This window comes from Parasphingomonas zepuensis (assembly GCF_036663735.1).
Taxonomy (GTDB): Bacteria; Pseudomonadota; Alphaproteobacteria; order Sphingomonadales; family Sphingomonadaceae; genus Sphingomonas.
Window position 1 is genome coordinate 170,150 of sequence record NZ_JAXOJO010000005.1, and the last position, 421,577, is coordinate 591,726.

The 421,577-nt window shown below is 65.1% G+C and carries 367 protein-coding genes, 6 tRNA genes, 1 rRNA gene, 4 pseudogenes and 1 riboswitch (1 of these 379 cut by a window edge); of the genes and pseudogenes, 212 read left to right on the forward strand and 166 right to left on the reverse strand.

Annotation, left to right across the window (positions count from 1 at the left end; all coding sequences use genetic code 11):
• A protein-coding gene (locus U1769_RS18755; RefSeq protein WP_332719098.1) for an NAD(P)H-quinone oxidoreductase crosses the window boundary here: on the reverse strand, positions 1 to 466 show its 5' portion. It extends 563 nt beyond the left edge of the window; the window shows 466 of its 1,029 coding nt (coding positions 1–466); it begins with the start codon at positions 464 to 466; its stop codon lies off the left edge, out of view.
• A 95-nt stretch (positions 467 to 561) separates the two neighbouring features.
• On the opposite strand from U1769_RS18755, the gene U1769_RS18760 reads away from it, so the two are divergent.
• The 5 genes from U1769_RS18760 to U1769_RS18780 all read left to right on the forward strand — a co-directional run bounded on the left by U1769_RS18760 (position 562) and on the right by U1769_RS18780 (position 7,103).
• Positions 562 to 759: a DUF1192 domain-containing protein gene (locus U1769_RS18760; protein ID WP_332719100.1), complete on the forward strand. Its 198-nt coding sequence runs from the start codon at positions 562 to 564 to the stop codon at positions 757 to 759.
• A 123-nt stretch (positions 760 to 882) separates the two neighbouring features.
• Positions 883 to 3,198, forward strand: a complete 2,316-nt coding sequence (gene clpA / locus U1769_RS18765; protein ID WP_332719102.1) for an ATP-dependent Clp protease ATP-binding subunit ClpA — start codon at positions 883 to 885, stop codon at positions 3,196 to 3,198.
• Between the two features lie 183 nt (positions 3,199 to 3,381).
• Complete coding sequence (locus U1769_RS18770) at positions 3,382 to 5,070, forward strand: GGDEF domain-containing protein (protein ID WP_332719104.1); 1,689 nt, start codon at positions 3,382 to 3,384, stop codon at positions 5,068 to 5,070.
• Positions 5,071 to 5,156: 86 nt separating this feature from the next.
• Positions 5,157 to 5,354: a hypothetical protein gene (locus tag U1769_RS18775; protein WP_332719107.1), complete on the forward strand. Its 198-nt coding sequence runs from the start codon at positions 5,157 to 5,159 to the stop codon at positions 5,352 to 5,354.
• A gap of 39 nt (positions 5,355 to 5,393) precedes the next feature.
• Positions 5,394 to 7,103, forward strand: coding sequence for a long-chain-fatty-acid--CoA ligase (locus tag U1769_RS18780; RefSeq protein ID WP_332719109.1), 1,710 nt, complete (start codon positions 5,394 to 5,396; stop codon positions 7,101 to 7,103).
• Here U1769_RS18780 and U1769_RS18785 read toward each other — a convergent pair.
• Positions 7,079 to 7,381, reverse strand: coding sequence for a type II toxin-antitoxin system RelE/ParE family toxin (locus U1769_RS18785; protein ID WP_332719112.1), 303 nt, complete (start codon positions 7,379 to 7,381; stop codon positions 7,079 to 7,081). The genes U1769_RS18780 and U1769_RS18785 overlap by 25 nt on opposite strands.
• Positions 7,378 to 7,635 carry a type II toxin-antitoxin system ParD family antitoxin gene (locus U1769_RS18790; protein ID WP_332719113.1) on the reverse strand — a complete coding sequence of 86 codons (258 nt, stop codon included), beginning with the start codon at positions 7,633 to 7,635 and terminating at the stop codon, positions 7,378 to 7,380. Before U1769_RS18790 ends, U1769_RS18785 begins: the two co-directional genes overlap by 4 nt.
• A gap of 100 nt (positions 7,636 to 7,735) precedes the next feature.
• On the opposite strand from U1769_RS18790, the gene U1769_RS18795 reads away from it, so the two are divergent.
• From U1769_RS18795 to U1769_RS18855, 13 genes and pseudogenes are all read left to right on the forward strand, one after another.
• Positions 7,736 to 7,975, forward strand: coding sequence for an exodeoxyribonuclease VII small subunit (locus U1769_RS18795; protein WP_332719831.1), 240 nt, complete (start codon positions 7,736 to 7,738; stop codon positions 7,973 to 7,975).
• Positions 7,976 to 7,979: 4 nt separating this feature from the next.
• Positions 7,980 to 8,879, forward strand: coding sequence for a polyprenyl synthetase family protein (locus U1769_RS18800; RefSeq protein WP_332719115.1), 900 nt, complete (start codon positions 7,980 to 7,982; stop codon positions 8,877 to 8,879).
• 70 nt (positions 8,880 to 8,949) lie between these two features.
• Positions 8,950 to 9,450, forward strand: a complete 501-nt coding sequence (coaD, locus tag U1769_RS18805; protein ID WP_332719833.1) for a pantetheine-phosphate adenylyltransferase — start codon at positions 8,950 to 8,952, stop codon at positions 9,448 to 9,450.
• A gap of 133 nt (positions 9,451 to 9,583) precedes the next feature.
• Positions 9,584 to 10,312, forward strand: a complete 729-nt coding sequence (locus tag U1769_RS18810; RefSeq protein WP_443030410.1) for a peptidylprolyl isomerase — start codon at positions 9,584 to 9,586, stop codon at positions 10,310 to 10,312.
• 34 nt (positions 10,313 to 10,346) lie between these two features.
• Entirely contained in the window at positions 10,347 to 11,372 is a 1,026-nt protein-coding gene (gene queA, locus U1769_RS18815) for a tRNA preQ1(34) S-adenosylmethionine ribosyltransferase-isomerase QueA (protein WP_332719121.1), read from the forward strand.
• A gap of 100 nt (positions 11,373 to 11,472) precedes the next feature.
• The gene (locus tag U1769_RS18820) at positions 11,473 to 12,348 is read left to right on the forward strand and encodes a hypothetical protein (protein ID WP_332719123.1); all 876 of its coding nucleotides are present in this window, start codon (positions 11,473 to 11,475) and stop codon (positions 12,346 to 12,348) included.
• Positions 12,349 to 12,495: 147 nt separating this feature from the next.
• Positions 12,496 to 12,618 (forward strand): annotated as a pseudogene (locus U1769_RS18825) (S-adenosylmethionine:tRNA ribosyltransferase-isomerase); the annotation flags it as partial.
• 88 nt (positions 12,619 to 12,706) lie between these two features.
• Entirely contained in the window at positions 12,707 to 13,075 is a 369-nt protein-coding gene (locus U1769_RS18830; protein ID WP_332719125.1) for a protocatechuate 4,5-dioxygenase subunit alpha, read from the forward strand.
• On the forward strand, positions 13,068 to 13,922 hold the full coding sequence (locus tag U1769_RS18835) for a class III extradiol dioxygenase family protein (RefSeq protein ID WP_332719127.1): 855 nt from the start codon (positions 13,068 to 13,070) through the stop codon (positions 13,920 to 13,922). The genes U1769_RS18830 and U1769_RS18835 overlap by 8 nt, the downstream gene beginning before the upstream one ends.
• Before the next feature lie 106 nt (positions 13,923 to 14,028).
• The gene (locus U1769_RS18840; protein WP_332719129.1) at positions 14,029 to 14,571 is read left to right on the forward strand and encodes an EF-hand domain-containing protein; all 543 of its coding nucleotides are present in this window, start codon (positions 14,029 to 14,031) and stop codon (positions 14,569 to 14,571) included.
• Between the two features lie 13 nt (positions 14,572 to 14,584).
• Positions 14,585 to 15,283, forward strand: coding sequence for an HAD hydrolase-like protein (locus U1769_RS18845; RefSeq protein WP_332719132.1), 699 nt, complete (start codon positions 14,585 to 14,587; stop codon positions 15,281 to 15,283).
• 5 nt (positions 15,284 to 15,288) lie between these two features.
• Positions 15,289 to 16,092, forward strand: coding sequence for a nucleotidyltransferase domain-containing protein (locus U1769_RS18850; RefSeq protein ID WP_332719134.1), 804 nt, complete (start codon positions 15,289 to 15,291; stop codon positions 16,090 to 16,092).
• Positions 16,093 to 16,134: 42 nt separating this feature from the next.
• Positions 16,135 to 17,046, forward strand: coding sequence for a bifunctional helix-turn-helix transcriptional regulator/GNAT family N-acetyltransferase (locus U1769_RS18855; RefSeq protein ID WP_332719137.1), 912 nt, complete (start codon positions 16,135 to 16,137; stop codon positions 17,044 to 17,046).
• Positions 17,047 to 17,093: 47 nt separating this feature from the next.
• Here U1769_RS18855 and U1769_RS18860 read toward each other — a convergent pair whose 3' ends face one another.
• A complete protein-coding gene (locus U1769_RS18860; RefSeq protein WP_332719139.1) occupies positions 17,094 to 17,834 on the reverse strand; it encodes a cupin domain-containing protein in 741 nt (246 codons plus the stop codon).
• Positions 17,835 to 18,150: 316 nt separating this feature from the next.
• Here U1769_RS18860 and U1769_RS18865 point away from each other — a divergent pair, with 316 nt between their 5' ends.
• The 3 genes from U1769_RS18865 to U1769_RS18875 all read left to right on the forward strand — a co-directional run bounded on the left by U1769_RS18865 (position 18,151) and on the right by U1769_RS18875 (position 20,000).
• Positions 18,151 to 18,495 (forward strand): hypothetical protein, encoded by a 345-nt coding sequence (locus U1769_RS18865; protein WP_332719141.1) that lies wholly within the window; start codon positions 18,151 to 18,153, stop codon positions 18,493 to 18,495.
• 163 nt (positions 18,496 to 18,658) lie between these two features.
• On the forward strand, positions 18,659 to 19,798 hold the full coding sequence (gene tgt / locus U1769_RS18870; RefSeq protein WP_332719143.1) for a tRNA guanosine(34) transglycosylase Tgt: 1,140 nt from the start codon (positions 18,659 to 18,661) through the stop codon (positions 19,796 to 19,798).
• A 1-nt stretch (position 19,799) separates the two neighbouring features.
• Positions 19,800 to 20,000 carry a hypothetical protein gene (locus tag U1769_RS18875; protein ID WP_332719145.1) on the forward strand — a complete coding sequence of 67 codons (201 nt, stop codon included), beginning with the start codon at positions 19,800 to 19,802 and terminating at the stop codon, positions 19,998 to 20,000.
• Positions 20,001 to 20,052: 52 nt separating this feature from the next.
• Here U1769_RS18875 and U1769_RS18880 read toward each other — a convergent pair whose 3' ends face one another.
• Genes U1769_RS18880 through U1769_RS18890 form a run of 3 tightly spaced genes read right to left on the reverse strand, consistent with a single transcriptional unit; the run spans position 20,053 to position 24,620 of the window.
• Entirely contained in the window at positions 20,053 to 21,393 is a 1,341-nt protein-coding gene (locus U1769_RS18880) for an MFS transporter (RefSeq protein WP_332719147.1), read from the reverse strand.
• 2 nt (positions 21,394 to 21,395) lie between these two features.
• The gene (locus tag U1769_RS18885) at positions 21,396 to 22,277 is read right to left on the reverse strand and encodes a phosphodiesterase (RefSeq protein WP_332719149.1); all 882 of its coding nucleotides are present in this window, start codon (positions 22,275 to 22,277) and stop codon (positions 21,396 to 21,398) included.
• Between the two features lie 60 nt (positions 22,278 to 22,337).
• A complete protein-coding gene (locus U1769_RS18890) occupies positions 22,338 to 24,620 on the reverse strand; it encodes a TonB-dependent receptor (RefSeq protein WP_332719151.1) in 2,283 nt (760 codons plus the stop codon).
• 35 nt (positions 24,621 to 24,655) lie between these two features.
• Here U1769_RS18890 and U1769_RS18895 point away from each other — a divergent pair, with 35 nt between their 5' ends.
• From U1769_RS18895 to U1769_RS18915, 5 genes are all read left to right on the forward strand, one after another.
• Positions 24,656 to 25,348 carry a TetR/AcrR family transcriptional regulator gene (locus tag U1769_RS18895; RefSeq protein WP_332719153.1) on the forward strand — a complete coding sequence of 231 codons (693 nt, stop codon included), beginning with the start codon at positions 24,656 to 24,658 and terminating at the stop codon, positions 25,346 to 25,348.
• Positions 25,349 to 25,458: 110 nt separating this feature from the next.
• Positions 25,459 to 25,881: a hypothetical protein gene (locus U1769_RS18900; protein WP_332719155.1), complete on the forward strand. Its 423-nt coding sequence runs from the start codon at positions 25,459 to 25,461 to the stop codon at positions 25,879 to 25,881.
• A gap of 180 nt (positions 25,882 to 26,061) precedes the next feature.
• A complete protein-coding gene (locus tag U1769_RS18905) occupies positions 26,062 to 26,565 on the forward strand; it encodes an EF-hand domain-containing protein (protein ID WP_332719158.1) in 504 nt (167 codons plus the stop codon).
• A gap of 562 nt (positions 26,566 to 27,127) precedes the next feature.
• Positions 27,128 to 29,968: a M16 family metallopeptidase gene (locus U1769_RS18910; protein ID WP_332719160.1), complete on the forward strand. Its 2,841-nt coding sequence runs from the start codon at positions 27,128 to 27,130 to the stop codon at positions 29,966 to 29,968.
• A 142-nt stretch (positions 29,969 to 30,110) separates the two neighbouring features.
• Positions 30,111 to 31,256, forward strand: coding sequence for a Yip1 family protein (locus tag U1769_RS18915; protein WP_332719162.1), 1,146 nt, complete (start codon positions 30,111 to 30,113; stop codon positions 31,254 to 31,256).
• Positions 31,257 to 31,312: 56 nt separating this feature from the next.
• Here U1769_RS18915 and U1769_RS18920 read toward each other — a convergent pair whose 3' ends face one another.
• Positions 31,313 to 32,305 carry a cupin domain-containing protein gene (locus U1769_RS18920; RefSeq protein ID WP_332719164.1) on the reverse strand — a complete coding sequence of 331 codons (993 nt, stop codon included), beginning with the start codon at positions 32,303 to 32,305 and terminating at the stop codon, positions 31,313 to 31,315.
• 574 nt (positions 32,306 to 32,879) lie between these two features.
• Here U1769_RS18920 and U1769_RS18925 point away from each other — a divergent pair.
• Positions 32,880 to 33,206, forward strand: a complete 327-nt coding sequence (locus U1769_RS18925) for a UrcA family protein (RefSeq protein ID WP_332719835.1) — start codon at positions 32,880 to 32,882, stop codon at positions 33,204 to 33,206.
• A 68-nt stretch (positions 33,207 to 33,274) separates the two neighbouring features.
• On the opposite strand, the gene U1769_RS18930 is transcribed toward U1769_RS18925, so the two are convergent.
• The 3 genes from U1769_RS18930 to U1769_RS18940 all read right to left on the reverse strand — a co-directional run bounded on the left by U1769_RS18930 (position 33,275) and on the right by U1769_RS18940 (position 35,155).
• The gene (locus tag U1769_RS18930; protein ID WP_332719166.1) at positions 33,275 to 34,153 is read right to left on the reverse strand and encodes a sterol desaturase family protein; all 879 of its coding nucleotides are present in this window, start codon (positions 34,151 to 34,153) and stop codon (positions 33,275 to 33,277) included.
• Positions 34,154 to 34,295: 142 nt separating this feature from the next.
• A tRNA-Pro gene (locus U1769_RS18935) sits at positions 34,296 to 34,372 on the reverse strand.
• 60 nt (positions 34,373 to 34,432) lie between these two features.
• Entirely contained in the window at positions 34,433 to 35,155 is a 723-nt protein-coding gene (locus U1769_RS18940; protein ID WP_332719168.1) for a hypothetical protein, read from the reverse strand.
• Positions 35,156 to 35,333: 178 nt separating this feature from the next.
• Between U1769_RS18940 and yajC the strand changes: the two genes are divergently transcribed.
• The 5 genes from yajC to U1769_RS18965 are packed head-to-tail and all read left to right on the forward strand — an operon-like array spanning position 35,334 to position 39,897.
• Entirely contained in the window at positions 35,334 to 35,666 is a 333-nt protein-coding gene (gene yajC / locus U1769_RS18945) for a preprotein translocase subunit YajC (protein ID WP_332719170.1), read from the forward strand.
• 4 nt (positions 35,667 to 35,670) lie between these two features.
• Positions 35,671 to 37,275, forward strand: coding sequence for a protein translocase subunit SecD (gene secD, locus U1769_RS18950; protein ID WP_332719172.1), 1,605 nt, complete (start codon positions 35,671 to 35,673; stop codon positions 37,273 to 37,275).
• Between the two features lie 13 nt (positions 37,276 to 37,288).
• A complete protein-coding gene (gene secF / locus U1769_RS18955; RefSeq protein ID WP_332719174.1) occupies positions 37,289 to 38,257 on the forward strand; it encodes a protein translocase subunit SecF in 969 nt (322 codons plus the stop codon).
• Between the two features lie 20 nt (positions 38,258 to 38,277).
• Positions 38,278 to 38,649, forward strand: a complete 372-nt coding sequence (locus tag U1769_RS18960) for an MTH938/NDUFAF3 family protein (RefSeq protein ID WP_332719176.1) — start codon at positions 38,278 to 38,280, stop codon at positions 38,647 to 38,649.
• Between the two features lie 60 nt (positions 38,650 to 38,709).
• Positions 38,710 to 39,897, forward strand: coding sequence for a DUF3089 domain-containing protein (locus U1769_RS18965; protein ID WP_332719178.1), 1,188 nt, complete (start codon positions 38,710 to 38,712; stop codon positions 39,895 to 39,897).
• Between the two features lie 15 nt (positions 39,898 to 39,912).
• On the opposite strand, the gene U1769_RS18970 is transcribed toward U1769_RS18965, so the two are convergent.
• Positions 39,913 to 40,737: a cupin domain-containing protein gene (locus tag U1769_RS18970; RefSeq protein ID WP_332719180.1), complete on the reverse strand. Its 825-nt coding sequence runs from the start codon at positions 40,735 to 40,737 to the stop codon at positions 39,913 to 39,915.
• Positions 40,738 to 40,861: 124 nt separating this feature from the next.
• Between U1769_RS18970 and U1769_RS18975 the strand changes: the two genes are divergently transcribed.
• Entirely contained in the window at positions 40,862 to 41,692 is an 831-nt protein-coding gene (locus U1769_RS18975; protein WP_332719182.1) for an outer membrane protein assembly factor BamD, read from the forward strand.
• 31 nt (positions 41,693 to 41,723) lie between these two features.
• Entirely contained in the window at positions 41,724 to 43,388 is a 1,665-nt protein-coding gene (recN, locus tag U1769_RS18980; RefSeq protein WP_332719185.1) for a DNA repair protein RecN, read from the forward strand.
• Between the two features lie 7 nt (positions 43,389 to 43,395).
• Here recN and U1769_RS18985 read toward each other — a convergent pair whose 3' ends face one another.
• The gene (locus U1769_RS18985) at positions 43,396 to 43,719 is read right to left on the reverse strand and encodes a hypothetical protein (protein ID WP_332719187.1); all 324 of its coding nucleotides are present in this window, start codon (positions 43,717 to 43,719) and stop codon (positions 43,396 to 43,398) included.
• A gap of 211 nt (positions 43,720 to 43,930) precedes the next feature.
• Here U1769_RS18985 and U1769_RS18990 point away from each other — a divergent pair, with 211 nt between their 5' ends.
• The 5 genes from U1769_RS18990 (at position 43,931) to U1769_RS19010 (ending at position 50,643) form a co-directional block, all read left to right on the forward strand.
• The gene (locus tag U1769_RS18990) at positions 43,931 to 44,098 is read left to right on the forward strand and encodes a hypothetical protein (RefSeq protein ID WP_332719189.1); all 168 of its coding nucleotides are present in this window, start codon (positions 43,931 to 43,933) and stop codon (positions 44,096 to 44,098) included.
• Positions 44,099 to 44,211: 113 nt separating this feature from the next.
• Complete coding sequence (locus U1769_RS18995; protein ID WP_332719192.1) at positions 44,212 to 44,418, forward strand: cold-shock protein; 207 nt, start codon at positions 44,212 to 44,214, stop codon at positions 44,416 to 44,418.
• Between the two features lie 84 nt (positions 44,419 to 44,502).
• Positions 44,503 to 44,694: a hypothetical protein gene (locus tag U1769_RS19000; protein ID WP_332719194.1), complete on the forward strand. Its 192-nt coding sequence runs from the start codon at positions 44,503 to 44,505 to the stop codon at positions 44,692 to 44,694.
• Positions 44,695 to 45,019: 325 nt separating this feature from the next.
• On the forward strand, positions 45,020 to 47,116 hold the full coding sequence (gene ligA, locus U1769_RS19005; RefSeq protein ID WP_332719196.1) for an NAD-dependent DNA ligase LigA: 2,097 nt from the start codon (positions 45,020 to 45,022) through the stop codon (positions 47,114 to 47,116).
• A gap of 149 nt (positions 47,117 to 47,265) precedes the next feature.
• Complete coding sequence (locus U1769_RS19010; RefSeq protein WP_332719198.1) at positions 47,266 to 50,643, forward strand: TonB-dependent receptor; 3,378 nt, start codon at positions 47,266 to 47,268, stop codon at positions 50,641 to 50,643.
• 275 nt (positions 50,644 to 50,918) lie between these two features.
• Here the strand turns inward: U1769_RS19010 and U1769_RS19015 are convergent, their stop codons facing one another.
• Positions 50,919 to 51,503, reverse strand: coding sequence for an HD domain-containing protein (locus U1769_RS19015; RefSeq protein ID WP_332719200.1), 585 nt, complete (start codon positions 51,501 to 51,503; stop codon positions 50,919 to 50,921).
• A 418-nt stretch (positions 51,504 to 51,921) separates the two neighbouring features.
• Here U1769_RS19015 and U1769_RS19020 point away from each other — a divergent pair, with 418 nt between their 5' ends.
• From U1769_RS19020 to U1769_RS19030, 3 genes are read left to right on the forward strand one after another with little or no spacing between them, the layout of a single operon-like run.
• Positions 51,922 to 53,028, forward strand: coding sequence for a sensor histidine kinase (locus U1769_RS19020; RefSeq protein WP_332719202.1), 1,107 nt, complete (start codon positions 51,922 to 51,924; stop codon positions 53,026 to 53,028).
• Positions 53,025 to 53,825, forward strand: a complete 801-nt coding sequence (locus tag U1769_RS19025; protein WP_332719204.1) for a LytR/AlgR family response regulator transcription factor — start codon at positions 53,025 to 53,027, stop codon at positions 53,823 to 53,825. The genes U1769_RS19020 and U1769_RS19025 overlap by 4 nt, the downstream gene beginning before the upstream one ends.
• A 30-nt stretch (positions 53,826 to 53,855) precedes the next feature.
• Positions 53,856 to 54,614: an isocitrate lyase/PEP mutase family protein gene (locus U1769_RS19030; protein ID WP_332719207.1), complete on the forward strand. Its 759-nt coding sequence runs from the start codon at positions 53,856 to 53,858 to the stop codon at positions 54,612 to 54,614.
• A 9-nt stretch (positions 54,615 to 54,623) separates the two neighbouring features.
• Here U1769_RS19030 and U1769_RS19035 read toward each other — a convergent pair whose 3' ends face one another.
• The 3 genes from U1769_RS19035 to U1769_RS19045 form a co-directional block, all read right to left on the reverse strand.
• Positions 54,624 to 54,893, reverse strand: coding sequence for a DUF3297 family protein (locus U1769_RS19035; RefSeq protein WP_332719209.1), 270 nt, complete (start codon positions 54,891 to 54,893; stop codon positions 54,624 to 54,626).
• 106 nt (positions 54,894 to 54,999) lie between these two features.
• Positions 55,000 to 55,377: a hypothetical protein gene (locus U1769_RS19040; RefSeq protein ID WP_332719211.1), complete on the reverse strand. Its 378-nt coding sequence runs from the start codon at positions 55,375 to 55,377 to the stop codon at positions 55,000 to 55,002.
• A gap of 136 nt (positions 55,378 to 55,513) precedes the next feature.
• A complete protein-coding gene (locus U1769_RS19045) occupies positions 55,514 to 55,996 on the reverse strand; it encodes a DUF805 domain-containing protein (protein WP_332719213.1) in 483 nt (160 codons plus the stop codon).
• A gap of 74 nt (positions 55,997 to 56,070) precedes the next feature.
• On the opposite strand from U1769_RS19045, the gene U1769_RS19050 reads away from it, so the two are divergent.
• The gene (locus U1769_RS19050) at positions 56,071 to 56,466 is read left to right on the forward strand and encodes an EVE domain-containing protein (RefSeq protein ID WP_332719215.1); all 396 of its coding nucleotides are present in this window, start codon (positions 56,071 to 56,073) and stop codon (positions 56,464 to 56,466) included.
• A gap of 24 nt (positions 56,467 to 56,490) precedes the next feature.
• On the opposite strand, the gene U1769_RS19055 is transcribed toward U1769_RS19050, so the two are convergent.
• From U1769_RS19055 to U1769_RS19065, 3 genes are all read right to left on the reverse strand, one after another.
• Positions 56,491 to 56,937: a DUF805 domain-containing protein gene (locus tag U1769_RS19055; protein WP_332719217.1), complete on the reverse strand. Its 447-nt coding sequence runs from the start codon at positions 56,935 to 56,937 to the stop codon at positions 56,491 to 56,493.
• Between the two features lie 87 nt (positions 56,938 to 57,024).
• Complete coding sequence (gene typA / locus U1769_RS19060; protein ID WP_332719219.1) at positions 57,025 to 58,863, reverse strand: translational GTPase TypA; 1,839 nt, start codon at positions 58,861 to 58,863, stop codon at positions 57,025 to 57,027.
• 110 nt (positions 58,864 to 58,973) lie between these two features.
• Positions 58,974 to 60,212, reverse strand: a complete 1,239-nt coding sequence (locus tag U1769_RS19065; RefSeq protein ID WP_332719221.1) for a glycoside hydrolase family 27 protein — start codon at positions 60,210 to 60,212, stop codon at positions 58,974 to 58,976.
• 179 nt (positions 60,213 to 60,391) lie between these two features.
• Between U1769_RS19065 and U1769_RS19070 the strand changes: the two genes are divergently transcribed.
• Genes U1769_RS19070 through U1769_RS19080 form a run of 3 tightly spaced genes read left to right on the forward strand, consistent with a single transcriptional unit; the run spans position 60,392 to position 62,808 of the window.
• The gene (locus tag U1769_RS19070; protein WP_332719223.1) at positions 60,392 to 61,591 is read left to right on the forward strand and encodes a toxic anion resistance protein; all 1,200 of its coding nucleotides are present in this window, start codon (positions 60,392 to 60,394) and stop codon (positions 61,589 to 61,591) included.
• Positions 61,592 to 62,296, forward strand: coding sequence for a hypothetical protein (locus tag U1769_RS19075; RefSeq protein ID WP_332719225.1), 705 nt, complete (start codon positions 61,592 to 61,594; stop codon positions 62,294 to 62,296).
• Positions 62,297 to 62,334: 38 nt separating this feature from the next.
• Positions 62,335 to 62,808 (forward strand): hypothetical protein, encoded by a 474-nt coding sequence (locus U1769_RS19080; RefSeq protein ID WP_332719227.1) that lies wholly within the window; start codon positions 62,335 to 62,337, stop codon positions 62,806 to 62,808.
• A gap of 22 nt (positions 62,809 to 62,830) precedes the next feature.
• Here the strand turns inward: U1769_RS19080 and U1769_RS25660 are convergent, their stop codons facing one another.
• Positions 62,831 to 63,064, reverse strand: coding sequence for a CGNR zinc finger domain-containing protein (locus tag U1769_RS25660; protein ID WP_443030412.1), 234 nt, complete (start codon positions 63,062 to 63,064; stop codon positions 62,831 to 62,833).
• On the opposite strand from U1769_RS25660, the gene U1769_RS19085 reads away from it, so the two are divergent.
• Together U1769_RS19085 and U1769_RS19090 are read left to right on the forward strand one after the other, a co-directional pair.
• The gene (locus U1769_RS19085; RefSeq protein ID WP_332719229.1) at positions 62,957 to 64,321 is read left to right on the forward strand and encodes a DNA alkylation repair protein; all 1,365 of its coding nucleotides are present in this window, start codon (positions 62,957 to 62,959) and stop codon (positions 64,319 to 64,321) included. The two genes, U1769_RS25660 and U1769_RS19085, sit on opposite strands and share 108 nt — an antisense overlap.
• A gap of 7 nt (positions 64,322 to 64,328) precedes the next feature.
• Complete coding sequence (locus U1769_RS19090; RefSeq protein ID WP_332719232.1) at positions 64,329 to 64,589, forward strand: hypothetical protein; 261 nt, start codon at positions 64,329 to 64,331, stop codon at positions 64,587 to 64,589.
• Between the two features lie 254 nt (positions 64,590 to 64,843).
• On the opposite strand, the gene U1769_RS19095 is transcribed toward U1769_RS19090, so the two are convergent.
• The 4 genes from U1769_RS19095 to U1769_RS19110 all read right to left on the reverse strand — a co-directional run bounded on the left by U1769_RS19095 (position 64,844) and on the right by U1769_RS19110 (position 68,622).
• A complete protein-coding gene (locus U1769_RS19095; RefSeq protein ID WP_332719234.1) occupies positions 64,844 to 65,644 on the reverse strand; it encodes a 3'(2'),5'-bisphosphate nucleotidase CysQ in 801 nt (266 codons plus the stop codon).
• On the reverse strand, positions 65,637 to 66,983 hold the full coding sequence (locus tag U1769_RS19100) for a TldD/PmbA family protein (RefSeq protein ID WP_332719236.1): 1,347 nt from the start codon (positions 66,981 to 66,983) through the stop codon (positions 65,637 to 65,639). The genes U1769_RS19095 and U1769_RS19100 overlap by 8 nt, the downstream gene beginning before the upstream one ends.
• A gap of 54 nt (positions 66,984 to 67,037) precedes the next feature.
• Positions 67,038 to 67,979, reverse strand: a complete 942-nt coding sequence (gene ubiA / locus U1769_RS19105) for a 4-hydroxybenzoate octaprenyltransferase (protein ID WP_332719238.1) — start codon at positions 67,977 to 67,979, stop codon at positions 67,038 to 67,040.
• A 220-nt stretch (positions 67,980 to 68,199) separates the two neighbouring features.
• Positions 68,200 to 68,622: a hypothetical protein gene (locus U1769_RS19110; protein WP_332719239.1), complete on the reverse strand. Its 423-nt coding sequence runs from the start codon at positions 68,620 to 68,622 to the stop codon at positions 68,200 to 68,202.
• Positions 68,623 to 68,769: 147 nt separating this feature from the next.
• On the opposite strand from U1769_RS19110, the gene U1769_RS19115 reads away from it, so the two are divergent.
• The 4 genes from U1769_RS19115 (at position 68,770) to U1769_RS19130 (ending at position 72,580) form a co-directional block, all read left to right on the forward strand.
• Positions 68,770 to 69,513: a 16S rRNA (uracil(1498)-N(3))-methyltransferase gene (locus U1769_RS19115; protein WP_332719240.1), complete on the forward strand. Its 744-nt coding sequence runs from the start codon at positions 68,770 to 68,772 to the stop codon at positions 69,511 to 69,513.
• 77 nt (positions 69,514 to 69,590) lie between these two features.
• Positions 69,591 to 70,964, forward strand: coding sequence for a glutamate--cysteine ligase (locus U1769_RS19120; RefSeq protein WP_332719241.1), 1,374 nt, complete (start codon positions 69,591 to 69,593; stop codon positions 70,962 to 70,964).
• Between the two features lie 149 nt (positions 70,965 to 71,113).
• Complete coding sequence (locus tag U1769_RS19125) at positions 71,114 to 71,551, forward strand: YciI family protein (RefSeq protein WP_332719242.1); 438 nt, start codon at positions 71,114 to 71,116, stop codon at positions 71,549 to 71,551.
• A gap of 132 nt (positions 71,552 to 71,683) precedes the next feature.
• Positions 71,684 to 72,580 (forward strand): LysR family transcriptional regulator, encoded by an 897-nt coding sequence (locus U1769_RS19130; protein WP_332719244.1) that lies wholly within the window; start codon positions 71,684 to 71,686, stop codon positions 72,578 to 72,580.
• A 59-nt stretch (positions 72,581 to 72,639) separates the two neighbouring features.
• Here the strand turns inward: U1769_RS19130 and U1769_RS19135 are convergent, their stop codons facing one another.
• Complete coding sequence (locus U1769_RS19135; RefSeq protein ID WP_332719246.1) at positions 72,640 to 73,755, reverse strand: acyltransferase family protein; 1,116 nt, start codon at positions 73,753 to 73,755, stop codon at positions 72,640 to 72,642.
• A 328-nt stretch (positions 73,756 to 74,083) separates the two neighbouring features.
• Between U1769_RS19135 and U1769_RS19140 the strand changes: the two genes are divergently transcribed.
• The 5 genes from U1769_RS19140 to mtnA all read left to right on the forward strand — a co-directional run bounded on the left by U1769_RS19140 (position 74,084) and on the right by mtnA (position 77,015).
• Positions 74,084 to 74,157: transfer RNA gene (locus U1769_RS19140), tRNA-Gly, on the forward strand.
• A 22-nt stretch (positions 74,158 to 74,179) separates the two neighbouring features.
• The gene (locus U1769_RS19145) at positions 74,180 to 74,812 is read left to right on the forward strand and encodes a methylthioribulose 1-phosphate dehydratase (RefSeq protein WP_332719248.1); all 633 of its coding nucleotides are present in this window, start codon (positions 74,180 to 74,182) and stop codon (positions 74,810 to 74,812) included.
• Positions 74,809 to 75,351 carry a 1,2-dihydroxy-3-keto-5-methylthiopentene dioxygenase gene (locus U1769_RS19150; protein ID WP_332719250.1) on the forward strand — a complete coding sequence of 181 codons (543 nt, stop codon included), beginning with the start codon at positions 74,809 to 74,811 and terminating at the stop codon, positions 75,349 to 75,351. Before U1769_RS19145 ends, U1769_RS19150 begins: the two co-directional genes overlap by 4 nt.
• Positions 75,352 to 75,987, forward strand: a complete 636-nt coding sequence (mtnC, locus tag U1769_RS19155; protein WP_332719252.1) for an acireductone synthase — start codon at positions 75,352 to 75,354, stop codon at positions 75,985 to 75,987.
• Positions 75,984 to 77,015, forward strand: coding sequence for an S-methyl-5-thioribose-1-phosphate isomerase (mtnA, locus tag U1769_RS19160; protein WP_332719254.1), 1,032 nt, complete (start codon positions 75,984 to 75,986; stop codon positions 77,013 to 77,015). Before mtnC ends, mtnA begins: the two co-directional genes overlap by 4 nt.
• A 106-nt stretch (positions 77,016 to 77,121) precedes the next feature.
• On the opposite strand, the gene U1769_RS19165 is transcribed toward mtnA, so the two are convergent.
• A complete protein-coding gene (locus U1769_RS19165; protein WP_332719837.1) occupies positions 77,122 to 78,264 on the reverse strand; it encodes an aminotransferase in 1,143 nt (380 codons plus the stop codon).
• Positions 78,265 to 78,418: 154 nt separating this feature from the next.
• Between U1769_RS19165 and U1769_RS19170 the strand changes: the two genes are divergently transcribed.
• The 5 genes from U1769_RS19170 (at position 78,419) to U1769_RS19190 (ending at position 81,431) form a co-directional block, all read left to right on the forward strand.
• The gene (locus U1769_RS19170) at positions 78,419 to 79,351 is read left to right on the forward strand and encodes an HPr kinase/phosphorylase (RefSeq protein ID WP_332719256.1); all 933 of its coding nucleotides are present in this window, start codon (positions 78,419 to 78,421) and stop codon (positions 79,349 to 79,351) included.
• Complete coding sequence (locus tag U1769_RS19175; RefSeq protein WP_332719258.1) at positions 79,348 to 80,259, forward strand: sulfotransferase domain-containing protein; 912 nt, start codon at positions 79,348 to 79,350, stop codon at positions 80,257 to 80,259. The genes U1769_RS19170 and U1769_RS19175 overlap by 4 nt, the downstream gene beginning before the upstream one ends.
• Positions 80,256 to 80,519, forward strand: a complete 264-nt coding sequence (locus U1769_RS19180; RefSeq protein WP_332719260.1) for a PqqD family peptide modification chaperone — start codon at positions 80,256 to 80,258, stop codon at positions 80,517 to 80,519. Before U1769_RS19175 ends, U1769_RS19180 begins: the two co-directional genes overlap by 4 nt.
• A complete protein-coding gene (locus U1769_RS19185) occupies positions 80,491 to 80,967 on the forward strand; it encodes a lasso peptide biosynthesis B2 protein (RefSeq protein WP_332719262.1) in 477 nt (158 codons plus the stop codon). The genes U1769_RS19180 and U1769_RS19185 overlap by 29 nt, the downstream gene beginning before the upstream one ends.
• Positions 80,968 to 81,128: 161 nt before the next feature.
• The gene (locus U1769_RS19190; RefSeq protein ID WP_332719264.1) at positions 81,129 to 81,431 is read left to right on the forward strand and encodes a DUF6916 family protein; all 303 of its coding nucleotides are present in this window, start codon (positions 81,129 to 81,131) and stop codon (positions 81,429 to 81,431) included.
• A 30-nt stretch (positions 81,432 to 81,461) separates the two neighbouring features.
• Here U1769_RS19190 and U1769_RS19195 read toward each other — a convergent pair whose 3' ends face one another.
• The 4 genes from U1769_RS19195 to U1769_RS19210 are packed head-to-tail and all read right to left on the reverse strand — an operon-like array spanning position 81,462 to position 83,680.
• Entirely contained in the window at positions 81,462 to 82,004 is a 543-nt protein-coding gene (locus U1769_RS19195; RefSeq protein ID WP_332719266.1) for a GNAT family N-acetyltransferase, read from the reverse strand.
• 13 nt (positions 82,005 to 82,017) lie between these two features.
• On the reverse strand, positions 82,018 to 82,566 hold the full coding sequence (locus U1769_RS19200; RefSeq protein WP_332719268.1) for a phage tail protein: 549 nt from the start codon (positions 82,564 to 82,566) through the stop codon (positions 82,018 to 82,020).
• Positions 82,567 to 82,579: 13 nt separating this feature from the next.
• Positions 82,580 to 83,134, reverse strand: coding sequence for a phage tail protein (locus U1769_RS19205; protein WP_332719270.1), 555 nt, complete (start codon positions 83,132 to 83,134; stop codon positions 82,580 to 82,582).
• A gap of 36 nt (positions 83,135 to 83,170) precedes the next feature.
• Positions 83,171 to 83,680 (reverse strand): phage tail protein, encoded by a 510-nt coding sequence (locus U1769_RS19210; protein WP_332719272.1) that lies wholly within the window; start codon positions 83,678 to 83,680, stop codon positions 83,171 to 83,173.
• Between the two features lie 357 nt (positions 83,681 to 84,037).
• On the opposite strand from U1769_RS19210, the gene U1769_RS19215 reads away from it, so the two are divergent.
• Positions 84,038 to 84,187: a hypothetical protein gene (locus U1769_RS19215; protein WP_332719274.1), complete on the forward strand. Its 150-nt coding sequence runs from the start codon at positions 84,038 to 84,040 to the stop codon at positions 84,185 to 84,187.
• A gap of 18 nt (positions 84,188 to 84,205) precedes the next feature.
• Here the strand turns inward: U1769_RS19215 and U1769_RS19220 are convergent, their stop codons facing one another.
• Positions 84,206 to 86,119 carry an asparagine synthase-related protein gene (locus tag U1769_RS19220; RefSeq protein WP_332719276.1) on the reverse strand — a complete coding sequence of 638 codons (1,914 nt, stop codon included), beginning with the start codon at positions 86,117 to 86,119 and terminating at the stop codon, positions 84,206 to 84,208.
• Positions 86,116 to 87,324: a sulfotransferase family protein gene (locus U1769_RS19225; protein WP_332719278.1), complete on the reverse strand. Its 1,209-nt coding sequence runs from the start codon at positions 87,322 to 87,324 to the stop codon at positions 86,116 to 86,118. The genes U1769_RS19220 and U1769_RS19225 overlap by 4 nt, the downstream gene beginning before the upstream one ends.
• Before the next feature lie 77 nt (positions 87,325 to 87,401).
• Here U1769_RS19225 and U1769_RS19230 point away from each other — a divergent pair, with 77 nt between their 5' ends.
• Entirely contained in the window at positions 87,402 to 88,019 is a 618-nt protein-coding gene (locus tag U1769_RS19230) for an aspartyl/asparaginyl beta-hydroxylase domain-containing protein (protein WP_332719281.1), read from the forward strand.
• Between the two features lie 17 nt (positions 88,020 to 88,036).
• Here the strand turns inward: U1769_RS19230 and U1769_RS19235 are convergent, their stop codons facing one another.
• From U1769_RS19235 to U1769_RS19245, 3 genes are read right to left on the reverse strand one after another with little or no spacing between them, the layout of a single operon-like run.
• Positions 88,037 to 88,930, reverse strand: a complete 894-nt coding sequence (locus U1769_RS19235) for an amidohydrolase family protein (RefSeq protein WP_332719283.1) — start codon at positions 88,928 to 88,930, stop codon at positions 88,037 to 88,039.
• On the reverse strand, positions 88,927 to 89,982 hold the full coding sequence (locus U1769_RS19240) for a 4-oxalomesaconate tautomerase (protein ID WP_332719285.1): 1,056 nt from the start codon (positions 89,980 to 89,982) through the stop codon (positions 88,927 to 88,929). Before U1769_RS19240 ends, U1769_RS19235 begins: the two co-directional genes overlap by 4 nt.
• Positions 89,975 to 90,649: a 4-carboxy-4-hydroxy-2-oxoadipate aldolase/oxaloacetate decarboxylase gene (locus tag U1769_RS19245; RefSeq protein ID WP_332719287.1), complete on the reverse strand. Its 675-nt coding sequence runs from the start codon at positions 90,647 to 90,649 to the stop codon at positions 89,975 to 89,977. Before U1769_RS19245 ends, U1769_RS19240 begins: the two co-directional genes overlap by 8 nt.
• 99 nt (positions 90,650 to 90,748) lie before the next feature.
• Between U1769_RS19245 and U1769_RS19250 the strand changes: the two genes are divergently transcribed.
• From U1769_RS19250 to U1769_RS19290, 9 genes are all read left to right on the forward strand, one after another.
• On the forward strand, positions 90,749 to 91,954 hold the full coding sequence (locus U1769_RS19250; protein ID WP_332719289.1) for a LysR family transcriptional regulator: 1,206 nt from the start codon (positions 90,749 to 90,751) through the stop codon (positions 91,952 to 91,954).
• Positions 91,955 to 92,008: 54 nt separating this feature from the next.
• Entirely contained in the window at positions 92,009 to 92,875 is an 867-nt protein-coding gene (locus tag U1769_RS19255) for an NAD(P)-dependent oxidoreductase (RefSeq protein WP_332719291.1), read from the forward strand.
• Positions 92,872 to 93,897 (forward strand): amidohydrolase family protein, encoded by a 1,026-nt coding sequence (locus U1769_RS19260; protein WP_332719293.1) that lies wholly within the window; start codon positions 92,872 to 92,874, stop codon positions 93,895 to 93,897. Before U1769_RS19255 ends, U1769_RS19260 begins: the two co-directional genes overlap by 4 nt.
• Positions 93,894 to 94,304, forward strand: a complete 411-nt coding sequence (gene ligA / locus U1769_RS19265; protein ID WP_332719294.1) for a protocatechuate 4,5-dioxygenase subunit alpha — start codon at positions 93,894 to 93,896, stop codon at positions 94,302 to 94,304. Before U1769_RS19260 ends, ligA (U1769_RS19265) begins: the two co-directional genes overlap by 4 nt.
• Before the next feature lies 1 nt (position 94,305).
• Entirely contained in the window at positions 94,306 to 95,145 is an 840-nt protein-coding gene (locus U1769_RS19270; protein WP_332719295.1) for a class III extradiol dioxygenase subunit beta, read from the forward strand.
• Between the two features lie 39 nt (positions 95,146 to 95,184).
• The gene (locus tag U1769_RS19275) at positions 95,185 to 96,126 is read left to right on the forward strand and encodes a Gfo/Idh/MocA family oxidoreductase (protein WP_332719296.1); all 942 of its coding nucleotides are present in this window, start codon (positions 95,185 to 95,187) and stop codon (positions 96,124 to 96,126) included.
• 243 nt (positions 96,127 to 96,369) lie between these two features.
• Positions 96,370 to 97,791 carry an aldehyde dehydrogenase family protein gene (locus U1769_RS19280; RefSeq protein ID WP_332719297.1) on the forward strand — a complete coding sequence of 474 codons (1,422 nt, stop codon included), beginning with the start codon at positions 96,370 to 96,372 and terminating at the stop codon, positions 97,789 to 97,791.
• Positions 97,792 to 97,793: 2 nt separating this feature from the next.
• On the forward strand, positions 97,794 to 98,927 hold the full coding sequence (locus U1769_RS19285; RefSeq protein WP_332719298.1) for a cobalamin-independent methionine synthase II family protein: 1,134 nt from the start codon (positions 97,794 to 97,796) through the stop codon (positions 98,925 to 98,927).
• Positions 98,928 to 99,199: 272 nt separating this feature from the next.
• Positions 99,200 to 99,544, forward strand: a complete 345-nt coding sequence (locus tag U1769_RS19290; protein ID WP_332719299.1) for a hypothetical protein — start codon at positions 99,200 to 99,202, stop codon at positions 99,542 to 99,544.
• 360 nt (positions 99,545 to 99,904) lie between these two features.
• Here the strand turns inward: U1769_RS19290 and U1769_RS19300 are convergent, their stop codons facing one another.
• From U1769_RS19300 to U1769_RS19315, 4 genes are all read right to left on the reverse strand, one after another.
• On the reverse strand, positions 99,905 to 100,384 hold the full coding sequence (locus U1769_RS19300; protein WP_332719300.1) for a hypothetical protein: 480 nt from the start codon (positions 100,382 to 100,384) through the stop codon (positions 99,905 to 99,907).
• 342 nt (positions 100,385 to 100,726) lie between these two features.
• Entirely contained in the window at positions 100,727 to 102,502 is a 1,776-nt protein-coding gene (locus U1769_RS19305; protein ID WP_332719302.1) for a UvrD-helicase domain-containing protein, read from the reverse strand.
• Positions 102,499 to 104,295 carry an ATP-dependent nuclease gene (locus U1769_RS19310; RefSeq protein ID WP_332719304.1) on the reverse strand — a complete coding sequence of 599 codons (1,797 nt, stop codon included), beginning with the start codon at positions 104,293 to 104,295 and terminating at the stop codon, positions 102,499 to 102,501. The genes U1769_RS19305 and U1769_RS19310 overlap by 4 nt, the downstream gene beginning before the upstream one ends.
• Positions 104,296 to 104,575: 280 nt before the next feature.
• Positions 104,576 to 106,072, reverse strand: coding sequence for a VWA domain-containing protein (locus U1769_RS19315; RefSeq protein ID WP_332719306.1), 1,497 nt, complete (start codon positions 106,070 to 106,072; stop codon positions 104,576 to 104,578).
• On the opposite strand from U1769_RS19315, the gene mdlC reads away from it, so the two are divergent.
• From mdlC to U1769_RS19355, 8 genes are all read left to right on the forward strand, one after another.
• Complete coding sequence (mdlC, locus tag U1769_RS19320; RefSeq protein ID WP_332719309.1) at positions 105,978 to 107,609, forward strand: benzoylformate decarboxylase; 1,632 nt, start codon at positions 105,978 to 105,980, stop codon at positions 107,607 to 107,609. The genes U1769_RS19315 and mdlC overlap by 95 nt on opposite strands.
• 45 nt (positions 107,610 to 107,654) lie before the next feature.
• Positions 107,655 to 110,084: a TonB-dependent receptor gene (locus tag U1769_RS19325; protein WP_332719311.1), complete on the forward strand. Its 2,430-nt coding sequence runs from the start codon at positions 107,655 to 107,657 to the stop codon at positions 110,082 to 110,084.
• Between the two features lie 92 nt (positions 110,085 to 110,176).
• Positions 110,177 to 110,593, forward strand: a complete 417-nt coding sequence (gene ligA, locus U1769_RS19330; protein WP_332719313.1) for a protocatechuate 4,5-dioxygenase subunit alpha — start codon at positions 110,177 to 110,179, stop codon at positions 110,591 to 110,593.
• Between the two features lies 1 nt (position 110,594).
• Complete coding sequence (locus U1769_RS19335; protein WP_332719315.1) at positions 110,595 to 111,434, forward strand: class III extradiol dioxygenase subunit beta; 840 nt, start codon at positions 110,595 to 110,597, stop codon at positions 111,432 to 111,434.
• Positions 111,431 to 111,835, forward strand: a complete 405-nt coding sequence (locus U1769_RS19340) for a nuclear transport factor 2 family protein (RefSeq protein WP_332719317.1) — start codon at positions 111,431 to 111,433, stop codon at positions 111,833 to 111,835. Before U1769_RS19335 ends, U1769_RS19340 begins: the two co-directional genes overlap by 4 nt.
• Positions 111,836 to 111,883: 48 nt before the next feature.
• Positions 111,884 to 112,636: an IclR family transcriptional regulator gene (locus tag U1769_RS19345; RefSeq protein ID WP_332719319.1), complete on the forward strand. Its 753-nt coding sequence runs from the start codon at positions 111,884 to 111,886 to the stop codon at positions 112,634 to 112,636.
• Between the two features lie 46 nt (positions 112,637 to 112,682).
• Positions 112,683 to 113,654, forward strand: coding sequence for an aldo/keto reductase (locus tag U1769_RS19350; protein ID WP_332719321.1), 972 nt, complete (start codon positions 112,683 to 112,685; stop codon positions 113,652 to 113,654).
• A 46-nt stretch (positions 113,655 to 113,700) separates the two neighbouring features.
• Entirely contained in the window at positions 113,701 to 114,066 is a 366-nt protein-coding gene (locus U1769_RS19355) for a hypothetical protein (protein WP_332719323.1), read from the forward strand.
• 103 nt (positions 114,067 to 114,169) lie between these two features.
• On the opposite strand, the gene U1769_RS19360 is transcribed toward U1769_RS19355, so the two are convergent.
• Positions 114,170 to 114,670 (reverse strand): hypothetical protein, encoded by a 501-nt coding sequence (locus tag U1769_RS19360; RefSeq protein ID WP_332719325.1) that lies wholly within the window; start codon positions 114,668 to 114,670, stop codon positions 114,170 to 114,172.
• 48 nt (positions 114,671 to 114,718) lie between these two features.
• Positions 114,719 to 115,342 (reverse strand): hypothetical protein, encoded by a 624-nt coding sequence (locus U1769_RS19365; protein ID WP_332719327.1) that lies wholly within the window; start codon positions 115,340 to 115,342, stop codon positions 114,719 to 114,721.
• 136 nt (positions 115,343 to 115,478) lie between these two features.
• Between U1769_RS19365 and U1769_RS19370 the strand changes: the two genes are divergently transcribed.
• A complete protein-coding gene (locus U1769_RS19370) occupies positions 115,479 to 115,919 on the forward strand; it encodes a hypothetical protein (RefSeq protein WP_332719329.1) in 441 nt (146 codons plus the stop codon).
• Between the two features lie 36 nt (positions 115,920 to 115,955).
• Here U1769_RS19370 and U1769_RS19375 read toward each other — a convergent pair whose 3' ends face one another.
• The 5 genes from U1769_RS19375 to U1769_RS19395 form a co-directional block, all read right to left on the reverse strand.
• Positions 115,956 to 117,179, reverse strand: coding sequence for a benzoate/H(+) symporter BenE family transporter (locus U1769_RS19375; RefSeq protein WP_332719331.1), 1,224 nt, complete (start codon positions 117,177 to 117,179; stop codon positions 115,956 to 115,958).
• Between the two features lie 42 nt (positions 117,180 to 117,221).
• A complete protein-coding gene (locus tag U1769_RS19380; protein ID WP_332719333.1) occupies positions 117,222 to 118,010 on the reverse strand; it encodes an alpha/beta fold hydrolase in 789 nt (262 codons plus the stop codon).
• Positions 118,011 to 118,057: 47 nt separating this feature from the next.
• Entirely contained in the window at positions 118,058 to 118,483 is a 426-nt protein-coding gene (locus tag U1769_RS19385; RefSeq protein ID WP_332719839.1) for an organic hydroperoxide resistance protein, read from the reverse strand.
• A 205-nt stretch (positions 118,484 to 118,688) separates the two neighbouring features.
• A complete protein-coding gene (gene desA, locus U1769_RS19390; RefSeq protein ID WP_332719335.1) occupies positions 118,689 to 120,089 on the reverse strand; it encodes a syringate O-demethylase in 1,401 nt (466 codons plus the stop codon).
• A gap of 37 nt (positions 120,090 to 120,126) precedes the next feature.
• Positions 120,127 to 120,840 carry an alpha/beta fold hydrolase gene (locus U1769_RS19395; protein WP_332719337.1) on the reverse strand — a complete coding sequence of 238 codons (714 nt, stop codon included), beginning with the start codon at positions 120,838 to 120,840 and terminating at the stop codon, positions 120,127 to 120,129.
• Between the two features lie 152 nt (positions 120,841 to 120,992).
• Between U1769_RS19395 and U1769_RS19400 the strand changes: the two genes are divergently transcribed.
• The 12 genes from U1769_RS19400 to mobA all read left to right on the forward strand — a co-directional run bounded on the left by U1769_RS19400 (position 120,993) and on the right by mobA (position 133,137).
• Positions 120,993 to 121,838, forward strand: coding sequence for a methylenetetrahydrofolate reductase (locus U1769_RS19400; protein ID WP_443030414.1), 846 nt, complete (start codon positions 120,993 to 120,995; stop codon positions 121,836 to 121,838).
• Between the two features lie 32 nt (positions 121,839 to 121,870).
• The gene (purU, locus tag U1769_RS19405) at positions 121,871 to 122,731 is read left to right on the forward strand and encodes a formyltetrahydrofolate deformylase (protein WP_332719341.1); all 861 of its coding nucleotides are present in this window, start codon (positions 121,871 to 121,873) and stop codon (positions 122,729 to 122,731) included.
• 4 nt (positions 122,732 to 122,735) lie between these two features.
• Positions 122,736 to 123,596 carry a bifunctional 5,10-methylenetetrahydrofolate dehydrogenase/5,10-methenyltetrahydrofolate cyclohydrolase gene (locus tag U1769_RS19410; protein ID WP_332719343.1) on the forward strand — a complete coding sequence of 287 codons (861 nt, stop codon included), beginning with the start codon at positions 122,736 to 122,738 and terminating at the stop codon, positions 123,594 to 123,596.
• Positions 123,593 to 124,015 (forward strand): dihydroneopterin aldolase, encoded by a 423-nt coding sequence (locus U1769_RS19415; protein ID WP_332719345.1) that lies wholly within the window; start codon positions 123,593 to 123,595, stop codon positions 124,013 to 124,015. The genes U1769_RS19410 and U1769_RS19415 overlap by 4 nt, the downstream gene beginning before the upstream one ends.
• Before the next feature lie 2 nt (positions 124,016 to 124,017).
• Positions 124,018 to 125,355, forward strand: coding sequence for an MFS transporter (locus U1769_RS19420; protein ID WP_332719347.1), 1,338 nt, complete (start codon positions 124,018 to 124,020; stop codon positions 125,353 to 125,355).
• A 198-nt stretch (positions 125,356 to 125,553) separates the two neighbouring features.
• The gene (locus U1769_RS19425) at positions 125,554 to 126,450 is read left to right on the forward strand and encodes a LysR family transcriptional regulator (RefSeq protein ID WP_332719349.1); all 897 of its coding nucleotides are present in this window, start codon (positions 125,554 to 125,556) and stop codon (positions 126,448 to 126,450) included.
• A gap of 222 nt (positions 126,451 to 126,672) precedes the next feature.
• Positions 126,673 to 127,188: a formate dehydrogenase subunit gamma gene (locus U1769_RS19430; protein WP_332719351.1), complete on the forward strand. Its 516-nt coding sequence runs from the start codon at positions 126,673 to 126,675 to the stop codon at positions 127,186 to 127,188.
• Positions 127,185 to 128,675, forward strand: coding sequence for an NADH-ubiquinone oxidoreductase-F iron-sulfur binding region domain-containing protein (locus U1769_RS19435; protein WP_332719353.1), 1,491 nt, complete (start codon positions 127,185 to 127,187; stop codon positions 128,673 to 128,675). The genes U1769_RS19430 and U1769_RS19435 overlap by 4 nt, the downstream gene beginning before the upstream one ends.
• 4 nt (positions 128,676 to 128,679) lie before the next feature.
• On the forward strand, positions 128,680 to 131,523 hold the full coding sequence (gene fdhF, locus U1769_RS19440; protein ID WP_332719354.1) for a formate dehydrogenase subunit alpha: 2,844 nt from the start codon (positions 128,680 to 128,682) through the stop codon (positions 131,521 to 131,523).
• A complete protein-coding gene (locus U1769_RS19445) occupies positions 131,520 to 131,813 on the forward strand; it encodes a formate dehydrogenase subunit delta (RefSeq protein WP_332719355.1) in 294 nt (97 codons plus the stop codon). The genes fdhF and U1769_RS19445 overlap by 4 nt, the downstream gene beginning before the upstream one ends.
• Positions 131,810 to 132,592 carry a formate dehydrogenase accessory sulfurtransferase FdhD gene (gene fdhD / locus U1769_RS19450; protein WP_332719356.1) on the forward strand — a complete coding sequence of 261 codons (783 nt, stop codon included), beginning with the start codon at positions 131,810 to 131,812 and terminating at the stop codon, positions 132,590 to 132,592. Before U1769_RS19445 ends, fdhD begins: the two co-directional genes overlap by 4 nt.
• Positions 132,589 to 133,137, forward strand: a complete 549-nt coding sequence (gene mobA / locus U1769_RS19455) for a molybdenum cofactor guanylyltransferase (RefSeq protein WP_332719357.1) — start codon at positions 132,589 to 132,591, stop codon at positions 133,135 to 133,137. The genes fdhD and mobA overlap by 4 nt, the downstream gene beginning before the upstream one ends.
• A gap of 83 nt (positions 133,138 to 133,220) precedes the next feature.
• Here mobA and U1769_RS19460 read toward each other — a convergent pair.
• Positions 133,221 to 133,307: transfer RNA gene (locus U1769_RS19460), tRNA-Tyr, on the reverse strand.
• A gap of 149 nt (positions 133,308 to 133,456) precedes the next feature.
• On the opposite strand from U1769_RS19460, the gene U1769_RS19465 reads away from it, so the two are divergent.
• Genes U1769_RS19465 through U1769_RS19475 form a run of 3 tightly spaced genes read left to right on the forward strand, consistent with a single transcriptional unit; the run spans position 133,457 to position 136,647 of the window.
• Entirely contained in the window at positions 133,457 to 135,067 is a 1,611-nt protein-coding gene (locus tag U1769_RS19465; RefSeq protein WP_332719358.1) for a M20/M25/M40 family metallo-hydrolase, read from the forward strand.
• Between the two features lie 49 nt (positions 135,068 to 135,116).
• On the forward strand, positions 135,117 to 135,863 hold the full coding sequence (gene rlmB, locus U1769_RS19470) for a 23S rRNA (guanosine(2251)-2'-O)-methyltransferase RlmB (protein WP_332719359.1): 747 nt from the start codon (positions 135,117 to 135,119) through the stop codon (positions 135,861 to 135,863).
• Positions 135,864 to 135,879: 16 nt separating this feature from the next.
• On the forward strand, positions 135,880 to 136,647 hold the full coding sequence (locus U1769_RS19475) for a hypothetical protein (RefSeq protein ID WP_332719361.1): 768 nt from the start codon (positions 135,880 to 135,882) through the stop codon (positions 136,645 to 136,647).
• Positions 136,648 to 136,680: 33 nt separating this feature from the next.
• On the opposite strand, the gene U1769_RS19480 is transcribed toward U1769_RS19475, so the two are convergent.
• A complete protein-coding gene (locus U1769_RS19480) occupies positions 136,681 to 136,998 on the reverse strand; it encodes a 2Fe-2S iron-sulfur cluster-binding protein (RefSeq protein WP_332719363.1) in 318 nt (105 codons plus the stop codon).
• A 66-nt stretch (positions 136,999 to 137,064) separates the two neighbouring features.
• Between U1769_RS19480 and U1769_RS19485 the strand changes: the two genes are divergently transcribed.
• Entirely contained in the window at positions 137,065 to 137,688 is a 624-nt protein-coding gene (locus U1769_RS19485; protein ID WP_332719365.1) for a DNA-3-methyladenine glycosylase family protein, read from the forward strand.
• A gap of 28 nt (positions 137,689 to 137,716) precedes the next feature.
• On the opposite strand, the gene U1769_RS19490 is transcribed toward U1769_RS19485, so the two are convergent.
• The gene (locus U1769_RS19490) at positions 137,717 to 138,133 is read right to left on the reverse strand and encodes a DUF2147 domain-containing protein (protein WP_332719367.1); all 417 of its coding nucleotides are present in this window, start codon (positions 138,131 to 138,133) and stop codon (positions 137,717 to 137,719) included.
• 129 nt (positions 138,134 to 138,262) lie between these two features.
• Between U1769_RS19490 and U1769_RS19495 the strand changes: the two genes are divergently transcribed.
• From U1769_RS19495 to U1769_RS19505, 3 genes are read left to right on the forward strand one after another with little or no spacing between them, the layout of a single operon-like run.
• The gene (locus tag U1769_RS19495) at positions 138,263 to 138,613 is read left to right on the forward strand and encodes a hypothetical protein (protein ID WP_332719369.1); all 351 of its coding nucleotides are present in this window, start codon (positions 138,263 to 138,265) and stop codon (positions 138,611 to 138,613) included.
• Positions 138,610 to 139,479: an S-methyl-5'-thioadenosine phosphorylase gene (locus U1769_RS19500; protein WP_332719371.1), complete on the forward strand. Its 870-nt coding sequence runs from the start codon at positions 138,610 to 138,612 to the stop codon at positions 139,477 to 139,479. Before U1769_RS19495 ends, U1769_RS19500 begins: the two co-directional genes overlap by 4 nt.
• A 60-nt stretch (positions 139,480 to 139,539) precedes the next feature.
• Positions 139,540 to 140,898 (forward strand): Nramp family divalent metal transporter, encoded by a 1,359-nt coding sequence (locus U1769_RS19505; RefSeq protein WP_332719373.1) that lies wholly within the window; start codon positions 139,540 to 139,542, stop codon positions 140,896 to 140,898.
• On the opposite strand, the gene U1769_RS19510 is transcribed toward U1769_RS19505, so the two are convergent.
• The 4 genes from U1769_RS19510 to U1769_RS19525 are packed head-to-tail and all read right to left on the reverse strand — an operon-like array spanning position 140,882 to position 144,375.
• Positions 140,882 to 141,733: an HpcH/HpaI aldolase/citrate lyase family protein gene (locus U1769_RS19510; RefSeq protein ID WP_332719375.1), complete on the reverse strand. Its 852-nt coding sequence runs from the start codon at positions 141,731 to 141,733 to the stop codon at positions 140,882 to 140,884. The two genes, U1769_RS19505 and U1769_RS19510, sit on opposite strands and share 17 nt — an antisense overlap.
• Positions 141,734 to 141,792: 59 nt before the next feature.
• A complete protein-coding gene (locus U1769_RS19515) occupies positions 141,793 to 142,578 on the reverse strand; it encodes an SDR family NAD(P)-dependent oxidoreductase (protein WP_332719377.1) in 786 nt (261 codons plus the stop codon).
• Between the two features lie 11 nt (positions 142,579 to 142,589).
• Positions 142,590 to 143,780: a zinc-dependent alcohol dehydrogenase gene (locus U1769_RS19520; RefSeq protein ID WP_332719379.1), complete on the reverse strand. Its 1,191-nt coding sequence runs from the start codon at positions 143,778 to 143,780 to the stop codon at positions 142,590 to 142,592.
• A 4-nt stretch (positions 143,781 to 143,784) separates the two neighbouring features.
• Complete coding sequence (locus U1769_RS19525; protein ID WP_332719382.1) at positions 143,785 to 144,375, reverse strand: SRPBCC family protein; 591 nt, start codon at positions 144,373 to 144,375, stop codon at positions 143,785 to 143,787.
• Between the two features lie 181 nt (positions 144,376 to 144,556).
• Between U1769_RS19525 and U1769_RS19530 the strand changes: the two genes are divergently transcribed.
• Positions 144,557 to 146,266: an ABC transporter ATP-binding protein gene (locus U1769_RS19530; RefSeq protein ID WP_332719384.1), complete on the forward strand. Its 1,710-nt coding sequence runs from the start codon at positions 144,557 to 144,559 to the stop codon at positions 146,264 to 146,266.
• Here the strand turns inward: U1769_RS19530 and U1769_RS19535 are convergent.
• Both U1769_RS19535 and U1769_RS19540 read right to left on the reverse strand, forming a co-directional pair.
• The gene (locus tag U1769_RS19535) at positions 146,263 to 147,087 is read right to left on the reverse strand and encodes an arylamine N-acetyltransferase family protein (protein WP_332719386.1); all 825 of its coding nucleotides are present in this window, start codon (positions 147,085 to 147,087) and stop codon (positions 146,263 to 146,265) included. The genes U1769_RS19530 and U1769_RS19535 overlap by 4 nt on opposite strands.
• A 55-nt stretch (positions 147,088 to 147,142) precedes the next feature.
• Positions 147,143 to 149,479 (reverse strand): GH92 family glycosyl hydrolase, encoded by a 2,337-nt coding sequence (locus U1769_RS19540; protein ID WP_332719388.1) that lies wholly within the window; start codon positions 149,477 to 149,479, stop codon positions 147,143 to 147,145.
• 192 nt (positions 149,480 to 149,671) lie between these two features.
• Here U1769_RS19540 and U1769_RS19545 point away from each other — a divergent pair, with 192 nt between their 5' ends.
• From U1769_RS19545 to U1769_RS19555, 3 genes are all read left to right on the forward strand, one after another.
• Positions 149,672 to 150,694 carry a LacI family DNA-binding transcriptional regulator gene (locus U1769_RS19545; RefSeq protein ID WP_332719390.1) on the forward strand — a complete coding sequence of 341 codons (1,023 nt, stop codon included), beginning with the start codon at positions 149,672 to 149,674 and terminating at the stop codon, positions 150,692 to 150,694.
• Between the two features lie 125 nt (positions 150,695 to 150,819).
• The gene (locus U1769_RS19550; protein WP_332719391.1) at positions 150,820 to 153,339 is read left to right on the forward strand and encodes a glycoside hydrolase family 3 protein; all 2,520 of its coding nucleotides are present in this window, start codon (positions 150,820 to 150,822) and stop codon (positions 153,337 to 153,339) included.
• A 41-nt stretch (positions 153,340 to 153,380) separates the two neighbouring features.
• Positions 153,381 to 154,655, forward strand: coding sequence for an MFS transporter (locus U1769_RS19555; protein ID WP_332719392.1), 1,275 nt, complete (start codon positions 153,381 to 153,383; stop codon positions 154,653 to 154,655).
• 26 nt (positions 154,656 to 154,681) lie between these two features.
• Here the strand turns inward: U1769_RS19555 and U1769_RS19560 are convergent, their stop codons facing one another.
• From U1769_RS19560 to U1769_RS19580, 5 genes are all read right to left on the reverse strand, one after another.
• Positions 154,682 to 155,071 carry a TrbC/VirB2 family type IV secretion system protein gene (locus U1769_RS19560; RefSeq protein WP_443030416.1) on the reverse strand — a complete coding sequence of 130 codons (390 nt, stop codon included), beginning with the start codon at positions 155,069 to 155,071 and terminating at the stop codon, positions 154,682 to 154,684.
• Positions 155,072 to 155,224: 153 nt separating this feature from the next.
• Entirely contained in the window at positions 155,225 to 155,524 is a 300-nt protein-coding gene (locus tag U1769_RS19565) for a hypothetical protein (RefSeq protein WP_332719394.1), read from the reverse strand.
• Complete coding sequence (locus tag U1769_RS19570; protein WP_332719396.1) at positions 155,517 to 159,836, reverse strand: RHS repeat-associated core domain-containing protein; 4,320 nt, start codon at positions 159,834 to 159,836, stop codon at positions 155,517 to 155,519. Before U1769_RS19570 ends, U1769_RS19565 begins: the two co-directional genes overlap by 8 nt.
• A complete protein-coding gene (locus tag U1769_RS19575; protein WP_332719398.1) occupies positions 159,836 to 162,019 on the reverse strand; it encodes a Calx-beta domain-containing protein in 2,184 nt (727 codons plus the stop codon). Before U1769_RS19575 ends, U1769_RS19570 begins: the two co-directional genes overlap by 1 nt.
• Positions 162,020 to 162,853: 834 nt before the next feature.
• A complete protein-coding gene (locus U1769_RS19580) occupies positions 162,854 to 163,093 on the reverse strand; it encodes an SHOCT domain-containing protein (RefSeq protein ID WP_332719400.1) in 240 nt (79 codons plus the stop codon).
• A gap of 488 nt (positions 163,094 to 163,581) precedes the next feature.
• Here U1769_RS19580 and U1769_RS19585 point away from each other — a divergent pair, with 488 nt between their 5' ends.
• The 4 genes and pseudogenes from U1769_RS19585 to U1769_RS19600 form a co-directional block, all read left to right on the forward strand.
• A complete protein-coding gene (locus U1769_RS19585; protein ID WP_332719402.1) occupies positions 163,582 to 164,184 on the forward strand; it encodes a response regulator in 603 nt (200 codons plus the stop codon).
• 41 nt (positions 164,185 to 164,225) lie between these two features.
• Positions 164,226 to 165,947 carry an ATP-binding response regulator gene (locus tag U1769_RS19590; RefSeq protein WP_332719404.1) on the forward strand — a complete coding sequence of 574 codons (1,722 nt, stop codon included), beginning with the start codon at positions 164,226 to 164,228 and terminating at the stop codon, positions 165,945 to 165,947.
• A 270-nt stretch (positions 165,948 to 166,217) separates the two neighbouring features.
• Entirely contained in the window at positions 166,218 to 166,976 is a 759-nt protein-coding gene (locus tag U1769_RS19595; RefSeq protein WP_332719406.1) for a helix-turn-helix domain-containing protein, read from the forward strand.
• 27 nt (positions 166,977 to 167,003) lie between these two features.
• Positions 167,004 to 167,263, forward strand: a pseudogene (locus tag U1769_RS19600) (transposase); the annotation flags it as partial.
• An 838-nt stretch (positions 167,264 to 168,101) separates the two neighbouring features.
• On the opposite strand, the gene U1769_RS19605 reads toward U1769_RS19600, so the two are convergent.
• On the reverse strand, positions 168,102 to 168,692 hold the full coding sequence (locus U1769_RS19605) for a nuclear transport factor 2 family protein (protein WP_332719408.1): 591 nt from the start codon (positions 168,690 to 168,692) through the stop codon (positions 168,102 to 168,104).
• 39 nt (positions 168,693 to 168,731) lie between these two features.
• On the reverse strand, positions 168,732 to 169,451 hold the full coding sequence (locus U1769_RS19610; RefSeq protein ID WP_332719410.1) for a helix-turn-helix transcriptional regulator: 720 nt from the start codon (positions 169,449 to 169,451) through the stop codon (positions 168,732 to 168,734).
• A 267-nt stretch (positions 169,452 to 169,718) separates the two neighbouring features.
• Between U1769_RS19610 and U1769_RS19615 the strand changes: the two genes are divergently transcribed.
• Positions 169,719 to 170,048 carry a hypothetical protein gene (locus tag U1769_RS19615; protein WP_332719412.1) on the forward strand — a complete coding sequence of 110 codons (330 nt, stop codon included), beginning with the start codon at positions 169,719 to 169,721 and terminating at the stop codon, positions 170,046 to 170,048.
• Here the strand turns inward: U1769_RS19615 and U1769_RS19620 are convergent, their stop codons facing one another.
• The gene (locus U1769_RS19620; RefSeq protein ID WP_332719414.1) at positions 170,049 to 170,318 is read right to left on the reverse strand and encodes a hypothetical protein; all 270 of its coding nucleotides are present in this window, start codon (positions 170,316 to 170,318) and stop codon (positions 170,049 to 170,051) included. It lies immediately after the preceding gene.
• Between the two features lie 37 nt (positions 170,319 to 170,355).
• On the opposite strand from U1769_RS19620, the gene U1769_RS19625 reads away from it, so the two are divergent.
• A complete protein-coding gene (locus U1769_RS19625; protein ID WP_332719416.1) occupies positions 170,356 to 170,679 on the forward strand; it encodes a DUF1905 domain-containing protein in 324 nt (107 codons plus the stop codon).
• A gap of 122 nt (positions 170,680 to 170,801) precedes the next feature.
• Here U1769_RS19625 and U1769_RS19630 read toward each other — a convergent pair whose 3' ends face one another.
• On the reverse strand, positions 170,802 to 172,991 hold the full coding sequence (locus tag U1769_RS19630) for a penicillin acylase family protein (protein WP_332719419.1): 2,190 nt from the start codon (positions 172,989 to 172,991) through the stop codon (positions 170,802 to 170,804).
• Positions 172,992 to 173,037: 46 nt separating this feature from the next.
• Between U1769_RS19630 and U1769_RS19635 the strand changes: the two genes are divergently transcribed.
• Positions 173,038 to 174,309, forward strand: coding sequence for a metal-dependent hydrolase family protein (locus U1769_RS19635; protein WP_443030418.1), 1,272 nt, complete (start codon positions 173,038 to 173,040; stop codon positions 174,307 to 174,309).
• Here the strand turns inward: U1769_RS19635 and U1769_RS19640 are convergent.
• Complete coding sequence (locus U1769_RS19640; protein ID WP_332719425.1) at positions 174,278 to 175,150, reverse strand: alpha/beta hydrolase family protein; 873 nt, start codon at positions 175,148 to 175,150, stop codon at positions 174,278 to 174,280. The two genes, U1769_RS19635 and U1769_RS19640, sit on opposite strands and share 32 nt — an antisense overlap.
• A gap of 92 nt (positions 175,151 to 175,242) precedes the next feature.
• On the opposite strand from U1769_RS19640, the gene U1769_RS19645 reads away from it, so the two are divergent.
• From U1769_RS19645 to U1769_RS19655, 3 genes are read left to right on the forward strand one after another with little or no spacing between them, the layout of a single operon-like run.
• Positions 175,243 to 176,397 (forward strand): aminotransferase class I/II-fold pyridoxal phosphate-dependent enzyme, encoded by a 1,155-nt coding sequence (locus U1769_RS19645; protein ID WP_332719427.1) that lies wholly within the window; start codon positions 175,243 to 175,245, stop codon positions 176,395 to 176,397.
• 17 nt (positions 176,398 to 176,414) lie between these two features.
• Positions 176,415 to 176,816 carry a GFA family protein gene (locus tag U1769_RS19650; RefSeq protein ID WP_332719429.1) on the forward strand — a complete coding sequence of 134 codons (402 nt, stop codon included), beginning with the start codon at positions 176,415 to 176,417 and terminating at the stop codon, positions 176,814 to 176,816.
• Positions 176,817 to 176,840: 24 nt separating this feature from the next.
• On the forward strand, positions 176,841 to 177,221 hold the full coding sequence (locus U1769_RS19655) for a nuclear transport factor 2 family protein (protein WP_332719431.1): 381 nt from the start codon (positions 176,841 to 176,843) through the stop codon (positions 177,219 to 177,221).
• Positions 177,222 to 177,278: 57 nt separating this feature from the next.
• On the opposite strand, the gene U1769_RS19660 is transcribed toward U1769_RS19655, so the two are convergent.
• Entirely contained in the window at positions 177,279 to 177,728 is a 450-nt protein-coding gene (locus tag U1769_RS19660; RefSeq protein WP_332719433.1) for a hypothetical protein, read from the reverse strand.
• 228 nt (positions 177,729 to 177,956) lie between these two features.
• Between U1769_RS19660 and U1769_RS19665 the strand changes: the two genes are divergently transcribed.
• The 3 genes from U1769_RS19665 (at position 177,957) to U1769_RS19675 (ending at position 183,454) form a co-directional block, all read left to right on the forward strand.
• On the forward strand, positions 177,957 to 178,403 hold the full coding sequence (locus U1769_RS19665) for a hypothetical protein (protein ID WP_332719435.1): 447 nt from the start codon (positions 177,957 to 177,959) through the stop codon (positions 178,401 to 178,403).
• Positions 178,404 to 178,555: 152 nt separating this feature from the next.
• Positions 178,556 to 180,142, forward strand: a complete 1,587-nt coding sequence (locus U1769_RS19670; protein ID WP_332719437.1) for an ABC-F family ATP-binding cassette domain-containing protein — start codon at positions 178,556 to 178,558, stop codon at positions 180,140 to 180,142.
• A gap of 423 nt (positions 180,143 to 180,565) precedes the next feature.
• Entirely contained in the window at positions 180,566 to 183,454 is a 2,889-nt protein-coding gene (locus U1769_RS19675; protein ID WP_332719439.1) for a TonB-dependent receptor domain-containing protein, read from the forward strand.
• 23 nt (positions 183,455 to 183,477) lie between these two features.
• On the opposite strand, the gene U1769_RS19680 is transcribed toward U1769_RS19675, so the two are convergent.
• The 4 genes from U1769_RS19680 to U1769_RS19695 all read right to left on the reverse strand — a co-directional run bounded on the left by U1769_RS19680 (position 183,478) and on the right by U1769_RS19695 (position 187,263).
• Positions 183,478 to 184,746 carry an MFS transporter gene (locus tag U1769_RS19680; protein WP_332719441.1) on the reverse strand — a complete coding sequence of 423 codons (1,269 nt, stop codon included), beginning with the start codon at positions 184,744 to 184,746 and terminating at the stop codon, positions 183,478 to 183,480.
• Positions 184,747 to 184,903: 157 nt separating this feature from the next.
• The gene (locus U1769_RS19685) at positions 184,904 to 186,067 is read right to left on the reverse strand and encodes a glutathionylspermidine synthase family protein (RefSeq protein ID WP_332719443.1); all 1,164 of its coding nucleotides are present in this window, start codon (positions 186,065 to 186,067) and stop codon (positions 184,904 to 184,906) included.
• Between the two features lie 12 nt (positions 186,068 to 186,079).
• Complete coding sequence (locus U1769_RS19690) at positions 186,080 to 186,808, reverse strand: PspA/IM30 family protein (protein WP_332719445.1); 729 nt, start codon at positions 186,806 to 186,808, stop codon at positions 186,080 to 186,082.
• A gap of 20 nt (positions 186,809 to 186,828) precedes the next feature.
• Complete coding sequence (locus U1769_RS19695; RefSeq protein WP_332719447.1) at positions 186,829 to 187,263, reverse strand: YjfI family protein; 435 nt, start codon at positions 187,261 to 187,263, stop codon at positions 186,829 to 186,831.
• Positions 187,264 to 187,386: 123 nt separating this feature from the next.
• Between U1769_RS19695 and U1769_RS19700 the strand changes: the two genes are divergently transcribed.
• The 3 genes from U1769_RS19700 to U1769_RS19710 are packed head-to-tail and all read left to right on the forward strand — an operon-like array spanning position 187,387 to position 189,053.
• Entirely contained in the window at positions 187,387 to 188,055 is a 669-nt protein-coding gene (locus U1769_RS19700) for a DUF2491 family protein (protein WP_332719450.1), read from the forward strand.
• Between the two features lie 12 nt (positions 188,056 to 188,067).
• The gene (locus U1769_RS19705; RefSeq protein WP_332719452.1) at positions 188,068 to 188,481 is read left to right on the forward strand and encodes a DUF350 domain-containing protein; all 414 of its coding nucleotides are present in this window, start codon (positions 188,068 to 188,070) and stop codon (positions 188,479 to 188,481) included.
• Positions 188,482 to 188,492: 11 nt separating this feature from the next.
• On the forward strand, positions 188,493 to 189,053 hold the full coding sequence (locus tag U1769_RS19710) for a DUF1190 domain-containing protein (protein WP_332719454.1): 561 nt from the start codon (positions 188,493 to 188,495) through the stop codon (positions 189,051 to 189,053).
• 12 nt (positions 189,054 to 189,065) lie between these two features.
• On the opposite strand, the gene galE is transcribed toward U1769_RS19710, so the two are convergent.
• A complete protein-coding gene (gene galE, locus U1769_RS19715; protein ID WP_332719457.1) occupies positions 189,066 to 190,061 on the reverse strand; it encodes a UDP-glucose 4-epimerase GalE in 996 nt (331 codons plus the stop codon).
• Positions 190,062 to 190,184: 123 nt separating this feature from the next.
• The gene (locus tag U1769_RS19720; RefSeq protein WP_332719460.1) at positions 190,185 to 190,562 is read right to left on the reverse strand and encodes a hypothetical protein; all 378 of its coding nucleotides are present in this window, start codon (positions 190,560 to 190,562) and stop codon (positions 190,185 to 190,187) included.
• Positions 190,563 to 191,035: 473 nt separating this feature from the next.
• On the opposite strand from U1769_RS19720, the gene U1769_RS19725 reads away from it, so the two are divergent.
• Positions 191,036 to 191,812, forward strand: a complete 777-nt coding sequence (locus tag U1769_RS19725) for a GntR family transcriptional regulator (protein ID WP_332719463.1) — start codon at positions 191,036 to 191,038, stop codon at positions 191,810 to 191,812.
• Here U1769_RS19725 and U1769_RS19730 read toward each other — a convergent pair.
• Positions 191,809 to 192,984: an acyl-CoA dehydrogenase family protein gene (locus U1769_RS19730; RefSeq protein WP_332719464.1), complete on the reverse strand. Its 1,176-nt coding sequence runs from the start codon at positions 192,982 to 192,984 to the stop codon at positions 191,809 to 191,811. The genes U1769_RS19725 and U1769_RS19730 overlap by 4 nt on opposite strands.
• Before the next feature lie 119 nt (positions 192,985 to 193,103).
• On the opposite strand from U1769_RS19730, the gene U1769_RS19735 reads away from it, so the two are divergent.
• The 3 genes and pseudogenes from U1769_RS19735 (at position 193,104) to U1769_RS19745 (ending at position 196,590) form a co-directional block, all read left to right on the forward strand.
• Positions 193,104 to 193,940, forward strand: coding sequence for an HpcH/HpaI aldolase/citrate lyase family protein (locus U1769_RS19735; protein ID WP_332719466.1), 837 nt, complete (start codon positions 193,104 to 193,106; stop codon positions 193,938 to 193,940).
• 89 nt (positions 193,941 to 194,029) lie between these two features.
• Positions 194,030 to 195,451, forward strand: a pseudogene (gene astD / locus U1769_RS19740) (succinylglutamate-semialdehyde dehydrogenase); the annotation flags it as partial.
• On the forward strand, positions 195,451 to 196,590 hold the full coding sequence (locus U1769_RS19745) for a carbohydrate porin (RefSeq protein WP_332719468.1): 1,140 nt from the start codon (positions 195,451 to 195,453) through the stop codon (positions 196,588 to 196,590). The pseudogene astD and the gene U1769_RS19745, both read left to right, overlap by 1 nt.
• Before the next feature lie 70 nt (positions 196,591 to 196,660).
• On the opposite strand, the gene U1769_RS19750 is transcribed toward U1769_RS19745, so the two are convergent.
• Together U1769_RS19750 and U1769_RS19755 are read right to left on the reverse strand one after the other, a co-directional pair.
• On the reverse strand, positions 196,661 to 197,203 hold the full coding sequence (locus U1769_RS19750) for a hypothetical protein (protein ID WP_332719470.1): 543 nt from the start codon (positions 197,201 to 197,203) through the stop codon (positions 196,661 to 196,663).
• A gap of 158 nt (positions 197,204 to 197,361) precedes the next feature.
• Positions 197,362 to 198,663, reverse strand: a complete 1,302-nt coding sequence (locus U1769_RS19755) for an Hsp70 family protein (RefSeq protein ID WP_332719473.1) — start codon at positions 198,661 to 198,663, stop codon at positions 197,362 to 197,364.
• A 198-nt stretch (positions 198,664 to 198,861) separates the two neighbouring features.
• Here U1769_RS19755 and U1769_RS19760 point away from each other — a divergent pair, with 198 nt between their 5' ends.
• The 4 genes from U1769_RS19760 to U1769_RS19775 are packed head-to-tail and all read left to right on the forward strand — an operon-like array spanning position 198,862 to position 201,871.
• Positions 198,862 to 199,497 carry a PepSY-associated TM helix domain-containing protein gene (locus U1769_RS19760; protein WP_332719477.1) on the forward strand — a complete coding sequence of 212 codons (636 nt, stop codon included), beginning with the start codon at positions 198,862 to 198,864 and terminating at the stop codon, positions 199,495 to 199,497.
• A gap of 19 nt (positions 199,498 to 199,516) precedes the next feature.
• On the forward strand, positions 199,517 to 200,041 hold the full coding sequence (locus tag U1769_RS19765) for a DUF2271 domain-containing protein (RefSeq protein WP_332719479.1): 525 nt from the start codon (positions 199,517 to 199,519) through the stop codon (positions 200,039 to 200,041).
• Positions 200,042 to 200,066: 25 nt separating this feature from the next.
• On the forward strand, positions 200,067 to 200,882 hold the full coding sequence (locus U1769_RS19770) for a DUF4198 domain-containing protein (protein WP_332719481.1): 816 nt from the start codon (positions 200,067 to 200,069) through the stop codon (positions 200,880 to 200,882).
• On the forward strand, positions 200,882 to 201,871 hold the full coding sequence (locus U1769_RS19775) for an FAD:protein FMN transferase (protein ID WP_332719483.1): 990 nt from the start codon (positions 200,882 to 200,884) through the stop codon (positions 201,869 to 201,871). The genes U1769_RS19770 and U1769_RS19775 overlap by 1 nt, the downstream gene beginning before the upstream one ends.
• Before the next feature lie 16 nt (positions 201,872 to 201,887).
• Here U1769_RS19775 and U1769_RS19780 read toward each other — a convergent pair whose 3' ends face one another.
• Both U1769_RS19780 and putA read right to left on the reverse strand, forming a co-directional pair.
• The gene (locus tag U1769_RS19780) at positions 201,888 to 202,160 is read right to left on the reverse strand and encodes a DUF1488 family protein (RefSeq protein WP_332719485.1); all 273 of its coding nucleotides are present in this window, start codon (positions 202,158 to 202,160) and stop codon (positions 201,888 to 201,890) included.
• A gap of 93 nt (positions 202,161 to 202,253) precedes the next feature.
• The gene (putA, locus tag U1769_RS19785) at positions 202,254 to 205,355 is read right to left on the reverse strand and encodes a bifunctional proline dehydrogenase/L-glutamate gamma-semialdehyde dehydrogenase PutA (protein WP_332719487.1); all 3,102 of its coding nucleotides are present in this window, start codon (positions 205,353 to 205,355) and stop codon (positions 202,254 to 202,256) included.
• Between the two features lie 111 nt (positions 205,356 to 205,466).
• Between putA and U1769_RS19790 the strand changes: the two genes are divergently transcribed.
• Complete coding sequence (locus tag U1769_RS19790; RefSeq protein ID WP_332719489.1) at positions 205,467 to 205,946, forward strand: Lrp/AsnC ligand binding domain-containing protein; 480 nt, start codon at positions 205,467 to 205,469, stop codon at positions 205,944 to 205,946.
• A 273-nt stretch (positions 205,947 to 206,219) separates the two neighbouring features.
• Complete coding sequence (locus tag U1769_RS19795) at positions 206,220 to 206,348, forward strand: hypothetical protein (RefSeq protein WP_332719490.1); 129 nt, start codon at positions 206,220 to 206,222, stop codon at positions 206,346 to 206,348.
• Positions 206,349 to 206,585: 237 nt separating this feature from the next.
• On the opposite strand, the gene rfbD is transcribed toward U1769_RS19795, so the two are convergent.
• The 4 genes from rfbD to rfbA are packed head-to-tail and all read right to left on the reverse strand — an operon-like array spanning position 206,586 to position 209,954.
• Complete coding sequence (rfbD, locus tag U1769_RS19800; RefSeq protein ID WP_332719491.1) at positions 206,586 to 207,458, reverse strand: dTDP-4-dehydrorhamnose reductase; 873 nt, start codon at positions 207,456 to 207,458, stop codon at positions 206,586 to 206,588.
• Entirely contained in the window at positions 207,458 to 208,516 is a 1,059-nt protein-coding gene (rfbB, locus tag U1769_RS19805; protein ID WP_332719493.1) for a dTDP-glucose 4,6-dehydratase, read from the reverse strand. The genes rfbD and rfbB overlap by 1 nt, the downstream gene beginning before the upstream one ends.
• On the reverse strand, positions 208,516 to 209,082 hold the full coding sequence (gene rfbC, locus U1769_RS19810) for a dTDP-4-dehydrorhamnose 3,5-epimerase (RefSeq protein ID WP_332719495.1): 567 nt from the start codon (positions 209,080 to 209,082) through the stop codon (positions 208,516 to 208,518). The genes rfbB and rfbC overlap by 1 nt, the downstream gene beginning before the upstream one ends.
• Positions 209,079 to 209,954, reverse strand: coding sequence for a glucose-1-phosphate thymidylyltransferase RfbA (gene rfbA / locus U1769_RS19815; RefSeq protein ID WP_332719498.1), 876 nt, complete (start codon positions 209,952 to 209,954; stop codon positions 209,079 to 209,081). Before rfbA ends, rfbC begins: the two co-directional genes overlap by 4 nt.
• Before the next feature lie 222 nt (positions 209,955 to 210,176).
• On the opposite strand from rfbA, the gene U1769_RS19820 reads away from it, so the two are divergent.
• On the forward strand, positions 210,177 to 210,884 hold the full coding sequence (locus U1769_RS19820; RefSeq protein ID WP_332719500.1) for a metallophosphoesterase family protein: 708 nt from the start codon (positions 210,177 to 210,179) through the stop codon (positions 210,882 to 210,884).
• Between the two features lie 172 nt (positions 210,885 to 211,056).
• Here U1769_RS19820 and U1769_RS19825 read toward each other — a convergent pair whose 3' ends face one another.
• Complete coding sequence (locus U1769_RS19825) at positions 211,057 to 211,452, reverse strand: hypothetical protein (RefSeq protein ID WP_332719503.1); 396 nt, start codon at positions 211,450 to 211,452, stop codon at positions 211,057 to 211,059.
• 367 nt (positions 211,453 to 211,819) lie between these two features.
• Here U1769_RS19825 and U1769_RS19830 point away from each other — a divergent pair, with 367 nt between their 5' ends.
• The 12 genes from U1769_RS19830 (at position 211,820) to U1769_RS19885 (ending at position 226,458) form a co-directional block, all read left to right on the forward strand.
• Positions 211,820 to 213,094, forward strand: a complete 1,275-nt coding sequence (locus U1769_RS19830; protein WP_332719505.1) for a M48 family metalloprotease — start codon at positions 211,820 to 211,822, stop codon at positions 213,092 to 213,094.
• A 139-nt stretch (positions 213,095 to 213,233) separates the two neighbouring features.
• Positions 213,234 to 213,941 carry a polysaccharide biosynthesis/export family protein gene (locus U1769_RS19835; RefSeq protein WP_332719507.1) on the forward strand — a complete coding sequence of 236 codons (708 nt, stop codon included), beginning with the start codon at positions 213,234 to 213,236 and terminating at the stop codon, positions 213,939 to 213,941.
• A gap of 145 nt (positions 213,942 to 214,086) precedes the next feature.
• Entirely contained in the window at positions 214,087 to 215,268 is a 1,182-nt protein-coding gene (locus U1769_RS19840; RefSeq protein WP_332719509.1) for a glycosyltransferase family 4 protein, read from the forward strand.
• Positions 215,269 to 215,376: 108 nt separating this feature from the next.
• Complete coding sequence (locus tag U1769_RS19845) at positions 215,377 to 216,489, forward strand: acyltransferase family protein (RefSeq protein ID WP_332719511.1); 1,113 nt, start codon at positions 215,377 to 215,379, stop codon at positions 216,487 to 216,489.
• Positions 216,490 to 216,616: 127 nt separating this feature from the next.
• Entirely contained in the window at positions 216,617 to 217,804 is a 1,188-nt protein-coding gene (locus tag U1769_RS19850) for a glycosyltransferase family 4 protein (protein WP_332719513.1), read from the forward strand.
• Between the two features lie 167 nt (positions 217,805 to 217,971).
• Complete coding sequence (locus tag U1769_RS19855; protein ID WP_332719515.1) at positions 217,972 to 218,631, forward strand: class I SAM-dependent methyltransferase; 660 nt, start codon at positions 217,972 to 217,974, stop codon at positions 218,629 to 218,631.
• On the forward strand, positions 218,631 to 219,725 hold the full coding sequence (locus U1769_RS19860; protein WP_332719516.1) for a glycosyltransferase: 1,095 nt from the start codon (positions 218,631 to 218,633) through the stop codon (positions 219,723 to 219,725). The genes U1769_RS19855 and U1769_RS19860 overlap by 1 nt, the downstream gene beginning before the upstream one ends.
• A 115-nt stretch (positions 219,726 to 219,840) precedes the next feature.
• Positions 219,841 to 220,965 (forward strand): glycosyltransferase family 4 protein, encoded by a 1,125-nt coding sequence (locus tag U1769_RS19865; RefSeq protein ID WP_332719518.1) that lies wholly within the window; start codon positions 219,841 to 219,843, stop codon positions 220,963 to 220,965.
• Positions 220,905 to 222,449, forward strand: coding sequence for a lipopolysaccharide biosynthesis protein (locus U1769_RS19870; RefSeq protein WP_332719520.1), 1,545 nt, complete (start codon positions 220,905 to 220,907; stop codon positions 222,447 to 222,449). Before U1769_RS19865 ends, U1769_RS19870 begins: the two co-directional genes overlap by 61 nt.
• Complete coding sequence (locus U1769_RS19875; protein ID WP_332719522.1) at positions 222,446 to 223,336, forward strand: beta-1,6-N-acetylglucosaminyltransferase; 891 nt, start codon at positions 222,446 to 222,448, stop codon at positions 223,334 to 223,336. The genes U1769_RS19870 and U1769_RS19875 overlap by 4 nt, the downstream gene beginning before the upstream one ends.
• A 71-nt stretch (positions 223,337 to 223,407) precedes the next feature.
• Positions 223,408 to 224,091, forward strand: coding sequence for a hypothetical protein (locus U1769_RS19880; RefSeq protein WP_332719524.1), 684 nt, complete (start codon positions 223,408 to 223,410; stop codon positions 224,089 to 224,091).
• Positions 224,092 to 224,433: 342 nt separating this feature from the next.
• The gene (locus U1769_RS19885) at positions 224,434 to 226,458 is read left to right on the forward strand and encodes an acyltransferase family protein (RefSeq protein ID WP_332719526.1); all 2,025 of its coding nucleotides are present in this window, start codon (positions 224,434 to 224,436) and stop codon (positions 226,456 to 226,458) included.
• 122 nt (positions 226,459 to 226,580) lie between these two features.
• On the opposite strand, the gene U1769_RS19890 is transcribed toward U1769_RS19885, so the two are convergent.
• From U1769_RS19890 to U1769_RS19920, 7 genes are all read right to left on the reverse strand, one after another.
• Positions 226,581 to 229,214 (reverse strand): O-antigen ligase family protein, encoded by a 2,634-nt coding sequence (locus U1769_RS19890; protein ID WP_332719528.1) that lies wholly within the window; start codon positions 229,212 to 229,214, stop codon positions 226,581 to 226,583.
• 306 nt (positions 229,215 to 229,520) lie between these two features.
• Positions 229,521 to 230,858: an O-antigen ligase family protein gene (locus U1769_RS19895; RefSeq protein ID WP_332719530.1), complete on the reverse strand. Its 1,338-nt coding sequence runs from the start codon at positions 230,856 to 230,858 to the stop codon at positions 229,521 to 229,523.
• A gap of 37 nt (positions 230,859 to 230,895) precedes the next feature.
• Positions 230,896 to 232,119 (reverse strand): glycosyltransferase family 4 protein, encoded by a 1,224-nt coding sequence (locus tag U1769_RS19900; RefSeq protein ID WP_332719532.1) that lies wholly within the window; start codon positions 232,117 to 232,119, stop codon positions 230,896 to 230,898.
• Positions 232,120 to 232,179: 60 nt separating this feature from the next.
• Positions 232,180 to 234,396 carry a GumC family protein gene (locus U1769_RS19905; protein WP_332719534.1) on the reverse strand — a complete coding sequence of 739 codons (2,217 nt, stop codon included), beginning with the start codon at positions 234,394 to 234,396 and terminating at the stop codon, positions 232,180 to 232,182.
• Between the two features lie 550 nt (positions 234,397 to 234,946).
• Positions 234,947 to 236,116 (reverse strand): glycosyltransferase, encoded by a 1,170-nt coding sequence (locus U1769_RS19910; protein WP_332719538.1) that lies wholly within the window; start codon positions 236,114 to 236,116, stop codon positions 234,947 to 234,949.
• A gap of 202 nt (positions 236,117 to 236,318) precedes the next feature.
• Positions 236,319 to 237,473: a glycosyltransferase gene (locus U1769_RS19915; RefSeq protein WP_332719842.1), complete on the reverse strand. Its 1,155-nt coding sequence runs from the start codon at positions 237,471 to 237,473 to the stop codon at positions 236,319 to 236,321.
• A complete protein-coding gene (locus tag U1769_RS19920) occupies positions 237,439 to 238,383 on the reverse strand; it encodes a sulfotransferase domain-containing protein (protein WP_332719540.1) in 945 nt (314 codons plus the stop codon). The genes U1769_RS19915 and U1769_RS19920 overlap by 35 nt, the downstream gene beginning before the upstream one ends.
• A 100-nt stretch (positions 238,384 to 238,483) precedes the next feature.
• On the opposite strand from U1769_RS19920, the gene U1769_RS19925 reads away from it, so the two are divergent.
• The 4 genes from U1769_RS19925 to U1769_RS19940 all read left to right on the forward strand — a co-directional run bounded on the left by U1769_RS19925 (position 238,484) and on the right by U1769_RS19940 (position 242,712).
• A complete protein-coding gene (locus tag U1769_RS19925; RefSeq protein WP_332719542.1) occupies positions 238,484 to 239,791 on the forward strand; it encodes an oligosaccharide flippase family protein in 1,308 nt (435 codons plus the stop codon).
• Positions 239,792 to 239,956: 165 nt separating this feature from the next.
• Positions 239,957 to 241,012, forward strand: coding sequence for an acyltransferase family protein (locus U1769_RS19930; RefSeq protein ID WP_332719844.1), 1,056 nt, complete (start codon positions 239,957 to 239,959; stop codon positions 241,010 to 241,012).
• A gap of 236 nt (positions 241,013 to 241,248) precedes the next feature.
• Positions 241,249 to 242,253, forward strand: a complete 1,005-nt coding sequence (locus tag U1769_RS19935; RefSeq protein WP_332719545.1) for an NAD-dependent epimerase — start codon at positions 241,249 to 241,251, stop codon at positions 242,251 to 242,253.
• A gap of 282 nt (positions 242,254 to 242,535) precedes the next feature.
• Positions 242,536 to 242,712, forward strand: a complete 177-nt coding sequence (locus tag U1769_RS19940) for a hypothetical protein (protein WP_332719548.1) — start codon at positions 242,536 to 242,538, stop codon at positions 242,710 to 242,712.
• Positions 242,713 to 242,805: 93 nt separating this feature from the next.
• Here U1769_RS19940 and U1769_RS19945 read toward each other — a convergent pair whose 3' ends face one another.
• From U1769_RS19945 to U1769_RS19955, 3 genes are all read right to left on the reverse strand, one after another.
• Positions 242,806 to 244,206, reverse strand: coding sequence for an exopolysaccharide biosynthesis polyprenyl glycosylphosphotransferase (locus tag U1769_RS19945; protein ID WP_332719550.1), 1,401 nt, complete (start codon positions 244,204 to 244,206; stop codon positions 242,806 to 242,808).
• A gap of 291 nt (positions 244,207 to 244,497) precedes the next feature.
• The gene (locus tag U1769_RS19950) at positions 244,498 to 246,213 is read right to left on the reverse strand and encodes a DUF6065 family protein (protein ID WP_332719553.1); all 1,716 of its coding nucleotides are present in this window, start codon (positions 246,211 to 246,213) and stop codon (positions 244,498 to 244,500) included.
• Positions 246,214 to 246,233: 20 nt separating this feature from the next.
• Positions 246,234 to 246,644 carry a hypothetical protein gene (locus tag U1769_RS19955; protein ID WP_332719555.1) on the reverse strand — a complete coding sequence of 137 codons (411 nt, stop codon included), beginning with the start codon at positions 246,642 to 246,644 and terminating at the stop codon, positions 246,234 to 246,236.
• 369 nt (positions 246,645 to 247,013) lie between these two features.
• Between U1769_RS19955 and U1769_RS19960 the strand changes: the two genes are divergently transcribed.
• Positions 247,014 to 247,394, forward strand: coding sequence for a hypothetical protein (locus tag U1769_RS19960; RefSeq protein ID WP_332719557.1), 381 nt, complete (start codon positions 247,014 to 247,016; stop codon positions 247,392 to 247,394).
• 64 nt (positions 247,395 to 247,458) lie between these two features.
• Here the strand turns inward: U1769_RS19960 and U1769_RS19965 are convergent, their stop codons facing one another.
• The 5 genes from U1769_RS19965 to U1769_RS19985 form a co-directional block, all read right to left on the reverse strand.
• Positions 247,459 to 247,881 (reverse strand): hypothetical protein, encoded by a 423-nt coding sequence (locus tag U1769_RS19965; protein ID WP_332719559.1) that lies wholly within the window; start codon positions 247,879 to 247,881, stop codon positions 247,459 to 247,461.
• A 341-nt stretch (positions 247,882 to 248,222) separates the two neighbouring features.
• Entirely contained in the window at positions 248,223 to 249,875 is a 1,653-nt protein-coding gene (locus tag U1769_RS19970) for a hypothetical protein (protein ID WP_332719561.1), read from the reverse strand.
• Positions 249,876 to 250,040: 165 nt separating this feature from the next.
• Positions 250,041 to 250,904 carry a glucosamine inositolphosphorylceramide transferase family protein gene (locus U1769_RS19975; RefSeq protein WP_332719564.1) on the reverse strand — a complete coding sequence of 288 codons (864 nt, stop codon included), beginning with the start codon at positions 250,902 to 250,904 and terminating at the stop codon, positions 250,041 to 250,043.
• Positions 250,901 to 253,033: a GNAT family N-acetyltransferase gene (locus tag U1769_RS19980; RefSeq protein ID WP_332719566.1), complete on the reverse strand. Its 2,133-nt coding sequence runs from the start codon at positions 253,031 to 253,033 to the stop codon at positions 250,901 to 250,903. Before U1769_RS19980 ends, U1769_RS19975 begins: the two co-directional genes overlap by 4 nt.
• Positions 253,030 to 253,707, reverse strand: coding sequence for a class I SAM-dependent methyltransferase (locus tag U1769_RS19985; protein ID WP_332719568.1), 678 nt, complete (start codon positions 253,705 to 253,707; stop codon positions 253,030 to 253,032). The genes U1769_RS19980 and U1769_RS19985 overlap by 4 nt, the downstream gene beginning before the upstream one ends.
• 95 nt (positions 253,708 to 253,802) lie before the next feature.
• Here U1769_RS19985 and U1769_RS19990 point away from each other — a divergent pair, with 95 nt between their 5' ends.
• Positions 253,803 to 254,555, forward strand: coding sequence for a hypothetical protein (locus U1769_RS19990; protein WP_332719570.1), 753 nt, complete (start codon positions 253,803 to 253,805; stop codon positions 254,553 to 254,555).
• On the opposite strand, the gene U1769_RS19995 is transcribed toward U1769_RS19990, so the two are convergent.
• Positions 254,552 to 255,703, reverse strand: coding sequence for a glycosyltransferase family 4 protein (locus U1769_RS19995; RefSeq protein ID WP_332719573.1), 1,152 nt, complete (start codon positions 255,701 to 255,703; stop codon positions 254,552 to 254,554). The two genes, U1769_RS19990 and U1769_RS19995, sit on opposite strands and share 4 nt — an antisense overlap.
• Positions 255,704 to 255,830: 127 nt before the next feature.
• On the opposite strand from U1769_RS19995, the gene U1769_RS20000 reads away from it, so the two are divergent.
• A complete protein-coding gene (locus tag U1769_RS20000) occupies positions 255,831 to 257,045 on the forward strand; it encodes a hypothetical protein (RefSeq protein WP_332719575.1) in 1,215 nt (404 codons plus the stop codon).
• A 50-nt stretch (positions 257,046 to 257,095) separates the two neighbouring features.
• On the opposite strand, the gene U1769_RS20005 is transcribed toward U1769_RS20000, so the two are convergent.
• From U1769_RS20005 to U1769_RS20020, 4 genes are read right to left on the reverse strand one after another with little or no spacing between them, the layout of a single operon-like run.
• Positions 257,096 to 258,709, reverse strand: coding sequence for a hypothetical protein (locus U1769_RS20005; RefSeq protein WP_332719577.1), 1,614 nt, complete (start codon positions 258,707 to 258,709; stop codon positions 257,096 to 257,098).
• Between the two features lie 49 nt (positions 258,710 to 258,758).
• The gene (locus U1769_RS20010; protein ID WP_332719579.1) at positions 258,759 to 260,633 is read right to left on the reverse strand and encodes a WD40 repeat domain-containing protein; all 1,875 of its coding nucleotides are present in this window, start codon (positions 260,631 to 260,633) and stop codon (positions 258,759 to 258,761) included.
• 6 nt (positions 260,634 to 260,639) lie between these two features.
• Positions 260,640 to 261,395 (reverse strand): hypothetical protein, encoded by a 756-nt coding sequence (locus tag U1769_RS20015; protein WP_332719581.1) that lies wholly within the window; start codon positions 261,393 to 261,395, stop codon positions 260,640 to 260,642.
• Positions 261,392 to 262,000 (reverse strand): RibD family protein, encoded by a 609-nt coding sequence (locus U1769_RS20020; protein ID WP_332719583.1) that lies wholly within the window; start codon positions 261,998 to 262,000, stop codon positions 261,392 to 261,394. The genes U1769_RS20015 and U1769_RS20020 overlap by 4 nt, the downstream gene beginning before the upstream one ends.
• Before the next feature lie 321 nt (positions 262,001 to 262,321).
• On the opposite strand from U1769_RS20020, the gene U1769_RS20025 reads away from it, so the two are divergent.
• A complete protein-coding gene (locus U1769_RS20025) occupies positions 262,322 to 262,969 on the forward strand; it encodes a murein L,D-transpeptidase catalytic domain family protein (protein ID WP_443030422.1) in 648 nt (215 codons plus the stop codon).
• Positions 262,970 to 263,030: 61 nt separating this feature from the next.
• Here U1769_RS20025 and kce read toward each other — a convergent pair whose 3' ends face one another.
• From kce to U1769_RS20080, 11 genes are all read right to left on the reverse strand, one after another.
• Positions 263,031 to 263,975, reverse strand: a complete 945-nt coding sequence (gene kce, locus U1769_RS20030; RefSeq protein ID WP_332719585.1) for a 3,5-dioxohexanoate:acetyl-CoA acetone transferase — start codon at positions 263,973 to 263,975, stop codon at positions 263,031 to 263,033.
• Positions 263,976 to 264,129: 154 nt separating this feature from the next.
• On the reverse strand, positions 264,130 to 265,479 hold the full coding sequence (locus U1769_RS20035) for an MFS transporter (RefSeq protein WP_443030433.1): 1,350 nt from the start codon (positions 265,477 to 265,479) through the stop codon (positions 264,130 to 264,132).
• 202 nt (positions 265,480 to 265,681) lie between these two features.
• The gene (locus U1769_RS20040; protein WP_332719590.1) at positions 265,682 to 266,596 is read right to left on the reverse strand and encodes an AraC family transcriptional regulator; all 915 of its coding nucleotides are present in this window, start codon (positions 266,594 to 266,596) and stop codon (positions 265,682 to 265,684) included.
• 69 nt (positions 266,597 to 266,665) lie between these two features.
• A complete protein-coding gene (locus tag U1769_RS20045) occupies positions 266,666 to 267,070 on the reverse strand; it encodes a type II toxin-antitoxin system VapC family toxin (RefSeq protein ID WP_332719848.1) in 405 nt (134 codons plus the stop codon).
• 1 nt (position 267,071) lies between these two features.
• Entirely contained in the window at positions 267,072 to 267,320 is a 249-nt protein-coding gene (locus U1769_RS20050; RefSeq protein ID WP_332719592.1) for an AbrB/MazE/SpoVT family DNA-binding domain-containing protein, read from the reverse strand.
• A gap of 124 nt (positions 267,321 to 267,444) precedes the next feature.
• Positions 267,445 to 268,431 (reverse strand): family 8 glycosyl hydrolase, encoded by a 987-nt coding sequence (locus U1769_RS20055; protein WP_332719594.1) that lies wholly within the window; start codon positions 268,429 to 268,431, stop codon positions 267,445 to 267,447.
• A gap of 22 nt (positions 268,432 to 268,453) precedes the next feature.
• A complete protein-coding gene (gene bcsD / locus U1769_RS20060; RefSeq protein WP_332719596.1) occupies positions 268,454 to 268,903 on the reverse strand; it encodes a cellulose biosynthesis protein BcsD in 450 nt (149 codons plus the stop codon).
• Positions 268,903 to 272,238, reverse strand: a complete 3,336-nt coding sequence (locus U1769_RS20065; RefSeq protein WP_332719599.1) for a cellulose biosynthesis protein BcsC — start codon at positions 272,236 to 272,238, stop codon at positions 268,903 to 268,905. Before U1769_RS20065 ends, bcsD begins: the two co-directional genes overlap by 1 nt.
• A complete protein-coding gene (bcsA, locus tag U1769_RS20070) occupies positions 272,235 to 276,608 on the reverse strand; it encodes a UDP-forming cellulose synthase catalytic subunit (RefSeq protein WP_332719601.1) in 4,374 nt (1,457 codons plus the stop codon). The genes U1769_RS20065 and bcsA overlap by 4 nt, the downstream gene beginning before the upstream one ends.
• Positions 276,605 to 277,318: a cellulose synthase operon protein YhjQ/BcsQ gene (locus tag U1769_RS20075; RefSeq protein WP_332719603.1), complete on the reverse strand. Its 714-nt coding sequence runs from the start codon at positions 277,316 to 277,318 to the stop codon at positions 276,605 to 276,607. The genes bcsA and U1769_RS20075 overlap by 4 nt, the downstream gene beginning before the upstream one ends.
• Positions 277,315 to 277,620 carry a hypothetical protein gene (locus U1769_RS20080; protein WP_332719605.1) on the reverse strand — a complete coding sequence of 102 codons (306 nt, stop codon included), beginning with the start codon at positions 277,618 to 277,620 and terminating at the stop codon, positions 277,315 to 277,317. Before U1769_RS20080 ends, U1769_RS20075 begins: the two co-directional genes overlap by 4 nt.
• A 237-nt stretch (positions 277,621 to 277,857) precedes the next feature.
• Here U1769_RS20080 and U1769_RS20085 point away from each other — a divergent pair, with 237 nt between their 5' ends.
• The 6 genes from U1769_RS20085 to U1769_RS20110 all read left to right on the forward strand — a co-directional run bounded on the left by U1769_RS20085 (position 277,858) and on the right by U1769_RS20110 (position 289,689).
• On the forward strand, positions 277,858 to 279,042 hold the full coding sequence (locus tag U1769_RS20085) for a GGDEF domain-containing protein (RefSeq protein ID WP_332719607.1): 1,185 nt from the start codon (positions 277,858 to 277,860) through the stop codon (positions 279,040 to 279,042).
• A 337-nt stretch (positions 279,043 to 279,379) separates the two neighbouring features.
• Positions 279,380 to 283,102 (forward strand): DUF4132 domain-containing protein, encoded by a 3,723-nt coding sequence (locus U1769_RS20090; protein WP_332719610.1) that lies wholly within the window; start codon positions 279,380 to 279,382, stop codon positions 283,100 to 283,102.
• The gene (locus tag U1769_RS20095) at positions 283,102 to 284,196 is read left to right on the forward strand and encodes an ATP-binding protein (RefSeq protein ID WP_332719612.1); all 1,095 of its coding nucleotides are present in this window, start codon (positions 283,102 to 283,104) and stop codon (positions 284,194 to 284,196) included. Before U1769_RS20090 ends, U1769_RS20095 begins: the two co-directional genes overlap by 1 nt.
• Before the next feature lie 5 nt (positions 284,197 to 284,201).
• Complete coding sequence (locus tag U1769_RS20100; protein ID WP_332719614.1) at positions 284,202 to 286,562, forward strand: DUF5682 family protein; 2,361 nt, start codon at positions 284,202 to 284,204, stop codon at positions 286,560 to 286,562.
• Positions 286,559 to 287,689, forward strand: coding sequence for a VWA domain-containing protein (locus U1769_RS20105; RefSeq protein ID WP_332719616.1), 1,131 nt, complete (start codon positions 286,559 to 286,561; stop codon positions 287,687 to 287,689). The genes U1769_RS20100 and U1769_RS20105 overlap by 4 nt, the downstream gene beginning before the upstream one ends.
• Positions 287,686 to 289,689 carry a YehQ C-terminal OB-fold domain-containing protein gene (locus U1769_RS20110; RefSeq protein ID WP_332719618.1) on the forward strand — a complete coding sequence of 668 codons (2,004 nt, stop codon included), beginning with the start codon at positions 287,686 to 287,688 and terminating at the stop codon, positions 289,687 to 289,689. The genes U1769_RS20105 and U1769_RS20110 overlap by 4 nt, the downstream gene beginning before the upstream one ends.
• 1 nt (position 289,690) lies before the next feature.
• On the opposite strand, the gene U1769_RS20115 is transcribed toward U1769_RS20110, so the two are convergent.
• A complete protein-coding gene (locus U1769_RS20115; RefSeq protein WP_332719620.1) occupies positions 289,691 to 293,356 on the reverse strand; it encodes a DUF4132 domain-containing protein in 3,666 nt (1,221 codons plus the stop codon).
• A gap of 218 nt (positions 293,357 to 293,574) precedes the next feature.
• Positions 293,575 to 293,650, reverse strand: a tRNA-Thr gene (locus tag U1769_RS20120).
• 183 nt (positions 293,651 to 293,833) lie between these two features.
• Here U1769_RS20120 and U1769_RS20125 point away from each other — a divergent pair.
• The 11 genes from U1769_RS20125 to U1769_RS20175 all read left to right on the forward strand — a co-directional run bounded on the left by U1769_RS20125 (position 293,834) and on the right by U1769_RS20175 (position 312,302).
• Positions 293,834 to 295,171, forward strand: a complete 1,338-nt coding sequence (locus U1769_RS20125) for a PAS domain-containing protein (protein ID WP_332719623.1) — start codon at positions 293,834 to 293,836, stop codon at positions 295,169 to 295,171.
• 410 nt (positions 295,172 to 295,581) lie between these two features.
• Positions 295,582 to 296,337 (forward strand): hypothetical protein, encoded by a 756-nt coding sequence (locus U1769_RS20130; protein WP_332719626.1) that lies wholly within the window; start codon positions 295,582 to 295,584, stop codon positions 296,335 to 296,337.
• A gap of 507 nt (positions 296,338 to 296,844) precedes the next feature.
• The gene (locus U1769_RS20135; protein WP_332719628.1) at positions 296,845 to 297,489 is read left to right on the forward strand and encodes a restriction endonuclease subunit S domain-containing protein; all 645 of its coding nucleotides are present in this window, start codon (positions 296,845 to 296,847) and stop codon (positions 297,487 to 297,489) included.
• Entirely contained in the window at positions 297,486 to 299,039 is a 1,554-nt protein-coding gene (locus tag U1769_RS20140; protein WP_332719630.1) for a type I restriction-modification system subunit M, read from the forward strand. Before U1769_RS20135 ends, U1769_RS20140 begins: the two co-directional genes overlap by 4 nt.
• 178 nt (positions 299,040 to 299,217) lie before the next feature.
• Positions 299,218 to 300,072 carry a DNA damage-inducible protein D gene (gene dinD, locus U1769_RS20145; protein WP_332719632.1) on the forward strand — a complete coding sequence of 285 codons (855 nt, stop codon included), beginning with the start codon at positions 299,218 to 299,220 and terminating at the stop codon, positions 300,070 to 300,072.
• Positions 300,065 to 301,378, forward strand: coding sequence for a restriction endonuclease subunit S (locus U1769_RS20150; protein ID WP_332719850.1), 1,314 nt, complete (start codon positions 300,065 to 300,067; stop codon positions 301,376 to 301,378). Before dinD ends, U1769_RS20150 begins: the two co-directional genes overlap by 8 nt.
• Positions 301,375 to 304,611, forward strand: coding sequence for a type I restriction endonuclease subunit R (locus U1769_RS20155; protein WP_332719634.1), 3,237 nt, complete (start codon positions 301,375 to 301,377; stop codon positions 304,609 to 304,611). Before U1769_RS20150 ends, U1769_RS20155 begins: the two co-directional genes overlap by 4 nt.
• On the forward strand, positions 304,608 to 305,306 hold the full coding sequence (locus U1769_RS20160) for a M48 family metallopeptidase (protein WP_332719636.1): 699 nt from the start codon (positions 304,608 to 304,610) through the stop codon (positions 305,304 to 305,306). Before U1769_RS20155 ends, U1769_RS20160 begins: the two co-directional genes overlap by 4 nt.
• Before the next feature lie 84 nt (positions 305,307 to 305,390).
• On the forward strand, positions 305,391 to 305,888 hold the full coding sequence (locus U1769_RS20165) for a helix-turn-helix domain-containing protein (protein ID WP_332719638.1): 498 nt from the start codon (positions 305,391 to 305,393) through the stop codon (positions 305,886 to 305,888).
• Positions 305,869 to 307,452, forward strand: coding sequence for a terminase (locus U1769_RS20170; protein WP_332719640.1), 1,584 nt, complete (start codon positions 305,869 to 305,871; stop codon positions 307,450 to 307,452). The genes U1769_RS20165 and U1769_RS20170 overlap by 20 nt, the downstream gene beginning before the upstream one ends.
• A 230-nt stretch (positions 307,453 to 307,682) precedes the next feature.
• Positions 307,683 to 312,302, forward strand: coding sequence for an NAD-glutamate dehydrogenase (locus U1769_RS20175; protein WP_332719642.1), 4,620 nt, complete (start codon positions 307,683 to 307,685; stop codon positions 312,300 to 312,302).
• 9 nt (positions 312,303 to 312,311) lie between these two features.
• On the opposite strand, the gene U1769_RS20180 is transcribed toward U1769_RS20175, so the two are convergent.
• From U1769_RS20180 to U1769_RS20195, 4 genes are all read right to left on the reverse strand, one after another.
• Positions 312,312 to 312,446 carry a hypothetical protein gene (locus U1769_RS20180; protein ID WP_332719644.1) on the reverse strand — a complete coding sequence of 45 codons (135 nt, stop codon included), beginning with the start codon at positions 312,444 to 312,446 and terminating at the stop codon, positions 312,312 to 312,314.
• 121 nt (positions 312,447 to 312,567) lie between these two features.
• On the reverse strand, positions 312,568 to 312,717 hold the full coding sequence (locus U1769_RS20185; RefSeq protein WP_332719646.1) for a hypothetical protein: 150 nt from the start codon (positions 312,715 to 312,717) through the stop codon (positions 312,568 to 312,570).
• 48 nt (positions 312,718 to 312,765) lie between these two features.
• Positions 312,766 to 313,518 carry a tetratricopeptide repeat protein gene (locus tag U1769_RS20190; protein WP_332719648.1) on the reverse strand — a complete coding sequence of 251 codons (753 nt, stop codon included), beginning with the start codon at positions 313,516 to 313,518 and terminating at the stop codon, positions 312,766 to 312,768.
• Entirely contained in the window at positions 313,518 to 316,082 is a 2,565-nt protein-coding gene (locus tag U1769_RS20195; RefSeq protein ID WP_332719650.1) for a TonB-dependent receptor, read from the reverse strand. Before U1769_RS20195 ends, U1769_RS20190 begins: the two co-directional genes overlap by 1 nt.
• Positions 316,083 to 316,229: 147 nt before the next feature.
• A riboswitch (yybP-ykoY riboswitch) is annotated at positions 316,230 to 316,326 on the forward strand.
• Positions 316,327 to 316,403: 77 nt separating this feature from the next.
• Between U1769_RS20195 and U1769_RS20200 the strand changes: the two genes are divergently transcribed.
• Complete coding sequence (locus tag U1769_RS20200) at positions 316,404 to 316,979, forward strand: manganese efflux pump MntP (RefSeq protein ID WP_332719652.1); 576 nt, start codon at positions 316,404 to 316,406, stop codon at positions 316,977 to 316,979.
• A gap of 105 nt (positions 316,980 to 317,084) precedes the next feature.
• Here U1769_RS20200 and U1769_RS20205 read toward each other — a convergent pair whose 3' ends face one another.
• The 7 genes from U1769_RS20205 to U1769_RS20235 all read right to left on the reverse strand — a co-directional run bounded on the left by U1769_RS20205 (position 317,085) and on the right by U1769_RS20235 (position 322,498).
• Entirely contained in the window at positions 317,085 to 317,330 is a 246-nt protein-coding gene (locus tag U1769_RS20205) for a ribbon-helix-helix domain-containing protein (protein WP_332719654.1), read from the reverse strand.
• Positions 317,323 to 319,152 (reverse strand): cobaltochelatase subunit CobT, encoded by a 1,830-nt coding sequence (gene cobT / locus U1769_RS20210; RefSeq protein ID WP_332719656.1) that lies wholly within the window; start codon positions 319,150 to 319,152, stop codon positions 317,323 to 317,325. Before cobT ends, U1769_RS20205 begins: the two co-directional genes overlap by 8 nt.
• Positions 319,149 to 319,973, reverse strand: a complete 825-nt coding sequence (locus U1769_RS20215; RefSeq protein WP_332719658.1) for a hypothetical protein — start codon at positions 319,971 to 319,973, stop codon at positions 319,149 to 319,151. Before U1769_RS20215 ends, cobT begins: the two co-directional genes overlap by 4 nt.
• Before the next feature lie 9 nt (positions 319,974 to 319,982).
• Positions 319,983 to 320,375: a type II toxin-antitoxin system VapC family toxin gene (locus U1769_RS20220; protein WP_332719660.1), complete on the reverse strand. Its 393-nt coding sequence runs from the start codon at positions 320,373 to 320,375 to the stop codon at positions 319,983 to 319,985.
• A 12-nt stretch (positions 320,376 to 320,387) separates the two neighbouring features.
• Positions 320,388 to 320,651, reverse strand: coding sequence for a type II toxin-antitoxin system Phd/YefM family antitoxin (locus tag U1769_RS20225; RefSeq protein WP_332719662.1), 264 nt, complete (start codon positions 320,649 to 320,651; stop codon positions 320,388 to 320,390).
• A gap of 52 nt (positions 320,652 to 320,703) precedes the next feature.
• Positions 320,704 to 321,708: a cobaltochelatase subunit CobS gene (gene cobS, locus U1769_RS20230; RefSeq protein ID WP_332719664.1), complete on the reverse strand. Its 1,005-nt coding sequence runs from the start codon at positions 321,706 to 321,708 to the stop codon at positions 320,704 to 320,706.
• A 100-nt stretch (positions 321,709 to 321,808) separates the two neighbouring features.
• Entirely contained in the window at positions 321,809 to 322,498 is a 690-nt protein-coding gene (locus U1769_RS20235) for a winged helix-turn-helix transcriptional regulator (RefSeq protein ID WP_332719666.1), read from the reverse strand.
• A gap of 186 nt (positions 322,499 to 322,684) precedes the next feature.
• Here U1769_RS20235 and U1769_RS20240 point away from each other — a divergent pair.
• From U1769_RS20240 to U1769_RS20255, 4 genes and pseudogenes are all read left to right on the forward strand, one after another.
• A pseudogene (locus U1769_RS20240) lies at positions 322,685 to 322,978 on the forward strand (DUF1428 domain-containing protein); the annotation flags it as partial.
• An 18-nt stretch (positions 322,979 to 322,996) separates the two neighbouring features.
• Positions 322,997 to 323,398, forward strand: a complete 402-nt coding sequence (locus U1769_RS20245) for a DUF1428 domain-containing protein (protein ID WP_443030434.1) — start codon at positions 322,997 to 322,999, stop codon at positions 323,396 to 323,398.
• Between the two features lie 33 nt (positions 323,399 to 323,431).
• Complete coding sequence (locus U1769_RS20250; protein ID WP_332719667.1) at positions 323,432 to 324,226, forward strand: VOC family protein; 795 nt, start codon at positions 323,432 to 323,434, stop codon at positions 324,224 to 324,226.
• A 28-nt stretch (positions 324,227 to 324,254) separates the two neighbouring features.
• Positions 324,255 to 324,743: a VOC family protein gene (locus U1769_RS20255; RefSeq protein ID WP_332719669.1), complete on the forward strand. Its 489-nt coding sequence runs from the start codon at positions 324,255 to 324,257 to the stop codon at positions 324,741 to 324,743.
• Positions 324,744 to 324,761: 18 nt separating this feature from the next.
• Here the strand turns inward: U1769_RS20255 and U1769_RS20260 are convergent, their stop codons facing one another.
• Positions 324,762 to 325,373, reverse strand: coding sequence for a J domain-containing protein (locus U1769_RS20260; RefSeq protein ID WP_332719854.1), 612 nt, complete (start codon positions 325,371 to 325,373; stop codon positions 324,762 to 324,764).
• A gap of 40 nt (positions 325,374 to 325,413) precedes the next feature.
• Between U1769_RS20260 and U1769_RS20265 the strand changes: the two genes are divergently transcribed.
• From U1769_RS20265 to U1769_RS20285, 5 genes are all read left to right on the forward strand, one after another.
• Positions 325,414 to 325,698 (forward strand): BolA family protein, encoded by a 285-nt coding sequence (locus tag U1769_RS20265; protein ID WP_332719671.1) that lies wholly within the window; start codon positions 325,414 to 325,416, stop codon positions 325,696 to 325,698.
• A 2-nt stretch (positions 325,699 to 325,700) separates the two neighbouring features.
• Positions 325,701 to 326,402 carry a glutathione S-transferase gene (locus tag U1769_RS20270; RefSeq protein ID WP_332719675.1) on the forward strand — a complete coding sequence of 234 codons (702 nt, stop codon included), beginning with the start codon at positions 325,701 to 325,703 and terminating at the stop codon, positions 326,400 to 326,402.
• Positions 326,399 to 326,845 carry an NUDIX hydrolase gene (locus tag U1769_RS20275; RefSeq protein WP_332719677.1) on the forward strand — a complete coding sequence of 149 codons (447 nt, stop codon included), beginning with the start codon at positions 326,399 to 326,401 and terminating at the stop codon, positions 326,843 to 326,845. The genes U1769_RS20270 and U1769_RS20275 overlap by 4 nt, the downstream gene beginning before the upstream one ends.
• A complete protein-coding gene (locus tag U1769_RS20280) occupies positions 326,842 to 327,741 on the forward strand; it encodes a pirin family protein (protein WP_332719679.1) in 900 nt (299 codons plus the stop codon). Before U1769_RS20275 ends, U1769_RS20280 begins: the two co-directional genes overlap by 4 nt.
• A gap of 135 nt (positions 327,742 to 327,876) precedes the next feature.
• Positions 327,877 to 328,770, forward strand: coding sequence for an alpha/beta fold hydrolase (locus U1769_RS20285; protein WP_332719681.1), 894 nt, complete (start codon positions 327,877 to 327,879; stop codon positions 328,768 to 328,770).
• A 2-nt stretch (positions 328,771 to 328,772) separates the two neighbouring features.
• On the opposite strand, the gene U1769_RS20290 is transcribed toward U1769_RS20285, so the two are convergent.
• The 7 genes from U1769_RS20290 to U1769_RS20320 form a co-directional block, all read right to left on the reverse strand.
• Positions 328,773 to 329,447: a fumarylacetoacetate hydrolase family protein gene (locus tag U1769_RS20290; RefSeq protein ID WP_332719683.1), complete on the reverse strand. Its 675-nt coding sequence runs from the start codon at positions 329,445 to 329,447 to the stop codon at positions 328,773 to 328,775.
• Positions 329,448 to 329,531: 84 nt separating this feature from the next.
• A complete protein-coding gene (locus U1769_RS20295) occupies positions 329,532 to 330,425 on the reverse strand; it encodes an SDR family NAD(P)-dependent oxidoreductase (protein WP_332719685.1) in 894 nt (297 codons plus the stop codon).
• Between the two features lie 123 nt (positions 330,426 to 330,548).
• Positions 330,549 to 331,301 (reverse strand): TetR/AcrR family transcriptional regulator, encoded by a 753-nt coding sequence (locus U1769_RS20300; RefSeq protein WP_332719688.1) that lies wholly within the window; start codon positions 331,299 to 331,301, stop codon positions 330,549 to 330,551.
• Positions 331,291 to 332,880, reverse strand: a complete 1,590-nt coding sequence (locus U1769_RS20305; RefSeq protein WP_332719691.1) for an AMP-binding protein — start codon at positions 332,878 to 332,880, stop codon at positions 331,291 to 331,293. The genes U1769_RS20300 and U1769_RS20305 overlap by 11 nt, the downstream gene beginning before the upstream one ends.
• A complete protein-coding gene (locus U1769_RS20310; RefSeq protein WP_332719693.1) occupies positions 332,877 to 334,505 on the reverse strand; it encodes a carboxylesterase/lipase family protein in 1,629 nt (542 codons plus the stop codon). Before U1769_RS20310 ends, U1769_RS20305 begins: the two co-directional genes overlap by 4 nt.
• The gene (locus U1769_RS20315) at positions 334,502 to 335,749 is read right to left on the reverse strand and encodes a spinster family MFS transporter (protein ID WP_332719695.1); all 1,248 of its coding nucleotides are present in this window, start codon (positions 335,747 to 335,749) and stop codon (positions 334,502 to 334,504) included. Before U1769_RS20315 ends, U1769_RS20310 begins: the two co-directional genes overlap by 4 nt.
• A 90-nt stretch (positions 335,750 to 335,839) precedes the next feature.
• Positions 335,840 to 338,200, reverse strand: a complete 2,361-nt coding sequence (locus tag U1769_RS20320; protein WP_332719697.1) for a TonB-dependent receptor — start codon at positions 338,198 to 338,200, stop codon at positions 335,840 to 335,842.
• A 219-nt stretch (positions 338,201 to 338,419) separates the two neighbouring features.
• On the opposite strand from U1769_RS20320, the gene U1769_RS20325 reads away from it, so the two are divergent.
• Positions 338,420 to 340,054 (forward strand): Na+/H+ antiporter, encoded by a 1,635-nt coding sequence (locus U1769_RS20325; RefSeq protein ID WP_332719699.1) that lies wholly within the window; start codon positions 338,420 to 338,422, stop codon positions 340,052 to 340,054.
• 65 nt (positions 340,055 to 340,119) lie between these two features.
• The gene (locus U1769_RS20330) at positions 340,120 to 340,269 is read left to right on the forward strand and encodes a hypothetical protein (RefSeq protein ID WP_332719701.1); all 150 of its coding nucleotides are present in this window, start codon (positions 340,120 to 340,122) and stop codon (positions 340,267 to 340,269) included.
• A 48-nt stretch (positions 340,270 to 340,317) separates the two neighbouring features.
• Here the strand turns inward: U1769_RS20330 and U1769_RS20335 are convergent, their stop codons facing one another.
• Positions 340,318 to 342,828 (reverse strand): TonB-dependent receptor, encoded by a 2,511-nt coding sequence (locus tag U1769_RS20335; RefSeq protein ID WP_332719703.1) that lies wholly within the window; start codon positions 342,826 to 342,828, stop codon positions 340,318 to 340,320.
• Between the two features lie 147 nt (positions 342,829 to 342,975).
• Positions 342,976 to 344,073: a DUF2332 domain-containing protein gene (locus U1769_RS20340; protein ID WP_332719705.1), complete on the reverse strand. Its 1,098-nt coding sequence runs from the start codon at positions 344,071 to 344,073 to the stop codon at positions 342,976 to 342,978.
• Between the two features lie 61 nt (positions 344,074 to 344,134).
• Between U1769_RS20340 and hisG the strand changes: the two genes are divergently transcribed.
• From hisG to U1769_RS20405, 13 genes are all read left to right on the forward strand, one after another.
• A complete protein-coding gene (gene hisG, locus U1769_RS20345; protein ID WP_332719707.1) occupies positions 344,135 to 344,797 on the forward strand; it encodes an ATP phosphoribosyltransferase in 663 nt (220 codons plus the stop codon).
• A gap of 127 nt (positions 344,798 to 344,924) precedes the next feature.
• Positions 344,925 to 346,235 (forward strand): histidinol dehydrogenase, encoded by a 1,311-nt coding sequence (gene hisD / locus U1769_RS20350; RefSeq protein ID WP_332719709.1) that lies wholly within the window; start codon positions 344,925 to 344,927, stop codon positions 346,233 to 346,235.
• Positions 346,232 to 346,687 carry a transcription antitermination factor NusB gene (gene nusB / locus U1769_RS20355; protein WP_332719711.1) on the forward strand — a complete coding sequence of 152 codons (456 nt, stop codon included), beginning with the start codon at positions 346,232 to 346,234 and terminating at the stop codon, positions 346,685 to 346,687. The genes hisD and nusB overlap by 4 nt, the downstream gene beginning before the upstream one ends.
• 27 nt (positions 346,688 to 346,714) lie before the next feature.
• Entirely contained in the window at positions 346,715 to 347,614 is a 900-nt protein-coding gene (thiL, locus tag U1769_RS20360) for a thiamine-phosphate kinase (protein ID WP_332719714.1), read from the forward strand.
• A gap of 99 nt (positions 347,615 to 347,713) precedes the next feature.
• Positions 347,714 to 349,849, forward strand: a complete 2,136-nt coding sequence (locus tag U1769_RS20365) for a sodium-translocating pyrophosphatase (protein ID WP_332719718.1) — start codon at positions 347,714 to 347,716, stop codon at positions 349,847 to 349,849.
• A gap of 191 nt (positions 349,850 to 350,040) precedes the next feature.
• The gene (locus U1769_RS20370; RefSeq protein ID WP_332719720.1) at positions 350,041 to 351,981 is read left to right on the forward strand and encodes an alpha/beta hydrolase family protein; all 1,941 of its coding nucleotides are present in this window, start codon (positions 350,041 to 350,043) and stop codon (positions 351,979 to 351,981) included.
• A 98-nt stretch (positions 351,982 to 352,079) separates the two neighbouring features.
• Entirely contained in the window at positions 352,080 to 352,298 is a 219-nt protein-coding gene (infA, locus tag U1769_RS20375; RefSeq protein ID WP_010162480.1) for a translation initiation factor IF-1, read from the forward strand.
• Between the two features lie 56 nt (positions 352,299 to 352,354).
• Positions 352,355 to 352,924, forward strand: a complete 570-nt coding sequence (locus U1769_RS20380; protein WP_332719722.1) for a Maf family protein — start codon at positions 352,355 to 352,357, stop codon at positions 352,922 to 352,924.
• Positions 352,917 to 353,870, forward strand: coding sequence for a ribonuclease (locus U1769_RS20385; RefSeq protein WP_332719724.1), 954 nt, complete (start codon positions 352,917 to 352,919; stop codon positions 353,868 to 353,870). The genes U1769_RS20380 and U1769_RS20385 overlap by 8 nt, the downstream gene beginning before the upstream one ends.
• The gene (locus U1769_RS20390; protein WP_332719727.1) at positions 353,871 to 354,068 is read left to right on the forward strand and encodes a DNA gyrase inhibitor YacG; all 198 of its coding nucleotides are present in this window, start codon (positions 353,871 to 353,873) and stop codon (positions 354,066 to 354,068) included.
• A 42-nt stretch (positions 354,069 to 354,110) separates the two neighbouring features.
• A tRNA-Phe gene (locus U1769_RS20395) sits at positions 354,111 to 354,186 on the forward strand.
• Between the two features lie 465 nt (positions 354,187 to 354,651).
• Positions 354,652 to 356,694, forward strand: a complete 2,043-nt coding sequence (locus tag U1769_RS20400) for a PAS domain S-box protein (RefSeq protein ID WP_332719730.1) — start codon at positions 354,652 to 354,654, stop codon at positions 356,692 to 356,694.
• Positions 356,691 to 357,311, forward strand: coding sequence for a response regulator transcription factor (locus U1769_RS20405; RefSeq protein WP_332719732.1), 621 nt, complete (start codon positions 356,691 to 356,693; stop codon positions 357,309 to 357,311). The genes U1769_RS20400 and U1769_RS20405 overlap by 4 nt, the downstream gene beginning before the upstream one ends.
• Positions 357,312 to 357,323: 12 nt before the next feature.
• On the opposite strand, the gene U1769_RS20410 is transcribed toward U1769_RS20405, so the two are convergent.
• The 3 genes from U1769_RS20410 to U1769_RS20420 form a co-directional block, all read right to left on the reverse strand.
• A complete protein-coding gene (locus U1769_RS20410) occupies positions 357,324 to 357,701 on the reverse strand; it encodes a hypothetical protein (RefSeq protein WP_332719734.1) in 378 nt (125 codons plus the stop codon).
• 139 nt (positions 357,702 to 357,840) lie between these two features.
• Positions 357,841 to 359,154 carry a sensor histidine kinase gene (locus tag U1769_RS20415; protein WP_332719736.1) on the reverse strand — a complete coding sequence of 438 codons (1,314 nt, stop codon included), beginning with the start codon at positions 359,152 to 359,154 and terminating at the stop codon, positions 357,841 to 357,843.
• The gene (locus U1769_RS20420) at positions 359,144 to 360,541 is read right to left on the reverse strand and encodes a sigma-54-dependent transcriptional regulator (protein WP_332719738.1); all 1,398 of its coding nucleotides are present in this window, start codon (positions 360,539 to 360,541) and stop codon (positions 359,144 to 359,146) included. The genes U1769_RS20415 and U1769_RS20420 overlap by 11 nt, the downstream gene beginning before the upstream one ends.
• A 158-nt stretch (positions 360,542 to 360,699) precedes the next feature.
• On the opposite strand from U1769_RS20420, the gene U1769_RS20425 reads away from it, so the two are divergent.
• The 4 genes from U1769_RS20425 (at position 360,700) to U1769_RS20440 (ending at position 365,496) form a co-directional block, all read left to right on the forward strand.
• Positions 360,700 to 360,828: a hypothetical protein gene (locus U1769_RS20425; protein WP_332719740.1), complete on the forward strand. Its 129-nt coding sequence runs from the start codon at positions 360,700 to 360,702 to the stop codon at positions 360,826 to 360,828.
• A 130-nt stretch (positions 360,829 to 360,958) separates the two neighbouring features.
• On the forward strand, positions 360,959 to 362,278 hold the full coding sequence (locus U1769_RS20430; protein WP_332719742.1) for an efflux RND transporter periplasmic adaptor subunit: 1,320 nt from the start codon (positions 360,959 to 360,961) through the stop codon (positions 362,276 to 362,278).
• A 2-nt stretch (positions 362,279 to 362,280) separates the two neighbouring features.
• The gene (locus U1769_RS20435) at positions 362,281 to 362,961 is read left to right on the forward strand and encodes an ABC transporter ATP-binding protein (protein WP_332719744.1); all 681 of its coding nucleotides are present in this window, start codon (positions 362,281 to 362,283) and stop codon (positions 362,959 to 362,961) included.
• A gap of 27 nt (positions 362,962 to 362,988) precedes the next feature.
• Positions 362,989 to 365,496, forward strand: a complete 2,508-nt coding sequence (locus U1769_RS20440) for an FtsX-like permease family protein (RefSeq protein WP_332719746.1) — start codon at positions 362,989 to 362,991, stop codon at positions 365,494 to 365,496.
• Between the two features lie 40 nt (positions 365,497 to 365,536).
• Here the strand turns inward: U1769_RS20440 and U1769_RS20445 are convergent, their stop codons facing one another.
• The 10 genes from U1769_RS20445 to U1769_RS20490 form a co-directional block, all read right to left on the reverse strand.
• Positions 365,537 to 366,082 carry an NADPH-dependent FMN reductase gene (locus tag U1769_RS20445; RefSeq protein ID WP_332719748.1) on the reverse strand — a complete coding sequence of 182 codons (546 nt, stop codon included), beginning with the start codon at positions 366,080 to 366,082 and terminating at the stop codon, positions 365,537 to 365,539.
• Entirely contained in the window at positions 366,082 to 367,662 is a 1,581-nt protein-coding gene (locus U1769_RS20450) for an aldehyde dehydrogenase (NADP(+)) (RefSeq protein WP_332719751.1), read from the reverse strand. Before U1769_RS20450 ends, U1769_RS20445 begins: the two co-directional genes overlap by 1 nt.
• Positions 367,663 to 367,770: 108 nt before the next feature.
• Entirely contained in the window at positions 367,771 to 369,003 is a 1,233-nt protein-coding gene (locus tag U1769_RS20455; protein ID WP_332719753.1) for an SGNH/GDSL hydrolase family protein, read from the reverse strand.
• A gap of 34 nt (positions 369,004 to 369,037) precedes the next feature.
• Entirely contained in the window at positions 369,038 to 370,156 is a 1,119-nt protein-coding gene (locus U1769_RS20460) for an endo-1,4-beta-xylanase (RefSeq protein WP_332719755.1), read from the reverse strand.
• Positions 370,153 to 371,619, reverse strand: coding sequence for a mannitol dehydrogenase family protein (locus U1769_RS20465; protein ID WP_332719757.1), 1,467 nt, complete (start codon positions 371,617 to 371,619; stop codon positions 370,153 to 370,155). The genes U1769_RS20460 and U1769_RS20465 overlap by 4 nt, the downstream gene beginning before the upstream one ends.
• Positions 371,620 to 371,719: 100 nt before the next feature.
• Positions 371,720 to 373,132, reverse strand: coding sequence for a glucuronate isomerase (gene uxaC, locus U1769_RS20470; RefSeq protein ID WP_332719759.1), 1,413 nt, complete (start codon positions 373,130 to 373,132; stop codon positions 371,720 to 371,722).
• Positions 373,129 to 374,475 (reverse strand): MFS transporter, encoded by a 1,347-nt coding sequence (locus tag U1769_RS20475; RefSeq protein ID WP_332719856.1) that lies wholly within the window; start codon positions 374,473 to 374,475, stop codon positions 373,129 to 373,131. The genes uxaC and U1769_RS20475 overlap by 4 nt, the downstream gene beginning before the upstream one ends.
• A gap of 5 nt (positions 374,476 to 374,480) precedes the next feature.
• A complete protein-coding gene (gene manD / locus U1769_RS20480; RefSeq protein ID WP_332719762.1) occupies positions 374,481 to 375,692 on the reverse strand; it encodes a D-mannonate dehydratase ManD in 1,212 nt (403 codons plus the stop codon).
• A 40-nt stretch (positions 375,693 to 375,732) separates the two neighbouring features.
• Positions 375,733 to 378,117 (reverse strand): glycoside hydrolase family 3 N-terminal domain-containing protein, encoded by a 2,385-nt coding sequence (locus U1769_RS20485; protein ID WP_332719765.1) that lies wholly within the window; start codon positions 378,115 to 378,117, stop codon positions 375,733 to 375,735.
• A complete protein-coding gene (locus U1769_RS20490; protein ID WP_332719767.1) occupies positions 378,114 to 380,510 on the reverse strand; it encodes a glycoside hydrolase family 3 N-terminal domain-containing protein in 2,397 nt (798 codons plus the stop codon). The genes U1769_RS20485 and U1769_RS20490 overlap by 4 nt, the downstream gene beginning before the upstream one ends.
• Positions 380,511 to 380,660: 150 nt before the next feature.
• Between U1769_RS20490 and U1769_RS20495 the strand changes: the two genes are divergently transcribed.
• From U1769_RS20495 to U1769_RS20510, 4 genes are all read left to right on the forward strand, one after another.
• The gene (locus U1769_RS20495) at positions 380,661 to 382,811 is read left to right on the forward strand and encodes an alpha-glucuronidase family glycosyl hydrolase (RefSeq protein ID WP_332719769.1); all 2,151 of its coding nucleotides are present in this window, start codon (positions 380,661 to 380,663) and stop codon (positions 382,809 to 382,811) included.
• A gap of 43 nt (positions 382,812 to 382,854) precedes the next feature.
• Entirely contained in the window at positions 382,855 to 383,934 is a 1,080-nt protein-coding gene (locus U1769_RS20500; RefSeq protein WP_332719771.1) for a LacI family DNA-binding transcriptional regulator, read from the forward strand.
• A 78-nt stretch (positions 383,935 to 384,012) separates the two neighbouring features.
• The gene (locus U1769_RS20505) at positions 384,013 to 385,791 is read left to right on the forward strand and encodes an IlvD/Edd family dehydratase (protein WP_443030429.1); all 1,779 of its coding nucleotides are present in this window, start codon (positions 384,013 to 384,015) and stop codon (positions 385,789 to 385,791) included.
• The gene (locus U1769_RS20510; protein ID WP_332719773.1) at positions 385,791 to 387,461 is read left to right on the forward strand and encodes a glycoside hydrolase family 43 protein; all 1,671 of its coding nucleotides are present in this window, start codon (positions 385,791 to 385,793) and stop codon (positions 387,459 to 387,461) included. The genes U1769_RS20505 and U1769_RS20510 overlap by 1 nt, the downstream gene beginning before the upstream one ends.
• Positions 387,462 to 387,851: 390 nt before the next feature.
• Here the strand turns inward: U1769_RS20510 and U1769_RS20515 are convergent, their stop codons facing one another.
• The 11 genes from U1769_RS20515 to U1769_RS20565 all read right to left on the reverse strand — a co-directional run bounded on the left by U1769_RS20515 (position 387,852) and on the right by U1769_RS20565 (position 401,287).
• Positions 387,852 to 388,565 carry a TetR/AcrR family transcriptional regulator gene (locus U1769_RS20515; protein WP_332719775.1) on the reverse strand — a complete coding sequence of 238 codons (714 nt, stop codon included), beginning with the start codon at positions 388,563 to 388,565 and terminating at the stop codon, positions 387,852 to 387,854.
• Positions 388,562 to 390,259, reverse strand: coding sequence for a carboxylesterase/lipase family protein (locus U1769_RS20520; protein WP_332719777.1), 1,698 nt, complete (start codon positions 390,257 to 390,259; stop codon positions 388,562 to 388,564). The genes U1769_RS20515 and U1769_RS20520 overlap by 4 nt, the downstream gene beginning before the upstream one ends.
• Complete coding sequence (locus tag U1769_RS20525) at positions 390,256 to 392,550, reverse strand: TonB-dependent receptor (protein WP_332719779.1); 2,295 nt, start codon at positions 392,548 to 392,550, stop codon at positions 390,256 to 390,258. Before U1769_RS20525 ends, U1769_RS20520 begins: the two co-directional genes overlap by 4 nt.
• A 129-nt stretch (positions 392,551 to 392,679) precedes the next feature.
• A complete protein-coding gene (locus U1769_RS20530; RefSeq protein ID WP_332719781.1) occupies positions 392,680 to 393,525 on the reverse strand; it encodes an aldose 1-epimerase in 846 nt (281 codons plus the stop codon).
• A 2-nt stretch (positions 393,526 to 393,527) separates the two neighbouring features.
• The gene (locus U1769_RS20535; protein WP_332719783.1) at positions 393,528 to 394,937 is read right to left on the reverse strand and encodes a sugar porter family MFS transporter; all 1,410 of its coding nucleotides are present in this window, start codon (positions 394,935 to 394,937) and stop codon (positions 393,528 to 393,530) included.
• A gap of 40 nt (positions 394,938 to 394,977) precedes the next feature.
• Positions 394,978 to 395,853, reverse strand: a complete 876-nt coding sequence (locus U1769_RS20540; protein ID WP_332719784.1) for an SMP-30/gluconolactonase/LRE family protein — start codon at positions 395,851 to 395,853, stop codon at positions 394,978 to 394,980.
• A 1-nt stretch (position 395,854) separates the two neighbouring features.
• Positions 395,855 to 396,667 (reverse strand): D-xylose 1-dehydrogenase, encoded by an 813-nt coding sequence (gene xylB, locus U1769_RS20545; RefSeq protein WP_332719787.1) that lies wholly within the window; start codon positions 396,665 to 396,667, stop codon positions 395,855 to 395,857.
• Positions 396,667 to 397,821, reverse strand: coding sequence for a fumarylacetoacetate hydrolase family protein (locus U1769_RS20550; protein ID WP_332719862.1), 1,155 nt, complete (start codon positions 397,819 to 397,821; stop codon positions 396,667 to 396,669). Before U1769_RS20550 ends, xylB begins: the two co-directional genes overlap by 1 nt.
• Before the next feature lie 240 nt (positions 397,822 to 398,061).
• The gene (locus U1769_RS20555) at positions 398,062 to 398,670 is read right to left on the reverse strand and encodes an Isoquinoline 1-oxidoreductase subunit (protein WP_332719789.1); all 609 of its coding nucleotides are present in this window, start codon (positions 398,668 to 398,670) and stop codon (positions 398,062 to 398,064) included.
• A complete protein-coding gene (locus U1769_RS20560; RefSeq protein WP_332719791.1) occupies positions 398,667 to 400,823 on the reverse strand; it encodes a xanthine dehydrogenase family protein molybdopterin-binding subunit in 2,157 nt (718 codons plus the stop codon). The genes U1769_RS20555 and U1769_RS20560 overlap by 4 nt, the downstream gene beginning before the upstream one ends.
• Positions 400,820 to 401,287, reverse strand: a complete 468-nt coding sequence (locus tag U1769_RS20565) for a (2Fe-2S)-binding protein (protein ID WP_332719793.1) — start codon at positions 401,285 to 401,287, stop codon at positions 400,820 to 400,822. Before U1769_RS20565 ends, U1769_RS20560 begins: the two co-directional genes overlap by 4 nt.
• Positions 401,288 to 401,486: 199 nt before the next feature.
• Between U1769_RS20565 and U1769_RS20570 the strand changes: the two genes are divergently transcribed.
• The 8 genes from U1769_RS20570 to cobA all read left to right on the forward strand — a co-directional run bounded on the left by U1769_RS20570 (position 401,487) and on the right by cobA (position 412,245).
• Complete coding sequence (locus U1769_RS20570) at positions 401,487 to 402,065, forward strand: ANTAR domain-containing response regulator (RefSeq protein WP_332719795.1); 579 nt, start codon at positions 401,487 to 401,489, stop codon at positions 402,063 to 402,065.
• Positions 402,062 to 403,270, forward strand: a complete 1,209-nt coding sequence (locus U1769_RS20575; RefSeq protein WP_332719798.1) for an ABC transporter substrate-binding protein — start codon at positions 402,062 to 402,064, stop codon at positions 403,268 to 403,270. The genes U1769_RS20570 and U1769_RS20575 overlap by 4 nt, the downstream gene beginning before the upstream one ends.
• A 188-nt stretch (positions 403,271 to 403,458) precedes the next feature.
• Positions 403,459 to 404,739: a nitrate/nitrite transporter gene (locus U1769_RS20580; RefSeq protein WP_332719800.1), complete on the forward strand. Its 1,281-nt coding sequence runs from the start codon at positions 403,459 to 403,461 to the stop codon at positions 404,737 to 404,739.
• Positions 404,739 to 405,950: an alginate export family protein gene (locus tag U1769_RS20585; protein ID WP_332719802.1), complete on the forward strand. Its 1,212-nt coding sequence runs from the start codon at positions 404,739 to 404,741 to the stop codon at positions 405,948 to 405,950. Before U1769_RS20580 ends, U1769_RS20585 begins: the two co-directional genes overlap by 1 nt.
• Entirely contained in the window at positions 405,947 to 408,430 is a 2,484-nt protein-coding gene (nirB, locus tag U1769_RS20590; protein WP_332719803.1) for a nitrite reductase large subunit NirB, read from the forward strand. The genes U1769_RS20585 and nirB overlap by 4 nt, the downstream gene beginning before the upstream one ends.
• Complete coding sequence (nirD, locus tag U1769_RS20595; protein ID WP_332719805.1) at positions 408,430 to 408,768, forward strand: nitrite reductase small subunit NirD; 339 nt, start codon at positions 408,430 to 408,432, stop codon at positions 408,766 to 408,768. Before nirB ends, nirD begins: the two co-directional genes overlap by 1 nt.
• A gap of 146 nt (positions 408,769 to 408,914) precedes the next feature.
• Positions 408,915 to 411,452, forward strand: coding sequence for a molybdopterin-dependent oxidoreductase (locus tag U1769_RS20600; protein WP_332719806.1), 2,538 nt, complete (start codon positions 408,915 to 408,917; stop codon positions 411,450 to 411,452).
• On the forward strand, positions 411,445 to 412,245 hold the full coding sequence (gene cobA, locus U1769_RS20605; protein WP_443030431.1) for a uroporphyrinogen-III C-methyltransferase: 801 nt from the start codon (positions 411,445 to 411,447) through the stop codon (positions 412,243 to 412,245). The genes U1769_RS20600 and cobA overlap by 8 nt, the downstream gene beginning before the upstream one ends.
• Here cobA and U1769_RS20610 read toward each other — a convergent pair.
• Genes U1769_RS20610 through U1769_RS20620 form a run of 3 tightly spaced genes read right to left on the reverse strand, consistent with a single transcriptional unit; the run spans position 412,211 to position 417,610 of the window.
• A complete protein-coding gene (locus U1769_RS20610; RefSeq protein WP_332719807.1) occupies positions 412,211 to 413,125 on the reverse strand; it encodes a DUF4886 domain-containing protein in 915 nt (304 codons plus the stop codon). The genes cobA and U1769_RS20610 overlap by 35 nt on opposite strands.
• 21 nt (positions 413,126 to 413,146) lie before the next feature.
• Entirely contained in the window at positions 413,147 to 416,233 is a 3,087-nt protein-coding gene (locus U1769_RS20615; RefSeq protein WP_332719808.1) for a TonB-dependent receptor domain-containing protein, read from the reverse strand.
• 30 nt (positions 416,234 to 416,263) lie between these two features.
• The gene (locus U1769_RS20620; protein WP_332719809.1) at positions 416,264 to 417,610 is read right to left on the reverse strand and encodes a dicarboxylate/amino acid:cation symporter; all 1,347 of its coding nucleotides are present in this window, start codon (positions 417,608 to 417,610) and stop codon (positions 416,264 to 416,266) included.
• Positions 417,611 to 417,829: 219 nt separating this feature from the next.
• Here U1769_RS20620 and U1769_RS20625 point away from each other — a divergent pair, with 219 nt between their 5' ends.
• Complete coding sequence (locus tag U1769_RS20625; protein ID WP_332719810.1) at positions 417,830 to 419,611, forward strand: sensor histidine kinase; 1,782 nt, start codon at positions 417,830 to 417,832, stop codon at positions 419,609 to 419,611.
• Positions 419,611 to 421,002 (forward strand): sigma-54-dependent transcriptional regulator, encoded by a 1,392-nt coding sequence (locus tag U1769_RS20630; protein WP_332719811.1) that lies wholly within the window; start codon positions 419,611 to 419,613, stop codon positions 421,000 to 421,002. The genes U1769_RS20625 and U1769_RS20630 overlap by 1 nt, the downstream gene beginning before the upstream one ends.
• Before the next feature lie 107 nt (positions 421,003 to 421,109).
• On the opposite strand, the gene U1769_RS20635 is transcribed toward U1769_RS20630, so the two are convergent.
• Together U1769_RS20635 and rrf are read right to left on the reverse strand one after the other, a co-directional pair.
• Positions 421,110 to 421,186: transfer RNA gene (locus tag U1769_RS20635), tRNA-Met, on the reverse strand.
• A 97-nt stretch (positions 421,187 to 421,283) separates the two neighbouring features.
• Positions 421,284 to 421,398 (reverse strand): 5S ribosomal RNA (gene rrf, locus U1769_RS20640).
• Positions 421,399 to 421,577 lie beyond the last annotated feature (179 nt).

Genomic DNA, 421,577 nt, shown 5'->3' on the forward strand with positions numbered 1-421,577 from the left:
CCTCGCTGGCATAGCCGCGCTCGAACAAATTGGTCCAGACGGTGAAAAGCGTCTCCGGCATCGCGGCCGCCTCGACCATCGACAGCGCCTCGGGCACGTGGAGGCACTGGCCATAGGGCGCGACCGCATATTCGGCATAGGCGCCGCCCGACACCAGGGCGCAGACCGGCTGGCCGATCAGTTCGGCCGGCCCGATGATACCCGATCCGCCGGCGCCCGCCGCGACGATCGTGCCCGACAATTCCATGCCGAGGATCGATGGAGCGCCCGGCGGCGGCGGGTACAAGCCCTTGCGCTGCATTACCTCGGGCCGGTTCACGCCCGCCGCTGCGACCCGGATCAGCACCTCTCCTTCGCCGGGCACGGGCACGGGGCGCTCGACGAGGCGGAGCACCTCGGGACCGCCCGGCAATTCGGGGTCGATCGCGTGCATCATCGTCGGAATGATCATCGGCATGTCGGTCATTGCTCCGCTGCCGCCCCGGTCGCGGAACGCCGCCCCCCGTCGCGGAATAGCGCGCCTTATTGACATCGCGGCGTGCCGGGTCAACGTTCCATCCCATGGACCCGGACGAGATTCTCGCACGACGGGCGGGCGATCCGCTAACCGAGCTTGCGCGGCAAGATCTCGATCCCTTTTCGGTCGAGGAATGCGAAACGCGCATCGCGGCGCTTGAGGCGGAAATCGTCCGCACTAAGGCGCGGCTGACCCACGCCGTTAAGCATCGCGCAAGCGCCAACGATTTATTCAAGCGATGAACGCGATCGCCCCGGCAGCCCGATCAGGCCGGGGTTTTCGTCAAGTGCTTGATGCGGACGCCTCGCCTTCCGACATAGAAGGAAAGGGCCGTTCGTCTCTCGCGGCCCGCATGGAGTAAAGTAATGCCCTCTTTCGCCTCCGCGCTGGAAACCACCCTCCACAAGGCGCTTGAAGCCGCGTCCTCGCGACGCCACGAATATGCGACGCTCGAGCATCTGCTGCTCGCGCTGATCGACGACGAGCACGCCTCCAAGGTGATGACCTCGTGCGGGGTCGATCTCGAAGAACTCAAGGCCACCGTCGCGCATTATCTCGACACCGAGCTCGAGGCGTTGAAGGTGGACGCCGCGACCGACCCTTCGCCCACATCAGGCTTCCAGCGCGTCGTCCAGCGCGCGATCCTCCACGTCCAGTCTTCGGGCCGTGACGAGGTGACCGGCGCGAACGTGCTGGTCGCCCTGTTCAGCGAGCGCGAAAGCTATGCCGTCTATTTCCTCCAGCAGCAGGATATGAGCCGTCTCGATGCCGTCAGCTTCATCAGTCATGGCGTCGGCAAGGGCGGCGCCGCCCCGGAGCCCCGCGAAGTGAAGGGCGCCGAGGAGGAAAAAGCGCAAAAGGCCGACGGCAAGGGCAAGAGCGAAAGCGCGCTCAAGCAATTCACCGTCGATCTCAACGAAAAGGCCCGGAACGGCAAGGTCGATCCGCTGATCGGCCGCGGCCCGGAAGTCGACCGTACGGTGCAGATCCTGTGCCGCCGATCGAAGAACAACCCGCTGTACGTCGGCGATCCGGGAGTCGGTAAAACGGCGATAGCGGAAGGCCTGGCGCGGAAAATCGTCGAAGGCGACGTGCCCGAGGTGCTGCTGCCCGCGGTGATCTATTCGCTCGACATGGGCGCGCTACTCGCCGGCACACGCTATCGCGGCGATTTCGAGGAGCGGCTGAAGGCCGTCGTCAACGACCTGGAGAAGCTGCCTCACGCGATCCTGTTCATCGACGAGATCCACACGGTGATCGGCGCCGGCGCGACGAGCGGCGGTGCGATGGACGCGTCCAACCTGCTGAAGCCGGCTTTGTCGGGCGGCACGATCCGCTGCATCGGTTCGACCACCTACAAGGAGTTCCGCAACCACTTCGAGAAGGACCGCGCGCTGCTGCGGCGCTTCCAGAAGATCGACGTGAACGAACCGACGGTCGAGGACACGATCAAGATCCTGACCGGGCTGCGCACCGCGTTCGAGGCGCATCATTCGGTCAAGTACACGCCCGATGCGATCAAGTCGGCGGTCGAGCTGTCGGCACGCTACATCAACGACCGCAAGCTGCCGGACAAGGCGATCGACGTGATCGACGAGGTCGGCGCGATGCAGATGCTGGTGCCGCCGTCGAAGCGCAAGAAGACGATCACCACGCGCGAGATCGAAGCCGTGATCGCGACGATGGCGCGCATTCCGCCGAAATCGGTCTCGGCCGACGACACCAAGGCGCTGGAAAGCCTCGACACCGATCTCAAGCGGGTCGTGTTCGGGCAGAATGCGGCGATCGAGAAGCTCAGCTCGGCGATCAAGCTCAGCCGTGCGGGCCTGCGCGATCCGGACAAGCCGATCGGCAATTACCTGTTCACCGGCCCGACCGGCGTGGGCAAGACCGAGGTCGCGCGCCAGCTGGCGTCGATCATGGGCATCCCGCTCCAGCGTTTCGACATGTCGGAATATATGGAGCGTCATTCGGTCAGCCGGCTGATCGGCGCCCCTCCCGGCTATGTCGGATACGATCAGGGCGGGTTGCTGACCGATGCAGTCGACCAGCAACCGCATTCGGTGCTGCTGCTCGACGAGATCGAGAAGGCGCATCCGGACCTGTTCAACATCCTGTTGCAGGTGATGGACAACGGCAAGCTGACCGACCACCACGGCAAGACCGTCGATTTCAGGAACGTGATCCTGATCATGACGACCAATGCCGGCGCGTCCGACATGGCGCGCGAGACATTGGGCTTCGGCAACCTCTCCCGCGAGGGTGAGGACGAGCAGGCGGTGCAGAAGATGTTCACGCCGGAATTCCGCAACCGGCTCGATGCGATCGTGCCGTTCGGATATCTGCCGCCGGAAGTCGTGGCGCGGGTGGTGGAGAAGTTCATCCTCCAGCTCGAGCTGCAGCTCGCCGATCGGCACGTGCACATCAGCCTGGACGACGAATCCAAGGCATGGCTGACCACCAAGGGCTATGACAAGCTCTATGGCGCGCGGCCGATGGGGCGGCTGATCCAGGAGAAGATCAAGCAGCCGCTGGCCGAGGAGCTGTTGTTCGGCAAGCTCGTCCATGGGGGCGAGGTGAGCGTGAAGCTGAAGGACGGGGCACTGGCGTTCGAGGTCGTCTCGGCGCCGCCGAAAAAGCCCAAGAAGAAGGGCAAGGCCGAGAGCGTCGACGCCAAATAACGGCGTTCATCGCCGGAAACGAAGGAGCCGTGGCGGAAACGCCGCGGCTCTTTTCGCGTCGGCCGCAGTCACCGCTGCCGGTCCGCCACCGGTTGCAATAGGGCGATAAAATCGCCTTGAAAAATGTGAAGCGCTTTTCGATCCCTGCTTTGCGTTTACCATAACCGGCCTATACGGGCGCGCATGTATAAGGGGTGGATTTTCACTGTATCGGCCCTGATCGGCGCTTTCATTCTGTTGGCGTTGATCGGCGCGAAACCTGCGATGGCCCAGACCGGGCTTGCCGGAACACCGGTGGATGTTTGTATCGCCCGGGCCACGCCGGGCATCGATGCGCACGCCGTGTTCGCCGGGCAGGGCCGCTTCAATTGCGTCACCTCACAGACCGCCCTCGGCCCCGGCGAATATTGGGCACTTTCCGCTCCGGTGCACGCGACCGGCCCCGTCGATATTCGCATCGGCAGCCTGTGGCAGGAACGGGTGACGCTGTACGCGCTCTATGCCGATGGCACGATCCTGTCCGCGGTGACGGATGGCCGCGCCGCCACCCGGCATCTGCAGCTTGGCGCGATCATCCAGCGCAGCTTCCCGGCACGCGATGCCCCGCTGGTTCGCCTGCTCTGGCATGTCGAGGGTTCGGCGAACCTGCGCGGCATCCTGATCGGCCCGCGTATCGCGACGCCGGAGGAAAGCACCAGCGCGAACCTGTTGCTGGGCGCGATCTATGCAGCGTTCGCCGGACTGTGCATCGCCCTGCTCATCCATAATCTCGCGCTCTGGGGCGCCCTGCGGCATCCGTTCCAGCTGGCCTATTGCGGCATGCTGTTGGCGTTGCTGGTCTACACGGCCTCGTCTTCGGGGGCGCTGGCCTGGGCGTGGCCCGATATGGCCAACAACGATCGTCTGCGGGTCAACTACGCGTCGCTGGGCATGGCAGCGGTAGCGGCGATGCTCTTCGCCCGGACTTTCTTCGAGCCGCGCGTCTTCGCCGGATGGCTGGCGAAGACGAGCAATGTGGTATGCGGCCTGATGGTGATCACCGTCGCCATGCTCGCGACGTTGAAGCCGTCGCACGTCCCCCTGTTCGACCTGTTCTTTTGCCTGGTCTTCGCCGCTCAACTGGGGATCGTGGTGCCGATCCTGTGGCGCGGCTGGCGCATGCGGAGCAATTATCTCTGGATGTTCGCGATTGCCTGGGCGGCGCCGATCGTGCTTGCCTGTTTCCGCGCCGCCGGCTCGTTCGGCGCGCTCGACTGGAGCTTCTGGCTCGACAATTCGACGATCCTGGCGATGACGGTCGAGGCGCTCTTTTCGAGCCTCGCGATCGCCTATCGCATCCGCCTGCTCAGCCTCGAGCGGGACGAGGCACGCGAGCAGGAAATCGCCGCGCGCCTGCTGGCCGATACCGATCCGCTGACCGGCCTGTTCAACCGCCGCGCCTTCTTGCGCCACGCGATCGGGCGGGAGGGCGATCAGATCCTGCTGGTCGCGGACATAGATCATTTCAAACGCGTCAACGAAGCGATCGGCCATGACGGCGGCGACGAAGTGTTGCGCGTCTTCGCCCGCACGCTGCGTCAGTCGGTACCACCCGAGGCACTGGTCGCGCGGATCGGCGGCGAGGAATTCGCCATCGTGACGCCGGTGACGCTCGCCGTCGAGCCGGAAGACATCCTGGCGCGGCTGCGCGAGGCCCGGATGCCGTTCGGCCTGTCGGTGACGGCAAGTATCGGCAGCTGCACCGGGCGGCTCACGAAGGAGGGCGACTGGAAGGCGCTGTACCGCTGCGCCGACCGGGCGCTGTTCGAGGCGAAGGCCGCCGGGCGCGACCGGGTCCACGGCGCGGTCCCCGAAAGCCGTATCGTCGCATAATCGTCGCACAAGCGCCCGTTGCGCTGGATGGCGCGCTTGCCCCCGTTTCGGCACGCGCTTATGGTGAACGGCGTTGGAGGAGTGAGATGCGCAATCGTCGAATAGGCCTGGGGATCGCGGCTGCGGCTCTGCTCGTCCTGGCCGCGCGCCATCCGTCTGCCGACATCCGCATCCTGACGCACGAGCAATCGGACATTGCGCCGCAGCGCATCCAGGCAGCGTTCGATCTGGGCTGGGTGGCGGTCTCCGTGCTGATCACCTGGACGGCCAAGCGCTTCGTCTGACGCTTGCACGGTACGGGCTCGCTGCTTACATCCTTGTCAATGAACGATCCCGAAAGCGCCTGGCGCGATTCCTATCGCCACCCCACGCGTTGGGACGGCACGTATCCGCCGCTGTCGATGGTGGATTTCTTCGATCAGGGCGCGGCGCGGGGCGGCACGGCGCCGCTGATCGATTTCCTCGGCCGGCACTATAGCTATGCCGAGACGCTTGACGGTGCGAACCGCGTGGCTTGCGGGCTGAAGGCGCTGGGCTATGGCCCGGGCGACCGGATCGGCCTGTTTCTGCCCAATGTGCCGCATTATCTGGCGGCCTATTACGGCATCCTCAAGCTGGGCGCGACGGTGGTGAATTTCTCGCCGCTCTATACCGCCGCCGAGCTTGAGCATCAGGTCGCCGATTCGGGCACGAAGCTCCTGTTCACCCTGTCGGCCACCGCCTTGCTGCCGACCGCGCTGAAGGTGCTTGAGGAGAGCAGCCTCGAGCGGCTGGTCGTCGGTTCAATCGCAGGCGTGCTGCCGCCGGCGAAATCAGTGCTTTACCGGCTGTTCAAGCGCGCCGAGGTGGCGACGCGACCCGACGATCCCCGCATCATGGCCTTTTCGCAGCTGATCGCGAATGACGGCGTGTGCCCAGCCCCGGCGATCGATCCGATCAACGATATCGCGCTGATCCAATATACCGGCGGCACCACCGGCACGCCCAAGGGCGCGATGCTGACTCACCAGAATCTCAGCGCCAATGCGCGCCAGGTGATGGGCCTCGATCCGCATCCCGAGCGGCCCGACCGTATCCTCGGCGTGCTGCCGCTGTTCCATGTCTTCGCCAATACCTGCGTGCTCAACCGCACCGTGTTCAACGGCGGGTGCATCGTTATGCTGCCGCGCTTCGAGGCGGGCCAGGTGCTTGCGGCGATCGACCGCACCAAGGCGACTGCGCTGCCGGGCGTGCCGACCATGTACCAGGCGCTGCTCGACCATCCCAAGCTGGCAGCGACCGACTTTTCCTCGCTGCGCGTCTGCATCTCCGGCGGTGCGCCTTTGCCGGCCGAGCTGAAGCGCAAGTTCGAGGCGGCGACCGGATCGGCCGTGGTCGAGGGCTATGGCCTGTCCGAAAGCTCCGGGGTGATCTCGGCCAATCCCTATGAGGGCGACGGCAAATCCGGCACGATCGGCCAGCCGATCCCGGGCACGCGCGTCAAGCTGGTCGACAAGGGCGATCCAAGCCGCCCGCCGCCCGCGGGCGAGCCCGGCGAGATCGTTACTGCAGGTCCGCAGATCATGAAGGGCTATTGGCAGCGCCCGGAAGCCGATGACGACGTGTTCATCACTGATGCCGAGGGCCGGGTGTGGTTGCGCACCGGCGATGTCGGCACGATCGACGATGACGGCTTCATCAAGATCGTCGACCGGCTGAAGGACATGATCGCGGTATCGGGCTTCAAGGTCTTCCCGAGCCAGATCGAGGCAGTGCTGCACCATCATCCGGCGGTAAAGGAGGCGATGGTGATCGGCCTGCCCGATCCCTATCGCGGCGAGCATCCCCGCGCCTATGTGACGCTGAACGACGATATGGCGATCACCGGCGACGAGCTGCGCGACTGGCTCAACCCGCAGATCGGACGGCACGAACGCGTCGACCAGGTGGTGATCCGGCTGACCATGCCCAAGACGATGATCGGCAAGCTGAGCCGCAAGGACCTGGTCGCCGAGGTGATGGCCGAAAATCAGGCCCCGAACAGCGCGGTCTGATCGCGCGCACCATGAACGATCCGCAGGATCGTCACGACCTGACCCTCGATCTCATAGAAGATCGTCATATGCCGCTCGAAGACGAGGCTGCGCAGGCCATGCCTGAGATCGTTCCTGGGCGAGCCCCTCCTGGGAAAGTCGACCAGCTTCGCCAAATGACGTCGAAGGCGCGAGCCGTACGCGTCAGCCGTATCGAGGTCAGCCTCCGTCGCGATCCACATCCAGATATCGGCAAGATCCTCATAGGCGCGCGCGCCCAGCCTGACCTGGTAACTCAACCCGCCCGTCTCGCGGCGGACAATGCGTCCAGCCGGACGAACGCCTCGTCGATCGGTATCGACGGGCGCGAGTCGTCGAGCGCTTCCTGGATTTTCAGCCGCAGCATTTCATCAAGCGCAGCTTCCTCCCGGTCGAGCGCCCGCAAGCCGGCGCGCACCACTTCGCTCATAGAGGAGAAGCGCCCGGACTCGACATGGCGCTTCGCCCGATCGGCCATGTCACCCAGAGTCACTGTAACGGCTTTGCTCGCCATATCGGCCTCCAATATGATTTTATCATATAAGGCATCCACTGAGCCTGCTCAACACCAGCCGTCCTTGACCCCCCTCGCCCGCCTGCCGCATAGCGGCGCGATGGAAATACCGATCGAAGAGCTGTCGTTCGAGGACGCGCTGAAGGAGCTCGAGGCAATCGTCTCGCGGCTCGAAAGTGGCGATGCGCCGCTCGACCAGGCAATCAGCCTGTACGAGCGCGGCGACAAGCTGCGCCGCCGTTGCGCCGACCGGCTCGATGCGGCCCAGGCGCGGATCGAGGCGATCCGGCTCGACGGCGAAGGCCGCGCCGCCGGCACCCATCCCTTTGCGGCCGGCTGACCGCGTGCCTGCCGCCTCTCTGTCGTTGCAGGCCGCGCTGACGCAGGTCGGCGCCGATGTCGATCGGCGCCTCGACGCCCTGCTGGCCGTGCCCGACGATCCCCGCGCCGATCTGTACCGGGCGATGCGGCATGCCGCGATCGGCGGCGGCAAGCGCCTGCGCCCGCTGCTGGTGTTCGCGACGGCGCGGCTGTTCGGCGTCGACCGCGATTGTGCCAGCCGAGTCGCGACGGCGATCGAATGCATCCATGTCTATTCGCTGATCCATGACGACCTGCCCGCGATGGACGATGACGACATGCGGCGCGGCAAGCCGACCGCGCACAAGGTCTATGGCGAGGCGACCGCGATCCTGGCGGGCGATTGCCTCCACGCCCTGGCGTTCGAGATCCTCGCCGATCCGGCGACTCATGCCGATCCGTTCGTGCGCAGCGAGCTGGTGCTCGATCTGGCGCGCGCTTCCGGCCCGTCGGGCATGGCGGGTGGGCAGATGATGGACCTGGAGGCCGAGAAATCGAGCTTCGACCTGTCGACCGTTACCCGGCTGCAGGCAATGAAGACCGGCGCGCTGATCGCCTGCTCGGTCGAGGCCGGCGCGATCCTCGGCCGCGTGCCGCCGGAGGGCCGCACTCCGCTGCGCGGCTATGCGCGCGACATGGGCCTGGCCTTCCAGATCGCCGACGACCTGCTCGACGTCGAGGGCGACGAGACGACCGCCGGCAAGAAGCTGCGCAAGGATGCGGGCGCCGGCAAGGAGACCTTCCTGTCGCTGCTCGGCGTCGCCCGCGCCCGCGAGCAGGCGCGGATGCTGGTCGACCAGGCAGTGCAGCACCTCCAGGGCTTCGGGGCCGAGGCCGATCTGCTGCGCGACATCGCCCGCTTCACGCTGGAACGCGACCGGTGATCCTCCCCCACCGCGCTTCGTTCGGCCGGCCGGACCGTCCCATCGACGAACAGGGGAGAAGCACATGACCATCCGCACCGGCGTCTATCCCGGCACGTTCGATCCGATCACGCTCGGGCACATGGACATCATCCGGCGCGGCGCGAAGCTGGTCGACCGGCTGGTCATCGGCGTCACCACTAATCCGTCCAAATCGCCGATGTTCGATCTCGACGAGCGTATGGCGATGGTCCAGCGCGAGGTCGCCGGGATCGGCGGGGAAATCCATGTCGTCAGCTTCGATTCGCTGCTGATGGATTTCGCAGAGCGCGCCGGCGCCAAGGTGATCGTGCGCGGCCTGCGCGCGGTCGCCGATTTCGAATATGAATATCAGATGGCGGGCATGAACCAGCAGATTAATCCGCGAGTCGAGACGGTGTTCCTGATGGCCGACGTGTCGCTGCAGCCGATCGCCAGCCGGCTCGTCAAGGAAATCGCGCTCTATGGCGGACCGATCGACCGGTTCGTCACACCCGCCGTCGCCATCGACGTCGCGGCGCGGGTCGAGAAGATCGGGCGCAAGGGCAGCTGACGAATTTCGCGCGCTTGCCACATGGACGCCACGGTTGCGTCGGATGAACGGCCGGATGTTCAGATTGGCGCAAGCAGGGATTTGCTCTAAGCGCGCTGCACGGCCCCGTCTGCGGGCCAGAGCCTACGGGGATATGATGCGTTTTATTGCCAGCCTGATTGCGTGTGTCTCCGCCCTGTTCGTCGCGGGTTCGGCAACCGCCCAGCAGAATATCGACATCCCGGTCGCGGGGCGTCCGCCCTTGCCGACCAAGGACCCCGAGAATCTGTGGTATCTCGATCTGTCGACTGGCGGCCGGGTCACCATCTGGCTGCGCCCCGATGCCGCGCCCAAGATGGTCGAGCGAGTGAAGGAGCTCACCCGCCAGCATTTCTATGACGGGCTTGCCTTCCACCGCGTGATCGACGGCTTCATGGCGCAGGGCGGCGATCCCAAGGGCGATGGCACCGGCGGCTCGACGCTGCCGGACATGAAGGCCGAGTTCAATTTCCTGCCGCATGTGCGCGGCGCCGTCTCGGCGGCCCGCACCGCGGATAATGAGGACAGCGCGAACAGCCAGTTCTTCATCGTCTTTCAGCCGCGCCTGCCGCTCGACAACAAATATACGGTGTTCGGCCGGGTGATCTCCGGCATGGAATATGTCGATGCGATCGAGCGCGGCGAGCCGCCGACGAACCCGACCAAGATCCTCCACGCCTATATCGCGTCCGATAATCCCCCGGCCTATGTCGCGCCGCCCCCGCCAGCACCGCCGACCCTGGCCCCGAGCCTGACGCTCGGCACGGATGCACCCGCCCCCAAGGCGCCGGCGCCGGCCAAAGCCAAGGCGCCCGCACCGAAGGCCAAGGCGAAGGCCAAATAACCAGCCGGAGACACGGACCGGCAGGGATAGCCCCGTGAAGGTCGATCTGTTCGATTTCGATCTGCCGCCCGAGCGGATCGCGCTGCGCCCCGCGACGCCGCGCGATGCCGCGCGCCTGCTGGTGCTCGACGGCGACGCGACGCGCGACCTGACGGTCACCGACCTGCCCGGCCAGCTGCGCGCCGGCGATCTGCTCGTGTTCAACGACACCCGCGTGATCCCCGCCCAGCTCGAGGGCAAACGCGGCGACGCCAGGATCGGCGCCACGCTCCACAAGCGTGAAGGCCCGCGCCGCTGGCGCGCCTTCATCCGCAACGCGCGGCGGCTGCATGAGGGCGACAGCATCGAGTTCGGCAATGGCGTCAGCGCGATCGCAAGTGACCGTGCCGACGACGGCAGCCTGGCGCTGACCTTCGCCGGCGACGAGCCGGTCGAGCTGTTGCTCGAACGCGCCGGGCGGATGCCGCTGCCGCCCTATATCGCCGCCCGGCGCGCGGCCGATGCGCGCGACGCCGAGGATTACCAGACGATGTTCGCGGCCGAAAAGGGCGCGGTCGCCGCGCCCACCGCCGCGCTGCACTTCACTCCCGGCCTGATGGCGAGCCTCGCCGCCAGCGGCATCGATCACGCCACGCTCACGCTGCATGTCGGCGCCGGCACTTTCCTGCCGGTCAAGGCGGAAGATACGGACGCGCACCGGATGCACGCAGAATGGGGCCGGATCGACGCCGCGACGGCCGAGCGGCTCAACGCGGTCCGCGCCCGCGGCCGCCGGGTGATCGCGGTCGGCACCACCAGCCTGCGCCTGATCGAGAGCGCCACGGGCGAGGACGGCGTGATCCGCCCGTTCGCCGGGGACACGGCGATCTTCATCACCCCGGGCTACCGGTTTCGCGGCATCGACGGTCTCGTCACCAACTTCCATCTGCCGAAATCGACCCTGTTCATGCTGGTATCGGCGCTGATGGGGCTCGACCGGATGAGAGCGGCTTACGCTTATGCCATTGAAAATGAATACCGTTTCTACTCTTACGGGGACGCGTCGCTGCTGCTGGCGTAAAACTGTCCACGAAGCCCGGTAAGCGCTTTGTAGACCCAGTCCGGTGTACATCCCGGGGAAGAGTGGATAGCATCTTACGTCAGTTTCTTGGGGGAAATAAATGCGCAGACTCTTTCTTGCCGTAATCGCGGGCGTGTCCGCATTGGCTGCACAGGGGGCTGCCGCGCAAGAGGCCGCCGCTCCGGCACAGGCGCAGCCGACAACCATCGTCTATTCGGACGACGGGATGAGCCGGATGGCCGATCTCCCGATGGGCGTCCATCGTATTCCGGACAGCAACGTCATCATCTCGGGGCATCAGAAGGGCGGCGGCGTGGGCATGCTGTTCGGCGTGGTCGGCATGGCGATCCAGAGTTCGGCCAACACCCAAACCGGTACGGCCAAGGTGCACAACGTGGAAGATGACTTGCGCTTCGACGCGACGGCAATGGCACTCGACCTGACCCGGACAATATTGGCGGACGGAAAGTACGGGGAGCGTTTCAAGTTATCGCCCCAGCCGGGCGATCGCATCTTCAACGTGACGCCCTATGTCGTGATCACGTTCGTGAACGAGACCGATGTTCGCCCCTATGTCGTGCTGAAGACGAAGCCCGCTGCCGGAGCGCCCGGCGAATCGCCCAAAGCGCTGAAATATTTCTGCTGTGAAGGGAAGCCATTGCCGCTTCTCGGCGAAGGTGGCCTTGCCGAAAACAACGGCGCGCGCCTGAAGGCGCTTCTGACCTCGGAGCTGGAAACGGCCATCCAGGTGATGCTCCAGGATCGTTCCCAGCCCTATCCCCGGGACAAGCAGTCGAGGGTCACCTTCAACGGATCCCTCCCCTTCGTCGGCAAGCCTTTCAAGATGAAGGGATTACAACTGGGCCATTATGGCGAATATTCCCTGATTGAATTCCCCCCGGGCGCGATTGTCTTCGGAGGCGTGAATATTGCAGAGCCGGGGTCGCTCGAGATCGTGCCTCCGAAGGACAAATGATGGATTGATGCTCCGATCGCCCGGAGTTTGTCGAAAGGGTGACGTTTGCTGATCAATCGGTGGACGTCACCATTTGATGTCGCCCTTGGGCTGAAAGAAATCGTTTGCCGGAAACCTTCGCTCGAAAGATTTCCCCAGTCTAACCCAAATTTGTTCATGCTGGTATCGGCGCTGATGGGGCGGGATCGGATGCGGGCGGCCTATGCCCATGCAATCGCGACCGGCTATCGCTTCTACAGCTATGGCGACTCCTCGCTCCTCCTGCCCTGAGCCGACATTGGCCCCTTGATCCGAGTCAAAGGCCGTTCGACCGTTCGTCCTATTCTCCGCTCCTGAAACTGGCCGTGGAGAGGGCGCGATGGGAAGGCAGATCGAGGGAACGTTCATCTTTGACGGGGATGCCGCGACGCGCGGCTTCGCGCTCAACGCCATGTGCTTTTCGTTCAACGACGCCGCCAACCGCGCGGCCTTCGTCGCCGACGAGCAGGCCTATTGCGATCGCTTCCACCTGACCGAGGCGCAGCGCGAGGCCGTCGCCAGCCGCGACGTGCTCGCGATGCTGCGCGCGGGCGGCAACATCTATTATCTCGCGAAGCTGGCCGGGATCCTCGGCCTCAGCGTCCAGGATCTGGGAGCCCAGCAGACTGGCCTCAGCCTAGAAGCCTTCAAGCAGCGCCTGCTCGATGCCGGAACGCTCGATGCCGGAAAGGTGGCCCGTCATGGCTGAGGTCGTCGGCGGCGTCTTCGCCAGCCACGTGCCCGCCATCGGCGGCGCCATCGCCCGCGGTCTCCAGCAGGATCCCTATTGGAGCCCCTTCTTCGCCGGGTTCGATGCGGTCCAAGCCTGGCTCGGCCGGGCGAGGCCCGATGTGGCCGTCGTGTTCTACAACGATCACGGCCTGAACTTCTTCCTCGACAAGCTGCCGACCTTCGCGGTCGGCGCCGCCACTGAATATGGCAATGCCGATGAGGGCTGGGGCCTGCCGGTGAGCAAGCCCTTCGCCGGCGATCCGGCGCTGTCGTGGCACCTGATCGAAGCGCTGGTCGCGGACGAATTCGATATCACCACCTGCCAGTCGATGCTGATCGATCATGCGCTGACCATCCCGATGCAGCTGTGCTGGCCTGACGTTGCAGAGTGGCCGGTGCGGATCGTACCGATCGCGATCAACACGGTGCAGCATCCGTTGCCCAGCCCGGCGCGCTGCCTTGCGCTCGGCCGTGCGGTTGGCCGGGCGCTGGCGCGCTGGCCGGGCGACGAGCGGATCGTGGTGTTCGGCACCGGAGGCCTGTCGCATCAGCTCGAAGGGCCCCGTGCCGGTTTCATCAACAGCGATTTCGATCGGCGCTGCATGGATGCGCTGGCCAACGAACCCGATCTGCTGACGCGCCATTCGAGCCTGGACATCGTCGAACTGGCGGGCAGCCAGGGGGTGGAGATTCTCAACTGGATCGCGGCGCGCGGCGCGCTCGGTGCGGCCACGCACGAGATTTGCCGCAACTACCATATCCCCATTTCCAACACCGCCGCCGCCTCGATGGTGCTTGAGGCCGGGCTGGCGCGGGCCGCGTAGGCCAAGGTCCGGACCGGCACGACATAGCTATCGCCACGCCGCTCGATTGGGCTATCGGATCACCATGGCGAAGACGCCAGTCGATCCGTGAAAAGGCCTTCCCGAGATGCGCATGCCGATCCTCGCCGCCGCCCTGGCGATCGCTGCGCCCGCCACTGGGCAGACCACCGAGCGCGTGCCGATTCCAACCGGCCCGGGCAGTGTCGCACCGGGCTCGACCGGGCCGGGGGGCCAGCCGCCGGCAACGATCATTGCAGAGCCTGTCGCGATGATGATCGCGGCTTGCGACGCCGATGGCGACGCGCGGGTTACTCATGCCGAGCTGCAGGCCTGCCTGACGCGGAGCTTTGCCGCAATCGACCGGGGCGGGACCGGATCGATCGGCTATATCGGTTATAGCGACTGGGCGCTGTTGTGGCTGGGCGACCGCAACGCCCTGCCCAGCCCGTTCACCATCGATACGGACGGCGACAATCGGATCACGCTCGCCGAGTTGACCGCGCAGTTTGACCGCCTTTTCACGCGCTTCGATGCGAACCACGACGGCGCGGTCACCCGAGCGGAGTTGCTGACGATCCGGTCGGTCGCGATCGGCACGCCCCTCGCCCAGCCCGACGGGAAGCGCGGCGCGAAACCGCCGCGGCGCTGAGGGCATGTTCCGCGTGAATCCCGCAGATCCGCCCCTGCCCCCCTCGGCGCGACGCTATCGGCTGGCCATCTTCGATTTCGATGGCACGCTCGCCGATAGCGGCGACTGGTTCATTTCGATTTCGGACCAGCTCGCCCAGCGCTTCGGCTTCCGCAGAGTCACGACCGAGGAGATCGAGCAGTTGCGCGGCCGCACAACGCGCGAAGTGCTCAGCTTTCTCGGCATACCGCGCTGGAAGCTCCCCGCGATCGGCCGCTACCTCCACGCGCTGCTGGCCGAGCAGACCGATCGCATCGCGCTGTTCGACGGGATCGATTCGCTGATCGAGCGGCTGTCCGCGGCCGGCCTGAAGATCGCGGTCGTCACCTCCAACTCGGAGGAGAATGCACGGGCGATATTGGGGCCGGCCAATGTCGCGCGGATCGACTGGTTCGAATGCGGCGCTTCCCTGCTGGGCAAGGCGCGGCGGTATCGCAGGGTGCTGCGCCGCGGCTATATCGAGGCCTATGAGGCAATCGCGATCGGCGACGAGACACGCGATATCGCCGCCGCGCGCAAGGCCGGCATTGCCGCCGGTGCGGTCCTGTGGGGCTATGCCAATCGCAAGGCGCTGGAGCGCGCGCGCCCGGACATTTTCTTCGAGCATCCGAACGAGATCGCGCAGCTGCTGCTTGGGACGGCGGACTGCCCGGGCGCGTCGCGACAAGGATGATCGCGATGCGATCGATCCCCGATGATTTCGACGCCGAGAGCGTTACGGCGATCGACGGACGCCTCGACGGGATCGTGCGCGACGAGCGCGTGTCGATCCCGCTCGCGATCGAAAGCGGCAGCCGCGCCTGGGGCTTCGCTTCACCCGACAGCGATTATGATTGCCGCTTCCTCTATGTCCGCCGTCGCGAGGATTATCTGACGCTCTGGCCCCGGCGCGACGTGATCGAAACGGCGCTCGAAGGGCTGCTCGATGCCAATGGCTGGGATATCGCCAAGGCCCTGCGGCTGATCGTCAAGGGCAATGCCGTGGCGATCGAATGGCTGCGCTCGCCGATCGCCTATCGCGGCGATCCGGCGTTTCGGGACGCGGTGCTCGCCTTTGCCGACGCGCATGCCCCGCTGCCGCTGCTGCGGCGTCACTATCTGCATCTGGGCACGCAGCAATGGCTCCGGGCCGGCGACGCTGAAGCGATCGCGATCAAGCGCCTCTTCTATATCCTGCGTCCTGCCGCAGTGCTGCGCTGGATGCGCCTTCATCCCGGGCTGACGCCGCCGATGCATTTTCCGACGCTGATCGCCGAATGCGATCCGCCGGCGCAGGTCGGTGCGATCGTCGCTGAGCTGATCGCGCGTAAGGCGGAGACACGCGAGCTGGGCCTCGCGCCGATGCCGGCCGAACTGGCGGCGTTCGCCGAAGCTGAATTCGCCCATGCCAAGGCTGAGGAAAAGGGCATGACCGATCCCCGCTCCCAGGCGGCGGCTGACAGCTTTTTCCTGGAGATGGTGGACCGCTTCGGCCCTGAATGAGAGATACTTGACTCCGTCAAGTAATGGCGACATTTTCAGACGATGGAATCGACTCTCCAGTCCGTGCGGGCGTTCAATCGCTTCTACACGCGCTTCGCGGGCGTGCTCGAAGCGCGCTTTCTTGACAGCGAGCTCTCGCTGGTCGAAGCCCGCCTGCTCTACGAAATCGTCACGCGCGAGCAGCCGGTCGCCGTCGAGCTGCAACAGGCGCTCGGCCTCGACGCGGGCTATGCCAGTCGCATCCTGCGCAAGTTCGAGAGCAAGGGCTGGATCGAGCGGATGCGCGGCACCGACGCGCGGCGGCGGCCGATCGGGGTGACCACCCCCGGCCGCGCGGTCTTCGCCGATCTCGACCAGCGCCAGCGCCAGGCGATCGAGCGCCATCTCAAGCCGCTTGGCGCCGCCGACCGCCGCGTGCTCGAGGCCGCGCTCGGGACGGCGCACACCCTGCTCTCGGCCGAAAGCGCGGCCGACTATAGCTTGCGGACCTTCACCACCGGCGACATGGGCATGATCGCTGCGCGCCAGGCGATCCTCTATCAGGAGAGCCATGGCTGGGGGGCGCCGATGGAAGTGCTGCTCGGCGAGGTCACCGCCCATTTCCTGCGCGATTTTCGCGCCGGTCGCGAGCAATGCTGGGTCGCCGAGAGCGGCGGGGCGATGGCCGGATCGATCTTCGTCGTCGATGCGGGCGACGATGTCGCACAGCTCAGGCTGCTCTATGTCGAACCCTGGGCGCGCGGCATGGGAATCGGCGGCGACCTGGTCGAGCGCTGCATCGTCTTTGCGCGGAACGCCGGATACCGGACGATGCGGCTATGGACTCATACCGTGCTGGACAGCGCACGCCGCATCTATGCCGGCGCCGGGTTCGAGATCGTCTCGACTGAGGTGCATCACGAATTCGGTCGGCCCGAACAGGGCGAAATCTGGGAACTGGGGCTGCGGAAATAAGCCCAAACCTCTCCCCGTTCGGCCTGAGGAACGGGGATGGGGTCGGATCACTCCACATGCACCGCGAGCCACACCGTTGGCTCGTCCTTCGCGGTGTACGTCACCCAGTGGCGCTGCCCGCCGAGGATCGTCAGATGATCCCCCGGCCGCAAGGTCACCCCTACCGAATCCTCGACGCGAATTCCGGCCTCGCCGCTCAGCAGCACGACCCATTCGTCCTGCTCCTGCACCATCGGCGCATCCTCCGGCGTCGCCTGGCCGCGCGAGACGATTCGCTCGATCCGCACGCCGGGGCGCTCGAGTAGATCCGTGAATACCTCGGCGCGGCGCGCGGCGGGCAGCTTGGAGAAAAGATTGCCGACCGCGACTTTGAATGCGGGCTTTGGCTTGGGCGCGGGTTTCGGCTTGGGCACGGCTTTCGGTTTCGGCGCCGGCTTGGGTTTGGCCGCCGGCTTCTGCCTCCGTTCCGGCGCTCGTTCGGATGCCGGTACCTCAGGTTCAGGCTCGGGCTCTGGCTCTCGCTTTGGCGGCGCCACTTTCTTCAGCGCCTCGATCGTCCCGGCCGAGCTTTTCCACGTCGCCCGCATCGCCGCGCGCAGATACGCCTCGATATCCTCGCCACTCGCTTCGAACCCCGACGCGCCGATGCCGAGCACAGCCTTGCCCGCCGCATCGACCAGCCCGTAAAGCCCGAAATCGCCACCGGCCTTGCGCCGCCGGGACTTTTGCAGCTTCAGCCCCCGATGCCGCGCCATCTCGCGCAGCGCCTCATCCCGTTCGTCAGCCATGATGCCCGTCTAGATGTTTAGTCCCGGGAAGTCGCGGTACGGCTCGATCCTGAAGCGGCCTGGATCTTCCGTCCAGATGGGAAACATATTCGTGTGGTGCGAGGCCGCGTTGGGCCTTTAGCCGCCAGCCATGATTCTGGGCGTCGATGAAGAGCGTGAGGTGCCGCTGCAGTTCGTTGCGACCACCACAATGGTTGCACGGCGGTTGCACCGTCCGCGGCGCGCCATTGCAACTCCTCGCACCGATCCGCCCCGCCTAGTGACGCTGCCATCGAGCCGGCCGCGATACCCGCCGAACCGGAAAGAGGATATTACCATGTCGAAGTCGATCATCATTGCAGCGGCCGTCTCGGCCGTCATCGTCACCACCCCCGCCTTCGCGCAGGATCGCGGCAAGCCCGCCGGCACCCAGTCGACCGGTTTCGGCGGCCGGAACGGGTCCGCCACCACCCTTCGCGACGCCCCGCGGCGCGACACCGCAACGCAGTCGAGCGGCTTTGGTGGCCGGAACGGCTCGGCCACCGATCTGCGCGATGCGCCCCGGCGCGATACCGGGGACAGCAAGCGCGAAATCCGGAGGAGCGGCGTCGTGACCCGCGAGCATGCGCCGCGGACCCAGTCGACCAACAACCTGAAACAGATCGGCCTGGCGGACCATTGATTGCCGGGTGGATGGGCGCCCGCCTCGGGGGGCGCCCATCCACCCAAGATCAGGAGATGATCCCCGGCGCGCGCTTCATCGAATTAAATTGAGTCCGGACTCTGGCCAGGGCGGCGAAGCGATGCGTGTCGACAGCAGGCGACCCGCGGGGCTAGGGGGGCGCATGCCTCCGCGTTTCGAGTTCACCATCCATGCCACCGACGGCAAGGCCCGCACCGGCGAGATCGCGATGCGCCGCGGCACGATCCGCACACCCGCCTTCATGCCGGTCGGCACCGCCGCGACGGTCAAGGCCGTCAAGCCCGCCGATGTGCGCGCGTCCGGCGCCGACATCATCCTTGGCAACACCTATCACCTGATGCTCCGGCCTGGCGCCGAGCGTGTCGCGCGGCTCGGCGGGCTTCACGGTTTCATGGGCTGGGATCGCCCGATCCTGACCGACAGCGGCGGCTATCAGGTAATGAGCTTGAGCGACCTGACCACCCGTTCCGAGGACGGCGTGACCTTCAAGAGCCATCTCGACGGTTCGCGCCATACGCTCAGCCCGGAACGCTCGATCGAGATCCAGCGCCTGCTCGGCTCCGACATCGTCATGGCGTTCGACGAGCTGGTGCCGACCACCTCCACGCCGGAAGTGCAGGCCGCCGCCATGGCGCGATCGATGCGCTGGGCGAAGCGCAGCCGCGATGCGTTCGACAGCGGCGGCGCCCATGCCGAAGGCGCCGCGATCTTCGGCATCCAGCAGGGCGCGCTCGACGAGACGCTGCGCGGCGACAGTGCCGCCGCGCTGATCGATATCGGCTTCGATGGCTATGCGGTGGGCGGCCTCGCGGTCGGCGAGGGGCAGGAGGCGATGTTCGGCTGCCTCGATTTCGCGCCCGGGCAGCTCCCGGCGGAGAAGCCGCGCTACCTGATGGGCGTGGGCAAGCCGGACGATATCGTCGGCGCGGTCGAGCGCGGCATCGACATGTTCGATTGCGTGCTGCCGACCCGATCGGGCCGCACCGGACAGGCCTTCACGCGCCGGGGGCCGATCAACATCCGCAACGCGAAATTCGCCGAGGACACCGGTCCGCTCGATCCGGCCTGCTCCTGCCCGGTCTGCGCCGGCTGGAGCCGCGCCTATCTCCACCATCTGGTCCGCGCCGGCGAGATTCTCGGCGCGATGCTGATGACCGAACATAATCTGTGGTTCTATCAGGTCTTGATGGCCGATCTGCGCGCGGCGATAGCGGACGGGCGGATCACGGCCTTTGCCGATGCGTTCAGGCGGGATTATGCCGGCCCGCCCAAGGGAGAGTGACTTGTCCAGTACCGACGAAGACGACGCCAACGAGATTCTCGCCGCAACCCGCGAGGCCAAGGAACACCGCGAGGCGGCCGCTGTGACCGCCGATCCCGCCAAGGCGAAGCGCTGGCCGATCGCTACGATCGGCCTCGGCATCGGCTCGGCCGCCGTCGTCGCCGCCCTGCTCTACGCCAACCGGTCGCGGCAGAAGCGTTAGGCCAGACCATGTCCGCCGGAATGGACGCGTTCGCGCCCGTTGCCCGGCTTGCTCATTGCCGTCCGGCGGGGTCGATCGCCTTACGGTCGGCTTGCGGAAACATGATCCCGCCGAGCGCGAGCAGGACAGCAGCACCACCCAGGCCGATGACCATCAGCAGCGTGCCGTTGCTGCCGGCGATCTGCGTGCCCTTGAAGCCGAGCGCGTCGAGCAACGGATAGCACAGGCCGATGGCGAGCGCGTAGCCGAGCTTGTTGGTGAGCGCGAGCAAGGCGAAATGGCTGCCCATGGTCGAATGCCCGCTGCGCGCGCCGTCGGCACCGGCGACCTCGACCATCGCTGCATTGAGGTTGGACTGATAGCCTCCGGTGAATAGCCCGACCCCAAATTGAATCGCCGCCGCAATCGCCAGCGCGCCATGGGGCACGAGGCCCAGGCCGAGCGTCGCGACCGCGGCGCCGGTCATCGCGATGGTGAAGGAGGCGCGGGTGCCCATGCGGATCGTGATGCGCAGGAACAGCGGCACGCCGGCGATCATGCCGATGAAATAGACCAGCATCAGCGTCGAGAAGGAGTGTCCCAGGCCCAGCAGGCTCAGGATGAAGAAGGAGGTCGCGCTGATCACCGCGAACCCGCCGCCCGACAGCAGGTCCGCCAGCAGGAGCCGGCGCAGGCCCGCGGACGCGCCCAGCAGGCGCAGGACGGCGAAGGGATCGGCCGTGCCGCCCTGATGCCGTCCGGCCGCGGGCAGGCGCAGGGCGAGGACCAGCGCGATCGGCAGCGCGATCATCGCGAACCAGCCCATGACCGAGAGCTGATCGGTCAGGCGGCTCCCGCCGAGATGCTCGACCAGCGCAGGCGCCGAGACGATGCCGAGCATGCCCAGCACGCCGGCCCATTCCCGCCAGGCGATCAGCCGCGCGCGATCGGCCGGTGCCTCGCTCAGCTCGGCCGGCCACGCGGCGTGAGCGACCGACATCATCGTCCAGCCGAAATAGAAGATCAGCAGCAGCATCGCCGGCACCGCGATCGCGCCGTTTTGCCCGAGGCCGAACGCACCCGGCGCGAACACCGGCGGAATAGTGAGGATCATGATCAGCGCGGCAAGCGCGATCCAGAATTTGCGCGGGCCGAAGGGCGGATCGAAACGATCGATGCAATAGCCGACAATGGGATCAAGCACGATGTCCCACAGCCGCGCCACCATGAACAGCACGCCGATCGTGGCGAGCGGCAGGCCTGTCGCCTGGGCATAAGCCGGCGGCAGATAGGAGACGAGCGGCAGCGTCAGCGCCTTGGTGACGAAGCCGATCGCGGCATAACGGACGATGAGCCCGGAACCGATGCGCCGTGCCGCGCTCGCCATGCCCGCGCGATTTGCCGCCATGTCCATGCTCAGGCTCCCTCGATCGTGGCGCCACCCGGCCGGCTCTGCCCGCCGAGCAGCTGCGCGCGAATCCGCTTCCACCCGGAGTCGTCGATCCCTTCGAAGGCATGGGTGGCGAAATCGCGGTCGACCGGCGTCGCGAAGCTCGTCGCCGCGCCGTCCCGCCAGAGATGCAGCCGGATCATCGCGGGTTCGCCACTCAGTCGCGGCGGGCTGTCGAGATCGGTGGCGAACGCGAATTGATGGCCAGTGGACCCGGCGCTCGCCACCCGGGCATGGCCAAGCATACCGTCGATCAGGCGATGGACATGGCCGCAACCGACAAGGCGGACTTGCGGGTTTGCGTCCAGGATCGCGGCAAGGCGCTGTGGCCACGCCGGCTGGATCGCGTCCATGAAGGCAAGACCAGTCGGGATCGGCGGATGGTGGAGCACCAGCATGGTCGGTTGCGCCCGCGCGGCGGCCAGCGTCGTCGCGAGCCAGTCGAGCCCTTCGGTGGTCGGCTCCGCATACTCCTTGCCCGGGATCACGGCGTCGAAGGCGACGAGGCGCACCGCGCCCAGGTCCCGCACGAAGTTCGCCGGCGCGCCGCCTTGCGGCAGATAGTCGTGCTCGGGAAAGGTCCTGGCCAGCAGCCCCCGATCGTCGTGATTGCCGGGCAGCAGCACATGGGGGATGGCGAGTTTCGCCAGGATCGCGCGGAGCGTTTCATAGGCCTCGGCCGAGGGCTCGTCGACGAGATCGCCGCTCGCCAGGACAAGGTCCGGCCGCGGCGAGAGGCCATTGAGCGCGGCGACTGCGCGCATCAGTCCGGCGCGGGTGTCGGAATAGCCATAGCAGAGCGCGGGTGGGGGAACGATGTGGAAGTCGCTGATATGGGCGATGAGCAACAGTCTGTCCGATCGGGAGGCGGGGCGGCCGCCATGGACCGCCCCGGTTACGGTTGAAGGTCAGAAGCGGAAGGCGATTTCGCCGCCGATGGTCCGCGGCGCGCCGACGATGCGCTGGGTGCCGATGACGTTGCCGCCGCTCGGCGCCGCGATCAGGCCGACGAAATAGGCCTTGTCGGTGAGGTTGCGGCCCCAGACCGAGACCGACCAATGGCCGTCGGGCGAATCCATCGATAGTCGCGCGTCGAGCAGCGCATAACGCCCGGCCTTCGCAAAATGGTCGATGTCCTTATACTGGCTCCCGACATAGGAGACATTGGTGCCCGGCGTGATCGCCCAGCCGCTCGCCAGCGCGTGGCGATAGCGCGCGCCGACGGTGAAGGAGAGGCCCGGCGCATTGGGCAGCGGCCGTCCCTCGCGCCGCGCGGCTTCCGCCGCATTGGCCGAGACCACATCGTCGATCGTCGAATGGAGGAGCGCGATGCCAGCGGTCAGGTCGAGGCCCCGGACCGGCCGGAAACCCGCCTCGATCTCGCCACCATACAGGGTCGCCGAGGCGACGTTGGTGCGCACATTGGTCGGAATGCCGCCGGCCGCGCCGCCGAGCACCACTGTCGCGGTCGCCTGCATGTCCGAGAAATCGTCATAGAAACCCGAAACCGCGACGTTGAATGGCTGGTCGTGCGGGAACCATTTGGCGCCCGCCTCATAGGCCCAGACATGTTCCGACTTGAACGGCAGCGCCTTGCTGGCCGTGAAGATGGTGGCGCCGTCGAAACCGCCGCTCTTGAAGCCGCGGCTGACCGAGGCATAGAGCATCGCGCCGTCCTCCGGCCGCCAGGTCAGCACAGCGCGGCCGGACAGATCATCGTCCGAGAAGCGGTTGTCGAACACCACCGGCAGATCCGGGAAGTTGCTGCGGACGATGCTCGTCCCATAAGGGTTCAGGTCGGTGGTCGCGCCGCGATAGGTGGCGCGCTCATGTGTGTAGCGCAGGCCCAGGGTCGCCGTCAGCGTCGGTGCGAAATGCCAGTTCGCCTCGCCGAAGGCGGCCAGGTTCTCGCGATGCTGGAGCGCATCGGCTTCGATCACCGAGCGCAGCAGATCGCTCGCATCCTCATTCTGGTTGGTGTGGACGCGGTCGCGGAAATAGAAGCCGCCGACGATCCAGTCGATCGCGCCACCGGGCTTGTTGGCGAGCCGCGCCTCGACCGTCGTCTGGTCGAGCGAGTCGCGATAGAGGATGTCGAAGGCACGCAGCGGAGAGCCCGGATCGAGCGTGAAGCTGCGCTTGAGATGTTGCTGGCTGGCGATGCCGGTGAAGGTGACGCCGCCAAATTCCTGTTCCAGCTTGATCCGTCCACCGATCTGGTCGGCGTCAATGAAGGGCAGCATATTGGCGTAGAAAGTATAGGGATCGCTGTCGGGCTCGGTGAAGCCCGTCGCCGAGCGGCCAAGCACGTCGCTCTGGCTGTTGGCGCCGCGATCACGGCCATAATTGACCTCGGCGGTGATGCGAGTCGCCGTGCCTGGCTGATAGACCAGTGTGCCGCGCACGCCCCAGAAGTCGGCGTCGCCAAAACCGTCCTGCGGCGCGACCGCCGCCAGCGGCGGGATCCGTCCCGGGACCGCTGTGTTCCCCGCGACGGAGGCATTGCCCATGCTCTTGAGGAACCCGCCGCCGGTTTCACGCAGGAAGGCGACGCGGGCGGACAAGGTGGAGGTGAGCGGGCCGCCAACGGCGCCCTCGATGCGCAACGCATCATAGCTGCCATAGCTGGCGTCGAGATAGCCATTGGGCTTGTCGCCGGGCTGGCGGGTCAGCACGTTGATCGCGCCGGCCGTGGTATTCTGTCCGTAGAGCGTGCCCTGCGGGCCTTTCAGTATCTCGACATGATCGATGTCGAAGAGCTGGCCGGTGATCCACGCGCTCGATCCCTGATAGACCTCGTCGACATGGACGGCTGCGGACGGACTGCCATTGGCGTGATAATCGTCGAAGCCGATGCCGCGAATGGTGATCGCCGGCCCCGCTCGTCCGGCAACATCCTCGCGGAAGCTGACGCCGGGCGTCACGGTGGCGATATCCTCCAGCGAATGGAGGCCGCGCTCGCGCAGCGTCTCACCGCGGATCGCGGTCACCGCGATCGGCGTCTGGCTCAGTGGCTCGGCCCGCTTGCGCGCCGTCACGACGATGTCGCCACCGGACATGTCCGACGCCGGGGAACCACTGTCGGGCGCCTGGTCCTGCGCCCATGCCGGCGCGGCGAGAATCGCCGCCGCCGCTACCGTGACCCATAATCCGCACCGTCCGTATTTCACCGTCCACCTCATAAGATACATTCATGCATGTATTGTCTCTGTCCGATTCCTGTTACATGGTCGTGACAAGCTATGTTTCACCTTCGGGCGCGAAGCCCGAAGGCGGCGATGCAGGCAGGAATGGATTGTCGGACGTGCTGGATTACAACGGAAATAATGGCGACAAGCGGGGCGCCGAAACCTATGCGCGATTGATCGACGCGACGGTCGGCTCGGTCTTCGACGATGGCTATGCGGGCGCGACGATGATGCGAATCGCCGAGCGCGCCGGTGTCACGCGCGGCGCCATCCAGCACCATTTCGGCGACCGGCGCGTCGATATCATCGCCAAGGTGACCGAGCATATTCTGAGCGAGCGCCAGGACGCCTATGCCGCCTTCTACGGCAAGACGGCGGAGGGCGAGGCGATCGATCCCCGCAGCACGATGAAGGCGGCCTATCGCGACCCGGCGACCTGGTTCCTGATCGAGGTTTGGATCGCCTCCAAGTCCGACCAGGAGCTTCGCGAGCGCGTCAATGCGACTCTGCGCGACGTGAATGACCGGCGCGACATCGACATCGCCGCCCATGCCATCGGGTTCGACGAGGCGAGCTTTCGCGTCCTCAAATATTTCCTGCGCTCGCTGACGCGCGGACTCGCGATCGAATATTCGCGCAAGCCCGACGACGCGCTGTTCGACGCCGTCGTCGACCTCGCGATGGACGCCATGGCGTATGAGGTCGAGCGCCGCGCGCGTGCGGCCTCCTGAATACCCGCTCGTAAGGAAGACAGCCGGGCCGTCCACCTCCGGCTGGTCACGCTGCGGCTCACCGCCCGAAGCGGCTTGCCGCCCGTCGCTTTCCCGGCTTACACCCGCGCATGCAGCAACTCGCCCCCGCCTATCTCACCACGCTCGCGACTCAGATCGGCGCGTTGAGCGCCTTTCTCGGCGGGTTTGCGGCGACCTATCTCGCCACTTTCCTCACGTTCGGCCAGCGCTCGCGCCCGGCGTCGGTCGCGATCGGCGGCGCGGTGACGTCAGCGGTCGGCTTCATCGTCGCGGTCATCGCCTCGACCATGCTGATCGCCGCGCTTCATCCCGACGCACCTGCGGGCGCCAGCCGGATGGCGGATGCCGGACGCGCGATCATGTCGCTTAGCTTCGTGCTCGGATTGCTCGCGCTGCTGGTCAGTCTCGGCGTCAGTGGCTGGACGCGTTCGCGCGCCATGGGCCTGACCACCAGCATCACCGCCGGCCTGGGGGTGATCGTCGTGCTGTCGCTGGTGCTGCAGACGAGGTGAGGCGTAGCCTGAGGCCAATGCGCACTCCTTCCGCGCCGCCCCTCCTGCTTCCCGACACCCACCACAGCGGAACTCCGCCCGCCCCGGCCCGTTCACCCCGCGGCCAGCTTGCCCCGCCTATTCCGGCGCCGCACTAGTGCCGCGCGCCGCCCTTGGTCGGTGCGCCGTGAAAGGATGATCATGTTCCCCACCACCCTCACCAAAATGGCCGCCACGCTCGGCCTGCTGGCCGCGCCGGCGCTGCTCGCCGCGCAGGCCAGGACACCCGCGCCGCTTCAGGGCGATGTGACGCGCGCGCAGATGGAAGCGCAGGTGAAGCTGGTGTTCGACCGCGCCGATACCAACAAGGACAATTTCATGAGCCGTGACGAGTTCGGCAAGCGCATGGGCGTGGTGCTGAACCGGACCCCGCCCGGCGCGCCGAACGCACCATCCAGGGAACAGGCGCAGAAGATGCTCGACGCCGCTATGGCTGCATTCAATGCGGTCGATGCCAATCACGACGGCAAGCTCAGCCGGGTCGAGGCCGGCTCGCGTGCGCTGAGCCAGTTCGATCTGCTCGATACGAACCATGACGGGGTCGTCACCGTCGCCGAGAAGGCAGCGGCCCGCAAACAGGCAGTGCCGATCGGTCCGGTCGGGCCTAATGGTCCGGCCGCCGGGGCCAAGACTCCCGGCCGCTGAGGCCCGGTGTTGTTCCCTGTCCGCAACCAGCGCGGCGGCCATGCGAAACGGATCCCCGGCAACGCCAATATCGACCGGGCGGCCTTGCCGGTGTGCTCAGCGGGCAGATTCAATGGCGGGACGCGATATGCTCTTATGCGGCGCGGGCACCATGCCCGTAGCGGCTGGAATTCATCGTGCACACTATAGACACCCCGGTGACAAAACTAATCCATAATTTACAAGATCAGAATATTATATTATTTCATAGAAATGACCTATTTCATCACGAAATGTCCATCGAGTCATTATTTCCAACAAATATAGTAAGGCAATATTGCAGCGTTTCAGAATCGCCCTCACCCTCCATGGGTGACATAAATCGGAAAATACTGCCGCGCGATCCGACGCGGCCAAGCACAGCGTCCCTATATCGGCGCATGATCAGCGCGCCTGTTCATTATCGATGTCGGGAAAGTCTTTACCCCCCGGCCAGTATCGGCGGTGTATTGTGCGATTGACACAGCAACGCGCGGGCGCGACACCCTCCCGCAATCCTTGTCCCGTATACCGGAGCCAGTTCATGCGCCTTACCCGTGCCGCCCTCCTGCTCGGCGCCGCCCTGCTTCCCCTCTCGGCCCAGGCGCAAACGGCGCCCGCACCGGCGGCCGCGGCGGTCAAGCCGATCGCCTTCACGGAACGCACGCTCGCCAATGGGCTGAAGGTCTATGCGATCCGCGATACCGGCACGTCGAACGTCTCGGTGCAGGTCTGGTACGATGTCGGGTCGAAGGACGATCCCGCCGGCCGCTCGGGCTTTGCGCACATGTTCGAGCATCTGATGTTCAAGGCGACGCGCAACCTCGTCTCCGAACAGATGGACCGGCTGACCGAGGATGTCGGCGGCTACAACAACGCCTCCACCAATGACGACTATACCAATTATTACGAGGTCGTCCCCGCCAACCATCTGCAGCGCCTGCTCTTCGCCGAAGCCGATCGCATGGCGAGCCTGGTGGTCGAGCCCAAGAGCTTCGCATCGGAACGCGACGTGGTGAAGGAGGAGCTGCGCTCGCGCACCCTGGCCCAGCCTTACGGCAAGCTGTTCTCGATCTATTTCCCCGAAATCTCCTACACGACGCATCCTTATGCCCGGCCCGGCATCGGCAGCCTGGAGAATCTCGAAAGCGCCACGATCGACGATGTCCGCGCCTTCCACGCGACCTATTACCGGCCGGACAATGCGATCCTGGTGGTTTCGGGCAATTTCGATCCGCAGCAGCTCGATGCTTGGGTCGACCAGTATTTCGCCGGCATCCGAAAGCCCGACCGCCCGATCCCGCGCGTCTCCGTCACTGAGCCCGAGCGGACTAAGGCGACTCATGTCACCGTCTATGAGGCGAACACGCCGCTGCCCGCGGTCGCGATCAGCTATCCGCTGCCGACCGATAATGATCCCGACAGCCCGGCGCTGAGCGTGCTGAACGCAGTGCTGTCGCAGGGCGAAAGCTCGCGGCTCTACGAATCCCTCGTCTATCGCGACCAGCTGGCCCAGGCCGCCGAGACCTATCTCGACACCAAGCAGGGTCCGGGCGCACTCGGCGTCTTCGCCATCCTCGCCGGCGGCAAGACCGCTGAGGCCGGCGAAGCGGCACTGCGGCGCGAGATCGCCCGCCTGCGCGACGCGCCCGTCACCCCGGCCGAGTTGGCCGAGGCGAAGAACGAGATCCTGACCGGCGCGCTCAAGGGCCGCGAGACGGCCGAGGGCAAGGCCTCCACCCTTGCCGCCTCCGTCATCATCAACGGCGATCCGCGTGCGGCCGACCGCCAGCTCGCCGCGATCGCCCGGGTATCCGCGGCGGACTTGCAGCGCGTCGCGCGGGAATATCTGCGCGACGAACGCTCGGCGACGATCTGGTATCTGCCCGCCGAAAGCGCGCCCGCCGGCGTGAAGGGCGACACCGTCACCGTGGCCTCGACCGTGCAGGTTGCCCCGCTGGTAACGCCGCCCGATGTCGTGGTGGTGACGCCGGCCCCGGCGGCCGAGCGCATCGCGCCGCCCGCGCCGGGTGCGGCCGTCAGCCCCGCCATCCCTTCACCGCAGGAACTGAGACTGGCCAACGGCCTGCGCGTGATCGTGGTCGAGAAACATGACCTGCCGCTGCTCACGGCTTCGCTGGTCGCGAGCGGCGGTGGTGCAGCCGATCCGGCCAATCGGGCCGGCGTCGGCAGCCTGACCGCCGACCTGCTGACCAAGGGCACCAAGACGCGCTCGGCAACTCAGATCGCGGCGGAGATCGAGGCGCTGGGCGGCTCGATCGGCGCCGACGCCAGCTGGGACGGATCGTCGATCGACGTGACGGTGAAGTCCGATCAAGCGGCCCCGGCGCTCGCCATCCTCGCCGATGTCGCGCGCAACCCGGCCTTCGCCGCCGAGGAGCTCGAGCGGGCCCGCGCCCAGGCGATCGACGGGGTGAACGTAACGCTCAAGAATCCGGCGCAGCTCGCCGGGCTCGTTGCCGGCCGCGCGGTCTTCGGCAGCCAGCCCTATGGCCATGTGCTGTCGGGCACGCCGGAATCGCTGAAGGCGATCGCAGCCGCTGACATCCGCGCCGCTTATGCGAGAACGTGGCAGCCCGGGCAGGCGACGCTGATCGTGGTCGGCGACATCACGACGGCTGCGGCAAAGGCGCTGGCGGAGAAGAATTTCGGCAGCTGGAAGCGGACTGGACCGGCTGTCCCGGTCGCGGCCCCCGTCGCCGCAACGGCCTGGCCAGCCCCGCGCGTGATCGTCGTCGACATGCCCGGCGCGGGCCAGGCCGGCGTGGTCGTCGCGCGACCCGGCATCGCGCGGCGCGACCCGGCCTTCTATCCGGCGAGCGTGGCCAACACCGTGCTCGGCGGCGGCTTCTCATCGCGGCTCAACCAGGAAATCCGGATCAAACGCGGCCTGGCTTATGGCGCCGGCAGCTCGCTGTCGGCACGGCGCGCTCCGGGCTCGATCTCGGCGCGCACCCAGACCAAGAACCCGACCGCACCGGAGACGGTCGCGATCATGGTGGCGGAACTGAAGCGGCTCGGCAGCGAGCCGGTGCCGGCCAACGAGCTCGAGCCACGCAAGGCGACCTTGATCGGCGATTTCGGGCGGGGCATCGAGACGACCGACGGCATCGCGGACGCGCTGGGCGACTATGTCGTGCAGGACGTGCCGCTGAGCGAGCTCAGGGCCTTCACGGGCTCGGTCTCGGCGGTCGATCCGGCCGCCGTCCAGGCTGCCGCCGCGAAATTGCTCGATCCGTCCCGCGCGAGCATCGTCGTGGTCGGCGATGCGAAAGACTTCGTCGATGCGCTCAGAAAGGACTATCCGACACTCGAACTCATCCCGGCCAGCGCCCTCAATCTGGACAGCGCCGTGCTGAAATAACCCGTGTCGGCCGCAAAACCGTCGTGCATGTCGCCTTGATCCTATCCTTCGGATTGATCCTGCCTAGGGTCGCGCGCCGGGGGGCAGGAGCAACAGGGAGCAGGCCATGGCCACGCATATTCCAGGCGATCGACCCACGAGCATGACGGAACGGATCAAGCGGCTGCTGACCGCGCCGGCACAGGAATGGCCGCGGATCGACGCGGAGCCGATGACAATCAAGGGCATCTATACCGGCTGGGTCGTGCCGCTGGCGGCGATCGGCCCGGTCGCCGGCCTGATCGGCTCGCTGATCTTCGGCTACAGCTTCCTGGGCATCACCTATCGCCCGCCGATCGGCGCGGCGGTCAGCACCGCTCTGGTCGGCTATGTCCTCGCGCTGATCGGCACCTACGTCCTGGCGCTGATCATCGACGCGCTGGCGCCGAGCTTCGGCGGAACGAAGAATATAGTCTCGGCCTTCAAGGTCGCGGCCTTTTCCGCGACGGCCGGCTGGCTCGCGGGGATCTTTCAGATCCTCCCGACCCTCGGCTGGCTCGCGCTGCTTGGCTGCCTGTACGGCCTTTACCTGCTGTGGATCGGGCTGCCGATACTGATGAAGGTGCCGGCGGAGCGGACTCTGCCCTATGTGGCGGTGATCATGGTGGTCGGGATCGTCGTCTTCCTGGTCATCGCCGCGGTCGCCGCGCAGGTGAGCGCCACGATCGCCCGCCCGGTCTTCGCCTCCGACGCCGGGAGCGTGAGCGGGACGCTGAATATCCCCGGCGTGGCTGAGGTCGATCTCGCCAAGGCGAATGCCGCGGTCGAGCGCATGAAGGTCGCCACCGAGAAGATGCAGAACGGCACCGCGACCCCGATCCCCGCCACGGCGCTCCAGGCGCTGCTGCCGGCATCGATCGGCGGCTTCACCCGCGGCGATACGGAGACTCAGAGCGGCGGCGTCGGCGGGATCGCGGGCAGTCATGCCGAAGGACGCTACACGCTCGGCGACAAGAGCTTCAGCCTGTCCGTGACCGACATGGGCGCTGCGGGGGCGCTGGCGTCTCTGGGCGGCGCGATGAACATGGAGACGAGCCGGCAGACCGCCACGGGATATGAGAAGACCGAAATGGCCGGCGGCGCGATGGTCAGCCAGAAGTGGAACACCGAATCGGGCCGCGGCAGCTACGGCAGGATGGTCGCCAGCCGCTTCATGGTATCAGCCGATGGCGAGGCCCCGACCATCGATACGCTTAAACAGGCGGTGGCGTCGATCGACACGGGCAGGCTGGCGGCGCTGGCGCAATGAAAAAGCCCCGCCTGCCAACGCAGACGGGGCCTCTCAATTTCCGGACTGGTCCGGCTTCACTGCCGGCCACCCGATTCAGGCGCGTAATTGTGCAACCCGCGCGGGAAGGGGTTGATCGCGACGCGGGTGGCGGACTGGCCGACCGGACCACCGAAGCTCGCCCGGTGCCACCGCCCGACTTCAGCGGTGACGACGTCCCCGGCCGAAGCCGTGAAGAACGGCACGCCCTCGATCTGATAATCGACATTGCCCTCCATGATGAACCAGAACTCGCTGTAATTCGTATGGAAATGGCCAAGATTGCTCGGCGGCGGGGTGGGCGTGCCCTTGCCGCGGATATTGTTGACGAACATGTGATCGCTCGCAATGAACGCGCCCGCACGCGCATCTGCGCCGATCACGTCCTTGTAATAATCGAGATAGGGCTTGTTGGTGCCATCATAGACGCCGTCGCCGCCCGACAGGATCGCCTTGGTGTACGTATAGCCCTTGCCGTCCGCCGGCTTGGCCGGCGTGCTCGTTTCCGGATAGATCGGGATGTCGCCGGCTTCGTGAATCTCCAGCCACAAGGCAGGCGCCGAGCCGACCGTCTCAAGCGTGAAGGGTAGGCGCAGCGGCACGTTGATCTCGAAGCCCTTGGAAGCGACGAACGGCTCCTGCCCCTTGATGCTGACCCGGACCTGGCCGCTCCAGACGATCATCGCGACTCGGTTGTCGGCGTAGAGGACTTCGGGTTTCCGGCCACCGGGGGCGAGCTGATGCCAGTCGGCGGCAAGGTCCTTGTTGCGGACGATCGGCTGCGACCAGCTCGCCTGGCCCTTGTGCAGCGCGAGCACGTCGGCGAGCTTCCACCAAGGCTTGTTCGGCGCGATATAGGCTTGGACCGGCGTCTTCTTCGGCACCCAGCCGAAGATCGGCGGCGGCGGCGCAGGACGGGCTGCAGGCGGAGCGGCTTGCGGCGCGGGCGCCGCCTGGGCGAATGCCTGCTGCGCCAGCAGCGCGGCGGTTCCGATCAATCCGGCAGTCATCGTGGTTTTCAGAACACGCATCAGTCATCTCCCTCCAAAAGGACCGGCGCGCGCCGCCGGATTTCAGCTCACCGTCCCTCGGCTATTGCCGTGTGCTGGGCGGGGAGTCGGAGCGACCTATATCAAATATATGATATAGGAAAAGCGGATTTGCTGCCTGCAGGCGATCTTGCCAGCTGGTTTCTTTACGGGGCGTTCCCTTCGATCCCGGATATCGCCGAAACAATAAAGAGGCGGCGCATCGGAAGGAGCGACGCGCCGCCTTACAGCGCCGGGATGGGGCGCGCTGCCTAGAGCCAAGGACTCCTGGATCCGAGATCCTTTGCCTTGTTGAGCCGACCATGGTGCCCAACCCGTTATCGGAATATTTCGCTGCGGCGCCAAAGCATTGCAAATGCAACCGGGTTATCAGGAAGCATTGAGCGGCCACAGCGCGCCGTACCCAGGCCACGTTGCGCTTTTCGCAGGCTTGCCCGGTTGCATCGCCAACCGCCGTCCGGGCTACCGATGTCACCAAGCAGGCACGGCCTGAAACCCCGATGCCATCGTCCGTTGCGATCATCGTCGTCCCGCAAGAGCGAAAGGATGACATGTGATGCGATGGACCAAAATCACAAGCTGGTTGATTGGGCTGGCCGCCGCGATGGTGCCGACGGTGGTCGCTGCCCATGATCGATCTGTCGAGGTCGATGTGGATGCGACGGGACTCGACCTGACGACCGAAGCCGGCCTCAGGCAGTTTGACCAGCGGTTACGCGATGCAGTGACCCGCGCCTGCGCCGGTCATTCGGGCAAGGCTCCCATCTCGTTTCTGCCCGGACCAGGCGGCAAAGGACCGTTCATCGTCACGCGCGGCAAGAGCGACAGGGACATCTGCCGGCAGGAAGCATCGCGCGAAATGCGCCTGTTTCGCGCCCGGTAAGTCGGCCGGGACCGCGAACGATCGTAGCGCTCACTGGAGAACCCGGAGCGGGTGTTGGCCGTCCAGTGCTATGTGATCGGGGTGAAGCGGGCGCTTTCCTTGGACATTCGCGCTGGCGAAGCAGGGACCACCTGGTTCGCTTCCGGCATATCAGCCGCTTCCCTGTAGCGCAGCGGGAGGTCCAGCCATTGGCGAAGGCTTCTTGGCTGATCGATCTGCGCCAGTCCGACCGCCGGCCACTCGTCCGGGCCGGGGTTGTGAACCGTCCCGAACAGGCGATCCCAGATCGTGAAATTAATCGCGAAATTCCTGTCGAAATGTTGCGGCTCGAGCGAGTGGTGGATGCGATGAAATCGGTTATCCGCCAACAGGATCCGCATGAAACCGAAGTTTACCCGGGACGGCGAGTGAATGAACACCACCTGGAACCAGATCAGGAAACTGACGAGGCCCGGCTTTTCACCATAGTCGACCGTGACCAGGCTGAGCGGAATCGTGATGATGAGCATGTTGAAGAATGCTTCACTCACATGATGGAATGAGTTTACGCCGTTCAGATCGCGAACCGAGTGATGGACCGCGTGAAAACGCCATAGCCACGCGTGCTGGGCCCGGTGATACCAATAGGCAAAGAAATCGGCCACCAGCAGGCCAATCAACATCGCGCCGGTTACCGCAAATGGGCCAGCCCATCCCATCGCATGCACGGCATCGACCGAGAATAGAGGAGGCAGCCCGATAGCACCCCACAGTTCGAGCAGCAGGAAGTTGGTAATCCCCGTAACCGGCAGCCACACCGCCCAGAACACCAGCCCCGACAAGCGTGACGCGACCGGGCTGCCCTCCTTGGGAAACGAGATCTCGATCGCGGTGACGAAGAGAAAGATCAGCGCCCATCCGAGATAGGCGCGTTCGGTGGCAACGCCAAAGTCGGTCAGAAAATCCATGCGCCACTCTCGCGCGGAACGGTTAAGGATTCCCGAGCGGACGATAAACTATGCGCTTATCCGGCGAGCGCGGACTGGTGCGCGGATCGCGAGCAGGCGGAGAGTAGGGCCGCCCGGTGCCGCCAACCGATTGCCAAATCTCTGGTCGGGGCGACAGGATTCGAACCTGCGACCCCCACACCCCCAGTGTGATGCGCTACCAGGCTGCGCTACGCCCCGACCGAGGGTGGGGCACATATGCGGGTGGGGCTCGGGATGCAAGCGCGGAAGGTGGGGTGGCTAGTCCCTGATCTGGCCGAGCGGCAGGAGTCGCTTCGCCAGCGCCTGGACCATTCGCCGATCCCCGCCCTTCAGCGCATTGACCAGTTCGGCCGCGCGACGTTGCATCAGGCGGTCGAGTGTCGTGGGCGTCGTGCCTCGGACCGCGGCGTTGGCAAGCGCAGCACCGCGCGCGTCGTCCGGATCGAGCGATAGCCGCAGCAGTGCGGCGAGCCCGCTGAACAGCGCTCGATCGCCACCGAGCGCCACCGCCCGATCGGTCGCCGCATACCCGATGGCCTTGCGCGCGCCGAGCACACCGCGTGCGGTCAGCCCGCCCAGCGCGGCGACCGCATCGATGTGCCAGCCGCCGAGCGCTGCCTGCGCCTCGGGATCCTGTGGATTCTTCGCGACAAGCGCCTCGAACTGGGCGCGGCATTCGAGCGCGTCGTGGCGGCTCTTGTTAAGCTTGGCGCGATAGCCGATCGCCATCGCCCGCGTCAGCAGCGCCTCGCTGTCATGCGGCGCCTTGGCAAGGGTCGCATTGGCATTGGCCTCGGCACCGGCGATCTGGGTTAGCGCCGCGGCCTTGTCGTGCGCGGTGAAGACAGCCTGGGTGAGCATGTCGCGTGACGCCGCCGAGGCAGCGGCCGGGACGACCAGCAGCAGGAGTGCAATGGCAGCCTTAAAGATGATTCGTCCCTTCAGGTGGGCCGGAAAGCCGGCCGGCTCGATTTGCTTCATACCCCAATCGCATCGCATGGAAATGCCATCTTCGCGTTGGACGCGTGACGCCTACCCGGGTTCCACCGGCCAAGGATTGTTGCGCGCCCATCGCACAAGTGATAGCGCGCGGCGCTTATAGAATGGGCCTTGCCCCTTTTTCGATACCCAGCCATTTCGGCCAGCCATTCAGGATGCCATGTTCGCAACCCCAGCCTATGCAGCCACCGCAGGCGCCGCCGCCGGCGGCAGTTCCTTCCTGGTGCTCATCCCCTATCTGCTGCTCATCCCGGTATTCTATTTCCTGGTGTTGCGGCCGCAGCAGCTGAAGGCGAAAGCGCACCGCGCCACGCTGGAAGCGGTGAAAAAGGGCGATTCGGTCGTGACTGCCGGCGGCGTCGTCGGCAAGGTCGTGAAGGTCGAGGAGCGTTTCGTGGACGTCGAGATCGCGCCCACCGTCAAGGTGCGCGTGGTGAAGTCGATGCTGGCGGAGGTCACTCCGTCCGGCACCGCGAAGCCGGCGAACGATTAATCCGATGCTTGATTTCCCGCGCTGGAAGATCACCTCGATCCTGGTGCTGCTCGCCGCGCTGATGGCGCTGGCGATCCCGAGCTTCTTCTCGGAAGACCAGACCAAGGCCTGGGGCTGGATCCCGCATCCCAGGATCAACCTCGGGCTCGATCTGGCCGGCGGCTCCTATCTTCTGCTCGAGGCCGATACCAAGGATCTGATCAACCAGCGCGTCGAACAGAAGCGCGACGAGGTTGCGGCCGCGATGAAGCGGGCGAAGCCGAAGATCGACATTGGCGACATCTCGACCCGGGACGGCAAGGTCAGCTTCATGCTGCGTGACGTATCCCAGGTCGATGCGGCGCGCGAGCAGCTCCAGACGCTGACCACCGGCGCCGGCCTTACCGGCCAGCGCGACTGGGACATCGAAGTCAGGGACGGCACGCGCTTCGTCATGACCCCGACCCAGGCCGGGATCGACCAACAGATCAACCAGGCGATGGGCGACGCCACCGAGGTCGTGCGCAAGCGCATCGACGAGCTTGGGACGCGCGAGCCGAACATCGTCCGGCAGGGCAACAGCCGCATCGTCGTTCAGGTACCGGGTCTGCAGAATCCGCAACAGCTGAAGGATCTGCTCGGCAAGACCGCCAAGCTTGAATTCAAGCTCGTCGACGAAACCGCCACAGATCCAGCTCAACTCGCCAAGGGTATTGCGCCCGTCGGCAGCCAGGTGCTGCCCTATCCAGGCAATCCTTCCGGCACACCGTTCATCGCGGTGAAACGATCAGTGATGCTGACCGGCGACCAGTTGATCAACGCCCAGCAAAGCAACGACCAGACGACCAACGAGCCGGAGGTGGTGATCACCTTCGACAGTCAGGGCGGGCGGAAGTTCGCGCGGGTTACTCAGGCTAATGTCGGCCATCCGTTCGCGATCATTCTGGACAACACCGTGCTTTCGGCGCCGGCCATCCGCGAACCGATCCTGGGCGGGACGGCGTCTATATCTGGTAGCTTCACGGTCGAGAGCGCCAACCAGTTGGCGATCGCCCTGCGCTCCGGCAAGCTGCCGGTGGCGCTGAAGGTGATCGAGGAACGCACCGTCGGCCCGGATCTCGGCAAGGATTCGATCGACGCCGGCATCAAGGCCTCGGTGATCGCGGTGATCCTGGTTATCGCCTTCATGCTGGTGACCTATGGTCGCTTCGGCATCTATGCGAATTTCGCCGTGGTCATCAACGTGGTGGTCATCATGGGCGTGCTGGCGGTGCTCAACGGCACGCTGACCCTGCCCGGCATCGCCGGTTTCGTGCTGACCATCGGCACCGCAGTAGACGCCAACGTGCTGATCAACGAACGAATCCGCGAAGAGCAACGGCGCGGTCGCAGCGTGATTCAATCGATCGAACTCGGCTACAAGGAAGCGAGCCGGACGATCTTCGAGGCTAACGCGACTCACGCCATCTCCGGCGTGATCATGCTGCTGCTCGGCTCAGGTCCGGTGAAGGGTTTCGCCGTCGTCCTGCTGATCGGCATCGCGACCTCGGTGTTCACCGCGGTGACCTTCACCCGTATGCTCGTCGTGCTCTGGGTCCGCCGTACGCGCCCCAGCCACCTCAATATTTGATCGGCGACCGGCCATGCGTCTCCTGAAACTCGTTCCCGACAATACGAACCTCCCGTTCGTCTCTCTGCGCAAATGGGCGTTCGGGCTCACCATGCTGCTGACCATTGCCGCCGTCGCCCTGGTGTTCGCGCGCGGCCTCAATCTGGGCGTCGACTTTGTCGGCGGCCTGATGATCGAGGAAAAGTTCGAGACACCACCTTCGACCGACAAGCTCCGGCAGGTGGTCGATCGGCTCGGGCTCGGCGAAGTGCGGCTTCAGTCGGTCGGCACTGATGGCAAGACCATCTCGATCAAGCTCCCACCGCCCGAGAGCACCGAAGAGGATGCGACCAACAAGGTTGTCGCGGCGGTGCAGACCGCGATCAACAAGGAGTTCCCGGACGCCCGCTTCTCGAAGCAGGACGCCGTCAGCGGCAAGGTTTCCACCGAGCTGATCTGGAAGGGCATTCTCGCGGTCGTGCTGGCCGTTGTCGGCATCGGCCTGTTCGCGATCTTCCGGTTCGAATGGCAGTTCGGCGTCTCGACCATGGTCGCGATCGTTCACGACGTGCTGATGACGCTCGGCTTCTTCGCGCTGACCCAGTTCGAGTTCGACCTGAACATCGTCGCGGCCGTGCTGACCATCATCGGCTATTCGATCAACGACAAGATCGTCATCGACGACCGAATCCGCGAGAATATGCGCCGCTATCGCAAGATGGACATGGCTCAGATAGTCGACCTGTCGGTCAACGAGACGCTGCCGCGTACGGTGATGACCTCGGTCACCATCCTGCTCGCGCTGTTCGCGCTGCTGATCTTCGGCGGCCATGTGCTGCGCGGCTTCACCGCGGCGATGATCCTCGGCATCTTCGTCGGCACCTATTCATCGATCTACGTTTCGTCCTCGCTGCTCATCTCGCTCGGCCTGCGCGCCGAGCCGAAGGGCGACGACACGCCTGGATCGAAGGCCGAGCGGGTCGCCTTCAAGGACATACCCTGAAGCCTGTCGGGTAACCCACGATGCGCATGGACAAAGGCCAGCAGACCGCCGGCCCGATCATCTCGGCCTTTTCCGGCGGCGGGTTCAAGGTCGATGACGGGGTCTATCGCGCGCTACTGCTCACGCCGGTGCGCGCGGATGGCTGGGCACCGCCGCCCATGGAGCAATTGAGCGCCGACGATGTCGCGCCGTTGCTCGCGCTCGATCCCTTTCCCGAATTCCTGCTGCTCGGCACCGGGCCTTCGCTGGTCCGCCCGCCCGTGTCGTTCGTGCGGGCAATCGAGGCGCACGGGCTAGGCATCGAGGCGATGGACAGCCGCGCCGCGGCCCGGGCCTGGGCGGTGCTGCGCGGCGAAGGCCGCTGGATCGCGGGGGCGCTCTACCCGCTTTGACCGCCGTTCGGCGTATCGCTATCATGGCCCCAGCTCGATAGCTTTGGGGGGAGAGATCGCATGAAGCTGCTCGCCGGACTGGCCTTGCTCGCCGTCCCGTCCTTTACCGTTCCCGCCGCCGCGCAGACGGCACCGATGGCAAGCACCGCACCGAAACCCGATTATACGCAGGATGCGGCATGGCTTTGCCGACCGGGCCGCACCGATGCCTGCGCGGTCAACCAGGACGTGACTGTCATCCAGGCGAACGGTAAGCGGAAGATCGAGAAATTCAAGGCGACCGCGACGCCCCAGTTCGACTGTTTCTACGTCTATCCGACAGTCTCCAACGATCCGACGCCCAACAGCGACATGACGGCCGGGCCGGAGGAGCTTGCGGTCGCGGCATCGCAGGCGGCCCGTTTCGCTTCGAAGTGCCGCGTGTTCGCGCCGCTTTATCGCCAGCTCACGCTGACGGCGCTCCGCGCGTTCATCAGCGGCCAGCCGGTGACGATGGACCGTGACACGCCCATCGCCGACATCACGGCCGCGTGGAACGACTATCTTGCGCGCGACAACAAGGGCCGCGGCGTCGTCCTGATCGGTCACAGCCAGGGATCGCTGGTGCTGAAGGAACTGATCGCCAAGACGATCGAGCCCCAGCCCGTTCGGCGCAACATGATCTCGGCGATGTTGCTGGGCGCCAACGTCGCCGTACCCGCGGGCAGGGACGTGGGCGGCGATTTCAAGCGGACCCCACTCTGCCGCACCGACGACCAGTTCAACTGCGTCATCAGCTATGCCAGCTTCCGCGCCGATGCGCCGCCGCCCGCCAACAGCCGTTTCGGCAAGGTGCCCGAGCCCGGCATGGTCGCAGCCTGCACCAATCCCGCGGCACTCGCCGGCGGCAAGGCAGTCGCCGATGCGATCCTGGGCGCAAAGGGTGGGGGGTTCGGCAGTGCCACGATGGGGCCGTGGACCAGCGACAACCTGCCCGTCACGACCAGCTTTGTGAAAGTGCCGGACCTGATCTCCACAGAATGCGTGTCGAAGGATGGGTTCACCTATCTCGCCGTCTCGGTGAACGCCGATCCGGCGGATCCGCGGACCGATACGATCGTCGGGGACGTCGCCGTTGGGGGCGTGATCCTGCCGGACTGGGGGCTGCACCTGATCGACATGCCGGTCGCGATGGGCAACCTCGTCGATCTCGCCGACCGCCAGGCGGCGGCATGGCGCGGCACGCCCTACAAGCCCAAGCGACGCTGAGCCCCTCGCCGCGAATCAGATTCGCTGGTCGCCGGGATAGGCAAGCAGCAGATCGCTGTCGGCCGAGGCCGTGATCTCGCAGCGGCCCTCGAGCGTGAGGCATTCGCCCGCGCGCCATGCCACGCCGTCCGCCGTGCCGTCGCCGCGCAGCGGCACGAACCAGCCGGTGAGGCCCGGCGGAAGCGTCACGACGCGGTGGCCGGCCGGCCAGCGTTCGAGCACGAATTTCGGCCCTTCGGCCAGGATCGTCCGATCCTCCGACAGCTTGCCCGGCGCTGGCAGAGGCTCGAACGGCACTGGATTCGATACCTCGACGCCAGCCTCCAGATGCAACTCGCGCGCGCTGCCATAATCATAGAGGCGGTAGGTCAGATCGACATTCTGCTGGACCTCGACCAGCGTGATGCCGGCACCGATCGCATGCACCGTGCCCGCTGGCGAATAGAAGAAATCGCCCGGCTTGACCGGTTTCCAGTCGAGCAGCTCCTCGATCGAGCCATCCAGCGACGCGGCGCGCAACGCTTCCTTCGTCATCGGCGCCTTGGTACCGAGCGCGATCGTCGCACCGGGCTCGGCGGCGAGGATCACCCAAGCCTCGTCCTTGCCGCGGGGATAACCGGCCGCGCGCGCGTCGGCGTCATCCGGATGGACCTGGACCGACAGCTTCTCGCTGGTGAAGAGATATTTGATCAGCAGATCGGGCTCGCCGGCATGAGGCGTCTGGAACCAGACCTCGCCGATCGGATCGCCGCCGGGCGCGGGATCGGCGAAGCCCGACCACAGCCGGTGCCGTCCCCACGGCTTTTCGACGCGCTTCGTGGCGAGCAAGGTTGCGGTCATGCGAGTCCCCTGGGAATGACGTGTGATAACGCGAACGCGCCGCCCCGGCCATCCGATCCCGGCCCGAACCCGACTCGCGAAAAACATTGTTCGCGCGCGAGCGCTTCGGCTAAGGGTTACGACGATGCGTATCCCCCTGTCCCGCTCGCTCGCGTTCGCGCTCATTGGCGCTTCGGCGTTCACCGTCTCCGGCTGTGCCGGCAACAAGGCCAAAAGCGATATTCCCTATGTCGCGCGCGATGTCGGCACGCTGTACACGACGGGCAAGAACCGGCTCGACCGCAAGCAGTACAAGCTGGCCGCGGCACTGTTCGACGAAGTCGAGCGCCAGCATCCCTATTCGATCTGGGCGCGCCGCGCGCAGCTGATGAGCGCCTTTTCCTATTATCTGGACCGCGACTACACCAGCTCGATCCAGTCGGCGCAGCGCTTCATCTCGGTCCATCCGGGCAACCGCGATGCGCCTTATGCCTATTATCTCATCGCGCTCGGCTATTACGAGCAGATCAGCGACGTCACCCGCGATCAGAAGATCACCCAGCAGGCGCTCGATTCGCTCGGGGAATTGACCCGGCGCTATCCCAATTCGCGCTATGCCGCCGATGCGCGGCTGAAGATCGATCTCGTCCGCGATCACCTTGCCGGCAAGGAAATGGAGATCGGCCGCTTCTACGAAACGCGCGGCCAGTGGCTCGCGGCGACCTTGCGCTTCCGTCGCGTGATCGACGATTATCAGACCACCACGCACGTGCCCGAGGCGCTGATGCGGCTGACCGAAACCTATCTCAACCTCGGCGTGCCCGAGGAAGCGAAGAAGGCCGCGGCCGTGCTGGGCGCCAACTATCCCGGCACCGACTGGTATCAGCGCGCCTACAAGCTGGTGCAGGAGCACCCGCCGGTTCCGGTCCCGGCCAAAGCCGCCGCGACGGTTGCGCCGGCGACGACGGGCGCCTGACGCGGCTCATGCCGCCCACGGGGTTGCCCTCTTGCTGACCTCGCTTTCCATCCGGGACGTCGTGCTGATCGAGGCATTGGACCTCGATTTCGGCGATGGGCTCGGCGTGCTGACCGGCGAGACCGGCGCGGGCAAATCGATCCTGCTCGATGCGCTGGGCCTTGCCCTGGGCGCGCGCGGCGAGACCGGACTGGTGCGCCAGGGCGCGAGCCAGGCCGTGGTGAGCGCCAGCTTCGACACGCCGCACGCCCAGGGGCCCATTGCCTCGCTGCTCGCCCAGAACGGCCTCGACGTCGAGCCGGGCGAGCCGCTGATCATCCGCCGCATCGTCAAGTCCGACGGCGGCAGCCGGGCGTTCGTCAATGATCAGCCGGCCTCTGCCGGACTGTTGCGCGAACTCGCCGTGCACCTCGTCGAGATCCATGGGCAGCATGACGATCGCGGCCTGCTCAACCCGCGCGGTCACCGTGCGCTGCTCGACGCGTTCGGGCGGATCGACGCTGGCCCCGCCGCCCGCGCGCACCGCGCCTGGCGCGAGGCGGACGACGCGCTGGCGATCGCCCGCGCCGAACTCGACACGATTGCGCGCGACCGCGAGTGGCTCGAACATGCCGTGGGCGAACTGACCACGTTCGGGCCCGAGCCGGGCGAGGAGGAAATCCTCGCGACCCGCCGGGCGGGCATGCAGCGCGGCGAGAAGATCGCCGGCGACCTGCAGGCCATCGCCGACCTGCTCGAAGGATCGGAGGGCGGGCTGGCCCGGCTCCGTCAGGCGGCGCGGGCGCTGGAGCGCGTCGCCGAAGATCACGATGCGCTGGGCGAAGCGCTGGAAGCGATCGACCGCGCGCTGGTCGAGGGTGGGCTGGCGCAGGAAAAGGTCGATGAGGCGGCGGAAGCGCTGGCCTTCGATCCGGCGCAGCTCGAAGCGGACGAAACGAGGTTGTTCGAACTGCGCGCGCTCGCCCGCAAGCACCGCGTGCAGCCCGACGATCTCGCGGCACTCACGGCCGACCTAACCGACAAGCTCGAGCGCATCGAAAGCGGCGGCGCGGGGATCGCTACGCTGGAGCGTGCAGCGCGGGACGCGGGCGCGGCCTATGAGGCGGCCGCCGATGCCCTGACCGCAGCCCGCACCGAGGCCGCCGCCCGGCTCGATGCGGCAGTGAAGGACGAACTGGCGCCACTCAAGCTCGACGCCGCGCGGTTCCGCACCGTCGTCGCGCCGCTCGGCAGCGATCACTGGGTCCCCGCGGGCAAGGACCGGGTCGAGTTCGAGATCTCGACCAATCCCGGCGCGCCGTTCGCGCCGCTCACCAAGATCGCCAGCGGCGGCGAATTGTCGCGCTTCATCCTGGCGCTCAAGGTCGCGCTGGCCGAGCAGGGCAGTGCGGCGACGATGATCTTCGACGAGATCGACCGCGGCGTCGGCGGCGCGGTAGCGAGCGCCATCGGCGAACGCCTCGCGCGACTGGCGGCCAACACCCAACTGCTGGTGGTGACGCACAGCCCGCAGGTCGCGGCGCGGGGGCGCCATCACCTGTTGATCGCGAAGAGCCATGACGGCTTCGTCACGCGCACCGGCGTGGTCCTGCTGGACGAATCGGCGCGACGCGAGGAGATCGCCCGGATGCTGTCCGGCGCGACGATCACCGACGAAGCGCGCGCCCAGGCCGAACGATTGCTGGAGGCGGCGTAACGCCCGGTCAGAAAGGCAGCTTCACCGTCACCATGAGTCGCTTGTCGGGCTTGCCGTCAGGGCTTTTCTGCGCGACCGCATAGACATTGCCCGTCCCGGCCCCGACGCGGAAGCCGACCCCCGGGCCGCCGACCGGATCATATCGCTGGGAGAGCGGGCGCAGGCGAAACTGCTCCTGCGGCACGGCCCGACCGCACACGATGATATCGCCTTCTTCGTCCATCCTGAGCGGGCAGCGCGTCGGCCCCTGGCGAGGCACCTCGTCGCGATCGGCCGGGCCGGCGGCGATTGGCGTGGCAGCCTGCAGCAACACCAGTATCGCGATCATCATGGGCGCGTCCCCGGGCCGGATGGATGAAAATATCGTACCGGAGGTGCGGATAGAAACATCGCAAAAGGGGCCGAAAAAGGGCCGAACCGATAGGATGCGACTTTTGCGCAGACTCGTGTTATACCACGGGCATCTCGCGATTCCCCAACAAGCATCGCGTGACTGAGAGACCTTCGCGCTCCCGCTTGCAAAGCCGTCGGAGCTTCGATTCTTGGACCTCAACTACCTTCTCAGCCGTGAGCAGATTTCGCTGGTGCGTGCCGAACGCGCTGCCTGCCTGTCATCGCGCGCGGCGCATGCGGGTCTTGCGCGCGGCTATGCTGCGCTGCTCGACGCTGCGCCCTATCCCTTTCGCAACGCTCAGGTCCTCGACGACTAGAGCGCGACCGTGCTCGGATGCGCCGGCCGGGGCCGGACGGTGCTCCGCTCTCTCTTCTCGGCCCCAAACCGGTGCAAGGCGATGCCGCCACCGGGCTACCCAAGGAAATACTTATGCCGATCGGCACCGTTAAATTCTTCAATGCAGACAAGGGCTATGGCTTTATCGCGCCTGAGGGCGGCGGCAATGACGCCTTTGTCCACATCAGTGCCGTTGAGGCCGCCGGCATGCGCACGCTCGATAAGGAGCAGCGCGTGTCCTACGAGCTCGAGCAGGACCGTCGTGGCAAGATGTCCGCGGTCAATCTCGCAGCAGCGTAATTGACGGGTGGGCGCCGGTTTCGGCCGGCGCCCCTTCCCTTTCCGCTCCCCCATTCGCGGAGACGTCATACGAATACCACCGCCATGTTCTATCGTGATCGCGCCCGTCAGGCGGAAGCCGACGCCAATGCCGCAACGCTGGACAATGTCCGCTCGCGCTGGATCCGCGCAGCAAAGGCCTGGGACGAAATGGCCACCCGCGCCGAGAAGACCGCCGAACGGAAATCGGTGAATGAGGAAGCCAAGATGGTCGCGGAGATGATGGAGGACGATTGATCGTCCCTTCCCACAGCGACCCCGAATTACCCGCTGCTATTGCCCCTTATTTTTCTTTCCCTGTTAAGTTGGATTTGGGTCCCGAAAATGGCGTGCCTTTTCAATGGCTTGCAGTGACTTTCCCTGTTACGCATAACAGCGGAAAGTTTTCCTCCGAACCGTGCTGAAAAGCATGGTTTTTGCGCAAAATGACCGCAAAACCGCACGCTATATAACCAACGATGAGAAACAGCGGACCGGAACGCGGTACGCGATCCGGCAGTGCTTCGCTGCCACGCCGATGCGGATCGTTGAATCGACATCCTGCCTAAGCTAGCGCTTCGTCATGAGCCTGCCCCTATCCGCCCCGCTCCCCGAGACCGACGAGGAAGCCGCCGCCGAACTCGAGCGGCTTGCGGGCGAGATCGCCCATCACAACAAGCTCTATCATACCGACGACGCGCCGGAGATTTCGGACGCCGACTATGATGCGCTGATCCGCCGCAACAATGCGATCGAGGCAGCCTTTCCCAGCCTGATCCGTACTGATTCGCCCAATGCGCAAGTCGGCGCCGCGCCCTCCAGTCACCTGGCCAAGGTAGCGCATGCCCGGCCGATGATGAGCCTGGACAATGGCTTTGCCGATGAGGACGCGACCGAATTCGTCGCGCGGGTGCGGCGCTTCCTCAGCCTTGCGGAAGATGTGCCCGTCGCGCTGACCGCCGAACCCAAGATCGATGGCCTGTCCTGCTCGCTGCGCTATGAGCGGGGGAAGCTCGTGCAGGCGCTGACCCGGGGCGACGGGCAGGTCGGCGAGGACGTGACCGCCAATGTGCGCACGATCGGCGACATCCCGGAGAAGCTGCACGGCGCGGCGCCCGAGGTTTTCGAGATTCGCGGCGAGGTCTATATGGCCAAGGCGGATTTCACCGCGCTCAACGCCCGGCTGCTCGCCGAGGCCGAAGCGGCGGGCGATGCGAGCAAGGCGCGGCAGTTCGCCAATCCGCGCAACGCCGCCGCGGGATCGCTACGCCAGAAGGACGCCGCCGTCACCGCGACCCGGCCGCTGCGCTTCCTCGCGCATGGCTGGGGCGAAACCTCGACGCTGCCGGCGGAGACGCAATATGACGTGATGTGCGCGATCGAAGCCTGGGGCCTGCCGGTCAGCGACATGCTCGTGCGGGCCGACGGGATAGCGGCGGCGCTGGCGCATTACCGCGCGATCGAGACGGCGCGTGCCGACCTGCCGTTCGATATCGACGGCGTGGTATACAAGGTCGACCGGCTCGACTGGCAGGCACGGCTGGGCGCAGTGGCCAAGGCGCCGCGCTGGGCCTTGGCGCATAAATTCCCCGCCGAGCGCGCGCAGACGACGCTCGAGCGGATCGACATCCAGGTCGGCCGCACCGGCAAACTGACCCCCGTGGCGCGGCTGACGCCCGTCACGGTGGGCGGCGTGGTCGTCACCAACGCGACGCTGCACAACGAGCATGAGATCGCGCGGTTGAACGTATGGCCGGGCGACCGCGTCGTGCTGCAGCGCGCCGGCGACGTGATTCCGCAGATCGTCGAGAATCTGTCACGCGACGAAAGCCGCGGCGCCTGGCCCTTTCCGACCGTCTGCCCGCAATGCCAGTCGGATGCGGTGCGCGAAGAGGGCGAGGTCGATGTACGCTGCACCGGCGGGCTGATCTGCCCGGCGCAGCGCGTCGAACGCCTTCGGCATTTCGCCAGCCGAGGGGCGCTCGACATCGAGGGCCTGGGCGCGACCAGCATCGAATCCTTCTTCCATGACGGGCTGCTCCACTCCCCCGCCGACATCTTCCGCCTGAAGGACAAGCGCGCGGAACTGATCGGACGCGAGCGCTGGGCGGAGACGTCAGTCGACAATCTGCTCGCGGCGATCGAGGACAAACGCAGCCCGGACCCGGCGCGCTTCCTGTTCGGGCTGGGCATCCGCCATGTCGGCAGCGTCACCGCGCGCGACCTGGTCAAGGCGTTCGGCACGGTGGAGCGCGTTGCCGATGTCGCGACGCGCGCCGCCACGGACGAAGAAGCGCGGGCCGAGTTGATCGCGGTCGACGGCATCGGGCCGGTCGTGGCCGAAGCTTTGGTCGACTTCTTCGCCGAGGCGCATAATCGCGAGGCCTGGGCCGACCTGCTCGGCGAGGTAAGCCCTGCGGCCTATGTGTCCAATATCCGACCGTCCGAAGTGAGCGGCATGACCCTGGTTTTCACCGGATCGCTCGAGACGCTGAGCCGCGACGAAGCCAAGGCCCAGGCCGAGGCGCTGGGCGCGCGCGTATCGGGATCGGTCTCATCCAAAACGGACATTGTCATTGCCGGGCCGGGCGCCGGATCGAAGCTGAAAAAAGCGGCGGAACACGGGGTTAGGGTGATCGACGAGGCGGCCTGGGCAGAGATCGTCGCCGCCGCGAAGTGATGCCTTTTTGCAACGCAGCATTACCGAATGCTGCGCAGCTACTTGAAGATTCCCCCATGTCATTTATCCGAAATATTCGAGTCGCATGGGGCCAGCGACGGCGAAACCGCCGAGCAATTCTTGCGACTGATGCCTAAAAGGGAAAAATCATGCGACATAGTCTTTTCATTGGCGTGGCGGCAGCCGCCCTCGTCATTCCAGCAGCGGCAAGCGCGCAGGAAACGACGTCGACCATCCGCGGCACCGTGACCGCTGACGGCGCGCCCGTCGCCGGCGCCACCGTGAACATCCTCAACGTGCCGTCGGGGACTCAGTCGACCGTCAGCACCGATGCCAACGGCAGCTTCAACGCAACCGGCCTTCGCGCCGGCGGCCCATACACCGTCAAGGTGACCGCGCCGGGCTATAACGGCACCGAAGTCACTGACATCAACACCATTGTCGCGCAGGCCTATGACATTCCGGTCGAGCTGACCGCGGAGAGCACTGGCGGCGACATCGTCGTAACTGCAGCGCGCCTGCCCAATGCGCGCTCCGTATCGCAGGGTCCGGCCACCGTCCTAAACGCGCGCGAGATCGCGAACATCGCCAGCGTCAATCGCGACATCCGCGACCTGTCGCGTCGCGATCCGTTCGCCCGCCTGGACGACACCCCCAGCGGTGGCCGCGCGGTTTCTTTCGCCGGCCAGAACGCTCGCTTCAACCGCTTCTCGGTCGACGGCGTCTCGATCACCGACAATTTCGGCCTCAACACCGATGGCCTGCCGAGCCGGCGCTCGCCCATCCCGCTTGATGCCATCGGTCAGTTTCAGGCCCAGGTGGCACCATTTGATGTCCGTCAGGGCAACTTCCAGGGCGGCGCGATCAACATCATCCTGAAGTCAGGCACCAACGAGTTCCACGGAACCGGCTTCTATTCGCGTTCCGGCGACGAGTTCGTCGGCAACAAGACGAAGGACCTGAAGGTCAACATTCCGGACTTCAAGATCGAGAACTACGGCGCGGAAATCAGCGGGCCGATCATCAAGGACAAGCTGTTCTTCATGGTGGCTGGCGAACGGCTACGTGGCGGTCGCCCGATCGCCGAGGGCCCCACCGACAACAATGCCGGAACCGCCATCCCGAACCTGAGCCAGTCTCAAGTTGATGCTGTGTCGGCGATTGCGAAGAGCGTCTATAATTACGACACCGGCGGCGTGTTGCGCAACCTGGGCGATAAGGACGACCGCCTGGTCGCCAAGATCGACGCCAATCTGTCGGACAAGCAGCGCCTGTCGCTGACCTACACCTATGCGAATGATGCGATCAATCTGCTGAACAACACCTTCTCGTCGATCGCCACGGGCAGTCCCGGCCTGGGCCTGGCGTCCAACGCTTATATCCAGGGCAATCGGCTTCACACCGGCGTGGCGCAGTTGAATTCCGAATGGTCGGACAGCTTCTCGACCGAAGTTCGCGGCTTCTACAAGAACTATACCCGTATCCAGGATCCGCTGCTGGGCCGTGGCTTCGCTCAGTTCCGTGTCTGCACCAACGACCAATCGGGCGGTTCGGCGACGGGCTGCGAGGCAAGAACAGGCACGCAGGTCGGCACCGATGCAGTCGTCTCGTTCGGTCCAGACTCATCGCGTCAGACCAATCAGCTCAAGACCGAAACCTGGGGCGGCCTGGTTCAGGCTCGCCTGACCATGAACGACCATGACGTTCGCGTATTTGGCGAATTCCAGGACGTGAAGATCTTCAATGCGTTCCTGCAGAACAGCGCCGGCAATTATTATTTCGACTCGATCCAGGACTTCCAGAATCGTCGGGCAAGCTCCTTCGGCTATGGCAACGCAGTTCCATCGCTGGTGCCGAACGATGCCGCGGCAAAGTATAGCTATCAGAGCTTCGTGTTCGGCGTCATGGACAGCTGGAAGATCACGCCCACACTGAACCTGTCATACGGCATGCGCTATGATCTGTACGCCATGCACGATAACCCGGCGCTCAGCCCCTATTACACCGCGCGCTACGCTGGTGGCGCAGTCGTAAACGGAGAGTTGAAGACGATCGGTTCGAACACGACGAACATCTCGGGCTTCGGCCTGTTCCAGCCGCGCATCGGCTTCGACTGGAAGCCGACCGATCGCATCAGCATCCGCGGCGGCGGCGGCATCTTCGGCGGCGGCACGCCCGACGTCTATGTCTCGAACAGCTTCTCCAATACCGGCGTGCTGACCAATTCCGTTTCGTCCAACCGGACAACGACCGGGATCGGATGCACCAACCTGCCGTCGGCGGCGGTCTGCAATGACGCGCTGAACAACGTCACCGGCACGAGCATCCCGTCCTCGGTGAACACCTATCTCTCGGGCACCACCGCCTCGACGGCATCGACGGTCAACGCGCTTGATCCGAACTTCAAGATTCCCTCGCAGTGGCGCGCGACCTTGACGGGCGAATATAGCGCCAACCTCGGCCCGCTCGGCGACAACTGGGTATTCGGTGCAGACTTTCTCTACTCGAAGGTCCGCAATCAGGTATATTTCACGGACATCCGTTCGCAACCGCTGGCCGGTTCGCTCACCCCGGACGGTCGCCAGCGTTACTATAACTTCGCCGACAAGAATCTGGCGAGCACTGACACGAACACCGACATCCTGCTGACGAACACCGACAAGGGACGCTCTTATATCGCTGTCGCGCGACTGGATAAGAGCTGGGATTTCGGCCTGAATATCAACGCCAGCTTCACCTATCAGGACGTGAAGGATCAGGCACCGGCGACATCGTCGACGGCGGGTTCGAATTATTCCAACGGCGCCTTCGTCGATCCGAACAACGTTGCCTATGGCATCTCGAACGATCAGGTGAAGTACTTCTTCAAATATGGCGCGACCTTCGATCACGCCTTCTTTGGCGATTACAAGACCACGATTGCGCTGTTCGGCGAAACCCGGATCGGCCATCCGTACAGCTATACCTTCCAGGACTTCGGTTCGGGTCGTTCGGCAGTGTTCGGGACGACCGGGCGCAGCAGCGCGACGGGTACCGGCGGCAACCGCTATCTGATCTACGTCCCGACCGCGAACGATCCCAAGGTCACCTACGCACCTGGATTCCAGGCTCCATTCGAGAACTTCCTGAAGACCTCGGGCCTCGACAAATATGCCGGGAAGATCGCGCCACGTAACGCCTTCAACTCGAAGTGGTTCACGCGGCTCGATCTGCACCTTGCGCAGGAAATCCCAACCTTCGTTGGGGGCTCGCGCATCACGTTGTTTGCGGACGTTGAAAACTTCACGAACTTCATCAACAAGAACTGGGGCCAGACGCGCGAATATGTCTTCCCCTACAACGTCGCTGTTGCACAGGTTCAGTGTCTGACGGCGGCCGGCGTGGTTATTACCAATGTCAGCCAGGCGTGCGCGTCATATCGGTACTCACCGGTGAATAACGGCACGAGCTTCACGACGCCGACTGACCAGATCTACGCAAACCAGTCGCTCTACTCGATCCGCATCGGCGCGAAGTTCACCTTCTAAGCCAAGCGAGTATCGGAAACATGGCCGCCGCCCCCGAAAGTGGGCGGCGGTTTTGTTTTGACTCTGCTCTGGCCTCATACCGCGCATCGCTACGTCGCCTTGGACCGCGTAGCCGATCCCCACCACGGATCCCTATCCCGCGGCGCGCATCCTATGTCGGCGCTGCAGAATCACCCGCCGGTAGATTCAACCATGCTGCTTCGCTGCCAGTCAGATTCATCGCGATGTCGCTCAGCACATCAGCCCGATCATGTCCTCAGGAGAGAACCGCGATCCTACGCCGCCGCCTTGGCATAAACCGAATTGATCGGCCGGGAGAACACACGCCCAACCATCGGCTCGAAGAAGCTCAGCGGGGCGCTTTCGTACGCCGGGTCGAACGCCGACTGATCGTATTTCTCGCAGAATTCGGCGCAGGCTTCGAAATGCGGGTGGCCGCGGTACTTCTCGCGCAGATCCCGGTCCATTCCGAGATAGTGGAAGAAATAATAGCCCTGGAAAACGCCGTGGGTGTTGGCGATCCAGTGCAGTTCCTCCGATACGAACGGGCGCAGCATCGCCGCGCCGATCTCTGGATGGTTGAAGGTGCCGAGCGTGTCCCCGATGTCGTGGAGCAACGCCATCACCACATAGGGCTCATCGCGGCCATCGCGGTGGGCGCGGGTTGCGGTCTGGAGCGAATGTTCGAGGCGGTCGACCGGGAAGCCGCCGAAATCGCCTTCGAGAAGCTTCAGATGCGTCAGCACGCGGGCAGGCAGTTCCTTCGCGAAATCGCGGAAATGGCCGCCGATGATGCTCCAGTCCTGCTGGGTACCCTCGGTCATCGCGGTGAATTGCGCGCGGTCCTGGTGCTCGGTCATGCTTCTCTCTCCTTCGAGACCGCCGGGCTTTTACATCCCGTAGGGCTCCTTCCCTTCTCCCCCTGTGGGAGTTTTGTCGATAGTCGGGCCGAAATGCCCCCCGGGCATTTCTAAACCATGCCGGGGGCATGGTTTACCCGGCTATCGTCAAAACTGGTGGCGCGAAGCGCCGGATGAGGGGGAGTGAGGTTCGGAACACTGACGAGTGTCCCCCTCACCCTTCCCACAGCCTTCGGCAGCGGGCCCAGCATTGGGTCGGTCATGCCCCCGGCATGACCTGAACAGCGCGGGGCGCTGTTCACCCAATGCTCCTCTCCCACAAGGGGAGAGGGAGAAAGAGCGCTTCGCATCCGAAAGCCTCTGCACACACCCTACCCCACTTTGCGCATCGCTCCCAGTCGGGTTAAGACCCCCGCCCATGCCATTGTTCACCAAGCCCGCGATCTTTTCGCGGCCCTTCTTCGAGGACAAGAGCCGTGCCTTCTGGCGGCTCCAGGCAGCGGGCTGGACCGGCTATCTGATCCTGCGCAGCGTCTCGGGCATTTCGAACAAGCTCGACCTGCCGGCGACTCTGCTGATCGTGGTGGAATCGATCGTCGGCTATTGCATCACGCTGCTGCTCTCGACGCTCTATCATGCGTATCGGGGCCGGCCTCGCATCGCGGCGGTGATCCTGACGATCCTGACGCTAGGGGTGGCGACGGTGCTGTACGCGGTGCTCGACGCCTTCGCCTATTCGTTCGTCAAATTCTCCAGCCCGGGACTGAATTTCAGCCTGGTGCTCGGCACGATCTTCCTCAACTTCACCGTGCTGGCGGGGTGGTCGGCGCTGTATTTCGGGATCAATTTCTACCTGATCGTCGAGGAGCAGATCGATCAGCTCGAAGCGCTGGGCAGCCAGGCGAGCTCGGCGCAGCTTGCCATGCTGCGCTACCAGCTCAACCCGCATTTCCTGTTCAACACGCTCAATTCGATCTCGACCCTGGTGCTGCTCAAGCAGACCGAACGGGCCAATGCGATGCTGAGCCGCCTGTCCTCCTTCCTGCGCTACACGCTCGCCAACGAGCCGACCGCGCATGTGACGATCGCGCAGGAGGTCGAGACGCTGAAACTCTATCTCGAGATCGAGAAGATGCGCTTCGAGGAGCGGCTGCGCCCGAGTTTCGAGGTGGATCCGCGTGTCGCCAGGGCACGGCTGCCGTCGCTGCTGCTCCAGCCGCTGGTCGAAAACGCGATCAAATATGCCGTCACGCCCAAGGAAGAAGGCGCCGAAATCGCGGTAATCGCGCGGCTCGCCGGGGATCGGGTGCAGATCAGCGTATCCGACACCGGACCGGGCTTGAATGAAATGAAAGCACGGCCAAGCCTTTCAACCGGGGTTGGGCTTGCCAATATAAGGGAGCGGCTGGCGCAGGCTTACGGGCCCGACCACCGCTTCGAGACACGCTCCATCCCCGGGGGCGGGTTCGGAGTCGAAATCGAGATTCCGTTCCAGCTCGATGAACCGGTTAGAGAGGTACCATGACGATCCGGACCATATTGGTGGATGACGAGCCGCTGGCGATCCAGGGGCTCGAGCTACGTCTCGCCGCACATGAAGATGTCGAAATCATCGACAAATGCCAGAACGGACGCGAGGCGATCCGCGCGATCAAGACGCACAAGCCAGACCTCGTCTTCCTCGACATCCAGATGCCCGGTTTCGACGGCTTCTCGGTCGTCCAGGGCCTGATGGAGGTCGAGCCGCCCCTGTTCGTGTTCGTCACTGCCTATTCCGACCACGCGCTGAAGGCGTTCGAGGCGCAGGCGGTCGATTATCTGATGAAGCCGGTCGAGGAATCGCGTCTGGCCGATACGCTCGACCGCGTCCGCCAGCGGCTTGCGGAGAAGCGGGGCATCGAGGAGGTCGACCGGCTGAAGGAAGTGATCGCCGAGATCGCGCCGGATTCCGTCGAGAATCTGAGCGACGCCGGAGAGCAGGTTTCCGCCAACCGCTTCGAGAAGCTGATCAACATCAAGGATCGCGGGCAGATCTTCCGCGTCGACGTCGACACGATCGAGCGGATCGACGCGGCCGGCGATTACATGTGCATCTATACGGGCGACAACACGCTGATCCTGCGCGAGACGATGAAGGACCTGGAGAAACGGCTCGATCCGCGCCGTTTCCAGCGGGTCCACCGCTCCACCATCGTCAACCTCGACCTCGTGAAAGAGGTGAAGCCGCACACCAATGGCGAATGTTTCCTGGTGCTTGGTTCGGGCGCGCAAGTGAAGGTATCGCGCTCCTATCGTGACGTGGTCGCGCGTTTCGTGCATTAATCCCCTTCTCCGACGGGAGAGGGGAAGAAAATGACGACCCATAAGTTCCGCGCCTTTGCGGCGTTGCACGTGCCCGGCGATCCGCTGATCCTCTACAACGCCTGGGACGCGGGCAGCGCGCGTGCAGTCGCCAATGCCGGCGCGAAGGCGGTGGCGACGGGCAGCTGGTCGGTCGCAGCGGCACAGGCTTATGGCGACGGCGAGGGACTGCCGCTCGAGCTGGCGCTGGCCGGGGCGACGCGGATCGCCGGGGCGGTCGACCTGCCGGTGTCGATCGATTTCGAGGGCGGCTATGCGGTCGATCCGGCGGCGGTCGCGGCGAATGCCGCGCGGCTGGCGGCGACCGGCGCGATCGGCTGCAATTTCGAGGATCAGATCGTCGGCGACGAGGGATTGCACCCGATCGCGTTCCAGGCGGCGCGGATCGCTGCGATGCGGCGCGCCACGGGCAGCGACTTCTTCATCAACGCCCGTACCGACATCTTCCTGCAGAACGGCCCTGCGACGCATGATTCGGCGATGGCCGACGCAGCGATCGAGCGCGGCGCGGCCTATGCCGAGGCTGGCGCCAGCGGCTTCTTCGTTCCCGGACTGGTCGATCTGGCACTGCTCGAACGGATCAGCGCGGCGGTGCCGCTACCGATCAATTTCATGGCCTTTCCGGGCGCCCCGGGCACGCGCGAGGTCGCGGCGGCCGGCGTTGCCCGGATCAGCCATGGGCCGAACCCCTATCGAACCGCAATGGCGGCGCTGACCGCCGCGGCGCAGGAGGCGTTCGACTGGCGTTGACGCCGGGCTTTACGCCTCGGGCGCTTCCTCGGCGCCCTGGGCGGGATTCTCGAACCAGGCCTCGACCGGGCCGCTGAGCTTCAGCGTGAGCGGCTGGCCGTGGCGATCGACCTTCTTGCCGAGCGCGACGCGGATCCAGCCTTCCGAGATCGAATATTCCTCGACGTCGGTGCGCTGGCTACCCTTGAAGCGGATGCCGATCCCGCGCGACAGCAGCGCCTCGTCGAAGAACGGGCTGCGCGGGTTGGACGAAAGGCGGTCTGGCGGTGTGTCGGTCATGGGGCCGGCTCATGACGCAAAATCGCGCGCGATGCCAGAGCGCGCGGACGAAAACGGCGCGGGACCGGCCGGTCCCGCGCCGCTTCGTTCACTCGGGCAATGCCGCTCAGCGGCACACCCGTACCCGGACGCCGCGGCCCCAATAGGGATCCCAGCGACGCTCGGTATAGCAGTGGCGGTAGCGTTGCCGGTAGTTGTAGGCGTAATATCCGTCGTTCGGATAATAGCCGTGGCTCCGGTAATAGCCGTCGTCATAATAGGGATCATAGCCGCGCTGGCGGTAATAGCGGTCGCGGTCGCGATTGTTGCCCGAGGCGATCGCCGCGCCGATCGCGAGACCGGCGATGCCGGCGACGATGGCGGTGCCGGTGTTGTCATGGTCGCGGTAGTGGCGATACCGCTGCGCTTCCGCTGGGACGGCGGTGGTGAGCGCGGTCGCGGCGAGCGCCACGCCGAGCCCGGCCTTCTTCACAAAATTGGTCATTTCCAACCTCCTCTTGTTAGCCAACCCGCCACCGCATCGGGGGAATAAACGCGGAAACGGTCCAGCTTGTTTCAAGGGATAAGCGAGTCGGCCTGAACCCGTTCGGAATGCGGCGTTTAGCGAGCGTTCAGCGTGTTCAGCCGTCGCCAAGCCGCGGCCGCGGCGGCATATGCGCCTGATCCGCCGGCGCGTCACGCCAGTCCTGCCGGTGGATGGCGTCGCGGCGCCTGGGATCGGCGCCGTAGCGGTTGCCGCCGGCCGTGCCGTCGAAACACATCAGCGCGAACAAGGGCAATTGCCCGAAAGGCACGAGGGCGAGCAGGATCCACCAGCCGGTCCGGTCCTGATCGTGCAGCCGCCGCACCTCGACCGCGAGCATCGGGATCACCAGGAACCCCACGACCAGCCATCCGACGATTTGCACGGCCTGGCTTGCGCCGCCCTGCAGGTCGAAAGGCCGGTTCGAGAGCTTCGCGATATCGCCACCGGCCACGACGAAGGCGAGCCCGAGCGGCAGGAAGATCAGCCACTGGAACAGGATGAACAGCCAATATTCCCGGCGCCGCGATCGACCCTGGAAATCGGCGAAGCGGCGCAGCGGCAGCAGCATGTCGTCCATGGCAGTCCCTCCCCGCGCCGATGTTGAAACGCGCCCCGGGCAAAGTAAAGTCGGCTTTCCGAGGGAGATCGACGATGGCGTACTGGCTGCTGAAATCCGAGCCCGAAAGCTATAGCTGGGCCGATCTGGTGCGCGAGGGCGCAACCGAGTGGACCGGCGTGCGCAATCCCGCCGCGGCGCTCCACCTGAAGGCGATGGCGGTGGGCGACCGCGGGCTGTTCTACCATAGCGGCAAGGAAAAGGCCGCGGTCGGCGTGATGGAGATCACCCGCACCGCGCAGCAGGACGGCGACGAACCGCGCTGGGTCTCGGTCGCGGTCAGGCCGGTCGAGGCGTTGGCCAAACCGGTCACACTCGCCGCGATGAAGGCCGAGCCGAAGCTGGCGGGCATGGAAATGCTGCGCCAGTCGCGGCTGTCTGTATCCCCGGTGGGGGATGCGGAATGGGCGGTGCTTCTCGCTATGGCGTGACCGCCGCGCCGCTATCCCACCTGGTCATTCGAACACGGCGCCAAGCTGCTCCGTTCCGATCTGCTCGGGCTCGCGCGGATCGGGGCCGTAATCATTCTCGTAATCGTCGCCCCGGGTGAAGATCATCATCAGCCAGAAGATGAAGCCGATCAGCGGGATGAAGGTCAGCAGATATTTGAGGCCCGGCTCGCCGTGATCGTGCAGGCGCCGGATGCCTATCGAGACATGACCGATCAGGAAGCTGACGACCAGGACCAGGGAGCCAATCCCGAACATCAACGCCATACCCATCAGAACCGGGGTGGCTGTGCCGCGATCGACGCCGCCGATCGCAGCGGTGACGAAAATGCTGACCAGCTGGAAAAGGATCAGGCCAATAATTCCGCTGACATGAAACAAGGCATATTCGGTGCGTGTCGCGCGGCCCCTGAAATCAAGGACCTGGCGCCACGGACGGATAATCGGATTCATCTGCAAGTCCCCCCGGAAGCAGGGAGGCTACAGATTTTCCAGACGATAGCCATCCCGCCTTCCCCGATTGCGGGGAAGACGGGAAATTCAGGCCGCCTGCTTGGCGCGCGAGGCCTTTTTGCGCTCGTTCGGATCGAGATAGCGCTTGCGCAGCCGGATCGACTTGGGCGTCACCTCGACCAGCTCGTCGTCGTCGATATAGGCGATCGCCTGCTCGAGCGTCAGGCGCCAGGGCGGGGTTAGCCGGATCGCATCGTCCTTGCCGCCCGAAGCGCGGAAGTTGGTCAGCTGCTTCGCCTTCATCGGATTGACCTCGAGATCATCCGTCTTGGCGTTCTCGCCCACGATCATGCCTTCGTAGAGCGCTTCCTGCGGTGCGACCATCAGGATGCCGCGCTCCTCGAGCGGACCAAGCGCATAGGCATTGGCCTCGCCCGCGCCGTTCGAGATCAGCACGCCGTTCTTGCGGCCTTCGATCTTGCCCTTGTGCGGGCCGTATTTCTCGAACAGCCGGTTCATGATGCCGGTGCCGCGCGTGTCCGACAGGAACTCGCCGTGATAGCCGATCATCCCGCGCGATGGCGCCGAGAAGGTGATGCGGGTCTTGCCGCCGCCCGAGGGGCGCATGTCGGTCATCTCGGCCTTGCGGATGTTCATCTTCTCGACGACGGTGCCGGAATATTCCTCGTCGACGTCGATGATGACGATCTCGTACGGCTCGGTCTTGCCGCCCTTCTCATCCTCGCCGAACAGCACGCGCGGGCGGCTGATGCCGAGTTCGAAGCCCTCGCGGCGCATCGTCTCGATCAGCACGCCGAGCTGGAGCTCGCCGCGGCCGGCGACTTCGTAGCTGTCGCGGTCAGCCGATTCGGTGACCTTGATCGCAACGTTCGACTCGGCTTCGCGCAGCAGGCGATCGCGGATCATGCGCGACGTCACCTTGGAACCCTCACGACCCGCCATCGGCGAATCGTTCACCGCGAAGCGCATCGACAGAGTCGGCGGATCGATCGGCTGGGCGTGCAGCGGCTCGCTCACCGACGGATCGGCGATGGTGTTGGCGACAGTCGCGACGGTCAGGCCGGCGATCGAGATGATGTCACCGGCATTGGCTTCGTCGACGGGAACGCGCTCGAGGCCGCGGAACGCCATGATCTTGGAGGCGCGGCCGGTCTCGACGATCTTGCCTTCGGGATCGAGCGCATGGATCGGCATGTTGGTCTTGACCGAACCCGAGAAGACCAGGCCGGTCAGGATGCGGCCGAGGAAATTGTCGCGGTCGAGCAGAGTCACCAGGAACTTGAACGGGCCGTCCGGATCAGCCGACGGGGCGGGCACGTGCTTGACGATCGTCTCGAACAGCGGCGTGAGCGTGCCTTCGCGCACATCGGGATTGTCGCCGGCATAGCCGTTGCGGCCCGACGCGAAGATCACCGGGAAATCGAGCTGGTCGTCATTGGCGTCGAGCGACACGAACAGATCGAACACTTCGTCGAGCACTTCCTGGGCGCGCGCGTCGCTGCGATCGATCTTGTTGACGACGACGATCGGGCGAAGGCCGAGCGCCAGCGCCTTGCCGGTGACGAACTTGGTCTGCGGCATCGCGCCTTCGGCCGCATCCACCAGCAGGACGACGCCGTCGACCATCGACAGGATGCGCTCCACCTCGCCGCCGAAATCGGCGTGGCCGGGGGTGTCGACGATGTTGATGCGCGTCTTGTGACCGTGATGATCGTCCCACTCGATCGACGTGCACTTGGCGAGAATGGTGATCCCGCGCTCTTTTTCGAGGTCGTTCGAATCCATCGCGCGCTCTTCGACGCGCTGGTTGTCGCGGAAGGTGCCGGACTGGCGGAAGAGCTGATCGACCAGAGTTGTCTTGCCGTGATCGACATGGGCGATGATCGCCACGTTGCGGAGGCTCATTAGGATACTCGATATTTTGCAGGGAAAAGGTTGCGGGGCCGATAGCGCAATTGCTGCGTCGCGGAAAGGGTGGATGTGACAAGACCGCTACGAAGCCGCCGATCGATCGGTCAGGGCAGCAGGCGCACCATCACCACGCCGTGCGGCGCGACCGCCGCCGAGAAGCTGCCGGATTTGCGCCCGAGCGACTTGTGCGCCCACAGGTCCCGCACCTCGGCCTTCATCCCGCGCGGATAGCCGAGTTCGGTCCAGTCGACCGCGATCGCCGCCGGCGCCGCGCCGCGGTTGAACAGGATCACCGCGCGGCCGCCATCGGCCAGCGGGCGGGACCAGACTTCCTGGTCGCCATCGTCGCGTACGCGCCGGCCCTGGATACCAAGCGGATCCTGGTCGATCGCGATCACGTCCCCGTTGAGCAGGATCGCGCGCGTCTCGGGGCTCATCGCGGCGATATCGTTGCCGGCCATCAGCGGCGCGGCCATCAGCGCCCACAGGCTGAAATGGCTGCGATATTCGGTGTCGGTCATGCCGCCATTGCCGACCTCGAGCATGTCGGGATCGTTCCAGTGGCCGGGGCCGGCATAGGGCCAGAGCGGCGCGTTGCGATCGATGATGTCGAGCAGGTTGAGCGTCCACCAATGCTCCTTGTCGGCGCCGGTAAAGGCATCGCGGATGTCACCGGTGGTGCGCCAGAGATTGCCGATCTTGGCACCCCAGAACCACGGCTTGTTCTGCCCCCATTCGCAGATGCTGAGCACGATATCGCGGCCGCTCGCCTTCAGCGCATCGGACATCAGGGCATATGCTTCCTCGGCATTGCGGGAGCCGGTCGAGCACCAGTCGTACTTCAGATAGTCGACGCCCCAGCGCGCATAAGTGAGCGCGTCCTGATATTCATGGCCCTGGCTGCCCGGGCGGCCCCCGCAGGTCTTCATGCCGGCATCCGAATAGATGCCGAACTTGAGCCCCTTCGCGTGGACGTAATCGGCCAGTGCCTTGATGCCGGAGGGGAATTTGGCGGCATCGGCGGTGATGAAGCCATCCTTGTCGCGCGCCCCGTGCCAGCAATCGTCGATCACGACATAGCTATAGCCCGCATCCTTCATTCCGCTCGACACGAGCGCGTCGGCGACGGAGCGGACGGTCGTTTCGCTGATGGAGCAGCCGAACTTGTTCCAGCTGTTCCAGCCCATCGGCGGCGTGCGGGCCAGGTCGTTGGCGGTGCGGGCGGGATCGAGCGAGGGCGGCACGCGGTTGAGATCGACGACCTCCTGCGCCGCGGCCTGGACCGACGCGGCGAGCAGGCCGATCAAGACCAGCGCGAGGATCTTCCTCAACAGGTGGCGCATCGACCGACTCTCCCCTTGTCCAACGTAGGGCATCTGGCGCGTCCGGCATCGATTGCGCAACGGTTTTCCGCTACTCTTCTCGGCGAGGGGCACGGCGTGACAAGTGTTATAGTTGAATGATACACTTGAAGCGCGGTCGAATCACCGTCATCTAGGGCGGCGACAGCGTGGAGAGAGTGATGGCGACGGAAACCCAAGACGCGACCACCGATCTGGTGTTGACCCCGCCCGACCCGGTGCCGGCAGTCGCGCCCGAAAAGGCCGTCGGGCTGGTGCCGGTCGACGACAGCAAGCGCACCCAGTTGCAGGCGCGAGTCGAGACCTTCATCGACGACCTCGTCGCGCAGGACGTGAACTCGCCCGAATTCGGCAAGCGGGTCGATGCGATCAGCGCGATGGGCCAGAAGGAAATCCGCGAGGCCGCGGGGCAATCGAACCGTTTCCTCGACCGGCCGGTCAAGGCGATGAACCAGGAATCGGGCGTCGGCGCCGACCTGGCCGAGTTGCGCCGGACTATCGAGGATCTCGATCCGGGCAAGCAGGGCAGCCTGCTCGCGCCCAAGAAGCTGTTCGGGATCATCCCGTTCGGCAACAAGATGCGCGATTATTTCGACGGCTATAAGAGCTCGCAGACGCACATCGCCACGATCCTGAAGAGCCTGGGCAGCGGCAAGGACGAGCTGCTGATGGACAATGCGGCGATCGACGTAGAGCGCGCCAATCTGTGGAACGCGATGGGTCGGCTCGAGCAGATGATCCTGCTGTCCAAGACGATGGACGAGCGGCTCGAGGACAAGGCCAACGAGCTCGACCACACCGATCCGGCCAAGGCCAAGGCGATCCGCGAGAGCGCGCTCTTCTACGTCCGCCAGCGCACCCAGGACCTGCTGACTCAGATGGCGGTGACGGTGCAGGGCTATCTGGCGCTCGACCTGGTGAAGAAGAACAATGTCGAGCTGGTGAAGGGCGTCGACCGCGCCTCCACCACTACCGTCTCCGCGCTGCGCACCGCCGTGACGGTTGCCCAGGCGCTGACCAACCAGAAGCTGGTGCTGGAGCAGATCACCGCGCTGAACACCACCACCGCCAACATCATCGATTCGACCGGCAAGCTGCTCAAGAGCCAGACCGCGACGATCCATGAGCAGGCGGCGAGCGCGACGATCCCGATCGAGACGCTGCAACGCGCGTTCCAGAACATCTACGACACGATGGACGCGATCGACACGTTCAAGCTGAAGGCGCTCGATTCGATGAAGACCACGGTCAATGTGCTCGGCCAGGAAGTCGAGAAGTCGAAGGGCTATATCGCCCGGGCCGAAGGCGCGGCGCAGAATTCGGGCAGCGGGGGCGAAACCTTCAAGCTGGAAGCCGTGTAAATGACGGATGTCGATCGCCAGATCGCGCGCAGCACCCAATTCCTCGACGAGCGCCGCGAGCAGGCGCTGGCGCAGCGCAAGCGCCGGCGGCAGGGCACCGGGCTTGCCAAGCGCGCCGGCCTGATCGTCACGGCCGACCTGGCGATCGTGATCGCGACCATCGTGTTCGGCTGGTTCACGCCGATCGGCATGGGCGGCGCGCTGCTGGTGGGGCTGCTGCTGGTGGCGGTAACGCTGCTGATCGCGTTCGTGTCGCTCGAGGCGCCGGTGACGCCCGAGAAACTGGCCGAGGTGCCGTTGAAGGCCTTGCCGCTCAAGACCGAGCAATGGCTCGAAGCGCAGCGCCCGGCCCTGCCCGCGCCGGCGCGGACCCTGCTCGACGGCATCGGCGTGCGGCTCGAGACACTCGCGCCCCAACTCGCCACGCTCGACGAGCGCGAGCCGGCGGCGGCCGAAGTGCGCAAGCTGATCGGCGAGCAGCTGCCCGAGCTGATCAAGGGCTATGCGCGCGTGCCGGAACCCCTGCGCGGGGTGGATCGCAACGGCAAGACCCCGGACACACAACTGGCCGAAGGACTGCAATTGATCGACCAGGAAATCAGCCAGATGTCGGCGCAGCTGGCCGAGGGCGATCTCAACCTGCTCGCGACGCGCGGTCGCTTCCTGGAGATCAAGTACCGGGACGACGATCTGAGCGGGAGTTAGGCGGTCACGATGCTGCCATTCGACCTGAGGCGACCTCGGTGAGACACTGGATCGTTGCCCTTGCGGCAGCCGGCATCGCAATCGCGGGCATTGCAGCGGAACCGCAGCCACTGACCCCGAAGCAGATCGGCGACGCTTTCAAGGCGAGGGACTGGACCCGGCTGAAGGCGATCAGCGAGGATCGCGACACAGTCCTGATGCCTGGCGGCGGCGTGCCCGGCCCGGTCAGGCGCCTGTCACGTGACGCTTTTCTCGATGAAGTGCGCGATTGCGTCGTATCCGACGTCTATACCAAGGGCGTGCGCTTCCAGTCTTCGGACGGAATAGGATGGATTTGCCGGACTCAGCCCGTCGGAACGGACAGGTGCACCGTGATTGGATATGGCGTGGATCTGCATCTGACCGGCGACAAAGTCTATTTCGGGCGCGTTTTCCGGTTTTCCACGCACAACAACATCGATTGCCCCGACACGGGGCGGGTTGCGCCTCCGCCGCCGCCAAGGTCGAGATGAGCGCGCATTAGCAGATTACAGATTACGACGCCGCTTCCTTCCGGCCGTTGCGATGCGCCGAGACCTTGGCCCGGTTGCCGCGGACGCTCATGCTGCACCACCGCCGCGTGCGCCGACGCGTATGGTCCGAAAACAGCAAGGTGCAGCCATGTCCTTCACAGGCTTCGACCTGAGCGAAGTCCTGCTCGACCACGGCGCCGAGGCGCTCCGCCGCGACATTCCGGAGGCGCGCGTGATCTTCCTCGACACCGGCCATTTCGCGCTGGAGAGTCACCCGCCGATATCGCAGCTGAGATTCGAGACTTCCTGTCGTGAGCCGGATAGCACCGATCGGCGCTATCGCAGGTTGCTCACCCCTGCCGAGCCGCTAGATCGTCCGCGACACGACAGGGATGAGCAGGAAATGACGGACGAAGCGGCCAGCCCTGCCTTGCTTAAGGATATTCTTGGACGGCAAGCGCTGGCCGTGATTGCCGACGCCGGCGTGGCCGCCTCTCCACACTTCGATCGCGCGGCCTTTCTCGACGCAGCCTCGCGAGGGCTGGACGCGCTGTCGATCATGGAGCGGGTGCGCCATATCGCCGATGCGTTGTGGCCGGCCCTGCCCGACGATTATGCGGAGGCGCTTGCGATCGTCCGCGCTATGGCGCCGCACCTGACTCACGGCTTCCAGGCAGTCGCGGTGACCGAGTTCGTAGCGCGGCATGGGCTGGACGATTTCGACCGGTCGCTCGCGGCGCTGGCCGAGCTGACCCGCTTCGGCTCAGCCGAATTCGCCATCCGCCCGTTCCTCGTACGGGACAGCGCGCGGACGCTGGCGGTGATGGCGCAGTGGAGCCGCAGCGAGGACGAGCATGTCCGCCGGCTCGCCAGCGAGGGGAGCAGGCCGCGCCTCCCCTGGGCGGCGCGGGTGCCGGCGCTGAAGGCCGATCCGACGCTGGCGGCCCCGATCCTGGAGATACTGAAAAGCGATCCCAGCGCCTATGTGCGGAAATCGGTCGCCAACCATCTGAACGATATCGCCAAGGATCGGCCCGACTGGCTGGTCGACCGGCTGGCAAGCTGGCCGAAGGACGATCCCTGCACCGTGTGGATCGTCCGCCATGCGCTGCGCACGCTGATCAAGCAGGGCGAGCCACGGGCGCTGGCGCTGATCGGCGTGGGGCATGGCGCAGCCATTTCGGTGCGGGGCTTCTCGGTTGCGCCGGGGACCGTGCGGCTCGGCGATGCCGTCGCCATCTCAGCCGACCTGATCTCGACGGCAGCGGAGCCCCAGCGACTGGTGGTCGATTACCGGCTGCACTACGCCCGTGCCGGGGGAAAAAGCGCTGCCAAGGTGTTCAAGCTGCGCACGTTCGAGATCGGCGCAGGCGAGTGGGTTGCCCTGAGCATCCGCCAGACGATCAAGGATTTCAGCACGCGGCGGCACCATCCTGGTACGCATGCGGTGGAATTGATCGTCAATGGGCAGACCATGGCACGCACCAGCTTCGATCTGCTGGCTGCGGATTGAGGCGGGCGTGGCAAAGAAGAAATATCTGCTAACCGCGACTCTGCCTGACGGGTACGTCAAGACGATCGGCCCGACCGCCACCGAGTTCACCCATTATTGGCGGATCGTCGCCCGCCTCGCCAACGGCAAGACCGAGGTGTTCTGGGGCCACAGCAAGTCGCTGGCCGAGGCGAAGAAGACGCGTGCCCTGGCGGCCGAGGCGGGCGCCCATCGTGGCTGGGTGGGGCATGACGTCGACATTGTCGAGCTGGTCCGGAGCGCCGGGTGAGGCTGGCCGGATACCAAGGTGCGCGCCGATGCCAAGGTGCCGATGGGTGTGCGGATCGGTGGATGCCGGAACGAGTCCGAAATGACGCAGTCTTCGTCGCCTCCGTTTCGGCTGGAGCGGATGACTTTAGCTAGACCCGTTCGTTTCGAGCGAAGTCGAGAAACATTGGTTGAGTGCTGCTTGGCGGCTTCTCGACTTCGCTCGAAACGAACGGAGCGGGAAGCCGATTCCACGCTCAGTCGAATCGACGGAAATTATCGGATCGCGAGCGTCTTCGCGCGGTCCGCCAGGCGATCGATCGCTGCGTCGTGAATGCCGGGCGTCGTCACCAGCACGCCAAAGGCCTGGGCGCTGGGGGTGTTAAAGAACAAGGGCTCGCCGAACGCGTCGCTGACCGAGGCGCCCGCCTCGGCTGCGATCAGCACCGCGGCGGCGATATCCCATTCATAGCCCCAGCGCAGCGTCGCAAGGAGATCGGCCTGGGCGGCGGCGACCATCGCGATGCGCAGCGCGATCGAATTGGGCTTGTCGACCGCGACCAGATCACTGTCGACCTTGGGCAGGGTATCGGTCGGCACGCGCGCGCCGGAAAAGACCGAGCGGTTGCCGGTGCGGATCGGCAGTCCGTTCAGCGTCGCGCCCTTGCCGAGTTCGGCGCGCCAGATCTCGCCCCGCGCCGGCGCATCGAGCACGCCGATCAGCGGCTGGCCGTCCTCGACCAGGGCGATCGAGATCGCCCAGCCTTCCCGGCCGCGCACATAATCGCGGGTGCCGTCGATCGGATCGACCACCCAGAGGCGCGCCTGGGCGAGGCGATCGGCATTGTCGACGGTCTCCTCCGACAGCCAGCCGGCATCCGGCAGCAGGGCCGAAAGGCGCCGGTGGAGCAGCGCGTTGACCTCCAGATCGACGTCGCAGACCGGGTTGCCCGGGCTCTTTTCCCAGCGTTTGAAATCCGTGCGCCATTTGCCCAGGGCCAGCGCGCCCGCCTCCGCCGCGATCGCAGCGATCGCGTCGGCCAGCGCTCCCGGGGATTCGACGAACGCTTCAGCCACTCGCCACCGTCATGCCCTCGACGCGGAGCGTGGGGACGTTGGTGCCATAGCGGAATTCGAGATCGTTGGCGGGGGTGAGGTTGAGGAACATGTCCTTCAGATTGCCCGCGATGGTGAATTCGGCGACCGGGGTGGTGATCTCGCCATCCTCGATCAGGAAGCCGGCGGCGCCGCGGCTGTAATCACCCGTCACGCCATTGACGCCCATGCCGATCAGTTCCGTCACGAACACGCCGCGCTTGATGTCGGCGATCAGCGTCGCCGCCGGGACCTGACCTGCCACCATATGCATGTTGCTGGTCGTGACGCCGGGGCTGCCCCCGCCGCCGCGCGCGGCATGGCCGGTCGGCTCCAGGCCCAGCTGGCGAGCCGAGGCGCTGTCGAGCAGCCAGTTTTCCAGCATGCCGTGCGACACGATCTCGACCGGGGAGACGGGCAGGCCCTCCCCGTCGAACGGGCGCGAGCGCAGTCCCTGCGGCCGATGCGGATCGTCAAGGATGGTGACGCCGGGGGCGAAGATCTGCGTGCCCAGCGCATCGAGCAGGAAGCTGGTCTTGCGCGAGATCGACTGGCCGGAGATCGCGCCGATCAGATGGCCGACCAGGCTAGAGCCGACGCGCGGATCGAACACCACCGGCATCGCGCCGCTGGCGACGCGGCCGGGATTGAGGCGCGCCACCGCGCGATTCCCGGCGCGGGTGCCGATCGTCGTGGCATCTTCCAGCTTGCTGCGGTGGCGGGCCGAGTGATGCGCGTAATCGCGCACCATCTCGCCGCCCGATCCGGCGAGCACGCTGGCCGACAGACCATAGCCGGTGGCGACATAGGCGCCGGAAAAGCCGTGGCTGGTGGCGAGCGCGAAGACCGAACGCGACGCGCTGGCGCCGCCGCCTTCGCTGTTCGAGACGCCGGGCACCGCGCGCGCCGCGTCCTCGGCGGCGAGCGCCGCTTCCCGCAGTTCCTCGGGCGAGGCTGCGCCGCCATCGTCGAGATCGAGCTGCGGCGGGGCGCCGTGCAGCAGGCGGCTTTCCGGCGCCAGACCGGCCCAGGCATCCTCGGGCGCCTCGCGCGCCATGGCGATCGCACGCTCGACCAGTTCAGTCATCGCATCGCTCGACAGATGCGAGGTCGAGACGCTGGCCGAACGCTGGCCGACGAACACGCGCAGCCCGAGTTCGGCATTTTCCGAGCGGCCGACATCCTCGAGCGCGCCGAGGCGCACTGACACCTCGAGCGAGGTATCGTCGGCGAAGACGGCATCGGCGGCGTCGGCACCGGCGGCCTTGGCGCGGGCGACGATATCCTGAGCGCGGTCGCGCGCCTGATCTACGGTAAGCATGGCGCGGACTTAAGGGCCGCGATCACTTCCCGCAATGACCGATGGCCCGGAACCTCACAGCGCGGACGATACCCCGACGACGAAGCAGGCGCAGAACATCAGGAATCCGGCGAAACGGTTCGAGCGGAAACGCGCCAGCGCATTGTCCCCGTCGTCCGGCACCAGCGTCCCGACCTGCCAGGCGAAATGGAGCGCGACCGGCACCAGCGCCAGCAAGGCGAGCGGATCGGGACGGACCTGCCAGAAAGCCACCGCCCAGCAGCCGAGCGCGACGACATAAAAAAGCGCCACGCCAGGACGCACCCGATCGCCCAGCCGGCGCGCCGAGGAACGGATGCCGACCAGCGCGTCGTCCTCGCGGTCCTGCAGGGCATAGATGGTGTCGTAGCCGACCACCCAGGCGATCGACCCGGCATAGAGCAGCACCATCGCACAGACGAGATTCCACCAGGCCAGCTCGAACATCACGGCCTCGGCCGCGGCGAAGCCGACCACCGCGCCCGATGCGAACACCAGGCCGAGCCAGAGCTGCGGCCACCAGGTGATGCGTTTCATGAAGGGGTAGATGGCGACCAGCGGCAGGGTGAGCAGCGCCAGCCCCTTGGCGTAGATGTTGATATGCCACCACACGGCAAAGCCGATTGCGACGAGCAGGAGCAGCCAGAGCCAGGCAGCGCGCACCGTGACCTGGCCGCTGGCAAGCGGCCGGTTGCGCGTGCGCTCGACACTGGCGTCGAGCTTCCGGTCGGCGATGTCGTTATAGACGCAGCCCGCGCCGCGCATCGCGATCGCGCCGACAAGCAGCCACAACAGCAGCCACCAGTCGCCCTGCGCATTGCCCGACAGCGCCACACCCCAGGCGCAGGGCCAGTAAAGCAGCCACCAGCCGATCGGCCGATCGAACCGGGCAAGCAGCGCGAAGGGGCGGACGGCCGCAGGCAACAGGCCGACCAGGCCGCGATGCTGCGTGTCGGGGACAATGTCTGGTGCAGTCATGCCGCGTCTGTAGCCGGATGCCGCGCGGCGGCAATGTGTGTTTCCATCGTCGCTGAATAGCGGAGGCGCGCGGCGGGTTGAATCGACGGCGGATGGAGGACATCCGAACAAGCTCGCAGGAGATAGGGGACACTGACATGTCCCCTATCTCCTGCGGAGCTCGCGCTGTTATACTGGATATAATATCGTTATTTTATAACGCGTTCATAAGAATATCGACTCAATGCTCTCCGTCGGACGCATTCTCGGCAATCACCTCATTGGTAACCACTGCTTCATCGTCCCCCAGTTCCGCAGCGTGCTTGGCGAGATTCAGCGGTGCGCTTCGGCCGGAAGCGAGCGCGCCAGCCCAGGGATTCATGCCGACGCAATAGCCCGACATATTGCCGCACTGACGAACCTCCCCGGTCTTGCTGTCAACGACGACGATGATCGTCCGATCGTCGGCGATCGTCGCGGCTGCCTTGTTCGTGGGCTTTTCGCTGACCGTCATGTGCGACCAGAGCGGATCCGCCGCGTAGATGCCGATACCAGCATATCTGCCGTGCTCGTACGGCGCCGAACCGCTCGCCGGGGCTGGATTATGGCAACCGCCGAGCGCAAGCGCCGCGATCATGGCGCCGCCGGAGAACCAGACTTTCATGCTTCCCTCCACCTGTTATCGGCAAAGCATATAAGGGAAGTGGGAATTAAACCACTGACACTGGCGGGACCGGTGCCCTGCTCCCGGGAAGAGCCGGACAGGGAGAAGAGGGTGGCGATGTTGCCGGTTTCGCGGCTAGGACGGCGCATGCCCGCCACCCCCGCCTGGCCCCCGCAATCAACGCCGCGGCTGTTCGTCGAGACGCAGCTGAGCCAGGGCGCGCAGTTGCGCGTCGAGGGCCCGCAGGCGCATTATCTGGTGTCCGTGATGCGGACGAAGCCGGGCGATCCGGTGAAGCTGTTCGATGGCACGAGCGGCGAATGGCTCGGCATCGCGGCGGCGGTCGGCAAGCGCGACCTGCTGCTCGACGTGACGGCGCAGCTGCGCGAGCGCGAGAAAGTGCCGGATCTGTGGCTGTGCGTCGCGCCACTGAAGAAGGGCCGGATCGACTGGATGGTGGAGAAGGCGTGCGAGCTTGGCGTCGGCCGGCTGGTGCCGGTGCTGACTCGGCGCACGGTGGTCGACCGGCTCAACCTCGATCGCCTGCGCGCGCACATGATCGAGGCGGCCGAGCAATGCGGGCGGACCGCGGTGCCCGAACTGGCCGAGCCGGTGAAGCTGGCCGCCTTGCTGCGCGACTGGCCGGCCGGGCGAACGCTGTTTTTCGCCGACGAGACCGGTGGGGCTCCCGCGCTGGAAGCGATGCGCGCAGCAAAGGGCCCCGGGGCGATCCTGATCGGACCGGAGGGCGGATTCGATAGCGAGGAACGGGCGGCGATTCGGGCGCTGCCGGACGCTGTCGGGATCGGGCTGGGGCCGCGGATTCTGCGGGCGGATACGGCCGCCGCGGCGGCGGTGAGCCTGTGGATGGCGGCTGCGGGCGACTGGTGATGATTTCCTCTTCCCATGAGGGAGAAGGAGAATTCGTCCCTCTAGCGTCACTCCTCTGCGCTCGCTAAAGGGCCGCGATGAGCACGAAGACCGTTTCAAAGAGCAACGTGGCGGTCATCGAGCACCGCGACCAACTCGTCCAGAGCTTCGCCCGGGGCGAGAAGCCGGTCGATCGCTGGCGCATCGGCACCGAGCATGAGAAATTCGTCTATGCGGACTCGGATCATCACGCGCCGAGCTATGACGAACCGGGCGGGATCAAGGACCTGCTCGCCGCGCTGACCGATTATGGCTGGCGCCCCGTCGAAGAGGGCGGAAAGGTGATCGCGCTGGCTGGCGCCGACGGCAATATCAGCCTGGAGCCGGCCGGCCAGTTCGAACTCTCGGGCGCGCCGCTCGACAATCTGCACGAGACCTGCGCCGAGACCGGCCGTCACCTGGAACAGGTGAAGGCAATCGGCGACAAGTTCGGGATCGGCTTCCTTGGCCTTGGCATGTGGCCGGACAAGACCCGCGCCGAGCTGCCGATCATGCCCAAGGGCCGCTATGCGATCATGCTGCGGCACATGCCGCGCGTCGGATCGATGGGCCTGGACATGATGCTCCGCACCTGCACGATCCAGGTCAATCTCGATTACCAGACCGAAGCGGACATGGTGAAGAAGTTCCGGGTCGGGCTGGCGCTGCAGCCGCTGGCGACCGCCCTGTTCGCCAATTCGCCGTTCACCGAGGGCAAGCCGAACGGCATGCTTTCCTATCGCAGCCATATCTGGTCCGACACCGATCCGGCCCGCACGGGCATGCTGCCCTTCGTGTTCGAGGATGGCTTCGGCTATGATCGCTACACCGAGTATGCGCTCGATGTGCCGATGTACTTCGTCTATCGCGAGGGCCGGTACATCGATGCGGCCGGGCTCAGCTTTCGCGATTTCCTGAAGGGTGAGCTGTCGGTGCTGCCGGGTGAGCTGCCGACGCTCGACGACTGGAACGATCATCTCTCGACCGCCTTTCCCGAAGTGCGGCTAAAGACTTTCCTCGAGATGCGCGGCGCCGATGGCGGGCCCTGGGGCCGGATCTGCGCCCTGCCCGCCTTGTGGGTCGGCCTGCTTTATGACGGCACCGCGCTCGACGCGGCGTGGGACGTGGTGAAACACTGGACGATCGACGAGCGCCAGGCGCTGCGCGATGCAGTGCCGAAACTGGCGCTGGATGCGCCGATCCCGGGCGGCGGCAGGTTGCGCGATATCGCGGGCGAAGTGCTCGACATCGCCAATGCCGGGCTGACGGCGCGCAACCGCGTCGATGCATCGGGCAGCAACGAGACCGGCTTCCTCGATCCGCTGCGCGAGATCGTGCGATCGGGCAAGGTGCCGGCGCAGCTGTTGCTCGATCGCTATCACGGCGTGTGGGGCGGCGACGTTTCCAAAGTGTATGACGAGCTGCGCTTCTAGGATTCGCGCGACGGCGGGACGCTAGTTCGGCCGAGCCTTCAAAAAAATTTCGCTGGCCTGTCGATTCCGGCTTCGCTCGTTCGACGTGTCGGGAGAGTGTATCTGCGCGGGATGGAGCATCCCGGGATCGCTCCCGAAAGGAGAATGGCATGCGGGTGATGGTGATCATGAAGGCGAGCGCGGCCTCCGAAGCGGGCATCATGCCGAGCGAGCGGCTGCTGACCGAGATGACGGCCTATAACGAGGAACTGGTGAAAGCCGGGATGATGCTGGGCGGTGAGGGCCTCAAGCCGAGTTCCCAAGGCGCGCGGATCAAGTTCGAGGGCGACAGGACCAGCGTGATCGACGGCCCGTTCGCCGAAACGCGGGAACTGATCGCCGGCTTCTGGCTGCTCCAGGTCGCATCGATGGACGAAGCGATCGACTGGATCCGCCGCGTGCCCAATCCCGACGGCGATCACCACGAGATCGAAATCAGGCCGGTCTTCGAGGCCGCCGACTTCGGCGATGCCTTTACGCCCGAACTACAGGAGCGCGAGGAAGCGATGCGCGAGCAGACCGGGCGATATGGGGAAGCCAAGGCCTAGCGGCCGTCGCGCGGACCCGGCGAGCGATAGCACGGCACAGCCGTGGCCCCATTGTCCCCGTCACAGGTGGCGGAACCGGGCACCGGGCGGTAGAGAGGCCATCGGACAAGCATCTGTGATGCAGGAGCACAAATGGCGCGCGACTGGATCGACCGTTCCGGCGAGATGGAGGTGTTTGCCGCCGTCATCGAGCGCGGCAGCTTCTCAGCCGCCGGGCGGTTGCTCGGGCTGACCCCGTCAGCGGTGAGCCGGATCGTGGCGCGCATCGAGGCGCGGCTGGGGGTGCGGCTGATAGTGCGAACGACCCGCGCGCTGGCGTTGACGCCGGAGGGGGAGGCCTATCTCCGCGCGGCGCAGCGCATCCTGAAGGATCTGGACGAATCGGAGCGCGCGGTGGCCGATCAGGCAGCGCCGCGCGGGCGGCTGCGGGTCAGCGCGACGCTGGCGCATGGGCGGCTGTTCATCGTGCCGCTGCTGCGCGGGTTCCTGGAGCGCTATCCCGATATCCTGGTCGATATCAGCCTGACCGATGCGACGATCGACCTGGTCGAGGAACGCGCCGATGTCGCGATCCGCATCGGGCCCTTGTCCGACAGCAATCTGGTCGCGCGGCGGCTGGGAGACAGCGGGCGATCGATCGTAGCCGCGCCGGCCTATCTCGATCGCCACGGCATGCCGCTCGAACCCGAGGACTTGATGCGCCACAATTGCATCGCCTTCAATTTCCGCCGGGTCGAACCGGCCTGGCCTTTCCGGCGCGACGGTCAGGTTTTCGAATTGGCGGTGTCGGGCAATGTCGAAGCGAACAATGGCGAGACCGTCGCGCAGCTGGCCCGCGAGGGAATCGGCATCGCGCGAGTCGGCACCTTCCATGTCGCGGAGGATATCGCGGCCGGGCGCCTGGTATCGCTGCTCGACGCCTATAATCCCGGCGACCGGGAGCCGATCCACGCGCTGTTCGTCGGCGGGACGATCATGCCGGCGCGCGTGCGGGTGTTCATCGACTATCTGGCGGAGCAGCTTCGCTGATCTGCGCTCAATGCGAGGTGAATATACGAAAAGAAACTGACTGTGGTGATTGGGTCAACCTAAGGTGCCGAAGGTCGGACGATGTCAGCCACAAGCGCGACCGGGGCGGCGACGGGGAGCGACAGCAACGACTCTCCTTCTGGCTTCGCGCCCTGTTTCGGTGCCCACTTGTCCTTCAGCTTTACGAACCGTTTTTCCACCAATTCATAGGAAATGATCGCTACGCCGATCGACAACAGTGCTGAAACAAATGCCAGATTTTCAGGAAGTCGCGTATTCCATGCCGAAATCAGCAGATAGTGCCAGAGATAGATGCCATAAGAAATCTTGCCGCAGTAAACTAGGACTGGAATGGAGAGCACGTTGCGAAACCAGCCGGGCTGCTGCGCCGATATAATGAGGGCAACACTCAACATGGCGACCATGGGATAGCCAACCAACAAAGCCGTCATCGTCTGATACGGCAGTGTGAAAAGGATGATGAGCAGGCTTGTGATCGTCAAAGGGGTCGCCATCACCACCACCCGTTCGAACCGCTCGGGTAAGCGGGCCATGGACAGCATTGAGCCGATCACGAGCGAATCTGCATGCGTGTCGAAACCGTTGTAGATCCGCTCAGACGACGCGCCCGAGTTGATAAGATAGACACGCCACCCGATCGCGATGAACAGTAACAGGCTGGTCAGCTTCAACCGGTGCCCAAAGGTTGCGAATCGTAACAGAAGAAACGGCCAGACGAGGTAAAATTGCTCTTCGATGGCGAGCGACCAAGTATGGGCGAGAGCCCATCCGTTTCCCCAACCAAGCGCCCTGCACCAGTTCATCAGATAGGTCGCGGCATATACGACGGACCACGCCGCGGCAGAGTGATTACTCGACCCAATCATGATCAGCGCTATGGCAGCACAAAGCAATAGCCATAGAGCCGGCGTGAGTCGAAGTGCTCGTCTTATGAAAAATCTCTTTAGATTTATGGTACCAGTTCTATCGATCTCATCATTGATAATACCGGTAATCAAAAATCCGCTCAATACAAAAAATATATCTACCCCCAGCCAGCCACCAGGAAATAAATCTTCGTTGAGATGAACATTGATTACTGAAAATACGGCAATAGCGCGGAGTCCATCTAGCGCGGGATCATGGCCCTTCAGAATACCCGCGCCCCAACTCATGCTAACTCCGACATGCCCGCCCCAAGGTACTATGCGCTTTTTGACTTACGCATTTCTTAAATGTCGCGTTCATCCCCCATCACGAGAAAACGGCGCCGGGTGAACCATGCCAATGATTTAAAAAGATTTTCTTTTCGGCGCTCGCATGATCCGTCGCGATAGCGCTGACGGCAGGTGTCATGGGCGTCACCGAAGTGGGTCGGCCAGATTCGCAAGGTCTATGTTGACCAGGCTGCAACCGCCGTGGCACTAGGCAACCGCATCGCTGCAAAACGGTTTGTAGACGGGCCGGGGCGGCGTGAAAGAACTGAAGGCAATTCAGTAACTTGCGGGTATAGCACAATGGTAGTGCAGCAGCCTTCCAAGCTGAATACGCGGGTTCGATTCCCGCTACCCGCTCCATCTTCCTTGAGGACGCGCGTCCATGGCCGCCACTACGCTTGCCGACGCGAGGGCTGCGATCGTCGCGGTGGGGCGCTGGCTCGACGGCAAGGGCTGGGCGCCGGCCACCGCCGGTAATTATTCGATGCGGCTGGAGGACGGGACCTTTGCGGTGACGGTTTCGGGCCGGCACAAGGGGCGGCTGACCGAGGACGATGTGATGCGGGTCGATGCGGCGGGGGCATCGCTTGACGGCAAGAAGCCTTCGGCCGAGACGGCGCTGCACTTGGCCATCTACCGCGATTTTCCCGATGCCGACGCGGTGCTGCACAGCCACTCCCCTGCCGCCGTCGGGCTGAGCCGCGCGTTCGCCGATGCTGCCGGCTATACGCTCGCGGGCCATGAGATGCTCAAGGCGCTGCCCGGCATCGCCACCCATGAGACGGAAATCAGCCTGCCGATCGTCGACAACAGCCAGGACATGCCCGTGATCGACGCTCTGATCGCACCGCGGCTGCTGGCGCCGGGCGCGGCGCCGGCTTATCTTATCCGCAGCCACGGCCTGTACGGCTGGGGCCGCGACATGGCCGAGGCGGAGCGCGTGATCGAAGCGGTCGAGTGGATGATCGCCGCCGAGCTGGCGGAAATCAGTTTCCGGCAAGGGAGCACACGATGAGCCATTTGCAGGTGTTCGACGAAAGCGACGGGTCAATCCCGCTGCTCGACACGTCCGACGAAGCGACGATCGCCGCGGAGCTGGCGACGATCGGCGTGCGCTTCGAGCGCTGGCCGACCCGGCCGCTGCCGGACCCGGCAGCGATCCTCCAGGTCTATGCCGCCGAGATCGAGACGTTGAAGGCCGAGGCGGGATATCGGTCAGTCGATGTGGTCGCCCTGACGCCGGATCATCCGGATCGCGCGACGTTGCGCGGGAGATTTCTGTCCGAGCATACGCATGGCGAGGACGAAGTTCGCTTCTTCGTCGACGGCGAAGGGCTGTTCACGCTGCATGAGGGCGGCCGGGTGTTCAACATGCTGTGCACCACGGGCGACCTGATCTCCGTGCCCGCGGGCATGAAGCACTGGTTCGACATGGGGGCGGCACCACGCTTCACGGCGATCCGGCTGTTCGTGAACCCCGATGGCTGGGTCGCGCGCTTCACCGGCGACGCCATCGCGGACCGCTTTCCGCGCCACGAGCCGATCCCTGCCTGAATGCCGCGCGCGATCCTGACCGATATCGAGGGCACGACCTCGAGCATCGCCTTCGTGGCGGAGACGCTGTTTCCCTATGCGCGCGCGCGGTTGCCGGCATTCGTCGCGGCGCATCCGGACGCGGCCGCGCCGATCCTGGCCGAAGTGGCGGCGACCGAGGCGGGCGATCCGGTGGCGACGCTGATCCGCTGGATCGACGAGGACCGCAAGGCGACCCCGCTCAAGACGTTGCAGGGAATGATCTGGGCCGACGGCTATCGCGAGGGTGCGTTCACCGGGCATATTTATGCCGATGCGGCGGGGGCATTGCGGCGCTGGCATGAGGCGGGGATCGCGCTGTACGTGTTTTCCTCGGGATCGGTCGCGGCGCAGAAATTGTTGTTCGGGCATAGCGACGCGGGCGACCTGACGCCGCTCTTCTCGGGCTATTTCGACACCACCACCGGGCCGAAGCGCGAGGCCGCATCCTATGCCGCGATCGCCGGGGCGATCGGGTTCGATCCGCAGGACGTGCTGTTCCTGTCGGATACGCCGGAGGAAATCACCGCGGCGCGCGCGGCCCGCCTGCAGGCATTGCTGATCGACCGGGCCGGTGGCGCAGGCGATATCGCATCCTTCGGAGAGATCACGGCATGAAACTCGAAGGATCGCACCAGCGCTCGATCAGGCGCACTGAGGACGGGCGCGGTGCCTGCATCATGGACCAGCGCGAATTGCCCTGGAAGATCGTCTGGGTCGAACTGCGCAGCGCCGCCGACGCCGAGCGGGCGATCCGCGAGATGTGGACGCGCGGGGCACCGCTGATCGGCGCGACCGCGGCCTATGGCCTGGCGATGGCGCTGGCCGAGGACGGATCGGACGACGCATTGGATAGCGCCTATGCGACCTTGCTTGCCGCACGGCCGACCGCGGTCAATCTGCGCTGGGCGCTCGACAAGGTGGTCGAGGCGGTCCGGCCCCTGCCCCCGGCCGAGCGTGCCGCCGCTGCCTTTGCCCGCGCCGATGCGATCTGCGACGAGGACGTCGAGCTCAACCGCGCGATCGGCGAGTATGGGCTCGAACTGTTCCGCGCACTTCATGCGAAGAACCCGGATCGCCCGCTCAATATCCTGACACATTGCAATGCGGGATGGCTGGCGACGGTCGATTACGGCACGGCGACCGCGCCGATCTATCTCGCGCATGATGCGGGCATCCCGGTGCATGTCTGGGTCGACGAGACGCGCCCGCGCAACCAGGGCGCCTTGCTCACCGCGTTCGAACTGGCGGGGCATGGCGTGCCGCACACCGTGATAGCCGACAATGCCGGCGGGCATCTGATGATGCAGGGGCAGGTCGACGCAGTGATCGTCGGCACTGACCGGGTCACCGCGAACGGCGATGTGTGCAACAAGATCGGCACCTATCTGAAGGCGCTGGCGGCGAAGGACAATGACGTGCCCTTCTACGTGGCGCTGCCCTACACGACCTTCGATGCGGGGACGGCCACGGGCGCGGACGTGCCGATCGAGGAGCGCAGCGGGGATGAGGTTACCCATGTCGTCGGCGAGGGCGGGAGCATCCGCGTGACGGCATCGCGGGCGGCTAACCCGGCGTTCGATGTGACACCCGCGCGACTGGTGACGGGGTATCTGACCGAGCGTGGGTTGGTGGAGAAGGTCTGAGCTTCTCAAGCCCCTTTCCCTTTGGAAAGGGTGACTCACCCACCTCGCCCACATCACTTGAGGCACTGCCCCACCCCAACCCCTGAAGGGGAGGGGCTTTAAGAAGTCACGGCCGCTTCACCATGCGCTCCAGCGCCGCATCGAGCGTCGCATCCTGCTTGGCGAAGCAGAGCCGCACCACGCTCGTCACCGGGTCCTTTGCGTAGAAGGCGGAGAAGGGCACCGATACCACCCCTGCCTCTTCGATCAGCCAGTTGCAGAACTGGACGTCATCCATGTTCACGCCCGAACGCGGCAGATCGATCGCGAGGAAATAGGTCGCGGCGCTGGGCAGCACGGCATAGCCGAGCTTTTCCAGGCCTGACGCGAGCCGGTCGCGCGAGCGCTGGTAGCCGGCGCGCATCTGGGTGAAATAGGCCGGGTCCTTGCCCAGCCCATAGGCCGCACCGGCCTGGAGGTTGGGCGGCGTGGTGAAGGTCAGGAACTGGTGCGCCTTGGCCAGCACTTGGGCGATCGGTGGGGCGGCGCACATCCACCCGACCTTCCACCCGGTCAGCGAGAAGATCTTGCCGGCCGACCCGATCTTGACCGTCCGTTCGCGCATGCCGGGCACGCCGATCAAAGGACGGTGCACGGCTCCGTCGAATACGACATGCTCCCACACCTCGTCACAGATCGCGATCGCATCGTGGCTGATGCAGAAATCGGCGAGCAGCGACAATTCCTCCGCCGTCAGCATAGTGCCGGTCGGGTTGAGCGGATTGTTGAGAATGAGCAGCCTGGTGCGCGGGCCCGCTGCGGCCGCCAGCGCCTCTGCTGTGATCCGCCATTCGGGCGGCTCGAGCCGGACCAGCCGCGCTACGCCCCCTGCGCGCTCGACCAGCGGCAGATAGGCGTCGTAGAGCGGCTGGAACATCACCACTTCGTCGCCGGGCGTGACGAGCGCGAGGATAGCTGCCGCCAGCGCCTCGGTAGCGCCCGAGGTGACGATCACTTCCTGCGGCGACAGATCGAGCCCCTGATGCACGCGGTAGTGATCGGTGACAGCCTGGCGCAATGCAGCGGTACCGGGCATCGGCGGATATTGATTGGAGTCCTCGAGCAGCGCACGCGCTGCCTCGGCCAGCACATCCTCCGGTCCGCGGCCGTCGGGAAAGCCCTGGCCCAGATTGATCGCCCCGGTCTCCCGCGCGCGCGCTGACATGGCCTCGAAGATGGTGGTGCCGAGCGATGCATAAATCGGATTCATCGGCGGATCATGCCGCAGCGGCACGCGCTGCGCCAGTGACCGGCGGAAAAGCTTGCGCGGGCGAAGGCCCATCCGGTGGTTGCGTCCCACCCGCAGATTGGCCACAACCCGCTCGGCATCGCACCAAGCGCCGCTGGCTACCGACATCGCGGGGGTGATTGTCTTGTTTTCCTATCTCGTTTCCGGGTTGAGCGTCGCCAGCGACCTTGCTTTGCCCGGCCTGATCCAGTCCGAATCCGGGCCCGGGCAAGTCGATGTCGTGATCCACGCCGGCGCGGTACCAGCCAATCTGGAGGATGCCGGCACGACTGGTCCCAACTGGCAGTTGGCCGGCGATCGCTTCCTCCTCGCAATTCCCGGTGTGATCCGCATGCTCCTGATCGGCGGGCGCGAGATCGTGTACGAGCCGGAAGACGGCACCTCCCCGCAGGAGGCAGCGATCTTCCTCAGCAGCACCGGCTTCGGCGTGCTGCTCCATCAGCGCGGCCGGATCGTGCTCCATGCGAGCGCCGTGCGTGTGGGGGATTCGGCGATCCTGTTCTGCGGCCCGTCCGGAGCCGGCAAATCGACGCTCGCGGCGGCGCTGGTCGACTCCGGATATGACCTGGTGACCGACGATTTCTGCGGCATCTCGATTCATTCCGACGGCACACCATGGGTCGAGCCCGATGGCCGCCAGCTCAAGCTGTGGCAGAATTCGATCGATCGCCTGTCGCTGGCCGAGCGCCGCAGCGTCCCCGTGCGGCCGCAGATCGAGAAATATTATGTCGAGCCACGGGCAGCCACCGCCGCCGCTTTGCCGCTCGCTGCGATCTATGTGCTGCGCGAGGCACGGCCGCCCAACATGCCGGGGATAGCGCGGCCCAATATCGTGGATGGCGGATTGATGGTGCGCAACAACGCCTATCGCCCGGCGATGGTGCGGCGGATGGCGCAGACGGGGCTCTATTTTCAGGCGGCCGCGACGATCTCGCAACGCGCCGGCGTCTTCACCCTGACGCGCGAGATGCATTTCAAATGCTTCCCCGAGGTGATCGGCTGGCTAGAGGCGCATTGGCGCGAACTCGGCCTGGAGCGCGCAGCTTGAGGCGAACCTTCTGGCTCGCCTCATATCCGAAATCGGGCAACACCTGGTTCCGGATGCTGGTGGCGAATCTCGGCCGGGAAAAGCCGGTCGACATCAACGATCTTCCCGAACGCGGCGGCATCGCCAGCGCGCGTGCCTGGTTCGACAATGCGATGCTGTTCCCGTCCGGACTGTTGACGCACGAGGAGTGCGATCAGCTGCGTCCCCGCGTCTATGAGGCGCTTGCCCGGGGTGCCGAACAGGACGATCCGGAGGAACGGGAAACCCGCATCGGCGACACCCGCTTCGTCAAGACTCATGACGCCTGGACCTATACGCGCAGCGGCGAGCCGCTGCTCGGCGGGCGCAAGGGCGCGGACGGCGCGATCCTGATCGTCCGCGATCCGCGCGACGTGGCGCCGAGCCTGGCCAATCACAACAACCAGACGCTCGACGAGGCGATCGGCTTCATAGCGAACGCCAGAGCCTGTTTTTGCGGGGTTACGGATCGCCAGCCCAACCAGTTGCGGCAACAATTACCGACCTGGAGCGGTTACAATGCGAGCTGGCTGGACCAGACCGACCTGCCGATCCATCTCGTCCGCTACGAGGATCTGCACAGCGAGACGGTCGAAGTGCTCCGTGGCGCAATGGCCTTTGCCGGCGTCGAGGTCAGCCGGCAGGAAGCGGAGCAGGCGGCGCGGTTCGCTGATTTCGGCGAGTTGAAGAAGCAGGAAGCCGAACGCGGATTTCGCGAAGCGCCCCGGACGCTACCCGGTGGCGGGTTTTTTCGCCGCGGTGTATCGGGGGCCTGGAATGACGAACTCACGCCCGGGCAGGTCGCCCGGATCGAGGCGGATCATGCGGCAATGATGGCGCGCCTGGGCTATCCCGTATCGGGCGCCCATGATGAAGGGACGGCGGTTTGATCGAGCGCAAGGGAGACTGGCTCAGCGCCCGGGTGGGCGACGAAGTCATGATGATGAGCATCGAACACGGCAAATATATCGGGGTCAACGAAGTCGGCGCCCGGATCTGGGATCTGATCGAGAAGCCCAGCGACATCGCCACCGTCTGCACCGAGCTGCAGCGCGAATTCGCCGTTTCGCCCGAGGATTGCGAGGCTGAAGTCAGGACGTTCCTGTCTGAAATGGAAAAGCATGGCGCAGTTTCGTTCGATCGTCCGTAAGCTCCGTACGGCGATACTGCTGGGGCCGCGGCGCCAGTTGCTCGTCGTCGAGGCGATCATAAGCATGCTGGTCGCGCGCATAGTGATCGTGATCTTTCCGTTCCGGCGTGTCGCGAAGGGCTTCGGCGCCTTCGTGCCCCCCAGCGATCCACGTGTGGTGAGCCAGGCCGCCAGTATCGGGCCCGAACAGGCCCGCATCGCCAGATCAATCGGCTGGGCGGTGCGGGCGACGGCGCCCTGGATGCCGTTCAGATCCGTGTGCCTGCAACAGGCAATGGCCGCCCGCGCCATGCTCAAGCGCCGCGGGATCGCCAGCGTGCTGCATTTCGGCGCGGGCAAGGGGGCAGAAAAGCCGATCGATGCCCATGCCTGGCTCGACGCCGCCGGCGTGAAGGTGACCGGCTATCCGATTGCGCCCAACCTTGCGGAACTCGGGTGCTTCGTCTGAGCGCGGTCGTCGCTCACCCGATCATTGGCAAGTTCGGCCTGCCTTTTCTCCGATGATCATATGCGACCGGACGCGGATGCAGTCGCGCTTGATCAGGTCGCTGTGATCGGGCAGTTGATTCTGGAAAGGACGGTGGAAAGCATCGTCGGGGAAGGAACCAGATGGCCGACGAAATCCTTAAATGCGCCGATTTCGAACCTCATATCGGCACCGATTTCGTCATTGCCGCCGACGATCTTCCCGCGCTTGCCATGACTCTTACCAGCGCCGAGCCGCTCCCGCCGACCAAAGGCGGGAACGAGTTGCGGCCACCGTTCATGCTGTTGTTCCGACTGAAGAGTCAGAACGTCATTGAACAACGGCTGGTTCAGCTGCGCCACGCGGCGATGGGTGATCTGACCATTTTCCTGGTGCCATCAGCGCAGGACGCCGAGGGCGTCGAATATTGCGCGACCTTCAACTGACCTGACCCAGCGGGGAAAGCGCCGGCAGTCCTATGCGACGCCGGCCTTGGCGCGATCGAACGGCCGCTTCATTTCAAGATAGACGCCGGTGTCGTCGATCTCGGTAAATCCGAGCCGGCGGTAGAGCCTCAGAGCAGGGTTGAATTTCTCGACAAAGATGCCGACGCCCCGGCCCCGCGTGGCGGCGTGGTCGATCAGCGCGCGCAATATTGCGGTGCCGACGCCCTGACCGCGCCAGGCCGCAGCCAGCACGATATCGACCACATGGATCTGGGTGTCATGCTCCTCCAGATAGAGACGGCCGGCCGGCACCCCGTCCTGCTCGATCACCTCGAACGTGCAATTGGCCAACACCGTGCGGTAATGATGGCGTTGCGCCGCGAACTGCTGGGCAAGAAACGCCTGCTTTTCCTCAGCACTCCACGCCACCGACGCCAGCTCTGCCTCCCGGGTGGAGGCGTAGAGCTGCATCACGAACGGGATGTCGCTGTCGAGCTCGGGCCGGAGAGTGAAGCCGTGAGACGATAACGCCGCCGGCAAATGGAATGCCGGCGGCGCGGCGGACTGAGTCACGTCGAAATATCCGTCAGTTGCGTGCCGGGAAAACCCCCCGAAGCGCGATGCAGAAAAGTACCGCCAGATAAGGCTGCTGATTCTGGTGAGCCCCACTGCCGCCTTGATATATTCCGATTGCCAGTGGCGACATCGCGACAGCCGGTGTCTCGTTGTTGCTGAACGCCTGTCCCGGACCGGAGACCGAGATCAGCGCGGTGGGAGACGGCATGTTGGTCTGCTGCACCTGATCGAGCGGGTTGGAAACGCCGCTAATCAGCGAATGGGTGTGCAACGGCATTTCATCGCTGATCAGCGTTACCGTCGCGGATCCGGCTTGCTCCCCCACGTCATATAGAGAAAGGCCTGGGCCCTGCTGCCCGCCGCTATGCAATGGCACGCGGTCCTGCAGATTGGGCAGCTGAAAGGTGCTGGTGCCGTTGCCACCATAATTCGTCCCAAGAAGGGAAAATAGTGCCGTATTCTGCGAGATGGCCATGAGCTGGCCATCGCAGGTCGCCCAGTTGCGGGGCGCAAAGGTAAACGCGAAAGGCCTGATTTCGCCAACGAAGGGCTGGGTCACGTTCTGTCTCCGACTAATTGCGGCTCGGGAAAACGCCTTCGAGGGCGATGATGAAGCTAAAGGCCAATAACGGCATCCGATTCTCGTGCGGCTGATTGCCGCCACCGCTGGGCGAGATGCTGGTCGGGTCCATTGCGTTCTGGACGACGGTATTCGGGGTCGCCTCGACGTAAAGCGACGCGGTGGTGTGAGGCGTGGCGGCATCCGGTGCCGCCGGCAGCGTCTGATTATTAGGCACCGCCACGTTGCCGTTGGCCGACGTGGCGCTCAGCGTATGACTGTGCGAGGGAGTCTGCAGGAGCGTCAGCGTGACCGACTCAGTGCCGGCCTTTTGCCCGATGACATAGGAAGAAAGGCCCGGTCCCTGGCCCTGGTTGATCGGCACCCGCCCGCGCAGGTCCGGAAGGCCGAAAGTCGTTACACCATCGCCGCCATAAGTCGTGCCGATCAGCGTATAGAGCGCGTCGTTTTCGGCGATCGCAATCGTTTGCCCGTTGCAAAAGGCGAAGCCGCGCGGCGCGAAAACTCCGGCGAACATTCTGATCTCACCGAGAAAAGGGTTACTCATGTCATCCTCCGTGCCGTTCGGCCGAAATTCGGGTCGTCAATTGCGCGACGGGAAAATGCCCTGGAGCGCGATGGAGGCGTTCAAGGTGAGATAAGGCTGCACATTCGGATGCGGCTGACTCCCACCGGCGGACGCGATGGACGCCGGCGCCAGAGTCGTCGTCGGGTTGCCGGTCGCGTAAAAATCGAAATTGTCCGATGTATCGGCGCTGAAGGTTCGTCCGATCGGCGGTCGGGCGTTGCCGGCTGCGGTCGTCCCCATCAGGCTGTGCGTATGCGGCGGGACCTGGGCCTGAAGGAGCGTTACGTTTTCCGAGCCGCTGACCGTACCCTGCGGGTTGTTGGAGCTGCGATGCATAGGCACGCGCGAGCGCAGATCGGGCAGCGCGAAGGTCTGGACCCCGTTCCCGCCATATTGCGTGCCCAGCAGCGAAAACAATGCCTGATTCTGCTGGATCGACAGCAACTGCCCACCGCACGTCGCCCAGCCGCGAGGCGGAAAATCGAACGAGAAAAACCTTATCTCACCTATAAACGGTTGGGTCATTGGCCGCCTCTCACACTGCATAGGGAGGCACACACCATCACACCCGCCCCCCAGGTGTCGTTGCCGCGAATGTACCGGACCGCCAACAAGACACAATAGGCATATTGCCCTGAAACCCCGTTAGTCCGCCTATAACCGAGCGCCAAACACATGAAACAACAGAAAAAAATATTAATTAGCGCCATTCCGGGTCTGGTTCGACATGCATTTACATGATTCAACTCCGCCAAGGGCGTCGATGGTGTTGCGTGTGCGAAAAGCTTCTGCCATATTTCTGCGCGCAACCGGCCAACGCGCCGTGGGGGACAGTTCGACATGACATCATACCAGTCTTCAACCGATATGTCGGGCGACATAATGACGGCTCTTTCGACTCCGACTGATTCGGAGTCGCGCAAGCCCTGGTCAACGCCCCTGGTGATCGTCTCGGTGGCCAGGAACACGGAAGCCAATGTGAGCGACAATACCGACGGCACGAGCACCGGCGGGTTCCAGTACGGATCCTGATCAAAGCCGTCCGGCCACTCAATCATTGGCGCGATTAAACCAGGCAATGAACCGGGCAACCGAGATCATTGCCACCGCCCGATGGAGCCTCAGGTGATCGGCCCTTCTGGTCTCGTCCAGGTCGTCGATCGACTCAGCGAGTTTCCCGAAATCGACATAGCGCGATAGCCGTCCGTCCGTATCAAGCGATCGAGCCTCGGCGAGTGCTGCCTGCAGGCTTGCAGCCGCCATACGGAAATGATCAGGGTCCTCGGCGTCGTTACCGGGGCCTCGAATCAGCAGGCGTCGCGGCAGACGATCAGCGAACATGGTCCGCGCGAGGTGGCGTTCCAGCCCATTCCTGAACTGCAATCCTTCCGGGATCGCGAGGCCCAGTTCCACCACGCGCTTGTCATGGAAAGGGCGAGTGAAATCCAGGCGCTGCGCTCCCGCCAGCGTTCCCTGCAACGCCGGGCCCTGTGCTGCTCTGCGCAGTCGGTGCAGCCAGCTGGCTTGCCAGCGATGATGCAGTGACTGGGCCACGCGAATGCGGGACGGGCGCACAACGCCCCGCGCAATCATGCTTTGAGCGAAGGCCCGTGCGACCGGCCGGGTGCGCCAGACCGGCACGAAGCCGCGCCGAAGCAGGTTGAGGAATGCTCCGGCGCGCGGTGGAATCAGAGCCGGCAATATGTCCTGCCGCACTACATGCCGCACTGGCCGGCCAGTCGCCCGCATCCGCGCCGTGAATTCCCGTGCAAAGGTCGATACCCTGCCGCGCAAGAGGAACCGGCCCAACATGCCCGCTGAAAGCACGTTGACGGTATAATCGCCGCCATGTCCGTCCATCACCAGGCGTGTGCCGGCTGACGCCGCGACGCGATAGAGGCCGCGGCGCACGAAGGGCGAGCCGCCGCCCGTGTGGGTCGTCGCAAACACCGTTTCAAGATCGGTAAAGGCAGTGTCGTCGCCGCGCGTGTAATAATGAAGATCCATGAACGGATAGTCCCGGAACGCCTCTACCGCGGCACGTGCATCGGCAATGACGGGGCGGCTTTCTCCTGCTTCAAGTACCGAGGCGATAGCGACCAGCTTCCTGCCCTTTTCCGCGACGATTGGACCGGCGACGGCAGCGATCGTGCCGCTGTCGAACCCGCCGCTGAAACACAAGGCGGGCGGGCGCAGCAGCCGGCGCACGCGGCATGCGACCGCTTCCTCGACGATGGCGCGGTAGGCCGCGTAGAAATGGGCCTCGTCGCGGCCGACATGGTCCGCCCCGGCGTGCGGCTTCCAATAGACCCGCGGCGTCAGGGTGCCGTCCCGATCGAGCCGCACCATCGTTGCACCGGGCAGAACGGTCACGTCCTCGAACAGGGTTTCGCCAGGCTCGCGGTCGAGCGAAAACAACAAGCGCTTGGCCAGCATGTCTTCGGAAAGCCGGCGCGGCACCTCTTCAACCGCCCACAACGCCTGAACTTCAGTGGCGAAAGCCAGGAAGCCGGCACCATGATGATAGAAGAGACCGCGCTGGCCCATATGATCGCGACCGAGCAACAGGACGCGTTTCGCGGCATCCCAGATCGCGAAGGTGAAATCGCCGAGCAGATGCTCGGCTAAATCCTCGCCCCAGTGCCGGTACGCCGCAAGCAGCACCGCGCTATCGGGCATGTCACCAAGCGCATCCGCGGCGATGCCCAGTTCGGCCGCCAGCACTTCGCGATTGTCGAGCCGGAGATCGGCGACGAGGATCACTTCGCCATCGAGGATCGGCTGCGCCTCGTTCCAGTCCTCCTGGTTCACACGGAGCAGGCAATGCCCCACCCCCAGGCTGCCCTCGACGACCGTCCGCTTCCCGTCCGGCCCGCGGTGCGCCAGCGCGTTTCCCATCCGCTCGATCTCGCGCGGCGAAACGGACCTGCCGTCGAAGCGCAGGATTCCGAAGATCGCGCTCATTTCTCGTGGGCGAGGCGCAGCGCTTCGAGGCGCCGATACGGCTCGGCCAGATGAACGGCGGCATCGCGGATGCGGGGGCTCGCATCGCGCCGTTTCTCTTCGCCATCGCTGCGGAACGCCTTGAGCGGCGACTTGGCGTCACGGCCCGCCGCCGCGGCCATGGCGGCGCGCTCCTCGGCGTCGGGCACGATGCCGAAATGCGGCAGGATGCGATCTTCCACCGCCTGTGGCAGTGCCGCATAATTGATCACGATCCCACCGCCCAGATCGAAATGTTCGACCGCCGCCGCTGCAGTGAGCCCGAGCGCCCTGGCCGAATATTCCTCCAGCGGCATCGTTTCGCCGTCCGGGATGCCATAGGGATCATGCGGCAGGACTCCGACCACGGTCTGCATGCCGGCCATGCGCGCATGGGACACCAATATCTCGATCGGATCGCGGTACAGGAACACCCAGGGCGTATCGGGAAAGGCCAGCCTGAACAGCGGCAGGGCGAAGACGTGCCAGCTATCGAGCTTTACGACAAAATGGCGCCGGCTGCCGGTTCGGTCCCGGCCGAGCGCGCCGACGATCGCGCGCAACAGCCGGACGCGTTCCTCGATTGGTACCCCCGGATTGGACTGGGCAAGCTGCACCGCGGATTCAATCGGGATCGCCTCCGACAGGACGATATTGCGCGGGTCGGCGGCAAGCATCTGGGATACGAGGGTCGACCCGCACCGCGACAGATGAAAGATGAAGCCATCTGGAACGGGTAGGTCATCCCCAACTGCGGCCGCGAGTGCGGACAGCGGCGTGCGGACCTTGAGCATCCGATTGAGCGGCAGCGCACGCGCCTGGCGCAGCGAATCCTCGAAAAAGGATTCCCTCAACGGCCTGCCGGCAAAATGCGCCCAGTCGAGTCCCAATTCAGCGCCGGCCGACACGATGGCGACCGGCAACCAGTCGCCCGCCGGGGGCTCGAGATGGGTGGCCGGCGCATTGCTGTACCGCGCGATACCGAGCGGATCTGGCCGCATCGTATCCAGCAGCTCATCCTCGCTCAGCACGATCCCGGCCCCGGCTGCCGCCGCGACCGCCACGGGAACGAAGTCGGCGGGATCGTCGAACGCGCTCAGCTGTCGCTGCAATCCGGGGTCGGCCAGCAGGTGACGGCGAAAACGATCAAGCGGGATTTCGATATCGAGCAAGCCAGGATCTGTCATGACGGGTCGCGAATCGCGTCTTTCCAACCGCCCCCGCGGCCGATAGGCTGGTCAGAAATCAGGCGCACCGCCCGATGATGGACGCCGTGCCTATCATGCTCGAAACGCCGCAACAATCGCCCTTCAGCTTCGCCGATCGCCTGCGCCTGCCGATCACCCTGGACGCCGCGGACCTGCGCGCCGACCTCGACCGGATCGTCGGCGCCACCTGGGTCGAGCATTTCGTGCGGCAGAATTACGAAGGGGACTGGAGCGTGCTGCCGCTCCGTTTCACGGCCGGAGCGACTCACCCGATCATGCAGGCATATTCCGATCCCTCGGCCACTGCTTATGAAGACGCGCCCTTGCTCGACCTCACACCGCATTTTCGCAAGGCGCTGGCACAGTTCGAATGTCCGCTCGGCCCGGTGCGGCTGATGCGGCTAACACCCGGTTCAGTGATCAAGGAGCATCGCGACCACGACCTCGCCGTGGAATGGGGGGCAGCGCGCATCCACATCCCGATCGCGACCAACGACGATGTCGAGTTCCTGGTGAACCGGACACAGGTCGTAATGGAGCCGGGCAGCGTATGGTATCTGCGCCTGTCCGATCCGCACAGCGTCGCCAACCGCGGCACCACCGATCGGGTCCATCTGGTGATCGACTGCATTGCCAACGACTGGCTGAAGGAACAGCTCGCCGCCGCCGCGTGAAGCGGCGATCGTTCGGGTTACCGGCTTGGTTCCTCGGCCCAATAGAGCCGCATCGGATTCGCCACGAGCAGCTTGTGCTGCAGCGCCGCCGTGGGTGCGATGCGCGGGATCACGTCCACCAGGCCGCCATCGTCCGGGATGCGATGCTCCATATTGGGGTGCGGCCAGTCGGTGCCCCACAGCACCCGGTCCTGATAGTCCTCGACCAGCGGTCGCACGGCTTCCACGAAATCGTCATAGGGCTCGCCCTGTGGCGACAGGCGATCGGGACAGGTCACCTTGGTCCAGATGTCGTCCCGGCTGTCGAGCAATGTGCGGAAGGCCCGCATGTCCGGGCCGTCGGGGCCCTGCGACACGTCCGGCCGACCCATATGATCGATGACGACCGGCACCGGGATGGCGGCCAGGAAAGGCCTCATTTCCTCAAGGATGTCCGCCTCGAAATAGACGACGACATGCCAGCCCTCGGGCAGACGCGCCGCCAGCTCGAGGAACTTGTCCTTGGGCGCATTATCGACGAGCCGCTTGAGGAAGTTGAAGCGCACGCCGCGCATTCCGCCATCATGCAACCGCCGCAGATCGGCCGCACCGATCGCCGGATCGACAACGGCAACCCCGCGTGCCCTGCCGCCGGATTTCGCAATGGCATCCAGCGTCGCGGCATTGTCAGTGCCGTGGCAGCTCGCCTGGACGATCACGTTACGCACGAAGCCGAGATGATCGCGCAGGGCGAACAACATATCGGGTCCGGCATCCTGGGGCTGGTATTTCGCGAGCGGGCTGAACGGGAATTCGGCCGCCGGTCCGAAGACGTGGCAATGCGCGTCGACCGCACCGGGCGGCGGCACGAAATGCGGCTTCGATGGATGCTCCGCCCAGCTGCGGATGCGGCCCTGTTCGTCCGTGCTCACGCGAAGACCTTTCCGTCCATCAGCTTTCGCGCGGTGCGCAGCAATGCAGCGGTCGCCACCTGCCCGTCCGCGCCCAGTTCAAGCACGCAGCTCATCTCGCCGGTCGGATGTTCCACCGACAGCGTCTTGCGCTGGCCGTCCGGGATCGACGCGACCGCCGCCGCGGGCGAGCCCGGGACGAGGCATGCGGTCGCCACGCTGACCGCGCCGAGCACACCGATCGTGGCATGCGCCCGGTGCGGAATGAAGCTGCGGACCGTCACCGCGCCGCCATGCGCCGGCGGCGCGACGAGCATCATCTTGGGCACCGACTTTTCGGTCACGTCCCCCAGGTTCATCATCGGTCCCGCGATAAGCCGGATCGCCTCGATCCGTGCCTTGAGTTCGGTCGCCGCATCGAGCGTCTCGCGATCCTCATAGCCGGTCGCGCCGACATCCGCCGCCCTGAACACGACGCAGGGCATGCCATTGTCGATCAGCGTGCAGGCGACCCCCTCGATCAGATCAACCGGATTTCCCGTCGGCAGCAGCGCGCCGCACGAGGAGCCGGCGGTGTCGCGGAATTCAAGCGGGATCGGCGCGGCGCTGCCGGGTACGCCGTCAATGCGCGCGTCGCCGGCATAGGTCGGGACGCCGCCGGGCGTCTGCACCGTCGCGACCGCGATCTGGCCGGTATTGACCATGTAGATCGACACCCGCGTCTCGTCCCCGGTCGCCGCGAACAGCCCGCGCTCGATCGCGAACGGGCCGACGCCAGCGAGCATGTTGCCGCAATTCTGCGCGTCGGTGACGATCGCCTGATCGACGAACACCTGCAGGAACAGATAGTCGACATCGACGCCGACGCGCACCGAGCGGGAGACGACCGCGACCTTCGAAGTCAGCGGGTCAGCCCCGCCCATGCCGTCGATCTGGCGCGGATCGGGTGACCCCATCACGCCGAGCAGGAAGGCATCGCGCGCCGCGGTATCGGCCGGCAGATCCTCGGCCAGGAAGAAACCGCCCTTCGAGGTGCCGCCGCGCATCCACATGCAGGCGACGCCCTCACTCATAAGTGAGGCCCAGCTCGGCGAGCTTGCCGCGCATGTCATAGATATCGAGCCCGAGTTCGCCCGCGGCGAGGCGCTGACGCTTCGATTCCTCGGCCGCTTCGCGGGCCTGCGCCTTTTTCAGTACCGCGGCGGCATCGGCGCGCTTTACCACGCATACGCCATCATCGTCGGCAACGATAACGTCGCCCGGATCGATCGCAGCGCCGGCGCAGACGATCGGCACGTTCACCGAGCCGAGCGTCGCCTTGACGGTGCCCTGCGCGAACACCGCCTTCGACCATACGGGGAAACCCATCTGAGTCAGATCGCGCACATCGCGCACACCGGCGTCGAGCACCAGCCCGCGGCAGCCGCGCGCGATGGCGGACGTGGCGAGGAGATCGCCGAAATAGCCGTCCTCGCACGGCGACGTCGGCGCGAGCACCAGGATATCGCCGGGCTGGAGCTGCTCGATCGCGACATGGATCATCCAGTTGTCGCCCGGCGGCGCCGAGATCGTCACGGCCGAGCCGGCGATGCGGGCACCGGGATAGATCGGCCGCATCCGGCTGGCGAGCAGGCCGATCCGGCCCTGCGCCTCATGCACCGTCGCGACGCCGCATGCGGCCAGGCCGTCGACCACCGCGGCCTCGGCACGCTCGATATTGCGAATAACCCGACCCGCCATGCTGAACTCCTTCCAGGACATCTTGCCCTAGGCAGCGGGCAGCCCACGCCTCCAATCACAATTGCGCGCAGGCAATAAGTTTTTGCTATGGGTGCGCAGATGACCCGCCCCTTCGACATGAACCTCCGGCACCTGCGGGCGCTGTCGGCGATCGCCGCGCATGGCAGCATGAACGCCGCGGCACAGGCAGTGAATCTGTCCCAGCCCGCCCTTACCCAGGGCCTTGCCAAGCTCGAGCGGCAGCTGGGCGTGACGCTGTTCGATCGTCGACCGGACGGCGTCGCCCCGACCGAAGCCGGGACGCTGATGGCCGAGCGCGCCACCGCCGCCTTCGATCACCTCACCGCAGCGACGCGTGGGCTGCGGCGCGGTGGGCGCGGTTTCGTCCGGCCGGAACAGCTGATGACCGCGAGCCAGCTGCACGCCTTTCTCGCGCTCGCCGATGCGGGGAGCTTTGTTGGGGCAGCAACCGCGACCGGCCTGTCGCAGCCCGCGCTGCACCGCGCCGCGCGCGACCTGGAGCAGATTTGCGGAATCCCGCTGGCGGAACGGCGGGGGCGCGGCGTGGTGCTCACCGCGGCCGGTCGGCGGCTCGCGCGCGGCATCCGCCTTGCCGCCCGGGAAATCGGTGCCGGCGTCGCCGAGCTGGCGGGCGGACAGGAGAGCGGCACGATCGCGATCGGCGCGATGCCGCTGTCGCGCGCGCTGGTGCTGCCGGCCGCGATCGCTGCCTTTGTGCAGGGTTCGCCGCGCGCGCTGGTCGATGTCGCCGAGGGATCGTGGCGCGAGCTGGTCGACCCGCTGCGCGACGGTGTGATCGACCTGATGATCGGCGCCCTGCGCGAGGAAACGCCGCAGGGGCTGGACCAGCGCGCCCTGTTCGCCGACCGGCTCGTGGTGATCGGGCGCGTCGGCCATCCGCTGGCGGCGCAACCCCACGTGACGCTCGACGACCTTTCCCGTTACGGCTGGATCGTCGGCCAGGCCGATACGCCGCTTCGCGCGCAATGGGACGCGCTGTTCGCGGGACGGCACCCGCCCGATGCGCCGATCGAATGCGGATCTGTGATGGTGATCCGCGGCATCCTGCGCGACAGCGATCTGCTCACCCTGTTGTCCCCCGATCAGGTGGCGCTCGAGATCCAGAGCGGCATCCTGACGGCTATCGGCGCACCGCTCGAACATGGCGTGCGAACGATCGGTATCACCACCCGCAGCGGCTGGCGGCCGACCGCCGCGCAGCGCCGCTTCGTCGAGCTGCTCGAAACCGTCCCGACTGAGACAAGAATTCGGAAAAACAAATAGCCGGGTCGACAATTGGATTGGCGGGCGCGGGCGCGTGTCACCTAGGCGCGGTGCGTGGATACGCGGTTCGCCTTTATCGGTTTTGGGGAAGCGGGCGCTGCCTTTGCCGGCGGAGCCCCGGCGCGCGGCTATGACCGCAAGACCGATATGCCTGATCTGCGCGCCGCGAAACTGGACGATTTTGCCTGTGCCGGCATTGTCGCCTGCGCCGATGCCGCGGCGGCGATCAAGGGCGCGGGCGCTGTTTTCTCGGTGGTTACCGCCGACCAGGCACTGATCGCGGCGCAGTCAGCCACCGCCGCACTTGATACGGGAGCACTGTGGCTCGACATGAACAGCGTCGCGCCCGACACCAAGCGCGCCGCCGCCGCATCGATCGAGGCGGCCGGCGGTCGCTATGTGGATGTCGCAGTGATGGCGCCGGTGCATCCGGCGCGGCAGGCCGTGCCACTGCTGGTCGGCGGGCCGCATGCCGAAGCCGGGGCCGAGGCATTGACGGCATTCGGCTTCACCAACGTCACGATCGTGACCGGTCCGGTCGGGGCGGCTTCGTCGATCAAGATGATCCGCTCGGTGATGGTGAAGGGGCTTGAGGCGCTGACTGCCGAATGCTTCATCGCAGCCGATGCGGCCGGTGTTTCGGACGCGGTTGGCGCTTCGCTCAATGCAAGCTGGCCGGGCGTCGATTGGGGACAGAAGGCCGATTATAATCTCGAGCGGATGATGGTCCATGGCCTGCGCCGCGCGGCGGAGATGGAAGAGGTGGTAAAGACGCTCGATGCGCTCGGCACCGGTTCGGCGATGACGCGCGGCACGGTCGAGCGCCAGCGCGCGATCGGCCAGCTTGGCCTCTCGCCCGGGCCGACTCTCACCGACAAGCTCGACGCCCTATCAGCGCGCAGGAAAGACCAAGCAGCATGACCCTGATCATCGATTGTCACGGCCACTATACGACGGCGCCGCCGCAGCACGACGCCTGGCGCGACGCACAGAAAGCCGCGTTCAAGGCGGGCGAGACGGCACCGCCCTATCCCGCCATTTCCGACGACGAGATCCGCGAAACGATCGAGACGAACCAGTTGAAGCTCCTGAAGGAGCGCGGCGCGGACATGACGATCTTTTCCCCACGCGCGTCCACCATGGCGCACCATGTCGGCGACGAGGACGTCAGCAAGGCCTGGACCCGCGTGTCGAACGACCTGATCGCGCGCGTCGTCGATCTCTATCCCGAAACTTTCGCCGGCGTGTGCATGCTGCCGCAATCGCCCAAGGCCGACCTTCAGGGATCGATCGCCGAACTGGAGCGCTGCGTCACGGAGCTCGGTTTCATCGGCTGCAACCTCAACCCCGATCCCGGCGGCGGGCATTTCGCCTTTCCCGCACTGACCGACCGTTACTGGTATCCCTTCTACGAGAAGATGGTCGAGCTGGACGTACCGGCGATGATCCACGTCTCCGGATCGTGCAACCCGGCGCTGCATGCGACCGGCGCCTTCTATATCGCCGCCGACACCATCGCCTTCATGCAGCTGATCCAGGGCGACCTGTTCAAGGACTTCCCCGCCTTGCGCTTCATCATCCCGCATGGCGGCGGCGCGGTGCCCTATCACTGGGGACGCTATCGCGGGCTGGCCGACATGCTCAAGCAGCCGAGCCTCGACACGCATGTGATGAACAACGTCTATTTCGACACCTGCGTCTATCACCAGCCCGGCATCGACCTGCTGGCCGAAGTGATCGATACGAAGAACATCCTGTTCGGCAGCGAGATGGTCGGCGCGGTGCGCGGAATCGATCCGCAGACCGGGCAATATTTCGACGACACCAAGCGCTATGTCGATGCGCTGCCGGTAAGCGCCGAGCAGAAGCACGCAATATTCGAGGGCAACGCGCGCCGCGTATTCCCGCGCCTCGACGCCAAGCTGAAGGAAAGAGGCCTGTGACCCAGCCCCGCGACATCCATGCCTATCTGGCCGAGTTCGACGATATTCCCGGCACGCGCGTCTTCACCGCAAAGCGGGCGCGCCAGGGCTATCAGCTCAACCAGTTCGCCATGAGCCTGATGAAAGCCGACAACCGCGAGCGCTGGAAGGCGGACGAGCGCGCCTATCTCGACGAGTGGAAGCTCAGCGAGGAGCAGAAGCAGGCAGTGCTCGACCGCGATTACAACCGGCTGCTCGATCTGGGCGGCAACATCTATTTCCTGGCCAAGGTCTTCTCGACCGACGGCCAGAGCTTTCTGCAGGCAGTCAGCACGATGAGCGGCATGAGCCTGGAAGATTATTCGGCGATGATGATCGCGGGTGGACGCTCGCCCGAGGGGCTTCGTTCGATCAAGGGAGACAATTGACATGGCGCGCATCACCGCCGGCGTCGCGACCAGCCACATCCCGGCCCTGGGTGTCGCGGTCGATCTCGACAAGACGGGCGAAGACTATTGGAAGCCCGCTTTTGCCGGTTACGACTGGACCAAAGAATGGGAAAAGGAGGCCAAGCCCGACGTCGTGATCCTGGTCTATAACGACCATGCATCCGCGTTCGACATGAAGATCATCCCGACCTTCGCGATCGGTTGCGCCGAGGAATTCCAGCCGGCCGACGAAGGCTGGGGCCCGCGTAAGGTGCCGACCGTGATCGGCCATCCCGATCTCGCCTGGCATATCGCGCAGAGCTTGATCCTCGACGAATTCGACATGACGATCATCAACGAGATGGACGTCGATCACGGCCTGACCGTGCCGCTGTCGATGATGTTCGGCCAGACCGACGCCTGGCCGTGCAAGGTGATCCCGCTGGCGGTGAACGTCGTCACCTATCCACCCCCTTCGGGCAATCGCTGCTGGGCGCTCGGCGAAGCGATCGCCCGCGCGGTCGAGAGCTTCCCCGAGGATCTCAACGTGCAGGTCTGGGGCACCGGCGGCATGAGCCACCAGCTCCAGGGGCCGCGCGCCGGCCTGATCAACAAGGAGTGGGACAACCGCTTCCTCGACGGGCTGATCGGCGACAGCGATGCGCTGCGCCGGATCCCGCATATCGAATATCTGCGCGAGACGGGCAGCGAAGGCATCGAGATGGTGATGTGGCTCGTCATGCGCGGCGCGCTCGGCAAGGCCACGAAGCTGCTGCACCGGCATTATCATGTGCCCGCCAGCAATACGGCGGTCGGGCATATCGTGCTGGAACCGGTCTAATTCTCCCCTCCCGCTTGGCGCCAAGATAAGGAACAGCCCATGAAAATCGCCCTGGCCGGTGCCGGTGCCTTCGGTGAAAAGCATCTCGACGGCCTCAAGCTGATCGACGGCGTCGAGGTCGTATCCCTGGTCGGCCGTCGCCTCGAACCCACTCAGGCGATCGCCGACAAATACGGCATCGGCCACGCCACGACCGATCTCGCCGACAGCCTCGCCCGCGACGATGTCGATGCGGTGATCCTCTGCACGCCGACCCAGATGCATGCCGAGCAGGCAATCCAGTGCATGAATGCCGGCAAGCACGTCCAGGTCGAGATCCCGCTCGCCGACAGCCTGGCCGATGCCGAGGCCGTACTGGCGAAGCAGCAGGAAACCGGCCTGACCTGCATGGTCGGCCACACCCGCCGCTTCAATCCGAGCCATCAATATATCCACAACCGGATCAAGGCGGGCGAGTTCAACGTCCAGCAGATGGACGTCCAGACCTATTTCTTCCGGCGCAAGAACATGAATGCCAAGGGCGAGGCGCGCAGCTGGACCGACCATCTGCTGTGGCATCACGCCGCCCATACGGTCGATCTCTTCGCCTATCAGGCCGGGCCGATCGTCAAGGCGAACGCGATCGAGGGGCCGATCCATCCGGAGCTCGGCATCGCGATGGACATGTCGATCCAGCTGAAGGCGGAAAGCGGGGCGATCTGTACCTTGTCGCTGAGCTTCAACAATGACGGGCCGCTCGGCACCTTCTTCCGCTATATCGGCGACAGCGCGACCTACATCGCGCGCTATGACGATCTGTTCACGGGCAAGGAGGAAGCGATCGACGTTTCCGCGGTGGACGTGTCGATGAACGGCATCGAGCTGCAGGACCGGGAGTTCATCGCGGCGATCCGGGAGGGGCGGGAGCCGAACAGTTCGGTGGCACAGGTCCTGCCGTGCTACCGGGTGCTGGACTCGCTGGAGCGGCAGCTGACTGCCTAGGGCAGGTGAAACCGGTGGTTGCAAAAGGTGGCCGCCGGGCATACCATCCGATAAGTGAAGCATTCATGTATATGAATTCGGGAGAGGTGCCGGACTGAGCACGGCGGACGAGTCGGAGCGGGCTGGTTTCAGCGCGCGATCGGGTCGTTGCCGCAGGGCGGTTCAGGGACGACGTCACCTCTGTCACAACGTGTCTCAAACAGGTTCCGGCGGCCAAGCGCCGGAACGATCCGGAGGGTTCTGATGGTCGACAAGGTCTTTAGCATGCTGGTCGATGGCCGCGCGGAAGCGGGTTCCGGCACGTTCGACGTGATCAACCCGGCACTGGGCGAACCGTTCGCGCAATGCCCCAAGGCCGATCTCGACACGCTGAACCGCGCCGTCGCCGCGGCCAAGGCAGCGTTCGGCCCCTGGTCGCAGCGCCCGGCGAGCGAGCGCGCCGACCTGGTCGCCAAGCTGGCCGACGCGATGGAAGCGCGCGCGGGCGAATTTGCCGCGCTGCTGACCGCCGAACAGGGCAAGCCGCTCGACCAGGCGATGTACGAAGTGATGGGCGCGGTGTTCACCCTGCGCGCCTTCGCCGCCATGAAGCTGGAAGCGAAGACGCTGCGCGACGAGGGCGGCAACAAGATCATCGAGCACCGCACGCCGCTCGGCGTGGTCGCGGCGATCACGCCCTGGAACTTCCCGGTCATCCTGCTGATGAACAAGCTTGGCCCGGCACTGGTGACCGGCAACACGATGGTCGCCAAGCCCGCGCCGACGACCCCGCTGACCTCGCTGCTGTTCGGCGAGCTGTGCGCCGAGATCCTGCCGGCAGGCGTCGTCAACATCATCTGCGACGAGAACGACCTGGGCAGCGCGCTGACCGCGCACCCCGATGTCGCCAAGGTCGCGTTCACCGGATCGACCGCGACCGGCAAGAAGGTCATGGCGAGCGCCGCGGGCACCGTTAAGCGCGTGACGCTGGAACTGGGCGGCAACGACGCCGCGATCGTGCTCGACGATGTCGATCCGGTCCAGGTCGCGCGGAAAGTCTATGGCGGCGCGATGGCCAATGCCGGCCAGATCTGCGTGGCGATCAAGCGCGCTTATGTGCCGGAAGCGATGTACGACGAATTCTGCAACGAACTGGCGCGGCTCGCCCAGGGCGCGATCGTCGACGACGGCGCGCAGCAGGGCGCGCAGGTCGGCCCGGTTCAGAACCGCATGCAGTTCGAGAAGGTCAAGGCGCTGCTCGACGATGCGCGGGAGCGCGGCACGGTGATCGCGGGCGGCACCGCGCTCGACCGGCCGGGCTATTTCATCCCGCCGACGATCGTGCGCGATCTCGACGACGATGCGCCGCTGGTGCGCGAGGAGCAGTTCGGCCCGGTCCTGCCGGTGCTGAGCTATACCGACATCGACGACGTGATCGCCCGGGCGAACGATTCCGAATACGGCCTTGGCGGCACCGTATGGGGCCGCGACGTGAAGCGCGCGACCGATGTCGCGATGCGGATCGATACGGGCACCGTGTGGGTCAACCAGTATCTCGCGATCGACGCCAACATCCCGTTCCGCGGATCGAAGCAGTCGGGAATCGGCGGCGAACTCGGCCAGGCGGGGCTCGAGGAATACACCCAGGCGCACATCGTGAACGCCGTAGAACTGGCAGACGCATAACCATGACGACGATCGCCACCAGCCATGTCGGCAGCCTTCCGCGTGGGCCCGAACTGACCCCGCTGCTGCTCGCCCGCGATGCGGGCGAGGCCTATGACCCCGTCGCGTTCGACACAGTGGTCCAGGCCGCCGTCGACGCGGCGGTGGCAGCGCAGGTCGAGGCGGGGGTGACGATCGTCAGCGACGGCGAACTCGGCAAGGTCGGCTATTCGACCTATATCATCGAGCGGCTGGAAGGATTCGGCGGCAACAGCCCGCGCAAGCCGGCGCTCGACCTGGCGCCGCTGCCCGAGCTGCGCACCAAGCTGGCCGCGATCATGGGTGCGCAGGAGTTCACCCGCGCCTCCTGCATCGCGCCGGTGGTGCTGAAGACGCTGGAGCCGCTGGACGACGACATCCGCCGTTTCCGCAGCGCGCTCGACCGGCACGGCGAAGGCACGCGCGCCTTCCTCAACGCAGCGTCGCCGGGCCTGATCACGGCATTCCAGCCCAATGCCTATTATCCGAGCCACGAGGCCTATCTGGCCGCGCTGGTCGATGCGATGCGGCCGGAATATGAGGCGATCGCGGCGGCCGGGTTCGAGCTGCAGCTCGATTGCCCCGATCTCGCCATGTCGCGGCACACCGGCTATCAGGACATGGACGAAGCCGAGTTCCTCCGCACGATCGAGGCGAATGTCGAGGCACTAAACGCAGCGACCGCCGGGATCGCACCCGAGGCGATGCGGATGCACGTCTGCTGGGGCAATTACGAAGGCCCGCACGACCGCGACATCCCGCTGGAGCGGATCATCGACATCGTGCTGAAGGCGCGGCCGTCGACCATCCTGTTCGAGGCAGCGAATCCGCGGCACGAGCATGAGTGGAAAGTGTGGCGCGACGCCAAGCTGCCGGACGACAAGATCCTGGCGCCGGGGCTGATCGACACCTGTTCCAACTATGTCGAGCATCCCGAGCTGATCGCCCAGCGCATCGAGCGCTTCACGGCCATCGTCGGGGCGGACCGAGTCGTGGCGAGCACGGATTGCGGGTTCGGGACCTTTGCCGGCTATGGCAAGATCGATCCGGCAGTGACCTGGATGAAGCTCCGCGCGCTGCGAGAAGGGGCCGATATCGCCGCTCAGCGGCTGGGGTGAGCAGCCGGCTTCGCAGGCTGTCCACCTGATGGTTCGAGCCGTAACGGTATCGGCGCCCGCCAGCTTAGCCGCGTTCTGGAAGTGCAGTTATAAGCGCTTAGTTCCTCGCTCGCCGCACCTGCGAGGCGATTCGCGCGGGCGAGCTCGCTCCGGTCGGCGGTGGCATCGTCGAAGTGGAAGAAGCCAGGGACCGTCGTGAACGCCGGATACTCACCCTAGATCTGGATGAGAAACGTAAGCGTGGCCGGAAGACCGCGGGACGGGGATCTCTGATGGAAAGTGGACATTGCCCTTTCCTGACGGTGGGCGCATCCTGCCGCATGGCTCCAGCCGATCTCGACACTCTACTTGAACTCGTTTCCGACGAAGAGAGCTTCGGCTTGTTCCTTCATGCGTTGGCGACAGATTTTGAAGCAGATCGGGAGATGTATGAAGCAAACCCAGATAAGCATAAGTACTCTTCGGGCCCACTCGGCTGGGAAGTTGCGACAATCTCTGATTTGCTCTACAGCGCGGCTGCCGAGGCGGGCCGGCGACCGCCTCTACGGCCGAAAGTCGCCGAGAACCCCTGGAAACGCTGCGCCGAAATGCTGCTCATTGCCAAGATAACGGAGTAGCATATTCCTTTCGGTTCTGCCTTTTTGGCAAGGGTTTCGACCAGCTAAAACGTCCGCGAGTGTGAGAAACGACGACACTGTGCTAGGCCGGATCGACATTCAGCGTAGCCAGATCATGGCGGCGGCTAGATGTACGAAGCCGTTGAAGTGGACGGTTCGGCGATCGTAGCGGGTGGCAAAACACCTGAAATGCTTCAGACGGCCAAAGCATTAAAGAAACCGGGACACTATACTAATTACGTCTCTCGCCTCGTGGAGTCATAATTGGTATAGTGTACCCTTTTCTTTTAGCTCTCGCGCGGGCCGACGAGAAGAGGTTGGATTTGCAGCGCGAATTTACTGTCGCGCAACGGGGATGAATTATTTCGCGACCTTCTCATGTTGCGGCGGCGAGGCCGGCGCCGCTTGCTGGGCTCCGCTCTTCGTAACCACTCCGCTTCCGATGCTAAAGACGGAGAGGCCGCAGAATCCGATTAGGACGGCTCTCCAAACCTTGTACGCACTAAATTGCGTCACGAAGTTCTTCTCGTGAGTGCATGGGACAGAGCGGCCGTGGGCCACAGAAAATCCTTTTGCCTCATTATCTCTTTCGAATTTAGCGAGTCGTTCTGAATCCTCCACTTCACAGTGACGATGTTTCATAAGAAGCTGGAGGGAGGCGAAGCCGACAAAAAGAGAGAAAGAACCCAGTGTGATTGAGTTTAACTGCGTGGTTTTGTCATCAAATGAGGCGGCGATGAGAAAAGCCTGCGCGGCCATGGCGAGGCCTGGAGTTTGCCAAAGAAAAGAGTCGTAACTACTTCGGCGCGCGCTAATTATTTCGTATTGCTGTTCGTTCAAGATCGCCTCCGACTCCCGCAGTGGCGACAGAATATGCCAATGGGTTGATGAAAGCGATAGGGTCGGTAAGCCGCGCCTGTCCGCTGATTTCTATTGTCGTGACCGAAAGCGAGTACATGCGGCTCACGAACGCGCCGCTGTCCTAATCGTCATCGGCCCGTTCGGGCGCTCGTCGTGCCAGCTGGCAACAGCGTTAGATCACCAATCTCCCATCCAAGATCGGTCAGGGAATTCATGTTTGGTAGTCCACGACAGAAACGGGGACACTATACTGACTACGTCTTTGAGAAAGCGTCTTCTCGTGAATTTATAATTAGTACAGTGCACCATTTCTTTCGCCAGTCATTGAACCGGAACAACATTTACACCTTGCGGCCCGAGAAAAATGCTTGGCGGATTGTTCCAGTTATCCTGCTCCGAAACATACATCAGCAGGTTCTTGGCGCGCGTCACGCCCACGTAGAATTGTCGCTTTTCCGCTTCAATTTTTTCAGGCGTGTTTGCCCGGAAGTGGGGAAAAGTTCCCTTCCGCAAACCGATGAGTGCGACCGCATCGTACTCGCGGCCCTTTGCGTAATGGATAGTCGAGAGGCGCAGCGCTCTCGTCGGGCTCGCGAAAAGGCCCAAATCCGCGATCGACAGGTTGGCGGTATCAATCTCCTGCCGCGCCATATCGACTTTCATTTCCTGCACCGATGCGAAGAACAAGCCGCCCTGAATGGGTGAGATGAATTCCGCATCAGCCAAAATTCGGCCAGTGGCTGTTGACATTGAATCCAGCCAAACGACCGCACTGGCATTCGCATTCGCAAGCTGTGCCGCCTCGCGGAGCAACCGAATAATGACCCGACGACCTTCGAACGAGAACACCCCTGTAGGCGCTGTCCCAGTGACCTCTTGAATCGCATGATACAGTGCGCGCTCTAGCTGGCCGGTTGTGTCCGGGTCGGGATCGGTTACGGCGCCACATAGTTGCTCTGCCAATGTGGCAAAGAGACGGGACCGGCGATACGGCCTCGCACCCGGCCCAACGATGGGTGTTTGAAAGTCTCGCAACTGGCGAGCGAGCCTGATGAGAGACATCCAGTCTTTTGCGAGGATGGTGGCTTTCCCCAGGGGTATGTGGGCTGCCTCCAGCGCAGGCAAAAAATGCTCCGTGATTGCCTGAAACGTCGAGAGCCCTCGCACGAGAAACGGGTCGACGGGGTAATTCCGGTTCTCTCCCTCCGCGGTCATGGTCGGGTTGCGCGGAAAAAGGCGCTCAGCGTGATTGACGACCCGCTGGCTTGATCTGAAATTGCCGGACAGCGTGAGGTTGGTACGTGCGCCGATATGTTGAGCGAACGGTGCTACCAACTCAGGTCGGGCACCTGTGAACCCGAAGATGGATTGCGCCAAATCGCCGACGCAGAAGAACCGCGACCGCCCCGTGGCGTGGAGCCGCCGGAGTATCTCAATCTGAAGTTCGGTGGTATCCTGGAACTCGTCAATCAGGAACCAAGGATACCTTGCGCAAAGCGTCGTGGCGATGGTGGGATGATCGCGCAGGAGCTGAAAGGCACCGTAGATGATGGTGCTGAACGTGATGTAGCCCATCGCCTGACACCGAGCCAAGAAATGGGGTGCGGCTTGCGCCACGGCGACGTTCTCCGCAGCGAGACCTACGATCTGGCCATTTGAATCCAACGAAAGGTTCTCGAATGCTTCGTAGTCCGCCGGCGTAAGGTGCAGCAGGTTCACCTGCTGCGCGGCAAAGTCGCAGATGCCAGCAAAATCGGGATTGTCGGGATTTAGAATTCGCCGCCCGACGGCCAGCTCGGGGCGTAGCCAAGCAAACGGGCGGACGATCGCATTCAGGCAAAAGGAGTGGATCGTCGAGACATCAACGTATCGGCTGTCATCCGGACCCGTCTGCTGCAGTGTTCGATGCTCGATCTCCTGCACGGCTGTGTTGGTATAGGTGATGCAGCAAATCCGCCGGGGAGTGTCCCTGACCCCCTCAATCTCCCGCACGAGCTTCTCGATGAGTGTTCGGGTCTTGCCGCTGCCCGGGCAGGCCGTGAGCATCAAATTCCCTTGCTCAGCGATGGCTGCCGTCTGCTGCACGGTCAGTGTCATTCTGCACGTAACCAATCGACTGCATCGATGATATATTGCGGCAACTCACCTGCGAGCGACGCGTGCCGTGAGGTTACCTGCGCGAACCGGCCCTTTCCGAACCGCTTGGCGGTTCGGAGAACCTTTGCCTTCAAGGCATCCGGAACAGGTCCGCCCATGAGTTCCTGCATGCCCAAATCACCACGCAACTGATTGGCCCCCAGATCGCCCGCGGCCCGGCCAAGCATGTCCAGATTGTCAAGCAACGTCAGTTCGCATTCGAACGTCGTCTGGCCAACGAAGACCCGCACATAATCGCCTTGCAGCAAGGCGAGGTTTGCGGGAGCTGGAACATCATCACCTGCCGGCACGATCTCGGGATCGAGATCGGCGTCGCCGACAATGGCGCACTTTTTCGGCAAACACTGCGCCGAGAAAAGTTTCGCGAATGCGGCAAAGTGCACCCCGTGGATGGCGATGAGGGAAATGCCCTCACGCTCGAGGTCTACGTCCATGACCTCTTTCACGAGAGGCGGAATAAGCAGGAGCTCCGCCGCTCCCTCGACTAACATCACCTTGCGCGCGAAAAGCAGGTTAGCTTTGGTGGCATCCAAATAGCGTTCGAGATCCTGCTGATCCGCAGGCGTCAGTCCCGGTGCCCGGCTCGGCACGGCGATGGCCGGCGCAAGGTTAGGGCGCTGGGTAAATGTCACGTAGGATGCCAGCGACGCTCCCGCGGTTATCTGCGTGCTGTGAGTTGTCGCGATCGTTTGAAAAGGAAGGCGTCGAACCGCGTCCATGAGCGTCGCTTGCAGCTGTGGATGAAGGTGCGCCTCGGGTTCTTCGATTAAGATCAGCTCGCCCGCCGATTTGCCTGCTGCCGCCCGTTTCCTGAACTGCTCGATGAGTATTGCGATGTAGAGCACATTATTGAGGCCTAGCCCATTCCGCCTTGGCTCGAACTGCTTCACGACCGGATTGGAGAGCAACAGGATCAGATTTCGAATAATCGATTGGAACGACGGCGACGACAGCCCGAGTTCCACATCAAGATCGAAGGCTGGGCCGGTTACTTCCGTAACAGCCCGGTCGATCGATTCCGCGATGGCCTGAACGGTAGGCGTCCCCTCGATAAGGGCATTCGCCTGCGACACCGCTTCCACAATGGCCTGCTGTTCGGCTTGGCTGATGTCGCTCGCCTCTACCAACCTCATTAATGGCGACCGCCGAGGCTGTTGCAGGTCGCTTTCAACGTCCCTCAGTGCTGGCAGGTGTACGACGAGGTAAGATTGCAAATATTGTAGCCCCACCGGGCTGGCGTTAAGCTGGTCGTTCTCATGGTTCCACGCGATTTGAGTGAGATCGATGCCCGGATTGCCGCCACCGAAGAGCTCCCAACTGAAATCGTCCAAGGCCAGATCGCGACCGAGCGGGCCTTGCTGCAATTGCTCCCGAATGATCTTTTTTGGCCGAAACCGATAGAAAATCCGGGCTTTGTCAGGCTCAATTTGCGTGCCGTGCAGCATCGCCTCTTCGTTTTCGTTGCCCGCGAACCCCGTAATTTCGACACCAACAAAAGCCTGAAACGGCAAGGTCTGATCGACGCCGCAATATATGTCGTCTTTCGCGAGTGACCGATATGTCGAAGTCAATCCGACGTCTAAGCAAAGCCGCAGAGCGTGAATGAATGATGATTTTCCGGTAGTATTCTCACCGATAACGAGCGTCGTTGCTTCACTCAAAGGCACGTCGGCGAACTCGATCGCTCTTACGTTCCTTATGACAACCCGACTAACACGCATTTCGGCCCTCACTTTGCGCTCATATTAAGCCGGCCATTTTGGTAACACCACAGAATATGGGCTGCCCGTAGTGAGCAATATCGTGTTCTACCGCGGGAAGCTGTCGCGATGCCTTCATTAGCTCGGCGCTCTCGACTTCAAAGCCGGGATGGATTGGCGAAGAGCTGGAGTCCCCCCTGGATTGAGGCAGTAAATTAGGGCAGCCCTTTGTAGGAGGGTTTATGTCCAAGGTTGTTCGGCGAAGATTTGGCCGGGCGTTCAAGCTGGTGGTCCGGCGAATGCCAACTCCAGCTCAGCGAACCGCGTTCGCTGCCGCGTCCATTTGGCCCTGCGCCGCGTCCGCTTCGCCGCTCAGCTGTTTCGAGAACGCCATCCCGCGGTCGAGCAGCGCGCGATGGCGCTGCTGTTGCAGCGTCCTCGCCTCGCCCGCGAACGGCACTTTCTCGCCGCGCTTCCATCGCGCCGAAAGATCATCGCTCATGCGCTTGCTTTCGCCATCCAGCAGATCGCTGATGCACAGGGAGGCACGGGCGCTCACGTCGGAACTATTGACCGTGTTGTGGGCAATCGCGTCGCTCTTGCGAACTTCGTTGGCCGCCCGGCGATTCGACTCGCGGACCATCTCGATGGTCCGATCATAGTCCGCACGGGTCGAGACGTTGACGAAGCCGCCGCCGCCGGCATCGGCGACGGCCTTTAGAGCCACCGCTGCCGTTGATGGCAGTCCGAAGCCGATGATGTTCACCACCGCGCGCGTCTTGCCACCGTTGATCCGCCGCGCGACGGCGACGGGATCGCCGCCGCAGGTCTCCTCGCCATCGGAGACGACGTAGATGACCTGCTCGCCGGGCCTGGTCGCGGTGCCGAGCAGCGACTGGGCGCGCTCGAGCCCGGCAGCGAGCGGCGTCCAGCCGGTGGCGCGAACCTGCTTCACCGCCGCGGTGAGGCCCACCCGATCGATCGACATCGGCGCGAGCACGTCGATCCCCTGGCAGGATTTCGCCTTGCCCGCCTCGCTGTTGTCGCCCTGTTGGCCGAACACCAGCAGCGCGGCTGGTACGGTGGAGGGCAGGCCGTCGATGAAGCCGAGCGCGGATTGACGCGCCAGCTCCAGCTTGGTCTGGCCGCCGATCCTGCCGGCCATCGAGCCCGAGCCGTCGATCGCGACGATCACGCGTGTCGGCGGGATGGACGGACCGATCGGGTTTCGACGTCCTTCCAGCGCCGCCTGCTCCAGCTCGACCTTTCCGAAACACCGATCGGGATCTTCGGTAATGAAGCTGTCGACATAGGCTCGCGCAGCCGCGTCGAGATCAGCGGGCGCCGTGCCGGTCGCCGCCACGGATTTCGCGGTGTCCGCATCCTTTTTTTCGCTGCAGGCGCAGAGGGCGAGCGCCAGGGCAAGAAATGCAGCCGATCGGGCATTGGGGGATATTGCCATCTCCGTAATGTAAGCCATGGAGTAGTTCGCTGCCAAGCTTGGCCGATGCGTTCCCGCCATCAGTTCAATGACCGCCGACTCAGGGGCGGCCCCTGCCGGATGGATAGCGATCGGACGCCGGAACGGCTTGTAAAAACGCATCGCGCGCTGTAGAGAGTTCATGTAAGCGAATAATTCGCATATTTGAACAGGAGGGCAGCTTGGCACATTGGAGGACCTTCGGGCGCGGCCAGCGCGCGCGACGGATCGCCCGATGAGCGCCCGCAGCCTGCATGTCGAGCCGCTCGCCAGAGCCGAGGGCCCGACCGTCCGCGACGCCGTGATGCAGTTGCTCGCCGAGCTGGGCATGACCACGATCTTCGGCAATCCCGGATCGACCGAGCTGCCGATGTTCCGCGACCTGCCCGAAGAGTTCCGCTACATCCTGGGCCTGCAGGAGTCGATCGTGCTCGGCATGGCCGATGGCTATGCCCAGGCCACCGGCCAGGCCGCGCTGGTCAACCTGCACAGCTCAGCCGGGCTCGGCCATGCGATGGGCAATCTGTTCACGGCATTCCGCAACGGCACGCCGCTGGTGGTGACCGCCGGCCAGCAGGCGCGATCGATCCTGCCGCTCGAGCCGTTCCTGTTCGCCGAGCGCGCGACCGAACTGCCGCGTCCGTTCGTGAAATGGACCGCCGAGCCGGCCCGCGCCGAGGACGTGCCGCTGGCCATTGCCCGCGCCTTCCACATCGCGATGCAGGCCCCGCGTGGCCCGACCTTCGTATCGATCCCGATCGACGACTGGGAGCGACCCTGTACCCCGATCAAGCCGGCCCGGGTCCATGGCCGCACCGGTGCCGACCCCGTCGCGCTCGAAGAAGCGCTCGCGCTGCTGGCCCAGGCCGAGCGCCCGGTGATCGTCGCCGGCGCCGGCGTCGCCAATAACGGCGCGCGCGACAGCCTGGTCGCGTTCGCCGAGCGCCTGAACGCCGGCGTGTGGATTGCGCCGATGGCGGCGCGCAACCCGTTCCCGGAAGACCATAAGCTGTTCCGCGGCTTCCTGCCGGCCTCGCGCGAAGCGATCGTGCGCGATCTCGACGATGCCGACTGCGTGCTGGTGCTGGGCGCCCCCGCCTTCACCTATCATGTCGAAGGCAAGGGCCCGTTCGTGCCCGTCGGCGCGGCGCTGATCCAGATCGGCGACGATCCGGCGATCGCGTCGCGCGTGCCCGAAGGTCTGGCGCTGGTCAGCGACGTGCGGCTCGCGCTCGACGCGCTACACGACCGCGTCGCACAGCGCGACGCAGCCCCGACGGGCAACGCCCCCGCCTTCCCCGCCCCCGCCGCCGACCGCCTGACCGATGCCCTGCTGATGGCACGGCTCGCCGCGCTGCGGCCGGCCAATATCGCGATCGTCGAGGAAGCGCCGAGCACGCGCGGGCCGATGCACGACCTGTTCCCGATCCGCGCCGGCGACGAATTCCACACCTGCGCGAGCGGCGGGCTGGGCCATGGCCTGCCAGCAGCGGTCGGCGTGGCGCTGGCGCGCGACGCCGTCGGCTTGGCGCTGGGGGGCGCCGGGGAGCCAGTGTTGTGCGTGCTCGGCGATGGCTCCGCGATGTATTCGATCCAGGGCCTGTGGTCGGCGGCGCATCACGGCGCCGACGTCCGCTTCGTGGTGGTCAACAATGGTGGCTATGCGGCGCTCGACCAGTTCGGCGCGCTGTTCGGCATCAAGGTCGTCGGCAGCAAGCTGCCGGGGATCGACTTCGTCGCGATCGCGCAGGGGCACGGCGTCCCGGCCGAGCGCGTGACCGACGCGGCCGCGCTCGACGCGGCGATCGACCGTCTTTTCGCCGGATCGGGGCCGCGCCTTATCGAAGTCGTGATCGATCCGGAATGATAGCGAGACCGGGCAACGTCCCGGCTATTTTTTGGGAGTGACGTAATGAAGTTTTTCGTGATGACGACGGCGGCCCTGCTGGCCTCCACCAGTGCCTATGCGCAGACCGAGCCGACCGGCCAGGATGCCGCGGCCACCGCAGTGCCCGCAGACACCGCGAGTGCCGAGGGCCCCGATATCATCGTGACCGCGCAGAAGCGCAGCCAGTCGCTGCAGGACGTCAGCGCGGCCGTGAGCGCGATCGGCGCCGACCGGTTGCAGTCAGCCCAGGTCAACAACATCCAGGATCTGCAGACGATCGTCCCGTCGGTCAATTTCGGCAGCGATTTCAACCAGGCGAAGATCTTCATCCGCGGCGTCGGCGCCAACACCTCGACCACGGGCAGCTCGACCGGCGTGGCCTTCCATGTCGACGGCGCCTATGTCGCGCGCGCCGAAGCGCAGCTGACCTCGCTGTTCGACGTCCAGCGCGTCGAAGTGCTGCGCGGCCCGCAGGGCGCGCTGTACGGCCGCAACGCGGTCGGCGGATCGATCAACCTGATCACCGCCAAGCCGACCGACTTCTTCGAGGGCTATGCCCGCCTGACCTACGGCAATTACAATGCGATCAACGCCGAGGTCGCGATCGGCGGCCCGATCGTCAACGGCGTAAGCTTCCGCGTCTCGGCCAAAACCGAAGACCGTGACGGCTATGGCGAGAACCCGGTGAGCGGCCGTGACATCGACGATCTCAACCGCCGCATGGGCCGCGTCCAGCTGCTGTTCGACATCGCCCCCAAGACATCGCTGCTGCTGGCCGGCGAATATTTCCGCCAGGACGACAGCTCGGGCGCGATCCATTATCTGCGCGCTTCCTTCCCGGGCGTGGCGCGGCTCGCGCCGCTCGGCGTCGGCGGCTACGCCACCGACCCGCGCGACCTGGCGACCGAATCCAGCCCCGGCACGAAGACCGAGACCTATGCGTTCACCGGCACGTTCCGCACCGAGCTGACCAGCACGCTCGGCATCACGAACATCATGAACTACCGCCGCTTCCGTTCATCGCTGTTCCAGGATCTCGATCTGTCGGCAGTGGTCGACAGCCTGCCCAGCAACGGCCAGGCGACGACGGTGCAGGAGCGCCGGATCGATTCTAAGCAGTTCAGCAACGAATTCCAGATCAACTATAACAGCGACCTGATGAACGCCGTGGTCGGCCTGTTCTACTTCAACGAGCGGCAGCGCCCGATCGACAATGTCGGCCTGAGCAACCGCAACGGCATGTTCCAGAACATCGCCGTGCTGCAGGCAGCCGGCGTCGACCTGAACACCGCCTATGCGCTGTGCGGCTATTCGCCGGGCACCGTCAACGGCACCGTCATTGCCCCCAAGCGCGTCTGCACCCATTCCAACCTGGGCGACGAGACCTTCGCGGTATTCGGCCAGACCGAAATCAAGCTGGGCGCCCTGTCCGACGCGCTGAGCGGCATCAGCATCAAGCTGGGCGGCCGCTGGTCGACCGAGAAGGTCGATTCGGAGAATCCAGCGATCGTCATCACCCGCAACGGCGTTGGCCCGGTGCTGCAATATACCGCCGCCGGCACGCACCGCGAGCGGACCTTCAAGGATTTCACCCCGACCGCCGGTCTCGAGTGGAAGCCGACCCGCGACCTGATGCTCTATTATACCTATTCGGAAGGCTTCAAGGCGGGATCGCCCGAGAACGCCGCGGGCAGCACGACGATCGTCGAGCCGGAAACCATCACCAACCACGAAGTGGGCGTGAAGGCGCAGCCGCTGCGCTGGCTGACGGTGAACCTGGCCGGTTATTCCTACTCGCTCGACGGCCTGCAGCTGAACAAGACGATCGCGGGCGGCCCGACCGGATACCAGACGATCTTCCAGAACGCAGCGAAGACGAAGGCCAAGGGCTTCGAGCTAGAAGTCAATGCCCGGCCGCTGGACGGCCTCTCGCTCTCCAGCGCGGTCTCCTATACCGACTCGCACTTCGTCGATTATGTGACGCTCGATCCGCTGAACCCGGCGAATGTCGCCACGCCGGGTGGCGTGCCCTATGATCCGATCACCAACAACGATCCCACGGCATTTGGTGCGCCGAGCGGCGGCAATTACCAGCTGGCCGGCAACCCGACGCGCAACAGCCCGCGCTGGTCCTGGAATGCCCATGCGGCGTACCAGATCCAGACGCCTGCGCTGAACGGATCGATCACCCCGTCGATCGACGTGTCGTACAAGGGCAAGACCTATTTCAGCGAGTTCAAGCGCGATATCGAAAGCGCCAACGCCTATACGCTGGTCGACGCGTCGCTGAACTATCAGCTGGATTCGAAGAACATCAACTTCCAGATCTGGGTGAAGAACCTGACGGACAAGTTCCGTCCGTCGAGCACCTTCGCGCTGGCCACCGGCCGCCTGATCGGGGCGACCTGGCTGCCGCCGCGGACGTTCGGCGCCACCATGGGGTACAAGTTCTAAAAGGATCGAGCGGCCTCGGCCGTCATCCCGCCCGGCGCTTCGGGACGGGCATGACGGCCGGGGCATCGATCGAGACGTTGGAAAGGCAAGGCATGACAACCGCCGCGAACGACAAACTGGGATATGACCCGGCCGACCTGGCCGACATCCCGGGGACCACGATCTTCACCACGGCCAGCTCGCGGCGGGCCTATCAGCTCCACCGATTCTGCATGTCGCTGATGAAGGCGGAGAACCGCGCCGCGTTCAAGGCGGACGAAGGCGCCTATCTCGACCGCTTCCCGATGACGCCCGAGCAGAAGCAGGGCGTGATCGACCGCGATTTCAACGCCCTGATCGCGACGGGGGGCAATATCTATTTCCTCGTCAAGATTTCCAACACCGATGGCTGGAGCGTGCAGAAGGCGGTTGGCACGATGGCGGGCATGAGCGCCGAGGATTACGGCGCGATGATGGTCGCCGGCGGGCGTTCGCCCCAGGGCAACCGATCGATCAAGGGAGGATATTGAGATGGCGCGGATCACGGCAGGCGTCGGGACGAGCCATGTCCCCGCCATCGGCGCGGCGATGGACCTGGGCAAGACCAAGGAGGCCTATTGGTCGCCGGTCTTTGCCGGCTATGAATGGAGCCGCGCCTGGGAGCGCACGGAGAAGCCGGATGTCGTCATCCTGGTGTTCAACGACCATGCGACCAGCCTGATGCTGGAAGTCGTGCCGACCTTCGCGATCGGCTGTGCCGACAGCTATACGCCGGCCGACGAAGGCTGGGGCGCGCGGCCGGTGCCAGTGGTCGAGGGCCATGCCGAATTCTCCGCGCATATCGCGCAGAGCCTGATCATCGACGAATTCGACATGACCATCCTGAACGAGATGGAAGTGGATCACGGCATGACCGTGCCGATGTCGCTGCTGTTCGGCGACGTCGAGCATTGGCCGGCGCGGATCGTGCCGATCATGGTCAACGTGACGCAATATCCGCCGCCTTCGGGCGACCGCTGCTGGCGGCTGGGCGAGGCGATCGCCCGCGCGGTCGAGAGCTTCCCGGAGGACCTGAACGTCCAGATCTGGGGCACGGGCGGGATGAGCCACCAGTTGCAGGGGCCGCGCGCCGGCCTGATCAACCAGGAATTCGACAAGGATTTCCTGGAGAAGCTGACCGCCGATCCGCAGGCGCTGCGCAAGATCACGCATCTGGATTATCTGCGTGAGGCGGGATCCGAGGGCATCGAGCTGATCATGTGGCTGATCATGCGCGGCGCGCTGGGCGACGGCGCGACCGAGCTGCACCGGTTCTACCATGTCCCGGCCTCCAACACCGCGGTCGGCCATATCGTGCTGGAACCGGCATGACCGGGGTGCCGGAGCAGGTGCGTCGCGCGATCGAGGCGGATTGCGCGCGGCTGATCAACCTCTACGCCAATCTGAACGATGCGGCCGACTGGCCGGCGGTGGCGGCGCTCTATGCCGAGGACGGGCTGATGACCCGGCCGACCGCGCCCGACCAGCCGATCGTCGGACGCGAGGCGATCCTGGCCGGCTTCCTCGCGCGGCCGGCGCGGACGACGCGCCATATCGTTGGCAATGTCGTGATCGACGTCGAGACGGCGACCGAAGCACGCGGCGAGAGCGCGATGCTGCTGTTCACCGGGGCGCCCGCGCCGCTGGTCGGATCGTTCAGCGACCGGTTCGTGCTGACGGCGGAAGGCTGGCGCTTCGCCGAACGGCGCGGCACGCTGCTGTTCACGCCCTGAGCTTTCCCCCGAGCTTTCCACGCCCTCTCGACGCGGTATAAGCCGATAATGTCCACTGACATCTCCTCCCCCGCAACCGTCAAATCGGCGATGCGCACGCTCGACATCATCGAATATGTCGTGTCGCGCGGACGGCCGCTGGTGGCGCAGGAGATTTCCGGCGCGCTTGGGATCCCGGTCAGCAGCCTTTCCTATCTGCTCGGCACGCTGGTCGAGCGCGGCTATCTGGAGCGCACCGGGCGGCGCTACACGACCGGCCCGGGGCTCGAGCGGCTGCAGACTCATGCGCCAGCCTTCACCCTGGCAGAAACGGTGGCGCCGCTGGTGCGGATGCTGCGCATCCAGCTGAACGAGACCACGAGCTTCTTCGTGCGGCGCGGCTGGGAAGTCGAGGCGCTGGTGACCGAGACGAGCGATCACGCGCTGCGCTATGCCGTGCAGACCGGCAGCCACACGCCGCTGCACGGCTTTTCGGCCGGCAAGGCGCTGCTCGCGGCGATGGACGATGACGAGCTCGACCGCTATTTCGCTGAGACCGACCGCGTCGCCTTCACCCCGACGACGATCGTCTCCGAGCCGCAGCTGCGCGCCGAGATCGCCGTGATCCGGGGCACCGGCTTTGCCCATACCAGCGAAGAACATACCCCGGGCATTCACGGCCTGGGGCGCGTCGCGCGGATCGACGGCGAAGTGGTCGGCGCGTTCAGCGTGGCGATCCCGGCGGTGCGCTTCGACGACGCGATCGAGCACCGCGCGATGCATCTGCTCGACCGGGCGAGCGACATGCTCTGCGCCGGGTGAATCCGGGCCGCGGGAGCGGCGCTCCGCCAGCGATATCGGGAACGCCATGACGAAGCAGCATATGGAGTATGTTCGGCTGGGCCGGACGGACGCGCAGGTTAGCGTCGTCGGGCTTGGCTGTGGCGGCCACAGCCGGCTCGGCATGGCGCGGGGCGCGACGACGGCCGAGGCCGGCGACCTGGTGCGGCATGCGATCGACCGGGGCATTACCTTCATCGACACGGCATTGGTCTATCGCACGGAGGAAGCGGTGGCGCTGGGCATCAGGGGGCAGGACCGTAGCAAGCTGTTCCTGTCGACCAAATCCCAGGTGGGGCATGCCGGGGCGGAGATGTCGCCCGAGAATTTCACGGCCGCCGAGTTCGCGGCGAACCTCGATTCGAGCCTGGGGCGTCTCGGCACCGATTATGTCGACCTGTTCCACCTGCACGGCGTCTCGCTCGCGCAGTTGGACCATGCGCGCGAGGTGCTGCTGCCGGAAATGCTGCGCCAGCAACAGGCGGGGAAGATCCGCTTCATCGGCCTGACCGAAGTGTTCCGTTACGACACCGAGCATAAGATGCTGCAGGCGGCGTTGCCGGCGATGCCAATCGATGTCGTGATGGTCGGCTTCAACCTGCTGAACCCGGGCGCGCGCAAGACCGTGTTCCCGCTGACGATGTCGCGAGATATCGGCACACTGATCATGTTCGCCGTGCGGCGCGGCCTGAACAGCGCGGAGCATGTGCGCGAGGCAGTGGCCGAACTGATCGAACGCCACGAGATCGATCCGGCCGCGATCAATCCGGACGACCCGCTCGATTTCCTGCGCGCGGCGCCGGGCGTGCGATCGCAGATCGAGGCGGCGTATCGGTTTTGCCGGCACGAGCCGGGCGCGCATGTCGTGCTGACCGGGACCGGAAGCGCGGCGCATCTGGACGAGAATATCGCGGCGATCCTGGCGCCGCCGCTGCCCGAGAGTGTGCAGGCGAAGCTGGCGGCGGTGTTTGGGGGCGTGACGTCGGCTTCGGCGAATTAGGGGTTATGGCCCCTGTTGGTTTCCACCGCGGTTCGTGACAAGAATGGTGGCAGCGGACACGGCTTTCTTTTCTGCGCGGTTCGGTGTTGGGGCTGAAGCCATGAAGTCGAACAACTATGAAGCGGCGCGAGCGTGGGATTCCACTGCGCGGACATGGGATTCCGTGATCCGCATGGCAATCACCTGTTCCCTGTCGCTCAGCGCGTTAATGGCGATCTGTTCGGCCTTTGTTGTCAGCGCGTTGGCAACTGGCGAAGATGCAAACATCGCCAGGGGCGCCCTTTTGGTGTTCGGGGGTTTGGCATTTGCTCTCGCTGTCAGTTTCCGGAAGGTGGAGCACCGCACTTGGAAACATTGGCTGGCTATCAGTATCCTGGCCGCTCCCGGCGCGCTCTACATGATTGCGCATTGAAGGAAGGCGTCCTTGCGTTCGTCAGTCTTCCGTTGACTGATTTTTGTCGGGTCCTGTCAGGTCGCTTTCCGCGTGACCCCGACCGAACGGGGCGACGCCGCGGTCAGCGGATCTCGCCTTCTACCAATATTACCTCCCGACCGGTTGCCCGGACGAGCAAACCGTCGAGGAATTCGAAGGTAACATTGACGCCGGTTCCCGCATCTCGGGTGCCAAACAAAATCCTTGCTGTCTGCCGGCAATTCGGCGTCGCAACGGAGATCGGCCCGCGCTGGTCAATGGAGCTCTCGAAGCGGGATGGGTTCAGGTCCCTTGCCCATGCGACGGTGCCCGCCACGCCGGTTTCCCGCCCGCCAATCGCGTAGTCGCCGCGCCAGGTGGCGAACGCTGCGTCCGGAGAGACCAATGTGGCTAGCGTTGCGGTGTCTGCCGCCAGACCCGCTCTCACGATCGTGACCGCGCGCGCTACGTAGAACCGATCAACCGCGCCTGGCGATGCATTTCCCTCTGCGAAGCCCGGACACAGGGTTTGTGTCGCGGTCGCCTGCGCTGGAACCAACGCGACGACCAGAAGGGCGGCACAGGCGCGTAAAGTGCTGGTCATCCGGCTATTCTATGGCGTTCCGGGACGGCCGCCCAGTAGGCGCCGGAATCAGCCACATCCCTCGACATAGCCCAGCACCGGCATCGTGCCGATGTGGATCAGCTTCACCTTGCCGTCATGGCCGATCTCGAAACGCAGCGCCGGATCGCCGCTCGCGGCGTTGGGGGCGGTGAGGTATTTGGCGGGGGCGTCTTCATATTTGTGCGGCTCGGCGCGGAAGCCGGCGAACCATTTGCGCACGTCCTGCTCGGTGGCGCCGATACCGACGCCCTCGACCAGCTTCACGTCCGAGCGCTGGCCGACGGTGATGCGCTGCACTTTGCCCTCAGTGACGATGGCATAGACGCCGGGATAATCGGGCGAGGTGACGGTGCGGCAGGCTTCGCCGGTCTGGGCGCCGCGCTCGGCCCAGGACGCGTTTTTGGGCACTGGCTGGCCGATGCGGAGATCGCCCAGGCCTTCGAGCCCGATCACCTTTGCCTGCGCAACAGCTGGCGTCGGCGTCTCGCGCGGTGCCTCCGGGGTTGGCGTGGCGGCGGGAGCGACGGTTTCGCTCTCCAAGGCACCAGTGGCGGGTACGCTGGCGTTCGACTGGTCCGATCGCGGGGCACAGGCGGCGAGCGCAAGGAGCATGGCGAGGGCGGACGCGGAAAAGGCGGGGAGGTTTTTCATAGGGGTGGAACGCCGGTTGGGCGCCCAAAGTTTCCTCCGCTGGCGTGTTCCGGCCGGTTGGTGCGGCACTTGGATGGATTGTTGCCATCAAGAACCAGCTTCTTGGTCAAGCCCTGCCCCCTCGATAGAAGGAGGTATGAAAACTGGCGGCAAGAGCGAGGACGATGCGTTGCGGGCATCGCTGATGAAGTGGGCCAGCCTAGTCCTGATCCCTGGCTTGCTGTTTGTCTTTGGGCTGATCTACCTTGTGATGCCGAGCTATGCGCCACCGCCACAAAGCTGGGCGGACGGCACATATACGCACCCATGCTGCGCGCCGGTGGTATTGCGGAACGGGACTCTGACGACCGGCACCAAGGCCACGCGCTATCTCGTTTCGGATGGCAAGTTCGGACATCAGATCGATGTCCCCGCCGGCATCGGCGTGCGGCGTGGGCAGATCGAGTCCAACAACACGTTCGTATTCGTTCACTTCAACAAAGACAGCATGGCGACGCCCGCAATCGCCGAAGCCAAGTCGCTCCACCTTGTCGGCCTGGATGACAATGTCGACTACGTGTTCGTCAAGCAGGAGTAACGGTGGGGCGGCGGCATGAAGGCCTGCCGCGTCATCTTACCGTCGTTTCAGCAGCGCCCCGGCGCCGAGCGCGGCGAAGCCGGCGACCAGGCCCCAAAAGGCAGAGCCGAGACCGTAGAGAGCGAGGCCCGAGCCGGTGGCGAGGAAAGTGAGGATGGCGGGATCGCGGTCTTCCTTTGCGCTCAGCATAGTTTCGATCGCGCCGGTGAGCGCCGGGATCAGCGCAAGGCCGGTCAGCGCGGCGATTACCGAATGCGGCAGCGCCAGGAACAGGCGGACCAGCGCTGGCGCGAAGATCGCGAGGACGAAGTAGAAGCCGGAATAGAGCGCGGCGACGGTCCAGCGCTTCGCCTTGTCGGGATGCGCCTCCGGGCTGGTGCAGATCGCGGCGGTGATCGCGGCGAGGTTGACGGCGTGGGCGCCGAACGGCGCGGTCGCGACGGTGGCGATGCCGGTGCCGACGAGCAGAGGGCCCGGCTTAGGGTCATAGCCAGCGGCGCGCAGGATGACGAGGCCGGGCAGATTCTGCGACACCAAAGTGACCAGGAACAGCGGCACGCCGAGGCTGAGGATCGCACGGCTATCGAACTGCGGCAGGACAGGCACCAAGGTGCCGAAGACCGGACCGGGCGGCACCGCCGTGCCCTGCCCGCGCGCCAAAGTGAGCGCGATGCCGGCCGCGAGCACGAGCAGCAGCGCGTGGAGCGGCACGCGGCGGCGGGCGGCGACGAAGACGAGCACGAGCAGGCCGACCAGCAGCGGATCGATCGCGGCCAGCCGGAACAGCTCGAGGCAGAAAGGGAGCAGCACCCCGGCGAGCATGGCGGAGGCGATGGCGGGCGGGATACGCTCCGCCCAGCGGCCCAGCATCGGCACCACGCCGAGCAGGATCATCATCAGCCCGGCCGCGAGGAAGACGCCGATCGCGACCGGCCAGGCGAGGCCCGGCGTGGTGGCGGCGAGCAAGGCCGCGCCGGGGGTGGACCAGGCCAGCACCACCGGCATGCGCAGTCGCCACGACAGTGCTGCGCCGGCGACGGCGATACCGAGGCAGAGCGCGGTGACCGCCGATCCGGTCTGTTCGACCGATGCGCCGAGCGTGCGCAGCGCCTGGACGACCAGGGCGATGGTGCCGCCGAAGCCGACCAGCGTGGCGACCAGCGCCGATGACCAGGCGGAGAGCGGGGGCAATCTGCGAACCATCATGTCCTCGTTCATCGGCGTCGAGCGGCTATATCGGGCAAAGGCAGGCGGAGCCATCGCTCCGCCTGCCTTTCGGGGACGATTGCAGCAGGGTGCGATTCAGCGCTTGCCGGCGCCTTGCGCGGCCTGATCGATCACGTCGGCGACGGCCTTGGGCTGCGTGAGGAAGACGACGTGGCTGCCCTTCACCTCGACGGTGGTCGCGCCGATGCGCTTTGCCGTGCTGCGCAGCAGCTTCGGATCGATCGCGGCATCCTCGGTCGCGATCACGGCCCAGCTCGGCTTGGTCCGCCATGCGGCGTGGGTGACCTTGGTGCCGAAGATCGACATGGCGATCGGCACCTGCGAATCGCGCAGGAAAGCGGCATCGGCATCGGTCGTGTCGCCGGCGAAACCGAGCTTGAACTTCGCCATGTTCACGAAGCCGAAGCCGTCGGCCTGGGGCTCGATGACGAAGGTCGCGGGCGGCGGGATCTCGGCGAACTGGTCGCCGGTCGATTGACCGACATCGGGGGCGAGCGCGGAGACATAGACTAGGCCCGCTACCTTCGGATCATCGCCGGCCTGCGTGATGACGGTGCCGCCATAGGAGTGGCCGACCAGGATGGCGGGGCCGTCCTGGCGCGCGAGGACACGCTTCGTCGCGGCGACATCGTCGGCGAGCGAGGTCAGCGGGTTCTGCACGATGGTGACGCGGTAACCGCGCTTCGTCAGCTGATCATAAACGCCGCGCCAGCCCGACCCGTCGGCAAAGGCGCCGTGCACGAGCACGACATTGCGGACGGGCGGTTGGGCGTGCGCGGTGTGATCGGCCTGCTGCGCCTGGGCGGCGCCGGCGAGGGACAAACTGGCAGTGGCGGCAGCGAGTATGGTGCGGATTGCGGGCATGGTGAGGTTCCTTTCCGTTCAAAAAGTGAAGGGACAAAAAGCGACGGTCAAGCGGCGAGCGAGAGGCGCACGTCGAGGCCGTTGCGGGCGAGATGCGAATAGGGGCAGACGATATGCGCCTGATCGACCAGCTCGCGGGCGATGGCGGGATCGACACCGGGCAGCGCGACGGTGAGCGCGACATCGAGGCCGAAGCCCTGGCCGTCGTCCCGCTTGCCGATGCCTACCGCTGCGGTGACATTGCTGTCGTCGGCGATCTTCACCTTGCGCTGGCTCGCGACGAATTTCAGCGCGCCGAGGAAGCAGGCAGCATAGCCGGAGGCGAAGAGCTGTTCGGGATTGGTGCCGGGGCCGCCGGGGCCACCAAGTTCCTTCGGAGTGACCAGCGCGACGCTGAACGTGCCGTCCGTGGTTGCGGCGGTGCCGGTGCGGCCGCCGGTGGCAGTGGATTCGGTGCGATAGAGAATATCCATCATCTGGCTCCTGCTAGATCGCGGTAATAATTATCGCGATATGCATTCTATTAACAGCGAGTCGTGGAGATGTCCAGAATATTATTTATCGCGATATATATCCCGACGACCAGGTCGCTCAGGGAATGTCAGGCAGCCGCTCGGTGCGCCGTACGGATTGGAGGTTGGGTGGAGGGGGCGCCGGAGCGCCCCCTTCCGGTATCGTTCAGGCCGCCGGCTGACGGGTGCGCCAGCTGTCGGCATAGCTGTCGCGCGCGACTTCCGAATAGGGAACCGAAGCGACGGTCGCCCGGATCTCGGTCTGCACATGCGCTTCGACGGTGGGCTTGCGCGTGCCGCCATTGGGCTCGCCCCAGAGCAAAGTGACCTGCGTGCCGGGGGTGGCATATTCTGCGTCGAGCATCGCGAGGGTCAGCATCTTGCCCTCGTTCGAGCTGTAGCCGATCCAGGTGGAGATACCGACGATCTTGCCGTCGACCAGCACCGAATCATAGGGGTGCATGGAATAGACGGCCGACGGGAACTCCATGTACTTGGCGCGGTCGCCCTTCTGCAGCGCCGAGCTGATGACGCGCAGCGAATCCTCGGTATCGAGCGCCAGAGTCACCTTGGTGCGATGCGGCTGACCCGCCATACGCTCGAGCGCCTCGCGGCCGATGAAGTCGTGATCGAACTTCACGAACAGGCCGTAACCCAGGTCCCACGGCGTGAGATAATAGCCCTCGACGCTGTCGGGAACGAAGCTGCCGCCGACCGACGCCTTGGCTTCATAGCTGTTGGCCGAGAGCCACTCACGATAGGGCTTCAGCGCCTCACCGGTATAGACGGCCGGCAGCGGCGACGGGATCCAGCCGGATTCGAGCGTGTTGGACGAATAGGTCCGGCCACCGACGAGCGCGAGGCCGAAATCCTTGCCCGCTTCGATCAGCGCCTGGCGCACCGTCTCGCCGTCAGCCCAGGGACCGAACAGCTCGTAACCGGGCTGGCCTGCCATGCCATGGCGCAGCGCGCGGACCTGCTTGCCCGCGATGGTGAGCGTGGTCATGTGGAAGAACTTCAAATCCGGCGGGGTCTCGCCCATCGCCTTTTCGAGCGTCTTCATCGCGTTCGGGCCCTGGAGCTGGAAGCGATAGGATTTGCGATTCTCCGGATCGGGGCGAACGGCAGTGCGCTCGTCGCGCTCGACCGTCACGTTCCACTTGCCGGTCTGGGCATGATATTCGATCCACTCGATGGTCGGCGCGCGGCCGACCAGATTGAAGCGATTCTCTTCCAGATAGAACAGGATCACGTCGCCGATGACATAGCCGTCCGGCGTGACCGGAACGAACTGCTTGGCGCGATTGGGCACGAAGCCCTTGAAGCTGTTCACGCCGAGATAGTTGAGCATGGCGAACGCATCGGGGCCCGACACTTCGAGATCGACCATGTGATAGGACTGGTTGAACAGCACGCAGGTCTTTGCCCAGGCCTGCTGCTCGCTGCGCCAGTTGGAATATTCGGCCGGCACGCCGGGATAGGCGTTGGGGCCGGTCTGCTGGTTGCGCAGAAGCTCGACGATGTCGCCGCTGTCAGACAGCACGCTTTCGAGGGTCTTGTCGGTCATTGGTATTTTCTCCTGTCGTTCGGGGTCTTGGGGTGGATCAATCGAGCGCCGGCTGGGACAACCATTCGGCGATCGCATCGTTCAGGGCATCGGGCGCCTCGGCCGGCAGCATGTGGCCGGAGCCCTCGACGATCGTCAGCCGCGCGCCGGGGATCGCCGCGGCGATGGTTTCGTGCTGCGCCGGCGGGCTCCACGCATCCTCACGACCGACGCCGACCAAAGTGGGGCAGCGGATCGTCGGCAGCAGCGCATCGACCTCGGGGCGGCCAAGCAGGGCGATGATCTGCGCGGCGAAAGCAGGCACGCCGGCCGCGATGCACATCTCCCGCAGCGGCGCCATCAGCGCTGCATCATCGACGCGGGCGGGCGCGACCATCGGAGGAAGCCAGCGATCGACCAGCGCGGCGGCACCCTGCGCTAGGCCGAGATCGAGCAGCGCATGGCGTTTCTCCGCCTCGCCCGGGTGCGGCATATGGATGCCGGTACTGAGCAGGGCGAGCCGTGCGATACGCTCCGGCGCGATCCGATACGCCTCGAGCGCGACACGGCCGCCCATCGAATGGCCGAGCAGGGAGAGCGGCCCGGGCACCGACTCCAGCGCGAATCGCGCCATTTCGGTCAGGCTGCGGCGCTCACCGAAACCGTCGATCGCGACCGCGCCGGGGAACCGCGCGAGCTGAGCGGCGAAGATGCGCGAATCGCACAGCAATCCCGGCAGTAGAACCAGTGTTGCCGGCGCCGTCCCACGCATATTCTCTCCATAAATTCGCGTTTCTGAAATATTCTGATATACGAACGATACGGCATGCGCTAGGGGGCTATGGACTTAAAAGATCGCTTCCGCGGGCGGCTGCAGATGGGAGACCGACGATGAATGCCAGTGCGATACATCCAGCCTGGGCCGTGGCGGCACCCAAGGTGATGACTGACGGTTATTCGCTCGAGATGACCGCGAAGGACATCGACGCGCTGCGCGACGCCGCACCGCATATCGCGCCCGACACGCCCGTCGCGATCACCTTCCTGCCCGGCGAGACGATGGACGCGCGCATTGCCGCAGCCGTCCAGGTCCGCGCGCTCGGCTTCGAGCCGATGCCGCATCTTTCCGCGCGACGCATCGAATCGCACGATGAACTGGCCGCAATGATCGAGCGATCGACCGCCGAAGCGGGCGCCAAGCGCGTGTTCCTGGTGGCGGGCGATCCGCCCGTGCCGATCGGCCCCTTTTCCGATACCATGTCATTGCTGCGCACCGGCCTGTTCGAGCGCAACGGCATCGCAGCCGTCGGCATCGCCGGCCATCCCGATGGCCATCCCGACATGAATACCGAACAGCTGTGGCAGGCGCTGGCCGACAAGCGTGCCGAGATCGCGGATCGCGGCATGGCTTCGCTGATCGTCACCCAGTTCGGCTTCGATGCCGATCCGTTCCTGGCCTGGCTGCGCGAGCTGCGCGCCCGCGGCATTGATTCGCCGGTGCGGATCGGCGTGCCCGGCCCGGCCGGGATCAAGACCTTGCTGCGCTTCGCCGCACGCTGCGGCGTGGGCGCATCGGCCAGCGTGATGACGAAATATGGCGTATCGCTGTCGCGGCTGCTCGGCACGGCCGGGCCCGACAAGCTGGTCGATGCGCTTGCGCGCGGCATCGGGCCGGAACATGGGGCAGTGCGGCTGCACTTCTATCCCTTTGGCGGCCTGTCGCGTACCGTCGAGTGGATCGGCGACTATACCGCGCGCCACGCGCGCTGAAATATCCGAACGACCAAGGGGAGAAACCAGGCGTGAATGAGGTTTGTACGCTGTCGCTGTCGTGCGACGACCGTCCGGGACTGGTGGCAACCGTAGCCGGTTTTCTGGCGGCACGGGGGGGCAACATCCTCGATGCCCAGCAATTCGACGACCGCCAGACCAGCCGCTTCTTCATGCGGGTAGTGTTCGAGCTGACCGATCCAACCGTGACGGCGGAGCGGATGCGCGCGGAATTCGCGCCGATCGGCGCCGAGCATGGCATGGAATGGAAGATTCGCCTGTCGACCGAGCGCCAGCGCGTGCTGCTGCTGGTATCGAAGTTCGACCATTGCCTGGGCGACCTGCTGTATCGCCACCGTATCGGCGAGCTGGCGATGGACGTGGTCGGGATCATTTCGAACCATCCGCGCAGCGCGCTGCAGACGACGATGGTCGGCGACATTCCCTATCATCACCTGCCGGTGACCCGCGACACCAAGCCGCAGCAGGAAGCGCAGATCAAGCAGCTGGTGGAGGAGACCGGCGCCGACCTGATCGTGCTCGCGCGCTACATGCAGATCCTGTCGGACGACATGGCAAGCTATCTGTCGGGCCGCTGCATCAACATCCACCACAGCTTCCTGCCCGGCTTCAAGGGCGCCAAGCCTTATCACCAGGCGCATGAGCGCGGCGTGAAGATGATCGGCGCAACCGCCCATTACGTGACCGCCGACCTCGACGAAGGGCCGATCATCGGCCAGGACGTCGAGCCGATCAGCCACGCCGACACGCCCGACGACCTGGTCCGCAAGGGCCGCGACATCGAGCGGCGCGTGCTTTCCACGGCGGTGTCCTATCACCTGGAGGACCGGGTGTTGCTGAACGGATCGCGCACGGTCGTCTTCCGGAACTGACCTGGTGGCGGCAACCATAGACGGCCGCGCGCTGGCGCGGCAGCTGTCGGACGAAACCGCCGGCTCCGTCGCCGCCCTGCACGCAGCGCACGGCATCGTGCCGGGGCTGGCGGTGGTGCTGGTCGGCGACGATCCCGCCAGCCAGGTCTATGTCGCGCGCAAGGTATCGGAGACGACGCGGGTCGGCATGCGATCGATCGGGCACCGGCTCGACGCGGCTACGCCGGAGGCAGCGCTGCTGGCGCTGATCGCCGAGCTCAACGCCGACCCGCTGGTTCACGGCATCCTCGTCCAGCTGCCGCTGCCGCCGCAGATCGACGCGGGCCGCGTGCTCGACACGATCGATCCGGCCAAGGATGTCGACGGCTTCCACCCGGTGAATGTCGGCCGGCTGTCGACCGGGACGGGCGGGCTGGTGCCGTGCACCCCGCTTGGCTGCATGAAGCTGCTCGATACGGTGATCGACGATTATCACGGGCTCAACGCCGTGGTGATCGGCAAATCGAACATCGTCGGCAAGCCAGTGGCGATGCTGTTGCTCGAACGCGAATGCACCGTAACGGTAACACATATCGCGACCCGCGACTTGCCGGCGATCGTGCGCGGCGCCGACATCGTCGTCGTCGCGGCCGGCAGCCCGCGGCTGGTGCGCGGCGACTGGGTCAAGCCCGGCGCGGTGGTGATCGACGTGGGCATCACCCGCGTGACCGATCCCGATGGGCGCAAACGGCTGGTCGGTGACGTCGCCTTCGACGAAATCGGCCATGCCCGCGCGGCGACGCCGGTGCCGGGCGGCGTCGGGCCGATGACGATCGCCTGTCTGCTGTCCAACACGGCGCGTGCCGCCTGGCTCTCGGTGGCATGACCAGCGCAGTGGCCTTTACCCGCGTATCGGTGCGCGACCTGCCGATCCTCGCCGATATCGGCATCCATGCCCATGAAATCGGCCGGCGCCAGCCGCTGATGGTCTCCGTGACGCTCGATGTCGCGCCGATCGAAGCGGACAGCATCGAGGCGACCACCGATTACCGCCTGATCGCCCGCGCGGCCGAGGCACTGGGCGAGACCCGCATCGCGCTGATCGAGATCTTCGCTCAGCGTCTGGCGGCATGGTGCCTGAAGCTGCCGGGCGTGCTCGGCGCGGAAGTGAGCGTCGACAAGCCGCAGGCCTTGCCCGCCGGCATGGCTTCGGTAACGACGAAACTGTGCCGCACCGGCGACGCGGACGCGATACAGGACGCGACCGACGAGTTGATCGTCGTCGAGGTCGAGAAGGAACACTAAGCGTGGCAGGACATGACGTATCGACCGCCGCCGGCAACCCAGTGATGCGGTTGCTGGCCGATGCGCCGATGAGCAGCCGGCAGATCTTCGCGGTGGCGATATCAGTGGCGCTCAATGCGCTTGACGGCTTCGACGTGCTCGCCATCACCTTCGCCGCGCCCGGCATCACACGCGACTGGGGCATCGGCCCGGCGCAACTCGGCGTCGCGCTCTCCTCCGGGCTCGTCGGCATGGCGCTCGGCTCGCTCGTGCTCGCGCCGCTGGGCGATCGTTTCGGCCGGCGGCCGCTCGTGCTCGGCTGCCTCGTGCTGATGGCCGCCGGCATGTTGCTGACCGCGACCGCGACCGGGCTGCTCAGCCTGTGCCTGTGGCGCATCGTCACCGGGCTCGGCATCGGCGGCATGGTGGCGGCGATCAATGCGGTTGCCTCCGAATTCGCCAACGAGAAGCGCCGCGACCTTTCCGTCGCGTTGATGACGATCGGCTATCCGGTCGGCGGCCTGATCGGCGGCTTCGCCGTGGCCGAACTGGTCGTCACCCATGGCTGGCAATCGGTGTTTGTGGCGGGCGGCCTGGCGACGGCGGCGTTCCTGCCGCTGATCTGGTTCGGCCTGCCCGAATCGCTCGAATATCTCGCCCGCAAGGGTACGCCGGCGGCGCGGCACCAGATCGATTCGATCCTGGCGCGCATGGGCCATCCAGCGCTGGGCAGCGACATCACCCTGGTCGCCGCGCCGGCCCGGGGCGGCAGCGTGACCGAGCTGCTCGGCCCGCGCTACCGGACGCTGACGCTGCTGCTGGTCGCCGGCTATTTCCTGCACATCACGACCTTCTATTTCTTCTCCGGCTGGCTGCCCAAGCTGATGAGCGATCTCGGCTATGAGACGCCCGACGCGATCCGTACCTCGGCATTGATGAGCCTGGGCGGCGTGATCGGCGGTTCGGCGCTCGGCTGGGCCGCGCCGCGCTTCGGGCTTACCCGGCTCGTCACCGTGGCGATGATCGGGACGACCGTGACCTTCGCGGTGTTCGGCATGGTCTCCGGCCTGATCGCGATGCAGGTCGTTGCCTTCCTGGCCGGTGCCTGTGTGTTCGGCGGGATCGTCGGCCTCTATTCGCTGCTGGCCCGATCCTTCCCGGCCGAGCTGCGAGTGACGGGCACGGGCCTGGCGATCGGCATCGGCCGCGCGGGCGCGGTGATCGGCCCGGTGCTGGGCGGCATCCTGATCCAGATGGGCATGAGCATCCCGCTGGCCATCGCCATCGTAGGGGCCGGCGCGCTGATCGCGGCCGCGATGCTGATCATCCTCAACCGCCAGCCGCCGGTGGCTGCTGGCTGAGGCGCAGGGTTTCCCCAACGAGTATACGCAAAGGTTCAGCCGCCGCGCGCGAGGCGCGGGCATGGCTGCTGATAGAATATCCCTATATACAGAAGAAAGAGCGGCCCTTCGACAAGCTCAGGGCGAGCGGGGGAGAGATGGCCCCGCCCCAACCGGGCTTTACCCTAGTGGCTGCCAGGTCCGGCTGGAGGTGAGCCCGTGCAGTTACGCCTGCTGGAATATTTCGTGGCGCTGGCGCGCGAGGAGCATTTCGCGCGGGCCGCGGCGGCTTGCCATGTCACTCAGCCGACGCTGTCGGCCGGGATCGCGGCGCTCGAGGCGCAACTCGGCAAGCGGCTGATCGATCGCGACCGGCGCTTCATCGGCCTGACCGAGGAAGGCCGCGCCGCGCTACCCTGGGCGCAGCAGGCGCTGGCGATGGTCGACGGCCTCGAACATGCCGCCGAGACCGCGCGGGGGCCGTTGCGCGGAACGTTGCGGCTCGGCGCGATCCCGGCATCGATGCCGGCGGTGGGGCATCTCGCCCGCGCGCTGTGCGCCGCGCATCCCGAAATCTCGATCGTGGTGCGATCGCTGACCTCGCGCGAGATCGAGCTTGCGCTCGCCGCGTTCGAGCTGGACGCGGGGCTCACCTATCTCGATCACGAACCGCCGGCGCAGGTGCTGGCGGCGCCGCTTTATGCGGAGCGCGGGATGTTCGTCACCCGCCGGGGCGGGGCGCTGGACGGGCTGACGACGATCGGCTGGGACGAGGTGATCGCCCAGCCGCTGTGCCTGCTGCACGAGGGTATGCAGAACCGCCGGATCTTCGACGCGCACCTCGCCGCGCGTGGCATGGCGGTGCATCCGCGGGCAACCGCGGATTCCTATGTCGCGCTGCTGGCGATGGTGGAGGCGGGCGGCTTTTCGACGATCGTGCCGGAGGGCTACGCCGCGTTGATCCCGACCGGCAGCTGGGCGCAAATCCTGCCGCTCGAGGAACCGTTTCCGGCGAGCCGGGTGGGGCTGGTCGTGCTGGATCGGACGCCGTCGAGCCAGCTGGCGCAGGCTGCGCTGGCGGCGGCGCATGGGCTTGGGCCGGATATCCTTAGGTGAAAAGCACAGGCCTTCCCCTGAACGGATAGCCCCTCCCCTTTAGGGGAGGGGTTGGGGTGGGGCCTATCCTCAAGCGCTGGTCTCGGTGAGACGGCCAGGCCCCACCCCCACCCCTCCCCTGAAGGGGAGGGGCTTAGAACGAGGCGCGTGATAGACGCTGTCTATCAAACATCATCATCGTCAACTTGACGGACGCGCCCCGGTCGCGCGTAAATGCGGCATATGCGTACCACCACCGAGACCGAGCGTTCGGGCGCCGCGCTGGCCGTCGGCCACGCAGCCCATGTCGAAGCGATCGCGCGGCTGATGCCCGACGATGAAAGCGATGCGCGTGGCGCATTGCTGCCGTTGCTGCACGCCCTGCAGGACGAATTCGGCCATATCGACGATGCGCTGGTGCCGCGCGTCGCCGAGGCGCTGAACCTGAGCCGGGCGGACGTGCACGGGGTCGTCACTTTCTACCATGATTTCCGGCGCCAGCCCGCCGGCCGCCATGTCGTGAAGCTGTGCCGGGCGGAAAGCTGCCAGGCGCGTGGTGGTGCTGCGATCGAGCGGGCCGCGATCGAGCGGCTCGGCGTGCCGATGGGCGCGACCCGGGCCGACGGGCAGGTGACGCTCGAGCCGGTCTATTGCCTGGGCCTGTGCGCGATCGGACCTTGCGCGCTGGTAGATGACGTGCCGGTCGCGCGGATCGACGGGCCGGCGCTCGACCGGCTGGTCGCGCAGGTGACCGCGTGACCCGCGCCTATATCAGCCGCGACATGGCGTCGGTCGCGCTCGGCGCAGATGCCGTGGCCGCTGCGTTCGCCGCCGCGGGCGTGGAGGTGGTGCGCACCGGCAGCCACGGGCTGTTCCGCATCGAGCCGCTGGTCGAGATCGAGACGCCCGAGGGACGGATCGGCTTCGGGCCGGTGGGGCCGGACGACGTGGCGGCCGTGCTCGACGGCAGCCATGCGAACCGGATCGGCGACCTCGCCGCCCTGCCCTTCTTCGCCTCGCAGCAGCGCTTCACGTTCGCCCGGTGCGGCATTGTCGATCCGCTCGATCCCGAAGATTATGCCGCGCATGACGGCTGGGCCGGGCTCGACGCAGCGCGAGCGCTGGCGCCGGCCGAAGTCGTCGCGGCGGTGAAGGCAAGCGGGCTGCGCGGGCGCGGCGGGGCGGGTTTCCCGACCGGCATCAAATGGCAGACCGTGCTCGATGCCGAGGGCCCGGAAAAGTTCATCGTGTGCAACGCCGATGAGGGCGACAGCGGCACCTTTGCCGATCGCATGCTGATGGAGGGCGATCCCTTCTGCCTGATCGAAGGCATGGCGATCGCCGCCCATGCGGTCGGCGCCGGCCATGGCTATATCTATATCCGCTCCGAATATCCCTTTGCCGTGGCGACGATGCGTGCGGCGATCCAGCGCGCGGCGGCGCGGATCGCGCCCTTCACGCTCGAAGTGCGGGTCGGCGCCGGCGCCTATGTGTGCGGCGAGGAAACCGCCCTGCTCGATTCGATCGAGGGTAAGCGCGGGCAGGTCCGCGCCAAGCCGCCGCTGCCGGCGATCGCCGGCCTGTTCGGCATGCCGACCGTCATCAACAATGTGCTGAGCTTGGCCGCAGTGCCGTTCATCCTGGCGAACGGGCCCGAGGCCTATGCCGCGGTCGGATTCGGCCGGTCGCGGGGGACAATGCCGATCCAGCTGGCCGGCAATGTGCGCAATGGCGGGCTGTACGAAGTGGGTTTCGGCATCACGCTGGGCGAACTCGTCGACGGGATCGGCGGGGGCACGGAGAGCGGCCGGCCAGTGCGCGCGGTGCAGGTCGGCGGGCCGCTCGGCGCCTATTTCCCGCCATCCATGTTCCACCTGCCGTTCGACTATGAGAGCTTCGCCGCGGCGGGCGGGCTGATCGGCCATGCCGGGATCACCGTGTTCGACGACAGCGTCGACATGGCGAAGATGGCGCGCTTCGCGATGGAGTTCTGCGCGGTCGAAAGCTGCGGCAAATGCACGCCGTGCCGCATCGGATCGACGCGCGGCGTGGAGACGGTCGACCGCATCGTCGCCGGCGACCGGATCGACGACAATATCGCGATCCTGCGCGATCTGTGCGATACGATGAAGTACGGATCGCTCTGCGCGCTTGGCGGGTTCACGCCCTATCCGGTGCTGAGCGCACTCGATTATTTTCCTGAAGATTTCGGCGGCGCGACCGCGCTGCCAGTGGCTGCGGAGTAGCGATATGGCATGGCGCGGCGAAATCGACCTGGGCACCAAGCCCGCTATCGCGAGCGAGACGATGGTGGCGATCACCATCGACGGCCAGGACATCAGCGTGCCCGAAGGCACGTCCCTGATGCGGGCCGCGGCGCTGATGGGCACGACCATCCCCAAATTATGCGCGACCGACAGCCTGGAAGCGTTCGGATCGTGCCGGCTGTGCCTGGTCGAGGTGGAAGGCCGCGCCGGCTATCCCGCGTCCTGCACCACGCCCGTAACGCCGGGCATGGTGGTGCGCACCCAGACCGAGAAACTGAAGAAGCTGCGCCGCGGCGTGATGGAGCTGTATATCTCCGATCACCCGCTCGATTGCCTGACCTGCGCGGCCAACGGCGATTGCGAGCTGCAGGACCAGGCCGGCGCGGTGGGCTTGCGCGACGTGCGCTACGGCACGACCGGAGCAAATCATCTCGGCCAGGCCAAGGATACCTCCAACCCCTATTTCGATTTCGATCCGTCGAAATGCATCGTCTGTTCGCGCTGCGTGCGGGCGTGCGACGAAGTTCAGGGCACCTTCGCGCTGACGATCGCCGGCATGGGTTTCGGCAGCAAGGTTTCGGCCAGCCAGGGGGAAGACTTCTTCTCCAGCGAATGCGTGTCGTGCGGCGCCTGCGTGCAGGCCTGCCCGACCGCGACGCTGATCGAGAAGAAAGTGGTCGAGATCGGCACGCCCGACCGATCGGTGATCACCACCTGCGCTTATTGCGGCGTCGGCTGCACTTTCCGCGCGGAGATGCGCGGCGAGGAGCTGGTGCGCATGGTGCCGTGGAAGGAAGGCAAGGCCAATCGCGGGCATAGCTGCGTCAAGGGCCGCTTCGCCTGGGGCTATGCCAACCACAAGGAGCGAATCCTCAACCCCATGATCCGCGGCTCGATCGACGAGCCGTGGCGCGAAGTAAGCTGGGACGAAGCGATCGCCTATACCGCGTCCGAATTCAGACGGATCCAGGCGCAATATGGCAAGCGATCGATCGGCGGCATCACATCGAGCCGCTGCACCAATGAGGAGACCTTCCTCGTCCAGAAGCTGATCCGCGCAGGCTTCGGCAACAACAATGTCGATACCTGCGCGCGTGTCTGCCACTCGCCAACCGGTTACGGGCTGAAGACCGCGTTCGGCACCTCGGCCGGCACGCAGGATTTCGACAGCGTGATGGCGGCCGATGTCGTCGTCATCATCGGCGCCAACCCGACCGACGGGCATCCGGTGTTCGCCAGCCGGCTGAAGCGCCGGCTGCGCCAGGGCGCGCAGCTGATCGTGATCGATCCGCGCCGCACCGACATCGTGCGATCGCCGCATATCGCGGCCGTCGAGCATCTGGCGCTGCGCCCCGGCACCAATGTCGCGGTGCTGACCGCGATGGCGCATGTCATCGTCACCGAAGGGCTGGTCGACGAAGCGTTCGTGCGCGAACGCTGCGACTGGTCCGAATTCGAGGATTGGGCCGAATTCGTCGCCGATCCGCGCCACAGCCCGGAAGCGACCGAGCTGATGACTCAGGTGCCCGCCGCCAGTCTGCGCGCGGCGGCGCGGCTCTTTGCGACCGGCGGCAACGGCGCGATCTATTACGGGCTGGGCGTGACCGAGCACAGCCAGGGATCGACCACCGTGCTCGCCATCGCCAACCTGGCCATGGCGACGGGCAATCTCGGCCGCGACGGCGTCGGCGTGAACCCGCTGCGCGGGCAGAACAACGTCCAGGGCGCGTGCGACATGGGCAGCTTCCCGCACGAGCTCTCCGGCTATCGCCACGTCTCGGACGATGCGGCGCGCGAGATGTTCAAGGATCTGTGGGGCGTCGAGCTCGACGACGAGCCGGGCCTGCGCATTCCCAACATGCTCGATGCCGCGGTCGATGGCACGTTCAAGGCGCTGTACATCCAGGGCGAGGACATCCTCCAGTCCGATCCGGACACGCGCCACGTATCGGCCGGGCTCGCCGCGATGGAATGCGTCGTGGTGCACGACCTGTTCCTCAACGAAACCGCCAATTATGCGCATGTCTTCCTGCCGGGATCGACCTTCCTGGAGAAGAACGGCACCTTCACCAATGCCGAGCGCCGCATCCAGCTGGTGCGCAAGGTGATGGAGCCGAAGAACGGCTATGAGGATTGGCAGATCACCCAGCTGCTCGCCCAGGCGCTCGATTGCGACATGGCCTATCGCCATTCGTCCGAGATCATGGACGAGATCGCGGCCGTGACGCCGACCTTTGCCGGCGTGTCCTTCGCCCGGCTCGACGAACTCGGCTCGATCCAGTGGCCGTGCAACACGGATGCGCCCGAGGGCACGCCGGTGATGCATATCGGCGGCTTCGCGCGCGGGCGGGGCAAGTTCGTCCGCACCGAATATGTCGCGACCGAGGAGCGCACCGGCCCGCGCTTCCCGCTGCTGCTGACCACGGGGCGAATCCTCAGCCAGTATAATGTCGGCGCGCAGACCAGGCGTACCGAGAACAGTCGCTGGCACGAGGAAGACCGGCTGGAGATCCATCCGCACGACGCGGAGCAGCGCGGCGTGGTCGACGGCGACTGGGTGAAAGTGGTGAGCCGCGCCGGCGACACCTCGCTGCGCGCGCTGATCACGGACCGGGTGGCGCCGGGCGTGGTGTACACGACCTTCCACCACCCGAGCACCCAGGCCAATGTCATCACCACCGACAATTCGGACTGGGCGACCAATTGCCCCGAATACAAGGTAACGGCAGTGCAGGTCGGCCGCTCCAACGGGCCGACCGACTGGCAGGAACGCTATGAGGAGCGCGCGCGCCTGTCGCGGCGGATCGAGGCGGTGGCCGCGGAATGAGCGCGACGATCGACAAGCTCGTGCGGATGACCAACCAGATCGCGGTCGAGCTGGAGCATCAGCAGGGCGCCAATGCAGCGACCGCGACCTGGGACCATATCTGGCATTTCTGGGACCCGGGGATGTGCGCGCAGATCATCGCCCATCTCGATCGCGGCGGCGACGGGCTGAACGCGATCGCGCGCCGCGCCATCGCGATGCTGCGCGACCGGGGCGAGGCGCCGTCGCAGACCCCGGCCACCGATTTCGGGCCCGGCCCGGACGGCGCGCCGCCCTCCGACGCGGGATGAGCGAGACCGCCGGGCCCGTCGCCTTCAGCCGGATCACGCCGGACGGCGCGCACGTGCCGATCACGCGCGCGGTGGCGGTGGAAGCGCCGGTCTCGATCGAATTCAACGGGATCGGCTATGCCGTGATGATGGCCAGCCCGGCCGACCTGGAGGATTTCGCGACCGGCTTCGCGCTGAGCGAGCGGCTGGTCGAACGGGCGGACCAGATCCTGGCCATCGATCACCACCCCTCGCCTGCCGGCCATATCCTGCGGCTTACGCTGGAGGAGTCGCGCACCGACACGTTGCTGGGGCGGGTGCGCCACCGCGTATCCGATTCGTCGTGCGGACTGTGCGGCATCGAGAATCTGGAGCAGGCGCTCCGCCCCCTGCCCCGCGTGACGGCAACGAGCGAGGCCGGTGATGCGGCGATCTTCGCGGCGCTGGCGGGACTGCGCGCATTGCAGCCGCTGAACCGCGAGACGGGTGCAGTCCATGCCGCTTCCTGGTGCTCAGCGGACGGCAAGGTCAGCCTGGTGCGCGAGGATGTCGGGCGTCACAATGCGTTCGACAAGCTGATCGGCGCGATGGCCCGGGCTGGCGCGGACTGGGACGGCGGCTTCGCCCTGCTCTCGTCGCGCTGCTCCTATGAGCTGGTCGAGAAGGCAGCGCTGGCCAATTGCCCGCTGCTGGTGACGATCTCCGCGCCGACCAGCCTCGCCGTGGCGCGGGCGGCGGATGCCGGGCTGCGGCTCGTCGTGCTGGCGCGGGGCGACGCCGTGCTGGAATTGCCAGCGTGACACGGACCCTGGGCGCCATCCTTGCCGGCGGCCAGTCGCGCCGCTTCGGCAGCGACAAGGCCCTGGCCGAGCTGCGCGGCCAATCGCTGATCGCGCATGTCCTGTCCGCCCTTGCGCCGCAGGTGGACGGGCTTGTCATTGTTGGCCGGCCGGGGACCGAGGGCGGCGTGCCGGCGATCCCCGATCGGCCTGCGCACGACCTCGGGCCCTTGGGCGGGCTGAACGCAGCACTGCACTACGGCCATGCGCACGGCTTCGCGGCGGTAGCGACGGTCGGCTGCGACATGCCGGTGCTGCCCACCGACCTCGTCGCCCGGTTGCGGGCGGCCGGCGACATCGCGATGCTCGGCACCGTGCCGATCGTCGGGCTGTGGCCGACCAGCCTGGCCGACGCGCTAGACGCCTATCTCGCGACCGCCACCGACCGGTCGATGCGGCGATGGGCCGTCACGGCTGGCGCGACCATCGTATCGGCGCCCGCGCTGCCCAATATCAACACGCCGGACGATCTGGCCGCGCTGGCACGCGATTCGTCCCCGGGCTGAAGGCGCGCAGCGACTCGCCCGACACCTGAGTGTCGGAGATTCGCGGGGTCGAAAAAATACCGGGAGCCTCCTGCGGGGAAGCTTGGTGGACAGGGCTGGATTCGAACCAGCGTACGGGAAACCCGGGCAGATTTACAGTCTGCTGCCTTTAACCACTCGGCCACCTGTCCATTGGGGCCGCTCCAAAAAGCGAGGCGGTCCAATGCCGACCGAACGGCGCGCTGTCAACGGCTGGTAACGCGTCGTGCCGGGCCTTGCGCGCGGCGGCGGCGGCGAATAGGCCTCGTAACAATCTTTCAACGCCACAGGGGTCTTTCGAATGCGCCGTTCGCCGCTGCTTGCCATTGCCCTGCTCGCTCTGTCCTCGCCCGCCTTTTCGCAGGCGGTCGATCGCGGCCAGGTCAACCGCATCATCGACGAAGGCACGACGCGCAGCCAGGTGATGCCGATCGCGCAGCACCTGTCCGACGTGATCGGCGCGCGCCTGACCAATTCGCCGCAGATGCGCCAGGCGGAAAGCTGGACCCAGGCGAAGTTCAGCGAATGGGGCCTGAAGAACGTCCGCAAGGAAGGGTTCGATTTCGGCCGCGGCTGGTGGATCAACAATGCCAGCGTGCGCATGCTCACGCCGCGCCCGATCGTGCTGACGGCGATCCCGATCGCCTGGACGCCCTCCACCAACGGCTCGATCAGCGCGCCCGTCTTCGTCGCCCCGATGTCGAAGGAGCGCGATTTCGACAAATGGCGCGGGAAGCTGAAGGGCAAGATCGTGCTCGTCACGCTGCCGAACGGTGGCAGCGAGCCGAGCGAACCGGCGTTCAAGCGCTACACTGCCGACGAACTGGCCAAGCTCGACCAGTATCAGCAGCCGACCTATGATCCGGAAACCGCCGACCGCCGCCTGAAGCGGCTCGATTACGCCAAGAAGCTCGACGCCTTCCTGAAGGCCGAGGGCGCCGTCGCCTATGCGACCATGTCGCGGCTCGACTACAAGCTCGTCCACGGCGAAGGCTATCTGTTCGGCGCCGGCGAAACCCAGGCCGTGCCGGGCGTCGAGATCGCGGCGGAGGATTATCGGCGCCTCGCCCGCCTCGCCAAGAGCGGCCCTGCCCCGACGCTCGAGATCAACAGCGACGTGCGTTTCGACGATAGCGATACCAAAGCCTATAACATCATCGCCGAAATCCCCGGCAGCGATCCCAAGGCGGGCTATGTCATGGCCGGCGCGCATCTCGACAGCTGGGTGGCTGGCGACGGTGCCGCCGACAATGGCGCGGGCACGGCGATGATCATGGAGGCAGCGCGCATCCTTTCCGCCAGCGGCATCCGCCCGAAGCGCACGATCCGCTTCGCGCTATGGGCTGGCGAGGAGCAGGGTCTGCTCGGCAGCCTGGCCTATGTCGAAAGCCATCTCGCGACACGCGGCAAGGCGAGCGATCCGGTCCAGACCGGCCTCGCGCGCTATTATGGCTGGCAGAACCGCTGGCCCATCACGCCCAGGTCCGGCTGGGGCGATCTCGCCGCCTATTTCAACCTCGACAACGGATCGGGCAAGATCCGCGGCATCTATGTCGAGAACAACCAGGCCGTCGCGCCGATCTTCCGCGACTGGCTCGCGCCGTTCGCGGGCATGGGCGCCAAGGACGTGGTGATCCGCAAGACAGGCGGCACCGATCACGTCTTCATGCAGGCGGTCGGCGTGCCCGGCTTCCAGTTCATCCAGGATCCGCTCGATTATGGCAGCCGCGTGCATCACACGAGCATCGACACCTTCGACCATCTGAAGGGCGACGACATGCGCCAGGGATCGATCATCCTGGCCTCGTTCCTCGCCAACGCCGCCAATGCCGACAAGGCGCTGCCGCGGCCGCCGCTGCCGACCGAGCCGGTCGTGACCGATCCGTTCGCCTACACCAATGATGATGATTGATATTGCCATGACCCAGTCCACGCCCCTCCCCCTGCGGTGGAGGAACTAGATGGCCCGCAAAGGACATCGCCCCTCCAAGGCGCCTGTCGGCCGCCCCCGTTTCTGGGGACGCCATGCGGTGACCGCCGCGCTCGCCAATCCCGAACGTATCGTCCGCAAATTATGGGCGACGCGCGAGGCGCTTGCCTCGCTCGACATCCCGCCGGTGATCCCGATCACCTTTGCCGACGTCACCGATCTCGCGCGGCTCGTGCCCGGCGATGCGCCGCACCAGGGGCTGGTGGCCGAGGTCGACCCGCTCGAGGATATCTGGCTCGGCGACCTGCTCGAACAGGGCCGGGACGACCGCCGGCCGCTGGTGGTGCTCGATCAGGTGACCGACCCGCACAATGTCGGCGCGATCCTGCGCTCGGCGGCGGCGTTCGATGCGCTCGGCATCATCACGCCCGACCGGCATGCGCCGCCCGAATCGGGGACGATCGCGCGCTCGGCCTCGGGCGCGCTCGAAATCGTGCCCTGGGTCCGCGTGGTGAACCTGGCTCGCGCGCTCGAGGAGATCGCCGAGGCGGGCTTCTGGCGAGTCGGCCTGACCGGCGAAGCGAATCAGACGCTGGCCGAGGCGATCGGCCAGCAGCGGATCGCCCTGGTGCTGGGCGCCGAGGGCGAAGGCATGCGCCAGAACACCGCGGCCCATTGCGACGAGCTTGCGCGCCTCCCGATCTCGCCTAAAATCGAAAGCCTGAACGTGTCCAACGCTGCGGCCATCGCGCTCTACGCAGTGACGACACGCGGCTGAACCCGGGGATTTTTAAATGATCGCACGTCTGTCGCGCCTCGCGCTTGTGCTGCTGATGCCGTTCGCCCTGGCGAGCTGCGTGCTCACCCCCGGCAAGTTCGTATCGACGCTGCGCATCGACGCCGATCGCCATTTCACCTTTACTTATGTAGGCGAAGTCGTCGCGCTCGATATCGGCGACGACATGATGAAGGGCCTGGGCGACACACCCGCGGAAGATGCGACCGATCCGGCGAGCGGCGACGGCACGGCCACGCTCCAGCAGCTCGCCTTCCAGGACAAGGCGGACGGCAAGGCGGACGACAGCAAGGACGCTGCTAGCAAAAAGGCTGCGGCCGATGCCAAGAACCGCACGATCGCGGCGACGCTCGCCAAGGAGACGGGCTATCGCAAGGTGACCTATCTCGGCGACGGCAAGTTCAGCATCGATTATGCGATCTCGGGCACGCTCGATCACAGCTTCCTGTGGCCGTACAATGTCGATGCCGAGATCATGTTCCCGTTCATCGCGGTCGAACTGCGCGCCAACAATACGGTGCGGATCAAGGCCCCCGCCTTCGCCAATGAAAACAGCAAGAGCAGCAGCATGGGCATGCCGGGCATGGACAAGGCGTCAAGCCAGCTCGACGGCGTCTTCACGCTCGACACGAATGCTGAGATCGTCAGCCAGAACAACGAGGACGGCGCCGTGACGACAGGCGGCCGCAAGACCATCATCTGGAAGGCGACGCCGCTGACCAAGGACGCCCCGAGCGCCGTGTTGCGCCTGGCGGCGGCGAAGTAAACGAAACCCCCTCCCGCTTGCGGGAGAGAGTTCTCAATCCTCTGCCGCGATCGTTACCTTGAGGCCGTCGAGCGCGTCGGTCAGCTCGATCTGACATGACAGGCGCGAGCGATCGTCGCGGTCCGATGTCGAATCGAGCAGGTCATCCTCGTCCGGGCTGATCTTCGGCAGTTTGGCCGCAAATTCCGGGTCGACATGGACGTGGCAGGTGGCGCAGCTGCAGCAACCGCCGCACAGCGCCAGGATCTCATCGATCCCGGCGTCGCGGATGACCTCCATCACTGAAAGCCCGGCCTCGCCCATGATCTCCCGTTCTTCCCCTTCACGGGTCACGACGATAAGCTTGGGCATCAATTCCTCCTCGCGGGTCTGGCGTCGCCATGCCGCCCCCGGCGCCGCTAATCAAGGGACGACGCCATGGGCCTGAGCGCCGAACAGCTGCGTGCAGCGCTCGATATCCTGGCCGGGAGCGAACCCCGCTTCGCTGCCGCGATCGACCGCGCCGGCTATCCCCCGCCGCGAATCCGCCCCCGGGGGTACGCCACCCTGCTGCGCACGATCGTCGGACAGCAGGTCAGCACCAAGGCGGCCGAATCGGTCTGGCGCAAGCTGGAGGGAGTCGTGGGCAGCCTCGACGATCCCGGCAACATCGTACGTGCGACCGACGAACAGCTGCGCGAGGCGGGGTTGTCGCGCCAAAAGGCAAGCTATGCCCGCAGCCTGGCCGACGAGGTTACCACCGGCCGGCTCGATCTCGACAATCTTCCGCCCGATGACGAGGAGGCGGTCGCGGCGCTCGTACGGATCAAGGGTATCGGCCGCTGGTCGGCCGAGGTGTATCTGTTGTTTGCCGAGGGCCGCCCCGACATCTGGCCGGCGGGCGACCTGGCGGTGCAGATCGAGATCGGACGGATCCTCGGTCATGCCGAACGGCCGAGCGAGAAACTCACCCGCGAAATGGCGGACGCCTGGCGCCCGCACCGCGGCGCTGCGGCGATCTTCGCCTGGCACCATTATGCCGCCGACATGAAGGTGGTCTGATCCGCCTGGGCGACCCAGGCAGGAACGATCAGTCCGCAGCCGGCCATTTCACGGTGCGGCAGATCACCAGCCAGCAACCCTGAACCTTCAGGCTCCTGGCGGAATCGCGGCTGATATAGGCACGATAGGTCTTGCCCTGGAACGGGTAATAGATCTTGCCCTGCCATCGCCCGTCGCTCTGCGGCGTGAAGCCGGACAGGACCCTGACGCCGACCAGCGAGCGACTGCGCAAGGCCGGATCGGGGTTGTTGCTGTCCGTTGTCGGGCCTTCGGTCCTCGCCTTGTCGGTCAGTCGGGTGATGTGTCCGCACAGCGCCTTGCCGCAGGGTGCGATGGTGACGATGCCCTTTCCGTCCTGAGACACCCAATCGCCGATGATGTGGTCGGCCGCCTGAGCGACAGCTGGGAACGCCAAGGCCAGCAGAAATACAAAGACAAAACGCATGTACGACTCCCGGGCGGACAAATATCCCGCGCAGTATCGATAAGGTGTGCAGTCCGGAGGGCAAGATGATTCAGTCCGACACCTTCTTCCACGGTTGACGCGCCCCCGATCCCATCTAGGGAAGTGGCGATGGCCAAAGCTGACCGCCTTGCGCGCCTCGATGAGCGGCGAATCGAGATCGAGGCAGCGTATCGCACCGCCCTTGTCGCGGCGCTGCGACTGACGGCGGCCGGGCGCTGGGGGCTGTTCGGCCACAATCAGGACAAATCGGCCCAGGCCAAGGCGGCCCCACTGATCGGCGGCCTCGTGGAACTGGGCGACGAGATCGACGGAATACGCGCGCAATTGTCGCTTGAGCCCTTCGCCCTCCACCAGCAATTCCTGGCGTCACGCGGGCCGGTAAAGGCCCATGCCGTGGGCGAACCGAAACAGGCCCAGGCGTGGCTCGACCGCCTGGAAGCGGAAGGGGAGATCGCATGAGCGGAAAGTGGAAGATCGGCATCATCGGCGGCTCCGGCCTCTATGCGATCGATGCCCTGGAAAATCCCGAATGGGGCAATGTCTCGACACCCTGGGGCACGCCATCGGACGACCTGTTGTTCGGATCGATCGGCGACGTCGAGCTCGTCTTCCTGCCGCGCCACGGCCGGGGCCATCGCATCCCGCCATCGCACATCAACTTCCGCGCCAATATCGACGCGCTGAAGCGGGTCGGCTGCACCGATATTCTTGCCATCTCTTCGATCGGTTCGCTGCGCGAGGAATTGCCGCCGGGGCATTTCGTGGTGGTCGACCAGTTCATCGACCGGACGGTCACGCGGACATCGAGCTTTTTTGGCCCCGGTATGGTGGCGCATGTCTCGATGGCCGAGCCGACCTGCCCGCGCCTGTCCGCCTTCGCCGCCGAAGCGGTCAGCGCCGCCGGCGGAACGGTCGCCAAGGGCGGGACCTATCTGGCGATGGAGGGCCCGCAATTCTCCAGCCGGGCCGAAAGCCAGCTGTATCGCCAATGGGGCGCCGACGTGATCGGTATGACCGCGATGCCCGAAGCCAAGCTCGCACGCGAGGCCGAGCTGCCTTATGCGCTGATCGGCATGGTCACCGATTATGATTGCTGGCGCGACGAGGCAGCGTTCGTCGAGGTGAGCGAAGTGATCAGGCAGATGTCGGCCAATGGCACGATCGCGCGCCAGGCAGTGCTGGCTTTCGTCGCTGCGCTGCCGCCAGAGCGCACCCCTTCGCCGCTCGACACTGTGCTCGATCATGCGCTGATCACTGCGCCCGAGGCTCGCGACCCGGCGATGCTGGCAAAACTGGATGCTGTCGCCGGCCGCGTTCTCCTCTAGACGGCACCGCAGGGTGCGACCAGCGATTGACGGTGTGACGCGCATACGAGAGGATACCGCATGTCGCCGCCGCCTTCAGCCACCGTTGCTTCGCCCGGGTTCGATGGCATGAGCGAGGCGCGGCCGCAGCGCCCCTCGCTCTCCGAAAGCTACCGCACCGTCGCAGTGCCGATCGGCAAGGGCGGTTTCTGGCGCAAGACCGCTGCCTTCGCCGGGCCCGGCTATATGGTTGCGGTCGGTTATATGGACCCGGGCAACTGGGCGACCGACCTCGCCGGCGGATCGGCCTTCGGCTACACCCTGCTCTCGGTCATCCTGCTGTCGAACATGATGGCGATGGTGCTCCAGTCGCTGTCAGCGAAGCTCGGCATCGTCACCGGCCGCGATCTCGCACAGGCATGCCGCGCCAATTACGGGCCAGTGGTCAATTTCACCCTGTGGGTGCTGTGCGAACTGGCGATCATCGCCTGCGACCTGGCCGAGGTGCTCGGCACCGCGATCGCGCTGCAATTGCTGTTCGGCATGCCGCTCGTCGCCGGCGTGTGCCTGACGGCCTTCGACGTCCTGCTGATCCTGGCGCTCCAGCGCTTCGGCTTTCGCAAGCTCGAGGCGTTCATCGTCACCCTGCTGATCGTGATTGCCGGCTGCTTCGCCTATGAACTCGCGCTGGCGCAACCAAGCGTCGCGGCGATCATGGGCGGGCTCGTCCCGTCGACCGAGATCGTGACCAATCCGGCGATGCTCTACATCGCGATCGGCATCCTCGGCGCGACGGTGATGCCGCACAATCTCTATCTCCACTCGTCGATCGTACAGACGCGCCGCTTCGCCCAGGACGAAGCGGGCAAGCGCGACGCAGTGAAGCACGCGACGATCGACAGCACTATCGCGCTGACTCTGGCATTGTTCATCAATGCGTCGATCCTCATCCTCGCCGCCGCGGCTTTCCATACCCAGGGGCGGACTGACGTGGCCGAGATCAGCGAGGCCTATAAGCTGCTCTCTCCAACGCTGGGTGCCGGTGCGGCCAGCGTGCTGTTCGCCGTGGCGCTGCTGGCATCTGGCCAGAATTCGACCGTGACCGGCACGCTCGCGGGGCAGATCGTCGCCGAGGGGTTCCTCGATCTCAAGCTGCCGATCTGGTTGCGGCGCATGGTGACGCGTATGCTGGCGATCGTCCCTGCCGTGATCGTCGTGGCCATCGCCGGCGATTCGGGTGCGACGAGCCTGCTCGTGCTGAGCCAGGTCGTGCTGAGCCTGCAACTGCCATTCGCGGTGGTGCCGCTGGTCAGCTTCACCGGCGACAAGCGCCAGATGGGCGCGCTGGCCAATCCCCTGTGGCTGAAGATCACTGCCTGGCTGATCGCCGCGACGGTGATCGGGCTGAACGCGACCTTGTTGTTCAGCTTTTTCGGATAGCGCCGGCCAGCGCGGCGATGCGCTGCGCCTGTTCGAGGTGAAGCAACTCCACCATCTCGCCCGCGACGCGGATCACGCCCTTGTCCGCATTCTCCGGCTGCGCGAAGGCAGCGATGATCCGTTCGGCCCAGGCGATCGCGTCCGGGCCTGGGCCGAAGGCACTATTGGCGGCGGCGATCTGAGCCGGATGGATCAGCGATTTGCCGTCAAAGCCATATGCTGCCCCCTGCGCGCATTCGGCAGCCAGCACGGCGCCGTCCTCGATCACGTTGCACACGCCATCGAGCGCCGTGAGCCCGGCCGCGCGGGCGGCGGTGACGATCATCGCGAGATGGCCCAGCAGCGGCGTGCGTTCCGGCCCCGGCGTGCAGCGCATTTCCTTGGCGAGATCATTGGTGCCGGCCAACAGGCATTGCAGGCCAGTGGCCGGTGCGGCGGCCACGATCGACGGCAGCGCGAGCACGCCGGCGCAGGTTTCGATCATCGCCCAGATCGGCATGGCGCCGAGCAGCGCGTGCGCCGCCTCGAGGCCAGCCGGGCCCGACACCTTGGGCAGGACCACCGCCTCGAACCCGGCCTCCGCCAGCGCGCGGCAATCGTCCGCACCCCACGGCGTGTCGAGCGCATTGACACGGACGAGCAACGACCGCTCGCCAAAGCCGCCCACCGCGGCAGCGGTGATGGCATGATCGCGCGCCTCCGCCTTCGCCTCCGGCGCGATCGAATCCTCGAGATCGAGAATCACGACATCGCAATCGAGGGTCCGCGCCTTTTCGACGGCGCGGGCGTTGGAGGCGGGCATGAACAGCGCGCTGCGGCGCGGGCGGACGGTCATCGGGCAGCTCCTGAAATCGCTGACCGCATACAGGAAGTTACCGCCCTGAGCGCAAGCGATTACTCCGGCGCGCTGCCCGGTTCAGCCATGCCACGATGCATTTCCGCCATCACGCTAGCCGGCGCCACGCCGGCCGCGGCAACCTGCAGCTTGTTCATCAGGCCCGAGACGATACTGGCTTTGCCATTCATCAGCGCCTCCCACCCGTCCTTCGCGACCTTGGCGGGATCGGCCTTTTTGTCGTCCGCGCCCACCTTGGTATCGAGCATGTCGGCGCGATCGAAAAACTCGGTCTCGGTCGGCCCCGGCATCAGGGTGGTGAGGGTCACGCCCTCAACTTCCTTGATCTCGTTGCGGAGCGCGTCCGTAAAATTGTCGATAAATGCCTTGGTCGCATTATAGACGGCGTTGAACGATCCCGGGATATATCCGGCGATCGACCCGGTCACCAGCACCTTGCCCCGCTCCCACGCGACCATGTCGCGCAGCACCTTCTGCAGCAGATAGACCGTCCCGGTGATGTTGGTATCGATGACATGCCGCCAGGCCGCGACATCCTGATCGAGAAAGGCATGGCCGAGCCCCTGGCCGGCATTGGCACACAGCAGATCGATCCGCCGCCCGCCCGCCGCCGCGAGCACCAGATCGACGCCTTCGATCGTCGCGAGATCGGCCTGGACCGACCGAACCTCGGTCCCGAATTGCTTGAAGTCAGCGGCGGCGGCATCGATCAGCGGTTCGTCCGCCACCACGATCAGGTCATAGCCGTCCTTCGCAGCGAGCGTGGCGAGTTCGAATCCGATTCCGGTGGAAGCACCGGTGATGATGGCGAGCTTGTCGGCCATGTCTCTTCTCCTCAGGCGGCAACGCGATCGAGACCGGGCTTGAGCACGATCTTGGTCACTTCGTTCTGCTTGTCGTGGAACATCTTGTAGCCCTCGGGCGCCTGTTCGAGCGGCAGGCGGTGACTGATCAGGAAGGTCGTATCGATCTTGTCCTCCATGATCGCGTTCAGCAGTGCGGGCATATAATGCTGCACATGAGTCTGGCCGGTCTTCAGGGTCAGGCCCTTCTGCATGAAGGCGCCGAGCGGGAATTTGTCGACGAACCCGCCATAGACGGCCGGCATCGAAACGCGCCCGCCCTTGCGGCAGGCGATGATCGCCTGGCGGATAGCATGCGTGCGATCCGTGCCGAGGAAGGTCGACGCCTTGATCTGATCGATCACGTTATCGACGAAGAAGCCATGCGCCTCCAGCCCGACTGAATCGATCACCGCGTCGGGGCCGATTCCGCCGGTCATCTCCATCAGGGCTTCATAGACCGCGCTTTGCTCATAATTGATCGTCTCGGCGCCGAACTTCTTCGCCAGCTCAAGCCGGTGCGGGAAATGATCGATCGCGATGACGCGATCGGCACCCATCAGGAAAGCCGACTGCACCGCGAACAACCCGACCGGGCCACACCCCCAGACCGCCACGATATCGCCGGGCTCGATGTCCGCATTCTCGGCCGCCATCCAGCCGGTCGGCAGGATGTCCGACAGGAACAGCACCTTGTCGTCCTCGACTCCGTCGGGAATCACGATCGGGCCGATATCGGAAAAGGGCACCCGGACATATTCGGCCTGCCCGCCGGCATAGCCGCCGGTCATGTGGCTGTAGCCGAACAGCCCGGACATCGGGTGTCCGTACAGTTCCTGCGCGATATCCTGATTGTCGGCGGGCAGGCCGTTATCGCAGGCAGAATATTGATGCTTGCCGCAGTGATAACAGCTGCCACAGGCGATGGTGAACGGGACGACGACCCGCTGACCCTTGATCAGCGTCGATTTGGGGCCGGTTTCCACCACTTCCCCCATGAATTCATGGCCAAGGACGTCGCCCGCCATCATCGAGGGGATATACCCGTCGTAGAGATGCAGGTCCGACCCGCAGATCGCGGTCGAGGTGACCTTGATGATCGCGTCCCGGGGATTGAGAATCTCGGGATCGGGCACGGTATCCATGCGGACGTCGTGCTTTCCGTGCCAGGCAAGTGCGCGCATCGAATCAATCCTTCTCTTCATCAAGTTGAGCGCGCGTCCAGGAGGAGGTAGCGACCTCCCCCGTCTCCATCAGCTGTTTGAAACGGCGGAGATCGCGGCGCGCCTGGATCGCAGGTTCGCGCTGAAACATCTTGGCGATCAGCTTTCCGATCACACCCGCGGGCGGATCGTAAAGCAGCGTCGCGGTGACGACCGTGCCCCTGGCACCTGCATCGCGGAAATCGATCCTGCCGCTGTTGGGCACGTCAGCGCCGTCCTCCGACGCCCAGGCGATGAACTGGTCGGGCTGCTCCTCGGTCACGACCGAATCCCATTCGACCGACTTTCCACCGGGAGCCTTCACCACCCAGTGCGATCGCCGATCGTCGATTACATCGATCCGCTCGACATTCTCCATGAAGGTCACGAGGTTGGAGAAATCGCGCCAGAAGGCGAACAGCTCGCTTCGCGGACGGTTGATCGTAACGGCTCGGCCGATGAGGGAATCGCCTTTCGGCTCTACCAGCGTTTCAGTGGCCTGGGTTAACGCGTCGCCGCGTTTGGACGCAGCGAGCGGAGCGTCGTCGGTCGGGCGTTCCCGGACATCTTCGGGCATGTTGCTTCTCCTGGTGTGAGGCCCCAACCACTCCGGAGCAGCGCAGTTCCTATCGTTTCGCGTGGGAAATCTTATATTTACGTTGAACGCCCGGCGGGTGCGGCCGAAACCGCATCCGTGACGGACGACGTGGGCAACGCACCCGCTCGACTGGCGCGCGCGCGCGTGGGAAGGAGCGGCGATGAATCTCGCTTCGGTCACCGCGCTCTGGCGCCCTGCTCTCGCCTTTCTCGGCACCTTCGCCCGATTTGCCGGCCGCCGCGGCTGGATCGCCGTCGGCCTGGTCGGTTTTGCAGCGCTTCTCGACGGCGCCGGCATCATCCTGCTGATCCCGATCGTCGAGGCGGTGGTCAGCCCCGAGGGCGGTCATCTCCAGACGCGTGCGATCCTCGACGGGATCGGCGTGCAGTCTCCGCTCGGGCGGCTTGCGGTGCTGCTGGCCGCGTTCGTGAGCCTGTCGCTACTGCGCGCGATGGTCCAATATGCGCGCGACATCTGGTTGGCGCTGCTTCAGGGCGATTTTGGCGAGCATGAACGCAACCGGGTCATGCGGATGCTCGCCGCGGCGCCGTGGAGCAGGATCGCAGCGCTGAGCCATGCGCGCGTCACCAGCCTGATCAGCGTCGAGATCAACCGGATCGGATCGAGCGCGCAGTTCCTGATCCAGGGCAGCGTCGCGCTGGTCATGCTGATCGTGCAGGGCACGCTTGCCTTCGTGCTGGCGCCGATGCTCGCCCTGACCATCGTCGCGATCTTCGTGGTAGGCGGCGGGGCGATCCTGCTGGCGCAGGGCCGCATCCGCGAGCTTGGATCCGGCCTGGTCGACGCCAACCACAAGATGATCGGCAGCGCGACCGGCTTTCTCGGCGGGCTCAAGGCAGCGACGGCGCAGAATGCCCAGAACGGCTTCGTCGAGGAATTCGCGGTGATCCAGCGCAGCGTGCGCGGGCGACAAGTCGATTTCATGCGGCGGCAGGCGCGTGGCCGCCGGCTGTTCGCGATCGGATCGACGCTGATGGCAGCTGCTGTGGTGCTGACCGGGTATCTCGCCGCGATCCCGGCCGCGATCCTGATCACGCTGGTGCTGATCTTTGCGCGGATGAGCGGGCCGGCATTGCAGATCCAGATGTCCGTGCAGAATTTCTTCTTCAGCCTGCCGGCGTTCGAGGCGATCCGCCAGCTCGAGAGCGACCTGAGCGCCAGCGCCGCGCCTGCCCCCAAGCCCGTAACGCCGCCGGCCGGGCCGATCGAACTGCAGGGCGTGTCCTACCTCCATCCCGGCGGGGGCGGCCTGCATCCCGCGGATCTGCGGATCGAGCCGGGCGCGTTTATCGGCATCACTGGCCCCTCGGGCGCCGGCAAGACCACTCTGGTCGAACTGCTGACGACGCTACAGGAACCGCAGACCGGGCGGATGCTGATCGGGGGCGAAGCGCTCGACGCGGCGCGAGAGGCCGGCTGGCGCGAGCAGCTGGCCTATGTCCCGCAGGAAGGATTCCTGTTCAACGACACGGTGCGCCGCAATCTCACCTGGGGCACATCCGGGATCGGCGAGGCGCGGCTGTGGGAGGCGCTGAGCCTGGCCGGCGCCGAGCAGATCGTCGCGCGGCTGCCCGCCGGGCTCGATTCGCTGGTCGGCGAACGTGGCAGCGCGCTATCCGGCGGCGAGCGCCAGCGCCTCGCCATCGCCCGGGCGTTGCTCCGCGACCCACGCCTGCTGGTGCTCGACGAAGCGGCCAACGCGATCGACGCGGCGGGCGAGGCGGCGCTGCTGGAACGCCTCGCATCGCTCGATCCGCGACCGACGATCGTCATGATCTCGCACCGGGCGGAAAGCCTGGTGCGGTGCGACCGGGTCATCACGGTCGAGCTTGGGCGGCTGTCCGGCTAGGCCGGGAACAGGCCGAGCGCGGCGATATCCCCGGCGGTAAGATCGATGCCGAACATCAGGCTCAGCCGCGTCCGGTAGACGTGCGGATCGTCGATCTCGGCGACCGTCTCCTCCTCTCCGGCGCGGCAGCGATAGCGGCGATCGGTGAGGCCGGCCATGCCCTGGGGCAGCACGATGCTGACGATGCTTAGCTGGCGGAAGCGGCTTGCAGGTGCAGTGGACGTCCAGTGATTGCTGAGCGCGAGATCGGCGTCCCAGACCTCGGCCAGCGTGAGACTGTACTGCGGCTGGAAGCCCGATCCGGTGCCGCGGCCGTCCGTGGTGCCGGCATGGCCGTCGCGCGACAGCATCCAGCCATTGATGGGATCGAGCGCGAGCCGGAACATCGCGCCGTCGGGCGCTTCGGCAAAGGCGCCGTCGGCCAGCGGCATGACCGGAGCGTAGCTGCCGCCGAAGCCGGGATCGGCGATCCAGTCCGTCCCGTCGATCGCGACCAGGCTGAGTGTGTGGGTGAGCGGCGGCGTCTGTTCGACGCCAAGCCATACGCGGGCGAGCAGCGGGCGGGCCGTGAAGCCGAGCGCGGCGAGCGCATCGAGGAACAGCCGGTTATGCTCGAAACAATAGCCGCCCCGCCGCGCCGTCACGAGCTTGGCGAACACCGCGTCGCTGTCGATCCTGATGCCGCGGCCCAGCATGACGTCGAGATTTTCGAACGGGATGGCGAGCCGGTGGGCGCGCTGGAGCACGGCCAGACCCGCAGCGTCGGGGGTCGGGCGTTCCTTGAGGGCGATGCGGGCGAGATAGGCGTCGAGATCGAACATGGCGGCGGCTATATCTGCGCGATCGGGTGCCGTCAGCCGATTGATTGCGGGCGCCCTATTTCCCCGCCGAATAGCCGGTCATCGAATAAGGCCGGTCGCGCTCCGCCGTCGCCCAGCGCACGTTGGGGGTGGCCTGCATCACGAAGCGCAGCTCGCCGCCAGCGACGATCTCGGCATGGCGGATGAAACTACGCCCCAGCGGCGTGCCGTTGAGGAAGACCTGGCCGATATAGCGGTTTGCGTCGGACAGCCCCTCCGCGCGGATCGTGAAGCGCTTGCCGTTCGGCAGGTTCAGCACGGCGCGATCGAGGAAGGGGCGGCCGATGACATATTCGTCCGAACCCGGCGCGACCGGATAGAAGCCGAGCGTCGTGAAGACCAGCCAGGCCGACATCTGGCCAAGATCGTCATTGCCGGACAGGCCGTCCGGCGTCGGCTTGTACTGGCTGTCGACGATCTGCTTCAGCCGCTCCTGAGTCCGCCACGGGCTGCCGGCATAGCTGTAGAGATAGGCGACGTGGTGGCTCGGCTCGTTGCCATGGATATATTGGCCGATCAGGCCGGCGATGTCTTCGGCATGGCTGTAATCGACCTTGCTATTGTCGAAATCGAACATCGCGTCGAGCTTCTTCACCGTCGCCGCGTCGCCGCCCAGCGTGCGGATCAGGCCGCCCTGATCCTGCGGCGCGAACCAGCTATATTGCCAGGCATTCCCCTCGGTATAGTCGCTGCCATAGTTGATCGCGGTCGGATCGAACGGTTCGCGGTAGCTGCCGTCGGCCTTGCGGGCGCGCAGGAAGCCGGTCTTCGCATCGAAGCTGTTGCGCCAGTAAAGCGCGCGCTTGTCGAAGCGGTCGGCGATCGCGGTGCGGCCCAGCGCGCGCGCCATTCGCGCGATCGTCCAGTCGTCATAGGCATATTCGACCGTCTTCGACGCTGCCTCCGGCTCGCGATCGATCGGGACATAGCCGAGCTTCATATAATCGCCGAGCCCGCCATAGGGCGCATAGTCGGCGCTCGCGACCATCGCGTCGAGCGCGGCGTTGGCATCGAAGCCGCGGACACCCTTGAGATAGGCGTCGGCGATCATCGGCACGGCATGATAGCCGATCATCGTCCAGGTCTCGCGCCCGTGGAACTGCCATACGGGAAGGATGCCGAAGGGGCTGTCGCGCCGCGACGCGATCAGCGAATTGACGAAATCGCTGTTGCGCTGCGCCGGCTGAATCAGGGTCAGCAGCGGGTGTTCGGCGCGGAACGTGTCCCAGAGCGAGAAGGTCGAGTGGAAGGTGAAACCGGTCGCCTGGTGGACCTGATCGTCCGGCCCGCGATAGCGGCCGTCGACGTCGCCATAGACGCTCGGGGCGAGGAGGCTGTGGTAGAGCGCGGTGTAGACCGTTCTGCGCAGCGGCGCCGGCGCGGTGATGTCGATCGCACCCAGTGCCTTTTCCCAGGCCGCGCGAGTCCGCGCGCGCACCGAATCGAAATCGCCGGGCTCACTGGCCAGATTGGCGAGGGCACCCGCTTCGTCCACGCCGGAGATCGCGACACGCGCTTCGAGCGGCCCGGTCAGCGGACCGAAATCGAGCCGTGCGACGAGCGCCCGGCCGGCCAGCTGCGCCACATTATCATCGCCGCGGCCGGGGCCCTGAAAGCCTTTGTACGGCACATCCTCCTCACGGTTGACGAAGGCGTGACCGGCCAGCGGCGCAGAGAAGCGCATCGCGAAGAACAGTTTGCGCGCCGGGGCCCAGCCGCGCGTCTCGCGCACGCCGGTGATCGTGCCGTCGGCCCGAACCCGGATCGACGACCACAGGATCTTGCCCGGATAATTGTAGATGCTCGAGCGGAGATCGACGATCAGATGCGCCGCCTTGCCTGCCGGGAAAGCATAACGGTGCACGCCGATGCGCGTGCCCGCGGTCAGCTCGGCGCGTACCCCGGAATCGCTCAGGGTCACCGCATAATAGCCCGGCGTCGCGACCTCGCTCGCATGGCTGAAGCGCGAGCGGTAACCCGAGCCGGGCCGGGCGGGATCGCCAGGTTCGAGCGACACGGCGTCGCCCGCGGCCGGCGCGACGAGGATATCGCCGAGATCGCTGTGCCCGGCGCCCGAGAAATGGGTGTGCGAGAAGCCGAGGATCGTATTGTCCTCATGCCGATAGCCGGCCGCCCATTTATAGCTTTGCTTGAAAGGCCGGATATCGGTGTCCGGGCCCAACTGAATCATCCCGAACGGCGCGGTCGCGCCAGGGAAGGCGTGGCCCTCCCCGCCGGTGCCGATAAAGGGATCGACCGCCGCGATGGCGGCGGGCGGGGGCGTTGGCTGCGCCGTGGCGAGGCTGGCCGCCGCGCCGAGGCACAGCGTCGCGAGAGTCGAGAAGCGATTCATTGATGCGTTAAATCACACTGGATGCCGTCGGTGAAGCGGCAGCGTTTGGCAGCCAACGTTGTCAAAAGATCGGCCGGATTGCAAAAACCGCTTGTTCCGTAGCCGTTCGGTAACGCACTATGGCGCCGCTTTGCTGTGCCGCGACCTTCGTGCGGCTACCGCGGCGATAATGCCCATGCTAGCGGAGCGGACATGGACCTGGGGCGGCGTGCAACCATCATCGACGTGGCCCGAGAGGCTGACGTATCGATCAAGACTGTTTCCCGCGTCTTCAACGACGCGCCCAACGTCACGGCCAAGACCCGCGACCGGGTGATGAAGGTGGCGACCGCGCTGCATTATCACCCCAATGTCGTGGCGCAGGGGCTGGTCGGGCGGCGGTCTTATCTGATCGGGCTGCTCTACGAGAATCCGAGCCCCAATTATGTCGTCGAGCTGCAGCAGGGTGCGCTCGAACGACTGCAGGGCGAGAAATACCGGCTGGTCGTGCTGCCCGTGGGCGAAGTGTCGGTGATCGCCGAGAAGATCGTCTCGCTGGTGCGCTCGGCAGCGCTCGACGGGGTCGTGCTGACGCCGCCCGCCTCAGACCATCCGGTCGTGCTGAAGCATCTGGCCGCGGCGCATTTCCCGTTCGTGCGCATCGCGCCGACGCGGTCGCCGGACCTCGGCCCGCGCACGCTGACCGACGATGTCGGCGCGGCGCGGATGATGACGGAGTATCTGATCTCGCTCGGCCATCGGCGGATCGGGATGATCAAGGGCGATCCGAGCCATCCGTCAAGCGAGGCGCGCCTGCTCGGCTTCTCCAATGCGCTCGCGGCCGCGGGCCTGCCGATGCGGCTCGACGATATCGAGCAGGGCATGTTCACCTTCGAATCCGGGCTGCAGGCCGCCACCCGGCTGCTCGGGCGCAGCGACCGGCCGACCGCGATCTTCGCGCAGAATGACGACATGGCGGCGGGCGCGATAATGGCGGCGCATGACCTGGGAATCTCCGTGCCCGGCAGCCTTTCAGTCGCCGGCTTCGACGACAGCGCCATCGCGCAGATCGTCTGGCCGCGCCTCACCACGATTCACCAGCCCGTCGCCGACATGGCGCGCGACGCGACCTCGATGCTCGTCGCAATGCTCGAGAAGAAGCCGCACGAGAACGAGATCAACCATCCCGTCACGCTGGTGACCCGGCAGTCGACCGGGCCCGCGCCGGCCACCTGAAGCAGGGGGTTTCCGTACACGGGAGCGTATGTCCGATTAAAATTGATAACGTAGGTCATTTTGTGATGTAAGGACCCTCGAGACCCGGATGATCGGGCAGGTGGCCGGTCCGGCGGGAGGGGAAGATGATGCTCGACAAGCGCAGGATGAAGGCGGCGCTCTGCGTTGCGAGTCTGCTAAGCATTTCAATCGCAACGGGAATTGCCGCGGCGCAGACCTCGGCCGCGCCTTGGCCGCATGTCGGATCACCGCTGCCCGCGGACCCGGCGATGGAAGCGCGGATCGATTCGCTGCTGGCGAAGATGTCCGACGAGGACAAGGTGGCACAGGTGGTGCAACCGGACATCGGCAGCGTCTCGCTCGACGAGATCCGCCGGTACAAGTTCGGATCGATCCTGACCGGCGGCAATTCCGGCCCGAACGGCGACGACAAGGCGCCAGCCGCCGCCTGGCTCGCTTATGCCGATGCCGCATGGGACGCGGTGACGACGCGCACCGACGGGCACCCGGTGATCCCGCCGATCTGGGGCATCGACGCCGTGCACGGCCATGCCAACATCATCGGCGCGACGATCTTCCCGCAGAATATCGGCCTGGGCGCGATGCGGAACCCCGCCCTGATCCGGCGGATCGGCGAAGTCACCGCGAAGGAAATGGCGGTCACCGGGATCGACTGGGATTTCTCGCCGACTCTGGCAGTGGTCCGCGACGATCGCTGGGGCCGGAGCTACGAAGGCTTTTCCGAGGACCCGTCCGTCGTGCGCGATTATGCGGGCGCGATGATCGAGGGGCTGCAGGGCGTGCCCGGCACGAAGGGATTCCTGCGCGACGGCAAGGTGATCGCGACCGCCAAGCATTTCGTCGGCGACGGCGGCACCGCGAACGGCGTCGACCAGGGCGACAACCCCGCCTCCCCCGAGCAGATCCGCGACATCCACGGCGCCGGCTATCCCCCCGCGATCAAGGCCGGCGTGCAGGCCGTGATGGCAAGCTTCTCCAGCGTGCGCGGCACCAAGCTGAGCGCCGACCGCGACCTGCTGACCGGCGCGCTGCGCGAGCAGATGGGCTTCGACGGCCTGACGGTGGGGGACTGGAACGCGCACGGCCAGGTGCCCGGCTGTACCAACACCAGCTGCGCCGCGGCGATCAATGCCGGCATGGACATGGTTATGGCGCCAGACAGCTGGAAGGGCTTTTACGAGAACACGCTCGCGCAGGTGCGATCGGGCGAGATATCCAAGGCGCGGCTCGACGAAGCGGTGCGGCGCATCCTGCGGGTGAAGCTGCGTGCCGGCATGTTCGACAAGGGCAAGCCCTCCAGCCGCCCCTTTGCCGGCAAGTTCGAGCTGCTCGGCGCGCCCGCGCACCGCGCCGTCGCGCGGCAGGCCGTGCGGGAATCTCTCGTGCTGCTCAAGAATCAGGGCCATGTCCTGCCGCTGTCGCCCAAGCTCGACCTGCTCGTCGCCGGCGACGGCGCCGACAATATCCCGAAGCAGAGCGGCGGCTGGACGATCAGCTGGCAGGGCACCGGCATGACCAATGCCGATTTCCCGCATGCGCAATCCATCTATGCCGGCATCGCCGAGGCAGCCAAGGCAGCCGGCGGCAGCGCCACGCTCAGCGCAGACGGCAGCTTCACCAAGAAGCCGGGCGCGGCGATCGTCATATTCGGCGAGGATCCCTATGCCGAGTTCGCCGGCGACCGGCCGACGGTGGAATATCGCGCCGGCGACACGCGCGACCTGGCGCTGCTGAAGAAGCTGAAGGCGCAGGGCATCCCGGTCGTCGCGGTGTTCCTGTCCGGCCGGCCGCTCTGGGTGAACCCGGAGATCAACGCAGCCGATGCGTTCGTCGCGGCGTTCCTGCCCGGCGGCGAGGGCGGCGGGATCGCCGATGTGCTGCTGGCCGACGCAGCGGGCAAACCGCGCCACGACTTCAAGGGCAAGCTCTCCTTTTCCTGGCCGAAGCGGATCGACCAGACGCCGCTCAACCGCGGCGATGCGGCATATGATCCGCTGTTCGCCTTCGGCTACGGGCTGACCTATGCCGACCCGGGCAACCTGTCGCGCCTCTCCGAGGAGCGGCCGGTGACGGCGACGCGCGAGGACGGCATGGTATTCGCGCGCGGCACGCTGCCGCCGGGCTGGCGGTTCGACCTGGCCGAGCCAAGCGGCGTCGCCGTGCCGGTGACCGGCAATTCGGGCGCGACGGGCGGCGGCGTGGTCAGGCTGGCCGGGGTCGACCGGCGCGCGCAGGAAGATGCCCGCACCGTCACCTGGGGTGCGGCGGGCGGCACGCTGCGCATCAGTGCCGACAAGCCGATCGACATCGGGCGCGAGACCAATGCGCAGTACAGCATCATCCTGGAATATCGCATCGATGCCGCACCCACCGGCCCCGTGCGGATCGGGCTGCAATGCGGCAATAGTTGCGAGGGCGGCGTGCCGATCGCTCCGATCCTGCGCGCGGCGCCGATCGGGCAATGGGCCACCCTCACCCTGCCGCTCAACTGCTTCGCGAGCGCCGGGCTCGACCCGCGGCGCGTCACCGCACCGCTCGTGCTGGCGAGCGAGGGCGCAATGACGCTCTCGATCTCCGATGTGCGCTTCGCCAGTGCCGGCGGCGCAGCGGCGTGCCCGAAATGAGCGGGCTCGATTCGACCGCACCGGCAGCAGGGGAGTTCGGCATGACGAAGACGGCGGGCGGCGCGACCGCGGCCTATGCAGTGGTGACGTGCCTGTTCTTCGCCTGGGGCTTCATCACCTCCAACACCGACCCACTGATCGCGGCGATGCGCGGCATCTACACGCTCAACGTGGCGGAAGGCATGCTGACTCAGTTCGCCTTCTTCCTCGCCTATTTCGTCATATCGCTGCCGGCCGCGGCGCTGCTCGCGCGGCTGGGGCACAGCCGCACGATCATCACGGCGCTGATGGTGATGATCGGCGCGTGCCTGCTCATGCTCGCCGCCTCGCACATGGAAGCCTATGCGATGGTGCTCGTCGCGCTGTTCGTGATGGCGAGCGGCATCACCGTGCTGCAGGTGGCGGCGAACCCGCTGGCGGCCTCGCTCGGCGCGCCGGAGCGCAGCCATTTCCGGCTGACCTTCGCCCAGGCGTTCAACTCGCTCGGCGTGGTGCTGGGCGTGAGTATCGGATCGAAGATCATGCTGCGGCCCGACGTCTTCGGCCAGGGCGGGCATATCCTGCCCGGTGTGCCGCGCAGCACGGCGCTGGGCGCGATCGACCATGCCTTTGTGCTGATCGCGGTCGCGGTCGCGGCGCTCGCCGTGCTGATCTACGCCTTTCGCCACCGCATCAACGCGTCGGCGGCCGACATCACCATTCAGGGCGCATCGCCGCTCAAGGCGCTGACCTCGGGCTGGGCCGTGTTCGGCGCAATCGCGGTGTTCCTCTATGTCGGGGCCGAGGTGACGATCGCCAGCGTGATGATCAACTTCCTCAACCGGCCCGACGTGCTCGGCCTGCCGCTCGAGGCGGCGGGCGGCGTGCTGGCCTATTATTACTGGGGCGGCGCGCTGGTCGGCCGGTTCATCGGCAGCGTGCTGCTGACAAAGGTCCGTGCGAGCTGGCTGCTTACCGGCGCGGCGGCGATTGCGGCAGGCCTGAGCGCGGCGGCGTTCCTGCTTGACGGGCCGGCGGCGGCCTATGCGGCGCTGGGCGTCGGCTTCTTCAATTCGATCATGTTCCCGACGATCTTCAGCATCTCGATGGAGCGATCGAAGGTATCGAGCGCATCGGTATCCGGCCTGCTCTGCATGGCGATCGTCGGCGGGGCGCTGCTCCCGCTATTCTCGGGCTGGATCGCGGATGCGACCAGCATCGGGATGACCTTCGTGCTGCCGGCGATCGCTTATGTCGGGATCGTGCTGTTCGCGGCGACCGGGCCGCGATCGCGCCTGATGGGCGACGAAGAACCGACGCCGGTTATGGCGCATTGAGCTGGATGACAGGCGGTAGATTTTCGTCAGCGGCGGACCGAGGCGCCGGCATAGGGGTCGTCAGCGGGGTCAAGTGCCGGACGCGGCGGGTCCTCGAACCCTGGCGGCGCTGCCCCGATGGGAGGCGGGCGTTCGACGATTGCTGTCCCGAAGCTAGCCTCAGCGGCCGAGCGTATACCTGCGGCGATGCTGGACGCCCCGAAGAGCAGAAAGCACCCTATGATCACTGTTGCGCCGCGGCGGAGATCGACGCGGCCCGTGAGCATCATGATGCCGACCGACGCGACGGCTATCACCGCGATCGTGGTGGCGACGGTGCCGAGGAGAGTTGCCTGGAGCCATTGGACCGCGGACGTTAGGGGATTTGCGCCGGACGGATCGGTGAGCGGTGCCGATATTCCTGTGAGGACGGTCATGCGGTTCAATTAGTGCCTTACTTAAGACAGGTTCTCGCAGCATGTTGGGACAAGCACGCTCCCCGCATTCGGCCAGTTAACATGTCGGGTAGATGAAATACCGCCACCTCCGGCATTCCACGCCAACCGTCAACATAGTTTGCAGCCCGCCACTTAGCTACTTAGCTTTATTTTCTTGTATTCAATTATTTCAGAAGCCTGTTTTTTAGAAATATATCTACTTCCCATACCTTTCCAGAATTTGTCACTGCTCTGACTTTCTCCGAACTCGGAACATAAAAGCCCTCTTTCTTTTACTAATATTATATCGCTCACCAAGTGATCAAACATCTTCTCTCCCTCCACAGCCCTATATAAGTAGACCGCTTCCGAGAAATTGTTGAATACAATATCAGCAGTTTGCATCCAATAGTTGGACATAAACTTTTTTAGCCCAATTAACTTGTCACTCACCTAAGTTGTTTCCTGTATACCCCGTAAGAACGGTAAATGGACTTCCAGTTCCATTCGGATATGGCAAAAGAATAAACTCCGCCTCGTAGGCATCCTCTACTCTGAATCTAGAATCCATGTGCCTCCCTAAAGGAATTGGCGACGTAAATCTCACTGTCATTGATCCCGGAGCATCGCTACTCAACCAAGAAGCTATCTTTGATGCTTTATTATTAACGGCTTCCCTCAATGAGGAATTAGCTAATGCTTCAGAAGAGAATGTTGAAGCTTCTGACACTTTCTTAGATTCGATCCTTGCTCTTAAAAAAGCATTACTCTTCCCTACATGTACCCGCAGCGCATGCGTAATGCCACGGCCGATTGGTATACCTTCGTGTCCTCGCAGCCCTTGTCGCCCGATACGAGGCGACCTCGGCGTTCCGCGGCCTGCTCCAACACTACGGCGAATGCGCGGGGCACGAACCAGATTTGCTTCTGATGCTCCAACACCCGAACCCGAATAACTCCCCGAGCATGCTCCACTGCCAACTCTCGAGCATGTATTGCCTATGAGTCCGCTGGGATCGCTACCGTTGACCGGATCATTTGCGACATAGGCATATAGGTTGATCTGATCGTCATAGCCGATCGGATCCATCTGCAGGAATCGCCCCAGTGTCGGCGAATAGATGCGCGCCTTGTAATGATACATGCCCAGTTCGGCGAGCCAAGCCTGGCCGGTATATTGGAACCGACCGACATTGCCCGCGCCCGGAATGCCATATTCGTCATACGTGTTGATCGAAGGCGACCCACCCGACCCATTGGTCGCTGCGACGATCGATCCTTGCAGATCGGCGTGAAGCCAGCGCGCCGCACCGTTGCTGTACCAGACCAGCGGATCGTCCGCTCCCGCATCGCTGCCGTGAACGTAGCGCGCGGTCATGCCGCCGGCGCCGTCATATTCGGCAACCAGCGCGTCGCCGTCATAAAGGAAGCGGGAACTGGCCGCGCCCTTTGCCACCTGCCACAGCCGCCCCATCGGATCATAGACCAGCGATGTTCCGTTCGACGCGGAGATCAACCGGTTCTCGGCATCATAGACGAAGCTGCTCGTGCCATCAGAGACCAGATTGCCGTTGGCGTCATACGTAAAGCTGGCCGGACCGGCGCTGGTATATTGATTGAGCCCGTTCGCGGCGTAATTCCGGTTGACCATGAGGGCATCGCGCCACGCATAGCTATCATTGTCGCGCGCCTGACCAACGATCTGCGACGCGGGATTATAGGCGATCGACCCAATGGTGACGTTGCCGATGCCCCCGACGAAGCTGTCCGTCTGGCTGGTCAGACGCCCGATCGCGTCATAGCCATAGGTTGTGCCGCTACCCATGCCTTCGGTTCGCCCTGCGAGCAGACCCTGCGGATTATAGCTGAACTGATCCAACGAAACTGTTGTATCCACGCCCTCATAGAGGCCGGTCAGCCGATTGAGCGCGTCATAAGCATAGGTAAACGCCTGCCCGTCCGGATGTGTGAGCCGGGTGCGGTTGCCTGCCTCGTCATAGTCCGAGTTCAGCGCCCTGGAGAAACCTCCCATGCTGATCGTACTCGAGCGCAGGGAGCCGAACCCGTCATAGGTGCTGGTCAGCCCATCCGGGCCGTTCGTCGCGTCGAACTTCGCAGTCAGTTGCCGGCCCATGATGTCATAGCTGTAAAACACATCGCGCGTTGCCGAAGCGGGCGCGCAGGCGCCCACCTGGATCGGCGCGCACCCATCCGGCACGACCTTCGAGACGACGCGGTTGAGCCCATCATAGGCCAAGGCCAGCGTGCGGCCGTCGCGGCGGCGCAGCGATGTGCGGTTGCCGGCGGCGTCATAGCCATATTGCTCATAGTCGCTGGTGTTGACGGTGCCGACCGCGGTCTTGTGCGGAAAATACCAGTGCGTCTGACGGTCATGCCCATCATAGGCGAACTGCGCCTTGTTGCCGTTGGCATCGGTAAGGAACTGCCGTTTGCCGTTCAGCGTGTAGCTGTACGTCGCCTGGTTCCGCACGAACGTCGTACCATAAGCCTGCTGCACTTGCTGGAGCTGGCCGGCGGCGTCGTAAACGTTCCTGGTGATCCGATCCGGGCCTTGCGTTCCCGTGGTGCCCAATGCGCAGGCGCCGGCACTGCTGGCGGCCGGCAATGCGGCCAAATTCATCCGGGTTGTGGTACAATCGAGCAGCCCGCGGTCGAGATAGGAACGATCGATGACGCGCGACGGTGAGCCACCCGCCGATGTCGCCTCCCGGATGCCGTTGCGGCGGCTGTCATACGTCATGTCGGTTCGTTCAAGCACCGTCAGAGTCGTGCTTGCCGCGTCGGGCACGGTGCCGGTTTCGACGCTGGTGACCTTGTCGTCCGAATCGCGATAGGTGAATCGCTTCGCCATGCGCAGCCCGTTGGGCGCCAATGCGCCTATCTCCCACGTCTTCCTGCCAACGACGTCATAGCGGAAATATTGGGTGTCGTCCCAGCCGGGCCGAGGACCGTCTATCGACAGGACCCGGCCAGCGACATCGTAGCTGTAGCGAACCTCCCGTACCTGGCCGGTGACGGCATCGACCTGCCGTTCCACGGTCGGCAGACTGGTGCTGCCCCAATATTCATACTCGGTCCTGATTTCGGCATTGGTGCCACAGGTCGTCGTGACGCCGCAGATCCTGACTGTCTTCTTGCGCGAGACGACGCCGGACCCGGTATCGTAGGATTCATATTCAATGAAGGTCTTGCCGCGGACGCCGCTGGCATCGGCCGGCTCGGTCTGCTCGATGAGCTGGCCGCGGGCGTTGTACGCGTAATCGGTCTGGCGGCCCAGCGCGTCGCGATACCAGGTGGGCCGGTAACAGAGGATTGCTTCCAGACAGTCCAGGAAGCCCCCCGCTGTGTAATGGCCGCTCAGATCGACATATGCCTGCTCGACGACGGTAGCGAGGCCCGATCCAGGCTTCGCCGTCAATGTCCGAGAGGTAACGTTCCCGGCATCATCCCAACCGATCGAGACCGAATTGCCCTCCGGCTGAGTGATCTTGGTGACGCGAATGTTCGAATCATATTCATAATTGGTCGCGCGGCCGATATCGTCGGTTACCCGAGTGATAAGATTGCGGTTGCCGACAGGGGAGAGCGGGTTCGGACTGCTGATCTGATAGGATTTCTGGTAGCCGTTCGGCCCGGTGACGGTAACGCCGCTATAAAGATAGCCGTCAATTCCCGCGTAAAATTGGGGGCTGGCATAGGTGTAGTTCCACGGCACGCCATCAGCACTGACGGAGCCGACCATCGAGGCATTGGTGGGAAGACTGGCGGCGGTAACGATCACCGTGGCCGCACTCTCGGTGGGGAGGGTCCGGGAAAAACTGGCCGTCTCTATATCGGCGCCCAAGGTCCCCAGATCATATCCCTGGTAGATTCGTCCCAGCAGGTCAGTCACGGTGCCGTTGCCCGCATAGGTCAGCTTCGCCAGGGGAGTCAGGGGCGCATTGGCGTTGTAGACCGCGACCTCGCTGGCCGTTCCCCAACCAACCTGGGCCAGGTCATTCCCCTGATAGGCTATGGTAATGAAATAGCCGCGATTGCTATCGATCCGGGTGGGACGAAACCAGGTACGGCTATAAGGATCGCCTGGCAGGGGCGACGTGCCATAGGTATAGCTGATGACTTCCCCGTCGGGATATTCCACGCGCGACGCGTAGAACAGGCGCTTCCTTTGCTGATTAAGGTCACTAGGGGCAGGGTTCTGGAAGAGATGGACCAGATTGAACGTGTAGATTTCGCCCGATCCTCCCTTCCGAAATTTGGTCCCGCCATAATTGAGCATCGATCCTGAACCGGTCGTGCTCGCACAATTCTTTCCATCTACGTCCCAGGCGCACCGAAATGCTTCCGACATCCCCTGTGCCGTGTGGACCGTCCAAACGGCATTTCGGTCACCGGTATCCCAATTGCCCAGCACCTCGCCGGTTACATAGGGAGCGGCATTCTGTACCCGGTCGAACTTGAGACGGGGCGCAGCCGGGACTGAAAGCGTCAAAGCATCGGGCGCCATCTTACCCGTTACGATGTTCACCCCGTTGCGATCCGGCTCGATCTGCAGCGGTGAAATCGACTTCGGCAAATCCTGAGCTTGAGCGGCTGCGGCGGGAAGAACCAGCAGGAGCGCACCGAAGAGAGTTGCCTTACAAATCGTTCTACCAGCGCGCGTAGCAGCCCCCGCGAACAGTCGTTCGAGCCTATTGCATCCGCTGCGTAGCATCCCCGGGATGAGTTGGAGGTGATCGCTCATCATATGCAGATAGGCCCCGATGCGACGGAGAATGTGATGATGCCAGTCGCCTGGCCGCCGGCCGAGTTCGCCACGACATACTGAACATTTCTGGTGCCGACGCCGAACACAGTGAAATAGACCGTGTTGCCAGAGACTACTGCCGAGTAGCCGTTTCCGGTCGCCACCGAGACGAGTGTGAGCGGATAATGCCCCCCAGGGTCCGTATCGTTCGACAATGGAGTGATCGTAAAGGTATCACATCTCGAAAAGCTTCCCATGTTGTCCGTATTCGCGACCGGTCCCGTACTCGGTGGGATATCGTCGTTCTTGATCGTGCCACTAACCTGGCCCGTGACGATCCCTGCGCCGTAACTGGGGGACGAAATCGTGAAGATGATCGTCTCGTCGGGCTCGACATCGCTGTCCTGCGTCGTCTGCACCAAGACTGATTGCACCGAACTCGGAGAGTTAAATGTCAAGGTTCCCGATACAGGAGTGAAGTCAGTGCCGGAAGTCGCCGTTCCGCTCGATGTCGTGTAATATATTGTAAGAGGTGGCTTATAGTAGGGATTCCCCGTTAATACGACACCAAACTCAACAAGCGATCCTTCATTCTTCTGTGTCGGCGTAACTGCCGTGAAAGAGGGTGGCGGATCAATGTTGTTGATCGAAACAATTGCGATTGGCGCGCCAATCGTCGCCGCCGAAGGTCCCGACAATCCAACTGTAAACGTCTGTCTCACATCAAAAGATACATCATGTGTCGTGCGGACCTGAACTGTCTTTGTGGTTTCGCCGGGGAGAAACGTAAGGCTTCCGTTGGCGCTTTGATAAAGGCTCTGGCTCGCGCTGCCGTCGGCCGTCGCGTAGGAGACAGTGGCATTGACCCCTGTCGCACCCGATTTCACAACGGTCAGGTTCGCAAAATCACCCTCGTTAACCGAGACGTTCGACACCGAGAAGCTCGGCATCGCGTCATTATCATTGATCGTACCTGTCCCAGTCGCGGTAGCGATGGTCGCACCACCCGAGGCGCCGGACAGGCGGACCGATAGTGTTTCGCCTGGATCATAGATGGCGTCGTCGATGCTGGCGACTGTGACGGTCTTGGAGGTCTCGCCCGGCAGGAAGGTCAGCGTGCCGGAAACTGCACCATAGTCACCGGGCGCCACCGCAGTCCCGTTGACCGTTTGATAGGTGACCGAGAGGGTTGCCGCGGTCGAGCCCGTCTTGGTCACCGTCATGACCAGTGAGCCACCCTCCGTCGCGGTGGCGTTCGAGATGGCGAAGCTTGGCGCTGTATCATTGTCGGCCACCGACACTCTGCCCGTAGCGTTGGTGATGATTGCTCCTCCCGTCGCGCCCGAAAGCCCCACGGCAAAGGACTCCGACGCTTCGTGGACGGTGTCGTTGACGGTCGCGACGGTAATGGTCTTGGAGGTCTCGCCAGCCAGAAAGGTCAGCGTACCGGATGCGGCAACGAAATCGCCCGGCGCCGTCGCGGTACCATTGGCAGTCGCGTAGTTAACCGCCACGGTCGATCCGGTGACGCTCGAACGGGTGACGGTCAGGACCGCCGAACCGCCCTCGGTAACGGTCGCGTTCGAGATGGCCAGTTCAGGCACCGTCTCGTTGTCGATGATCGTGACGATGGCGTTCGCTTTGCCGAGCCCGGCGCCCGCGGTTGGACCCGACAAGGTGACCGCAAAAGCCTCCGGCCCTTCGTAGACGCTGTCGTCGGCCGTAGCGATCGAGATGGTCTTGCTGGTCTCACCGGCAGCGAAGGTGACCGTACCCGACGCAGCGGTATAATCGGCGGGTGCGGTCGCGGAATTATTCGACGTCGCGTAATTGACCGCCGCCACGCCGGATACCGATCCTGATCGCGTGATGGTCACGATTGCGCTGCCGCCTTCGGTGATGTTGGCATCGGCAACCGAGAAAGTACCGCTGGGCGCGCCCGCGACTTGATAATTGGTGCGATTGTCGGCCGGATCGAAGCCGGTTGAGACTTGCTGCCCATTACGAGGCCCTCCCGCGATCGTTACCGATACGAGGCGGCCCAATGGATCATAGGTGTAGACCATTGTTTCATTCGCGAGAGAAACCGTCGCGACACCGCCCGCAAACATGGCAGCGATCGACAGCGAAACACCCCGCCTCCACCGATTGGGTGTGCAAGCGGAGCCAATGTTGTTCATGATGGTCTCACCCCGAAGGCAGATGAGGGATCGCAAGCGCGCCATTATTTAAGAGTGCCAGTGACCTTCTCGGCCACGCCCTTCGCGAACTTGTCGGAAAATCTTGTGCTCCCACCCGCTGGCAATGGAGCCAGCGTGATCGCACAAAAGACCGGCGGACTATTGTCCGCGGCAAATGCTCGCCCCTTCAACATTCTCTAGCGCGCCCCCCGCGACCGACGGTAGCTAATCGCAGCAGGCGCTGGGATTCACTTCCGTGACACCGCACTTCAATCCCAGCAAAACAGCGGCCGTGAACACCACATACAACGCCGCAATTAATTGAAAATGAAGGTCATACATCCTTCGAGTCAAGCGTGATCTGCGCCAATGAAAAATTAGTCTATGCTTTCGACCCAAAGGCTGTAGCGGCGCTGTAATGGCCGGTGAGGTGCTGCGGATAGAAGCAGGACGGATGGAGATAGCGGTCGTTCCTCGCCTCGTTCGCCTCGGACGTTCCCGCCGCGGAGTCGTTCGCCGACGAAGATATCCTGAGGAGGAGAGCATCTATCGGAATAGTGCTGTTCGCGGCGACCGGGCCGCGATCGCGCCTGATCGGCGACGAGGCCACGCCAGTGATGGCGCATTGAGCCGGAGCGGCGCGCGGTACATCGGCACCCAGCGGGCACGCCCCCCCTTTTTCTGCTCCCCGGCGAAGGGGCACTGGTGGGATCGCCCCCCGACGATCCTCGAACATGCGGAGCATGTTAACCCGGTGCTCCTCCGCCGGGGAACAGCCCCCCCAACGGGTATCGGTCGGATTTGACGCGCCGCCGTGAATTGGCGGCCCGCCATCTATCCAACCCGAAAATGCGCCCACAGGACGGCCAGGATCACGAACAGTGCGATCCACGCGATCGCACCGTATCGCACCTCGTTCGCCCTGGACGTCGCGGGTGGGGGATCGTCGGCGGACGAAGCGATCCCGAGGAGGAGAGCGCCCCTGCGCTTCTGAAACTCCTCTTCCGCGATAGCCCCGCGCCGCTTCAGATCATCGAGCCATTGCAGTTCTTCGGCGACCTTGTAGCCGGCCATCCCCTTCCCCCCCGCTTATCCGCCCCACCTGCTCCCGCGGCGTTTCCAGAGCCATCGACCCAGCCCCTAATCAGACGGCGACCGTTGAGCGATGTCCCCGTCTCTACCTTCCTGGCTCTTTCGCCATCGTTTGCGCGACTGACGATGGATGTTCGAACCGCAGCCGGTACAAGTACCGACATAGTGAAGGCCATCCCATAACACCCTGCGTCGATCCGGATCATGCCGGTTCATCCTGCACAGGATAGAGCGAGGCACCAGGACCGGCACAAAGAATTCCTTGTCGAAAGCAGTTTTACTTGCGCCTCGACTCCCCGCCATCATGCAACTCGCGGACGCGCGCCAACCAAATACTCGCAGGGACCGGAAACCGGTAACCAGCGAGATGCAGGAGCGTTTTTACATCAGCTTGAAAACGCCCGCTATAGTCCATCTGGACTGGCTTACACCCGGGACTATCGCCGCTGTTCGGGTTACACTCACGGACCATGAGCGATCCCATTGTTCTCATCATCGACGATCATGCGCTGTTCCGGTCGGGGGTGGCCGCCTTGCTCTCCATCGGGCTGCACAATGCGGAGATTCGCGAGGCAGGCTCCCTGGAAGAGGCGCTGGCCTATAGAGGGATCAGCCCGTCGATCCTGATCCTCGACGTCCAGCTGCATGGGATCAGTGGCCTGCAGGGCATGGCCTCGCTGAGACGGAAGTGGCCCCATGCCCGCATCCTGGTGGTTTCGGCGTTCGACACCCCGGACATCATCGCCGATGCCCTGGCGCTGGGCGCCGAGAGCTTTTTGGCCAAGACCGAGCGCCCCGACCGGATGATTGCGACCCTTCGCCGCATGCTGGACGGCCCGCCCGGCAAGCCTTCCGCACGCCCCCCGGACAATGCGCGACCCTCCCTGACGCCGCGCCAGACCGAGGTGCTCGACCTGGTGTGCCAGGGACTATCCAACAAGATGATCGGACGGCGCCTTGGCCTTTCCGAGCATACCGTCCGTGGCCACGTCCAGGCCCTGCTTGCATCGCTTGGCGCGGCCACCCGGACGGAAGCTGCCTTTGCGGCCCGCCGCCTGGGCCTCATTCGGTGAACGCCCTGGCCCGCGGCGCCGCGCGCACCGAGCAAATACGAATGGTATTGGAGGGGGTGGGCGCGTCCCTGGCCGTCGGCATCCTGCTCCCCAGCCTCCTCGTCGTCTTCCTCAAACAGTCGGCGCCGCACGGATGGCTGGCAATCTGGTACGTGGCTTTTCTCGCCGGACGTTGGGTGATGGTTGTTGCCGCGCGGCATCTTTTGCGGTCCGGCGCCTATAGCGGACCCGGCAAGCGCATCGAATACGGCCTGGCGCTGCTGAAAATCTATGAAGGCTGCCTGTGGGGCGCCCTTCTCTGGATCGCGCTGCCCGCGTCGGACCCGGCCATCAGCATCGTCCTCATGGCCTTGCTCTGCGCCATTTGCGGCAACGCGGTTGCGTTGCTGGCACCGCTACGGGACCTCTATCTGGCGCTTGCCCTGCCCATGCTGGCGTTTGGTTTCACGCGATTCTGGTCGATGGGCACCACGCCGTATCGCGTGCTTGCGCTCTGCTGCATCCTGTATGTCGTCGGCCTTTATGGCCAATCGCGTCTTGCCAACCGGCGCATCCGCGATGTGATCCTGCTGCAGTTCGAGAACGACCGGCTGGTCGATCAGCTGCGCAATGAAATGGGCCTGGCCCAGGAAGCGCGATTCGAAGCGGAACGCGCCAATACGGCCAAATCCAGGTTCCTTGCCGCCGCGAGCCATGACCTGCGCCAGCCCGTGCACGCGCTGGGGATGTTCCTGGAGGCGCTTTCGCATAGCCGGCTGACGCCGACGCAGCGCCAGACCGTGGAAAGCGCGCAGACGGCAAGCCTTGCCTCGTCCGAGATGCTGAACACGCTGCTCGATTTCTCGCGCATCGAGGCTGGCGTGATCGTCCCCAATATCCGCGACATTCCGCTTCAGCCGCTGTTCGACAAGCTGGAGAATGAGCTGGCGCCGATGGCGGATGCGAAGCAGCTGATCTATCGCTCCCCGCAGACGCCGCTCTGGGTTACGTCCGACAGTGTCCTGCTGGAACAGATCCTGCGCAATCTGATATCGAACGCCATCCGCTACACCATCAGCGGCGGATTGTTCATCGGGTGCCGCCGCCGCTCCGGCGCGGTGTCGATCGAAATCTACGATACCGGCATCGGCATCGCCGAGAATGCGCAAGCCGACATCTTTTGCGAATTCCTCCAGCTCGGCAATCCGGAGCGCGACCGCCAGAAGGGGCTGGGGCTGGGACTCGCCATCGCGCACCGGCTGGCCGCCGCGCTCGGCCATCCGCTGTCCCTGTCGTCGGTGGTCGAGCGGGGCAGCGTCTTCCGGGTCAGCGTACCGCTGGCGTCTCCACGCCATGAAGGCACTGCGGCCGAACAGCTTCCCGACCGTCCCTTCGGGCAGCTTGCCGGGCGGACATTCCTGGTGGTCGATGACGACGCGATCGTGCGGGCCGGGATGCGGCATCTGCTGCGCAGCTGGGGTTGCGAATGCCACACGGCCGAATCGCAGCGTGAGGCGATCGACCTGCTGGCGAAATATCCGCGACCGGACGCGATATTATGCGACTATCGCCTCCGGGACGGACAGACGGGCGCCGATGTGGCCGCGATGCTCCGGCACTATATCGGCGGCGACATTCCCGCCCTGCTGATCACCGGCGACACGGCCCCCGAGCGGCTGCGCGAGGCGATGCTCAGCGGGTTGCTGCTCATGCACAAGCCGGTTTCCCCGGCGCAGCTGTATCAGCATCTTTGCCGGCTGGTTGCGGATTCGCCGGGATCGTAGCGGGATCGTAGCGGGGTCGCGCGGCGCTGAGGTGAGCGAGCCGTGCCTGACGTTCAAAGGGAGCGGTGGCGAATGGCGGCTGGCGCACCACCTTCAGCCGTTGGGGCAACGAGGCATGGTGTTGTCATCATCGATTCGTATCGAACGCGACGATGCCGGCGTTGTGCGTTATCGCCTTTTGAAGAGCGAAGCGGCTGACAGTCCCCAGTCCTGAGGTACGAATTTTTCGGGGTAGCTGCGGCCCTGTGCCCAGCCTAGCTTCCGGGCGGTATGAGCACGCGCGTACACGACGGATCCTGGGCGCTTTCCGAAAAGGAGAAGCAGACGCTTCGCCTGATCGTCCGCGGGCATGACGCAAAGTCGATCGCGCGCCGCCTCGATCTTTCGGTCCACACGATCAACGAGCGGCTGCGCGATGCGCGGCGTAAGATGGCGGTATCGAGCAGCCGCGAGGCGGCGCGCCTGTTGCTGGCGGCGGAGGGCGGCCCCGAATTTCCTGACCCCGAATTGCTTGGGGACATCGAAATCGGGGAAGACGCTGGCCCCGGCCGGATGGATCAGGGGGCAGGGCGGCCATTCCGCCGGCCCCGGATCATCATCGGAGTTCTGCTCATGACGCTTGCTCTCTGCCTGTTGGCTTTTGCCACTATGCCCCAACTCGCTTCAACCGCGCCGCCTGAGCCGGTCGCGTCGCGCGTCGCGCCGGATGTGGCGGTGGTGGACACCGCGCGGAAGCTTCTCGTCCTGCTCGATCAGGGCCGCTGGGAAGAAAGCTATCAGGCATTCGCGCCGACCTTCCGCAAGCTGAACACCCTCCAGGTCTGGACCGACGTGTCCAAAGAGGTGCGCGCCCCCCTGGGCGCCGCGCTCTCGCGCACCTTCCTCAGCCAGGAGGATATCGCCGCGCCGCCCCATGGCTATCAAATGGCCAAGTTCCGCACGCGCTTCGCCAACAAGGAAATGGTGGAGAAGGTAACGCTGGAGCACGTGAATGGCGCGTGGCTTGTGGTGGGGGTGATGATCGAGTGAGGTTCGGTTTATGAAGCCATAAGGTCCACGCCAAGGCGCAGCCAGTCAGGCGAGCGCGACTATAAGGGCCATATCTCGAAGGCTGGCGATCCGATGCTGCGCTCTGCGCTTTATGAAGCGGCCAATGTGCTGCTCGTACGGGTCAAGCGCCCCTCGGCGTTGCAGACATGGGGCAAGGCGCTGGCCGAAACCAGGGGGCCAAGCGCGCCCGCGTCGCCGTCGCCCGCAAGCTCGCCATCCTGCTCCACCGCCTTTGGCAGGCGGACACCGAGTTCTGCTGGAACTGACCCCGGCAGAACCACGACCGAAGGCCAAAACCGGACGATCCCGCTTATAGTGTCGCGGCCCAGACCGCGTTGGCGACATCAGGGACGTCCACCTACCTCGCCTGACCGCGATCATGCGGCATGGTCTCAATGCCGCCAAGGCCGACCATGACCACGAAGACAACCATAGACCAAGGTCAGAATACAAGGAATATCAGCATCATGACGGAATCAATTAGACAACACTATACTTAACTAGCTTCTGACCTTCGCGGTTGATTTCATTCTGAGAGCCGGAGATAGTTTAGCATAGCGCCCCCGAATTCCGCGGCTGCTTTTCGACAATCCTCACCTGAAACGGCTTGGGAGAAGAGACCCAATAGCGGCTATCTCATGGGCGCGGGATGTCGATCCTATGATCGTCAACTATGCGCCAGACGTCACCATCGCGTGTCAGGGTCGCGATGTGATAAACGATCTTGTCGTGGTAGTGAGCCGCGAAATGGCAGTCGACCGATGCTGCATTCCGATCGGAAACGCACGATAGCTCCGACAGCTTGCTTGCGGGAATGACATGCCCTGTGACGGACCCGGCTGGATAGCGGTTTAAGTACGCCACCAGGCGATCCTCGCCCGCCCGATTTACGGCGGCGATAACGTCCGCACGATTGGGAAGGGCCGCCTTGTCTCGCGCTACCGCGGGCGCGCCGAGGAGCACGACGCAACCAATAAACAGATGGAGTCGGTGCCTCACCTCCTCAAGTTAAGGCGCTTTTGCCCCCTGGCGCAACGTTCCCTTTCCCTATCCTTTGCGCCATCTCAGGGCAGCAAGTCATTTCCAAAGGAAATCCGGCCGATTCTAGTTCGGATCTTTTACGGACGGCGCAAAGGTGATGATTTTCGAGATCTTCCCGCTCGGATCTACGGTGATCTGGTCACCTCCCCGAGCAAAAACCTTGCCGTCGGCCTGAACGATTACCCATGTCAGCAGGGCCACATCGTGATGCGCAGAGACATCGCCGATTTCAAAATGGCCTCCCGGGAATTTCTCATGGAACGTGGCCATGTCCTGAATGACCAACGTTCGGCCGGTCGACCAATCATGTCGGGCCGTTTGATATTCGATGGTATCGGCCAGAACATCATTGGCGATTTTCAAGCGCTGATCGATGTCGTCTGTGTTCCAGGCGCTTATATATTTCCGGTATATATTCCAGGCTTCCTGATTGGTCATTGCTGACGCTCCTTTTTTCGCCTGATCCGGCGCTGCCTGTGCAGAAACCGGGATCAATAAAATCGCTAAATTCATCAAGATAGCCGCACAAAGCATGACCGTTTTCCCGCGGGCACGCCGCATCCGAGGCTCGGACGGGACGGGATTCGACGGTATAACGGCGGAATCGTCGTCTTCGGTCGGGAAGGCCATCGCGGCAGGGGACAACGAAACCATCTATCTCTCCTGAAACGGCGGGGGGCCGTCCGTCGATCGTTAAGCGATCGGTGTGTCAGAAACTGTCAGCAACGAACGCCAGTCGCGATCCTGCTGCCGCCACTGCGTTATGATCGATTGGCGTCGCCCGGGGTATCGTTCCTCCGAGATTGCCTTCACCTGCAAACGGTCGATACGGAAATGGCGGAAGGCCGAGCGATGCTCGCACCAGGCCGCCAGCAAGCGCACATCGTCGAAATACACGATGGCGATGGGCCAGATGGTGCGATCGGATGGCGTGCCGTGCGCGTCCTCGTAGCGGATCTCGGCTTTGCGTTGCCGGCGGATGGCATCCCGCAACAAGGCGGTCTGCGGCGGATCCACGCGCTCGGACGCCGATGACGGCGCTACGAGCGCAGGTGGCCCGTCACGTGTCGCGGGACCGTTGCTTCCCGCGGAAAGGATTTTTGCCAACGCGCTTTCGCTGCCTTTCGCCAGGGCGGGGTCGGCCCGCTGCTGCACCCAGCCCAGGCCAAGGACCAGCGCGTCCAGTTCATCCTGTGAAAAAGCGAACTCCGGAAGAAAAAAACCTTCCCGCAAACAATAGCCGACACCCGCCTCTCCCTCGAGCGGCGCGCCCAGCGAACGCAGCGTATCGATGTCCCGGTATATGCTCCGCTGCGAAACGCCCAGTTCACCGGCCAGATCGAGCGCCGTGACGGGCATTCTGCGGGCGCGCAGAATGCCGATCAGTTCAAATAGCCGACCGGTCCGCGACATGAGCAATGTCTTCCTCGTCAAACATATGACTGCCATATAGGAACGCGCCAGCTATCCCGTCAGCCGGCATCGAAAGTCCGGCAATGCCGCCAGGTTCGTGCAGGGCATCGCGCTGCCGGCCGATCGACGGGGTGCCCATCAAAAGAGTGGTTCGGCAAGGCCTTGCGCCCGTCAGCGCGGCCGAAATGGGACACCACAATGCGCCCATTTCGGAACTTTTCGGGGCGGCATGACGTTAGCGCGTCTCAAAACAAAGGGAGTGAGACGATGGCTGACCCAAGATATGACGACCGCACCGAGACAGTAGTAGTACGCCGCGGCATGAGCGGAACAGCAATTGTGGGGATCATCCTGGCGATTGCCGCGGTGATCGTCGCGCTGCTCTTCGCCACCGGTTTCTGGAGCGCTGACGTCAAAGAAGGCGAGCTTCCCAAGATCAACGTCAGCGCCGACAGCGGCAAGCTTCCCGATGTCGATCTGAAGTCCAAGGAAGTCGTCGTCGGCACCAAGACGACCACGGTGGACGTGCCGAAGGTGAAGACCGAGAAGGAAGAGATTTCCGTTCCGGTCGTCGGCGTCAAAGACGACAATAAATGATCATGGCCGGGAGCGCAGCTGCTGCGCTCCCGGGTCTATCGAAGCACCTGATCGGGGCTGGGCGCCAGCAGAGACTATCCCACAGGCGCGCAACAGCAGGGCCAGCGCAAAACCTGTTGCGATAAGCCACAGGCTCGCCGTGGCCGCGAAACCGATGAAGCAGAGCATCACGCGCCCGACCAGCCCCATGTACCGCCCCCTGTTCGCTTCGCCGCCCGTCTTTTTGAGGTTCTCGCCCCGGATCCGGGAGAAGGTGCCGTCGCGGCCCAATCTATCGCGATCGCCGTGCTCGACCTATAGCAGGAAGATGGTTGCCAGCCGTCAGACCCTCGCCGACGTCGCCTTCGTCGGTGAAGTTATCGAGTGGCGCGGTCCGGCCCCTTTCTTCTTCGTCGCAGTGCCGCCCGAATGGGTCGGCGAGTTGAGATACGCCGCGAGACTCGCCAGCTATGGCTGGGGTGTCGTCCCGGTGCAGGCGACGATCGGCGGCGTGCCCTTCACCACTTCCCTGTTCCCCAGGGACGGCGGATACCTGCTGCCGCTCAAAATGGCTGTCCGGGCAAAGGGGAAGATCGGGCTGGGCGATATGGCAGCTGTCGAAATCCGGGTGACCGTGAACGACGGCGCTTAGGCGCGATGGGATATTGCGGCACGGTAACCAGACCATAGTCGATACATAATTCCACGCGTCCTCGCCAGCGCGCCGACGGACGCGATATCTGGATTACGGTCCCGGCCGCTCGCGTTATGGGCTCAGGATCCCGGACTGTAGCGGCGCTCGATGTGGCCGGTGAGGTCCTGCGGGTAGAAATAGACCGGGCGGAGATTGCCGTCGGCGTAGCGTTGCGCCTGATCGTTGAAATGCGGTGAGGCGGGATCGCCGCTTTCGCCGCCCGCGGTGACCGCCCAGGCCCTGAGGCGCGGGCCGAATTCGACGATCGCGACGAAGCTGTTGCCGCTGGTGCCGTAATAGTTCTTCGTGTTCGCATAGGGCCGCGCGCCGAACGAGGCGAGCGAGCCCCATTGCGCCGAGGTGAAGTGCACGGCGATGCTCGGTTTCGAATCGTCGAACCGGGCGGCGATCGAATCGTCGAGCCGCTGGAAGCGGTTGATCCGGCCCCAGGCGACGCGCCAGCCGCCGAAATCGTGGGTCAGCCGGTCCCCCGCCTGGGCGAGCGCATCAAGCTTCGCGTCCGGCGTGACCTTTGCGGCGATATAATCGGGCACGTTCATGCGCTCGGCACGGGCGAAGCCGCCGACATCCTTCCACAGGGTGTCGCCCCAGAACACCGCGAGCGCGGTGGGCTCCGAGCTGGCCGACCAGCGATAGTCCCAGCCCCGGAGCAACGCGACCGGCGCGGCGAGCTTCGCGCGGCGTGGGTCGGCGGCGGGCAGGGCTTCCCAGGCGGCGACGAGCTGCGGGACCAGGACGGCAAAGGCGGGCAGATAGGAATCATAGGCCGCCGCGCGGAGCTTTTCCGGAGTGAAGCCGCTTTTCCCGGTCAGCAGCAGATCGGCATGGGTGCCGCGCGCATCGGGGCCGGCGCTGTCCATGTAGCGCGGATAGTCGCTCGCCTTTGGGCTGTCGGGGCCGGCAGCCTGCCACGGCCAGTCATTGGTGTTCTTCGCCCAGCCGACCGGCGGGTTGATCGCATTGGGCAGCGACGCGATGCTGTGCAGGCCCTGCCAGTCCGTCGCCGGATCCGCGCCGTCGACCGGCTTTTCGTAATCGAAGCGCGTATCGCGCACCGGCACGAATTGCGGGTGGAGATAGGCGATCTCCCCCTTGTCGTCAGCGAACAGCGTGTCGTTCGAGCTATTGGCCTGGCGGCCGGCGACGTCGAGATAGGAAGCGAGATCCGTCGCCTTGGTGCGCAGCCAGCTCTGTTCGAGCGCGGGGACCGGTTTCCACATCAGCGAGACAGCGATCCATTTGCCGTCGCGCTTTGCGACCACCGGGCCGTGATGGGTGCGCCAGGTGGTGAAATGGCGCGTAGCCAGCGTCCCGTCCGGCTGGCGGACGGCGATGGCGATGCGGCTGGTGGTGAGCGGGCGGGTCTTCTCGCCGTAGCGATAGGCGAGCTTGCCGGGCTTCCAGATCACCGTCTCCGCGAACTCGTCGACATTGTCGACGCCGGACGAGGTGTGCATCCAGCCGGCATTGGCATTGAAACCCTGATAGATGAAGAACTGCCCCCAGGTGGAGGCGCCGTACGCATTGAGCCCCTCCCCGCTCGTCATCTGCAACTCGGAGCGGAAATAGAAGCTGGTGTGCGGGTTGATCAGCAACAGGGCGTGGCCGTCGGCGGTGTTCTTCGGCGCGATGGCGATGCCGTTCGAGCCGCGCGGCTCGGCCGGAACGCGGCCGAGCTCGGCGTCCGTCAGCGCGACCTGGCGGCGGCCGTACAAAGTCTCGAGCTCCGACAGCGAGATGCGTTCGATATCGCCGCCGATGCTGCCCTCCGTGAAGGACAGCGCCATCCAGGGCTCGAAGCGCGTCAGCACTTTCGGGCGGACGGCGGGGTGGGTGGCGAGATAATAGTTCAGCCCGTCGGCCCAAGCCTGCATCAGCGTGCGCAGCCAGGCGGGGCTTTCCCGGTACTGTTTCTGCAGCACGACCGGATCGACATAGAGGCGCTGGCGCAGATCGGCCCAGATCGCCTTTTCCCCCTCGGCCTCCGCCGTGCGGCCGAGCGCGGTCAGATAATTGGCCTCGATCCGGCTGAAATCATCCTCCGCCTGAGCGTAGATCGCGCCGAACACGGCATCCGCATCGCTCTTGCCCACGACATGGGCAATGCCCCAGTCGTCGCGAGTGATGGTGACCCGGGTCGCCTGCGCCTTCCAGCCGGCGAGCTCGTTCGGGGCGGCCTGGGCGATCGCGGGGAACAGCAGCGCAGCGGCGAGGAGCAGGTTGCGCGGAAGGAGCGTCAGTCTATCCATGCGCAGGGGCTATCGGGCGCAGCGGCCCGCGACAAGGAGGGCAATGATGGGAACGCTGATCGGGAGGTGGCTCGCACTCGCGCTCGCTTTCGCCACGCCGGCAGTGGCGGCCGAGCCGGAATCGCTGCTGCTGCGGCCGGACCGCGTGTTCGACGGCGTCGATCCGGTGGCGCACGCCGGGTGGGAGGTGCTGGTGACGGGCGACCGGATCATCGCGGTCGGGCCGAAGCTGGCCGCGCCCGCCGGCGCGCGTGTGATCGCGTTGCCAGGGCAGACCCTGATGCCGGGCATGATCGAAGGCCATGGGCATCTGTTCCTGCATCCCTATGACGAGACGAGCTGGGACGATCAGGTGCTGCACGAACCGCTGGCGCTGCGCACCGCGCGGGCGGTGGCGCAGGCGCGCGCGACTCTGCTGGCCGGTTTCACCAGCGAGCGTGATCTTGGCACCGAGGGGGCGGGCTATGCCGATGTCGGACTGAAACAGGCGATCGACCAGGGCATCGTACCCGGACCGCGGCTGACTGTGGCGACGCGGGCGATCGTCGCGCTAGGCGCTTACGGCCCCAAGGGATTCGAGCCGGGCACCGCCATCCCGCAGGGCGCGCAGGAAGTGAGCGGCGCCGCCGAGATGGTGCGCGCGGTGCGCGAGCAGATCGCGGCGGGCGCCGATGTGGTGAAGCTCTACGCCGATTATCGCTGGGGCCCGGGCGAGCCGAGCCGGCCAACCCTGTCGCTGGCCGAGATCGTGGCCGCGACCGAGGCAGCGCATGATGCGGGGCGGACCGTCGCGGTGCACGCTTCCACCGCCGAGGGCATGCGCCGCGCGATCGCGGCCGGGGTCGACTCGATCGAGCATGGCTATGGCGGGACGGCGGAGGTGTTCAGGGCGATGGCGGCGAAGGGGATCGCGCTGTGCCCGACGCTCGCCGCATCCGATGCGGTGGCGCGCTATCGCGGCTGGAAGGGCGCCGATCCGACCCCGGCGGGCGTGACGGAAAGCCGCAGGAGCTTCGCGCTCGCGCGTGCGGCCGGCGTGCCGATATGCATGGGCGGCGATGTCGGGGTTTTCACGCACGGCGACAACGCGCGCGAGATGGAGCTGATGGCGGCGGGCGGCATGCCGGCGGCGCAGGTGATGATCGCGGCGACATCGGGCAATGCGCGGGCCTTCCATCTCGATGCCAGGCTGGGCGCAGTGAAGGCCGGGTTGCTCGCGGACCTGATCGCCGTCGGCGGCGATCCGACGCGGGACGTGGCGGCAGCGCGCGACGTGCGGCTGGTGATCAAGGGCGGCGTGGTGGTGAAGGGGCCGTGAAGTCCTGTTGCCCGAACGGGTAGAGGTGAACGGTCTGTGGCAGGGTAATTTCGACCTTCCCCTCCCCGTCGAGCTTCGCGACGATCGCGCGCAGGATCGTCGCCAGCACGGCGGCATCGGGCGCGTGGCCGGCATCCTTGATCACGAAGGCAGCGCCGGGCTTGTGCGCCGCTTCCGCCGCTTTGGCGAGCTGCTCGCCCATTTGCCAGGGCACGGTGTCATCGGCAGTGCCCTGGACGAGGTATAGCGGCTCATCAAGCTTCGAGACCGCTGCCGCATTGTCATATTCATTGGGCACGGCGGCGCGGAAGATCCTGGAAACCATGTCGCGCAGGCGAGTGAAGGCGCCGATCGTGACCAGCGCATCGAGCCGCTGGCGCGTGGCGAGCCCGAAGGCGACGCCGCCGCCAAGGCTGTGGCCGATAACGATCAGCCTGCCCGAGCCGGCGATGCCGCGGGCGCGAGCATAAAAGGCGTCGGCGTCGGCGGCGAGCCCGGCTTCGCTCGCGGTGCCCGGGTTTCCGCTATATTCGCGATACTCCGCCGCGACGATGCCGTAGCCCTCGGCAATCAGCGGGGCGAACCATTGAACCGATCGCATCGCGCTCGAGCCATTGCCATGGAAGACGAGCAGGGTCGGCTTGCCGTCGCGCGGGGCGATCTCGATGCCGCCGAGCGTCAGGCCGTCGGCCGTCCGCACTGCGTCGAGCACGGCGGTGGCGGGCAAGCCGTCCAGGCTGAGCGGTGCAGTCGGCGCGGGATAGATGCGATGATGGACCTGCGCCGTCGCCGGCGTCGCGGCGAGCAAGGCGGGCAGCAGGGCGCAGGCGAGGCGATTCATGGCGGGGCGATGGTAGCGCGGGCAAAGAGACGGGCAAGAGGATAACTGCGGCGGGCGATTGCCTCATTCGCCGCGCACGCTAAGCCGGCACCATGTCAGCCGAGATCGATCCGTTCCACGCCATCGTCATCAGCCGCGCCGCACACCGCATGGCGGCCGAGGGGCGCTCGATCATCCATATGGAGTTCGGCCAGCCCTCCACCGGCGCGCCTGCCGCTTCGATCGCGCGGGCGCATGACGTGCTCGACAGCGACGGCATGGGCTATTGGGAGAGCATGGCGCTGAAGGCGCGGATCGCGCGGCATTATGACGAAGCCTATGACGTAACCATCGATCCGGAACAGGTGGTGCTGACCTGCGGCGCCTCCCCCGCCTTCGTGCTGGCGCTGTCCTGCCTGTTCGCGCCGGGCGACCGGGTGGCGTTCGCGCGGCCTGGCTATGTCGCGTATCGCAACACGGCGAAGGCGCTTCACCTGGAACCAGTCGAGATCGGCTGCGGCGAGGCCGAGCGGTTCCAGATCACCGCGGCGGCTGTCGAGCGGCTCGACCCCGCGCCGCACGGTCTTATCCTGGCCAGCCCGGCCAACCCGACCGGCACGATCATCGCAGCCGAAGAGCTGGCCGCGATCGTCGCGGTGTGCCGGCGGCGGGGAATCCGGATCATCTCGGACGAGATCTATCACGGGCTGAGCTATATCGGCGCCGCGCGATCAGTGCTGCAGGACGAGCCCGAGGCGCTGATCGTCAACAGCTTCTCCAAATATTTCAGCATGGCCGGCTGGCGGCTCGGCTGGCTGATCGTGCCCCCTTCGCTGATCGACGCGGCACGCGCGCGGATGGGCAATCTGTTCCTGACGCCGCCATCGCTGGCGCAGCATGCGGGCCTGATCGCGTTCGATTGCCGCGACGAGCTGGAGGGGCATGTCGCGACCTATGCGCGCAATCGAGACCTGCTGCTCGCCGCCCTGCCCGCGCTCGGCCTGAAGAAGATCGCACCGCCCGACGGCGCCTTTTATATCTGGGCGGATATCGGGCATTTGACCGACGACAGCATGGCCTTCTGCATCGCGCTGCTCGAGGATACCGGGGTGGCGACGGCGCCGGGGATCGATTTCGATCCGGTGGAGGGGCGTCGATTTCTGCGGATCAGCTTTGCGGTATCGACCGACCGAGTCGAGGAAGCGCTGCGGCGGATGGTGCCGTGGTTTGCGGCGCGCGCGCCCGTGCGCGTCGGGGCCGACGGTTGAGGAGTACGGAGCGAGACATGACCGATGAGCGGATTGCCCAATGTGCATGCGGTGCCCTGAGCGCGACGGCCCGCGGCGATCCGGTGCGGATTTCCATCTGCCATTGCCTGGACTGCAAGCGACGGTCCGGGAGCGCATTTTCCTACAACGCGACCTATGCGGCGGCGCAGGTTTCGACGCACGGAGAGCATGGTACATATCGCAGGACAGGCGACGAGGGCCGCTGGGCGGAGTTTCATTTCTGTGGCCGGTGCGGCACGACGGTGTTCTACGAGATCGAGGCACGGCCGGGCATGGTGACGGTGCCCGCCGGCGGGTTCGCCGACATGGGTTTTCCCGAACCAACCGTCGAGGTTTACGGCGAGCGCCGGCCAGACTGGTGCGTCATTCGATCGACGGGACCGCTGGCTGAAGAGTGAAGGGCTGGGCTTGGGAGAGGATGCATGGAGATCGAGCCGCGGAAATTTGCCGACGCATGGGCCGCTGCATGGAATGCGCACGATATCGAAGCCGTGCTCGCCCATTTTCATGACGACGCGACCTTCTCCTCGCCCTTCGCCGCATTGGTCCTGCCCGAAAGCCGGGGCCGGCTGATCGGGAAAGCGGCGATCCGGGATTATTGGACCATCGGCATCGCGCGCATCCCGGATCTGCACTTCACGATCGACGCGGTATTCGTCGGCATCGACTGCATCGTCATCGCTTATGTGAACCAGAGGCAGGCGCGGGTGAGCGAAGTGCTGAAGTTCGCCGGCGCGCTGGTGATAGAGGGCCATGGCACCTATGCCGAGGGTGTCGTCAATCCGACCGGCGCGAGCGCCTGACGGGCATTGGCCCGACGCTGATAATTGATCTGATTTCCCGCGAGCAGGTGCCGGACCTTATGTGTCGTACTCGCCGCTGTCCCACGGCTCGAAAAAAGCCATGTAATTTCCCGGCTGAGCCTCCACCGCGGAGACATCATCACCATCTTCCGGCTCGCGGGGTACAAGTCCGAAAACCGTGCCGAAGCGCTCGACGGAAAAGGGGGCAATCCTGATCCGCTGCCTTGTGATGTTTCCGAGCTCTTCGAGCCTTTGGTGGCAAAGCGCTCGCCGTGCCTCTGCATCGAGCGTAGCGCGCAGACCCAGGTCATCGATCTTCGCCTCGAGAAATCCACCTGCTTCATCGAACAGGTAGAGCGCCACAAACTCTCTACCCGGCGCGGCGCCTAGTGCCGGTTCAAAGGGCGTCGTCAGGAAAAAGCTACGGCCGTCCTCGGTCTTGCCTATATCCGCAGCGTAGTAATCGTCGTGATCGATCGCGATCAGACTGGGAAAGGACTGAGTCATCAAGCATTCGCCTTCGGCACGATATCCCGATTGAGCGGATTTGCAGTATTGCACCAGATTGTCGACATAATCTGCCCTCCCGACCTGTTGGGGTGATTGACGCCTGCCCAACTACGCGGTGCGGAGGGTTAACAGCCCCGCCCCCGATCGCCGCCCCGCATCATCCCGCTTGTCGTTCGTCCCGCCCCTGGCGTATCGGTTCGGCCCGGTCAGGATGCCCGATCACCGATGTTGAGCCAGCCCGAACAAGCGCTGCAGAATCTGGAAGAGGCGCGCGGCCTGCGCGCTGCCGGCACGCCGTATCGCGAGATTCGCCGCAAGCTCGGACTCAGTGCCGGGCAGCTCGGCCATATTCGCCGGGCGCTGAAGCGCGAAAAGGGCGCGCGGACGCGGCTGCACAAGGCGGTGCCGGAGGCGACCGACCGCGATCTCCCGGTCAGCCAGTCGGTTCTGCCAGCCGGCCTGCGCAAGCGCCTGACCGCTTCGGGCTATCATACGCTCGGCGATCTGGCGGACCGGCTGGCCGATCCCGACTTTCCCGGCCTGGAGACGATGCCCGGCATCGGCCCGCACCGGGCGCGGCTGGTGAAGGGGCTGCTCGATCATTTCGGCTTGCTGCCCGGCCCGAGCGACCTGCAGGCAGCGATCGAGCGGCTCTTTCCCGAATTCCGATAGCGCGAGCCATGCGTAGTCTTCTTGCAACGCGCCCGCGCCGCCTCTAATTTACGCGCCTCCAGGCCGCTGGCACCGGCCCTCCGACCGGATGTGCAGCATGACCTTTTCCCTGACCGCAACGCCAGTTCGCCTTGCCTTCAGGGACGATCATCATGCCTGCCATTTCCATTTCCGGTCTTTCCTGGTCAACGCCTGACAACCGCCCGGTCCTTACCGATCTCGACCTGAGCTTCGGCGCCGAGCGCGCCGGACTGATCGGGCGCAACGGCGTGGGCAAATCCACCTTGCTCAAGCTGATCGCCGGGCAATTGCCGATCCAGTCGGGCCGGATCGCCGCCACCGGGACGATCGGGGTGCTGCGCCAGACCGTGCAGCTGGACCGCGACGAAACCGTCGCCGACCTGTTCGGCGCGACTGGCGCGCTTGCCCTGCTCCTCCGCGCGGAACAGGGCATGGCGACAATCGAGCAACTGGATGCGGCCGACTGGACTCTGGAGGACCGCATCGCCGCTTCGCTCGGACGGGTCGGGCTGGAGGCCGGTCCCGAGACGCCATTGGCCGCGCTGTCCGGCGGTCAGCGCACGCGGGCGAGCCTGGCCGCGGTGGTTTTCGGCGAACCCGATTTCCTGCTGCTCGACGAGCCGACCAACAATCTCGATCGGGCGGGGCGGGAGGCGGTTATCGGACTGCTCGCCGGCTGGCGCGCGGGCGCGATCGTCGTCAGCCATGACCGCGACCTGCTTGAGACGATGGACGCGATCGTCGAACTGACCAGCCTTGGCGCGACCCGCTATGGCGGCAACTGGAGCCGCTACCGCGAGCGCAAGGCGATCGAACTGGCGGCGGCCGAGCACGACCTGGCCGAAGCGGAACGGCATGTCGCCGCGGTCGCGCGCGGCGCGCAGGAAACGGCCGAGCGCAAGGGGCGCAAGGATGGCGCGGGCAAGCGCAAGGGCGCGAAACGCGATATGCCGCGCATCCTGATAGGCGCGCGCAAGGACCGGGCCGAGGACAAGGGGGGCGAGAACCGCCGGCTGGCCGAGCGGCAGCGGGCGGAAGCGAGCGAAGCCGCCGCGGCGGCGCGGGCGCGGATCGAAATCCTGCAGCCCTTTGCGGTGGCGCTGGCGCCGACCGGCCTGGCGGCGAACCGGATCGTGCTGGAACTGACGGACGTGACCGCCGGATATGAGCCCGGCGTGCCCGTGCTGCGAGACGTGTCGCTGACGATCACCGGGCCGGAGCGGATCGCGGTGACCGGGCCGAACGGATCGGGCAAGACGACTCTGCTGGCGCTGATCGCCGGGCAGCTGAAGCCATGGGTCGGGAGCGTACGCGTGCCCGTCGCCATGGCGATGCTCGACCAGCAGGTGAGCCTGCTCGATCCGGCGCGCTCGATCCGCGACAATTTCGCGGCGATCAACGGCCCGGCGGACGAGAATGCGTGCCGCGCGGCGCTTGCCCGGTTCATGTTCCGGGCCGATGCCGCGTTGCAGATCGTCGGCACGCTGAGCGGCGGACAGTTGCTGCGCGCCGGGCTGGCCTGCGTGCTGGGCGGGACGGAACCGCCGTCGCTGCTGATCCTCGACGAGCCGACCAATCATCTCGACCTGGAGTCGATCGCGGCGGTGGAGGCGGGGCTGCGCGCTTATGACGGCGCACTGCTGGTGGTCAGCCATGACGCTGCGTTCCTGGCGGCGATCGGGACAGATCGACGTATCGAGATCGAAGCGCCGGCCTAGAGCCGCGAGCGCGAAATCCAACCCAGATCGGTTCAGTTGGAAGGTCGTCATGACGGCCGGCCCCCTTCGCCATCGCCGCCCGATTCCCCGCGAGCCTACGCCGTGACCAGAAAGAAAATGGAAGAAAAACGAAGTAAAAATCAATAATAAGAACAAGAACGGGAAGAATAGAATTATGATGAGCATAGGCGTCCGTTTATGCCAGTTTAACCATCATCACACCAAGTTTTCGCGACAGCGCTAGAGTCAAGAATCCAACCAATATGGTGGGATGTGTCACCGGCACGGCACAGGCCGGGCAAGATCGCGCCGATCGACTCAGTCACTGCTTGCGAGTCTCTCCCGCTTTGCTTCACCTTTGCCGCAATAAGACGATCAGACGCCCGGGGGGATGTTCACAGGCATGGATGAGGAGATGAATTCATGCACGGAATCAAGCACGTAAAACTCGCCGGCATTGCCTCGCTGGCGCTCGTCGCCGGTCTGGCGGCCATTCCCGCTCAGGCGCAGGAAACGCCCGCCACCGATGGCGCGAGCCCGACCGACGACATCGTCGTGACCGGATCGCGTATCCGCCGCAACCCGCTCGACCAGGACAAGCCGATCGTGACGGTCGACGAAGCAGCCATCGCGCGAACCGGCCTCAGCTCGGTCGCGGACGTGCTGCAGCGCCTGCCCAGCGCCGGCGGCGGCCTCAACACCAAGGTCAACAATGCCGGCAATATCGGCGGCCCGCCGGACGGCACCGGCGTCAGCTCGGGCTCCGCGGAAATCGACCTGCGCTATCTCGGGGCGAAGCGGACGCTGGTGCTGGTCGACGGCCTGCGCTTCGTCAACGGCTCAGCGGCGGGCGGCATCCCCGCCTCAGTCGATCTCAACGCACTGCCGACCAGCATGATCGAGCGCGTCGAGGTACTTCAATCGGGCGCCTCGCCGCTTTACGGAACGGACGCTGTAGCCGGGGTGGTCAACATCATCACCAAGCAGGGGCAGGAGGGCCTGAAGGCCTCTGCCCAGTTCGGCACCTTTCGCCAGGGCGACGGGCATACCCAGAATTACGAGGCGAGCTACGGCATCCAGTCCCGAGATACCGGAACTTCGGTCGTCTTCGGCGGCTATTATACCAAGCAGGACGCGGTCAGCACGGCCGATCGCTCGATCTCGCAATTCCCGACACCCGGCGCTGTCGCCTGCGACGACCCGGCCTTTGCCTCCATTGGCGGTGTCGGATGTAGCGGTTCCCCGCCACTCGGACGCTACCGCGTGCTCGGTCAGAACCTGACGCTGAAAGCGCCGGTTGTCGGTCGCGTGGCGACGCTGGCGGATTTCAAGACGTTCACCGATGCCGACCGCTTCAACTTCGGGCCGTTCAACTATCTGCTGACGCCGTCGGAGCGCTATGGCGGGTTCCTGAATTTCAAGCAGGAACTGACCGATGCCGTCAACATGCGGGTCAAGCTGGTCTATAACCACCGGCATTCGCGGACTCAGGCCGCGTTCCTCCCGCTCGTCATCGGGCCGGACGCGGGCAACGGCAATCTGCTCGACCGGATTTCAGTCGATGCGACCAATCCATACAACCCGTTCGGCGTCACGCTTTCCTCAGGGGTGAACCTGGACGGCACACCTTCGGGCGTGCCCGCCAATTATGTCGCGATCAATCGCCGCTTCGTCGAGGGTGGCCAGCGCGTCTTCACGCAGGACGTCGATACGTTTTCGGGCACGGTGACATTCGACGGTGATTTCCATATCGGCGATCACAAATGGTATTGGGACGTCAACGCCGTCCTGGGCCTGAACGATGCGCATCAGCTGTTCACCGGAAACGTCAACGCCGCGAACCTCGCACGGGCGCTCGGGCCCGTATCCCAGTGCACCGGCGCGTGCGTGCCGTTCAACATCTTCGGCGGCGCAGCGATCGGCGGCGCGGGCTCGATCACGCCGGCGATGCTCGATTTCGTGACGTTCGACGAGCGCGACAAGAGCCAGCAGAATCTGGCCGATTTCACCGCCAACCTGTCGGGCTCGCTGTTCACGCTGCCTGCAGGCGATGTCGGCGTGGCGATCGGCTACGAGCATCGTTACCAGAAGGCGAGCTACGATCCGGATCCCATCATCGTCGCCGGGCTCGGTGCCGATGTGCCCACCCAGCCAAGCCGCGGCCAGTTCAACGTCGATGAAATCTACGGCGAGCTCCGCGTGCCGATCCTGGCCCATACGCCGTTCTTCGAAAGCCTGGAATTCAGCGGGGCGGTGCGGCACTCCAACTATTCGACCTTCGGCAGCAACACGACCTTCACTGCCTCGGGCCTGTGGAAGCCGGTGCCCGACCTTCTGTTGCGCGGCGGCTATGCCGAGAGCCTGCGCGCGCCGAGCATCGGCGAGCTCCATGCGGGCGCATCACGATCGGACCAGACGATCCCCGATCCGTGCACCAGCGGACCCGGCGGCTCCTTCCAGACCAATGCAACCGTCAGAGCTAACTGCATCGCCAACGGCGTGCCGGCGAACGGCAGCTTTGCCGAGCCGGCCGGGCAGATCGGCGTGTTTTCGGGCGGCAACATCGATCTGAAGCCCGAAACCGCCAAGACCTGGACGGCGGGCGGCGTGTACAGCCCGTCCTGGGCGCGGGGCGGGTTCGCCAGTGCGCTCAGCCTCGAGGTCAATTATTACTCGATCAGCCTCAAGGACGCGATCGACTCGGCGCCCGCCACGTTGATCATCACGCGCTGCGCCTTCGACGGTGATGCCGAGAGCTGCGCCCTGATCCAGCGGACGCCCTCCGGCAGCATCGCGTCCGTCGGCGCGGTCTTGCAAAACCTGAACTCGGTCAAGACCGACGGGCTGGACGCTACCTTCATCTACCGGTCGCCGGTTTTCCATGGCGGTACGGCGGGCCTCTCGGTCAATGCGGCCTATCTGCTGAAATATGACGCAATCCTGCCGACGGGGCTCCAGAAGTGCGTCGGCACCGAGCGTTGCCTGTCGACCGACCAGGCGTTCCCGCGCTTCAAGGCGAACAGCACGATCGACTGGTCGATGCCCGATTTCGGTGCGTCGTTCACGGGCCGTTACATCAGCTCGGTGCGCGAGAGCACTGGCCAGCGGATGGGGAAGACCTTCTACGGCGACGTCCAGCTGTATTTCTCGCCGGGCTGGATGGAAAACCGCTTCCGGCTGACGCTGGGCGTCAACAATGTCTTCAACCGGAACCCACCCGCGTGCTTCACCTGCGACAGCGCGAATTACGATCCGACGACCTATGACGTGCCCGGCCAGTTCGGGTACGCGCGGCTGTCCTTCGGGCTCTGAGCCGCACGATCGCAACACCGGAATCAGGCCCGCGCGAGCGGGCCTGATTCTCGTTTGGTATGCCGGCCGGTGTCGCCGAGGGCGAGGAACGCCAGGGCCGCCACCAGCATCGCCGCCAGCCCGAGCGCCAGCGCGAGGCCGTAGCTGCCGGTGACATCGTGCAGCTGGCCGAAGCCGATGATCCCGATCGCGGTACCGGCCAGCGCCAGCATCAGCAGCGTGCCGTAGATCTCTCCATAAGCGCGCAGGCCGAACAGGCGCGCCGCAAAGAACGGCAACAGATCGAATTCCGCGCCGTTCATCAGGCCGGCGACGAACACCGCCACCATCAGCAGGACGAAGCCCGGCGCGGGCAGCTGGAGCAGCGCGAAGCCGATTGCCGACAGCAGCGCGGCACCGGCCGCCATGTGCGCCGGGCGGAAACGATCGACCAGCGCGCCCATGGCGAGGCGGCCGACGACCTGCGACGCGCCGTAGCTGGCGAGCAGGAGCGCCGCCTGCCCGGCGTTCAGCCCGCGTTCGAGCCCGAACGGCACGAGCTGCGTGACCAGGCCGATCGTCGCCATGTTGACCAGCATCACGCTGCCGGCGAGCAGCCAGAAGGAACGGGTGCGGCGCGCCGCGGCCCCGGTCGACCCGGGAAGCTGCGCCGCGTCGGCGGCGGCGGCCGCGAGATGCGCCCGGCGGGCGGACGCCCCGCGCAGCAAGAGCAGCACGGCGGGCAGCGCGAGCAGGACAGTCAGCGCCGCCAGCGCCAGGAACCCGCCGCGCCAGCCGGACGCCGCGATGACGAATGCGAGGAGCGGCGGCACGAGGATCGTCGTCAGCGACAGGCCCGAGGTCGCGAGGCCGAGCGCGAGCCCGCGGTGGCGGACAAAGACCGACGAAATCAGCTTGCCATGGACCACCGCGCTGGTGCCGGGAACGGAGAGCGCGAGGCAGACGACCAGCAGCTGATAGTGCCACATCACGCCGGCGAGCATCGACAGGCCGCAATACGTGAGGCCGAGCAGCAGCATCGCCGAGACGATCACCGCGCGCACCCCGATGCGATCGGCCAGCCGGCCGATGAACGGCACCGCGAGCGCCCCGGCCAGGCCGAGCCCGGCGGCAGTGGCGATTTCCCCACGGGTCCAGCCGAAATCCTCCATCATGCCGGGCGTGAACAGGCTCGAGATATTCTGGAAGAGACCGGGCCCGGTGCCGATGCCGATCATGCCCGCGGCGACCAAGGGCCAGCCGCGGCGCCATTCGGGGGGTTCGGTCCGGAGCGATGTGGTGCGGGTATCCACGGCATCATCCTCGATACGGGGGCCGAGGAAACGTGATCGGCCTGTCGGCTCGTTGGTACCGGAGGACGCCGCCGCGCGCCCTATCCAATCAGCCTGCGTCGGTAATCTTCGGGCGAAATCCGGTTACAGACGTCATCACCGCCGCAACGGATCGCCCCTACCCCTCGATGAAATGCGGCACGAAGCGTGCGAGGTTGCGCGTCACCACACCGTCATCCTCGCGCACGCCGATGCCGGCGGCCGCATCGCCGACGATCCATGCGCCGATCACCGGATAGCGGCCGTCGAACAGCGCGGGCGGATGATAGGCCTGGCGGATATGGCCTTCGGCGCCATAGCCTTCGTCGAGCGCCGTCTCGGCCGCACCGCCGCGCGCGACCAGGATGTTGGCGCCTTCGCGCGAGAAGAGCGGCTTGCGCACATAGCTTTCGCCGAGCGAGGCGGCGGCCGGATCGTCGTCGAAAAAGGCCGGTAGCAGATTGGGGTGATTCGGGTGGCGTTCCCACAGCAGGGGCAGGATGCCCTTGTTGGAGAGGACCGCTTTCCATGCCGGCTCAATCCAGCGCACGCCGGCCCTGGCAAGCTTCGGCGCATAATCCTCGCGGAACATGAATTCCCAGGGATAGAGCTTGAACGCCGCCTGGAGCTCGAATCCGTCGGCGTCGACGAACTTCCCTTCCGCGTTAAGGCCGATATCGCCCATCTTCACGAATTTCGGCTCGATTCCGGCCTGAGTCGCCAGATCCTCGAAGAAGCGCACCGTCTGGCGATCCTCGATCGAATCACCGTCCGCCGCGAAATGGACGAAGCCGCCGGTCGGGAAGATCGTCGCGAAGCGATCGCGCAGGCGATCGAACAGGCTGTTGAACTGATCGGTGTTGACCGGCAGCTTGCCGGCCTCGAGCAGCTCCTCAAGCCAGAGCCACTGGAAGGTTGCGGCTTCGAACACCGAGGTCGGCGTGTCGGCATTATATTCGTAGAGCTTGGCCGGGCCGGTGCCGTCATAGGCGAAATCAAAGCGGCCATAGAGCGACGGCTGGCGCGTGCGCCAGGATTCGGCGACCAGATCATGCTGTTCCGCAGGGATCGCCAGGCGATCGAGCAAGGCCGCATCGCGCACGACCTCATCGACCAGATCGAGGCACAGCTTATGGAGCTGCTCGGCGGCCGGCTCGATGCGCTCCTCGATCTCCTCGAGTGTGAAGGCATAAGCGACGCTCTCGTCCCAATAGGGCGCGCCGCCGGTATCGTGATAGACGAAGCCGATCGCATCCGCCTTGGCGCGCCAATCGGCGCGGGGCTCGAGCGTGATGCGCCGCATGGGTTTTCGCCTTTAGTTGTCGGTCGAATCGGTGTCGCGGCGCTGCTCGATCTGCAGCGTCGGCTTGGGCGGCGCGAGCCGGGCGAGCACGTCGTCCGCCGAGGACTGGCCGGGCAGAATGCCGGCAAGGCGCAGCTTCTCGTCGAGATCGGCGCCGGTGCGGCGATCCTCGAGCTCGCCGGCGGCGCGAAGCTTCTCGCCGCGGATCATCTGGCGCTCGCGGATGCGCGCGAGGCTGTCCGCGGCCGAGCCGAGCGAATTGCCGGCGCCGCTGGCGGCGACGGTGGCCTGAGCCTTCTGCACCGATTCATTGACCTTCACGACATCGACTTCGCGGCGGAGCTGCTCGATCTTGCGATCGGTCGCGGCGATGGCGGTATGGATCTGCTCCTCGGCCTGGCGCATGTCGGCGACCTGCGGGGCCTTCATCGAAATATCCTGTTCGAGATCGGCGATACGCTGCGCGACCTGGCGGGCGAGATCCATATTGCCCTTGTCGACCGCCACCCGGGCCGAGCCCTCATATTTCGCGATCTGCGCCTGGAAGCTCATCACTTCGGCCTCGAGAATGCGGCGGCGGGCGACCAGGCCGGCGAGATCGTCGCGCGCCTTGCCCTGCGCCTTGTCCGCATCGCGAATCTCCTGATCGAGGATGCGCAGCGCATTGGCATCGACCACCGCGGACGCGGCCTCGTTTCCGGCGGCGCGGCCGAGGGTGAAAAGCTTGCTCCAGATTGCCATCGTCTCGTCTCCGGTGGGGTTCAGGCGGGCGCGAACGCGTCGCGCAGGTCAGTCGCCGCTTCGATCGCGTTTTCCGCCAGGGTGCGCAGCTCGATCACGATCGTATCGAGCGATGTGGTGGTAGCGAGTTCGCCGAACAACTCGTAAAAATCGCGGCCCTCGACGGTGGCGATGCCGAAATTGGAGAGCGGCACCAGCTTCTGCGCCTTGAGCAGGAATTCGTTGAACGCCTGGCGATCGGGCTGTTCGTCGCACGGCCAGAGCAGCACCGATGCCGCGATCTGCGCTTCGCTGACGTTGACGAACACTTCGAGATCGCCCTGCTGGTGCATCGTCGCGAGCAGCACGGGATCGGCGCCCTCGATCACGCGCACGCTGAACTCGCCATCGGCAACGGCGGCCGAGCCGTCTAGCGCTGCCTTCAGCGTGCGAACGGTCCAGGCGATATCGGTCATTGTCCTACTCCCGGGGATGCATGGTCTGCTGAGATAGGCGCTCATAGAAGATTTACAGCGACGTGCCAGCATTCCCATCGCATCCCGTCGCACCGGTCCTTCCCCGATCGCCCGCGCGCGCCTATGTCGGGGCTCGCAACTTTCGAGGATTCGATGTTCGATCGCCTGTTCGGCCGCAAGCAGGCGCTTGCGGCTTCCGCGCTACCCACCATCCGCAACGTGACGATCGGCCGCACCGTGATGCTCGATCCTCTGGCGTGGCGGCGTTTCGGCACGGAACTGCTGTTCCCGTTCGACGGCGATACGCTGCAGATCGTGGCGCAGGGGCTGGTGAAGCTCGACGATGGCGGGTTCGTCCATCGTTTCTATACCGACGACGACGTGATGTTTCAGGCAGTGTCGAGCGACGCGGCCGGTCAGGACGTGACCGACGTCACCCTGTTCGCGCCGTGGCGGAGCATCTATCCCGGATCGTCCGCCGAGCGCCCGGCGTGGCGCGAGCGGCTGATGGCGCGGACCTTCACAGACGAGGGCCTGCCCGAGTATCGCCGTTTCTGGTTCGGCGAGGAAGCGCCCCGGCAGGAGCCAGTGACCTTCTGGGAAGATCTGCACGACGACCGCGACGGCATCGTCGACCGGCGCATCTTCCAGACCAGCATGTTGTTCGCGCGCGAGCTGGCGGGAGACGGCATCGAGCTGCTGCTGGCGATCGACCAGGAGAGCGAGAATCGTGACGTGTCGTTCGAGATCATGCTAGGAGTCGTGCTCGAGCTCGGCGAGTTCAGGGCCTGAGAGGATGATGCGATGATCGACACCCACGGCTTTCAGGCGAGCGCGCTTGCCTTCCTCATCGCCTTTGTCGCGGCGGGCCTGTTCACCATCGTCTTCAAGGTGATCTACCAGGCGGCGACCCCCTATAACGAGCGCAAGCTGATCCGCGACGGCAATGTCGCCGCGGCGATCACGCTGGGCGCGGCGTTGCTCGGCTATATCCTGCCGCTCGCCTCGGCGCTGGAGAATACGGTGAGCCTGGTCGAGTTCGCGGCCTGGGCCGTGCTGGCGGGCGTGATCCAGATCGTGACCTTCACCATCGTGCGCATGATCGTGATGCGCGACCTGAGCGACCGGGTGGAGCGCGGCGAGCTGGCGGCGGCGATCTATATGGGGAGCATCTCGATCGGCGTGGGGCTGCTCAACGCCGCCTGCATGACCGCCTGAAGGAACCGGGCATGAAGCGATCCAGATCCATCGTCCTGACCAGCCTGATGGCCGGCACGGGCTTTTCGCTGAGCGCGTGCGACGTCAGCGATACCGGCAAGCAGGTCGACGCGGTGAGCTACACCTCGGTGGCCGAATGCCGCGCGGCCGGGCTGGTCCCGGCGTCGCAGTGCGAGACGGCCTATGCCCAGGCAGCAGCAGCCGATGCGAAGACGGCGCCGCGTTTCGAGGACCGCAAGACCTGCGAAGAGCAGTTCGGCGTCGCCCAGTGCGTGCCGCGCAATGAAAACAACGGCAGCTTCTTCACCCCGCTGCTGACCGGCTTCATCATCGGCCAGGCGCTGAACAATGTCGGCGGCGGCTATCGCGGCGCGCCGATGTACCGCGATCGCGACGGCGGCTATTATGGCGGCGCGGGCGGCAGGGTCAGCCGTGACTATGTGACCGGGCGGACACGCGTCGGATCGGAAGCGTTCAACCCGGCGGCGCGCGCGCCGGCGCGGGTGCAGTCGCGCAGCTCGGTTATCTCGCGCGGCGGCTTCGGCGGCGGCGGACGCGGATTCGGGGGATAGAGGCCCGGCGGGCTATTCCCGCTGCTGCAACGCGCGTTCCCAGGCCAGCGCGTCCTTCACGATCGTGTCGAGATCGTCGCGCTGCGGCGTCCAGTCGAGCGTCGCGAGGATGGCGCGATTGTCGGCGACCAGTTCGCCCGCATCGCCCGCGCGCCGCCCCTCAAGACGGCGGTCCAGCTTCATATTGGTGACGCGGTCGACCGCATCGAGCACCTGCTGCACGGAAAATCCGCGGCCGTAGCCGGCGTTGAGGATGTGACTGCGCGTCGGCTCGGCGACCAGCAGATCGAGCGCAGCGACATGCGCGGCGGCGAGATCGCTGACATGGATATAGTCGCGCACCCCCGTGCCGTCGGGGGTGTCGTAATCGGTGCCATATACCCCGACCGAAGTCCGCTTCCCGGTCGCTGCCTCCACCGCGATCTTGATCAGGTGCGTGGCGCCTGCGGTTGACTGGCCCGCGCGGCCCTGCGGATCGGCCCCCGCGACGTTGAAATAGCGCAGCGCGCAATAGTTGATCGGGTGGGCCGCGGCGACATCGCGCAGCATCGCCTCGGTCATCAGCTTCGAACTGCCATAGGGATTGATCGGAATGGTCGGATCGCCCTCGGCAACCGGCACCCTGACAGGCGTGCCATAGGTCGCAGCGGTAGAGGAGAAGATGAAATGCCGCACGCCGCACGCCACGGCGCTTTCGAGCAGCGCCCGGCTGGCGACGGTGTTGTTGCGGTAATATTTGAGCGGATCGACGACCGATTCGGGCACGATGATCGACCCGGCGAAATGCATGACGGCGCGCACGTCGTGGGTAAGCAGCGCGCCGCGGATCAGGTCGTCGTCCTCGATACTGCCCTGGATCAGCGTGGCGCGGGAATCGACCAGCCAGTCGAAGCCGGTGGTGAGATTGTCGACGACCACCACGCGGTGCCCCGCATCGAGCAGCGCCAGGACCGCATGGCTACCGATATAGCCCGCCCCGCCCGTCACCAGCACCGCACCGTCCAGCATCGTCGTTCCCCCTCAGCTCGACACTGCGTTACGGTCCGTCGCCGGTCGCCGCAATGGCCGAGACGAAGGACTCGGCGGTTATTCCGGGCTTAAGTAACCGGGGGTCGATACCGCAGAGCGCGCTCAGCAGCGAGAGAGGAAATCCTCCATGGCGTCATAGGCGACGGGGGTCAGCCGAAGATAGGAACGACGGCCGTCATAGGGATCGGCCTCGCGCACCACGAGCGCCCGCTCGATCAGCAGTTTCACCCAGCGCAGGCCGGTCGACATCGGCTTGCCCGATCCGATCGCCGCGCTCGTCACCGAGACGCGCTTGCCGCTGGCCTGGGCGATATACAGGTCGAGCATCAGATCCCAGCCGGGATCGCCGAACAGCTCGTTGCCCAGCACTTCGTCACGCAGGCGCCGCTGGTTGTGGATGGTGCGCGCCTTCTCGATCAGCGCGAACTCGGCGCGCAGGCCAATGCGCCGGTGAGCAATCGGCAATTCCTGAATAAGCATAGTCGGTCTTCCCCGGGTCCCCGTCGAGGCGCCAACTATAAGGAACAATAGCTGAATCGGTGTTATCCCAAAGTCGGAACACGGTGTTCCATAATTCGGCGTGCGCCATTGCTGGAACGCCAACACGCCAGAAACGGCCCGAAAATGAGAAATCGGCTGGAAAAACGTCGGACAATGGCGGAATTCCGTTGTTTTCTGCGGACACGAAAAGAGTGCCCCTGTTCCACTGGAACACCCCGCGCGGCATTGAACATGCCGGCCGTGATCCCATGGAACACCAAAACCCCAATGTGGAACACCTCGAACGGGGATGTGGAACACCCCGCGAATGGCCGATTCCCGTGCGCCCGATTGGCATATCGATCCATTGTCCCGATTCCGCATCGCAGCGTGCGCTTGATTAGTCCCGTAACGGCCTTTAGGTAAACGTTGTCAGACGACGTTGACCTTCTTCAAGATCAGGCGCCGAGACGATGAACTCAAGTGGGAAAGCGGGCAGCAAGGCCAGGGCAACACCCACCGCGGACGCGCTCCACCAGGGCGCCGTGCCGCGCCGCGGCACCCTGCGGCTCGATGCCGTGAAGGCCATTCGCAAGATGATCCTGCTGGGCGAGCTGCCGGCCGGCGAGCGCCTGCGCGAAATCCCGCTCAGCGACGTGCTCGGCATGTCGCGCACGCCGATCCGGGAGGCGTTCCGTACTCTGGCGGCGGAGGGGCTGATCGATCTGCTGCCCAATCGCAGCGTCGTGGTCAGCATGCCCGACAAATCGGAGGCGGCTGACGTGTTCGCCGTGCTCGGCGTGCTCGAGAGCCTGGCCGGGCAGCTTGCCTGTCGCAGGATGTCGCGGGCGCAAATGGAGATTCTCGATGAGCTTCAGGCGGATCTCGCCGCCTGCTACGAAACGTCGGACCGGTTGCGTTATCTCGAGGCGAACCGGATGATCCACGAGCAGATCGTGCAGGCCGCCGACAGCCCGTCACTGTTGCTCGCCTGGCGGCTGCTGCTGCCCCGCGCCGAGCGCGCGCGGCACGCGGCCATGGTCGATCAGCGCTGCTGGGCTGAAGGACTCGCCGAACACCAAGCGATCAATGCCGCGATCCAAGCGCGCGACGAACGGCGGCTCAGCCGGCTGCTCGAAAGCCATTTCGCCCGGGGCGTGGAGAAAGTGAAACAGGCCGAAGCCCGCGCCCGGGCCGAATGCCGTGCCGCGCGCCACGCGCTGATCCGTCGTCAGGCCGGCCAGTCCTAATAAGAGCGCGGCATGCCAAGCACATGTTCGGCGAGATAGGACAGGATCAGGTTCGTCGAGATCGGCGCAACCTGGTACAGGCGCGTTTCCCGGAACTTGCGCTCGACATCATATTCCTCGGCAAAGGCGAAGCCGCCCAGGGTCTGCATGCAGGCCTCGGCCGCGGCCCAACTCGCATCGGCGGCGAGCAGCTTCGCCATGTTCGCTTCGGCGCCCGCGGCACCACCCGCCTGGTAGAGCGCGGCGGCCTCATGCACCATCAGCTCGGCGGCGCGCATCTGCGCATAAGCGCGGGCGATGGGGAACCGCACGCCCTGGTTGCGCCCGATCGGCCGGCCGAAGACCTCGCGTTCGCCGGCATAGGCCGCGGCCCGAGCGATGAACCATTTCGCATCGCCGACGCATTCGGCACCGATCAGGATACGCTCCGCATTCATCCCCGACAGGATATAGCGGAAGCCCCGCCCTTCCTCGCCGACCAGGCTGGTGGCGGGGATCGCCAGGCGATCGAAGAAGACCTCGGTCGTGGCGTGGTTCATCATCGTGCGGATCGGGCGGATCGTCATGCCGTTGCCCGCCGCCACACGCATGTTGATCAGGAACACCGACAGGCCATCCACCTTCTTCGCGACCCGGTCGCGCGGCGTGGTGCGGGCGAGCAGCAGCATCAGATCGGAATGTTCCGCGCGGGACGTCCAGATCTTCTGGCCGTCGACGATATAGCGATCCCCATCGCGCACCGCGGTTGTGCGGAGCGCCAGCGTATCGCTGCCCGAGCTCGGCTCGGTCACGCCGAACGCCTGGAGCCTCAGCGCACCGCGTGCGATCTGCGGGAGCAGCGCTTCCTTCTGCGCGGCGCTGCCGTGGCGCAGCAGCGTGTTCATCACATACATCTGCGCGTGGCAGGCCGATCCGTTACAGCCCGATGCCTGAATCTCCTCCATGATCACCGCCGCATCGGCGAGCGTCAGACCCGATCCGCCGAATTCCTGCGGGATCAGCGCGGCGAGGAAACCGGCGCCGGTCAACGCGGCGATGAAGGTGCTGGGATAGGATTTGTCCCAATCGAGCGCGCGCCAATATTGCCCGGGGAAGTCTGCACACAAACGGCGGACGGCCCGGCGGATCTCGCCCTGCTCCTGTGTGTCGCGCGCGCCCTGTTCGAACAGCATGAGCTCCTCCCCGGTGCAGACCATAGCAGTGACGGGCGATCGTTCGAAGCCGCCAGCGATGGACGGGATTGTCGCCCCTGTGCCAGAGCGGCAGAAGCCCGTTGCAAGAAGGTATCGCCATGACGTTCCGGTCGCTGCTGTTCGTTCCCGGGGATCGACCCGATCGCTTCGCCAAGGCAGCGGCGAGCGGCGCGGACGCGCTGATCCTCGATCTCGAAGATTCCGTCGCGACGGAGAAGAAGGCGGAAGCGCGCGAGGCCATTGCGGCATGGCTGCGCGCGGATCGAGCCGTACCGAGCTTCGTCCGGGTGAATCCGCTCGGTGGCGACGAGATCGCGGCCGATCTCCGGGCGATCCTGCCCGTCGCGCCGGACGGGATCGTCCTGCCCAAGGCCGAAGGCGCGGCTTCCGTCCGCGCGCTGATCGATCTCGCGGGCGGCACAATGCCGCCGGTCCTGCCGATCGCCAGCGAGACCGCCGCCGCGGTGTTCCAGCTTTCCACCTATGGCGACGTCGCGGATCACCTCGCCGGCCTGACCTGGGGTGCCGAAGACCTGCCCGCAGCGATCGGCGCCGCGAGCGCACGCAACCCGGACGGCAGCTATACTGCGCCTTATGAAATGGTCCGCGCGCTGGCCCTGTTCGGCGCACATGCCGCGGGGGTGCCGGCGATCGAGACAGTCTATCCCAACATCGCGGACAGCGAGGGCCTCGCCGCCTATGTCGCGCGCGGCCGGCGCGACGGCTTCACTGGCATGATGGCGATCCATCCGGCGCAGGTCGCCGCGATCAACGCCGGCTTCAGCCCGAGTGAGGCCGACATCGCGTATGCCCGCGCGGTGGTCCAGGCATTCGCCGCCAATCCGGGGGCCGGGGCGCTGAAACTCGCCGGCCGGATGATCGACCGGCCGCACCTGAACCAGGCGCGCAAGCTGCTGGCGCAGATTCGCGCGTGAGCGCGGAGGCCACCGAGCTTGATCTATCGCGCGGAGCGTCCGACATCACGTGCGAGCGCAACACACGACCCTGAGCGAAATGGCGGCCTGACATGACGACCCTGATCGAATCCCGCGACCCGGCAACGGGCGACCTGGTCTGGTCCGGTCCCGCGGCGTCGGCGGTCGACTGCGCGGCGGCCGTTGAGGTGGCGCGGCGCGCGCTGGACGAGTGGTCGGCGGCCACGATCGACGAACGCATTGCGCTGGTTCGCCGGTACCGGGACGCGTTGCAGGAGGACGCCGACGCCATCGCCACCGCCATCGCGCGCGAGACGGGGAAGCCTTTCTGGGAGACGAAGACCGAAGTCGCCTCGATGATGGGCAAGGTCGACCTGTCGATCGCCGCGCAGGCCGAGCGCACCGGCACGCGCGAGCAGGCAGCGCCATTCGGCCGCGCTGTGCTGCGCCATCGGCCGCACGGCGTGATGATCGTGCTCGGCCCGTATAATTTCCCGGGGCATCTGCCCAACGGCCATATCGTGCCCGCCCTGCTCGCGGGGAACACCATCATCTTCAAGCCGTCCGAAGAGACCCCGCTGGTCGGCGAGCTGATCGGCGCGGCGATGCGCAAGGCCGGCCTGCCGGAAGGCGTGTTCACCGTCGTACAGGGCGGCCGCGACACGGGCGCGGCGCTGATCGCCGAGGATATCGACGGGCTGCTATTCACCGGATCGGCCGGGGCAGGCGCGCATTTCGCGCGCGTCTTCGCCAATCGCCCGCAGGTGATCCTCGCGCTCGAACTCGGCGGCAACAACCCGCTGATCGCCTGGGACGGCGATCCGGAAGCGATCGCCTCGATCGTCGTCGGATCGGCCTTCGTCACGAGCGGGCAGCGCTGCTCCTGCGCGCGCCGGCTGATCGTGCCGCAGGGCGCGGCCGGCGACGCGTTCGTCGCGGCGGTAGCGACACTCGCCGACCGGCTGACGATCGGGGCGTGGGACGAGACGCCGGAGCCGTTCATGGGCCCGCTGATCTCGCCGGCCGCCGCGGCGCGGGTGACGGATCAGGTCGCTGAGCTGATCGGGCTCGGTGCCCGCGTGATCCGCCCGCTGAGCCCGGTCGATGGCCGGTCGAACGCGTTCCTGACACCGGCGATCCTCGACGTGACCAGCATCGACGCGCCCGACCAGGAGATTTTCGGGCCGGTGCTGCAGGTGACGCGCGTGGCCGACTTCGCGGCAGCGATCGAGGCCGCCAACGCCACCCGTTTCGGCCTGTCGGCAGGGCTGATCAGCGACGATGACGATCGCTGGGCACTGTTCCAGCGCCGTATCCGCGCGGGCGTGGTCAACCGCAACCGGCCGACCACCGGGGCGGCCGGATCGATGCCGTTCGGTGGGCTCGGCGCCTCCGGCAATCATCGTCCCAGCGCCTATTATGCCGCCGATTACTGCGCCTATCCCGTCGCCAGCTTCGAGGCCGACCGGGTGGTGGACCAGTGCAACGACCTGAAAGGCCTCAGCGCCTGATGCGGGGCGCCGCGGCCCTGGTGGCTGCCGGCGCCTGCCTGTCCAGTCCCGCCGCCGCGGAGGAACGCGCACCGGTGACGCTGGGCGCCACCTATGTGACTGACATATTGACCGTCGCCGATGGCGGCATGAGGCGCGGAACCGTGTGGCTGGGCCGCGCCGATGTGACGGCGACGATCGACGGGCGGGTGTTCGGCATCGACGGCGCCGAGTTGTTCTTCGACGTGATGGGCGTCAACGGCCCCGATTTCTCCGGCCGTTACGTCGGCGACGCGCAGACCGTCAGCAATGTGCAGGCTGACAGCCCGGTGCGACCTTATGAAGCCTGGCTATCCGTTCCGGTCGGCGCGGGACTGACGGTGAAGGGCGGTCTTGTCGACCTGAACAACGAATTCGACATGCAGGAGGTCGGCGATCCATTCCTGAACAGCTCGTTCGGGGTTGGCCCGGATTTTTCGCAGAGCGGCGTGAACGGGCCCTCGATCTTCCCCGCGACGGCGACGGCCATAATGCTCCGCTACGAGGACAAGGACTGGACGGGGCGTTTCGCCGTGTTCGACGCCGTGGCGGGGGCCGTCGACAATCCACGTCGGACAGTGATTCGCCTGCCAGGCGAGCGTGGGGCGCTGCTGATTGGCGAGGTGGAGCGCAAATTGCCGGGAGACGCCAGGATTCAGCTTGGCCTGTGGCATTACACCACCCGGTTCGACCGGATCGATCTCGACGCGCCCGGGACCACGACCAGCCATGGCGGCTATGCGCTGGTCGAGGGCAAGCTCGCCGAACGCGGCAAGGCAGCATTGCGCGGCTGGGCGCGGATCGGGCTGGCCAGCCCCGAGGCGAATCAGATCGGGCTCTATCTGGGCGGCGGTGCGACCTGGGGTGACAAGGAGCAGCAGATCGGCCTGGCGGTTGCGCACGCGCGGCTCGGCAATGCGGGGCGGCGCGCGGCGATCGCCGCGCAGGGTCGGGCGGATCGTGCGGAGACGACGATCGAGCTTACCTATGCCCTGCCCCTGACGTCCTGGGTAACCGTTCAGCCCGACGTCCAATATGTGATTCACCCAGGCTGGATGCCGGCGCTGCACAATGCGCTGGTCGCCGGAATGCGCTTCAGCTTCGCCATCGAAACGGAATGATCCCGACGCGTTGCGTACGCCACGATCGATTCAGCCGGGGCAACGCCGCGCTACCCCCGCCGACTGGCGATCAGGCATAGGCGATATCGGACGGAGCGGGTGCTGCCGCCCGATCGCCCGCATCGTTGCCAGCCATGGGCATTTCGAAATGGTCGAAATGGTGCCCCTGGGGATTCAGCGTCAGCCGGGTGAGGCGAGTCAGTCTGGTGCCGATGCCCGGCCGCGTGGCGTCTGCCGTGACGGATGCGATGATCGGCACCCAATACGCGCCGGCGCCATAGGCATGGTGGTCGCGCAGATCATAGGGGTGCCCGCTCGCGATGAAGCGCAGATCATGCCCGTCGAACAGAGCTGCCAAAGTGCGGCGCGTTTCGAGCGAGGCGTAACGGCCATCGTTAGCGGCATCTTCGTCGGGCGTGCCGAACCACGCCTCTTGCAGGAACAGACCGATCGGCCCAGCCGACGTGTCGAGCGTGTCGCGCAGCCACGCCGCCTGGGCGCCTTCGCCCTTTTGCGTGCCGAACAGCGCTGCGTTCAGGCCGATCAGCGTCCAGCCATTGGTACGATTGACCCAGTGATCCAGCCCGAAGGTGGCGCTGAACCGAATCGACATGTCGGAAGGGAACGGGCCTGGGTTGCCGGGGTGAGTCACGGGATACGCTCCTGAACCATTGATCCGGGCGATCGCGGTTCGCCGTGGCGGCGAGACCGGTGCGATCGCTCATGCTGTAGCGCGGATCGATGCCAGTTTCGTGACGGAGCGCCCGGCGGTCAGGCCGACCAGGCCGCGATATCCTCTTCCTGCCCGATCAGGGCCAGGCCGTGCGCGATCGAGGTCAGTTCGCCGCCCGAGCCGATCGCCGCATCGCCGAAGCGCCGTGCGAAGATCGCGCGGACGGCCGGGATCAGCGACGAGCCGCCGGTCAGGAACACGCGGTCGATCTCCCGCTCGCTCGTGCCCGCAATGGCGAGCGCGCGATCGACCGTCGCTTCGATCCGCTTCAGATCCTCGGCGATCCACTGCTCGAAATCGGCACGCGCCACTTCGGCCTCGATCTCGAGCCCGGCGCCGGCGAAGCGGAACGGCGCATAGTCGTCGCTCGACAGCGCACGTTTCAGCCGCCCGACAGCATCATAGAGCGGATAGCCGAACTCGTTCTCGATGATCGCGATCATGCGGCCGATCGCGACGGGATCGATCGCGGTGCGCTGCAGCCGGTGCAGTTCCTCCAGCGTGCGGCGGTTACGCATCAGCGCGAGGCGCGACCAATCGGCGAAATCGGTGAAATAGCCGCCCGGGATATCCAGGATCTTGTCGAACGATCGATAGCTGCCGCCCTTGCCGAGCATCGGCAGCACCAGCCGGTCGATGATGCGATAATCGAAGCGATCGCCCGCGATGCCGATGCCGGCATGGCCGAGCGGCACGCACCGCTTCGCCGCGCCCGGCTCGGCCACGCGCACCACCGAGAAATCGCTGGTGCCGCCGCCGAAATCGGCGACCAGGATAGTGGCCGGCTCCTCCAGCCGCGTGGCATAGCTGAACGCGGCGCCGAGCGGCTCATAGACATAATGGAGTTCCGCGCCGAAGCCGGCGAACATGGCGTCATAGCGCTGGCGGGCGAGCCCCGCATCGGGTCTCGCGCCGGCATATTCGACCGGCCGGCCGATAAGGACGCGGCGGGGGCGGTCGTCCAGGACGCCGCCAGCATGCGCGACGAGCTTTTCGAGGAACAGTCGGCCGAGATCCTCGAAGCGCAGGCGCTTCTCGAACACCGAGGCATGTTCGAACACCGCGCTGGCCGCCACCGACTTGAACGACTGCAGGAACCGCGTGTCCTGCGGATAATCGAGATATTCGGCGATGGCCCAGGGCCCGGCTTCGACCGCCATGCCGCCGCGCACCGCATCGTCATGCCAGAAGCAAAGCGCCGAGCGGAACACGGCGCTCCGTTCGACCGGGCCGTCGAACTCGACCAGCGCGGCGCCGCGCTCCGTGCCGGCGAGCGCGACGACGCTGTTGGTCGTACCGAAATCCAGGCCGATCGCCGCGCGGGCAGCAGCATGTTCCATTGCCGACCTTCCGCAGCAGCACAGGGCCGGCGCCTATGCCGCTTCCCGCCGGGAAAGAGCAAGGCTTGTTATCGGCGCGCGACGGGAGTCGCTCCCGATTTTAAGGATCGGCGTGAATTCCTTGCGATGCGTTGCAATTGCGAATCGTTTGCGTTATCGCGAATCATTCGCAATTCGAGCCAGGACTTCCCGCCAGCAATGACCATTCAGGCCGCGCGGCAGAAGCCACGGCGCAAGACCTTCTGGCTCAAGCAGCTACATACCTGGCACTGGATCAGTTCCGCCGTAAGCCTTGTCGGGCTGCTGCTGTTCGCGATCACCGGGTTCACGCTGAACCATGCCGCCGATATCGAAGCGAAACCGGCCGTCACGGCCAAGGCCGTCGCGCTGCCCGCACCGTTGCTACCGCTGGTCGCAGCCGACAACAAGCCCGACGCCAAGAAGCCGCTGCCGCCGAAGATCGCCAGCTGGGTCGAGGCGAATTTCCCGGCGCGCGCCGGCGGCGAAGCGGAGTGGTCGGCCGACGAAATCTACCTGGCCCTGCCGCGGCCCGGCGGGGATGGTTGGGTCTCGATCGACCGCGCCTCGGGCGACGTCACCTCCGAATTCACCGATCGCGGCTGGGTTTCCTATCTGAACGATCTCCACAAGGGCCGCAATTCGGGCACAGCGTGGAAATGGTTCATTGATATCTTCGCCTTTGCCTGCCTCGTCTTCGCGCTCACCGGGCTTGTCCTGCTGCAGCTTCATGCCGCCAAGCGGCCGATCACCTGGCCGCTCGTCGCCCTTGGCCTCGCCATCCCGGCCGGGCTCGCCATCTTCTTCATCCATTGATTCATTGGGAGCCAGATCCATGCAGCTCAGCCACCGCCTGATCCTCACCGGCATTCCCGTCGTCGGGCTGGCCGCGGGTGCCCCCGCCGTCGCGCAGACGATGGACGTCGCCGTCACGGTGCCGCGCCTGTCGGTCGCCGAATATCACAAGCCCTATGTCGCGATCTATGTCGAGGGCAACGGCGCACCGGCCAGGACGCTCTCCGTCTGGTATGATGTGAAGAAAGCCAAGAACGAGGGCCGCAAATGGCTGAACGAAGTGCGGTCATGGTGGCGCGCCTCCGGCCGGACCGGCGCCTATATCGCCGACGGCACCTCGGGGGCGACGCGCGCGCCGGGCGTGCAATCGCTGAGCTTCACCAACGGCAAGGGGCCGCTCGCGCTGAAACCGGGCCAATACACGCTCGTCGTAGAGGCCGCGCGCGAGACGGGCGGCCGCGAGGTGCTGCGCCTGCCTTTCGCCTGGCCGCCCAAGCCCGGCCAGACGGCGCGCGTCGCCGGCAAGACCGAGCTCGGCGCGATAACCGTCACCTTCAAGCCCTGATACGCCCGCTTACAAGGATCCGCTGATGAAGACCCTCCATGCCAAGCTGCTCGCCGCCGCCATGGGCACGGCCGCCCTGGCCGCACCGCTCCAGGCGCACCGCCTGTGGATGCTGCCGTCGACCACCATCGTCTCGGGCGAGGACGACTGGATCACGTTTGACGCAGCTGCATCGAACGACCTGTTCTTCCCCGATCACCAGCCGCTCCGCGCAGAGCCGGCGGTCGTCCAGCCCGACGGGACGCCCGGCAAGATCGAGCATATGAATATCGGCCAGTACCGCGCCACCTTCGACCTGCACATGGTGCAAAAGGGCACGTACAAGATCGTGCTGCAGAACAGCGGCATCAATGGCAGCTTCAAGCTGAATGGGGCGGAGCAGCGCCTGCCGCGCGGCACCACCGCGGCGCAGCTGGCGACGGCGATTCCCGCCGGCGCGACGGAGGTGAAGCTGGGCGAGATGGTCAGTCGCAACGAAGTGTTCGTGACCTCCGGCGCGCCGACCGACACAGTGTTCAAGCCGACCAATCAGGGCCTCGAGCTGGTCCCGGTAACTCATCCGAACGATCTGGTCGCGGGCGAGACCGCCACCTTCAAGCTGATCGCCGACGGCAAGCCCGCCGCCAATATCGAGGTGACGGTGATTCCGGGCGGCAGCCGCTATCGCAGCGCCGTGAATGAGGTCACGCTGAAGACCGATGCCCAGGGGCAGGTCGCGGTCACCTGGCCCGGTGCTGGCATGTACTGGATGTCCGCCTCCACCAGCGTGCCGAGCACCGCCATCCCGAACGCGCAGAAGCGTATGAGCTACACCACGGTGATCGAGGTGCTGCAGCCCTGATGCCCGGCATGCCCCGCGTCGCGGTGCCGATCGAGGTTTCGCCGGATGCATTCCGGCGGCGCGATGCGGGCGCGGCCATCGTCGCGCTGAGCGGCGAGACGATGGGCACCAGCTGGTCCGCCCGGATCGTCTCGCCGCGACCGGCCGCGGAGCTGCGCGCGGCGATCGTGCAGGCGCTGGACGGCGTGATCGCCGAGATGAGCAATTGGGAGGCTGACTCCGCCATATCGCGCTTCAATCGCGCGCCGCCGGGCAGCTGGCAGGATCTGCCGGACGATCTGGCCCATGTGCTTGACGCGGCGTTATCGGTCGCCCGGACGAGCGGCGGCGCTTTCGATCCGGCGGCCGGGGCATTGGCCGATCTCTGGGGTTTCGGGCCCTGCGGACGGCGGGCGCCGCCGGTGGAGGATGCCTTGGCGGCGGCGAGCAGCGGTTGGGAAGCGATAGAGCTATCCGACCGGCGGGCACGGCGCACCGCTGCGGTGCGGCTCGACCTATCGGGCATCGCCAAGGGTTTCGGCGTCGACGCACTGGCCCGCGCCCTGCGCGCGCTGGGGACGAACGATTTCCTGGTGGAGATCGGTGGCGAACTGGTCGGGGCCGGAGTGAAGCCCGGTGGAGACCCCTGGTGGGTCGATCTGGAAGCGCCGCCCGGGGCGCGGATTGCCCCGTTGCGCGTGGCGCTGCACGAACTCGCCGTGGCCACCTCTGGAGATTATCAGCGCTTCTTCGAGACGGAAGGCCGCCGCTACGCCCACACGATCGACCCGCGGACCCGCCGCCCGGTGGAGAATGGCGTAGTTTCCGCGACCATCGTGCATTCGAACTGTATGATGGCCGATGCCTGGGCCACGGCGCTGACGGTGCTCGGGCCAGACGAGGGCATGGCCCTCGCCGGCCGCGAGGATCTCGCCGCGCGCCTCATCGTGCGGGACGGCTCCGCACACCGGGAATTGCTGTCGCCCCGGCTAGAGGCGATGCTGAGCTAAGGCCCCGCCGCGAACTTTATTCCAGGTCGTTCTCGCTGATCACGATCTGGCCCTGATCGCTGTTGCGGGCGAGGGCAACTAGGCCCGCCTCCGCAATGGTGTCGCTGAAGCGGTTGAACATGTCGACTGCATCATCGTCCGGCTTGTCGCCGCTCAGCGCTTCGAGCACCGCATATTGCACGGCGAATTCATATTCATCGCCATCGACCTCGCCAGTGAACTCGACGACTTCCTCATCGACATTGTCCAGGATCGTCGACAGGTCGATATCCATCCGGTCTGCCGCCATTCGATCATTCCTTAATCTCATCCGCGCCACCGGCGCCCTGGCCCTGCCTATCCGTAACGCGTCGGCGCCGGTCAAGGCTCCGCGCGCATCTTTCTACAGGTTGAGCAGCGCGGGATCGCCGCCCTGGGCAGTAATGTTGACCGAAACCGCGCGTTCGAGCGCGTAGCGCAGCAGCGCGTGGGGGCCGCCCGCCTTGGGCCCGGTGCCCGACAGGCCCTCCCCGCCGAACGGCTGGACACCCACGACCGCGCCGATGATGGAGCGGTTCACATAGACGTTACCGGCGGGGACTGCTGCTCGCACTTCCTCGGCGAAACGATCGATCCGGCTGTGCACGCCGAGCGTCAGGCCATAGCCCCGCGCCGCGAGCTTGCCGGCGACCCCGTCCAGATCGTCGGGATCGTAGCGATAGATGTGCAGGATCGGACCGAACACTTCGCGTTCGAGGAAATCGGGGGTCGGCACTTCGGCGATGACCGGGCCGAAAAAGCTGGCCCCGGTCGCAAGCGCGCCCGGATCGAGGCGGGCGACGATGCGCGCCTCCTGCTCGAGGCGGGTAACGTGCTTTTCCAGCGCCATGCGCGCGTCCTCGTCGATCACCGGACCGATATCGGTCGCGGGATCGCTCGGGTCCGCCAGCACCTGCGCTTCGAGTGCGCCGACCAAAGTGGCGATGGTTTCCTCGGCGGTGTCCTTGGGCAGGTAGAGCAGGCGCAATGCGGAGCAGCGCTGCCCGGCCGAGCCGAAGGCCGACAGGATGACATCGTCCACCACCTGTTCGCGCAGCGCAGTCGAATCGACGAACATGCCGTTCAGCCCGCCGGTTTCAGCGATGAACGGGACGATCGGGCCAGTGCGGGCGGCGAGCGTACGGTTGATCGATCCGGCGGTGTCGGTGCCTCCAGTGAAGGCGACCCCGTCGATGCCGGGATGCGCGACCAGCGCAGCGCCGACCGTCGCACCATCCCCCGGCAGCAAGGCGAGCAGCGCCGGATCGAGCCCGGCCGCGTGGTAGAGCCGCACTGCCTCGGCCGCGATCAGCGGCGTCTGCTCGGCCGGCTTGGCCAGCACGGCGTTGCCCGCGGCAAGCGCGGCGGCGATCTGGCCAGTGAAGATCGCCAGCGGGAAGTTCCAGGGCGAGATGCAGGCGAACACGCCGCGGCCGTGCAGTTCGAGGCTGTTCACTTCGCCGACCGGGCCGTCCAGGATGACCGGCGCGCCGAACTGGCGCTCGGCGAGCATCGCATAATAGCGGCAGAAATCGACGGCCTCGCGCACTTCGGCGACACCGTCGTTGAGCGTCTTGCCTGCCTCGAGCGACAACAGCGCGACCAGCCGGTCAGTCTCCGCCTCGAGCGCATCGCCCATCGCGCGCAATACCACCGCGCGGCCATTGCCGCCCAGGGCGTTCCAGCGCGGCTGGGCCTGGCGCGCCCGCTTCGCCGCGGCATCGACATCGGCCGGGGTGGCGCTGCCGACCTGGCCGACGACCATTGCGCGATTCGCCGGGTTGGTCACCGGCTCCGCCGGACGCGAGACGAGCTTGCCGCCGATGATCGGGCCAGCGCGCAGCTTCTCGGCGCGCACCACCGCCAGCGCGCGGTGGGCCGCGGCGCGGCTGTCCTCAAGCGAGAAATCCCGCCCTGCCGAATTGCGCCGAGCTTCGCCGTAGAGCCGGGACGGCACCGGGATCTTGTCGTGCGCGCGAGGATGCTCCTCGACCAGCGCAACCGGATCGCGCACCACCTCGGCGGCCGGAATCGTCTCGTCGAGCAGAGCATGGACGAAGCTGGTATTGGCCCCGTTCTCCAACAGGCGGCGGACGAGATAGGGCAGCAATTCCTCATGCCCGCCGACGGGCGCATAGGCGCGCAGGATGATGCCGCCATAACGCTGGTCGGCGCCGGCATAGAGCGCCTCGCCCATGCCGTGCAGCCGCTGATGCTCGATCCGCACGCCGGCCGTATCGGCCATGTGGCGCACCGCGGCGAGCGTATGCGCGTTGTGAGTCGCGAACTGCGGATAGAGCGCGGGCGACGCGTCGATCAATGCCTTCGCGCAGACCAGGTAGCACAGGTCGGTCGCGGCCTTGGTCGTGTAGACCGGATAGTCGGGTCGGCCGGCGACCTGGGCCCGCTTGATCTCGCTGTCCCAATAGGCGCCCTTGACCAGGCGGACCATGATCCGGCGGCCGGTCTCCTGCGCTAGGCGGGCGAGCGCGGTGATCACCAACGGCGCGCGCTTCTGATAGGCCTGGACGACGACGCCTAGCCCTTGCCACGCGCCAAGCTCCGGCTCGCGCGCCAGCCGGTCGACCAGCTTGAGCGAGAGCACCAGCCGATCGGCTTCCTCGGCGTCGATCGCGAAATTGAGGTCGTGGCGCGCCGCGATCAGCGCGAGGCGCTTCACCCGCGGATAAAGCTCTTCCCAGACGCGCGCTTCCTGCACCGCTTCGTAGCGCGGATGCAGCGCCGACAATTTGACCGATACGCCGTGGCCGAGTTCCGGCCCGGCCCCCGCGGCGGCTTTGCCCACCGTTTCGATCGCATCTGCATAGATATGTTCGAACCGTTCGGCGTCGGTCGCGGTGCGCGCGCCCTCGCCGAGCATGTCGAACGAGCAGAGCGTGTCTTCGCGCTTCGCCCGCGCCAGCGCCGCCTCGATCGTGCGGCCGAGCACGAACTGCTCGCCCATGATCCGCACGGCAGCGGCGACGGCCTGGCGGATCACCGGCTCGCCGATGCGCGCCGCGATACGCTTGATATAGCCGCCCAGATCCTTCTTCGCCGTCTCGTCCGCCTCGACCAGCTTGCCGGTCAGCAACAGGCCCCAGGTCGAGGCGTTGACGAACAGGCTGTCGGACTTGCCGACATGGCTGGCCCAGTCGGCCGAACCGATCTTCTCCGCGATCAGGCGGTCGCGCGTTTCGGCGTCGGGCGTGCGCAGCAGCGCCTCGGCCAGGCACATCAGCGCCAGCCCTTCTCGCGTGCCGAGCGAGAATTGCTGGAGGAAATCCTCGACCACGCCCTGCTTCTTGGCTGCCGCCCGGGCCGAATCGACCAGCGCGACCGCTTCCGCGACCACGGTGCTGCGGTCCCCCGCCGACAGCGGCTGGCGGGCGAGCAGATCAGCGATGGTCTCGGCCTCGTCGCGATATTTGGCGTCGTCGATCGAATCCCAGGGCGAGCGCGGCATGAGGTTTTCCTTTGGCTTAAAGGCGAGGTGGCTAAACCATCTTCGTCACTATCGCTTTCCCGACTGAACGTGCTTCGTTATATTGGCCATATTGCCGAAGGAGTTTTTGATTTGAGCGTACGTGCCGTCGAATCTTCGGCCGATGCCGTCGACCTACGAATCCTCCGCATCCTGCAGGAGGATGGGCGCATCACCAACCAGGAACTGGCGACCCGCGCGGGCCTTTCGCCGGCCGCCTGTTTCGATCGGGTGAAGCGCTTGCGGCAGGGCGGCGTGATTGCAAGCTATACGGCGTTGCTCGATCCGGCCAAGCTCGGGCGGGCGCTGCTGATCTTCGTCGAGGTCGTGCTCGATCGCACCACCGACGACGTCTTCACTGCATTCGCCGCCCAGGTGCGCGACATTCCCGAAGTGCTCGAATGCCATATGGTAGCGGGCGGCTTCGACTATCTGCTCAAGGTGCGCGTGGCCGACATGGCGGCCTATCGCCGGTTCCTGGGCGAGATACTGACCAGCATTCCCGGCGTGCGCGAGACCCGGACTTATGCGGTGCTGGAGGAAGTGAAGGCGACCACGCACCTGCCGATCTGAAGGTTCCAAGTGCCGCGACGGGATCCATTGCTTTCCACGCTGACATAGGCGGCAGGCCGGGGCGCGAGAAATGCCGACCGATCTTCTACACGGGTAAACGCCCTTCCGATCTACGAGTCAGATCTACCCGCGGCTCCAGGGCGATGGGCTGCAGGAAATGTGATTTTTTGGACAAATATTGCGCTAGCGAAAGCCCATGCTGCATTTGCGAACGGTTTAGATTGTGTTAAAAGAGAGTGCGACTTCGAATCGCAACGAAGACGGAGACTGACAGTGCAAGCGATCATTATCGGCGTTGCCGTCATTTGGGGAATACCGATCGGCTCTGCCGTGATAGCCGCGGGCGCGGCTGCGATCTCGCCGCGTATTCGGGAAAAGCTGCAGCGTTCCCTGGCAGGCTGAGAGCATTTGCGGGCTAGCTCCCCGAGTTACCGGCCAACCTAACCCACGTCACCGCATCGAGCAGGTGGCTGCGCCGAGATTTTGCAGCGCCGTAGGCAATTGCTCCCGACGCGTTGATGAAAATGCTCGCTCCATCTGCTGCGACGCACCATAATATATCCAACTGGCATCATGCAGCGATGACTCGTCGCCCTACTGCAACCGTTTATCGATAGTTCCTCTGCCGACAGGCATCCATCAGACCAGTCGGGCGACGACCTCGCGGACCGATTGCTGCCACGGCGGCGAGCTATAGCCGAAAGCCTCCTTGAACGCGCTGGAATCGAGCCGCGAATTGGCGGGCCGGACTGCCTTGGTGGGCCATTGGGCGGTCGAAACATCCGCCACGGTTGCGACTGGGCCGCCCAGCGTCGCGCTTGAGGCGAAGACTTCACGCGCCAGGCCCGCCCAGCTCGTGTCGCCCGTGCCGGCAAAATGATACAGGGCGTTCGCGCCCTTGCCCTTCTGCGCCGACCAGGCTGCAACGATCGCAAACAATGCGTCGGCAATATCCAGTGCCGAGGTGGGGCAGCCATATTGATCGGCCACGACCGTGAGCGTGTCGCGCTCGCCCGCGACGCGCAGCATCGTCTTCACGAAATTCGCCCCAAAGGGACTGTAAACCCAGGACGTCCGCACGATCGCATAGTCGGCGCCGGATGCGCGGACGGCATCCTCCCCGGCGAGCTTGGTGATCCCATAGACGCCGATCGGCCCGGTAGCGTCGTCCTCCCGGTAAGCGCGGTCGAGTGTTCCGGCGAAGACATAGTCAGTCGACAGATGAATGATCGGGGCGCCCGCTTCGCGGGCAGCGCGCGCGAGCACGCCGGGCCCGGTGCCGTTCACTGCCATGGCGAGATCCGGTTCATCCTCCGCCTTGTCGACGGCGGTATAGGCAGCCGTGCTGAGCACGAGATCGGGGCCGAACGCCGCGACGACCCGCTCGATGCTTCCGGCGTCCGCCAGATCGAACTCGGGGCGATCGACAAACAGCAGCTCCATGCCGGCCGGCGCCCGCTCCTCGATGCTGGTCGCGACCTGGCCGCCCCGCCCGGTGACGAGCACGCGCATCAGGCGACGCCCAGGCGATCGCCGGCATAGGCGCCAGACCGGATCGGCTCCCACCACCAGCGATTCTCGAGATACCAGTCGACGGTCTTGCCGAGGCCGCTTTCGAAGCTTTCCTGTGCGTTCCAGCCAAGATCCTTTTCGATCTTGGCCGGATCGATTGCGTAGCGCCGGTCATGCCCGGGGCGATCCGTCACGAAACTGATCAGTGATCGCCGGGGCGCGCCGCCCGGCAGCGGCTGCCGCGCATCGAGCGCGTCGCAGATCGCCTCGACCACCGCGAGATTGGTGCGCTCTTCACGTCCACCAATATTGTAGCTTTCGCCGATCTTCCCGTGCGTCAGGACGGCATCAAGCGCGCGCGCGTGATCCTCGACATAGAGCCAGTCGCGGACATTCTCGCCCGTGCCATAGACCGGCAGTGACTTGCCTTCGAGCGCGTTCAGGATCGTCAGCGGAATCAGCTTCTCGGGGAAGTGATAGGGCCCGTAATTGTTCGAGCAGTTCGACAGCACGACCGGCAGCCCATAGGTTTCGTGCCAGGCGCGGACAAAATGATCCGATGCCGCCTTTGAGGCCGAATAGGGCGAGGACGGCGCATATGGCGTTTCCTCGGTGAAGACACCGCTGTCGAACGGCAGATCGCCGAACACTTCATCCGTCGAGACATGGTGGAAGCGGAAGGCGGCGCGCCTGTCGCCTTCCAGCTCGCGCCAATATTCAAGCGCCGACGACAGCAGGCGGAACGTGCCCACGACGTTGGTCTCGACGAACGCGCCGGGCCCGTCGATCGAGCGATCGACATGGCTCTCGGCCGCGAGATGCATGATCCCGCCGACCTTTTCTTCTCGCAACAAGGCAGGCACCAGATCGCGGTCGGCAATATCGCCTTGCACGAAGCGATAGGCGTTGGACTTGTCGATCTCGGTCAGCGACGCCGGATTGCCGGCATAGGTCAGCGCGTCGAGATTGATGACTCGCGTTCCGCCCGCCTGCACCAGATGGCGGCACACGGCCGACCCGATAAAACCGGCGCCGCCGGTGACCAACACAGTCCGCATCAATACTCCCCGTAGGTGAAAACCGGCTCGTGCGCGGCAAACATGGGCGCTATGCGATCCTTGCCCGACAGCTCGACCGGGCCGACGTCCGGCCAGGCAATGCCGATATCGGGATCGTTCCAGATGATGGCGACCTCGCTTTGCGGTGCGTAAGGCGCGCTGACCTTGTACAGCACCTCGGTATCCGGCGTCAGCGTCATGAATCCGTGTGCGAAGCCTTTCGGCACCAGCAGCTGGTTCCATTTCTCCGCGGAAAGCTCGAGACCGACCCATTGGCCATAGCTCGGCGAGCCCTTGCGGATATCGACCGCGACATCGAAGATCGCACCGCGCAGGACCCGGACGAGCTTGTCCTGCGCGAAGGGCGGCGCCTGCAGATGCAGGCCGCGCACCGTGCCGACGGCGGCGGAGAAGCTCTGATTGTCCTGAATCCAGTCGATCGCGATGCCATTGGCAACAAGATCGCCCTGTTTGAACACTTCCGAGAAGAAGCCCCTGGCGTCACCGTGCCTGGACGGCACGATCTCGATCACCTCTGGGATGGCGAGCCGGTTGAACTGAGTCATGCGAGGTTCGCGATCCGGCGCTTCAGATAGGCCGCGTAATCGGTTTTGCCGAGCGTCGCGGCGCGCGCCAACACGGCGTCAGCGTCGAGATAGCCGAGCTCGAAGGCGATTTCCTCCGGACAGGAGATCTTGATGCCCTGGCGATGCTCGATCGTGCGGACGAAGGAGCTCGCATCGTGCAGCGAATCGTGCGTGCCGGTATCGAGCCAGGCGTAGCCCCGGCCGAGGCGGGAAATCGTCAGGTCGCCGCGTTCGAGATAGGCCCGGTTGACGTCAGTGATCTCATATTCACCCCGACCCGATGGCTGAACCGCCTTGGCGATCTCGGTAATGTCCGAATCGTAGAAATACAGACCGGTTACCGCCCAGTTCGACTTGGGATTGACCGGCTTCTCCTCGATGCTGGTCGCGCGCCCGGTCGCCGGATCGAACGATACCACGCCGTAGCGTTCAGGATCGTCGACATGATAGGCGAAGACCGTCGCGCCACTCGGCGTAGCAACTGCCTCCCGGCATTTCGCGCCGAGCCCGTCGCCATGATAGATATTGTCGCCGAGGATCAGCGCGCCGGGACCACCATCGATAAACGACTCGCCGATCACGAAGGCCTGGGCGAGCCCATTTGGTTCGGGCTGCTCCGCATAAGCCAGGTTGATGCCGAAGGCCGATCCGTCGCCGAGCAGGGCCCGGAACATGGGCAGATCCCGCGGCGTGGAAATGATCAGGATATCGCGCATGCCGGCGAGCATAAGGGTCGACAGGGGATAGTAGATCATCGGCTTGTCGAAGACCGGCAGTAACTGTTTGGAAACCGCCAGCGTGGCAGGATACAGGCGCGTGCCGCTGCCGCCTGCGAGAATGATGCCCCTCACGATTCGTGCGCTCCCTACCCCGAACGTTCCAGACAGGCCCCGCCTGGAACTTGTGCTGCATTGCATCATTGCAAGCGACCGGCAAGTCCAGCAAGGACTATCGCAACAAATTCTACCCCTCCGGCCCAGTCGGGGTACGTTGAATAATCTCCATGCGAGACAAATAGAATGACATTGTTTCGTTTTCGCAGGCCCCGGGCCGCCCCCTCGGTTCCCCCGGGAATGCGTGTCTATGCCATAGGAGACGTGCATGGCAGTCTCGACCTGTTGATAGACCTGCTGGGGCGGATCGAGGTCGACAGCCGGGCGCGCGCTCCTGCCGAGACGTGGATCATCATGCTGGGCGATCTGATCGATCGCGGGCCGGATTCGAAAGGCGTAATCGACCTTTTCCTGAAATCGCCACCGGCTTTCGCTCGATATCGATTTCTGGCCGGCAATCACGAAGAGGCAATGCTTCAGTCGCTCGGCGAGAGGGCAGATCCGCGGGAAACCGGATGGCTTCGATTCGGCGGCACGGAAGCGCTGCGCAGTTATAACGTGCCCGATGACGCGTTCGAGATCCGGGGATGGCTGCTATCAGACGAACTACGGCGCTACATCCCGCGGGCTCATCTGGACTTTATCGGACGCTTCGAAGAAAAGATCGTTATTGGCGACTATCTCTTCGTTCACGCCGGCATCAGACCAGGCGTCGCCTTGCAGCGGCAGCGACGAAAGGATTTGCTATGGATTCGGGAGGGTTTTCTCGATGACGACACCGATCATCGCCACATCGTTGTGCATGGGCACAGCATCGCATCGGAACCGGTGTTTGCACGCAATCGGATTGGGATCGACACTGGAGCCTATTTGAGCGGGGTGCTCACAGCGCTGGGCCTGGAGGGGGATTCTCAGTGGGTCGTGCAGACCAATCACTCTGCCAGATGATGCGCACCTGACCCATTAACACCATCGATGCAGCGTCCGGCGCAATATCGCTCGCTATCATGGCAGATCATTAGAGCACTGAACGAATTAGGGCGGGCCAAAACTGACCCGCCCAGATAGACAGCTACTACCAATCTCATTCACCCTCGTCGGGAGAGCAGCCCCAAACCCGTTATGGGCTAGCTGGCGTCGGGGTGGGGGTTGGCGTCGGAGTGGGGGTTGGCGTCGGAGTAGGGGTTGGCGTCGGAGTGGGGGTTGGCGTCGGAGTCGGAGTAGGGGTTGGCGTCCCGCCATTATTAACGATATCGATGATGCCGGTAAGCTCGGCAATCGTCACGCCCAGCAGAGCAGCCAACAGCAACCAGACGGGTGTGCCGAGCGCGTGACTGCCATCCTCGATTTCTGCGCCGGCGCGACCGCCAAGCGTGCTACCCGTCAGCGCGGCTGATTTGGTCTGGGCGATCTTAGCGGAGAATGGACGCACCGGAGCCGGCGCGGCAGCCGCCAAGGTGGATGATGCAATCAATGAAGAAGCGGCAACGCCGACTACGAGCTTCTTGAAATCCATGATGCTATTCCTCGTTACTCGTACCGAATATCTAATGCTGCAATGCCACAAAAGTTCCTGAGTTTCAACCTTCGAAACCAGTTTTTGCCTGAGTCCCCCTGGGATTGGCCGAGGCCGAGCGATTTTCATCCCACAGGACAGATTAAAGCGTGAGATTCAGTAAGTTCGCCATAGTCCCGTGCGAGGAGGCGGTTACCACGGGCTACCCAAAAACAGCGACGGTGTAATAGTCTGCGTCGCGGAGATCGGTGGTCCGGTAAAAAAACGCGCTAATCTGTTTTCGTACTTACCCGCAGGAGCGGTTACGCGAGGCAGTGCCGAATCGGGCGTGGAACCGCCTCGATGCCGAAGGGAAGGAAGCAAGGAGGTGGAGAAGAAGAGCAACGACATACTTGCCGAAGGACGCTCGCTTCGTACTGCAATCACGCGGTTACTTCCAACAAGCGCAATATCGGCATATATTCGCTATCAATTGGCGGCCCAGCGGAATAAAGAATCCCTCTTTAACCATGTGTCAGAGGAAGGGCAGAATACGTTGCGGCGCAGCACGTTTATTGGTTCTTCTCGTGCGATCTTCCTTCTTGCGGGTCTTATTTGCGCCGGCTTCATTCTATCGGCACCCCCTGCCTGGGCAGCAGATCGAGAGGGCCTGCTCGCCATGCAGCGATTGGACCAGCGCGTCATGACCATCGGCTATCGCCTGGTGACCTCCGCCGGCGATCTCTGCGCCGACCAGGCCCCCACCCCGGGTTTCGCTATCCACGATCGTTCCCAATACAGATCGGATGAGCAGGCAGTGGTGCGCGAGACTTTCGGATTCGATGGCGAGCCGCTCGTGCTCGCAATCGCTCCGGACAGCCCGGCCGCGCTGGCGGGACTCCAAGTTGGAGATGCGTTGATTCGAATCGGCACTGATCCGGTCGCGCCCCCGCAGCCCGGCGCAACCAACTCCTACACCAGAGTCGCCGCGGTCCTCGCGCAACTCGATTCGGCCGCGCGTACCGGGACGATTGTTCTGGAGCTGCGCCGAAAGCAGCAGCTGTTTACCGCGACCGTGGCGCTCCGGAACGGGTGCGCGACGCGATTCCAGACCAAGGTCAGCGACACGATCGACGCACAGGCAGATGGACGGTATGTTGAAGTCAATACAGGCCTCATTGCCTTTGCGGGATCTGACGACCAACTCGCGGTGATCATGGCGCACGAACTTGCCCACAACATCCTGCACCACCGCGCGCGGCTTGATGCAGCAGGCGTGGCACGCGGAATCCTGGGCCAGTTCGGCAAAAATGCGCGCTTGATTCGTGAAACCGAGGCAGAAGCTGATCGCCTCGGCGTGTATCTGATGGACCGGGCCGGCTACGCCCCCCAGGCCGCGATCGCGTTCTGGACGCGGTTCGGCACCGAGCACGGGCTGGGCATCTTCACGGCGCCGACGCATCTCAACGAGGAGAAGCGGGTACAGATGATAAAGGGAGAGATTGCCCGGATCGAGGCAATGCGCGCGGCACATGTCGAGCCCCGCCCGGCCTTTCTCAGCGCCCCTTATTGTGCGTCACTTCCTGGCCCACCTGGTTCGACAAGTAATTCGTCTCCGTGCACCTCTAAGGACGGTGCTCCCGTGCCGTTCCGCGACCAGTGACCTTGGGCGCAGACCATCTCAGCGACCCCGGGGCGGGATCAAGATTGCATGGCAATCGTTTTTGCGGCACCGCAACATTGTTGATGCTTCAAGTGCGATGCCCTATCGCCATACCGATGCCGATGCCGGGAGTTCGTGAATGCTGACGTTCGACAACCTGAACAAAAAAATGGCCGGCATCGCGGCTATTGTCCTCATGGCCATCATGATGAACGGTTGCACACGGCCGCTGGCAGTACCCGGCGGCAAGGAAGCCTATCTAATCATGACGCCTACGCCGGCCAACCTTGAGGAAACCTATCGCCTGGGTGCCGGGGACGTGGTCGCCGTCAACGTCTTCGGCCAGGCGGACATGTCGGTTGCGTCAGTAATCGTCGACCCCGCGGGCGAGGTAAATCTTCCCCTGATCGGCCCGGTCAAGGCCGAACGAATGACTACGCGCGAGCTTTCGCTCGCGATCGAGAGTCGGCTCAAGCCTCGCTATCTCGTCGACCCGCACGTCTCGGTTAACGTGACCGACTATGTGTCGAAGTTCGTTACCATCGACGGGCAGGTGGCCAGACCCGGCGTGATTCCGATCGCCGGGACCACCACGCTGCTGGGAATCATCGCAAGATCGGGCGGCCCCACCAATCTGGCAAAGCTGGACGAAGTCGCGATCTTCCGCGAGATCGACGGAAAGCGCATGGCGGCGAAATTCAATCTCAGGGCGATCCGCCGCGGGGAGATGGACGATCCAGTCGTGCTCGGCAGCGATACGGTGGTCGTAGGCTTCGATCGTCTCAAAGGTGTCTATCGCGACACGCTGCAGGCACTCCCGATCTTTGCGATCTTCCAGGCGTTCTGAGGCATGATCGGGACTTGCCTGAAGCTCGGATGCGCGCACCAGGGTGGATGGGTGGTGCCGTTCAGCGCGCCAGCCCGCATGGCACTTTCGGACGAGCGACTCTCCTAGTGCGACGCCACGGGTTTTGAAGAGTGCCGGGGGGCCAATGCGAATAGTTCATATCATCACGCGGTTCATTCGGGGCGGGGCGGATGAGAACACGCTTCTGACTTGCAATGGTCAGGCGCAGCTGGGCCATGATGTCCATCTGATCGCCGGCGATCATCACCCCGAGATGATCGGTCGGCTGGATTCGCGGGTGCAATGGCATCACCTGCCCTCGCTCAAACGCGAGCTTTCGCCTTTTAACGATCCGCTTTGCCTGGCCCAGCTCAGTGCCCGACTGCGAAGGCTGGCACCGGATATCGTCCATACCCATGAGAGCAAGGCGGGGATCCTGGGCCGGCTGGCCGCGCGGCTCGCCGGCGTATCGATCATCGTCCACGGCGTGCACATCCTGCCGTTCGTCAATGTTTCGCGGCCGGTGGCCCTGCTCTATCTCGCGCTGGAGAAGCTGGCGGCGCGCAGCACCGACGCCTATGTGAGCGTAAGCCAGGAAATGCAGAACATCTGCGTCGCGCACGGTCTCGGCACGCCGGATATCCATATGGTGGCGCCGAGCGGCATGGACCTGTCGAGTTATCGTGATGCAGCGCCGATCGCGCGCGACACGCTGGTGCCGGGGATCGCTCTGGCCGAGAATGTAACGATCGGCTTGATCGCCGGCCACCTCGAGCGGCGCAAACGCATCGCTGACCTTATCAACGCGCTGGGCCGCTCGCTGGGGGGCGGTGATTGGGTGCTACTGGTCGCTGGCGAAGGGCCCGAGCGAGACGAGCTCTCCGCGCTGATCGCACAGCTCGGCCTTGGCGAACGCGTGCTCCTGCTCGGCTTCCGCGCCGATCTGCCCCGCCTGCTCGCGAGTGTCGATTTCGTGGTGCATGCTGCGACGAACGAAGGATTGCCGCGCGTAGTGGTGCAAGCGGTTCTGGCCGGAAAGCCGGTCGTCGCCCCCGCATTGCCAGGCATCGAGAATGTCGTGGTCAATGGTCGCAATGGCCTGTTGGCGCCGGTCGATTCGTTCGAGCGCCTTGCAGAGCTGACATTGGAAATGGCGCAGAGCCCCACTTTGCGCGCGCGCTTCGTCGCGGCGGCGCGCGATATCGACCTGTCGCCATGGGAAACCGATGCGATGGTCCAGAAAATCGAGACGGTATATGGGAACGCTCTTTCCCGCGGTCGATCCAGGCGCGGGAAGAGAGAAAGCTTCGCCGATGAGCGAGACTAAGCCAGGGCAAGCCACATTGGTCGCAGCGCTCAACCCGGCCATCCGGGTTGCCAGCTGGTGACGGCGGGGAGCGAAAAGGCTTGGTCAGCGGAACACGTTAGTCCGGATGTGCGACCGATCGCATCGAAGGCGGGAGCGTTGCCTCCGTTTCTTTCCGGCAAACTGATCGACGCAGCCACCGGTTCCGCGATGCGTGGTTTGCTGATCGTCGCGATCGTGCTGGGCCACAACCGGTCCCTGCTCGCGGTCGCCCCCGAATTTCATCACCTCTATTACTGGCATGTACACGGATTCTTCTTCCTCGCTTTTGCATCGCGCGGGTTTGTTTCCGGGGGGTATGCCGTTCGCGATATGCTTGTGCGCTATCTGATGCCGTTCGCAGTGTTCCTTACGCTGGGCACGCTGATAAACATGGCGCGAGCGCCGGCCCAGGCGGATATCGGCGCCTACCTGACCGCGTTGGTCATTGGCTCCAGCAGGCTTTGCGATCGCGCCAGCAACATGTCCCTGCTGTGGTTTTTGCCAGCGCTTGCTGGATTTGTGACGGTATCGATCTTGATTAGCAGACTGGTCGCGCGCGCGTCGGCATGGCCGGTTTTCGTGGCTATGATACTTGGTACGGGAGTGCTGTTGGTCGCCCTGATCCCGCGCGATGCCCTGAAATATGTGCCGCTTGGTCTGCCGATCGTCGCCTATGTGTTACCGCTGAGCCTGGCGTTCTGCGGCCTTGTCGTACTTGTTTCCGGCAAGTCGGCGCCTGTTCGCAGTCTCATACTGATCGTGACACTGGCCGCGTCTCTCGCGGCCGCCTTCCTGTTGAAGAGCCTGGAAGTGAACATATCGTTGTTCAAATTCGGCCAGGCTGAGGCCGTGACATTCGTCCTGGCCGCGCTGCTCGCCGTAACAGCTAATGTCGTAGTCTATCTCCTGAGCGGATTTCTGCGTTCGTTCGACTGGTTGAGAGCGCTGGGCGATTCGTCGCTGGAGATCTTTCTACTGCACAATTTCATCCAGATACCGATTCTCACCACGCTTTTATCGCGCAGACAGGCACTCGGCGACGTGGCGCTGGCCGGGGCCAGCGTGGCTGTCAGCGCCATCGCGATCGGACTCTCAATAGGATTGGCAGCGGGATTGCGGCGCTTGCCACGCCTGAGATCCCTGATCTTCCCGCGAGATTGGGCCATGCTCGTCAACGCGAAGCCGGGCCGGATAATCTAATCCGACGGTAGGAGGATGGCACGAACCGACGATTTATCCGTCGGCGCGTTCCTTGCGGGACATTCGTGTTGCATTGCGGTATAACCGTCGCGTGCGGGCGGCAATAAGAGTGGTAACGGGGGCTCGAGTGCGAATTTTGCTGGTCAACACGCTGTTTCCGCCGGTGATCAAGGGTGGCGCGGAGGTATCGACGTCAAACCTCGGTGCAGCGCTGGCTGCCAGGGGACATGACGTGCACGTCTTGACCATCACGCCCGATCCCGAAACCGTCGCACAACAGAACGGCATGACCGTCCACCGCATAAACCCATCAATCGTGCGATATCCGTTCGACCATGACGAACGCGGCGGCGTGGGCAAGCTCGTTTTCCACGCCATCGATAATTACAATCCCCTGATGTACACGCGGGCACGCGCGCTGATCACGGAAATTCGCCCGGACATCGTCCATACGAACATCCTGCAATTGCTGACTTGCAGCATTTGGTTTGCGGCGCGGGCAGCTGGTGCGCGGGTCGTCCACAATCTCCGGGACTATTGGCTGCTATGCGCACGCTCCGGTTTTTTCAGAAATGACGAGCCGTGTTCACGCAAGTGCCTCGATTGTGCGATCGTCTCCAGTCCGCGGCGCCTGATGACGGGCAAGGTCGATGGAGTCGTCGCGGTAGGGCAATATGTGCTGGACACGCATCTCTCGGCGAAGCTTTTTCCGAATGCGAAAGTAGCGCGCGCGATCCTCAGCGCCACGGACCCGATCGAGCCGTTGCAGAAGCCACCGCGCGCCATCGGCGACCCGATCACCCTAGGCTATATTGGTCGCATCAAGGAATCAAAGGGGGTTCGCGTCCTGCTGGAAGCGATGCGGCAGGTGCCTGCCGAATCCAAGGTCCGGCTGCTGATCGCCGGCGATGGCGACAGCGCTTTTATGAAGGCGCTGCGGACCCTGGCGGACGATCGTGTCGAGTTTCTGGGGTGGTGCAGTCCCAAGGATTTCTATTCTCGCGTCGATCTGGTCGTGGTTCCGTCGCTTTATCCTGAACCTCTGCCGCGCACCGTGCTCGAAGCGTATCGTTACGGACTCCCGGTTATCGGAGCTCGTTCGGGCGGTATTCCGGAGGTGGTTCACGACGGCGTGACGGGATGGCTCTACACGCCGGACAGCATCGATCGGCTTTCGGCGCTAATCCGCGCCCTGCCGGGCCCGTCCGGCCTATCGACTCTGAGCGCAACCGAGCGCGATGCAGTGGTCGCGAGAACTGATCCGGACTATGTGGTGGCGCAGTATGAGGATGTATACAGGCTGGCGCTAAGCTAGCCGCCTTATGTAATATTGAAGTTTCGGCGAAAACCTTTCGACACGGATTTATTTATTCTATTATATTGACATATTTAGGTAACTTGGATTTATGGTTACTACGGTTTTAGCTAAATAGCCCGCGCCGATCTCGCGGATATGGTGCGAACAGACGATGGGAGTATGCAATGAGTTCGAACTCTGCGACTGACGCCAGAACAGGGTATCACGACTTGATCCGTCGCGACGTTGTGCAAGGCGTGCCCAAAAAGGGTGGCGTCTTGCTTGACGTCGGCGGGGGCATCGGCGCCACGGCCGCGCATCTCAAGCAACTCGGGCTAGCCGATCGTGCCGGAGTGGTGGATCTGGTGGAACGGCCGGAAGGTGCGCCGCCGCTGGATTTCGCCTATAATGGCGATCTCACCGATCAGGCGTTGCTGGATCGCATCATCGCCGAACAGGGGCCGTTCACGACGATCCTTTTCCTCGACATTCTCGAGCACCTTGTCGATCCATGGGCCCTTGTGAAGAAATTCACCGCCGCCCTGACGCCCGATGGGGTCATCGTCGCCAGTATTCCCAACGTGCGGTGCCTGGAATCCCTGTACCCGCTGGTCGTAAAGAACGACTGGACGCTTCGCGACGAAGGGATTCTCGACCGGACGCATTTGCGCTTCTTCACGCGTTCCTCAGCGATCGACCTTATGACCAGCAGCGGGCTGAAGCTCCAGAAGGTGATTCCCCTTCCGCATATGGGGCGGAAATATCGCCTGTTTCGCAAAGCCACGCTTGGCCTCGCGCAGAGCCTGACCGACCGTCAATATCTGGTTCGTGTGGGGGCTGAGTAATGAGCCTGCCCGACGGTGTTGAATCCGTTGCAGCTGCGCGGGTGTCAATTGCGATGGCTTCGTACAATGGCGAGCGCTTCATCGAGGAGCAGCTGAACTCGCTCGCCAGCCAGACTCATGCACCGTACGAGCTGGTGATATGCGACGACCAGTCGACCGACTGCACCCAGCAGATCGTCGAAGCCTTCGCCGCGCGGGTGCCCTTTCCGGTCCGATTCATTCGCAATCCCGACCGTCTCTATTTTTCTTCGAACTTCATGAAGGCTGCGGGATTGTGCACCGGCGACTTCATCGCCTTTTGCGATCAGGACGATATCTGGGATCCGCGCAAGATCGAGGTTTCCCTCAAGGCGCTCGCTCAGCCGGATGTGGTGCTGTGCGTCCATGATGCGACCCAGGTAGATGATGCGGGCAATGTGCTGGGGCTCGAGACTCGCAAGGTTCCCAAGGGAATCCTTCCGGGTCTGGATCCGCTGATGGCATTTTCGGGTTTCACATGCACCTTCCCGCGCGGGTTGATCGAGCTTCTTCCTGCGGATCGGCGGCCAATGGATGTGATCGAAACCAAGCGCAAACTATCGCACGACCGCTGGGTTTGCTATCTCGCCTCGCTCGTCGGCTCCATCGCGAACCTTGATGAGCCGCTCGCACTCTATCGGCAACATCATGACAATGCAGCGGGCTGGATGCGGCAGAAGCGCGGCAAGGCTGAGCTGCTCGATTCCTTTCGCAACAAATTCGGCTTCTATCTTCAGAAGCGCCTGAGGATCATCTCGGACTTTCGCAAGCTCTCGGAAGAAGTCTCGCTTGACGGGCTGCACGCCGACATTTTTTCCGCAGAACGTCTGGAGATCGGTCGAGAACGTTTACGTCGCTACGAGGAAATTTTTGAGTGCCGCTACGCTGTCGCCAGACCCGACAGCCGTTTCGCTCGCCTCAGAAACCTGGCCAAATGCTGGCAAAAGCGCGTCTATGACGATCCGATCAGTGGCGAGAGGTCACGGCGGAGCGCGGTGATGGATGGGCTGGGCGCATTGCTGGCGCGTCGTGGGCAGGCCGACAGCGCCAGACGGCAGCTCGCCCAGTCGGCATGAGAGTCGGCCCGATATCAATGGGTCGGCAAGTCCGGGCCAGCCCGGTCATTGTCGTCTGCCGTGACACCCCCCACCGGACGATGATCTCATGCGCGGTTCAAACGGGTTGCCCGCCATGCGCCTAGTGTATGTGCACAACAGCCCGGTTCCGAACAAGGCAGCAAGCACCGTGCAGGTGATGCGGATGTGTTCCGCTTTCACCCGGCTGGGACATGATGTCGAATTGATCGTACCCGTTTCGGGCACGGAAGCAGCGCCGACCGCAAAAGAAACTGCCGATTATTACGGATGTGCCGGCGAGTTCGCGATCCATCGCATCCCGTTGGGACGGGCCGGCTGGTTCGGGTTCGCTTATCATGCCGCGCAACGCGCGAAAGCTGTGCGGGCCGACCTGGTCTATGGTCGCTGTGTGCGGTCCTGCGCCGCAGCCGCGATGCGCGGCATGCAGGTGATGCACGAGGCTCACGGACCCCTGGAAGCCTATTCTCGCAGCGGACAACTGGCATTTGCCTACCTCGCCCGCTCATCCCGGTTGCGACGCCTGGTCGTCATCAATCAGGCGCTGGCCGATTACTACGCAGCGCGCTTTGCCACGCTTGCCCGCCCTCCTCTCGTCGCCCCCAGCGCGACGGACCCGGTGAGCTCGTTTCCGCCCCTTCGTCCGTTTCCGGAAGGCGGCCGATTGCGGATCGGTTATGTCGGCTCGCTCCATCCCGGCAAGGGTATGGAACTGATCGCCGAACTCGCTCGCCGCACCGATCATGAATTCATCGTCGCTGGTGGGGACGATGAATCGATCGCGCGGTGGAAATCACAGCTGGGAAGCCGCGTAAATTTCCTCGGCCATGTCCCCAACCGCGACGTATCGGCGATCATCGGCAGTTTCGACATCGCGCTGGCACCCTATCTGACCTCGATCAGCGGGGCGGGAACGCGCTTCAATCTGGCGCAATGGATGTCGCCGCTGAAACTGTTCGAATATATGGCCCATGGCCGACCGATCATTACCTCCGATCTGCCGTCGATCCGTGAAATCGTCCAGGATGGTGTCGAGGCGATGCTGTGCGATCCGGCGCACCCCGATCAATGGATCGCCACTGCCGAGCGGCTGGCGGGAGATTTCACATTGCGGCAGCGCCTCGGCGCGGCGGCATTGGAGGCCTTCAGAGCGAGTCACGAATGGTCGGGCCGGGCCAAGCTCATCATCGCCGCCACTGCGGCCCAGGAAGCCGCCGCATGACTTCGACCGCAAAGCCACAAGGCTATCGCAAGCGTACCGCCTCTGGATTGGCATGGCTTCTGTGCGGGGCAATAGCGGGCGCCGTCTGCCGCGTCGGGGTCCTGGCCGTCTATGCCCGGCTGCTCGCGCCAAGCGACTTCGCCACAATGGCGGTTGTCGGCATCTGCGTCGAATTTGCGACGCTTTTCACGACATCAGGTATCGTCCGCACGCTGATTCTGCGCGATGTCATTTCGCAGGAGCAAATCAGGACGGTCTTCACCGTCAGCTTTTCCAGCGCGATCGTCGCCTCGCTCGTCCTGTCCGCCGCGTCGCCGCTGATCGCCACCGCATTCCACATTCCGCTCCTGGTGGGCGTCCTATGCGTCAGTTCGCTGTTGTTTCCGATCATGGCCATATCGGGCGTCTCGATCTCGCTCCTCGAACGCGATCATAATTTCAAGCAACATACCGTCAGCGGGATGACGAGCTATATTCTGGGGAACGTCTTCGTCGGCATTCCGCTGGTTCTATTGGGGGCCGGCGTATGGTCGCTCGTCGTGGCGCAACTGGTCTCCGCGGCGACGCTCAGCATCATGTTGCTACGCGCGCAGCCGCACAAGATGGGCTTTTACTTCCGGCGCAGCATCTACCTCGACCTGATGCGTCAAGGCACCGGCTACTCGATCCAGCGGTTCGCCAACCTCATTGCGCTTAAGGGCGCCTATTTCGTCACGGGCAGCGTTCTCGGCCCAACCTCGCTTGGCTATTACGAGCGCGCCAATGCGCTGGTGAACATTGCCAATCAGGTGCTCGGCAACAGCCTCGCAGGTGTCTTGTTCCCTGCCTTTTCGAGGATCAAGGACGACCGGGAGCGGCAAAGACAGGCTTTCGTCCGGTGCCTGAGCGCAACCGCCATGGTTTTCCTTCCGGTGAGCGCGGTCGCGTGCACGCTTGCTCCAGAACTTGTCTATCTCCTGCTCGGCCCGGGTTGGGACAATGTCGTCGTCCCGTTCCAGATCCTGTCCGGGTGCATGTTCCTGCGCGGCGCCAGCAAGGTGATGAACGTGGTGACGGATACGAGCGTTTCGCTTTACGGGGGCACTGCCGCTCAGGTGGTTCAGGCGGTCGGCGTGGTCGGCGGAGCCTATTGGTCCTCCCGCTTCGGCGTAGTCGGTGTGGCGATCACCACTGTCCTGGCGTTGTTCCTGAGCTTCCTGTTGCTCAACTATTATGCGTGCCGGGCTACCGCCGCCACGGCGCTCGATGTCTCGAAGGCAGTATTGCCGGGGCTGATCGTCGCTTCTGTCGCAGCGGCGGTATCGTGGCTTATTCACATGGAGTTCGTGCGGCTTGGCATCCACCCCATCGTGTCATTCATCGTGGGAGGTGGCGCGGCCGGCATCGTGGTTGCCATCGGCGTATTCGTTCAGCGCGAAACGCTGCTGCCGGAAGGGTTGCTCTGGCCCAAGAAGCTCCTGGCGCGAAAAGGGGGTGCGGCATGAAGCACGCGGTTGCGATGACGGCGTACAAGGATTTCGCCATTCTCCATTCTTCAGCGCGCAAGCTGATCGCCAATGGTGCCGACGTTTTCGTCCATATCGACAAGAAAAGCGCTTACACTTCGGCCCAGATCGCGGCGCTGCGCGACGAGGGCTGCCGGGTGACCCAGCGCTATAACATCCCGTGGGCCGGATATGATCACTTGCGGGCGATCGTCGATCTGCTCGACGAGATCGTCGGCACTGGCGAGGAGTATCGCTATGTCCATATCATCTCCGGCCAGGATTACCCGGTCAGGCGGTTTGGGGACGCCGAAGAGCTATGGGATGGCACGATCTACATGAAAGTGATTTCCCGGGATGCGTTCCCGGAAAATGTCGAATCGCGCATCGCCAACCGCAGCGTCCTCTACCGCTTCCAGACTCTTGGGCGGCTCTGGAATATCGCCGACAAGGTCTCGACCTTCGCTCAGAAGGCGCTTGGTCTGAGGCGGCTTAATCTGCCGTCCGAAACGCCCCTGTTCAAGGGCGAGATCTGGCTGTCCCTCCCCTATCGAGCCTGCAAGGATCTGCTGACCAGACCAGAAAGCAGGATGATCCTGTCGGAACTGCGGACCACCTATATCTCCGAGGAATTCTATTTTCAGACGCTCGTGATGAATTCGGAATATGCAGACCGCGTCACGCCGAGGAACCTTCGTTACACCGACTGGAAATCCGGCCGCGGACGCCCGGCTTTTCTGGACGAAACCGATTATGAGCAGATTCTTGCGTCGGGCGATATCTTCGCTCGCAAGATCAGCAGTGATATCTCGAGTAATTTGCTGACGCTTCTCGAAAGAAACGACCCATCGCGTTTCATGACAGAACGAGTCGCACAGAATTTCTGATATCTCCGTCTGCCTTGATGGGGATCGACCGCTTACGTTAATTGGCACCTGGCTACTGAGAGGGCTCCGATATGCTCAAGACCAATCTGAAGAAAGCGCTTGCCGCGATTGGTCTGCGCCGGAACTGGCACGCCTCAGCCTTCGGCATGGCGCGCAGCTGGTCCAATCAGGAAATTGCCAAGCTCGCGCTGGTGTCCCGCGGCAAGGTTGTAAACGTCAGTGCTTGGGAAGATAAAGATAAAAACGGAAAATTCTATCGCGAATATTTTACCAACGCGGAATCCTATCACATCACTAACTACGGAACAGATCAGGGCGTACTTCAAGGCACGGAGAATGAGATATTCCTTGATCTTCAATCTGGGTTGCCGGAAAATCTGCGACACTCCTTTGATACCGTTCTAAATCACACCACACTCGAACACATATATGATTTTCATACCGCTTTCACGAACATGTGTGAAATGTCGAACGACTTGGTTCTTATCGTTGTGCCGTGGCTCCAGCCATTACATTCCAACTACGGGGATTATTGGCGCTTCTCGCCACAAGCGATGACGAGAATGTTTAGAGATCGTGGATTTACGACACTCTATCTTTCATGGAACAAAAATCCGCATTCTTCCGTGTACGTAGTAGCATTGGCGACGAGAAATCCTGAAAAATGGGAAGGCCAATTCGGCGAGGGGATCGATCCCACCGCACCAGATTTTCTTGATCTTCCTGGGGATTTTCCTGGGAAAAACCTGTTCTAATGCGAAATGGTTCCGACCGGACTTCCATTAGGGCGGTGGGCACCCGTCCGATGGGATTTCAGCCCCGCGGGCTCTGCGGTCATATGCTGCGTAGCATCAATGTGGCAATTTCATGCTGCATCGCAAGACGAATGTGGGTAAGCCAATCTATAGTAATTGTGTCGTTGTGACAGGTGGGTCTGAATGAATTGCATGGTAGGTAGGGTCGAGCCGATGTGCTCACGGCAGTCGTTCTTTCCATGCCACTGACTCAACGATGGTCTCTGGATTCGCATGAAACTTGGTCCGGACAGGCCTGGCATTCAATATCTGCGATATTTCCACAATACGCGTCCGTGCACAGTGACTGATGCTGTGGCCAGCGGCATTGGTCAGCCGGTCCATACCAAAAACGGCGAACGCGCGACGCCCGCTGCTCTGCATGATACGCCCGAAAGGGCTCGCTATCGCAGTGACATCGATGGACTGCGTACGCTTGCGGTAGTTCCTGTCGTTTTATTTCACGCCGGGTTTCGGGGATTTAGTGGCGGTTTCGTTGGGGTCGATATTTTTTTCGTCATTTCCGGATTTCTCATTACCGGCATCCTTCACCGGGAGGCGCTCGCAGGCGACTATAGCATACTGAAATTCTACGAACGGCGTATAAGGCGCATCTTCCCGGCTCTTTTCACGCTGCTCGCGGCCACCTACGTCGCCGGGGTTTTCATCCTCCTGCCCTCGGAGATGGTAGGACTAGGTCGACAGTTGCTTGCCACCACTCTCTTCATCTCGAATTTGTTGTTTTGGCACGATAGCGGCTATTTTGAAGCTGCGTCTGTAACTAAGCCCTTACTCCACACCTGGTCGCTGGCGGTTGAAGAGCAATTCTACATTGTCTTCCCACTGATTCTGCTGGTGGTGGCGCGGTGGCGCATCAAGATGCTGCTGCCATTGATCGTTATCGGTGCGTTGCTATCCTTCGGCGCAAACGTGGCGCTCATTCGCCTAATGCCCGACGCGGCGTTCTATTCGTTGCCGACGCGAGCATGGGAACTTGCGATCGGTAGTATCCTCGCGATCGTCCCACGCTATGCAGGGCGATGGCGTGAGGTGATCGTACTGGCCGGGGTCGTTGCGATTTTCATTTCGATCGGCCTATATTCGGAAAGCACGCCGTTCCCCGGATACGCAGCTCTACTTCCATGCTTGGGCGCCGCCTCCATCCTGTACGCCGGCGAAGGCACCTTAGTGGCTCGTGCGCTATCGGTGCCACCGATCCGGGGAATCGGTTTAATCTCCTATTCGCTCTACCTGTGGCACTGGCCGATCCTCGTATACGCCGCATTCATCTTCGGACGCCCCCTTTCAATGCCGGTCGCGACCGCCGCGGTCGTGCTATCAGTCCTGTTCGCGACGGCATCTTGGTGGCTGGTCGAACAGCCTGTACGACGTAAGGCCAGCATCCGGACGATCTGGATCATAGGCGGGGGGTGCCTCGCAATCAGTTTGGCCGTGTCAGTCGCGACGATTTTGGCCAATGGCTTTCCGGGCCGCTACTCACCCCCGGCGAACGCGATAATGGCTGCGGCGTCAGCGGAGAATCGCGCGTTAGAGCAAGGGTATAACTGCCCGGTTGTACGCTTCGACGGCGAGAAGCGGTTCGGGGCTTGCGCGCTCGGGACCGGCGCTGACCATCCCCTGGTCGTTGTGATCGGCGATTCGCACGCAATGGCGCTTCGCGACGAGTTCGACCGTGTTATGCGTGCTCAGGGAATCCCAGGAACGCTGGTATCTATCGCGGGCTGCCCTCCGCTCATCGGCTTCGACCGGGTCAGGGACGGTTCGCAATGCGCGCTCCACGAAAACCGAATTCGCCAATATGTTGAGGAGGTTCGACCAAAAGCAGTCCTTCTCGTGGGGTCGTGGCGCGGAGCATTGTTCTCGAAGGATTCGGTTTATCTTGGCCGTACTAGTCACGATGACGATTCCAGACTGGCGAACATCGCCGCGGCGCTTTCCGCCACGGTAACGCACTATCAGGACAAGGGAATGAAGGTGGGTGTCCTATTGCCCGTGCCAGGTGCGCGCGACGACGTGCCCAACACACTGGCGCGAGGCACGCGTCAGCCTCTAGCCTGGGCGAAGAGTGAGTTCCAAAACGACTTTCAACGCTTCTATGAAGCCGTGCGAGCTGCACGCCCTGACGTTATTGAAGATCTCGCAGCGCCGCTTTGCTCCGACCTGTGCATGGTGCGGACCGATCGACCGATCTATATGGACGCCAACCACGTAAATGCTGCGGGCGCGCGATTGGTATCGCCAGTGTTGGATCGGGCGATCTCACGGCTGGTCCGCAGCCCTTCCCCATCAGTGCCCAGGGTGCAATGACCTCCGCCACAATATGGTTTTGAGGCATTCAGACACGATTTGCCCGCATCTGCGCCTGCCAAGACCGTCCTGTGGATCCATCGAGAATGCGGCAGGTGGATAGTCGCCGAACTGGCCAACGGCTACCGACGGCGGATAAGTAACCCGTCCATGCCGACCTCCACATCCCCAAACGCAGAACTTGCGGTAATGCTCAACGTCTGACTCCCGCACCTATTCGGCACATCGAAAGTCAGGCGTTGTGGGGCCCAGTCTTTTGTCGAAGTGCCGATCACGAACTCGCGCAGGGGAATCGGCCCGTACTGGCACCTAAGCTCCAACCTAACTGCATTGACTGACCCATGTTCGAGAACGGCTAGATAGGTCAATTCGTAACGCCCTGGAGCCAGCACAAGCAATTGCGATAATACGGTGCCCCCAACGCTTTCTCGGGGTAGCTGGATATGCAGCGCCGGACCGACATTACTTTCAGAGCGGGGTGGCGTCGTTACAGTCGCACCCGATTGCTGCGGAATTTTCCAGCCAAATGGGCCTGATCCAACGGCCCCCGCGTCCGTAGCTGCAAGAATGTCGAAATTCCCATCGACAATCCCTGCGCGCGGATCGTCGACGATACCTCCATTGAGTTGCTGCCATGCTCCGACCAGTTGAGCGGCCTGGCCCTGCGCGATCGCCGCCGTGAAGAATCGCCCCGTATCTCGTTCCATCGGTCGCTTACCGAGGCGGCCCAAATCTTCAAGAAGCAGGGCGACCCCCGAGGTGGTGTAGGGCATTCCATCGGACAGATAGCCAAAGAACTGCTGCATCCAGGGCGGATTCTCGGCCATTCGGGCCGCCAGTGCAGTGCGGCCCGCCCGCGTCGCGAGCATACGCTGCAGGCGCGGCATTACCACCTCGGGATGAAACTGGATGCGCATCAGCGCGTCACCCGCTTGGGCCGCGGTGACGAAGTCGCCCTGCTGCAGGGCCCGGTCGAACATCCAGATCTGGGCAAAGCCATCCCGCCATCCCAGGCGTGCCGCCAACGTCATGGCCGTGTCGACGGCGTCTGTCTTGCCGGCGTTGTTCGCCGTACGCCCCAATATTCGCAATGCCCTGGCGTTCTGGAGCGACATCCCCAGCGCCTCGAGGGAGAGGCTCTGCGCGCGGCGCATGTCCCCCCGATCGGCGAAAGCCTCTGCTTGTGTTACCGCGGAATCGGTCGAACTCATAACCCCTTCCTGCAACTCCTGCTGCGGATGCAGCGTCAACTGCCCGTTATCGACGATCCCGAAGCGAAGAATTAGGAGGGCAAGCAACAATCCGATGCCAACCACGATTGCCTGTGCGATCGGGCGGAAAATCTTCCCCGACCGGTCGTTGCGGGAACCCGTGAGCATCCTGTGATCGGTATCGACCGGGCCGCCAGATTCGCCCGCCTGGGGCCTTTCCGCGCCACGCCCCCTCTGTTCGCGGAATGGAACCCAGACCATCCCCAGCAGCATGCCAAACAGGGTCAACAGCGCGTAGGTGCGAAGTGGATAATCCGCGAGGGAATGCAGCAGCAACGCCACGACGGCGATTAACGCGGTTCGCGCGATAAGCGTTGAATCGTCGAGCCTGGGGGCCCGGAGAATAGCGCGCGCACGCCAGGCAAGCGCCGCCAGAAATACTGCCAGGGCGGCGATGCCAATAACGCCCGCCTCCATCGCCAGTTCGAGATAATCGTTATGGGCATGGTTGAGGTAAACGGGGGTTACGCTGCCCAACGGCTCGATGGCCTGGTAGGACGAGGCAAAGGTCCCGAAACCGGATCCTGCCGGAAAATAGGCCCGCACGCCGTAGAGGACCTCCGGCCAGAAAACCGACCGCTCGTCGGAAAATCCACGCGCGAACCGCTCGACTATCGTACGGCCGGCATGGCTATATTGCAGCAGCAGCGCACTGGCACCCGTCACCGCCAAGCTCAACAACACCATGCGTGCACGGGTGCGGTGGAACAGCAACAGGCCAGAACAGCCCAGGCTTAGAGCGAGGAGGGCCACGCCCATCCGCGAAGCGGTCGTCAGCGTCACGGCGACAAGCACCATGCCAATGGCGACGGCCGGTACCCAGGATCCAGAACGGCGCGCACCCGAACGCATTGCCAACGCAACCGCGAAAATGGCACCCACATAGCCGAGGGCCGCCTGGTGATTGCGATTTGCGAAAAGTCCCACGGCAAAGTTGTTATGGGCCGATTGGAACAGATATGGGCCGCCGGCTGCGACCTGGATCAGCCCGAACACCATGCTGAAGGCGGCGATACCTGGCACTGCCCAAGCATACCCGGTCCGATCCCTCGCTGAAATCTGCTGCATCGCCAGGAACATCGCCACTGGCGCGAGCAGGCTCAACCATGCTCGCCAGGTCGCGCTGGCGTTCAGTGACAAGGGCTGCCACATCGTCGGATCGATGAAGGCCGCGATATCACCCTGCACATCCCGCCCTGGCAGGGCCGTCCAAATCGACGGCGGGAGGGGAATCAACTGGAGAAGAGGCAGCCCGAGGACAACCAGCACGCCGAATATCGCATCCTTTGGTGGAGGCGGCCCTTCCCAGCTCAGAAGAGTCACTACCAGCACCAATATCGCCAACAACCCGATCAGCATCGCTCGCATCGGATAATAGCCGCTCGTTCCGCCGAGAAGAAATGCGGTGACCAGCAACAGGAGCGGCAAAAATGTTCGCACGCGCTCCTGCGTGATACCGGCCCTGAACAAATCCGTCGCTGCCATGATCACGCTTCCCCCAAAACGAAATCGACAATTAGCGGCAAATCCAGCCCCGGTCATTGTCGGTTTTCGGCCCGTACCCAGGGGCTTTTGCAGCAAGAGCATGGCACAGCGACACAGGAGGTCAATGCGCGCCCGGGACGAGTTTTCGCCCAAGCCTGGCTGGCGCCCCCACGCGAGCGTCGTGTGCGGCGATGGCAAGGCGAGCGCCATTCCACTTTCCACGATGATGGGTCAGTAAAACGAGAGGCCATCTTGCGCACTAATCAGTATCATATCGACGATATCCGAACTTTTCCGGCTTCTTCACTAAAGAACGTACCGTTGCTGGGTGTGCTTCGGCGCGACGCTACCGTTAAGCTGCAGGATTCGTTCGTCTGGGACATTTCGACAAACAAAGAAGGTACTGAGGCCTAGAAACAGGTAGAAAAACGGCAAGGTGGAGGGGCCGAAGGAATCACTCATCTGATTGGAAAGCAGGTAACTCAACATCGCCATCAGGGAACCCACGAACGGACCACGGCTTTGTGGATCCGACATCGGACTCGTCGGAATCGCGGCCAGCTGACGGCCCGCCGACATAGCGCTAACAATATACCTCAAGATAATGACGATAAATGTCAGTATAAGAACAAACCCGGGGAAACCCGTGGTCCTCAGTGCATCGAAGAAAATATTATGTGAATGCTCGACAATACTTGGGAACCTTTGGCCGGCTCCTGCACCAAACAACGGGCTGGCTTTGAATGTCTCCCAGGACTCAGCCCATAGATCTTGGCGGGCCAGCACCGTGCCGTATTCGCCGATCTCTTCATCTCCTCCGAAAATCGAGCCCAAAACCGTGGACGCCCGCACGTTGACGATCGCAAGGATGGGGATAGCAAGAGCTACGAGTACGCCGACCACCGCATAGTCGCGAAACACGCCCAGCATCGCCAACCGCGGATTCCGTTTCAGCCGGGCAAGCAAAATAACGGCTACCAGCGCCAGACCACCGACCGCGACGAGATTCGTCTTCGAACCGGAAACGAAGAGGCCCGCGAGGCTGATCAGGGCACCTGCATTAAACGGCATGGATCGAAAACCGCTCGCTAGTGCACAACAGAGGAAATAGATGCTCGCCATAGCGACAACGACACCCAGCTGATTTGGGTGCTTAAAGAAACCTGGCATGCGATCGCCGTAGCTGCCATTGCCAGCAAACAGCGAAACGCAGAGCACGATACAGAACAGCGTCATCGTCAGGTTTCGTGTTTGTTCACCGGACCGGCGGGTACGCGATAGCGCAAAAACAGCCACCACGAGGCCAACGCCACTGGCGTGGCCATAGAGCGGCCGGAAAACGCGGAGGAAGGATGGGACACCAAAGGCAGTGATCAGGCTCCAGACGGAGTAAATTCCGATTACCACCAACAGGGTGAACAGCAATGAGCGAGCTCCTGGCAATACTTTTTTCAAGAACTGAAGCGCGGCCTTGCCGTAGCCGAAGATGATTGCGGGAAAAATCACAATCGAGAGGCTGATATCGCCGATGCGCGCCAGCCCCGGCATGCAGAGTAGCAGAAAATACAGATAATAAGGTGCGGTCTCGATCGACAGCATCGCGCGGAGGCCGCCGGTTCTCGCAGCCTTGATAACGATAGCCATGCGTTTGCCTTCCCTGCGCGCCCTGTCCGACGTCCGACTATGCCGCTCGAACGACCTGTTCGAATACCGTGGTCATCTCGGTCACGAAGCGTTCCTGGCTGAAAGGCTGATCCCAATAGCGTCGATACGCTTCGGCGGACAGAGCCTCAACACGAGCATCGTCATCGAGCACCGCCAACGCCTCAGTCAGCGCACCCGGATCGTTCGAGCGAAAAATGAGGCCGGTCTTGCCGTGATCGACGACTTCGGAGGCGGACGAGCTGTCGCTGGTCAGAACCGGCGCCCCGCTTGCCAGCGCTTCGAGCACAACCATCGGCATGCCCTCATACCATAAGGACGGAAACAGCAGCGCCCGAGCTTCGCGCATGGCTTCCTTCGCCTGAGTAGATGTCTGCCACCCGCGGAATTCGGCGCGGGGCAGCATCTCGCGCAACCAGCCCGCGTCGGGGCCGTCGCCCACCACCACGAGATCCTCCTGTCGATCGGCGAAAGCGCGGGCGAGGGGTTCGATCCCCTTTTCGCGCGAGATCCGCCCGACATACAAATATTTGGCGTCGGGCGAGCGCGCTTCCCGTGGCCATTGGACCATATCGATCGGATTGCGCATAAGATGGATCGCCGCATGGGGCGGCAGGAACGGCGCGAGAACCCGCCGCTGCAGTTCGCTCAGGACGATGAAATCCCTGCCCCCGGCAGGATAGCCGGCACCCCGCCGCATCACCTCATGCCGGGCGAGACGCCACACCTTGTGCGCGCGCGACCGTGAATCGCAGTTCGCCAGAAGGCATGCCGGCCCCATTGGCGTCCGCTCGCAGATGCTGAGCTTGGGATAATCGAAAAACCCCCCATTGGGGCAGGCCGAGAAATATTCGTGGAGATGAAAGACCGTATTGACCCGCGGACGCATCAGCGGCGGCAGAACCGAGGGCGACAGCGCTTTGGACCAGGTATGGACGTGGAAGACAGTCGACGACAGGTCCGACTCATCCACGATAGTCTGCAACTGCTTCGCCGCAGGACTATTCCACAGGCCCTGTGTGAATGCAGCACTGCGCCGATTGTTTCGCCGAATATCGTCCTGGCCCATGGTGACGGTTCGAACGCCTGCCTCCAGCAATTCGCGGTCCGGCTCACCAGCGGCGGCAAAGAAAGTCACGTCGACGCCGCGCCGTGCAAAGCCAGTCGCGGTATCGATTGCGCACCGCGTGGCGCCCGCCCCCATGGAGGAATCGGCAAAATCATGGACGACGACCAGTTTCATGCCCGTCCCTTGGATGTCAGCGGCCAGACTTTTCCACCGCGGCAAAAATGGCCCGGTAATTTAGGCACCATTTACGGTCGCAGACTTTGTCGTGCCAGTGTCATCTCCATAATTATAGTAATATTGATAATAATGCCCATCATCGCGATTGGCGATGAACTTGGTCATCATCACGCCGAGAATTGGCGCATTTACAGAGCGCAGGCGATTCAACGACTTGGCCAAGCTCGATTTCGTCACACTAAGCGACTCAGCGACGAACACGACGCCCTTGACATGCACCGACAGCAGCAGGGCATCGGCGATGCCCAATACCGGCGGACTATCGATCACGATGAGGTCGAAGTGCCGGTGTGCCGACCTCAACAAAGCGTCGACCCGCGAGCTGGCGAGCAACTCGGTTGGGCTTGGCGGTATCGGGCCGGACGTCACCACACTCAGATTGGCCGTTCCGGTCACTTGAATGATATCGTTTTCGGTCACGTTGGAGGACAAATAATCGCTCAAGCCCACGCGATTCGAAAGCTTGAGCAAATTGTGCACTGTCGGACGCCGCAAATCCGCATCCACCAGCAGCGTACGCTTGCCGAGCCGTGCTGCATTGAGCGCCAGAGCATAGGCAGTGGTTGACTTGCCCTCACTCTGGCTGCTGCTCGTGATAAGCAGGGTTGACGGAAGACCTTCCGGTCGCGCCAGAGCGAGACTGGCCCGGGCCGAGAAATAGGCTTCCGCAAGCGGCGAGCGCGGTCGATCGAGTTCGTCGAATACCGACACATCCTCGTCGATCATCGGAATGACGCCTAGCACCGGCAGCCCGACCGCGAGAGAAACATCATCCGGCGTGCGCAGGCGCTGATCCATCTGCTCCCTGAGCAGCACGATCACGAGACCGACGAACAAACCGATCACAAGCGCAACACTGAGATTGAGGAACAGGCTCGGTGATTTCGGCGAGCCGGGCGGCACTGCTTGATCGACGACCGTGACGGTGCTCTTCCCCACACCTGCCGAAGCACTTACTTCCTTCTGGCGTTGAAGCAGCGCGTCATAAAGCGCACGATTGGTGTCGACGTCACGCTTCAGGAAACTGTACCGGACACCCAGCCGTCCCTCGTTCAGCGCCGAATTCTTCAGTTCCTGGACGCGCCCCACCATGCCGGCCTCCTGCCGGACAGCGGACTCATATTGAAGCCGAAGCGACCTGACGACCTGACGCGCGGCATCCAGAACTTCGGACTGCAGCGCTGCGAGCAGCGCGCGATCCTGGACGACGGTCGGATGATCGGGACCGAGTGTCCGCATATCCTGGCGAAGTTTGGCTTCAGCGCCTCCACGAGCGCCCTGCAGCCCTTGCACGCGCGTGTCAGCAAGAACCTGCGGCACGCTCATTAGCGGTGCGCCCGATGCCGTCTTCCAGAGCTGTTCCGCCGTCATGCGTTGCGCCACGGCCGCGTTGGCCGCGCTGCTAACCTCGCCAAGACTCGTCCAAGTCACCGTCGGCTGCGAACCATCGGAACCGGAGTTCGCGCTGACGATGCCAGATTCTCGAGCATAGTTGTTGAGCGCAACCTCGGAGGCCTCAAGCCGTTCCTTTGTGGTCTGCAACTGCCGCGCGAGAAACTCGCGCGAATATCCCGAGCTGTCGAATTGACGCTTGAGGTCAAGTTCGACGGCCGCTCGAGCATAAGCGTTAGCCAACGTCGCGGACAGCAGCGAACTATGCGAACTGGCAACGACCTTCGCGATTTCCGTGCCCTTCGCAAGATCAACGCTGACTGACTGCTGGAGAAACGACACTGCTCGCTCCTCGATGCGCTTGGCGGCGACGGGTGTCTGCCCCGGCGTGCTCGACAGACCCGAAGCCGCCAGGAAAAGTGGATTGGTGAGCAACCGCGTCTGACGGAGCACTTCCCGTGCCGTGGAGCGGCTTTCAATGAGGTCGATCTGGGTTTGCGCGAAGCGGCCGAAATCGGACCTGGCAGCGGCCGGCACCGGATTATCGCTACCCACATTGACGATGTTAGGCACCTCCTGTTCTATATGAATAGAACTTTGGGCGACATATGTCGGATCCGTCAGCAGGGTGACGACGAGGCCGCCCGCCAGCGCGAGCACCATCGCACCAACCAGGATCCATTTGCCGCGCCGGACTGCCTCAAAAAGCCAAGATATGTTGAGGTCGAATGACGCGTCAGCCTGATCGAGATCCGACTGGAAGCCTGCCACCGGCAGAGCCGCCCGTCGGGCGTCAGAGAGCGAATAATCTTCGTTAGTCACACAACCTCCCAAGGGACTCTGACGTCGACACCTTACATTGGCGTCCCGCTCGACCGGCCAATCACGACTTGGATCGGCAGATCCTTATCTCGTTACCGGACCGAAACAACAACCCGGTTATTTGCACAGCTCCTCACCTTCCCCCCACGGAGGCGTAGGAGCGACAGCCTGTGTACAACCCACTTCGTGCACTCCAACGCCATCGTCTATGTGGCGCCTTCCGAGATACCAGGCCACGTCGATGCCGCGTAGCGCATCAGGCATTGCCACGCGAGAGGCCATATCGCGCCTATCGGGCATCTGATCGACCCCCGACATGGCAGAACCATGCGAACCCATAGTCATGATAGCTACAGGCGATCGCAGCGCCTTTATCCGAGCGTCCGCGCAAACCGCAGTAGCGCCGCGGGAATCCGCCGCCATGCCGATCATGATTCCACCTCCGCCCGTTGCACCGCAACATGCTTAATACTGCGTTAGCGACGACTCTACTACATAGTTGTCCTAGTATCATCTGATTTTTGCTGCGATGCAGCATTCTGTGGAAGAATCATCGCGCAGGAGGGGAAGATCGTTGTCGCCGTTCAACGAGCACATCCCGATAAAGCGCCAAGTGCAAATCAACACACCGGTCCATACCGAAGGTTTCATCGCTCGCTAATGCCTGGACACTCATCTCCTCATAGCGAGCGACATCGGCCAGCGCCCACTCGATTGCATCGGCCAACGCTTCCGGAGCGCCAGGCAGCACCAGCCGTCCGCTGACGCCTTGCCGCACGATCTCGTTGCACCCGCCAACGTCTGTAGCGACGATGGGGAGCCCAGCCTGATGGCCTTCGAGCAGAGCGATTGGCAAACCTTCGTATCTGGACGACATGACCATCAGATCGCTCTCTGCCATCAACGCGTCGACTTCGATGCGCGTGCCCAGCAATAGCACCCGCTTCGACAATCCCAGTTTGTCGATCTCGGCTTGAAGACGTGGATGTTTCGGCCCCTCGCCCGCAATGAGGAAGCGGATGGGAATACCCTTAGCGTCGAAGTGCGGCACTATCCGGGCCGCCGCATGAATCAATGTCGGATACCCCTTCTGCGCTGTCAGGGCTCCGACGCTCAAAATGGTAATTCCTGAACGCGGATAGCGTCGCGGCGATGCCCGGCCATTCGCCGGCACCGGAGAGCCGTTCGCAATGCGCTTTACCGGTCGACGAGAGCATTGTTTCAGCATCACTTCGCACGGGGCACAGATCGCGACATTCCGATCAATGAAGAGATCAAACAACCGGAACAGCGCCTTCGGGAAGGAAAGTCTGGTGTTGTGAAGCGTGAAGATCGTCGGAATATGGATGCGGGCCAGGGCCTGGAACAGCAGTCCATATCCCAAATGGACGTGCATGAGATCAGGCTGAAAGCGCTCGATTACGCTTTGGAGTCGACGGCCGCCGCGCCATGGCAGCGCCCGGCAGCGATGACCGAGTTCCGACACCTCGACGCCGTGTTCCCGTAGCGTTTCCAGAAAGTGCTGCTCATAGGCCCCGTCCGTGCCGCCATCTCGCGCTGAGGAAACGTAGCAGATCATCACGGCATGACCGCTCCTCGCCATCCTGCAGGCGAGGTTGCGTACGAGCACCTCTGCACCACCCGCTGCAAGAGAGGAGATCAGGAACAGGATTCGCAATCTGGCCTCTGCAAAAATAATCAACCTGTTAACGGACGCCAACTGGTCAATCCGTTATCGCCCTTGCCCGACCTCCTCGCCGGCAGCCCACGTTCACCTCGCTCGCCCCGCGCAAACCCAAGGTGTCTGTAGCATGCCAAGGTTGCTACGCGGTTCGCCGTATGAAGGGAAGCCAGCGCCATTCGCCAATCTGCGGCCGGGCATTACCACATCACGATGACGAGGCGAATCAGCAACGCAGAACCTATTCTGCCATCCCGCAGATGGTCAGATACTCTTCCGCGATCAGGGTGGCATTGAAATCCCGGCTCCGGAGACGTGCGTCGATCCCTCCGCTCCGCAATGTCCGTATGATGGCCGCGGCGAGTGCCTGAACATCGTCGACAGCCACAAGCATACCCCACCGCCCGTCACATAGGATTTCGCGCGGACCATGGGGACAATCTGTAGCGACAACCGGCGTGCCGGCCGACATCGCCTCAATCAGTACGGTCGGAAGCCCCTCCCAACTTGAACTGAGAACAAAGACGCTCGCACGTCGGTAGAACGGCCAGGGATCCGCCTGGAAACCAGCGAAGGTCAGGTAATCGGATATCCCGAGCTGGTCAGCCAGCCGCTCCAGGCTCTCCTTTTGCGGCCCAATGCCCAATATCATGGCGCGACAGTCGATCTCCTGCCGAACGAGGGCAAATGCCGATAGGAAAAGGCTGAAATTCTTAGCTTCGGTCAGTCGACCGGCAGCCAGGACGAGAGGCCTCGATTGGTTAACGAGCGACTTGGAGCCAGACTCGAGTACTTCATCCTTTGGCCCATGATTGGTTTGATCAACGATCACGGGATTATGGATTACCTGTATTCGGCGCCGGTCGAGGCCGATTGCTCTATGTAGATCGCTGGCGGCTCCTTGCGAAACACAGACGATATGATCAGCCCGACGGTACAGCAGCCGCGTCGCAGCGAACAGCACCGCGCGCCACAGCGGCGGCTGCTCCGCAAACTCGCGGGTGATGGTGCTATGAACCGAGAGGACGAGCCGCCGTGGCCTCAGCCTACCCCAGGCGGATAGCGACACCATCAGATTCACCGCAAAAGCGAAGCCGATTACCAGATCCGGTTGTGCGGACCGCAGATAACCGCGCAATGGCAGGATGCCCCACGCTGCCCTACTCACCTCCAGCTTGACCAGATTCACACCTTCGGGAAGCTGGTCGAGCAACGGACCCTCGGCACGAACAAGGACGAGATCGACCCGATAGCCCTTGTCGCGGAATTCGGCGGCGAGGTTGAGTGCAGCACGTTCCACGCCCCCTCCGCTCATTGAAGCGACGATAAGGGTTATGCGTGGGGCACCGGTTTGGGCGACTTCAACGATGCCCCGCTCCTCGTGTGGAAGCCGCATTTCTGCCGCGCCGGTAAGCCAGACCGGGCCGCCCTGGATGCTTCCATGCGCCGAGATCACGACCCGTCAATTGCTCGAGAAGAACGACTTCGGACTCAAAAAGAATCTGCAGATGCTGACGAAACGCTTCGTTCCTGTCCCATGGCCGCAGAACACTGTTCCACCGATCGATCGCCGGCAAAATGCCGAAACTGCGGCGAATTCCCGTCGCCTCCTTGAACCGCGCCAGCCTTAGCGCCAATTGCCGCACGATATCGCTACGCCGCCGTTTGGCGCGGTTTACCGGCGCGAAGCTGGGACGATACGGCGCCAGGCCGAGGCCGTGCAGGAGGCGAGAGAACGCGGCTTCCGCGTCAGTACGAAGGTCATCCAAAAAGACCAGTTGAACGCTCTCTGGATCCACTGTCTTGTAAAGTCTTTCAAGCTGCGTGCCTAACCGACAGACGTCCTCATACATCAACCTCTTCATCTCGCTATGGGGAGGTACGCTCGCTCCGGAGCGTCGTAGTGACTGCATGTCCCATGCCTGACGGAGATCGGAGACCACCTCCTCGCCCGCGAAAAGATTCTGAGAGTGGAGCGAGAAAACCATGTCGGCTGGACTTCTGAGGCACACAATGAATCTCGCGTCGGGACGTACCTTCACGATTTCCGGCACTGCTACTTCCGAATACAGGTACCAGGCAGAGGCCTCGACGGCGTATTTATATCCGCCAATTCCACCCGTAAATAAAGATTCATATTGATCGAGCGACGGCCTGAAATTATCAAGATGATCTGTATTGAAGTAGTTCGGCTCTTTCTTTGAAGAAAATTGTATTTCGGGGTGCCCCGCCAGCCATTCATATATGGTGCTGGTACCGCACTTGGGGGCGCCGATGATGAAAAGGTTGGGATATCTGTTCCGCATGACACCAACACGAAGGCAATGGTCTGGCCATTGACCCGAACCACCCTGACGGTCAAGAGGGCGGTGAGCATCCCCACGCCATCGGAATAGCAGCCCTCTGATGCTTCTGCACCAACGCATCAAATTGGGCATCCAGTATCTGACCGCCCCAATGATCGCGGCATTCGGCCTACGCTTCATGTTTATGGCGTCTGGTCTGCTAACCTCGCTCATGCTGGCGAGGATGCTCAGCCCTGCCGGGATGGGGGCCTACACCGAAGTCGTTGCCTGGGCGTTGCTGATCGGGGGACTATGCCAGGCGGGCTGGGTGCCGTTTCTCATCCGTGAAATCGCTGTCCGCAGGTCTGCCGGACGTAGCGATCAGATTCGAAGCCTCGCAACATCCTCGGTGTGGATAGTCACCGCTATCGGCGCAGTTGGCGGAACGGCGTTCATGCTCTGGGTGCGCCTTGATGCGGGCTATGCGGCCAAGGAAGAGTTACTGCTGTTCACCGTTCCGCTAGTGCTGGCGATATCGGTCAGCGCCATATGGCAGGCACAGGTTCGCGCGCTTGGCCGGCCATTGTGGGGCCAGGTTGCCGACTATCTGGTTCGCCCCACCAGCCAGATCATTCTCCTGGCATGCCTGGCCACAGGGGTGATCGCACAACCTTCGGCATCGGCAGCGTTGACTGTGTTGTTGCTGTCAAGCATCGTCGGCGTCGCCATCGCCTACCTGCTACAACGTCGCGCGATCAACGATCTGCCCGCTGGTGAGAGGCGCGAGCCACTCGGTACGATCCTGAACAAGTCGATGTTGTTGAACACCCTGATCGCCTGGGCTTCGACGCTCAATGCGCAGATAGGCATCATCCTCTTGGCACAAACGGCGCCCGCATCCGATGTGGCGCAGTTCCGTGTCGCACAGCAATTGTCCATATTGATGAGCACCGGGCTCATCGTTTCGGCAACCCTGTATGCCCCCCGCCTGAGTGAGCTTGTGCAACTTGGCCGAATCGACGAGCTCCGACGTGTCAGTCGGCGCATTTGCGCAGTGTCGCTTGCGTTCGCCCTGCCCATAGCGCTGGTCTATTTTCTTATGCCCGGCGCAACGTTGGGACTGGCATTCGGAAGCTATTATTCCACGGCAACGTTGCCTCTGATGTGCCTGACTGTCGGCCAACTCGTAAATGCAGCATTCGGTGCCGTGACCCCACTAGCTATTGCGACAAGAAACGAACGGGGCGCGCTCCTCGTCCATGCCATCTCAGTGAGCGTAAACCTGATCCTCTGCCTCGCCCTAGTGCCGCAGTTCGGCGCGTTCGGCGCGGCGATCGGAGCGTCGGCCTCGCTGATCAGCTGGAATTTACTGCTGTTCATTTTGTTGTGGAAGCGAGCAGGGATTCGATCCTTCGCTTTCATGCGATAGCGATCGATTCGCTCATAATTGGTCAGCCCAACGCGCCGCCAAGCCGAGCCGCAAGCCCGTCCGGACACATACCGCATGAGAAACAACTGAGAACCGTGATTGCGGTAGGCCAACCTAATCGGTCATGCTACCGAAAATCCCGCATCTAGGGTGAAACGGGTGAATATGCGCAAAGATTTGACTAACATTCAGCAGCTTCGTGGCATAGCCGCGTCACTCGTAATGTTGGCACACGTGGTACAAAGCGCTCAAAAGCGTGCATATGCAGATGATACGTTCTTGATTAATGGCACGATCGGGGTGGATATATTCTTTGTAATCTCTGGCTTCATAATGGTCGGCGTTACACATCAGGCATTTGGCAGGGAAAATTCCTCCATTACATTCTTGGTCCGAAGACTCATTCGAATCGTGCCGATTTATTGGCTTTACACTTTCTTGTTCGCGCTCATGTTTGCCGTCGGCGGCGCAATGACGTCAGTGCATGATTTAGTTTTTTCCCTCACATTTATACCTTATGATGCGAGCGGAAAGTTGCGTCCGATTTTGGGCGCCGGGTGGACGCTAAATTACGAAATGCTCTTCTATCTGGTTTTCTCGATAAGCCTCCTCTTTCCGAGGAAGATTGGGATCTCCATGCTATTCCTAATTCTCGGGTTGCTCGTATCACTTGGCATGACTTATCCCACCGGAGTATTTTACTGGTGGAGCAGACCCATAATCCTCGAATTCCTGGTTGGGGTCGTGGTAGGGATAGCTTATCATGGAGCGCGCTCGCCCGTTGAATTCCCGCGCCCCCTTCTCAGCATCTTGTTGCTGACCATCGGGTGGGTCGTAGTGGCGCGGATATCTGGATATTCTGATGCGCTGTCCTGGCGCCCAGCTGAATGGTTACTCGCCGGAGCGATAGTCACTATCGCCGTTTTTTCGCGCCAAACCCAAGGGAAAACCTATATAGAGTCGGCTTTGGTGAAGCTTGGTGACTGGTCATACAGCCTATACCTTCTCCATATTATTATCTTGCTTGCCGCAGCCAAAATATCTGATACGATATTTGGAAAAGTACTTCCTCTGTGGATTGCTATACCGTACGCTATCTCCATTATAGTGGTCAGCACAGCGTGCGCGTTTTTATCTTATCGCTATATTGAACGTCCATCGGAGCAATTCCTCCGCAGGATCTGGGAGGGGGGCTTTCGTCGCGCACCCGCAGCAAAGTGACCTGGCCGGCAGGGCGCCGTCAGGCTCAGCGGCGTGCCGATATCGACTTCGCGGAGCGATACCGGACAGAGATCGGCTCGAAGAACTGACTTTGACTTCGCGGCAGAACGAGCACGCGCACCTCGTGTAGGAAGATTTCACGAAGATGATCTGGGGCCTTGTCTTGCCAGAGCAGGCTATTTATCGGCTCGTAGGGGGCACGGCCGTGTGGGCGCGCTGAACGGAGCATTCCTGATATGCGTTTTCTGATCACCGGCACCGCTGGCTTCATCGGCTATCACCTGGCCAAGCGGTTGCTCGACGATGGCCATTTCGTGACTGGCTTCGACGGAGTGACAGACTATTACGACGTCCGCCTCAAGGAAGCGCGCTTGGCCAAACTGGCCGCCAAACAGAATTTCCGTTTCGTAAAAGGCATGCTCGAAGAGCAGACCCAACTTCAGCATGCCGCCGACTTGGGCGAGCCCGAGGTTATTATTCATCTGGCTGCACAAGCCGGTGTGCGCTATTCCATCGAAGCACCGCGGACCTATATCGACAGCAACCTGGTTGGCTCCTGGGCGGTCCTTGAGTTGGCTCGGCATCTGCAACCAAAGCACCTGCTGCTTGCCTCAACCTCATCAGTGTACGGCGCCAATGTAGAAATGCCGTTTTCCGAAACACACCGCGCCGACGAGCCATTGAGCTTATATGCGGCAACCAAGAAAGGCATGGAGGCGATGGCGCATAGTTATGCGCATCTCTTTGGCGTTCCGACAACGACCTTCCGGTTTTTCACAGTGTACGGCCCGTGGGGCCGTCCGGATATGGCACTGTTCAAGTTTGTCGACGCAGTACTTAAAGGCAAGCCGATCGACGTTTACGGTCATGGCAAGATGGCGCGCGACTTCACCTATGTCGACGATCTGGTCGAAGCGATCGCACGCCTGGTGGATGTGGTTCCGGACGAATCAAACCGCGTCGCCGAAATCGACACGTTGTCCCATGTAGCTCCTTCGCGGGTGGTCAACATCGCCGGCGGCCAACCCACGCCGCTGATGGACTTCATCGCCACCATGGAGGAATGTCTCGGTCGCAAGGCGACGCTAAACCTGATGGAGATGCAAGCAGGCGATGTTCCAGCGACTTTCGCTGATCCCAGCCTGCTCAAAGCTCTTACGGGCTTTACCCCGGCGACCGGGGTTCGCGAAGGGGTTGGCGCTTTCGTCGATTGGTATCGCCAATTCTACGATGTGGAATAAACGGACCTGTAGCGAGACAGCGACTGCACCGCAAAGCTAGCCCATAGCCGGCCCGGGTTCGTCGGTCTTGGTGTCGATGAACCGGCGTGCGACCAATCCGCCTTTGAAGAACCGGGCTGGCTGCGTGACGGTAATATCGCTGCCCCACTTCCTGTCGGCGATCCTTGACCAATCTCACGGTCGGCGTCTCCTGTCGCGTGGGCATTTCAACGTCGATCGCAAACTGGTTGAAACCTGGGCGAGCATTGAGGAGCTTCCGCCCAAAGGATAATAGCAACCGACTTGGCGATGATGGCGAGCGCAACGCTTCGGCTGATTTTCGGAGCGCGACGCGCCATCACGTTCGGCACCGACCGCGGCTATGATGTTGCCGATTTTGTCGAGGAGTGTCGCACGCTCAACGTCCGGCCGCAGGTCGCGCAGATCCGGCTTCCCAAGCTACTGACGCTGCCGGCATGAGCAATGGCGCATCGTCGAGATGCCAGACTTCCCAGGCGACTATTCCGACATGGTGGAGCAAGCCCACAACCTGTCCGTCGCCTTTTGGCAACCTCAAAAAGCGTTGCTGTGCACTACTACCCGAAAGGTCATCATGATGATCTTCAGATCCCTCCACAGCGACCAATTATCCAGATACTCAAGGTCGGCATGCAGCCTGTTGACGACATCATCACGATGGTTTGTCGCACCACGATAGCCACGCACCTGCGCTAGTCCAGTGAGCCCCGGCTTTGCCGCGTGGCGATGCCAGTATCGAGAGTCGATTTCCCAAAACAGGAGGTCTTCGGCACGAGATCCCAATGCATGGGGGCGGGGCCCGACGATGCTCATGTCGCCGCTCAGCACATTCATAAGCTGCGGCAACTCGTCCAGGCTGGTCCGACGAATGAAGCGCCCCACCATCGTGATCCGGTCATCGTCGCGTCGGGTGGACTGGTTTCCCTGACCGTCCGACGTTTCGTTGCGCATACTGCGAAACTTGAACATGCGAAACATCTGGTTGCCCCGACCGATCCGCGTCTGGATGAAGAAAACCGGCCCTCTGCTCTCAAGCTTGATCGCAATCGCGACCAGCGCGAACAAAGGCGCCAATACTATTAGCGCGCTGCCGGCGGCAAAGATATCCATCGCGCGTTTGGCCGCGCGATCGGGCATGCTCAGCGGGCCACGGGTGACGATCACAGTGGGCATACCATCAAGATGTGAAACGGCTAATGGCCGCGTTTCGGCCAGCTCGGGCACCAGTATCTCGGCCTGGACGTTGGCACCCTTCAGCGCATCCACCCAAACCAGACGCCGATCCGGCGTGCACGCAACTACGACCCGATCCACATCTTTCAACGCGGCTCCGAGGCGATCGTACATGAACGGACATTGGCCGTTGGGATCGAAGCTGGATGCCGCGAACACGGCGGAGAAAGCCTGCACTGCGGGCAAATTGCTGTCGTCGGTGATCAGGACGACGCTGTATGGGTTACCGCCCAGGATAGATCGGGCGTGCCTTGCAAAAATTGCTCGTGCGCCAGCCAGCACCAAGATGCTGGTCACGATGCCGATCGCAAAGATCCCGCGGGAAAAACTGTCGCTCAGTTTCGCATAAAAGGCCACGAACAGGATCGCGCCGGCCGCAATCATGAAAGACTGAACCGAGTGCCTGATCCCGCGCTCGGCATTTTCGATCACCTCGACCGAGTAGGCTCGCGCCCGAAACGCTACGCCGAGATAGATCGGAATGATCGCCAGGCTGATGATGAGGAATTGCGCCTGCGGCTCAACCGGGTAGATCAAATGAGCGAACAGGAAACCGGCAAAGATACAAAATACGTCGAGAATCCCGAGCGAAATATGTAGCCTTACGCGGAGCGCTCGCCGCGATGGCCCGACTCGCAATCCCGCTTCTGCCCACTCCTGCCGAGGCTCCACCAGCAGGGAACGATCCAATTCCACGTTCATCGAGTATCCCATAATATCGACTCGGCTGGTAATCGGAATACCGGCTTACATCGGGATCGGCGCGTCCTCAAACCAATAATGCTGCAATGCAGCGCTGTAGCTTGGATCGAGCACGCTATACCGCTGTCCAGCGGAAACTACAGGACACTATTCAGAAAGTAGCGGCTCCGATTCCGCGATGGGTGTGACATGACCGTGACTGACGCGTAGGCGGCTTGCCAGCAAGGCATGGCCATCGCAAGCGACGACTCAAGTTGGATAGTTCGACATTGTGACAATTTCGGACGACGTTCATCGCTGATCGGACGGAAACGACGCGTGGGCATCGTTCGGCCACAAGAAATTCGTGTGGGTAAACATCACACTGAAATCGAATGACACGACCTGATGCCACCAGCCGACCGGAATATAGAGCAAGTCTCCAGGGCCAAGATCGACTTCGAACGTACGCGCGCGCTCCGCGAGCGGATATTTGATAAGCTGATCCGGATCGGTCAAATCTCGCACCTCGCTGAAAACGTGCTGGCGATTGTAGAGATTTTTCGTCTCGCTCGGCGGCGCCAGGATCAGTTGCTTGTGCCCGATAATCTGGGCCAGAAGATTGTTGGTAAGGTCGAAATGGAGGGGAGTGAACGTCCCGCCCGCGCCGATCCAGGCCATTCCCTCACTGGTGGCGAGATACTGGTCGAGTTGGCCGAGATCCTGCTTGAGTGGGGCCAGAGCCGTACCATTGGCGCGACTATTATAGGCAGTGATATAGGCGTCGTTGGGAAGGCCCTTGGCGGTTATCATGTCGATAAATTGGTCGAAGGGCATCGCCCGGCAATGATTGTCCTTGTATAGTTCGAAGGTCGTACTTTGGGTGCGACCACCCTGAAATTCGATTTCCGCAGAGCCGACAAGGCCCCGAAGATACTCGGGATTCCATCGCTTCAAGGCCGGCCAATCGTCCATTTCACCCTGGATCACGACCGGACGACCCGGAGCGTAATATTGGTCAAGAAACGCATCTCTCGATAATCCGCGGACCCGCGCGATGCCCCCGGAACGCGACGAAAGCGCCCGCTGCCGTTCCTCGACCTCGAGGATCCATTCGCGGCGTCGCAGCGCAATATCCACGGCTTCTGTTTCGCTTGCAGCATCCATCTGCTGCCGAAGCACGGAGCCGGGAGACCCGGAGATCGGACAAATTTCTGCGGTTTTCAGTTCGGTGCCGTCGACCGTTCTGAATCCGTTCAATCGCAATTTTGTGTCGTGATCCGAAACGCCCTTCTTGCCGCCAGGCCGTATGCCTCGATAATATAATTTCTGCCACTTTTCGGCGGGCGCGGAAGGCTTCGCTTCCTCCACCCACTTCTGGAACGAGGTTCGCGAATGATCCCATTCCTCGAACTCGGCCTTTAATTCGGGTGCTTCGTCAATCGGGCGCAACTGGGGCTGGACATCCGCCAACGCGGCCCGCTGGACCGGAAAAAAGAAACAGAAGGGCTCATTTTCCTCAAACCGCACCCAATGATTCGGCCGGGTGAATCGCCAGTTCATGGTGAAGGTATATGGCGACCAGTCAGTCTCGATCACGCCACCAAGCGGGGCGATACCGTCTTTGGCAGCATTCGGCGGCCCACCCACCCAAAGATTCCATCCTTCGGAAGTACGCAGAATGCCTTCGACATGGAAGGTAATGGTACCTTGCCCGAACAATGAAATGGGCAACCGACGGTGGCTCGTCCCCTCATCGACCATGATCTCGACGGCCTCCACGCCCTGGCCGCCATTCCATCGAGCGGTAAATCCGCACGGACTAAGGATTTCCCAGCCATGAGCGTTCGCAATCGCTAACGGCAGACACCGATAAGCAAACCGCTCAGGCGTGTCATCCATCCAGTCACGCTTGCCAGAGGCCGGCCGTATTCGCGGTTGCCAGCCCTCATAGGTATAGCAGGTCAAGTCCATCGGTGGCTCCAACCAGGGAGGCATCGAGATCGCCTGGTCGACAAGAACCTGCACGATCCGTTAGCTTGCTCCGCCTATACATATCGCAAACGGCAGTCGCGAGCACTCTGATAGTCCATGATGGTTCGTACCGATTTCACCTTGTCCAACCGCCACTTAGGCTGGATACGATGGCATGAGATGGCACCATGACCCAACATAGTCCGGAAACAGGTGCAAGGCTGCTCAGCCTTGGCGCTATTGCTGATCGAGCCATTGCCAGCGCACGGATTGAGAATGGTTCTGGTGAGCACGCGCAAAACTGACGGATTCCTGAGGCCAGCACAGAAGCCGGCCATGTCCCGGCCAGATCGCCCTTCCAGAAGCCCGCCGATCTGCGGGTTCAGGGCGTTCAGTGGTGCCATATGAACGGAGAAATGTTCGACGCCTTCCGGTATCGCATAGTCGACGCCGTGCAGAGAAGGCGATGCGCGGCCGATCTTCACCGTCCCGATCCAAAGACCTTGAAACTGACCAGCGCATGCGTCCTCGCCCGATGCCGGACTTGTGGGCGCGAGTTGGTATGGATGGACAATCGTTGGCTATGAACTGCCACAGATCGTGGCGCCCCCGCTGAACCAGCGCCAACGCGAAAACGCGCGGAGGAGGCGGACACGCGTCGTATGGCAGGCGCCTGATACTTTTGGACCAAGGTAGCAATTTACGCGCTGAGGATGCTTTCAGCCTCTTTCATACCGTCCGGCTTTCACCGTCCTATGCAGATCGCTTGCCACCCCGTAGAGTAATGCCCGGTGGCCAACATAAAGCTGGGGATATCAATGCGGCCGAAGACGATCGTCTATTTCGAAATCATCATGATCGCCGCCGTTATCCTCCGGGCGTCGAAGTTCGTGATGGACTGGGATGGCTTGATCCGGATCGGTGGAATCCCGCTGGCGATCCTGGCAGTGGTCTTCAATCTGGGCTGGATCCTCGTGCTGACGCTGCTCGTGTCCCGGCGGCGGAGCAAGATCGCGATGTGGATTTCGATCGCGCTGTTTGCCGTGAGCCTGCCGTTCGTGTTCATGACGGTCTCGAGAGGCGTATTTGCGCCGGCTGGGCTGATCCCCGTGGTTCAGGCCCTGGCACAGCTGATCGCATATCGGCTGCTGTTCACGCCATCGGCCAAGGCTTGGCTCGCGGACAAAGCGATTGCGGAGGAGACGAGCGAATCGGTGGACAATCCGGCTTCCTGAAGACCGGGTTGCGGCGCGGCGTCTCCCTGCCGTCCGACGCCAATTCGAAGCAATGCGCTGCTTCTCAGCTCTCGTGCAGGGCCCGATATGCCATGCGTTCCCAGATATTTGCCGCGTCCTGCGGCAGATCACGACGATTTCCATCGGCAAGCATCTGATCGGTCGGCGATCGCAGGATCGTCAACATCCGTACGGCCGCAGTAACATATTGCGCCCGCTCACTCACCGACATCGTCTCCCATGCAATATCCGCCTCGATTGACGGCTTTCCCGAAAGACTGGCGTGGATTCCCTGAGCTATGCGCATCAGCATCGTCATGTGCTCGTCCTCGTCTTCGCGTTCTCCTCTCCATTTTTTCGGCTCTCGGTCCGTCGAGTTCGAGAAAACACCATAAGCGGGCCTGACGCAATCGCGGAACGACACCGGCGCATCGGTCTGCGCGCCATCGCGCAGCGCGAGCTCCCGTCGATGTCGATCGGCAGGCAACCTCGACCGCCCGCCTGCGATACCCAGGCCGGGGCGGGATCACAGTATTCCCCTGCTACAGTGACGCGATAGCTGCTATTCCACGCCCCGGGGGATATCTGGAAAGGTCCTTCTTTCGAAAGGGCGCGGGGGGTGAACTTTTGGCAATTGGCACGGTGTGCGCTGGGCAGGCACACCCGGGATCAGCGACGTGCCCGATTCGATGGCGACGTATTCCGCAGCGTCTGTTCCGGCTGCGGCACGCCGATGACCAGGACCGAGCGGGGCTGGATCGTGGATCGCGAGGGAGGCGGATGAGGAAGCGACACGGGATCGCGCCGCTTACTTGAGTCGATCGACGCCTATTTCTTGAAATATTTCTTGTTCGACAGGCGGACCGCAGCGACATCCGGCGAGGTGAGGCCGACGGTTTCCGGCGAGAAGCCACCCCCGGCCGCACCGAAGAAGAGGAAGCTGAAATCGAAGCCATTCTGGGTCTGTGCCACGCCGTGGCACCCCTGGCACCCACCGCTCGAGGTCAGGCTGCCCGGGCTGTTGTGGTAATCGATGACATTGGTCTGATTGCGCAGATTGTTCAGCGTGCCGCCGGTGATCGGCGGGAAGCCGCGGAACAGCTGGATGCCCGGCTGGCTGCTTTCGACGACGATATTGGCGAGATAGAAATCCCGGGTGGTTTCGTCGTTGGTCGGGATAGCCTGCACCCCGGTGAGCTTGTAATATTGCCAGACAAAACCCTTGCCGAAGCCGGGGATGCCCTTCATCGCCGCCAGCGCCTGGCTGTTCACCATGGTCACCTCGGGCACGGGCGGCACCGGCGAGGTGACCGGTACGACGACCGCGCCGTTCACCGTCTTCGCACCGGGAATGCTGGTGACCGGCCCCAGCGGTAGCCCGACCGGCTTGGAGCCATAAGGCGTCGCCTTCGGCGCAGTCGTGGAGAAGTTGATATTGGGGTTTGTCACGGTCGTGCCGCTGGGCGGGAAAGTGGTCGTCTTGGGCAGCTGGTATGCGACCGAGCCATAGGACGGGACATAATAGACGCCGGTCGGTTTCCCGGTCGCCTGGTTCTGGAAATCGTCCACCTGTTCGAACGTGGCGAAGATGAATGCCGGATAATTCGGCGTCTTGTGGATGATGTGCAGCGCCAGCAATGCGTAGGGCACCACCGTGGCCACCGGCGCGCTGTCGCTGCCGGTATAAACGAGCACATTGGCCACATGATAGCGATAGCGCTGGTCCGAAGGGATGGACGACAGCGGGCGCCATGCCGCCTTCACTTCGACCGTCCCCGTCGGCAGGGTGATGCCCGGCGAGAAGTGGAAGGGCGCGAATTTCGGGATCAGCGACTGGTAATTCTTCGCCACATAGTTGGATTCATATTGATTGGCCTTGGCCTCGAACAGCACCTGGGGATCAGTCGCCGGCTGCGGGTTTCCCGGCACGGCCGGGAAGAACAGGCTGTTCTGGCCAATCTGGGTCGCCTCATCCAGATTGTTATAGGGCAGCGCCCCACTGGTCGGCAGGGTGATGGTGCTGCAGACCTGCGGGCTGGAATTGAGCGCCGTCGTCACATATTTGGGCGCCGCGCCCCAGGGCTGCGGCGGCGTCGGTGTCGCCCCGGAAGACGAGACGTTGCAGGGCAGCAACTCGATACGATGCTGATAGGTCTCCCATACCAGCGGGCCTGCCGAACTCGTGCCGGAGGACGCGAAGCTGCCGCCCGGAACCCCGCGGCTGCCCGCGGCATTCGGTGCCACGGCGGAGAGGAATTCGAGCCAGGCGAAGGTCGCCAGATCCTGGTGCGCGACTGAATTGTTGCGATAGATATCGATTGGAATCAGCGGGTTGGGATTCGTCATGTCCGCGGTTTGCAGGACGCGGCCCGGTGTGACGGGCGGTCCGAACGGCGGCAGCAGCGGTGCCGACGCGCTCTGCGCGAGGGCGACGGAACCGGCCAGAGAGCCAAGCGCGAGCAACGAAACCACAGTCTTCATGGCGACCCCCTCTTCAAAGACGTCAGATTTTATTTTTAACCGTCGAGTTATGTCTGACTGGGGACAGTCTATAATCGGGAAGCATTTCGCGGCAATGTGAAGTGAGATCATAATGGAGGCAATCAAGCGGCTGGAAGTCTATTCAGGCGGGCCGTCAACTGTCTGTCACGCCAGACGAATCCCATCGACTGCCGCGATCCATTGATCTGGAGCGATCGGCCATGCATCGACATGATGCATGCCCTTGCCGTTCCATCCCGCCCCCACCGGGCCGAGAATCGGGCTTTCGGCGCATTCCCGTTCGGCATAGCCAGTCGCGGTCAGAATGGTGATCTCGAAGACCCGCACCCCGCTGCCGTAACGCGGCCCGCAATCCTGCGCGAACCGGTAGAGCCGTCCCGCCCACTGGATGACCCGCCCTCCGGGCCGCGCCCTGGTCTTGTCGCCCTGGATCAGCGGGCTGGCCGGATGTTCGAGCCAGGGGCCGGTGAGCGCTTCGGCGTGGAACAGCGCCAGCGCGTCGTGGGTCGCCGGCGCCGGGCATGCGAACATCCACCAGCGCCCGTCGAACTCGAACGGGGTCGGATCGGCATAGGTGCCGCGCAGCAGATCGGCGACGGGCACCCAGCGCGTGGGGAAAGGATCGGCGCGGTACAGCCGGACGGCACCGGCATCGAGCGTCTCCGGCACCATGAAGATCCCGCCGTCATGCGCGAAGACGCAAGGGTAGGAGAGATGGAAGGGTTCGCGCAGCACGATGCCCCGATACGACCAGACGACCGCGTCGGGGCTGCTCGCCCAGCCGATCTCGCCCAGGCCGCTGCCGTGATGCAGCGCCTCGAAGAACAGATGCCATTGCCCATCATGCGGCAGCAGGAAGGGATCGGCGACGAACGAAGCCGGGATGTCGTTCACCTGCTCGCGCGTCATCACTGGATTGGCGCGGCCGGGCGGTGCCGCGAGATGCAGCGGATCGGGGCCGGCATAGAGGCCGATCGACCAGGGATCGTCGGGCAGCGGCCGGCTCATTCCAGCCGCCCGATCTCGCGGCGCCCCGAGCACCAGCGCAGCTTGTAGGTTTCGAGGCCACGCAGATAGTCGAACTCGACAAGGCCGAGCGCGCACGCCTCGCGCACCGCCGCATCGGCCATCAGCATGCCGGGAGAGTAAGTGGCGAAGTCGGCAACGAACCCTGCGTTCCAATTGCCGAGACTGTCGGCGCCGAGCATGCAGATGTTCAGGCCGATCAGCTGGTCACCGGCCCACAGGCCGAACAACGGCGCAGTGCCGTCGCGCCACAGCGCCGGGAGCATCGCGGTCACAAAGGCCTGGGCGGCGGGATCGCGCAGGAACAGGCTGCGCTCACCGAAACGCGCGCGCTGCATTTCCAGGAAGAATGCGCCGGGATCGACTGCGCCGTCGCGTCGCGGATCGAGCCGGCGGGCGCGAATGCCGTTGCGCGCCGCGCGTCGGGTGAGGAGGGCCAGCTCGCGCTGGAAACCCGAGCTGCGCTCGGCGAACCAGCCGTCATAGCCCGCGGACAGATCGGCGGTCGGGCAGATGAATTTCTTCTCAACCAGTACCACCGCCCGCCCCTCGGCCAGCGCGCAGTTCGAATCCGCCCGGATGCAGGTTAGATCGAGCCGCGGAAAGCGAGCCCGGGCGAAGAGCATCATCCGCCGTGCAGCTGCCGCATCGCCATCGGCCACTACCAGATCATTATAGTCGCTCAGCACGGTGGCGAAGCGCGCGGTCGATTCCTGCGCGTGCCAGGCCAGCGGGAAGATGCCAACGAGGCGCCCGCTCCGGCGCGCCGCGATCACCAGCGGCGACAGATCGGGCCAGGCGTCGAGCGCCGCCAGATACCAGGCAAGCCCGCCAAAGGCGCGGTTGCAGCGCGACCGCTCCAGCAGCGCGCGCCATTCGGGTGCGATAGCTTCGATTGCGTCGCGGCGATCGAGCAGGTCGCAGGCGATCCCGCCCGTGGCGATCTCCAGGTCAACTGCAACCATGCCTGGGTCGCGGTGGATCATCGTCGCCACGCCGGCGATCATGGGCTGGGGTTGCCCGGGCGCCGCATTCCAGGCGACGCGCTGCGCCGAGGGCAGGGCTTCGATCTCGCCGCGAAGATGATCGTCGCGCAGCAGCGCCATCGCAGCTCCGCCCTCCAGCGTGTAGCGAGCCGCGATATCGTCGAGGAAGCGCGTCGGATCGAGACAGGACGAAACCAGCAGATCGAGCTGGCTGGTGCCCGTCGTCGCCCGGCACAGCAGATGCGCCGGCGGGCCACCGTGCAGCCGTGCGCCGATTTCCACCAGCGCCGGGCCATCGGCATCCACGATCACCTCGCAATGGCCAGCACCATGGCTGATCTCGAGCGCGTCGAGCACGCGGATCGCAAACGCGAACAGCATTTCGGCGAGCGGACCCTCGGGCGGCAGCAGCTCCTTGGTCGAGAGCAGGCCGACCGTCGCATAGTCCGGTTCCGGCTTGCCATAAGCCCAAAGCGCCGCGAGGCGATGGCGCCCGTCAAGGCTGACCGTGTCGATCACATATTCGCGCCCGCGCAGATATTGCTGCGCCAGCACGGTATCGTTGCGGTGGCCTAGGACATCGGTGTGGCCGTGAAGGGCGTGGAAAGCCTCGGCCACTGCCGCCGGGGACGCGCATAGCCTGACGCCGTCCGATCCCTTCGCCAGGCGCGGCTTGAGGATCGCCGGCCAATGGCCGCCGCGCTCGATCCAGGCGAGGATCGTGTCTAACCGATCGGACTGGATTTGCGCCGGCACGCGAATGCCGTGACGGCCGGCCTGCTCGATCATGTGGAGCTTGTCGCGGCGTGCCGCGCTGAGCCGCGTGCCGTTGCCCGGCAGGCCGAGCGCCTCGCCCAACCGGTCGGCCAGGATCACGCCGCGCTCCGAACCGGCGATTACCTGGGCGACGCCGTGCTGCCGCAACGCCCCGACCAGCGCCGCGTCGTCGCCCGACCAGAACAGCATTTCCGCAAAGGCGGCCGGATCGAAGGTAGCTGCCGCCTCACGCGGAACCGTCGCGCTGCTGCCCACCATCACCGCCGCCACGCCACGGTCGGCGAAGGCCGGAGCCAGCATCGCGCCAGCGTCATAGGGATCGACGATGGCCACGGCGCGAAGGGTCACGGCTTGCGGAAAGCCCCGCGCCAGACCTGCTTGATCGGATTGCCACCGGGATCGAAGCTGGTCGCCGGCTCGAGCATGAGCTGCTCCCATTCGCCGAGCAGCGCTTCGCAGGTATCGCGGCCGAGGAAATGCATCGTCTGGCCGCCGGCCAGGACATAGGATCGGGGCCCCAATCGCCGTTCCGGCGGCTGCACTGCGAGCCGGCGATCGAGGTCCTCGGTGGAATTGGCGGGGAACAGGAAGAGTCCGCCGGGGCGGAGGCAGCGATCGACCTCACCGACGATCCGCCGAAGAATGGTATCGTCGAAACTGTGCAGCACCAGGTTGCTGATCACTGCGTCGAACGCGCCATCGGCATAAGGCAAGGGCACGCCGATATCGCCCTGGCGGAAATCGATTGCCAGCCCCGCTGCCCCGGCGAGCCGCCGCGCCTGATCGATCGCGACCTGCGCGAAATCCATGCCCTCCATCTGGAAGCCGCGCCGCGCCAGCGCGATCGCATCATAGCCGGTGCCGCAACCGAGATCGAACACGCGGCGGCAATCATGGCGGGTCAGCAGCGGCAGGAAGGGCTCGAGCCACTGGCTCGATCGGTCCGGCTCCCCCTCGGCGAGGATCGAGCGGAAGCGCGTATCCCAGACGTCCGCCGCCGCATATTGCCCGTCAGCCGTCATGAGACGACGATCCTTTCCCTTGCGCCGCGATCGAGTTTACATTTCCGCCCCGAACAGCTTACGCCTTGTTGGCGTAGTCCCCCCTGGAGTGGAAGATGACGAAACCACCGGAAGCGGTTCGATTCATCATTCTCAATGCCACCAGAACCGGCAGCAATTTCCTCTGCACCGTGCTGAATTCACACCCCGACATTTTATGTCACCATGAAATCTTCAATCCGCACGTGATCGGCGTGGCGCGGCATCTTCAGGACAGCGATTTCCGCCTGGGCAGCATGGCGGAACGCGAAAGCGATCCGGTCGAATTCCTCGATCGTGTGTGGCGCACCAATCTCGGCCGCGCCGCGGTGGGGTTCAAGATGTGCCTGTGGCAGCACGAGCCGGCCTATCGCGCCGTCATGCCGGACCGTTCCGTGCACAAGATCCTGCTGAAGCGGCGCAACCGGGTGAAGAGCTTCGTCTCGCTGTTGCTCGCGCGACAGACGGGCGAATGGGTGGTCTATGACGATCGCGGCGCGCCGGCGCCGCGCCCGCAAGTGCATGTCGACCATGCCGCGCTGCTGGAGAACATCGCGCTGCACGACCGCTTCTATGCCGAGACCGAGCGGGCCCTCAGCGAGTCGGGCCAGGATCATGCGTTGCTATGGTATGAGGACCTGTTCTCGCCGGCAGGGATCGAGCCCGCCCTGACCTTTCTGGGCGCCGAAGGCCGGCCGGCCCAGCCGGAGGGCCAGACCTGGAAGCTGACGCCAGTCGCGCTGCGCGAAACCATCGCGAATTTCGACGCGCTCAGTGAAACTCTGCGCGGAAGCGGGCTTGAAGCCGAATTGCACGAGACAGGGCGCTAAAGCGATTCCAGATAGCGCGCGAAATGGCCGGCGTCGGTTTCCGGCAGGAACCGCAGTGCCGCCTCTCGGGAGGCGAGCGCGCAACGTCGATATGCCGCATCGTCGGACAGTAACATGTGTAGCGCCGCGCGCCACGGCGCGATGTCCTGCCGCGGCGCGACATGGCCATCCTCGGTCCGGCGCGCGGGCACGACCGGCAGGATGAAATCCACGCCGAGCTTGGCTTCCGGCTGGCCGCCGAGATTGCCGGCGAGCACCGGAATGCCTCGCAGCATGGCGTCCACCGCGACATAACCGAAGGTTTCCGGCACCAGCGATGGCGCGAGCAGCACCCGCGTGCCGCTCAGCACCGCGCCGATATCGTCGGCCGGTTTCAGGATGGTAACGTTCGGCAACCCGGCCAACTCCCGCAATATGGCAGCATCGCCGCCCCAGGTCGGCACCGCGGCAAAGGCCGTTTCCGGGAAGAGCGCGGCGAGTTCGAGAAAGATCGGCAGCCCTTTGAGCAGGCAGGGATTGATCATCGTTACCTGGCCCCGCTCCGGGTGCGCGACCGGCTCGAACGGGCCGTCGCCGAACACCGGGAAGCGCAGCAGGACCGACTCCAGCCCGCCATGCTCGCGGAGATAGGTTCGGCTATGCCCGCTCACCGCGACGATGCTCCGGACGCGCCGCAGCCGCTCGTGCTGGTCGGCGTTATGGGCTTCCGCCTCAGGTCCGAAGGGCAGGTGAAAATGGGTGTGTACGAGCGCCACTACCTTGTCCGGCGCGTGGGCCAGGGCGGTCTCGAGCAGCATGGCCGGGCGATCGTCGGAGACGAGGATCCAGTCGGGACGAAGCGCGTCGATGAGCGCCGCGATCCGGGTTGCCGCTTTGGGTGCGGCCAGGTCGAGCGCTTCCACCTGAACCCCTTCATGGCGATAGGACATGCCCTGAGCATCCGCCTTAACGGCGATGCCGCGGGCCTCCAGCGCCGCCGGGCTGAAGCGATCGGCGAGAACGCGGCGCTCCCCGGGAATTTGTGATACTGCATAACAATCGAAGCCGCGCGCTGCCAGGGCCGTAAGCAACAGGCGGTTCGCCTTGTTGCCCCCGCCATAGGACGGGAAATACACGGCATCCTGCAGCAGGAGGATCTTGGCACCCATCCCCGCCACTAGGCCGTCCGGCGAATGGCGCGGTCAAGCCAGGTAGCGGTCAAAATGGGGGCATCCGCTATGCCTGTCTCCCGCGACAGCCGGTACAGTTTCGCCTCGACCAGCGGGGGAGAGAGATGTGCGCGACCTGATCTGCGGTTTGCTCGGTTCGCCGGATAGCGCATCGGGCGGCCGCGCGCGCGACCTGACCGTGTCGTGGCTGCGCTGGGGCTATTTCGGCGAGATCGTCGAAGAGGCCGAACTCGGCCCGATCCTCGCCCGGGCCCGGGGGGCGGGCGCTCGCTACTGCCTCGTCCAGGGCTATGGCCATGTCGTGGCGGAAAATGCCGGCCCGAACGGCGGCACCGCCCGCAGCTTCTTCGACGCGCTGCAGGACTGGACGAAGGAGCACAGTTTCATCTTCGCCGGCATTCCGGATCGCTGCCTGCTGATCGACGTCACTGCCTGGACCGAGGCGGGAGAGCCAGGCGTCGATGCTGCCCCCGTGATCCAGTTCGGGCCAGACCTTGCGGGGCATCTGATCGATCTGCGGCCGGACCTGACCGCTGCAGCAGGCTTTCTCGGCTTTCTGGACGACATGTCTGAAAAGGCCGGGCGCGGCGTGTTCGTGCTGAACTATGAATCCTATGACGATGTCACCGAGCCGCCGCCCGGCTTCACCCCGCCCGTCTCGACGCTGTATTGCGTCGCCGCCGGCCTGAAGCCGAACCGCATCCTGGCCACGCACGGGATCGACGCGGACAGCCGGGTGGTCTTTTTCGATTACAGCGCGAAGGCGCTGGATTTCCGTCGCCAGCTCGATGCCGAATGGGACGGACGCGATTATCCGCGTTTCCTGCGCGCCCTGTTCGAGCAGCGCGACGGCGCGCATTATTATCTGTGGCCCGGCGCCTCGCCCGACAATATGGATTGGGGCGAGCTGGAACGGTTGTGGTCGGCTGAACTGACGCGCTGGGGCGGCGCCGAAGCCTTCGAGGATCATTGGTCGCGCTATCGCACCCTGCGGCGCGACTATCTGCTGTGCAGCATCCTCGAGCCCGATGCCCTGCTCGAGCGTATCCGCAACGAACCCGGCGCGCTGATCTGGTGGAGCAATGCCTTCTGCACCATCTTCAGCGCGACGCATTACAGCCTGGCGGAGAAGCGCCGCATCTATGAGGACTGGATCATCCGCCTCGCCGAGACCGCGCCTGGCATCTTCCTCTACGGCTCCGACCACAGCAACAGCAGCGTCAACGCGATCACCGCGTGCGGTTATCGCGACCGTTATTTCGCGCATGGCGGCGATCCGCTCCTCGCCCGCGCCTTCCACCGCCACGCGATCCGGTTCTGAACGCGCAAAGACCCCGCCGCGACCATCGTCGCGGCGGGGCAGAGCGCTGATCAGCGGAAGACCACGGTGTTGGGAAAGACGTGGCTGACGCTGGTGCCCGACCTGGGCTTGTTGGTGTCCTTGTCGTTGAACTGGCCATGGCAGCTGAAGCAGTTGCTGGCCGTTGCCTCTGGATCGGGATTGCCCGGCCGCACCTGCTGGAAGGTTTCCATCGTGGTGTTCGCCACGAACAGCGATCCGATCTGCTGGCTGCCCGGCTGGGGCGGGATGATGCGATTGCTCCACAACGCCCCGACCAGGAAATAATTCGCCAGGGTCCGCCCCATGCCGCCCGACGCGGCCAGCTTCGGCTGGAGCGAGCTCATCAAGGACACCAGCAGGGTGTTGTTGAGCACGGCCGGGTCGCTCAGCGTCGGCGTCGCCGGTTGCTGGCTGCCCCAGGGATTGAGCCGCGCCACGCTGGTCGGCACCAGCGTCTTGCCGGCCGCGATGATGCTGCTGTCGTCGCCGGACGAAGCCGTCTCCACGATCACATCGGGCGCGGTCGGCGCGCCCTTGGGCCCGTTGTAGAAGATGCTGGGCTGGCTACTCGCGGCGCTGAAGCTGACGGTGTTCAGGCAGGTCGTGCCCGATTTGCAGGCCTTGGTGGCCGGATCGTAATTCCGGTTGAGATAGGAATAGGTCGCATCCGGGCTGTTGAAGGTCGATTCGAACGTCGCCCAGACCATCTCGGGATGATGGTTGACCGTGCCCACCACATGCATGCCGACCAGCGCCAGCGTGCGCGTGACCATGGTCTCGCCGTCCCAGCTGAGCTGCAGCTGCCCCTTGCTGTTGAGCGATTGCGAGAAGGCCGGAACGTCCGACTTGATCCGGATGAGGCTGCCGGCCTGGGCGGTGGTGAGATAGGCGATATCGACCCAGGCGCTCTTCACTTCGACCGCGAGCTGGCTGAGATTGGGCAGCGGCTTGCCGGCCGCCGTCTGGATCTGTTTCGCCTGATCGAGCGTGATCGGGAAATTCGTCTTGTTCGGACCGACATTATAATAGGGGACCTGGCGCCAATTCTCCTTGAGCGCAGTAAAGACGTCATTCTCCTGGATTGCGTAATAGACGACCGGATAGGTCGCAATGCCGGTCTTGCCGGGCACCGGGATCGGTTTCCCGTTGACAATCAGCACGCCGCCGCCGGCCTGGCCGGTTGAGTCTGTGTCGCCCGGATTGGCGAGGTCCTTGGGGCTGCTGGCTGACTTCAGCAACAAGACCTGAGGCTTGTTGACTCGCACCCGGAACGACACGTTGGTCTTGTTCTGTGCGTCAAGCCCGGTGCTGTCGACGAGCTGGAAGGCCCCGGTGCTGACGTCCTCCACCGCATTGTCGAATTTCGGCGAGAACATCTGCAGATTGCCGCGCGCGTCCTTGGTCGTCAGCCACAGGAACATCTGGGACGACCATTTGTAGAATTTGCAGTCTGACGAGGGATCGAAACTGGCGCTGTCCGGCGGGACGAACGTGCCGCCGACCTTCCAGGTGGCGAATTCGGCGGGAGTGACCTCGCACAGCGGGGCCGGCCCGATCAGGCCTTGGGACTGGACGGAGGTTTCGACCGTCGCGCCGGCGGCGAGCAACACCCCCGCCGATATTAGCCATTTGCTCGGTGTCATTTTCACATGCTCCTCAAAGGATCGATGAAAACCGCTGACGTCAGGTAAGCTAGGCACTGGCGGAATGTGGGAATGGGGCGTCGACTCGCTGAACCATCGCGCGATAGACGTTGCGCACCGACAGATCGTCGACCGAGACGAGATACACCCCGCCATCATAGGAAGAGGCGACCAGCCCGGCGCCGCTGCGCGACAGGGAACTGATGCCGTTGGCGGCGATCGTTCGACGAGTGATCCGGCCCGTGCGCAGATCGGCCTTGAGCAGCGCGCCCCAGTAATCGCCGACGATCACGGTGTCGGCATCCCAGAAGCACAGGGATTTGGGCGAACGGCGGCCGAGCTCGATCGAACGGACCAGGCGGGCGTCGGCCACGTCATAGACGTTCAGGGTGAAATCGCGCGAGGCGCTGGCGATGCGATCGCCGGCGGGGGAAAGATCGACATCGTCGACGATCGCGGTGTGCCCGGGAAAATGCTGCAGGAGCGTGCCGTCGAGCGTCCAGGAGAGCAGCCCGCCATCGGCGCTGCAGCTTACCCCCAACGGTTCGCTCGGGTGCAGCCGCAACGCCTTCACTGCGCCGTCGTGCAGCGCGTGCGCGCGCACCTCGTGCCCGTCCGGTGACACCCGGACGATCGCGCCGCTGTAGCAGGCCGCGAACAGCGCGCCCGCATGGCCGGGGCATGTCGCCACGCGGATGGAATTGATCGGCCCCTGCCCCAGCGCCAGCTCGGCCACGCTTTCCAGCCCGGCGCCGGCGAAGATGTGCAGCTTGTGGTCATGCGAGCCGGCGATGACCCGATCCGACGCGGGATCCCGCGTCACGGCGTTCATCAGCCGCCGTCCGCCCGGCGGCGCGGTGCGCGCGGTCAGCCGCGCCTCCCCTTCGGTCAGGCGGATCAGCCGCACCATGCCGTCATCGGCGACCAGCGCGACGCTGCCGTCCGTCGTGGCCGCGGCATCGTTGAAACAGGCATTGCCCTGGTCGCCCGGGTCGCCGCCGATTTCCCGCACGATGCGGCCCGATGCCGAATCCCATTGCACCACCGTGCCGTCGAAGGTCCCCGCCAGGATCGAGCTGCCGTCAGGCGACCAGCCGAAGGACCGTTCCCATTTCGCGGCATGGTTTTCCAGATCGACGCGGGGCGAGAAGGTCCAGGCGTCCCACACGGTGATGCGCTGATCGTACGCGCAGGACAGGATATCGCCATTCACGGGCGAGACCGCGACCTTCTTGATCCCGGAGCCATGCGCCGCGATGGCCGCCAGCGCAGTGCCGTCGCGGCTGTCGAAGATGCGGATGACGCCGTCGTCACAGCCAAGCACCACCCGGTGATTCAGCGTGTCGATGGCGCAGCTGTCGGTCTCGGTCTCGAACGGGCCCCAGGTGCGCAGCAGCGCCCCGGTCGCGAGATCCCATTGCCGCAGCGTCATGTCGTCGCCCGACGAATAGATCAGCCCGTCGTGACAGGTCACCGAGAGCACGTCCTTGTCATGCCCCTCGATCGCCCGCCGGATCGCGCCGGTGGCGAGATCCCAGACGATGATCCGCCGGTCGCGCGAGGCGGAGACCCCCGTCCGGTCGTCGACAAAGGCGAAGCATTCGACGTCGTCGCTGTGCCCGCGCAGGATGCCCTGGCGCTGCCCCGCCGCCAGATCCCACAGATGGATGTCGTAATCCGAGGAGGAGGATGCCGCCATGCTGCCGGCCGCGTTGACCGTGACGTGATTGGCGAGATGGCGGTGATAGCCGAGCAGATCGACCGTGCCGGATTCGAGGTCGAACAGCGCGACCGCGCCGTCATAGGCGGCAGCGACCGCTGCGGCACGCCCGGGAATGGCAGCGACCGACGTCACCGGGCCGCGGTGGCGCGTGAAGCGATCGACTTCGATCGGAGCGGCGACTGGATCGAGGGTTTTCAGCATCGTGGCCTATCCAGCGAAATCATGAACGTGGATGTCGGGGGCATCCCGGCGGTAGAGATCATCGAGCAGGGTGGTGCCGGCGAGCGCCTCGGCCAGGGCCCCGAAATTCTCCACGACCGCGCCGAGATCGGACGGGCCGCGCTTGTGGCATGCCGCCGGAAGCGCCGAGCGCGCCTCGACCCCGAGAAAGGCGAGGATGCGGGCGATCTCGTCGCCATCGGCCAGCGCTTCATAGTCGGTCTCGAGCCAGTCCTGTCCGGTCGCCGCGAGCACTGCCTCGAGCCCGGCATAATAGGCCGTATTGAGATCGACATGGTGAAGCAGCGCGCGCGGCTCGACCCGGATCGCCGGTATCGGCGCGACGCTGGGCGCGAAGGATTCCCAGATCCCCGTGCGGCGCGCAATCTCTTCCGACACATAGGTTCGCACGCGGTTGCGCCGCCTGAGCAGGATCTTGCGGATTCCGGGATCGCGCAGCAGGGCGGCGACGGCGCGCTCGTCCTCGTCCCGGTTCATCTTGAAGCCGATCGCCTGCGCGCCGCCGCCCGCGGCCCAGACGGCATCGAGGAAGGCTTCGGGATCGCGGTCCCGACCGGCCACGCCGCCGCTATCGCCGAGATCGCGCGTGCAATGAATCCCGGCCGGATTGAACAGGCCGCGATGGCACAGGATATCGGGATGCGCGTCCAGCAGGCTGCACAGGAGATTGCTCCCGGTGCGCGGCGCGGCGAAGACGACGAACCGGAGCGGACGGGGAGTCACGATGCCGCCGCTTCGACGACGCCGGATTCGAGCAGGAACCCTTCGCCGAACGCGCGGGCGCTGAGCGTCGGCAACGCATCCAGGCTGTCGCGCGCGCCGCGATCGGCCGTTTCCGCCGTATCGGCGCGTACGAAGATGGTCACCACGTCGGCAAAGCCCTGCCGGAAGAAGGACCGGAGCAAGGTCGCGCCCCCCTCCACCAGCAGGCTTTCGATGCCGTGATCGTACAGGCATTCCAGCGGGCCGCGCAGATCATGGCCGTCCATCGCCAGGGCCACGGCGCTGTGCCCGAAATCCCGGTGCGAACTGACCACGAAGGCCGGGGCGCCGGGATGGAGCACCGAGCAAGGCTGCGATCCGGCAAAGATCACCCGCCGCGGCTGGCGTTGCGGCTCGCGGCCCAGCCGCTCGGCACGAACGGTCAGCCTTGGGCAATCGAGGTTCCAGGTCCTGCCGCCCACCGCGATGGCATCATAACGCTCGCGCAGGACATGCACCCGGCGCCAGTCCGCGCCACAGGAAATGTTTCCCGATGGCCCGGCCGGCTGCCGAACGCTGCGGACGTCCTCCGCAGCGAAATTCACATGGATGAAAGGCCGCCCCATCAGCTCCCCGTTTTTATTATGAGCGGAAGACTACAGCGCTGCGCGAATAATTCGATTGGAACTGCAACCAAGGTGCGAGTGATCTTCGCCTTGCGCGGAAAACTCATCCGATTCGGAGGCAATACTAGGCGAGCAATAACCTGATCTCGCAGGGACAGGGCGAAACCCCCGCTGGACCGGAGCGCCCGCAAAACCAGACCGCGCGGCGGGATTCGCCAGAACGGCGCTGGAATGCGGCGAAGCGTCGGCCAGAGCGAGCGCGCTTAACGCTTCGGCATGAAATTCGCGCTATGCCGGTGGCGTGAACAGGGGGATTCTTCTTTGAGCGATCTTGCGAGCCTCGCGCCGACGCGCCGCGGCTTGCTCCGGGGTGCTGCGGTCGCGGCCTGCACAATCGCGGTTCCGGCACTGGCGGCCCAGCCACCCTATGCCGAGAGCCGCCCGCTCGTCTCCCCGCGCGTGATTCGCCCTGCCCTGCTCCGCGATGCCCTGGCCGCGATGAGCCGTCATGAGGACCGGCTGGCCTACCGCGATCGCATCGCCATCGCCGATTTCAACGCGCCCTCCTCGATGCCGCGATTCTATCTGATCGATCTCGCCAGCGGCGATACGACGACCTTTTTCGTGGCGCACGGCAATGGCTCCGATCCGGCGCATACCGGCTGGGTCCAGCGCTTTTCCAACACGCCCGGCTCTAATGCCAGCTCCGAAGGCGCGTTCATCACCTCCGATTATTATGTCGGCAAGCACGGCCGTTCGCAGCGGCTGATCGGGCTCGATCCGACCAACGACAAGGCGCTCGAGCGCGCCATCGTCATCCATGCCGCCTGGTATGCCAATCCCGATATGCTGCGCACCCACGGCCAGCTCGGCCGCAGCCAGGGCTGCTTCGCCGTGGCCGACGGCGATCTAGATCAGGTGTTCGGCCTGCTCGGCCCGGGCCGGATGCTCTATTCAGCGAAAATCTAGATTGAGATGACATCGCGTGGAATCGGCTTCCTTCTAGCTAAGTCATCCCGCTCCAGGCGGATCAGAAGCCGACCGCGTCCCCGCCCTTGAGCGACAGCAGGGTGCGGGCCTCGTCCGGCGTGGCGACGGCGAGCCCAAGGGCCTCCAGGATCACGCGGATCTTGCGCACCTGATCGGCATTGCTCTGCGCAAGCTCACCGGGCGCGATGTAGAGGCTGTCCTCGAGCCCGACCCGCACATTGCCGCCGGCCAGCGCGCTCTGCGTGCAGAAGCCGAGCTGGTTGCGGCCCGCCGCAAATGCCGAGAAGACATAATCCTCGCCGAACAGGCTGTCGGCGATGGTGATCATATGCGCCAGGTTGCGCGGATCGGGACCGATACCGCCAAGGATGCCGAACACGCCCTGGATCAGGAACGGCGGCTCGATCAGCTTGCGGTCAGCGAAATGCGCCAGCGTGTAGAGATGGCCGATATCATAGCATTCGAATTCGAAGCGCGTACCGAAGGCGTGGCCGATCTCGCGCATGATCCGCTCGATAAAGCCGTTGTCATTATACATGATGCGATCGCGCGCACCCTCGACATAGGGCTTTTCCCATGGGTGCTGCCAGGTCTCGACCCGCGCCGCGGCGGCGCTGAAATCGAAGATCAGCGGGCCCATGTTGAGCGAGCAGAGCTCCGGGCGAGCCGCCCGCGCGCCTTCGAGCCGCGCGTCGAGCGACATGGTCGCGCTGCCGCCGGTCGAGATGTTGATGACGGCGTCGGTCGCCTGCTTGATCCGCGGCAGGAACGCCATGAAATGCTCGGCGGACGGGCTCGGGCTGCCATCGGCGGGGTTGCGTGCGTGCAGATGCAGGATCGACGCGCCGGCCTCGGCCGCCTCGATCGCCGCCTGGGCGATCTGATCCGGCGTGACCGGCAGATAGGGCGACATCGAGGGGGTGTGAATCGACCCCGTCGGCGCGCAGGTGATGATGACCTTGCGCGCCTTGCCTTGCTGCTTCATTTCGCGATCCGCCTGACAGAATATTGAGCTTCGATCGCCCGCCGGACACCCCCGCGACAGCGGGGGCGAGACGCCGAGCGGATCCGGTCTGGCGGATCGGCGCACCGCCTGCTTATCCGACCCGGCACACAAGCTTGTGGCGAGCGGAATGGCGTCAGCGCGCGGCCTGCCCTCCCGGCGTCGTCCGCGCGGCGACCGCGAGGCCGAGCGCACAGAACAGGAGGGTGATCGGGCAGATCGCGAGAAAGGCGAAGCTGCGCAGCAGCGGCAGCTGACTCGAAAGGACGACCGCACCGAGCAGTGGACCCGCGACGCCGGCGATCTTGCCGATCGACGCGGCCCAGCCGGCGCCGCTGGCCCGCACGCTGCTGGGATAGAAGATGCCGGCAATCGAGATGATCCCGAAATGGGCACCGCTGACCAGCATCGTCGACAGGATGAAGCTCGGCACGAAGAGCGGAGCCGGCACCGCATCGAACCCGATCAGCAGCAGCACCGGAGCGGAGAACAAGGGGTAGAAGGCGACGGCGGCGGGGCCGTATTTGTCGGTGAAGCGCATCAGCGCCAGGCCGGCAACGGCGCCCAGCAAACCCCCGATCGCCGAGACATTGGCGGCCACGTGCCGCGGAACGTCCAGCCCCTCAAGCACCAGCGGGCCCCAGGACGCCTTGAAATAGATCGCCATGCTGCTGACCATATAGCCCAGCCAGAGCAGCGGGGTGATCACTGCCAGCCGATCCCGGAACAGCGCGCGGACATGGAACTTCGCCGGTGCCCCGGCTTCGTCGCCGAGATAGAAATGGTCGCTCGCCGAGCCGGAAAAGGCGGGATCGATCCGTTTCAGCGTCGCCACGATCCGGTCCGGCTGCCCGCCGCGCCCGACCAGGAAGCGGATCGATTCGGGCAATCCGAACACCAGCGCGATCGCGCTCAGGATCGTTCCGGTTCCGCCGATGAGATAGACCGCCTGCCAGCCATGTTGCGGCGCAATCCAGTTGGTCAGCGGCGCCGCAATCGTGCTGCCCAGCGCATAACCCAGCATGACGACCGTCACGACGGTCGCGCGCATGCGGCGCGGGACGAATTCGATGTTGAGCGCCCAGGCGAGCGGCAGCATGCCGCCGAGCGCGAGGCCATCGAGAAAGCGCAGCAGCACCAGCACGGGATAGCTCTGGGCGAAGGCCGTCGCGACGGTCAGGAACCCGAAGCCGAACGCAGTCACGATCACCGTCGGACGCCGACCGATGCGATCGCCGATATAGGCGAACAGGAAACCGCCAACGACCATGCCCGCCGTCCCGGCGGCGAAGACATTGCCGAGCATGCCCGTGTCGAGGCCGAGCTCATCGCGCATATAGGGCGCGGTGAACGAGACCATCATCATGTCCAGCCCGTCGAACAGGGTGATCAGCCAGGACAGGATGATCAGCCGGTAGTTGAAGGCGGTGAGCTTTCGCCCGTCGAGCAATGCCGAAACATCGATGGAGCGCGCCGTCACGGCCATGCTCCCGCGCTCAGCGGTCACGCGGGAAGCCTGGCGAAAATGCTGTTTGCGGGATGCCCATGCCTGTCCTCTCCGGGAAAGGCGGTCTCATGCCGCCATGCGGCTCAGGCTACAGCGATTGCGCTCGATTTCGAGGGAAATCGCCGTGGATGCGGCAAATTCATGGTTGTGAAATTGGGATTGAAGTGGCAGCGAGTCTGGATCAGGCCGTCGCGGCCTCCGCAGAGGCGCGGGCGAACTTGCCCGGCGATATGCCAAGGCGTTTTCTGAAGGCGGTACTGAAGGCGCTCGCGGATTCATAGCCGATCTCGTCCGCGATCCTGTCGAGCGTCTTGGCCCCGCGCAGGAGAGAGTCCTTCGCGAGTGCCATCCGCCACCGCGCCAGATACTCGATCGGCCCGCAGCCGAGGACTTCGCCGAAACGCGCGGCGAAGGCCGACCTCGACAAGCCAGCGATTTTCGCCAGCGCCGCCACCGTCCAGTTCGCGCGAACGTCCGCATGCATCGTGCGGAGAACGCGCGCGAGCAGCGGATCGCGCATGCCGTTCAGCAGCCCTGCTCTGGCATCGTCGGCCCCGATCCCGCGCCACCGCAGGGCTTCGACGAGCAACACCTCGAGAAGACGATGCAGGACCATTTCCTTGCCGGGATCGTCGTGCCCGCACTCATCCATGATGAGCTCGATAAGGCGGCTCAGCCGCTCCGAGCGGCCGCCCGATGCGGGAATGTAGATGAGGCTGGGAAGAAGCGCGAGCAGCAACGGCGCATTGACCTGTTCGATGCGAAAAGTGCCGCCGAGCGACACGAAGTCGGGGTCGCCCTCCTGCTCACCGTGGCGGACGGGCGCCTCCATCGGATTTCCCAATGTGCACTCGATTCCCGGATGGCTGCTGAGCGTGAAGGACGGCGTCGACGGCAACAGAAGGAAGTCCCCCTTCCGAACGCGCATCGGCTCATCGCCGTCGAACGAAAGCCAGCATTCGCCGTCCAGGATGATCGTGAAGCCGGGTGCGTTGTGCGCAGCATAGCGAACGCCCCAGCGCCCACGGCCGCTGATCGGCTTGGACATGGCGGCGCCTGGCCGGAGCAAGGCGATCACATCGCTAAGGGGATCCATTCTGGACGATCCGTAATTAATTCAGAAGATTAATTCTAATTAGTCCAGATCCACCTGTCCATCGCGATTTCATCGATGCGATGGAACCGGTCTGCAGGACCAGTTCAGCGGACGATTGCGCACGCCGATGTCGAGCGCCTCCCAGGCGCGATCGGTCGTGACCGCGGTCGCGCCCAGGGATCGGGCCAAGGCGAGACATGCGCGATCACCAAGCGACAGGCCTGCCGAACGCGTCGATGCCCGCAACAAGCCGGCTTCGATCGCCAGGCGCCCGTCGAACGGCGCGACCGTCAGTTCGAGCGCCTCGATATTCGCCGTGACGCGATCGTCCGGCATCCCGCGCTCCTGTAATTTGCTTGCGACCTCCGCTAGATTCACTGCGCTGATGATCGCGTCCGGGAGCACTTCGATTACCCGCTCGGCACCTGGCTGGCCCTGTAAGACCGTCAGCAATGCCGAAGCATCGAGCACCATCTCACTCACGCGCAGCGGCCGCGCGTCGGTCTGCCATCAAATCGTTCGCAAGGCTGACATCCGTGGGCACATATTTACGGACCTCGGCCTGTATTGCCTTGATCACGGCCTGATACGACCGCACGCGCAGTTCGCCATCGACAACTTCGAGACGGACACCGTCCCCGTCGGCCAGGCCAAGCTCCCTGCGAACATCAGCGGGAATTTGCAGCCGCCCACCTGAGACGATGCGGCCCTTGTACGCGTTCATGACATTCTCCCGGCTAGCGGGCTTCAGTTTAGTACGACATGCGTAAGCCCGTTATACACAAAGTACCGATCTGTATCTTTCGCACGACCAGGCATTTCTCCGAGGTGTGACGTTAGTGGGCCCCTCAGCCGAGCATCGGCACGAGGCTCTGCAGCGCCGCCGCGTAATAGTCGGTCGACAGGGGCGCCGGCTTGGCCTTGCCCAGGGTGCGATCGACGACTGCCATGCCGCCGGCCGAAAGAGGATAGGGCGCCGATGCCCCGGTCGTCACGTCGATCCAGGCGGGGATCGGTGCGCCCTTGGCCAGCAGCCCGCGCCACCAGGCAGCGATGGGCTTGACCAGGGCGCCGCGGCCGCTCGTAACGGCGTACAGCGGGATGCGGATCGCGTCGAACCCGAAATAGGGTGGCTTGTCCGGCGCGGGCGCCACGGTGCCGTCGTTGCCGACGTCGATCCAGTCGGTCGGCAGCCGGTTGGGCCCGAACTGCGCTGCGCGCAGCAGCGCCTGGCCATCGGCGATCACCGGCCGCCAGGCGCCGCCGTCGCGCCGCGCGCAATCATCGAGCGCGGACCAGATGTAATAGGACAAGTTGAGCTTCGTGTGCGTGCCCGTCGCGAAGCCGTCCATCCCCGGCAAGAGCAGGCGCCGGCGACCCCGTACCACCACCAGCTTTTGCAGGATCGCGGCGCGGATCGCCGCCGCCCGATCGCTGTAGCGCGCATCGCGCCACAGATCGCCCGCCCGGGCCAGCGCCCAGGCAATCATCAGGTCGCCATCGGTGGCATTGTTGCGATCGGCCACCGGCGTAGCCGCGCGCGGATCGTAGCGCCAGGCGTAGAGCGCGAGGTCGGGTCGGGCGAGATTGGCCTCGGTCCATTGCCAGGCCTGGTCAAAGCCCGGCCGGTCGCCGGCCGCGACCGCCAGCATCATCGCGTAACTCTGGCCCTCGCTATGGCTGACGCCGCCATTGCCGGTATCGACCACACGCCCGTCGGCCGCAAAGAAGGCGGTCTTGAAGGCTTGCCAGCGCAGCAGCGCCGGTGTCGACGTCGGTGGAGTCTGCGCACGTGAGCAGCCAACCATGCCCAGGCTGGCAATCGTTCCGGCCATGGAAAGACAAAAGTACCGGCGGTCAACGCCCATGTTTCAACCTTATTTCGGCGTCATTCCAGCGGATTGTCCGCGTACGCAGGGTGGGGCCCGCCCCCATTTGTCGCATCCAGCCGCCATAGATGCCTTCCAGCACCGGACGCAGTACGATCTCCATGCGGCCGCCGACCAACAAGCCGAGTGCCATGGGGAGCCCGGTATGCGTGATGAGGATACCGTCCCCATCCAGCGCGAAGCGCGCCGAGCCGCAGTGATGCCGGTCCCAGAACTCGTTGACGCGGCCCGTGAGCGCGATCAGATCGTCCACGCCCGTCATCGGCGCCAGCGCGGCGATCCGCGCGCCGGTCGCGCGCAACAAGGCGTTGCGCTGCGTATCGCTCGCGGTGGCGCGGATTTCGGCTACCAGTCCGGCGAGCAACAGCGCGCCCGCGGCCAGTCCGTCGCCGTCGATGCCGGGCCGCGGGGAATCCATCAGCGCTCGCCTCCCAGAGTCTGCCGAATGCCGATCGAGGAGCGATATTCGTCATAGCTGCCGAAGGTGTTCACGCTGAACGAACCACCGACCTGAGTCGATGGACTCACCCGGTAGTAGAGCGACCCGTCCGCGGAAAAGGCGAAGCCGGTCTGGCTGAGGCTGTCATAATAGGAACGCACGTCGGTATTTTGCGCCTTGAGCGCGTCGAGCGCCGCCTGCGCCACCGGATCGGTCGGGTAAATCGGTGCGCGATCCTGCTCATAGCTCTGATAGCCCGGCGTCACGCCGAGCCGCCCCTCGATCCGCGGCGAATCATAGCTGTAGCGGATCGGCAGGCCGACGCTCAGGAAGCTCTGCGGGCTGAAATAGCCGCCATGGCCATAAGTGAAGTAGTTCTGATTGTTGAGGAAGTTCTGCCAATTGAGGTTGAGGCCACCAGTCAACACCGAACGACTGTCCCGGACGATCGGCATGTAGCCGCCGACATTGGCTTGCAAGCCGCGATTCTCGATGACGTTGAGCCCCTGATAGCGATAGGCCGACACGTCGCCATATAATCCGGTGCCGCCCTTGTCCCACGACAGTGCAAGCCCGCCGCCGGTGCGCATGATCTCGCCCCAGCGCCCCCCGGTGACGGGATCGCGGGTACCGGCATAGGAAACGACGCTCTCCGTCACCGCCTCGCGCCTGACCCAGCCGCGGGCACTCGCATTGCGCGACAGCCGCGGTTTAGCGGTGAAACCGAAAGTGGCGCGTGTATTCTCGAAACCGATCGGCGTCGTGCCGACTTCGGCCAGGATCCATGGGCTTTCATAGGAAGCCGCGACGGCGACACCCGAGGCATGCTGCGTATCCGCCTGAACCAGGTTGGACGGCAATTTCGCGACGATGCCGACTGCCTCGGGCGTTGCGTTGCGACCGAATCGGGCGAGCGCCGAGCCAGTCGGCCGCCCCGCATCGATTACCTTCGCCGTCGCGCTCACGCCGATCCGGCCGCCGAGCAGATCGGTCGAGGCGCCGGCGGTGCCGGAGAGCTCGCGCAATTCGCTCAGCCCGGTTTCCCCGGAACGCTGACGATACCCCATGGTCACGTCGGCGCGGGGCCCGGTGTTGCTCGACAGGGCCGTGATGTCCGACTGGAGCTTGGCCATGACCGGGTCCGCCGCAACGGTTCCCGAGATGGCCGGATAAGCGGGGGCGTAGGAGGCGGGATAGGCTGGAGCAGCGCCAGGCATGGGTATAGACGCACCCGCCACGCCGCCGTCCGTCGCGCCATAGCCCGGGGCGACTCTGAACGGCACCGGGCCTGTTCCGGGCGCGACATAGGGATCGGGCTCGGCGGCGATGCGGCCGCCGCCCAGCGCGAAGGGATTGGCGATGACCGGCGCTGGCGGCGCCGACGTCCGCCGGAACGGGTTTGTATCCGACAAGCCCGCAGCGAACGGATTGGTGCGATCGAGCGTTCCGGCGCTTCCATTGCGAGCGGCGTAGCTGGCCTGGGCACGGCGCAGATATTTGATGGCGGCGCGGCGATCGCCGCGGGCCTGTTCCATCTGGCCCGCCGCCAGATACACTTCGTAATCGCCCGGATAATATTGCAGCGCGCGCCCGACCGTCGCGACCGCCAGACCGTGATCGCCATTCGCGCCGGCCGTGCCGATCAGGCCGATCAGGGCGCCCTTGTCGCGCGGCTTGCCGGCCAGCACCATCTGATAGGTCTGCGCGGCCTGCGAGGGCATGTTGCCGGACTGGTAGAGCCGGGCCAGCGCGGCGAGCACCTCGCCATTGCCGGGCGCGGCGGCCCAGGTCTGCTGCAGCAGGTCGAAGGCCGGGGCATATTGCCCGGCCAGGCGAAGCCGGTCCGCCTGCGCGGCGGCACGAATACCTTCGAGCCGCGCGACCGCGACCGCGCCGTCGGGCGTGCCCTGGGCGGCAAGCCGCGCGCGTTCGATCGCTGTGACGGCCGCCTCGTCCTGACCGGTCCGGGCAAGGATGCGGATGACCGGCTCGAAGCTGTCGGGCGAGGACGGGCCGGCTGCCAGCGCCTGTTGCGCGATCTGCGCGGCCGATGCGGTGTCGCCCATATCGTCGAGCGCGCCGCCGATCGAGGCCAGCGAGGCAGCGCTCAGCCCCGGCGTCGCGGCGAGCTGGCGCAGGCCGGCGGCGGCCGACGCGACCTGGCCCTGCGCGGCGAGCGCCTGGGCCCGCTTGACCGCAGCATCGACTTTGAGCTGCGCCGCGAAGCGCTGCATCGCCGGGGTCAGGCGGCTGGGCGGGATCCGGTCGAGCAATTGCTGGGCGGCCGCATTCCGATCGAGCTGCCCATTGAGCAGCGCGGCGGCGTAAAGCCCATCGGGTGTCCCGATCGTCTGGAGTGACCGGATCAGCGAATCCGCGTCCGATGCCCGGCCTCGTCCGATCAGGTAACGCGCATATTCAAGCCGGATCCACGGATCGGCCTGATCGGCGAGCAGGCCGCGCTGGAATTGCTGCTCCGCCTCAACGGTATTGCCCTGAGCCGCCGCCTGCAGCGCCGCATTGCGGATGACCCGGCTGGCCAGCTGGGCTTCACTGCCGCCACCGGCGCCGGCCTGGCGCGCGAGATCTGCGGCATCGGCGTAGCGCCCCTGCCGCTCATAGACATCGGCAAGCAACGCCAATGCCGGGCCGCGATCCTTCACCGCCAGGCGCGACAGCGCCTCGGCATCGGCCTGCGCGCCGGACAGATCGCCGGCGTCGAGCTTGGTGCGTGCCGCATCTAGGCCACTGAAGAAGCGCGCCGAGGTCAGCGCCTCGGCCCATTTGCCGGCATTGCCGCGCACCGACGCCCGCTCGAACAGCCCGACAGCCTCGCCGAAGCGCGACTGGCGCAGCCGGACGATGCCAAGCCCGCCCGCCGCATCGGCATCGTTGCGGTTACGGTTCAGGGCCGCTTCGAAATTGCGGCCGGCGGTCGCCAGGTCGCCGCCGTCGAGCGCACGGAATCCAGCGGCGCGCGCGTCGCCGCCGCGATCGACCGGGGCGACGGCTGCTCTCGGTGCCGGCTGGCTGGCCGGCGTCGTCGTTTGGGCGGCGCGGGGTGCCGGTGCTTCAGCCTTGGGCGCGGCCGGACGTGGGGCCGGAGCAGCGGTCGACAAAGCGCGCCGCGCCTCCGCGTTGGCCGGATCGAGCGCGAGCGCGCGGCGATAAGCCTGCCGCGCCAGATCGGCGCGTCCACGCCCCTGCCAGTAGCGGCCCTGCTCGAGCAGGGCCGCAACGCCCGGTGCCTGGGCCAGCGCCGGAACGGCGACACCTGAGAGAAGGATCGCCGCGATGGTGACGGTGCGCATCATGCCCCTTCAGCCTCTTTCAACCGGCGGCGCTGTTGCCGCGCGAAGAACAGATAGAGTGGCCCGCCCAACAGCAGTGCAGCGAGAATCCCGCCAAGCGCCATCAGCAGCGGCCGCTGGCTGAACCACCAGGCCACCCGCATCCATACCGGCAACGATCCCGCCCAATAGCTTGAGCCGACCGCAAAGCTGCGCATGCCATCGCCGCTCGTCACGGCGAGATCGCCCTGCACCTGGGCGTTGATCCGCCGCTCGGCGAGGCCCTGGACGAGCATCGGCAGCTCGCGCGGATCGCTGCCGATCGCCGCGACCACGGTGCGGGCCGAATCGAAGGGCGAGCGGAAGCTGACCAATCCGTTGAAGGAATCGGTCGTCTGCAACAGGACGTCCGCATTATCCGGATCGCTGGGCGTCGAAGAGAACAGCCCGAAGGCCCGGGTCAGCGGGTTACGCTCCATCACGCGCAGGCGCGTGCCCTCGGCGCGAATCGGAGCATTGGCGAACAGCTCGGGCGCCGTACGCGTCAGCTCCAGACCGCCGATCACCAGCAGATCACGGCCAGCCAGGCCTTCGTTAACCGATTGCGTGACCGTGACGGCAGTTGCCGGGGTTCCGGTCGAATCGCCGAACCGGCCCATCAGCGTCAGATAGGCCTCGACCACGCTCGGCGCCGGCGCGGCGCCCATCAGGACCACCGTCTCGGCCAGATCGGGGCTGACGGTGAAGGGATAGCCCGCATTGGCGAAAGTGGCCAGATTTGGCATGCGCTGGGCGTGATAGGCATGAGTCAGATCGATGCTGCTGTCCGGATCGATCGCCACGCGGACGTTTTCCGGCATCGTGCCTTCGCATCGCTTCTTGTTCGCGACGACGAGGTTGTAATCGAACGTCAGCGCGTTCTGGCCGAACAGATTATAGCTAGGCAGCTCAATCGTCGCTTTTGTCAGGCGCGTATCGGCCCCTTCAGTCCTGCCGAGCAGGGAGACCCACCATTTGTCGCTGGTCAGCGGCAGGGTCCTCAAGAACTGATTGTTGATCGACACATCAAGCCGCGAGGCGCGCTGATCGAGCCAGACCGCAGTAGGATAGCGATAGCGCAGATCGAGCTTTGCGCCCCCGCGCGGCCAGAAGAACAGATCGGGCGCGGCGCGGAAGCCGGTCGTCAGCGGGCCGGGCGGCAGGCCGAGCCCCTGGAGCGTAACCGGATCGACCAGCTCACCCAACCGTACCGGCCGGTCGGAACGCAGCCAGCGCCGCGCAGCGTAACGGGCATAGGTCGGAATGCGCACCCCATCGAACGCGGCGCGCACGCCACCCGTCGTGCCGCGCCCGATGGCGAGCGCGGCCGCCGCGAGCTTCAACTCGCGATCGTCGCGACCCATGATGAGCAGCAGCTCCCCATAGGAATCGAGCGGATTGCGCATGATGAGCGCCGAAGGACCGCCGATCGTGGGAACGAAATCGCCGATCCGCATGCCCGGCCGCACGAACACGATCGCGTTGCCGCGCGGCACGCCACCATAAACCGGCTTGAAGGCAAAGCCGCGATAGCTTGCAAGGCCGCCGAACCATCCCGCGATGCTCGCCGCCGCTTCAAGCTCCCCGTTGCGCGGCGCCGAGGCGAAGACGAACGGCAGCGTCAGGGGCAGATTGTCGCTCCGGTCGAAGAAAGGGGACGGCAGCCGCGCGAGATCAGGACCGAGCGGCAGCGTCTGGATCGTGAGATCGAGCCCGGAGCGGACATTGCTGATGTTCGCCCATAGGGCGCTGTGGAACGGATCCTCGCAATCGCGGGCGTAATGGCCGACGAGTCGCAGGTTGAGCGAATTGTCGCCCGGCAGGAACAGCGCCGGGTTGACCGCGATCGCGAGCCGCTGGCCGGCGGCGGCATCGGGGGTCAGCGCGATGGTCCGCACGACCTCGCCGTTGAGCATCACCACGAGCTGGCTGAGATCACCGAGCATGGCAGGCGACCATGCCATCGACAGATTCAGGGTCGCGCCCGTCACCACTTCATTGGCGCGCATGCCGAACGGGATGCCGATTTCGCCGCGGGTGCCGGCGAGCCGGATGGCGGAGCGCACCTGCAGGTCGCGGAAAGTCAGGCGCTGGTTGCGCACGCCGGCCCCAGAGGCAGGGGTAGCGGCAGGGGCAGGCGCGGACGCCGGTGCACTGGCCGCGGCGCGTTGCGTGGGCTGTGCCCGGACGTCGGCCGGATTGACCGCGATCAGCAGGGCGGCCGCTGCCGTGGCAGTCGCGACCGCGCCCGAGACCCGCAGCCGCTTCTCGTTGCGCCGTTCAGCCCGGTTCAGCCTGAGCAACCGCTTCAGCGTGACCAGATCGACCTTCAGGACGTCGCGCAACGACCGCAGGACGGAAACCGGCGGCCGCGGTTCAGCGCTCTGCCAGGCATCGGCGCGCCCCATGATCGAGCGGACGAGCTGGCGGCGTTGAAGCATGTCGAGTTCCTTGAAGCGCATCGTCGCGGTGCCGCCGGTGGACCGCAGCAGATCGATTGGCAGAGTCAGCATCTCGTCCCCCATCGGCAGGGCGACATGGGTGATCGTCCGGTCGAGCAGCGAGACACCCGCTGGAACGGCCACCGAAAGGCCGCCCATCGAAAGATCGTTGGTCGGGGCATCGATGACATGGCCGTCGGAAAAATAGAGCGTCGCGATCAGCCGGACCGGGATGCGGATATGTTCGCGGGTCTGGCGCGCTTCCAGCCCGACTGAGACGGCGGCGAGCAGGATGACCAGGCTGAAGCTTGCCCACAATGTGTTCAACATCAGCGAATCCGCCTGGATGTTGAAATAGAGCGGGAAGAACAGGAGCTTCACGAAGCCGAACGCGACCCCGAAGACGAGCAGCGCGATGCAGAGCAGATGCGGCCGGACGGTGGAGCGATCGAAATAGGTCTTGTCGAGCAGCGCCCCCTTGTCCGTCACGTTGAACTTGCCGCCATGCGGACGGAGCAACGTCTGGACGGTCGGTCGCACGAGGTGGAAGGCGAGGATCGTCTCGTAGATCTCGCCCCAGAAGGGTCGCCGGTCGCCGCCTTGGAGAATGCCGCTCGACACCTGCGAACAATAGAGATGGGCCGCGGCATAGGCAAAGATCATCGAAGCGGAGGCGTGCATGATGTTCTGCCCCAGGATCAGATAAGCCAGGGGGCTGGTGAGAAAGACAATGCGCGGCAGCGGAAACTGGAAGTGCAGCATCGCATTGAAATAGCAAAGCCGCTGCTGCCAGCTGAGGCCGCGGCCGGTCAGCGGATTGTCGATGCGCAGAATCTGAGTCATGCCCCGGGCCCAGCGGATGCGCTGGCCGATATGGAGAACGAGGCGCTCCGTCGCGAGCCCGGCCGACAGCCTGACCCCGAGAAAGGCAGTGCCCCAGCGCCGGCGCTGCAGTTTCAGCGCGGTGTGCGCGTCCTCAGTGACCGTTTCGAAAGCGAAACCGCCGATATCGTCGAGCGCCGCGCGGCGGATGATCGCGCAGGAGCCGCAGAAGAAGGCGGCGTTCCACAGATCATTGCCCTTCTGCACCGCGCCGTAGAACAGATCGCCCTCGCCCGGCAGCTCGCGCACGGTGCCGAGGTTCCGCTGAACCGGATCGGGCGAATAGAAGTGATGCGGCGTCTGCACGAGCGCGAGCTTCGCATCGCGCTGGAACCAGCCCACCGTCATCTGGAGAAACGCGCGCGTCGGCACGTGATCGCAATCGAAGATCGCGATCAGCCCGCCGTCGGTCCGCGCCAGCGCGGCATTCAGATTGCCCGCCTTGGCGTGATGATTGTCGGAGCGGGTGATATAGCCGCAGCCGACTGAATGAGCGAAGGCGCGGAACGCGGCGCGGCGCCCGTCATCGAGCAGATAGACCCGGAACTTGTCCGCCGGATAATCGAGATCGAGCGCCGCGAGCACGGTCGTGCGGACGATGTCGATGCTTTCGTTATAGGTCGGGATATAGACGTCGACGGTTGGCCATTCCTCCGGCGTGCCGCGCAGCTCGACGGCTTCGCGTTCCAGCGGCCAGGCGGTCTGGAGGAAGCCGAGCGCCAGGATCAGCCAGGCGTAGAGCTCCGCCAGATACAGGCCGATGCCCACTATCGCGCCCAGCAGGCTGTCGAATTCGAGCGTCGCAGTGGTGCGCCAGAACACGTAGCGGGTCGATGCGACGACCGTCAGGATGGCCAGCGAGAGCAGCGCCCGCTTGGAGCGCGCGCGCGCCAGAAGGAACGCCGCCACGATGGTGACCACCGCGAAGCTCCACTGCCCCCCAACATCGAGCGGAACGGTGACGACGATCAGCGTCATCGCCAGTGCGGCGATCAGCATCAGCCATTGCAGTGCCCGCGCAGCGACTGTCACTCTGCCGACTCCGCCGGGATCAGGTCGCAGCGCTGCTCGACCGCTGCCGCCATGGCGCGCAGATCGGGCAGGACCACGCTGTGCGGCGCGTAGCGGGCGATCGACTGGAACGATGCGAGCGCCTCGTTGACGGCCTCGTCACGCCGCACCGCGGCGACCAGCCCGTCGCCGAAAAGTTCGCTGAGAAAGATCTTGCTGTGCCGCGACAGCCGGCGCGTATCATCGACATGGTTGAGCACGAAGGCCGTCCCGACCAGGTCGATCGTCGCGGTGCCCGGATCAATCTTGGCCAGCGCCGCCAGCGAGGCGGGGCGCGGCATCAGCGTGCAAAGATGCAGCGCCGCATGGGGCAACAGGCGCTGCTTCAGCTCCATATCGGCCGATGCAACATCGGCAATCACCACCCGGCCGGTGCCGAACAACGCCCCGCGCCCGCTGCCGATCGCCTCGGCGAAGCTCGGCGCGCGCGACATGGCATGCCCGGACAGCAAGGTGACGCCATCGACCACCATCTTGTCGTCGTTCGGCTCGCCCATGCGCGGCAGTTGCTGGACCGGCCTCAGCCCGAAGAACAGCTTGAGCGCATCGGCATAGGTAAAGTCGATCGCGGTGACGTCATGGCCCCGCTCGGCCAGCCCCAGCGCAAGATGGGCTGCGAGGAACGTCGTCCCCACGCCGCCGGTCGGCGAATGGCACAGGATCAACGTCATGAGCGATGGTCTGCCGGTTGATCGGACAGGGTCTGCAGGAAGGCGCGCAGGCCATCCTCGGCCTGGCGGACGTCGCCGCCGCGTGTTCCGGCCGTACCATCATAGCCGGCGAGGAAACCAGCGGCGTCGTCGCGCACGGCGGCATCGTCGCCCCGGCGCCGCTTGCCTGTCACGCGCTCATCGGCGAGCAACGCCTCGAACAGGGGCCAGGGTTCGAGATCGGCGATGGCGTCAGCGAACTGGCGATAGCGGAAATCCGGCCGCTCGAGCTTGTCGAGGAGCGAAGTGACGTCTGTGCGCATTACTGATCCCACTGTTCCACGCCGCGCCTGAGGAGGTCCGTTGGTAGGACAAACGCCAGACGTTCCGTTGCCGAAACGTCGCTGGACTATCGCTCGGCTGCTTGTCCCCAACTCCTGCCGTCGCAGGTTCCCAATTAACGGCCGTGTAATATCTTCCGGCAACGGGTCATCTACGTATATCTCCGTTATGTACAACCCGCCATTAACAGCGCTGGCGTCAATTCCCTGGATCCTGGAGTGAAATCTATCCCTCACCGCAGTTCGGCCGGCGCCTTTTCGGAGAGCGTGCCGAGCGCGACTCTCGCCCATCTTTACGCGCCTGTTCCGCAGACGCTGCTGATGATCGCGGCGCTTAACATCATCGCGTTCCTGGTCTTCCAGCAGCGACCGGAGACGGCTGATCGCGCCCTGCTGGCGGCGGCGGCCATCGCAGGTATCGCGCGGATCATCGTCCTGCTGCTCGGGCGCCGACGCCTCGGGCGCGGCAGCCTCGACGCGTTGGCGATCAGCCGGCTCAGGCGCGACCATGCGGTCGCCTACCTGGCCTTCGCGCTGGTGCTCGGCCTGTTCGCCCTGCGCAACATCCTGGCCGACATCGCACCGGTGCACCTCATCGTGCTGTGCCTGATCGTCAGCTACGCCGCGGGCGTGGCGCTGCTGGTGGGGCTGCGGCCCTGGCTGGCGGCAAGCGCGATGACGATCGCCGTCCTGCCGACCGGCCTGGCACTGCTGTTCCATCCCGATCCCTTTTATCGCCTGACCGGGCTGACGATGATCGCGATGCTGGCCGGCGGCGTCCACAGCGTGATGAACCATGCCGGCAGCGTGGCGAAGGAGATGAGCGGGCGCCTGGCCTCGCAGATGCTGGCGTGGCGCGATCCGTTGACCGGGCTGTGGAACCGGCGCGCGCTCGACGACTGGTTCGCCAAGCAGCTCGCGACCGACAGCGGCATGCTCTACGCAGTCCATTCGATCGATCTCGACGGGTTCAAGCAAGTGAACGACGCCTATGGCCACCAGGCGGGCGACGATGTGCTGTGCGCCGTCGCCGGACGGCTGACGCGCGCCGTGCGGTCCGAGGATTTCGTGGTGCGCATGGGCGGCGACGAGTTCGTCGTGATCCAGCCGGGCATCGTCACCGACGAGGATGCCCGCCAGCTCGCGGGACGCATCAGCGAGATGGTGACCGGCGCCTATGCGGTCGGCCCGGCGCGGGCGCGGATCGGCCTGAGCATCGGATCGATCGTCGCCCGGATCGGCATCCGCCCGCTCGCTGACCTGTTGCGGGAAGCCGACAGGGTGCTCTATTCAAGCCGCGACCGCGTCCGCCGACCACGCCGCGGCGAGCCCGACTGGTCCCCCGCGCCGAGCCCCGAATCGGGCGCGACCGGCCCAACGCGCGAGCCAAGCCCGACGACGTGACGCGGGCCGCTGGGGGGCGCAATCTGGCGGGGAGATGGTGCGCTTATAATCGGCGAACGGTCTCCGCGTGGATCGTTTCCAGCATCGTTCGCAGCCGTGAAAGCCCGACTCTTTTTTCTGCCTGGCTGGTCCTCGTCGCGGATGAGCCGGAGCGCGGACCCGCGCGCCGGCTCCCGATCCGACGACGCGGAGCGATGACAGACCCGCGGTGCGGAAGGTCAGAAAATGATCCAATCAAAACCGCATCGTCACCCAGTGAATTTAACGAGGAAAGGGATGGTTAGGAACGCCCTTGTCGGGCTACCTAGCAAGCGGTCCATGACGGGGGAGGCCATCGATGGTCGATACGCTGCTCGACAAAATACGCCGGGGAATCGGGGCTTTGACGGGAGCGGTGGCCGCCGGCAACAATCCCGGCACCGATGATCCGCTGCCGCGCAACGGAGCCGGCATCGCGCGCCGCGCCGCCAAGCACTTCGACCGGCTTGGCAAGGCTGCCCCCGGGCTCGATCGACAAATTGGCGCTTATGTGGCGTCGGGAGACCTCAGCTCGGTGCTCTCCACGCTCGCTTCAGCGAAGGTGACGGCTGCATGGGCGCAGCGGACGCGCAGCTATCCGCCGCGGGACGAGAGCGGGCTGTTCGCATCGGGCGTCGCGTGGGACGCCGCACAGATGCGGCGGCTCGGCGAGGCGCTGAGCGCGCTGGAGACCATCCAGTACGAAGGCTGGTATTTCGGCTCCAAGAAATCCCCTGAATGGCTGCGCCAGGTCGTTACCCAATGGCTGGGGCATGGCCGCAAGGACCAATCGATCGATCAACTCGCTGCGCTGGCGGCGGAGACGGACCTCGGGCTGTTGCCGGTGCTCGACATCCTGTTCGGTAACGATGTCGGCAATTATCAGTCGCACAATTCCGTCGGGCGCTTCACTGGTGTGGCGCCCTGGCTGGAGGCGCAGCGCGGCGCGGTCATCGCGGCACTGCCCGCACTCGGGGCGGACCAGCGCGCGGAATTTGCCGCCGCGATCGGGCGGCTCGGGCTTGCCGACGCTTTCCTGGAGCCGTTGGCCGAACTCGCCATCGGGTCGTCGAAAAAGGCACGCGAAAGCGCCAGGCAGGCATTGACCGGGGCCGATACCGGCATGCTCCAGGCGCATCTGGCGGCGCGCCACCCGCAGGCGGCGCCCTCGGCGCGGGCCGAGCTCGTCGAACTGGCGGCCGCAAGCCTGGGCGAGCGGGCGGCGGGATTGCTGGCGGAATGGAAGGCCGGTGAAACGGCACCGCGAGCCTTGGCGGCCATCGAGCGCGTGACGGGAAGTTTCGCACCCGCCGCCGCGGAGCCTGGCGCCGCCGGTCCGGCTGACGGACCCGGGGGGTATACTGCCGTTGATGGGAGCTGGGTGGCAACGCCGCCACGGCCGATGATTGCGGAAGTCGCGCCAATCACGGACGCTATGCTGGCGCTGCTCCGGCCGGCCGCGGCGACCTTCAACGTCAAGCTGGCCGCCGCGCAAGCCGAGGCGGGGCGCGAGCGCTGGCACTGGAGCCGCCAGTTCAGCAAGGTGGGCCAGTCGCAGTTCGACATGATCCGCAAGCTGGGCGAGAGCGCGTACCAGATCGGCAACCAGCAGAATACCGCGCTGGGCTGGATCCGATCGCAGGAAGGCCGCGCCAGTGGCGTGGATGTGTTTTTCGACGATCCGCGCCTCAGCCTGTGGCATAGCGTCCGCTTCGCGCTGGCCAGCACCAACGGCTATTTCGCGTCGGTGTTCAGCGATTGGGCCGGCCCTCCGGGGAGCGCTCTCGCACGGCGGATCGCAGCCGGTGCCGATATCCGCGTCGTGCTCGAGTTATGGACTCGTTTCGGGGGGCGGGATCCGATTTCCGAACATCTCGCCGCGATGTGGTATCAGCCGTTCTTCGAGCAGGACATGCCGTTCTGGACCGCCTTGTGCGACCGGTTCGATCTGCTCGATGAAGCGTTCGGCCTCAAGCCACGCTCCGAAACCCGCGCCTTTGCAGTCCGCTCCGCGCTCGATCTGCTCGCGCTGTTCCCCAAGGTTCCGCGCCGGTACCAGCAGCCGCTGATGCTGCTGGCGAGCGGGAGCAGCGCGACCTTGCGTGGGCCCGCCCGCCAGCTGTTGCGCGCGGCGCCGGGAATCGACGATGCGATCGCCGGCCTGCTCGACGACGGCCGCCAGGATGTCCGTGCGGGCGCCGCCGAATGGCTCGCCCAGCGCGACGCGCGCGACAAGGTCGCGACGCTGCGCCGCGTGCTGAAGAAGGAACGCAGCGAGCTGGCGCGTGCGGCGATGATTACCGCGCTGGAACGGCTTGGCGACGATGTCAGCGATTTCTTCGACAGTGCCGCGATGATCAAGGAAGCCGATGCCGCGCTCGCCAAGGCGAAGGACAAGGCACTGGCCTGGTTTCCCTTTGCGCAGCTGCCGGCGCTGCGCTGGCGGAGCGGCGAGGCGCTCGATCCGCGTATCCCGATATGGTGGGTGACGCTCGCGGCAAGGCTCAAGCAGCCGGGCGGCAACGCGCTGATCGAGCTGTGGCTCGACCGGCTGGCGCCCGGCGACGCGCATCGACTCGGCTGGATGGTGCTGACGAGCTGGATCGAGCAGGACACCCGCACCTGCACCGAGGAAGAGGCAAATCAATATGCCGCGGCTCATGTCGCAGCGACGCTGAAGCACAATATCGATGCGGTGAAGCGCTATCCGCAAGCCGCCGATTATTATGCGACCGATCGCGACACGGTCTTTGCCCAGCTGCGGCGGGTCAAGCTCGGCACCTATCTGGGCAGCGCTGTGGACAGCAAGGGCATATTGGCGCTCGCCACGCGCGTCGACGGCGCCGATGCGGCGCAGAAGGTGCGGCCGTTCCTGAAGGACCATGGCGCCCGCACCTCGCAGGCCAAGGCGCTGCTGGAGATGCTGGCGAGCAATCCCGCCGGTGCCGCGCTGCAACTCGTGCTGGCAGCCTCCAATCGTTCCAAGCAGCGTTCGGTCCAGGCGCATGCCGGCACGCTGGTGGAGGCGGTGGCGGACCGGCGCGGCTGGAGCGCGGAGGAGCTGGCAGATCGCACCGTGCCGACCGCGGGGCTCGATGCCGACGGCACGATCGATCTCGATTGCGGCCGTGACCGCACCTACCTGCTCAGCCTCGACGGCGCCGATGGGCTCATTCTGGTCAATGCCGACGGCAAGGAAGTGAAGGCGCTCCCCGCACCCCGGATCGATGAGGAGAAGCCGCTGATCGAAGCCGCGAAGAAGCTTGTCTCCACCGCGCGCAAGGAGAGCAAGCAGGTCTTCGCCAGCCAGACCGAGCGGCTGCGCGAGGCAATGTATCTGGGCCGGCGCTGGCGGCGCGAGGACTGGGAAGGCTTTCTCGTCGCGCATCCGCTGGTCGGGCGGCTGGCGCGCCGGCTGATCTGGCTGGGCGTGGACGGCGAAGGTCGGATCGCCGGGGCCTTTCGTCCGCTGGGCGACGGATCCTATACCGATGCCGCGGACGAGGACGTGGCGCTTGCCGGATTCGCCGAAGTGCAGCTGGCGCACCGCTCGCTGCTGGATGCGGATGCGATCGGCGCCTGGCAACGGCATCTTGCGGACTATGAGGTTGCACCGCCGTTCGACCAGGTCGGCCGCATTTTGCCTGAAGTGACCGAGGCCATGCGCGGCAAGCAGGAGATACGCGACCGCGAAGGATGGATGATCGAGACCTTCAAGTTGCGCGGCATCGCCACAAAGCTTGGCTATGTCCGCGGCGCGGCGGGCGATGGCGGCTGGTTCACCGGCTACGAACGCCCCTATCGCAGCGCCGGGATCGTTGCCGAGATCGAGTTCAGCGGCAGTCCGCTGCCTGAGGAGAACACGCTGGCTGCGCTCCACACGCTCAGCTTCCGGGTGCTGCGCGACAATGGCCATCACGGCCGCCAGCTGACATTGAAGGAAGTGCCGCCGGTGCTGCTCGCCGAAACCTGGCAGGATCTGCACGACATCGCCGCCAAAGGCACCGGCTTCGATCCGGACTGGCAGAAGAAGGTCCATTGATGGTTGAACAACAGATACTGCGCCCCGCCGCCGAGGCGCGGTACGCCGCCGAACTCGCCACGCTGGCGGCAGCCGATACCAGTCCGCGTCCACGCGGCTGGCGGCTCTCGCCGCGCGCGGTGCGTCGCTTCCTGCTCGGCGATCCCAAGGCGGGCATCTCGCGCAAATTCTACGGCGACGATCCACTGGTCGATCGCGCGATCGTCAGCCTGATGAGCCAGCAGGGATTGATGCTGGTGGGCGAGCCCGGGACGGCCAAATCGCTGCTGTCCGAGCTGCTCGCCGCCGCGATCTGCGGCACGTCCGGCCTGGTGGTGCAGGGATCGGCCGGGACCACCGAGGACCATATCCGCTATGGCTGGAATTATGCCCTGCTCCTCGCCGAGGGGCCGAGCGAGCGGGCGCTGGTGCCGTCCCCGGTGCTCAATGCGATGCGCAGCGGGCGAATCGTGCGGTTCGAGGAGATCACCCGCTGTCCGCCCGAAGTGCAGGACGCGTTGATCTCGATCCTGTCGGAAAAGGCGCTCGCCTTGCCTGAGCTGGGCCCCGACGCGGTCGCCAACGCCGCGCCGGGCTTCAACGTGATCGCCACCGCCAATCTGCGCGACCGCGGGGTGCATGAGATGTCGAGCGCGCTGAAGCGCCGTTTCAACTTCGAGACGGTCCACCCCATCGCCGATCCCGCCTTCGAGCAGGAACTGGTGCTGCGGCAGCTCGCCGAGCGGCTGGCTCCGGCCGGTGTCACGGTGCACGGCGAACGCGATGTCGCCGATGTGCTGGTGCGCGTCTTCCAGGATTTGCGCACTGGCCGTACCGCCGAGGGCGCGAGCCTCAACCGCCCCGACGCCGTGATGTCGACTGCCGAGGCCGTCAACGTCCTCCACGCCGCCGCGCTCGAGGCTGCCTATCTCGATGATGGCCGGCTCTCGGCGGCGCATGTCGCGCGGCAGTTGCAGGGCGTGGTGCTCAAGGACTCGCCCGAGGACGGCAAGCGCCTGCGCGCCTATATCGATCATATCGTCAAGGAACGCGCCGGACGGTCGGGCCCGTGGAAGGAGTTCTACCAGGCGGCGCGGTCGCTCAAGCTGGGCTGACCGACATGGAGGATCTACCCCTCCACGATCCGGCGCGTGCGCTGTGGGTGGTGCCGGTGCGGCATCACAGCCCGGCCTGCGCGGCGCAACTCGAGCGGCTGATCGCAGTGGTGAAGCCGGCGGCGATCCTGGTCGAGGGACCGTGCGATTTCGATCCCCTGATCGAGCATCTGTGCGATCCGCGGACTCGGGCGCCCATTGCGATCGTATCGCTGCGCGAGGCCGAAAGCGGGCGCGCTACCCGGCGCGTGGCGAGTTATTTCCCCTTCTGCGCGCACAGCCCCGAGCTCATCGCGTTGCAGGCCGCCACCGCACTTGGCCTGCCAGCGCGCTTCATCGATCTGCCCTCAACGGCGCGCGAGATGGTGTTCGACGAGGCGGGCGAACCGGCGCGTTCGCTGTTGAGCGACGAGCGGCCGTTCGATGTCGGCGACTATGTCACCGCGCTGGCGCGCGAACTGGGTTGCCGGGACGGCAACGAAGTGTGGGATCAGCTGTTCGAGGCTCGAATCGCCGATCCCGACTGGCGGCGTTTCTTCGCCGATGTCGCCCGCTATTGCGCCTGCATCCGCGCCGCGACCGATCCGGCGCAGATGGAGCAGGACGGCACGCTGGCGCGCGAGGCGCAGATGCGGGCGATCCTCGCCGAGACACGCGCTGCCGTTGCGGGGCCCATCGTCGCACTGGTCGGCGGTTTCCATGCCACGGCATTGTTCGGGTCTTCGACGGCCAAGCCGGTGGCGGCTCGCGCCGATGCCGGCCGGTCCTATCTGATCCGCTATGGCATGCGGCAACTCGATGCGCTGGGGGGCTATGGCGCGGGACTGCCGCTGCCCGGCTTTTACGACCGGTTGTGGCAGGTTCGCGACGCTGGCGGGCAAGGCCTCGCGCTGGCACTGGTCAGCGGATTCGCGGCGCATCTGCGTGCCGGCGCCAGCATGGAGGCGCCGTCCTTCCCCGTGATCGCCAACGCGGTCGAGCAGGCCGAGCGCCTCGCCGCGCTGCGTGGACGGCCGTTTCCCGCGCGAGACGACATCATCGACGCGATCCGCTCCAGCTTCATCAAGGGCGAAATTCCGATCGAGCAGGTGCCCTTGCTCAACGAGTTGAAGACGTGGCTCACCGGCACCGCGATCGGCGAGGTGCCGCCTTCGGCCGGATCGCCGCCTTTAGTCGAAGCGGTGCGGGCCCGGGCCAGGTCGCTGGGCTTCATCGTTGCCGATGGCGAACGGCGCAGCCGCGAGCTCGACATCTACCGCAAGCCGCGCCACCGCGAAGCCAGCCGATTCTGCCACGCCATGGCGCTGATCGACGCCAATTTCAGCCAGCGCACCGCCGGCCCGGATTTTCGCAACGATGTCGGGCTCGACCGGTTGCACGAGGTCTGGTCGGTCGCCTGGTCGCCCTTGGTCGAATCGCGACTGATCGAATTGTCCGAAGCGGCGGACACGCTGGGGGAGGCACTGGCGTTCGTGCTGGCGCAGAAGCTCGCCGCGCTTTCCGAGCAAGGCAAGGGGCGCAGCGCACTCGCCGCGATCGACCTGTTCTCCGCCGCCTGCCGCGCCGGGCTGGGGACGGAGGCTCATGCCATCCTCGCATTGGTCGAACGGCAAGTGATCGAGGACCCGCAATTGGGCTCGGTGGTCGCGGCGCTGACCGATCTGGTGCTGCTGCGACGCGGGCGCGAGACGCTGGGCATCACCGATACCGAGCCGCTCGATCATCTGATCGGGGCGGCATGGCGGCGCATATTGGTGCTGCTGCCCGAACTGGCGGAGCATGGGCCCGAACAGATCCGCGACGCGGTGAGCGCGCTGGCCGATCTGCGCGGGCTGATCGAACTGGCACGCGGCTCGGAGGCGCCGATGGAAATCGCCTTGTTCAACGAAGCGCTCACCCGGCTGCAGGCGCAGCCGCTGGCGCCGATGCTGGCGGGCGCCGTGATGGCGTTCGTGCTGATTGACGGCCAAGCCGATGCCGGAGCGCTGGAAGCGCGGCTGCGCGGCGAGCTGGCGAGCGGCTATGTCGATCCTGCCGAGCGCCTCGCGTTCCTCGGCGGCGTTATCGCCATCGCCCGCGAGCTGCTGTGGACCGTGCCGGAGATCATTGCGACGCTCGATATGCTGGTCGCCGGGCTCGACGAAGAAGGCTTCCTGGCCTTGCTGCCGCACCTCCGCCTCGCCCTGATGCCGCTCGATCCGCGCGAGATCGACCGGCTGGCCGAGGAAGTGGCGGTCCGCATCGGCGTGCAGGCGGGGCAATTGGCGACGACCGTCGACATCTCCGAGGCCGACCTTGCCGCGAATATCGCCCTCGATCGGGAGCTGGCGCTGGTGTTGGCCCGTGACGGTGTGGTGCCGGCATGAGCGATCCGGTCCTCGTTCGACGGTGGCGGCTTGCGCTGGGGCGCTATGCCGATCGCTCGCTTCCCCCCGACGGGATGAGCGGTGCCGAGCGCCGCGCCGATCGCGCGCTCGATTATCTCTACGCCCGCGAGATGGAAAAGCGCGGGCTGCGGCGCGACAAGAAGGGCCGGGCCGGCTCGCTCGATCCCAGCCAGCTGACACCGCTCGGCTGGCTCGGCGAGCTGCGCGATCTGTTCCCGCAATCGGTGTGCGAGACAGTGCAGGCGCATGCAATCGACAATCTCGGCATGGCGGAGCTGCTCAAGGACCCGGCGGTGCTCGACGCGCTCGAGCCCAACAACGACCTGCTCAAATCGCTGATCGCTTACAAAGGCCTCGCCGATCCCGCGATGCGCGAGAAGATCCGCGAGGTGACACGCAAGATCGTCGAGGACATTGTCCGCCGGCTGCGTCCGCGGATCGAAGCGGCGCTGGCCGGGCGGCCCAATCGTTTCCGCCGCAGCCAGATCAAGTCGATGCAGAATTTCGACTGGCGCGCCACCATCCGCGACAATCTCAAGAACTGGGATGCGACACGCGGCGTGATCGTCGCCGATCGCCTGCGCTTCTTCGGCCGCAGCCGGCGGCGGTTGCCCTGGACGATCATCCTGTGCGTCGACCAGTCGGGATCGATGCTCGCCTCGACCATCTATGCCGCGGTGATGGCGTCGATTCTGACCGCGCTGCCGGCGGTCGATGTGAAGCTGATCGTGTTCGACACCGCCATCGTCGACCTGTCGAGCGAAGCGCATGATCCGGTCGAGGTACTGATGTCGGTACAGCTCGGCGGCGGCACCAATATCGCTGCGGCCATGGAATATTGCGAGACGCTGGTCACCCAGCCGACGCGGACCGTGTTCGTCCTGGTCAGCGACTTCGAGGAAGGAGGCTCGGTGACGCGGATGCTCGCCGCCGCCCAGCGCATGGCCTCGGCACGCGTGACGCTGCTGGGGCTCGGAGCGCTGAGCGACGATGCCGCGCCGGTCTATGACCGGCGCATGGCCGAGCGGCTGGCGGAACGCGGGATGCAGATCGCAGCGTTGACCCCCGACCGGTTCGCCGAATGGATCGGGAGCGTGATCGCGTGATCGACGCTGCCTTGCGTGCCGCCCTTGCCGCGTTCGACGATGCCGCGCTGGCGACGCTTGCCAATCCCGGGCTGGTTCGGCGCGCCCATCGCGATGTCGAGGAAGGCAAGGCGCGGCTGGTCTCGGCCGGGGCGGGCACGGCGAGCGTCGAAGCGGACGGGCAGCTTGTGGCGCTCGACGCCCGCGGCCCGCGGGCGGCGGAATGCGCGTGCAGGTCGGTCGCGGTGTGCCGCCACCGGATCGCCGCCGTGCTGTTCCTGCAGGAACTGGAAGAGGCCCCGGACGCCGGCGAAGCGGTTTCCGCTCCGGAAGAGATTGTCCTCACATTCGACATCGCCGCGCTCGAACGCTGGTCGGGCAAGGCCGCCTGGCGGGCGGCGCTGGAACTGGTCGAAACGGCGGGCCAAGTGGAACAATCCTCCAACGCCATCTCGGTGGCATTCGCCGATCTGGACGACTCGGTTCGCATCCTGCGGGGTCAGGGCTTTGACGGTATCGTCTCCAAGGCCGCCAAGGCACGTTCCAGGGCCTACCACGCCGCCGCCGTACTGGCGGCACGGCGCCATTTCGGCGCGGCGCTGCCCGAGCTGGCCGAAGAAGACGCTGCCCCGGCCGGTGTCGAGATCGACGCGGCCTTTCTCGAACGCGTCGCGGCGAGCCTCGGCGAAGTCGCCACGCTCGGGTTCAACCTCGCGCCGCTGCCGCTCGAGGAATCATTGTTCGAGCTGTCGGTTTCCTCGCGCGCGGACATGCTGCCGCGCCTGTCGACGATGCTGCGCGCGATCGCCGCCCAGCTGCGGCTGCGGCGACAGCGCGCGATCGCCTTCGATCCCGATCGCATGCTCGAACTCGCCGCCACCGCTTTCGCCCTGACCCGGGCGCTGGCCGGCGCGGACTTGGACCGGCGGGCGGGTCTTGCGGGCAAGGTGCGCCGCGATTTCGCCCCTGCCGCCCCGCTCGATCTGGTCGGCTGCGGCGGTGAGCGCTGGCGCACCGATACCGGTGCGCGCGGGGTAACCGCATGGTTCGTGGAGCCGGCGACGGGGCGCTGGCTCTCGACCACGCTTGCGCGCGGGGCGGGGCAAGACCCGACCTTCATGCCCGCCGAGGCCTGGCGCTCGCAGGCGATGTGGATGGCCGCGCCGCTCGAAGTGCTGGCGCATGCCCAGATCACGCTCGAAGGATCGCGCCTGTCCGCAGACGATCGCCTGTCGGCGCCGGCCAGCGCCCATGCCCGGATCATCGCACGCAACACGCGCCCGGACCCGAACTGGCCGGGCATCGTCCGCGAATGGAAGGGCCTGCGCCAGGCTTGGTTGCGCCAGACCGGCCTCGGCCTCGATGCGGCCGATACCGCCGCCGTCTGCCTGCTGGAACCGAGCGGGACCGGCCTGCCCTATTTCGACGATCTCGCGCAGCAACTGGTCTGGCCGGTGCGCGATGCGGCCGGCGAATGGCTGGCGCTGACGCTCGATCATGAAGAGCCGGTGGCGCCTGCGATCGACGCGTTCGAAACGCATGTCGGCAGCCGCTGGGAGGGCATGGTGCTGGTGCGGCTGGTCCGTGCCGGCGAACAGCTGGAAGTGCGGCCGATCACCTTGTTCGGCCCCGGCGATGCGGTCGACCTCTCGCTATGGCAGCGGCCCTGGGGCCGGGCCAGGACGCAATCGGGGGATGCGGTGCGCGGTTGGCTGGAGCGGTTGCGGGCCAATGGCGCGCGGCGTTTCACCCGGCGTCCGCGCGGTAGCACCGATGCGGCGTTGGCGGCGGCATGGCGGCAACTGCTGGATCGGGCCGAGATCGGTCCCGCGCTGGCGCAATCGCTCGACGCCAGGCCGCCCGGGGGGCTTGCCGCTCACGCCGACCGGCTCGACAATCATGGCCTGGCGGCGCTGGCGGCTCTCATGCGCCAGGCACAGGACGCGCCGACGCTGCTCATCGCAGCCTATGGCCTGCTCGTGGCCCGGCAACAGCGCTGCGGCGCGCCGTTGCTGCGGTAAGTCACCAGGGCGAGATCTTCTCCCACTCCGGATCGAAGGTGCCTTTGGCGGCGACCGCGTGATAGTCGGCCCAGCACTCGGCCAGCATCACCGGCGGCACGTCCCTGAGGCGATAGGCACCGCGATGCCCCTCCTTGGCGAAGCGCAATTCCTTGAGCGCCACGGGGTTGTTCTCGTCCACCGCATGGGAGCCGGTGTGGAAGATCGTGGCGGTGATGCCGTGGCTGGGGAATTTCTTCTCATATTCATTGCAACCACCACCATCGCGCATGACCCGTTCATAGCCGCGCTTTTCCGCCATGCCCCGGAAGGTCAGGCTGTCCGCCTTCCAGCCCTGGCGATCGAAAATCGCTTCCGCTTCGCCCTGTTCGGGCGAAAGGGGCGCGCGCAGCGTGTCGAACTGGGCCAGGAAGGACTTGACCTCATAGTCCTTGAGGTGGCTGGCCCAGACCCCGCAGGTCGCTTCATCGACCAGTGCGCCGTGCGCCAGCCGCACTTTGGCGAAGCGGTCGATATCGACCGGATTGTCCGCGGCATCGGTGAAATCGCCCTCCTGGGTCGGCCGGAACAGCCCGAGCGGATTGCCATCCTCGTCCAGCCCCTGCCAGACCAGGCGCTCCACCAGCCGGCGCATCACCGGATGCTCGTGGAAGGCCAGCCGCCAGTCGGCAGCCGGCCAGGCGCGTTCGACGCACATCGCCTCGAACAGGCGGGCCCCTTGCAGCTCGACGACCTGCGCCAGTTCCTTCTTCGCGGCGGTGAAGGCCTTCTTCGATTCCTTGGTGGCGTCATCGTCGCCGGCAGGAAGGCTCTTCACCGCCTTGCCATCGGGGTTGAACAGATGGATCGCCAGCATGGCATCGAGCCGTGCGGCGTACAGCTTCCCGTCGTCGCCGCAGGGCAGCTCCAGCAGGCCGTCATCGTCGAAGCCTGCGGTCGGGACCGTGCGGTCGGCCAGTTCATCGAAACTCCAGCCGCGGTCCTCGGCATGGCGTTCGGCGATCTCGGCGGCGCGGGCCTGGGTGCTTTTCTGCTTGAGCCGGGCCGAAGCGGCGATCACCACCTGCAGCGCCGCGGGCTGGCCGATTCCGGCCAGCACTTCCAGCAGGGCCATGGCCTGGTTGGAGCGTCGCCCATGCTTCTTCAGGAACCAGCGTACCCGGTTTGCGGCAAAGACCGGATCGGCGCGGCAGGCAAGAGCGAGCACACCCTTTGCCTCGGAGCCCGAATTGAGCAGCTCCCCGGTCTTCTCCCGGAGCATTTGGGCAATCACCTGTTCGCGGAGTTCAGGTGTCTTGGAGGAACGGTACATCCACGAAAGATGCTGCTGGTAGTTGGCCATGGCATGGGCCGTGGCTTCTTCGAGCGACGATGTGTGGGTATCGAAGGCAATCCAGGCTTCCAGGACCCAGTTCGAAAAGCTGCGCGCATCGTCTTGCAACAACTGATCGAGATAGATGCCGAACTGCCCGCTGGCAGCCGGATCCTTGAGCCGGATGGCCAGCGCCAGCCAATGCTGCACCAGCAGCGGCGGAACGGTGGAGCCGTCGCGGAAGCGCGGCGCCGGAAGTCCGCTGGCGGCAAGCCAGGCGGGCAGGTCCGGCACGGCCCGGGCGGCGGCGGCTTCGGCCTCGGCGATCAGCGTGGCAGGACCAATCACGTCGGAAAGGTCGAAGCCCATGCGCTGCAGGCTTTCGATCAGCGCGGCGCGAACCGGATCGCTCTTCTCCTTCTTCAGCCGCTTGCGCAGCGCGCCCTCGCTGGCGATGGAGCGGATGTCGGCCAGCCAGGTTGCGACGTTGATCCGCACCTGCTGGCGCTTGTCGTCGAGCAGGGCCTCGATCCGGTCGACAAGGCCCTTGCCGTCGCGCAGCAGAGCCATGGCCTGCCGCCGCAGCGGGCGTTTCTCCGATACGGCGATGTCGAGCACCTTGGCGAAATAGCGCTGCGGTGTCACCGGCAGCAGGCCGAGCGCCTCCAGCGCGCGATCGATCGGGATCGGCTTTTGGGTGGGCTTCAGGCCAAGCGCCTCGTCGAGCACATCCATGTTCTCGGCGACCCAGGGCCAGACGGCCTCGCGCGGCAGGGCCTGCAGTGCCAGCAGGACGCCGCGATTGAAGCGGCCGTGCATCTGCTGATGGAGCAACGTCCGAAGATGGACGCCCGAAACCAGATCGCGCAGGTCCAGCCGCTCCTGTTCGAGCCAGGACCGCAGCAGATCCACGCCAAACAGATGATCATGCCGATAGACAGGCGTCGTTCCGACCAGCCCGCCGATATCGTCGCATTTCACAGCCTCAAGGACGCGCAGCGCGCCGCGCAGGCTCAGCCGGTCCAATACCGCGCGAAACCAGGCCTGGCCGTCGCCCTGGAAACGGATCGTATGCGCCAGCTGGTAACCGTTGCCCCCGGGAAGAGGCGCACCCTCGGTCAGCGTCGCAAAGGTTTCCTCCACTATCTCGCGCGTATAGGGCAGCGGCGGCGGCGTGAGCGTCGAGCGGGTCGCTGCGTATTTCTCGACATAGGCCGCGTGCGTTTCCAGCCGCCGCTCTTCGATCTGTTCGACCAGCCTGACGAACGCGGTGCGGGCCTCTTCCGTCGGTGGCGGGATCTCGTCCGCGCCAAGGTCGTGGCGCTCGGGCAGGGCCACGAAGCTGCCGTCGATCGCGGCATAACCGGATGCATCGGGCGCGCCATCGACGGGCGGCGCTTCCTCGACTGCGTCGGTCTCGAGGATGGCCTGGATTGCGGCTTGCACCCTGGCCGCCTTTTCGACCTTCGCGCGTTCGGCCAGAAGGGCGAGGATTGCCGGCGTGCCACTGCGTCCGGCGGCCTGGACCAGGCCATAGCGCGTATCGATATCCGCCTGCGCAAGGTAGCGCTGGAGCAAGTTCAGGAGTTGGTCCGGGGCGAGCCGGGAAAGCGCGGCCGTGGCGGTTTCGCGGTCATTCTTGTCGAACGGCCGGGTCAACATGGCGACCAGGACCGCCTCGATCTCCGGTGCCGATGTCGCCTTGTGATGTTCGGCCAGCTTTATGCGGGTTGAGCGGGGCGTCGGATCGTCACGGCGCAGCGCTTCGGCAAAGGCGGCGGGATAGGTGCGGAGATAACCGGCAAGTTCTTCGCTGGCGGACCAGCTGCCGGACGATTGCGCGACGAACTCGGATTCCGGTCGCCTCAGGATAAACGCGAACAGGTCCACCATGGTACCGCCGACTTGCCGGAAATGGGCAAAGACGGTCCTGAGCGGGATCACATCCTGCCACTTGACCCTGTAATTGTCCTGCAGGAGAGACAGCCCATGGAACAGCATGGCGGCCAGGCCCGTCACCGCCAGTTCCGTATCGCTTGCCTGCTTGTTCCACGGCGCCGTGACATATCTGGTCGCGATGCGGACCTGGAGGAGACGCAGCACCTCCGGTCCTGGCTGGATTTCGCCCGTGACGAGCGCCTGGCAGGTGTTGCCGACCACGACGGAAAGCGTCGGTTCGGCCTTCTGATAGGGCGAGGTTCCGACGAGATTGGCCTGGCTCAGCGCGGCGATCGCGTCGAGCACCTCGGGCCGCTCGCCGCTCGCGACGTAGCGCTGTGCCGCGCGGCCCAGGCCCGGGCGGTAATGCTCGATCCGCTGAAGTTCCGTCACCATTGCCGGGTGCAACTGCACCATATGGGCTGACGGTTGCCGAGCCGATTCATCCGCCCCCTTGCGACCGAATGCCCTGCGGAACAAACCATCCACGCCCATCGCCAACCCCACCTGATTTGGACGTGGCCTAGCCTGGAAACGTAAAAAAGTCGGAAAGGTTGTTTTTGCCCCGAGCTCGGAAAGATCGCCTGGGCTCCAACCGGCTGGCGGGCGACCTGGCCTTTGTTCCCGGCAGGAAATGGTGCCGCTTACAGGACTCGAACCTGTGACCCCCGCATTACGAATGCGATGCTCTACCAACTGAGCTAAAGCGGCATTTTCCGGTTCCGCCCGGGTGGGGGCGGGTGCGGAGCGGCGGCGCTTATCAGGTCGATCGGGGGCTGACAAGCGCCCAGCGGCGACGAAGCGCGCAGGCGCCGCCTTTACGTATCGTTTACCACGCAGCATGCACAACCCGCCGGGCAAGGGGCCGGTGCGGGCCCGGAAGGGCTGTGGCGCATGGATGAAGTCCGCGATTACGACGAGGACCGGATCGAGACCGATCACGAGACCGGCGCCGGCGGCGTCGATTATCCGCGGATCGAGATCGGCAGCGACGAGCGGCGGCTGCACGTGCGCGCGTACAACCACTGGCAATCGCTGCTGCACGGACGCGACATGCCGGCGATCGCAGACCTGGACCCGGCCAGCATCGCCGGCTTCGCGCAGCGCAGCGTGCTGCTGGATTTCTCGGCCGACGCGGCCGATCCGGCGATCGTGTGGATCGGCGAGGCGCTGCGCGAGGAATGCCGGCTCGACGGGGCGATCACGCATATCGCGCAGGTGCCGGCGCGATCGCTGCTGTCGCGGCTGACCGGGCAATATCGCCAGACCATCGCGACGCGCGCGCCCGTCGGCTTCGAGGCGGAGTTCACCAACGCGCGCGGCAACGCCACGCTGTATCGCGGCATATTGATGCCCTTTTCGTCGGGCGGCGCGGCGATCAGCCATATCTATGGCGTGATCAACTGGAAGGAGCTGGTCGACGGCGCCACCCAGACCCGGCTCGACGCGGAGATCGCCGGCGCCGCGCTCGCGCCGCGACTGGCCGCGAGCGCCAACGCATCGCCCTGGCCTGCCGACCCTGGCCCGTCCCAGCCCATCCCCCGCCGATTCGCCCCGGAGCGCGCGGCCGGGGAGCAGCCGTCGATGGAGCAGCGATTCGGCCGCGGGGTGGCGCAGGGCATCGGGGCGCACGGCATCGGCGCGCCCACGGGCAGCCTGACCGACCAGCTGATCCTGGCGCAGCAGACCGCCGCCGCGGTGCGCGCGGCCGATCTGCGGACGCGCGCCACGCTCTACCGCGCGCTCGCCCGGGCGCATGATTTCGCGGCCGCCGCCGATGCGGATCCGGCGGCCTATGAAGCGCTGCTCGACCAGGCCGGCATCGTCGTGCAGCTGCGCGCGCCGATGACGCCGGTGGTGAAGCTCGTCTTCGGGGCGGATTACGACAAGACCCGGCTGACCGAATATGCCGCGGTGCTGGCCCATGCGCGGCGGCTGGACATCGGCCCGGGCGCGCTGACCGCGTTCCTCGAGGGGTTCGACGGCGGCATCAAGGGCGTGGTGAGGGCCGAGCGCGCCGCGAAGCGGCCGTCGACGGTCGCGCGCGGCGATGCGGCGGGCGTGCTCGATCGGCGCGCGGCGATCGCCAGCGTGGCGATCGACACCGGGCTGGCCGCGGGCGCCTATGTCGTGCTGGTCGCGCGCGCCGGGGCGGACGGGACGCTGGAGATCGTCGCCGCGGTGGAGGATGGTCCGCTGACCCGGCGGGCGATGCGGCAGGCGGCGGAGTAGCGGGGATTGAGGGGACGGGGCATCTTGCAACGGGACTGATCCCCCACCTCCGTTCGGACTGATCCCTCCTCCGTTCGGGCTGAGCTTGTCGAACCCCGCTCTTTCCCTCCGAAGAAGAAAGAACGGCCCTTCGACAAGCTCAGGGCGAACGGGAGAGGGTAGTGCGGGCAAACGGAGCTTGGCTCTCGCTGCGCCCTCCGGAAGCTTTGGGCATAGGCCCCTGCCCCTCCCCGCCGTCCCCCCGACTGGACCCCGGCCTCCGCCGGGGAACGAGACCAGGCACCTACCCCCGCGCAATCGTTGCGCCCCGATAACAAGCATTGGCGGCCCGCCCCTGCGCTTGCTACGATCTCCGCCGGAACCGGATCCGGGGGGATCGCGGCGGGCTCGGCGCGGCGGGGGGTGGTGTGATGGCACGGACGGGCTGGACTCAGGCGCGCACCGGCTTTGCGCGGGCGGGCGACGGGCGGGCGCATGCGGTCGACCGGGATCGCGGCTTCTTCCTGATCATGGCGATCGCGATCGTGGTGACGGTGGTGGCCGGCTTCACGCTGCAGCTGGCGGCGGGGCGATCGAGCTTCGGCGCGCCGTGGTGGGTGCATGTGCACGGCGTGAGCTTCATGATCTGGCTCGGCCTGTATCTCGCGCAGAGCCTGCTGGCGGGGCGCGGGCGGATGATGCTGCACCGGCGGCTCGGCTGGTTCGCGACGTTCTATGTCGGCTGGATGGTGGCGGTGGGGATCGGCGCGACGGCGCTGTCCGTGACGACGCACCGCGTGCCGCCCTTCTTCGCGCCGAACGTGTTCCTGGTGATGGACTGGCTGACGGTGCTGGTGTTCGCCGGGCTGACCTGGGCGGGCGTGCGCATGCGGCGGCGGACCGACTGGCACCGCCGGCTGATGCTGTGCGGCGCGATCGAAGTGATGACGCCGGGCGCGGGGCGGCTGCTGCCGCTGCCGTTGCTGGGCGACTGGATCATCTGGACGATATGGGCGATCATGCTGGCCTATGGCGCGGCGGCGATGGCGCACGACCTGATCACGCGCGGCAAGGTGCATCCGGCCTATCTGTGGGGCTTCGGCACGATCACGCTGGCGACGGCGCTGATGCGGCCGCTGGCCTTCACGCCGCCGGTGCTGGCGCTGACGGGGATGCTGGCGGGGTGATTTTCGGAGACCAGTCTCGCAAAATGCAGCGTGGGTCTGCGACGCGCAAGTCGCGGTGGGGAGCAGGCGCTTCAGCGCTGGTAACGGCGAAGACGGCGTATTGGAGATGGCGCGGATTTGCCGATTTTCGGCAAGTAACGCGGCATTTTTCGGAGACGAAACCCGGTATTCCGGAAAAATCTTGTATTTACGGGCAGCGGGGGCAGTAAGGCCGCGCGCCGGTGAGGTTCCGCGGCGGTACTTTAGAGATCGCGCTCGACCGGCGCGGCACTGCTGGCACGGAACTTTCATTTTACTCCACCATTTTTCGGAGTCCTTTGTTTTTTACTTCGCAAGGCGCCGGGGGTGGGATTGAGATACATGTGCTGGAACTCCGGCGGAGGCGCGGTGATCGGGCTCCGGCGGCAGCTCAGCAGGGTTGCGGGAATATGTGAATCGACGGCCTCGCCGTAAGACGCCCGCTCATCTCGTTTGACATATGGAAGTGAATTCCATATCATTTTGGTTATGCCGTTGTCCGCTCTTGCCGATATTAGAAGTGGCTCGCTGCTTCACCGAGACGGCGCGGATGCCTATTATGTGCTGGTCGGCGACATAGTCGCAGGGGCGTTACGCACGTCACGCCTTGCCGATGGAAGACTCCCCGCCAAGTCCGGCGCGGTGGCGGCATTGGCCGAACATGATATCGTAGTTGCGATGCGCGGCATGACCAATGCGGCGGCGGTGGTGCCCGCGCTGAAGGCGTTCGACCGTCCGATATTCGCGACATTGGATGTCGCCGTCATTCGCACCGGCGACGCGATCCTACCTGCATATTTGTCCTGGTTTCTAAATTTGCCGACAACGCAGGAGGTATTGTCGAGCCAACGCTCCGCCTCCGCCGCGCCTCGGCTACCGTTACCGGCACTGAAAAATCTCGCGGTGCCGCTGCCGACGCTAGCACGCCAAGCCAAGATCGCCGCGGCCGCTGACGAAGGACAACGGGAGCGAAACCTGATGAATAAGCTACAGCAATCGCGGCAGCGCTTGCTTGACGATCTTCTCCGCCAAGCGGCGGGCGAAGTCCCCACGCCAATCGAGCAAGTCGGGACCGATCACCGCCCGAGTGGTCGCCGTGCGGCCACCCGCCCTTTTTCAGGACGACCAGTATGAACGTTACCGACCAGAAGGCGATCAACGATGCGGCGTGGAAGGCGTGCGACACGTTCCGCGGCACGATCGATCCGTCGCAGTATAAGGATTACATCCTGATCTTCCTGTTCTGGAAGTATATCAGCGACACCTGGGTCGACCATCTGGCAAGCTATGCGCGCCAGTTCGGCGGAGACAGCGAGCGCCTTCGCCGGCGCATGGAACGCGAGCGGTTCGTGCTGCCGGAGGGCACGTCCTTCAGCGACCTCTACGCCCAGCGCAACGCAGACAATATCGGCGAACTGATCAACATTGCGTTTCAGGCGATTGAGGACCGCAACAAGGGCAAGCTTGAAGGCGTGATGACCGGCGTCGATTTCAACTCGACGAACAATCTCGGGGAGACCGCCGACCGCAATCGCCGGCTGCAATCCCTGTTCAAGGATTTCGGCGACGCCAAGCTCGATTTCCGCCCCTCTCGCTTCGATGGCGATGCGCAGGCCGAGGATGCGATCGGCGAAACCTATATCTACCTGATTGGCCAGTTCGCCAGCGACGCGGGCAAGAAGGCCGGCGAGTTCTTCACGCCGAGAAAGGTCAGCGAGCTGCTGGTCCGCCTCGCCAATCCGCAACCCGGGGCGCGCATCTGCGACCCCGCCTGCGGCTCCGGCACGCTGCTGGTCCGCGCCGCGGAATATGTCGCGCGGGCGCAGAATGTCGAGACGACCAAAGCCGACGTCCAGTTGTTCGGGCAGGAGTCGACGCGGCAGACTCAGGCCCTCGCCCGGATGAACATGTTCCTGCACGGACTCGACAGCGCGAGGATCGAGTGGGCGGACACGCTCAACTCGCCCAAGCTGATCGCGGGCGACGCGCTAATGCGGTTCGACACCGTGCTGGCCAACCCGCCCTTCTCGCTCGACAAATGGGGCGCCGAAACAGCGGCGAAAGATCGCTTCCACCGCTATCATCGCGGCATTCCGCCCAAGTCGCGCGGCGATTACGCGTTCATCAGCCACATGATCGAGAGCGCCAAGCTGCATGAGGGTCGCGTCGCCGTCATCGCGCCGCACGGCGTGCTGTTCCGTGGCGGGGCTGAGGGGCGCATCCGGCAGGCGCTGATCGAGGAGAATCTGCTCGACGGCGTCGTCGGCCTGCCCGCTCAACTGTTTCCGTCGACCGGCATTCCGGTGTGCATGGTCATCTTCGACCGAGCGCGCGAGAAAGGCGGCGCGCGCGCCGGTGCGGACGATGTGATGTTCATCGATGCGAGCCGGGATTTCGTGCCCGGCAAGAAGCAAAACCAATTGAGCGATACGCAACTAGACCGCATCGTCGCGGCCTGGACCGCACGCGCCGATGTCGAACGCTACGCCGCTGTGGTGCCGCGCGCGAAGCTCGCCGAGAATGGCTATAATCTCAATATCCCGCGCTATGTCGACACGTTCGAAGCCGAGGCAGAGATCGATATCGCCGCCGTGCAGGCCGAGATCGTCGCGCTGGAGGCCGAACTGACCAGCACGCGCGCGCGGATGGACGCCTATCTGCGCGAGCTGGGCGTGATCGCATGAGCGGCGGCGCAACTTGTAACAGTAGCTTACACGTTCCGTGCGCGCGCCGGTCAGTGGTCAAGCGATCCTTGACAACTGCCAGCCCCACCCGGGCCGATTCCCGGCGAACTATCAAGTATCGCTTAATAGTTCGATCGGGTGACCACTGGGGGATCACCACCAATGTGAAAGGCCGATGATGGACAGCGAAATCGCCAAACGCCACCTCCACACCTTCGAATCCATTCGTCATCTGGACGAGGATGGCAACGAGTTCTGGCTGGCGCGGCAGCTGTCGCGCGTGCTCGATTATTCCGAGTATCGGCATTTCCAGCCGGTGATGGAAAAGGCGCGCGAGGCGTGTCGCAACAGTGGCCAGGCGCCGGAAAACCATTTCGAGGACATCCTCGAAATGGTCACGATCGGCTCGGGCGCGCAACGCCAGATCGCCGACATCCGGCTGTCGCGCTATGCCTGTTATCTGGTGGTGCAGAATGGCGACCCGGCAAAGCCGGTCATCGCGCTCGGGCAAACCTATTTCGCCGTCCAGACGCGCCGGCAGGAATTGCAGGATGGCGACCAGTTCCAGCGGTTGTCGGAGGACGACCGCCGGCTGATGCTCCGCCTGGAGCTGGCGGAGCATAACAAGACGCTCAGCGCCGCCGCCAAGCAATCCGGCATCGAAACCCCGCTCGATTATGCGGTGTTTCAGGATCACGGCTATCGCGGCCTTTATGGCGGCGCCGGGGCCAAGGATATTCACCAGCGCAAGGGTCTGAAGAAAAGCCAGAAGATCCTCGATCACATGGGCAGCACCGAGCTCGCCGCCAATCTGTTCCGCGCGACGCAGACCGAAGAGAAGCTGCGCCGCGACGGCATCAAGGGCAAGCACAAGGCCAATGCGACACATCATGAGGTCGGCCGCGCGGTGCGCCAGACGATCAAGGATCTGGGCGGGACGATGCCCGAAAACCTGCCCGTGCCGCCGAAGAGCATTCCACAGATCGAGCGCGAGCAGAAGAAGGCGATCACAGGCGGTAAGCGTGATGAATAAGCAGAAACGCTATTTCGTCGAACCGATTGAAGCGACAAGTGAAAGTCGGCGTGAAAGGGGAATCGCGATGCTGCCTCAGGGATGGGAGATCCGCACCTTAGCATCCGTGGTACAAGCAAACCGAAAAATCACCTACGGCATAGTTCAACCCGGAGGTTTTGTTCAGCAAGGCGTCGTGCTCGTCCGTGGCGGCGATTATTCGACAGGATGGGTCCTGCTCGACCAGATGAAACGGGTTCGACCGGAGATCGATCGCCCATACAAACGTTCAAGACTACGTGCAGGAGATATAGTCCTTACTATTGTCGGCGCGAATACCGGCACAATAGCTGTCGTACCGAGTTGGCTGGATGGAGCGAATATCACCCAGACAACCGCACGCATTGCCGTTGATAACGCAAAAGCAAGCCCTTCTTTTGTTGCGCACGCACTCAAGTCCGATTGGGGCCAAGACGAGGTTCGGAAGTACGTAAAGGGCGCCGCGCAACCCGGCCTAAATTTAGAAGATATTGAGCTGTTCAATATCCCATTCCCCCCATTGGCGGAACAACTGCGCATATCCACAGTGCTCGACGCGTGGGACACCGCAATCGCTAACGCCGAGTGTCTGGTGGAGGTTAAGCGCAAGCGGTTCGAATGGTTCCAAGCCCAACTTTTGACGGGCCAGAAGCGGATGAAGGGCTTTGGCGAGCCATGGCCTGACACACACCTTCGTGATTATTTCATCCCCCGCCGACAGGCCGGTGAGATCGGACTTCCTCTGCTTTCAGTTACGATGAACGACGGCATTGTCATCCGCGATATGCTCGACCGGCGTTCAAAGAGCGCGATGACGGAAGAGGCTCATTTGCTCGTCGCTCCTGGTGATATCGCCTACAACATGATGCGGATGTGGCAGGGGGCTTCAGGGCTTTGTCGTGTTCGAGGTAATATCAGCCCCGCCTATGTTGTGATGACACCAAAGGACAATCTAGATCCTGAATTCGCGGCGCACTGGTTGAAATCGAAAGAAGCAATTGACCTTCTTTGGGCCTACTCTCACGGCCTAACGGAGGATCGCCTGAGGCTTTACCCGGACGATTTTTTGAGAATTCCCGTTAGGCTTCCGCCTTTGGCCGAGCAACGGCGAATTTCTCTCACACTCAATTGCTGCCTTGAGGACGTCGCGAGCGCCGAGCGACTGCTCTCCGGTCTCCGTGACCAGAAATGCGGGCTCATGCAGCAACTCCTTACCGGCAAGCTACCTATCCCAGAATCCGTCGATGCGTTGATACCCTCTTCACCGGCATTGGAACCGGTCTCATGATTCGTCCGGGCTTCGCGACCACTGAGGCGGGCGGAGTACAACTACAGGCGCTGCACACACTAGCCGGTCTCGGCTGGAGCTGCGTCACCCGTACCGAAGCCGATAGCCTACGGCATGGGCGGCTGGCCGATACGGTGCTGGAGGACGTGCTCGGCAACGCCCTGCGCAAACTCAACAGCATCGAGCATCGCGGACGCGCCTATCCGCTGACCGACGCCGCCGTGGCGGAAGCGATTGGCCGGCTGAAGGCAGCAACGATCGACACCGCGAGCGGCGCACAAGGGACGAATGCCAAGGCGACCGACCTGATCCGCCTGGGCACCTCGATCGACATGACGATCGAGGGCGAGACACGTGGGCGGCAGGTGCGCTTTGTCGACTGGGAAACCCCGGAGAACAACGCCTTCCAGATGACCGCCGAATATGCCGTCGAATGCACGCGCGGAACCGGCCACCGCCGCCCCGATATCGTGCTGTTCGTCAACGGCATTCCCCTCGTCGTGATCGAGGTGAAGAAATCCGCGGACGATGCGAGCCAGGGCGTCAGCCAGTCCATCCGTAACCAGGGCAATGATGAGATTCCGCGCTTGTTCGCCACCGCGCAAATCCTGATCGCAGCCAACCCGCACGATCCGCGCTACGCCACTGCCGGCACATCCGCTCAATTTTGGGGCGGCTGGCGCGAGCAGGAGTTTGGTGAGGCGATGATCTCGCGCGCGGTCAACGCGCAACTCGACCCGGACGAAGCAGCCCGGATCTTCGCCGATTTCGAACCGCATCGCCGGCGCCACGAACGGATGATGGAGGATGCCGGGCGGATCGCCACGCCACTCGATGCGATGCTCGCCGCCTTGTGCACGCCCGCTCGCCTGCTCGAACTGGTGCGCAGCTACATCCTCGTCGATGACGGTGTGAAGAAGATCGCACGCTACCAGCAATATTTCGGCGTGCGCCGCGCGCTGGAACGGCTGGAACAACGCGACGCCAGTGAGACCGGGGCACACCGCCGCCGTGGTGGCGTGATCTGGCACACCCAGGGCAGCGGCAAATCGCTGACGATGGTGATGCTCGCCGACGCGATCGTCCGGGCTATACCGAACGCCCGGCTGGTCCTCGTCACCGACCGTGTCGATCTGGACGAGCAGTTGCGCGACACGTTTCGCGCGTCGGGCAAGACGGTGGAGCAGGCAAGGACCGGGCGCCATTTGATCGAACTGATCCGCGCCCGGACCGACATCATCACTACGATCGTCGACAAGTTCGACAGCGGGCTCAACGCCGATCCGCGCTTTCGCGATGACGATACCGACGTGTTCCTGCTGGTCGACGAAAGCCATCGCAGCCAGACGGTGAAGAGCGATGAATCGATGCACGCCCGGATGCGGCGGGTGTTTCCGGGCGGCTGCTATATCGGCTTTACCGGCACGCCATTGCTGAAGGCCGAACGATCGACCTTCAACCGGTTCGGCGGGCTGATCCATTCCTACCGGATCGACGAGGCGGTCGCCGACAAGGCGGTCGTGCCGTTGCTTTACGAGGGGCGGCATGTCGATATGAGCGCCGACGAAAGCGCGCTCGATCGCTGGTTCGAACAGGCGGTGAAGGGGCTTTCCCCCGATCAGGTCGCTGACCTGAAGCGCCGCATGGCGCGCGGACGCGAAGTACGCGGTGCGGAACCATGGCTACGTGAGGTCGCGCTCGACGTGTCGGAAGATTATGCGCGCAACTGGCAGCATACGCCGTACAAGGCGCAGCTCGTCGCGCCGTCGAAGCGGGCGGCGGTCCTGCTTCACCGGCTGCTGAACGAGCTCGGCCTAGTGACGAGCGACGTCGTGATATCCGACGATGACGAGCGCGACGGCGCCGAGGGGGTGAATGCCGAAACCGACGATGTCGTGCGCGCGCATCTCGCCACGATCAAGGCGAACCATGGCGGGCTGAAGACCTATGAGAAGAGCGTCATCCGCCGCTTCAAGGGACCGGGCAATCCGGAGATCATCATCGTCGTCGACAAGCTGCTCACGGGTTTCGATGCGCCGCGCAACCGCATCCTCTATCTCGCGCGGCCGTTGCAGGAGCATGGGCTGTTGCAGGCGATCGCCCGCGTCAACCGGCTGTTCGAGACTGAAGACGATACCAAGGAGGATGGGCGGATCGTCGACTATGCCGGCATCCTTGGCGAGCTCGATGAAGCGCTGACGAATTATTCGGCGTTCGCCGATTATGACGAGGGCGACGTTGCGCAGGCGCTTGTCTCGATCCGCGAGCAGACCGAGACGTTGCCCGACAAGCATGCCGCTCTGCTCGACCTGTTCAAGGGCATCGGCAACGCCGCTGACCAGGAAGCCTATGAGCGTCACCTCGCCGACACGGTGGTTCGGCACGACTTCTACGACCGGTTGCGCGCCTACGCCAAGGCGTTGGCTACGGCCTTCTCGTCCGAAGGGTTCATTCGCGAGACGAGCGAACGGCAGATCGGCAATTACAAGGCCGACCTGAAGCGGTTCGAGAATCTGCGCCGGGCCGTGTCGCATCGCTATGCCGACACGCTTTCGACCAAGGAAATCCGCGAGCACGAGGCGCGGATCAGGAAGCTGCTCGACCGGCACATCGATGCCGATGGCGTGATCGAGATCGTGCCGGCGGTGAATATTTTCGACGAAACCGCGTTCAAATCCGCGGTCGAGGAGGCGACGGGGAGCACCGCCTCGGTGGCGGACGCCATCGCCAGCGCGACCGCGCGGACGATCAGCGAGCGGATGGAAGAGGACCCGATCTTCTACACGCGCTTCGGAGCACTGGTCGCCCAGGCGATCGAGGAGTTCCGCGCCGGGCGGCTGGCCGAGGCCGATTACCTGACGCGGGTTCGCGATATCCGCGACCAGGTGGTGAAGCAGGGCGCGAGCGACGATGTACCTGAAGGTGTGCGCGGCGACGAGCTGGCCAGCGCGGCGTGGCGGGTGGCGAACGAGGTGCTGGCGCCGATCGCTGGAGACCAGATTGAGGCCATCTCCGTCGATGTCGGCGCGGCGCTGGCCAGCATCGTGCGCGCCCACCGGCGGGTCGGCTGGCAGAACGACCCCGATGTGGAGAATGCGATCCGCAACGCGATGGACGATTATCTCTATGACGAGATCAAGGGGCGGCGCGGGCTGTTCGGCCTCGATATCGAGACGATGGATGCGTTGATCGATCGTGTCGTCGCGATCGCGCGGCGCCAATTGTCCGAATGACCGGGGTGTTTCTGGGCGACGAGCTGGTGCCTTTCTCGCTTGTTCGCAGCGATCGGAAGAGCCTGGGCATCACCGTCAATCCCGACAGCAGCCTGACCGTCACCGCACCGCAGGATGTAAGCGAAGACGCGATACTTGAACGGCTGCGGCAGCGTGGGCCGTGGATCCTGCGGTCGCGACGCGCCTTCGATGCCTTGAGGCCGAGGACCCCGCCTCGCCAATATCTTAGCGGCGAGACTCATTGGTTCAAGGGGCGTGAATACCGGCTTCGGGTCGACCCCGAGCGAGCACCCGGCGTCGAGCTGACCGCGACCCATCTGATCGTCGGTGGCATCGATCCCTCCGAGACCAGCCGGGTGCGCAATCGAGTCCAGAACTGGTACCAGCGTGAGGGCCGCGCGGTGATGAGCGCGCGCTACGCCGAGATGTTGCGGACTTTTCCTTGCGATGCCCGACCGCGCCTGATCGTTCGACCGATGGAGAAGCGCTGGGGCAGCCTCACACCGGGCGGGCGGGCGCTGATCCTCAATCGCCGGCTTGCAGAAGTGGATCATCGCTTAATCGACTACGTCATCGTCCACGAGCTGTGTCATCTCGTCCATCCGGATCACGGGGCGGGCTTCCTGAAATTGCTGGGCGATCAGATGCCGGATTGGCCCGCGCGAAAGGATCGGCTGGAGCGGCAAATGTTGTAGCCGCAGGTTACCGGCTGTCAGCGCCGCACGCTGCCGGCCCCCCATCGATTCAAACTCTCCCCCGAATCGCTCAAACCGCGTCCCATGAAAAAAGGACGCCCCAGCACTTACCGGCCCGAGCACGCCCAAGCGGCGAGCGCCGCCTATGAGCGTGGCCTGACCGACACGGATGTCGCCGGTCTGCTGGGGATCACGCCCTCCACCCTTTATCGCTGGCGCACCGAGCATCCCGAGTTCGGCGAAGCCTGCGTGACGGCCAAGGCGCTGGCCGATGGGCGCGTGGAGGAAGCGCTGTATCGGCGGGCGACCGGGTTCGATTATCTGGTCGAGCGGCCCTATGCGCCGGGACCTGACGGGAAGCCGATCGTCGCCACATACAAGCAGCATGTGCTGCCCGACTGGCGCGCATCGCTGCAATGGCTGCGCATCCGCCGGCCCAAGGAATGGCGCGCGCCCCAGGACGACAGCGGCAAGGCCGAACTGCACGACATCATCGAGGAAGCGTTCCTGCGCGTCGCGGACAAGCGGAAGGCGGAGGGGCGGCAAGTGGAGGCGTGGATCCGTGACGAAGACGAGGATTGAACCCAAGAGCGAATCGCGGCGACTGCTGGCGCGATCGCTGGAACGGTTGCGGCACAACCCGCTTGGCCATGCCGAGCTCGTTTACCCCTGGGGCGAACGTGCGCTGCGCGGCGTCACGGGCCCGCGCAAATGGCAGCGCGAGGTGATGGAAACCATCGGCGCGCATCTTTCCGATCCCGCCACGCGCTTCATGCCGTGCCGCATCGCCCGTGCCTCCGGCCACGGCATCGGCAAATCGGCGCTGATCGCGATGCTGATCAAATGGGGGCTGGATACCGGGGTGGACACGCGGATCGTGGCGACGGCCAATACCGAAGTGCAGTTGCTGACCAAGACCGCGCCGGAGATCGCCAAGTGGCACAATCTTTCGCTGACGCAGGACTGGTTCCGCACCAGCGCGACCTCGCTCGTCGCGACCATGCCGGGGCATGAGCGCAGCTGGCGCGCCGATCTCGTCACCTGGAGCGTCGCCAATACCGAGGCGTTTGCCGGGCTGCACAACCAGGGCAAGCGCATCATCCTGATCTTCGACGAGGCATCGGGCATCGCGCCGAAAGTGTGGGAGGTGGCGCTGGGCGCGCTGACCGATGAGGAGACCGAGATCATCTTCCTCGCCTTTGGCAACCCGACCCACAATACCGGGCCGTTTCGCGAATGTTTCGGACGGCACCGGCATTTGTGGGATGCGCAGCAGATCGACAGCCGATCGGTGGAGGGGGTGAACAAGGCCTATCTGGACGAGCTGGTCGCGACATATGGCGAGGACAGCGACATCGTGCGGGTGCGCGTGCGCGGGCAATTCCCCTCCGCTTCCTCGATGCAGTTCATCGATTGCGACACCGTGGATGCGGCGCGGGCGCGCGAGACGTTCGGCGTGACCTGGGATCCGGTGATCTTCGGCCTGGATTGCGCGCGCTTCGGCGACGATCATTCGACGCTGGCGATCCGGTGCGGGCGGGATGCGCGGACGCGGCCGTGGAAGCGCTGGCAAGGGATCGACGCGATGACGCTCGCCGGGGACGTCGCGCTGCAGGTGCAGGCATTCCATCCCGATGCGATCTTCGTCGATGCGGGCAATATCGGCGCGGCGGTGATCGATCGGCTGCGGCAGCTGGGCGTGCCCAACGTGTATGAAGTGTGGTTCGGCGGCAAGGGGCGCGAGGCGATCTGGCAGGGCGAGATGCGCGTGCAGACCGCGAACAAGAGATCCGAGATGTGGACCAACATGCGCGGCTGGCTTTCGGGCGGGGCGATCCCGGACGAGGACAGGCTGGCGGCGGACCTGACGGGCGTGGAATATGGCTATGCCGCGGACCAGGTCTCCATCCTGCTGGAAAAGAAGGAGCATATGAAATCGCGCGGGCTCGCCTCGCCCGACGATGCCGATGCGCTGGCGCTGACCTTTGCCGAGCCAGTGCTGCTGCGCGATCCGGGGTGGCTCGATCCGGATCGCTATGCGCCGGCGCGGGAGGAGTCGCCGCGCCAGCGCGCGAGACGGTTGCGGAATGAGGAGGAGTGGAGCCTGTACGACCGGCCGGCCTATGATGATGACGATGATTGGTGAGGTCTTCTGCCCCTCCCCTTTCAGGAGAGGGGCAAGCCGCGCAGCGGCGCGGGGTGAGGTTGAGGGAGGTTGGGCGTGCCGTTGACCGATCACCCTCACCCTTCCCATGCCTTCGGCATGGGCCCCTTCCCTCTCCCGCTGGGAGAGGGAGATAGAGGAATCGGGTAGGATCGGGATGCTGCACCGCCACAAGGGTTGAAGCCGAAATGCCCCGGGCGCATAGGTCCGCCATGGCGAAGACCACTTTGAAATCGCTGTCGGACGCGCTTGCCGCCCGGCTGACCAAGGGCGCCCTTCCGGGAGAATTGCAGGGGTTCGGCAAGGCCGAGCGGGCCGCCGCCGCCGCCTTCATGGCCGCGACGGCCGAGGCGCGGCCGCCGGGCAGGCCGGTGCTGGCGCTGGAGCCGATCGCCGGATCGGAGCCGCGGCGGCTGATGCGGCTGGCGATCGTCAATGACGACATGCCGTTCCTGGTCGATTCGATCGCGGCGGCGATCGGCGCGCGGGGCATCGTGATCGATCGCATCATCCACCCGGTGCTGTGCGTGACGCGCGACGAGGCCGGGGCGCTGACCAGCGTCGACGCCAAGGGCACCGGGGAGCCCGGCACCTTGCCCGAATCGATGATCTATATCGAGATGGAGCGCGCCGATTCGCGCGAGCGGCGCGAGCTGCTCGCCGCGCTGGAGCGGGCTTTAGCCGATGTGCGCGCCGCGGTGGCGGACTGGCTGCCGATGCAGGAGCGCATGGCCGCCGATGCCGCGGAGCTGGGCGACAGCGAAGGCGCGAAGCTGCTGGGCTGGTTCCTGGAGCGCAACTTCACCCTGCTCGGGCATGAGGCCTGGGGAAGCGGTGCGAGCGCGGCGCCGCTCGGCATTGCGCGGCAGGAGCACCGCGTGCCGATCCTGGCCGAGGCCTCGCGCGCGCTCGCCACTTCCTGGTTCGAGAAGGGCGGCGAAGCGCCGCTGCTGCTCAAATCCAACCAGATCTCCGGCGTCCACCGGCATGTGCCGCTCGATCTGGCGCTGGTGCCGGTGCGTGGTGGCAAGAAGGGCGCGGTGACGGGCCTGTCGATCCATGCCGGGCTGTGGACCAGCGCGGCGCTCAACGCGCCGCCCCAGGCCGTGCCGGTGCTGCGCGCGCGGCTCGCGGCGCTGGAGGCGAAGTTCGGCTTCGATCCCAAGGGGCATACTGGCAAGGCGCTGACGCATGCGCTGGCCAATCTGCCGCACGACCTGATCACGGCGTTTGGCGAGGAAGCGCTGGAGGATCTGGCGCTGACCGCGATGTCGCTGGCGGACCGGCCGCGGCCCAAGCTGGTGCTGGTGCGATCGATCCTGGGGCGGCATCTGTTCGCCTTCGTATGGCTGCCGCGCGACGACCTGACCACCGCGCGGCGCGTGGCGATCGGCGAGCTGCTGGCCGAGGCCGCCAAGGGCAGCCTGCTCAACTGGTCGATCGCGATGGACGGGGTGGTGGCGCAGATCCGCTATACCATCGATCTGCGCGGCGAAGGCGTGATGCCCGATGCGGCGGCGCTCGACGCGCGGATCGCGCGGATGGTGCGCGGCTGGGTGCCGGCGGTCGAAGCGGCGCTGGCCGAGGCTGTCGAGCCGGCGCGCGCCACGCGGCTGGCGCTGCGCCATGCGGCGAGCTTCCCGCAGGGCTATCGCGCGGCGAACAGCGCCGAGGAAGCGGCGCGCGACATATTGCGGCTCGCGCCGCTCGACGGGACGGGCGACCGCTCCGTGCGGCTGTACCGCGATGCGAACGGCGCGGCGCGGCTGAAGGTGTACCGGCTGGGCGGCGCGCTGCCGCTGTCGGATGCCGTGCCGGTGCTGGAGAATTTCGGGTTCCGCGTGATCGAGGAACTGCCGACGGCGCTGGCCGACGATGCGCAGGGCTTCGTGCATGATTTCCTGGTCGAGAGCGCGGGCTGGCCGAAGGAGCCGGCGGTGCTGGAGGAAGCGATTGCCGCGGTGCTGGCGGGGCGGGCCGAGAATGATGCGTTCAACCGGCTGATCGTCGATGCCGGCATGGCGCCGGGCGCGATCGCTCTGTTCCGCGCCTGGTTCCGCTATCTGCGCCAGGCCGGGCTGCCCTATTCGCTCGTCACCGTGGTCGATGCGCTGCGGCGCGCGCCGAAGGTGGCGGCGGCGCTCATCGAGCGGTTCGGCGCGGCGCATGATCCGGCGCGAAAGGCCAAGGTCGAGGCGATCCTGGCGGCCGACGGGGCGATCGATGCGGGGCTCGATGCCGTCTCCGCGATCGACGACGACCGCATCCTGCGCGCGCTGCGCAACGTGGTGGCGGCGACGCTCCGCACCAACGCCTTTGCCCCGGCGGGCGAGACGGCCTTGGCGTTCAAGCTCGACAGCCATCTGATCCCGGGGCTCCCCGCGCCTGTTCCGTGGCGCGAGATCTGGGTCTATTCACCGCGCGTCGAGGGCATCCATCTGCGCGCTGGGCCAGTCGCGCGCGGCGGCCTGCGCTGGTCCGACCGGCGGGACGATTTCCGCACCGAGATCCTCGGCCTGATGAAGGCGCAGCGCGTGAAGAATGCGGTGATCGTGCCGACCGGCGCCAAGGGCGGATTCTATCCCAAGCAGCTGCCGCCGGTCTCTAGCCGCGACGCATGGCTGGCGGAGGGGACCGAGAGCTACCGCATCTTCATCCGCAGCCTGCTCTCGATCACCGACAATATCGTCGAGGGCAAGGTGGTGCACCCGGCCGGCGTGATCGTGCATGACGGCGACGATCCCTATTTCGTGGTCGCCGCCGACAAGGGCACCGCGACCTTCTCCGACGTGGCCAATGCGATCGCGCTGGAGCGGGGCTATTGGCTGGGCGACGCCTTCGCCAGCGGCGGATCGGTCGGTTACGATCACAAGGCGATGGCGATCACTGCGCGCGGCGCGTGGATCTCGGTGCAGCGGCATTTCGCGGAACGTGGCGTAGACGTGCAGAGCGAGCCGATCCGCGTGGTCGGCTGCGGCGACATGTCGGGCGACGTGTTCGGCAACGGCATGCTGCTGTCAAAGGCGCTGAAGATCGTCGCGGCGTTCGATCACCGCCACATCTTCCTCGATCCCGATCCAGATCCGGCGGCAAGCTGGGAAGAGCGCGCGCGCATGTTCGCGCTGCCGCGGTCGAGCTGGGCGGATTACAACCCGGCGCTGATCTCGAAGGGGGGCGGCGTGTTCCCGCGCACCGACAAGACGATCAAGCTGTCCAAGCAGGTGCGTGCGGTGCTCGGGCTCGATGCGGCCGAGATGGAGCCGGGGGCGCTGATCTCGGCGATCCTCAAGGCGCCGGTCGACCTGGTATGGTTCGGCGGCATCGGCACTTATGTGAAGGCCGCGGCCGAGAACAACATCCAGGTCGGCGACCCGGCCAATGACCGGCTGCGCGTCAATGCCGAGGAGATCCGCGCGACCGCGATCGGCGAAGGCGCGAATCTGGGCGTCACCCAGGCCGGGCGCATCGCGTTCGCGCTGCTGGGCGGGCGGATCAACACGGACTTCATCGACAATTCGGCCGGCGTCGATTGTTCGGATAACGAGGTCAACATCAAGATCGCGCTCAACCGCGAGATGATCGAGGGGCGGCTTGCGTATGAGAAGCGCAACGCCTTCCTGGCGGGCATGACCGACGACGTCGCCCATCTGGTGCTCGAGGACAACCGGCTGCAGACGCTGGCGCTGTCGATCGCCGAGAATGACGGCGCGACCGCGGTGCCGAGCTATGTGCGGCTGATCGAGATCTTCGAAGGATCGGGCAAGCTCGACCGTGCGGTCGAGGGGCTGGCCGGCAACGACGATCTGCTGCGCCGCGCGCAGGAGGGCCGCGGCCTGACCCGGCCCGAGCTGGCGGTGCTGCTGGCGACGGCGAAGCTCGCGCTGCAGGAGGCGATCGAGCATAGCGAGCTCGGGCTCGATCCGGAGCTGGCACCCGATCTGCAGGCGGCCTTCCCGCCGGCGATGCGCCGGAAGTTCGCCGCGGCGATCGACCAGCACCGGCTGCGCGGCGAGATCGTCGCGACCAAGCTAGCCAACCGAATCGTCAACCGGCTCGGCGTGCTCCACCCGTTCGAGCTGGCCGAGGAGGAAGGCGCCGCGATGAGCGACATCGCGGCGATGTTCGTGGTGACCGAGCGGCTGTTCGGCCTGCCGGCGCTCTGGGCCGAGATCGAGACGGCGGCGATGCCCGAGGCAGCGCGAATCGCGCTGTTCGAGGAAGTCGCGGTGGCGACCCGCTCGCAGATCGCCGATCTGTTGCGGGTGACCAGATCGGGCACCGGCCCGGCACCGGCGCTGGCGCGGCTGAGCAAGGGCATCGCGCAGTTGGACAAGCAGACCAAGGCGCTGCTGCTTGAAGAGGCCAGCGCGCAGAGCGCCCGCATCGCGGCGACACTCGAAGAAGCGGGCGCGCCGAAGAAGCTGGTGCAGAAAGTGGTGCGGCTGTTCGAGCTGGACGGCGCGGTCGGTCTCGCCGATCTCGGCGAGCGGCTCGGCATCGACGAGGCCGTGCTGACGCGCGCCTTTACCCGGCTCGGCCAGGCGCTGGGGCTGGACTGGGCGCAGGCCAATGCGGCGCGCATCTCGTCGGGCGATCCGTGGGAACGGCTGCTGATCGCGGGCCTAGCGCGCGACTTCCAGCAGTTGCGGCTCGAATTTCTCGGGCGGGGCGGCGGGGATCCGCAGGCTCTGGTCGAGACGTGGCTTACCGGTAATGCCGGGCGGGTGGGTCAGTTCAAGGCCGTGGTCGATCGGGCACGCCATGCGCCGGCGCCGAACGCAGCGATGCTGGCGCAGATTGCGGGCCAGGCCCGGGTCCTGCTCGGGCGGTAGAAGGGAAACTCAGACCAGTAGGATTACCAGGGCCGCGATGCCGGCCCAGAGCAGGACCGCCATCGGTACCGCGAAAAGCAGGCCGTGGAGCACAGCCGCGCCGCGATGGCCCGGTGGCGGCATTTCTGCGATAATTTTCAACATCTTCCTCTCCCGGGAGAGCTTATGCTCTCTTGGGCGATACTATCTCCCAGTCTGGCCCGCGTCACAATATAGTAAGATACCTGATGGCACCGCGACGGTGGTTTTCGCGACGGGCTGCGCCTCAACGGGGGGCGAAGAGCCACCAGAAGATGACGCCCCAGAGCAGAAGGCTGATCGGCATGGCATAGAGCAAGCCATGCACCGGCCCCCGTTCGGCGCCGTCGTCATTCGCCGCTGCTATGATGAACATTTCCTTGCGTGGCTGGAACATGGCTCCCTCCCCAGGATGCCACTGTACCGCAAAGGCGTTACGCAGAGATTAAAGGGGCTTAGCTGCCGCGCCCGCCCGGATCGCCTGCGCACCGCGGGCGCGGAAGGCCGGCAGCTCGGCCGCGGCCAGCCAGGCGCAGGCCTGTTCGACAAAGGCCGGCGTCGCCGTCTCGCCCGCCCGCTTCAGCCACGCCATCGCTTCGTCGGCCTTGCCCGCGGCGCCGAGCATCCGGGCATGGTTGAAGCAGCCGCGGAAATCGCCGCCCTGCGCCGCGCGGGCATAGCAGCGCGCCGCCCGCTTCAGGTCGCGCGGCACGACCCAGCCATCCTCATGGAAACTGCCGACGAAGTTGATCGCCTTGGCATTGCCGAGCTTCGCTGCGCGCTTGAACCAGTCGAACGCCGCGGCCTTGTCCTCAGCCACCCCGTCGCCGAGCGCGAGCAAAGTGGCGTAATTGTACATGCCCCAGTCGAGCCCGCGCTCGGCGGCGATGCGGTAGCATTCGGCGGCCCGCGCCTTGTCCGGCGCGGTGCCCCAGCCGAGATCGTAGCAGCGGCCGACCATGTTGATCGCCATCAGGTGATGCTGCGCCGCGGCCTTCACGAACCAGCCGAGCGCGGCGGGTTCGTCCTTCGCCACGCCCGCGCCATCGAGCAGCATCTGACCGAACACGGCCTGCGCCTCGGCCACCCCGGCCTCGGCCGCCGCCCGAACGAACGCCGCGCGCTCCCCGGGAGATCCCGAGAGGCGCGCGGCGATATCTTCAGCGGTCAGCCCGTCGAGATCGAGGGCTGCCGTCATCAATAGCGAACGCTCAATGTCGCGAAGGCCGACCGGCCCGGCGCGATCGCGGCGTAGTGCGAGGAATAGACCTGATTGAAATAGGTCTTGTCGGTCAGGTTCTGCACATTGACCGCCAGTTCCACCTGACGCGAGAAACGATAGGACGCGCGTGCATCGAAGCGCCAGTAGCCGGGCGCGGTCCGGTACAGGACCTTGGTAGCCGGGCTCACCGTCACCACGCCGGCCAGGTCCTGAGTGGCGGCGCGGTTGTCGGCGTAGCCGCCGAATACACGGCCGGTGTAGAAGGCGCCGCCGCCGATTGAGAAACCGGTGACGGGCTCTACCGTGGTCCACAGCGTGAAGCTGTCCCGCGCTGTCTGTGTCGCCTGCTTGCCGGTGTTGACGGAAACGACCTGCACCGTCTTAGCGGTTTGAACGACGACATCGTTGACGGTTCTCGCCGGCGCGGTCAGCACGGTGAAGCCGCCATCGATGATCTTCGGATCGAGATGGGTATAGCCGCCGAAGATCGTCCAGCCGGGCAGGATCTGGCCGCTCGCGTTGAACTCGACGCCGCGGATGCGGCGCTTGCCGATGAATTCGACCCCGCCGTTCGGACCAAAGGCCCGAGCATTATCCGTGTCCGTCTGGAAGGCTGCAACGTTCAGCGACAGCTTGCCCTCGAGCAGATTGGCCTTGGCGCCAACCTCATAGGATTTGGTCTTTTCGACCTTCAGCGAGTTGAGCAGCGCCAGCGCGGTGACATAGGCCGCCTCGCTGGTCGGCGCACCGAGCGCATTGGCCTCCTGGCCCTCGCCCAGCAGGCTGTTCGGCGGCGTCGCGGCGGTCGCGTAAGAGGCATAGAGGCTGGTGTCCGGTGTCGGCTTGAACACCAGACCTGCCTGCCAGTTGAACAGATCGTTGGTCTGCGAAAGCTGGAAGGTGCGGGTCGCAGCTACCGGCTGGCCCGGAGTGATGGTCGATTTGAAGTGATCGTAGCGAGCGCCGAGATTCAGGATCAGCGACGGCAGCAGGGTGATCGAATCGAAAACATAGATCGAGCGGGTCTCCGCATCGTTCTGAGTCTCTTCGATCGGCTGCATCTTCGAAATCGGTGCCACTACGCTCGATGAGTCGCTCGCGTAATTGAGCCAGGGGTCGTTCGGATTCGGATTGAACAGGCTCGTGCAATAATAGCGCGAAATGGTCGCGGTATTGCAGCGTGGGGAGACGGTCGATCCGGTCGACAGAATCTCGACGCCGCTCGCGTTGAGATATCCCGGGGTGACGAATGCACCCCGGCGCGTCTTTTCCCAGGAGAATTCAGCGCCGACCGAGATGCTGTGCTTGATGCTCCCGGTGTCGAAGGTGCCGAACAGATCGGTCTGGTTGGTCAGGCCATCGGTATAGCCATAGCGCGTATTGGCGCGGCGCCAGACATAACCGCCGGTCAGGATGTCACCCCGCGTAGCCGCCGCGCCCGTGGTCGGGTTGGTCGTCGCGGTGCCATAGACATTGCCCGTGCTGTCGTCGGGCAGAAGGAAGCTATATTCCTGAGAATTGTGCGAGAAGCGCGACGTGTTCCGAACCGTCAGGCCACCGAAGTCATGCTCGAACCTCACCGTAAACTGATCGGACGCCGAATTGCGGAAATCACGATCGACCAGGCCGTAATAGGTCGAGCGATCGACCACTCCGGTGGTGCCGCCCATAGTGGTGATCCGGCCGAGCGCTGGCGTGGTATAGATGTTGCCGGTGCCGGGCGCGTTGCCGATCGTGTAGAGGAACGGGATGCCGCTGTCGGGCAGTTCATGGGTCGTCAGATGATAATAGGACGCCGTGAGCCGCGTCGGCGTACCAACGCCGATGGTGATTGAGGGGGCGACGCCCCAGCGGCGCGCCCAGATCGCATCGCGGCCGGCCACATCCTGGTCGTGCCACATGCCCGCCAGGCGGACGGCGATGGTATCGGTGAGCTTGTAGTTCGCATCGAGCGTCGCGCGCTTGTAATCAGCGGTACCGGCACTCGCGCTGGCCGTGATGAAATTGCGGTCGGTCGGCAATTTGGTGATGATGTTGATCGAACCACCGGCGCTGCCGCGGCCGCCAAGCGTTGAATCCGATCCCCGGACGACCTGGATTTCCTCGACCGCGAACACTTCGCGATTCTGTGCCGCGAGATCGCGCACGCCGTCGACATAAGTCGAGCCCTGGCTGTCGAAACCGCGAATGAAGGGGCGATCGCCGATGGGATTGCCGCCCTCGGCCGCGCCGAAGGTGATGCCCGGCACGGTGCGCAGCGCATCGGCGAGGCTGGCCGAGCCGGTCTGCTCGATTACTTCCTTGGGCAGGACGACGATCGAACGGGGCGTGTTGACGGGAGCCGCGACCTGCTTGGGCGCCTTTTCGCGCGCGCCGGTGACCAGCACGTCTTCACGGTCCTGCGCATCGGCATCGTCTGCCGCGGCGGGATTAGGGCCATCGGCCGCAAGGGCCGGGCTGGTTGCGAAAGCGCCGACGCAGGAAAGCGCGAGAAATGCGGGCTTCGCGATCGGCGTGCGGCGAGCGGTAGTGGTGCGCAATATCTGTCCCCTTTATTCCGGGATCGGCTATTGCGAGTTACTCTCATTGTCAACGCTATTGAGAGTAAGTCTCACCAAAACCGTAGCGCACCTTGCATAAGCCAGCCGCGCAGTTGACCGTCATACCAACGGTGCCTATTCGGGCCGCATCTTGGGGAGTAGCTACCTGCTTTGAGCAGGGCCATCGTCAACATACTCGGGCCCGCGTGGCTCGTGGCGATGGCAGCGGCGCACGCGCCTGCCCGGCCAGACCAACGATGCGACTCCTCGCTCAGGCCAGAGGTGACTCGCATCGTTCGTAAGCGGCCTCGGGAAGATGAAATGTCGGGAATTCTCACGCTGGGCGGTCTTGGCCTAAGCTTGTCGGTCGATGCGTTCGCCGCCGCGATCAGCAAGGGCGCGGACGGCAATTCGACCCGCTGGCGCGACGCACTGCGCATCGGTGTCATCTTCGGGTTCTTCGAGGCGATCACACCGGCGATCGGCTGGGCGGTCGGCCTGGTGCTGAGCGCGTGGATCGCCGAGGTGGATCACTGGGTAGCCTTCTTCCTGCTCGGCGGCGTCGGCCTCCACATGCTCTGGCAGGCCAGCAAACCCGCCGCGTTGGCGAACGACGTTGACCTGTCGGACACGCGCCACGGCTTGCTTGGCCTCGCGGCGACCGCGCTCGCGACCAGCATCGATGCGACCGCGGTAGGCGTCAGTCTCGCCTTTCTCGACATCAATATCGTCACCGCCTGCCTGGTGATCGGCGGTATCACCACAGTCGTCGCGACCGTGGGCGTGCTGATCGGAAAACATGTCGGGCGTTTCCTGGGCCGCTATGCCGAGGTGGTGGGCGGTCTCACCCTGATCGCGATCGGCAGCCTGATCCTTTATACGCACCTGACCGCCTGAGGGGACGGGGCCCGAGTCGCTGCCGGCACGGCGGGCGTGCGCTGGCTCAGAGCGAGATGACATCGCGTGGAATCGTCTTCCCTCTCTAGCTAAAGTCATCCCGCTCTAGGACGCGGATTGAGCCAGCAGCCATGTCCTGAGCGCACTGGCCAGATTGGGCGGATCGTCGGCCAGGATGCGCAGCGCGTCGAGCTCGGCGATCAGCGCGTTGAGCGGGAGCGACCGGGCGGCGGCCGCCTGTTCCAGCGCGGTCCAGAACAGGGGTTCCAGGCTGATCGAGGTGGCGTGCCCGGCGATCGTCACCGATCGTTTGACCGGCCCAACGAACCCGCCCGGCGGCGCTTCAATCACTGTCGAACAAGGCGGCGAGCTGTTCGATCAGCGTACCGCCGAGCTGCTCGGCATCCATGATCGTGACGGCGCGGGCATAATAGCGCGTCACGTCATGACCGATGCCGATCGCCGCCAGCTCGACCGGCGACTTGGTTTCGATCCAGTTGATCACCTGGCGCAGATGGCGTTCGAGATAGCTCCCCGAATTCACGCTCAGCGTCGAATCGTCGACCGGGGCGCCGTCCGAGATCACCATCATGATCTTGCGCTCCTCAGGGCGCGAGATCAGCCGGCTGTGCGCCCAGAGCAGCGCCTCGCCGTCGATATTCTCCTTGAGCAGCCCCTCGCGCATCATCAACCCGAGCGAGGCGCGGGCGCGCCGCCACGGTTCGTCGGCCTTTTTGTAGACGATATGGCGGATGTCGTTGAGCCGGCCGGGCTGCGGCGGCCGGCCCGCGGCCAGCCAGGTCTCGCGCGATTGCCCGCCCTTCCAGGCGCGGGTGGTGAAGCCGAGAATCTCGGTCTTCACGCCGCAGCGCTCAAGCGTGCGGGCAAGGATGTCGGCGCTGATCGCGGCGATCGAGATCGGGCGGCCGCGCATCGATCCGCTATTGTCGATCAGCAGGGTGACGACGGTATCGCGGAAATCGGTCTCGCGCTCGATCTTGTAGCTGAGCGACTGAGTCGGGTTGACCACGACTCGGGCGAGCCGCGCGGCATCGAGCAGCCCTTCCTCCTGGTCGAAATCCCAGCTGCGGTTCTGCTGCGCCATCAGCCGGCGCTGCAGGCGGTTGGCAAGCTTGGTCACCGCGCCCTGCAGATGCACCAGCTGCTGATCGAGATAGGAGCGCAGCCGCGTCAGTTCGTCGGCATCGCACAGATCGGTCGCGGCGATCACTTCGTCGAAGCTGGTCGTCCACGGCTTATATTCGAACTGCGGCGACAGATCGGCGAAGGGCCGGTTGGGGCGGACCGGCAGCATGCCTTCCTCCCCATCATCGCCGGGCTCGCCGTCCATGTCCTGGAACTGGTCGTCGGACTGTTCGGTGCCCTCGCCGTCTTCGGATTCGGCATCGCGATCGGAACCGCGCGCCTCGATCTCGCCCTGGCCCTGCTCGCCTTCGCTCTCGCCCTCTTCGCCTTCCTCGTTGTTCTGCTCGTCCGTGCCTTCGTCCTCGGAACCGCCCTCCTCGGCATCGTCCGGGACCATGTCGCCCTCGACCAGCTCGAGATCTTCGAGCAGGCGCGTCACGAGCTGGGCAAAGGCGCGCTGATCGTCGATGGCGAGCGCAAGCGCGTCGAGATCCTTGCCGGCCTTTTCCTCGATCCAGTCGCGCACCAGCGCCATGCCGGGCGCTGTGACCGCCGGCGCCTCGGCCCCGGTCAGCCGCTCGCGCACCATCAGCCCCAGTGCCGTCGACAGCGGAACTTCGGCGCGGTTGCGGGCGCGGGTGATCGGATCGGCGCGCAGCTTCAGATCGAGCGCAGTCGCGAGATTGGCGGCGATCCCGGCATAGCCGCGCGCGCCCAGCGCCTCGACCCGCGCGCCCTCGACGGCATCGAACACGGCGCGCGCGACCGCATCGCCAGGCGCCTGCCGCGCATGGATCGCGGCATTGTGATGGCGCAGGCGCAGCGCGAAACCGTCGGCGAAGCCGCGCGCCTCGGCCACCTGGTCGGCCGGCAGGGTGCGCGCCGGCATTGGCACCTTGATGTGCTTGCCCGACTGAGTCGGCGCATCGGCAGTGAAGGCGAGCTCGATCTCAGGCTCGTGCGCGATCGCGCGCGCGGTGCCGCCGAGCACGGCCTTGAAGCGATCGAGAGGCGTTTCCGTCGTCATGGCTTCTGCTCTGGCACCACCAAACGCCCCGGCGCAAGATCGCGGTCGATCCTGATCCGCGCAATCTTCGTCGCGGGATCGAATTCGAGCACCGTCACGACGGCGCCCTCGATCACCCCATAAGACGGCAGCTTGGCGATGGAGATCTTGTGGCGCGGCGCTGGCAAGGGGCGGTTCATGCCGAACAGCACGAGTTCGGCATCGACCGCCAGGCTGTCCTTCTCACCGGCCGTACCGGCATAGCGCAGCCGCAGTTCGCTGCCCCCGCCCAGCGCCATGCCGCTGATCAGCCCGTAGCGGGCGGGCGGAATCGCGAATGGCGCGCGGCCCGAATCGCCCTTGGCGCCGATCAGGATGGCGTGATCGAGCGTCTCGTCCTGATCGCTGTCGTACAGGCAATAGCGGGTGACCAATTTGGTCGGCCGCAACATGCCGACCAGGCCGAAACCCATCGAGCCGACCATCGCCTTGGCCAGCGACGGATCCTGTTCGGTTTCGCAGAACAGCACCGGGGGATCGCCCGGCACGCCCGGGACGCTGGCCGATTCGAACACGGTCTCCCGCGTGAAGTTGCGTTTCTGGCCGAGTCGGTCGAGCGCGATCGGATCGACCAGCAAAGCCGTTTCCGGCCGGCCGATCAGGCTCTGGGCAATGATGGCGCCGGGTACGGCGATCTGCTCGCCCTTGAGCGTGCGGCCGGGGAGTAGCGGGACCGAGGCGGGGCGGACCTTGTAGTCCACCGTCTTGGCAGCGGTGAGGGTGAGGATCGCCAACAGCGCAGCGAAACACAGGACGAAGAGGCGATGGATTTCAGCGGTCACACCGTTGCTCTACCAGATCACATCGCAACCGAAAGCCGCGAGCGCAGGGTCGCGGGAAATGACCGTCAGCCCCTCGATCAGAGCCTGCGCAGCGAGCATCCGATCGAAGGGATCGCGATGCTCGCCCGGAAGCGTGCCGGCACGAACACCATGATCCTGACGTATGTCGAGATGCCGAAAGCCATCTTCGATTACCCATCGACCGAAGTTCCGGTCTTTGACGGCTTCCGCCATCTCCGGAAGCTTGCCGACCCGGACTTTGGTGGCCATTTCCCAACCAACGGCCGCGCTTACCAACACATCATTATAGGGATCCGACAACAATGTGCGGATGCCTTCCGGCAATCGCGCATTATCGTCCCACCACCAGATCAAGGCATGCGTATCGAGCAAATAGGCCATCGCAGGCGCCGCCTAAAGGACGTTCGAATATTTGCCTTCCCAGGCATCGAGCTCATCATCGGGAAGCGGATCGAACCAGACCGAATCGGGAATGTCCGCCAGCAAGCCCTTCAGGCGGCCCGGCTTCCGCTGCTGCTTCGTCACCGTATCAAGCGGGACCAGCCGTGCATAAGGCTTCCCAGCCTTCGCAACGACGATCTCCTCGCCCGCATGCGCCCGCTCGATCAGCTTCGAGAAATGCGTCTTAGCTTCGTGAATATTGACGGTGGCGGCCATGCGCGGACCCTTCAAATGGACTTAGTCCACTTAGTCCACGCATGCCTCCAGATCAAGTCTTACCCACCACGCTCTCGGGCAGATCCTTGCCGAACACACGCTGATAATATTCAGCCACCAGCGCCCGTTCCGCCTCGTCGCACTTATTGAGGAAGCTGAGGCGGAAGGCGAAGCCGACATCGCCGAAGATCAGCGCGTTCTGCGCCCAGGTGATCACGGTGCGCGGGCTCATCACGGTAGAGATATCGCCGTTCATGAAGCCGCGGCGCGTGAGATCGGCGACGCGCACCATGTTGTCGACGACCTGCTTGCCCTCGGGCTTGTCATATTCGCCGGACTTGGCGAGCACGATCTGCGCCTCGACCGCGGCAGGCAGATAGTTGAGCGTAACGACGATGTTCCAGCGGTCCATCTGGCCCTGGTTGATCTGCTGCGTGCCGTGATACAGGCCGCTGGTGTCGCCGAGGCCCACCGTGTTGGCGGTGGCGAAGAGGCGGAACCAGGGGTTCGGGCGGATCACGCGATTCTGATCGAGCAGCGTCAGCTTGCCCTCGGTCTCCAGCACGCGCTGGATCACGAACATCACGTCCGGGCGGCCGGCATCATATTCGTCGAACACCAGGGCCGTCGGCGTCTGCAACGCCCAAGGGAGCAGGCCTTCGCGGAATTCAGTGACCTGCTGGCCGTCCTTGAGCACGATCGCATCGCGACCGACCAGATCGATGCGGCTGATATGCGCATCGAGGTTGATGCGGATGCACGGCCATTTGAGGCGCGCCGCGACCTGTTCGATATGAGTCGACTTGCCGGTGCCGTGATAGCCCTGGACCATCACGCGGCGGTTGTGCGCGAAGCCGGCGCAGATCGCGAGTGTGGTATCGGCATCGAACACATAGGCCGGATCGAGATCGGGCACCCGCTCGTCCGCCTCGCTGAAGGCCGGGACCTGCATGTCCGAATCGATGCCGAACAGGTCGCGGACGCCGATCAGCTTGTCGGGCGCGTCCATGATCGTGGTTTCGCGGCTGTCGGGCTGAGTGTTGGGGATGTCGGTCATTGTTACAATCCTGCGCGCCGGGGCGGTTTGGCCTCTCCGGTATCGTCTTGAAGCGATGGCCGCAACCAATGCGATGAGGCGATATGCGGCGCGCGGCCGATCAGGCGCTTTTTTCCGGTAGCGAGAACAGCCCGGCGAAGCGATCCGCGAGGGCCCTGTCGCCCGAAACGCGCAACGCGCCGGATGCTTCGAGCTCCTCGAGCGGCCGCTTGCCGTAGAAGACACGCAGCAGCGCGTTCGGCGCGGCTTCGAACACTGCGTCGGACCCGGCCAGATCGCCGCGCGCGACCGCGATCGCGCCATCCGCGACGCGCGCGACATAGGTTTCCGCCCCGAGCCGGAAGCCGATCGTCGCGACCAACCCGCCAAGCAGATCCGGCACGACCAGCATCTTGAGCGACAGCATCAGCGCGACCGACGAGAAGTTCAGGCTGGGATCATGCGCGGGCGAGCGCAGCGCCCAGCGGCCGAGCCCGAGCACGATCGGTTCGCATTCGGCGCCCCAGGGCGTGAGCTCGTAGACCTGAACGCTGGCCGGGGGCGGCAGCTTGCGCCGCGCGACGATGCCGGCGGCCTCAAGCCCCTCGAGCCGCTGAGTCAGCACATTGGCGCTGAGGCCGGGCAGCCCGGCGCGCAGTTCCCCGAAGCGGCGCGCGCCGAGCAGCAGCTCGCGCACGATCAGCAGCGACCAGCGCTCGCCTACCAGTTCCATCCCGAGCGCGGTGCCGCACGCATCGTCATACCAGCGCCTTTCCGGCTTTTTCGCTTCAGTTATTTTTTGTAACTCCATGGTTGTTTTTGATAACGGCGTGAGGCATCACCGTCAAACGGCGATTCGCTGGCCACGCAGAAGGACTCATGTCGGGGATGATCGTCGTGACCGCGCCGGGCGTCGAGCCCTTGAGCGTGTTTTGCGCGGTCGACGACCCGCCCACCGACGCCTGACCAACGGGCGCAATCCATAAGGAGAGAGACGATGAGTTATATCCAGGGCTTCGTGCTGGCGGTGCCGGCGGTGAACAAGCAGGCCTATATCGATCACGCCGCATCGGCGGTGCCGCTGTTCCGCGATTTCGGCATGACTCGCATGGTCGAGAATTGGGGCGACGAAGTGCCCGAGGGCAAGGTCACCGACTTCCGGCGCGCCGTGAAGGCCAAGGACGACGAGGTCGTGCTGTTCAGCTGGGTCGAGTGGCCATCCAAGGACGCTTATGCCGCCGGCATGCAGCAGATGATGGAAGATCCGCGCATGGGCGAAATGGGCGAGATGCCGTTCGACGGCAAGCGCATGATCTTCGGCGGCTTCGCGCCTTTGCTCGACGATGGCGGCGGCGCCGCGCCGGGCTATGTCGACGGCTATCTCGTGCCGGTCGCCGAGGGACGCAAGGATGCCTATCGCAGCCTGGCCAGCCTGGCATCGACCGTGTTCCGCGATCACGGCGCGACGCGGGTGGTAGAAGCCTGGGGCGACGACCTGCCGGACGGCACCGTCACGGATTACAAGGGCGCGGTGCAGGCGCAGGTCGACGAGAAGATCGTCTTTTCCTGGGTCGAATGGCCCGACAAGCCGACCCGCGACGCCGGCATGGCCAAAGTGATGCAGGACGAGCGCATGAAGCCGGACGGGGACATGCCGTTCGACGGCAAGCGCATGATCTATGGCGGCTTCGTTCCCGTGCTGGACGCCTGACGCCCCACCACACCCAACTCAAGGAGAGACGCGATGCCCAACCCCGAAGGCACCCCAATCTGGTACGAGTTGATGTCAGCCGATCCCGAGGCGTCCAAGGCGTTTTACGACGAAGTGATCGGCTGGACGGTGCAGGACAAGCCCGACGGTGAGATGGATTACCGCATGATCGACAGCGGCAATGAAGGCGCGTTCGTCGGCGGCGTATTCCACCTGACCGAGCAGATGACCGCAGGCGGCGCGAAGCCCGGCTGGCTCTTCTATATCGGCGTCGACGACGTCGATGCCTCGGTCGAGAAGATCAGGGCGGCGGGCGGTGGCGTGATGGTGCCTGCCTGGGACATCCCCAATGTCGGACGCGTCGCAATGGTCACCGATCCGCAGGGCATCCCCTTCTATGTGATGCGCGGGGCTTCAGACGGCGAGAGCACCGCATGGGACCGGATGGGCATGGGGAAGTGCAACTGGAACGAGCTGTCGACGCCCGACCAGGCGGGGGCCAACGCCTTTTACGCGACGGTGTTCGGCTGGACCTATCCCGACAAGATGCCAATGGGGCCGCTGGGCGATTACGTGTTCATCCAGGCGGGCGAGCAGACGATCGGCGCAACCATGCAGACGATCCCGCCCGGGCAGCCCAACGCCCAGCCCTCCGCCTGGCAATTCTATTTCCGCGCGCCCGACATCGAGGCGGCGGCTGCCAAGGTGACGGCGCAGGGCGGGACCGTCCATGCCGGGCCGATGGAAGTGCCGGGCGGCGACCGGATCATCGTCGCCAGCGACCCGCACGGCGTGATGTTCGGCGTGGTCGGGCCGGGCAACGCGTGAGACAATCCAGACGACCAAGGAGAGCGAAATGACCAGGATCACACCCTGCCTGTGGTTCGACGGACAAGCGGAACAGGCCGCCAATTTCTATGCCGAGACTTTCCCCGACAGCCATGTCGATGCGGTCCACCGGGCACCGCGCGATTACCCCAGCGGCAAGGCGGACGATGTCCTCACCGTCGATTTCACCGTGCTGGGGATGAAGTTCCTGGGCCTGAACGGTGGCCCGCATTTCCATCTCGACGAGGCGGTGTCCTTCATCGTCCATACCCGGGACCAGGAGGAGACCGATCGCTACTGGAGCGCGATCGTCGACAATGGCGGCGAGGAAAGTGCGTGCGGGTGGTGCAAGGACAGGTTCGGCCTGTCCTGGCAGATCACGCCTCAGCAGCTGCTCGACGCGATGACCAGCCCGGACCGCGAGGCGGCGGCGCGCGCGATGGGCGCGATGATGACGATGCGGAAAATCGACATCGCCACGATCGAGCGCGCGGTCGCAGGGGAAGTGGTGGCGTAAGCCAGGCTCCAGCCGGCTTCACGCAAATGCCGCAGCGCCCTTGAGCTGGGTATAAGCCGCGATCACGTCCTGCAGCGCCTTTTCGTGGCTGCGGTCGCCGCCGTTGCGGTCCGGGTGATAGCGGCGGACCAGTTCGGCGTAGCGCTGGCGCAGGCCGCGGCGATCGACGTCGGTCGGCAGGCCGAGAACCCGGAGCGAGCGGCGATCGGTGTCCGACAAGGGCCGGCCATCCTTGCGGGCGGTTTCCATCCGGCGCTGGAAGCGGGCGCCGATCGCGTCGAGGGGGTCGCTGAAATCGGCCCATTTGGGCGGGCGATCGGCCCCGCCGGCATGGGCGAAGGCACGGGTTTCGCGTTCCCAGCCGGCGAACGGGCGCTGCGCATCGTGAATCTCGTCGGCGCTCATGCCGTTGAAGAAATTGTAGCGCGCGTTGAACGCACGGACATGATCGAGGCAGAACCAGCGATAGGGTCGCGGCCCTTCATGGTCAGCGGGCGCGCCCTCTTCGGGCGGCGCGCGGAATTCGCCCGGGGCTTCGCAGCCCGGTTCAGCGCACAGCCGTCCAGTCCCTTCCACGCGACCGTGGAAGCGGGCATTGGGCCGATCCTTCTTTTCGCTATCCCGCGCCACGCGGCTCCCCGAATTCGACAAAGCGGCCTATATAGGCGCGATGACAAATCTCGCCACCGGCTCCGTCGCGTCCGAAATCGCGTCCCGTCTCACCGCCGCGCTCGATCCGACGCATCTGGAGGTGGTGAACGACAGCGGCCAGCATGCCGGCCATATGGGCGATGACGGCACGGGCGAATCGCATTTTACCGTGATCGTCGAAAGTGCGGCCTTTGCCGGGTTGAATCGCGTTCAGCGCCAGCGGCTGGTGAACCAGGCGCTCGCCGAGCTGTTATCCTCGCGCATCCATGCGCTCGCGATCCGGGCGCGCGCACCGGGAGAATGAGCATGGCCTATCGGCTCTGGTACTGGCCCTCGATCCAGGGGCGCGGCGAATTCGTGCGGCTGCCGCTCGAGGCAGCGGGCATCGCGTACCGCGATTGCGCGCGGGAGACCGACGAAGAGGCGCTGATGGCCAATATGGAGCGGCACGGCGACGCGGGTCCATTCGCCCCGCCCTATCTGGAGCTGGAAGGCGAGACGATCGCACAAGTCGCCAACATCCTGCTGTATCTGGGCGAACAGCATGACTTGGTGCCGGCCAAGCAGCGGCATTGGGTGAACCAGTTGCAGCTGACCATCGCCGATCTCGTCTCCGAGGTGCATAATGTGCATCACCCGGTGAGCATTTCCGACTATTATCGCGACCAGAAGCCCGAGGCTGCGCGGGCCGCCAAGACCATGCGCGAAGAGCGGATCCCGAAATTCCTCGAATATTTCGAGGCCGCCGCGAGCGCCCATACTGGCGACTGGCTGACCGGCGAGCGGTGGAGCTATGGCGATACGTCGCTGTTCCAGATCGTCGAGGGACTGCGCTACATGTTCCCCAGGCGGATGGCGGCAGTCGAAGGGGAGTATCCGGGGGTGATCGGCGTGCACGACAGGGTCGCCGAATTGCCGGGCATCGCGACCTATCTGACGAGCGAGCAACGCATCCCGCTCAACGAGGACGGCATCTTCCGCCATTATCCCGAGCTCGACGCGGCGTGAGCCTGGCCGAGCGCCCGGCGGCGCGCATTCTGCTGATGGATCCCGCGGGGCGGGTGCTGCTGTTCCGCTTCGTCGCCGCCGACCGGCCGCCCTTCTGGGCGACGCCGGGCGGCGCGGTCGATCCGGGCGAGAGCTATGAAGAGGCAGCGCGGCGCGAGCTGATCGAGGAGACGGGTATCCATGCCGAGCCCGGGCCCGAGATTTTCCAGCGGCTGGTCGAGTTCGTCACCCTGGAGGGCGTGCGGGTCACCGCCGACGAGCGCTATTTCCTGATCCGCACCGACTCGGCCGATATCGACACGGCGCGGCACACCGAGCTCGAACGCCGGGTGATGCAGCACTGGCAATGGTTTGACCGCGCGGCCATCGCCGCGCACGATGAACTGATCTATCCGGAGGACCTCGCGGAGATCCTCCTGGGCCTGGACGGAGCGCCTTCATGATCGACGATTTCGTGCTGCAGACCATCCTGCCAACCACGCATGACCTGGGCGGGTTCAAGGTGCACCGCACCCTCCCCTCACGCCCGCGCACGATGGTCGGGCCGTTCCTGTTCTTCGACCAGATGGGGCCGGCGCATCTCGAAGTGGGCACAGGCATCGACGTGCGACCGCATCCGCATATCAACCTCGCCACCGTCACTTATCTGTTCGAGGGCGCGATCGACCATCGCGACTCGCTCGGAACTTTCGCGACGATCGAGCCGGGTGCGGTGAATTTGATGACCGCCGGACACGGCATCGTCCATTCGGAGCGCTCGCCCGCAGGGCAGCGCGCGCAGGGACCCGATCTTTCCGGCATCCAGACCTGGATCGCCTTGCCCGAGGCGAACGAGGAGATGGACCCGGCGTTCGAGCATGTCGCCAAGGCCGATCTGCCGGTGATCGATACGCCAAACGCGCGCGCGCGGATCATCATGGGCAGCCTGTGGGGCGCGACCGCGCCGACCACGACCTATGCCGGAACGATCTATGCCGACATCGTACTCGATGCGGGCGGTGTGGTGCCGGTGGATGCCGATGCCGAAGAGCGCGCGGTGTATCTCGCGATCGGCGAGGCGAGTCTCGACGGCGTGCCGCTGGAACCGATGGTACTCTACGTGCTGAAGCCGGGGATCGCGACGTCGCTCACTTCATGCAGCGGCGGCCGGGTGATGCTGTGCGGCGGCGACGCCTTCACCACGCCACGCCATGTGTGGTGGAACTTCGTCTCGTCGAGCCGGGAGCGGATCAACCAGGCCAAGGACGACTGGAATGCCGGCCGGTTTCCGAAGGTGCCCGGGGACGAGAAGGAATTCATCCCGATCCCGGCCGTGCCGAAGACGGTGAGCTATCCGTAACCTTGTAGGGGATGGGATCACAAACGCCGTCGCCGGGGAATGCCCCACCCCACCCCAGTGCGGCGGCTCTTGGCCCTGTCCGGGGGACAGGGCTGCCGCCCCACTCCTGAAGGGGAGGGGCTTAAGGAGAGAGCCATGCCCGATGCTTTCGAGCTCCAACGTATCGACCTGCCCACCGGCGTAACCCTCGACGTCGCGGTCGCCGGCGATCCGGCGAACCCCGCGATCATCCTGCTGCACGGCTTTCCGGAATCCCACCGTACCTGGCGGCACCAGATTCCCGAACTGGCCAAAGACCATTTTGTGCTCGCGCCGGACCAGCGTGGGTTTGCACGGTCGTCGAAACCCGCCGACGTCAGCGACTATACCCCGGACAAGATGGTCGGCGACCTGATCGCGCTGGCCGACCATTTCGGGAGCGCGACCTTCACGCTGGTCGGTCATGACTGGGGTGGGGCGATCGCCTGGATGGCGGCGCTGGCCCGGCCCGACCGGATCGCGCGGCTGATCATCGTCAACGCGCCGCACCCCTTCGTCTTCCAGCGTAGCCTGTTCGACGATCTGGCCCAGCGCGAGGCCAGCCAATATATCACTGCCTTCCGCAATCCAGCGCTCGAACGCCATATCGAATCGATCGGCCTGCCCGCCTTTTTCGACGGCAGCTTCCTGCGCCACACCGATTTCGAGAAGGTCGCGGGCGAGAAGGCCGCCTATCTCGACGAATGGAGCCAGCCCGGCGCGATGACGGCGATGCTCAACTGGTATCGCGCGAGCAGGATCGTGGTGCCCGGGATGGACGAGACGCCCGAGCGCCCGGCGTTTCTGAGCGCGCCCTTCCCGCCGGTCACCCAGCCGACATTGGTGATCTGGGGTATGGACGACAAGGCGCTGCTGCCGAGCCAGCTTGACGGTCTCGATGCGCTGGTGCCCAATCTGACGCTGGTGAAGGTCGCGGCGGGGCATTTCGTGCCATGGGAAGCGCCCGAGGCAGTGACCGAGGCGATACGGGACTGGCTGACGCCCGGATAAGGTCAGGCGTCGAAGCTGATTTCGAGCGGCTGCACACCGTCGATCGTGGCCCGTACGACCTGGCCCGCGCGGATCGGCCCGACGCCCGCCGGCGTTCCCGTGAAGATGAGATCGCCGCCGCGCAGCTCGACGAAGGTCGACAGCGTCGCGATGATCTCGGCCACGTTCCAGATCATCTGATCAAGATCGCCGCGCTGGCGCATTTCGCCATCGACCGTCAGCGCGATCGCACCCCGCGCCGGGGGAACGCCCGGTGTGATAGGCCCAATCGGCGCCGACCGGTCGAAACCCTTGGCCATGTCCCAAGGCCGTCCGGCCTTTTTCGCTTCCGCCTGAAGATCGCGGCGCGTGAGATCGATGCCGACGGCATAGCCAAAGATCAGCCGCTCGGCCGCGTCGGGGGCGATGTCGCTTCCGCCGGCGCCCAGCGCCACCACCAGTTCGACCTCATGGTGCAGATCGGCAGTCCGGGTGGGGAATGGCAGCGCGCTGCCGTCGGGCACCACGGCGTCGCCGGGCTTGGCGAAGAAGAAGGGCGCCTGGCGCGTCGGATCGGAACCCATTTCCCGCGCGTGATCGGCGTAATTCTGGCCGACGCAGTAAATTCGCCGCACGGGAAACCGGTCGCTCGATCCGGCGATGGCGATGGTGGGACGGTCGACCTCTGGCAGGAGCATGGCGTTCCTTTCTCCGGGCGACTGCAGGCGCCCCCTACCCCGCCGCCTAGCCGCTCCACCGCGATCGCTGCAACCCGCCGGATATCAGTGCGACGCCGCCATCACTGGCGTGACGAGCCCAGCGCTGGCCAGTTCGCGCTCGGCCTGGGTGAAGCCGTAATCGGGTACGATCTCCCCTGCCCGATCGGATATCTCATCCCAGTGGCGAACGACCTGCTCGCCGGCATCCTGGCCGGCGCCGACATGGCGGCCCTGCGACAGGGTGATGCTGGCCCGCGCGAAATGGCCCGCACCGGCGCAGAGGATCGCCCGGGTCGGCGCATCGTCGGCAACCAGAGCGAGCAGCGCGGGGCTTACCAGGGCGGGATCGAGCAGGTCGAGGCTGGTATCGGACAGCACGCCATGAGTCATCTGCGTTGCTGCGGTCGGCGCGAGGCAGTTGACGCGGATGCCGTATTTCTCGCCTTCGATCGCGAGCGTCTGCATCAGGCCGACCAGCGCCATCTTGGCGGCGCCGTAATTGGCCTGGCCGAAATTGCCGTAGAGCCCGGACGAGGACGTCGTCATCACGATTCGCCCGAAGCGCTGATCGCGCATGATCTCCCACACTGCCTTGGTGCAGACCGCGGCACCCATCAGGTGGACGTCGACCACCAGGCGGAAATCGTCGAGGCTCATCTTCGTGAAGCTCTTGTCGCGCAGGATGCCGGCATTGTTGACCAGGATGTCGACCCGGCTCCAGCGATCCATGGTGCGGGCGACCATTGCCGCGACGCCGGCCTCGTCAGTGACCGATGCGGTTATGGCAAGCGCCTCACCGCCGGCCGCCACGATCTCCGCCGCGACACGATCGGCCGCTTCCTGGCCGAGATCGTTGACGACGACCCGGGCGCCGTGGCGCGCGAGAAACAGCGCGTGCTGCCGGCCCAGCCCGCCCCCGGCGCCGGTGACGATCCCGACGCGTCCATTGAGTGACATGTGATGCTCCTCCCTTTTTGGACCTGACGGTCTAATTGCAGATTTCTTCACTCTCAAGCTAGTTAATATCTTTTGCACTTCCCGACCTGGAAGAAGCCGGTCATCGACGTCCTGCGCCTCTCGCTAAACCGGCTTCGCGCGGGACCGGCATACGCCGAGGAAACCCGCCGCCATGAAGCTGGCCATGCGTTCCTTCACGGCCACGAAATCCTCGGACTTGCACAGGCCCCCGGAAAGCTTGTCGATGCGCCCGGTGCGCGCGAGGGTCAGCATCAGCGCGCCGGTGACGAAGTGATAGCCCCAGAAAATGTCTTCCCGCGAGGACTCGGGCAGGGCCCGTTCGAGCAGGGCGATCAGCCGCAGAACGACCGGATCGAAATGTTCGTCCATCAGCTCGGCACCCCATTCGGGGGCGTTGGCCACCTGCGCGCCGAGCGCGGCGTAATTCTTCCAGCCTTCCCCGCCCTCGATATAGAGATCGAGATCGGTATCGAGGAACGCGCGCAACGCCCCCTCGACCGTCGGGCTGCCCCCGGTCGCGGCTTCATATTCGTCGAGCGCCTTCATCCGGCGTTCGCTGGTGACCACCGCACGGCGGGCGAACACCGCATCGAACAGCTTCTTCTTGTCCTCGAAATAATAGTTCAACAGCGTGTGGTGGACGCCGACCCGCCGCGCCACGTCCTTCAGCGTCACGCCGTAAAGCCCGTGCTTCGAGAACAGATATTCGGCCGCGTCGAGGATCTGTTCCATCATGTCGGCGCGCTGTTCGGCCTTGGTGGAGCGTCGCCGCGGTTTGACGTCTTCGGACACTAACAGCCTTTCGCTCGCCCCTTCGGTCGCATCGAGCAAATCCTGCACCTGCTCAACCGCCATATTCGGATCGCAGACGCATCTTGTCGATCTTGCCGGTGGACGCCAGTGGCATCTGCGCGAGACGGACGACCGCGTCCGGGATCCACCATGGCGCGACCTTCCCGCGCAGCGGCTCCAGCAGGGCCTCGTCGCTGATCGGCTGCGCCTCGCGCATCTCGACCAGGAGGATCGGGCGTTCACCCCATTTGGGATCAGATCGCCCGATCACGGCCGCAAGCGAGACTTGCGGCAACGCGCCGACCACTGCCTCGATCTCGGCCGGGTTGATCCATTCGCCGCCGGACTTGATGAGATCCTTCGCGCGGCCAGTGATGACAAGATTGCCCTGCCCGTCGATCCGCGCCAGATCGCCGGTCGGGAACCAGCCATCGGCATCCGTCGCCGCTTCGTCCTGGCCGAAATAGCGATCGATCACCGCCGCGCCGCGCACGCGCAAATGGCCTTCGACATCGCGCTGGCGCGGCAACGCCGTGCCTGCCGCGTCCGTCAGCAGCAGATCGACGCCCACCGCCGGACGCCCAGCCAGCGCGGCCGAGCGCGCCGGATCGGCCGGCGGCGAAACCGTGCCGGAGGGCGAAAGCTCGGTCATGCCCCAGCTCGTCTGTACCGTCACGCCCAGGCGGCGCTCGATCCGTTCCATCAGCGCGGGGGCCAGCGGCGCGCCGCCCATGATGATCCGCTCGAGCGTCGGCAGCTCGCCGCCACTGGCCTCGAGATGCTCGACCAGGCCGAGCCAAACGGTCGGGACGCCGACTGCGATCGTCACAGCTTCGGCGGCGATCAGCCGGGCGAGGCTGGCGCCATCGGCGTGCCGCCCGGGCAGCACCAGTTTTCCCCCCACTGCGGGCAGGGCAAAGGGCAGGCCCCAGGCATTGGCATGGAACATCGGCACCACCACGAGCACGCTATCCTTGCCGGAGATCGCCATCACATCGGCCTGCAGAAGGCGCAGCGTGTGGAGGAAGCTCGATCGATGCGTATAGGTGACGCCCTTGGGCGCGCCGGTAGTGCCGGAGGTGAAGCACAGTCCCGACGGCGTCGTCTCGGCGAAATCGCCCCAGACGACACTGCCCCGCGCCGTGGCGATCAGCGGTTCCAGCGCCGAGACGACCGCCGTACCGGAGGGCTGATCGACCTGGTCGTCCGGCTCGTCGATGATCAGCAGGCGGCCGATCGTTGGCACCCGCTCCAGGATCTCGCGCGCCAGCGGCGCCAGATCGGCGCTGACGACGAGGATGCGGACCTCCGATTGTGCCACCATCGCGGCGAGTCGGGTCGCGGTCAGGCGTGGATTCAGCGTGTGGCAGACCGCACCCATGCCCATGATCGCGTACCAGACCTCGACATGGGCCTGACTGTTCCAGGCCAGGGTCGCGACGCGATCCCCCGGACGGACGCCCAGCTCGCGGAGCACCACCGACACGCGCTGGCTGCGCTCCCGCAAGGCCGCATAGCCGATCCGGTCGATCCGGCCGTCGTCGCGCGCGGTGACGACTTCGGCCTGTGGATGCCATTTGGCGGCGTGATCGAGGAACTTGTCGAGCGTCAGATCGAACGGCTGCATTTCTCCGTCGATCATTTGCAGCCCGCCGCCTTTGCCAGCACCGGGGAGACAACGCCGGTATTCCAGTTCCAGGGCTGGTCGCCTGCCGCGTAGCGACGGCAAACCGTTGCTTCGTGCAGCGCGAACATGCCCGGAAAGAGCTTCTTGCCCGGCACGGGCGCCTGGGCGAAGGCCATGTAGTTCGCATCCTTGCCGTATGGCAGCCAGGCGGGCTGGCCCTTGGCGACAGGATCGCCGGTCGTGGCGAACGTCGCCCAATAGCTCATCATCGCATCGGACAGGCGGCGTTCGGCCAGCGTATCGGGCACTTTCGGCCAATAAGGCGGCGTCTGGCCGGCCGTGCCGAAGACATAGGGCAGTTCCGAGGCATGGAACGCGTGCAGCCCGTTATCGTCCGCCGCCGGATAGCCGTGATCGAACAGATAGAGATAGCCGCGCTGGCCGATCGCGGTCTGGCCGATCGCCAGGCGCGTCGAGGTCCAGCCGTACAGCGCGTCGCGGGTATTGGCGAGCATGCTCTCGTCGATCCTCCCCGATGGATAGAGCCCGAGATAATAGTCGGCGAGATCGCCATAACTCTTACGGATCGCCGCCTCATAAGCGGCAGCATTCGTCGGCGCCGGTGGCAGCAGGATGCGCAGCGACCGGATCTCGCCGCTGTTGAAGCCGGCAAGGATCGGGACAGGCGCCTGCTCGCCGCGATTCCAGGTGTCGATGAGCTGGCGCGTCAGCACCTTGCCGTCGACGGCGCCCCACGGACCGTAGCCCTTGGCAGCAGCCGAATCAGTGAGCTTCTCCGCATCCATCGCCCGCAGCGCCGACAGATCGGCGGCACCCAGCGCCGTCATGATCTGAGTTCCGGCAGCCTCGGCGGAAGGCATGCCGTGCGCCGTCTGTTTCAGCTCGGGCGTCGAGATCATATAGGCGCTTTCAGCGATCGCCTTGTGGAACAGCCCGCGCGCGCGGGGCGAGGCCATCAGGTACATGACGCTGAGCCCGCCGGCCGATTCGCCCGCGATCGTCACGTTGCCGGCATCCCCGCCGAATGCGTCGATGTTGCGCTTCACCCAGCCGAGCGCAGCGATCTGATCGAGCAGGCCGTAATTGCCGGAGATCGCATCGGACGATTCAGCGCTGAGCGCCGGATGCGCGAGATAGCCGAGCACGCCGAGCCGGTAATTGATCGAGACGACGATCACGCCCTTCCCCGCCATGCGCGCGCCGTCATAGGTCGCCTCATGGCTGTAGCCGCTGACCAGCGCACCGCCATGAATCCAGAGGAAGACCGGCAGGTTCTTCGCATCCTTCGGCGCCCAGATGTTGAGCGTCAGGCAGTCCTCGCTCATCTTCGCGGGCGGATTGGTGTAGATGCCGATCGCTTTGGCGTGCAGCTGGACACAGGCTGGGCCGAAGTCGGTTGCCTTGCGCACCCCTTGCCAGGCCGGAAGCGCGACTGGCGCCTTCCAGCGCATCGCCCCCACCGGCGGCTGGGCATAGGGGATGCTCTTGAAGACGCGGACGTCGCCCTGGACGCTGCCCTGTACGGTTCCCGCCGGCGCATCGACCACGGACGACTGAGCGAGTGCCGGTCCGGCGGCGAACAGGAAGGCCGCGAGCGCGGCAATGTAAATTGGTTTCATGCGGGAATCTCGATGGAATTGCGGCTCTCGCGACGCAGGATCCGCGCGAGCCAGAGGAAGAGCGCGATCGCGATCAGATAGAAGGGTGTCAGCGTGTACAGCGCCGATTGCAGATATTGCGCATGGCCATGCGCCTTGAACCAGTCGCTCGCCTGGCCGACCCAGGTCGGCCCGAGCCCCAATCCGATGAAGTTCATTACCAGCAGCAGCAGCGCGCCCGCGAGCACGCGCTGATTGGGCTTCACTTCATCCTGCACCAGCGCCACCGACGCCGAGAGATAGAAATAGTTGAACATCATCACCACCGCCAGCAGCGCCAGCGCGAGCGGCCAGGTCGGCGCCCAGATGAAGGCGAGATAGAAGGGCATCGCCACCGCGAGCGAGAGTGCCGGCGCGATGGCATAGCCGGCGCGCGATTTGCGCGTCATGCGATCGATCACCCGGCCGGAAATGACCATTCCACCGCCCATGCCAAGCACCAGCACCAGCGCGTACCAGACCGCGACTTCGCTCAGCACCATGCCCTTGTCGCGCATCAGGAACAGCACCGCGAAATTGCCAAGGCCATAGGTGACGAACTGAGTCGCGCCGCTTCCCAGCGCCGCCAGCATCAGCACCGGATGCGAAAAGAACATCCGCAAGGTGGGCCAGAACGCGGCCTTGTCGGTGCCGTCGCTTGCGCGGACCGAATCGGTCGCGCCGCGTTCGGGCTCGCGGACCAGTATCCGCACCAGCAGCGCGGTGACGATGCCGATGATGCCAATGATGATGAATGGCATGCGCCAGTCGAACCGCTCAGCGATCGCCGCGCCGAAGGCGACACCGATGGCGGCGCCGATCGCCGGCCCGAGATTGAAGATACCGAGCGCCGCGGCGCGCTTGCCGGGAGGATAGCTGTCCGTGATGATCGCATAGGACGGCGGCACGCCGCCGGCTTCACCGAAACCTACAGCCATGCGCGCAACCACGAGCTGCGTGTAATTCCCTGCCATACCGCAGGCGATCGTCGCGCCGCTCCAGATCGCGCAGGCGAGTGACAGGACGTTGACGCGATTGGTGCGGTCAGCGAGCCAGCCGACCGGAATGGCGATGAAGCAATAAAACATCGCGAAATACAGGCCGCCGATCAGGCCGAGCTGGCCATCGCTCACGTGCAGCGCGTCCTGAATCGGCTTGGCAAGGATGCCGATCAGCTGCCGATCGAGAAAGTTCAGCACATAAACGAAGGTGAGCACGAAGAGCATCACCCCCGGGCGCGCCCCTCCGGCCCGGGGGGAGCTAGCGTCAGCCGGCTCCGTGGCGCCAATCGCAGGAACGGAACCGGCCGCCACCGATCAGAGCCCGTAGCCGAGGCGGATGCCCACGGTACGCGGCCGCAAGGTACCGAAGCGGCTGACGAAAAATGCCTCGGGATGGATGTAGACGACCGAATGATCGTCGAACACGTTTTCGACATAGAGCTGCGCCGAGATGTCTCCGCGCTTGAGCCCCAGGGTCAGGTTGGTGTTCACATATTCGTCGGTCTCCCCGAAGGTCGCCAGCCGCACGGTCGGCGCACCCGGGGTGTTCGGGAAGGAGCTGTTGTACGACCCGACATATTGGGCGTTGACCGCCAGGTTCGCCTTGGTCTCATTGCCGAGATCGAAGCCATAGGACGCGTAGATCGCGCCCTGAAGCCGGGGTGCGGAGAGCCGATGACCGAGCACGGCGCCGGAGATGGCGGCTTCGGTCGGGCTGAGCTTAGTAATCTTCGAATCGTTGTACGCGGCGTTCAGGCCCAGAAAGACGCCCTTGGCGGGGATGATGCCCATCTCGACTTCGAAGCCCTTGCTCCGTGCTCCACCGATATTGGTGGCGAACTGCACCGAATCCGATACGCGATTGGCCTGTGCCTGGATATTGTTCCAGTCGATCTGATAGGCAGCGACGTTGATCGTCACCTGGCCGTTGAGGAACCGTCCCTTCGCCCCGATCTCATAGCTCTTCAAGTCGTCCGAAGACGCGCCGTTGGGAATGATGATGTCGTTGGGGTTGGTCAGGCTGGGGCGGCCTGCGAACGCGTTGACGATCGGGGCGCGGAAGCCGGTTGAGAAGGTCGCATAGGTCGTCACCGAGTCGGTCGGCTTGAAGCTGGCGCTTGCCTTCCATGAGGGCTTGGATCCGGATGCCTTGACGCCGGTGACGGCAGCGTACGGCGTCAACTGAGTGAAGGCGACCGGCAGATAGGCTCCGGTCGGCCCGCGGAGACCGGCCAATGCTGCCGACAGATAGTTGAGATTGAGGAAGCTCGGTGCGGTGGCGAGATATCCTCCCGCTTCGGTGAAGCCCTGCGCCGATATGCGGCCGTAGCGCATCCCGCCAGTCAGCCAGAACTTGGGCGAGAAGCGATAGGTCAGCTCGCCGAACCCGGCGAGTTCCTCGCTGATCTGGTGCGTGTACTGCTTCTGGTAGTATTGGTCGGGAAGCCCGGTCATGTTCCTTGCCGCCAGAAATTCGGGGTTGGAGCGGTAGAAATAATCCACGTCGCGGCGGCGGTTGAGATAGAAGCCGCCCAGCACGAACTGGAACGGGCCGTCGAGCGACGAGACCAGCCGGGTCTCCTGCACAAACACCTTGTCATAGGCATTGGCGTCGAGGCCGAAGGCAATCGGCGCGCCGGCAAAGGATCCGGGCGCGAAGGTGCCCGCCAGATCGACCCAGAAGCGCTGGTCGAACTTCGAATAGGTCGATGAACTGGTCAGCTTGGCGAAATCGAACTCATAGTCGAGCGTCCCGTTGAGCACGGTCTGCTTGCCGGTAAAGCGATCCGGCTGATCCGAAACCCGCTTTTCGCGACCGAGCGAAGGGCTGGTCAGCGAGGAATCCTTCGGATTGCTGTTCTCGTAGGAACCGAGCAGCTTGATCGAGAGACGATCGGTCGGCCGCCACAGCGCGACGAGGCGCCCGCCCCAATCGACCAGCGTGTTCGAATTGTGGACACCCGTCCCGACATTGTCGAGATAGCCCTCCTCGTGACGATAGAAGCCGACGCCGCGGACCGCGAGCTTTTCGGATATGATCGGGACGTTGACCATCACATTATAGCGCTGGCGCAGCGAATCCGACCCGGTGAGGCCGATATCGGCGAGCCCCGAGACGTCGAAGTCGTAAAGATTCGGGCTTTTGGTCAGGATGCGCATCGCGCCCGACAGCGAGCCGGATCCGAACAACGTGCCCTGCGGCCCACGCAGGAACTCCACGCGCTCGACATCGAACAGATTGGGATCGACCACGGTGGTATTGCCGATCGTCGAAACCGGCAGCTCATCGATATAGACCGCGACCGAGCTCTGCAGATTGGCGTTGTAGCCGTTCGTGGCGATGCCGCGCGCCGTGAAATTGTTGAAGTTCTGGGTCGGGCGATTGAGCACCACGCCCGGCGTCTCGCGGGCGATGCCTTCGAAACCGACGATGCCCTTTTCGGTCAACTGCTCCTGAGAGAAGGCGGAGATGCTGAGCGGCACATCCTGGATGCGCTCGTTGCGGCGGGTGGCAGTGACGATGATGTCGTTGCCGAGCGCATCGGTCTCACCCTGACGGGGGGAATCGGATGTCGGTGCACTGTCCTGGGCGACCGGCGCGGCGTCCTGCGCGTACGCCGAGGGAATGACGGCCAAGGCGGCGGCAGCGGCCGATGCAAGAAGGATTGCCCTCATATTCTCTCTCCCACGAGGCCGCTCGTGAGTGGCGGCTTCTTGAGATCAAACTGCAACCGGAATGAGGCGATGTCAACACTCACTATCGTGCGTGTGAATATTGTTACCGATCGTGCAAGCCGCCGACGGCAACGGGCCTTTGCGTGAACGATTTTTCCTTGCAAGGAGCGCGGGCGGCGCCGGATCGGCTGGCGATGCGCGCTGCGAGGGAGCAGGTGGTTGGAAATCGTTTCGGTCGTGCTGATCCTGTTGCTGGCAGTGGTCATCAGCGCAGCAATCTCCCGCATGCTGCCGGTGTCGATTCCAGCCCCGATCGTCCAGATCGCGCTCGGCGCGGTGATCGGGCTGGCCGCGAACGTCCGCGTCGAGCTCGATCCGGAACTCTTCCTACTGCTTTTCCTGCCGCCGCTGCTGTTCCTGGATGGCTGGCGCATCCCGAAGGACGAGCTTCTCAAGGACGCCTCCACCGTCGTCGAGCTCGCGCTCGGCCTTGTCCTGCTGACGGTGGTCGGCATGGGCTTCTTCATCGACTGGCTGATCCCGGCGATGCCGCTGGCGGTCGCCTTTGCGGTGGCGGCCGTCGTCTCCCCGACCGACCCGATCGCCGTTTCGGCCATCGCCGCGCGCGTGCCGATTCCCAAGCGGATGATGCACATCCTGGAGGGCGAATCGCTGCTCAACGACGCGTCTGGCCTGGTCTGTCTGCGCTTCGCCATCGCCGCCGCGCTGACTGGCAGCTTCTCGCTGGCGGATGCGGCACTGAACTTCGCCTGGGTAGCGATCGGCGGTCTGATCACCGGCGTGGTGGTGACGCTCGCCGTCACCCGGGCAAAGGCGTGGGTCACGGCACGCTTCGGCGAGGAGACGGGCTCGCAGATCCTGATCAGCCTGCTGATCCCCTTCGCTTCCTATTTGGCGGCCGAGCATCTCCACTGTTCGGGCATCCTCGCCGCGGTCAGCGCCGGTGTGACGATGAGTTTCGCCGAGATCTCCCGTCAGGCGCTGGCGGTGACTCGCATGCGGCGCAATTCAGTGTGGGACACGATTCAGTTCGCGCTCAACGGCATCATCTTCGTCTTGCTCGGCGAGCAGCTACCGGCGATCCTGGCGGGAGCACGTGAGACGGTGAAGCTCACTGGCCACGCGAATCCATGGTGGCTGGGCATCTATGTGCTGGCGATCGCGGGCGGACTGGGCGCACTGCGCTTCGCCTGGGTGTGGGCTTCGTTCCGCCTCACCCTGTTCCGGCGCCGCGCCGAGATTCCCTTTCGGCACCCCGACTGGCGGCTGGTGGCGGCGATGTCGTTCGCAGGCGTGCGCGGCACCATCACTTTGGCGGGCGTGCTGACGATCCCGATGGCGCTGGGTGACGGATCGCCCTTCCCGGCCCGCGACCTGGCGATCTTCCTGGCGGCTGGGGTGATCCTGTTCTCGCTGATCGCCGCAAGCCTGGGTCTGCCGCTGCTGCTGAAGGGACTGACGATGCCTGCCGAGCCGTCGAAACAGGCCGAGGAAGACCGCGCCCGAGTCGCCGCCGCAGAGGCAGCAATCCGCGCGATCGAGCAGAAGCAGCATGCGCTGGCAGAGGGCCGCAACGATGCCGACGTCTTTGCCACCGCCGGCGGCCGCATCATGGACCTGTACCGCGAACGGATCGAAAGCCGCAGCTACCAGGGCAAGGAAGCCCGCGAAGCGCGGCGGAACGACCTGATCGAGCGCGACCTGCGGCTCGCCGGGTTGCAGGCGGAGCGGGACGAGATCTTCCGCCTGGCGCGCGACCGCGAGGTCGGCAGCGAAACGGCGCAGAAGCTGGTCCGCGAACTCGACCTGCTGGAAGTGCGCTACAAGGCCTGAACCGTACGCCGATCCACTTGGTGCGAATCCCACAGTCGGATACGATACTCCAAAGGAGTCGCGTCATGACCGATCGCGCAAAGGACATACCGGGCGAGCGGACGGAAGAGCGCCGCCGCGAACATGTCGAGGAACTGATCGACGAAGCGCTGGAGGAAAGCTTTCCCGCCAGCGACCCGCCGTCGATCGCCGTGCCGTCGCCGCGGCCGGAATGACACGGGCCGGCGCCTTCCCGCTCGCGCGGGAGGCCACCGGCTTTCCGATCAGAAGGTCTTCTTGAGCGTCACCGACCAGGTCCGCGGCAGACCCGGTGCACCGGAAATGGTCTTCGGGCTGGCATATTGCTCGTACAGCGACATGAAATAATATTTGCCGAACAGGTTCTGCACCTCAAGCGACACGGACCAGTCATTCTCCGGCGCCGTCCAGCTCAACCGGGCATTGCCGAGGAAATAGCCGTCGATCCGGTTGGAGGCGACCAGTGTGGGCAGTGGACCGCCCGCCTGGGTGGGCACCACGACTGAATCATAGTTGATCGCCTCGGTATAGATGTGGCTCTGATAGGAGCCGTCGAAGCGCCCCGAGAGCTTGCCGCCCAGCACATCCTGGATGTCGTACTGGATGCCGCCGCTCCATTTCCATGTCGGGGTGAACGGCGTGACCATATCGAGCGTGATACCGCCCAGCGCGACCGTATCGGCGGTGAACTTGGTGTATTTGAAGTCGAGATAGCTCAGCGCCCCGTCGAGCGTGAGGCCGGGGACCGGGCGGATGAACGTCTCGACCTCGAAGCCCTTGACGTGTGCCGCGCCGACATTGTTCGGCTGGAGGCACGGCGAGATCGGGCAGGCCGACAAAGTGAGGATGATATCCTTGTAATCATTGTAGAAGGCCGAAACGTTCAGCCGCAGCTTGCGGTCGAACAGATCGGCCTTGAACCCGCCCTCATAAGCCGTCAGCGTTTCCGGTTTGAAGCTCTTGACCTGATTGTTCGGGCTCGACGGGCCGAAGAACGGCCGCGGATTGACGCCGCCCGCGCGGTAGCCGGTCGCCACCTGCGCATAAACCATCAGTTCGGGCGAGAACCGGTAATCGGCCGCAACGCGCCAGTCGAACCGGCTCGACTTGAAACCGGCCGCCACGTTGTTGAGACCGACCAGCAGGCAGTTCGGCGCATTGCCGATACCGGTCGGGCCGGCCGTCGGCGCGCCGAGGAAAAAGGCGCAGACGCCCGGCACCGTGAGATCCGGATTGCGGCGGAAGAAGACATAATCCTTCTTGTCCCAGGAGGCGCGGACACCGCCGGTGAGGTTGAAGGCATCCGTCACGTGCCAGGTGGCATTGCCGAACAGCGCCTTGTTCGAGGCCGGCGTCGGATCCGGTCCGTGCAGGAAATCGATGCCGGCATAATTCAGATCGACCCGCGCCATCAGCGTGCCGTCGCGCTTGAAATAGAAGCCGCCCAGCGTGAAATCGATCGCGCCGTTCAGCGCCTTGCCGTTCAGCCGCAATTCCTGGCTGAACTGGTCGTTCTCCAGCCGCTGGTTGAGCTGCTGGTTGGCGATCGGCGTATTGTCGACGTCCTGTGCCCAGTCGGAGATATAATGGCGCCAGGCAGTGATCGACTTGAGCTGGAAATCGTCGCTCAGTTCGACGTCGACCGTGCCGAACACGCCGTAATTGTCGAGATCCTGGTGCGGATCGAGCGCGAGCGGCTTGAACGGCGCCTGGCTGGTCGCGGGCGTCCGGTCGAGGAACGTCGCATAGCTTACATAGCGCCGGTCATAGCCGGTCAGCGTGTCGCAGGAATTGCGACCGTTGGGCACGAACATGCAATTTTGCGGAATGACGCCGCCGGTCGAATTGGGCAGCCAGGGCTGGCCATCGGCGTTCACCGCCGGGTTGTTCGCATACAGCAGAACCGAAGCGCCGGCATCCGAACGATCGCGGGTATAATCGCCCGCGACATTGATATCGATGGTCGCGGTCGGCTGCCAGCGCAGCGACAGCCGGGCGGCGGCATAGGATGTGCCGCCCAACGTCCCCAGAAGCGGATTGCTGCCCTGCGCATTGGTGGGGATATCGACGCTCGGATGAGTCAGCTTGTAATCGAGCCGCTTGATATAGCCGTCGCGGTTCTTGGTGACGCCCGAGACGCGGGCGAACAGCGTGTCGGTGATCTTGAAATCGGCCGTGCCGCGCACGTCGATCCGGTTGAATGAACCATAAGTGGCCTGGACCGATCCATGGCCGTCCCCCTGCGGCTTGGTCGAGAACAGCTTGATCGCGCCGCCGATCGCATTGCGGCCGGACAGCGTGCCCTGCGGACCGCGCAACACCTCGACCCGGTCGAGATCCATCAGATCGAGCAGCGATCCGGTCAGCGTCGGGATATAGACGTCGTCGACATAGATGCCGACGCCGGGCTCAAGCGCGAAGTTGAAATCGGTCTGGCCGACGCCGCGGATGAACGCGATCAGGCCTGAACCGTTTTGCTGGCCCTGCGGCGCAAGGGTGACGTTCGGCGCCTGCGCGGCGACATCGGCGACGCTGGTCTGGCCGCGCGACTCGAGCATCGCGGCGTTCACCGCCGTGATCGCGAGCGGAATGTCCTGGAGGCGCTGTTCGCGGAACTGCGCGGTCACCACGATTTCGGGCGACGCCTGGTCCTGCGTGTCTTCCGCGGCTGTTGGTGTTTCCTGCGCAACGGCAGGATGTGCGGCCGCGATCGCTGACAGGGCAGCGAATGCGAGCACGCGCGATATCTTCGGCATGCCTTCCCCTCCATTTTTCCCCCGACCTTTTTAACGGCCGTTACGGTCATATTATCACAGATTAACCGTTACGCAACGTGGTGGTCGCGCGGATACATTCACAAGCGATTGTATTTTGGAAAGTGCCGGAGTGACGTTTCGGGTGGCTCAGACCGAGATTTTAGCCCCTTCCGGCAAGGCGATTCCGACCCGATCGCGTTCGGGCAGGCCGACATTGATCCATGCGGCATGAGCGTGCGACGTCGCCACCGTCTGCCACGCTCCGTCGCCGGGCCAGCTGCGCACGCGGACCACCTGATGCGCCAGTGCGCGATCCGGCTCCATCATAACCCAGCCGAGCGGGCGTTCGGCCGTGGCGCGCGCGCCTGCGGCCTTCATCGCGACCCTGATCCGCTCGGCCACCGGCTCGGGGAGATATTGCCAGACCACCGAATGCATCAGCACCCGCGTCGTCCCGGCCGCCTGGGGTTCGGCGAGGCGAGCCTCCATCCAATCCGCGGCATCGGCTTGTTCGAGCCGGACCGGGCGCTCGCGCAGCATGGAGATCGCAGCCGCGAGGCGCGCCGCGCGGTCTGGCTTCTCGGCCCAGACATAAGCGGCGAGCCGCGCTGCCGCGGCCGGATCCGTCGCGTCTATGATCTTGATGTCACAGCCGCGAGTGCTGACGATCTCGATCGGTACGACCGGCGGAGGCGGCCCCTGCCATTCGGGCACGATCGTGACCGGAGACGAAGCCGGGCCGACCAGGGTGCCGCCGAGATCGAAGCAGTACCGATCGATCATCAGGTTCAGGCCGGCGCTCGATCCGATTTCGAGCAGCTCGATTCGCGGACCGTGGCGCCGCGCGATCTCGAGCAGACCGGTCATCAGTGCCGCCGAACGCCCGGGCTCATTGGTCTGGGGCGGACCGTCGAGCCAGGGCAGCAGCGCGGCATCATGCTCGACAAGGACTCGGGCCAGTTCAGCCTGCACCGCATCGGGATCGGACACCGCGCCGTCGAAAACCGCGGCGAGCCCGGCATCCTGGCCGGCGAGGACCAGCGCGTGCAATCCCCCGACGAGTCGCAGCGGAACAGCGTCGCGCGTCGGCTCGCCCGGCCAATCGAGCAGCGCTGCGCCAACCCTGCTGTCCCGGTCTAGTCCCCGCGCCAGCGCGGCGCAGATCCGCGCATAGACCGGCGCGTCCATCGCCTTGCAATAATGTTCCTGGATCAAAAATGCGCCGCGGACATTCTGCTCGTTCATAGGGCCTCCGTGCCGCGTCTGTTGCGCCCGCGAGGGGCCGCAAGTAAAGCCCCGCTCACTCATGGCCGATCCGATCATCATCGCCGTCCCCAAAGGGCGCATCCTCACCGAGGCAGTGCCGCTGCTCGAGCGTGCCGGGATCACACCCGAAGCCGCGTTCGGCGACGAGGACAGCCGGGCGCTGCGCTTTTCGACGAGCAACCCCGGGATCGACCTGATCCGGGTACGCGCGTTCGACGTCGCGACCTTCGTCGCGCATGGCGCGGCGCAGCTCGGCATCGTCGGGTCCGACGTGCTGGCCGAGTTCGACTATTCGGAGCTCTATGCGCCGGTCGACCTGGGGATCGGGCATTGCCGGCTGTCAGTCGCCGAGCCGGCCGACATGGCCGAGACGGACGATCCGCGCGGCTGGAGCCATGTGCGGATCGCGACCAAATATCCCTATGTCACGCGGCGCCATTTCGAGGCACGCGGCGTCCAGGCCGAGTGCGTGAAGCTCAACGGCGCGATGGAACTGGCCCCGACGCTGGGCCTGGCACCGCGGATCGTTGATCTCGTCTCTTCGGGCAAGACGCTGAAGGAGAACGGGCTGGTCGAAGTCGAGGTGATTGCCGAAGTCACCTCGCGGCTGATCGTCAACCGGGCTGCGTTCAAGACCCGGGCAGAGATAGTGCCGCTGGTCGAGGCGTTCCGGCGGGCCGTGGCGATGGAGCAGGCGGCGTGAGCGGCCCCTCCAATCTCCCCTCCCCTTCAGGGAAGGGGTTGGGGGTGGGGCCTCTATTCATCCTTCATCGTTCGTGGGTGTGGAGATGCCCCACCCCAACCCCTCCCCTGAAGGGGAGGGGCTTGAAGTGATCCGGCTCTCCACCTCTGAGCCTGGATTCGAACGGGCCTTCACCACCCTCGTCAACGCGCGTCGCGAGGCCGACGCGGATGTCGCGCGGGACGTGCGGACCATCGTCGCAAGCGTGCGCGACGAGGGTGATGCGGCGGTGCAGGCATTCACGAAAAAGTTCGACCGGCACGATCTCAACGCTACCGGCTGGCGGATCGAAAAGGCCGATTGGCTTGCCGCACTGAACGGGCTCGAGCCGGAACTGCGCGCGGCGTTGGAGCTCGCGGCGGAACGCATCGCCACCTATCACCTCAAGCAGAAGCCAGCGGACAGCGACGAGATCGACTCCGCCGGCGTCAGGCTGGGCGCCCGGTGGAACGCGATTCAGAATGCCGGCATCTACATCCCGGGCGGTCGCGCTGCCTATCCTTCCTCGGTGCTGATGAACGCGATTCCCGCCAAGGTGGCCGGAGTCGAGCGGCTGGTGATGGTGACGCCGACGCCCGATGGCGAGGTCAATCCGCTGGTGCTGGCCGCTGCCCATATCGCCGGCGTGGACGAGATCTGGCGGATCGGCGGGGCGCAGGCGATCGCGGCGCTGGCTTATGGCACCGGCCGGATCGCCGCAGTCGATGTGATCACCGGGCCGGGCAATGCCTGGGTCGCCGAGGCCAAGCGCCAGCTTTACGGCGTGGTCGGGATCGACATGGTCGCCGGGCCGAGCGAGATCGTGGTGGTGGCGGATGGAAAGAACGATCCGCACTGGATCGCGGCCGACCTGCTGAGCCAGGCCGAGCATGATCCGACCAGCCAGTCGATCCTGTTCACGGACGATGCCGCGTTCGGCAAGGCAGTGGCCGAGGCAGTCGATCTTCAGATCGGTCAACTCTCCACCGCGCAGGTGACTCGGGCGAGTTGGGACGCGAACGGGGCGATCATCGTCACCGCCGACCTGTTCGAGGCGATCCCGCTGGTCGACCGGCTCGCACCCGAACATCTCGAACTGGCGTGCGACGATCCGCAGGCGCTGTTCGACCGCGTGCGCCATGCAGGCTCCGTATTCCTGGGCCGGCACACGCCCGAGGCGATCGGCGACTATGTCGCCGGGCCCAACCATGTCCTGCCGACCGGCCGGCGCGCCCGCTTCGCGTCGGGCCTCTCGGTGCTCGACTTCATGAAACGCACCAGCTTCCTCCAGCTCGACCAAGCGGCGCTGAGCGCGGTCGGCCCGGCGGCCGTAGCGCTGGCCGAGGCGGAGGGGCTTCCCGCCCATGCGAAATCAGTGGCGCTCCGCCTCGCGGGTGACCAGACGGAATTGAATCTATGACCAAGTTGAACGCCCGATCCAAGGCCCGCGCCGCCGCGCGGCTTGCCGCCACCCAGGCGCTCTATCAGCACGAGATGGAGGGAACGCCGGTCGCCAAGCTGCTGCACGAATTCCACCAGCATCGGCTCGGCGCGACGATCGAGGACGCTGAATATGCCGAAGCCGAGGTCGATTTCTTCGATGATATCGTGAAGGGTGCCACCGCGCGCCAGGGCGAAATCGACGTGGCGATCGCGGGCAAGCTGGCCAAGGGATGGGCGCTCGAACGGCTCGACCGCTCGATGCGCGCGATCCTGCGCGCGGGGACGTACGAGCTGATCGCGCGGGCCGACGTGCCGACGGCGACGGTGATCACGGAATATGTCGATGTCGCGCACGCCTTTTTCGACAAGCGCGAGGCCGGTTTCGTCAACGGTCTGCTCGATGCGATCGCGAAGGATGTTCGCTCTTAATCCTCCCCCGGAAGGGGAGGAACTAGGGTGAACGAAGCCGAGTTTCTCGCCGCGCTCCGCACCCTGCCGCTGCATCCGGCGGCGCGAGGATTGCTTGACGATGCCGCCCTGCTCGATGCGGGTGGCCCACTGGTCCTAACCAGCGACACCATCGTCGAGGGAGTGCACTTCCTGCCCACCGATCCGGCCGTGGATGTCGCCTGGAAGCTCGGCGCGGTGAATATGTCGGATCTGGCCGGCAAGGGCGCACTGCCCCTGGGCATGATGCTCAATTATACATTGGCCGGGGATTCCGCCTGGGATGCCGGCTTCATCGAAGGGCTGCGTCAACTCGATTGCAAGCTGATCGGCGGGGATACGGTATCGCTCCCCTCGGGCGCGGCACGCATACTCACCCTGACCGCCTTCGGCATCGACGCAGCCGCCCCGCCTCGAAGCGGTGCTCGGGCGGGCGATGCGCTTTACGTCACCGGTACGATCGGGGATGCGGGTGCGGGGCTCGCGATCGCCCGCGGGGCGGACGGGCCCGACGAATTGCTCACCGCCTATCGCCGCCCGATGCCTCGCATCGGCGACGGACGCGCGCTCGCCCCATTCGTCCATGCGATGATGGACGTCTCCGATGGGCTGCTGATCGATGGTGCCCGCATGGCTGAGGCAAGCGGGCTCGCGCTGGAGATCGACCTGGCCGCCGTGCCGCTGTCCCCCGCTTATCGCAGCTTCGCCGGCGACAGCCGAGAAGCCCGCATCGCTGCGGCGACGGCGGGGGACGATTATCAATTGCTGTTCGCGGCGCCAGCCGGCTTCGCCCTGCCGGTGCCCGCCACCCGGATCGGGCGCTTCGCCGCCGGATCGGGACTGAGCCTGCGCGAAGGCACCGAAATGGTGGCAGTCCCGTCCCGCCTCGGCTTCGAGCACGCCGGCTGAGCGGCTTGCGCTCGGGGCACGCCCCTTTATACATCCCCGCAAATCGTTGACGACACGGGTCTTAAGGCCCGGCGCAGCGGAACCAGGGGAAGGATACATATGACGATTGTCTATGCGGCCATGATCTGCGGCCTCATCGCCGTGCTTTATGGCGTCATTACCAGCCGACAGATTCTTGCCGCCAGTCCGGGCAACGAGAAGATGCAGGACATCGCCGCCGCCATCGCGGAAGGCGCCAAGGCCTATCTCGGCCGGCAATATCGCACCATCGCCATCGTCGGAATCGTCGTGGCCATCCTGGTCGGCTATTTCCTCGGCATCATCTCAGCCGTCGCCTTCGCGATCGGCGCAATCCTGTCGGGCGTGACCGGTTTCATCGGCATGAACGTGTCGGTGAAGGCCAATGTCCGCACGGCAGAGGCCGCGCGCACATCGCTGCAAGGCGGCCTGACCATGGCATTCCGCTCCGGTGCAGTGACGGGCATGCTGGTCGCGGGCCTCGGCCTGCTCGCGATCACCGGGCTGTTCTGGTACCTCATCGCGCAGGGCAAGTACGATCTCGCCGTGCAGGCCGATCGCCGTGTCGTGGTCGACTCGCTCGTCGCCCTTGCCTTCGGTGCCTCGCTGATCTCGATCTTCGCGCGTCTCGGCGGCGGCATCTTCACCAAGGCGGCCGACGTCGGCGCCGACCTAGTCGGCAAGGTCGAGGCCGGCATTCCCGAGGACGACCCGCGCAACCCCGCTACCATCGCCGATAACGTCGGTGACAATGTCGGCGATTGTGCCGGCATGGCAGCCGATCTGTTCGAGACCTATGTCGTCACCATCGGCGTCACGATGGCCTCGATCGCGCTGCTACTGCCCAATGCGGACCAGCTGTTCCAGCTAATGACTCTGCCGCTGCTCGTCGGCGGCGTCTGCGTGATCACCTCGATCATCGGCACCTATATGGTCCGTCTCGGCGCAAGTGAGTCGATCATGGGTGCGCTCTACAAGGGCTTCTGGACGACCGTCGTCCTCTCGATCCCGGCGATCTATTTCGCCACCCAATATGTGCTGGGCGACATGGGCACCGTGATCGGCGGCGGCTCGTTCCTCGACGGCGACGTTACCGTCACCACCGGCTTTACCGGCATGGCGCTGTTCTGGTGCATGATGATCGGCCTCGCGCTCACCGGCGCGCTGGTGTGGATCACGGAATATTACACGGGCACCAATTATCGCCCGGTCCGCTCGATCGCCAAGGCATCCGAAACCGGCCATGGCACCAACGTCATCCAGGGTCTCGCGGTCAGCCTCGAAAGCCCCGCGCTGCCGACCATCGTGATCTCGGTCGCGGTGATCGCAACCTATCAGCTCGCGGGCATCATCGGGATCGCCTTCGGCGCAACCGCGATGCTGGCGCTCGCCGGCATGGTCGTGGCGCTCGATGCTTACGGCCCCGTCACGGACAATGCGGGCGGCATCGCCGAAATGGCCGGCCTGCCGGAGGACGTCCGTCACCGCACCGACGCGCTCGATGCGGTGGGCAACACCACCAAGGCAGTGACCAAGGGCTATGCGATCGGCTCCGCAGCGCTCGCCGCCCTGGTGCTGTTCGGTGCTTACACGACCGATCTGGGCATCTACTTCCCCGATCTCGCGGTCGATTTCTCGCTGAGCAACCCTTACGTCATCGTCGGCCTGCTGCTCGGCGCGCTGCTGCCGTTCAGCTTCGGCGCGTTCGGCATGACCGCGGTAGGCCGTGCGGCAGGATCGGTCGTGGAGGACGTCCGCGCTCAGTTCCGCGACAATCCGGGCATCATGGCGGGCACCAGCCGCCCCGATTATGCCCGCACCGTCGACCTCGTCACCAAGGCAGCGATCAAGGAGATGATCATACCATCGCTGCTGCCGGTGCTGGCACCGATCGCGGTCTATTTCATCATCACGGCGGTGGCTGGCCAGGCGAGCGGCTTCGCGGCGCTCGGCGCACTGCTGCTCGGCGTGATTGTGTCGGGGCTGTTCGTCGCCATCTCGATGACCTCGGGCGGCGGCGCCTGGGACAATGCGAAGAAGTATATCGAGGACGGCAATCACGGCGGCAAGGGCAGCGAGGCCCACAAGGCCGCGGTGACCGGCGACACGGTGGGCGATCCCTACAAGGACACGGCAGGGCCTGCGGTGAACCCAATGATCAAGATCACCAACATCGTCGCGCTGCTGCTGCTCGCAGCACTGGCGCACGCTGCCTGAAACAGGCGGGGGAGCACTCCTCCCTCCGACCTGCGGAACAGGCCCCGTCCGGCGACGCCGGGCGGGGCCTTTCCTTGTGACCGCGAATGCCCCGATTCGGCGCCAATCGCCTGAACATGCTGACTTTCGCGCGGTGCGGCAGTCGTTTACCGTGCGCACAAAGCTGTTCGGGGGGAACGATCGTGCGGGGAATGTTTTTGCGCGCGGGTGCGCTGCTGATGTCGGGCTCGGCGGCGATCGCCGGCCAGAGCGCGTCCGATAGGGCCATAACTGCGCCGGCACCGGCCGCCGCGCCCATCGCGGCCGAGCAGTTCGCGCGCCTCCCCTTTATCGAGGGGCCACAATTGTCGCCGGACGGGACCAAAATCGCGGCGCGAATTGCGGTGAACGGCGTGCAGCGGCTCGCGATCATTCCACGCGGCGACCCCAGCAAGATGGTCCAGATCAACGAAGGTGCCGTGGACCTCAACAGCTGGACTTGGGTGAACAACGACTGGCTGATTGCCCAGGTCGGCGCCACGGCACCCGTAGAGGGCGACAGCTGGTATCTGCGGCGCGCGATGGGGGTCAGCGCCGACGGCAAGAAAATGGTGATGCTGGGCAAGCAGGACGCAGCGCAGAACGCCGACGACATCCTGTGGATGGCCCGCGACGGCACACCGCGCGTCCTGCTAGCGATGCAGACGTCGGTCTATTCGAGCGATGCCGGTTTCTGGCCGGAGGTACGCGAATTCGACATCTCGACCGGCAGAGCAAAGCGCATCCTGGCACCCACGCTCAACGTCATGGACTGGTATGCCGACGGGGCCGGCACGGTTCGCCTCGGCATCGCCTATGTCGATTCGACGCGCAGTTACCGGATGCTCTACCGCGAGCGGAAGGACCAGTCCTTCCGCACCATCGACCGTGTCCGCGGCCCGGGCAAATCGCTCGGCAACGTCCCGGCGATGTTCCTGCCGGAACCGGGCAAGGCGATCGCCTTTGACGACGATGACGGATTCAACGCGATCTACAATCTCGACCTGGCGACGCTGAAAACCGGAGAGAAGCTGTTCGACGTCGCCGGCTATGACGTCGGGAGCCTGATTGCCGATGAGAGCCACACGCGGATCATAGGGGTGCGCTATACCGACAGGCGGGCCCGCACTCACTGGTTCGATCCGACACTTGCCGAGGTCCAGGCGCAGATCGACAAGGCGGTAGGCACGCGCAACGCGCAGATCGTCTCCTGGAACCGCGATTTCAGCAGCCTGATCATCTTTGTCGGCGGGCCCGATTACCCCGGCAGCTATTATACCTACAGGCCCGACGAGGGGGTGATGCACCTGCTTGCGGCCGTTAACGAGTGGCTTGGCAAGACGGCTTTCGCCCCCGTCAGCACGATCCGCTACAAGGCGCGCGACGGGCTCGAAATCCAGGCGGTGCTGACTCGCCCCAAGGGCGCAACGAAGAATCTGCCGCTGATCGTGATGCCGCATGGCGGGCCGTTCGCGCGCGACGACGAGAGCTGGGATTGGTGGGCGCAGTTCCTGGCAAGCCGAGGCTATGCCGTGCTCCAGCCCAATTATCGCGGTTCATCCGGCTTCGGCACGGAATTTTCGGAAAAAGGCAACGGCCAATGGGGCCTCGCGATGCAGGACGATCTGATCGACGCGATCGCCTGGGCAGCCAAAGAGGGGATCGCCGATCCCAAGCGCGTCTGCATCGTCGGGGCTTCCTATGGCGGTTACGCGGCGCTTCGCGCGGCACAACGCGATCACGGAACCTATCGCTGCGCGGTTTCCTATGCGGGGGTCTCGGATATGGCGGCGATCCTCCGCTATGACGGCGGCTACCTGAACGGTGGCCGCAGCAAGGATTTCTGGCGCACCCAGGCGACCGACCTGAAGGCCGCGTCACCCGTCAATTTCGCGAGTGCGTTTTCCATTCCGGTGCTGATCATGCACGGCAAAGTCGATGCCAGGGTGCCAGTGAAGCAATCGCGCGAGATGGTCGAGAAGCTGAAGGCGGCGGGCAAACCCTATCGCTATATCGAGCAACCCAAAGGCGACCATCATTTCTCGCAGGAGGCGGATCGTGTGCAGTTCCTGAAGGAGCTCGAGGCATTCCTGAAGGAATATAATCCGGCGTGAGGGGGGCCGGACAGGCGATACGGGCTGACGCTTCCCTTTTTGCGCCTCGTACGCTAAGGCGCGCGCTCACGATTTCCCCAACATCGCTAGAGGTTTGTTTGGCCAAGGAAGAATTGCTCGAAATGCGCGGCCAGGTGGTGGAGCTTCTGCCCAACGCCATGTTCCGCGTAAAACTCGAAAACGACCACGAAATTCTCGGCCACACCGCCGGCAAGATGCGCAAGAACCGCATCCGCGTGCTGGTGGGCGACGAGGTGCTTGTCGAGCTGACCCCGTACGACCTGACCAAGGGTCGCATCACCTACCGCTTCAAGTGACGCGCGCCGCGTGTCATCCCGGTGAAGGCCGGGATCCCGGCTGAATGGAGCCGCCAGTGCGGCTCGTCCTCGCTTCCACCTCCCCGCGCCGCCGCGACCTGCTCGCGCGGCTCGGTGTCGAGCCGGCGCGTGTCGCCGCCCCCGATGTCGACGAAACCCCGCTGCCCGGTGAGTTGCCGCGCGTCCATGCGCTGCGCCTGGCCGAAGCGAAGGCGCGCGCGATCGACCGGGCGCCTGGCGAGATCGTGCTGGCCGGCGATACGGTGATCGCGCTGGGCCGCCGGATCCTGGGCAAGGCCGATGACGCGCCGGCCCTGCGCCGCATGCTCGGCCTGCTCTCAGGACGCCGCCATCATTGCCTGACCGCCGTCTGCGTGATCGACGCGACCGGCACGGCGCGCACGCGCCTGTCCGATACGATCGTCGCGTTCAAGCCGCTGACCGCGGCCGAGATCGACGGCTATGTCGCGAGCGGCGAGGGCCTTGGCAAGGCGGGCGGCTATGCGATCCAGGGTCGGGCGGAGGCGTTCGTACGCTTTCTATCGGGCAGCCATTCGGGGGTGATCGGCCTGCCGCTGTTCGAGACGCGCGCATTGCTCGTGACCGCCGGGCTTGATCTTGGCTGAGTGGCTGTACGAGGCCGGAATCGGCGAAGCGCGGGCGGCGCTGGTCGACGACGGGATCGTCGAGGCGCGAATCGAGGTCGATGACGGCGCTCCGCGAGTCGGCGCGATCCTGCCAGCCCGGCTGGTCGAGATCACCGTCAGGGGCCGCGAAGGCCGTGTAGCGCTCGACGGCGGCGGCGAGGCGCTGCTTGCGCCGCTGCCAGTGGGCATCACGCAGGGCGCGGCGCTGACGGTCGAGATCGTGCGCGAGGCAATCCCCGAGCCGGGCCGGCCCAAGCTGGCCAGGGCCGTGCCCGCCGAGCCCGGCGCGGCCCCCACCCCCGGGCCCGACCTGCTGGCACGAATCACCGCATCGGGTGACCCGGTGCGGCAGCTCCGCGCGCACGAGCCCGACCATCTTGAAACAGCGGGCTGGTCCGAGATTCTGGAAGAGGCAGTAACCGGGGAAATCTTCTTTTCGGGCGGTGCGTTGCGCATGTCACCAACCCCGGCGATGACGCTATTCGATGTGGACGGTCAGCCACCGCTGGAGGCGCTGGCGGTTGCCGGTGCGCATGCTGCGGGCGCCGCAATCGTTCGCCACGATATCGGGGGCTCGATCGGGATCGACTTCCCCACGATCGAGGGCAAGGCCGCACGCCAGGCAGTGGCCGCGGCGATCGATGCCGCGCTTCCACCACCGTTCGAGCGTACCGCGATGAACGGCTTCGGCTTTCTGCAGATCATCCGGCGGCGCGCACGGGCGTCGCTGCCCGAATTGCTGCTGGCCGACCGGGCAGGAGCCGAGGCGCGCGCCCTGTTCCGGGCGATCGAGCGGACCCCGCCGCCGGGCTCGCGGCACCACCGGGTGGCCCCGCGCGTTCTCGCCTGGCTGACCGCACGCCCGGGCCTCGTCGCCGAACTGGCGCGGCGCACCGGTATGGATCATGAATTCGAGGCACGATAGATGGCGAAGAACGACAAATGCCCGATCTGCGGCAAAGCAGCTACGCCGGAGCATACGCCGTTCTGCAGCCGCGGCTGCCGTGACCGCGATCTGCTGCAATGGCTCGGCGAGGGCTATCGCATCCCGGCGGGGCCAGCCGATCCGGAAGATCCATCGGCATCACCGCGCGGGCTGGACAGCGCCAACGACGCCGATTAAGAGGCCCGCTCTTTCCGGCGCCCTCCACGCGGCGCCAGGCAAGCCCGGGTAGCTCAGTTGGTAGAGCATGCGATTGAAAATCGCAGTGTCGGCGGTTCGATCCCGTCCCCGGGCACCACATTTCCAGCCCTGCTGCCGCTACACCGCCGTCTGTGGCCTTCCCCGTGCATTGAGGGTCGCCATGATTTAGGTTCGTCAGGCCAACGTAATATACATCAAACAGCTTAACGGGCCGGATCGTCGATGCCCAGAAGCGGCGACGGCCCATCGGCGCGGTCCTGGTTTCTATACGCCATTGAGATGGTGTTATACTTACGGGGGAGCGATCGCGCCGCATTTTTTATAAAAAATAATGATGTTAAACATAGCCATCATTACCATTTTGTTCCGCGAAGTTGTTTATATTATTAAATGACGCAGAAAAAAATCCTGGCCCGTTTCTGATCGCAAACAATACTGCAACACATTATCAATCACATGGAAATGTTTATTATCGGACATGCGCCGTTCCATCTTGGCGTTTTTGCTTTGGCCCTGTTAATGATCCATTCGACACGCTCGAGTGTATGAGGGGTCAGTTAGGGTGGGAGAGGGATCGGATGGGCGTTCGCCGAACGGGGCATCGACCGGACCGTATATCGTTCCCGGCCTGTTGCTGATCACGGGATCGATCGGTGGGTGCGGATTGCTGGCTTGGGCGGTGTTTGCGGATGCGCCCAGGGGAATCGCCCTCCTGGCGGTATTCTGCAATGCCCTTCTCGTCGGCCTGTTGCTGTGGCTGGCGCTGGATCGCCTGACGCGCCAGCGGCGTGCCCTGCAGGAGGTATCGATGGCGCTCGACATCGCGGCGATCGCCCTGACGCGCCCCGATGGCGAAATCACCTATTGGTCGCAGGGCTGCGAACAGCTCTTCGGCTGGCCCGCAGCCGAGGCAATAGGTCGCAAAAAGCATGATTTGCTCCATTCCCGGCCCGGGCACGCCGCCGCCGGCGTGACGGAGCAGGTAGTGCTTGAGCAGTGCCACGACGGCAGGGCGATCAGCGTGCTCGAACACATCCAGGTGCTGGAACGGCGCGGACGCGAAAATCTGTACGTGGTGCGCATGCTCGACATCTCCGAGCGCGTCGCCGCCGAGACCGCGCTGCGATTGAGCGAAGCGCGGCTCGCAGTGGCAGCCGAGGCGCACCAACTCGGGGTATCGCAATGGGACGTCAAAACCGATCGACTGGAATGGTCGGCCGGATCGGAGCAGCGCCTCGGCCTGCCGACCGGCGCGCTGGCGACGTTCCAGGACTGGTATGCTTTTGTCGACCCGGACGATGCGCAAAGAGTGCTGGATACGATCAATCGGGCCGTTGCCAATCATGACGACCGGGCCTTCTTCAGATACCGGTTCCGCCAGATCGATGGTGCAAGCCGCACGATCGAGGGGGCGGCCCGGTGCTTCTACGACGAGCATGGCACGCTGGAGACCGTGATCGGCGCCAATCTGGATGTCACGGAACGCAACGAGCGCGAGACGGCGTCGCAGCTTCGCTCGATCATCGAAACGATCCCGGATGCAACGGTCGTGATCGATTCCGCCGGCATCGTGCGCAGCTTCAGCCCCGCCGCCGAGCGCATGTTCGGCGTCGATGCCGCCGGCGCGATCGGGCGCAGCGTGAAGTTCCTGATGCCGGACGCGATCGCCGACGGGCACGATTCGTCGCTGGAGCGTTATCTGGAGACCGGCGAACGGCGCATGATCGGCAGCACGCGGGAGCTGACGGGGCGCCGCGCCGACGGATCGCCCTTCCCCGTAGAAGTCAATATCGGCGAGGCCTGGCTGAACGGCGAGCGGATCCTCATGGGGGTCATCCGCGACCTCTCCGATCGGATCTCTGCCGAGCAGCGGATGAGCGACCTCAACGCCGAGCTCGCCCATCTGTCCCGCCAGAGCGCGATGAGCGAACTTGCCGCCGATCTGGCGCATGAACTCAACCAGCCGCTCAGCGCGACCGCCAATTTCCTGGCAACCGCGCGAATCCTGATCGAGCGCGGCGAGGATGGCGGCCAGGTAGCCGATCTGCTGCGCCTGGGCGAGGAACAGACGCTGCGATCGGGCGAGATCATCCGCCGCCTGCGCGACTTCCTGGCCAAGCGCGAAGGCGAGATGCGGGTCGAAACGCTCGAGATGGTCGTGCGCGAAGCAGTCGAGCTGGTGCTGTTCGGCACTGCCCAGTTCGATATCCGCCTGACCTACGCGCTCGATCCGGCTGCCGACAAGGTCTTTGCCGACCGTATCCAGATCCAGCAGGTACTGGTCAATTTGCTCCGCAATGCGGTCGATGCGCTGCGGCCCCAGCCGGTCGGGACGCGGGAGATCATCATCGCCTCGCGCGCGGTAGGCGACAGCCTGATCGAGGTATCGGTCAGCGACAGCGGGCCCGGCCTGCCGGCCGAAATCGACAAGCGACTGCAATCCCGCTTCACCACGACCAAGGACGGCCCGGCAATGGGCATCGGGCTGTCGATCTCGCGACGAATCGTCGAGGCCCATGGCGGAACGCTCGTCGCGGAGAACAGGCCGGACCGGGGTGCCATTTTCCGCTTCACCTTGCCCGCGCTGGAGGAGATTGAGGAATGACCCGCAGCATCTATCTTGTCGACGACGACGACGCGGTGCGCGCCTCTCTGCACAGCCTGATGTCGCTGCAATCCGATCTGCTGGTCCGAAGCTTTCGCAGCGGCGACCTGTTCCTGTCGAGCGCCGGCGATCTCGATCCCGGTGTCCTGCTGCTCGATTTCCATATGCCTGGATCGAACGGAATCGAAGTGCTCAGCGCGCTGCGCGATCGCAACATCAAGAAATTCGCGCCGGTGATTCTCACCGGCGAAGGCAATGTCGGACTTGCGGTGCAGGCGATGAAAGCGGGCGCGCTGGACTTCATCGAGAAGCCCTATGAGGCCGAAACGCTGTTGCGTACTGTCGAGGTCGCCTTCTCGCGCCTAGCCGAGGACAGCGCCGCCGCCGCGCATGCCGAACAGGCCAGGATCAAGATCGCGGGATTGTCCCCGCGCGAGCGCGACGTGCTGATGGGCCTGATCGAAGGGCGCGCCAACAAGGTGATTGCGTTCGAGCTCGATATCAGCCCGCGCACCGTTGAAATCTATCGCGCCAATCTGATGACCAAGCTCGGCGTACGCAGCCTGCCCGAGGCCCTGCGGATCGCTTTCGTGGCGGGGCTCATCGGGCAACCATAGCGATCCGCATTCTCATTCGTCCTGACCACGCCATGGCCCGGCGGACACGGGCATCCGCCAGTCCGCCAGCGTGTCGACCACATCGGCCAGCGCCCGGCCATGGTGCACCGTACGCAGCCGATCGGCGGCCAGCGCTCCATCCAGGCTGTCCGCGATGACGATGATGCCCCCCCAGTTATCGCTGTCGATGAGCGGCTGAAGCCGGTCGCCCAGCGCCGCTTCGTCGATCACCAGAATCCGGGGCGCCGGCGCGGCCCGATGAAGGAGAGGATCGTCCGGATCCGCATCGAGCGTGACGAGGCTTTCGCCCTGGAGCGACAGGCGCGCGATCAGCGCGCTCCGCAGGCTGTGGTCGCGTACGATCAGGACGATCAATTCCGTTGACGTCACGACACAGCCGATCTCGATGGATGGGAGCCCCGTTGAGGCTAATCATGTCGATCCCGCCGATCTGCTCGGGAAAAACACGTAGCGACCAATGTCGCATCATCGTTACCATTCGGTTGAACACCACTGACAGCGACATGGATCAGAGGATGATGCGGAACAACGCACCGCCTGCGTGTCCGTCGAGAATGTCGATCGTGCCGCGATGCGCGACCACGACCTGCCGGGCGAGGTTCAGCCCCACTCCATTACCCTCGGCGCGAGTGGTGAAGAAAGGCAGGAAAATGTCACGCCGCAGATTCTCCGGCACCCCCGTCCCACTGTCCTCTACCTCGATCCAGATACGGCCCGCCACGTTGGACAGACCAAGCCGCACCCAGGGCCGGGCCGCACCACGTCGCGTCGCCTCGGCCGCGTTGCGGAGCAGGTTGATCAGCACCTGCGCCAGCAGATCGGGATCTGCATCGAGGACCAGGCCGGGCTCGATCTCGAGCGTGAGCGGCACATCGGCCCATTCGGCCGCGAACAACCGGGAAAGCTCGGCGGCAAAGGGCGCAACCTCGAACGACCGACGGCGCAGCTCGGGCGCGTGGGAGACAGCGCGGTAGCTGTCTATGAAGCGGCGCAGTCCCTCGGCGCGTCGGGCGAGCGTTGTTACGGCGACTCGCGCGTCGGGAACGTCGGGTGGCTCGGCGTCGAGCAGCAGCTGAGCGGTGCCCGCCAGCGAGGTCACCGGGGTCAGCGAGTTCAGTATCTCATGCGTCAGAACGCGGACGAGATCGGTCTGCGCGGCCATCTCGATCGTATCGAGCGTGCCCTCGACCGGCTCGACCGTCACTGCGCGGATACGCAGGCCAAGCCGTTCGAGCGACGCCGAACGCACGATCGCCCGCTGCGGGCCGCCGGCCATGCGCAGGATGAGCAGTTCCCGCCGCGGCTCGCCCATGTCGCCCAGCCGCGCGGACAGGGTCGCCCCATAAACCGCAAAATCTTCGGGCCGGCTGCCTTGGTGCCGGCCGAACAGCCGCCGTGCGGCCTTGTTGGCAAGCGTAACGCCATGCGCTGCGTCGACCGTCAGCAGGGCGATCGGCAGATCGTCGACCAATGCCTCGAGATAGCGCGTCTCGCGCGCCGCACGATCGCGCTCCTCCTGCAGCCCGCGCATCGCCGTATCGAGCGCCGCCGCCAGCTCGCTGAAGCCCGCCCCGCCGCGCCCGTCGACGCGGGTCGCGAAGTCCTTGCCGTTCAGCGCCTCGATGAAGCGGGCGATGGTGCGGTTGGTGCGATCGATATGCGCCCAAAGACCGACCACCGCGGCGAGGACGAGCAGGCCGGCGAGGATCCGTGCCGCCGCCAGCCCCGCCACCTCGAACGACCAGAGGAACGCAGCAAGCGCGGCGAGCAGCGCGACGACCCACGCGGCGAGAAGCAGCGTGAAGCGGCGATCAAAGCCCATGCTTCTCCATCCGGCGATAGAGCGCCGCCCGCGACAGGCCGAGCGCCGTCGCGGCCATCGAGATGTTGTAGCCGTTCTGCTTCAGCGCCTCCTCGACCAGCCGCCGTTCCACCTTTTCGAGATTGAGCTCCGACGCGGGCGGCGCGACCACTGCCTCAGGCGCGACGCGTGGCGCCGAACCGCCGAGGGGGAAATCCTCCGGCTCGAGCGGCGCGTCGCCCGCCAGGATCACCGCTCGCTCGATCGCGTGGCGCAGCGCCCGGACATTGCCCGGCCAGTCATGCGCGGCAAGCGCGGCCCGAGCCGCCGATGTCAGCTCGGGCACCGGCCGGTTGTAGCGTCGGGCATAATGATCGAGGAAATGGGCGACCAGCGCCGCGACGTCTTCCCGTCGGTCGCGCAGGGGCGGCAGCTCGACCTCGACCGTGTTGAGGCGGAACAGCAGATCCTGCCGGAAATGCCGGTCGTCGCGCAGCATCTGCGGCGTCATGTTGGTCGCCGCTATCACGCGGATGTCGACCGGGATCGGGCGATTGGCCCCGACCGGCGTGACCTGGCGCTGCTCCAGCACGGTGAGCAGCTTTGGCTGGAGATGCAGCGGCAGATTGCCGATCTCGTCCAGAAACAGCGTGCCGCCGTCAGCCGCCTGAATCCGGCCGATCCGATCGGTACGGGCATCGGTGAAGGCCCCCTTCACATGGCCGAACAGCTCGGAATCGATCAGCTCGGTGGCGATCGCGCCGAGATCGACCGTCAGCATCGGATGGCGCGCCCGCAGCGACTGATTGTGAAGCGCGCGCGCGACCAGTTCCTTGCCCGTCCCATTCTCGCCGAGCACCAGCACATTCGCCTCGGTCGGGGCCGCACGAGCGACCAGCGAATGGACCCGGGCCATCGCGGGCGAATTGCCGATCAGCGGGGTAGCCGTCCCCGGCGCCGGATCGGTAATCGCGACGACGCGCGCCTTCTCGACCGCCACCGCGCGCCGCGAGCGACGGAGCGAGGCGGCGGTGCGTACGGTCGCGAGCAGGCGCTCGTTCGACCATGGCTTCGACACGAAATCGGTGGCCCCGCGCTTCATCGCCTCCACCGCGACATTCACGCCGGCATGGGCGGTGATCATCACCACCACGAGCTCGGGATCGATCGCGAGCAGGCGATCGAGCCAGGCCAGCCCCTCCGCCGCATCGGTCGCGCCGCGCGCAAAATTGGCGTCGAGCAGGACCACATCGGCCGAACGGCCGGCAATCGCCGTGATCGCCTCGTCGGGCGAGCGGGCGGTGACGACGTCGTGAAACAGGCTGCGCAGCAACAGGCGTGCCGCGACGAGGATGTCCTCGTCATCGTCCACCACGACGCAAAGATCGAATTCCGCCTGCTTCCCCATTGACCGCTCCCGTACAATCCACGTGCGAAATCGGACAGTCAATTTCCGTGCCAGAAACCGGCCCCCGGGAAAATCACCCGCAAATCCGCCGCTTTGGCCATCTGGCACGCGCCATGCTGAACGGATCATTGCCGATCCGGCACAATAGGAGAAGACCCATGAAACTAACCCTGAAGCCGCACATCCTGAGCGCGATCGCTGCGCTCGCCATCACGGCCTGCCTGACCTTTGCATCGGCTGCGCCCGTCGTGACGGTCGCGTCGCTCAGCGGCGGCCAGATCGCGTGACCCGGATTTGCGTCCGGTTCCGGACGGCCATGTCCGGAACCGGACAGTGGATCGAGCATCAGCCGTGACCCGGCCCGCAATCAGGACTGGCACGCCGCTTGCTGAGCCTGCTCCGGACAAAGGAGTGGCAATGAGTGTCGTACGCATGACGGGAGACCAGCCGGGCGACCGCCCGGTGACGGGTAGCGGGATGGACCGGGTCGTCGAGACCAAAAAGCTGTCGCGGCGCACCCGCATCGGGATCGCCGGTGGCGCGCTGCTGATCCTGCTCCTCGCCTTCTGGTTCTTCGCCCCGCGCGGTGGATCGCAGACCGTCGCCGCCGATCGGCTCACCATTTCGCCAGTCCGCACCGGCACCTTCGAGGATTTCATTCCGCTGCGCGCCCGCGTCACCCCGCTCCTCACCGTCTATCTCGATGCGATCGAGGGGGGCCGGGTCGAGAAGGTGATCGCCGAGGACGGCGCGAGCCTCGCCAAGGGCGAGCTGATCGTCGAGCTGTCCAATGCCGAGCTTCAGCTGTCCACGCTGGCCCGCCAGACCGAAGTCGAGCAGCAGATCAACAATATGCGCAGCCAGGAACTGGCGCTGGCCCAGACCCGTCTGGCCAATGAGCGTTCGATGATTGAGGCCGATCTCGCCGCGACTAAGACGCGCCGGCAATATGAGCGCGAGCAGCCGCTCGCTGCGCGGGGCTTCGTTTCGGGCAAGCAGTTCAACGATACGCGCGACGAATATCTCTCCGCACAGAAACGGACGGAAGTCATCCGACGCAGCCAGGCGACCGACGAACGGCTGCAGGGAAGCCAGCTTGCCCAGCAGCGCGCCTCCGCCGCATCGATGCAGTCGAGCCTTCAGCTCGCCCGCGCGAATCTCGACGCGCTCAACCTGCGCGCGCCGGTCGCCGGCCAGCTTTCGGGCTTTTCGATCCAGGTCGGCCAGTCGCTCCAGCGCGGCGAGCGGATCGGGCAGATCGACAGCCCGGGCCGCAACAAGCTGATGGCCGGCGTCGACGAATTCTATCTGGGCCGGGTCCAGCTCGGCCAGAAAGCCAATGTGGAGTGGGGCGGCAAGAGCTTCGCCGCACGCGTAACCAAAATCTATCCCCAGGTGCAGAACGGCCAGTTCCAGGTCGACCTGCAGTTCCTCGGCACCGAGCCGGCCAATATCCAGCGCGGCCAGACGTTGCAGGCGAAGCTGACCTTGGGCGATCCGGCGCCGGCCCGGCTGATCCCGGCAGGCGCTTTCTACAACGAGACCGGCGGCAACTGGGTGTTCGTCGTCTCGCCTGACGGCAGGAGCGCAGTGAAGCGCCAGGTCCGGCTCGGGCGCCGCAATCCCGATGCGATCGTCGTGCTCGACGGGCTCGATCCGGGCGAGCGCGTCATCACCTCCCCCTATACCGGTTTCGCCGACAAGGACCGGCTCGACCTCACAGTGAAAGGACAATGAGCATGCTGGAAATGCGCGCGCTTTCGCGGACCTACCGCAGCGATACGATCGAGACCACCGCGCTCGACGCCATCGACCTGGACATCGTCGATGGCGAGTTCGTCGCGGTGATGGGTCCGTCGGGCTGCGGCAAATCGACTCTGCTCAACTTGATGGGCATGCTCGATTCGCCGACGAGCGGATCGTACATGTTCAACGGCCAGGAAGTGGCCGGCCTGCGGGAGAGCCGGCTGGCCGAGGTGCGCAAGGCGAATATCGGCTTCATCTTCCAAAGCTTCAACCTGGTCGACGAGCTGTCGGTGCGCGAGAATGTCGAACTGGCGCTGCTCTATCACGACGTGCCCGCTGCCGAGCGCAAGCGGCGGACCGATGCGGTGATGGACCGGGTGGGCATCGCGCACCGCGCGCGCCACCGGCCGAGCCAGTTGTCGGGCGGCCAGCAGCAGCGCGTAGCGGTCGCCCGCGCGCTCGTCGCCGAGCCCAGGCTGATCCTCGCCGACGAGCCGACCGGCAATCTCGATACCAATCACGGCGATGAAGTGATGCGCATGCTCCAGCAGCTCAACGCGGAAGGATCGACCATCGTGATGGTCACGCATTCGCCCGCCCATGCCGATTATGCCAGCCGGGTCGTCAACATGCTCGATGGCCGCATCCTGCAACAGCATCGCCGCGCCGCCTGACGCCCGATCGTTAAGAGGAAACCAGCCATGTGGCGCAATTACCTGACCGTCGGCATCCGTGCGCTCGCCAAGAACCGGGCCTATGCCTTCATCAACATCGCCGGGCTCGCGCTCGGCATCGCCGCGTGCCTGCTGATCCTCGGCTTCGTGCGCTACGAGTTCAGCTATGACGACTGGCTGCCCGAAGCCGACCAGGCGTTCCAGCTGCAGGATTATTATCTTCCCACCCAGCGCGGCGGAGAGGAGATGAAGCTGCAGCAGGCCAGCTTCATCTCGGGCCAGGCGCTCAAGAAGGATTTCCCGCAGATCGAGCAGGCGGTCTACATCACCCGTGGCGGCGTGGTGATCCAGAAAGACGGGCAACCCTATGCCGCAAACAAGCCGGTGCTGACCGACGGGCCCCTGTTCAGGATCCTGCGCATCCCGTTCGTTCACGGCGATGCCGATCATGCGCTCGACGACCCGCACGCCGTGACGATGAGCGTGACCCAGGCCAGGACGCTGTTCGGCACCGACGATGTCGTCGGGAAAACCGTGACGCTGGTGAGCGGGAGCATGACCGCCGACTATCGCGTGACCGGCGTGTTCGCTGACTTGCCCAAGAATTCGGCGCTTGCCTTCAACCTCGTCGCACGGTTCGATCCGCAGCAATATTATGCCCTTGATCCAACCATGCTGACGAGCTGGAGCAACCAGAACGGCAGCTATTATATCCGGCTGGCAAAGGGCGCCACGGCGAGCGCGATCAACGACCAGTTGCCGGCATGGGAAAAGCGCAACATTCCCGACGAGGATGACGGCCAGACCCGGACCAACCCCGGCACCGACCAGGACTGGAAGCTGGTCAATATCCGCGACGTGCATCTGGGCGAGGCGCAGAACGGCTCGATGAGCCCCGGCAACGACCAGCGCACGATCCTGACCTTCGCGATCATCGCCCTGCTGATCCTGGGCATGGCATGCGTGAACTTCACCAACCTGGCGACGGCGCGCGCAACGCAACGCGCGCGCGAGGTCGCATTGCGCAAGGTGCTGGGCGCGACACGGCGGCAGCTGATCACCCAGTTCGTCGGCGAATCGCTGCTGCTGGCGGCGCTGTCGATGCTGGTCGCGCTGGCGCTGGTCGAACTGGCGCTGCCGGGGCTTAACGCCTTCCTCAAAGCGCAGATCAAGCTGCGCTATTTCGCACTGGACGGCCTGTTCCTGCCGGTTGTCCTCCTCACCCTGTTCGTCGGTCTGGCGGGCGGGCTCTATCCGGCGTTCGTGTTGTCGCGCTTCGAGCCGGCGCGGGTGCTGAAGGCCAACAAATCCGCGGCCGATGCCGAAGGATCGGGCCGGCTGCGCAACATATTGGTGGTCGGGCAGTTCGCCGTGTCGATCGGCCTGATCATCTGCACCACGATCGTCTATGCCCAGACCGTCTATGCCCGCACGACCGATGCCGGGTACCGGCGCGACGGCCTGCTGCAGATCGAGGGCATGGGGCGACCACAGGCGCAAGCGGTGGCCATGTCGATCCGCCAGGAGCTGCTGCGCGTACCCGGCGTGACCGCGGTCGGCCGTACCCAGATCGCGGTCGATGGCGGGCGGAATTCGCAGACCGAGGTGCAGCTCGCCGGAGCGACCGACCGCGTCAGCCTGGGCGTCTATGCGATCGAGCCGGGATTCTTCGACGCCATGGGCATGAAGCTGCTGGCGGGCCGTGCGCTGCGCGAGAACGACCCGATGGACGACGCGACGCTCCCGACGCCCACCACCGACGCGGCCGAGCAGGCGCTCGTCCGCCGCGGGGCGAACATCGTGCTGAGTGAGGCGGCAACCCAGCGCCTGGGCTTCAGCAGCCCGCAAGCGGCATTGGGCAAAGTCCTGATGACCAGCCTGGTGTCGAACGAGAATGGCCTGGTGCCATCGACCGTGGTCGGCGTGGTCACCGATGCGCGGTTCCGCTCGGTGCGCGATCCGTTGCAACCGATCTTCTATTACGGCCAGACCAACGGCTTCGTGCAGGGGATGGTGCGATTCCAGGGGGTCGACCCCAAGGCGGTGTACGACCGTACCGAAGCGATCTGGAAGCGGCTCGTGCCCGACATCCCGTTCCGGGCGCGGTTCGTCGATGATATCGTGCGGGACCTCTACGATGCCGATGAGGCGCGAGCCACGTTGTTCGGCGCCTTCGCGATCCTGGCCGTGGTGATCGGGTGCCTCGGGCTGTTCGGCCTGGCTGCGTTCACTGCCGAACGGCGCACCAAGGAGATCGGCATCCGCAAGGTGCTCGGTGCCGGGACCCGGGACATCGTGCGGCTGCTCGTCTGGCAGTTCAGCCGACCGGTGCTGATCGCCAACCTGATCGCCTGGCCTGTCGCCTGGTGGGTGATGCGCGGCTGGCTCAACGGCTTCGACAGCCGGATCGCGCTAACCCCGGTGCCGTTCCTGCTTGCCGGGTTGCTCGCGATGCTGATCGCGATCGGGACGATCTCGGGCCATGCGTGGCGCGTGGCGCGGACCAACCCGATCCGGGCTTTGCGGTACGAGTGAATGGACGTCCCGGAAGGTGGTTCGCCTGACAGATCGGCCGCTACAGCGAGGTGACGAAGCTCGCCATGAATCGTGCCAGCTTTTCCCGCACAGCCTCGTCGATCAGGTCGCCCTGATCGTCAAAAGCCTTGCCCGCGCCCGACACCATCAGCCGCCCGCCGGTCCACAACTCCGCGCCAAGCGTGCGGAGCGTCGGCAGCCAGCCATTCTGGGAGAGGATCGTCCCGAAATTCCCTGGCGAAGCGCCGATCAGCGCCACCGGCTTGCCGCCGAACACCCGGACGATGTCGGAGGCCGGCCGCGACATCCAGTCGATCGCGTTCTTGAACACGCCCGGCACGCCGTTGTTATATTCCGGCGTGACGAGCAGCAGCCCGTCGGCCGCGGCGACGGCATCCTTCAACGCCGTCACCGCGGACGGCATGCCCTCCGCCTCGACATCCGCATTGTAGAGCGGGACTTCGGCGATCGAATGGATCGCCAGAGTCGCGCCATCCGGCATCGCGGCCTGGGCCGCGCGTAGCAGGCCGGCATTATAGGAGTGGCGTCGCAGGCTCCCCGAAATGCCGACCAGCCGCAGCGCCATCAACGCTTGCCGTCGACGAGGCGCTCGATGCCGAGCGGATTGGCTTCCTTCACGGCTGCCGGCAGCAGATCCTCCGGCAGGTCCTGATAGGAAACCGGGCGCAGGAAGCGATCGATCGCCTTGCTGCCGACCGAGGTGGAGCGACCGTCGGCGGTCGACGGATAAGGGCCGCCATGGACCATGGCATGTGCCACTTCCACGCCGGTGCCGTAACCGTTGACGAGGATGCGTCCGACCTTGCGCTCGAGATGCGGGATCAGCTTGCGCGCCTCGGGATGATCGGCCTCGACGATGTGGATCGCCGCGGTGAGCTGGCCTTCGAGATGATCGACCACCTCAGTGACCGAAGCCAGATCGGGACAGCGCACGATCAGCGAGGCAGCGCCGAAAATCTCGTCCTGCAACTCGTGATGGGCGAGGAAATCCGCCGCGCTGGTCTGGAACAGTCCGGCCTGGCCCTGGCAGTGATGCCCGGCCTTGCCGCGGGCCACGGTCTCGACGGTGTTGTGGCTGCCGATCGCCTCGACGCCGGTCTGGTAGGCCTTGGCGATGCCCGGGGTGAGCATCGTCGCTGCCGGCATGTCGCCCAAAGCTGCCGCCGCCGCTTCGACGAAGGTATCGAGATCGGGACCGTCCACGCCGAGGATCAGGCCCGGATTGGTGCAGAACTGCCCGGCACCGAGCGTCAGCGAACCGACGAATGCCTTGGCGGTCGCCTCGGCCTTGGCGGCGAGCGCGTTCGGGAAGAGGATGACCGGGTTGATCGAGCTCATCTCGGCATAGACCGGGATCGGCTCGGGGCGGTTCTGCGCGATCTTCATCAGCGCAGTGCCGCCGCCGCGCGAGCCGGTAAAGCCGGCCGCCTTGATGCGGGCATCGGCAACCAGGCCCTGGCCGATGGTGCGGCCCGAATCGAACAGCAGCGAGAAAACGCCCTCGGGCAGGCCGCAATCGGCGACCGCCTTCTGCACGGCGCGACCGACCAGTTCGGACGTACCGGGATGTGCGCTGTGCGCCTTGGCGACGACCGGGCAGCCAGCGGCGAGCGCCGATGCGGTGTCACCGCCGGCGACCGAGAAGGCGAGCGGGAAGTTGGATGCGCCGAACACGGCCACCGGCCCGACGCCGATGTTGCGCAGGCGCAGATCCGGCTTGGGTGCCGGTGCGCGCGCGGGATCGGCATGGTCGATCCGGACGTCGAGATAATGGCCGTCACGCACGACCTGAGCGAACAGCTTGAGCTGCCCACAGGTGCGGCCCCGCTCGCCCTCGAGGCGGCCACGCGGCAGGCCGCTCTCGGCCATGGCGCGCTCGATCAGTTCGTCGCCGATCGCCATGATGTTCGCAGCGATGGTTTCGAGGAAGGTTGCGCGCGCCTCTGGCGTGGTCTCGCGATACGTGTCGAACGCTTCGTCGGCGAGACGGCAGGCAGTATCGAGATCCTCCAGCGTGGCGCCGCCGAAGACGGGCTCGATCGGCTCGCCGGTCTCGGCCTGAATCGCGCGAATCTCGCCCTGCGACCCTCGCACGGCGCGCGCGCCGATGAACATTTCGCCGGTAATCGTCCCAGTACTCGTCATGATGATCTCCTTGGCCGCGTGGCGGCCGGTTCGGGTTAGATAGTTATTGGTGGACGCGCGTTCGAGGGGCCGCGACAGCCCCGCCGACCGGCACCGATGGATCGTGCGTCATTTGAACAGACCGAGCGGGACGGCATCGCCCATCGCCCGGTGCCCCGCGACGCTGGGGTGCAGATGATCGCCCTTGTCGACGTCCGGGCGGAGCCGCATCGGATTGGCGGGATCGCGCATTACCGCGTCGAAATCCACCACCGCGTCGAAATTGCCGGGCGTGCGGATCCAGCGGTTGATCGCCTGGCGATCGGCCTCGTTCTGCGCATCGGGATGATAATAATCATTGCCGCCATAAGGCAGAATGGTGCCGCCGATCGCCTTGATCCCGGCCGCGCGGGCGCGGCCGACGATCTGGCGATAGGCGCCGGTGATCCGCGCAACGAGCGCGGCATGGGCAGCCGCGCTCTGCGGCGCATCGCGCGTGAAGGTGCCGAGATCGTTCACTCCCTCCAGCACGATCAAATAGCGCACGCCCGCCTGCGCCAGCACGTCGCGGTCGAAGCGGGCGAGCGCATTGGGGCCAAGCCCGTCGAGCAAAAGCCGGCCGCCGCCGATGCCGTGGTTGAGCACGGCGAGGTGGCGGGTGGCGGGCGAGGCCTGCAGCCGGTCGGCGAGACGATCGGGCCAGCGATCATTACCGTCCGTGGTCGATCCGTTGCCGTCCGTGATCGAATCGCCGAGCGTGACGATGGCGCGCGCCGCCGGCGCCGCGACGACCTCTACCCCCGCGATCTGATACCAATGCTCGACCTTCTTCGCATCGGTCAGTTCGGCGGCCGCGACGTGATTGCCATGGACATACCAGGAGCTAGCACGCGAGCCGGGATGGCTGGTCTGACCCCGGGGCACCTCCGGCAGATGAAGGGTGATCGCGACGCTCGCCAGCGCGGGCACGGTGAGCCGCACGGGATCGGAGATATAGCTGGCGCCGGCCGGGACCGTCACCTCGGGCGAGCCGTCGAAGGTCAGGGCCCGGTCGCTCGCCGGCACGATTCGCGAGGTGGCGCGGGCGCCGGCCAGGGCGATGTGGGCGGCATCGATGCGCAGCGGATCGGTGCCGAAAGCGTTGGACAGCACCACGCGAAGCTTCTGCCCGCCCACGCTGACCCGCACGACCTGGCGCAGCGTGGCATCCCTGAGATCGGCGTCGGGCAGCGCGTTGCGCTCCTCGGGGATCTGCTGCGACGCGGCCCAGCTGCGCAGCCAGGTCTCGCGCGGGGCCGCGACCGAGCCAGCCATAGCCAGACACAGCAGCGACAGAGCGAAGGCGCGTTTGATCATGCGCATCGGCAGGTCCCTCCCCGATCGATCATATGCCACATCATCGCGACGGCGCTGCGCCAAGTGCCGTGGCGACTGCCGCGCGGAGCGGCTTCGGCGCGTAATCCGCGCCATAAGGCAGGCAGCGCTTCGGCAGCCCATCTGGCCGTGGGGTCAGCCCCTGCAGCCAGCTATATTGGTCGGCCAGGCCCCAGAACAGCACGGTATCGAGCTGCGGATAGGACAGCATCACATCGAGGAAGGCGCGGGCATAATCGGCCACGGCCCGGTCGCGCGAGGGGATATCGCCAGGCAGCAGCTTGTCGTTCACATCCATCTCGGTGACGAGCAGCTTGAGGCCCATGCCGGTGACCTCGTCGAGAAAACCGCGCCAGGCCTTTTCGTCGCGGGCACCGAACGGCGCGCTCCGGGCGCGGCCGGGCGCGCCGATATGCGACTGGACACCCAGCGCATCGACCGGCGTGCCGCGCTTCTTCAGCGCTTCGAGCAGCTTCAGCACGCCGCGGCAATGCAGCTCGTTGCCGGGCTCCCAGCTCATATAGTCGTTATAGACCAGCTGCATGTCCGGCGCGGCCGCGCGGGCGGTGCGGAAGGCAAGATCGATGACGGCCTCGGCCCCGAGCGCGGTCGTCAGCACCGTTTCGCGCAGGGCGCCGGTATCTTCGTCCACCGCTTCGTTGACAACGTCGAAGCTCGGCAGGATCCCGGCATAGCGGCCGGCGACCTTGGTCACATGTTCGGTCAGCAGCCGTTCCGCCTCGGCGCCAGGGTTTGTGCCGAAATCATGCTCGACCAACCATTTCGGGTAACGCTCGGTCTTCTGCCAGAGCAACGTATGGCCACGCGTGGCGAGCCCAACCGATTTCGCCCACGCGATCAGGGCATCGGCACGCGCGAAATCGAAGGTCTTGGCATCGGGACGAAGCACCTGCCATTTCAGCTCGTTCTCCGGGACGATCAGGCCGCATTGTTCGGCGATCAGCGCCCGGTAGCGCTCGTCCCGGAAACCTCTGGCACCGAGGCAGGTGCCGAAGCGGACGCCACGCCGCCGGCCGATCGCATCCAGGCCCGGGCTCGCCGCCAGCGCGCTGCCGGGGACGAGCAAGGCCGTCGCCGCAGCAGCCGCACCGAGCGCCTCGCGCCGGGTAAACTCCGTCACAAGGCCTCCACGGTGGCGCGTGCGCCATGGGCGGCAAGCGCGGTCAGATGCCGCACCAGGGTGGCGCGGAACGCCTCATCCGCCGCGAGCGCGGGCGGAAAGACGGCATCGATCGACAACAAGGCTTCGACCTGTGCAGCGGGATCGCTCACCCCGGCAAGGAGCGCGGCGGTGACGGCGGCAAGCGGATCATCGACGACATGGGCAGCGCCTGAATCGTCGCGCCCGCCCTGCCAGCGCATCCAGGCGGCCACCGCAAGTGCGAGCGCATCGACCGCCAGCCCTTTGGCCCGCCTTGCTGCGATCGGCGCGAGCAGGCGCTGCGGCAGCTTCTGCGAGCCGTCCATCGCGATCTGGCGCGTGCGATGCTGGAGCGCGGGATTGGCGAAGCGCTCAAGCAATGCGCGGCGATAGGCAGCGACATCGAGACCGGGCGGCGGCGACAGCGTCGCCTCGGCTTCGTCCCACAGGGCCTCGACGAAGCGCATAAAGGCCGGGATCGCGACGACTTCATGGACGAAATCGATGCCGGCCAGTCCGCCGAGATAGGCAATGCCGGAATGCGCGCCGTTGAGCAGGCGGAGCTTGGCTTCTTCCCACGGTGCGACATCGGCAGTGATCTGCACGCCGAGCTTTTCGAACTCGGGACGCGGGCCGCAAAAGCGATCCTCGATTACCCATTGCAGGAACGGCTCGGCCTTCACCATCGCCTGGTCGCTCGCGCCCAGCGCCCCTTCGAGCTTTTCGACATCCGCCGGGGTGGTGGCGGGTACGATACGATCGACCATCGTTTCGGGAAACGCGCCATGCGCTTCGATCCACTCCGCCAGATCCGGGCGGTGCGCCCGGGCGATGGCGAGAACTGCCTGTTCGAGCCGGCGGCCATTGTGCGGCAGATTGTCGCAGGAGATCGCGGTGAAAGGCGGCAGGCCCAGGTCGCGCCGTGCGGACAGTGCCGCGACGAGGAATCCGGGCGCGGTCTTCGGCGCGGTCAGGTCAGCACAATCGGCCGCGACATCGGGATCGTCGGTCAGCAGCGCGCCGGTCGCCGGGTCGAGTTTGTAGCCCTTCTCGGTGATGGTAAGCGTGACGATGTGCACGTCGGGATCGGCCAGCCGCTCGACCAGTGCCTCCGGATTTTCCGGCGCAACGAGCACTTCGCGCACGGCACCGATGACCTTCAGCGCATCGCCCGACCCGTCGCGCGTGACGACGGTGTAGAGACCGTCCTGCGGGTTCATCTCGTCGCGCACCCCGGCCGAGCGCAGCGACGCGCCGGTGATGCCCCAGCGCAGATCGCCCGACTCGAGCGCCGCCTCGAATATCACGGCCTGGTGCGCGCGGTGGAAGGCGCCGATGCCGAGATGGACGACGCCTGGTTTTACGAGGTGGCGGTCGTAGGCTGGCAAGGCGACGTCAGCGGGAAGCGCGTCGAGCGTTTCGTTGGAGAGGCGCTCTACCATTTTGCTTCCCCGGCGAAGGCCGGGGCCCAGTTACGACCGGCCCGATGCTGGGCTCCGGCCTTCGCCCGGGAAGCAGAAGGGGCGAGAGAAGGGAAGTACCTCACAGCTTGTACGCCGCCTTCACCAGATCATAGACCAGCGCCTTCGCCACCTCATGCGCCTCGTCCTCTTCCAGCCGGTGTTCCGCCACGAGCTGGGCGAGGAAGGTGCAATCCATCCGCCGGGCGACATCATGCCGCGCGGGGATCGACAGGAAGGCGCGGGTGTCGTCGTTGAAGCCGACCGTGTTGTAGAAGCCGGCGGTCTCGGTCGCGCGCTGGCGGAAGCGGCGCATGCCCTCGGGCGAATCGTGAAACCACCAGGGCGGGCCGAGCCGGAGCGAGGGATAATGGCCGGCGAGCGGGGCGAGCTCGCGGCTGTACGTATCCTCGTCGAGGGTGAAGAGGATCAATGTCAGGCGCGGATCATTGCCGTGGGCGTCGAGCAGCGGCTTGAGATTGCGGACGAACTCGCTGGGCAGCGGGATGTCGGCGCCCTTGTCGCGGCCGAAACGGGCGAGCACGCCGGGATTGTGGCTGCGGAAGGCGCCGGGATGGAGCTGCATCACCATGCCGTCCTCGATCGACATGCGCGCCATCTCGGTCAGCATCTGGCCGCGGAACAGCTCTGCTTCGGCGGCGCTGGCCTGGCCGGCGCGGACCTTCTGGTACAGCGCCTCAGCCTCGGCGGCCGGCAGGTTGGCGGTGAAGGCGCTTGGGTGGCCGTGATCGGTCGAGGTTGCCCCGGCTTCGCGGAAGCGGGCCCGGTGGAACTGGTGAGCGCGCAAATAGCTCGCGAAGGTCGCGATGTCCTCGCCCGCCGTCTCGCCGAAGCGCGCGATATTATCGAGGAAGCCGGCCGCCTCCGGATCCATCACCGGATCGGGACGATAGGCGGTCATCACCCTGCCCTGCCAGCCGCTCGCGCGGATCGCGCGGTGATGGTCGAGCGGGTCGAGCGGGCTCTCGGTCGTCGCGATCGCCTCGATGCCGAAACGCTCGAACAGCGCGCGCGGGCGAAAGGCTGGTGTCTTGAGCGCCGCATCGATCGCGTCGTAATAATGGTCGGCGGTCGACGCCTCGAGCCGCACGTCCAGGCCAAAGCATTCGGCAAACACCCAGTCGAGCCACATCGACGAGGGCGTGCCGCGGAACAGATGATAGTTCTCAGCAAAGATCTTCCAGATCGCGCGACCGTCGGTCTCGGTCGGGCTGCCGTCCTCGGTCGGCACGCCGAGCTTCTCCAGCGGCACGCCCTGGCTGTAGAGCATGCGGAAGACATAGTGATCCGGCACGATCAGCAGCTGCGCCGGATCGGCAAAGGGCTGGTCATAAGCGAACCAGGACGGATCGGTGTGGCCGTGCGGGGAGATGATCGGCAGATCCTTCACCCCGGCATAGAGCGCGCGGGCAATGTCGCGCGTGCGGCCCTCCGCCGGGAACAGACGATCGGGATGCAGGACGAGCTTGGTCATGGATTGCCTTCGTTATGCGCGAGGATCGCCGGCTCCCAGCGCGGCACGATCAGGTGGACGACGAGCAGCGCGAGCAGATAGGAGCACGCCGAGAGGATGAAGATCGGCTGGAAGCTGCCGACCGTTTCCAGGATGTACCCGGCATATTTCGCCATCAAGGCACCGCCGATCGCGCCGGCGAGCCCGCCCAGGCCGATCACCGATCCGGCGCGCCAGCGCGGGAACAGATCGCCCGGGATGGTGTAGACATTGGCCGAGAAACCCTGGTGCCCGGCACAGGCAAGGCCGATCAGCCCGGCCGCGACCCACATGTTGGGCGCCGCCGTGGCGAAGGCGATCGGCACGGCGCACAGCGCCATCAGGAACATCGCCGTCTTGCGCGAGCGGTTGATGCTGCGACCCTTGCCGATCAGGTGCGACGAGATCCAGCCGCCAGCGACCGAGCCGACATCGGCGATCAGATAGATCATCACCAGCGGCGGCCCGAATTCGAGCATCTTCACATGATATTGCTTGTTGAAGAAATCGGGCAGCCAGAACAAAAAAGTCCACCACACCGGATCGATCAGGAAGCGCCCGGCCATGTACGCCCAGGTCTGGCGATGGCGAAACAGCGCACGGTAATCCTGCACCAGCGCAACGGTGCCTTCAGCGAAACTGCGCTTCACGCGAATCTGTTCGGGCTGGGGCGGATCGGATTCGATGAAGGCGAGCTCCTCCGGCGTGACGCGGGGATGCTCGGCCGGGCGGCGATAGAAGCCGAGCCAGGCGATCAGCCAGAACACGGTCAGCAGGCCGGTGAGGATGAAGGCCCAACGCCAACCGAAGGCGATGGTGATGATCGGCACGATCAGCGGGGTAACGATCGCGCCGACATTGGATCCGGCATTGAAGATGCCGATCGCCAGCGCGCGTTCCCGCTTGGGATACCATTCATTGGCGGCGGCCAGCGCCGAGGGAAAGGTGCCGGCCTCGCCGAAGGCCAGGGTCAGCCGGGCGATCATCATGCCGGTCGTGGTGGTGAAGAAGATGTGGGAGACGTGGCCGATCGTCCACAAGGTGACGGCGATGGCATAGCCGATCTTCGCCCCGACCCGATCGACCAGCCGGCCGAAGATCACATAGGCGACACCGTAGGTGAGCTGGAACGCGACCGCGAGATCCGCATAGCCGCCCTCGGTCCAGTGATATTGCGCGGCCAGATCGGGCTTGAGCACCGACAGCACCAGCCGATCGATATAGCTGAGCACGACGGCGGCGAAGAGCAGTCCGCAGACGATCCAGCGGATCTTGCCGGACGGCTTGGGCAGGACGGACGCCTGAGCGCTCTCGGCGGCATTCATCTCGCTCACCAGTTGGTCATCGTGCCGTCTTCGAGACGGTTCACCGGGAGGTAGGCGCGCTTATATTCATAGGTCGCCGCCAGTTCCTCGTCGATCTCGACGCCGAGGCCAGGCTTGTCGCCCGGGTGCATCATCCCGTCGGCGAAGCTGTAGGCGTGCGGGAAGACCGCATCGGTCTCCTCGGTGTGCCGCATATATTCCTGCACCCCGAAATTCGGCACCGACAGATCGAAATGGAGCGCAGCCGCCATGCACACCGGCGAGAGGTCGGTCGCGCCGTGGCAGCCGGTGCGGACATTGTGCATGTCGGCGAAGCTCGCAATCCGGCGCAGATGGGTGATGCCGCCGGCATGGACCACGGTCGCGCGGATATAGTCGATCAGTTGCTCCTCGATCAGCTGCTTGCAGTCCCAGATCGAATTGAAGATCTCGCCGACCGCGAGCGGCGAGGTGGTGTGCTGGCGGATCAGGCGGAAATTGGCCTGGTTTTCGGCCGGCGTCGCATCCTCGAGCCAGAAGGGCCGATATTGCTCCAGGTCCTTGCCGAGCCGGCCGGCCTCGATCGGGGTCAGGCGGTGGTGGATGTCGTGGAGCAGGTGCGTATCCCAGCCGAGCGCCCCACGCGCCTTTTCGAACAATGCCGGGACGGAGCGCAGATATTTCTCGCTCGACCAGAGATTCTCGGTCGGCAGATCGGCGTCGGCGGGCTCGTAGAAATAACGGTCCTTCGACACGCCATAGGTGGAGGCAAGCCCGGGCACGCCCGACTGAAGGCGGATCGCCTTGTAACCCTGCTCCTGGTAATGCAGCGCGTTGTCGATCGTCTCCTCGATCGTCTTGCCGTTGGCATGGCCGTAGACCATCACGCCCTCGCGGCTAGCGCCCCCGAGCAACTGGTAGAGCGGCAGGTCGGCGATCTTGCCCTTGATATCCCAGAGCGCGGTATCGACCGCGGCGATCGCCGACATGGTCACCGGCCCGCGCCGCCAATAGGCGCCCTTGTAGAGATACTGCCAGATATCCTCGATCCGGTGCGCGTCCCGGCCAATCAGGCAGGGCACGACATGATCCTGCAGATAGGAGGCAACGCTCAGTTCGCGGCCGTTGAGGGTCGCGTCGCCAAGGCCATAAACGCCCTCATCCGTCTCGATCTTAAGCGTGACGAAGTTGCGTCCAGGGCAGGTGAGAACGACCCGCGCATTGGTGATTTTCGGCATCAGGGCTTTCCGTTGCTGGCGATGACGGGGAGACGGGGCATCACGCGATGACCAGGGTCGTGCTTTTGAGATTGGCCGAGCTGTTGCTGGCCATGATCTCGACCCGACCGGCCTCGACGACTTCCTTCATCGCGACGTTCCAGATGCGGAAGGCCTTTGGCCCGAGCGTGAAGCGGACGGTCTTGCGCTCGCCCGGTGCCAGGGTGACCCGTTCGAAGCCCTTCAGCGCCATCACCGGCTGCGTGACCGAGGCGTCGAGATGGCGGATATAGAGCTGCACCACTTCGTCCCCCAAGCGCGCGCCGGAATTAGCGACCTCGACCGATACCATGACGTTGCCGTCACGGGCGATCGTCGTCGCTGACAGCTGGGGGGCGCCGACCGTGAAACTGGTGTAGCTCAGCCCGTGGCCGAACGGGAACAAGGGCGCCGGGTCGTCGAACAGATAGCCGCGCCGAGCGCTCGGCTTGTGATTGTAAAAGCTTGGAATTTGTCCAGAATCCCGGATCACCGTGACGGGCAGCTTGGCGCCGGGATTGACGTCGCCAAACAGCGCGTCGGCCATCGCGGTGCCGCCCTCCTGCCCCATATACCAGCAATCGAGGATCGCATTGGCCTTGCCCGCGACCGCCGGCCAGCTCACCGGTCGGCCGTGGATCGCGACGACCACCACGGGCTTGCCCAGAGCGAGCAGCGCCTCGAACAGCGCATTCTGCTCGCCGAGCAGATCGAGGTCCGTACGATCGCCGAGATGGTTGCGCGCGAAGCCTTCGCGGCTGGTCAGCTCATTGTCGCCGACCGCGAGCAGGATCACGTCAGCCGCCTTCGCCGCTTCGACTGCCTCGGCGATCAGCGCCCGGTTCTTCGCCGGATCGGCCAGCACGACATCGTTGGCGGTCGGATCCTCGCTGGTGGTGATGAACACGCCCTGGGCGTGGATCACGTCGCCGCCCAGCTTCGCCCGGATCGCTTCGAGCAGACTGATCTTCTGTTTCGGCACGCTCGAATAGCCGCCGAGCCGCGCAACGGCGGCGTTGGGGCCGATCACCGCGACCTTCTGCGCACCGGCTTTCAGCGGGAGAATCCCGTCATTCTTGAGCAGGCAGATGCTCTTGCATGCTGCCTCAAGCGCGAGGGCTCGGGCCTCGGCATTGCCGGTGATCCGCGCCGCGAGCTTCGCATCGCCATAGGGATTCTCGAACAGACCGGCGCGGAACTTGAAGGCTAGCATGCGCGCAACCGCCGTATCGATCGCTGCCTCGCTCACCCGCCCTGCCCGGACTTCGGCGACGAGCAGTCCGTAAGCGAGGCCATCTGGCAGCTCGCAATCGACTCCGGCGGCGAGCGCAAGCCGCGCCGTTTCAGCGCGGTCGGCCGCGATATGATGGATTCGCTCGAGATCCTCCAGCGCCCCGTAATCGCTGGCGACCATGCCGTCGAAACCCCATTCGCCGCGCAGCACATCGCGCAGCAACCAGGTGCTGGCATGGCTGGGAACGCCGTCGATCTCGTTATAGGACGGCATCACCGATCCAATCGCGGTGCGCTCCACCACTTCGCGGAAGGGCGGGAAGAAATTCTCGCGCAGCTCACGTTGGGAGATCTGCGCGGGGGCGACGTTGTTGCCGGATTGCGGCTGGCCGTGCCCGGTCATGTGCTTGAGCGTGGCGAACACCTTGTCGCGCGGCAGGCGCTCATCCTTGCCGACGCCCTGCAGGCCTTCGACCGCGGCGACGCCCATTTCGCCGCAGAGATAGGGATCCTCGCCAAAGGTCTCCTCGATCCGCCCCCAGCGCGGATCGCGGGCGATGTCGACGACAGGCGAGAGCACATAGGGCACGCCGCGCGCCCGCGCCTCGCGCGCGATCACGCCGTTGACACGGCGGACGAGGCCGGGATCGAAACTGCCCGCCAGCGCGATCGCCTGCGGGAAGCTGGTCGCCTCGGTCACCATGAAGCCGTGCAGGGCTTCCTCATGGAACAGCACTGGAATGCCGAGCCGAGTCCGTTGGAGCGCCCAATGCTGCGCAGCATTGTTGAACGCGATGTTGTCGGCGGGTGTCCGCCAGCGCGCGCCGGTGCCGCCCTCGGTATTGACGACGCCCGGTCCGCCGCGCTTGTCCGAGGGGCGGCTGATCTGGCCAAGCCCGTGGGGAAATGCCGTGGTCGCCTTTGCCGCATCGAAGGCGAGGCCGTTCATCACATCGGCCTTGCCCGCCCAGATCGCGAGCATCTGCGCGACCTTTTCCTCGAGCGTCATCCGGCTGAGCAGGTCCTTCACCCGATCGGCGATCGGCGCGCGTGCGTCCTGATAAAGCGGCCGTGCCGCGCGGGCGAACGCGACGCCCGGCGTCAGCGCCATGACGCTCGCCGAAGAGAGCCAGGCCAGCGCCTGCCGCCGACCAATCGACTCGGGCCCCTTCATGGCGCGACCGTCAACGTCACGGACTTCACCTCGGCCGAGCTTGGCCCCGCCATGATCTCGAACTGGCCGGGTTCGACCACGCGCTTCATGTCGATATTCCACATCCGGAAGGCGCGGCTATCGAGCGTGAAGCTCAGCGTCTTCACCTCGCCCGGCTGCAATGTCACCCGGCGGAATGCCTTGAGTTCCTTCACCGGCCGCGTGACCGAGCTGACCAGATCGCGGACATAGACCTGCACCACCTCGTCGCCGGCGCGCTTGCCGGTGTTGCGGACATCGACCGTCACATCGACCTGCCCGTCGGGTCGGATCGTCGGGGCCGACAGCCGCGGCGCCCCGATGGTGAAGCTGGTATAGCTCAGCCCATAGCCGAACGGGAACAGCGGCGTCGCGAGATCGAACAGATAGCCGCGATGCGCCGAAGGCTTGTAGTTGTAGAACATCGGCAGCTGCCCGACCGAACGCGCGATGGTGACGGGCAGCTTGCCGCCAGGATTGACGTCCCCGAACAGCGCGTCGGCGACCGCGTTGCCGCCCTGCTCGCCGAGATACCAGCCCTCGATCACCGCATTGGCCTCCGCCGCGATCTTGTTGATCGCCAGCGGACGGCCATTGATCATCACCACGACGATCGGCTTGCCGAGCGCCTTCAGCGCATCGAACAAATCCTGTTGCTGCCCGACCAGATCGATGCTCGAACGATCGCCGAGATGCGCGTTCGCCCAGGCCTCGCGGCTGGTCTGCTCGGTATCGCCGAGCGCGAGCACGATGGTGTCGGCGCCCCGGGCCGTCTCGACCGCGGCGGCGATGCGCTTCGCATTATCGGCCGGATCGGCGAGGGTGACCTTGTCCTCCCACCAGTCGTCATTTTCGGTGATCTTCACGCCTTCCGACGTGACGACATTCGCGCGCGCGCCGAGCTTCGCCTTGATCCCCTCGAGGATCGACACGGTCACCGGCGGCTGGCCGTAATAGCCGCCCAGCCGCGCCACTGCAGCGCTTGGCCCGATCACGGCGATGGTCGGCTTCGACCCTGCGGCCGGCGTCGCCAGCGGCAGGACGCCATCATTCTTGAGCAGCACCAGCGACTTCGCCGCCGCCGTCCGCGCCAGCGCGCGGGCCTCGGCATTGTTGGTGATCTTCACCGCTGCCGCGACATCGGCATAGGGATGCTCGAACAGGCCGGCGCGGAATTTCAGTTCGAGGATCTTCCGCACGGCCGCATCGATCTCCGCTTCGGAAACCTTGCCGGCCCGGACGGATGCGGTGAGTGTCTTGTAGCTGCCGCCCTCCGGCAGGTCGCTGTCCACTCCCGCCTTTAGTGCGAGCAGCGCCGCCGCGCTCTTGTCGGCAGCGATATGGTGAAGTTCCTCGAGCTGGTCGATCGCGTAATAGTCGCTGGTGATCGCGCCCTTGAAGCCCCATTCGCCGCGCAGCACGTCGCGCAGCAGCCAGGTGCTGGCGTGGCTCGGCGTGCCGTCGATCTCGTTATAGGACGGCATCACCGCACCGGGCGCGGCGCGCGTGATCGCCTGCTCGAACGGCGGGAAGAAATTCTCGCGCAGCTCGCGCTCGGATATCTGCGCGGGGCCGACATTGGTGCCGCTCTCCGGCTGGCCGTGGCCGGTCAGATGCTTGAGCGTGGCGAACACCTTGCCCGGCGCGAGCCGTTCCGGACGGCCCGTGCCCTGCAGCCCCTCGACCGCGGCGACGCCGAGCTCTCCGACCAGATAGGGGTCTTCGCCGAACGTCTCCTCGATCCGCCCCCAGCGCGGATCGCGGGCGACATCGACCACCGGGCTCAACGCCAGGGTGACGCCGCGGGCGGCAATCTCGCGCGCGGTCACGACGTTGACGGCGCGGATCAGATCGGGATCCCAGCTCGATGCGAGGCCGATCGGGATCGGGAAGCTGGTGGCGCCGCGCGCGGCATAGCCGTGCAGCCCTTCCTCATGCATCAGCAGCGGGATGCCGAGGCGCGTGCGCGTCAGAGCGTAGCGTTGCAAAGCGTTGACCAGTTCGATCGTCTTGGCCACGTCGCGTCCCGGAACGACGCGCGGGCTGGCGGGGCCGATCGCATCCGACGGGCGTGCAAAGCCCCCAAAGCTGTCTGGATAGAGCGCGGCCATCTTCGCCGGATCGAGCTTCGCATTCGCGTCCAGCAGCTTCACCTTGCTGTCCCAGACGGTGAGCAGCTGCGCGACCTTCTCCTCCAGCGTCATGCGCTTGAGCAGGTCTTCCACGCGATCGGCGACAGGCGCCGCCGCATCCTTGTAAAGCGGACGCGTCTCCGCCGGAGGGACGGGCGCAGCGCTTGCGAGCACGGCCGGCGCAGCGCAGGCAATCAGAAGCGCGAGCGAGCGGCGGGCGATGCGCGAGGTGGATGAAGACATTTTCGGATACCCCTCCAGGGCACTGTTTCGTCGGCGGACGCCGCGTCAGCGCCATTTTCTGATAGCGCTACCATGCTAAGTCGGGCAAAGTCTGTCAATCGCCGATGGCCGCCGAAAACGGCGCTGCGGCAAGAGCGGAGAGGAAGATCGATGGGTCGGCTGGTTACCTGGTGCGTGGCACTGTTCCTGATGCTGGGCGCTCTCCCCGCCCGCGCCGAGGATGGCTACGACCTGTGGCTGCGGTATCGCCCCCTGCCCGCCGACATCCAGACGCGCGAGCGCATCCGCACCACGGCAATCGTGTTGGACCCGGCGTCGCGCGATGCTTCGGTGCTGAAGGCGGCCGAGGAAATAGGGCGAGCGGTGCAGGGCATGCTTGGCGGCCCGGCAACCCGCGGCACGGACGTGCAGCCCGGCGCGATCGTGCTCGGCACCGCCGCCGAGCCCCGCATCAAGGCACTCGGCCTGCCGCTCGCCACCCTGGGCGCCGAGGGCTATGCGATCCGCAGCACGACGATCGACGGCACGCCAGTGACGGTGATCGCGGCGAACAGCGGCGTCGGCGTGCTGTACGGCAGCTTCGCGCTGATCGAACGTCTTCAGCGCGGGCTCGGGCTTGACCGGCTCGACATCGCGTCCGCTCCGAAGCTGAAGCTCCGCCTGCTCAACCATTGGGACAATCTCGATCGCACGGTCGAGCGTGGCTATGCCGGCCAGTCGATCTGGGACTGGTGGAAGCTGCCCGACTTCACGGACCCGCGCTACACCGACTATGCCCGCGCCAATGCGTCGATCGGCATCAACGGGACGGTGCTCAACAACGTCAACGCCAAGGCCGACAGCCTGACCGCGCCCTATATCGCCAAGGCGGCGGCGCTGGCGGACGTGTTCCGGCCATATGGCATCAAGGTCTATCTCTCGGCACGCTGGTCCTCCCCGATCGAGATCGGCGGGCTGAAAACGGCCGATCCGCTCGATCCAGCGGTCGCCGCCTGGTGGAAGGCCAAGGCCGACGAGATTTACGCGGCGATCCCCGATTTCGGCGGCTTCCTGGTCAAGGCCAATTCGGAAGGCCAGCCGGGTCCACAGGATTACAAGCGCAGCCATGCGGAAGGCGCGAACATGCTGGCCGCCGCAGTGAAGCCGCATGGCGGCATCATCATGTGGCGCGCCTTCGTCTATCAGCACGAGAATCCGGAGGACCGGGCCAAGCAGGCCTATGACGATTTCAAGCCGCTCGACGGCACGTTCGCGGACAATGTCATCGTCCAGGTGAAGAACGGCGCGATCGATTTCCAGCCGCGCGAACCCTTCCATCCGCTGTTCGGTGCCATGCCGAAGACGCCGCTGATGATGGAGTTCCAGATCACCAAGGAATATCTCGGGATGGCGACTCACCTCGCCTATCTCGGGCCGCTCTACGAAGAGGTGCTGCAGGCCGATACCTTCGCGCGCGGCAAGGGATCGACCGTCGCCAGGGTGATCGAGGGCAAGCTCGACGGCCATGCACTAACCGGCATGGCCGGCGTCGCCAATATCGGCGTCGACCGCGACTGGAGCGGATCGACCTTCAACCAGGCCAATTGGTTCGTCTTCGGCCGGATGGCGTGGGACCCCGAGGCGTCCGCGAAGGACGTGGCGACCGAATGGTCCGAGCTGACCTTCGGTATCAGTCCGGCCGTCACACAGACCATCGTGGAGATCATGACGACCTCGCGCGAGGCAGTGGTGAATTACATGACTCCGCTCGGCCTCACCCATTTGATGGACACCGGCCATCATTACGGCCCGGGGCCGTGGGTCAGCAATCTCGCCCGGCCGGAATGGAACCCGGTTTATTATCACAAGGCCGATGCGGGCGGCATCGGCTACGACCGGACCAGGACGGGCAGCAACGCAGTCGCGCAATATGCCGCGGTGGTGGCGAAGCGCTTCGGCGATGTGAAGACGACGCCCGAGCAGGATCTGTTGTGGTTCCACCATGTCAGCTGGGATCACCCGATGGCATCGGGCAGGACGCTGTGGGAAGAATTGGCCGCGCAGTATTCGCTGGGCGTCCGGCAAGTCGCCGAAATGCACCGCGCGTGGAAGACGCTCGCGCCGCATATCGACGCGGATCGCTTCGCCAAGACCGACGCCTTCCTGTCGATCCAGCAGCGCGAGGCGCAATGGTGGCGCGATGCCTCGCTCGCCTATTTCTCCAGCGTCGCTGGTCGTCCGCTCCCGGCGGGAGAAGCGCCCCCGGCCAGGACCCTCGCCGAATACGAAGCCATTTCCTGGCCGTATGAGCCCGGAAGATGAGCAAGCGCACCAACCGTCGCAACCGCGCCGTGGAGGGGGACGCTTGAGCCTCACCACCTCCCGCCGGCAGCGCGGCAACCCGACCATCAACGATGTCGCGCGCAAGGCCGGGGTTTCGCCGATGACCGTATCGCGCGTACTGAACGGCGAGGGCAATGTTCGCCCGGTCACGCGCGCAGCGGTGAAAGCGGCGATCGCGGCGCTCAGCTATTCGCCCAACCCGGCCGCGCGCAGCCTGGCCGGCGCGGCTCCGGTGCGGATCGGCCTGCTCTACAGCAATCCCAGCGCCGCCTATCTCAGCGAATTCCTGGTCGGCAGCCTCGATTTCGCCAGCCGGGCGAACATCCAGATCATCGTGGAGAAATGCGGCGCCGGCGCGCATGCCGGGGAAGCCGCCACCCGCCTGCTGCGCGGCGGGATCGAGGGGATCGTGCTGCCGCCACCGCTGTGCGACGCACCGGCTCTGCTTGAAGTCCTGCGGGCGGCGGGGGGCCTCGCCGTCACCGTCGCCAGCGGGGATCCGGCGCCCGGCTTTTCCGCGGTCAGCATCGACGATCACCGTGCGGCCTTCGACATGACACGGCACATCGCCGGGCTCGGCCACCAGCGGATCGGCTTCATCATCGGCAATCCGGACCAGACCGCAAGCGCGCGGCGCCTGGCCGGGTACCGCGACGCGCTCGCGGCGGTCGGCCTGCCTTACGCCGACGAACTCGTCGCACAGGGGCTGTTCACCTACCGATCGGGCCTCGACATGGCCGAGCAACTGCTCGATCTCGCGCGCCCGCCCTCGGCGATCTTCGCCAGCAATGACGACATGGCAGCGGCAACCGTCGCGGTCGCGCACCGGCATGGGCTCGACGTCCCGAACGACCTGACCGTCTGCGGGTTCGACGACACCGCCCTGGCCACGACGATCTGGCCCGAATTGACAACGATACACCAGCCGATCACCGAGATGTCGCTCGCGGCGGTACAGCTGCTTGTGCGGGAGATCCGCAGCCGCCGCGCCGGGCATCCGGACGCGGCGCGCCATATCCAGCTCGACTTCGAGCTGATCCGTCGCCAGTCCGACGCGGCCCCGCGCCGCCGGCCGCTGGTGACCCCGAAACCGCCATGCTGAAGGTGGCGTTCGCGTCGTTTGTTGTGGGGCGGCGCGGATTGCGTTAGCGATACCATAGGATCTGATCAGGAGAGTGAAGTGAAGCGTGAACCCGTAAAGGCCTTCCGGTCGCGCGACTGGTTCGCCGATCCGGAGCGGTCCGACATGACGGCGCTCTATCTCGAGCGGTTCATGAATTACGGCATCACCGCGGAAGAGCTGCGCAGCGGCCGGCCGATCATCGGCATCGCCCAGACCGGCAGCGACCTTTCCCCGTGCAATCGCATCCATGTCGACCTGGCCAAGCGCGTGCGCGACGGCATCCGCGATGCGGGCGGGATTCCGATGGAATTCCCGACTCATCCGATCTTCGAGAATTGCCGCCGCCCGACCGCGGCGCTCGACCGCAACCTCGCCTATCTCGGGCTGGTCGAGATCCTGTACGGCTATCCGATCGACGCGGTGGTGCTGACCACCGGCTGCGACAAGACCACGCCGTCCGGCATCATGGCCGCGTCGACCGTCGACATTCCGGCGATCGTGCTGTCCGGCGGGCCGATGCTCGACGGCTGGCACGAAGGCGAGCTGGTGGGATCGGGCACCGTCATCTGGCGATCGCGCCGCAAGCTGGCCAAGGGCGAGATCGACGAGGAGGAATTCCTGCGCCGCGCGACCGACAGCGCGCCCTCGGCCGGCCATTGCAACACGATGGGCACTGCCTCGACGATGAATGCCGTGGCTGAAGTGCTCGGGCTTTCGCTGCCCGGTTGCGCGGCAATCCCCGCCCCCTATCGCGAGCGCGGTCAGATTGCGTACGAGACCGGCCGTCGCATCGTCGATATGGCCTATGAGGATCTGCGCCCCTCGAAGATTCTCACACGTGCGGCCTTCCTCAACGCCGTCCGTGCGATCACCGTCATTGGCGGCTCTTCCAACGCTCAGCCGCATCTGATGGCGATGGCGCGTCATGCGGGCGTCGAGCTGAATCCGTCCGACTGGACCGAGCATGGCTATGACCTGCCGCTGCTCGCCGATGTGCAGCCGGCTGGCCGGTTCCTCGGCGAACGGTTCCACCGCGCAGGCGGTGTGCCGGCGATCCTGTGCGAGCTGGCCGAGGGCGGGGTGCTCGACGGCACATGCCTGACCGTGACCGGCAAGACGATCGGCGAGAATATCGCGGGCCGGATATCGCGCGACCGCGAGGTGATCCGCGCCTTCGCCACGCCGCTGAAAGAGAAGGCCGGTTTCCTGGCGCTGACCGGCAATCTGTTCGACTTCGCGATCATGAAGACCAGCGTGATCTCGGACGAATTCCGCGACCGCTATCTGAGCCATCCGGGCAAGGAAGGCATTTTCGAAGCACGCGCGATCGTGTTCGACGGATCGGACGATTACCATCACCGGATCAATGATCCCGCGCTGGCGATCGACGAGAATTGCGTGCTCGTCATCCGTGGCGCCGGGCCGATCGGCTGGCCGGGATCGGCCGAGGTGGTCAACATGCAGCCGCCGGACGCGCTGATCCAGCGGGGCATCGCGTGGCTGCCGACGCTCGGCGACGGGCGGCAATCGGGCACGTCGGACAGCCCCTCGATCCTCAACGCCTCGCCGGAAAGCGCAGTCGGCGGCGGGCTCGCCTGGCTGCACACCGGGGACGTGATCCGCATCGACCTCAACGCCGGCACCTGCGACGCACTGGTCGATCCGGCCGAGATCGCGCGGCGCAAGGGTGAGCCGGCGCCGCCCTTCCCCGCGAGCAATACGCCGTGGGAAGAACTGTACCGCGAAAAGACCGGCCAGCTCGAGGACGGCGCGGTGCTGGAGATGGCCGTCAAATATCGCGGCATTTCGGCCAAGACGCCGCGGCACAACCACTGATGCTGAAGCGGATAACGGGCGCCGCGATCGCGCTGATGCTCATCGGCGCGGCGCCGGCGCCCGTCGCCCAGTTCGCCTGGTTCGATTATCGCGGCGAGGACCCGGTCGACCGCGCGGTGACCGCGGGGCCTGGCGCGTATCGCAACCCGATCCTGCAGGGATTCTATCCCGACCCGTCGATCGAGCGGGTCGGTCAGGATTATTACCTGGTCAATTCGACCTTCAGCTATTTCCCCGGCCTGCCGATCTTCCACAGCCGCGACCTGGTTTCGTGGAAGCAGATCGGCAACGCGATCGACCGGCCCACCCAGTTCGACTTCAAGAAAATCGGCCTGTCGCGCGGCATTTTCGCGCCGGACATCAGCCATCATGCCGGCACCTTCTATCTCGCCGGCACCTGCGTCGATTGCGGCGGCAATTTCGTGATGACGGCGCGGAATCCAGCCGGGCCCTGGTCCGATCCGCACTGGAACGAGATCGACGGGATCGATCCCTCGATCTTCTTCGATGCCGACGGATCGGCGTGGATCCTCAACAATGGCCCGCCGGTGGGCAAGCCGGAATATGACGGCCACCGCGCGATCTGGATCCAGCGCTTCGACCCGAAGAGCCTGAAGCCGTTCGGCGCACGAACGCTGCTGGTGAATGGCGGCGTGCATTTCGCGGACAAGCCGATCTGGGCGGAGGGGCCGCATATCTTCACGCGCGACGGGTGGTATTATCTGATGACCGCCGAGGGCGGCACGGCCGAAAACCATAGCGAAGTGATCTATCGCAGCCGATCGGCGGCCGGCCCCTATCAGCCCGGCCCGACCAACCCGATCCTGACTCAACGCGGGCTCGATCCGGCGCGGCCCTTCCCGATCACCTCGGCCGGCCATGCCGATTTCGTCACGACGCCCAAGGGCGACTGGTGGACGATCTTCCTCGCGACGCGGCCGTATCAGGGCGACTTCTACAATATCGGGCGCGAAACCTTCCTGCTGCCGGTCCGCTGGAAGGACGGATGGCCTGAGGTAACCGCACCGGGCGCCCTGATCCCCTATGCGGCGCGCCGCCCCGCCCTGCCGCGCGACAAGCCGGTCGCGGTGCCGAACAGCGGCGCTTTCCATGTGCGCGACGCGTTCGCCGGAACGGCGCTCGCGCCCTATTGGATGCAGATCAGGGCGACCGAGACTGGCTGGCACCGGCTGTCGCAAGGCACGCTCATACTCGACGCGCGACCGGTGGCGATCGGCGGGAGCGGCCAGCCGGCGTTCCTCGGGCGGCGGTTGCAGCATCACTGGGCAACGGCGGAAACAGCGGTGACCTTCACGCCGCTTCGCCCCGGCGACCGGGCGGGCATCGTCGCGATGCAGGACATGGCGCATTTCTACGCCCTGTCGCTCCAGCGCACCGCTACCGGGACGGTGATCGCGCTCGAGAAACGCGACGGCAGCAGCGATCCCGCGGACGGAACGCTGGTCGCGTCTGCGCCCTTTGCCGGGACGACCGTCCGGCTGCGCATCGTGACGCGCGGCGACGCATGCGACTTCCTCTATGCCGGTGCTGACGGCGTCTGGCATGTGCTGGCGAAGGACCTCGACGCGACCCTGCTCAGCACCAAACATGCCGGCGGGTTCGTCGGCGCGACGGTCGGACCGTTCGCAAGGGCCGGCGAGCAGGACTGACCGGTCTTGAGCGCCAAGTAAAAGTGTTGGAAGCTGCCGCGATCGGGCCAGTATTCGCGGAATTATGCGACACGGCTGCGAGACGAAGGAAAATCGGGTGTTATTGCCGGGTTGCACGTGACGTGATGTAACGTGCAGTGAAGGTGTTGGAGTGGCAAGAACAGCCGCACGACAAAATCCGGCCAGCGATCTTAACGACGACTTCCCGAATTTTGCGACCCCTATCAGTTTTTGTATCGCCTGTAGTTGAGAATAGTCGCAGCGGAAAATCTGTACTGGCACGATCGAGGACCCCGCAAGCGCCGGCGACGACCGCCGGGCCGAGCATCATAAGGCCCGGCCACCTGACTTGAATCACCCCTGGACCTCGAGACAGGCCTTTACGTGCCGCTACTTCCCGGCGGGCGAACTCTGGCAGATGGCGTGGAACCCGGCGGCCATGAACCGAGCCATATGCCGCTTGATCGACACGAAATCGTTGGACGAGCAGAGCCCGTGCGACAGCTCGTCGAGACGGCCGGTGCGCGCCATATTGTGCGTCATCGCGCCCGAGACGAAATGATAGCCCCAGAAGATCGTTTCCTCGTCGCAGTCCGGCATCGCCTTTTTGAGCAGGTCGATCAGCGCCAGGACGACGGGGTTGAAATATTTCGTCATCCGGCCTGCACCCCAGCCGGTTGCGCTGTTGGCCTGAGCCGCGATCTTGCCGAACGCCACCCATTGCTCCTCGTCATCGATCTGAACGTTCAGATCGGTGTCGATCCAGGCGTGGAGCGCACCCTCGACCGTGACCTTGTCGCCGGCTTCCTCGGCATAAAGCCGCATCGCCTCGAGCCGGTTGCGGGCCGAGATCGGCGCCTTGCGCGCCCAGACCGCCTCGTAGATGCTTTCCTTGCCGTTGAAATGATAATGGATCAGCGTCGAACTGACCCCGACACGCGCCGCGACATCCTTCAGCGTGACCCCGTGATAGCCGAATTCGGCGAACAATTGCTCGGCGGCGTCGAGGATGCGCTCGATCGACGCCTCGCGCACGCGCGCCTTGTGGTTGCGCGCGCGCGGTGCTGGCTCGTCGTCCAGCGTGGCTTGGTCGGTGCTGCTCATCGGGACTCTGGTTGCCGGGGTGCGGCAGGCGCGTCAACGCCCCCACCAGTGGCCGCGATCTGCACCGGAAAGGCCGAGAAGCCGATATCGTATCGCCAGCCGCGCCCCTGTCGCAGCCGCCCCGCGACCAGCGCATCGGCCCAGGCAAAGGCTGCCGGCTGGAGACGGCGCCCGGCGGACGGACGATCGTCGATATCGAGATAGGCGGGTTGCCGCGCGGTGTAGCGGGGCCATGCGGCCTCGCCCGGCGCCGTCGGCACACCCGTGCGGACGAAGGCGGCCCAATAGCGCATCATCGCATCCGAAAGACGCGTCTCAGCCTGGGTGAGCGGCGGGCGCGGCCAGTTCGGGCCGATCCTCGCCGACGCGCCGACCTGGCCGAAGATATAGGGCAGTTCGCTGGCGTGGAAGGCAGCGAGATCGCGGGCGCGCTGCGCCGGCGTGCTATGCCGGAAGAAATAGAGATAGGCGGGCTGGCCCGCCACCGCCTGTTGCCGCACCAGATATTGCGCGGCCCAGCCGTACAGGCCGTCGCGGACCGACGCCATCACGTCCGCCCTGGGGTCCCTCCCTGGATAGACGGTGAGATAGGCGTCCGCCTCCGGGCCGAAACGCCGCCGCACATCCGCGACATAGGCGGCCTGGCTGTCCGGCGCCTTGGGCATCAGGAAGAGCAGCGAGCGGATTTCACCTTCGTTGAAGCCCGCCAGCACCGGCACCTTCGCCTGCTCGCCCCGTGCGAAGGTTTCGGCGAGCTGACGCTTCAGCACGACGCCGTCGATCACCGGCTCGGGCTGCCAGCCGGTCGCAAGGCCGGCCCTGAACAGCCCCGCCGGATCGGCCGCGCGGAGCGCCGCGGCATCCGTCGCCCCGGCAGCTTTGGCCAGCGCCGCGCCTGCCGCCTCGGCCGACGGCAAGCCGCGCGTTTCCGCGTGCGGCGCGCGATAGGAGGGCATGTAGCCGCTCTGCACGATCGCCCGCGCGAACAGGCCCCGCGCCACCGGGCTGGCCAGCAGGGCGATGGCGCTGAGGCCGCCGGCGGATTCACCCGCAATGGTGACTCGCCCGGGATCACCGCCAAAGGCAGCGATGTTGTCACGCACCCAGCGCAGCGCCTCGATCTGGTCGAGCAGCCCGTAATTGCCGGAGAGGCGCTGCGGCGATTCAGCGCTCAGCCCCGGATGCGCCAGATAGCCGAGCAGGCCGAGACGATAGTTGATCGAGACGAGGACGATGCCCTGCCGGGCCAGCTTCGCCCCGTCGTACAACGGCTCCGAACTGCTGCCCCCAGCCAGCGCGCCACCGTGGATCCAGACCATGACCGGCAGCTTGCGCGCGCCGGTGGGTGCCCAGACATTGAGCGTCAGGCAATCCTCGCTCATCGGTGTCATGCCGCCCGAATAGAGCCCGGTCGGCGATTGCGGCGGCTGAAGACAGGCGGCACCAAATGCCCGCGCATCGCGGGTGCCTTTCCAGCCGGTCGCCGGAACGGGTGGCCGCCAGCGCAAATCTCCCACCGGAGGCCTGGCATAGGGGATGCCCTTGAAGGCAACCACCCGGGCGCCCGGATCGGCGACACCTTGCAGCATGCCCTGGCCGATGCGGACCTGGGGCGCTTCGCCGGGCGCCGACGCAGCAGCAAGGGACAGCCAGGCGGCCGCGGCCCACAACGGCGCCGACGCTTTCCCGATCACCACAGGTTATAGCCGATGCGCACGCCGAAGGTGCGCGGCCGCACGATCGCATAGCGGCTGTACACGAACGCTTCGGGGTGGATGTAGGTGGTCGCCCGGCTGTTGCCGACATTCTCCATGTAGAAGGTCACGGACAGGTCGCGGAGCGTGATGCCGGTCTGCAGGTTGAGATAGGTATAGGCATCGGTATTGTCATAGAGCGGGCTCAGCACCCCGGGCTTGCCCGGCGTGTTGGGGAAGCCGTTGGGGAAGGACCCGACATGCTGGAGCTGGAAGCTGGTGAAGCCTTTGGCATCGCTGCCCAGATCGTAATTATAGGCCCCGAAGAAAGAGCCCTGCACATGCGGTGAAGCGAGGCGCGCGCCGTTCACCGCGCCGGAGATCGCGGCCTCCTGCGCGGTCAGCTCCGTCACCTTGGCCCGGTTGAGCGAGCCGTTCAGGCCGAACAGCAGCCCGGTTACCGGCGCGACGGTGATCTCCGCCTCGATCCCCTTGCTGCTCGCCCGCCCCACATTGGTAGCGAACTGGACCGAGTCGGACTGGCGGTTGGCCTGGACCTGGATGTTGCGCCAATCGATATAATAAGCGGCGAGGTTCGCGGTGAGTTTTCCCCCCAGCCAGCGCCCCTTCAGGCCAAGCTCGTAATTGGTGAGATTGTCGGAGCCGGCCCCCGCCGGGATGACGAGATCGGTCGGATCGACGGTGCTGACGCTCCCTGCGCGGCCATTATAGACCGGCGTGCGATAGCCGGTGGAGACGGTGGCATAGGTCGTCAGGCTGCGGGACGGCTTGTAGCTGAGGCTCGCTTTCCACGAGGCCTTGCTGGCGGAAGGATAGCGGGCGCTCGCCGGCGCGCTCGGCACCAGGGCAAGGGGGCCGGCGATGTTGAACAGCGCATAGGTGAAATAGGCGGTGTTGAAGCCGGGCTTGGTATCGACCGTGCCGCCATATTTGCCGTAGCGGACGCCGCCCGTTGCGGTGAGCTGATCAGTCAGATGATAGCTGAGCTCCCCGAATCCGGCGAGCTCATACGTGCGCGAGACACTGCCGAAGGCAGCGAAGGTCGTACCCGGCAGGCCGGTGATGCGGCGGGCGGCGAGGAAGGACGCGCCCGACAGGTTTCGCCCATTCAGATCGAGATTGCGGTGCAGGTAGAAGCCGCCAACCACCCAATCGAACTTCCCGCCCGCGTCCGAGGCGATGCGCGCTTCCTGGACGAAGGTCTTCTGCCGGTAATCGTCGTCGAGATAGAAAGGGATGGCCTGGGCGATGGGCACGCCCGTGGCGAAGGTACCGGCGAGATCGACGTCGAAATCGCCGTCGGCGATCGAATAGGTCGAGGAGCTGGTCAGGTGGGCGCCGTCGAACTGATAGTCGATCGTGCCGTTATAGACCTGCGTGATGGAGGTGTAGCGATCGGGGATCGAGCTGTAGCGCTTGCGGTCGCCGAGCGACGGGGAGGTCAGCGCCGAATCCTGCGGCTCGCTCTTCTCATAGGAACCGAGCAGCTTGATGCTCAGCCGATCGGTCGGTTTCCATAGCAGGGTGGCGCGGCCGCCCCAGTCCCTCAGCGTGTTGGCATTCTTCACGCCCGTCCCGAGATTGTCGACATAGCCTTCCTCGTTCCGGTAATAGCCGACGACGCGCAGCCCGAGCGTATCGTTGACCAAGGGCACATTGACCATGGCGTTGTAGCGCTGGCGGATGCCGCCGCCGTCGGGCGTAAGGCCGATATCGGCCAGGGCCGACGCATCAAATTTAATCAGATTGGGGCTCTTGGTCAGGATGCGCAGCGCGCCCGACAGCGAGCCAGAGCCGAACAGCGTGCCCTGTGGCCCGCGCAGGAATTCGACGCGCTCGATATCGTAGAGATTGGGGCTGAGCGTGACCGTGTTGCCGATCGTGCTGAGCGGCAGCTCGTCGAGATAGATGGTGGTGGTGGTCTGGAGCCCGGCGCCCCAACCATTGGTGGAGATGCCGCGGGCGGTGAACCGGGCATTATTGTCACTGGCCTGATTGAGCACGACGCCCGGCGTTTCGCGGGCAATGCCTTCGAAGCCGACGATGCCCTTGCGGGTCAGTTCTTCCTGCGAAAAGGCCGTCACGCTGAGCGGCACGTCCTGCAGCCGTTCGTTGCGGCGGGTGGCAGTGACGATGATGTCGTTCGGGTCGGCCGCACCGCCGCCATCCTGGACGGCCGACTCGGCGGGCGAGGAAGTCGTCTGCGCGGCGGCAGGAGCGCCCGCTGCCATGAGCGCGAGCAGCGACGACGTGTAGGCAAAGCGGTTCATGTCCCCTCCTTTGTCGCTGCCGCGTCTTGGTGACGCTGGTCTGCGAACGGTGGGACCATGACATGGCGTGACCCAGAGTCAATACTGACTGTCACGTCAGTCAGTATTTAAAAGGCGGAGACTCCAATATCAGGGATCGACGGCAATCCGCATCGTCAGAACCAGCGAATCACCCGGCGGTAGAAGATCGAACACCGCGCCGGGCTGATTGAACGCATCAGGCAGGTGGCTGACCGGTTCCAGACAGCAGAAACTCTCCCCTTCGGGGTGGAAGAGATGCAGGTCGCGCGCGCCTTCGGCGGTCAGGCGGACGACTTGATCGCCACGGTCGAGCGTGGCGACGCCGTCCCATCGCTCGTAACTATGGTCGATGAAACCGGCGTCGGAGATCGAAGCGCCTCCCGCCCAATCCCCGAAATGATCCGCGGCGACCGCCTCGCTGGGAATCTGAACTGCATCGGTGAGCCACACACGCGAAGCATTCAGGCGCAGGTGCGTTGCGGGCGAGATGGCGAAATAGGGATGGAGGCCGATCCCCGCCGGCATCGGCTCGCGAGCGGCATTGGTCAGGGTCAGCATCACGCGCAGACCCTCTTCGCCGAGTTCGAACAGTTGCTCGGCGCGGTAGCGCCACGGCCAGCCATCCCCGCCATCATGGCCATGATTCAGCCGGGCCCGATCCGTGCCGACCTCGACGACCTCCCACGGGCGCTGCCAGCCGAAACCGTGCAGCGTGTTGGGGTGATCGCCGAAGTTGAGCGGCAGCCGGATATCCCGCCCGCCGAAGCTGAATCGACCGCCCGCGATGCGATTGGCATAGGGGACGAGCGGGAAGCAGGCGCTTTGCAGCGGATCGGTGGTGCCTTCCGCCGTGGGACGGAGGATATCCGTACCCTGAAAGCGCAGCGCGCCGATCGCGCCGCCGAGCGCGGGGAGGAGATCGAGCTCCCACCCCGCGCCAGCAAGCGTGATCATCTTCAGCCTTCCATGTCCTCGAGCTCACGCCCGCGCGTTTCGTTGATCATCGCCCGAACGAAGAAGAACGAGACCAGCGCGCTCGCGGCGTAGAAGCCGTAGGTGATCGGCAGCCCGACGCCGGCGGCCAGCGGCGGGAAGCTGACACTGATCGCGAAATTGGCGGTCCATTGCGCGAAGCCAGCGACCGCCAGCCCCGATCCGCGAATCTGCGTCGGGAACATCTCGCCCAGCATCACCCACATCACCGGGCCCCAGCTGAGATTGAAGAAGATGACGTAGAGATTGGCCGCGACAAGGGCGATCGTGCCGACGCCGTCCGCCATGTGCAGGCTGCCGTCGACAAAGGTCGCGGTCGAGAAGCACCAGGCCATCACCGCCAGCGTCACGGTCATGCCGGCCGAACCAACCAGCAGCAGCGGCTTGCGGCCGATCCGGTCGATGGTGAAGATCGTGAACAGGCAGGCGGCGATCGACAGGCTGCCCGACAGGATGTTGATCAGCAGCGCATCATTCTCGCTGAAGCCGACCGACTGCCACAGCACCGAACCATAATAGAAGACGATGTTGATGCCGACGAGCTGCTGGAACACGGCGAGGCCGATGCCGGCCCAGACGATCTTGCGCACCTTGCCGGTGCTGCTGTCGAGCAGATCGCTGAAGCGCGGGCGGTGATGATCGCCGGCCAGGCTCTCGCGAATCTCGCGGACCTTGTCGTTGGCATAGGTCGCCCCGAACAATTTGGTCAGGACTGTGTTCGCCTCGGCATCGCGATCCCTGAGCATCAGGTAGCGCGGGCTCTCCGGAATGAGCAGAAGCGCGAGGAAGTAGATGCCGGCGGGGATGACCTGCATCCAGAACATCCAGCGCCAGGCCGGATAGCCGAGCCAGAATTCAGCGGTCGACGCGCCCGCCGTGTTGGCGAGCCAGTAGTTGGAGAGGAAGGCGCCGGTGAGGCCGGCGATGATCATCACCTGCTGCACGCTCGACAGCCGGCCGCGGATCGCGGCAGGCGTGACCTCGCTGATATAGACCGGCGAAATCACGCTGGCCGCGCCGACCGCGAGGCCGGCGACGAAGCGCGCAGCGATGAACAGTTCGGCATTATGGGCAGCGCCGGCGAGGAGGGCGCTGCCGATAAAGATCAGCGCCGCGCTCATCATCACCGCGCGGCGGCCGAACAGATCGGCGAGACGGCCGGCGAGAAAAGCACCGATGGCGCAACCGGGCAGCAGCGCCGCGACGGCGACGCCGAGCCACCAGTCGCTGAGACTGAAGGCGGCGCGCAGGCCATCCTGCGTGCCGTTGATCACGCCGCTATCATAGCCGAACATGAATCCGCCGATCGTCGCGACCGCGACGATCAGCGCGATGAAGGCGTTGTTCGCCTGCTCCGTGCCCCTGCTTGCCATCTTGTCCCTCTCCATTCTCGTTTTCGTTGTACCCGAATCGCTAAATCACGGCCTCGGCCACCGGCAGCCCCGGCACCGCGACGTCGAACGCAAACAGGTCGCCCGCTGCAGGCTGGGCGGCAAGCGCCGCGGCATCGAGCCCCTTGCGGGCGGTCGTCGCATAAGCCGTTTTCAGATCAGGACCGCCAAAGGCGATCTTGGTGACGTTCGAAGCCGGCAGCCTGACCGTTTCGAGCAAGGCTCCGTCCGGCGCATAGCGGCGCACGCCCCAGCCCATGTACAGGCCGGTCCACACACAGCCTTCGCTGTCGACCACCGACCCGTCAGGATAGCCCGCGCCTTCCTCGATCGTCGCGAAGACGCGCATTGCGCCGAGGCTGCCATCGTCATTGACGGCGACCGCGTGAATGACCTTGCCGAGCGTATCGGTGTGATAGAGCGTGCGCCCGTCCGGCGAGATGGCGGGGCCGTTGGTGATCGACACCGGCGGCAGGCCGGTATCCATCACCCCGTCCGTGTCGAGCGCGTAGAGCCGCCCGGTCGACTTCCCCTCGCTATCGTCCATCGAGCCGAACAGGATACGACCCCGCGCATCGACCGTCGCATCATTCAGCCGATTGCCGGGGAGATGCGGTTCGGGGACGACGTGCGGATCGAACGCGCCGGTCACCGGATCGAAGCGCTCGATCCCGCGCTGCATGCCAACGACGAAACCGCCGCCGCGCTCGGGCAGTATCCAGCCGGGCTGCGACGGCGCATTCCAGCTCTTCAGCGACTCGGTCGCCGGATCGAAGCGGTGAATCCGCAGGCTTTTGATATCGACGAACCAGAGCGCGTTCTCGCGCCCGACCCAGACTGGCCCCTCGCCCAGCATCGCGCCGATGCCGAGGGCCCGCCGCGGAGTGCCGGCGACCATCTCAGCGCCAGCCGGCGTCGACGAAATAATCATGGCCGGTGCACATCTTCCCATCGTCCGAGGCGAGGAACAGCACCAGTGCAGCGACATCGGCCGGCTGGATGCGGCCGTCGAGGCACTGCGCCGCGACAATCTCCGCCTCGCCTTCCGGCGTGTACCATTTCTGCTGGCGCGGCGTCTCGACATTGCCCGGGACGATCGTGTTGACCCGGATGTTCGAGCGGCCGAGATCGCGCGCCATGCTGCGCGTCATGCCCTCGATCGCTGCCTTGGCCGTCTGGTAGAGCACGAGATCCTCGAGCCCGAGATGCCAGCTGATCGAGCCGAAATTGAGGATCACGCCCTGGCCGGCGCGCTTCATCGCCGGGATCACCGCCTGGGCAGCGAAGAACTGGTGGCGCAGGTTCACCGCCATCCGCTCATCCCAATATTCCGGGGTTACCTGTTCGATCGAATGGCGATCGTCATTGGCGGCATTGTTGATCAGGATGTCGACCCCGCCGAGGCTGTGCTCGAACTCGGCCATCGCGTGCTTGAGCGAATCGATATCGGTCAGGTCGCAGTGCCGGAACAAAGGTGGGTGCGCGGCGCCGGGCGTCAGCCGCTCGACCACGGCCTGGCTCGCGGTATCGACGATGTCGACGAACGCGACGCGGGCCCCCTGTGCGACGAAGGCCTCGACCAGGCCCTCGCCGATGCCGCTGCCGCCACCGGTGACGATGACGCGCTTGCCGGCGAGGCTGGGATAGAGTGCGCGGGGTGCGCCCGCGGCTTTGGCCTGCAGCACTGGGGTGGTCTCCAGAATGTCGTTCATCATGATGTCGTCAGCAGGCCCCGGCGCGCGAGGTTGCGCATCAGGTCACCGATGCCGAATTGCCAGGGTGCCGCCGCCTTCGAGGTCGTCACGCGGTTGACCAGGCGGCCGATGCGCGGAGTCGAGATCGACACGACATCGCCCGGCTTGTGGGTGAAGCCGTGATTGGGCTCATCGCGATCCTGGGTCGGCGCGAACAAGGTACCGAGGAACAGCACGAAGCCGTCGGGATATTGATGCTCGCTCATCGTGTGCTTGAGCAATGTCTCCGGATCGCGGCTGATCTGGTTCATCGAGCTGGCGCCGGTGAGGCGATAGCCGTCCGCGCCTTCGATCAGCAATTCGACCTCGGCCTGGCGGACATCGTCCATGGTGAAGCCGGCATCGAACAGCCGCACGAACGGCCCGAGCGCGCAGGACGCGTTATTGTCCTTCGCCTTGCCCAGCAGGAGCGCCGAGCGCCCTTCGAAATCGCGCAGATTGACGTCGTTGCCGAGCGTCGCGCCGACCGCGGTGCCAGTCGAATCGGCGAGCATCACGATCTCGGGCTCGGGATTGTTCCAGGTCGAATCGGAGCGCACCCCGATCTCGCCGCCATAACCGATGGTCGACAGCACGGGGGACTTGGTGAAGACCTCGGCATCCGGACCGATCGCGACTTCGAGATATTGCGACCACATCCCGTCCTCGATCAGCGCGATCTTCATCGCGGCTGCCTCGGGCGAGCCGGGCACGACCGCCCGCAAGCTGCCGCCGATGATGTCCTCAAGCCGGGCGCGGACGTCTGCCGCGGCGCCCGCGTCGCCGCGCGCGCGCTCCTCGATCACGCGCTCCAGCGCGGAGACGGCGAAGGTCACGCCAGCCGCCTTCACGCATTGCAGATCGATCGGGCTGAGCAGGCGATAGGCCGCGTCGTCACCCACGCCGACGTCGAGCGAGTCGAGTGCGCCGAGCGCCTCGCCCGCGGTCTCGTCGAACGCTCTGGCCTCGATCAGTTCGGAGACGGTCGGCGCCACTTTCGCCATGTCGTGGACGACGCCACCCGCGATCAGGACCGGGCTCGGTCCCTCCGCACTCGCAATACGACCGATGAATCGGCCTTCACGCCAATCCGCTGGCAGCGCATCCGCTACCGCAAAGCCCCCGTCCGACATCCCGCTCCAGCTCAATCAGGTTATTGATAGCGCTACCATCAAACGGCGCCGGGGTCCTGTCAAGGTCCACATTGGTCGGTAAACGTGAAGAGCGTACGGGAACGAGGCGTGCGGTGCAGCGCTACCGCGACGGTGAATCGGACCGGCGCACGTGGCGGTCCTTCCCCGGCAACCGGTCATGCCCGGTACCAACCCGATCGACGCTTCAACGAAGCGACGTTTTCTATGACCGGACCAGGCCTAGGCCGGGCACTTCGCCCCGCTTTCGACCCAGGCCTTGGTCAGTGCGCCGAATTCCGCCTGCGTGCCGGGTGCCGGCGTACGGCCCTTGCCCGGATTCCAGCCCCAGCCGACCAGCACGTCGCTCGTATTATGTTCGATCAGCTGGTCCAGCGTCTTGTGGCCGTTGCGCGCCGGATCCTTGAGCTGCGCGCAGATCTCGCCGAGCGACTTGCCTTCCCACGCCATCACGAGCGGGGCGAGGCTCCATTTGCGATTGCCCGGGATGCTGCCCTCGCCATTGGCGAAGTCGACATTCTCGCGGCCATGGCAGGTGGTGCACTCCATGCCCGATGCGCCGAAATTATACGGGCCGCGCGCGACCGGCGGGCTGTGCGGGTGCATGTCGTCACCCTGGAGCGGCCGATCGGTGCGCGGGTGGCAGTTGATGCAGCGCGGGCTCTGGATCACCTTGCCCATTTCCTGGAACAGCGCGACCGAGCGCGCGTCCTGGTTCTTGATACCCGCAAAGGCGGACGGCCCCCGAAGCGCCGGGGGCGCTTCTCGCGCGAGCAGGGCGACGGGCAACGCGACGATCGCGACGGCCAGGGCGACGTGGCGCGGGTTCATGCATTGTCTCCATGAGCGAAGGGAAGTCTGCGCACGGCCTTGCCGGTGAGCTTGCGCCAGGCATTGGCGACGGCCGGGGCGAGCGGCGGGACGCCGGGTTCGCCGACCCCCGTCGGCGCCGTGGTGGAGGCGATGATCGCCACTTCGACTTCGGGCATCTCCCCGATGCGCAGCGAGCGATAGGTATCGAAATTGCCCTGCGCCACCGTGCCGCCCTTGCCCAGCACCAGCTCGGCATAAAGCGCATGCCCCAGGGCGAAGCCGATGCCGCCCTCCATCTGGGCGCGGATGACGTTCGGGTTGACCGCGACGCCGCAATCGACCGCGCACCAGACCTTGTGCACCTTGGGCAGACCGTCCGCCCCCTTCGAGATTTCGACAACCTGAGCGACATAGGTGTTGAAGGCCTTGTGCGTCGCCACGCCGCGGGCGCGACCCTCCGGCACCGGCCCGCCCCATTTCGCCATTTCGGCGACGCGGGTGAGCACAGCCTTTTCGCGCGCGTCCTTCATCAGCGCGATCCGGCCCTCCACCGCATCCTTGCCGCCCAGCGCCAGCAATTCGTCGACGAAGGTCTCGACGACATAGGCCGTATGCGTGTGCCCGACCGAGCGCCACCAGTTGGTGGTGACCGGGCTCTTCATCACATGGGCGCCGACGCGGAAATTGGCGAAGTCGTAGCTTCCCTCGGTCGCGCCCTCGGTCAGCGTCGAATCCTTGCCGTCCTTGACGATCATCTTCTCCATCGCGGTGCCGATGACGAAGGATTGCCCGGCAATGACCTGATCCCAGGCAATGATATCGCCCTTGGCGTCGATCCCGCCGGTCAGCTTGTGAACGACCATCGGCCGGTAATAACCGCCGCGGATATCATTCTCGCGCGTCCAGAAGAACTTGACCGGCGATGCGCCGCCCCAGGCCTTGGCGACGGCGCCGGCCTCGGCCGGGAAGGCCATGTCCGAGGTGGTGCGCCGCCCGAAGCTGCCGCCGGCATATTGCTGGTGCAGCACCGCCTTTTCCGGCGGGATCCCAAGCACGCCGGCGATGATGCTCGTTTCGGTCGCCTGGAACTGCGATCCCATCCAGACGTCGAGCCGGCCGTCCTTCACTTCCATCACCGCATCCATCGGCTCCATCGGGGCGTGGACGAGATAGGGCAGCTGATAGGTCGCCTCGAGCGTCTTCGCGGCGCCCTTCAGCGCAGTCGCGGCATCGCCCTTCTTCTCATATTCGAGCCCCGGCTTCTGCACTTCGGCAGTGTAGGCGCGGAACAGCTCCTCGCTCGATCGGCGTTCGGCCGTGCTCAGGTCCCAATCGACCTTGAGCGCGTTGCGGCCCTTGATCGCGGCATAGCTGTCCCTGGCATAGACCACGACGCCCTGCGGGATGGCCTTGACCGCGACCACACCCGGCGTTGCGAGCGCGGCGGCATCGTCCACCGTCTTCACCTTGCCGCCGAACGCCGGGGCATGGAGGATGACGGCATGGACCATGTCCGGCCGCGAGATATCCAGCGTGAAGATCGCGGTGCCGTTGCTCTTGATGACGGAATCGACCTTGGGCACGTCAGTGCCGATCAGGGTCCATTGCTCCGGCGTCTTGAGCACTGGTTTGGCCGGCGGGGTGACCGCAGCCGCCTCGGCCGCGAGTTCCCCGAAGCTTGCCTTTTTCGCGCCGTGGCTGACCACGCTCTTCGAGACCTTCACCTCGGCCGCGGGCACACCCCAGCGCTTGGCCGCGGCCTCGACCAGCATTGCCCGGGCAGTCGCGCCAGCGCTGCGCATCTGCATGAAGCTGTTGGCGATCGCGGTTGATCCACCCGTCGCCATCGTGCCGAAGAACAGATTGGCGTAGAGCTTGTCATTGTTGGTGGCATGCTCGATGCGGACCTGGCCCCAATCGGCATCCATCTCGTCCGCCGCAAGCGTCGCCAGCCCGGTCGCCGGGCCCTGGCCGAACTCGATATGCTTGATGACGATCGTCACCAGATTGTCGGGCGTGACCTTGACGAAGGCGTTGGGCTGAAACGGAGCGGTCGGCGCGGCCGCGGCAAGGCCGCGGCCCATCGGCAGAGCGAGCCCGAGCACGAGACCGGTCGACTGCAGGAAACCGCGGCGCGACGGGACCAGCGTGTTGGAGACGGGAGCGTTCATGCGCTTTTCTCCAGCGTGCCCGCGGCGTCCTTGATCGCCTGGCGGATGCGGACATAGGTGGCGCAGCGGCAGATATTGCCGGCCATGCCCTGATCGATATCCTTGTCGGTCGGCTTCGGCTTGGCGGTAAGCAGGCCGATCGCGGACATGATCTGGCCTGACTGGCAGAAACCGCATTGCGGCACGTCGATCGCGACCCAGGCCGCCTTCACTGCCTCAGCACGCTTGTCGGTCGCGCCCTCGATCGTGACGACCTTGCGCCCGGCGATGGTGCCGACCGGCGTCACGCAGGAACGGCGATTCTTGCCGTCGAGATGGACGGTGCAGGCGCCGCATTGCGCAATGCCGCAGCCATATTTGGTGCCGGTGAGCTTGAGGTGATCGCGCAGCACCCAGAGCAACGGCGTATCTGGATCGCCGTCGAACGACGTCGTGACCCCGTTCAGAAGGAACTCGGTCGCCATGCAGCGTCTCCCTATTCTTGTCCGCTCGGTACAGATATCCGGCCGTGCTGCATCGCGCAATCGATAACGCGCGACGGTGCAACGGCTTTTTCGGCTACGACTGCAACACCGGTCGGGCCGCGCATCCGTCGCGCGCGGCGGAGGTTGAATTTGCCGCCCGCAACCGTCTATGCTGCGTTGCAGCGAGAAAGGCTGGTCTTTGCGGATTGCGATCGTCGACGAAAGCGCCGCGCGCGCCGCGGTGATCGAGGAAGGCCTGCGCGACGCGGGCCTGACCGACGTCGCCAACTTCGCTGACCGCCACGGCATCGCCGCCCGGCTCGAAGCGTTCGCGCCCGATGTCGTGCTGATCAACCTGGCCAATCCACACCGTGACGAGCTGGAGGAACTGTTCGCCCTGTCTCGCGCGATGGCCCGGCCGGTCGCGATGTTCGTCGACCAGAGCGATACGGCGGGGATCGAGGCAGCGATCGATGCCGGTGTTTCGGCCTATGTCGTCGATGGGCTGAAGAAGGAACGGATCAAGCCGATCCTCGAACTCGCGATCCGGCGATTCCGCGCTTATTCGCGGCTGCGCGCCGAGCTCGACGAAGCGCGCAGCGCGCTCGCCGAACGCAAGGCGATCGACCAGGCCAAGCTGCTGCTGATGAAGAAGCGCGGGATCGACGAGCCGGCCGCCTATGCCGCGCTGCGCAAGGCGGCGATGGATAGCGGGCGCCGGATCGGCGACGTTGCGGACGCGATCGTCACCGCCGACCGGCTGATGGGGGACCTATGAGCAACACGCCGTTCCGCATCGGTTTCCTGCCGCTGGTCGACGCCGCCCTGCCGATCCTGGCGCGCGAACTGGGCTTCGCCGAGGAGGAGCGGATCGATCTGACACTGGTGCGCGACATGAGCTGGGCGACGGTCAACGACCGGCTGCTCTACGGCCATAGCGATGCGGCGCATCTGCTCGCGCCGCTGGCGATCGCAACGACGCTTGGCCTTGGCCGGCCGGCGACACCGATCGCCGTGCCGTTCGTGCTTGGACTGAACGGCAATGCCATAACGCTGCGGCCCGATCTCGCCGAGCAGGTCACCATCGTCGGCCAGCCGGGCGATGTGGCTGCGATCGGGGCCAAGCTGGCCGCCATCGTGCGGGCGCGGGCGAAGCCGCTGCGGTTCGGGGTGGTGCATCGCTATTCGAGCCACAATTACATGCTGCGTTACTGGCTGGTCGGCTGCGGCATCGATCCCGACCGCGACGTGGAGATCGTTACGGTCGCGCCGCCCTTCGCCGCCGATGCGCTGGCGAATGGCGAGGTCGACGGCATCTGCGTCGGCGAGCCGTGGAACAGCGTCGCGGTCGATCGCGGCGTCGGCGTGATCGTCGCGGTGACATCCCAGATCTGGCTGCGCGGCGTCGAGAAGGTCCTGGCGATGCGCACCGCGCGCATGGAAGATGATCCGGGCCTGACCAGCCGGCTGATCCGCGCGCTCTACCGGGCGGGCATCGCATTCGTCGATCCGGCCCGGCTCGACGAGATCGCGACGATCCTGGCGCAATCCGCCTATCTCGATGGATCGGCTGCGCTGATCCGGCGCGCCATTTCCGACCAGATTCTGTTCGCGCGCGGCCATCCGGCAATCCATGTGCCGGATTTCATGTTCCAGCACCGCGAGGCAGCGAACTTTCCCTGGGTGAGCCAGGCGGCCTGGCTGTACGCGCAGATGTGCATTGCGGGCCATACCGCGGCGAACGAAGCCGATTATCATGCAGCGCAGCATGTCTTCCGCCCGGACATTTACCGTGCCGCGCTGCGCCCGCTGGGCGTACCGCTGCCTGGCGCAAGCTCGAAGCTGGAGGGAGGCATCGCCGATTCGCTCGGCGTGGGCACGACGCAGGGGCGGCTGATTCTGGGTGCCGATCGCTTCTTCGATGCCCGTAGTTTCGATCCCGATGCGCTCGAAACCTATCTGACGGGGACGAAACGGCCCTAATTTGCGCTGCGGCGCAAAAAACGCTTGCATCAATGCGCGAACGGCGTCAGCTTTCTCCCGACCGCCGGATCGCTGCAATGGAGTAGCGCCTGGCACCACCGAAAATTTTGGCAAAGTCGCCGTCAGGCCCCGTTTCGCAACGGGCGTCGCGGCGGCTTTTTTGCGTTTGCTCGAAGGGGATCGGGACAATGACGCATGCGCAGGCCCTGGATGAACGGATCGCCGAGCGGCCATCGCCGCCGCTGACGATCGCAGCATCGAAGGACAACGGCTTCTGGCAAGTCGGCCACCGCCCGACGCTGATCGCCGCCTTCCTCTATTTCGATCTCGCTTTCATGGTGTGGGTACTGCTCGGCCCGCTCGCCCCGATCATCGCTGCCGATTTGGGACTTACCCCAGCGCAGAAGGGCCTGATGGTCGCAGTGCCGACTCTGGCGGGCGCATTGCTGCGGCTCGTCAACGGCGTGCTGGTCGACCGGATCGGGCCGAAGCGGACCGGCGCGATCGGCCAGATCATCGTCATCGCCGGCCTGCTGACGGCCTGGGCCTTCGGCATCCACAGCTTCATGGGCACGCTTGCCGTCGGCGTCGTGCTCGGCTTTGCCGGCGCCAGCTTTGCGGTCGCGCTGCCGCTGGCATCGCGCTGGTACCCGGCCGAGCATCAGGGCAAGGCGATGGGCATTGCCGGCATGGGCAATTCGGGCACCGTACTCGCCTCCCTGTTCGCGCCCGGACTCGCCAAGCTGTTCGGCTGGAACGCCGTGTTCGGGCTGGCCGCGATCCCACTCGTCATCGTCTTCGCCATCTACATGGCGATCGCCAAGGATGCGCCCGACCGGCCGGCGCCGAAGAAGCTCGCCGCCTATCTCGCCGTGCTGAAGGAAGCCGATGCCTGGTGGTTCATGCTGTTCTACGGCGTCACCTTCGGCGGTTTTGTCGGGCTCGCCGCCAGCCTCTCGATCTATTTCACCGACCAGTTCGCGCTCAGCCCGATCATGGCGGGCTATTGCACCGCTGCCTGCGTGTTCATCGGATCGCTGGTTCGCCCGTTCGGCGGCGCGACGGCCGACAAGATCGGCGGCATCAGCACCTTGACCGTGGTCTATGGCCTGGCCGCGGCGACCCTGATCGCGATCAGCACCGCCCCTGCCTCGCTGGGGGTGACGATGGGCTTGTTCCTGCTGGTGATGGCGACGCTGGGCTTCGGCAACGGGGCGGTGTTCCAGCTGGTGCCGCAGCGTTTCCGCCACGAGATCGGCGTGATGACCGGCCTTGTCGGGTTCGGCGGCGGCGTGGGCGGCTTCTATCTCGCCTCCTCGCTGGGCTTCGCGAAGCAGCTTACCGGCAGCACCTCGACCGGTTTCCTGATCTTTGCCGGACTCGCGCTCGTCGCGCTGGCCGGGTTAAGCATCGTCAAGAAGCGGTGGCGCAGCACCTGGGGAGCCTCCGCAATGGGGGTGAGGATCTGATGCGCGCTTTTCCGATCATAGTGGCAGGACTGATTTCGACTCCGGCCATCGCCGGCCCGGTAACCCTGAAGCCGCTGATCGATGCGCGGCTGCGCTACGAGCATGTCGACCAGGCGCCGCTGACCCGCGATGCCGATGCCGTGACGATGCGCATCCGCAGCGGCATCGAAGCCAAAACGGGCGATTTCACCCTGCTCGCCGAGAGCGAGGCAGTGCTCGCGATCAGCGAGCATTATTATAGCGGCCTGAATGCCCGCACCGCCCTGCCACTGGTCGGCGATCCGCAGAATATCGAGCTCAACCGGCTCCAACTCCAATATCGCGGTCTGCCGAAGACGGTCGTCACCATCGGGCGTCAGCGCGTAGCACTGGACGATCAGCGCTTCGTCGGCACGGCGCCGTGGCGGCAAAGCGAGCAGACCTTCGATGCGGTACGGATCGAATGGTCAGGCATCGCCAGGCTGAAGGCCGATGTCACCTATGCCTGGTCGGATCGCACCATCTGGGGAATCGACGGAGGCAATCGTTACGGGCCGGCACGCTACCAGGCGATCGGCGGTGACAATGTCTTCGCGACGCTGGGCTATGCGACGAAGCTCGGGACGCTGACTGGCTTTGCCTATCTGATCGATCAGGATCGTGCCCTGGTCCTGCGCAACAGCAGCCAGACCTATGGCGCGCGCTTCGCCGGCAGCCACGGCTTCGGCCCGGGGACGAAACTCACCTATGCGGCGAGCTTTGCCCGGCAGAACGACTATCGCCACAACCCCAACACCTATGCCGCGAGCTATTATGCCGGCGAGCTCGGCCTCGAGCTGGCCGCGTTCAAGGTCGGTGGTGGCTATGAAGTGCTCGGTGCCGATGACGGCGTCGCGCTGACCAGCTTCCAGACGCCGCTCGCGACCCTGCACAAGTTCAACGGCTGGGCCGACAAGTTCCTCGTCACCCCGGCCGATGGGTTGCGCGATGCCTATGCCTCGGCCGGCTATGGCTGGAAGAAGGTCGGGCCGTTCGCATCGATCGACCTGATCGCGGCGTATCACCGTTTCGACAGCGACCGCGCCGACCAGCATTATGGCGACGAGATCGACCTGCAGGCGAGCGTCCGGCGCGGGCGGTACACCGCGCTTGCCAAATACGCGTCCTACAACGCCGACCGCTTCGCGACCGACACCAAGAAATTCTGGCTCTCTCTGGAGTGGTCGATATGACCCCTGACAAACCCCATCTGGTCGTCATCGGCAACGGCATGGCCGGGTGCCGCGCGGTCGAGGAAATCCTCGCGCGCGACGCGGGCAAATACCGCATCACCATCTTCGGCGCCGAACCGCGGGTGAATTACAACCGCATCATGCTCTCCCCGCTGCTGGCGGGCGACAAATCGTTCGAGGACATCGTGATCAACGATCACGCCTGGTATGCCGACAATGGAATCGACCTGGTCGCGGGCGATTCCGTCGTGGCGATCGATCGGGCCGGACGCACCGTCACCGCACGGTCGGGCCGGGTCGAGCAGTATGACAAGCTGCTGCTCGCCACCGGCTCCGATCCCTTCATCATCCCGGTGCCGGGACATGACCTGCAGGGCGTCGTCACTTTCCGCGACATGGACGATGTCGGCGCGATGCTGCGCGCTGCCTCGGCCGGGGGCGACGCAGTGGTGATCGGCGGCGGCCTGCTCGGGCTGGAAGCGGCCCACGGCCTGTGCCTGCGTGGCATGAAGGTAACGGTGCTTCACCTGATGCCGACCCTGATGGAGCGCCAGCTCGATGAAGCGGCCGGCTGGCTGCTCAAGGAAGAGCTGGAACGGCGCGGCCAGACGATCCTGACCGGCGCCGACACCGCGCAGATCATCGGACAGGGCAAGGTCGAAGGCGTGCGGCTGAAGGACGGGCGCGAGATCCCGGCGAGCCTCGTCGTGATGGCGGTCGGCATCCGCCCCAATGTGAAGCTGGCGCGCGATGCGGGTCTCGCCATCGGGCGCGGCATTCATGTCGACGATCATCTCGTCACCTCGGATGAAAACATCCTCGCGGTCGGCGAATGCGTCGAACATCAGGGTCAGGTCTACGGCCTGGTCGCGCCGCTGTGGGATATGTGCCGCAGCCTGGCAGACGGGCTGGTCGCGACGCCGAACGGTTATGGCGGCTCGGTCACCTCGACCAAGCTCAAGGTCTCCGGCATCGATGTCTTTTCGGCCGGCGATTTCTCGGGCGGCGAAGGCTGCGAGGATATCGTCATGCGCGACGCGTCGCGCGGCATCTACAAGCGCGTGGTGGTCAAGGACGACCGGCTGATCGGCGCGGTGCTGTATGGCGATACCCAGGACGGCAACTGGTATTTCGACCTGCTGAAGAAGCAGGAGGATGTTGCCGCGATCCGCGACGCGCTGATCTTCGGCCAGGCCTTCGCTTCGGGAGGAGGGGCATCGGCAAACCCTAATGCGGCCGTCGCGGCGATGCCCGACGACGGCGAGATCTGCGGCTGCAACGGCGTATCCAAGGGCAAGGTGGTCGCGGCGATCCAGGGCGGGGCCGGCACGCTCGACGCAGTGCGGGCCTGCACCAAGGCATCGGCATCGTGCGGTTCCTGCACTGGCCTCGTGGAGGGGCTGCTCGCGATCACCATGGGCGAGGATTATGCCGGCGAGCGCGCTGCGCCGACCGTCTGCAAATGCACCAGCTTCACGCATGAGGATGTCCGCCGGCTGATCATCGAGAAGCAATTGAAGGCGATCCCGCAGGTGATGCAGGAACTTCACTGGACCACGCCCGACGGCTGCTCTTCCTGCCGGCCGGCGCTCAATTATTATCTGCTGTGCGCCTGGCCGGGCGAGTTCGCCGACGACAACCAGTCGCGCTTCGTCAACGAAAGGATGCACGCCAACATCCAGAAGGACGGCACCTATTCGGTCGTGCCGCGCATGTGGGGCGGGGTGACCAACCCGAAGGAGCTGCGCGCCATCGCCGACGTCGCCGAGAAATACGAAGCGCGTATGGTGAAAGTGACGGGCGGCCAGCGGCTCGACATCTTCGGCATCAAGAAGGAGGATCTGCCCGCCGTCTGGGCCGATCTCAATGCGGCCGGCATGGTCAGCGGTCATGCCTATGCCAAGGCGCTGCGCACGGTGAAGACCTGTGTCGGCTCCGAATGGTGCCGCTTCGGCACGCAGGATTCGACCGGGCTCGGCATCAGGATCGAACGCATGACCTGGGGCAGCTTCATGCCGCACAAGTTCAAGATCGCGGTCTCGGGCTGCCCGCGCAACTGCGCCGAGGCGACGATCAAGGACATCGGCGTGATCTGCGTCGACAGCGGCTATGAGCTGTCGATCGGCGGCAATGGCGGCATCAAGCTGCGCGGCACCGATTTCCTGTGCAAGGTTTCGACCGAGCAGGAGGCGCTCGATTACTGCGCTGCCTTCATCCAGCTCTACCGCGAGGAAGCGCGCTATCTCGACCGGACCGCGCCCTGGGTGGAGCGGGTCGGGCTCGATTATATCCGGCAGCGGATCGTGGATGACCCGATCGGGCGCGAGGCGCTGCGGGCGCGGTTCCTCTATTCGCAGAGCTTCATGCAGGACGATCCCTGGGCGAAACGCGCCGCGGGCGAGGACTGGAAGCTCCATCAGCATCTTGCCGAAATCAGGCCCTCTCCGGCGCCCGTCGCCCGTACGCTGGAGGTCGCGTGATGGAACCCGAATGGCTCGATATCGGCCCGGTCGATCAGCTCCCGGCACTCGGCGCGCGCACCCTGCCGGTGCAGGGCGGGCGCGAGATCGCGATCTTCCATACCGCCAATGGCCAGGTCTATGCGCTGGCCAACCAATGCCCGCACAAGGCCGGGCCGCTCAGCCAGGGCATCGTCCACGACACGACAGTGACCTGCCCGCTGCACAACTGGCGCATCTCGCTCGTGACGGGCGAAGCGCTGGGCGAGGACAAGGGCTGCGTGCCGGTGATCCCGGTGAAGGTGGACGGCGGGCGGATTTTGATCGGGCGTGCCGCCGCGCTTGCGGGGGTGGCGTGAAACTCTCCTCCCCTTCCGGGGAGGAGCCGGGGGTGGGGGAGCCTCACGGAGGCAACCTCGCGGCACTGCCCCACCCCAACCCCTCCCCTGAAGGGGAGGGGCTTAAGGTTAAGACCACCTGCCCTTATTGCGGTGTGGGGTGCGGCGTGCTCGCCACCCTCACCGGGCCACGCACGGCAAAAATCGCCGGCGACCCCGACCATCCCGCCAATCGCGGCAAGCTCTGTTCCAAGGGCATCCATCTCGGCGAAACCATCGGTCTCGAAGGCCGGTTGCTACACCCAATGATCGGGTCGGAGAGGGCCGGCTGGCACGAGGCGCTAGACCTCGTCGCCAGCCGCTTCGCCGCGACCATCGCCGAATATGGGCCGGACAGCGTCGCCTTCTATGCGTCGGGCCAGATGCTGACCGAGGATTATTACGTCGCGAACAAGCTGATGAAGGGCTTCATCGGCACCGCCAATATCGACACCAATTCGCGGCTGTGCATGGCGAGCGCGGTCGCGGCGCATGTCCGCGCGTTTGGCGAGGATGTGGTGCCATGCAGCTATGACGATCTCGACGCGGCCGACCTGATCGTCCTGGTCGGATCGAATACCGCCTGGTGCCATCCGATCGTGTGGCAGCGGATCGAGGCGGCGCGCGCCACACGGGGCACGAAGCTGGTGGTGATCGACCCGCGCCGCACCGAGACGGCCGAGCGCGCCGATCTCCATCTTGCGATCGCACCCGACAGCGACGTCGCCCTGTTCACCGGTCTGCTCGCGGAGATGCGATCGATCTGGCGGCTCGATGGCCGCTATCTCGCCGACCATGTCGCCGTACCGGAGGGCTTCTGGAAGAGCCTGCCCCAAGGCGACGTAGCCAGGACCTGCGACATAGCGCCAGCCGACCTGCAGGCGTTCTACGACCTGTTCGCCGAGCATCCGCGCACCGTGACCTTGTTCAGCCAGGGCGTGAACCAGTCGACCAGTGGCACCGACAAGGCCAATGCGATCATCAACCTGCATCTCGCCACCGGCCGGATCGGCAAGCCCGGTGCCGGGCCGTTCAGCATCACCGGCCAGCCCAATGCGATGGGCGGCCGCGAGGTCGGCGGCCTCGCCTCCACGCTGGCCGCGCATATGGGATTCGGCGCCGAAGATCGCGACCGCGCCCAGCGTTTCTGGCAATCGCCGACGATCTGCCCTGGCCCCGGCCTGAAAGCCGTCGACATGTTCGACGCCATGGCGAAGGGCAGGATCAAGGCGGTGTGGATCATGGCGACCAACCCAGCCGTCTCCATGCCCGATGCGCGGATGGCGCGGGTGGCGCTGGCCAATTGCCCGTTCGTGGTGGTTTCCGACTGCATCGCCGCCACTGACACCGCCCGCTATGGGCAGGTGAAACTGCCTGCGCTCGCCTGGGGCGAGAAGGACGGCATGGTCACGAATTCGGAGCGCCGGGTCTCGCGCCAGCGCGGCTTCATGACGCCGCCGGGCGCGGCGCGGGCCGACTGGTGGGCGATCGCCGAGGTGGCGAAGCGCATGGGCTTTGCCGGATTCGAGTATCCGGACGCGGCAAGCATCTTTCGCGAGTTCGCCGCACAGACCGGATTCGAGAATGACGGGGCCCGCCTGTTGGACATCTCCAACAAGGCCGAGCTGACGGACGCGGCCTATGACGCCATGACGCCGTTTCAATGGGGCGGCGCGTCGCCCTTCGCAGCCCGGGGCTATGCGACGCCGGACGGCAAGGCGCGGCTGGTGCCGGTTGCGTGGCAACCGCGCGCCGATGGCGGCCGCGCCTTTCCGCTGCGGCTCAATACCGGGCGCTACCGCGACCAGTGGCACAGCATGACGCGGACCGGCCTGTCGGCGAAACTGTCGCAGCACCGCCGCGAGCCGCTGGTCGAGATCCACCCCGACACCGTCCGGCGCCTCGGCCTGGAGGATGGCGGGCTGGCGCGCGTCGAGACGGCGCAAGGATCGAGCATCTTCCGCGTTGCCAGCACGCCCGACCAGCGCCGGCGCGAATTGTTCGTGCCGATCCACTGGACCGACCAGACCAGCGCCGGCGGCCGGGCCGGGCTGCTCCCGGCGCAGGAGCGCGATCCGCATTCCGGCCAGCCGGGTTTCAAGAATACGCCGGTCACTGCCAAAGCGTGGAAGCCGGCCTGGAACGGATTCCTGATCTCCCGTGGCGAGACCGTGATGCCGGATTGCCCCTATTGGACACGCATCCGCACCACCGGTGGCTGGCTGACCGAACTGGCAGGCGACGGCGAGATCGCATCCCTTGTCGGCCTGCTGCCCGCGGGCGAGCGCGCCGAGATGATCGATACCCAGCGCGGCGTGATCCGATCGGCGGTGATTGCCGACGGCGTGCTGCAGGCAGCGCTATTCGTATCGCGCAGCGCCAGCCTGCCGCCGCGCGACTGGCTGCTCGCACAGCTCGGCGAGGCCGGCGCGGTGCCATTCGAGCTGCTCGCCGGCCGGCCTGCGACACCGGCGCCGGATCGCGGCCGGATCGTCTGCGTCTGCTTCGATATCGGGCTGAACACGATCCTCACCGCGATCGCCGACCAGCGGCTCGTCAGCGTCGAAGCCGTCGGCGCGGCGATCAACGCCGGCACCAATTGCGGATCATGCCGCCCGGCCATCGCCGCCCTGCTCCCACCGACGAAGGAACCTGTTTATGGCTGAGCTCATCGCACCCGGCGACGTCTGGCTGGTCGGCGCCGGCCCGGGCGATCCGGACCTGCTGACGCGCAAGGCCGAAAGGCTGATCGCGGACGCCTCGATCGTCTTTCACGATGCGCTGGTCGGGCCGGGCGTGCTCGCGCTGATTCCACCCTCAGTCCGCCGCGTGCCCGTCGGCAAGCGATCGGGCCGGCATTCGCGGACTCAGGAGGCAATCAACGCGCTGCTGGTCAAGGCGGCGCTGGCCGGCGAGCGCGTGGTGCGGCTGAAGGGCGGCGATCCGTCGATCTTCGGGCGATCGGCGGAGGAGATCGACGCGCTGGCCCAGCACGGCGTGCGCGTGCGGATCTGCCCCGGCATCACTGCCGCCAGCGCCGCCGCGGCCAGCGCCTGCGTCTCCCTGTCGCTGCGCGGCGCTGCGCGGCAAGTGCGTTTCGTTACCGCTCAGGCGCGCGAGGGCGCGGCGATCGGCCTCGACTGGGCATCGCTGGCCGATCCGTGCGCGACGCTCGCTTTCTATATGGGCCGGGCCGCCGCAGCCGACATCTGTCGCAAGCTGATCGCCCACGGCCTCTCCGCGACGACGCCGGTGCTCATCGCCCGGGACGTGAGTCTGGCCGAGGAACGGATGATCCACACCCGGCTCGATCTGCTGCCGATCGCGATCGGCGGTGCGAGCGGCGGCCCGGCGCTGATCCTGATCGGTGAGGCAGTGCGCCCGCGCCGGCCAGCGGATCTCACCGCGATCGTCGATGCCGCGATCAGCGCGGCTTCGTCTCCGCCTCGAGCTGCCTGAAGGCTATATCGCGCAGCGCCGCCGCAACGGTGGGTGACAGGCCGAGATCGTCGGCTGCCCGCTCTTTCGCGCCGAGGCTGCGGGGATCGACCCCGGTCACCTTGCCGAAGATGACCAGCGCCTCGAGATAATAGCCCGCGATGCTCCCATGATATTGGTCATAGGTCCACAGATCGACCTGGCCGAAGCTGGTGCCGTCATAGGGATTGGGATCGGCCACCCCATCGGCAAAGGCCCGGTTCCACGCCTCGCCCACCGGGATGATTCCGTCGACCGCCCGGTTCGCCAGCGCCAGGTTGGCCGCGCCGCGCAAGGTGGCCGCCATCGCGGCGATCGGCCTGCCATACCACGGGCTGCTGGTCCGGTACGTCAGGTCAGCGCGCGACCAGGTCGAATTCAGCTCGATGCGGACGGCGGGATTGCGCTGTCGAAACATGCCGGCGAGCAATCCCGAATAGCGCAGCAACAGACCGGGATCGCCCGGCCGGTCGCGATCGAGCGTGCTGAAATCCTGCAGCACGACCACGTCCCACGGCCGATCGAGCAGCGCCCGGCGCGTATCGTAATGGAAGTCCAGGCCCTTGCCGCCCTGGGTTTCCAGGCTGACCTGATAATTGAGCCCGGCTTGCTGCGCGAACAGCTTGAACAGCGCGGGGACGCCGCCGGTGCCGTCATTGGTCAGATCCGTCACGGTGCTCGCGCGATAGCGGCGCACGGCCGAATGCGCGCCCTGCGTGAAGCTGTTGCCGATGAACAGAATCGTCCGAGGCGCCGTCTGGATCGTCGGCGCCACCGGCGGGACCGGCACCGAGACCTGCGCCCCGGCAGCGGCCGGGGCCAGCGCAAGCGCCGCCCCCGCGATCATCACCCATCCCCGCATGCCCATTTCCATCTGCTACCCTCAGAATTTCTTGCTGATCGACGTGTACCAATAGCGGCCATAGGGGCTGTACAGCGATCCGAGATACCCATCCCCCGCGAGCGGCGGTTGCTTGTCGAAGATATTGCGCGCGCCCACCCGGATCCGCGTATCCTCCAGCACGCCGCTCTTGAAGCGATATTGCGCATAGAGATTGAACGTCGTCTGCCCGTCGACGACGTACGGATTGCCGTTCGGATCGAGGAAGCTGGTGTCGTAGACCGAGCTGGTCACATTGGCGAAGCCGCCGATCTGGACCGGACCCAGGGACCAGGTGAGCGAGCCGGTCACCCGCCATTTGGGCTTGCCGCGCACCTGGATCAGATCAGTCGAATCCGTCAGCGGCGTCGCCACGTTGATCGTGCCGGCCGCGCGCGCATCGAACAGCACCTGGATGCTCGGCGGGATCTCACGCGAATATCGGGTCAGCCGCGCAGCGTTCAGGTTCAGATCGAAATTGCCGATGCCGGTATCGCGGACCGAATAGATCAGCGCGAGATCGAGGCCCTGCACCGTCTGCGGCTGCAGATTGACGAACTGATCGCGGATCTGAGTCACCGCGCCGGCAGGGGCGAGCCCGGTGCCGGCAAAGGCGGGCAGATCGTCGGCCGTCGGAGCGGCGCGGATCACATTGGGATTGCTCGAACCCTGCTGGCGCAGCAGATAATCGAGCACCAGCGCATTTTGCGGCCCGAACTGGCCGACGATCCCGGTCTGCTGGATCGACCAGAAATCAGCGGTCAGCGTCAGCCGGCCGAAGCGGCGGTCCCACAGTTTCGGTTCGAGCACCGTGCCGACCGTCCAGTTGGTGCTGTTTTCCGGCTTCAGATCCGGATTGCCGGCAACGAAGATCGAATAGCTGATGCCGCGGCTGCACGTGTTGAAGCTGGTGATGCGGTTCGCGCGCAGATCGGCCTCGCACCGGTAGAAATCGGTATTCGAGCCGAGCCGCGAATATTGCACCGTCTTGGTCTGCTCGAGGTTCGGCGCGCGGAAACCCTGCGACCAGGAGCCGCGCAGGCGAAAGCCCTCGAACAGGTCCCAGGCCGCCGCGATCTTCGGCTTCGCGACCGTGCCGAAATCGCTGTAATGCTCGACCCGCCCCGCCAGCTGAACGTCGAGGCGGCGGATCAGCGGGATGTTCATGTCGGGCGAGATGACCGGCACCGCGAGTTCGCCGAAACCGGAGAAGACGGTGCGCGACCCACGCGTGCTCGGCGTCGGGCTGACCGCGGCGACATTGCTGAGCGAGGTCTCGCCCGTCACTGAATCCGTGAAGGTGATCTCCCCATTGAGATTGGGATCGCGATCGTCCTGCTGAGTCTCACGCCGGCCCTCGACGCCGAGCGCGAGGCCGAGATCGCCGCCGGGCAGCGCGAAAAGATCGGCCTTGGACAATTTGAAATCGGCCAGCGCCAGCGTGGTCTTCGACCGGCGGTTGAGCTTGAAAGTGATCGCATCGATCGCCGTCTGGGAAGAGGGCGAACAATCCCCGACTGCCGGCGTCGCGCTGCAACCGCCGCTGAACGGATTATAGGCATCGGGCGTCGAGAGGGCGAGGCTCTGCTGGAGCTTCGTCATGTTGATCGCATCGGAACGGTCAGTCGCCTGCGCCGCCGAATAGAGCAGGGCAGTGTCGAAATCGAAGCCGCCGAGCCGGCCCTTGGCGCCGGCGAGGAACCGCGACTGCCAGTTGGTCACATCGACATATTGCGGCCCGGTGTCGACAAAGCGGTAGGTGGAGAGCCGCACGGGCAGGCCGGCGGCGGGTACGTTGGTGAGGCCCGCGATGCGGTTCGGGTTGACCGTCCCGTCAGCGAAGACGGTGGGGCCGAACGGATTCCAGTAATTGCTCGCCGGGACGACGATCGCGTTGAGGTTGATCGTGGGCGGCTGGATGGCGTGCGTCGAGGCGCGGTAATAGCCGATCTCGGTATAGAGCGTCACGGCATCGCTGACGTCGTAATGACCGGTGAGGAAGCCGTTGAAGCGCTCGACACCCGGCGTGACGGTGGTGCCGATTGCGTTGTCGAACCGCTCGCTGCGCAGCGTGGTTGCGGTTGCGCGCGTGCCAGTGCCGAGGCAGGCATCGGTGTTGATCGCGACCACGCAGCCCGGGTTGAGCGCCGACTGGGTATGGAACGCGCCCGCCGACGAGGTCAGGGCAGTGGTGCCGCGCCGGATCGTGCCGGGGCCGCCGACGACGACCAGGTTTGCCCAGGGCGCCTGAGTCGCGCGGCCGTCCGCGCTGGCGTTGCCCGCGAAATCGGGATCGTCCGCGAAGAAGGGCCGCAGATCGTTGGTCGCGGTATAAGGCTGGTCCTCGGCGCGCTGCGCGGTGCGCCTGGTATAATCGAGCAGCAGCGACAGGTTGGCGCGCCCTTCCGCGAAATTATGGCCGGCAAAGCCGGTCAGCTGATATTCCTTGCGGTGCGTACCCTCGGCGAAGCCGAACCGCCCATCGACCGACAGGCCGCTGAAATCATCCTTCAGCACGGTGTTGACCACGCCGGCCACGGCATCGGCGCCGTAGATTGCCGCGGCGCCGTCGCGCAGGATCTCCAGCCGCTGCACGCCGGCAACGGGAATGGAATTCGAATTATAGCCGAGCACCGGCACATTGCCCTCACCAGCCTGGCTTGACGGGTGCGAGACCAGACGGCGGCCGTTGAGCAGCACCAGCGTGTTGCCGACGCCGAGATTGCGCAGGTTGATCGAATTGACGTCGCCCCGCGCCGCATTGCTGGTCTGCGGGTTGTTCGACGGGTTGAAAGTGACGTCGCCCATTTGCGGGATGGCGCGGATCAGGTCATCGCCGGACAGCGCGCCGGTCGCGTCGATCTGGTTGGCATCGAGCACGGTGACGGGCAGGGCCGCGGTGACGGCAGAACCGCGGATCTGCGATCCGACCACGACGATATCCTGAACGACCTCCGCGTCGTCCGCCGCCGCGGCGCTATCCTGCGCGGCGGGCGCCGGCTGAATCTCCTGGGCGCCGGCGTGCGCCGCCGCGAGCGCGGCAAAGGCGGTTCCGGCAAGCAGCGCCGCCGATCGAATTGCAAAGATCACTTTTCTCTCTCCCCATTTTTGTTTTTTTCGTCATCCGGTCGGCGCCGCCGCGATGTCCGGCGCGATCACCGAGTCGAGCGGAAGCGGCCGCCCGGCCATGGCCGCGGCCAGCCGGTCACGGTCGAGCCCGTTCTCCCACCGCGCAACGACGACGGTCGCGACGGCGTTGCCCATGAAGTTGGTCAGGCTGCGGCATTCCGACATGAAGCGGTCGACGCCGAGGATCAGCGCCATGCCGGCGACCGGCACGTCGGGCACGATCGACAGAGTCGCCGCAAGCGTGATGAAGCCGGCCCCGGTCACGCCGGCCGCCCCCTTGGAACTCAGCATCGCGACGAGCAGCAACGTTATCTGCTGCCACAGCGACAGCTCGACATTGGTCGCCTGCGCAATGAACAACGCCGCGAGCGTCATGTAGATGTTCGTGCCGTCGAGATTGAACGAATAGCCGGTCGGCACGACCAGCCCGACGACTGCCTTGTCGCAGCCGGCCGCCTCCATCTTGCCGATCAGGCTGGGCAGTGCCGCCTCGGACGAGGAGGTGCCGAGCACGAGCAGCAACTCGGCGCGTAGATAGACGATCAGCCGGACGATCGAGAAACCATGCGCGCGCGCGACTGCGCCGAGGATGACCAGCACGAAGAACAGCGAGGTGAGATAGAAGGTCGCGACCAACGCGCCGAGATTGACCAGCGAGCCGACGCCGTATTTGCCGATGGTGAAAGCCATCGCCCCGAACGCGCCGATCGGTGCCGCGCGCATCAGGATGCCGACCAGCCGGAACACGATCAGCGCCAGCCGCTCGATCAGGTGCAGCACCGGCTCGGCCGGCTTGCCGACGAGCGACATGGCTATGCCGAACAGGATGGCGACGAACAGCGTCTGCAGGATCGACCCGTCCGTCAGCGCCGAGACCATCGTCGTCGGGATGATCGACAGCAGGAAACCGACGATCGTCGTCTCGTGCGCCTTGTGCGAATAGGTGGCGACCGCACCCTGATCGAGCGTGGCGGGATCGACGTTCATCCCCGCGCCCGGGTGCACGACATTGGCGACGATCAGCCCGAGGATCAGCGCCAGCGTCGAAAAGAACAGGAAATAGCCGAATGCCTTTGCGGCAACCCGCCCGACGGAGGAGAGCTGGCGCATCCCGGCGATGCCGCTGACCACTGACAGGAAGATCACCGGGGCGATCACCATCTTGACCAGATTGATGAAGCCATCCCCCAGGGGTTTCATTGCGGCGCCCCAGTCCGGCCAGAAATGGCCGAGCGTCACGCCCAGCAGGATCGCGACGAGCACCTGTGCATAGAGATGGCGCCAGAGCGGCACGCGCACGGGTGGCTGATCGGTTGCAGTGGTGACGGTGAGCGTCATTCAGTCCCTCTCGGCGCGCATGGCACGCTGTCGGCCGCTTTCTGGTGAGCGACTGGATAAGAAAATACGGCCCCAGACCACCGGATGAACACTTTGCTAAAAGATTGGTTAAGTAACTGATAGATTTATATTATGATGGAGAATCGAGGGGATGCGGTCGCATCGATTGTGCGCAATTCCACACATGACTAAGGTATAGTGTGTGATATACCGCTCATAATGATCGACCGTCTCAATCCTATCAGAGTCCGGCTCGTCGCGGCAGCGCTGGTGGTGCTGCTCCTCGGCGCCGCGCTGCTATGGGCCAGCGGCCGTTGGGCAACCGCGCAGGCGGCGGCGGCGGCCGACGCCGCGGCTGGCCAGACTGCCCGGAGCCACGCGGGACTGCTCGCAAGCGAACTGCAGAAATTCCGCCTGCTACCGCTGGTGCTGATTGACTACCCCGACGTCGCGACTGCCCTGGAAACCCAGTCCCCCACTGCCGTCGCCCGGCTCAACCGGACGCTTGAGCTGCTGGCCGACCGCACCGACGCGGCGGCGATCTATGTGATCGATGCGAAGGGCGTGACGGTCGCCGCGAGCAACTGGCGGCTGCCCACCAGCTTCGTGGGACAGAATTACAGCTTCCGCCCTTATTTCCGAGACGCCATGAGCCGTGGCGCGTCCGAACTGTTCGCGCTCGGCACGATCAGCGGACGACCCGGATTGTTCCTGGCCCGGCGGCTGACCGCCAACGGGCGGTCGGCGGGCGTCGTGGTGGTCAAGGTGGAGTTCGATCGTCTCGAGGCGACCTGGGCACGCGCGGGCGGGCACAGTTTCGTCACGGACTCGCACGGCGTGATCCTGATCACCAGCGTGCCGGGCTGGCGCTTCCGCACCACGCATCCGCTCGACGCGGCGACGCTGGCGCAGGCCCGGACCACGCTGCAGTTCGGCAGCGGGCCGCCCCGTGCCGCCCCTTTTGTCCTGGCCCAATCGGCGGCGACGGTGAGCGTGGACGAAGCTCACTATCGCCTGGGATCGCTGCCGGTGCCATTGGCAGGATCCCGGCTCGTCCATCTCGAACCACTGGCCGGGCCGCTCGCCGCCGCCACCACCAGCGTGCGGCTCCGCGGGCTGGCGATCCTGATCATCCTCGGCGTCGTCGCCGGGCTGGCCTGGCGCTCACGCGAGAAGCGGCAGCTCCAGCATGACGCGCGGCTCGCGCTCGAACAGGAGGTGGTGCGCCGTACCGCCGAGCTCAGCGAAACGAACCGCCAGCTGACCATCGAATCGCGCGAGCGGGTCGAAGCCGAGCAGCGTTTCCGAGCGGCCCGCGAGGAACTGGCGCAGGCCAACCGCCTGGGTTCGCTCGGCCAGATCACGGCCGGTGTAGCGCATGAGATCAACCAGCCGGTCGCGGCGATCCGCACCTTCGCCGAAAATGCCGGCATCTTCCTCGACCGCGACCAGATCGAGCCGGTGCGCGGCAACCTCGCGCAGATCATCGACCTGACCGCGCGGATCGGATCGATCACCGCCGAGCTGCGCACCTTTGCGCGGCGCCGCACACCCCTGCGGGGCGCAATCGGAATCGGCTCGGTGATCGATGGCGCATTGCTGATCCTCGGCGAGCGAGCGCGGCAGATCGTGACGGTGGACCTCGCCCCCGACATGCGCGGCGCGCTGGTGGTGGGCGACCGTGTCAGGCTGGAGCAGATCCTGGTCAACCTGCTCCAGAATGCACTCGATGCGGTAGCTGGCATGGCCGCGCCCCGCATCCTGATCGTGGCGGTCGTTGCCGGCAGCGACATGACGATCACGGTCGGCGACAACGGATCTGGCCTCGATCCGACGATCGCCGACCAGCTGTTCGCCCCGTTCATCTCCGCCAAGCCCGAAGGACTGGGCCTTGGCCTGGGCATTGCGCGCGACATTGCCCGCGAATTCGGCGGGGAGCTGGAGATCGGCAACTCGGCGCTCAGCGGCGCTGCCTTCGCGCTGCGGCTGAAGCGCGCCTGATGCTGTTCCCGACCGAGCAGAGCATCTTCTTCGTCGAGGACGACGCGCAGCTGCGCGCAGCCACGATGCAGACGCTCGAACTGGCCGGGCTGACGGTCCGGCCATTCGCGAGCGCGACCGAGGCACTTCCGGAAATCCGCGCGGATTTCACCGGCGCGATCATCTCCGACATTCGCATGCCGGGGATCGACGGCCTGCAATTGCTGGAGCGGGTCCGCACGATCGATCCCGACATTCCCGTCATCCTGATCACCGGCCATGCCGATGTCGCGATGGCGGTCGGTGCGCTGCGGGACGGAGCGTTCGATTTTCTCACCAAGCCGTTCGCGGCCGATCATCTCGTGGCGGCCGCAGGCAAGGCGCTGGAGAAGCGCCTGCTGGTGCTGGACAACCGGCGCCTGCGCGCGGCGGCGGCCGTAGTCGACGAGGCGGGGCCGCTGATCGGCGACAGCGCCCCGATGGTGCAGTTGCGGGGAACGATCCGCCAGCTCGCGCTGGCCGATATCGATGTGCTGGTCGAAGGCGAGACTGGCACCGGCAAGGAGCTGGTCGCGCTGCTGCTCCACCGGCTCGGCGCGCGGCGGAGCCGGCCGTTCATTGCGGTCAATTGCGGCGCACTGCCCGAGGCGATCGCCGAGATCGAGCTGTTCGGTCATGCCGCCGACAGCGTGCCGCACACCCGGCTGGCTCGGATCGGTCAGATCGAGGCGTCGAGCGGCGGCACGCTCCTGCTCGACGAGATAGATTCGATGGCGCCGGCGATTCAGGCACGGCTGCTGCGCGTACTGGAGGAGCGGGAAGTGCATCCGATCGGCGATACGCGCCCGCGCAGCGTCGATCTGCGCGTGATCGCGACGACCAAGACCGATCTCGCCCGTGCCGCGACCGAGGGGCGGTTTCGTCCCGATCTCTATTATCGGCTCAACGTGGTCCGCCTGCGCGTGCCGCCCCTGCGCGAACGCGGCGCGGACATCGCATCGCTATTTGCCGGTTTCGTCGAGGAGGCCAAGCGACAGGCGGGCATTCCCGACTTCCGGCTGACCGACAGCGTCCGCCGCCATTTGCGGTCGCACGACTGGCCCGGCAATGTCCGCGAGCTGCGCAATTTCGCCTTTGGCGCTGTGCTGGGCCTGGGGGAGGAACGGGGCGCGCTGCCGGCCAGGGAACGGCCTGACTTGCCGACGCGGGTCAGCCGGTTCGAGGCCGAGGCGATCGAGGAAGCGCTGCGCGCAACCGGCGGACGCGTGGCGGCCGCGCTGCCGCTGCTCGGGATTCCCCGCAAGACCTTCTACGACAAGATCGCGCGACTGGGCATCACGATCGATGATTTCCGCGGTCACCCGGCACCGGAATCGGATCGCGGCGGAGGAGCGGGAAAGACGCGCGAATGAAGCTTTCGCCATCGTGAATCCGCGGTCGGATTGGCGAACACAAAAAGGCCCGCGGACCGTTTGGCCAGCAGGCTGTGTGTGTGGTGTGTTGGAGCGTTATGGACCGTTGGTTGCGGGGACAGGATTTGAACCTGTGACCTTCAGGTTATGAGCCTGACGAGCTACCGGGCTGCTCCACCCCGCGCCAAGGTTCTTTCCTCCTGCTTTTGGGCGGGAGGGAAGGACATGTGAATGGGTTCTTTGTATCGGTTTCGTTTTTCGTGTGCTTCACCGGCTGCAATGCCTGGCGACGACCTACTCTTCCATCGCTTGAGCGATAGTACCATCGGCGCAGTCAGGTTTCACGGCCGAGTTCGAGATGGGATCGGGTGGGGCACTGACGCTATAGCCACCAAGCAATGAAGCCGGTGAGGCACCCCGCGCAGTTTTTGGCTGCGCGGGTTTCCCGATTAAGGGAATGCGAAAAACGGTTCTGACGGGTCCCCTCAAAGTAATACTTTGATGGGTTCCCTTAAAATCGATGCACGCTTTACCTGAATTCAGGTGTAGGTGTTTACTAGGCGTTGCTGTTCAAT

Excerpts from the sequence above, each read along its gene's own strand:
- U1769_RS19545 (WP_332719390.1), top strand. The coding sequence starts at position 149,672 with ATGGACCTGGGGCGGCGTGCAACCATCATCGACGTGGCCCGAGAGGCT.
- secD (WP_332719172.1), top strand. The coding sequence starts at position 35,671 with ATGCTTGATTTCCCGCGCTGGAAGATCACCTCGATCCTGGTGCTGCTC.
- U1769_RS19150 (WP_332719250.1), top strand. The coding sequence starts at position 74,809 with ATGAGCCATTTGCAGGTGTTCGACGAAAGCGACGGGTCAATCCCGCTG.
- U1769_RS20255 (WP_332719669.1), top strand. The coding sequence starts at position 324,255 with ATGACCAGGATCACACCCTGCCTGTGGTTCGACGGACAAGCGGAACAG.
- U1769_RS20165 (WP_332719638.1), top strand. The coding sequence starts at position 305,391 with ATGAAAAAAGGACGCCCCAGCACTTACCGGCCCGAGCACGCCCAAGCG.
- U1769_RS19765 (WP_332719479.1), top strand. The coding sequence starts at position 199,517 with ATGCAGCTCAGCCACCGCCTGATCCTCACCGGCATTCCCGTCGTCGGG.
- U1769_RS19135 (WP_332719246.1), bottom strand. The coding sequence starts at position 73,755 with ATGAGTTGGGGCGCGGGTATTCTGAAGGGCCATGATCCCGCGCTAGAT.
- nusB (WP_332719711.1), top strand. The coding sequence starts at position 346,232 with ATGACCAAGTTGAACGCCCGATCCAAGGCCCGCGCCGCCGCGCGGCTT.
- U1769_RS20095 (WP_332719612.1), top strand. The coding sequence starts at position 283,102 with ATGGTTGAACAACAGATACTGCGCCCCGCCGCCGAGGCGCGGTACGCC.
- fdhF (WP_332719354.1), top strand. The coding sequence starts at position 128,680 with ATGGCATGGCGCGGCGAAATCGACCTGGGCACCAAGCCCGCTATCGCG.
- U1769_RS20455 (WP_332719753.1), bottom strand. The coding sequence starts at position 369,003 with ATGCGCATGATCAAACGCGCCTTCGCTCTGTCGCTGCTGTGTCTGGCT.
- U1769_RS18780 (WP_332719109.1), top strand. The coding sequence starts at position 5,394 with ATGAACGATCCCGAAAGCGCCTGGCGCGATTCCTATCGCCACCCCACG.
- U1769_RS19995 (WP_332719573.1), bottom strand. The coding sequence starts at position 255,703 with ATGGGTGCCAAGATCCTCCTGCTGCAGGATGCCGTGTATTTCCCGTCC.
- U1769_RS19605 (WP_332719408.1), bottom strand. The coding sequence starts at position 168,692 with ATGGTTTCGTTGTCCCCTGCCGCGATGGCCTTCCCGACCGAAGACGAC.
- U1769_RS19110 (WP_332719239.1), bottom strand. The coding sequence starts at position 68,622 with ATGAAAGTCTGGTTCTCCGGCGGCGCCATGATCGCGGCGCTTGCGCTC.
- cobA (WP_443030431.1), top strand. The coding sequence starts at position 411,445 with ATGGCTGAGCTCATCGCACCCGGCGACGTCTGGCTGGTCGGCGCCGGC.
- U1769_RS18820 (WP_332719123.1), top strand. The coding sequence starts at position 11,473 with ATGCGCAGACTCTTTCTTGCCGTAATCGCGGGCGTGTCCGCATTGGCT.
- U1769_RS20175 (WP_332719642.1), top strand. The coding sequence starts at position 307,683 with ATGGCGAAGACCACTTTGAAATCGCTGTCGGACGCGCTTGCCGCCCGG.
- U1769_RS19025 (WP_332719204.1), top strand. The coding sequence starts at position 53,025 with ATGACGATCCGGACCATATTGGTGGATGACGAGCCGCTGGCGATCCAG.
- U1769_RS19000 (WP_332719194.1), top strand. The coding sequence starts at position 44,503 with ATGTTCTATCGTGATCGCGCCCGTCAGGCGGAAGCCGACGCCAATGCC.
- U1769_RS19820 (WP_332719500.1), top strand. The coding sequence starts at position 210,177 with ATGCGTGTCTATGCCATAGGAGACGTGCATGGCAGTCTCGACCTGTTG.
- U1769_RS19120 (WP_332719241.1), top strand. The coding sequence starts at position 69,591 with ATGAGCACGAAGACCGTTTCAAAGAGCAACGTGGCGGTCATCGAGCAC.
- U1769_RS20280 (WP_332719679.1), top strand. The coding sequence starts at position 326,842 with ATGATCGACGATTTCGTGCTGCAGACCATCCTGCCAACCACGCATGAC.
- U1769_RS19370 (WP_332719329.1), top strand. The coding sequence starts at position 115,479 with ATGAAAACTGGCGGCAAGAGCGAGGACGATGCGTTGCGGGCATCGCTG.
- U1769_RS19735 (WP_332719466.1), top strand. The coding sequence starts at position 193,104 with ATGACGTTCCGGTCGCTGCTGTTCGTTCCCGGGGATCGACCCGATCGC.
- U1769_RS19825 (WP_332719503.1), bottom strand. The coding sequence starts at position 211,452 with ATGGATTTCAAGAAGCTCGTAGTCGGCGTTGCCGCTTCTTCATTGATT.
- U1769_RS18760 (WP_332719100.1), top strand. The coding sequence starts at position 562 with ATGGACCCGGACGAGATTCTCGCACGACGGGCGGGCGATCCGCTAACC.
- U1769_RS19555 (WP_332719392.1), top strand. The coding sequence starts at position 153,381 with ATGACGAAGACGGCGGGCGGCGCGACCGCGGCCTATGCAGTGGTGACG.
- U1769_RS20245 (WP_443030434.1), top strand. The coding sequence starts at position 322,997 with ATGATCTTCGGCGGCTTCGCGCCTTTGCTCGACGATGGCGGCGGCGCC.
- yajC (WP_332719170.1), top strand. The coding sequence starts at position 35,334 with ATGTTCGCAACCCCAGCCTATGCAGCCACCGCAGGCGCCGCCGCCGGC.
- U1769_RS19055 (WP_332719217.1), bottom strand. The coding sequence starts at position 56,937 with ATGAATCCGATTATCCGTCCGTGGCGCCAGGTCCTTGATTTCAGGGGC.
- U1769_RS18900 (WP_332719155.1), top strand. The coding sequence starts at position 25,459 with ATGCAGCAACTCGCCCCCGCCTATCTCACCACGCTCGCGACTCAGATC.
- U1769_RS18880 (WP_332719147.1), bottom strand. The coding sequence starts at position 21,393 with ATGGACATGGCGGCAAATCGCGCGGGCATGGCGAGCGCGGCACGGCGC.
- U1769_RS19270 (WP_332719295.1), top strand. The coding sequence starts at position 94,306 with ATGGCGCGCATCACCGCCGGCGTCGCGACCAGCCACATCCCGGCCCTG.
- hisG (WP_332719707.1), top strand. The coding sequence starts at position 344,135 with ATGGCCGATCCGATCATCATCGCCGTCCCCAAAGGGCGCATCCTCACC.
- U1769_RS20565 (WP_332719793.1), bottom strand. The coding sequence starts at position 401,287 with ATGGCGACCGAGTTCCTTCTGAACGGGGTCACGACGTCGTTCGACGGC.
- mdlC (WP_332719309.1), top strand. The coding sequence starts at position 105,978 with ATGAGCGCCCGCAGCCTGCATGTCGAGCCGCTCGCCAGAGCCGAGGGC.
- U1769_RS19290 (WP_332719299.1), top strand. The coding sequence starts at position 99,200 with ATGGAAAGTGGACATTGCCCTTTCCTGACGGTGGGCGCATCCTGCCGC.
- U1769_RS20300 (WP_332719688.1), bottom strand. The coding sequence starts at position 331,301 with ATGGCGGTTGAGCAGGTGCAGGATTTGCTCGATGCGACCGAAGGGGCG.
- U1769_RS19705 (WP_332719452.1), top strand. The coding sequence starts at position 188,068 with ATGATCGACACCCACGGCTTTCAGGCGAGCGCGCTTGCCTTCCTCATC.
- U1769_RS19640 (WP_332719425.1), bottom strand. The coding sequence starts at position 175,150 with ATGAATCGCCTCGCCTGCGCCCTGCTGCCCGCCTTGCTCGCCGCGACG.
- U1769_RS19480 (WP_332719363.1), bottom strand. The coding sequence starts at position 136,998 with ATGCCCAAGCTTATCGTCGTGACCCGTGAAGGGGAAGAACGGGAGATC.
- U1769_RS19500 (WP_332719371.1), top strand. The coding sequence starts at position 138,610 with ATGAGCGGAAAGTGGAAGATCGGCATCATCGGCGGCTCCGGCCTCTAT.
- U1769_RS25660 (WP_443030412.1), bottom strand. The coding sequence starts at position 63,064 with ATGGCCGGTGTCGAGGAAGATCACGCGCGCCTCCGGAATGTCGCGGCG.
- U1769_RS20005 (WP_332719577.1), bottom strand. The coding sequence starts at position 258,709 with ATGACACCGAGCAAATGGCTAATATCGGCGGGGGTGTTGCTCGCCGCC.
- U1769_RS20090 (WP_332719610.1), top strand. The coding sequence starts at position 279,380 with ATGGTCGATACGCTGCTCGACAAAATACGCCGGGGAATCGGGGCTTTG.
- U1769_RS18910 (WP_332719160.1), top strand. The coding sequence starts at position 27,128 with ATGCGCCTTACCCGTGCCGCCCTCCTGCTCGGCGCCGCCCTGCTTCCC.
- U1769_RS20430 (WP_332719742.1), top strand. The coding sequence starts at position 360,959 with ATGAGTGTCGTACGCATGACGGGAGACCAGCCGGGCGACCGCCCGGTG.
- U1769_RS19360 (WP_332719325.1), bottom strand. The coding sequence starts at position 114,670 with ATGACCAGCACTTTACGCGCCTGTGCCGCCCTTCTGGTCGTCGCGTTG.
- U1769_RS19430 (WP_332719351.1), top strand. The coding sequence starts at position 126,673 with ATGCGTACCACCACCGAGACCGAGCGTTCGGGCGCCGCGCTGGCCGTC.
- U1769_RS20510 (WP_332719773.1), top strand. The coding sequence starts at position 385,791 with ATGCTGAAGCGGATAACGGGCGCCGCGATCGCGCTGATGCTCATCGGC.
- U1769_RS20550 (WP_332719862.1), bottom strand. The coding sequence starts at position 397,821 with ATGTCGGACGGGGGCTTTGCGGTAGCGGATGCGCTGCCAGCGGATTGG.
- clpA (WP_332719102.1), top strand. The coding sequence starts at position 883 with ATGCCCTCTTTCGCCTCCGCGCTGGAAACCACCCTCCACAAGGCGCTT.
- U1769_RS20585 (WP_332719802.1), top strand. The coding sequence starts at position 404,739 with ATGCGCGCTTTTCCGATCATAGTGGCAGGACTGATTTCGACTCCGGCC.
- U1769_RS19050 (WP_332719215.1), top strand. The coding sequence starts at position 56,071 with ATGGCGTACTGGCTGCTGAAATCCGAGCCCGAAAGCTATAGCTGGGCC.
- U1769_RS20445 (WP_332719748.1), bottom strand. The coding sequence starts at position 366,082 with ATGGCGCTGCGGCTGGTCGGCATTTCGGGGAGCCTGCGACGCCACTCC.
- U1769_RS19505 (WP_332719373.1), top strand. The coding sequence starts at position 139,540 with ATGTCGCCGCCGCCTTCAGCCACCGTTGCTTCGCCCGGGTTCGATGGC.
- U1769_RS19960 (WP_332719557.1), top strand. The coding sequence starts at position 247,014 with ATGATCGCCGCCGTTATCCTCCGGGCGTCGAAGTTCGTGATGGACTGG.
- U1769_RS20515 (WP_332719775.1), bottom strand. The coding sequence starts at position 388,565 with ATGAGCAGCACCGACCAAGCCACGCTGGACGACGAGCCAGCACCGCGC.
- U1769_RS20435 (WP_332719744.1), top strand. The coding sequence starts at position 362,281 with ATGCTGGAAATGCGCGCGCTTTCGCGGACCTACCGCAGCGATACGATC.
- U1769_RS19340 (WP_332719317.1), top strand. The coding sequence starts at position 111,431 with ATGACCGGGGTGCCGGAGCAGGTGCGTCGCGCGATCGAGGCGGATTGC.
- U1769_RS19725 (WP_332719463.1), top strand. The coding sequence starts at position 191,036 with ATGAACTCAAGTGGGAAAGCGGGCAGCAAGGCCAGGGCAACACCCACC.
- U1769_RS19445 (WP_332719355.1), top strand. The coding sequence starts at position 131,520 with ATGAGCGCGACGATCGACAAGCTCGTGCGGATGACCAACCAGATCGCG.
- U1769_RS19990 (WP_332719570.1), top strand. The coding sequence starts at position 253,803 with ATGACGAAACCACCGGAAGCGGTTCGATTCATCATTCTCAATGCCACC.
- U1769_RS19305 (WP_332719302.1), bottom strand. The coding sequence starts at position 102,502 with ATGACACTGACCGTGCAGCAGACGGCAGCCATCGCTGAGCAAGGGAAT.
- U1769_RS19100 (WP_332719236.1), bottom strand. The coding sequence starts at position 66,983 with ATGCTTACCGTAGATCAGGCGCGCGACCGCGCTCAGGATATCGTCGCC.
- U1769_RS20330 (WP_332719701.1), top strand. The coding sequence starts at position 340,120 with ATGACCGATCGCGCAAAGGACATACCGGGCGAGCGGACGGAAGAGCGC.
- secF (WP_332719174.1), top strand. The coding sequence starts at position 37,289 with ATGCGTCTCCTGAAACTCGTTCCCGACAATACGAACCTCCCGTTCGTC.
- U1769_RS19530 (WP_332719384.1), top strand. The coding sequence starts at position 144,557 with ATGAATCTCGCTTCGGTCACCGCGCTCTGGCGCCCTGCTCTCGCCTTT.
- U1769_RS18985 (WP_332719187.1), bottom strand. The coding sequence starts at position 43,719 with ATGATGATCGCGATACTGGTGTTGCTGCAGGCTGCCACGCCAATCGCC.
- U1769_RS20010 (WP_332719579.1), bottom strand. The coding sequence starts at position 260,633 with ATGCTGAAAACCCTCGATCCAGTCGCCGCTCCGATCGAAGTCGATCGC.
- U1769_RS19590 (WP_332719404.1), top strand. The coding sequence starts at position 164,226 with ATGGTATTGGAGGGGGTGGGCGCGTCCCTGGCCGTCGGCATCCTGCTC.
- U1769_RS20340 (WP_332719705.1), bottom strand. The coding sequence starts at position 344,073 with ATGAACGAGCAGAATGTCCGCGGCGCATTTTTGATCCAGGAACATTAT.
- U1769_RS19465 (WP_332719358.1), top strand. The coding sequence starts at position 133,457 with ATGCGCCGTTCGCCGCTGCTTGCCATTGCCCTGCTCGCTCTGTCCTCG.
- U1769_RS18865 (WP_332719141.1), top strand. The coding sequence starts at position 18,151 with ATGTCGAAGTCGATCATCATTGCAGCGGCCGTCTCGGCCGTCATCGTC.
- U1769_RS19595 (WP_332719406.1), top strand. The coding sequence starts at position 166,218 with ATGAGCACGCGCGTACACGACGGATCCTGGGCGCTTTCCGAAAAGGAG.
- U1769_RS19890 (WP_332719528.1), bottom strand. The coding sequence starts at position 229,214 with ATGGCAGCGACGGATTTGTTCAGGGCCGGTATCACGCAGGAGCGCGTG.
- U1769_RS20495 (WP_332719769.1), top strand. The coding sequence starts at position 380,661 with ATGGGTCGGCTGGTTACCTGGTGCGTGGCACTGTTCCTGATGCTGGGC.
- U1769_RS19535 (WP_332719386.1), bottom strand. The coding sequence starts at position 147,087 with ATGTTCGATCTCGACGCCTATCTCGCCCGCATCGCCCTCAAGGAACGC.
- U1769_RS19260 (WP_332719293.1), top strand. The coding sequence starts at position 92,872 with ATGACCCTGATCATCGATTGTCACGGCCACTATACGACGGCGCCGCCG.
- U1769_RS19085 (WP_332719229.1), top strand. The coding sequence starts at position 62,957 with ATGTCCTTCACAGGCTTCGACCTGAGCGAAGTCCTGCTCGACCACGGC.
- U1769_RS20530 (WP_332719781.1), bottom strand. The coding sequence starts at position 393,525 with ATGATCACGCTTGCTGGCGCGGGGTGGGAGCTCGATCTCCTCCCCGCG.
- U1769_RS19585 (WP_332719402.1), top strand. The coding sequence starts at position 163,582 with ATGAGCGATCCCATTGTTCTCATCATCGACGATCATGCGCTGTTCCGG.
- U1769_RS18840 (WP_332719129.1), top strand. The coding sequence starts at position 14,029 with ATGCGCATGCCGATCCTCGCCGCCGCCCTGGCGATCGCTGCGCCCGCC.
- rfbC (WP_332719495.1), bottom strand. The coding sequence starts at position 209,082 with ATGACTCAGTTCAACCGGCTCGCCATCCCAGAGGTGATCGAGATCGTG.
- U1769_RS19685 (WP_332719443.1), bottom strand. The coding sequence starts at position 186,067 with ATGCGGCGCATCACGCTCGAGCCCCGCGCCGATTGGCGCGCCAAGGCG.
- U1769_RS19580 (WP_332719400.1), bottom strand. The coding sequence starts at position 163,093 with ATGGCCGGCTACAAGGTCGCCGAAGAACTGCAATGGCTCGATGATCTG.
- U1769_RS20200 (WP_332719652.1), top strand. The coding sequence starts at position 316,404 with ATGTCGGGAATTCTCACGCTGGGCGGTCTTGGCCTAAGCTTGTCGGTC.
- U1769_RS19700 (WP_332719450.1), top strand. The coding sequence starts at position 187,387 with ATGTCGGGGCTCGCAACTTTCGAGGATTCGATGTTCGATCGCCTGTTC.
- U1769_RS19250 (WP_332719289.1), top strand. The coding sequence starts at position 90,749 with ATGACCCGCCCCTTCGACATGAACCTCCGGCACCTGCGGGCGCTGTCG.
- U1769_RS18960 (WP_332719176.1), top strand. The coding sequence starts at position 38,278 with ATGCGCATGGACAAAGGCCAGCAGACCGCCGGCCCGATCATCTCGGCC.
- ligA (WP_332719196.1), top strand. The coding sequence starts at position 45,020 with ATGAGCCTGCCCCTATCCGCCCCGCTCCCCGAGACCGACGAGGAAGCC.
- U1769_RS19665 (WP_332719435.1), top strand. The coding sequence starts at position 177,957 with ATGTTGAGCCAGCCCGAACAAGCGCTGCAGAATCTGGAAGAGGCGCGC.
- U1769_RS19690 (WP_332719445.1), bottom strand. The coding sequence starts at position 186,808 with ATGGCAATCTGGAGCAAGCTTTTCACCCTCGGCCGCGCCGCCGGAAAC.
- mtnC (WP_332719252.1), top strand. The coding sequence starts at position 75,352 with ATGCCGCGCGCGATCCTGACCGATATCGAGGGCACGACCTCGAGCATC.
- U1769_RS20055 (WP_332719594.1), bottom strand. The coding sequence starts at position 268,431 with ATGGCCGGAACGATTGCCAGCCTGGGCATGGTTGGCTGCTCACGTGCG.
- U1769_RS19865 (WP_332719518.1), top strand. The coding sequence starts at position 219,841 with ATGCGCCTAGTGTATGTGCACAACAGCCCGGTTCCGAACAAGGCAGCA.
- U1769_RS19730 (WP_332719464.1), bottom strand. The coding sequence starts at position 192,984 with ATGCTGTTCGAACAGGGCGCGCGCGACACACAGGAGCAGGGCGAGATC.
- U1769_RS20180 (WP_332719644.1), bottom strand. The coding sequence starts at position 312,446 with ATGTTGAAAATTATCGCAGAAATGCCGCCACCGGGCCATCGCGGCGCG.
- U1769_RS20560 (WP_332719791.1), bottom strand. The coding sequence starts at position 400,823 with ATGAACGCTCCCGTCTCCAACACGCTGGTCCCGTCGCGCCGCGGTTTC.
- U1769_RS20045 (WP_332719848.1), bottom strand. The coding sequence starts at position 267,070 with ATGGTGCTCGATGCTTCGGCATTGCTGACGGTCTTACAGGGCCAGCCA.
- U1769_RS19630 (WP_332719419.1), bottom strand. The coding sequence starts at position 172,991 with ATGGATAGACTGACGCTCCTTCCGCGCAACCTGCTCCTCGCCGCTGCG.
- U1769_RS19385 (WP_332719839.1), bottom strand. The coding sequence starts at position 118,483 with ATGGATATTCTCTATCGCACCGAATCCACTGCCACCGGCGGCCGCACC.
- U1769_RS19510 (WP_332719375.1), bottom strand. The coding sequence starts at position 141,733 with ATGACCGTCCGCCCGCGCCGCAGCGCGCTGTTCATGCCCGCCTCCAAC.
- U1769_RS19145 (WP_332719248.1), top strand. The coding sequence starts at position 74,180 with ATGGCCGCCACTACGCTTGCCGACGCGAGGGCTGCGATCGTCGCGGTG.
- U1769_RS20075 (WP_332719603.1), bottom strand. The coding sequence starts at position 277,318 with ATGACGTTGATCCTGTGCCATTCGCCGACCGGCGGCGTGGGGACGACG.
- U1769_RS19760 (WP_332719477.1), top strand. The coding sequence starts at position 198,862 with ATGACCATTCAGGCCGCGCGGCAGAAGCCACGGCGCAAGACCTTCTGG.
- bcsD (WP_332719596.1), bottom strand. The coding sequence starts at position 268,903 with ATGGATTCCCCGCGGCCCGGCATCGACGGCGACGGACTGGCCGCGGGC.
- U1769_RS18930 (WP_332719166.1), bottom strand. The coding sequence starts at position 34,153 with ATGGATTTTCTGACCGACTTTGGCGTTGCCACCGAACGCGCCTATCTC.
- U1769_RS19065 (WP_332719221.1), bottom strand. The coding sequence starts at position 60,212 with ATGCGCCACCTGTTGAGGAAGATCCTCGCGCTGGTCTTGATCGGCCTG.
- U1769_RS19860 (WP_332719516.1), top strand. The coding sequence starts at position 218,631 with ATGAGCCTGCCCGACGGTGTTGAATCCGTTGCAGCTGCGCGGGTGTCA.
- U1769_RS19985 (WP_332719568.1), bottom strand. The coding sequence starts at position 253,707 with ATGACGGCTGACGGGCAATATGCGGCGGCGGACGTCTGGGATACGCGC.
- U1769_RS19615 (WP_332719412.1), top strand. The coding sequence starts at position 169,719 with ATGGCTGACCCAAGATATGACGACCGCACCGAGACAGTAGTAGTACGC.
- ligA (WP_332719313.1), top strand. The coding sequence starts at position 110,177 with ATGACAACCGCCGCGAACGACAAACTGGGATATGACCCGGCCGACCTG.
- U1769_RS19840 (WP_332719509.1), top strand. The coding sequence starts at position 214,087 with ATGCGAATAGTTCATATCATCACGCGGTTCATTCGGGGCGGGGCGGAT.
- U1769_RS19125 (WP_332719242.1), top strand. The coding sequence starts at position 71,114 with ATGCGGGTGATGGTGATCATGAAGGCGAGCGCGGCCTCCGAAGCGGGC.
- U1769_RS19835 (WP_332719507.1), top strand. The coding sequence starts at position 213,234 with ATGCTGACGTTCGACAACCTGAACAAAAAAATGGCCGGCATCGCGGCT.
- U1769_RS20390 (WP_332719727.1), top strand. The coding sequence starts at position 353,871 with ATGGCGAAGAACGACAAATGCCCGATCTGCGGCAAAGCAGCTACGCCG.
- U1769_RS19650 (WP_332719429.1), top strand. The coding sequence starts at position 176,415 with ATGACCGATGAGCGGATTGCCCAATGTGCATGCGGTGCCCTGAGCGCG.
- rfbB (WP_332719493.1), bottom strand. The coding sequence starts at position 208,516 with ATGCGGACTGTGTTGGTCACCGGCGGCGCCGGTTTTATCGGGTCGGCC.
- U1769_RS20135 (WP_332719628.1), top strand. The coding sequence starts at position 296,845 with ATGCCGTTGTCCGCTCTTGCCGATATTAGAAGTGGCTCGCTGCTTCAC.
- U1769_RS19220 (WP_332719276.1), bottom strand. The coding sequence starts at position 86,119 with ATGAGCGCGATCTTCGGAATCCTGCGCTTCGACGGCAGGTCCGTTTCG.
- U1769_RS20625 (WP_332719810.1), top strand. The coding sequence starts at position 417,830 with ATGATCGACCGTCTCAATCCTATCAGAGTCCGGCTCGTCGCGGCAGCG.
- mtnA (WP_332719254.1), top strand. The coding sequence starts at position 75,984 with ATGAAACTCGAAGGATCGCACCAGCGCTCGATCAGGCGCACTGAGGAC.
- U1769_RS19495 (WP_332719369.1), top strand. The coding sequence starts at position 138,263 with ATGGCCAAAGCTGACCGCCTTGCGCGCCTCGATGAGCGGCGAATCGAG.
- U1769_RS20225 (WP_332719662.1), bottom strand. The coding sequence starts at position 320,651 with ATGGCCGCCACCGTCAATATTCACGAAGCTAAGACGCATTTCTCGAAG.
- manD (WP_332719762.1), bottom strand. The coding sequence starts at position 375,692 with ATGCCGAAAATCACCAATGCGCGGGTCGTTCTCACCTGCCCTGGACGC.
- dinD (WP_332719632.1), top strand. The coding sequence starts at position 299,218 with ATGGACAGCGAAATCGCCAAACGCCACCTCCACACCTTCGAATCCATT.
- U1769_RS18905 (WP_332719158.1), top strand. The coding sequence starts at position 26,062 with ATGTTCCCCACCACCCTCACCAAAATGGCCGCCACGCTCGGCCTGCTG.
- nirD (WP_332719805.1), top strand. The coding sequence starts at position 408,430 with ATGGAACCCGAATGGCTCGATATCGGCCCGGTCGATCAGCTCCCGGCA.
- U1769_RS20160 (WP_332719636.1), top strand. The coding sequence starts at position 304,608 with ATGACCGGGGTGTTTCTGGGCGACGAGCTGGTGCCTTTCTCGCTTGTT.
- U1769_RS19205 (WP_332719270.1), bottom strand. The coding sequence starts at position 83,134 with ATGAGTAACCCTTTTCTCGGTGAGATCAGAATGTTCGCCGGAGTTTTC.
- U1769_RS20125 (WP_332719623.1), top strand. The coding sequence starts at position 293,834 with ATGGATGAAGTCCGCGATTACGACGAGGACCGGATCGAGACCGATCAC.
- U1769_RS19015 (WP_332719200.1), bottom strand. The coding sequence starts at position 51,503 with ATGACCGAGCACCAGGACCGCGCGCAATTCACCGCGATGACCGAGGGT.
- U1769_RS20525 (WP_332719779.1), bottom strand. The coding sequence starts at position 392,550 with ATGAACCGCTTTGCCTACACGTCGTCGCTGCTCGCGCTCATGGCAGCG.
- U1769_RS19240 (WP_332719285.1), bottom strand. The coding sequence starts at position 89,982 with ATGAGTGAGGGCGTCGCCTGCATGTGGATGCGCGGCGGCACCTCGAAG.
- U1769_RS19350 (WP_332719321.1), top strand. The coding sequence starts at position 112,683 with ATGACGAAGCAGCATATGGAGTATGTTCGGCTGGGCCGGACGGACGCG.
- typA (WP_332719219.1), bottom strand. The coding sequence starts at position 58,863 with ATGAGCCTCCGCAACGTGGCGATCATCGCCCATGTCGATCACGGCAAG.
- U1769_RS18915 (WP_332719162.1), top strand. The coding sequence starts at position 30,111 with ATGACGGAACGGATCAAGCGGCTGCTGACCGCGCCGGCACAGGAATGG.
- U1769_RS18770 (WP_332719104.1), top strand. The coding sequence starts at position 3,382 with ATGTATAAGGGGTGGATTTTCACTGTATCGGCCCTGATCGGCGCTTTC.
- U1769_RS19335 (WP_332719315.1), top strand. The coding sequence starts at position 110,595 with ATGGCGCGGATCACGGCAGGCGTCGGGACGAGCCATGTCCCCGCCATC.
- U1769_RS19365 (WP_332719327.1), bottom strand. The coding sequence starts at position 115,342 with ATGAAAAACCTCCCCGCCTTTTCCGCGTCCGCCCTCGCCATGCTCCTT.
- U1769_RS20295 (WP_332719685.1), bottom strand. The coding sequence starts at position 330,425 with ATGTCACTCAATGGACGCGTCGGGATCGTCACCGGCGCCGGGGGCGGG.
- U1769_RS19475 (WP_332719361.1), top strand. The coding sequence starts at position 135,880 with ATGATCGCACGTCTGTCGCGCCTCGCGCTTGTGCTGCTGATGCCGTTC.
- U1769_RS20365 (WP_332719718.1), top strand. The coding sequence starts at position 347,714 with ATGACGATTGTCTATGCGGCCATGATCTGCGGCCTCATCGCCGTGCTT.
- U1769_RS20185 (WP_332719646.1), bottom strand. The coding sequence starts at position 312,717 with ATGTTCCAGCCACGCAAGGAAATGTTCATCATAGCAGCGGCGAATGAC.
- U1769_RS18965 (WP_332719178.1), top strand. The coding sequence starts at position 38,710 with ATGAAGCTGCTCGCCGGACTGGCCTTGCTCGCCGTCCCGTCCTTTACC.
- U1769_RS20115 (WP_332719620.1), bottom strand. The coding sequence starts at position 293,356 with ATGGTGCAGTTGCACCCGGCAATGGTGACGGAACTTCAGCGGATCGAG.
- U1769_RS19020 (WP_332719202.1), top strand. The coding sequence starts at position 51,922 with ATGCCATTGTTCACCAAGCCCGCGATCTTTTCGCGGCCCTTCTTCGAG.
- U1769_RS19525 (WP_332719382.1), bottom strand. The coding sequence starts at position 144,375 with ATGCCCGAAGATGTCCGGGAACGCCCGACCGACGACGCTCCGCTCGCT.
- U1769_RS20050 (WP_332719592.1), bottom strand. The coding sequence starts at position 267,320 with ATGAACGCGTACAAGGGCCGCATCGTCTCAGGTGGGCGGCTGCAAATT.
- tgt (WP_332719143.1), top strand. The coding sequence starts at position 18,659 with ATGCCTCCGCGTTTCGAGTTCACCATCCATGCCACCGACGGCAAGGCC.
- U1769_RS18795 (WP_332719831.1), top strand. The coding sequence starts at position 7,736 with ATGGAAATACCGATCGAAGAGCTGTCGTTCGAGGACGCGCTGAAGGAG.
- U1769_RS19380 (WP_332719333.1), bottom strand. The coding sequence starts at position 118,010 with ATGCCCGCAATCCGCACCATACTCGCTGCCGCCACTGCCAGTTTGTCC.
- U1769_RS20235 (WP_332719666.1), bottom strand. The coding sequence starts at position 322,498 with ATGGAGTTACAAAAAATAACTGAAGCGAAAAAGCCGGAAAGGCGCTGG.
- U1769_RS19670 (WP_332719437.1), top strand. The coding sequence starts at position 178,556 with ATGCCTGCCATTTCCATTTCCGGTCTTTCCTGGTCAACGCCTGACAAC.
- U1769_RS19130 (WP_332719244.1), top strand. The coding sequence starts at position 71,684 with ATGGCGCGCGACTGGATCGACCGTTCCGGCGAGATGGAGGTGTTTGCC.
- U1769_RS18925 (WP_332719835.1), top strand. The coding sequence starts at position 32,880 with ATGCGATGGACCAAAATCACAAGCTGGTTGATTGGGCTGGCCGCCGCG.
- U1769_RS19920 (WP_332719540.1), bottom strand. The coding sequence starts at position 238,383 with ATGCGGAACAGATATCCCAACCTTTTCATCATCGGCGCCCCCAAGTGC.
- U1769_RS19010 (WP_332719198.1), top strand. The coding sequence starts at position 47,266 with ATGCGACATAGTCTTTTCATTGGCGTGGCGGCAGCCGCCCTCGTCATT.
- U1769_RS19035 (WP_332719209.1), bottom strand. The coding sequence starts at position 54,893 with ATGACCGACACACCGCCAGACCGCCTTTCGTCCAACCCGCGCAGCCCG.
- U1769_RS20155 (WP_332719634.1), top strand. The coding sequence starts at position 301,375 with ATGATTCGTCCGGGCTTCGCGACCACTGAGGCGGGCGGAGTACAACTA.
- U1769_RS20335 (WP_332719703.1), bottom strand. The coding sequence starts at position 342,828 with ATGCCGAAGATATCGCGCGTGCTCGCATTCGCTGCCCTGTCAGCGATC.
- nirB (WP_332719803.1), top strand. The coding sequence starts at position 405,947 with ATGACCCCTGACAAACCCCATCTGGTCGTCATCGGCAACGGCATGGCC.
- U1769_RS19660 (WP_332719433.1), bottom strand. The coding sequence starts at position 177,728 with ATGACTCAGTCCTTTCCCAGTCTGATCGCGATCGATCACGACGATTAC.
- U1769_RS19560 (WP_443030416.1), bottom strand. The coding sequence starts at position 155,071 with ATGACCGTCCTCACAGGAATATCGGCACCGCTCACCGATCCGTCCGGC.
- U1769_RS18975 (WP_332719182.1), top strand. The coding sequence starts at position 40,862 with ATGCGTATCCCCCTGTCCCGCTCGCTCGCGTTCGCGCTCATTGGCGCT.
- U1769_RS19285 (WP_332719298.1), top strand. The coding sequence starts at position 97,794 with ATGACGACGATCGCCACCAGCCATGTCGGCAGCCTTCCGCGTGGGCCC.
- U1769_RS19770 (WP_332719481.1), top strand. The coding sequence starts at position 200,067 with ATGAAGACCCTCCATGCCAAGCTGCTCGCCGCCGCCATGGGCACGGCC.
- U1769_RS19485 (WP_332719365.1), top strand. The coding sequence starts at position 137,065 with ATGGGCCTGAGCGCCGAACAGCTGCGTGCAGCGCTCGATATCCTGGCC.
- U1769_RS19515 (WP_332719377.1), bottom strand. The coding sequence starts at position 142,578 with ATGGCCGACAAGCTCGCCATCATCACCGGTGCTTCCACCGGAATCGGA.
- U1769_RS19855 (WP_332719515.1), top strand. The coding sequence starts at position 217,972 with ATGAGTTCGAACTCTGCGACTGACGCCAGAACAGGGTATCACGACTTG.
- U1769_RS19115 (WP_332719240.1), top strand. The coding sequence starts at position 68,770 with ATGCCCGCCACCCCCGCCTGGCCCCCGCAATCAACGCCGCGGCTGTTC.
- U1769_RS18855 (WP_332719137.1), top strand. The coding sequence starts at position 16,135 with ATGGAATCGACTCTCCAGTCCGTGCGGGCGTTCAATCGCTTCTACACG.
- U1769_RS20020 (WP_332719583.1), bottom strand. The coding sequence starts at position 262,000 with ATGGGGCGGCCTTTCATCCATGTGAATTTCGCTGCGGAGGACGTCCGC.
- desA (WP_332719335.1), bottom strand. The coding sequence starts at position 120,089 with ATGACCGACAAGACCCTCGAAAGCGTGCTGTCTGACAGCGGCGACATC.
- U1769_RS20415 (WP_332719736.1), bottom strand. The coding sequence starts at position 359,154 with ATGGGCTTTGATCGCCGCTTCACGCTGCTTCTCGCCGCGTGGGTCGTC.
- U1769_RS18970 (WP_332719180.1), bottom strand. The coding sequence starts at position 40,737 with ATGACCGCAACCTTGCTCGCCACGAAGCGCGTCGAAAAGCCGTGGGGA.
- U1769_RS18850 (WP_332719134.1), top strand. The coding sequence starts at position 15,289 with ATGCGATCGATCCCCGATGATTTCGACGCCGAGAGCGTTACGGCGATC.
- U1769_RS19895 (WP_332719530.1), bottom strand. The coding sequence starts at position 230,858 with ATGGCTATCGTTATCAAGGCTGCGAGAACCGGCGGCCTCCGCGCGATG.
- rlmB (WP_332719359.1), top strand. The coding sequence starts at position 135,117 with ATGGCCCGCAAAGGACATCGCCCCTCCAAGGCGCCTGTCGGCCGCCCC.
- U1769_RS20315 (WP_332719695.1), bottom strand. The coding sequence starts at position 335,749 with ATGCTCTTCGTGCTCACCTTCGTTTATGTGCTGAACTTTCTCGATCGG.
- xylB (WP_332719787.1), bottom strand. The coding sequence starts at position 396,667 with ATGAACGACATTCTGGAGACCACCCCAGTGCTGCAGGCCAAAGCCGCG.
- U1769_RS18775 (WP_332719107.1), top strand. The coding sequence starts at position 5,157 with ATGCGCAATCGTCGAATAGGCCTGGGGATCGCGGCTGCGGCTCTGCTC.
- uxaC (WP_332719759.1), bottom strand. The coding sequence starts at position 373,132 with ATGACCAAGCTCGTCCTGCATCCCGATCGTCTGTTCCCGGCGGAGGGC.
- U1769_RS19870 (WP_332719520.1), top strand. The coding sequence starts at position 220,905 with ATGGTCGGGCCGGGCCAAGCTCATCATCGCCGCCACTGCGGCCCAGGA.
- U1769_RS20250 (WP_332719667.1), top strand. The coding sequence starts at position 323,432 with ATGCCCAACCCCGAAGGCACCCCAATCTGGTACGAGTTGATGTCAGCC.
- U1769_RS19875 (WP_332719522.1), top strand. The coding sequence starts at position 222,446 with ATGAAGCACGCGGTTGCGATGACGGCGTACAAGGATTTCGCCATTCTC.
- U1769_RS20285 (WP_332719681.1), top strand. The coding sequence starts at position 327,877 with ATGCCCGATGCTTTCGAGCTCCAACGTATCGACCTGCCCACCGGCGTA.
- U1769_RS18940 (WP_332719168.1), bottom strand. The coding sequence starts at position 35,155 with ATGAAGCAAATCGAGCCGGCCGGCTTTCCGGCCCACCTGAAGGGACGA.
- U1769_RS19375 (WP_332719331.1), bottom strand. The coding sequence starts at position 117,179 with ATGGCTCCGCCTGCCTTTGCCCGATATAGCCGCTCGACGCCGATGAAC.
- U1769_RS20580 (WP_332719800.1), top strand. The coding sequence starts at position 403,459 with ATGACGCATGCGCAGGCCCTGGATGAACGGATCGCCGAGCGGCCATCG.
- U1769_RS19925 (WP_332719542.1), top strand. The coding sequence starts at position 238,484 with ATGCTTCTGCACCAACGCATCAAATTGGGCATCCAGTATCTGACCGCC.
- rfbD (WP_332719491.1), bottom strand. The coding sequence starts at position 207,458 with ATGCGCGTGCTCGTCACCGGGCGGGGCGGCCAGGTCGCGACCAGCATC.
- U1769_RS19945 (WP_332719550.1), bottom strand. The coding sequence starts at position 244,206 with ATGAACGTGGAATTGGATCGTTCCCTGCTGGTGGAGCCTCGGCAGGAG.
- U1769_RS19075 (WP_332719225.1), top strand. The coding sequence starts at position 61,592 with ATGACGGATGTCGATCGCCAGATCGCGCGCAGCACCCAATTCCTCGAC.
- U1769_RS20440 (WP_332719746.1), top strand. The coding sequence starts at position 362,989 with ATGTGGCGCAATTACCTGACCGTCGGCATCCGTGCGCTCGCCAAGAAC.
- U1769_RS19610 (WP_332719410.1), bottom strand. The coding sequence starts at position 169,451 with ATGTCGCGGACCGGTCGGCTATTTGAACTGATCGGCATTCTGCGCGCC.
- fdhD (WP_332719356.1), top strand. The coding sequence starts at position 131,810 with ATGAGCGAGACCGCCGGGCCCGTCGCCTTCAGCCGGATCACGCCGGAC.
- U1769_RS19900 (WP_332719532.1), bottom strand. The coding sequence starts at position 232,119 with ATGAAACTGGTCGTCGTCCATGATTTTGCCGATTCCTCCATGGGGGCG.
- U1769_RS18995 (WP_332719192.1), top strand. The coding sequence starts at position 44,212 with ATGCCGATCGGCACCGTTAAATTCTTCAATGCAGACAAGGGCTATGGC.
- U1769_RS20035 (WP_443030433.1), bottom strand. The coding sequence starts at position 265,479 with ATGGCCGTGACGGCGCGCTCCATCGATGTTTCGGCATTGCTCGACGGG.
- U1769_RS19915 (WP_332719842.1), bottom strand. The coding sequence starts at position 237,473 with ATGCGGCTTCCACACGAGGAGCGGGGCATCGTTGAAGTCGCCCAAACC.
- U1769_RS20535 (WP_332719783.1), bottom strand. The coding sequence starts at position 394,937 with ATGGCAAGCAGGGGCACGGAGCAGGCGAACAACGCCTTCATCGCGCTG.
- galE (WP_332719457.1), bottom strand. The coding sequence starts at position 190,061 with ATGCTGGACGGTGCGGTGCTGGTGACGGGCGGGGCGGGCTATATCGGT.
- U1769_RS19230 (WP_332719281.1), top strand. The coding sequence starts at position 87,402 with ATGGACGCCGTGCCTATCATGCTCGAAACGCCGCAACAATCGCCCTTC.
- U1769_RS20080 (WP_332719605.1), bottom strand. The coding sequence starts at position 277,620 with ATGCGCACAGACGTCACTTCGCTCCTCGACAAGCTCGAGCGGCCGGAT.
- U1769_RS20490 (WP_332719767.1), bottom strand. The coding sequence starts at position 380,510 with ATGTCTTCATCCACCTCGCGCATCGCCCGCCGCTCGCTCGCGCTTCTG.
- U1769_RS19775 (WP_332719483.1), top strand. The coding sequence starts at position 200,882 with ATGCCCGGCATGCCCCGCGTCGCGGTGCCGATCGAGGTTTCGCCGGAT.
- U1769_RS19245 (WP_332719287.1), bottom strand. The coding sequence starts at position 90,649 with ATGGCGGGTCGGGTTATTCGCAATATCGAGCGTGCCGAGGCCGCGGTG.
- U1769_RS20140 (WP_332719630.1), top strand. The coding sequence starts at position 297,486 with ATGAACGTTACCGACCAGAAGGCGATCAACGATGCGGCGTGGAAGGCG.
- kce (WP_332719585.1), bottom strand. The coding sequence starts at position 263,975 with ATGAAGCAGCAAGGCAAGGCGCGCAAGGTCATCATCACCTGCGCGCCG.
- U1769_RS20575 (WP_332719798.1), top strand. The coding sequence starts at position 402,062 with ATGAGCAACACGCCGTTCCGCATCGGTTTCCTGCCGCTGGTCGACGCC.
- U1769_RS19645 (WP_332719427.1), top strand. The coding sequence starts at position 175,243 with ATGTCAGCCGAGATCGATCCGTTCCACGCCATCGTCATCAGCCGCGCC.
- U1769_RS20320 (WP_332719697.1), bottom strand. The coding sequence starts at position 338,200 with ATGAGGGCAATCCTTCTTGCATCGGCCGCTGCCGCCGCCTTGGCCGTC.
- U1769_RS20555 (WP_332719789.1), bottom strand. The coding sequence starts at position 398,670 with ATGAACCCGCGCCACGTCGCCCTGGCCGTCGCGATCGTCGCGTTGCCC.
- U1769_RS19540 (WP_332719388.1), bottom strand. The coding sequence starts at position 149,479 with ATGAATCGCTTCTCGACTCTCGCGACGCTGTGCCTCGGCGCGGCGGCC.
- U1769_RS20265 (WP_332719671.1), top strand. The coding sequence starts at position 325,414 with ATGACAAATCTCGCCACCGGCTCCGTCGCGTCCGAAATCGCGTCCCGT.
- U1769_RS19745 (WP_332719468.1), top strand. The coding sequence starts at position 195,451 with ATGCGGGGCGCCGCGGCCCTGGTGGCTGCCGGCGCCTGCCTGTCCAGT.
- U1769_RS20425 (WP_332719740.1), top strand. The coding sequence starts at position 360,700 with ATGAAACTAACCCTGAAGCCGCACATCCTGAGCGCGATCGCTGCGCTC.
- U1769_RS19490 (WP_332719367.1), bottom strand. The coding sequence starts at position 138,133 with ATGCGTTTTGTCTTTGTATTTCTGCTGGCCTTGGCGTTCCCAGCTGTC.
- U1769_RS19225 (WP_332719278.1), bottom strand. The coding sequence starts at position 87,324 with ATGACAGATCCTGGCTTGCTCGATATCGAAATCCCGCTTGATCGTTTT.
- U1769_RS20270 (WP_332719675.1), top strand. The coding sequence starts at position 325,701 with ATGGCCTATCGGCTCTGGTACTGGCCCTCGATCCAGGGGCGCGGCGAA.
- U1769_RS19880 (WP_332719524.1), top strand. The coding sequence starts at position 223,408 with ATGCTCAAGACCAATCTGAAGAAAGCGCTTGCCGCGATTGGTCTGCGC.
- U1769_RS19970 (WP_332719561.1), bottom strand. The coding sequence starts at position 249,875 with ATGAAGACTGTGGTTTCGTTGCTCGCGCTTGGCTCTCTGGCCGGTTCC.
- U1769_RS19165 (WP_332719837.1), bottom strand. The coding sequence starts at position 78,264 with ATGAATCCGATTTATGCATCGCTCGGCACCACCATCTTCGAGGCCATG.
- U1769_RS19755 (WP_332719473.1), bottom strand. The coding sequence starts at position 198,663 with ATGGAACATGCTGCTGCCCGCGCGGCGATCGGCCTGGATTTCGGTACG.
- U1769_RS19215 (WP_332719274.1), top strand. The coding sequence starts at position 84,038 with ATGACGGCTCTTTCGACTCCGACTGATTCGGAGTCGCGCAAGCCCTGG.
- U1769_RS20130 (WP_332719626.1), top strand. The coding sequence starts at position 295,582 with ATGGCACGGACGGGCTGGACTCAGGCGCGCACCGGCTTTGCGCGGGCG.
- U1769_RS19930 (WP_332719844.1), top strand. The coding sequence starts at position 239,957 with ATGCGCAAAGATTTGACTAACATTCAGCAGCTTCGTGGCATAGCCGCG.
- cobT (WP_332719656.1), bottom strand. The coding sequence starts at position 319,152 with ATGACGACGGAAACGCCTCTCGATCGCTTCAAGGCCGTGCTCGGCGGC.
- U1769_RS18890 (WP_332719151.1), bottom strand. The coding sequence starts at position 24,620 with ATGTATCTTATGAGGTGGACGGTGAAATACGGACGGTGCGGATTATGG.
- U1769_RS20475 (WP_332719856.1), bottom strand. The coding sequence starts at position 374,475 with ATGAATGCCGCCGAGAGCGCTCAGGCGTCCGTCCTGCCCAAGCCGTCC.
- U1769_RS18835 (WP_332719127.1), top strand. The coding sequence starts at position 13,068 with ATGGCTGAGGTCGTCGGCGGCGTCTTCGCCAGCCACGTGCCCGCCATC.
- U1769_RS18810 (WP_443030410.1), top strand. The coding sequence starts at position 9,584 with ATGATGCGTTTTATTGCCAGCCTGATTGCGTGTGTCTCCGCCCTGTTC.
- U1769_RS19975 (WP_332719564.1), bottom strand. The coding sequence starts at position 250,904 with ATGAGCCGGCCGCTGCCCGACGATCCCTGGTCGATCGGCCTCTATGCC.
- U1769_RS19315 (WP_332719306.1), bottom strand. The coding sequence starts at position 106,072 with ATGCCCAGCTCGGCGAGCAACTGCATCACGGCGTCGCGGACGGTCGGG.
- U1769_RS20100 (WP_332719614.1), top strand. The coding sequence starts at position 284,202 with ATGGAGGATCTACCCCTCCACGATCCGGCGCGTGCGCTGTGGGTGGTG.
- U1769_RS18895 (WP_332719153.1), top strand. The coding sequence starts at position 24,656 with ATGGTCGTGACAAGCTATGTTTCACCTTCGGGCGCGAAGCCCGAAGGC.
- U1769_RS19045 (WP_332719213.1), bottom strand. The coding sequence starts at position 55,996 with ATGGACGACATGCTGCTGCCGCTGCGCCGCTTCGCCGATTTCCAGGGT.
- U1769_RS19210 (WP_332719272.1), bottom strand. The coding sequence starts at position 83,680 with ATGACCCAACCGTTTATAGGTGAGATAAGGTTTTTCTCGTTCGATTTT.
- U1769_RS20370 (WP_332719720.1), top strand. The coding sequence starts at position 350,041 with ATGTTTTTGCGCGCGGGTGCGCTGCTGATGTCGGGCTCGGCGGCGATC.
- U1769_RS20065 (WP_332719599.1), bottom strand. The coding sequence starts at position 272,238 with ATGATGCGCACCGTCACCATCGCGGCGATCCTTCTCTCAGGTGTCGCC.
- U1769_RS20220 (WP_332719660.1), bottom strand. The coding sequence starts at position 320,375 with ATGGCCTATTTGCTCGATACGCATGCCTTGATCTGGTGGTGGGACGAT.
- U1769_RS20150 (WP_332719850.1), top strand. The coding sequence starts at position 300,065 with ATGAATAAGCAGAAACGCTATTTCGTCGAACCGATTGAAGCGACAAGT.
- U1769_RS20620 (WP_332719809.1), bottom strand. The coding sequence starts at position 417,610 with ATGACGCTCACCGTCACCACTGCAACCGATCAGCCACCCGTGCGCGTG.
- U1769_RS19395 (WP_332719337.1), bottom strand. The coding sequence starts at position 120,840 with ATGCGTGGGACGGCGCCGGCAACACTGGTTCTACTGCCGGGATTGCTG.
- U1769_RS18860 (WP_332719139.1), bottom strand. The coding sequence starts at position 17,834 with ATGGCTGACGAACGGGATGAGGCGCTGCGCGAGATGGCGCGGCATCGG.
- U1769_RS19345 (WP_332719319.1), top strand. The coding sequence starts at position 111,884 with ATGTCCACTGACATCTCCTCCCCCGCAACCGTCAAATCGGCGATGCGC.
- U1769_RS19575 (WP_332719398.1), bottom strand. The coding sequence starts at position 162,019 with ATGAACAACATTGGCTCCGCTTGCACACCCAATCGGTGGAGGCGGGGT.
- U1769_RS18830 (WP_332719125.1), top strand. The coding sequence starts at position 12,707 with ATGGGAAGGCAGATCGAGGGAACGTTCATCTTTGACGGGGATGCCGCG.
- U1769_RS20485 (WP_332719765.1), bottom strand. The coding sequence starts at position 378,117 with ATGAAGGGGCCCGAGTCGATTGGTCGGCGGCAGGCGCTGGCCTGGCTC.
- U1769_RS19655 (WP_332719431.1), top strand. The coding sequence starts at position 176,841 with ATGGAGATCGAGCCGCGGAAATTTGCCGACGCATGGGCCGCTGCATGG.
- U1769_RS19190 (WP_332719264.1), top strand. The coding sequence starts at position 81,129 with ATGGCCGACGAAATCCTTAAATGCGCCGATTTCGAACCTCATATCGGC.
- U1769_RS19550 (WP_332719391.1), top strand. The coding sequence starts at position 150,820 with ATGATGCTCGACAAGCGCAGGATGAAGGCGGCGCTCTGCGTTGCGAGT.
- U1769_RS20190 (WP_332719648.1), bottom strand. The coding sequence starts at position 313,518 with ATGACGGCAGCCCTCGATCTCGACGGGCTGACCGCTGAAGATATCGCC.
- U1769_RS19720 (WP_332719460.1), bottom strand. The coding sequence starts at position 190,562 with ATGCTTATTCAGGAATTGCCGATTGCTCACCGGCGCATTGGCCTGCGC.
- U1769_RS20405 (WP_332719732.1), top strand. The coding sequence starts at position 356,691 with ATGACCCGCAGCATCTATCTTGTCGACGACGACGACGCGGTGCGCGCC.
- U1769_RS19625 (WP_332719416.1), top strand. The coding sequence starts at position 170,356 with ATGGTTGCCAGCCGTCAGACCCTCGCCGACGTCGCCTTCGTCGGTGAA.
- U1769_RS19185 (WP_332719262.1), top strand. The coding sequence starts at position 80,491 with ATGGCGCAGTTTCGTTCGATCGTCCGTAAGCTCCGTACGGCGATACTG.
- U1769_RS19695 (WP_332719447.1), bottom strand. The coding sequence starts at position 187,263 with ATGACCGATATCGCCTGGACCGTTCGCACGCTGAAGGCAGCGCTAGAC.
- U1769_RS20420 (WP_332719738.1), bottom strand. The coding sequence starts at position 360,541 with ATGGGGAAGCAGGCGGAATTCGATCTTTGCGTCGTGGTGGACGATGAC.
- U1769_RS20305 (WP_332719691.1), bottom strand. The coding sequence starts at position 332,880 with ATGATCGACGGAGAAATGCAGCCGTTCGATCTGACGCTCGACAAGTTC.
- U1769_RS20105 (WP_332719616.1), top strand. The coding sequence starts at position 286,559 with ATGAGCGATCCGGTCCTCGTTCGACGGTGGCGGCTTGCGCTGGGGCGC.
- U1769_RS20610 (WP_332719807.1), bottom strand. The coding sequence starts at position 413,125 with ATGCGGGGATGGGTGATGATCGCGGGGGCGGCGCTTGCGCTGGCCCCG.
- U1769_RS20290 (WP_332719683.1), bottom strand. The coding sequence starts at position 329,447 with ATGCTCCTGCCAGAGGTCGACCGTCCCACCATCGCCATCGCCGGATCG.
- ubiA (WP_332719238.1), bottom strand. The coding sequence starts at position 67,979 with ATGACTGCACCAGACATTGTCCCCGACACGCAGCATCGCGGCCTGGTC.
- putA (WP_332719487.1), bottom strand. The coding sequence starts at position 205,355 with ATGCCGCGCTCGCCCTGGGATTCGATCGACGACGCCAAATATCGCGAC.
- U1769_RS19070 (WP_332719223.1), top strand. The coding sequence starts at position 60,392 with ATGGCGACGGAAACCCAAGACGCGACCACCGATCTGGTGTTGACCCCG.
- U1769_RS18920 (WP_332719164.1), bottom strand. The coding sequence starts at position 32,305 with ATGCGTGTTCTGAAAACCACGATGACTGCCGGATTGATCGGAACCGCC.
- cobS (WP_332719664.1), bottom strand. The coding sequence starts at position 321,708 with ATGACCGACATCCCCAACACTCAGCCCGACAGCCGCGAAACCACGATC.
- U1769_RS19570 (WP_332719396.1), bottom strand. The coding sequence starts at position 159,836 with ATGAGCGATCACCTCCAACTCATCCCGGGGATGCTACGCAGCGGATGC.
- U1769_RS19275 (WP_332719296.1), top strand. The coding sequence starts at position 95,185 with ATGAAAATCGCCCTGGCCGGTGCCGGTGCCTTCGGTGAAAAGCATCTC.
- U1769_RS19520 (WP_332719379.1), bottom strand. The coding sequence starts at position 143,780 with ATGCGCGCACTTGCCTGGCACGGAAAGCACGACGTCCGCATGGATACC.
- U1769_RS19040 (WP_332719211.1), bottom strand. The coding sequence starts at position 55,377 with ATGACCAATTTTGTGAAGAAGGCCGGGCTCGGCGTGGCGCTCGCCGCG.
- U1769_RS18790 (WP_332719113.1), bottom strand. The coding sequence starts at position 7,635 with ATGGCGAGCAAAGCCGTTACAGTGACTCTGGGTGACATGGCCGATCGG.
- U1769_RS19325 (WP_332719311.1), top strand. The coding sequence starts at position 107,655 with ATGAAGTTTTTCGTGATGACGACGGCGGCCCTGCTGGCCTCCACCAGT.
- U1769_RS19635 (WP_443030418.1), top strand. The coding sequence starts at position 173,038 with ATGGGAACGCTGATCGGGAGGTGGCTCGCACTCGCGCTCGCTTTCGCC.
- U1769_RS19780 (WP_332719485.1), bottom strand. The coding sequence starts at position 202,160 with ATGGCGGCAGACCGGATGGATATCGACCTGTCGACGATCCTGGACAAT.
- U1769_RS19710 (WP_332719454.1), top strand. The coding sequence starts at position 188,493 with ATGAAGCGATCCAGATCCATCGTCCTGACCAGCCTGATGGCCGGCACG.
- U1769_RS20540 (WP_332719784.1), bottom strand. The coding sequence starts at position 395,853 with ATGGTCGCCGGCACTCCGCGGCGGGCCCTCGGCATCGGCGCGATGCTG.
- U1769_RS20310 (WP_332719693.1), bottom strand. The coding sequence starts at position 334,505 with ATGAAACCAATTTACATTGCCGCGCTCGCGGCCTTCCTGTTCGCCGCC.
- U1769_RS20450 (WP_332719751.1), bottom strand. The coding sequence starts at position 367,662 with ATGACGAGTACTGGGACGATTACCGGCGAAATGTTCATCGGCGCGCGC.
- U1769_RS19675 (WP_332719439.1), top strand. The coding sequence starts at position 180,566 with ATGCACGGAATCAAGCACGTAAAACTCGCCGGCATTGCCTCGCTGGCG.
- U1769_RS20040 (WP_332719590.1), bottom strand. The coding sequence starts at position 266,596 with ATGGATCCCCTTAGCGATGTGATCGCCTTGCTCCGGCCAGGCGCCGCC.
- U1769_RS19750 (WP_332719470.1), bottom strand. The coding sequence starts at position 197,203 with ATGTCGATTCGGTTCAGCGCCACCTTCGGGCTGGATCACTGGGTCAAT.
- U1769_RS19280 (WP_332719297.1), top strand. The coding sequence starts at position 96,370 with ATGGTCGACAAGGTCTTTAGCATGCTGGTCGATGGCCGCGCGGAAGCG.
- U1769_RS19415 (WP_332719345.1), top strand. The coding sequence starts at position 123,593 with ATGACCAGCGCAGTGGCCTTTACCCGCGTATCGGTGCGCGACCTGCCG.
- U1769_RS19030 (WP_332719207.1), top strand. The coding sequence starts at position 53,856 with ATGACGACCCATAAGTTCCGCGCCTTTGCGGCGTTGCACGTGCCCGGC.
- U1769_RS19935 (WP_332719545.1), top strand. The coding sequence starts at position 241,249 with ATGCGTTTTCTGATCACCGGCACCGCTGGCTTCATCGGCTATCACCTG.
- U1769_RS20630 (WP_332719811.1), top strand. The coding sequence starts at position 419,611 with ATGCTGTTCCCGACCGAGCAGAGCATCTTCTTCGTCGAGGACGACGCG.
- U1769_RS20465 (WP_332719757.1), bottom strand. The coding sequence starts at position 371,619 with ATGGTAGAGCGCCTCTCCAACGAAACGCTCGACGCGCTTCCCGCTGAC.